The following is a 461373-nucleotide window of genomic DNA, read 5'->3' on the forward strand; positions in this document are numbered from 1 at the left end:
AGACGGGATCGGGCGGCGACAAAACGTATCGGGATGGCGACGGGCATAGCAAAGGTTCGTCATCAACCAATTCCAGTGGCGAAACGACTTTCCGGGACGAATACGGTCATAGTAAAGGCAGCGCGCAGACCAATTCTAACGGAGAAACCACGTTTCGCGATGAATATGGGCATACTAAAGGGACCGCGCAAACTAACGCCAATGGTGAAACGACCTACCGTGATGAGTATGGTCATGTGAAAGGGACGTCAAGAATAGACTCAAGCGGTAAAAAGATCTTCAGAGATGAATACGGTCATGAGGTTGCCAGCCTCGAAAAATGATCGTCCTGCTGCAAAAAACACATAGGCTGGTCGCATAACGTTGAAACATGCCGGGTGGCGGCTTCGCCTTACCCGGCCTACGGGATGCAGGATATCGGCGTCTGTGTGATTTGTAGGCCCGCTAAGCGCAGCGCCACCGGGCATGGGGTAATGCCGGGTGGCAGCTTCGCCTTACCCAGCCTACGGGATGCAGGATATCGGCGTCTGTATAGTTTGTAGGCCCGGTAAGCGCAGCGCCACCGGGCACGGGGTGTACCGGTTAATTACGATGCCAGCGACAGCTCACGTTTCGCCGTATGCTGGAGCAGCCATTGCGCCACGCGTGATTGCTGGTCGGCATTAAGCCACATACCGAGGCGGGTACGACGCCAGATGGCATCATCGAGACGGCGGACCCATTCGTGTTCGACCAGGTAGCGTAATTCCGCCTCATAAAACTCATGACCAAAGTCCTCGCCCAGGTCGGCAATCGAGGTCGCGTCACGAAGAATAATGTCGCTGTTGCTGCCGTAGGTGCGGGCATAGTGGCGGGCTAGTGATTCGCTGATAAACGGATAACGGCGACGCAGTTTCGCGGCATAATCATCACGATCGCTGCCAATATCGCCTCCCGGTAACACCGCGTCTTTCGTCCACGCCTGGCCGATGCCTTTATAGTACGGCGTCAATTTCTCCAGCGCGTGCTCCGCCAGCTTGCGATAGGTGGTCAGCTTACCGCCGAACACGGACAGCAGCGGAGCTTTGCCATCCTCGTCATGCACATCAAGGGTGTAATCGCGGGTAATGGCCTGCGGTGAATCTGATTCATCATCGCACAGCGGACGCACGCCAGAGTAAGTCCAGACAATATCCTCACGCGTCAGCTGTTTCTTAAAATGCCCGTTATACACGTTGAGCAAATAATTAATCTCTTTCTCATCAATGGCGACGCTTTTCGGATCGCCCTGGTATTCCACGTCGGTGGTACCGATGATAGAGAATTCATCCATCCACGGGATCACAAAAACAATACGCTTATCTTCGTTTTGCAAAATATAAGCCTGCTTCTGGGTGTGGACACGCGGTACGACAATGTGACTGCCTTTAATTAAGCGGATGCCATAAGGCGAGGGCAGGTGCATCCCGTCATCAAAGAACTGCTTCACCCACGGACCGGTCGCGTTCACCAGACCGCGTGCCTGCCAGACATACTTTTTGCCGCTATCGATATCTTCCGCTTCAACGATCCACAGACCATTTTCCCGGCGCGCAGAGGTGGCGCGGGTGCGGGTTAATACCTTGCCGCCTTTCTGCTCAACCATCTGGGCGTTCGCCAGCACCAGCCGCGCATCATCCACCCAGCAGTCAGAATATTCGAATCCGCGCACGATTTCCGGCTTGAGAACCGATTCTGAGCCAAATCGCAAACTGCTCGAGCCCGGCAGGCTGGTTCGTTTACCCAGATGATCGTACATAAACAATCCGATGCGGATCATCCACGCCGGACGCAGGTGCGGGCGGTGCGGCAGGCGAAAGCGCATCGGAAAAGCAATATGTGGGGCCATTTTCAGCAGCACTTCACGCTCGGCCAGTGCTTCACTTACCAGGCGGAATTCATAGTGTTCCAGATAGCGCAGTCCGCCGTGGATCAGTTTTGAACTGGCAGAAGAGGTGGCGCAGGCCAAATCCTGCCCCTCCAGCATCAGCACGGACAAACCGCGCCCGGCAGCGTCCGCCGCGATGCCAGCACCGTTGATGCCGCCACCTATCACAATCAGATCTTTGGTTTCCATGCTGCCACCTCGTTACTTTCGTTAAAGCGCATAAATGTTCGATATCGCTCATGATAGCAAGGAATCGCGCTTTTGGTAACATCAAAAAAACAATTTAGAGTGATATGCATAACATAATGGCGTTTATCTCCCCTGACGACGTAAACTGAGAGAGTGATTGATTCATCTGCCCGTCTGAATGTGGCGGCGAAAAAGGCGTCAGAAAGAGAAACTATGGACCATTTTGAATGTATTAATGTTGAAGAAGCCCATCAAAAACTGCACCAGGCAAGCGCTGTGCTGGTGGACATCCGCGATCCGCAAAGCTATGCGCTGGGTCATACGCCGGGCGCATTTCATTTGACTAACGACACCCTTGGCGCGTTTATGCGTGAAACGGACCCTGAAACCCCGGTGATGGTGATGTGTTATCACGGCAACAGCAGTAAAGGTGCCGCGCAGTATCTTTTGCAACAAGGCTACGACCACGTCTACAGCGTGGACGGTGGCTTTGACGCCTGGCATCGCCATTTCCCGGCGGAAGTGGAGCGCACGCTGTTTTAGCCGTTATACTGTCCCCTTTTGTGTGGAATAAGCGACCGCCAGTATGTTGATGATCACCTCTTTTAGTAACCCGCGCATTGCGCAGGCGTTTGTGGACTATATGGCGACGCAGGGCGTAGTGCTAACGATCCAGCAGCATACGCAGTGGGATATCTGGCTGGCGGATGAAAGTCAGGCCGCGCGCGTGCAAACTGAACTGGCGCGGTTTATGGAAAACCCGGCGGATCCGCGTTATCTGGCGGCGAGCTGGCAGTCAGGGCAAACCAACAGCGGTCTTCATTACCGCCGTTTTCCGTTCCTCGCCACGCTCAGGGAGAACGCCGGGCCGTTTACGCTCGCCATTCTCGGCGTGACGATACTGATATTTGTGCTGATGAGTATTATTGGCGACCAGGCAGTAATGATATGGCTGGCCTGGCCGTACGATCCTTCCCTGAAATTTGACGTCTGGCGCTATTTTACCCACGCCCTGATGCACTTCTCCGTCCTGCATATTCTCTTTAACCTGCTGTGGTGGTGGTATCTTGGCGGCACGGTAGAAAAGCGTCTGGGCAGCGGCAAGCTGGTCGTCATTACCGTCATCAGCGCTCTGTTAAGCGGATTTGTGCAGTATCATGTCAGCGGCCCGTGGTTTGGCGGGTTATCTGGCGTGGTGTATGCCCTGATGGGCTATGCATGGCTGCGGGGCGAACGCGATCCGCAGAGCGGCGTTTTTTTACCGCGTGGTTTGATAGGCTTTGCTTTAATATGGCTAATTGCCGGCTGGTTTGATCTCTTCGGTATGTCGATTGCAAACGGTGCTCACGTGGCCGGGTTGCTGGTAGGGCTGGCGATGGCCTTTGTTGATTCGCATAATGCGCGAAAACGAACATAATTTTGCAGGGATTATTCATGAAACAGACACAGCGTCACAGTGCGATTATCGAACTGGTAAAAAAGCAGGGATATGTCAGCACTGAAGAACTGGTGGAGCACTTCTCTGTCAGCCCGCAGACTATTCGTCGCGATCTCAACGACCTTGCCGATCAGAACCTTATCCTGCGTCACCACGGCGGCGCGGCGCTGCCGTCCAGCTCGGTAAATACCTCCTGGCACGATCGTAAGGCCACGCAGACGGCTGAGAAAGAGCGTATCGCTCGCAAAGTCGCTGAACAAATCCCGGACGGCTCAACCCTATTTATCGATATCGGCACCACGCCGGAAGCGGTGGCGCACGCGCTACTGGAACACAGTAATTTGCGTATTGTCACCAATAATCTGAACGTGGCGAATACGCTGATGGTAAAGGATGATTTCCGTATCATCCTCGCGGGCGGCGAACTGCGCAGCCGTGACGGTGGAATTATCGGGGAGGCGACCCAGGATTTTATCGCCCAGTTTCGTCTTGATTTTGGCATCCTCGGCATTAGCGGCATCGACAGCGACGGCTCGCTGCTGGAGTTTGATTACCATGAAGTGCGCACCAAACGCGCAATTATCGAGAACTCACGCCATGTGATGTTGGTGGTGGATCATTCGAAATTTGGCCGCAATGCGATGGTGAATATGGGCAGCATCAGTATGGTGAATGCGGTTTATACCGATATCATGCCGCCCGCGGGCGTGATGCAGGTGATCGCGGAAAACAAAGTCCAGCTGGAGCTGTGCTAAGAAATTTTCCTATCCTGCAAGATAAATCACGATAATAGAGTATCGTGATTTATCGCAACTCTACGTTCTCTGTAATCGCTGTTTTTTAAAATTACCATAAATTTCATTTAGTTATAAATTTTTATTTTTATCCTCCCTCTTTGGCATCTCAATTGCAATCCAGTAGTCATGTAATAAAGCGAGCAAAAGGAATCCGCATGACATACGAAACAATGACCACCGCAAACGCCCCGGTAAAAATGTGGACCCACGGCGTACCGGTAGAAGACGATGCCCGTCAGCAACTGATTAATACGGCCAAAATGCCGTTTATTTTCAGCCACGTGGCGGTGATGCCGGACGTGCATCTGGGAAAAGGGTCAACCATTGGTAGCGTGATCCCGACCAAAGGGGCAATTATCCCGGCGGCGGTTGGCGTGGATATCGGCTGCGGCATGAACGCGTTGCGTACCAGCTTAACGGCGGCGGATCTGCCGGATAGTCTGGCCCGGCTGCGTAGCGCCATTGAAGCGGCCGTGCCGCACGGGCGTACTACCGGGCGCGGACGGCGTGACGTTGGCGCGTGGGAAAACCCGCCTGCCAACGTTGATGCGCAGTGGGCGACGTTGCAGCCTGGCTTCCAGTGGCTGACGCAGAAATACCCGCGTTTTTTGAACACCAACAACTATAAGCATTTGGGAACATTGGGAACCGGTAACCACTTTATTGAAATCTGCCTTGATGAGGCGGATCGGGTCTGGGTGATGCTGCACTCCGGATCGCGTGGAATTGGTAACGCCATCGGTAGCTATTTTATTGAAATGGCGCAGAAAGATATGCAACAGCATATCGCTAATCTGCCATCGCGCGATCTGGCCTGGTTTGAAGAAGGCAGCGAACATTTCGCCGATTATGTTAAAGCCGTCGGCTGGGCGCAGGATTATGCCCGCGCTAACCGTGATGCAATGCTGGAAAACGTGGTCGCCGCGCTGCATAAAGCGATCGCTAAGCCGTTTACGCTGAGCATGGAAGCGATCAACTGTCACCATAATTATGTACAGAAAGAACAGCACTTTGGTGAAGAGATTTTCGTGACGCGTAAAGGGGCGGTATCGGCGCGCGCCGGGCAGTACGGTATTATTCCCGGTTCGATGGGGGCGAAAAGCTTTATCGTCCGTGGGCTGGGTAACGAAGAATCCTTCTGCTCCTGTAGCCACGGCGCAGGGCGCGTGATGAGCCGTACCAAAGCGAAAAAGCTGTTCAGCGTTGAGGATCAGATCCGCGCGACGTCTCATGTGGAATGCCGTAAAGATGCCGATGTGATCGACGAAATTCCGATGGCGTATAAGAATATCGACGCGGTAATGTCTGCTCAGACCGATCTGGTTGAGGTGGTGCATACCCTGCGTCAGGTGGTGTGCGTTAAAGGATAATACGATGCAAAGGACAATTGCGCTGAATGGCGCGGATGGGGATTCGTCAGCGCACTACGCTCCTGCGGCACGGATTTTACCCGGCGGGAGAAGGCGCGTTCACCGTGGCGCATGCTTCCCCCCATCTGTTAACCAATATCGCTGTGGTCGGGCAGTTTTTGCCGGTGACGTTTAGCCTGGAGGAAGAGGGCGGGATGACGCGGGTGACGGTTAAGGGAAAAGACATGTCCAGTTGAAACGTTAGTTGGCGCTGCGCTCACTGTTTTTGCAAACTGATGTAATCGATTGATTCTGAAGGTGGATATCAAACTGTAGGCCGGGTAAGCGCAGCGCCACCCGGCATTACGATACTGCGATAACATGCCCGGTAGCGGCTTCGCCTTACCGGGCCTACATTCTGATGTAATCGATTTATTCTGAAGGCGGATGTCGGCCTGTGGGCCGGACCAAAATAAACTCTCCAGAAACCTTTACACCCCGTAGCCCATCATCTTCAACAGCTTTTGCGCATGCTGCACCGCGTCCTGCCGGTGCGCGACGCCGAGCTTCTGATACAGATTACGAATATGCGTTTTAATGGTGGTCGCCGCCACATCCAGTTCTCCGGCAATCTGATCGTTACTGTAACCGGAATAGATCAGCCCCAGCACCTGCCACTCGCGCTGGGTCAGCGGACTGGTACGGATCAGTTCAGGTACCTGCGGATGATTTAACAACCGTTCGACGAAGTTCTCGTCAAAATGGGCAAATTTATGTCGGTGATGCTGGTTGATATCCCGCAGAATGCGCTGCGCCCGGTGCTGTTCCAGCTCCGGCAACGTGTTGAGTTGAATCAACTGGCGTAACTGCTGCGCCATCGCTTCGCCTTCAATGACGAAATGGTTAATAAAACCGGTGCGATTGGCGAGGGTCAGCGCTTCCATTAAGGCATTCTGCGCCTCGTTTTTACGGCCCGCCTGCCAGTAAAGCTGGTTCAGCAACAGCAGGTTGCGGTTGATGTCGCTCATCAGGCGCAGGCTGCGCGCGTTTTCGTTTAACTCTTCAAGCACCATTTCCGCCGGACCGGTTTCGCCAAGCAGGATCTGCACGCGGGCGATGTTGCGCCACTGACTTTGCAGGAAATGGTTATTGGCAAATTCCGGTTTTGGCGTCTGGCGTAGCCAGTTGGCGGCAGACTTTTTATCGCCGATCATCTGCCAGTAAATTACCCGCACTTTATCGGCGTTTGATACCCAGTCGCTGTGGTAAGGGCCATTACCCAGCAGATTTTCCAGTCGGTTTAACTGGCTGCGTGCGTTATCCAGATCCCCGCGCGCCAGCGAGCACTGAACCAGCAGCGCCAGGCACTGAAGCTGTTGCTGCGGCTGATAGGTAGAGAGCACGGTCATGCCGCTGCGTGCGGCGCTTTCCGCTTCGTCGAGCCGTCCCCATGCCCACAGCAACTGGGCACGAATACGCAGCAAAAATTCATGCATCGGCAGCTGTTCCAGGTGCTGGTCGTGGATCAGCTGGAAGGCTTTTTCCTGCGTCTCCCACGCGGCCTGTAAAAAGCCCTGAGCAAACAGGATTTCGCTTTGCTGGATCATGCTCCACAGCGCGTAATGCCAGACATCATGGCGGCGCGCCATCTGTTCTGTCTGCTGCATTAACGACAGCGATTCCATCAGCAACCCTTTGCAATGCAGAACTTCACCATGCACGGAGGTGGCGACGATACGGCTGTAGTAACTGGCGACGGGCAGCATATCCAGCGCGATTTTCGCCAGACGCTCGGCTTCTTCCGGATCGCCATCGTTGATCGCCACCTGCGCGCGCAGGGCGTTGAAATCGCCGCTCAGCGCAGCGTCAATGGTAATTTGCATCTCCTGCTCGGCGCGGGCCAGCAGAGTATTCACTTCGCTGTAGCGATGCTGGCTTTGCATCAGCCATGCCTGAAGCAGCACCAGGCGCGGATTCTCCAGCAGACTTTCCCACGGCAGTGACGCCAGTGACTCTTCCAGCAGTGTCAGTTCGCTGTGATTAAACAGTCCCCAGGCGTGGTTAAGCAGGATATCGCGCAGCATCGGCGCATCGCCGGAGGCCAGCGCATGATGAATGGCTTCGGTCGGGAAGCCTTGCGCCATCCAGCTTTCGGCGGCGGCGCGGTGCAGTTCCGGCAGTTCGGTCGCCAGTTCCCACTGACAGCGCTGGCGCAGGAAACTGCCAAACAGCGGGTGATAGCTAAACCACTCGCCGGAATCATCCATGCGCTGTAAAAACAGGCCCTGGCGTTCAATCTCTTCCAGCCGCATCTGCCCGTTCTCTTCCCCGGTCACACGCACAATTAGCGCATCGTTCATCGAGCGCAGCAGCGCGCTTTTGAGCAGGAAATGACGGGTACTTAAATCAACGTTATCCAGTACTTCATCGACCAGATAATCGGAAAGATGGCTGGCGTTAATGCCCGACAACCGACGCGCAGACTGATGCGGCGCGTTATTGTTCTGCCTGGCGGAGAGGGCAATAAGCTGAAGCGCAGTGGCCCAGCCTGCCACTTCGTCACACAGGCGGCCGCTCTCGGAGGCTTCCAGCGGCGAGGTCAGACGACGCTCAAAAAACTGTCGCGCTTCCTGATGATTAAATGCCAGATGCTGACTGCCGACCTCCAGCAGTTGATCGCGAACACGCAAATTGGCAATCCCCAACTGGGGGAGGTTACGCGACATCACCAGCAGCGTTAAATTTTCCGGCTGATGACGCAGGAAGAAACGCATGGCTTCATGGATCACCGGATTGGTGATCAGATGGTAATCATCAATCACCAGCCAGAGCGGGCGATCCCACTCAGCCAGTTCGATAAAAAGCTGAGCGAAAAGGGATGTCAGGCTGGCGTACTGGCGCTTTTGTACCATCGCTTCGCTGGCGTTGCAGTGGCCGCCCGTTGCCTGCTGAATAGCGGCAATCAAATAACTGGCAAAACGTTCCTGCTGGTTATCGCCTTCATCCAGTGAAAACCAGCCAAGATCGTTTTTGCCTGCGGCCCATTGTGAAATGAGGGTCGTTTTTCCATAGCCCGCCGGGCTTGTGATCAGGATCAGACGGAAATTGTTCGCGCCGGAAAGTTTAGCCAACAGGCGGTCCCTGACCACAGTATGATCAAGGCGAACCGGGCGACTTAATTTAGACGGAATCAACATAGTTATCACTTTCACTGTGCGTAAAAGAAAGCGGGATTTTTTTTGCGCTTCGTAATTAATAACTCTAAAGTCGTTCAGATTGCAATGTATTGCAAGTTATGTCGTTTTTGAGTGCTTCTTAATTTGCACTGTGTCACAAATTATTAAAGGAAGTGAATTATTTTAATGAAACCGGTGCCAGCAGGCATGGCGTCTGGCTTAGGCTGAATTGCTGATAAGGCGAGAATTACGCTTTCAATGAAAGGATTTTCTTAACTCAATTAATTTCCTGGATACTAAGCAGCAAAAAATAACCTGTAACACGTTTAAGTAAATCCGCTGTTGGTATTTTATACGGAAAATCATTTCGTTATTTTACATTTTGTTTGCGGAACGGCATTTCAATTCTTTGACCTACGCCAACGTTCTGCGTGCGGTAAAGGTAGAGACTGAGATGTGAGCGAAGGAATGCTCCTCCCTGTTCAATATAGTCGGCAAGGATGGCGTAAGCGGCTAACGTTATAGTGGTGCCGATCACATTTTTCGCTCATCCCTGGTGCTCCTCCCTGCCTAATCCCTGGCAGGATGAGGAAGCCAGACGGGTAGCCAGGCAAACTAGCGCTAACGTTTTTCATTTGAACAGGATCCGGTTCCTTTATGTCACAGCCTACATTCGACAAAGCACAATTTCAGGCTGCACTGACGCGTCAGTGGCAGCGTTTTGCTTTAGATTCCGCAGAGAAAATGACGTCGCATCAATGGTGGCAGGCGGTGAGCGGCGCACTGGCTGAGTGCCTGGCCGCCCAGCCTGTAAGCGCGCCAGCTGAAAATCAGCGCCATGTTAACTATATTTCTATGGAGTTTTTGATTGGTCGCCTGACCGGTAACAACTTGCTGAACCTCGGCTGGTATCAGGATGTGAGCGATGTGCTGAAAGCGCACGACATCAACCTGACCGATTTGCTGGAAGAGGAGATCGACCCGGCGCTGGGCAACGGCGGCCTCGGGCGTCTGGCAGCCTGTTTCCTTGACTCAATGGCGACCGTAGGCCAGGCGGCAACCGGTTATGGCCTGAACTATCAGTATGGTCTGTTCCGCCAGTCTTTTGCTGACGGCAACCAGATGGAAGCGCCGGACGACTGGCATCGCGGCAGCTATCCGTGGTTTCGCCACAATGAACAGCTTGATGTCCAGGTGGGGATCGGCGGGAAAGTGGTGAAGGGCGCATGGCAACCGGGATTTATCATCACCGGCCAGGCATGGGATCTTCCTGTACTGGGCTACCGCAACGGCATCACCCAGCCGCTGCGCCTGTGGCAGGCAACGCACGCGCATCCGTTTAACCTGACCAAATTCAACGATGGCGATTTCCTGCGCGCCGAACAGCAGGGTATCGACGCGGATAAGCTCACTAAAGTCCTTTACCCGAACGATAACCATACGGCGGGCAAAAAGCTGCGCCTGATGCAGCAGTACTTCCAGTGCGCCTGTTCCGTTGCTGATATTCTGCGCCGTCATCACCTGGCAGGCCGTCAATTGCACCAACTGGCGGATTACGAAGTCATCCAGTTGAACGATACGCACCCGACCATCGCCATTCCTGAACTGCTGCGCGTGCTGATAGATGAGCATCAGCTAAGCTGGGACGATGCCTGGGCTATCACCAGTAAAACCTTCGCCTACACTAACCATACGCTGATGCCGGAAGCGCTGGAGTGCTGGGACGAAAAACTGATTAAAGCGCTGTTGCCGCGTCATATGCAGATCATCAATGAGATTAACACTCGCTTTAAAACGCTGGTTGAGAAAACCTGGCCGGGTGATGAGGCCGTGTGGGCGAAGCTGGCGGTGGTGTATGACAAGCAGGTGCGCATGGCAAATATGTGCGTGGTCAGCGGTTTTGCGGTGAACGGCGTGGCAGCACTGCACTCCGAGCTGGTGGTGAAAGATCTGTTCCCGGAATACCATCAGCTGTGGCCGAACAAATTCCATAACGTCACCAACGGCATTACCCCGCGTCGCTGGATCAAGCAGTGTAACCCGGCGCTGGCTGCATTGTTGGATAAAACGCTGAAGAAAGAGTGGGCGAACGATCTTGACCAGCTGATTGCGCTGGAAAAGTACGCCGACGATAAAAAATTCCGTCAGACGTATCGTGAGATCAAACGGGCGAATAAAGTGCGTCTCGCCGCGTTTGTGAAGGCGCGTACCGGTATTGAAATCAGTCCTGAGGCGATTTTTGATATCCAGATCAAACGTCTGCATGAATATAAGCGCCAGCACCTGAACCTGCTGCACATTCTGGCACTCTATAAAGAGATCCGCGAAAATCCGCAGGCAGACCGCGTACCGCGTGTGTTCCTGTTTGGCGCGAAAGCGGCACCGGGATATTACCTGGCGAAGAACATTATTCTGGCGATCAACAAGGTCGCGGCGGCGGTGAACAACGATCCGCTGGTAGGCGATAAACTGAAAGTGGTCTTCCTGCCGGATTACTGTGTGTCTGTGGCTGAAATGCTGATCCCGGCCGCTGATATTTCCGAGCAAATTTCTACCGCCGGTAAAGAAGCCTCCGGCACCGGCAATATGAAGCTGGCGCTGAACGGCGCGCTCACCGTCGGCACGCTGGACGGCGCGAACGTGGAAATAGCCGAGAAAGTCGGCGATGAAAACATCTTTATCTTCGGCAATACCGTTGAAGAGGTGAAGGCGCTGAAGGCGAAAGGCTACGATCCGCTGAAATGGCGTAAGAAAGACAAATTACTGAATGCGGTGCTGAAAGAACTGGAGAGCGGTAAATACAGCGACGGCGACAAACACGCCTTTGACCAGATGCTGCACAGTATTGGTAAGCAGGGCGGCGATCCGTATCTGGTACTGGCCGACTTTGCCGCGTATGTTGACGCGCAGAAACAGGTCGATGTGCTCTACCGTGACCCGGAAGCCTGGACTCGTGCCGCTATACTCAATACGGCGCGATGCGGCATGTTCAGCTCCGATCGCTCTATTCGCGACTACCAGAGCCGTATCTGGCAGGCTAAACGATAAGGACCGCTATGGAACGCAAACGCCTCGATAAAGCCGCTCTGGCGGCGGGGATAAGCCCTGATTACATTAACGCCCACGGTAAGCCGCAGTCGATTGGCGTAGAAACCAAGCGGCGTTTGCTGGATGCGATGCATCACACGGCGGCCACGAAAGTGGCCGTTACCCCGGTGCCGAACGTGATGGTGTATACCCACGGTAAGAAGATGGCGCTGGAAGTCGAGGGCAGCGGCGAGTTTAGCTGGACACTGCTGACGGAAGCAGGCCGCCAGTATCAAGGTCAGGCGGCTGGCGGCAGTAAACTTAGTCTGCCGATGCGTCTGCCGGAAGGGTATCACACGCTGACGTTATCTCAGGACGCGCAACAGTGGGATTGCCGGGTGATTATCGCTCCTCAGCGCTGCCACGAGCCTGATGCGCTGCTCAGCGGACGTAAACTGTGGGGAGCCTGCGTGCAGCTTTATACGCTGCGCTCCGGCAAAAACTGGGGGATCGGCGATTTTGGCGATCTCAAAGCGATGCTGCCTGAGGTGGCAAAGCGGGGCGGGGCGTTTATCGGCCTCAATCCGATCCACGCGCTTTATCCGGCAAATCCGGAGAGCGCCAGCCCTTACAGTCCCTCTTCCCGCCGCTGGCTGAATGTGATTTACATCGACGTTAATGCCGTTGATGATTTTCAGCACAGCGAGGAAGCGCAGGAGTGGTGGCATATGCCCACCACCCAGCAGAAGCTGGAAAGCGCGCGCCAGGGAGAGTGGGTTGATTACTCAGCCGTTACGGCGCTAAAGCTCGCCGGGCTAAGCATGGCGTGGCGGCAGTTTGCGAAACGCACTAACGATGATGCCGCAATGCAGGCGTTTCGTCAGTTCATCGCCAACGAGGGGGAAAGCCTTTACTGGCAGGCAGCGTTTGATGCCCTGCACGCGTCACAGGTGAAAGAGGACCCGATGCGCTGGGGCTGGCCAGTCTGGCCGGAAGGTTATCAGTCTACCGATACCCCGGAGGTAAAAAAGTTCTGTAAAACGCATCAGGATGAGGTGGAGTTTTACCTGTGGCTTCAGTGGCTGGCCTGTACGCAATTTGCGGCCTGCTGGGAAGAATGCCAGAACATGAATATGCCGATTGGCCTGTACCGTGATCTGGCGGTCGGCGTGGCGGAAGGCGGCGCAGAAACCTGGTGCGATCGCGAACTGTACTGCCTGAAGGCGTCAGTTGGTGCGCCGCCGGACATCCTCGGGCCGCTGGGGCAAAACTGGGGTCTGCCACCAATGGATCCGCATGTCATTACCGCTCGCGCCTACGAGCCTTTTATTCAGCTACTGCGCGCCAATATGCGCGATTGCGGCGCATTACGTATCGATCACGTCATGTCGATGCTGCGCCTGTGGTGGATCCCCTACGGCGAGACGGCGGATCACGGCGCGTATGTGCATTATCCGGTTGACGATCTGCTGTCGATCCTCGCGCTGGAGAGTAAACGCCATCAGTGCATGGTGATCGGCGAAGATCTGGGGACGGTGCCGGTGGAGATCGTCGGCAAGCTGCGTAAGAGTGGCGTTTACTCCTATAAAGTGCTGTATTTCGAAAGCGATCACGAGAAAACGGTCCGCGCGCCGGAAGCGTGGCCTGCACAGTCGATGGCGGTGGCGGCAACGCACGATTTACCGACGCTGCGCGGCTACTGGGAAAGCGGCGACCTGACGCTCGGAAAAACGCTGGGCCTGTATCCGGACCCGGTCGTGCTGCGCGGTCTGTATGAGGATCGCGAGCTGGCGAAGCAGGGACTGCTGGATGCGCTACACCGACACGGCAGCGTGGCGAAAAGCGTGGGGCGTAAAGCCTCGCGGATGTCGATGACCTCTACGCTTAATCGCGGAATGCAGCGCTATATTGCCGACAGTAACAGTGCCTTGCTGGGTCTCCAGCCGGAAGACTGGCTACAGATGGCCGAACCGGTCAATATCCCGGGGACCAGCTATCAGTACAAAAACTGGCGGCGCAAGCTGTCTGCAACCCTTGAAGAGATGTTTGCGGATGAGAGCGTGAATAAGCTAATTAAGGATTTGGATAAGCGGCGTCGGGCTGGAGTGAAGAAGAGGTAAAAATAAAGAACCCGCCCTTATCGGCGGGTTCTTTTTGGGTCTTACACCACCATTCCCAGCAGCAAACACCCTACCAGGCCACATACTGAAATAATGGTTTCCAGCGCAGACCATGACTTGATCGTCTCACCAATCGTCAGGTTGAAATACTCCTTGAACAGCCAGAATCCTGGATCGTTCACGTGCGAGAAAATCACGCTGCCGGAGCCAACCGCGATAACCATCAATTCAGGACTCACGCCTGTTGTCGCAATCAGCGGTGCCACAATTCCACCGGCGGTGATCGCCGCCACGGTAGCCGATCCCAGCGCGATGCGCAGCACGGCGGCAATTGACCAGGCCATAAAGAGAGGCGACAGATTGGTGGACTGCATCATCGACGCGATGTATTTATCCACGCCGCTATCAACCAGCACCTGCTTAAACGCGCCGCCGCCGCCGATGATCAGCAGCATCATGGCGATGATTTTGATTGAGGTGGTGAGCGTATCGTTGATGTCATCCATCGAACGACCGCGATTCAGGCCAAAAGTGAATATCGCGATGATAACCGCAATCAGCGTTGCCATGACCGGATCGCCAAAAAACTCAGCGTAGGGCAGGATTGCATGGCCTTTCGGCAGGATCATCTCGGCGACCGCACGCAGCGCCATCAGGATCACCGGGACCAGCGAGGTCCAGACGCTCACGCCAAAGCCCGGCATTTCCGCTTCGCTGAACGTTTTCGCGTTATACAGTCCTTCCGGGATCGGCTTGTCGATACCTTTGAGGAATTTAGCGTAGACCGGGCCCGCCAGAATCACGGTCGGGATGGCCAGCAGCGTACCATAGAGCAGGGTTTTGCCCATATCAGCATGGAAAATGGTCGCAATCGCTGTTGGACCCGGATGCGGCGGCAGGAAACCGTGTGTTACGGAAAGTGCCGCTGCCATCGGAACGCCGACAAAGAGGAGCGGGATACGAGCAGCAGCGGCGATGGTAAATACCAGCGGCAGCAGGAGTACGAAACCGACTTCATAGAACAGGGCGAAACCGACGGTAAAACCGGTTAACACTACCGCCCATTGAATGTACTTCTGACCAAACTTCGCAATCAGCGTCGTGGCGATACGCTGTGCGCCGCCGCAGTCAGCGAGCAGTTTGCCCAGCATCGCCCCGAAGCCCATGATCAGCGCCAGGCTGCCAAGCGTTCCGCCGACACCCGTTTTAATGGAGGCGATAACCTTATCGACAGGCATTCCCTGCATCAGACCCACCGCAAGGGCCACCAGGATTAGGGCAATAAAACCGTTTAGCTTGAAACGGATCATTAACAACAATAACAACACAACACCGATAGCAACGATGACTAATGGCATGATTTACTGGCCTTTAATTTGTTATGGGTAACTTTGCTGTCTGAGCAGCAAAGGGGCCTTTGTGCTGTAATTCAGAACAGAAGGCAATTAGCACTTCAACAAATCGCTTCTTATAAGGCTAAGAGTCGCGGGCTGTTTCCAGAAGAATAGTGCGCAGAAGGGATGATACGGGTAACATTCGTGCAAAGAAAACACCCCTGGCAGGCAAAATTTAAAAACTGGGAGGTAGGTCATATTCTGGGGAGGGTTGTAACATTTACGACAAAACGCCTCTTTCGCGGGAAAGAGGCGTTTGAAGAAAGCAAATCAGTAGTAAGAGTGCTCGCCGCGCTGGTGTTCGGTGAGATCGCGCACCCCTTTCAGGTCCGGGAACTCTGCCAGCAGCTGCTTTTCAATGCCGTCTTTCAGAGTGACATCGATCATGGAGCAGCCGTTACAGCCGCCGCCAAATTGCAGGATGGCGTAGCCGTCGTCGGTGATTTCCATCAGCGTAACGCGGCCGCCGTGCCCGGCAAGCTGCGGGTTCACCTGCGCCTGGAGCATATACTCTACGCGCTCCATTAACGGCGCGTCGTCAGAAACTTTACGCATTTTGGCGTTCGGCGCTTTCAGCGTCAGCTGAGAGCCGAGCTGGTCGGTCACGAAATCGATATCCGCATCTTCCAGGTACGGGGCGCTTAACTCGTCCACGTAGGCCGTCAGCAAATCAAATTTCAGGGCAGTATCGCTCGCTTCCACAGCATCGGGTGGACAATAAGAAACGCCGCATTCAGCGTTAGGAGTACCGGGATTGATGACAAATACACGGATTTGCGTCCCTTCTTCCTGATTTGCCAACAGTTTGGCAAAGTGCGCTTGTGCAGCATCGGAAATACGGATCATAGCATTGGCCTAATAGTTGACTATTTTAGTCAGTTATAATACGCCCATCGTCGAGGGTCTACAAGGTCCGACAGAGGCACCAGACATGGACCGTCGCTGCACCGCCGCGTAACAGCAGCCGGGAAATTTCTGCGACAGTACTGCCCGTGGTGACGACATCATCCACAATAACGATATGGAGTCCGCGAACCGGAAATTCAAGGTGAAAGGCGTTTTTCAAATTGTGCTTTCGCAGCCGGGCCGGGAGATGATGTTGTGTCGTCGTAGCCCGAATACGCGTGATGGCCTCCGTCTCGTACCGACAGCCCAGCCAGTGTGACAGAGGACGGCAGAGTAGGTCGCTCTGATTAAACCCTCTGTGCCAGTGTCTTTTTTGCCACAGCGGAACGCTGACAATGCGGTCCGGACGCGGCAGGCCGGATAGCTGGCGGGCCTGTATAAATTTCAGCAGCAGCAGGCGCGCCAGCGCCGGGGCCAGTTCTGCTTTGCCTGAAAATTTGAAGCGATGAATAAGTGAACTCAGGGGCGCAACGTAATCGCTGACGGCGATCAGCCGTTGCCACGGCGGCGCTTTTTGCAAACAACGACCGCAGGGCAAGTGAGGATCCTGGGCGGGCAAACCGCACTGAGGACACACATTGGTGTGGTGAGAGATCGCGTTGACGCAACGGGAGCAGATTCCCCAGGACGGCAGGGCGAGCGGCATTCGGCATAGCCAGCATAAGCCACAGGCTGTTAACATATTTCACCTCGGACAAAATAATAGAGAACAGTACCTGATGAATGAGATCTGGTGGCAAACCAAAGGGGAAGGAAATTGCCATCTTGTGCTGCTGCACGGATGGGGACTGAATGCGCAGGTATGGGATTGCATAACGCCGGAATTAAGCGCGCATTTTACGCTGCATCTGGTGGATCTGCCGGGCTTCGGTCGTAGCCGTAGTTTTGGTGCCATGTCGCTGGCGGAAATGGCGGCGCGCATTCAGGAACACGCGCCGGAAAAAGCCATCTGGCTGGGCTGGAGCCTGGGTGGGCTGGTGGCAAGTCAGGTCGCGCTGACCTCTCCACAGCGCGTACAGGCACTGGTCACCGTCGCCTCGTCCCCCTGTTTTTGTACCGAGGGCGACTGGCCGGGGATCAAACCCGAGGTGCTTTCCGGCTTTCAGCAGCAGTTAAGTGAGGATTTCCAGCGTACGGTTGAGCGTTTTCTGGCGCTGCAAACCATGGGCACCGAGAGTGCAAGACAGGATGCCCGCCGCCTGAAAAGTGCCGTCCTGGCCTTGCCGATGCCGGACGTTGAAGTACTCAACGGCGGGCTGGATATTCTGAAAAAGAGCGATTTACGCGAGCCGCTCGCTGGACTGACCGTGCCGTTCCTGCGTATTTACGGCTATCTTGACGGCCTGGTGCCGCGTAAAGTTATTCCACGACTGGACGCCGCGTGGCCTGCCAGCGAGTCGCTGACGATCCAGAAGGCGGCGCATGCACCGTTTATCTCTCATCCGGCAGAATTTTGTCAGGCGCTCATCTCACTCAACGCGCGTTTGTAGCGGCTGGAAAAAGTGACAGAGTGCAACAATACTTAGGGCGTCATCGCGTGCTTGATTCAGTGCAAAAGCAGGATGGCGTACTATTCAACCTTAAGGAGTAAAGGCTATGAAACTGGTCACCGGTATTGTTGCGTCCCTGGTTATTGGATCGCTGTCTTTTGGCGTGATGGCTGCGGAAGAACTGCACAAAGATAAACTGAAAGAGATGAATTTAACGAAAGTAGGCGACATCAGTACTGATAAAGGCACCGCACCGATGGATGCACAGCGCGAGCTGTCGAAAAAAGCTGACGAGCTGGGCGGGAAGTATTATGTGATCACCAGCGCGAAGAAATCAGAGAAAGATATTCACACCACGGCTGAAGTGTATAAATAAGTTGCTGGAATGCCCGGTGGCGCTGCGCTTACCGGGCCTACAAAGGGGGCGCTACGCTTACCGGGCCTACAATATTGTGCAGTGCTACTGCCAGGCGGCAATGCCCTCAGCCTAACGTCCACCACTCTCGCGCACAGGCTTTTCCTTCCGGACAGCTTTTACAACTTCCGGTCAGGCAACCCTCAACGTCTTCCTGCATCCGCCGGGCTTTGCCCATTGCTTCCATGCGATTTAACATGGCATCAAGCAGAGGGCGGGGAAGATGCAGCGCGCTGCTAAGCTGGCTGGCTTCCATCCGCCCCTGCAAGGCGAGCATGTTGCGCACGTCAATCAGCGAGGCCATTAATGACACTCCCCGGCCGGGCTGTCGCAGCAGGTGGCGGGCGTTTTGCGTGTCGCCAGCAGATTAACGTCAATCCGACTGCGGGCGCGTCGCAGGCAGCCAATCACCAGCACGTTAAACGCCACTACCGCCAGGATACAGATCATACTGTACTGCGGATGCTGATGGAAACTGGCAACCTGATAAAACAGCGTCGACAGCGAATACGCGATATTCAGCCCCCACAGGATCGAGAATCCCATCCAGCCGCGGCTGGATTCACGGGAAATGGCTCCCATCACCGAAATGCACGGCACATACAGCAGCACAAAAATCAGGTAGCTATAGGCCGCTGCCGCGCTGCCGAATTTCTCGCTCATCACGCCCATGGTGCCGGTTGCCATCTCGCCATCGCCTTTACTGGCCTCAATGGGGTTTGCCAGCACGCTCAGGCTGAAGGTGTCTTTCAGGCTTTGCCAGGTTTCAGCGGCGGCGTCAGACAATTCAGCGGTAAGGCTAAATTCTGCCGGATTGAATTCCGCTTCCTGAATATTTTCAGCGGTATACAGCGTATTAAGCGTACCGACCACCACTTCTTTTGCCATCGCACCGGTGAACAGGCCGACCGTCGCCTGCCAGTGATCGCCGTGAATACCAATCGGCTCCAGCAGCGGGGTAAAGACGCGGCTCACGGAGGCCAGCGCCGAATCGTTGATGTTATTCACCGCCTTGCCGTTGAGTGAGAAGCTGTTCAATGCGCTTAGGAAAATACTGACAATAACGATGACTTTACCCGCGCGCAGGATAAACCCTTTCAGGCGCTGCCAGGTCTGGATCAGCAGACTTTTGATCAGCGGTACATGGTAGACCGGCAGTTCCATTACAAACGGTGAGGCCTCGCCGCGCATGATGGTATGTTTGAGCATCAGGCCGGTCAGGATCGCCATCACAATGCCGAGGATGTAGAGTGAAAAGACGGCCAGCGCGCCCTCCTGTCCAAAGAAGGCGGCGGCGAAGACGGCGAAAATCGCCAGCCGTGCGCCGCAGGACATAAAGGGAGCCATCATGATGGTCATCAACCGTTCACGCGGTGCATCAAGAGTACGCGCGCCCATCACTGACGGCACGTTACAGCCAAAACCGACAATCAGCGGCACGAAGGATTTCCCCGGCAGCCCCAGCGATTGCATCAACCGGTCCATCACGAACGCCGCGCGCGCCATATAGCCGGAGTCTTCCAGAAAAGAGAGGAACAAATACATCATGCCGATCTGCGGCACCAGCGGCAGCACGGTGTTGATCCCGCCGCCGATCCCCTGTGCGAGGAAAATAGTCAGCCACTCAGGGAAATGCAGCGTATAGCCAAACCACTGAAGGCCATGAATAAAGATAGCCACTGAACCGGCGTCAAAAATAGGGGCCAGCGCGCCGCCGATATTGATGGCAAAGAGGAACATGACGTACATCACCAGCAGGAAAATCGGCAGGCCGAGGAAGCGATTGAGGATAATTTTATCCATCGCGGCGGTGAAACGGCTCGGTTCAGCGGTCAGCGAATTACTTACGGTGTCGCAGATAGCGGCGATACATTGATAGCGTGCATCGGCAATATGCAACGCCGGATCGTCGATTTCACTCTCCAGGCGGGCCAGTACATCTCCCAGCTGATGCGCGGCATCCTGCGCGTAAGCGCGGCTGTAAATATCGCCTTCCAGCATTTGCAGGCCCAGCCAGCGACGCTGCTGGATAGGCATATTTTCTGGCATCAGCTGCGCCAGATGACCAGCTTCACGCAGCAGCGGCTGCGCGTAATGTACCAGCTCAACGTCCCGATTACGGTTATGGCGGTCAATAGCCAGTTTCAACGCATCTATCCCCCGACCACGCGTCGAGACCAGCGGCACGACCGGACAACCCAGGCGGGCGGAGAGGGCATCAACATCAATGCGCACCTGCTGTTTTTCCGCGATATCCAGCATGTTGAGCGCCACCACGCAGGGCATTCCCAGCTCCAGCAGTTGCAGCGTCAGGTAAAGATTACGCTCAAGATTGGAGGCATCCACGACGTTAATCAGCATGTCCGCATCGCCGCTTAAAATATAGTGGCAGGCGATTTGCTCATCGAGCGACGTTTGCGAGGAGATGGTGGTCAGGGAATAGGTGCCAGGCAAGTCAACAAGCGTGGCCTGGCAATCCGTGGTTTGAAAACTGCCTTCTTTACGTTCGACCGTAACGCCTGCCCAGTTGCCTACACGCTGGCGCGAACCGGTCAATTGATTGAATAACGTGGTTTTACCAGAATTCGGATTGCCAATTAAGCCAATGGTAAGTTTTTTCATTGTATTTGACTCACTGTATTAAGAGGAAACCGGTTCCACTTCCAATAATGCTAAATCTTTTTTACGTAATACCAGATTAACGCGCCGCGTTTCGATATGAACGGGATCGCCTAATGGCGCTACGCGTACTACGTTAAATGACGAGCCGGGCAACATACCTAACGAAAGAAGTTTTTGACGATAAGCCGGGCTGATCTCGCTGGAAAATCCAGTGATTTTCCATGCGCTTAAGGGCGTAAATTGCATAAAGCCTACTTATATATCGCTAACAAAATAACGTCACGCACGGCAGGCACAAGCGGCCTGGCGGAGCCTGACCAGGAAGGTTAATTAATCAACAGCGCAATGGTAATGATAATAGTTTTTATCTTCAATCTTTAAAATGTGTCGAAGTATTCTGTTCGATAATAAATCACAAGAAGTTTGATATGGCGCAAAAATAGCGCTGTTTTGTTATTTGCAAACGGGAGGGGATATTTAAGGAAGGTGAATTACAGGTTTCCAGTATATTAATATTAACGGTTAATTGTGTGTTAATTGTTAATTAACTGGCGCTATTAACAGGGGAATAAGGCTCTCTTCCCGAAGAAGAGAGCCAGAAAAGCACCCTCTGTTACCGCTTTTTACCCATTGCCGCCGCCAGCGCATCCATCATCGCGCTGTTACCGGCGGGTTGCGCCTCGCGCGAGCGTGGTTTCGCCGCTTTTGCCGCCGGACGATTGCCCTGGCCGCGGTCGTTACCCCCGCCGCGCCGGGCACTGGTTTCGCCCGGCTGCTCGTCCAGACGCATGGTCAACGCGATGCGCTTACGCGGCAGGTCAACTTCCAGCACTTTCACCTTCACGATATCGCCCGCTTTTACCACGGTGTGCGGATCGTCAACGAACTTAGTAGAGAGTGAGGAAATATGCACCAGACCGTCCTGATGAACGCCGATATCGACAAACGCGCCGAAGTTGGTGACGTTGGTGACCGCGCCTTCCAGAATCATGCCCGGCAGCAGATCGTTCATGGTTTCCACGCCTTCCGCGAAGGTCGCCGTTTTAAACTCAGGACGCGGATCGCGGCCCGGTTTTTCCAGCTCCTTGATAATATCGGTCACGGTCGGCACCCCGAAGCGTTCGTCGGTAAATTCCGACGGCTTCAGGTTTTTCAGCTCGCTGCTGTTACCCATGAGATCGCGTAATGACTGCTCGGTGGCCGCCAGAATGCGCTCAACAATCGGATAGGCTTCCGGGTGAACGGTGGAGGCGTCCAGCGGGTTATCACCGTGGTTAATGCGCAGGAAGCCCGCGCACTGCTCAAAGGCTTTCGGTCCCAGACGCGCCACTTTTAATAACTGCTGGCGGTTCTGGAATTGGCCGTTTTCATCACGCCAGGAGACGATATTCTGCGCCATCATGCGGGTCAGTCCGGCGACGCGGGCCAGCAGCGGCACGGAGGCGGTATTCAGATCGACGCCAACGGCATTTACGCAGTCTTCAACAACCGCATCCAGCTTGCGGGCAAGCTGGGTCTGGCTCACGTCGTGCTGATACTGGCCCACACCAATCGATTTCGGATCGATTTTCACCAGTTCCGCCAGCGGATCCTGAAGACGACGGGCAATCGACACCGCGCCGCGGATAGAAACATCCAGATCCGGGAATTCCAGCGCTGCCAGTTCGGAGGCAGAGTACACCGACGCACCTGCTTCGCTGACGATCACTTTCTGCGCGGTCACTTTCGGGAACTGCTTCTGCACGTCGAGGAAGAAACGCTCGGTTTCGCGTGAGGCCGTACCGTTGCCAATCGCCACCAGCTCGACGTTATATTTCTCACACAGCGCCGCCACCGCAATAGCCGCTTTTGCCGCCTGGCCGGTATGAGGATAAATGGTATCGGTGGCGACCAGTTTGCCGGTGCCGTCCACAACCGCGACTTTTACGCCGGTACGCAGGCCAGGATCGAGACCCATCGTCGCACGCAGGCCCGCCGGGGCAGCCATCAGCAGATCGTGCAGATTACGGGCGAAAACGTTGATCGCCTCGTCTTCCGCGCGTTCGCGCACCGTGCCCATCAGCTCGGTTTCCAGATGCATCAGCACTTTAATGCGCCAGGTCCAGCTCACTACGGCGCGACGCCAGCTGTCTGCGGGCGCGTTGTTCAGTCGCAGGCCAAGATGGTCGATGATGATTTGCTCGCAGTGGCTCTCTTTTGGCGGCTCGTCAAACTGCGGATCGGCATTAAGCGCGAGTTGCAGCACGCCTTCATTGCGCCCGCGGAACATGGCCAGCGCGCGGTGCGAGGGAACGGAAGAAATCGGCTCGTGGTGATCGAAGTAGTCGCGGAATTTTGCACCTTCTTCCTCTTTGCCGCTCACCACGGTGGCGACCAGATGCGCATTCTTCCACAGATAATCGCGCACTTTCGCCAGCAGCGCGGCGTCTTCGGCAAAACGCTCCATCAGAATATAACGCGCGCCGTCGAGCGCGGCTTTAACGTCGGCGACGCCTTTATCGGCATCGACATACTGCGCGGCGGCGGTTTCCGGAGTATGGGAAGGATCGGTCCACAGCAGATCGGCCAGCGGCTCCAGACCGGCTTCAATCGCGATCTGTCCGCGCGTGCGGCGCTTTTGTTTATAGGGAAGATAAAGATCCTCGAGTTCGGTTTTGCTCAGCGTACCGTTGATTGCGTTCGTCAGATCATCGGTCAGCTTGCCCTGATCGCCGATAGATTTGAGAATGGCCTGACGCCTTTCTTCCAGCTCGCGCAGGTAGCTCAGACGCGTTTCCAGCTGGCGCAGCTGGGTATCATCCAGACCGCCGGTGACTTCCTTACGATAACGTGCAATAAACGGCACGGTGTTCCCTTCATCAAGCAGGCGAACGGCAGACTCTACCTGTTCAGCTCTGGCCTGAAGTTCACCCGCAATAATGCGGCAGAGCGAATCATTCATCATGGCTAGTATCATCTTAGGGTCAAAATCAGCGGATAGTTATACGGACTGACAGGCAAAAATGCCAGTCGCAGACAGCGGCTTCGGACAGTTCTATTTCACATACTCAATATCGTTAACGTACCAGTTCACTTCTCCGCCGGGAGCCTGAACCACCGCCACATCGCCAACCTCTTTTTTTAGCAGTCCGCGCGCCATAGGCGAGTCAATGGAGATGTAATCCTTACGACCAAAAATTTCATCATAGCCAACGATGCGAAAACGTTTAACGTCACCCTCGTCGTTTTCGACTTCCACCCACGCGCCAAAAAAGACTTTGCCTTCCTGCTGCGGCGAATAATCGACGATTCTGAGATTTTCCAGACACTTAGTCAGGTAGCGCACGCGGCGGTCAATCTCGCGCAGGCGCTTTTTGTTGTACTGGTAATCGGCGTTTTCACTGCGATCGCCGAGGCTCGCCGCCCAGGTCACCTTTTTGGTGACTTCCGGACGTTCTTCACGCCAGAGATAATCCATCTCCTGCTTTAATTTCTCGTATCCCTCACGGGTGATTAATGGCGTCTTCATCGTGACTTATCCTTTTTTATCCTATCTTGCGCACAATACTTAACACGCAACGCTGCCGACAGAATAAATAATATGATTTATGCTTATATGTATACTTAAGCTACTGTTAAATATGCTTTGTAACAATTTAGACTGAAATTTATACCAGATTTCGCTGGTGGCAAGCGTGGCCTTTCTTAAGAATACGTTATCACGACTTTTGCGAACCTTTGGGAGTAAAAACCATGCAAGAGAATTATAAAATCCTGGTTGTAGATGACGACATGCGCCTGCGTGCGCTGCTGGAACGTTATCTGACCGAACAGGGCTTCCAGGTTCGAAGCGTTGCTAACGCCGAACAGATGGATCGCCTGTTAACCCGTGAATCCTTTCACCTGATGGTGCTGGATCTGATGCTGCCGGGCGAAGATGGCCTCTCCATTTGCCGTCGCCTGCGCAGCCAGAGCAACCCGATGCCGATCATTATGGTCACGGCAAAAGGGGAAGAAGTGGATCGCATCGTCGGTCTGGAAATTGGTGCCGACGATTACATCCCGAAACCGTTTAATCCGCGTGAGCTGCTGGCGCGTATCCGCGCGGTGCTGCGTCGTCAGGCGAACGAGCTGCCAGGCGCACCGTCGCAGGAAGAAGCAGTCATTGCATTTGGTAAATTCAAACTGAACCTCGGCACCCGCGAGATGTTCCGTGAAGATGAGCCGATGCCGCTGACCAGCGGTGAGTTTGCGGTGCTGAAAGCGCTGGTAAGCCATCCACGCGAGCCGCTGTCCCGCGACAAACTGATGAACCTTGCCCGTGGCCGGGAATATTCGGCAATGGAGCGTTCCATCGACGTACAAATCTCCCGCCTGCGCCGCATGGTGGAAGAAGATCCGGCGCATCCGCGCTATATCCAGACCGTCTGGGGTCTGGGCTACGTGTTTGTGCCGGACGGTTCTAAAGCATGAGGCGAATGCGCTTCTCGCCACGAAGTTCATTTGCCCGCACGCTGTTACTTATCGTCACCCTGCTGTTCGTCAGCCTGGTGACGACCTATCTGGTGGTGCTGAACTTCGCCATTCTGCCGAGCCTCCAGCAGTTTAATAAGGTGCTGGCCTACGAAGTCCGTATGCTGATGACCGATAAACTGCAGCTGGAGGACGGTACGCAACTGGTGGTTCCGCCTGCCTTTCGTCGCGAGATTTATCGCGAACTGGGCATCTCCCTCTATTCTGACGAAGCGGCGGAAGATGCTGGCCTGCGCTGGGCGCAGCACTATGAATTTTTAAGTCATCAGATGGCGCAGCAGCTGGGCGGCCCGACGGAAGTGCGCGTTGAGGTCAACAAAAGCTCGCCGGTGGTCTGGCTGAAAACCTGGCTGTCACCGAACATCTGGGTACGCGTTCCCCTTACTGAAATCCATCAGGGCGATTTCTCGCCGCTGTTCCGTTACACGCTGGCGATTATGCTGCTGGCGATAGGCGGCGCATGGCTGTTTATCCGAATACAAAACCGACCGCTGGTGGATCTTGAACATGCCGCGTTGCAGGTCGGGAAAGGCATTATCCCGCCGCCGCTGCGGGAATACGGCGCGTCGGAAGTCCGTTCCGTGACCCGCGCCTTTAACCATATGGCGGCAGGCGTGAAGCAGCTTGCCGACGACCGTACCCTGCTAATGGCGGGCGTCAGTCACGATTTGCGTACCCCGCTGACCCGAATTCGCCTCGCTACCGAGATGATGGGCGAGCAGGATGGCTATCTTGCCGAATCGATCAACAAAGATATCGAAGAGTGCAACGCCATTATTGAGCAGTTCATCGATTATCTGCGCACCGGCCAGGAGATGCCGCTGGAGCTGGCGGATCTGAACGGCGTGCTGGGTGAAGTCGTCGCGGCGGAAAGCGGTTATGAGCGCGAGATTGAAACGGCGCTACAGGCGGGAGAAATTCCGGTACGGATGCATCCGCTGTCGATCAAGCGCGCGGTCGCCAATATGGTCGTCAATGCCGCCCGCTATGGTAACGGCTGGATCAAAGTCAGCAGCGGCAGCGAGGCCAATCGCGCCTGGTTTCAGGTGGAGGACGACGGTCCCGGCATCAGGCCCGAGCAGCGCAAGCACCTGTTTCAGCCGTTCGTGCGCGGCGACAGCGCGCGTACTATCAGCGGGACCGGGCTTGGGCTGGCAATTGTGCAGCGTATTATCGATAACCACAACGGCGTGCTGGAGCTGGACACCAGCGAGCGGGGCGGCTTACTGATCCGCGCCTGGCTGCCGGTACCGGTGATGCGCTCTGGCGGGGCGGTGAAAGAGAGTTAACGCGGTATTTTACCCATAATGCCGGGGGCGGCTTCGCCTTGCCCGGCCTACCTAAAAGCCTGACCCTGTACCATTCTATTCTGTAGGCCCGGTAAGCGAAGCGTCACCGGGCATGCGTTATGCGGTCAAAAGGTGATATGCCCGGCCCGCCGGGCATCAGAGGTTTACAGCTTCGGTCCCGCACTTACCAGCGCAGCGCCTGCTGGCGTGTCGGTATACTTCTCAAAATTGCTGATAAACAGCTTCGCCAGCGCACTGGCTTTTTCCTGCCACTGCTCAGGAGACGCGTAGGTATTACGCGGATCGAGAATGTGCGTATCCACGCCCGGCAGGCTGGTCGGCACGGCCAGATCGAATATCGGCAGCGTGAAGGTTTCGGCATTGTCCAGCGAACCGTTAAGAATGGCGTCGATAATGGCGCGGGTATTCTTAATGGAAATGCGCTTGCCGGTGCCGTTCCAGCCGGTATTCACCAGATAGGCCTGTGCCCCCGCCGCCTGCATGCGTTTCACCAGCACTTCGGAATACTGCGTCGGATGTAGCGACAGGAACGCCGCGCCGAAGCAGGCGGAGAAGGTGGGCGTCGGTTCGGTGATCCCGCGTTCCGTTCCGGCCAGTTTCGCGGTAAAGCCGGAGAGGAAGTGGTACTGCGTCTGGTTCGCGGTCAGGCGAGACACCGGCGGCAGGACACCAAACGCGTCGGCGGTCAGAAAAATGACCTTCGTTGCGTGTCCGGCTTTTGACACCGGCTTAACGATGTTTTCGATGTGATAAATCGGGTAGGAAACGCGGGTATTTTCCGTTTTCGACCCGTCATCAAAATCGATGGAGCCGTCATCGCGCACGGTGACGTTTTCCAGCAGGGCGTCGCGGCGGATGGCATGATAAATGTCCGGCTCAGCCTCTTCGGAAAGCTTGATGGTTTTGGCGTAGCAGCCGCCTTCGAAGTTAAAGACGCCGTCGTCGTCCCAGCCATGTTCGTCATCGCCAATCAAACGGCGTTTCGGATCGGTGGACAGCGTGGTTTTGCCGGTGCCGGAAAGACCAAAGAAGACTGCCACATCGCCGTCAGCGCCGACGTTGGCGGAGCAGTGCATGGAAGCGATGCCCTTCAGCGGCAGCAGGTAGTTCATCATCGAGAACATCCCTTTCTTCATTTCGCCGCCGTACCACGTTCCGCCAATAAGCTGGATGCGCTCGGTCAGGTTAAAGGCGACGAAGTTCTCCGAATTCATGCCCTGTTCTTTCCACTGCGGGTTAGTGCATTTCGCTCCGTTCATGACGATAAAGTCCGGCGTGAAATCCGCCAGCTCCGCATCGGTGGGGCGAATAAACATGTTTTTCACAAAGTGCGCCTGCCAGGCCACTTCAGTGATAAAACGTACTGACAGACGGGTATCTGCGTTAGCGCCGCAGAAGGCATCAATAATAAAAAGTCGTTTACCTGAGAGTTGCTGAGTGACGATTCCTTTCAAATGCTGCCAGGTTTCCGGTGTGAGCGGCTTGTTGTCGTTCTTGCCTTTACCTTTATCGGACCACCACACGGTGTCGCGGGTAGTGTCATCACGAACAATATACTTATCTTTCGGCGAACGTCCGGTGAAAATACCGGTGTCGACGGCGATAGCACCAGAATTCGTCAATACCCCGCGCTCGTATCCTTCCAGGTCTGGACTAAGTTCCTCCTGATACAGCGTGTCGTAGTCGGGATTGTAAACGATATCCTGAACGTCGTTGATACCATAAGCCTTGAGATCTTGCGGGGTTAATTCTTTAACGCGCATGTCACTGCTCCTTAGCCAATATGTACTGCCTCGAATTGTAGGGTTGTTCTGGGGCGATTAACCGCGACGGGGCTCATAGATTTACGTATCCGGACAAAACTCTGATTGACGTAAAACGCTACCATTTCGGTTATAAAGCGGTGATGATTATGGCAGTAAATGGTGTTTTCTTACCGAATATGTTTTTAAAACGTTAAATAGCAGAGCATAAATCTGGCAGTTTGTGAGTGTAATCGCATTCATGTAAGTTAATTACGTAAGAGTTTCAGTGATGCTCGTTAACTCAGCTTCATTTTTTATTCGGATGAGTAAAAGAAAGGGGGACAATGCCCCCTTTTCGGCTACCGTGCCAGGTAATGCCGGGTGGCGGCTTCGCCTTACCCGGCCTACAAATGCAGGAATATCAAACGGTTAAACCAGCAACATCAACCGTTTAATACCGGAATATCAACCGGTTGGTGTTTGCGCAGGCCCGCGCAAGCGCAGCGCCGCCGGGCATTCACGGTACGCGGTAGCCATTTTCCATCAGCCAGTGCCGCCGTCCCTGAAATTAATGCACCTGTGGATCGCCCGGTGAGGCGTTATTGCGGATGGCCGTAATATCCATCGCGTCAAACACATAGTGACTGCCGCAGTAATCGCAGTTCATATCGATTTCACCGTCTTCCGCCAGAATGCTGTCCAGCTCTTCATCAGGCAGCGTTTTCAGCGCCGCGGCACAGCGTTCACGGGAGCAGGTACATTTAAACTCCACCTTCTGCGGCTCGTACAGCGTGACTTCTTCTTCGTGATACAGACGCCACAATACATCGTTGGCGGGCAGCGTAAACAGCTCGTCGGCCTTGATGGTTTCGGTCAGGGTCGCCAGATGCTCAAAGTCATTCATCTGCGTTTCCTGGGCCGGAAGCACCTGCAACAACATGCCACCTGCCGCCGGTTTGCCGTCCGCTTCGCCGGTGCGAATAAACAGACGCGTTGGCAGTTGTTCAGAACGCATAAAGTAATCTTCCAGGCAGGCAGCCAGCGTGTCACCTTCCAGACCTACCACGCCCTGATAACGCTCGCCCTCATCCGGCGTAATGGTGATCACCAGATAACCGTTGCCGATCAGCGTTTTCATGTCGGCGTTTTCCGGGATCTCGCCCTGAATACGCGCTACGCCGCGCAGCTGCTGACGGTTATTACCGTTAATCACCGCCAGGTTCATCGGGCCGTCACCCTGCAGTTGAACGGTAATATCACCGTCAAATTTCAGCGTTGCCGTCAGCAGGCTGGTGGCGACCAGCAGCTCGGCGAGAATAGTCTTCACCGGCAGCGGATAGCTATGGTTGGCAAGGATCTCTTGCAGGCTTTCCGACACGGTTACCATTTCGCCGCGCACGGCGTAATTTTCAAACAGGTAACGGTGAAGTTGATCGTGTTGAGTCATAGTGGTCTCTCTTGCGGGCGACGTTATTCGTTTTCGCCGTGTTTAAATCTCATCAGGTCGCGACGTTCTTTTTTATCCGGTCGCCTGTCGGGATGCGGCATGGTCAGGGCATTCATTTTACGTGCCAGGGCTATCTTCTCACGCTTTTCCACGCTTTCCGGCGTCTCTTCATAGAGCGTCGTCGCTTCCGTGGACGGGCGGCGCTGTTCGGTAATTGCTTTCACAATCACCGTACGCTCATCATTGCCCTGACGCAGCGTGAGGGTAGCATTAAGCTCGACGATTTTACTCGGCTTGCTGCGCTGACCGTTGTAATGCACCTTACCGCCTTCAACCATTTCGCGGGCCAGCGCACGTGTTTTATAAAAACGGGCTGCCCACAGCCATTTATCCAGTCTGACGGCGTCAGCGGGCTTTTCTTTCATGGCAACTCCTTCACGGTGAGTGAGGGGATCAGACGCCGGTAATCATTGAGCGACGGATGACGTAAATAGTCCTTATCCGCCAGACCGGAGTCCGGGTTGGTGACGCCAAGGCAATAGCGGATGCCGAATTGTGCGGCGGCATCCAGAATCGGCTCGCTGTCATCAATAAATAGCGTCTTCTCAGGGTTCAGTCCGGTTTCCTGCCTGACCGCTTGCCAGAGCCGCTGATCCTCTTTCGGATAACCAAATGTGTGGGTGGAAAGTAATAAATCAAGGTGTGCACCTAATCCCGTATGCTCCAGCTTTACGGCCAGATTATGCGGATGCGCATTGGTCAGCAGAATACGCTGTTTCCCGCACGCTTTTAGCGCGTCAAGAAAAGGCACGGTATCCTCACGTAATAACGCACGCGGTCCCTGCGCGGTGGTCATCGCGCAGATATCCAGCCCCAGACGTTCGCTCCAGTAATCCAGACAATACCAGTTTAGCGTATGCTGCACGGCACTGTATTCCTGACGGATGAGCGCCTGGGCTTCCTGCGGGCTGACGCCGCGTGCTGCGCCGTAGGTCTCAGGAACCAGTTGCTGCCAGAAATAGTTGTCAAAGGCGAGGTCGAGCAGGGTTCCGTCCATATCCAGCAGAACCGTGTCGACGTCCTGCCAGCAAATATCGGGATGCATATCACTCTCCAGCGGGAAGAAAGGCGACAGCGTACCACAACTGTCGCCATTCAGAATCAGGAGGGCTTCTCCTGCGAGGGGAGCAATACCGGGTTCAGGCAGCTGTCATAATAGTCGTGGATCTTTGCCAGGCGGCTGCGGTTACGCTGATAGCGGCGAATGGCCTGCACACCGTTGTAAACCGCGCAGACGATCATCGCCAGCATCAGCAGCGTCGTTGCCAGGTAGCGCCACAGCCCTGCACGGTCAGGCATACGGTGAAGGCTGATATGCTGAGTGCCATTAGCATCAGTATAAATTTTCGTGACAATGCCTTCAGCCGTAAATGGCGTATGCATTAGCATTTCTGCCAGACGCTGAAACTCTTCCCACTGTTCATGCGCCGGATAGTCATACAGCGTCACCGGCGGATAGGGTTGATTCACCAGATCGCTGCCTTCATCGCTGGAAATCAAAAACCCGCCGGGTGCCGGGCTGTTGAGCGCCTGCGCCGCGCGCGACGTTTCACGCGTTACAAACGGCGCGGCGGTGGTCGTCACCATATTTTCCAGCGATTCCGCGCTGACCGGACGGAGCAGAACGTTGACTCCGTCCAGCCTGCCCGCGCTGGCGCGTTTGGTCAGCGTTTCCCAGTCTTTGGTATTACCGAGATTGACCAGCGCATTTTTCAACCTGACGCATTCGTCAGCCGCCGCGCACAGCTGCTGCGTTTTCAACACGATATCCGCGAAGTCATCCAGCAATACCATGCCTGATTTTTGGATCGCTGAACGCAACGCCGGGCTGACGCGCGTAACTTCATCCGGGCCCGGATGTAATTGTTGGTTCATCGCCTGCATCAGCGCGGTCGCATTGTTAACGGTTTCCGATTCCGGCAACGGCAGGGGAGGCGCGTCATTCCAGACAATTTGTGAACAGTCAAACGGCATAAAAGGCGAACTGGAGCGGGAATTCCAGTTCCCGGCTGGATGGATATTACACATGCCGCTGCCCTGAATACGTAATGTGTCGCCGGTGCGCACGCCTTTCTCTGCCAGCTGTTTAACGCTGGTGGCTTCAACCGTTTGTGCGCCCTTGAGCCAGGAAAGGGTAAATTTAAACGGCATCTCTAATGGTACGGTCGCATACAGCATAATCACCACCAGCAGCGCACCTGCCGCAATCACCGTGCTGCGCAGCCAGTGCTGAAGCGGAAAGTTTTTGACCTCATCATGCAGTGATAAAAAACGTCCCTGGCGCACCACATGGCGGTCGAGATAGATATCAATATTGGTTTGCTGACCTAAATCCTGAGTCACCCACGGCTGCCAGTGACGCGGGTAAATGAGATCGATAATGCCCAGCGAAATATTATTTATCTGCTCGAGATTATTTTCGCCAAAAAGTCCCCAGCGTTTCGGCGTGCCGCGAAGACAGTGGATTTCACGGCGCATACTCTTCATCGGCGGCGCAAAAAGTCCCCATAGCCCGGCGGCCAGCAACAGGATTGCGCCACCTGTCAGCCACGGTAAAAAGACATCGGGGACGATGAGACAGAAGAACATAAATAAAAAAGAGGCGACAATCAGTAATGCTTCGCGCAGACCGTCCGGGCGACTCAGGGCGTACTCTTCGCGCGTTTGCTGACGAATATTGAGCAGTTCGATCTGCTCGCTTTCCTCACCGCGAATGGAGGTTTCTGTCGAGGCCGGACGCTCCAGCGCGTAGCCGTGCGCCTCCTGTATATACTCGTTTAAAGTATGACCATTCAGTGAAATCACCAGCGGCAACGAACTGGTGTAGATCAACTCAACGCTATTTTCATCATTAATATACTGTTCCCAGAACGGGGGCAGATGCACTTCGACAGAATCAAGAAAATAGCGCCATTTATTCGGATCGTCAGTCGTGATGCCATAGCGTGTAATTGAGCGCGTCACGGCCATCACGGTAGAACTTTGCGCATTGAGGCTTAGCGAGACCGGCGGCGCGCTGGCACCAGATACGGGTAACTGCTGGATGCGGCTGAGGCTATCCAGATAATTTTCAACGGCACTCTGCTCTTCCGCCGTCAGCTTACGCGTTGTAGCGCTGGCGAAAGTGTGCAGCCAGGGCAGATGATGTCGATGAAATTTATGTCTGAAAAACCATCCTGCAAGCAGCACGCAGGCCAGCACAGCAGCAAAAAAAATTAAAAAGGTGCTCATGCTTTTCCTATCTTACTTTTCTTACAGGTCTTATGAATAATTTACGTAAGGTGGCAGCAGCCCAGCAGGTTTGTTATAGCGCGCAAGATTTAACCTGTTATTCCGCAACGCGCGATGGTAACAAACTCATTTTAAAGGGTGTATCAGTTTATTCTTAATTGCATTTCAACCTCTTGACTTTTGTGGGTAATGTGGGGAGGTTTATGAGGTTGCAAAAATGTAAAGAAATAGCAATATGGATTGCCGAAACCGTGCGGCATGTCGCACAATAATGCCTGTTACCACAGCAAAGACCCGGCCCCATGAGCAAACCATTACAAAAACCTACCATCCTCAACGTTGAAACCGTCGCCACCTCACGTCTTTTTAACGTTGAAAGTGTCGATCTGGAGTTCAGTAACGGCGTGCGTCGTGTCTATGAAAGAATGCGGCCCTCGACGCGAGAGGCGGTAATGATTGTGCCCATCGTCGACGATCATCTGATTTTAATCCGGGAATATGCGGTCGGGACGGAATCTTACGAGCTGGGTTTTTCAAAGGGGCTTATCGATCCTGGTGAGACTATTTTTGAGGCTGGCAACCGCGAGCTGAAAGAAGAGGTCGGTTTCGGTGCGAATAATCTGACCTTCCTGAAAAAGCTCAGCATGGCACCCTCCTATTTTTCCAGCAAAATGAATATCCTGGTGGCGGAAGATCTCTATCCGGAATCGCTGGAAGGCGACGAGCCTGAACCGTTGCCGCAGGTTCGCTGGCCGCTGGCACATCTGATGGATTTGCTGGAAGAGCCGGACTTTAATGAAGCGCGGAACGTCAGCGCGCTGTTCCTGGTCCGTGAATGGCTGAAAGGGCAGGGACGGCTGTAGCGTCCGTCACAACGCTCTCAGGCCGCGTTTGGCGTCCTGCCCGGCGGCGCTGCGCTTGCCGGGCCTACGATAATGCATAATCTGTGTAGGCCGGGTAAGCGTAGCGCTACCCGGCATGTAATGGCATGGCATCACGCGTTGGCACAACGAGCCGCCACCCGTCAAAACAGTTCGTGCGTCTCGCCGTTATCAATAATCGTCGTACCCACCTCATGCACCGCCTGCTGCGTTGGCTGGGTGCCCTCAATGAAATACTCCGCGCGGCTGTTACCGCCGCTCGCGAGCTGCCCGGTACTCCGGTCAATGTTGACGGTCACGATACCCGGCGGCGGCGTGAGCGGATCTTCCGGCACGCCGTCCAGAATCGACTTCATAAAGGCGTCCCAGGCAGGCTGAGCGCTTTTAGCGCCGCCTTCATAACCGGAAATCTGGTCTTTGATCGCGCCGGAAGCCGTGGTCCGGCCTAAATCGCGACGATGATCGTCAAAACCAATCCACACCGACGTTACCGCGCCCGGACCGTAGCCGGAGAACCACGCGTCTTTCGAACTGTTGGTGGTGCCGGTTTTACCGCCAATATCGTGGCGCTGTAAATCGCGCCCTGCGCGCCAGCCCGTTCCCATCCAGCCCGGTTCGCCAAAAATATTGGTGTTCAGCGCGCTTTTGATCAAAAAGGCCAGCGGCGTGTTGATGACGTGCGGTGCATACTGCTGGCTGCCGGTGCGGGCCACCAGATCCTGATTCGCCTGCTCCAGTTGCGGCATTGGCACCGCCAGGTTTTTTTGCTCCTGCGATGTCGCAACATCTTCAACATCCTGATTTTCCAGCACGTCAGATTTCTGCGTCTCGCCGTAAATCACCGGAATATCACACTCTGCACAGGCGACCTTCGGGTTAGCCGCGAAAATCACCCCGCCCTGGTCGTTTTCAATTTTGGTGATGAAGTAAGGATCGACAAGGAAACCGCCGTTCGCCATCACCGCATAGCCGCGCGCAACCTGCATCGGTGTGAAGGATGCGGAACCCAGCGCCAGGGATTCCGTGTGCACGATGTTCTGTGCCGGAAAGCCGAAACGCTGCAAATATTCCGCCGCGTAATCCACGCCCATTGCCCGCATTGCGCGCACCATCACCACGTTCTTCGACTGACCCAGCCCCTGACGCAGACGAATAGGACCAGCATATTCAGCAGGTGAGTTTTTCGGCCGCCAGTCTGAACCGGCGCCGGCGTCCCAGCGGGAAATCGGCACGTCATTCAGGATACTGGCCAGCGTCAGACCTTTATCCATCGCTGCGGTATAAAGGAACGGCTTAATATTCGATCCGACCTGGCGTAGCGCCTGCGTGGCACGGTTAAACTTGCTCTGGTTGAAATCAAACCCGCCGACCAGCGCGAGGATCGCCCCGTCGTGTGGGTTAATGGATACCAGCGCCGAGTTGACGTCCGGAACCTGCGCCAGCCACCAGCTATCGTTCACCTGACGTACCCACACCTGCTGACCGGTTTGCACCACATCGGTGACTTTACCCGGCGTGCGGCCCTGCTGGGTATCAGAGATCCACGGACGCGCCCAGCGCACCCCTTCCATACGTAACGAGACCGTCGTTCCGTCGCCCAGGATGGCAGTCGCTTCCTGCGGTGAGGCGGACGTAATCACCGCCGGAGACAGCGGCCCGTATGACGGCAGGTCTTTCAGCGAGTCGGTGATCTTTTTGGTATCCCATGCGGCTTCGCCCACTTTCCACAGCACGTTTGCCGGGCCGCGATAACCGTGACGCATATCGTAATCCAGCACGTTATTGCGCACGGCATTCTGCGCGGCCTGCTGATTTTTACGGCTGATGGTGGTGTAAACGCGATAACCGTCTTCATAGGCTTTCTCACCGTAGCGGGTGACCATCTCCTGACGTACCAGTTCCGTCAGATACGGCGCGGAAAAGGCGATCTCCGGGGCGTGATAATTAGCGTCAATGGTCTCGCTGCGGGCCTGAGTAAACTGGTCCTGCGTGATATAGCCTTCGCTCAACATACGCGATAACACGACATTACGCCGTGAAGTTGCCCGATCCAGTGAATAAAGCGGGTTAAACGTCGAAGGCGCTTTTGGCAAACCGGCAATGGTTGCCATCTCGCTTAATGTCAGCTGATCGACGGTTTTACCGAAATAGACCTGCGCGGCAGCACCCACACCGTAGGCCCGATAACCCAGGTAAATTTTGTTCAGATAAAGTTCGAGGATCTCATCTTTACTCATTAACTGCTCAATGCGGATCGCAAGGAACACTTCCTTGATTTTACGCATCAGGGTGCGTTCAGGACTCAGGAAGAAGTTACGCGCTAACTGCTGGGTAATGGTACTGGCACCCTGCGTTGCGTGACCGGAAAAAAGCGCCACGCTGGCGGCACGGAAGATCCCCACCGGATCGACGCCGTGATGCTCGTAGAAACGGCTATCTTCGGTCGCGATAAAGGCTTTCACCATTTCCGGCGGCATCTGGGCGAGTGTGACCGGGATACGCCGTTTTTCGCCGTACTGGGCCATCAATTCGCCATCGGCGCTGTAAATCTGCATTGGAATTTGCAGGCGCACATCTTTGAGCGTCGCGACGTCGGGCAACTGTGGCTCAACAAATTTATAAAGGCCATAAATCGAGCCTGCTCCCAGCAGAATGCAAAAAACTGCAAGGATGAATAAATACTTTACGAACTTCACCGGAGATTTCCCATTTAGTTTGGTCTGGGCAGTTTATAAACAACCGCGCGGTAGTATAAAGGCAAGCCAGATGCATTGATATAGCCGTCATTTGACGATGGATAAGGAGATCGTTTTTTATGGCATTTCGACTCTGGCAGACTGGCTTACATATTCAGCAGGATCAGGTGGTTATCATTGCGCTTGAGCACACGCGTTCGCGCTGGTCGCTGCGCCGCTGGTGGCAGATCCCACTGGTTTCCGGCATCGTGCAGCAGGGGCAAATCGTGCAGCTGGAGGCGCTGGCTGATGCGTTACGCGACTGGCGACGGGAACTGCCGATTCAGCACTGTATTCGCATGGCATTTCCTGCCGCCAGAACGCTGCAAAAAGCGCTTCCCAGACCGGCGCTGGTGCTGCGTGAGGGCGAGCAGGCGGAGTGGATTACGCATTCGATGGCGCAGTCGCTGGATATGGAGCCTGAAGCGCTCTGTTTTGACTATCTTGAGCACGAGCAGGAGAACCTTTATAGCGTTACCGCCGCCCGGCAGCAGGATGTCGGGAGTCTGTCCCTGCTGGCGAAAATGCTGCGGTTAAATTTGACGGCAATTACGCCGGATGCCTGTGCGCTACAACGTTTTCTGCCGTGGTTGAGCGCCGAAGCGCAGTGTCTTGCCTGGTGTCATGACAATCAATGGTTGTGGGCCACGCGTCATAACTGGGGAGGCTGTAACTTCCACGAAGCACCTTCGCCTGCCCATCTCGCTAACCATCTGGCGTGTAAGACTGAGCAACTGGTGCAGTGTACCTCGCAGGCCATGACGACCCCGCATCTCGATCCGTGGAGCACAATACGTTACCAGCAACCGCCGCTGCCCACCTGTGGCGATCGCTTTGCCATTGCGCTGGCGCTGGCATTAGGGGAGCGGTAGCCATGTCGACATTCGTCAATTTTTTACCCTGGCGGCAAATCCGCCGTCAGCAGTGCCTGAATTTCTGGGGGCTATGTTGCGCAGGCTCTGTTCTCAACGTCGCCGCGGCAGTTCTCGTCCTGCGTATCGACACCGGCGCGGCCGGTAGCGCACAGCGTCTGTGGCAGCAGGCGGACCATGCGCTAATCGCTGCGCTGGCCCAGCGTCAGACGCAGTTGCAGGCGCGCCAGGCCGTGCAGGCGCAAGATCTCGCGCGTCAGGAACAACGTGCCGTGACGCAACGCTGGCAGCAGACGCTATCCGATATTGCTTTGCATCTGCCTGCGCAGGCATGGCTCACCCACCTCAACGTTCAGCAAAAGGTACTGACGTTGACGGGCCGCGCGAATACCTTTGCGGCGCTAAGGGCTGTGAATGACACCCTGCAAGCGTTACCCGGCTTTCACGCAGGCACGCCGGGTAAAACCGGGCGCGATGAACAGGGGCGCTGGGAGTTTAACTATCAGTTTATTCGGGAGAGTAACGATGACGTTCAACCCTGAACGCTGGTATGCGCTTTCCTCAACAGGACGCGGTCTGTGCTGGCTCCTTTTTACGCTTATGCTGGCAGTCCTGGGCTGGTGGCGTTGGCTCCATCCGCAACGGCTGCAAATATCGACTGAAGCGGCCCAAATCGCGCTCCAGCGCCAGCATCTGACAACGCGCTGGCGTGAAGTTCTGCTGATGAAAACGTCAGATGACGCGCGGATCGATAACCACGCACTCGCGTCTCCATTTTCGCCTCTCGACTTTCAGATGCCAGACACCCGGCTGGTGAGCTGGCAGCCTGTATCGAAGGGAGGCACGCTGGTGCTGGATACCTCATGGCAGCCAGTGCCCGGCATTTTCAGCCTGCTGGCGCAGCAGGATATGACGGTCACCGCGTTTGCGCTGGAACCTGTCGCCGGGAGGTTACGCTTCACGTTGCAGCTGGAACCAAACGATGCGCGTTAAACGCGGGATCCTGCTGCTCATCACCCTGCCGGTGGTCGTTGGCATGCGCGATCCTTTTCAGCCAGCGGAAGATCGCTGCCAGACGGCGCAGCTTGAGCAATGGCGCTACCAGGGAACCATCGAGCGTCCTCCCAGACGGATTGGCATCGTACGCGATGCGCAGGGGAAATGGTGGCGGGTGGAAGCGGGCAGTCAGTTGCCTGCGGGCTGGCGAGTCGTACAGCTCACCTCGCAGGTAGTCGAGATTGAAACCGGCGCGGGATGCGATCCCGCGCGCTGGTCATGGTCACGGGAAGGAAAAAAACATGAAAACAGGGATAAGCATTCTGCTGCTGATGTTAATGCCGCTGGCATGGGCGCAAAAAACGCAGCCGGTCTCGCTGGTGGTGGATGATGTGCCTGTTGCGCAGGTATTACAGACGCTGGCTGATGTAGAGCAGCAAAACCTTGTCATTGCCCCCGACGTCACCGGCACGCTGTCGCTGCATCTGGTTAACGTTCCCTGGAAGCAGGCACTGCAAACGGTGCTTAACAGCGCCGGTCTGGTCCTGCGCCAGGAGGGAACGGTGATGCATGTGCATTCGCAGTCCTGGCAAACGGCGCGACTTGCACAGCAGGAAGCGGATCGTCTCAGGCAGCAGCAGAACCTGCCGCTCAGTGGTCAGAGCATTACGTTGCAATATGCCGATGCAGAAGAACTGGCGAAAGCCGGGGCAAAACTTCTGAGCTCACGAGGAACGATGACCGTCGACAAACGAATGAACCGGCTATTATTGCGTGATGATAAAACGAATCTGGATGTGCTTCAGCGTTGGGTCGCGGAAATGGATTTACCGGTCGGCCAGGTCGAACTGGCTGCGCATATTGTTACTATCAATGAAAAAAGCCTGCGTGAGCTGGGCGTAAAATGGAGTCTGGCTGACGCCACGCAACCTCCTGGTGCAGGTAAAATCACCACCCTCGGCAGCGATTTATCGGTCAGTGCGGCTTCTACACGTGCCGGATTTAACATCGGGCGGATCAACGGACGGTTGCTGGAGCTCGAGCTTTCGGCGCTGGAGCAAAAGCAGCAGCTGGATATTATTGCCAGTCCGCGTCTTCTGGCCTCACATCTTCAGCCTGCCAGTATTAAACAGGGGAGCGAGATCCCTTATCAGGTTTCCAGCGGTGAGAGCGGCGCGACCTCTGTGGAATTTAAGGAAGCCGTGCTGGGGATGGAGGTCACGCCAACGGTCCTGCAACAGGGCCGGATCCGTCTTAAGCTGCGGATCAGCCAGGATATGCCGGGGCAGGTGCTACAACAGGCCGATGGCGAAGTACTGACAATTGATAAACAGGAAATTGAAACGCAGGTAGAAGTGAAAAGCGGAGAAACGCTGGCGCTCGGCGGCATTTTCTCGCAAAAAAACAAATCTGCTCGTGACAGCATCCCGGTGCTTGGCGACATTCCCTGGGTAGGGCAACTTTTTCGTCACGATGGAAAAGACAATGAGCGTCGTGAACTGGTAGTATTTATCACTCCACGTCTGGTTCCCGGAGCCTGAATGCCATTTTTGGTTATGACACTTTTGTGTTAAATCCACGTCAGGCGTTTGACGTGAGGGAGGATTTAGCATACAAGGAGTACCGATTTGAGAGTCAGTCTCACGGCGCGGGTCAGGGCGATGGTTGCCGAACAAGGGTAATTTATTCAGTTGCCAAACCCGTCAGAGTATTGAGATAATTTTTAGTCTGACTCTCGCTCTATCGCATAAGAGGTTTCAGTTCATTTCCTGCACCGCTGGAAGTCTGCAAAGCAGGTTTATCATTAACGAATAGTCTTAGTAGTACCGAAAAAATGGCAGAGAAACGCAATATCTTTCTGGTTGGGCCTATGGGTGCCGGCAAAAGCACTATTGGGCGTCAGTTAGCTCAACAGCTTAATATGGAATTTTACGACTCAGACCAGGAGATCGAGAAACGCACTGGTGCTGATGTAGGTTGGGTCTTCGACGTTGAAGGTGAAGAAGGTTTCCGCGATCGCGAAGAAAAAGTCATCAATGAATTGACGGAAAAACAGGGCATTGTGCTGGCAACCGGCGGCGGCTCTGTAAAATCACGTGAAACGCGCAATCGTCTCTCCGCTCGCGGAGTTGTGGTGTATCTTGAAACCACGATTGAAAAGCAGCTTGCCCGTACACAGCGTGACAAAAAACGTCCCCTGTTACAGGTAGAGACGCCACCGCGTGAGGTTCTGGAAGCCCTGGCGAATGAACGTAATCCGCTGTACGAAGAGATTGCTGATGTTACCATTCGCACTGACGACCAGAGCGCTAAAGTCGTCGCAAACCAGATTATTCATATGCTGGAAAGCAATTGATTCTGGCTTAATGCACAGGCCAGCGAGTATAAGCAACTAAGGTAGACGTCGCGTTATGGAGAGGCTTACTGTTACTCTCGGGGAACGTAGTTACCCGATTACCATCGCGGCTGGTTTGTTTAACGATCCAGCTTCCTTCTTGCCGCTTAAATCAGGCGATCAGGTCATGCTGGTCACCAATGAAACGCTGGCTCCGCTCTGGATGGACAAGGTAACGACGGTCCTTCAGCAGGCGGGGGTTAATGTCGATAGCGTGATCCTTCCCGACGGCGAGCAGTATAAAAGCCTCGCGGTGATGGACACGGTCTTTACTGCGCTACTGCAAAAACCGCACGGTCGCGATACGACGCTGGTCGCCCTTGGCGGCGGTGTTGTAGGCGATCTAACCGGTTTTGCCGCCGCCAGCTACCAGCGTGGCGTGCGTTTTATTCAGGTTCCTACCACGTTACTGTCGCAGGTTGACTCCTCAGTCGGAGGCAAAACGGCGGTAAATCATCCTCTCGGCAAAAATATGATTGGCGCTTTCTGGCAACCTGCCTCTGTGGTTGTCGATCTCGACTGTCTGAAAACCCTGCCGAAACGTGAACTCTCTTCCGGGCTGGCTGAAGTCATTAAATACGGCATCATTCTTGATGGCGACTTCTTCCGCTGGCTGGAAAATAATATTGATGCGCTGCTGGCGCTTGACGAAAAAGCGATGGCGTACTGCATCCGCCGCTGCTGTGAAATCAAAGCAGAGGTTGTCGCTGCCGACGAGCGCGAGACGGGATTGCGTGCGCTGCTCAATCTTGGACACACATTTGGTCATGCTATTGAAGCCGAGATGGGTTACGGTAACTGGCTGCATGGTGAAGCGGTCTCTGCGGGTATGGTCATGGCCGCAAAAACCGCTGAACGTCTGGGACAGTTTGCAGCGCAGGATACGCAGCGTATTATCACTCTGCTGGAGCGGGCTGGCCTGCCGGTCCACGGACCGCAAGAGATGTCTGCCGACGCGTATTTGCCGCATATGCTGCGTGACAAAAAAGTGCTGGCCGGCAAGATGCGTCTGGTACTGCCGCTCGGTATTGGCAAGAGTGAAGTTCGCGGCGGCGTAGAGCATGATATCGTATTAAGTGCCATTGCTGATTGTCAGCGGGTGTAATAAATAAGAAGTGTCTGCCACGTTTTTACGTGGCGTTTTAACGTCGGGCGATGTGCAATCGTAGTGGGCATAAGCCTTTTAGTGGGGTGTTAAATGGATGAATTCAAACCAGAAGACGAGCTGAAACCCGATCCCAGCGATCGTCGTACTGGTCGTTCTCGGCAGGCTTCCGATCGTGATAACGATCCGCAGATCAATTTTGACGACGTAGAGCTGGATGCCGATGAACCGCGTTCTACGCGTGCAACGCGCAGAGCGCGTGAAGAAGAAGAATATGAGGCAGATGACGAGGCTTTCGATGAAGAAGAGCCGGTAGAACGTCGTCCGCGCAAGCGTAAGAAAGCGCCGGCGCGTAAGCCTGCTTCCCGTCAGTATATTATGATGGGCGTTGGCATTGTGGTGCTACTGCTGCTGATTGCCGGCATTGGTTCCGCACTAAAATCGCCGTCGAAGAATGAGCCGTCCACTACCGCAGAGAAAGACATCTCGCTCTCTGGCGATCAGCAAAACACGACTCAGCCTGCCACAAACCAGACGGCAGATACGGCTTCTCAGGACGTCTCTTTACCGCCTATTTCCTCTACACCAACGGAAGGCCAACCCACGGCCACGCCTGATAGTCAGCAGCGTGTCGAGGTTCAGGGCGATCTGAACAACGCATTGACTCAGCAGCAGGGTCAGGTTGATACCGCAGTGAATTCGACGCTGCCGACGGAACCGGCGACCGTAGCTGCCGTGCGTAATGGCAATGCTCCACGTCAGGCCACCACTGGCGAAACGGCTGAACGTCATAACACCACCACGCGCCCTGAACGTAAGCAGGCGGTGATCGAGCCGAAACCGCAAAGTAAGCCGCAGCAAACGGCAAAACAAACGGTTACCGAGCCAAAACCGGTTACTCAACCGAAACGCACCGAAACCCCGACTGCACCGGTGAAAGCGCCAGCCGCCACCGCAAGTGCACCGGTAAAAGCGCCAGCGGCAACCACGGCTGAACCGAAGGCCGCGGCCACGACGACTGCTCCGGCAGCAAAAGCGCCGACCGCCACCGCGTCGACGACCACTGCGCCAGCCGCCACGACAGAGGCTAAATCGGCGGGTAACGTGGGTGCACTGAAGTCTGCGCCGTCCAGCCACTACACCTTGCAGCTCAGCAGTTCTTCCAGCTACGACAACCTGAACGGTTGGGCGAAGAAAGAAAACCTGAAAAATTACGTGGTATATCAGACTACCCGTAACGGGCAGCCCTGGTATGTGTTGGTCAGCGGGGTATATGCGTCGAAAGATGATGCTAAACGTGCCGTCACTACGCTGCCTGCTGATGTCCAGGCGAAAAACCCGTGGGCAAAACCACTGCATCAGGTTCAGGCCGATCTGAAGTAATGGTTGGGCATAGACAAAGCGCAATATGCTGTCGGAGCGTTCTCCACAGCCGGAGAAAATGTAATCAGCCAGCATGAAAAAGAATCGCGCTTTTCTGAAATGGGCAGGGGGGAAGTTCTCCCTGCTCGACGATATCAAAAAGCATTTGCCGCAGGGTGAATGCCTGATTGAACCCTTCGTGGGTGCAGGGTCGGTGTTTTTAAACACCGACTTTTCTCGTTATATCCTCGCGGATATCAACAGCGACCTGATAAGCCTGTACAACATCGTTAAATCGCAAACCGAAGAGTATGTGGCGGCGTCGCGCGAGATGTTCACGCCTGCTACCAACGTGGCAGAGCGGTATTACCAGCTACGGGATGAATTTAATCAGAGTCAGGAGCCTTTTCGTCGGGCGGTACTGTTTTTGTATCTGAACCGTCACGGCTATAACGGTCTGTGCCGCTATAACCTGCGCGGCGAATTTAATGTTCCTTTTGGCCGCTATAAAAAGCCTTACTTTCCGGAAGCAGAGCTTTATCACTTTGCCGAGAAGGCGCAAAACGCCTTTTTCTTCTGTGAAACCTATGCAGACAGCATGGCGCGTGCCAACAATGGCTCGGTAGTGTATTGCGATCCGCCGTATGCGCCGCTTTCCACCACGGCAAATTTTACCGCTTACCATACCAACAGTTTTAGTCTGGAACAGCAGGCCCATCTGGCACAGCTGGCAGAAGGGCTGGTCAGTAATCAGATCCCGGTGCTGATCTCTAACCACGATACGGCGTTAACGCGTGAATGGTATAAATTAGCGGCCAGAACCAATGTTATTAAAGTACGCCGTAGTATTAGCAGCAACGGCGGAACACGTAAGAAGGTGAACGAACTGCTGGCTCTGTATCATCCAGAGCTCGTTTTACCTGACATCAAATAAATTTCAAGGAGATGCAGATGAGCCAGTACTTAATTGCCCCTTCGATTCTGTCAGCGGATTTTGCCCGCCTGGGTGAGGACACGGAAAAAGCGCTGGCGGCAGGTGCGGATGTTGTTCATTTCGATGTGATGGATAACCACTACGTACCTAACCTGACTATCGGGCCGATGGTACTGAAGTCATTACGCGACTACGGTATTACCGCGCCAATTGACGTTCATCTGATGGTCAAACCGGTCGATCGCCTGGTTCCCGATTTCGCAGCGGCCGGTGCCAGCATTATTACCTTCCACCCCGAAGCATCCGAGCATGTGGATCGCACCCTGCAACTGATCAAAGAGCACGGCTGTAAGGCAGGCCTGGTGTTTAACCCGGCAACCTCCCTAAGCTATCTCGATTACGTCATGGATAAGCTGGATGTGATCCTGCTGATGTCGGTTAACCCAGGCTTCGGCGGTCAATCGTTCATTCCGCACACGCTGGATAAGCTACGTGAAGTGCGCCGCCGTATTGATGCTTCCGGCTTCGACATCCGCCTTGAAGTGGACGGCGGGGTGAAGGTTAACAATATCGCCGAGATCGCGGCGGCGGGCGCGGATATGTTCGTGGCCGGTTCTGCCATTTTTGACAAGCCGGATTACAAGCAGGTTATTGATGAAATGCGCCGCGAACTGGCGAAGGTAAGTCATGGATAAGCTCAAAACCATTGAGGGTATCGCCTTCGATCTTGATGGTACGCTGGTCGACAGCGCGCCGGGTCTGACCTCTGCCGTTGATAGCGCCCTGTATGCGCTGGAACTGCCACAGGCCGGTGAAGCACGCGTGGTGACGTGGATCGGCAACGGCGCGGACGTGCTGATGGAGCGAGCGTTGACCTGGGCTCGTCAGGAGCGCGCCATCCAGCGTGCTGCCTCGGGCAAGCCCCCTGTTGAGGACGGTGACATTCCACAGGAAGAGCAGGGGCGTATTCTGCGCAAGTTGTTCGATCGCTATTACGCGCAGTTTGCCGAAGAGGGCAGTTTTCTGTTTCCCGACGTCGCCGACACGTTAGGCGCGCTGCATGCAAAAGGATTGCCGCTGGCGCTGGTAACCAATAAGCCGACGCCATTTGTTGCGCCGTTGCTGGACGCGCTGGATATCGCCAAATATTTTACCGTGGTGATTGGCGGTGATGATGTACAGAATAAAAAACCGCATCCGGAACCTCTGCTGCTGGTCGCCAGTCGGCTGGGGATCGCGCCGCAAGCCCTGCTTTTTGTCGGCGATTCGCGCAATGATATTCAGGCCGCCGCTGCGGCGGGCTGCTGCTCCGTAGGATTAACCTACGGCTATAACTATGGCGAAGCGATTACGTTAAGTAATCCAGACTATATTTTCGATCGCTTCAATGAACTTCTGCCCGCACTCGGGCTTTTGCACAGTGAAAACCAGGAATTAAAAAATGACTAAGCCCATCGTCTTTAGTGGCGCACAGCCCTCAGGTGAATTGACCATTGGTAATTACATGGGTGCGCTGCGTCAGTGGGTAAACATGCAGGATGATTATCACTGCATTTATTGCATCGTTGACCTTCATGCTATTACCGCGCGTCAGGATCCTGAAAAGCTGCGTAAAGCCACGCTGGATACGCTGGCGCTATACCTGGCGTGTGGTATCGATCCGGAAAAAAGCACCATTTTCGTTCAGTCTCACGTTACTGAACACGCCCAGCTCGGCTGGGCGCTGAACTGCTATACCTACTTCGGCGAACTGAGCCGGATGACGCAGTTTAAAGATAAATCTGCCCGCTATGCGGAAAACATTAACGCCGGTCTGTTTGATTATCCGGTATTGATGGCAGCGGATATTCTGCTCTATCAGACCAATCAGGTGCCGGTCGGCGAAGATCAGAAGCAGCATCTGGAGCTGAGCCGTGATATCGCCTCCCGTTTCAACGCGCTTTACGGCGAGGTGTTTAAGGTGCCAGAGCCGTTTATTCCGAAATCCGGCGCGCGCGTAATGTCGCTGCTCGATCCAACGAAGAAAATGTCCAAGTCGGACGATAACCGCAATAACGTGATCGGCCTGCTGGAAGATCCGAAGTCGGTGGTGAAGAAGATCAAACGTGCGGTTACCGATTCCGACGAGCCGCCGGTGGTTCGTTACGATGTGCAGAATAAAGCAGGGGTGTCTAACCTGCTGGATATCCTTTCCGGCGTAACCGGTCAGAGCATCGCTGAGCTGGAGCAGCATTTTGAAGGCAAGATGTATGGTCATCTGAAAGGTGAAGTGGCAGACGCGGTATCCGGAATGCTGACCGAATTGCAGGAACGTTTTCATCGTTTCCGCAACGACGAGGCCTTCCTGCAAAAAATCATGAAAGAGGGCGCGGAAAAAGCCAGCGCGCGCGCGTCCGAGACCCTGAAAAAGGTGTATGAAGCCATCGGGTTTGTGGCGAAGCCGTAATACTATCTTCGCCCTCTTCCTCAGGGAGAGGGCGAGAATGACCTGTTTTTTACGTTACCTCTGTTCTGTGATCCTCTTCGCTTTTTGACCTTTTCCTGTTTGCCATTTGTATTCATTTTTATGAAGATAAAAGTATTCAATAAACTGAAGATTAAAAATGAGCCGTAGCTTTATTAAGAAAGAGGGCCTTGCCCAAGCCACGCTGGCGCGTTATCTGCTGGGAGAAAAGTGCGGTAACCGACTGAAAACTATCGATGAACTGGCAACAGAATGTCAGTTTTCCGTTGGACTCATTCAGGCAGCGCTAAAGACCCTGGAAAAGGCCAGCGCTGTTACCGTAGCGCGGCGCGGACGTAACGGTAGCTATCTCGTCAGTATGGATAACAAAGCCCTATTGGCGTTTGCAGACATTGGCAATGTAGTGTGTGCAATGCCGCTGCCGTACACCAGGCTATATGAGGGTCTGGCCAGCGGCCTGAAGGCGCAGTTCGACGGCATCCCGTTTTACTATGCACATATGCGCGGCTCGGATGTGCGCGTTGAGTGTCTGCTAAACGGTGTGTATGACCTGGCGGTAGTATCCCGGCTGGCGGCACAAAGTTACGTTGATAGCGGCGATGTGTGCATGGCGCTGGAACTGGGAGCGCATACCTACGTTGGAGAACACACGTTGATTTGCCGTGCCGATAGCCAGCAAATTCAGCGAGTGGGACTGGACCCTCGTTCTGCGGACCAGCGCATTATGACCGACATTTGTTTCGGTCATCAGCAGGTTGAACGGCTTGATGTGCCGTATCACGACTGCCTGAGTCACATTGCGCGGGGCGATATTGACGCTGCGATCTGGAACGTAGCCAATGCAGCTGATCTGGCATCTCATGGACTGGTGGCGAAACCCCTTACGGGTGATTTGCGTTTTATACAGGCATCAGAAGCGGTGGTTCTTACCCGTAGCGATGACGTCCCAATCCAGCAGTTACTGCGTACAGTAGTGGATAAACATGCGCTCCTTGACCACCAGCAGCGTGTGCTTAATGGTCAGGCAGAGCCGAGTTATTAGGAGATCCTATGGAGGAGCGGTTAAGTCTGCTGTGCGAGGCGGGGGTTATTGATAAGGATATTTGCGATGGCATGCTGGATGTATTGGGGCAACTGGAAACCGTATGGGCTTTGCCGGTGCGTAATGAACAGGGCGAAATGGCCATCACTCACATGGCCAGCGCATTGATGCGCAGCCGCCGCGAAGAGGTTATTAGTCCGCTGGATGATGAACTCATGGCGGAGATCCAGTGTTCGGACGCTTATGCGCAGTTATTAACGATTCATCAGTCGCTGCTGGCTCCGTTTGATGTCCGCCTGCATCCGAATGAAGAAGGGTATTTGCTGGCAAACCTATACAGTCTGTGGATGGTATCAAGAGCGTAGCGGATAAAGTGCGGGCTCACGCTTCCGCGTTAAATATTCAAAAAAATGATTATTTAAAACGTTTTCACCAACGGGTCGTCGAGAGGCAAGGATATGTTTATTAAAGCACTCAAGGCACAAAATCCAGCGCTGATACAGGCCGCGCGAACGCTGTGGCAGCAGGGGACGATACTCCCGGATACCTGGGTTATTGATGTCGATCAGGTAATGGAAAACGGTCGTCGTCTGCTGGACGTAGCCGGGCGTTACGGCATCACACTTTATCTGATGACCAAGCAGCTTGGCCGCAACCCGTGGTTAGCTAACAAACTTATTGCGCTGGGTTTTCATGGTGCGGTAGCGGTAGATTTCAAAGAAGCACGAACTTTGCGCAACGCCGGGGTTGCGGTATCCCACGTGGGGCATCTGGTGCAGATACCGCAAAGCCAGATGGATCAAAATGTCATGGCCTCAACCGATATCATCACTGTTTTTTCACTGGAAAAGATTAAGGCCATCTCCGCTGCCGCCAGGCGTAATCATTATGTACAGCCGATTATGCTCAAGGTCTTCGCTGAACATGACAGGCTCTACCCGGGGCAGGAGGCGGGGTTTTCCCTGGCTGAACTCGATAAAGTTGTTGAGGTAATAAAAACGCTGGCAGGGGTGCAACTCGTTGGCCTCACGCACTTCCCCTGTTTGCTCTGGGATGATGATACCCGCCAGACATTGCCTACGCCCAATCTGCACACGCTGCTTCAGGCGCGGGATCGCCTTGCTGCTCAGGGCATGACAATCACGCAGATTAACGCGCCATCAGCCTCAAGCTGTAGCACGCTGGCGCTGCTGGCCGAGTACGGCGTTACGCATGCCGAACCGGGCCATGCGCTGACGGGCACCATTCCCGCGAATCAGTACGGAGATCAGCCTGAACAGATTGCCATGCTGTATCTCACTGAAGTGTCTCATCATTTTCGCGGCAACAGTTACTGCTTCGGTGGCGGCTACTATCGCCGGGGACATCTGCAAAATGCGCTGGTCTACCCGGCGAATAGCTGTCACGAGGTTGCGACGCGTCTGTTACCCGTTGATGAAAGCAGTATTGATTACCACCTCCCCCTGGCAGAGGAGTTTCCGGTCGGCAGCCCGGTGGTGATGTGCTATCGCACCCAAATTTTTGTAACCCGCAGCGATGTGGCGCTGGTCACCGGTATCCATAGCGGCAAGCCGGTCCTCGCTGCGCTGTATGACAGTCTCGGCAATCCCGTTTCCGGAGGTGTGCATGAGTAAATTTGTGGTGGTAGTGATTGATAGTTTTGGTGTCGGGGCGATGGACGACGTGCCGCGGGTCAGGCCGCAGGATCGCGGCGCAAACACCTGTGGACATATTTTACAGCACCTTCCGCAACTGCGTTTACCGGTGCTGGAAAAGCTTGGGCTGATTAACGCGCTCGGCTTTACGGCAGGTACGCTGAAGCGCTCAGCAGGCGCGGTGTATGGCACGGCAGACCTGCAACATGAAGGAGGGGATACTTTTATGGGACATCAGGAGATCCTCGGCACCCGACCGCAATCGCCGTTAACCATGCCTTTTTCAGAGGTGATTGATGAGATTGAACAAGCACTAATGATTCGTGGATGGCAGGTTGAACGTATTGGCAGCACTCTGCAATACCTGTGGGTGAACGGAGCGGTAGCAATTGGCGATAATCTTGAGGCTGACCTCGGCCAGGTCTTTAACGTTAGCGCCAATCTTAATGCGATTACGTTTGATGAGGTTCGCGCCATCGGTGAGGTGGTCCGGCACTGCGTTCAGGTTGGACGGGTGATCGCGTTTGGCGGACGTCTGGAAAGCAGTCAACAACTTCGCAATGCTGCTGAAGAGAAAGAGGGTGTTTATATCGGTATTAACGCACCACGTTCTGGCGTTTACCAGCATGATTTTCAGGTGGTGCATATGGGCTATGGCGTGGATGCCAGCGTTCAGGTGCCGCAAAAATTACATGACGCGGGGATCAAAACCGTACTGGTAGGGAAAGTCGCCGATATCGCCAGCAATCCTTATGGCGTGAGCTATCAAAACCTGGTTGATACCCAGCGAATTATGGATATCACCCTGAAAGAAATGCAGGCATCGGGTGATGTGTTTATCTGCACCAATATACAGGAAACCGATCTGGCCGGTCATGCGCAGGATGTCGCGCGTTATGCCGAACGGCTGGAACTTGTCGACAACAATCTGGAACGGCTCATGCGGGCTATGCAACCAGAAGACTGCCTGGTGGTCATGGCGGATCACGGTAACGATCCCACTATTGGTCACAGTAAACATACCAGGGAAAAGGTTCCGCTGCTGGTCTGGCAGCCCGGCATTGCCTCTGCTTGCCTTGGCGCAAGATCCACGCTGTCTGACGTTGGAGCCACGGCCTGTGATTTTTTTGCCGCCGCCGCCCCTCAGAACGGCTCCTCATTTCTTTCACTACTGAAGCCTCGTACAAAGACCGCTGGAGGCAAGCATGTCTGAGTTCTCATACATTGATGCATCGGGATATACCTTTGCCCATGAGCATCTGCATATCGATCTGTCATCGTTTAAAAACAATATTGACTGTCGGCTGGACCAGTACGATCTCATTTGCGGAGAAATGAAGACGCTTTATGCCCTCGGCGTACGCAATATTATTGAGATGACCAATCGGTACATGGGTCGCAACCCGCAGTTTATGCTCGATATTATGCGCGATACCGGCATGAACGTGATGGCGTGTACCGGCTATTATCAGCATGATTTTTATCCAGCACACGTGGCCAGTACTCCTGCAGACGTGCTGGCGCAGGAGATGATTAACGAAATTGAGATCGGCATTGAGGGAACCGGGCTCAAAGCCGGGATCATCGCAGAGATCGGTTCAAGCGTGGATGTAATCACCCCGGACGAAGCGAAGATGTTTGCCGCCGCCGCGATAGCGCACCGGGAAACGGGACGTCCCATTTCCACACATACCTCATTCAGCACCATGGGGCTGGAGCAGCTGGCGCTACTGAAGAAATACGGCGTCGATCTCGCGCGGGTAGTGATTGGGCACTGCGATCTGAAAGACAATCTCGACAATATCCTGCGCATGATCGATCAGGGCGCCTACGTCCAGTTCGATACCATCGGCAAAAACAACTACTACCCGGATGAGAAGCGCGTCGCCATGCTGCAGGAGATCGCCCGTCGTGGCCTGCTCGATCATGTAATGCTCTCCATGGATATTACCCGCCGTTCTCATTTGAAAGCCAACGGTGGCCCTGGTTTTGATTATTTGCTGACAACATTCGTCCCGTTATTACAGGACGCGGGTTTTACCCAGTCCGATGTTGATTTGATGTTACGTGACACTCCCTCTGTCTTCTTTAAATAAGGATTTCCCATGAAAAAGATCGGTGTTGCTGGCTTACAGCGCGAACTTATAAAGAAAACGATCGAAACTGCCGCACCGGGCTGTTTTGAAATCTTTATTTACAACGATATGGAGGCGGCGATGAAGGTGAAATCCGGGCAACTGGATTACTACATTGGCGCGTGCAATACCGGCGCGGGAGCCGCCTTATCTATTGCCATTGCCGTTATTGGTTATAACAAAAGCGGCACGATTGCCAAACCCGGCATTAAGGCAAAAGACGAACAGATTGCCAAAATGGTTGCGGAGGGCAAAGTTGCCTTTGGTCTGTCGGTTGAACATATCGAACATGCGATACCGATGCTGGTCGCCCACTTAAAATAGGGACGCCGCAATGGATTTCTATATTCAGATTCTGATAGTGGCCTGTCTGACCGGTATGACTGCGCTACTGGCACATAAATCGGCAGCGGTATTTCATGACGGTATCCGCCCCATCCTGCCGCAGCTTATCGAAGGCAATATGAACCGCCGTGAAGCGGGCAGTATCGCTTTTGGTCTGAGCATTGGTTTTGTCGCCTCGGTGGGGATCTCTTTTACGCTGAAAACGGGGCTCCTGAACAGCTGGCTGCTATTTTTGCCCACCGATATTCTGGGCGTGCTGGCCATCAACGGCTGGCTGGCGTTCGGACTGGGTGCCGTGTGGGGCGTGCTGATCCTCACCTGCCTGATCCCGGTAAACCATTTACTGACCGCGTTGCCGGTCGATGTGCTTGGCTCGCTGGGTGAGCTCAGTTCGCCGGTCGTATCGGCGTTCGCGCTTTTTCCGCTGGTGGCTATTTTTTACCAGTTTGGCTGGAAAAATAGCTTATTTGCAGCGGTTGTCGTGCTGATGACCCGCGTGCTGGTGGTCCGCTTTTTCCCGCACCTGAATCCGGAATCCATAGAGATTTTCGTCGGGATGGTCATGCTGCTGGCTATCGCAATTGTGCAGGATCACCGTACCCGCAGCGAGCGCGAAAAGGATGACGCTGGCATATCGGTTTTTGAAGAGCGAACCTCGCGAATCATTAAAAATTTGCCGTTTATTGCCATTGTCGGCGGGCTGATTGCCGTCGTGGCCAGCATGAAAATATTTGCCGGTTCTGAAGTGTCAATCTTTACTCTGGAAAAGGCGTATACGGCCGGGCTGGATCCCACCGAATCACAGACGCTGATCCATCAGGCGGCGCTGGCGGAATTTATGCGCGGCCTGGGATTTGTTCCGCTGATCGCGACAACGGCGCTGGCAACCGGCGTTTATGCGGTCGCGGGCTTCACTTTTGTGTATGCCGCTGGCTATTTAATCGCCAATCCGTTTGTTGCGTTTATCGTTGGTGCGATAGTGATTTCCGCTGAAGTTCTGTTATTACGCTCTATTGGCAAATGGCTGGGGCGCTATCCCTCTGTACGCAATGCTTCAGACAATATCCGTAATGCGATGAATATGCTGATGGAAATGGCGCTGCTGGTAGGCTCCATTTTTGCTGCTATCAAAATGGCGGGTTATACCGGCTTTACCATTGCAGCAGCGCTCTATTTTCTCAATGAATCGCTGGGCCGTCCGGTGCAAAAAATGGCGTCGCCTGTTGTGGCAGTGCTGATCACCGGGATTGTGTTAAATATTCTTTACTGGTGCGGACTGTTTGTCCCGGCCTGAGGAAGCGTGCATGGAAACGTATCCGCTGCAAAGCCTTACGCTTACAGAAGCGCAGTGTAAGCAGTTTGCACTGGTAGACGCCATTTGCCGTCATTTCCCCGGCGCAGAATTTCTGCGTGGGGGAGATTTGGGTCTGGCGACAGGATTTAACCAGCCCCAGGTGACGCAGCGCGTTGAAGCCGTACTGGCGGCGTTTTTCCAGACTGACGCGGCCGTGCTGGTGCAGGGGGCCGGAACCGGAGCGATACGCGCAGGTCTTGCCGCGCTTCTTTCGGCCGGTGGAAGACTCTTAATTCACGATGCGCCGATTTATCCGACGACGGGCGTCATTGCTCAGCAGATGGGCCTTGAGCTGGTACGCGTCGATTTTAATGATGCACAGGCGTTAGCGCAGGCCGCGCTTCACTACCGGCCACACGCCGCGCTGGTGCAGCACACCCGGCAGCGACCAGCGGATCGGTATCATCTTGCCAACGTGGTAAAAAGCCTGACTGCGCAGGCCATTCCCGTCCTGACGGATGATAACTATGCGGTCATGAAAGTTGCGGCAATCGGCTGCGAATATGGCGCAGCGCTTTCCACCTTTTCCAGCTTCAAGCTATTTGGACCGGAAGGCGTGGGCGTAGTGGTGGGAGACGGTAAGGCAATTGCACGTATTCGTACGGCAATGTATTCCGGCGGTAGCCAGATTCAGGGGCATCTGGCTCTGGACGTGTTACGTGGTATGGTTTTGGCACCGGTGATGCATGCAGTTCAGGCTGGCGTAACCGAACGCCTGTGCCTGATGCTGAATCAGGGGAGCATTCCGCAGGTGAAACATGCCGTCATAGCCAATGCGCAGTCTAAAGTGTTGTTGGTCACTTTTCAGAAACCTATCGCCAGCCAGGTGCTGGAAAACGCTCCGCGTTTTGGTGCATTACCATGGCCGGTTGGTGCTGAATCTAAATACGAGATCCCGCCGCTGTTTTATCGGCTTTCTGGAACTTTCCGGGAAGCAAATCCGGGGGCAGAGCATGACACGATCCGTATCAATCCGAATCGAAGCGGCGAAGAAACGGTAATGCGGATATTACGCGAGAGTTGCCAGTCATTATAATAAAAAAACCGGGAATATCCCGGTTTTTTACGAGGCTGTATTTATATTACTGAGCTGCAGCCGGGCCGCAACCACCAATAATTTTAGAAATAGAAATTGCCGGGTGCAGTAAATAATCATAGCTACAGTTATTTTTTTTGTTTTCGATATGGCCGGTGCAAGCGGTCAGCGTTGCCAGAACACCAGCAACAATAGCGATTTTTACAACTTTTAACATAACAAAATCCTTCTTGGGACAATATGCATATAACAAGGAAATAAATGGAAAATCCATTTTTCATTAACAACATAACAATAAATGCTAACAAGAAATAGTCCTAATTAGGACTTTATACTGTCGGTGAATTATGGTTGACGTTGAAAGGTCCGTGGAGAGAAGTCCGCATCAGGCGCTTTGGCGATATCGTTGACAGAGCCACGTCAGACTACGGAGGTGGCCCCGGCGTCAACCCTTTATTGGTTTAACCAGTAGCCCGCAGGCCACCGGTATTCCATTATGGATAAGAGACAGAGAACACGGCAGAGGCTTTAAAATTACCCGGTATGATGGCTATATTACTATCGGGCTTCAACGTTGCCAGAAAATGGAGCGTCTGGCTGGTAGGCGTACCTTCTGCACCACCGCCAAAGATACCATTGGAAGTATCTATTTCGTCCTCATAATCTTTATAAACAGAGGTGATATCATTAGGTTTCATGACCATTTTGCTACTTTTAGTTGTTGCCTCACCCTGAATCTGTACCCCAACCCCTGCGGCCGCAGTGCTATCCGTTAGGGTATTCCCTAGCAGGGTAGCATCCCGCCCGGAAATATTTGTTTTCAGCTTTACTTCAATGTCTCTAATTCGAATACAGTTTTTTAACTCGATAGCGAAAGGCACGTCTGCGAGACCATCTGAAATAGATTGAGGGCTATGATTCCCTAGTTGTACTTCATTGCCATTTACGACGGTATCTCCACTAACAATAGAGGTAAAACATGTTGGTTCTGTAATGCTTACGTTGGCCATGTTAAATTTAACATATATGGACCTGTTGCGTATTTCAACTCCTGCACCGTCTGTGTGATATTTAAAAAGATAGTCAGACGACGAACTGAGCAATTCAATTGTTTCACCCGTTGTTGCTGAGAAAGTATTATCCGTAAAAAATTCAATTGTAATATCAGCCGTGATACCGCCATATATTTGATATCTTGGGGTTTTTCTGGACGGGTCTTGTTTACTATCACACAAGTTTTCATTATCGTTAAATGTTAATTCTGTATACGCAGAGTCGCCGATATAGGTAATACCTGCTGGTGCAGTAATTAAAGCCCGGTAGGTTCTAAAATTAGCGATCGTAATATTATAATACAGTCCCTGAATATTGGTTTTGAACAGTTGATGTCCCCCATAAGTTTTATTAGCAGGAACCATTGAATGAGTGAGTTTCATTCTCTCCCCGCTGGCGTTGTTATGAAGTGTGCAATAAACAAAGCCATTCCCTCCGACATCGTGACCGGTATCGATCTGATTATATTTGAGTATAACATTGGCTGGCGTCGCCGTTGGCGACGTATTCTTGTAAAAAACAAGAGAACTGCCACTGCCCAGGGCGTATGTCAGATTTGCGCGACCATCACCACGAGGGCCTAATTCGTCATTAGACCCACTATCATCCCCGGCAACAAATGTTTTACTGCCAGCAATACTAACCGGGGTAATACATAGGTAGCTACAGATTATGACCAGAAGGCAACTGAGCCACATTCCTTTTGATTTGTACATATTTTCTCCATTATTGCTTTCAGGCAGTAAATTCTTTATGTGCTAATTTATTCATAATAGGCCGATATCCATACCGATGTTCTAACCGGGCCACCCGTAACTGAACGAGCATTATTTTCCCGCTGCATACGAGTATAAAATGTATAATTTTTTTCTGTGAGATCATCGGCGCTGCTAACGGCATAAATACTTTGTGGTGAACCATCCGATTTTAGTACATTAAAACGATTATTGGGATCCTGTACCGAAAAAATAACAATCCCCACATTTTGCGCACCCGTTTCATCATCATTGGTAAAAATCTGATTGGAGTATGGTGATAAACTCCCTGATAAAGGAGTAAAGCTGAGTGTTAATTTTTTGGGGTTTTTACTGTCACTTCCCGGACAATTATTGATTGTGACATAGAACATCTCACCCCCAGCATAATCATCTTCTGGAGTGATATTATCAGCGAAATAATCATAACCCACCGAGTCAAGAATTACACTCTTGTTGTTATTCAGTGAAATTTGACAGCTATCGACAATAATGTTGGCTTTGATCTCCACATCATTATCTGCCTGTGCATATAGGGGAAATAAAAAAATGATAACAGTAGTGACTATCCGATATAAGTGCGCCATAAGTAAATTACTCGTACTGAATGGTAAATGTTGCCAGGGAAGAGAATTCACCCGCACCAGCATCAGAGGCTGTTTTATCCTTTGCGATGACCATTCTTGCACTGAGTGGCCAGTTGACAAAGTTTGTTCCACTTGCGCCTTCGACATCGACGTAAGTGATTGGCGGGTTTGTACAGTCAAGTTGGGTGCCTGATGCAGAGGCCCCTCCCGCATTGTTTTCCGTCCAGACTTCAGCAGATACACCCGTCGCCGCATTGACGCCTGACAATGCATTGCGATAACCAGCGCCATTGTTCGATTGTCCATCACAACCGGTTCTCTTTTCCAGCTTGATGATAGCAGTATTTCTCGACAAACCTTCGCACTTAGAAAAACGAATAACAAAGGGCTTGTATTTCGATTTATTAACCACCTCACTCAGAAGGACATCACCAATATCTACTGCTGTAATTAGCGTATTATTGGTATCCGCAAGTGATGCTTCACAGGTACTTGGCTGGACAGTTGTTGAAACGGTCAGATCCAGAGTACTGCTTGCGGCCCACACCGACGGTGAATGACAAAGCATTGTCAGCAAAGTGATCAATATCGCGTGTTGCTTATTCATGTTGATCCCCTTGTTATTGATAATTAAAGGTAAAAATTACCTTAGCCTTGAATGCCCCGGGAGTAATCCCCCCCGAAGCGCCTGTACTGCGGATTATTGCGGTCAGATCCAGTCCGTTTTCTCTCTCATCGTTACTCCAGATGACAGGAGTTGAACCATCAAAATTAAGCGATGGGCCGGAAGAATCTTTGCGTTCAAGAGCAAGACCCACATTTGTTGCTCCACTGGCTTCGTCATTGGCAATCAAATAGGTCGTATTATTAACCAGTGAACCAGACATTGTCATAGATAAGCCGGTAAGAACGTTATTACACTCTTTGGGCAGTAGTTTGAAATGACCTTATGACTCAGGCGAAGCATTGGCAATAGAACTGATAGATACAGGAGGCATTGTCATCTCGTAACTGTTGTTTGTTTTATCAGTAATATTTGTACCGCTCAACGCCGTCAACGTCATTGAACATGTCGTCTCTTCAACTGTTGCTGTGAAGTCTACGTTGATCTCCTGAGCGAATACGACGCAGTTTACGGTCAATAATCCGACAAGAAATGGTAGCAGCGCGTATTTCTTCATCTCCTTTCCTCCGTCGTTATGGCATCTGGCAGGGTACGGTATTTAACACTACCGATTTGCCCTGCATTTTAGGAGATGCTGGAATTTGATAGTGAATACGACAACTTTGGATTTTTCCGTCTTTAAGCCATTCCACTCGTAGATCTCCACTTTCATTAATCCCACGAACAAAGGCCTGGCTTCCCTGGCCAATAACGCCCAACGCGTTGCCATTGGTATCATAAACGCTGGCGGCGAAAGGCATTGGCTGATTATCGCTGCGAACAACATTTATTATTGCAGAGCGGCCCTGGTCAGTATCAAAGCGGCTCGTGACCACTGCGCCCATTTTAGGTACGGTCGTTGCGCTGGTATTTTTCAGTTCGATATCGTTATCTAATTTACTTATATCCAGGAAAATGGTGTTTTCCCGATACGGAGATAGCGAAGTTGTTATTCCCTGGCCAAAACGATTCACGGTACTGTTACCATAGTTTATACGGGCCCCCTTCGCTCCGGGCGCATCAATAATGCCAAGCGTATCTGAGGCGCTAAAACTGTCATTACTAAATGTTAAACCGTTGCGATGTAGAACAAAGCCACCATCAGTATTCAGCGAGTATTGACGTGAGTTATCGCTACTGGCCGACACGGAGCCTGATAACGTTCCCCAGGGCGACTCATAGCCAACAAAAGTACCAATGGATGAAATATCTTTATCATCTTTGTTCATGTTGTAGCCTGCATTTAGGCTATAGTTCCAGAGGTTATTCTCACTATTACCATTAGTGCTCATCGTCATTTGATGATTGCCATTCAGATCGCTGTTGGCGCTGGTATTGAGTGTACGGAAACCACTGCTATTACGTTCGCCGCCAAACAGGTTTTCTAGTGGAATGGTCAGGCTCAGATAAATGGAATCATCTTTTTTATTGTCTTCATCATAGCTTCGCTGCACGCCTATACTATAACTGGCCCAGGAGAACGCATTGCTATACCCTAATGAATAGTCACTTTGGGTATTGTTAGTAGCCCAGTAATCAGTCCATGTACCTGTCAGGTAAAATGAACCATAACTTTGTTCTCCATCTTGTAGCGTCTGGTTTATGTTGACACTAAACTGATTCTTCATCCGACTAAAGTTAGCCATCCCTTGATTATTGTCATCTTTATCTGGATGTTTAGCCTCATCAATCAACGTAAGGGCATCATTCAGCCCTAAATAGTTCTTGGTTGAGTAACGATATGCCGCAATATTGAGCGAGGTATTCGTAGGTGTGAAGTATTTATTCCAGGAAAGACGATAGCTTTGCCCATTGTAATTTTTATCACCCGGAATATCCGTCGATGAGTGAGTGACATCAAGTGAAAATGCGCCCAGAGACGTATTCATGCCAAGTCCGGCTAATCCAGCATAATAACCATTATCCGTCGCCTGCAAACCTGCATACCCTGTAAAGGTATTGGTCAGTCCATAATAAAAAGTCCCCTGCGCAAGACCCGGTTTATCATGCAAATTGTCATCATTCACCTGACCAACCCCCGCATCCCAGCGGCCTACCCCGGGACGGAGCATCTGTGTGACAGAAGAAAAAGGCTGTGAGAACGTGCGTTTTGAGCCATCGGCTTCTTCTATAGTGACTATTAAATCAGCGCCATAGCTGGAAGGTGTAATATCATCTATCGTAAACGGGCCTGGAGGAACGGATGTTTCATATACCTTATAGCCATTTTGTGTGATGGTCACTTTAGCGTTCGAATTCGCAATACCGCGAATTATCGGCGCATAGCTTGCCAGCACCGGCGGAAGCATACGGTCTTCACTGTAGATACGAATCCCCCTCAGGTTAACCGAGTCAAACGTTTCCCCTGTGGTATAGGTTTCACCTACCACCAGTTGCGAACGCAGGAATTCGATATCATGTTGTAAATAGCGGTTTTGGTATTGAAAATCGCTCTCACCATTTTTTGTCCAGGAATAGTTCCCTTGTGAGCGAAAATGCCAGTTACCCAGATTAAACCCCGCCATCATACCAAGGTAAAAACTATCCGTATCATAGCTCTGGTTTTCACTATGCCAGCCGTTCATGTTATAGGAGAACAGTCCGGCATTTACGCCATCTTCCCATAGTGAGGGATCGACATAGTTGCTGTAAGTTTGCATCAGCGCGGCCTGAGGCACGGTGATATCCAGCCGCTGATCGCTATTATCGTAACGAACCGTCGATTGTGGGATTATCGCCTGAAGGTTCAGACAGTCCTGGGCCGCCGTTTCCTTTTTCAACAACACATCGTTCGACTCAAGTTTTTCTGGTTGCTTTATATGTAGTTGAGTAAGCATTGCACTGGATATACAGGGAATCGCACTATGTTTTTTATCCGTTTCAAAAAAATCAAGCGCAATGCTGTTTGCCCGATTACTATTAAGATAAACGACAACGGTGTAATGTCCTGGAAGAGTGGCATTACCTTCACTATAGCGACTTAAATCAACACTGGTTGCGCTTTTTCCCATCAAAAATGACGGGTCAAAATCCATCGCTTCTTCAGCCCAGGTTGGCGCACAATAAGCCAACAGGCAGCAACTAATAGCCTGCCACAGAATTTTCATTCTGAAATGTACTGATAATCGATCCATCATTGCCCCATTATTTACCATTGCCCACTTATAGAGAGGACTTACCTGCAATAGAACCGCCAAAATCATTGATAGCCCGATATTCAAGCGTACCTTTACTTACCTGACTCAGGCCATTAACGGCGAAATCAGCATCACTTTTGGGCGCAACCATACTGGCTTTAACAGTATATTTTTTCCCATTGACAGTGACATTCGCTGAACTGAATGAAACGTAGTAGGGGGTAGGATTTACAGCATGTAATACGACCTGACTATTATTAGAGCGTAGTTGCCATGTAATCTTTGCTGGTGCTTCACTTGCGCGGCCTGGTAAACCTTCCGGGCGATAAAACAACTTAATACGAGTCCGAAACGCCAGTTGAAGCAGATTTTTGCCTTTATCGTCTTCTCCCTTAGCTTTACCTGGGATTTCAAGGGCATTAAACCAGTACACAGATTCCCTGTCGGCAGGAAGGCTGGTGGTGCCTGAATACATGATTTTTACTGTTTGCCCGCGCGTAGGTTCAATGCGTGATACGGGAGGGGTGGCAGTAAATGGTACAGATATGGTACTGGGATCGGCATTATCATCACCGGTGTCCAACCATGTCTGTACTAACAGTGGCCTGGTACCGCGGTTTTCCATACGAATAGTCGTTTCATCGGCGCCGGCTTTATAGATAATTCTTGTTCCTGACAGAACAATGTCAGCATAAGTTAGAGGGCTAAACATTCCCCCTAAAATTACCGATAACAATGCTGTTAATGAATATTTTTTTAGTATCATTTAGCCATTCCATGGGCAACATAACTAACGGGTTGTGGGAAATATCAGCCTCAACCCGTTAGTTTATTACTTGTTTATATTAATTACAGTTATTATGAAACACTGTAATTCATTACATCGTTTCGATTAGTTATATGACACAGTGTAAGCGGCATTGGTTTTCACATAACCACTACCTACAGCTTGTGTGCTATTCGCTTTGACGTAAGAGGCCATAAAGTTATAAGTAGCGACCTTGCTTGTAAACTCTTTGGTGTGAACGTCTGTCGGATTGTTGACGAGGACTTGTGTATATGCCCCGGTATCGCTGACTTCGTGAATAGCGATATTGGTACCTGTTGCTGGGGTAGCTATGGATGAATCATTATTCAAAGTACCCTTGCTATTGCTAAAGAACGTTGAACCCATGGACAGGTTTGCGTTTTCGGATATGTCATCATCTGACAGTGCTGAACAGTCGACAGTGATGCTGAAAGGTGCAGCTTTAGCACCCACTGCCGCGTTCGTCACTTCACCCGCTGCCGTTACCTCTGACACTGTTGCTGTTTTTAATACAATTGATGCATCTCTTGCGGTGCCATCATTTACAAGCAGTTTACAGGTTTCATCGGAAACCAACCCGGCAATATCCAGTTGACCGCCATCAGCAGCAAATGCAGATGAGGCGGATACGATAGCCGAAGCTGCAATTGATAATGCAATGAGAGTTTTGTTCATAGACTAAATATCCATATATTAAATATAAAAAAAATTAATTTAGTAAAGCGAGTGGTTTTATACACAATATTACATAGTATGTAAAAGTTTTTTTTATTATTTCTGTGGTGAATTATAAATATAAATTTATATATTTATTAAATATAATTCGTTATATATATGTCAGTGCGGATTTTGAGGTTTGTTCATGGCCTTTAGGATGCTGGTCATGACGGTAAATCTAAGCAAACTGACAGCGGGGACAATGAACAGGAACGCTGACCCATAAGAAAACCTCAAAAGCGGGTATTACATATATCAATTCAACTAATAAGAGGCATTAAGCATTTTTATCAATGATGTGAGAACCAGTTAAGCTTATTGCGCAGCTCCGTGACCCGGCCAACAATAATCAGTGAAGGGCTTTCAACCTGTTGCGCCAGCGAGCTTAATTGCGAGAGTACGCCGCTGACCACGCGCTGTTTAATGGCGGTGCCATTCTCGACCAGCGCTACTGGCATATCGCCAGACATACCGCATTTTATAAGGTTTTCCTGGATATTCGATGCCTGACTGAGACCCATATAAAAGACCAGCGTCTGCTTTTCTGCCGCCAGGTTTTTCCAGTCCAGCTCACGGTCAGTTTTCAGATGTCCGGTGATCAGCCGCACGCTTTGCGCATAATCGCGATGGGTCAGCGGGATACCCGCATAGGCTGAGCAACCGGAAGCGGCGGTAATGCCTGGTACTACGGAGAAGGGAATATTCGCCTGGCACAGCGTTTCCAGCTCTTCGCCACCGCGTCCGAAAATAAACGGATCGCCGCCTTTGAGACGCACCACGCGTTTGCCTTTTTGCGCCTCACGCAGCAGGATCTGGTTAATTTCCTCCTGCGGCACGCAGTGGTAGCCTGCACGCTTACCGACGAAGATCCGGTCGGCATCGCGGCGCACCAGATTCATGATCTCGTCAGACACCAGCCTGTCATAGACGACGATATCTGCCTGTTGGATCTGTTGTAATCCTTTCAGCGTTAATAGCCCCGGATCGCCGGGACCCGCGCCCACCAGTACCACTTCACCGCGATGATCCAGCGGTTCGTTCAGCAGTTGCCCGGTAATGGCGTCAATCGCCAGCCGATCCTGATTCGCCAGCGACTGCGCCAGCCGATCGTGCACAAACAGCTTTTCCCAGAAGCGACGGCGTTCGCTCACGGTGGCGTACTGTTTTTTCACCCGCGCACGCAACTGTCCGGCGTATTTCGCTACCTGACCCAGATGCTGTGGTAATAGCGATTCCAGCTTCTCGCGCAGCAGACGCGCCAGCACCGGCGAGGCGCCGCCGGAGGAAACCGCTACCATCAGCGGCGAGCGATCGATGATTGACGGCATAATAAAACTGGCCTGCTTCGGCGCATCCACTACGTTACAGAAAATGCGTCGGGCTTCGGCGGCATCGCTGACCCGCTGGTTAACCTCAGCGTCATCGGTCGCGGCAACCGCCAGCCAGCACTCATCCAGCAACGACCCGGCAAATTCGCCTTCCACCAGGGTGAGGACGCCCGCTTTTTCCCACACCGCAAACTGCGGCGCAAAAGCGAGCGCGTTAACGGTAAGCCGTGCGCCCGCTTCCAGCAGTAGTCGAGCTTTCCGTTCAGCGACGTCGCCGCCGCCAACGAGCAGACAGGCACGGTCGCGTACCTGACAAAAAATAGGCAAATAGTCCACGTCGTCTCCTTATTTACTGGCTGACGGTTGCTTGCGTGGTCGATGTGGCAGGCGCTGGACGTCCGGCGCGCGGCGTAGCATAAGCCCATAAACACTGCCCGGAGACGCGTAACCCACAGCATTGGCCGCACACGGGTAAACATGTTGATGATTCTGAAGGCCACCCTAACCCTCTCCCGGAGGGAGAGGGAACAGCCCGGCGTTGTCCTTGTGTTCCGATCCGGTACAGAGAGCCGGGGTGAGGGGGGACGCGTTACAGCCGAATCTGAACCGCGCCTTCTTTTACGCGCGTATCGAAATGTTTTACCGAATAGCTTTCATCTTCCAGGCACAGCCCGTCGCGCAGACGAAAGCGCTGTTTTTTCAGCGGACTTGCCACCCACAGCTCCTGCTGATGTTCGGCAATCAGACCGCGTGACAGCACGCTGGCGTTAAAGAACGGGTCGATATTGCTGATGGCAAACACCTGGTCGTCGGCACGTGGACGAAAAATCGCCACCTGCTCCGATCCGGCTAATGCGCAGACGCCGGTTGCCGGGATGATGTCATCGAGTTTGCAGATAGTGTGCCACTGGCTCATGCGGTTTCCTCCACCAGAGTGACCGGGATACGTTCATACGGCGTAGCCGGGCGATGCTGTGCGCGTTCCGGGACAACCTGAACGTTCGGGTCGCGCTGGTCGCTGTTGATAAAGTGTTTGAAACGAACCTGCGCCGCCGGCGTATTCACCGTCTCGGTCCATTCGCAAATCACCGCGTCACGCAGACGGGCCATCTCCGCTTCAAGCTGCATATTAATGCCAAGTTTGTCGTCGATGATGACGCTGCGCACGTAGTCGATGCCGCCTTCCAGGCTTTCCAGCCAGGAGGCCGTGCGGGTCAGCTTGTCGGCGGTGCGAATGTAGAACATCATAAAACGGTCGAGATAGTGCAGCAGCGTGTCGCGATCGAGATCCGCCGCCAGCAGGTCCGCATGGCGCGGTTTCATCCCGCCGTTACCGCACACATAGAGGTTCCAGCCTTTTTCGGTGGCGATGATACCCACGTCTTTACCCTGGGCTTCCGCACATTCGCGAGTACAGCCGGAAACGCCGAATTTCATTTTGTGCGGGGTACGAATGCCTTTGTAGCGATTTTCCAGCTCGACGCCGAAGCCGACGCTGTCGCCGACGCCGTAACGGCACCAGGTGCTGCCAACGCAGGTTTTCGCCATGCGCAGGGCTTTGGCATAGGCGTGACCGGTTTCGAAACCTGCATCAATCAGCTGACGCCAGATTTCCGGCAGGTCGTCTTTCTGTGCGCCAAACAGGCCGATACGCTGGGAGCCGGTAATTTTGGTGTACAGGTTAAATTCGCGGGCGATACGGCCCACTTCCATCAGCCCTTCCGGCGTGATTTCGCCGCCGGCAGAGCGCGGGATCACCGAGTAGGTCCCGTCTTTCTGGATGTTAGCGAGGAAGTTATCGTTGGTATCCTGTAATGACGTGTGCTCCGGTTGCAAAATATAGTCGTTCCAGCATGAGGCCAGCAGCGAGCCAACGGTCGGTTTACAGACTTCGCAGCCGTAGCCTTTGCCGTATTTTTTCAGCAGTTCGTCGAAGGATTTGATCCCTTCAACGCGGATCAGGTGGTACAGCTCCTGGCGGGAGAAGGCAAAGTGTTCGCACAGGTTATGGTTGACTTCGATACCCTGTTTCGCCAGTTCAGCATTCAGCACCTGCGTGACCAGTGGAATACAGCCGCCGCAGCCGGTACCGGCTTTGGTTTCCGCTTTCAGCGCGGCAACGGTATGGCAGCCTTTATTGATGGCCGAAATCAGCATGCCTTTGGTAACGTCGAAGCAGGAGCAGATTTGCGCGCTATCCGGCAGTTTATCAACGCCGATAGACGGTTTGCCGCCAGCCGCGTGGGCTGGAAGGATCAGCGCATCCGGATTTTCCGGCAGCTCGATGGCGTTCAGCACCAGTTGCAGCAGGTTACCGAAATCGCTGGTATCGCCGACCAGCACCGCGCCGAGCAACGTTTTGTTATCCGGGCTAACGATGAGGCGTTTGTAGACTTCTTTGCTCTCATCCAGGTAAACGTAGCTGCGTGCGCCCGGCGTGCGGCCATGCGCGTCGCCGATACCGCCCACGTCCACGCCCAGCAGTTTCAGCTTGGCGCTGAGGTCGGCACCTTCAAAGATGTTCGGCGTGCCGAGGATATGATCAACCGCCACCTGGGCCATTTTGTAACCCGGGGCGACCAGACCGTAAACCCGGTTGGTCCAGCTGGCGCATTCGCCAATCGCGTAAATATCCGGGTCAGAGGTCTGGCAGGTATCGTTAATGATAATCCCGCCGCGCTGTGCGACGGCCAGACCACACTGGGTGGCTAATTTGTCGCGCGGACGGATACCGGTTGAGAAAACGATGAAATCGACTTCCAGATCGCTGCCGTCGGCGAAGCGCATGGTTTTGCGCGCTTCAACGCCTTCCTGGACGATCTCTTTGGTGTTTTTGCTGGTATGAACGCGCACGCCCATGCTTTCGATTTTACGGCGCAGCTGCTCGCCGCCCATTTGATCCAGCTGTTCCGCCATCAGCATCGGGGCGAATTCAATCACGTGGGTTTCCACGCCGAGGTTTTTCAGCGCGCCCGCGGCTTCCAGACCGAGCAGGCCGCCGCCAACCACCGCGCCGCGTTTGCTGCGGCGGGCGCAGGCTTCAATTGCATTGAGGTCTTCAATAGTGCGGTAAACAAAGCAGTCTTGGGTCTCAGAGCCTTTAATCGGCGGGACCCACGGATAGGAGCCGGTCGCCATAATCAGCTTGTCATAAAAGACGGTACGCCCGGCGCTGGAGTGAATGACTTTCTCCTGGCGGTTGATGGTGATCGCACGTTCGCCAATCAGCACCTTGATGCCATGTTTTTCATAAAAGCCTTCGCGTACCAGCGAAAGTTCTTCAGCGGTATGATGTGAAAAATAAGATGACAGGTGGACGCGGTCGTAGGCGATGCGGGGTTCTTCACAGAACACGGTAATGTCGAACTGGTCTGCCGGGGCTTTATCAAGAAGATCCTCAACAAAGCGATGGCCGACCATGCCGTTACCGATAATTGCGAGTCTGACTTTGCTCATTTTTGCCTCGATTTCTATTCTAATACCTCTACCTTAACGATTCAGCAACCGCACTTATTGATGTAAATCAAATACGCCTTTCACTACTACTTAATGGGTAGATGACTGATTTGTCAGGATTTTTATAAGTGGCGGATAATGCTGGCTTTTCTGTTTTGATTAATTTGCAGGCAAATTGTGAGGTTTTTAAGCAATAGCAAATACTCCCTTAGTTAACAGGAAGTACACATTTAGAGGGGGAAAATGAAACCCCTTTTCAGAAGGAAAAGGGGCTGGAAAGATTAGTGCGAAGTCGCCACGCTATGCTGACGATGACGAGTGACAAAACCCAGCGCCAGACACATGACGAATACCACCGCATACAGGCCGTTTGCGGTCAAAAGCGCTGCCTGTGGACCGCTATGGGCTACGATAGGGCCGGTCACAATAAAGGTCAGCATGGTGCCGATGGTCCCGCAGGTCAGAATAAAGTTAACCAGCTTCGGCGACGGCAATTTAGTTTGCTGCGATCCGAGGGTAATGATGGTGGTATAGATGGCGCTGGAGAAGAAACCAAGCGTCAGAATAAACCACGGCATATGCTCTGGCTGGGCCTTGATGAAGAAATACATCAGTACCGTCGCCACCCCGGCCAGAACGGTCAGAATGCGTTGCAGATCAAAGAAGCGCAGAACAAAACTGAATACCCACATCCCAACCATGTATGACATCCAGAAATCGCTGACCAGCTTACTGCCATCGTTGAGGTTCATTCCGAGGGCTTTCGCATATTCCGGCACCCAGGAGATGAAACCTAACTGGCCGAGGATGTAGCACAGCGCCGCGATGGACAAAAACAGAACGCCGATGCCCCATTTTTCCCGCGTAACCGGCTGGCTTTCTTTCGGCGCATGTTTACCCAGTGCCGGGAATTCACAGCCGAAGGTCAGAATGAAAATCGCCACGTACACCAGGCCGATGCAGGCATACACCCAGTACCACTCGATGCTACGCGCCAGCAGGTAAGCGGCGACCATCGGAAAAATCATTCCCGCCATGCTGAAGAAGGAGTCGGTAAACAGCAGGCGTGAACCGCGCTGGCGGCCTTCATACATCTGCGTAACGAGGAAAGTACCAATTGACATGGTAATCCCGCTCACCAGCCCCAGCACAAACATGGCAGCGGAGAAGAGGGCGAGACTATGGCTGAGCATCAGCCCGGCAACCGCCAGCACCATCAGTATGAAGCCAAAGCGCAGCTGCGTTTTCAATGGCACGATTTCCATCAGCCAGGCATTCAGGAAGATTGAAATCAGGATCCCTGCGTTCAGAAAAGTAAAAGTATTACTCATGCTGGAAACGGGCAGGTGAAAATAGTTAGCGATATCGCCCATCACCACTCCGGTGACGATCACCAGTGCACCGGTAAGTGCATAGGAGAAAAAGCTGATCCATGTGAGCTTGATTCTGTTGCTGTTAGTCATGTATGGCCTGTGAATAGATATGTAAAGCGCATTGACTATGCGCCGGGCGGATAGATTTTATGCAATCGAGTGACGCATTTAAATATTTATTACAAAAAGTTTGCACGCTTACATTCGTTATCGTGATGTTAATCACATTATGTTGTGCGGCGCGCCGTTCTTATGGCAGTTACAACTATTTCAGCAGCGTAAAATTAAGTAAAAGGCTGGCCTGGGGGGGAAAGCCTCTTTAGAATCAAGCCACTTGCTTTCGTTGCTGCCCCCGTTAAGGAAATCACATGCTCAAAACCACTCTGGCTGCGGTTGTTACCGTTTTCACACTCTCAGCACTTTCTTCGGCAGCCCTCGCTGCAAAAGGCGACCCGCACGTCCTGTTAACCACCTCGGCGGGCAATATTGAGCTGGAGCTGGATAGCCAGAAAGCGCCAGTATCGGTCAAAAACTTTCTCGATTATGTTAACAGCGGCTTTTATAACAACACCACTTTTCACCGTGTGATCCCGGGCTTTATGGTGCAGGGCGGCGGTTTTAATGAGCAAATGCAGCAGAAGCAGCCGAATCCGCCGATTAAAAACGAAGCGGACAACGGCTTACGTAATACCCGCGGCACCGTTGCGATGGCGCGTACTGCCGACAAAGACAGCGCCACCAGCCAGTTTTTCATCAACGTTGCGGATAACGCCTTCCTCGATCATGGTCAGCGCGACTTCGGTTACGCCGTTTTTGCTAAAGTCGTGAAGGGCATGGACGTTGCCGATAAAATTTCCCAGGCTCCGTCGCACGATGTGGGTCCTTATCAGAACGTACCGACAAAACCGATTGTGATCCTGTCGGCGAAAGTACTGCCGTAATCGTTTCCGACGCGGATCGCCCGATCCGCGTCACCCTGCTTCCCTGCGCAACCTGAAAATGATGCTTATACTTGAGGCACATAAGGGCACAATCAGGGAGGTCAGCATGAAAAAGCTCACTGACAAACAAAAAACCCGTCTCTGGGAACAACGGCGTAATGAAAATTTTCAGGCCAGCCGCCGTCTTGAAGGCGTTGATATTCCTTTGCAGTCGCTGACGGCGGAGGATGCGCTGGCGCGTCTTGAGGAACTCAGGAGGCACTATGAGCGATAAATATGGCGACGGGCGCGACCCTTATCTTTATCCCGGTATAAACGTGCTGCGCAACCGGCTCGGCATTCGTCAGGATAAACGGCTGGAACAGGCAGCGTACGACTTGACCGCATTGCGGGCGGCCACCATTGAGCTGGGGCCGCAGGTTAGAGGATTGCCGCATCTGTGCGCCATTCATCGTCACCTCTATCAGGATGTTTTCGACTGGGCCGGGCACCTACGGGAAATCGACATTTACAAGGACGACACGCGTTTTTGTAATTTTCAGTATATCGAAAACGAAGGCAATGCCCTGATGCAGGCGCTGGAAGAGGAAGAGTATCTGGCGGGGCTGGAGAAAAGCGAATTTATCGCCCGTCTGGCGCACTACTACTGCGAGATTAACGTCCTGCATCCTTTCCGCCTTGGTAACGGTCTGGCGCAGCGTATCTTCTTCGAACAACTGGCGATCCACGCCGGATACGTGCTCGACTGGCGCGATATTGACGTTGAAGCCTGGCGGCAGGCTAACCAGAGCGGTGCCATGGGCGATCTCGCGCCGCTGGAAGCGATTTTCGCCGACGTGGTGAGCGAGGCGGGTGAATCGGCATAACGTTCAGTAATACTCCGCACGGATCGGCGATATCCGAGGCCGTGCGGGGGAGTTAAGCTAAAATGTCGCGAACGGCAAGGCCATCCCGCCGCGCAACGTGGCGCTTTGTCAGCAATTTGCTACCATACCCGCCTTACTTCACTCGTGTATCACACTATGCTGCTCATCATCGACAACTACGATTCTTTTACCTGGAACCTGTTTCAGTACTTCAGTGAACTGGGGGCTGAGGTGCTGGTGCGCCGCAATGACGAGCTAACGCTGGCAGAACTTGCCGCGCTTAATCCGCGCAGGATTGTTATTTCCCCCGGTCCCTGTACGCCGGATGAAGCGGGTATTTCGCTGGAAACGATCCGCTGCTATGCGGGCAGATTGCCTATTCTTGGCGTTTGCCTCGGTCATCAGGCCATTGCCCAGGCATTTGGGGCGACCATTGTGCGGGCGGCAAACGTCATGCACGGCAAAACCTCGCCGGTCACGCATAACGGCAGCGGCGTATTTTGCGGGCTAAATAATCCGCTGACCGTAACGCGCTATCATTCGCTGGTGATCGATCCGCCGACGCTGCCGGCATGCTTCGAGGTGACCGCCTGGAGTGACACGCAGGAGATTATGGGTATCCGGCATCAGGAATGGGATCTGGAAGGCGTACAGTTTCACCCGGAGAGTATCCTCAGCGAGCAGGGGCATCAGCTGCTGGCTAATTTCCTCCATCGCTGATTTATAGTTGCCTTCAAGTGATTTTTTATGCATATTTTGTGATTATAATATCACATTCATTTCTGCATGAAGAAGGGTGGGCATAACATGGCAACTGAACAACCGGCAATAACGCGCGCAACGTTTGATGAAGTGATCCTGCCGATTTATGCACCGGCGGAGTTTATTCCGGTTAAAGGGCTGGGTAGCCGGGTGTGGGATCAGCAGGGCAAAGAGTACGTTGATTTCGCAGGCGGGATTGCGGTGACCGCGCTGGGGCACTGTCATCCGGCGCTGGTGGACGCGCTGAAAACGCAGGGCGAGACGCTGTGGCACACCAGTAACGTGTTTACCAATGAGCCTGCGCTGCGTCTCGGACGTAAGATTGTCGATGCCACCTTTGCCGAGCGCGTAGTGTTTATGAACTCCGGCACGGAAGCGAACGAGACCGCCTTTAAGCTGGCGCGTCATTATGCCTGCGTGCGCCACAGTCCGTTCAAAAGCAAAATCATTGCCTTTCATAACGCCTTTCACGGTCGCTCGCTGTTTACCGTCTCCGTCGGTGGACAGCCGAAATACTCCGACGGCTTTGGACCAAAACCGGCGGATATTATTCACGTGCCATTTAACGATCTGCATGCGGTAAAAGCGGTGATGGACGATCACACCTGCGCCGTGGTCGTTGAGCCAATCCAGGGCGAAGGCGGCGTGACGGCAGCGACGCCGGAATTTCTGCAAGGCCTGCGCGACCTGTGCGATCAACATCAGGCGCTGCTGGTATTTGACGAAGTGCAGTGCGGGATGGGCCGTACCGGCGATCTGTTTGCCTATATGCACTATGGCGTCACGCCGGATATTCTTACCAGCGCCAAAGCGCTGGGCGGCGGCTTCCCGATCAGCGCCATGCTGACCACTCACGAGATTGCCAGCGCTTTTCACGCCGGATCGCACGGTTCGACCTACGGCGGCAACCCGCTGGCCTGCGCCGTGGCAGGTGCGGCGTTCGATATCATCAATACGCCGGAGGTTCTTAACGGCGTGAACGCTAAGCGCCAGCGGTTTGTTGAGCATTTGCAGCAAATGAATGAGAAATACGCGCTGTTCAGCGATATTCGCGGAATGGGGCTATTGATCGGTGCCGAGCTGAAACCGCAATTTAAAGGCCGGGCGCGGGATTTCCTGTACGCCGCCGCAGACGAAGGCGTGATGGTGCTTAACGCCGGACCTGACGTTATGCGCTTCGCCCCGTCGCTGGTGGTGGATGAGGCCGATATTGACGAAGGGATGCAACGTTTTGCGCAGGCGGTAGAGCACCTCGTTAACGCTTAGCGCCGCTGGACGCTCTGCTCAGCCAGATCCCGTGATGCGGGCGCTGACGCCATGCGACTGAAGAGATAGTATGCATGGTGTTCAGATGCCCGAGTATGCGCTCAAGATGCCGTTCCACGGTGCTGAGCGGGCCTTGCGGCGCGCCCTCCGGTGCTTCCAGAATGTTTACATTCCCTGCGCTTCCCGACCCTTCCGAATCAAGACGCTGCTGGCAGCGTTGAATGGCAATTTCACAGGATTGCAGATAGCGTTCCGCCAGATCCGGCGTCAGCATATTATGCTCGCGAGCAAGCGTCGTCATCGCGTTAATATGCTCGACGATAAACTGGCTGTGGGTGACCCAGAGTTTCATGTCGGCCAGATACTGCGTATTAAAACCCGGCTCCTGCATCGCCTGGTTCAGTGAGTTAAATAAGGTATTGTGCGCCTGATTTACCCGCATCCGCTGATACGCGAGCGTGGGTGCCTGCGGATCGTTGCTTAAAATCAGACGCAGCGCCTCCTGATCCGCTTCCAGCGCACCGTGGGCATTCTGCCGCAGCAGGCCGCTTTGCCACTGTGGCCACAGCCAGACCATTCCGCCAAAGGCGATCAGGCAGCCCAGCGCGGTATCGATCATCCGCGGCAGAATAAACTGTTCACCGTTGAGGTTAATAAGCTGAAGGGTATACACGGCGGTGACGGTAAAACCAATCATCGCCCAGCCGTAATTTTTTCGCAGGATCAAATAGCTGGCAATGGTAATCACCAGCATCGCGCAGAGGGTAAAACCATCCGGCACCTTAAAGTGCAGGGTCGCGCCCGCAATCACCAGCCCGACCAGCGTGCCCAGCGTTCGGTGCAGGATCCGCACTCGCGTCGCACCATAGCCGTTTTGCGTCACGAACATAATGGTCATTAAGATCCAGTAGGGCTTGGGCAGATGCAGCACGCTTCCTGCCAGGCTGGCGATGCTGAGCATCACGCTAAGACGGGCCGACGTACGCAGCGCGGGAGATTTCAGTGATAAATAGTTTTTGAGCGCCGACCACAAGGGCAGACGACGCTGACGATCGGCCATTAAATCGCGCGGATAAAGCGGACGCAGCGTTTTCAGCACGCGGGCGATGCGGCTAAAGTGCCAGGCGCAAAACTGGCCGACGGGATTATCCGGATTCTGCCGGGCGATTTTCTCCAGCGCGCCAATTTGTTTCTCCATATTGAAGCGCCCGGAATAGTGGTGATAAAGGATGTCATCCGCCATCACGCGCAGGCGAGCAGACACGGTCTGCGCATTCCAGCGGATCACCGCTTCCGCGTGGCTTTGCTCCACCAGCTTTTGCACCTCTTCCGGCTGGTGCAGGCTGACGGAGATATGCTCCTGTAAATCCAGCGCCATCTGGAACATCCAGCGCAGCCGCCGGTAGTTATGATGCTTTTTCTCCGACAACATATAGAGCTGCTGATAGCACTGGGTAATGAGATCCACCGTTTTTTGCTGACGCGCCAGCAATGGCGGCAGCGCTTTTTCCGGATCGGCGTGCTGGGTCAGCATGCTGTATTTAGTCTCGCAGTAGTCCGCCAGCTGTCGGTAAAGCAGGCTTAGCGATTCGCGCAGCGGCTGTTCGCGCCACAGCCAGAACCAGAACCAGTTAAACAGGCCATACCAGACCGTACCGGTCGCATACAGGAGCATTGGCTCCCACACCGGCACTGAACCCGCCAGGCTCAGGGTGAAGATAGCGGCAATTAACGAAGCGGGAAGCAGGCGTGCATGAAGAGGGCTGATCTCCGCCGTAACGCCGAGTATCAGCGCCAGCGCGGTCAGGACCAGCGGCAGCGGCGCACCCTGCGCCAGCAGAAGCTGAACGGCAAGGCTACTGCCAGCAAACAGCGAACCGCCAATAATCAGACGTTTAAAAAAACGCTTATGCGGTGTATCAAGACCGGCAATATTGCAGCAGGCGGGAACCAGGGAAAATAGCAGACCGTACTGGAGGTGGCCGATAATCAGACCTGTAGCCACGGGCAAACACAACACCAGCGTTTGACGTAGTGCGTAGTTCACTTCCGGGTGATAGATAAGCCTGCGCCACATAGAATTTATCGGCGCATTGCAGTGAATGCGCCGGGGTCGAGCTTAGCGAGTGCCGTAGACGACGATAGTTTTACCGTGCGCGGAGATCAGGCTCTGGTCTTCCAGCATTTTGAGGATGCGGCCCACCGTTTCACGAGAGCAACCGACGATCTGGCCGATCTCCTGACGGGTGATTTTGATCTGCATACCATCCGGGTGGGTCATGGCGTCCGGCTGTTTCGCCAGGTTAAGCAGCGTCTGCGCAATACGACCGGTGACGTCGAGGAAAGCAAGGTTGCCCACTTTTTCGGACGTCACCTGTAAACGGCGTGCCATCTGTGCGGAAAGGCGCATCAGGATATCCGGATTCACCTGGATCAGCTGACGGAATTTTTTGTAGGAGATTTCCGCGACTTCACAGGCGGTTTTTGCACGCACCCAGGCGCTACGTTCCTGGCCCTCTTCGAATAGGCCCAGTTCACCGATAAAATCGCCCTGGTTGAGATAAGAAAGGATCATCTCTTTCCCTTCCTCGTCTTTAATCAGCACTGCCACGGAGCCTTTGACGATGTAATACAGCGTCTCCGCTTTTTCACCCTGGTGAATCAGCGTGCTCTTTGAAGGGTACTTATGTATGTGGCAATGAGACAAGAACCATTCGAGAGTCGGGTCTGTTTGCGGTTTGCCAAGCACCATGCGCGGTTATCCTCTGTTATAAGCTATCTCCGGCGGCTAAACGACGTTGCCTCCGGGGTTGCAATCGTTTTCTTCCCGCTGACGGGAAGTTGACTGTCGGTATGCTCCGCAGTCGTTAATCTGATGTCCTTTGCATCTATGTATGCGCAAAGTCAATGTATCACTGTAGCATCCCGTCTGTTTTAGCATAGCTTTTGCCGCCTGTCTCCTGGTGTCTCGCTTCAGCATGACGCAGGTCGCCTTCCGTTGCGAGAATTGTTATGTGCGCGTAATCTGTGAAGAAAATGGCGACACTGGAGTGGATATTATGCAAGCGCGAGTGAAATGGGTTGAAGGGTTAACGTTTCTGGGTGAGTCGGCTTCCGGGCACCAGATTTTGATGGACGGTAACTCCGGTGATAAAGCGCCCAGCCCGATGGAAATGGTGCTGATGGCCGCGGGAGGATGCAGCGCAATCGACGTGGTGTCGATCCTGCAAAAAGGGCGTCAGGCGGTGACAAACTGTGAGGTTAAACTGACGTCTGAACGCCGTGAAGAGGCCCCTCGTTTATTTACCCATATCAATTTGCACTTTATGGTTACGGGGCAGGATCTGAAAGAGAGCGCCGTCGCCCGCGCGGTCGATCTTTCTGCGGAGAAATATTGCTCTGTGGCGTTGATGCTGGGTAAAGCGGTGAATATTACCCATTCGTATGAGGTAGTCGCAGGGTAGGGTTAACGTCCACCGTGTTACCATGTTGCCCGCGTTTGCGGTGTATCGCAGGCAACCGCATCGTTGTTATGCCGGGTGGCGGCTTCGCCTTACCCGGCCTACGAAAACCATCAATATCAATACGTTAATCGCAATTCACAGGCCCGTGCAAGCGCAGCGCCGCCGGGCAAAGGGCACGCCCTCTCGTTATTCTATTTTTTTGCCTTCCATCAGCCGCTGCACCAGCGGCAGCATAATCAGCTCCATCGCCAGCCCCATTTTTCCGCCGGGCACCACCAGGGTATTGATATGGGAAATAAACGATCCCTGAAGCATCGCCAGCAGCCACGGGAAATCGATCCCTTCCAGATTGCGAAAATGAATAACGACAAAGCTTTCATCCAGCGACGGGATGCCTTTCGCGGCGAACGGGTTGGAGGTGTCGACGGTCGGCACCCGCTGAAAGTTAATATGCGTGCGCGAAAACTGCGGCGTAATGAAGTTAATGTAATCCTCCATTGAACGCACCACCGAGTCCATCACCGCCTCGCGGGAGTGTCCGCGTTCGCTGGTATCGCGAATGAGCTTCTGGATCCATTCGAGGTTAACAATCGGCACCACGCCCACCAGCAAATCGACATGGCGTGCGACATCGTGCTGCGGGGTGACCACGCCGCCGTGCAATCCCTCGTAAAACAGCACGTCGGTCGGTTCCGGCAGCGGTTGCCATGGGGTAAACGTGCCCGGTATCTGGTTCCACGGCACGGCTTCGTCATAGGTATGCAGATACTTTCGCGCCTGGCCTGTACCGGAATGACCATATTCAATAAACGTGTGTTCCAGCAGGCCAAAGTCGTTGGCTTCGGGGCCGAAATAGCTGATATGCCGACCCAGATCGCGCGCCTTACGGATCGCCATGTCCATTTCCGGGCGGGTATAGCGATGAAAACTATCCCCTTCGACTTCCGCCGCATGCAGGTTGAGCTGGGAAAAAATCTTACGGAAGGCGAGACTGGTGGTAGTGGTTCCCGCACCGCTGGAACCCGTTACCGCAATCACCGGATGTTTGGCAGACATAGCAACTCCCTGAGTAATCAGTAAAATTAGTCGCGGAACTGCTTGCGAGGCATGATGTTGACCGTCTCATGCAGTTCAGACCACACCAGCACGGCATCGCCCGTTTTAAGCTGATGTTTAACGTCGGCGACTTTTTGCTCGAGCGAACGCTCATGTTCACCATAATCAGTGCCTTCACGCAAGACAAAGCTTTCGATCAGGCTATCGAGGGTTTCAGGCGCGAGATCCTGCCAGGGAATAATCATATTAGGCTCCGAGGTAAGTTGTCAGCCAGTCGGGAATGCGTTTTTCCAGCCACATTTGCGGACGCCGCAGCGTGCCGCCCACAAATCCGACGTGCCCGCCATGCTCGGTGAGCTGATACTCTACCTGTGGCGGTAAGGTGTCGGGATCGGGAATAACGTGATGATCCATAAACGGATCGTCTTTAGCATGGATGATCAGCGTCGGTTTGGCGATCTGATTGAGCAACGGCATCGCGCTGCACTGCCGATAATAGTCGATAGCATCGGCAAAACCATGAATACGGGCGGTGATCAAATCGTCAAACTCACGCAGGCGGCGGACCTGCTTGAGCTGGGCCAGTTCAATGGGTAGCGTGCCGGGGTACGCCTTCAGTTTGCGGGTCGCATTCCCTTTCAGCAGGTTGAGCAGATAGCGCTGATAGACGCGGGAAAAGCCTTTCTCCATGTGATAACTGCACGCTTCCAGCACAAAGGGGGCGGAGACAATCGCCGCCGCGTCGAGCGGTGCGTTGCCGCCTTCTTTTGCCAGCAGGCACGCCAGCATGTTACCCCCCAGCGAGTACCCCACCGCTGCGGTGGGGACGTTGCCGAACTCGCGCTGCAGCCAGTGTAAAAACCAGGTGCCGTCCTCGGTTTCTCCTGAGTGATAGATACGGTTCAGACGATTTGGCTCACCGCTACAGCCGCGGAAATGCATGACGACGCCAAGCCAGCCGCGCGCTTTCGCCGCGTGGATCAACCCATGCGCGTAGGGGCTGTGCAGGCTGCCCTCCAGCCCGTGAAAAACCACCAGCCGGGGCTTATGCCTGGCCTGCTGCGGATCTTCACTCCAGGCCAGATCGACGAAATCACCGTCCGGCAAGTCGAGCCGTTGCCATACCGGTGTGAACTGCACCCGGCGACGCAGCAGGCGCGGCAGCATAGTCTGCAGATGCGGATTCCGCGCCCCGGGCATGGGGTGAAAAGTGTACGTATCGTCTTGCCCGACGAGCGATTGTTCAGATGAAATTTGAGCCATGACAGAGGATAGTTTAAGGAAATTGCGCCGTACTATAACCCGTAATTATTAGTACGGTTTATGCATTTAACGTGGTAGTCATTATTCAGCCAGCAAATTGCGGGAAAAAAGATGAATATCCACGCCGGGCTTGCGCCGCCACAATCGGGCTTTACGCGCGCCAGTGGCGATGCTCTCGCCGGTTTCCTCCAGCATACCGGACGCTTCAATACGGCGGATCAGACTTTTGCGCTGGATTGGCTGTCCGAGAATGATCTCCGTGGCTTCCTGGAGCTGCGCATGCGTAAAGTGTTCAGGCAAACAGTAGACGGGAAGCAGCGAATACATGGTCTTCTGCCGCAGGCGATGCAGGCCCGCCTGTACAATCGCGGCATGATCGAACGCCAGTTGATAGCGGGAAAGCGCCTGCACCGGGATCCACTTCGCATCGCTGACGGTCTCAATATGCGGCGCGCAGTCCACCCAGGATATCAGCGCAAACCAGCTTACCGTCAGGCTCCAGCCGCGCGGGTCGCGATCCGGGCCGGAAAAAGTATCGAGTTGTTCCAGCCACGATGGCGACACCCCCGTTTTTTCCGTCAGCTTGCGCAGCGCGGTATCCCGCGTGGAGGCATCGCCAGCGATATCAATAAAGCCTCCCGGTAACCCCCAGCAGCCCAGTTGCGGCTGGCTGGCTCGCTCAACCAGCAGCACGCAAAGTTCGCTCTGATGAAGGGTAAAAAGCACGCTATCGACCGTTACCAGCGGCGATGGAAAACGGCTGGCGTCGTAATTTTTCAGGTATTCCGCTTCTGTCGTCATTTGTCGTGGCCGTTCACCGTGGCAGGGAAAACCCAGTTTACCAGCCCAGGCCAGCACAAAACACACGCTTTTTTTATTTCTGTTATCAGGCAATTAACGTTATTTTGCTTTTTGTTCAAAAAATAACTTGCATAATATGTGTCTTAGGGACATTATTAAATTGTCGCAGGGACATTAATGAATTGAGAGGGCAAAGAAATGGAAAAACGGTTGCAGTTATTCATTGATAATCAAGAGATTGCCTTAACAACCGGCATTTTCCCAGACGGAGCGGTATGGCTGAAGGTGACAGGCAAACTGCCAGAAAGCGCGCAGCTGATGCGTGTTCGTGCCGCCGCCATGCGTGATATGAATGATTTCATGTTGCTGGCTCAATTGGTTGATGCCGTATGCCATGTTACCGATGTGCTGGTCAGCCACCTTGAGCTTCCGTGGCTCCCGTGGGCCCGTCAGGACCGTCATATGGTGGCGGGCGACAGCTTTGCCCTGAAGGTTTTTGCCCGTCAACTCAATACTCTGGGCTTCGATAAAGTTAAGGTGCTCGACCCGCACAGCGATGCGGCGGGGGCAGCGATTGATAATTTTGTCGCTATCCCGCAGGAAGTCTGCCTGCTGCACAGTCCCACGCTGGCACGTCAGTTTCAGCAGCAGGCGTTAATGCTGGTTGCCCCGGATGCGGGCGCACTGAAAAAAATAGACGCGGTTGCCAGAGCGACAGGGGCATCTGAATACGCGGTATTAACGAAAAAACGCGATGTGGCGAGCGGCAATCTCACCGGTTTCGCGCTGGTCTCCGGCGATGTAAAGGGCAGGGATGTGCTGATTGTCGATGACCTGTGTGATGCCGGAGGGACGTTTATTGGCTCCGCGCAGGTCCTGCGCGATGCGGGCGCTCGCAGCGTCAGCCTGTACGTCACGCACGGTATCTTTTCTAAAGGCGTGGAAAATCTGCTTTCAAACGGGATCGACGCAATTTATACCACCACTTCGTTTACTTCACCCGCGCTTGCGCATCCGAACCTTGAACTGATTGATATCGCTGCTATTTACGGCGCTTAACGGAGAAACATCATGAAAATGAACCCCATTCTGGCTATCGATGGCTACAAAGTTTCGCACCGCGTGCAGTATCCGCAGGGCACCACGAAGGTTTACTCCAATTTTACGCCGCGCAGCGATCGCTTTTTTCAGTCTCCGCTTGCCGATGGCAAGCTGGTGTTCTTCGGTTTACAGGGCTTTATGCAGTGGTTCCTGGTCGATCTGTTTAACGATGCCTTTTTCTCCCGTCCGGAAGATGAGGTGGTGAATGAGTACAAACAGGTGATGGACAGTTATCTGGGACGCGACGCCGTCGCTGTCGATCACATCCGCACGTTGCACCGTACCGGCTATCTTCCACTGCACATTAAAGCGCTGGATGAGGGCAGCAAAGTACCGATGAAGGTGCCGGTTCTGACGATCACCAATACCCGTGACGATGCCTTCTGGCTGGTGAACTACCTGGAAACCGTGCTCTCCGCCGAGCTGTGGAAAGCCTCAACCAACGCCACGATTGCGCACCATTACCGTAAGATTTGTGAAAAATGGGCGGCGAAAACCTGTAGCGATCTCTCGCACCTGGATTTTCAGTGCCACGACTTTTCTTTCCGCGGGATGGCCGGTTTACAGGACACGATGCAGGCGGGCAGCGGTCATCTGTTGAGCTTCAAAGGCACTGACAGCATTCCGTCTATCCTGTATGCGCGGGATTACTACACCGAAGGCGAAGAGTACTTTATTGGCGCGAGCATCCCGGCGACGGAACACAGCGTGATGTGCATGGGCCAGCATGAAGGCGAGATTGAGACGTTTCGTCGTCTGATTGCCGACCTCTATCCGCAGGGATTTGTCTCCATCGTGTCTGATACTTGGGACTACTGGCGCGTATTGACCGAATATACCCGCGAACTGAAATCGTTGATTATGAACCGCGAAGGGCGCGTGGTATTTCGTCCTGACAGCGGCGACCCGGTAGACATTCTTTGCGGCACCGGGGCGGATGACGACACGCGTGCTGAGCGTAGCCCGGAAGAAAAAGGCTCGGTAGAAGTGCTGTGGGAGATTTTCGGCGGCACGGTGAATGAGAAAGGCTATAAAGTCCTCGACCCGCACGTGGGGCTGATTTACGGCGATTCCATTACTCTGGAGCGGGCGAATGAGATCCTGCGCCGTCTGGAAGCAAAAGGTTTCGCCAGTTCTAACGTGGTATTTGGCATCGGCTCCTTTACCTATCAGTACAACACCCGTGACACCTTCGGTTTTGCAATGAAAGCCACCTGGGGACAGGTGAACGGCGAAGGGCGCACTATTTTCAAAGAGCCGAAAACCGATAACGGTATGAAACGTTCCGCCCGCGGCCTGCTGCGCGTTGAGCGTGATTCGCAGGGAGAGCTGGTGCTTCATGACGAGCAAACTTGGGAGCAGGAACAGGAAGGCGAGCTGAAAATCCGTTTTCTCGACGGTAAGCTTTTCAACCGCGAACATTTTGAACAGATCCGTCATCGTCTGGCGGCACAAGGTTAATCATTCCCGTAACCTGCCGGGTGGCGGCTTCGCCTTACCCGGCCTACTTTTAATACTATATATCAAAGCGTTTCGCTCACGGTAGGCCCGGTAAGCGCAGCGCCACCGGGCAGGCCATCCACCGCCGCTAAGTTTATCGCGCCCGACGCCACCCTCCATTAAATCTTTTTGCCTCGTTCTAAATTGATCCTCATCACATAACGTCAATTCTAATCATTACTCTCAGGCTAATGATTCTTCCCGCCGCTTAATTGATGCATTTCTCACCAAAGCTCAGACTCTTCTCAGTGTTAAGCCAATCAAACTGATTGCTGAATCAGGAGGTTCATAATGTTATCTGGGCAAACGCCAGCACGCGTCTGGAACACCCGCCGCACTGAAAAACAGCGGCGTCTGGCATCCGTACCCGTGCAGGGGAAGGTACTGCCAACCGCAGACCTGGTCGCGATGCTGGAAAAACTGATCGCGCCGGGCGATCGCGTGGTTCTTGAAGGGAACAACCAGAAGCAGGCTGATTTCTTGTCCCGCATGCTGGCTGAAGTTAATCCGCAGATTGTGCATGACCTGCACATGATCATGCCAAGCGTCGGGCGCAGCGAACATCTGGATATCTTTGAAAAAGGTATCGCCCGCAAACTGGATTTCTCCTTCTCCGGGACCCAAAGCCTGCGCATTTCGCAGCTGCTGGAAGATGGCCTGCTGGAAATCGGTGCTATCCATACTTACATTGAGCTTTACTCCCGTCTGTATGTCGATCTCTCGCCAAACGTGGCGCTTATTGCCGGTTTTAAAGCTGACCGTAAAGGCAACCTCTATACCGGGGCGAGCACCGAAGATACGCCGGCACTGGTTGAAGCGGCCGCGTTCCATGACGGCATTGTTATCGCTCAGGTTAATGAACTGGTCGATGATGAATGCGATCTGCCGCGTGTTGATATCCCCGGTTCGTGGATTGACTACGTGGTGGTCGCCGACAAACCCTTCTTTATTGAACCGCTGTTTACCCGCGACCCGCGCCTGATCAAACAGGAACATATCCTGATGGCGATGATGGCGATCAAGGGCATCTACGCGGAACATCAGGTGCAGTCGCTGAACCACGGTATCGGCTTTAATACCGCCGCTATCGAACTGCTGCTGCCGACCTACGGCGAACAGCTCGGCCTGAAAGGCAAAATTTGTAAACACTGGACCCTGAACCCGCATCCGACGCTGATCCCGGCCATTGAAAGCGGCTGGGTGGAAAGCGTGCACTGCTTCGGCGGCGAACTGGGGATGGAAGAATACATCCGCGCCCGCCCTGACGTGTTCTTTACCGGCGCTGATGGCTCCATGCGTTCTAACCGCGCCTTCTGCCAGCTGGCAGGTCAGTACGCGGTCGATATGTTTATCGGTTCCACCTTGCAGGTCGATGGTTATGCCAACTCCTCAACCGTGACCCGCGGTCGTCTTTCCGGCTTCGGCGGCGCGCCGAATATGGGCCACGATCCGCACGGTCGTCGTCATGCCACTCCGGCATGGCTGAATATGATCACCGAACCGGACCCAATGCAGCGCGGGAAAAAACTGGTCGTCCAGATGGTTGAAACCTTCCAGGCAGGCGTGAAACCGACCTTCGTGGAAAAACTCGATGCTATTGAAGTGGCAAAAACCTCCGGGATGCCGCTGGCGCCGGTGATGATCTACGGCGACGACGTGACCCACGTGCTGACCGAAGAAGGTATCGCCTATCTCTATCGCGCTGAATCGCTGGAAGAGCGTCGGGCGATGGTCGCGGCAGTGGCCGGTATCACCGACATCGGGCTGGGCGTAGACGCTAAACGCGTTGCCGCCCTGCGTCAGAGCGGGAAAGTGGTCTATCCGGAAGATATGGGTATTCGTCGCACCGACGCCACCCGTTCTCTGCTGGCGGCCGGTAGCGTAGCCGACCTGGTGGAATGGTCCGGCGGTCTCTACAACCCACCTGCGAAATTCCGGAGCTGGTAATGAAACTTCTGCCCCGGATCCAGGTTGAAGGCGGTGCCGAATGGCTGGCGCGAGCCGCCACGCAGTGTCTGATTGACGAAGCGCGATTAAGCCCGAAACCCGGTCTGGTGGACAGTCGGGGGAACGGCGCGCACCACGATTTATCCCTTGCGCTGATGGAGCGCTCTGCGCACAGCCTGACCCCCACGTTTCAGGCGCTGGCGCAACAAAGCTGGCGGCGTCCCGCTGACATTGCGCTCAGACAAACCATAGGGCGACTCGGCCGCGACGGCGAGCAGCAGATGATGGCGGCCACCGGCGGCGTAAACACCCATCGCGGCGCGATTTGGGCGCTGGGATTGCTGGTGAGCGCGGTAGCGATGCACGGCGGCGTGGGCAGCGCGCAGCAGATAGCCAACACCGCCGCTGAACTGGCGAAACTGCCGGATGACGCCGCGCCCAGAGTTTTCAGTAAAGGGCTACGCGCCACGCACCGCTACCGGGTGCCAGGCGCACGCGAAGAGGCACAGCAGGCGTTTCCGCACATTATGCAGCGGGCATTGCCGCAGCTTCGACTGAGTCGGCTAAACGGCAGTAGCGAAACGCAGGCCCGACTGGATGCCCTGATGGCCATCATGACTTCGCTGACCGACACCTGCGTGCTGTCCCGCGCCGGTCTTGAAGGGCTGGATGCGATGCAGGACGGTGCCCGCGCAGTGCTTAACGCCGGCGGCAGCGCTTGTCCGGCAGGCCAGCTGGCATTAGCCGCACTCGACAGGCACATGCTGGCGCTGAACGCTTCGCCGGGCGGGGCCGCTGACTTGCTCGCCGCCACCCTGTTTCTCGATCGCATTGAGTCGCCTTATTTAACGCATTAAGAGGATGTTATGGAACACATTACGTTAACCGTACCGGCCAGCCGCACCTTAAGCGGTAAAGCGCTGGCAGGCGTTGTGGGCTCCGGGGATATGGAGGTGTTATTCACCGCCGACCAGGGCCAGACGTTAACCATTGATATCACCACTTCTGTCGATAACAGCCGTAGCCGCTGGGAAGCGCTGATTAGCCGTTTAGAAACGGTCAGCAGCCTGCCTGCCGGGAAAATGACGATCCACGATTTCGGCGCAACGCCCGGCGTGGCACGTATTCGTATCGAACAGGTATTTGAAGAGGTGAGCTATGCGTGATGACCGCAGTTTTATCGAATTAAAAGCACGTCAGCGCGCGCAGGCGTTGCTGGATGACGGCAGCTATCGCGAACTGCTCGATCCGTTTGAAGGCATCGTTTCGCCGTGGCTGGGTGCGCAGGGCATCGTCCCGCAGGCCGATGACGGCATGGTCGTCGCCAAAGGCACCATCAACGGCAAACCGGCGGTTGTTGTGGCGATTGAAGGCGCGTTCCAGGGCGGCAGCATGGGCGAAGTGTCCGGGGCCAAAATGGCGGCGGCGCTGGAGCTGGCGGCGGAAGATAACCGTAACGGTATCCCGACGCAGGCGGTACTGTGCCTCGAAACCGGCGGCGTACGCTTACAGGAAGCGAACCTTGGCCTGGCGGCGATTGCTGACATCCACGCGGCGATTGTCGATCTCCGTCGTTATACCCCGGTGGTCGGCATTGTCGCCGGGACCGTGGGTTGCTTCGGCGGGATGTCCATCGCCGCTGCACTGTGCAGCTATCTGATCGTCACCCGTGAAGCGCGTCTGGGTCTGAACGGCCCGCAGGTCATCGAACAGGAAGCCGGGATTGAAGAGTATGACTCCCGCGACCGTCCGTTTATCTGGAGCATGACTGGTGGCGAAGTGCGCTATCAAAGCGGGCTGGTGGATGCATTAGTCGGCGACGGCGTAAATGCAGTCAAAGCGGCAATGAACGACGCGCTGGCGAAAGGCGTTCCGGCGAAACATCGCACCGATAACTATGACGATTATCTTAACCGTCTGACCAACTTCGACACCCGTAAACAGGCCGATGCCGAACAGATTAACGCGCTCTTTGCCCGGGAGGTGAAATGATGAGTACTTCAATAAGCCGCGGCGAATTATGGCTGGAAACCCTCGTACCGAATGCGAAACGTCTGGAAGGGCTGTGCCCGTCTGTGCAGGCCGCTGACGGTGAACTGAATGGTGAAACGGTACGCTTTATTGCCGTGGTGCCGGATGCGAACAACCATTACCCGCGCGCCGCCAAAGGCGAAGTGGGGCTGCTGGAAGGCTGGACGCTGGCGAAAGTGGTCAGCGAAACCGTCGCCGCCGACGCAGACAAAGCCGTCAAGCGCCCGATTGTGGCGGTGATAGACGTGCCAAGCCAGGCCTACGGTCGTCGTGAAGAGGGTTTTGGTATTCATCAGGCGCTGGCCGGTGCGGCGGCAGCCTATGCCAACGCGCGTCTGGCCGGTCATCCGGTGATTGGTCTGATCGTGGGTAAAGCGATGTCCGGCGCGTTTCTGGCGCACGGCTACCAGGCGAACCGCCTGATCGCCTTCAACGATAACGGGGTGCTGATTCATGCGATGGGCAAAGAGTCCGCCGCACGTATCACTCTGCGTAGCGTTGAATCGCTGGAAAAACTGGCGGCGACTATTCCGCCAATGGCGTACGACATTGATAACTACGCCACGCTGGGGCTGCTTGCCGATCTGCTGGACATCAGCAACCCGGATGCCCCGTCTGCAAACGATCTGACGCTGGTGTTAACCACGCTGCACCAGGCCATCAACGACGCTCGTCAGGACCCTACGCTGAAAAGCCGTCTGGGCGCTGACAACCGCCGCAGCTCTGCTCTCGTGCGTGAACGTATGCAAGCGAGCTGGTAAGCAATAAGAGACCTGCCGGATTGCCTGCCGCGCGGCGACGCGCTGGGCAGGCAACTGAAAAATAATAATCATCGCGCCAGTGCTAAACACAGTGTCCTCCAGCCCGCACAGGGAACGGTAGCCTGAAGGATGACGTGATTTTTCTTTTTTAACTACAGGTGATATATGACTTACGTGATTGTTCATGCCCTTGCACCGATTTTTATCATCATGCTGCTGGGATTCTGGGCCGGGAAGGCCAAAATGGTGGATAACAAGAATGTTTCCCTGCTTAACATTTTTGTGATGGATTTTGCGTTACCGGCGACGCTGTTCAGCGCGACGGTACAAACGCCGTGGACCGGTATTGTTGCGCAGTCACCGCTGGTGCTGGTACTGACGCTGGCCATGTGGATCACCTATGCCGCCATTTATTTCCTGGCGACGACGGTCTTCAAAAAATCGCCGCAGGATGCTGCGGTGCTGACGCTGACCGTTGCCCTGCCAAACTACGCGGCGCTCGGTCTGCCGATTCTGGGGAGCGTACTGGGCGAAGGTGCGGCAACATCGCTTTCCGTCGCCGTATCCATCGCCTGTGGTTCCGTGCTGATGACGCCGTTCTGCCTGTTAATTCTGGAACGTGAAAAAGCGCGTGCGGAAGGCAACAACACCGGCTCTACGCTGGCGATGCTGCCGGTGCTGATGTGGCGTTCACTGAAAAAACCTATCGTAATGGGGCCGCTGCTGGGGGTGATCCTCTCCGCCATCGGCATCAAAATGCCGGAGCTGGTGCTGGCGGCGATTAAACCGCTGGGACTGTCGGCGACGGCTGCCGCGCTGTTCCTGACCGGGGTGATCCTTTCTGCCCGTAAGCTGAAAATCAACACCATGGTGATCAGCGCGACCATTACCAAGCTGCTGATTCAGCCGGTTATTGCATGGGGTCTGGTGCTGGCATTTGGTCTGCATGGTTCGGTAGCCATCACCGCGATCCTGATGATTGCGCTGGCTGCGGGCTTCTTCGGCGTGGTCTTTGGTAACCGCTTTGGCGTGCAATCGCCGGATGCAGAAGCCGTGCTGCTGCTCAGTTCCGTATTGTGTATCCTGTCGCTGCCGCTGTTTATCTCGCTGACTTCAGGACTCTAAAATGACATCAACATTACGCCCGCACGATCTTGTCTGGCTTACCGCGCGTAACGCGCTGGACGGTATCACGGAATCCTGGGTGGATGACGTCTGGCATACCGCTCTGCCGGTGGTGGTGCGGCGTGATGTTGATGGACAGGGGCGCATTCCCGTAGGCGTGCGTGGGATGCGCCGCGACCAGCGGGCGGCGGGCTGGGTTCGGCCTGAGCACGTTGTACGCGTGGTCGCGCCGGACGATCTGGTCGGGCCGCAAACGCTGCTACGTTCGCCGTTTATTTCGCAGCCGCCGGTACAGCTGGCGCTTCAGCTTGCCCAACTGGCGTGGCCGTGGACATGGGGAGTCACTGGTAGCGTAGGGTACGCGCTGGCAACCGGCATTCCGGTGATCCACGCACAAAGCGACCTGGATTTGCTGATCCGCGCCCCGCAACCGCTGGCATCCGCGCAACTTGAGCGCTGGCAGCAATCATTAACGACAGTTCTTTGCCGTGCGGACACCCAGGTCGAGACGCCCTGTGGCGGCTTTGCGCTGGCGGAGTGGTTACGCGACGGCAAAGTATTGTTGAAAACCAGCCGGGGTCCGTGCCTGGTACGCGATCCGTGGCGCAGGGAGGGACCATGAAAATACTGTTTACCTTTCCGGGGCAGGGGACACAGCGTCCTGGCATGCTGCAACAGCTCCCCGGCAGTGAAATGGAGCAGGCGCGTGCGGTGCTGGGTGACGAGGCCGATACGCTGGATTCACCCGAGGCATTACGTCATACCCGCGCCGTACAGCTGGCGCTGTTGATTGCCGGCGTCGCATGGGGCCGCGAATTGCAGCGCCGCGATGTTGAGCCGGATATTGTCAGCGGTCTTTCAATCGGGGCGTATCCCGCCGCGGTGATTGCCGGGGCGCTGGATTTTGCCGATGCGTTAAAACTGGTCGCGCTGCGGGGCGATTTAATGGAGCAGGCGTATCCGCACGGCTACGGGCTGACGGCGATTATGGGCCTGACGCTTAGCCAGGTGGAAGCGCTCCTGGAAGGCAGCGAAGCTTATATCGCCAATCTCAATGCCGAAACGCAGATTGTGATTGCCGGATCCGATGACGCAATGGCGGAAGTGGCGCGGCGGGCGCTGGAAAAAGGGGCCAGCAAAGCGCATCGTCTGGCGGTAAGCGTGCCGTCGCACTGTGCGTTACTGGCGGAACCGGCGCAGAAGCTGGTGGCCGCTTTCCGCAACGTGACGCTTTCCCGTCCGTGCTGCGCTTATCTGAGCGGCAGCACCGGACGCGTGCTGTGGCAGGCAGAAAAGATCGCCGACGATCTGGCGATGAATATGGCGCGCACGGTGCGCTGGCAGGAAGCGGTGATTGCCGCTAACGAACGCGAAGCGCGGCTGGCGATCGAGATGCCGCCGGGCGGCGTATTAACCTGTCTGACGCGGCAGGCCGCGTGGGAAGGCGAATCCCTCTCGCTGGAGCGCAGCGGGATTGAGGTCGCGGTACATCTGGCGAAACGGCTTCAGGCACAGCGTTGATGACCGATTCGTTTGTCGGCGCCGAGCCACATTGCCCGGTGGCGCTGCGCTTACCGGGCCTACCAGTAAGCTTTCGATTATAACCTTTTGATCGTAAATAACGTTTCCGTAGGCCGGGTAAGGCGAAGCCGCCACCCGGCAGGTTCACCCGGCGGCATACACCATGCCGTCCGGCGTCATATTACTCAGACGTTTTCCTGTAAACTGCGCGCGTACATACGGCCTTCCGCCGCCAGCGCCAGCAGATTCGGGTCCCTCTCGCGGTTGCGGGCAAAGACGATGGCAATAAGCTGCTGCATCTGGTACGGCTGCGAGAGCTTCTGCAATTTTATCGAACCTTCGTACATCTTTTTCATGCGGCCCGGCATCAGGGCAAAACCAACGCCGGCCTGTACCAGACTGAGCATCGAAAAAATATCGTTAACCCGGGTGACAATTTCTGGCTCAAAACCAGCAATATGAAACGCTTCCTGAAAGCCTGCGTAGGTGGCAAAACCTTCGGCCAGAGAGACGAATTTCTGGTCGCGATAATCGCGCAGGTCGGCCAGTTTTGTGGGATCCAGCGATGCGCTGGCAGGCGCGGCAAGGTAAATATCATCATGAAACAGCGGCAGTACTTCAAGATTATTACGATCGATCTCACTCTCAGAAATTGAAATCAGGATCGCATCAAGGATGCCGTCTTCCAGCATCGTTAGCAGCGCGTCGTTGGAGCCCATCGTCAGATCCATTTCCAGATCCGGACGGCGCAATTTCATTCCCATGATCAGACGCGGTACGGTCTCCAGCGTCAGTGAATAGAGCGTACCGACGCGTATACGCCCCTGCCCGACGCCTGCAATTTTGCGTGTCTCTTCCACACCGCGCGCCATCAGCTGAGTCACTTCCTGGCAATACTCCAGCAGCGTTACGGCGGCTGGCAGCGCCATCAGATTGCGGCCCTTATGAATGAACAGCGGGCAGCGCACATTCTCTTCCAGAGTATGCAACGCGCGGTGGACGCTGACGCCGCTTAACGCCAGCGCCTCGGCGGTGCGGGCAATATTTCCTTTCTCCATAAACGTCATGAAGATGGCGAGTTTGCGAAAGGTAATATCGCTGGAGATATCCGGGATCATCTGTGGCCGCTCCGTATAAGAAGTATTAGTCGCCCTGGGTCATGGCTTCCAGCTGTTCGTGCGCCTCCAGCCAGGCCATTTCGCACTCCTCCAGACCCGCCTTCGCGCTGGCCTGCTGTTGCAGACAGGCGGTCAGTTCTGCTTTACGGCTTTGATCGTACAACTCGCTGTCGCCAAGGGTTTCTTCCGCTTTCGCCAGCTGCGCGTTGAGTTTCTCCATCTCTTTTTCCAGACGGGTAATCTCTTTACGCAGCGGCTGGGTCAGGGTACGCAGTTCCGCTTCACGACGCTTCTGATCCTTACGCGCCTGCGCGCTATTGGCGTTGTCTTTCGCCGTATCGTCAGGCTGGCTTTCCTGCTTCTGAATGTCGCTTAGCCATTTCTGATAGTCCTCGAGATCGCCATCGAACGGTTCGACTTTGCCATCGTGGACCAGATAGAGATCGTCAGTGGTGGAGCGCAGCAGGTGACGGTCGTGGGAGACGACGACCAGCGCACCTTCAAACTCAATCAGCGCTTCGGTCAGCGCCTGGCGCATGTCGAGGTCAAGGTGGTTGGTGGGTTCATCGAGCAGCAGCAGGTTCGGGCGCTGCCAGACGATTAACGCCAGCACCAGCCGTGCTTTTTCGCCGCCGGAAAAACGTTCGGTTCGCTCGGTGACTTTATCGCCCCGGAAGCCGAAGCCGCCAAGGTAGTCGCGCAGCTTCTGCTCCAGCTCTTGCGGCGCCAGCCGGGCCATATGCTGTAGCGGTGATTCATCAGCGCGTAAAAATTCCAGCTGGTGCTGAGCGAAATACCCCAGTTTAATCCCTTTCGCCAGGCCGATTTCGCCGTGAGTCGGAGCCAGTTCACCTGCCAGCAATTTGATTAGCGTCGATTTCCCTGCGCCGTTGCGACCAAGAAGGCCAATGCGCGAACCCGGCACGAGGTTTAATTTGATGGAGTCGAGAATGGTGCGTTCGCCGTAGCCTGCGCTCACTTTTTCCATTTTCAACAGCGGATTCGGCAGGCTTTCCGGAATGCGGAAGCTGAAATGGAACGGGTTATCAACGTGCGCTGGCGCAATAAGCTCCATCCGTTCCAGCATCTTCACGCGGCTTTGCGCCTGCTTTGCCTTACTGGCTTTGGCCTTAAAGCGGTCGATAAAACTTTGCAGATGCGCGACGCGCAGCTGCTGGCTTTCATATGTCGCCTGCTGCTGCGCCAGGCGCGTGGCACGCTGTATCTCAAACGAGCTGTAGTTACCGGTGTATTCAAACATCGACTGCTGCTCGATATGAATGATTTTATCCACCACCGGATCGAGAAAGTCGCGGTCGTGGGAAATCAGGATCAGCGTGCCCTGATAACTTTTCAGCCAGCGCTCCAGCCAGATCACCGCATCAAGGTCGAGGTGGTTGGTTGGTTCATCCAGCAACAGCAGGTCGGAGCGGCAAATCAGCGCCTGCGCCAGGTTAAGACGCATCCGCCAGCCGCCGGAGAAGTCGCTGACCGGGCGTTCCAGCTGTTCGTTAGAAAAGCCAAGGCCGTGCAGCAGGCTGGACGCGCGGGAGCGAATGGTCCAGGCGTCAACCGCATCCAGCTTGCCATGAATGGTCGCAATCGCGTGTCCATCGTTAGCATCATTTGCTACCTGTAATTGCGCTTCGAGCTGGCGAAATTCACGATCCCCGTCGATAACGTAATCCAGCGCCGGTTGCGGCAGGGCAGGCGTCTCCTGATTCACCCAGGCAAGCTGCCAGGTGCCGGGAAACGTAAAGCTACCGGCATCGGCACTCAGCTCATTTTTCAGCAGCGCCAGCAGGGTGGATTTACCGCAGCCATTTTTACCCACCAGGCCGACTTTCTGGCCCGGATTAATCGTGGCCGTGGCGTTATCCAGCAGGACATGCACGCCGCGGCGAATTTGTAACGAGGAGAAAACAATCATTAAGATGCCGTATGTTCAGACTATGTTAATTTGTCATTATGATAATGTAAGGTTGCTGGCAAAATGCCGCACCGGGGCGCAATGGTAGCCCATAATGTAGACGATAGACAAAACCATTCTGGCAGCAATGCGGCCTGAACGAAACAGAACGACAAACCCGGGAGGGGAATGATGTCGCAGACAGCGAAAGTACTGCTGCTGTATGCCCATCCGGAATCACAGGACTCGGTAGCCAACCGGGTTTTGCTTAAGCCGGCCACGCAGCTGCAAAATGTTACCGTGCACGATCTCTATGCACAGTATCCCGATTTTTTTATTGATATTCCACGCGAACAGGCGTTGCTGCTGGAGCACGATGTGATCGTGTTTCAGCATCCGCTGTATACCTATAGCTGCCCGGCGCTGCTGAAAGAGTGGCTGGATCGGGTGTTGAGCCGGGGTTTTTCCAGCGGTCCGGGAGGGAATCAACTGGCGGGAAAGTACTGGCGGAGTGTGATCACCACCGGTGAACCGGAAAGTGCTTATCGGCACGATGCGCTAAATCGCTATCCCATGAGCGATGTTCTGCGCCCTTTTGAGTTAACCGCCGCCATGTGTCGTATGCACTGGCTTAACCCGATTATCGTGTATTGGGCCAGACGGCAAACGCCGCAGGAGCTGGCCAGCCGGGCCAAAGCTTACGGTGAGTGGCTGGCGTCACCGCTTAACAATGGAGGTCAGTGATGGAGGGATCCGATTTGTTACTGGCGGGCGTCCTGTTTCTTTTTGCCGCCGTCGTGGCGGTGCCGCTGGCGGCGCGTCTGGGGATCGGCGCGGTGCTGGGTTATCTGCTGGCAGGAATAGCCATCGGTCCGTGGGGGCTGGGGTTTATCAGCGACGTCGACGAGATCCTGCACTTCTCGGAGCTGGGCGTGGTGTTCCTTATGTTTATCATCGGGCTGGAACTGAACCCCGGTAAGCTCTGGGAATTGCGGCGCTCGATTTTTGGCGTTGGGGCGGCGCAGGTGATTTTCAGCGCGGCGATCCTCGGCGGGCTTTTGATGCTGACGGATTTCTCCTGGCAGGCGGCGGTAGTCGGCGGCATTGGCCTTGCCATGTCCTCGACGGCGATGGCCCTGCAGCTAATGCGTGAGAAGGGGATGAACCGCAGCGAATCCGGGCAGCTCGGCTTTTCGGTGCTGCTGTTTCAGGATCTGGCGGTGATCCCGGCGCTGGCGCTGGTGCCGTTACTGGCAGGATCGGGCGACGACCATTTTGACTGGATCAAAATCGGCATGAAAGTGCTGGCGTTTGCCGGGATGCTGGTGGGCGGGCGCTATTTACTGCGGCCGGTGTTTCGCTTTATTGCCGCCTCTGGCGTGCGCGAAGTGTTTACCGCCGCCACGCTGCTGCTGGTGCTCGGATCGGCGCTGTTTATGGATGCGCTGGGGCTGTCGATGGCGCTGGGCACTTTTATTGCCGGAATACTGCTGGCGGAAAGTGAATACCGCCACGAACTGGAATCGTCCATCGATCCCTTTAAAGGCTTGCTGCTGGGGCTGTTCTTTATCTCGGTCGGCATGTCGCTCAACCTGGGCGTGCTCTACACGCACCTGCTGTGGGTGATATTTAGCGTTTTTGCCCTGGTGGCGGTTAAAACCCTGGTGCTGTATCTGCTGGCGCGCGTCTACGGTCTGCGAAGCTCTGAGCGGATGCAGTTCGCCGGAGTGCTCAGCCAGGGTGGCGAATTTGCCTTTGTGCTGTTCTCTACGGCCTCGTCGCAAAAACTGTTTCAGAACGATCAGATGGCGCTGCTGCTGGTTACGGTCACGCTGTCGATGATGACCACACCGCTGTTGATGAAAGCCATCGATAAACGGCTCTCGCGGCAGTTTAACGGGCCGGATGACGAAGATGAAAAACCGTGGGTGGATGATGACAAACCGCAGGTTATTATCGTTGGATTCGGCCGTTTTGGTCAGGTGATCGGTCGTTTGCTGATGGCCAATAAAATGCGCATTACGGTACTGGAGCGCGATATCAGCGCGGTGGGGCTGATGCGTAAATACGGCTATAAGGTCTATTACGGTGACGCCACTCAGGTGGATTTGCTGCATGCGGCGGGTGCGGCAGAGGCACAGTCGATTGTTATCACCTGTAATGAGCCGGAAGATACCATGAAGCTGGTGGAAATTTGCCAGCAGCATTTTCCGCATTTAAAGATTATGGCGCGAGCGCGAGGCCGCGTAGAAGCGCACGAACTGTTACAGGCCGGCGTCACCCAGTTCTCTCGTGAAACCTTTTCCAGTGCGCTGGAGTTGGGGCGTAAGGCATTGATTTCGTTAGGTGTTCATCCTCATCAGGCGCACCGTGCGCAGCTTCATTTTCGTCGTCTGGATATGCGAATGCTGCGTGAACTTATGCCGGTACACACCGACACGGTGCAGATTTCTCGCGTACAGGAAGCGCGGCGCGAGCTGGAAGAGATCTTCCAGCGTGAAATGCATCAGGAGCGTCACCAGCTTGACGGCTGGGATGGCTCAGATCAGGAGTAAATAATGCCAGTCCGTAAACGTTTTATTGCAGGTGCAAAATGTCCTTCCTGCCAGGCGCAGGACACGCTGGCGATGTGGCGGGAAAATAATGTCGATATCGTTGAGTGTGTTAAGTGCGGTCATCAGATGCGTGAGGTCGATAAAGAGGCCCGCGATCACGTACGCAAGGAAGAGCAAGTGATCGGCATTTTCCATCCGGACTAGCGAGATGCCGCAGGTTTTTTTAAGCTAAAGGGTACACGCGTGCAGAATTCCGCTACAATCTGCGCCACTATTCTTCCCTTGCTCAGGAGATATCATGAAAGTAGCAAAAGACCTGGTGGTCAGCCTGGCCTATCAGGTACGTACAGAAGACGGTGTATTGGTTGATGAGTCTCCGGTAAGCGCGCCGCTGGACTATCTGCATGGTCACGGCTCCCTGATTTCTGGTCTGGAAAATGCGCTGGAAGGCCATGAACCAGGCGACAAATTTGATGTTGCTGTCGAAGCGAATGACGCTTACGGCCAGTACGATGAAAACCTGGTTCAGCGCGTGCCGAAAGACGTCTTTATGGGCGTTGACGAACTGCAGGTTGGCATGCGTTTCCTGGCGGAAACCGACCAGGGTCCGGTACCGGTTGAAATCACTGGCGTTGAAGACGATCACGTTGTGGTTGATGGTAACCACATGCTGGCAGGCCAGAACCTGAAGTTCAGCGTGGAAGTGGTTGCTATTCGTGAAGCAACGGCTGAAGAGCTGGAGCATGGTCACGTACACGGCGCACACGATCATCATCACGACCATGACCACGGTCACGATGGCTGCTGCGGCGGTCACGGCCATGACCACGATCACGACCACGGTAAAGGTGGTTGCGGCGGTCACGGCGGCTGCGGCTGTCATTAATTGTCGTACGCTAAAGCGGGGTAACCCGCTTTTTTTTACGCCTCAATAATGGGGCGGCGGCGTTTCTTCTGAAGGTGAGGCCATGTGCGACGGCTGACTGGCTTTCAGTTTTTCCGCCATCAGGCGCACGTGTTCACGCAGTTTCGCCATTTCCATTTCGTGTGCGGTCACCGTCTGGTTAAGATCCTCAATCGTGATCTCCTGAAACGCCAGTCGGCTTTCCAGTTCCGCCAGACGTGCTTCCAATGATTTATCCTGCATGATTCACCTCTTCTCTGCGGCTTGTGGTTGCTGGCGGGCGGATTCTACCCAACTTTGACCTGCCATGCAGCACTGACCTCTTTCTGGAGGAAACTAATTTAAACAAAAATAGTCTGAAAAGATCCGTAATTAGGGAGAGTCCGTCTGTAGATTTCTTCTGCAACGCTTTATAGTACGCTTCTAATTTGAAAGTTAACCTGGGGTGAGATGCCCCGGCCCTGGAGATATGGATGAAATCACTGTTTAAAGTTACTCTGCTGGCGACGACAATGGCTGTCGCGCTGAACGCGCCGCTGACCTTTGCCGCAGAAACTGCACCTACCGCTGCACCGACTACTGACAGCAAAGCTGCTCCGGCTACCGATAGCAATGCAGCTCCAGCCGCTGACAGCAAAGCTGTGTTCAAAAATGACGACCAGAAGTCTGCTTACGCGCTGGGTGCATCGCTGGGCCGTTACATGGAAAATTCCCTGAAAGAACAAGAAAAACTGGGTATTAAACTGGATAAAGACCAGCTAATCGCTGGCGTTCAGGATGCCTTTGCTGATAAAAGCAAACTCTCCGACCAGGAAATCGAGCAGACTCTGCAGGCGTTTGAAACCCGCGTAAAAGCCTCCGCTCAGGCGAAGATGGAAAAAGACGCCGCTGAAAGCGAAGCAAAAGGTAAAGCCTTCCGTGATGCTTTCGCCAAAGAGAAAGGCGTGAAAAAATCTGCGACCGGTCTGCTGTATAAAGTAGAAAAAGCGGGTAGCGGCGACGCGCCGAAAGACAGCGACACCGTTGTGGTGAACTACAAAGGTACGCTGACTGACGGTAAAGAGTTCGATAACTCATACACCCGCGGCGAGCCGCTGTCTTTCCGTCTGGATGGTGTGATCCCGGGCTGGACTGAAGGCCTGAAAAACATCAAGAAAGGCGGTAAGATCAAACTGGTTATCCCACCGGAACTGGCCTACGGTAAAAACGGCGTACCGGGTATCCCGGCTAACTCTACGCTGGTCTTTGACGTAGAACTGCTGGACATCAAACCGGCAGCCCCTGCCAGCGCAGATGCCCCTGCCGCAGCTGCCGATGATAAAGCCGCAGATGCCAAAAAATAAAAAATGATAATCGCCGCCGCTTCAGGCGGCGGTTTTTTATTGCAGAACGGTATAATTAAATCTGGTCAACGGAATCCCCGCTGTATTAGTTTATACTCGTCATTCTTCAGGCTGCCTCTGCGTTGGCTACACTCGCCCGCCTATAAGCTCTCCCTTGACGCATCCTGAATGATTTTGCGTATAGTTATTGGTGTTAATCGAGCCTGCCCTGAAAACATAACGACAGGTTCCTGAAAAGGAGTGCTTTCTTTCATGTCCAGGTCGCTTTTAACCAACGAAACCAGCGAGCTTGATTTACTGGATCAACGTCCATTCGATCAGACCGACTTCGATATCCTGAAATCCTACGAAGCGGTAGTGGACGGGTTAGCGATGCTTATTGGTGCCCATTGCGAAATTGTGCTGCACTCTCTACAAGACCTGAAGTGTTCCGCCATTCGTATCGCCAATGGCGAACATACCGGGCGGCAAATTGGTTCTCCTATTACCGATCTGGCGTTGCGGATGCTGCATGATATGACCGGCGCAGACAGCAGCGTATCGAAATGCTATTTCACCCGCGCCAAAAGCGGCGTATTGATGAAGTCGCTGACTATCGCGATCCGCAATCGCGATCAGCGGGTGATTGGCCTGCTGTGCATCAACATGAACCTTGATGTGCCGTTCTCGCAGATCATGAATACCTTTATCCCACCGGAAACGCCGGATGTGGGATCGTCAGTTAACTTCGCCTCTTCAGTCGATGATTTGGTCGCACAAACGCTTGAGTTCACCATTGAAGAGGTGAACGCCGATCGCAACGTGTCAAACAACGCCAAGAACCGCCAGATCGTGCTGAATCTTTATGAAAAAGGCATTTTTGATATTAAAGATGCGATTAACCAGGTTGCCGACCGCCTGAACATTTCCAAGCACACCGTTTATCTCTACATCCGCCAGTTTAAAAGCGGCGATTTTCTGGGGCAGGATAAGTAATGCGTTTTGCCCTGCTGGTGACAGGCCCGGCCTACGGGACTCAACAGGCATCAAGCGCGTGGCAGTTTGCCAGTGCGCTGCTGGCTGAGGGACATGACCTGGCCTGCGTCTTCTTCTACCGTGAAGGCGTTCATAATGCCAATCAGCTCACCTCTCCGGCCAGCGACGAGTTCGATCTGGTGCGGGCGTGGCAGCGTTTGCATCACGAGCACGGAGTGGCGCTGCATATTTGCGTGGCGGCGGCCTTACGTCGTGGGATCGCCGATGAGTCCGAAGCCGGACATCCTGAATTGCCGGGTGCGAACCTCGCAGACGGTTTTACGCTCACCGGACTTGGCGCACTGGCGGAAGCGGCGCTCACCTGTGACAGAGTGGTGCAATTCTGATGAAACGCGTCGCTTTTGTTTTCACCTCCGCGCCGCACGGTTCTGCTGCCGGGCGGGAAGGGCTGGATGCACTGCTGGCCACTTCGGCGCTGACTGACGACACGGGCGTGTTTTTCCTCGGTGACGGCGTGCTGCAACTGCTGGCCGGTCAGCAGCCCGCGACGATCCTGGCGCGTGATTATATCGCCACGTTTAAAGTGCTCCCGCTGTACGATATCGACAACTGCTGGCTGTGTGCGGCCTCGCTACGTGAACGCGGATTCAGCGCCGATACGTCGCGCGTACTGGACGTTGAGCTACTCGAGCCTGAGGCTCTGCGGGAAAAACTGGATAACTACGACGTCATTATGACGTTTTGAGGCTGACATGCTGCATACCCTGCGCCACTCTCCCTGGCATTGTGATATGACCACCCTACTGCGGATGCTGCGGGAGGGTGACGACCTGCTACTCATCTCCGACGGCGTGCAGGCAGCCGTTGAGGGCAACCGCTTTCTTGAAATGCTGAGCGCCGTCCCCATATCAGTCTATGTGCTTGATGAAGACGTCAATGCGCGTGGTTTTTCTGCTCAAATTTCGACCAGTGTCGTCAGGGTTGACTATACTGGTTTCGTCAGACTAACGATAAAACATACGGGTCAAATGGCCTGGTGATGACAAGATCGCTGTATATTTCTTGACACCTTTTCTGCACAGCCCTAAAATTCTGCGTCCTCATATTGTATGAGGACGATTTATTACGTGTTTACGAAGCAAAAGCTAAAACCAGGAGCTATTTAATGGCAACAGTTAACCAGCTGGTACGCAAACCACGCGCTCGCAAAGTTGCAAAAAGCAACGTGCCGGCGCTGGAAGCATGCCCGCAAAAACGTGGCGTATGTACTCGTGTATATACTACCACTCCTAAAAAACCGAACTCCGCACTGCGTAAAGTTTGCCGTGTTCGTTTAACAAACGGTTTTGAAGTGACTTCCTACATCGGTGGTGAAGGTCACAACCTGCAGGAGCACTCCGTGATCCTGATCCGTGGCGGTCGTGTAAAAGACCTCCCGGGTGTTCGTTACCACACCGTTCGTGGTGCGCTTGACTGCTCCGGCGTTAAAGACCGTAAGCAATCACGCTCCAAGTATGGCGTGAAACGTCCTAAGGCTTAATGGTTCTCCGTTAAGTAAGGCCAAACGTTTTATCTTAATGTCAAACTAAACTCTTTGAGTTTTGGACAATCCTGAATTAACAACGGAGTATTTCCATGCCACGTCGTCGCGTCATTGGTCAGCGTAAAATTCTGCCGGATCCGAAGTTCGGATCAGAACTGCTGGCTAAATTTGTCAATATCCTGATGGTAGATGGTAAAAAATCTACTGCAGAAGCAATCGTATACAGCGCGCTGGAGACCCTGGCTCAGCGTTCTGGTAAAAATGAACTGGAAGCCTTCGAAGTCGCTCTCGACAACGTGCGCCCGACTGTAGAAGTTAAGTCTCGCCGCGTTGGTGGTTCTACTTATCAGGTTCCAGTTGAAGTTCGTCCGGTTCGTCGTAATGCCCTGGCAATGCGTTGGATCGTTGAAGCTGCTCGTAAACGCGGTGATAAATCCATGGCTCTGCGCCTGGCGAACGAACTTTCTGATGCTGCTGACAACAAAGGTACAGCAGTTAAGAAACGTGAAGACGTTCACCGTATGGCAGAAGCCAACAAGGCGTTCGCACACTACCGTTGGTAATCCCTTCGGAGTCATAGTCAACAGGCGGGCGCTTCAGTTAAGCAGCCCGCGCTGGAAAACTTATCTGAACGCCTAATGCAATAAACGAGGAATCAAATGGCTCGTACAACACCCATCGCACGCTATCGTAACATCGGTATCAGTGCGCACATCGACGCCGGTAAAACCACCACTACCGAACGTATTCTGTTCTACACCGGTGTGAACCACAAAATCGGTGAAGTTCATGACGGCGCAGCAACAATGGACTGGATGGAGCAGGAGCAGGAACGTGGTATCACCATCACGTCCGCAGCGACTACTGCATTCTGGTCTGGTATGGCTAAGCAGTATGAACCGCATCGTGTCAACATCATCGACACCCCGGGGCACGTTGACTTCACTATCGAAGTAGAACGTTCCATGCGTGTTCTTGACGGTGCGGTAATGGTTTACTGCGCAGTTGGTGGTGTTCAGCCACAGTCTGAAACCGTATGGCGTCAGGCAAACAAATATAAAGTTCCACGTATCGCGTTCGTTAACAAAATGGACCGTATGGGTGCGAACTTCCTGAAAGTTGTTGGTCAGATCAAATCCCGTCTGGGCGCGAACCCGGTTCCGCTGCAGCTGGCGATTGGTGCTGAAGAAGGTTTCACCGGTGTTGTTGACCTGGTGAAAATGAAAGCCATCAACTGGAACGATGCAGATCAGGGCGTTACGTTCGAATACGAAGATATCCCGGCTGACATGCAGGACCTGGCTGACGAATGGCACCAGAACCTGATTGAATCCGCAGCTGAAGCTTCTGAAGAGCTGATGGAAAAATACCTGGGTGGTGAAGAACTGACTGAAGAAGAGATCAAATCTGCTCTTCGCCAGCGCGTTCTGAACAACGAAATCATCCTGGTAACCTGTGGTTCTGCGTTCAAGAACAAAGGTGTTCAGGCGATGCTGGATGCGGTAATTGATTACCTGCCGTCCCCGACTGACGTTCCTGCGATCAACGGTATTCTGGACGACGGTAAAGATACCCCGGCTGAGCGTCACGCTAGCGATGAAGAGCCGTTTGCTGCTCTGGCATTCAAAATCGCTACCGACCCGTTCGTGGGTAACCTGACCTTCTTCCGCGTGTACTCTGGCGTGGTTAACTCCGGTGACACCGTACTGAACTCTGTGAAATCTGCTCGTGAACGTTTTGGCCGTATCGTACAGATGCACGCTAACAAACGTGAAGAGATCAAAGAAGTTCGCGCGGGCGACATCGCTGCTGCGATCGGTCTGAAAGACGTAACCACTGGTGACACGCTGTGTAACCCGGATGCGCCGATCATTCTGGAGCGTATGGAATTCCCTGAGCCGGTAATCTCCATCGCTGTAGAACCGAAAACCAAAGCTGACCAGGAAAAAATGGGTCTGGCTCTGGGCCGTCTGGCTAAAGAAGACCCGTCTTTCCGCGTATGGACTGACGAAGAATCTAACCAGACCATTATCGCCGGTATGGGTGAGCTGCACCTCGACATCATCGTTGACCGTATGAAACGCGAATTCAACGTTGAAGCGAACGTCGGTAAACCTCAGGTTGCTTACCGTGAAGCGATTCGCGCGAAAGTTACCGATATCGAAGGTAAACACGCTAAGCAGTCTGGTGGTCGCGGTCAGTATGGTCATGTTGTTATCGACATGTACCCGCTGGAGCCGGGTTCAAACCCGAAAGGCTACGAGTTCGTCAACGACATCAAAGGCGGTGTAATTCCTGGTGAATACATCCCGGCCGTTGATAAAGGCATCCAGGAACAGCTTAAATCTGGTCCGCTGGCTGGCTACCCGGTAGTTGACCTCGGTGTGCGTCTGCACTTCGGTTCTTACCATGACGTTGACTCCTCTGAGCTGGCGTTTAAACTGGCCGCTTCTATCGCCTTTAAAGATGGCTTTAAGAAAGCGAAACCTGTTCTGCTTGAGCCGATCATGAAGGTTGAAGTAGAAACGCCGGAAGAGAACACTGGTGACGTCATCGGTGACCTTAGCCGTCGTCGTGGTATGCTGCGTGGTCAGGAATCTGAAGTAACTGGCGTTAAGATCCATGCTGAAGTGCCGCTGTCTGAAATGTTCGGATATGCAACTCAGCTGCGTTCTCTGACCAAAGGTCGTGCATCATACACCATGGAATTCCTGAAGTATGATGATGCGCCGAACAACGTTGCTCAGGCCGTAATCGAAGCCCGTGGTAAATAAGCCCCGGGGTTAAAAAACCAATGTCCCGTGCCCCCTCAATGAGGGGGCGCTATAGTAAGGAATATAGCCGTGTCTAAAGAAAAATTTGAACGTACAAAACCGCACGTCAACGTCGGTACTATCGGCCACGTTGACCATGGTAAAACTACTCTGACCGCTGCAATCACTACCGTACTGGCGAAAACCTACGGCGGTGCTGCTCGCGCATTCGACCAGATCGATAACGCACCGGAAGAAAAAGCTCGTGGTATCACCATCAACACTTCTCACGTTGAATATGACACCCCGACTCGCCACTACGCGCACGTAGACTGCCCGGGCCACGCCGACTATGTTAAAAACATGATCACCGGTGCTGCGCAGATGGACGGCGCGATCCTGGTTGTTGCTGCGACTGACGGCCCGATGCCGCAGACCCGTGAGCACATCCTGCTGGGTCGTCAGGTAGGCGTTCCGTACATCATCGTGTTCCTGAACAAATGCGACATGGTTGATGACGAAGAGCTGCTGGAACTGGTAGAAATGGAAGTTCGTGAACTTCTGTCCCAGTACGACTTCCCGGGCGACGACACGCCGATCGTTCGTGGTTCTGCTCTGAAAGCGCTGGAAGGCGAAGCAGAGTGGGAAGAAAAAATCATCGAACTGGCTGGCTACCTGGATTCTTACATCCCGGAACCAGAGCGTGCGATTGACAAGCCGTTCCTGCTGCCGATCGAAGACGTATTCTCCATCTCCGGCCGTGGTACCGTTGTTACCGGTCGTGTAGAGCGCGGTATCATCAAAGTGGGTGAAGAAGTTGAAATCGTGGGTATCAAAGATACTGCGAAATCCACCTGTACCGGCGTTGAAATGTTCCGCAAACTGCTGGACGAAGGTCGTGCAGGCGAGAACTGTGGTGTTCTGCTGCGTGGTATCAAGCGTGAAGAAATCCAGCGTGGCCAGGTTCTGGCTAAGCCGGGTTCAATCAAGCCGCACACCAAGTTCGAATCAGAAGTGTACATCCTGTCCAAAGATGAAGGCGGCCGTCATACTCCGTTCTTCAAAGGCTACCGTCCGCAGTTCTACTTCCGTACAACTGACGTGACTGGCACCATCGAACTGCCGGAAGGCGTAGAGATGGTAATGCCGGGCGACAACATCAAAATGGTTGTTACCCTGATCCACCCGATCGCGATGGACGACGGTCTGCGTTTCGCAATCCGTGAAGGCGGCCGTACCGTTGGCGCGGGCGTTGTTGCTAAAGTTCTGGGCTAATATTTAGCTTTGAATAAAAAAAAGGACGCCTCGGCGTCCTTTTTGTTTTTTATTTTGCATGTCATAAATAGTTTCAACTCTGTGCACTCGTGCATTCTCTCTTGTTATTATAGCTATTGTAATCATAACTATTCTCATTTACACTTTGCGCATAAATTGAACGGGAGTGATCATGTACGTTTGTTTGTGTAATGGTGTCAGTGATAAAAAAATCCGCCAGGCGGTACGTCAGTTTCACCCCCAGTCCTTTCAACAGCTACGTAAATTTATTCCGGTAGGGAATCAGTGTGGGAAATGCATCCGCGCAGCGCGAGAAATAATGCAGGATGAATTGACCCAGATCCCGGAATACAAAGAGATTGCCTGAAGCCCAAACTTTTTTTTGACATCCCGGTAGCCCCATCTACGCTTCAATAAGTGGAAGCGGAGGGACTATATAATGAAAGGTGATGTTAGAATCATAAGTTATCTCAATAAATTATTGGGAAATGAGCTTGTCGCAATCAATCAGTACTTTCTCCATGCGAGAATGTTTAAAAACTGGGGCCTGATGCGCCTCAATGATGTTGAGTACCATGAATCCATTGATGAAATGAAGCACGCCGATAAGTATATCGAGCGTATTTTGTTTCTCGAGGGTATCCCCAATCTTCAGGATCTCGGCAAGTTAGGGATTGGTGAAGATGTCGAAGAAATGCTGCAATCGGATTTACGTCTCGAGCTTGAAGGCGCACAGGATCTGCGTGAAGCGATCGCGTATGCCGATAGCGTTCATGATTACGTAAGCCGCGACATGATGATCGAAATCCTTGCCGATGAAGAAGGGCACATTGACTGGCTGGAAACCGAGCTGGATCTGATCGGCAAAATCGGTTTGCAGAACTACATTCAATCGCAAATCAGAGTCGAAGCAAAATAGTCGGCAGATAAAACGTCTGCCAGCCGGCGATTAAACCCGCTGCGGCCATATAAGGGCCGAAGGGCAGCGGGTTTTTTATTGCCTGCCATTTACCGGAGCGCAGACCGTAGACGACAAGAAACGTGCAGGCCATAAGGGAAGAAAGTAAAACCAGATAAGATAAGTTTTGCCAGCCGTGCCATGCCCCTAACGCCGCAAGAAACTTTACGTCACCATAGCCCAGCCCCTCCCGCCGTCGTACAGCGCAGTAGCCCCAGTAAATAAGCGCGAATCCTGCATAGCCTGCGATTGCTCCCCAGACGGCATTGGCTAATTCTTGTGGTTGGCAGAGTAAATGCCACAGTAGCCCACACCATAACAGAGGGCAGGTGAGGGCATCAGGAAGCAGTCCCTGGCGTATATCGACGATAGCCAAAGCAAACGACAGTGCGATGTAGACGATGATAAACCCAATAGTACATGCCATCCGTTGCAGCCTTTGTTCCCTGACGTGACGTCAGTCTCAGGGATAAGAAATCAGTTCACCACCCAGAAAATAGATAATTGCGTGGCGTCTTCAGAACAACCTACGATGCCGGATGCAATTGCATCAATAGTTGCGACGTTGCGCCTGAAAACATAATTAATCTGCTTGTTTTCTAAACATCACTTGCGTCGACACCAGATTTACGTATAATGCGCGGGCTTGTCGTAATTGACGGCTGGTTCGATATGAACCCCGGTAACGCATTTTGTTGCCAACAATGCTCCCAATTGGGGAGCTACGTAAGAACGATTACACTCCCCCATCAATCGTAATGGGTGTGAGGAGTAATTATTTTCGTCTATAAATAACTGGAGCTTCTGGTCTCATGCAGAACCAAAGAATCCGTATCCGCCTTAAAGCGTTTGATCATCGTCTGATCGATCAATCAACCGCGGAAATCGTCGAGACTGCCAAGCGCACTGGTGCGCAGGTTCGTGGTCCGATCCCGCTGCCGACCCGCAAAGAGCGTTTCACCGTTCTGATCTCCCCGCACGTTAACAAAGACGCGCGCGATCAGTACGAGATCCGCACTCACAAGCGTCTGGTTGACATCGTTGAGCCAACTGAAAAAACCGTTGATGCTCTGATGCGTCTGGATCTGGCTGCCGGTGTTGACGTGCAGATCAGCCTGGGTTAATCAGGTCATCAAGCGATTGAGAGGTTGATACAATGATTGGTTTAGTCGGTAAAAAAGTGGGCATGACCCGCATCTTCACTGAAGATGGCGTCTCTATCCCAGTAACCGTTATCGAAGTTGAAGCAAACCGCGTTACTCAGATCAAAGATCTGGCTAACGATGGCTATCGCGCTGTTCAGGTTACCACTGGTGCTAAAAAAGCTAACCGTGTAACCAAGCCGGAAGCTGGCCACTTTGCTAAAGCTGGCGTTGAAGCTGGCCGCGGCCTGTGGGAATTCCGTCTGGCAGATGGTGAAGAATACACCGTTGGTCAGAACATTAGCGTTGAACTGTTTGCTGACGTTAAAAAAGTTGACGTAACCGGTACCTCTAAAGGTAAAGGTTTCGCAGGTACCGTTAAGCGCTGGAACTTCCGTACCCAGGACGCGACTCACGGTAACTCCTTGTCTCACCGCGTTCCGGGTTCTATCGGTCAGAACCAGACTCCGGGCAAAGTGTTCAAAGGCAAGAAAATGGCAGGTCAGCTGGGTAACGAACGTGTAACCGTTCAGAGCCTGGACGTAGTACGTGTTGACGCTGAGCGCAACCTGCTGCTGGTTAAAGGTGGTGTTCCGGGTGCAACCGGTTGCGACCTGATCGTTAAACCAGCTGTGAAGGCGTAAGGGGATAGCAATGGAATTAGTATTGAAAGACGCGCAGAGCGCGCTGACTGTTTCCGAAACTACCTTCGGTCGTGATTTCAACGAAGCGCTGGTTCACCAGGTTGTTGTTGCTTATGCAGCTGGTGCTCGTCAGGGTACTCGTGCTCAGAAGACTCGTGCTGAAGTAACCGGTTCCGGCAAAAAGCCGTGGCGTCAGAAAGGCACCGGCCGTGCGCGTTCAGGTTCTATCAAGAGCCCGATCTGGCGTTCAGGTGGCGTGACCTTCGCTGCGCGTCCGCAGGACCACAGTCAAAAAGTTAACAAAAAGATGTACCGCGGCGCGCTGAAAAGCATTCTGTCCGAACTGGTACGTCAGGATCGTCTGATCGTTGTCGAGACGTTCTCTGTTGAAGCACCGAAAACCAAGCTGCTGGCACAGAAACTGAAAGACATGGCTCTGGAAGATGTGCTGATCATCACCGGTGAGCTGGACGAGAACCTGTTCCTGGCTGCGCGCAACCTGCACAAGGTTGACGTACGCGATGCAACTGGTATCGACCCGGTTAGCCTGATCGCCTTCGACAAAGTCGTAATGACTGCTGATGCTGTTAAGCAAGTTGAGGAGATGCTGGCATGATTCGTGAAGAACGTTTGCTGAAGGTGCTTCGTGCACCGCACGTTTCTGAAAAAGCGTCTACTGCGATGGAAAAAACCAATACCATCGTTCTCAAAGTTGCTAAAGACGCGACCAAAGCAGAGATCAAAGCTGCTGTGCAGAAACTGTTTGAAGTCGAAGTCGAAGTCGTTAACACCCTGGTAGTTAAAGGGAAAGTTAAACGTCACGGACAGCGTATCGGTCGTCGTAGCGACTGGAAAAAAGCTTACGTCACCCTGAAAGAAGGCCAGAATCTGGACTTCGTTGGCGGCGCTGAGTAAGTCGGAGGAGTAATACAATGGCAGTTGTTAAGTGTAAACCGACATCTCCGGGTCGTCGCCACGTCGTTAAAGTGGTCAACCCAGAGCTGCACAAGGGCAAACCTTTTGCTCCGCTGGTTGAAAAAAACAGCAAATCCGGTGGTCGTAACAACAATGGCCGTATCACCACTCGTCACATCGGTGGTGGCCATAAGCAGGCTTATCGTCTGGTTGACTTCAAACGCAACAAAGATGGTATCCCGGCTGTTGTTGAGCGTCTTGAGTACGATCCGAACCGTTCCGCGAATATCGCGCTGGTTCTGTACAAAGATGGCGAACGCCGTTACATCCTGGCCCCTAAAGGCCTGAAAGCTGGCGACCAGATTCAGTCTGGCGTTGATGCTGCAATCAAAGCAGGTAACACCCTGCCGATGCGCAATATCCCGGTTGGTTCTACCGTTCATAACGTAGAAATGAAACCAGGTAAAGGCGGTCAGCTGGCGCGTTCCGCTGGTACTTACGTTCAGATCGTTGCTCGCGATGGTGCTTATGTCACCCTGCGTCTGCGTTCTGGTGAAATGCGTAAAGTCGAAGCTGAATGCCGTGCAACTCTGGGCGAAGTTGGCAATGCTGAGCATATGCTGCGCGTTCTGGGTAAAGCAGGTGCTGCTCGCTGGCGTGGTGTTCGTCCTACCGTTCGCGGTACTGCGATGAACCCAGTCGACCACCCACATGGTGGTGGTGAAGGTCGTAACTTTGGTAAGCACCCGGTAACTCCGTGGGGCGTTCAGACCAAAGGTAAGAAGACCCGCAGCAACAAGCGTACTGATAAATTCATCGTACGTCGCCGTAGCAAATAATTTTAGAGGATAAGCCATGCCACGTTCTCTCAAGAAAGGTCCTTTTATTGACCTGCACTTGCTGAAGAAGGTAGAGAAAGCGGTGGAAAGCGGAGACAAGAAGCCCCTGCGCACTTGGTCCCGTCGTTCAACGATCTTTCCTAACATGATCGGTTTGACCATCGCTGTCCATAATGGTCGTCAGCACGTTCCGGTATTTGTTTCCGACGAAATGGTCGGTCACAAACTGGGTGAATTTGCACCGACCCGTACTTATCGCGGTCACGCGGCTGATAAAAAAGCCAAGAAGAAATAAGTAGGAGGAAGAGATGGAAACTTTAGCTCAACATCGCCACGCTCGTTCTTCTGCTCAGAAGGTTCGCCTTGTTGCTGACCTGATCCGCGGTAAGAAAGTGTCGCAGGCTCTGGACATTTTGACCTACACCAATAAGAAAGCGGCTGTACTGGTCAAGAAAGTCCTGGAATCTGCCATTGCTAACGCTGAACACAACGATGGCGCTGACATTGACGATCTGAAAGTTGCGAAAATTTTCGTAGACGAAGGCCCGAGCATGAAGCGCATTATGCCGCGTGCAAAAGGTCGTGCAGATCGCATCCTGAAGCGCACCAGCCACATTACTGTGGTTGTGTCCGATCGCTGAGACTCTGGAGACTAGCAATGGGTCAGAAAGTACATCCTAATGGTATTCGCCTGGGTATTGTAAAACCATGGAACTCTACCTGGTTTGCGAACACCAAAGAATTCGCTGACAACCTGGACAGCGATTTTAAAGTACGTCAGTACCTGACTAAGGAACTGGCTAAAGCGTCTGTATCTCGTATCGTTATCGAGCGTCCGGCTAAGAGCATCCGTGTGACCATTCACACCGCTCGCCCGGGTATCGTTATCGGTAAGAAAGGCGAAGACGTAGAAAAACTGCGCAAAGTCGTAGCAGATATTGCTGGCGTTCCTGCCCAGATCAATATCGCCGAAGTGCGTAAGCCTGAACTGGACGCAAAATTGGTTGCTGACAGCATCACTTCTCAGCTGGAACGTCGCGTTATGTTCCGTCGTGCTATGAAGCGTGCTGTACAGAACGCAATGCGTCTGGGCGCTAAAGGTATCAAAGTTGAAGTTAGCGGCCGTCTGGGCGGCGCGGAAATCGCACGTACCGAATGGTACCGTGAAGGTCGCGTACCGCTGCACACTCTGCGTGCTGACATTGACTACAACACCTCTGAAGCGCACACCACTTACGGTGTAATCGGCGTTAAAGTGTGGATCTTCAAAGGCGAGATCCTGGGTGGTATGGCTGCTGTTGAACAACCGGAAAAACCGGCTGCGCAACCTAAAAAGCAGCAGCGTAAAGGCCGTAAATAAGGAGCGTCGCTGATGTTACAACCAAAGCGTACAAAATTCCGTAAGATGCACAAAGGCCGCAACCGTGGTCTGGCTGCGGGCGCGGATGTTAGCTTCGGCACTTACGGTCTCAAAGCTGTTGGCCGTGGTCGTCTGACTGCCCGTCAGATCGAAGCAGCACGTCGTGCTATGACCCGTGCAGTTAAGCGTCAAGGTAAGATCTGGATCCGTGTATTCCCGGACAAACCGATCACTGAAAAGCCGCTGGCAGTGCGTATGGGTAAAGGTAAAGGTAACGTGGAGTATTGGGTTGCCTTGATTCAGCCGGGGAAAGTCCTTTATGAAATGGACGGCGTACCGGAAGAGCTGGCCCGTGAAGCATTCAAGCTGGCAGCAGCGAAACTGCCGATTAAAACCACCTTTGTAACTAAGACGGTGATGTAATGAAAGCAAAAGAGCTGCGTGAGAAGAGCGTTGAAGAGCTGAACACCGAACTGCTGAATTTACTGCGCGAGCAGTTTAACCTGCGCATGCAGGCAGCAAGTGGCCAGCTGCAACAGTCTCACCTGTTGAAGCAAGTGCGTCGTGATGTCGCACGCGTTAAGACTTTACTGACTGAGAAGGCGGGTGCGTAATGACCGATAAAATCCGTACTCTGCAAGGTCGCGTTGTTAGCGACAAAATGGAGAAATCCATTGTTGTTGCTATCGAACGTTTTGTGAAACACCCGATCTACGGTAAATTCATCAAGCGTACGACCAAACTGCACGTACACGACGAGAACAACGAATGCGGTATCGGCGACAAGGTTGAAATCCGTGAATGCCGTCCGCTGTCCAAGACTAAGTCCTGGACGCTGGTTCGCGTTGTAGAGAAAGCGGTTCTGTAATACAGTACCGTTCTCAATACAAATAAACGGCTCAGCAATGAGCCGTTTATTTTTTCTACCCATATTCGATAACCGGTGTTATAATGCCGCGCCCTCGATATATGGGGCTTTTTAATGGCTCTGATTTTGGAGTCTCAGGTAGTAGTTGACATTAGCGGAGCACTAAAATGATCCAAGAACAGACTATGCTGAACGTCGCCGACAACTCCGGTGCACGTCGCGTAATGTGTATCAAGGTTCTGGGTGGCTCGCACCGTCGCTACGCAGGCGTCGGCGACATCATCAAGATCACCATCAAGGAAGCAATTCCGCGTGGTAAGGTCAAAAAAGGCGATGTGCTGAAGGCGGTAGTGGTGCGCACCAGGAAGGGTGTTCGTCGCCCTGACGGTTCTGTCATTCGCTTCGATGGTAATGCATGCGTTATTTTAAACAATAACAGCGAGCAGCCAATCGGCACGCGTATCTTTGGGCCGGTAACTCGTGAACTTCGTAACGAGAAGTTCATGAAAATTATCTCTCTGGCACCAGAAGTACTCTAAGGAGCGAATCATGGCAGCGAAAATCCGTCGTGATGACGAAGTTATCGTGTTAACCGGTAAAGATAAAGGTAAACGCGGTAAAGTAAAAAATGTCCTGTCTTCCGGCAAGGTCATCGTTGAAGGTATCAACCTGGTTAAGAAACACCAGAAGCCGGTTCCGGCTCTGAACCAACCAGGCGGCATCGTTGAAAAAGAAGCTGCTATTCAGGTTTCTAACGTTGCAATCTTCAATGCGGCAACCGGCAAGGCTGACCGTGTAGGCTTTAGATTCGAAGACGGCAAAAAAGTCCGTTTCTTCAAGTCTAACAGCGAAACTATCAAGTAATTTGGAGTAGTACGATGGCGAAACTGCATGATTACTACAAAGACGAAGTAGTTAACAAACTCATGACTGAGTTTAACTACAATTCTGTCATGCAAGTCCCTCGGGTCGAGAAGATCACCCTGAACATGGGTGTTGGTGAAGCGATCGCTGACAAGAAACTGCTGGATAACGCAGCAGCTGACCTGGCAGCAATCTCCGGTCAAAAGCCGTTGATCACCAAAGCACGCAAATCAGTTGCAGGCTTCAAAATCCGTCAGGGCTATCCGATCGGCTGTAAAGTAACTCTGCGTGGCGAACGCATGTGGGAGTTCTTTGAGCGCCTGATCACTATTGCTGTACCGCGTATCCGTGACTTCCGTGGCTTGTCCGCTAAGTCATTCGACGGTCGTGGCAATTACAGCATGGGTGTCCGTGAGCAGATCATCTTCCCAGAAATCGACTATGACAAAGTCGACCGCGTACGTGGTATGGATATTACTATCACCACTACTGCGCAATCTGACGAAGAAGGCCGTGCTCTGCTGGCTGCCTTTGACTTCCCGTTCCGCAAGTAAACCAGGGTTACGTTCATGGCAAAGCAATCAATGAAAGCACGCGAAGTAAAGCGCGTGGCTTTAGCTGAAAAATTCTTCGCTAAACGCGCTGAACTCAAAGCAATCATCTCTGATGTGAACGCTTCCGACGAAGATCGTTGGGACGCTGTTCTCAAGCTGCAGACTCTGCCGCGTGATTCCAGCCCGTCTCGTCAGCGTAACCGCTGCCGTCAAACTGGTCGTCCGCACGCTTTCCTGCGGAAGTTCGGGTTGAGCCGTATTAAGGTCCGTGAAGCCGCTATGCGCGGTGAAATCCCGGGTCTGAAAAAGGCTAGCTGGTAATTGTCACCAATTGAATCACGGGAGTAAAGACAGATGAGCATGCAAGATCCGATCGCGGATATGCTGACCCGTATCCGTAACGGTCAGGCCGCGAATAAAGCTGCGGTCACCATGCCTTCCTCCAAGCTGAAAGTGGCAATTGCCAACGTGCTGAAGGAAGAAGGCTTTATTGAAGAATTTAAAGTTGAAGGCGACACCAAGCCGGAACTGGAACTGACTCTTAAGTATTTCCAGGGTAAAGCTGTTGTAGAAAGCATTCAGCGTATCAGTCGCCCAGGTCTGCGCATCTACAAACGTAAAGATGAGCTGCCGAAAGTTATGGCGGGTCTGGGTATCGCAGTTGTTTCTACCTCTAAAGGTGTTATGACTGATCGTGCAGCGCGCCAGGCTGGTCTTGGTGGCGAAATTATCTGCTACGTAGCCTAATCGGAGGAAAAAATGTCTCGTGTTGCTAAAGCACCGGTCGTTATTCCTGCCGGCGTTGACGTAAAAATCAACGGTCAGGTTATTACGATCAAAGGTAAAAACGGCGAGCTGACTCGTACTCTCAACGATGCTGTTGAAGTTAAAAATGCAGATAATGCACTGTCTTTCGGTCCGCGTGATGGTTACGTAGACGGTTGGGCACAGGCTGGTACCGCGCGTGCCCTGCTGAACTCAATGGTTATCGGTGTTACCGAAGGCTTCACTAAGAAGCTGCAGCTGGTTGGTGTAGGTTATCGTGCAGCGGTCAAAGGGGATGTAGTAAACCTGGCTTTAGGTTTCTCTCATCCTGTTGAGCACAAGCTGCCGGCCGGTATCACTGCAGAATGTCCGACTCAAACTGAAATCGTGCTGAAAGGCGCTGATAAGCAGGTGATCGGCCAGGTTGCAGCAGATCTGCGCGCCTACCGTCGTCCTGAGCCTTATAAAGGCAAGGGTGTTCGTTACGCCGACGAAGTCGTGCGTACCAAAGAGGCTAAGAAGAAGTAAGGTAACACTATGGATAAGAAATCTGCTCGTATCCGTCGTGCGACCCGCGCACGCCGCAAGCTCCAGGAGCTGGGTGCGACTCGCCTGGTGGTACATCGTACCCCGCGTCATATTTACGCACAGGTAATCGCATCAAACGGTTCCGAAGTTCTGGTAGCTGCTTCTACAGTTGAAAAAGCTATCGCTGAACAGCTGAAGTACACCGGTAACAAAGACGCTGCAGCAGCTGTGGGTAAAGCTGTCGCTGAACGCGCTCTGGAAAAAGGCATTAAAGATGTGTCCTTTGACCGTTCCGGGTTCCAATATCATGGTCGTGTCCAGGCACTGGCAGATGCTGCCCGTGAAGCTGGCCTTCAGTTCTAAGGTAGAGGTGTAAGATGTCACACATCGAAAAACAAGCTGGCGAACTGCAGGAAAAGCTGATCGCGGTTAACCGCGTATCTAAAACCGTTAAAGGTGGTCGTATTTTCTCCTTCACAGCTCTGACTGTTGTTGGCGATGGTAACGGTCGCGTTGGTTTTGGTTACGGTAAAGCGCGTGAAGTTCCAGCAGCGATCCAGAAAGCGATGGAAAAAGCCCGTCGCAACATGATTAACGTCGCGCTGAACAACGGCACCCTGCAGCACCCTGTTAAAGGTGTTCACACTGGGTCTCGTGTATTCATGCAGCCAGCTTCCGAAGGTACCGGTATCATCGCCGGTGGTGCAATGCGCGCCGTTCTGGAAGTTGCTGGAGTTCATAACGTTCTGGCCAAAGCATATGGTTCCACCAACCCGATCAACGTGGTTCGTGCAACAATTGATGGCCTGGAAAATATGAATTCTCCAGAAATGGTCGCTGCCAAGCGTGGTAAATCCGTTGAAGAAATTCTGGGGAAATAAACCATGGCAAAGACTATTAAAATTACTCAAACCCGCAGTGCAATCGGTCGTCTGCCGAAACACAAGGCAACGCTGCTTGGCCTGGGTCTGCGTCGTATTGGTCACACCGTAGAACGCGAGGATACTCCTGCTGTTCGTGGTATGGTCAACGCGGTTTACTTCATGGTTAAAGTTGAGGAGTAAGAGATGCGTTTAAATACTCTGTCTCCGGCCGAAGGCTCTAAAAAGGCGGGTAAACGCCTGGGTCGTGGTATCGGTTCTGGCCTCGGTAAAACCGGCGGTCGTGGTCACAAAGGTCAGAAGTCTCGTTCTGGCGGTGGCGTACGTCGTGGTTTCGAGGGCGGCCAGATGCCTCTGTACCGTCGTCTGCCGAAATTCGGCTTCACTTCTCGCAAAGCAGCGATTACAGCGGAAATCCGTCTGTCTGACCTGGCGAAAGTAGAAGGCGGTGTAGTAGACCTTAACACGCTGAAAGCGGCTAACATTATCGGCATTCAGATCGAGTTCGCGAAAGTGATCCTGTCTGGTGAAGTTTCTACTCCGGTAACTGTTCGTGGCCTGCGCGTGACTAAAGGCGCTCGTGCTGCTATCGAAGCTGCTGGCGGTAAAATCGAGGAATAAGTAGCAGATGGCTAAACAACCGGGATTAGATTTTCAAAGTGCCAAAGGTGGCTTAGGCGAGCTGAAACGCAGACTGCTGTTTGTAATCGGTGCGCTTATTGTGTTCCGTATTGGCTCTTTCATTCCGATCCCTGGTATTGATGCCGCTGTACTTGCCAAACTGCTTGAGCAACAGCGAGGCACCATCATTGAAATGTTTAACATGTTCTCTGGTGGTGCTCTCAGCCGTGCTTCTATCTTTGCACTGGGTATCATGCCGTATATTTCGGCATCGATTATCGTGCAGCTGCTGACGGTAGTTTATCCGCCGCTGGCAGAACTGAAGAAAGAAGGGGAGTCTGGTCGTCGTAAGATCAGCCAGTACACCCGTTACGGCACTCTGGTGCTGGCAATATTCCAGTCAATCGGTATTGCTACCGGTTTACCGAATATGCCTGGTATGCAGGGCCTGGTAATGAACCCAGGCTTTGCATTCTATTTCACCGCTGTTGTAAGTCTGGTCACAGGAACAATGTTCCTGATGTGGCTCGGCGAACAGATTACTGAGCGGGGTATCGGCAACGGTATCTCTATCATTATCTTCGCTGGTATCGTTGCGGGACTCCCGCCAGCCATTGCCCACACTATCGAGCAAGCGCGTCAAGGCGACCTGCACTTCCTCCTGTTGCTGTTGGTTGCAGTATTAGTATTTGCAGTGACGTTCTTTGTTGTATTTGTTGAGCGTGGTCAACGCCGCATTGTGGTAAACTACGCGAAACGTCAGCAGGGTCGTCGTGTCTATGCTGCACAGAGCACACATTTGCCGCTGAAAGTGAATATGGCGGGGGTAATCCCGGCAATCTTCGCTTCCAGTATTATTCTGTTCCCGGCAACCATCGCGTCATGGTTCGGGGGCGGTACTGGTTGGAACTGGCTGACAACAATTTCGCTGTATTTGCAGCCTGGGCAACCGCTTTATGTGTTACTCTATGCGTCTGCAATCATCTTCTTCTGTTTCTTCTACACGGCGTTGGTTTTCAACCCGCGTGAAACAGCAGATAACCTGAAGAAGTCCGGTGCATTTGTACCAGGAATTCGTCCGGGAGAGCAAACGGCGAAGTATATCGATAAAGTTATGACTCGCCTGACTCTGGTTGGTGCGTTGTATATTACTTTTATCTGCCTGATCCCGGAGTTCATGCGTGATGCAATGAAAGTGCCGTTCTACTTCGGTGGGACCTCGCTGCTTATTGTTGTTGTCGTGATTATGGACTTTATGGCTCAAGTGCAAACTCTGATGATGTCAAGTCAGTACGAGTCTGCATTGAAGAAGGCGAATCTGAAAGGCTACGGCCGCTAACAGTTCGCTCGAGAAGTTACGGAGAGTAAAAATGAAAGTTCGTGCTTCCGTCAAGAAATTATGCCGTAACTGCAAAATCGTTAAGCGTGATGGCGTCATCCGCGTGATTTGCAGTGCCGAGCCGAAACATAAACAGCGTCAAGGCTGATTTAAATCGCATATTTTTCTTGCAAAGTTGGGTTGAGCTGGCTAGATTAGCCAGCCAATCTTTTGTATGTCTGTGCGTATCCATTTGAGTATCCTGAAAACGGGCTTTTCAGCATGGTGCGTACATATTAAATAGTAGGAGTGCATAGTGGCCCGTATAGCAGGCATTAACATTCCTGATCAGAAACACGCTGTGATCGCATTAACTTCGATCTATGGCGTCGGCAAAACCCGTTCTAAAGCCATCCTGGCTGCAGCGGGTATCGCTGAAAATGTTAAGATCAGTGAGCTGTCTGAAGAACAAATCGACACGCTGCGTGACGAAGTTGCCAAATTTGTCGTTGAAGGTGATCTGCGCCGTGAAGTTAGCATGAGCATCAAGCGCCTGATGGATCTTGGTTGCTATCGCGGTTTGCGTCATCGTCGTGGTCTTCCAGTACGCGGTCAGCGTACCAAGACCAACGCACGTACCCGTAAGGGTCCGCGCAAACCGATCAAGAAATAATCGGGGTGATTGAATAATGGCAAAGGCACCAGTTCGTGCACGTAAGCGTGTAAGAAAACAAGTCTCTGACGGCGTGGCTCATATCCATGCTTCTTTTAACAACACCATCGTGACCATTACCGATCGTCAGGGTAACGCGCTGGGTTGGGCAACAGCCGGTGGTTCCGGTTTCCGTGGTTCGCGTAAATCTACTCCGTTTGCAGCTCAGGTTGCAGCAGAGCGTTGCGCTGACGCCGTAAAAGAATACGGTATCAAGAATCTGGAAGTTATGGTCAAAGGTCCGGGTCCAGGCCGCGAATCTACTATTCGTGCTCTGAACGCCGCTGGTTTCCGCATCACTAATATTACTGATGTGACTCCGATCCCTCATAACGGTTGTCGTCCGCCGAAGAAACGTCGCGTATAACGCTTCGTTTTCCAGGTTTGTTGGAGAAAGAAAATGGCAAGATATTTGGGTCCTAAGCTCAAGCTGAGCCGTCGTGAGGGCACCGACTTATTCCTTAAGTCTGGCGTTCGCGCGATCGATACCAAGTGTAAAATTGAACAAGCTCCTGGCCAGCACGGTGCGCGTAAACCGCGTCTGTCTGACTATGGTGTGCAGTTGCGTGAGAAGCAAAAAGTTCGTCGTATCTACGGTGTGCTTGAGCGTCAGTTCCGTAACTACTATAAAGAAGCAGCACGTCTGAAAGGCAACACCGGTGAAAACCTGTTGGCTCTGCTGGAAGGTCGTCTGGACAACGTTGTATACCGTATGGGCTTCGGCGCCACTCGTGCAGAAGCACGTCAGCTGGTTAGCCATAAAGCTGTTATGGTAAACGGTCGTGTTGTTAACATCGCTTCTTATCAGGTTAAAGCGAATGACGTTGTTAGCATTCGTGAGAAAGCGAAGAAGCAGTCTCGCGTGAAAGCCGCTCTGGAGCTGGCTGAGCAGCGTGAAAAGCCAACCTGGCTGGAAGTTGATGCTGGCAAGATGGAAGGTACGTTCAAGCGTAAGCCGGAGCGTTCTGATCTGTCTGCGGACATTAACGAACACCTGATCGTCGAGCTTTACTCCAAGTAAAGCTTAGTACCAAAGAGAGGACACAATGCAGGGTTCTGTGACAGAGTTTCTAAAACCGCGCCTGGTAGATATCGAGCAAGTGAGTTCGACGCACGCCAAGGTGACCCTTGAGCCTTTAGAGCGTGGCTTTGGCCATACTCTGGGTAACGCACTGCGCCGTATTCTGCTCTCATCGATGCCGGGTTGCGCGGTGACCGAGGTTGAGATTGATGGTGTACTACATGAGTACAGCACCAAAGAAGGCGTTCAGGAAGATATCCTGGAAATCCTGCTCAACCTGAAAGGGCTGGCGGTGAGAGTTCAGGGTAAAGATGAAGTTATTCTTACCTTGAATAAATCTGGCATTGGCCCTGTGACTGCAGCCGATATCACCCACGACGGTGATGTCGAAATCGTCAAGCCGCAGCACGTGATCTGCCACCTGACCGATGAGAACGCGTCTATTAGCATGCGTATCAAAGTTCAGCGCGGTCGTGGTTATGTGCCGGCTTCTACCCGAATTCATTCGGAAGAAGATGAGCGCCCAATCGGCCGTCTGCTGGTCGACGCATGCTACAGCCCTGTAGAGCGTATTGCCTACAATGTTGAAGCAGCGCGTGTAGAACAGCGTACCGACCTGGACAAGCTGGTCATCGAAATGGAAACCAACGGCACAATCGATCCTGAAGAGGCGATTCGTCGTGCGGCAACCATCCTGGCTGAACAACTGGAAGCTTTTGTTGACTTACGTGATGTACGTCAGCCAGAAGTTAAAGAAGAGAAACCAGAATTCGATCCGATCCTGCTGCGCCCTGTTGACGATCTGGAATTGACTGTCCGCTCTGCTAACTGCCTCAAGGCAGAAGCTATCCACTATATCGGTGATCTGGTACAGCGTACCGAGGTTGAGCTTCTTAAGACGCCTAACCTGGGTAAAAAATCTCTTACCGAGATTAAAGACGTGCTGGCTTCCCGTGGACTGTCTCTGGGCATGCGCCTGGAAAACTGGCCACCGGCAAGCATCGCTGACGAGTAACCGGATCGCAGGTTAAGGTTTTACTGAGAAGGATAAGGTCATGCGCCATCGTAAGAGTGGTCGTCAACTGAACCGCAACAGCAGCCATCGCCAGGCTATGTTCCGCAATATGGCAGGTTCACTGGTTCGTCATGAGATCATCAAGACGACTCTGCCTAAAGCGAAAGAGCTGCGCCGCGTAGTTGAGCCGCTGATTACTCTTGCCAAGACTGATAGCGTTGCTAATCGTCGTCTGGCATTCGCCCGTACTCGTGATAACGAGATCGTGGCAAAACTGTTTAACGAACTGGGCCCGCGTTTCGCGAGCCGTGCCGGTGGTTACACTCGCATTCTGAAGTGTGGCTTCCGTGCAGGCGACAACGCGCCGATGGCATACATCGAGCTGGTTGATCGTTCAGAGAAAGCAGAAGCTGCTGCAGAGTAATCTGCAGTAACGTAAAAAAACCCGCCCTGGCGGGTTTTTTTATATCCGTCTTGTCCCCACTTATCTACAATATTTGTACTCTTTTTGTTCATCCCCTGGAGAACGGTTATGTGGTTAACAGACCAGTGGGCAGAACGCCATATTCTTGATGCCCAACGTAAAGGTGAGTTTGATAATCTTGCCGGTAGCGGCGAACCTTTAGTTCTGGACGATGATTCTCATGTACCGACTGAACTGCGTGCAGGATATCGGCTATTAAAAAATGCCGGTTGCCTGCCACCGGAACTTGAGCAGCGTAGAGAAGCGGTCGCGCTTGCCGATTTATTGAAAAATATTCAACGTGACAGTCCCGAGTATGCGCAGCTAAGCCGTCATCTGGCGTTGCTTGAACTTAAGCTACGTCAGGCAGGCATTAATACCGATTTCCTTCACGGTGATTATGCCCACAAATTGCAGCAGAAAATAAGCGAGGAAGAGTGATGTATCGTATTGGTGAACTGGCCAGGCTGGCAGAAGTAACGCCTGATACCATTCGGTATTATGAAAAGCAGCAGATGATGGATCATGAGGTTCGCACGGAAGGCGGTTTCCGGCTTTATAGCGAACAGGATCTTCAACGTTTGAAGTTTATCCGCTATGGCCGGCAACTGGGATTCACGCTTGAGTCGATTCGCGAACTGCTTTCGATCCGGATTGATCCCGAACATCATACTTGTCAGGAATCAAAGAGTATCGTGCAAAGTCGCCTGGCAGAAGTAGAAGCCAGAATCGATGAATTGCAGACAATGCGTCGATCCTTACAAAGGCTAAACGACGCTTGCTGCGGTACGGCACATAGTAGCGTGTACTGCTCGATCCTTGAAGCGCTTGAGCAGGGAGCCAGCGGTGTACCGCGGGGCTGTTGATTTATTCATCGCATGGATCTACACTCGCGGCGTTTTTACTACAATCTGGAGAAATCATGAGTCGCTATCAGCACACCAAAGGGCAGATAAACGATAACGCGCTTGAAGCGCTACTGCACGATCCCCTGTTCAGGCAACGTATTGAGAAGAATAAAAAGGGTAAGGGCAGTTTTCTGCGTAAAGCGAAACACGGTAAGAAAGGGAACTGGGAGGCCAGTGGCAAACAAGCAAACTGCTTTTTTACCACTGGCCTTCCTGCTTTGAGCGCCTGTTAAGGTCGGTTATTCTGCTCTTTGAGAAGATCGCGAATTTCACTCAGTAAGACTTCTTCTTTCGAAGGTGCTGGCGGCGCTTTTGGTTCTTCTTTTTTACGACGGTGTAATTTGTTCATCAATTTGATTGCCAGGAAAATGGCAAAGGCAACAATAATGAAATCGAAAATATTCTGGATGAAAACGCCGTAGTGCATGACTACAGCAGGCGTCTCACCGATGGCTGGCCGTAGCGTTAGTGCGAACTGTTTGAAATCCACTCCCCCAATTAGCAAACCCAGTGGTGGCATGATGATATCGGCAACCAGTGACGAGACGATTTTACCGAATGCCGCACCGATGATCACACCTACCGCCAAATCGACAACATTTCCGCGCATCGCAAACTCGCGGAACTCTTTAAAAAAGCTCATTTTTTTCTCCTTAACACTTTTAACTAATAACAAGTTTAACAAATGTCATCACAATTTCCATTTGCGAAAACATAATGTTAATAAAATTACCCCATATTAAATAAAGGGTTAAAGGTTAAAAGTGAGGCATCCTGGGGATGCCTGACAATTATAAGAAGAAAGGGCTGGGCTGGAAGAGGCGTTCGACGTCGGTAATAAACTTTTTGTCGGTTAAAAACATAATGACATGGTCGCCCTGCTCAATACGCAGGTTGTCGTTAGCAATCATCACGTCATTACCGCGAACGACTGCGCCGATGATCGTGCCTGGCGGCAGTTTAATATCATCGATGACACGACCAACTACGCGCGAGGTGCTTTCATCTCCGTGCGCTACGGCTTCGATAGCTTCAGCCACTCCACGGCGCAGGGAAGATACGCCGACGATGTCTGCTTTACGTACATGGCTAAGCAGGGCTGAAATAGTGGCCTGTTGAGGAGAGATGGCGATATCGATCACGCTACCCTGTACCAGATCGACATAGGCGCGCCGCTGGATCAAGACCATGACTTTTTTAGCCCCCATGCGTTTAGCGAGCATGGCGGACATAATATTCGCTTCATCGTCGTTGGTAACGGCAATAAAGAGATCAACTTGATCAATATGTTCTTCCGCCAGCAATTCCTGATCCGAAGCGTCACCGAAAAAGACAACGGTGTTTTGCAGCTTTTCGGCCAGTTCCGCCGCGCGTTGTTGATCGCGTTCGATCAATTTTACGCTATAGTCTTTTTCCAGCCGCTGTGCCAGCCCGGCGCCAATATTGCCACCACCAACCAGCATAATGCGCTTATAAGGCTTTTCCAGGCGCTGCAGTTCGCTCATTACCGCCCGAATATGCTGTGAAGCCGCAATAAAGAATACTTCATCGCCGGCCTCGACGATGGTAGAACCCTGTGGACGAATAGGCCGATCGTGGCGGAAAATGGCAGCAACGCGGGTGTCAATATGCGGCATATGTTCGCGCATCGTTGAAAGGGCATTTCCTACCAGCGGCCCGCCATAATAGGCTTTCACAACGGCCAGGCTGACCATTCCTTCGGCGAAATTCACCACCTGCAAAGCGCCAGGATATTCAATCAGCCGGTAAATGCTGTCGATAACCAATTGCTCCGGGGCAATCAAATGATCGATAGGTACGGCTTCAGAGTGAAAAAGTTTTTCGGCGTCGCGAACATAGTCCGGCGCACGAATACGGGCGATACGATTTGGCGTATTAAACAGCGAATAGGCGACCTGGCAGGCAACCATGTTGGTCTCATCTGAGCTGGTCACGGCGACCAGCATATCAGCGTCATCCGCCCCGGCTTCGCGCAACACTCGCGGGTGCGAGCCATGTCCCTGCACCACGCGGAGATCAAACTTATCCTGTAATATGCGCAGACGTTCGCCATTGGTATCGACAACGGTAATATCGTTATTTTCCCCGACGAGGTTTTCTGCCAGCGTACCGCCGACCTGTCCTGCACCCAGAATGATAATTTTCATCAGTCGCGACCCGTTATCTTCACTGTTTGATTAGCTTAGCGTAAAAGAAGCCGTCGCCTTCTTCCGCGCCCGGCAGATTTTGTTTTCCAGGGTGCTCTGGCGTACCGGTAACGCTCAGACGAGCATTCGCTGTACGAGTCAGGAATGCAGCAATTTGCTCACTGTTTTCTTCTGGCAAAATTGAACAGGTAGCATAAACCAGCGTTCCGCCCTGTTTAAGATGCGGCCAGACGGCATCCAGTATCTCAGCCTGAAGTTTTGCCAGCTCAGCGATATCACGATCGCGACGCAGCCATTTAATATCAGGATGGCGGCGGATCACGCCGGTGGCTGAGCAGGGAGCGTCCAGAAGAATGCGATCGAACTGTTGTTCGCCATTCCACTGTGCCGGGAATCGTCCATCGCCCTGTTTGACTTCAGCCTTCATGCCAAGACGCTTGAGGTTGTCATAAACGCGGGACAGCCGTTGCTCATCGACGTCGACCGCCAGTACCTGCGCTTCTGGTGCCACCTCCAGAATATGCGTAGTTTTTCCACCCGGCGCAGCACAGAGATCCAGTATATGTTCACCATTTTGCGGTTCCAGGAACGCCATACAACCCTGTGCGCTGGCATCCTGCACCGTTACCCAACCCTTATCGAAACCGGGCAAAATATGGACCGGAGCAGGTGAAGCAAGACGTACGGCATCCGGATAATCGGCATGTGCAAAACCTTCCATCCCGGCCTCTGTCAGCAGTGTGAGCCATCCATCGCGGGAATGATGTTGACGATTAACGCGTAGCCACATCGGTGGACGTGCATTGTTAGCATCTATAATCGCTTCCCACTGGGTGGGATACGCTTTCTGTAACCGTTTTAATAACCATGCCGGGTGCAGGAAACGCTCATCACTACGGGTAAACTCTTCCAGCAATTCTTCCTGCTGGCGCTGAAACTGACGTAGTACGCCATTGATCAAGCCTTTAAGCTGTGGTCGCTTAATAACCACCGCGCCTTCAACTGTTTCAGCCAGCGCCGCGTGAGGAGGAATGCGGGTATGCAATAGCTGATAAAAGCCGACCATAATTAAGTAATGAACGGTGCGCTGTTTACCCGTCATCGGGCGTGACATTAATTTATTAATCAGCCAGTTAAGCCGCGGGAGGGTGCGTAAGACGCCAAAGCACAATTCCTGTAACAGTGCTTTGTCCTTATCAGAGACGTGTTGCTGCAACGCAGGCAATACCTGGCTCAGTGACTGACCTTGTTCAACGACCTGTTCAACGGCCTGGGCGGCCATGCTGCGTAAATTAAGTTGTTTTTTCATAACCGTAAAAATAAAAATGCCCGGTCGTACCGGGCTTATGAATAGATAAGTGTCAGGACAGCGTATTGCCCGGGGTGAACCATTCCCGACGTGAATTCAGGAGATCCTGAGCGCTCATCGCTTTTTTTCCGGCAGGCTGTAATGACTCCAGATTCAGTACCCCTTCACCTGTGGCAACCTGAATACCCTGCTTTGTCGCGTCAATAATTGTGCCTGGTGCAGCGTTGCTTTGCCTATCCAGCACTGAGGCTTTCCAGACTTTCACTGGCTGCTCATCAATTATCAGATAACTCATCGGCCATGGATTAAACGCCCTGATGCAGCGTTCAAGTTCGCAGGCGGATAACGACCAGTCAATGCGCGATTCTTCTTTAGTGAGTTTTTCCGCATAGGTCGCCAGTACTTCATCCTGAACCTGCGGTTGCGCGCGACCTTCCGCTAATTGTCGTAGGGTCTCGATCAGGCCCTGCGGCCCAAGCTGAGCTAATTTGTCGTACAGCGTGGCGCTGGTATCTTCGGCTGTAATGGGGCAGGAGAGCTTATACAGCATGTCCCCGGTATCCAGACCCACATCCATCTGCATAATAGTTACGCCGGTTTCGCTATCGCCAGCCCACAGCGAACGCTGAATGGGAGCGGCACCGCGCCAGCGCGGCAGCAGCGAGCCATGAACGTTAATGCAACCCAGGCGCGGCATCTCAAGTACGGCTTTTGGCAGGATTAATCCGTAAGCGACAACAACCATGATGTCGGCATTCAGGTCAGCAACAAGCTGCTGGTTATCCTGTGGACGTAGCGAAGCGGGCTGGAATACCGGCAGACCTTTCTTTTCAGCCAGAACTTTTACCGGGCTGGGCATCAGTTTTTTGCCACGGCCTGCCGGACGATCCGGTTGGGTGAATACGCCAACAATCTGATGTTCAGATGACAACAGCGCGTCAAGATGACGCGCTGCAAAGTCGGGGGTACCCGCGAAAATAATGCGAAGTTTTTCTGACACGATATTCCTTGTCCTTACGCTCGCGCGTTCATCCGATCCAGTTTTTCCACTTTTTGCCGGATACGCTGCTGTTTTAATGGCGACAAATAATCAATAAAAAGTTTGCCAACCAGATGGTCCATTTCATGCTGAATACAGATTGCCAGCAGGCCATCCGCTTCTAACTCGAAAGGTTTGCCATCGCGGTCGAGCGCGCGGATTTTAACGGTCTCGGCACGAGGAACCAGCGCCCGCTGTTCCGGGATCGACAGACAGCCTTCTTCAATGCCCGTTTCGCCATTTTTTTCCAGCAGTTCTGGATTGATCAGCACCAGGCGCTCATCGCGATTCTCGGAAACATCAATCACGATAATACGTTGATGGATATCGACCTGAGTCGCGGCCAGACCAATGCCTTCTTCGGCGTACATCGTTTCGAACATATCATCAACGATACGCTGAATTTCTGCATTCACTTCTTTTACCGGTGCAGCGACTTTGCGAAGGCGCTCGTCCGGAATATGTAACACGTGCAAAACTGCCATAAATTTCCAGAGTTGAGTTCAGGAGTAGAAAAGATTATTACCTCTATTCTAGACAAATCTCCCCTTGATTGACAGCATCAGTGACCAATCGCAAAGATTGCCGGAAGTGCTTGTGGCAAGGGGAAATGGATGACGCCCACCGAAATTTGGCTACGCCTGTTAAATATTCGCCAGCTTTATGGCGACCGAATGGTTCGTCTGGCGCAGAACCTGATGAAACAATCGCATGTTGAGAGAGACAGCCTGCTGGCGGCGGGGTTAACGCTAAAGCAAAGCGCTACCTTTATGGCGCTAACGCCTGTGGATCTCGACCGTAGCCTGAGCTGGCTCGATCATCCTGATCATCACCTGATAAGTGCGGATGACTCCCGTTATCCACCGCAATTACGTGCAATTACTGACTACCCTGGTGCGCTCTTTATACATGGCGATCCGGCGTGCCTTGCTTCTCCACAACTGGCAGTGGTTGGGAGTCGTAATCATTCATGGTACGGGCAGCATTGGGGGCAAAGCTTCAGTAAAGCGCTTGTCTCCAGCGGACTGATTATTACCAGCGGACTTGCCAGAGGCATCGACGGTATCGCACATACTGCGGCGCTTAGCGCAAGCGGGAAAAGTATCGCGGTTCTCGGGAATGGGTTATTCACGGTTCATCCGCGTAGCCACGCTTCACTGGCGGCGGCCATCGTTCAATCTGGCGGGGCGGTCATCTCCGAGTTTCCGCTTTCCGCGCCACCCCGACCGGAGAATTTTCCTCAGCGTAACCGTATTATTAGTGGGTTAAGCCTCGGCGTGCTGGTGGTGGAGGCCGCTATTCGCAGCGGTTCGCTGGTGACAGCGCGTTGCGCTCTGGAGCAGGGGCGGGATGTATTCGCCCTGCCGGGGCCGTTAGGTAATCCTGGCAGCGAAGGTCCCCACTGGTTAATTAAGCAGGGAGCCATTCCTGTGACTGCGCTTGAGGATATCCTTGAAAACGTGCAATTTCCGTTTCAATCATTGCCAGATAAGGCAGAAATTACAATTTATTCACCAGAACACGAAGCCGTGGCATTGCCATTTCCTGAGCTCCTGGCTAACGTAGGAGATGAGGTAACACCTGTTGACGTCGTCGCTGAACGTGCCGGCCAACCTGTGCCAGTGACAGTGGCTCAGCTACTTGAACTGGAGTTAGCAGGGTGGATCGCAGCTGTACCCGGCGGCTATGTCCGATTAAGGAGGGCAAGCCATGTTCGACGTACTAATGTATTTGTTTGAGACTTACATCCATAACGAAGCAGAGATGCGTGTGGACCAGGATAAACTGACGCGGGATCTTACCGACGCCGGTTTTGACCGAGAAGATATCTACAGCGCGCTGGTGTGGCTTGAAAAGCTGGCAGATTATCAGGAAGGCCTTGTCGAACCGATGCAGCTTGCTTCCGATCCGCTTTCTGTACGCATTTATACTGCAGAAGAATGTGAGAGACTGGATGCCAGTTGCCGGGGGTTCCTGTTATTCCTGGAGCAGATTCAGGTGCTCAACCTCGATACGCGTGAAATGGTCATTGAGCGTGCGTTGGCGCTGGATACCGGCGAATTTGAACTCGACGATCTTAAATGGGTGATCCTGATGGTTTTGTTCAATATTCCTGGCTGCGAAAACGCGTATCAGCAGATGGAAGAATTACTCTTTGAAGTGAATGAAGGTATGCTGCACTAATCTTTTGTGTGGCAACAAGAATCGTTATGACCAAATCAGCACTTTTTGCGGTGCGTAAAAACGAGCCCTGCCCGCAGTGCGGGGCTGAACTTGTCATTCGGTCCGGGAAACACGGTCCGTTTCTCGGGTGTTCCCATTATCCGGAATGCGATTATGTCCGCCCCCTGAAAAGTCAGGCCGACGGACATATCGTTAAAGTCCTGGAGGGGCAGTTGTGCCCTGTCTGTGGCGCAGTGCTTGTCCTGCGTCAGGGACGCTTTGGTATGTTCATCGGCTGCAGCCGCTACCCGGAATGTGAACATACAGAACATATCGATAAACCTGACGATACCGCTATTACCTGTCCGCAGTGTCAGGCTGGACACCTTGTCCAGCGGCGCTCTCGTTTCGGCAAAACCTTTCACTCCTGCGATCGCTATCCGGAGTGTCAGTTTGTTATTAATTTCAAACCCGTAGCGGGTGAATGCCCTGAATGTCATTATCCGCTGTTAATAGAAAAGAAAACCGCACAGGGCGTAAAACTTTTTTGTGCGAGTAAACAATGTGGAAAGCCGGTTACGGCGAAACAAACCAGTGAAGAATAACCTGCACCCAAAGGCCATTGCTGAGGCAGTGGCTATACTCAAAAATCAACTCGTGCTTGCCTACCCGACTGAAGCGGTGTTTGGTGTCGGTTGCGATCCAGATAGTGAAACTGCCGTTAATCGCCTGCTGGAATTAAAACAGCGTCCCGTCGAAAAGGGATTGATCCTTATCGCAGCTAATTTTGAACAGCTTACGCCTTATATTAATGATGGAGTGCTGACGCCGGCACAGCGTGAAGCGATTTTTGCCCGTTGGCCTGGGCCAGTGACCTTTGTTTTTCCGGCAAAGGCGACCACTCCCCGCTGGTTAACGGGACGTTTTGATTCTCTGGCGGTACGTGTTACCGATCATCCTCTGGTGGTTGAACTGTGCCAGGCCTATGGAAAACCACTGGTATCAACCAGTGCAAACCTCACGACCCTTCCGCCATGTCGCACCGCAGATGAAGTTCGTGCACAGTTTGGCGACGATTTTCCGATCCTCGAGGGGGCAACCGGTGGTCGTCAGAATCCATCTGAGATCCGCGATGCCCTGACGGGCGAGCAGTTTCGACAGGGGTAATCATATGGAAACCTATGCCGTTTTTGGTCATCCAGTCGCGCACAGCAAATCGCCTTTTATTCATCAGCAATTCGCTGCGCAGTTACAGATTGAACATCCTTACGGGCGCGTGCTGGCTCCACTGAATAACTTCATTGCGACGCTGGACGATTTTTTTGCCGCCGGGGGAAAGGGGGCGAACGTAACCGTACCCTTCAAAGAACAAGCTTTTGCTCATGCCGATGAGCTTACCGAAAGGGCGGCGCTGGCTGGCGCGGTGAATACGCTTAAGCGTCTTGAGGATGGCCGATTGCTAGGTGATAACACCGACGGCATCGGCTTGCTAAGCGATCTGCAACGTCTGGCATTTATCAGAACAGGTGCGCGCGTATTGCTGGTAGGGGCAGGAGGCGCGTCACGCGGAGTATTATTGCCTTTGCTTTCTCTGGACTGTGCCGTAACCATCACCAATCGTACTTTTACACGTGCGCAGGAGCTGGCGCAGCTTTTTGCCCATACCGGCAGCGTAAAAGCTGTCGCGATGAGTGATTTGGGCGAACATGAATTTGATCTCATCATTAATGCAACATCAAGCGGCATTGCCGGTGACGTGCCGGATATTCCTGCCTCGCTAATTCATCCTGACCTTTATTGCTATGACATGTTTTATCAGAAGGGAAGTACGCCTTTCCTTAACTGGTGTGAACAACAGGGTGCTCATCAATGTGCGGATGGTTTAGGAATGCTGGTGGGTCAGGCGGCACATGCAGTGCTCCTGTGGCACGGCATTTTGCCTGATACGCTGCCCGTTATTGAAAAACTAAAGCTGGAACTGGCGAAATGAATCAGGCGATTCAGTTTCCCGATCGCGAGGAGTGGCGGGATAGCGTGCGGGCGCTGTGTTTTCCGGCACTGGTCAATGGCATGCAGTTAACGTGTGTAATAAAAGACACAACGCTGGCGCACCGTTTTGGCGGCGATACGCCAGCGAGCTGGATTGCGGCCTTCCGGGAACAGCGCTGGGATCTTGAAGAGGAAGCCGAAGCGCTTATTCGGGATCAGCAGGAAGACGATCAGGGCTGGATCTGGTTATCCTGATCCAGGTACTCATCTTTCCATTTGACGTAGTTGTTTGCAGAATACTTCAGTCCTTCAATCTCCGCCTCGGTCAGGGGGCGGATCTGTTTTACCGGACTGCCAAGATAAAGATAACCGCTTGCCAGACGCTTATTCTGTGGGACAAGGCTACCGGCTCCAATCATCACGTCATCTTCTATTACTGAACCATCAAGTAAAATCGATCCCATTCCTACCAACACCCGATTACCAATAGTGCATCCGTGCAGCATGACCTTATGTCCAACTGTCACATCCTCACCAATCAGAAGCGGGTTGCCTTCCGGGTTAAAAGAAGATTTATGGGTAACGTGCAGCACGCTGCCATCCTGAATATTGCTACGGGCTCCAATCTCAACGTAATTAACATCTCCACGTATAACGACCAGCGGCCAGATGCCGACATCTTCGGCAAGGCGGACGTCACCAATGACAACGCTGGTGGTGTCGATCATTACGCGTTGACCAACTTTTGGGAAAAGATCTCTGTAGGGACGTAATACTGCGGGCATGATTACCTCTGCTGCTGCTGACTGTAATAATAACTTTGCGGGCTTTGTCTGGCGGGAGCAAGCCTTACATGCACCAAAATTTAAGCAGATCGAGCAGGATCACAGCAAAAAGAATGATAAAACACCAGTTAGAAAAAAAGATCGAAAAAAGGCTTGTGCTAAAAGCTGGGATCCCTATAATGCGCCTCCATCGACACGGCGGATGTGAATCACTTCACACAAACAGCCGGGCCGGTTGAAGAGAAAAATCCTGAAATTCAGGGTTGACTCTGAAAGAGGAAAGCGTAATATACGCCACCTCGCGACGGTGAGCTGTAAGCCGCGTCGCAACTGCTCTTTAACAATTTATCAGACAATCTGTGTGGGCACTCGAAGATACGGATTCTTAAACGTCCTCGGACGAAAAAGAAATACCAAGTCTCAGAGTGAACACGTAATTCATTACGAAGTTTAATTCTTTGAGCATCAAACTTAAATTGAAGAGTTTGATCATGGCTCAGATTGAACGCTGGCGGCAGGCCTAACACATGCAAGTCGAACGGTAACAGGAAGCAGCTTGCTGCTTCGCTGACGAGTGGCGGACGGGTGAGTAATGTCTGGGAAACTGCCTGATGGAGGGGGATAACTACTGGAAACGGTAGCTAATACCGCATAACGTCTTCGGACCAAAGAGGGGGACCTTCGGGCCTCTTGCCATCGGATGTGCCCAGATGGGATTAGCTGGTTGGTGGGGTAACGGCTCACCAAGGCGACGATCCCTAGCTGGTCTGAGAGGATGACCAGCCACACTGGAACTGAGACACGGTCCAGACTCCTACGGGAGGCAGCAGTGGGGAATATTGCACAATGGGCGCAAGCCTGATGCAGCCATGCCGCGTGTATGAAGAAGGCCTTCGGGTTGTAAAGTACTTTCAGCGGGGAGGAAGGCGATGTGGTTAATAACCACGTTGATTGACGTTACCCGCAGAAGAAGCACCGGCTAACTCCGTGCCAGCAGCCGCGGTAATACGGAGGGTGCAAGCGTTAATCGGAATTACTGGGCGTAAAGCGCACGCAGGCGGTCTGACAAGTCGGATGTGAAATCCCCGGGCTCAACCCGGGAACTGCATTCGAAACTGTCAGACTGGAGTCTTGTAGAGGGGGGTAGAATTCCAGGTGTAGCGGTGAAATGCGTAGAGATCTGGAGGAATACCGGTGGCGAAGGCGGCCCCCTGGACAAAGACTGACGCTCAGGTGCGAAAGCGTGGGGAGCAAACAGGATTAGATACCCTGGTAGTCCACGCCGTAAACGATGTCGACTTGGAGGTTGTGCCCTTGAGGCGTGGCTTCCGGAGCTAACGCGTTAAGTCGACCGCCTGGGGAGTACGGCCGCAAGGTTAAAACTCAAATGAATTGACGGGGGCCCGCACAAGCGGTGGAGCATGTGGTTTAATTCGATGCAACGCGAAGAACCTTACCTGGTCTTGACATCCACGGAAGAATCCAGAGATGGATTTGTGCCTTCGGGAACCGTGAGACAGGTGCTGCATGGCTGTCGTCAGCTCGTGTTGTGAAATGTTGGGTTAAGTCCCGCAACGAGCGCAACCCTTATCCTTTGTTGCCAGCGGTCCGGCCGGGAACTCAAAGGAGACTGCCAGTGATAAACTGGAGGAAGGTGGGGATGACGTCAAGTCATCATGGCCCTTACGACCAGGGCTACACACGTGCTACAATGGCATATACAAAGAGAAGCGACCTCGCGAGAGCAAGCGGACCTCATAAAGTATGTCGTAGTCCGGATCGGAGTCTGCAACTCGACTCCGTGAAGTCGGAATCGCTAGTAATCGTGGATCAGAATGCCACGGTGAATACGTTCCCGGGCCTTGTACACACCGCCCGTCACACCATGGGAGTGGGTTGCAAAAGAAGTAGGTAGCTTAACCTTCGGGAGGGCGCTTACCACTTTGTGATTCATGACTGGGGTGAAGTCGTAACAAGGTAACCGTAGGGGAACCTGCGGTTGGATCACCTCCTTACCTTAAAGAAACGTTCTTTGAAGTGCTCACACAGATTGTCTGATGAAAAGTAACGAGCAAGACGGCTGCGAAGTCGCGACACTCCGTGTCCCCTTCGTCTAGCGGTTAGGACTCCGCCCTTTCACGGCGGCAACAGGGGTTCGAATCCCCTAGGGGACGCCACTTGCTGGCTGTGGGTGAAAGGCACAACCAAACGTATCTCAAAACTGACTCACGAGTCACGTTTGAGATATTTGCTCTTTAAAAATCTGGATCAAGCTGAAAATTGAAAAACACTGAACAACGCGAGTTGTTCGTGGGTCTCTCAAATTTTCGCAACACGAAGTGAAACAGCTTCGGGTTGTGAGGTTAAGCGACTAAGCGTACACGGTGGATGCCCTGGCAGTCAGAGGCGATGAAGGGCGTGCTAATCTGCGATAAGCGCCGGTAAGGTGATATGAACCGTTATACCCGGCGATACCCGAATGGGGAAACCCAGTGCAATCCGTTGCACTATCGTTAAGTGAATACATAGCTTAACGAGGCGAACCGGGGGAACTGAAACATCTAAGTACCCCGAGGAAAAGAAATCAACCGAGATTCCCCCAGTAGCGGCGAGCGAACGGGGAGGAGCCCGGAGTCTGAATCAGCGTGTGTGGTAGTGGAACGGTCTGGAAAGTCCGGCGGTACAGGGTGATAGTCCCGTACACAAAATCACACGCACTGTGAACTCGAAGAGTAGGGCGGGACACGTGGTATCCTGTCTGAATATGGGGGGACCATCCTCCAAGGCTAAATACTCCTGACTGACCGATAGTGAACCAGTACCGTGAGGGAAAGGCGAAAAGAACCCCGGCGAGGGGAGTGAAAAAGAACCTGAAACCGTGTACGTACAAGCAGTGGGAGCCTCCTTGTGGGGTGACTGCGTACCTTTTGTATAATGGGTCAGCGACTTATATTCTGTAGCAAGGTTAACCGTATAGGGGAGCCGGAGGGAAACCGAGTCTTAATTGGGCGTTAAGTTGCAGGGTATAGACCCGAAACCCGGTGATCTAGCCATGGGCAGGTTGAAGGTTGGGTAACACTAACTGGAGGACCGAACCGACTAATGTTGAAAAATTAGCGGATGACCTGTGGCTGGGGGTGAAAGGCCAATCAAACCGGGAGATAGCTGGTTCTCCCCGAAAGCTATTTAGGTAGCGCCTCGTGAACTCATCTTCGGGGGTAGAGCACTGTTTCGGCCAGGGGGTCATCCCGACTTACCGATCCGATGCAAACTGCGAATACCGAAGAATGTTATCACGGGAGACACACGGCGGGTGCTAACGTCCGTCGTGAAGAGGGAAACAACCCAGACCGCCAGCTAAGGTCCCAAAGTCATGGTTAAGTGGGAAACGATGTGGGAAGGCCCAGACAGCCAGGATGTTGGCTTAGAAGCAGCCATCATTTAAAGAAAGCGTAATAGCTCACTGGTCGAGTCGGCCTGCGCGGAAGATGTAACGGGGCTAAACCATGCACCGAAGCTGCGGCAGCGACGCTTATGCGTTGTTGGGTAGGGGAGCGTTCTGTAAGCCGTTGAAGGTGGCCTGTGAGGGCTGCTGGAGGTATCAGAAGTGCGAATGCTGACATAAGTAACGATAATGCGGGTGAAAAACCCGCACGCCGGAAGACCAAGGGTTCCTGTCCAACGTTAATCGGGGCAGGGTGAGTCGACCCCTAAGGCGAGGCCGAAAGGCGTAGTCGATGGGAAACGGGTTAATATTCCCGTACTTGGTGTTACTGCGAAGGGGGGACGGAGAAGGCTATGTCGGCCGGGCGACGGTTGTCCCGGTTTAAGCGTGAAGGTGGTGCGACCAGGTAAATCCGGTTGCGCATTAACACTGAGGCGTGATGACGAGGCACTACGGTGCTGAAGTGACAAATGCCCTGCTTCCAGGAAAAGCCTCTAAGCATCAGGTAACACGAAATCGTACCCCAAACCGACACAGGTGGTCAGGTAGAGAATACCAAGGCGCTTGAGAGAACCCGGGTGAAGGAACTAGGCAAAATGGTGCCGTAACTTCGGGAGAAGGCACGCTGGTGCGTAGGTGAAGTGACTTGCTCACGGAGCTGAAACCAGTCGAAGATACCAGCTGGCTGCAACTGTTTATTAAAAACACAGCACTGTGCAAACACGAAAGTGGACGTATACGGTGTGACGCCTGCCCGGTGCCGGAAGGTTAATTGATGGGGTTATCGCAAGAGAAGCTCCTGATCGAAGCCCCGGTAAACGGCGGCCGTAACTATAACGGTCCTAAGGTAGCGAAATTCCTTGTCGGGTAAGTTCCGACCTGCACGAATGGCGTAATGATGGCCAGGCTGTCTCCACCCGGGACTCAGTGAAATTGAACTCGCTGTGAAGATGCAGTGTACCCGCGGCAAGACGGAAAGACCCCGTGAACCTTTACTATAGCTTGACACTGAACACTGGTCCTTGATGTGTAGGATAGGTGGGAGGCTTTGAAGTGTGGACGCCAGTCTGCATGGAGCCATCCTTGAAATACCACCCTTTAATGGCTGGTGTTCTAACGTGGGCCCGTAATCCGGGTTGCGGACAGTGTCTGGTGGGTAGTTTGACTGGGGCGGTCTCCTCCTAAAGCGTAACGGAGGAGCACGAAGGTCAGCTAATCCTGGTCGGACATCAGGAGGTTAGTGCAATGGCATAAGCTGGCTTGACTGCGAGCGTGACGGCGCGAGCAGGTGCGAAAGCAGGTCATAGTGATCCGGTGGTTCTGAATGGAAGGGCCATCGCTCAACGGATAAAAGGTACTCCGGGGATAACAGGCTGATACCGCCCAAGAGTTCATATCGACGGCGGTGTTTGGCACCTCGATGTCGGCTCATCACATCCTGGGGCTGAAGTAGGTCCCAAGGGTATGGCTGTTCGCCATTTAAAGTGGTACGCGAGCTGGGTTTAGAACGTCGTGAGACAGTTCGGTCCCTATCTGCCGTGGGCGCTGGAGAACTGAGGGGGGCTGCTCCTAGTACGAGAGGACCGGAGTGGACGCATCACTGGTGTTCGGGTTGTCATGCCAATGGCACTGCCCGGTAGCTAAATGCGGAAGAGATAAGTGCTGAAAGCATCTAAGCACGAAACTTGCCCCGAGATGAGTTCTCCCTGAGACTTTAAGTCTCCTGAAGGAACGTTGAAGACGACGACGTTGATAGGCCGGGTGTGTAAGCGCAGCGATGCGTTGAGCTAACCGGTACTAATGAACCGTGAGGCTTAACCTTACAACGCCGAAGCTGTTTTGGCGGATTTGAGAGAGATTTTCAGCCTGATTACAGATTAATCAGTGTGCGGAATGCACCCTGATAAACAGAATTTGCCTGGCGGCAACAGCGCGGTGGTCCCACCTGACCCCATGCCGAACTCAGAAGTGAAACGCCGTAGCGCCGATGGTAGTGTGGGGTCTCCCCATGCGAGAGTAGGGAACTGCCAGGCATCAAATTAAGTGTGCTGATATGGCTCAGTTGGTAGAGCGCACCCTTGGTAAGGGTGAGGTCCCCAGTTCGACTCTGGGTATCAGCACCAGTTTTAAGGTTAAAGTTCGGCGCTAAGAAAAGAATTTGTCTGGCGGCAGTAGCGCGGTGGTCCCACCTGACCCCATGCCGAACTCAGAAGTGAAACGCCGTAGCGCCGATGGTAGTGTGGGGTCTCCCCATGCGAGAGTAGGGAACTGCCAGACATCAATCAAGTGAAAAGGCCATCCGAAAGGATGGCCTTTTTGCGTTTAGCTTAGTGAAAAAGCGTGGTGATATAGCCCCTTTTGCCACGCTTCTGACTGATTAAGACAGGCCCGACAGGTAAAGATCTTCCGGGCCAATAAAAAATTAATGGATCACCTGCGACAAAAAGGCGCGTGTACGCTCCGATTTCGGCCTGGCGAAGAACTCATCCGGGGGTGCCTGTTCCACGATTTCCCCGCGATCCATAAATATCACGCGATCCGCAACGGTACGGGCAAAACCCATCTCATGCGTTACGCACAGCATCGTCATACCGGACTGCGCCAGTCCGATCATAGTATCCAGCACTTCTTTCACCATTTCCGGATCGAGCGCAGACGTTGGCTCATCAAACAGCATAATTTTAGGCTTCATACACAGTGAACGCGCAATGGCGACACGTTGTTGCTGCCCGCCGGAAATCTGTCCGGGAAATTTATGCGCATGTTCGGCAATTCTTACGCGCTCCAGATAGTGCATTGCCAGCGCTTCCGCTTCTTTTTTCGGCATCTTGCGTACCCAAATCGGGGCCAGAGTACAGTTCTGCAGTACGGTTAAATGGGGAAATAAATTGAAGTGCTGGAACACCATTCCCACTTCCTGACGCACCTTCTCAATATTACGGATATCGTCATTAAGCTCGATACCGTCAACCACAATCCGGCCCTGCTGATGTTCTTCCAGGTGGTTAATACAGCGAATCGTTGTCGATTTGCCTGAACCGGAGGGACCACAGAGGACAATACGTTCCCCCTGTTTCACCTTCAAATTGATATCTTTTAAAACATGAAACTGACCGTACCACTTATTCACGTTATCCAGCGTAATCATCGCGTCGGCAGGTTGCATTGTAATTTGGCTCATAAAATCCTCAGTGCGGTGTACGCCCGGTATTAAAGCGCTTCTCCAGGTGCTGGCTATAGCGCGACATGCTGAAACAAAAGATCCAGTAGATCAGTGCGGCAAACACATATCCTTCTGTCGACATTCCAAGCCAGGCCGGATCGACCGTGGCCTGCTGCACGCTGCTAAAGAGATCGAACAGGCCGATGATGATCACCAGACTGGTATCTTTAAACAGCGCAATAATGGTATTCACAAGGCCGGGGATCACTAGCTTCAACGCCTGAGGCAGAATCACCAGCCCCTGCGTTTTCCAGTAACCCAGCGCCAGCGATTCAGCCGCTTCATACTGTCCTTTCGGCAACGCCTGTAAGCCGCCGCGCACCACTTCCGCCACATAGGCGGACTGGAATAAGATCACCCCGACCAGCGCGCGGATCAATTTATCAATGCTGGTTCCTTCCGCCATAAACAGCGGCAGCATCACCGATGACATAAACAACACGGTAATGAGCGGTACGCCGCGCCAGAATTCGATAAAAATGACTGACAAAATGCGCACCACGGGCATCGTGGAACGCCTTCCCAGCGCGAGCAGAATACCCAGCGGCAATGCTCCGGCAATACCAACCGAAGCAATAATCAATGTTAACGTCAGGCCGCCCCAGAGACGGGTTTCCACTCGCTCCAGCCCGGCGAAACCGCCATACAGTAGAAACCAGACGATGAGTGGATAAATCACTGCCCAGAGCGCGATATAACGTCCGCGGTGCGGCATCTCTTTCCAGAACATGATGGCAATAGAGAGCAAACCGATAATCAGCGCCAGATTAATACGCCAGCGTTGATCGTGTGGATAAAGTCCATACATAAACTGGCCGAAGCGCTGATGGATAAACACCCAGCATGCGCCAGCTTTCGTACAATCTGCCCGGGTTGTGCCAACCCAGTTCGCCTGTAAAAACGCCCAGTTTAGTAACGGTGGGATTAGCTCCCACATCAGCCAGACACACACTATCGTCAGCAAACTATTTAACCAGTTCGAAAATAAATTTTTCCGCATCCAGACAATTGCCCGACCCGTTCTGGCAGTGGCCGGGCGTGGAGGATGAGACAGCAATGCTTTTGTCATTCCCAATCCTTAACGCTCAATCAGCGCAATGCGGCGGTTATAGATATTCATCAGCAACGAGATAATGAGGCTGATAATCAGATAGACCGACATAGTGATAGCAATGGTTTCAATGGCCTGACCGGTCTGATTGAGTACCGTACCGGCGAAGAGGGAAACCATATCTGGATAGCCAATTGCGGCCGCAAGCGATGAGTTTTTGACAATATTGAGGTACTGACTGGTAAGCGGAGGAATGATCACCCGTAGCGCCTGTGGAATAATCACCTGGCGCAAGGTGACCGGATTCGGTAGACCTAACGAACGTGCCGCCTCATGTTGACCGTGGGGAACGGCCTGGATCCCGGCACGAATAATTTCAGCAATAAAGGTCGAGGTATACACCGATAACGCCAGCGTCAGTGCCGCCAGTTCCGGGATAAGCGCCATCCCGCCGCGGAAATTAAAGCCGCGTAACTGAGGAACATCCCAGTGCAGGGCTGCACCATATGTCCAGTGGGCAATCAACGGCAAGGCAATAAACAGTATCAGAATGATTGGCCATGAACGGCGCAACTGCCCGGTTTTGAGCTGATGCGCTTTATTATAGCGATACAGGCCAATGGAGAGCGCGACAGCGAGTATCAGCGCGATAAGAAACGCAGTCAGACCTTCTGCCATTTGCGGAGCCGGAATATATAACCCCCGGTTGCTCAGAAAAACCAGCTCGAAGGCATTAACCGCCTGCCGTGGGCCGGGCAGGTTGCGCAATACGGCGAAATACCAGAAGAAAATTTGCAGCAGCGGCGGAATATTACGAAAGGTCTCAATATATACCGTGGAGATTTTACGCAGTAGCCAGTTATCCGATAAACGGGCAAGTCCGAGAAAAAAGCCTAAAAAAGACGCGAAAACAATACACAGTGCAGACACCAGCAATGTGTTATATAGCCCGACGAGAAATACCCGACCATAAGTATCTCCCTGTTCATAATCAATGAGATGCTGCACTATACCGAACCCGGCGCTGCGATCGAGAAACGCAAAACCAGACGTAATACCACGATTATTCAGGTTAGTTATCGTGTTATGGATTAAATATACCGCGATGCTGACAACAACAACGATCGCGATAATCTGAAACAGCCAGGCACGAACCGCAGGGTTAGAAAAGGACCACGATCCTTTTACGGCTGGGCGGCGATGGGACATAAGCAAACCTCTGTTACCATGACTCTGGGCTGGGTGCCGCTGGCGCGACACCCGTTACATCGCACTGTCTTAACGTACCGGAGGAGCGTACTGAATCCCGCCGTTGTTCCAGAGATTGTTCTGACCGCGTTTAATTTTCAGCGGGCTTTCAGAGCCCACGTTACGCTCGAAAACTTCAGCATAATTACCGACTTTTTTGATGATGTTGTAAGCCCACTTATTATCGAGCTTCAGATCCTTACCGTAGTCACCCTCTTTACCTAACAGGTGTGCCATATCCGGTGTGGCAGGATTTGCTGCTTTCTCATCCACGTTTTTCGAGGTGATGCCCATCTCTTCAGCATTCAGCATGGCAAACAGCGTCCAGCGGACGACGGCAAACCATTCATCGTCACCGCGACGCACAACCGGGCCCAGCGGCTCTTTCGAGATGACTTCCGGCAGAACAAGCCATTCGCCAGGATTACTCAGCTTGATACGCAGGGCATAGAGTTGCGACTGGTCAGAAGCCAGCGTATCGCAACGGCCTGATTCCAGCGCTTTAGCCGATTCATCGGAACGATCGAAGGTGACAGGGGTGTATTTCATATTGTTGGATTTAAAATAATCCGCCACGTTCAGCTCAGTATCCGTACCTGCCTGAATACATACCGTCGCTCCATCAAGCTCTTTGGCGCTTTTCAGACCGGCTTTATTGTGCGTCAGGAAACCGATACCGTCATAATAGGTTACGCCAGTGAAAGCCATGCCCATGCCAGCATCGCGTGATGATGTCCAGGTCGTATTGCGGGACAGCATATCCACTTCACCGGATTGTAAGGCGGTGAAACGTTCCTTCGCCGTCAGCGGGGTATATTTCACTTTGCTGTCGTCACCAAACAGGGCAGCGGCTACGCCCCGGCAGATGTCCACATCAATACCGGTAAACTTACCGTCAGCATCCGCATAAGAAAAACCGGGTAGTCCGTCACTGATCCCGCACTGCACAAAACCTTTCTTTTTCACAGCATCAAAAGTGGCACCCGCATGTGCCTGGCTGGTAACCGCGAGAAGCACGCCGGCAGCGGCCAGGCTGGCTAACATCATCTTTTTCATAAAGCATCCTGTGTGACGAAAATTTATCGTTATAGAGAAGCGTCCGGGACAGCGGCTGAACCCGGTCTGTGGCTGTGGCCATACTTTATAAAGCAAAGGTAGTGCCAGTTTTACGTGCGCTGAAAAGCGAGCACATCAGGCTGAGTGTAGAAGCAGGAAATGTGTTTTAGCGCCCCGGTCTGGTGCGAAAATGAAACGCATGCCACAAATCAGAGCAAAAATGTTTCATAAATGAGAGGCTGGTATCAGGTAATAAAGCGCGTGAATATAACGTTGCCATGGTACAGAGGATGAAAATGCCAGGAGCGGATTCCGGCGGAGAGAGGTGAAAGCAACAGCGCGGAAACGATCCGCGCTGTAAGGGGGGTTATTTTGTTAACGCAACAATACCCAGCGTCAGACCTGCAAGTGCGGCGGCCCCGCCAGCGATTGCGCCTGCGGTTTCCCAGTTATCCTGAGTGGTCCCTTTCATACAGGTATTCGTGTGCACCAGGCGACCCTGATCGTCATAAACCGGTACGCACGGAGAATCATGAGCACAGCCCGCGAGAAAAGTGGTTAGCAGTGCAACGGCAATAAAGTTCTTCATGGTGTTACCTCTAAAAAAGCCTCGTTCAGCGCCGCATGAGTCGCGGTATCGGGCATTAAGGATATTTTACCATTGAGCATAAACATTGTTATGGGGGAAATATTCTCAAATTATTTGGTCTGTAAACATTATGGAGGGAGAGACAGCAAAACGGCGGGACTATGGAGAAATGATGAAGGCAAAACAAGGTGGCATAACCAACAAAGGCACCGTAGGTGCCTTTGTTGTGTGACTTACTTCGTGCGGCGGGCTGACCAGCCCCGGATAACCACAAAGAAGACGGGCACAAAGAAAATCGCCAGTAACGTTGCGGAGATCATACCACCCATTACCCCAATACCTACAGCATTTTGCGCGCCGCTACCAGCCCCGCTACTTTTTGCCAGAGGCAATACGCCGAGAATAAATGCCAGCGAGGTCATCAGGATAGGGCGCAGACGCATACGGCAAGACTCAATAGTGGCTTCTATGAGCCCCTTGCCCTCTTTTTCCATCAGCTCTTTGGCAAACTCGACGATCAGAATGGCGTTTTTCGCTGAAAGGCCAATGGTTGTCAGCAACCCGACCTTAAAGTAAACGTCATTACTCTTATCAAAGAAGGTTGCCGCCAACAGCACGCCGACAATCCCCAGCGGCACCACCAGCATCACCGAGAACGGGATGGACCAGCTTTCATAAAGCGCCGCCAGACACAGGAACACCACGACCATTGACAGTGCGATCAGCGCCGGAGCCTGGTCGCCGGACAACCTTTCCTGGTAGGATAATCCCGTCCAGTCGTAGCCGATCCCGGCAGGCAGTTTCGCCGCCAGGCTTTCCATCAATGCCATTGCATCGCCAGAACTTTTTCCTGCGGCAGGCTCACCGACAATTTCCATCGACGGCAGGCCATTGTAACGTTCCAGACGCGGCGAACCGTAAGACCAGTGAGAGGTACTGAACGCGGAGAAGGGAACCATCTCATTGTTCGTCCCGCGGACATACAGATTGTTGATATCCGATGGCAACATACGGAATTTTGCATCGGCCTGGACATAAACCTTCTTCACACGTCCACGATCGATAAAGTCATTCACGTAGGTTCCGCCCAATGCCGAGGAAACCGTCTCGTTAATATCGGAAAGGGAAACGCCAAGCGCCTGGGCCTTCTCCTGGTCAACATCCAGTTTGAACTGCGGTGTATCTTCCAGCCCGTTAGGACGCATGTTGACCAGCGTATCAGGATGCTGCATCGCCATACCCAAAAGCTGATTGCGCGCCTGGGTGAGTGCAGTATGACCAAGTCCGGCCTGGTCGATAAGCTCAAAGTCGAAGCCTGTACCGGTCCCCAGTTCTGAAATGGCGGGCATATTAAAAGGAATGACCCGAGCGTCGCGTATCTGGCTAAGTGCTTTCATGGCACGAGTGATAACGGCCTGCGCGCTATTTTCTTTACCGCTACGCTGCTCCCATGGCTTCAGGCTGACAAACGCCAGACCGGCGTTCTGCCCCTGGCCGCTAAAGCTAAAGCCGTTAACCGTAAAGACGCTCTGGACGTTTGCTTTCTCATTGTTCAGGTAGTAATTCGTCACCTGATCCATGACCTGCTGCGTGCGTTCCTGCGTCGCCCCGGCGGGGAGCTGAATCATCGTCATGAAGACGCCCTGGTCTTCGTCCGGCAGGAAGGAGGTTGGCAGACGGACAAACAATACCGACATGCCGACGACAATCAGCAGATAAACCAGCAGGTAACGACCGGTTTTACGAACAATACCGCTCACGCTATTGGTGTAGTGACCTACGCTGTTATCAAATACCCGGTTAAACCAGCCAAAGAAGCCGCCTTTATTGCCGTGCTTCTCAGGAGAGGCGGGCTTAAGCAGCGTGGCGCACAGCGCGGGCGTCAGGATCATCGCCACCAGCACCGAGAGCGCCATTGCCGAAACGATAGTAATCGAGAACTGGCGATAAATAGCGCCCGTTGAGCCACCGGAAAACGCCATCGGCACAAAGACGGCGGACAGCACCATCGCAATACCCACCAGCGCGCCCTGAATCTGCGACATGGATTTCTCCGTCGCCTCTTTAGGCGGCAGATGCTCCTCATGCATCACGCGTTCAACGTTCTCAACCACGACGATGGCGTCATCCACCAATAGCCCTATCGCCAGCACCATACCGAACATCGTCAGGGTATTGATGGAGAAGCCGAAGGCGTCAAGAATGGCGAAGGTGCCCAGCAACACAACCGGCACCGCAATGGTCGGGATCAGCGTGGCGCGGATGTTTTGCAAGAACAGGTACATTACCAGGAACACCAGGATAATCGCTTCGAAAAGCGTTTTGACCACTTCGCGGATAGAGATTTGCACGAATGGCGTGGTGTCATAGGGATAAACCGTCTTCACGCCGTGCGGGAAGAAAGGTGCCAACTCGGTCAGTTTATTCTTTACCGAGGCGGCGGTATCCAGCGCGTTTGCACCCGTCGCCAGTTTAATCCCCAGACCTGTTGCAGGACGACCATTGATGCGGGTCACCATGTTGTAGTTTTCGCCGCCAAGCTCAATGCGCGCCACATCCTTCAGGCGAACGACCGAACCATCGGCATTCACCCGCAGCGTCACGTTGCCAAACTCTACGGGATCTTTCAGGCGTGTCTGGGCAATAATCGAGGCGTTCAACTGCTGCCCTTTGACCGCAGGTGTACCGCCGAGCTGACCAGCGGCAATCTGGTCGTTCTGCACTTTAAGCTGATTAATGACATCAACCGGCGTCAGCTGATATTTATTCAGCAGGTTGGCGTCCAGCCAGATACGCATCGCGTACTGCGCGCCAAACAGCTGCACGTCGCCCACGCCATTGAGGCGGCTCAGCGGATCTTTGACGTTTGACGCCACGTAGTCTGCGATATCTTCCTGCGTGACGTTCGGATCGTCCGAGACGAAGCCCGCTACCATCAGGAAGCTGCTGGTGGATTTCTTAACGGAAATCCCCTGTTGCTGAACTTCCTGCGGCAGCAATGGCATTGCCAGCTGGAGTTTATTCTGTACCTGCACCTGGGCGATATCCGGATTAGTGCCTGACTCGAAGGTGAGGGTAATCGTGACACCGCCAGCCGAGTCGCTGGTGGAGGACATGTACATCAGGTTATCGATGCCGTTCATATTCTGTTCGATAACCTGGGTTACGGTATCCTGTACCGTCTGCGCATCCGCTCCAGGATAGGTTGCCGAAACGGAAACCGCCGGTGGCGCGATAGTTGGATACTGCGCCACGGGCATTTGTAAAATCGCCATCGCGCCTGCCATCATTAAAATGATGGCCAGTACCCATGCAAAAATAGGTCGTCTGATAAAAAAGTTAGCCATTTGCGGTCGCCTTATTGTGCTGGTTTAACCGCAGCAGGTTCATCGTCGGCCACAGCCTTGACGGTAGCGCCCGGCGCGGCTTTTTGTAGCCCGCTGACAATGACTTTGTCACCTTCTTTCAAACCGCTGCTGATCAGCCACTTATCGCCAATCGCCTGCGGAGCCGTAACGTTACGCAGCTCAACTTTATTTTCGCTATTGACCACCAGTACCGTGGCATCGCCGCGTGGGGTACGGGTTACGCCCTGCTGTGGCACCAGGATGGCATCTGGCTGAACACCTTCATCAATACGCGCACGGACAAACATCCCCGGCAGCAGCTGGTGTTGAGGATTCGGGAAAATAGCACGCAGCGTAATGGAGCCGGTGTTTTCATCGACCGTCACATCGGAGAACTGAAGGGTGCCTTTCTCGGCGTAAGGCTGACCATTCTCCATCACCAGTTCAACGCTGCTGGCCTCATTACCTTTCTGCAGGCTGGCCTGCTTAAGGCGCATAAAATCGTTGCTTGATTGTGTTACATCGACGTAGATAGGATCTAACTGCTGCACGGTAGCCAGCGCATTGGCCTGACCGTTTGTCACCAGCGCGCCTTCGGTTACGAAGGATTTACCGATGCGACCGCTAATCGGCGAGGTAACTTTGGTGTAAGCCAGGTTAATACGCGCGGTTTCGACGGCCGCTTTTGCGGCCAGAACGCCAGCGTCAGCCTGGCGAGCATCCGCCACTGCCTGATCGTATTCCTGCTGGCTGATGTATTTGGTTCCCAACAATGGCGCGTAGCGTTTAACCGTCAGATGCGCGATGTTAGCGGCGGCTTCACTTTTTGCGAGATCGCTTTTGGCGCTATCCCAGGCAGCCTGATATGTCGCCGGATCGATCTGATAGAGTGATTGCCCGGCCTCAATGTCGCTGCCCTCCGTAAAATTACGTGACAGAATAATGCCGTTCACCTGCGGGCGGACTTCGGCGATACGAAACGCGGAGGTGCGGCCTGGCAGTTCAGTTGTGACTGTCAAAGGAGCGCTTTTCACAACATGCACTGTGACCTGCGGAGCCGGCAACTGCGGCTGTTGTTTCCCTTCATCATCACACCCTGCAAGCAGAGCGGCAGAGATGATTAAACCGGAAAGGAGTGTAGTCCTGGCGTGGATCGTCATTGCTATTCCTCAAAAACCGAAAACCAGAATTCGCCGAAAATCGGTGAAAGAAAAGGATTAATAAAAAAGCAGATGGTATCCTACAAATAATCATCGCTGGATGTAAGGAATACTTATTTATTGAGCATGCTCACGGCACATAAAGGCAAAAAATGCGTGCGGTTACGCCAGTAATTTAATGCCAGAGGCGCCGCTTTATATTCACGACATGAATATAATTACAAAATGTATTTCCGTTGATTATTTTTATTGCGCTTTTTTTTGTGTAAAAATATTCCTCTTTGTCGTTAATAATGCTTATTAATACGTAAATATTAATATTATGCGGTAGTCATTGTATTCGTCGTGTTGAGGGCGACATCCTATGGCGAGGAAAACGAAAGCAGAAGCACTCAAAACCCGACAGATGCTGATCGAGTCTGCTATTGAGCAGTTCGCCCGTAATGGGGTAGCAAACACCACGCTGACGGACATTGCTGATGCCGCAGGCGTCACCCGCGGTGCCGTCTACTGGCACTTCACCAGTAAAATTGACATCTTTAATGCTATCTGGGAACAACAGGCACCGTTGCGGGATATCATTTATCATCAAACCAAAGAAGATATTCATGATAATCCGCTGATACATTTACGTAACCAGTTTGTTATCGCATTACAATATATTGCAGCGGATAACCGTCTGCGCGCATTAATGCAAATTTTGTATCACCGATGCGAATTTATTGATGACATGATGCCTGAAGAGGAAATTCGCAAGAAAATTGGTTTTAGTTACGAAAATGTACGGCGGGTGTTAAAGGAATCGATAGCGGCGGGTGTGCTTCCGACAGATATTAACATCAATATTGTATTAGTTATGTTGCATGGTTTTTTTAGCGGTGTAATAAAAAACTGGCTAATGGCACCGGAGAAGTTTGACCTTTATCGCCACGCGCCAGAGCTGGTGGATAATATCATGCTGGCCGTGAAAGCCACATCCACCTGCCCGGTGATGGAGGACGCCATCGCCTGCTAAAAAGGTAAAGATCACGACTATTTCAGGCTGTGGGTAAATGTCATGACCGCGTCTGCGGTTACAGGTTTGCCGAGCAAATAGCCCTGTAACGTATTGCAACCCAACGCTGTCAAAAATTGCCGCTGCATTTCCGTTTCCACGCCTTCCGCGACAACTTTCAGATCCAGCGTTTTCGCCAGCGCGACAATCGCGGAAACGATGGTGACATCTTCTCCTTCGCCGCTCAGTTCATTAACGAACGCCTTATCAATCTTCAGTTCGCAGGCCGGTAGTCGCTTAAGGTAGAGCAGACTGGAGTAGCCAGTACCAAAATCATCAATTGACGCTTTGACGCCCAGCCGCGTAAGTGCGGTAAGTATGCGCACACTTTCATCCGGATTGCTCATGGCCGTCGTTTCTGTCACTTCCAGTATCAGCATTTCCGGGGAAACCTTATGGCGCTCAAGGCTATCCATTACCGTCTTCACCAGCGAGGATTGTTCAAACTGTAGCGTCGAAAGATTTACTGCGACCGACCAGTCTGTGTTTCCCTGTAAATGCCACTCGCGCAATTGCCGGCAGGCTTCGTCGATAACCCAGTTTCCAACAGGCACAATGAGACCGGTTTTTTCTGCCAGCGGCAGAAAAATTTCCGGTGTTAACAGCCCCTGTTTTGGATGTTGCCAGCGGAGTAAGGCCTCGAAACCGATGACCGGCCCCGCCGGAGCCTGAAATTTGGGCTGATAATAGAGCCGCAGTTCTTTTCGCTCCATCGCCTGCCATAAATCATTCATCAGTTGCAGTTGCGTCTGTGCCAGTTGATTCATTGACGGCTGAAAAAAATGATAACCATTACGACCCATATGTTTGGTGTGATACATCGCCGCATCTGCGTTAAACATTAATTCGCGCTCATTCTGGCCATCGTAAGGATAGAGCGTGATGCCTACGCTAAGTGTCACCATAATTTCGTACGGTTCCAGATTGAATGGCCGATCGACCACGCTCACCAGCGCGCTTGCCAGCGAAGCCGCTTCTTCCGGTGTTTTACTCTCCGCAAGCAGAACAAACTCATCGCCGCCAATACGTGCCAGGGTATATTGCCCGTTCAGGATGGTATGCAGACGAGCGGTGACGTCGATGAGCAGCTTGTCGCCGATATCATGCCCGTAGCCATCGTTAACATTCTTAAAGCCATCCAGGTCCATGAACATCAGCGCAAACGACGATGCTTCACGATCTGCTTTACGGATCGCCTGTTCAAGACGATCCTGCAGCAGAATGCGGTTGGGTAACCGCGTTAGCGTATCGTGGAGCGCCATTTCAGCCAGTTCACGATTGGCCTGCGCCAGCGAGGAGGCCAGCAAAGAGGTGCGAGCCTGCAGGCGGGCATCGAGCATGGAAACGATCAGCGTAATGGCCAGAATAGCCAGCGCCATTACGCTGACCAGCACGGCGAGCCAGTTGCCATTCATGCCCTGGTGAAGAGTATGCGTATGGGCAGAAAAATGCGCGGCCATCATGCCGGTATAGTGCATGCCCGCAATCGCAACCCCCATCAGCAACGCGGCACCCGCACGCAAAACGGCAACCTGTGCGGCCTCGCGGCGAAGCCTGAACGTAAGCCAAAGCGCCACCAGCGAGGCCAGCATGGCAATCAGTATTGAAACCCCCACCCAGAAAAGATCCCAGACGATAGGCTCTGAGACCTGAAGGGCGGCCATACCGGTGTAATGCATGGTGACGATGCCCGTCCCCATAATCAGGGCGCCGGGGATCAGGCGGCGGAGTCGTAGCCGCTCGGCGCTGACCAGCCAGAGGGCGAAAAGGGATGAACTGATGGCAATACCCAGCGAGAGAGTCGTCAGAACAGGATCGTAACGCTGACTCATGGCCAGCTCCATTGCCAGCATGCCAATAAAGTGCATCGCCCAGATGCCGGTTCCCATCGCGAAACCGCCGCCTGTCAGCCAGATGTAAGCGCTTTTACCGGCAGTATCGGCCACTCTCCCTGCCATATTCAGAGCGGTGTAAGACGCCAGAATGGCAACGATAAAAGAGACAACAACGAGGATTTGGTCGTAGTGGTTAACCGGCATCATGTCTTAAACTCATTCGCAGTGGAACGTTCAGGCAATACCTGTTTGAAGGGGCACAGACATTATCACTGTCCTGAGATAGCGCAAAGGAATTTTAATCCGCGCTTTTTATGCGGAAAATACCGTTTGATCAAGGACGATGGGCGCTAGATGTCACTGCAATTCACCAATTTCAACGGGTTAACGGAATTCATGTTCCGGCATTTAACGTTTTCCGTCATAAACCATTCGATCCACTGCACGATCAAGGCATCGAAAACAAAGATAAAAATGGCAAACACAATCAGCCATCCATATTTACGAACCATTGCGTCATCCTGCGATCGGGGGGTGAAGTGCAGGCAATATACACGAAAACAGGGTAAGGGAAAGGAGAAGCGCAGGACTTTACTTACGCCGTGGGAGGAGAGCGTTTTTGCCGAAAAAAGGCAATAAAAAAGGCGCTTCCCCATGCCGAAGAGCGCCTTTCAAAACAAACACTTAACTGATTAGTATCAGTTCATGCCGTATTTTTTCAATTTTTTACGCAGAGTACCACGGTTGATACCCATCATCAGGGCAGCGCGGGTCTGGTTGCCACGGGTGTATTGCATCACCATGTCCAACAGGGGCTGTTCTACTTCAGCCAGTACCAGCTCGTAGAGGTCATTAACATCCTGACCGTTCAGTTGAGCAAAATAGTTCTTCAGTGCCTGTTTAACCGAGTCACGCAGGGGCTTTTGAGTCACCTGGTCCTGAGAGTTAACGGTAGAAACGGTCAGTACGTCAGAATTTACGCGTTGTTCGAACATAGTTCTGTTAGCTCTTTATTTCTATTACGCAAGATTTTCGAAGTATGCCTCCAACGCCTCCAGCTGTTCGCTGGCATCATCTATGGCGTTGAATGTGCGCCGAAACTGGTCATCTGGCGCGTGCTCCTGAAGATACCAGGAGACGTGTTTACGCGCAATTCGGTACCCTTTTGCCTGGCCGTAAAAGTCATGCAGTTCCCGAACATGCGTGCAAAGTAAGCGCTTAACCTCTGCCAGAGGCAGAGGGGGCAGCAACTTCCCAGTGTCCAGATAGTACTGGATTTCCCGAAAGATCCAGGGTCTTCCCTGAGCTGCGCGGCCTATCATCAGGGCATCAGCCCCTGTATAGTCGAGAACAGCTCTGGCTTTGAGCGGGTCAGTAATGTCACCATTCGCGATGATCGGAATGGAAACTTTCTGCTTAACTGTCCGAATACTGTCGTACTCAGCGTCTCCGTTAAACAAGCAGGCGCGTGTGCGTCCGTGAATAGTCAGAGCCTGAATGCCACAGTCTTCAGCCAGTTGGGCAATTTCTACGCAGTTACGGTGTTCTGGAGCCCACCCGGTACGAATTTTCAGCGTCACAGGAACGTCCACCGCCTTCACAACACCGAGCAGGATAGACTTCACCAACTCCGGATATTGTAGCAGGGCTGAACCTGCAAGCTTACGATTCACCTTCTTCGCCGGGCAGCCCATATTGATATCAATAATCTGAGCGCCACTTTCCACGTTAATCCGTGCGGCTCCGGCCATTTCTTCAGGATCGCTTCCGGCAATTTGCACGGTGCGAATTCCAGGCTCATCGACATGCACCATCCGTAAACGGGACTTGTCGCTCTCCCAAACCTGCGGGTTGGAGGACATCATCTCGGAAACGGTTAATCCTGCTCCCATTTCATAACACAGCGTCCTGAATGGTCTGTCGGTAATGCCAGCCATCGGGGCTGCGATCAGGCAATTTCTGAGCTGGTGGTGTCCGATACGCATGAGTTAAGAAATGACCACACTATGACTGCAAGGCGGCGTATATTACGCATTTTTTACACGAGATGAAAGGCCAAACTTTGACCAATCCTCTGTCCTGGATCAATGAAACCCGCTCATACAGCGGCTGTATTTAAAATAATTGTTCATAATCATATAGTTATATCAATCTGATTAATTTGTGCTCTTTTCTGTTTTCCTAAATTTCAGTAACATTTATTCGTGATATAAGGGGAAAATAGCGCATAACATGCTGAATAAATAGTCAGATACGGTGGTTTTATGCGAGCTGTCTCTCATTTTTGAGTAACAATACTGAAGGGTTACGCTTAGCGTTGGGTGGAGGAAGATACCTCCACCCGAGAGGGTTATTCGATAACGACCCGACCATGTAATGGTTGCGTCGGACGATTATTAGGATGATGCATAATATCCGTAAATTGCTTTAACTGTTTTTCGGACAGCGTAACAGGCTTTTTCAGCACCAGCCAACTTACCCCTTCAGAACAGGGCGGAGTCGTGAGCGAACCACTAAAGCGGTAGTATGTTTTATCCTGTGGCAGAAGCCCGTTGATATCGATTTTTTTCTCTATAAGCTGCTGCTGGTCGGCCTGGTCAGGCATTCCTTTCCACAGCTTTGCCAGATCGCTATTCGCTTTGCCGGTGGCAAACATCACCGCCACAACGGCAACTTCACCTTTGGCATTTTTATGCACCAGGTGCATTTCCATCGGGTAGCGCTTGCCGTGGATCGTGTTTTCGCTGGGCGCATGAAAGTGAAGTTGCTGAAGCGTATAAACTACGCCATCAATTTTTATGGTGTTTTTCGCTTCGTTAGCGAAATTAGCCTGCACGGTATGTCCGTTATTGATAATACTGACCGGACCTTCGGGGTAGCTAGTTTTTAGCGGAGTGATGTGGGCTATATAGGTTGTGTCGATATCAACAGGGGACTGGTTCATCCCTTTTTGACAAAGCTGATTTTCAGCGCTGACTTCACTCCAGTGTTCAGGAGAGCCTTCGCCTTCATAACCCCAGTGGGAAGCCATTGCCAGGCCGGGCAGGAAGAACGACAGTAAAATAGCGACAGAACATAGTGAACGTTTCATGGTTTATCATTTCCCTGATAAATATTGATTATAAAATCAAATGATTAGCAAGGGATTATACCCTGTTAAAAAACAGGGTTAATGATAAAAAATGTTATATGGTGATAAACGCTGAGGGGACAACGTGACCGATGGCCACGTTGTGATTTTAGCGGTTACTGTTTACGTCCGGTGATCCGGCACCATTCCTCTTTCTCAACCACCGGATCAAGTACGAAGAGATCGGTATATGCTTCGCACACGCTATCCGCCTGGCTTGCCAGAATGCCTGACAATCCCAGTAGCCCGCCCTGTACCGGAAGCACGCCGATCAGCGGCGCAAGCTCACGCAGCGGACCAGCAAGAATGTTAGCAACCACAACATCAGCCTTCATGTTTTCCGGTTGATCCTGCGGCAAATAGAGCTCAAGGCGCTCAGAAACACCGTTACGCTCGGCGTTAGCGCGGCTGGCCTGGATAGCCTGCGGATCGATATCAATACCGATGGCCTTTGCCGCGCCCAGTTTTAGCGCCGCAATGGCCAGAATGCCGGAGCCGCAACCAAAATCGATCACTGTTTTACCGCTGAGATCCAGCCCGTCCAGCCACTGTAAACAAAGTGAAGTCGTGGGATGCGTGCCGGTACCAAACGCCAGACCCGGATCGAGCATCACGTTGACGGCGTTTTCGTCGGGCACCTCGCGCCAGCTCGGGCAGATCCACAGGCGCTCGCCGAAGCGCATCGGGTGGAAGTTATCCATCCATTCACGCTCCCAGTCTTTATCTTCCAGCTGCTCGATTTTATGGATAAAACCGGCACCCAACAGTGGATGCAGTTCCAGCGCGGCAACCACCTCTTTCATATCGGTTTCCGCATCAAACAGACCGATAACATCGGTATCGCCCCACAGACGTGTTTCACCCGGCAGCGGTTCAAATACTGGCGTGTCATGCGTGTCCTGGAAGGTAATGGAAACCGCACCGGCTTCCATCAGCGCATCGCTCAGTTCTTCGGCATTCGCGCCGGTTGTATTTAGTTTCAGTTGGATCCACGGCATGGCAAAACTCTTTATTTATCAGGAGAAATGACGGCTGCTTGCGGTACAGGATGACCGAAACGGTTACCTACTACAAACGCCAGCAAACTTAACAGTAATGAAGGGACGATCGGATGAAAGCCCAGATACTGAATATTAAAGGAAGCGAGTGCAGCATAAAGCACCCCGCCAACTATCATCGCGCTTAGCGCGCCTGCGGCATTGGCGCGCTCCCAGTACAGCCCCAGCACCAGCGGCCACAGGAAAACAGCTTCCAGCCCGCCGAAAGCCAGCAGGTTCAGCCAGATGATCATCTCAGGCGGACGCCATGCGGCAAGTAGCAGCAACGCGCCCAGAATTAACGTGATCACCGCCGACATACGTTTAAGCCGACGTTCGTTTTGCAACTGTTCCGGACGCAAATTCAGATACAGATCTTTAATGATAGTCGCAGAACTTTGCAGCAACTGGGCGTTAATGGTCGACATAATTGCTGCCATGGGTGCGGCGAGGAAAATCCCGGCGGCAAACGGTGGCAGGACGTTGACCATTAACGTCGGAATCACCAGATCCGGCACCGTCAGGTTGGGGATCACCGCGCGACCCAGCGCGCCGGCAAGGTGCATGCCGAACATCAAAATCGCCACGACGATAGTGCCAATAACGATCCCGCGATGAACGGCTTTACTGTCTTTATAGGAGATACAGCGCACGGCGGTGTGCGGCAGGCCGATTACGCCAAAACATACCAGCACCCAGAAAGAGGTCATAAAAGTCGGCGAGAGAATATCCTCCGCGCCCTGAGGGGAAACCAGTTTCGGATCGATAGTTTTCAGCGTTTCAACCGCATGGCCCAGGCCGCCAGCCGCATGTACCACGCCTACCAGCAACACAATGGTGCCGATCAGCATAACCATACCCTGTAAGGTATCGTTGAGCACGCTGGCGCGAAATCCGCCGAAAGCGGTATAGAGCGCGATGCTAACCCCGAAGATCAGCAGGCCGGTTTCATAGGGTATGCCCGCCGCCGTCTCCAGCAAACGCGCGCCGCCGATAAACTGTACCGTCATCGCGCCGACAAACGCGACCAGCAGACTCAGGCTTGCCAGCCAGACCAGCAGACGGCTACGGTAACGGGCAAAAAGCATATCGTTCAGCGTTACGGCATTATAACGACGGGCAAGGATAGCGAATTTTTTACCGAGAATACCGAGCGAGAGCCAGATAGCAGGGAGCTGAATCATCGCCAGCAGTACCCAGCCCAGCCCGTATTTATACGCCGCGCCGGGGCCACCGATAAACGAGCTGGCGCTGATATACGTCGCCGTCAGCGTCATCGCCAGCACCACGCCGCCCATTGAGCGGCTGCCGAGGAAATACTCGTTTAAAAAATTGCCCGTTGCCCGTTTACGCATGGCATAAACCGACACGCCAAACACGATCAGTAGATACGCGATAAGCGGCAGGATCACTTCAGGCTGCATCGTCATCCTCCAGCGAAATATCGCGATAGATAAATTTTACCATCGCCCAGCACAGCACAATAAAGATCAGTGGGATCAGCAAACAGGCCATCTCAAACCAGTGCGGCAGACCGGTTATCCCCTGTGTCGAACTGGGTAAGTAAGCGCCCACCAACCATGCGGCAAGGTAAAGAAGCGTTAACCACAGCGCCCAGCGCGCCTCTTTATGAGCCTGAGCAAAACGTTTATTCATAGCTTTCCAGAGTCAGGAATGTCGTTATTCTGCTGTGATTGTACGGATAGAGAGGGTATTACCCAAAGATTTTCCGCTCTATCCGGCGAGGATAGAGCGGAAAGCGGAGGTTAAATATTCAAATGGAGGGCGACATTCATATTGGCAGACCAGTTTCCATCATGCCAGTCGAGGGCGATCAGATGCAGCGTGCCCCCATCAAATAAAAACGCCAGGCTTTAATTAAAAGCCTGGCGTTAATCAGATCATTGTCAGGCGCGGCGAACCGCGCCAACGCTCATCCATTACTTTTCCTGTAAGCCGAGTTTTTTCTCCAGATAGTGAATGTTGGTTCCACCATTCTGGAAGTGCTCGTCGTTCATGATGCGCGTTTGCAGATCAACGTTGGTTTTAATGCCGTCGATGATCAGCTCCTGCAACGCATTTTTCATGCGGGAAATAGCGATGTCACGAGTTTCACCGTAACAAATCAGCTTACCGATCATTGAGTCATAATACGGCGGTACAGTATAACCGGCGTAAATATGAGACTCCCAGCGCACGCCAAAACCGCCTGGCGCGTGGAAGCGGGTAATTTTACCCGGGCTCGGCAGGAAGGTGTTCGGATCTTCGGCGTTGATACGGCATTCAACCGCATGGCCTCTGACCTGGACTTCATCCTGCTTGATCGACAGCGGCTGGCCCGCAGCGATGCGTAACTGTTCTTTGATCAGGTCAACGCCGGTGATCATTTCGGTCACCGGATGTTCAACCTGAATACGGGTGTTCATCTCAATGAAGTAGAACTCACCGTTTTCGAACAGGAACTCAAACGTACCCGCGCCGCGATAGCCGATATCCACGCACGCTTTCGAGCAACGCTCGCCGATATAGCGACGCAGTTCCGGCGTGATGCCCGGCGCTGGCGCTTCTTCAACGACTTTCTGGTGACGGCGCTGCATAGAGCAGTCGCGTTCTGCCAGATAGATAGCGTTACCCTGACCGTCAGCCAGCACCTGAATTTCGATGTGGCGTGGGTTCTCCAGGTATTTTTCCATGTACACCATGTCGTTGCTGAATGCCGCTTTGGCTTCAGCTTTGGTCATGGAGATGGACTGTGCCAGTTCAGCGTCGCTGCGCACAACGCGCATACCGCGACCGCCGCCGCCGCCAGACGCTTTGATAATCACCGGGTAGCCAATGCGTTTAGCATGGGCGCGGTTAAGATCCATATCGTCGCCCAGCGGGCCGTCAGAACCCGGAACGGTCGGCACACCAGCTTTCTTCATCGCGGTGATCGCGGACACTTTGTCGCCCATCAGGCGAATTGTCTCGGCTTTCGGCCCGATGAAGATAAAGCCAGAGCGTTCAACCTGCTCGGCAAAGTTGGCGTTCTCAGAGAGGAAGCCGTAACCCGGATGGATTGCCACCGCGCCGGTGATTTCAGCGGCGCTGATGATAGCCGGGATGTTCAGATAGCTTTTCACAGACGGAGCAGGGCCGATACAAACGGTCTCATCCGCCAGCAATACGTGTTTTAAATCGCGATCCGCAGTGGAGTGTACCGCGACGGTCTTGATGCCCAGCTCTTTGCAGGCACGAAGAATACGCAGTGCGATCTCGCCACGGTTAGCGATGACAATTTTATCCAGCATGTTCGCCTCGTTACTCGATGACGACCAGCGGCTCGTCAAATTCTACCGGTTGCCCTGTTTCGAGCAGAATAGCTTTCACCACGCCCGCTTTGTCGGCTTCGATCTGGTTCATCATTTTCATTGCTTCAACGATGCACAGGGTGTCGCCCACATTTACTTTTTGGCCCACTTCGATGAACGCTTTAGCGTCCGGGCTTGGGGTGCGGTAGAACGTACCGACCATCGGGGAACGTACGATGTGACCACTGATTTCTGCCGCTGCTGGCGCTTCCATGGAAGGTGCCGCCGCTGGAGCTACAGCGTTAGATAAAGCTGGCTGCTGCATAACGGGCGCAGCATACGCCTGTTGCATCACTGGAAAACCAGCGTTCGGCGCAGCACGACTGATGCGTACTGACTCTTCGCCTTCAGAAATTTCCAGTTCGGAGATGCCTGATTCTTCAACCAGCTCGATCAGTTTTTTAATCTTACGAATATCCATGAGTGGGTTCCGTACTCTTTGTTTAGTGTGATTGTGACAGGCTTGTTATCGCCGTCTGTAAAGCATAAAAATAACCGGTTTCTTACGGTCAATGAGGCGCAAAACCCCTCGTTGCCACCCCGGTTACCGGGCAGTTCTGCTATCAACCATTCACATGGAAAATAACTGAGTAGCCAGCTATTGTGTCGTCATCGTCGGCTATTGTCCGGCAAAAAACAAAATATACCTTCAATGCGCAATTGTCACCTTTTCGGGAAGATAAATCCCCGTTCAGGAAAATTGAAGTCGCACATTATAACGAGTTCGTAGCATTTCGCAGCTAAATACTGGTCTTATCAGAGAAGATAATCAACCGTGTTCGCTCTGAGAGACGTAACAGAGGGACGTTCTGTGGGAAACTGCACACTTTCAACACTACCGCAGCCATTGACGGAACTTTTTGTAACGCCACGCTAAAAGTAGCAGCGCCAGCGCCGCATAAATTAGCGGCTGCGGCGACAAAATCTTCACTGACCAGAGGTAATGTATCGGCGCAAGGATCGCCACAAGATAAATGCAGTTATGCAACTTTTGCCAGCGACGGCCTAATTTTCTCTGCATTATCTGAGGAGAGGTTACCGCCAGCGCCAGCAAGATAAGCCAGCTTATCCCGCCCAGCGTAAGATAAGGACGGGTCACCAGCTCTTGTCCCAGCAGCGACAGATTATTGATACCCAGTTCCAGCAGCGTATAGCTGGTTAAATGCAGCGTGGCCCAGGCAAAGCACCATAAGCCTAAAAGGCGACGCGTGCGTATCAATAATGGCTGTTTAGCGTATCGTGTCAGTGGCGTAACGAGCAAGGTCGCCAGCAGTAATTTCAGAGCCATCCTACCGGTAAAATGCTGAATATCCTTGGCCGGGTCGGCGCTAAAATAACCCTGCGACGCTGCCCAGAACAGCCATACCAGCGGCAAAAAGGCGGCCAGATGCAGCACCACCTTCAGCCAGACGATCTGTTTTGCCGTCAATCGCACCTAGAAACTCTCCCGCAGATCTAAACCTTTATAGAGCGATGCCACCTGATCGGCATAGCCGTTAAACAGCAGGGTCGGCTGGCGTTTTACGTCAAGTACGCCACCGGAACCGATAAAGCGTTCTGTCGCCTGTGACCAGCGTGGATGATCGACGTGGGGGTTCACGTTGGCGTAAAAACCATACTCATCCGGTGCCGAAAGATTCCACGTTGTCGGCGGACGTTCACGCGTGAGCGTAATACTGACTATCGATTTGATCCCTTTGAAACCGTATTTCCATGGCACGGTAAGACGGACTGGCGCACCGTTTTGCGGCGGCAGCGCTTTGCCGTACACGCCGGTCGTTAACATGGTTAAAGGGTGCATCGCTTCATCCAGCCGTAATCCTTCAACATAGGGATACTTCAGACCGCCGCCGATAAACCGATCCTTCTGTCCCGGCATTTGCTCCGGCGAATAGATGGTTTTGAACGCCACATACTTCGCGTCGCTGGTGGGCTCGACCAGGGCCAGCAGTTTATGCAGCGGAAATCCGATCCACGGCACTACCATTGACCAGGCTTCTACGCAACGCATCCGGTAAATGCGCTCCTCCAGCGGGAAACGTTTCGTCAGATCGTCATGATCGAGGGTGAGGGGCTTAGCTACCTCGCCATCAATCTTCAGCGTCCAGGGATCGGTTTTCAGACTGCCCGCATTGGCGGCAGGATCGGCTTTATCCAGCCCGAATTCATAGAAGTTGTTATAGCCCGTGACTTTATCTTCTGGCGTGAGAGGAAGTTTACTTTGCCACTCAGCGGGACGCGTAAAATCCAGCGGCTTACCGGACGGTGCCGGGGGACGATCGTGGCCTTTAAACCAGTCCAGCAGATCGGCTCGCGCCATCGAAGGCACGCTAAGGGTGGCAGCGCTGATGCCCAGCGCCTGCAGAACCTGGCGGCGCTGCATAAAAAAAGCCGATTCGGCGGTGACATCGGCTTCAGTAAAGCGACGTACTTTCTTCATAACGGACTCCCGGCGAGTACGCCATCAGCAGAACGGCAGCGGCGCACCTTCAATCATGGCAGGGAGTCTGTCACCGCGCGAGAAAATTGGTTAATTAAATGTAAATTTCTGCGCGCATCCGGTTATTTTACTTTAACCAGCGTCCGCCCCTGCGCCTGGTTATTAATGATGTCTTCAGCCAGCTTCGGCACGTCATCAAGGGTGATTTCCGTGGTCGCTTGCGTATAGAACGTTTCCGGTAAATCCTGCGCCAGACGACGCCACGCTTCGGCGCGTCGTGCGGCGGGAGCCATGACTGAATCCACGCCCTGCAAACGCACGTTACGCAGAATAAACGGCATCACGGTTGTTGGCAGCGCAAAGCCGCCTGCCAGACCGCAGGCCGCGACGCAGCCGCCGTAGTTCATCTGCGCCAGCACTTTCGCCAGCACCTTATCGCCCACGGTATCAATCGCGCCAGCCCAAAGCTGTTTTTCCAGTGGACGCGTTTCGGCAAATTCATCGCGCCCTAAAATGCGGCTGGCACCGAGATTACGCAGATAGTCATGCGTGCTTTCGCGACCGGAAACGGCCACCACCTGATACCCCAGCTTGTGCAGCAGCGCTACCGCAGTGCTTCCGACGCCGCCGCTGGCACCGGTGACCAGAATTTCGCCGCTGTGTGGACGGATCCCCGCTTCTTCCAGCGCCATCACGCAGAGCATCGCGGTAAAGCCAGCGGTGCCGATAATCATTGCCTTACGGTTGTTGAGACCTTCCGGGAGTGCCACCAGCCAGTCGCCCTTCACGCGAGCGCGTTCAGCCAGACCGCCCCAGTGGTTTTCCCCCACGCCCCAGCCGGTTAGCAGCACTTGCTGACCCGTATGAAAGCGGGGATCTTCGCTGGCGTGAACGATGCCGGCGAAGTCGATGCCTGGCACCATCGGAAACTGGCGGATAATTTTGCCTTTACCCGTGATGGCCAGTGCATCTTTGTAGTTCAGGCTGGACCACTGAATATCTACGGTGACGTTGCCTTCCGGTAGCTGGTTGTCATCGATATCTTGTACCGACGCGAGCGTTTTTCCTTCCTGCTGTTCTAAGAGTAAAGCCTGCATAATGCGCCCTCGCTTGCCCAATGATTAGAAATACTACTTAGCAGACTATACTCGTTAATCAAAATACGATGCCGACTTTACGCAATAAATTGCCAGATCCCTCAGGTTTGATAGTATTCACACTTCATTTGCGAGTTAGTGCTTACTTTAAGGTAAATGCTGCTGGCTGAGGGACCTTACATTAACCGGGCTGTACATCACACAACGGAGTTAACTCAGGGATGCGTTTAACGACGAAGTTTTCCGCTTTTATCACCTTGCTGATTGGGTTAACCATCCTGGTCACCTTAATAGGGTGTTCGCTCAGTTTTTATAACGCCATTCACAGCAAAGTTGATGGGCGCGTGCGCGCCGTTGCCACGATCCTTGATACCCGGCTGGTCACGCGCTCTTTTAAGCAACTGGGCATCCAGATGGATGAACTTATGGTGCCTGCCGATATCGTGCGCATTGATTTTTTCCACGGCAAAGACGTGCTTTATAGCCATGCCCGCACCGGAAGCTATCGGTTACTGGGCAGCAGCAGCCTTTATCGTGAGCAGACCGTCTCTTCATTGAAGCATCCTGGTATGACGATCCACTTGATCTATCAGGACCCGATGGCCAATTACTTTCACTCCCTGATGACAACCGCCCCGTTAACTCTGGCGATTGGCTTTATGGTGCTGGTGATCTTTCTTGCTATCCGCTGGCTGCGCCGTCAGCTGGCAGGAGGCGAGCTGCTGGAAATGCGCGCCACCAGGATCCTTAACGGCGAGCGGGGGCACGGCGTACGCGGCACGGTCTATGAATGGCCCGCCCGAGCCAGCAGCGCGCTGGACATGCTGCTTTCTGAAATTCATTTTGCCAGCGAACAGCGCAGTCGAATGGATACGCTTATCCGCTCCTATGCCGCGCAGGACACGAAAACGGGGCTTAATAACCGCCTGTTTTTTGATAATCAGCTGGCGACGCTGCTCGAAGATCAGGAGAAAACTGGCACGCACGGTATTGTTATGCTGATTCGTCTGCCAGATTTCGACCTGTTATCGGATAACTGGGGACGGGCCACGGCCCAGGAGCATACTTTTACCTTAATTAACCTCATCTCCACCTTTATTATGCGCTATCCCGGCGCGCTGCTGGCCCGCTATCACCGTAGCGATTTTGCCGTTCTGTTGCCGCACCGCACGTTAAAAGAGGCGGAGGGTATCGCCTCGCAATTATTGAAAACCGTGGACGCGCTGCCGGCGTCCAAAATATTCGACCAGGAAGACACCATGCACATCGGTATTTGTGCCTGGCGCAGCGGGCAAACCACGGAACAGGTGATGGGGCATGCGGAAACCGCGGCGCGTAATGCGGTGTTGCAGGGCGGAAATAGCTGGCTGGTTTATGATGATTCACTGCCTGAAAAAGGGCGTGGCAACGTTCGCTGGCGTACGCTTATTGAGCAGGTGCTCAGCCGCGGCGGCCCGCGTTTTTATCAGAAGCCAGCCGTACTGGCGGATGGTCACGTTCATCACCGGGAATTACTGTGTCGTATTTTTGACGGTAATGAGGAACTGCTGGCCGCGGAATATATGCCGTTTGTCCTGCAATTTGGCCTGGCCGAAGAATACGACCGCTTACAAATTTCTCGCATGCTGGCTTTTCTGGGCTTCTGGCCGCAGGAAAATCTGGCCATGCCGGTGTCCGTGGAAGCGCTGATCCGTCCGCGATTCCAGCGCTGGCTGCGGGATACATTAATGCAATGCGAAAAATCGTATCGAAAACGCATTATTTTTGAACTTGCGGAGGCGGATGTCTGTCAACATATCAGCCGCTTACAACCGGTCGTTCGTTTAATTAACGCGCTGGGGGTAAGGATTGCGGTCACGCAGGCGGGATTAACGATGGTGAGTACCAGTTGGATCAAGCAGTTGGACGTTGCTTTGATCAAATTACATCCCGGCCTGGTACGCAATTTTGAAAAACGAAGTGAAAATCAGTTGCTGGTACAGAGTCTGGTTGAGGCCTGTAAAGGAACCTCGACGCAGGTTTTTGCCTGCGGAATTAGGACAAAAAGCGAATGGCTAATTTTGGCTAAGTGTGGTGTAGCCGGTGGGCAGGGCGATTTTTTTGCCGCCTCCCAGCCACTTGACTCTAATCTAAAAAAATATTCGCAAAGATATTCGGTTTGACCTGCCGTTTACTATGTTTTCACGTAGAATAACGCGCGCTGCATCTTTGGGGGTGTGCTTGTCTGCCCGCCAGGATCACGCAGTTAACGACCTTTTGCAGGTTGCAAATGAAAGCAGGGAGCGCTGCTGATGATTTTAAATCTGAAGGAGTCAGGCATCAGTTTGTAACAAAGGTGACGAACTGCACTAATTTTCACCGTAGCAGATGATTTTTGCGCCTTGTCGCTGCTGCGTGTGGTTGGTAAAGTAAGCGGATTTTGTACTCCGCCCCAGCTTTCAGGATTATCCCTTAGTATGTTGAAAAAATTTCGTGGCATGTTTTCCAATGACCTGTCCATTGACCTGGGTACCGCGAATACCCTTATTTATGTAAAAGGACAAGGCATCGTATTGAATGAGCCTTCTGTTGTGGCCATTCGTCAGGATCGTGCCGGCTCACCGAAAAGCGTCGCCGCTGTCGGTCATGACGCGAAGCAAATGCTGGGCCGTACGCCGGGTAACATCGCGGCGATCCGCCCGATGAAAGACGGTGTTATTGCCGACTTCTTCGTGACCGAAAAAATGCTCCAGCACTTTATTAAGCAGGTGCACAGCAACAGCTTTATGCGTCCAAGCCCGCGCGTGCTGGTCTGTGTACCGGTAGGCGCGACCCAGGTTGAGCGTCGCGCAATCCGTGAATCCGCGCAGGGCGCAGGCGCCCGCGAAGTGTTCCTGATTGAAGAACCGATGGCTGCGGCAATCGGTGCTGGCCTGCCGGTCTCTGAAGCCACCGGTTCTATGGTAGTGGACATCGGCGGCGGTACAACCGAAGTCGCGGTTATCTCCCTGAACGGCGTGGTTTACTCCTCTTCCGTGCGTATTGGCGGTGACCGTTTCGATGAAGCCATCATTAATTACGTACGCCGTAATTACGGCTCGCTGATTGGTGAAGCGACCGCAGAACGTATTAAGCACGAAATTGGCTCTGCCTATCCGGGTGACGAAGTCCGCGAAATCGAAGTTCGCGGTCGTAACCTGGCCGAGGGCGTCCCACGTGGCTTTACCCTGAACTCTAACGAAATCCTCGAAGCATTACAGGAACCGCTGACCGGCATCGTAAGCGCGGTAATGGTCGCGCTTGAGCAGTGTCCGCCTGAACTGGCGTCCGATATCTCCGAGCGCGGTATGGTTCTGACCGGCGGCGGCGCGTTGCTGCGTAACCTCGATCGCCTGTTAATGGAAGAAACCGGTATTCCAGTTGTTGTTGCTGAAGAGCCGCTGACCTGCGTGGCACGCGGTGGCGGTAAGGCGCTGGAAATGATCGACATACACGGCGGCGACTTGTTTAGCGAAGAGTAGTCGGCTTCAGGCGTGGGGTGACATTATCTGCCGCCCCCTCCTGAACTGACGCGAGAATACGCATAGCCTATGAAGCCCATTTTTAGCCGTGGCCCGTCGCTACAGATTCGCCTTATTCTGGCGGTGCTGGTGGCGCTCGGCGTCATTATCGCCGATAGCCGCCTTGGTACGTTCAGCCAGATTCGAACGTACATGGATACTGCCGTCAGTCCTTTCTACTTTATCTCAAATGGTCCCCGCGAATTACTCGACAGCGTGTCGCAAACGCTGGCCTCGCGCGATCAACTCGAACTTGAAAACCGGGCGCTGCGTCAGGAACTGCTGTTGAAAAATAGCGACCTGCTGATGCTGGGGCAGTATAAACAGGAGAACGCGCGGTTGCGCGAGCTGCTGGGTTCCCCGCTGCGTCAGGATGAACAAAAAATGGTCACTCAGGTGATCTCAACGGTCAACGATCCCTACAGCGATCAGGTGGTGATCGACAAAGGAAGCGCCAACGGCGTTTACGAAGGCCAGCCGGTGATCAGTGATAAAGGCGTGGTCGGGCAGGTCATCGCCGTCGCGAAGCTGACCAGCCGCGTACTGCTCATTTGTGATGCCACCCATGCGCTGCCGATCCAGGTGCTGCGTAATGACATCCGTGTCATTGCGGCCGGCAACGGTTGTACCGACGATCTTCAGCTTGAACATCTGCCTGCGAATACCGATATTCGCGTCGGCGACGTGCTGGTGACGTCCGGCCTTGGCGGTCGTTTCCCGGAAGGTTATCCGGTTGGCGTGGTGTCATCTGTGAAGCTCGACACGCAGCGTGCTTATACGGTGATTCAGGCACGGCCTACCGCTGGCTTGCAGCGTCTGCGCTATTTGCTGCTGCTGTGGGGAGCGGATCGTGACGGCACCAATCCAATGACACCGGAAGATGTGCATCGCGTGGCTAACGAGCGTTTGATGCAGATGATGCCTCAGGTCCTTCCCGCCCCCGATGCGATGGGCCCCCCCGCACCCGTACCTGCGCCAGCGACGGGCATTACGCCTGCACCGCAGCCGTCCTCTTCAGGAGGGCAGTAGTGGCGAGTTATCGTAGTCAGGGGCGATGGGTTATCTGGCTCTCTTTCCTGGTCGCACTTCTGCTACAGATCATGCCCTGGCCGGATAACATCATTGTTTTCCGGCCAAACTGGGTACTGCTGATCCTGCTGTACTGGGCGCTGGCGCTGCCGCACCGCGTTAATGTGGGCACTGGTTTGTTAATGGGTGCCATACTGGATCTCATCAGCGGTTCGACGCTGGGCGTCCGCGCGCTGGCGTTAAGCATCATTGCTTATCTGGTGGCCTTGAAATACCAGCTTTTCCGCAACCTGGCGCTCTGGCAACAGGCGCTGGTAGTGATGCTACTTTCGCTGGCTACCGATATCATTGTGTTCTGGGCCGAGTTTTTAGTGATCAATGTCTCTTTCCGGCCTGAAGTGTTCTGGAGTAGTGTCGTAAACGGCGTACTCTGGCCCTGGCTGTTCCTGCTGATGCGCAAAATCCGCCAGCAATTTGCGGTGCAATAAAGGTCTCTCATGACAGTGCTTTATCTTGCTTCCGGTTCCCCGCGTCGTCAGGAGCTGCTGACTCAACTGGGCGTGTCGTTCGAGCGCATCGTCCCAGGCATTGAGGAACAGCGTCGGTCAGATGAAAGCGCAGCGCATTATGTCGTGCGTCTGGCGCGGGAAAAAGCCCAGGCGGGCGTCGCGATGACGACCATCGACAAACCCGTGTTGGGCGCAGATACCATCGTTGTTCTGCACGGTGAGGTGCTGGAAAAACCGCGTGATGACGCACATGCCGCCGCGATGCTGCGTCGGCTTTCCGGACAGACGCACCGGGTATTGACCGCTGTTGCGCTGGCGGATCGCCATTCGGTGCTTGAAAGTCTTGTAGCGACAGAGGTGACCTTCAGGGTACTCTCAGAAGAGGATATCGCGGGCTACGTTGCCAGCGGTGAACCTCGGGATAAAGCAGGTGCATACGGTATTCAGGGGCTGGGTGGCTGTTTCGTCAGGAAGATAAATGGCAGCTATCACGCCGTAGTCGGCTTACCGCTGGTGGAAACGTATGAGTTGCTGAGTAACTTTAACTCACTGCGTGAGCAAAGGGATAAACATGACGGCTGAATTGTTGGTAAACGTAACGCCATCGGAAACGCGTGTGGCGTATATTGACGGCGGTATTCTCCAGGAAATCCACATTGAGCGCGAAGCCCGACGTGGGATTGTAGGCAATATCTACAAAGGTCGCGTGAGTCGTGTCCTTCCCGGTATGCAGGCGGCATTTGTAGATATTGGCCTCGACAAAGCCGCGTTCCTTCATGCTTCCGATATCATGCCGCATACCGAATGCGTGGCCGGTGAAGAGCAAAAACAGTTTATCGTCCGCGATATCTCGGAGCTGGTGCGCCAGGGGCAGGATTTAATGGTGCAGGTGGTCAAAGATCCGCTGGGCACTAAAGGCGCGCGTCTGACCACGGATATCACCCTCCCTTCCCGCTATCTGGTGTTTATGCCGGGAGCCTCTCACGTCGGCGTGTCACAGCGCATTGAGAGCGAAGCCGAACGCGACCGTCTGAAAAGAATCGTTGCTGACTATTGTGACGATCAGGGTGGATTTATTATCCGTACCGCGGCGGAAGGCGTGTGTAACGAGGATCTCGCCGCGGACGCCGCCTACCTGAAGCGCGTCTGGACTAAAGTCATGGAGCGTAAAAAACGCCATCAGACCCGCTATCAGCTGTACGGCGAACTGGCGCTGGCGCAGCGCGTACTGCGTGATTTCGCCGATGCGCATCTTGATCGCATCCGTGTGGATTCCCGTTTAACCTTTGAAGCGCTGCTGGAGTTTACCGCCGAGTACATTCCTGAAATGACCAGCAAGCTGGAACATTACAGCGGGCGTCAGCCGATTTTCGATCTTTTTGACGTTGAGAATGAAATTCAGCGGGCGCTGGAGCGTAAAGTTGAGCTGAAATCCGGCGGCTATTTGATTATCGATCAAACCGAAGCGATGACCACCGTGGATATCAATACCGGTGCGTTTGTCGGCCATCGTAATCTCGACGACACCATTTTCAACACCAACATCGAAGCCACGCAGGCGATTGCGCGCCAGCTCCGGCTGCGCAACCTTGGCGGTATCATTATCATCGACTTTATCGATATGAGTAACGATGACCACCGCCGCCGGGTGCTTCATTCTCTTGAACAGGCGCTGAGCAAAGATCGGGTGAAAACCAGCATTAACGGTTTCTCGCAGCTCGGTCTGGTGGAGATGACCCGCAAGCGTACGCGCGAAAGCGTCGAGCACGTCCTGTGCAATGAATGCCCGACCTGCCACGGTCGCGGGACGGTGAAAACCGTTGAGAGCGTGTGCTATGAAATCATGCGTGAAATCGTGCGCGTGCATCATGCCTACGACTCCGACCGTTTTTTGGTCTACGCTTCTCCTGCGGTGGCAGAAACCCTTAAAGGTGAAGAGTCTCACGCGCTGGCGGAAGTGGAAATCTTCGTCGGTAAGCAGGTCAAAGTCCAGATTGAACCGCTCTATAATCAGGAGCAGTTTGATGTGGTCATGATGTAATACAACAGTCTGCCGTAAGGCGGCGGACAAGGAGAAAGGCGTGAGGCGATTGCCGGGGATTTTACTGCTTACAGGTGCTACGCTTGCTGTCATCGTTGCCCTGGCAGTGAGCGGCTTGCGCCTTGTTCTGCCACATCTGGACAAGTGGCGCCCGGCGCTGCTGGCGAAAATAGAATCCACTACCGGCGTTCCGGTTGATGCCAGTCAAATCCGCGCGCGCTGGGAAAACTTTGGCCCCACGCTGGACGTGCGCGACATCAGCGCCCAACTCAAAGATGGCGGTCAGGTGTCGGTAAAGCGGGTTACGCTGGCGCTTGACATTTGGCAAAGCCTGCTGCATATGCGCTGGCAATTTCGCGATCTTACGTTCTGGCAGCTCCAGTTCACGACCAACACACCTTTATTGCAAAACAGCGGGGAAGGTATCAAAACCGATCGCATCAGCGATCTTTTTCTGCGCCAGTTTGACCATTTCGACTTACGCAATAGCCATATCAGCTTTCTGACGCTTTCCGGACAGCGTGCGGAACTGGCGATCCCCCAGCTCACCTGGCTTAATGGCCGCAACCGCCACCGCGCGGAAGGTGAAGTCAGCTTGTCCAGCCTCACCGGACAGCACGGGGTGATGAAAGTCCGCATGGACTTGCGTGACGATAACGGCCTGCTGAACGACGGTAAAGTCTGGGTGCAGGCGGATGACATTGACGTTAAGCCGTGGCTGGGACGCTGGATGCAGGACAACGTTGCGTTTGAAACCGCAGAGTTTAGCCTTGAAGGCTGGGTCGATCTGACCAAAGGCGAAGTTTCGGGCGGCGACGTCTGGCTGAAAAAAGGTGGCGCAAGCTGGAAGGGCGATGACAAAACGCATCATCTTTCCGTTGATAACCTGACGGCCCACGTTTCAGGCGGTAAGGCCGGATGGGAGTTTCGCATCCCTGATACCCGCATCACGATTGATGACAAGCCCTGGCCGCGCGGCGCGCTGGCGCTGGCATGGATCCCGGAGCAGGACGTGGGAGGCAGCGATCGTGTTCAGAGCGATGAGTTCCGCGTTCGCGCCAGCCATCTGGAACTGAGCGGTCTCGACGGTTTGCTTCCCATTGCCGGAAAGATTTCACCCAAACTTGGGGAGATCTGGCGGGCGACCCAACCGGCGGGGCAGATTGACGCGCTTGCGCTGGACATTCCGTTGAAGGCAACGGACAAAACTCGCTTCACTGCTTCCTGGCAAAATCTGAACTGGAAGCAGTGGAAAATGCTGCCCGGTGCCGAACACTTCTCCGGTCAACTGGCTGGCAGCGTGGATAATGCCTCGCTGACGGCCTCTATGACCGAAGCGAAAATGCCTTACGATCTGGTTTTCCGCGAGCCGCTGGAAATCGAAAAAGGGGTTGCGACGCTTAACTGGATCAAGAATGAGCACGGTTTCATGCTTGATGGACGTAATATTGATGTTCAGGCGAAAGGGGTTCGCGGCGCAGGGAACTTCCGCTACCTGCAACCGAAGGGCGAGCAGCCCTGGCTGGGTATCCTCGCAGGGGCGAATGCCACCGATGCATCTCAGGCGTGGCGCTATTTCCCGCAGAACCTGATGGGCAAAACGCTGGTGAATTATCTCAGCAGCGCCATTCAGGGAGGCCAGGCTGAAAACGCAACCATAGTCTATGGCGGCAACCCGCGACTGTTCCCCTATAAGCATAATGAAGGGCAGTTCGAGATTTTTGTCCCGGTACGTAACGCCACCTTTGCCTTCCAGCCAGACTGGCCCGCGCTAACTAAACAAGATATCGATCTCGACTTCATTAACGATGGCCTGTGGATGAAAGCGGATACCGCACAGCTTGGCGGCGTGAATGCGCGAAACGTTCGTGCTGTTATCCCCGACTACGTTAAAGAAAAACTGTTGATTGACGCCGATCTGAACGGTCCGGGAAAAGAAGTCGGTCCTTACTTTGAAAAAACGCCGTTGGATGACTCGCTGGGCGCAACGCTGCAACAGCTCCAGCTTGATGGCGATGTGAATGCTCGCTTACATCTTGATATTCCACTGGACGGTGAGCAGGTGACCGCCGAAGGCAATGTGGTGCTGAAAAACAATAGCCTGTATATCAAACCGCTGGATTCGACGTTGAAAAACCTCAGCGGCGCTTTTCGGTTTGTGAACGGTAATCTGCAAAGTGAACCAATGCAGGCAAACTGGTTTAATCAGCCGCTCAATGTGAATTTCTCCACCACGGAAGGCGAAAAAGCGTATCAGGTCGCGGTCAATATGGAGGCTAACTGGCAGCCTGCGCGCACCGGCATCCTGCCGAAACAGCTTAACGATACGCTGAGCGGCACTATTCCGTGGCAGGGAAAAGTAGGCATCGAGTTGCCTTATCGCGGCGGGACCCAGTATAACGTTGCGCTAACCGGTGATTTGAAAAATGTAAGCAGTCGCTTACCTGCGCCAGCAGGTAAATCAGCGGGAACGCCTCTGCCAGTCACCGTAAATGCGAAAGGCGACCTCAATCATTTCGATCTGACCGGTAGCGTCGGGGCAGAAAGCCACTTCAACAGCCGCTGGTTACTCGATAAGAAACTGACGCTGGATCGCGCCATTCTCACTACCGACAGTCGTACGGTGCCGCCGTTACCGCCGCAGCAGGGGGTTGAACTCAATCTACCGCCGATGGATGGCGCCGAATGGCTGGCGTTGTTCCAGAAAGGAGCCGCCGATAATGTCAGCGGCGCGGCGCGTTTCCCGCAGCATATTACGCTACGTACGCCAGCGCTGGCCCTCGGAGGGCAGCAGTGGAATAATCTCAGCCTCGTCTCACAGCCGATCGCGGGCGGAACGCAAGTCGATGCCCAGGGCCGGGAAATTAATGCCACGCTGACCATGCGTGATAACGCCCCGTGGCTGGCTGCGATCCGCTATCTCTATTTTAACCCGAGCGCAAAAGCGACCAGTAATGCAACATCCAGTGCGCCGTTCAGCACCAGTAAAGTCAATTTTAGCGGCTGGCCTGATGTGCAGTTACGCTGTGCAGAATGCTGGTTCTGGGGGCAAAAATACGGTCGAATCGACGGCGATTTCACGATTAAAGGTGACACGCTGACGCTGGCGAATGGCCTGATTGATACGGGCTTTGGTCGTCTGACCGCCGACGGCGTATGGGTTAACGGTCAGGGCAACGAGCGTACATCGCTGAAAGGAAAAATTAACGGCCGCAAGCTGGATGCGACGCTGGGATTCTTTGGTGTTGCCACGCCCATTCGCGACTCCTCATTCCATGTCGATTACGATTTACACTGGCGTGACGCACCGTGGCAGCCGGATGTTTCTACGTTAAACGGCGTGCTTCATACGCGGTTGGGCAAAGGGGAATTTACCGATATCAGCACCGGCCATGCCGGGCAGTTGCTGCGCTTAATCAGCGTCGATGCGCTGCTGCGTAAGCTGCGCTTTGATTTTAGCGACACATTCAGCGAAGGTTTCTGGTTTGACTCCATCCACAGTACCGCCTGGATCAAAGACGGCACGTTGCATACCGACGACACGCTGGTTGACGGCCTGGAAGCCGATATTGCGATGAAAGGCTCGGTTAACCTGGTGCGCCGCGAGCTGGATATGGAAGCGGTGGTCGCCCCGGAGATCTCCGCCACCGTCGGCGTTGCCGCTGCATTTGCCGTTAACCCGATTGTCGGTGCAGCCGTCTTTGCTGCCAGTAAAGTGCTGGGGCCACTATGGAACAAAGTCTCCATTTTGCGCTATCGCATTACCGGTCCGATAGATAAGCCGCAAATCAACGAAGTGCTGCGTCAAACGCGCAACAGTAAAAAGCAATGATTTGACGCCAGCTATGAATTGCCTCAATCTCAATAGAGACGTTTTTTTATCGCCAGCCGTGCTGGCAACCAAAGAGTAGCAAAATAATGAGTCTGAACCTGGTAAGTGAACACCTGCTTTCTGCAAACGGCCTGAACCATCAGGATCTGTTTGCCATTCTTGGCCAGTTAACTGAGCGTCGCCTGGATTATGGCGATCTCTATTTCCAGTCGAGCTACCACGAATCCTGGGTTTTAGAAGACCGCATTATTAAAGATGGCTCGTACAACATCGACCAGGGCGTTGGCGTGCGCGCGGTGAGCGGCGAAAAAACGGGTTTTGCCTACGCCGATCAGATCAGCAAACTGGCGCTGGAGCAGAGCGCGCTGGCGGCACGCACTATCGTACGTGATGCGGGCGACGGTCGCGTGCAGACGCTGGGGGCGGTAGAACATCGCGCGCTGTATACCAGTATCGATCCGCTGCAAAGCATGAGCCGTGAAGAGAAGCTTGATATTCTGCGTCGGGTTGACGGCGTGGCCCGTGCGGCAGACAAGCGCGTGCAGGAAGTGTCCGCCAGTCTGACCGGCGTTTATGAACTGATCCTCGTGGCGGCCACTGATGGTACGCTGGCGGCGGACGTGCGTCCGCTGGTTCGCTTGTCGGTAAGCGTGCAGGTGGAAGAGGACGGCAAACGTGAACGCGGGGCCAGCGGCGGCGGCGGTCGTTTTGGCTACGAATATTTCCTTGGCGATGAAGACGGCGACGTGCGTGCCGACGCGTGGGCAAAAGAGGCGGTGCGAATGGCGCTGGTAAACCTCTCCGCCGTTGCGGCACCGGCGGGAACGCTGCCGGTGGTGCTGGGCGCAGGCTGGCCTGGCGTACTGCTGCACGAAGCGGTCGGCCACGGTCTGGAAGGCGATTTCAACCGTCGCGGTACCTCGGTGTTCAGCGGCCATATCGGGGAACTGGTGGCATCGGAACTGTGCACCGTGGTGGATGACGGCACCATTGCCGATCGCCGTGGCTCCGTCTCGATTGATGACGAAGGCGTGCCGGGTCAGTACAACACGCTGATCGAAAACGGCGTGCTGAAAGGCTATATGCAGGACAAACTTAACGCGCGTCTGATGGGCGTTGCGCCGACCGGCAACGGTCGCCGTGAGTCCTACGCCCATTTGCCAATGCCGCGCATGACCAATACCTATATGCTGGCAGGTAAATCCACGCCGCAGGAAATCATCGAATCCGTCGAGTACGGTATCTATGCGCCGAATTTCGGCGGGGGTCAGGTGGATATCACTTCCGGCAAATTCGTTTTCTCTACCTCTGAAGCTTACCTGATCGAAAACGGCAAAGTGACCACGCCAGTGAAAGGCGCGACGCTTATCGGTTCCGGGATTGAAGCAATGCAGCAAATCTCGATGGTCGGTAACGATCTGAAGCTGGATAAAGGCGTGGGCGTGTGCGGAAAAGAGGGGCAGAGCCTGCCCGTGGGCGTCGGCCAGCCAACGTTGAAGGTCGATAACCTGACGGTAGGCGGCACAGCGTAACGCTTTTACTACGGCGTTGCCGGGTGGCGGCTTCGCCTTACCCGGCCTACAGTTCATTGTATATCAAAGCATTACGAATAATTCGTTGCGCATATCCGTAGGCCCGGTAAGCGCAGCGCCACGCCGGGCGGCAGCGCTAGCGTAATTCCTTCCCCCGCCCGCGCATTTCCTGATATACCCTTGCCACATCGACAAAATAATCCGTCAGCGCATTAATACACACCTGCACCTTCAGCGGCAGCTTATCTTTTTCGGTATACAGCGCATAAACCGGGCGTGGATCGGACTGATAACGCGGCAGCAGGATCTCCAGCTCGCCACGGTTAATCTCATTAATTACCCACATCAACGGCACATAAGCGATCCCGGCTCCGGCCACCAGCCAGCGGGTGAGCGTCATGGGATCGTTTGTCACAAACCGTCCTTCGGGGATCAGCCGGGTAGAAATACCTTCCGGCGCGATCAGCTCGAATTCGTTATCCGGACGCACGCTGTACTCCAGCCACGAATGGCTGGCAAGATCCGCCGGTTTCTCCGGCGTTCCGGCATGCTGAAGATAGCTTTGCGCCGCGCACACCACCATCGGCATCGCGCCCAGCCGTCGGGAAAACAAGCTTGAGTCCTGTAACGCCCCAACGCGGATCGCCACATCCAGACCGTCGGCGATCAGGTCCGGCGCGGGAATACCGGTCACCAGGTTCACCGCCAGCCCCGGATACTCTTTCAACATCTCGGCGGTAATGGTTGCAAGAACATTTTGTGCCATGGTTGAAGAACAACCAATCCGCAAGGTGCCAATAGGGGTGTTGTTAAACGCATACAGTTGCTCATGAACATCCTGTACTTCATGCATCATCCGGCGGCAGCCCTGGTAATAAATTTTGCCGGCTTCGGTCAGCGCAAGGCTCCGCGTACTGCGGTTTAACAGCTTAACCTGCAATTCGTCTTCCAGCTTTGACACCGTCTGGCTAAGCGAAGAAACGCTCATTTGCAGCTGCCTGGCCGCGGCGGTAAAAGAGCCGTGTTCCACTACTTTGGCAAAAACTGACATACGTTTAAGTCGTTCCATTGTTCACTCTGAGTTAAAAGTGATTTAGATCACATAATATAGATCACTGCATAACTGTTACGCTAATATATTGTTAGCCAAATAACTAATACATCGCACTCGCCTGCACTCTCTCTAATCAAGGTCAACATGAGTCTGTTTCCCGTCATTGTGATTTTCGGCTTGTCGTTTCCGCCGATCTTCTTTGAGTTGCTATTGTCTCTGGCCCTCTTCTGGCTGGTGCACCGCGTGCTGGTCCCGACCGGGATCTACGATTTCGTCTGGCATCCTGCACTCTTCAATACTGCGTTGTATTGCTGCCTGTTTTATTTGATATCGCGTTTGTTCGTCTGAGGTGGATGTGAAAACACTAACAAGAAAAATTTCCCGTACGGCCATTACGCTGATACTGGTCCTGCTGGCGTTTACGGCCATCTTTCACGCGTGGGTTTACTACACGGAATCGCCGTGGACGCGTGACGCCCGCTTCAGCGCGGACGTAGTTGCCATTGCGCCGGACGTCGCCGGGCTTATCACTCAGGTGGATGTACACGATAACCAGCTGGTCAAAAAGGATCAGGTGTTATTCACCATCGATCGGCCGCGCTATCAGAAAGCCGTGGAAGAGGCGGATGCTGACGTCGCCTACTACAAAGCGCTGGCCAGCGAAAAACGGCGTGAGGCCGGACGACGCAATCAGTTAGGCGTCCAGGCGATGTCACGTGAAGAAATCGATCAGGCCAATAATATTCTGCAAACCGTAGAGCACCAGCTGGCGAAGGCCGAGGCCACGCGCGATCTGGCAAAACTTGATTTAGAACGCACGGTCATCCGCGCCCCCGCCGATGGCTGGGTCACTAACCTGAACGTATACAGCGGTGAGTTTATTACCCGTGGCTCCACCGCCGTGGCGCTGGTGAAACAAAATAGCTTTTATATTCAGGCCTACATGGAAGAGACCAAACTGGAGGGCGTGCGTCCCGGCTACCGGGCAGAAATTACGCCGCTGGGCAGTAACCGGGTCATTAAAGGCACCGTCGACAGCATTTCGGCAGGGGTGACCAATGCCAGCAGCAGTAATGACGCTAAAGGCATGGCAACCGTTGACTCAAACCTGGAATGGGTGCGCCTGGCGCAGCGCGTGCCGGTACGCATTCGTCTGGATAGCCAGGGGGAAAATGTCTGGCCTGCCGGGACGACAGCCACGGTCGTTATCACTGGTGCCCAGGATCGTGATGTCCGGCAGATGTCATTCTTTCAGAAACTGGCGCTGCGCCTGCGCGAGTTCGGCTAAGCGCCATGGGTATTTTCTCCATCGCGACTCAGCATGTTCGCTTTGCTGTCAAACTGGCCAGTGCTATCGTGTTGGCGCTGTTTGTCGGTTTTCACTTCCAGCTTGAAACGCCACGCTGGGCGGTGCTGACGGCGGCGATTGTTGCAGCGGGTCCGGCGTTTGCGGCGGGTGGCGAACCCTGGTCCGGGGCAATTCGCTATCGCGGTATGCTGCGTATCATCGGTACGTTTATCGGCTGTATCGCCGCGCTGACCATCATTATTCTGATGATCCGTGCGCCGCTGCTGATGGTGCTGGTGTGTTGCATCTGGGCCGGATTTTGTACCTGGGTTTCGTCGCTGGTGCGCGTCGAAAATTCCTATGCCTGGGGGCTGGCAGGTTATACGGCGCTGATCATTGTGATCACCATTCAGACGGCTCCCTTGCTGACACCGCAATTTGCCGTCGAGCGCTGCAGTGAAATTGTCATTGGCATCGTCTGCGCGATTGTCGCGGATCTGCTGTTCTCCCCACGCTCCATTAAGCAGGTTATCGATCTTGAGCTGGATAATCTGCTGGTGGAACAGTATCGCCTGATGCAGCTGTGTATCCAGCACGGAGACAGCGAAGAGCTGGATAACGCCTGGGGCGCGCTGGTGCGCCGCACGGCGGCTCTGGAAGGCATGCGCGGGAATTTGCTGATGGAATCTTCCCGCTGGTCACGCGCGGGCCGTCGCCTGAAAGCGCTGAATACGGTCTCTCTGACGCTTATTACCCAGGCGTGTGAAACCTATATTATGCAGAATACGCGCCCGGAACTGGTGACGGATACCTGGCGCGAGATTTTTTCCACGCCGGTAGAAAACGCACAGGATGTGCATAAGCAACTTAAACGTATTCGTCGCCTGCTGGTGTGGACCGGCGAGCGGGACACTCCCGTCACCGTCTATAGCTGGGTCGCTGCGGCTACGCGCTATCAGCTTTTAAAACGTGGCGTGGTGGGGAATGCCAAAATCAGCGCGGTGGAAGAAGACGTCCTGCAGGGCGAAGTGATTGTCAGGCTGGACTCAGCCGAGCGCCATCATGCGATGGTTAATTTCTGGCGCACCACGCTGTCGTGCATTCTCGGCACGCTTTTCTGGTTGTGGACCGGCTGGACCTCCGGCAGCGGGGCGATGGTGATGATTGCTGTGGTGACTGCCCTGGCGATGCGCCTGCCAAATCCGCGCATGGTGGCGATAGATTTCCTTTATGGCACGCTGGTGGCGCTGCCGCTGGGGGCACTGTTCTTTCTGGTCATCATTCCTTCTACTCAGCAAAGTATGTTGCTGCTGTGTATTAGTCTGGCGGTGCTGGCCTTTTTTATCGGGATTGAAGTGCAGAAAAGACGCCTCGGCTCGCTGGGGGCGCTGGCGAGCACCATCAATATCATCGTGCTGGATAACCCGATGACGTTCCACTTTAGTCAGTTTCTCGATAGCGCACTGGGGCAACTGGTGGGCTGTTCACTGGCGCTGATAGTGATCCTGCTGATCCGTGATAACTCGCGGACGCGTACCGGACGCGTGCTGTTAAACCAGTTTGTTTCTGCGGCAGTATCGGCGATGACGACCAATATGGCCCGCCGTAAAGAGAACCATTTGCCTGCGCTCTATCAGCAACTCTTTCTGCTGCTGAATAAATTTCCTGGCGACGTGGCGAAATTTCGCCTGGCGCTGACCCTGATCATCGCGCATCAACGCCTGCGTGACGCACCGGTGCCGGTTAACGACGATCTCTCGGCTTTCCATCGTCGGCTCAGGCATACCGCTGACCGGGTCATTTCCGCCAGCAACGACGACAAGCGCCGTCTCTATTTTACCGAACTGCTTGAAGAACTTGATGTTTATCAGGAAAAACTGCGCTACTGGCAGGCTTCGCCGCAGGTTACTGAGCCGGTTTACCGGCTGGTCGACATGCTGCATAAATATCAACATGCTTTGACCACCCACTAGGTTCCTGGCACAAAATGGAAAAAGCCTCGGCTGAGGTTGATGCAAACCGCCCGCGGCTATCGGGGCGTTTCCCTGTTAAGCGACTTTGCCAACCCTCTAAACCGACGTCAGAAGCGTCGGTTTTTTTATGGCTATACTTAAACGCTATAAAAGAAACACATCGGGAGGGCACATGGCAGCACAGACACTTCAGGAGCACGAACTCTTTCAAACAGGGTATCTGGTAGATGGCGTCTGGAAAACGCTCGACGCGACCTTTGATGTCGTCAACCCGGCAACAGGCGAGGTCATTACCCGCGTTGCAAAAGCCGGTAAAAAAGAGACCGAAGACGCTATTGCCGCTGCCAGCCGGGCTTTTCCGGGCTGGAGGGCGAAAACGGCAAAACAGCGCTCGGAAATCCTCTACCGCTGGTATCAACTGATTATCGAAAACAAACGCTGGCTGGGTGAGTTAATGACTACCGAGCAAGGGAAACCGCTGAAAGAAGCTGAAGGTGAGGTGGAATACGCTGCCAGCTTTATTCAGTGGTTTGCGGAACAGGCGAAACGTGCAAACGGCGAGATCATTCCGCCAGCGAAGCCGGGATCGCGCATCCTGGCGACGCGTGAACCGGTCGGCGTGGTGGCGGCGATCACTCCGTGGAACTTCCCGATGGCGATGCTTACCCGCAAACTCGGTCCGGCGCTGGCGGCGGGCTGCACTGGCGTCATTAAACCGGCAAACAATACGCCGCTTAGCGCCTTTGCCCTGCTGCAACTGGCAAAAAAAGCGGGCGTACCGGACGGCGTTTTGAATGCGGTGGCCGGGAGTACCTCCGACATTAGCGATGCGATCATGGCAAGCCCTGAGGTGCGGAAAATTACCTTTACCGGCTCGACCGCCGTAGGCAAAACGCTGGTGCGCAACTCCGCCGATACCATGAAAAAAATCTCTATGGAGCTGGGAGGGAACGCGCCGTATATCGTTTTCGACGATGCAGATATTGACGCTGCCGTGCAGGGCGCCATCGCCAACAAATTCCGCAACGCCGGGCAGGTCTGCGTGAGCGTCAACCGTTTCTATCTTCATGAAAATATCTACGACAGCTTTGTGCAAAAACTGAGTGACGCCGTCGGTGCGTTAAAAGTGGGGAACGGGCTGGAGGAGGGGGTAATCGTCGGCCCGCTGATTGAGCCATCTGCCGTGGATAAAGTGCGTGAACATATTGAGGATGCCGTCAGTAAAGGCGCGAAAATCCTCGCCGGTGGTAAAGCGCACGCGCTGGGCGGTAACTTCTGGCAGCCTACAGTGCTGGGGGACTGCAATGACGGCATGAAACTGGCGCAGGAAGAAACGTTCGGCCCGGTCGCGGCCTGTTTCCGCTTCACCTCGGAAGATGAAGTGATCAAGCGTGCAAATCATACGCCGTTTGGCCTTGCGGCCTACTTCTACACCCAGAATATGCAGCGTATTTTCCGCGTTTCTCAGGCGCTGGAAAGCGGCATGATTGGCGTCAACGAGTGCGCGGTTTCCACCGAAGTTGCGCCGTTTGGTGGCGTAAAAGAGTCGGGGCTGGGACGTGAAGGTTCCGTACTGGGACTGGATGAGTTTCTGGAAGTGAAAACCCTGCACATTGGGGGATTATAAGTAGCCGGGCGGCAGATGCCGCCCATTGGCTGTGGACCGGGCAATGAAAATTTATACTTTTGACTTTACGACAATAAAAAATCAAAGCGATTTCTATCGTGAATTCACGCGGGTATTTGCGCTGAAAAGCGAGCAGGTGAACGATCTGGATTCACTGTGGGACGTGGTGATGGGCAATGTGCTGCCGCTGCCGCTGGAAATCGACTTTGTGCATCTTAATGACACCAAACGTCGCCGCTACGGTGCGTTGATCCTGCTATTTGATGAGGCAGAAGAAGAACTGGAAGGGCAATTACGTTTTAACGTGCGCCATTAAAAAAAGCCCCCGGCGAACGGGGGCAAGGTCGTCGGTTCAGACGACGAGGGTTTACTTGTACAATTCTGCGGTGGCGTGCCAGTGGTCGCCGGTGCGCATTTCAGTGATGCGATAGCTGCTGGCGCCTTCTTTTTCCGCTTTTACTGCCAGTTCATGACGCATATCCATTGGGCTACCTGCGACGGCAGACGCAGAGATAGAACCCATCGACTGAAGGTTCTGTGCCTGTTCAGCGTTAACCTGATGGGCGGCTGCACTGGCGCCAAAGGACAGAACGGAGGCCAGGCCCAGGGATGCGATAATCATTACGTTTTTCATAATCTTTATTCCTTACAGGTGTCTGTATGCGGCATGGCGTTTTGTGTCGCTTTTTTATGGGATGCCGCAGTCGAGAAGATGGTTTTACTTAATAACCTTATTTATACAGTTCCGCAGTGGCATGCCACTGGTCGCCGGTACGTGCTTCGATAATACGGTAGGCGGATGCGCCCTGTTCGGTGGCTTTCTCATCCAGCATGGCACGCATGTCCATCGGAGCGGTGCCAACAGCGCCTACCGATACGGTACCGATAGCTTCGCGATTCAGCGCTTGCTCGCTGGAGATAGAATCCGCGGCGAAAGCACCAAAAGAAAGAACGGAAAGCAGGCTCAGGGTGGCTACAGTTGTTGTCATTTTCATGTTATTTACCTCGTCGAATTTTTTCGTAAGGGCCTTATTTCGTGACCCTCATCACAAAATCAAGTATACACTAATCACCCGGAAAATTAATAACAGACTAATTATAACATGCGTTAATAAGTTTTAATGATGGCATGCGCTATAACATAGTGGAATAAAAAAGGGATATTTTGTGCGCAGTGATGTTAACAAAATATTAAAAAACAGCAGGATAGGGGAATTTGATTTTTCGTGCGGTTTCTTCGAGAATCATTCACTGTGTGAATAAATTGAGAGCGTAGATCGCACTAAGTGTTAAAGGAAAAGCAGGGGATTATCGGGTTTACGTCGCGCAGAAGGGACATTCCCTCCAGCGTGGTCTGGAGGGAAAGGGGGATTACAGCTCCTGTTCGAACAACACCAGGATCGCTTCGTACAGTTCTTTTACCGTAAAATCGCGGGCAGGCGTGGTAAAGATCGTGTCATCCCCCGCGATAGTGCCAAGGATACCTTCCGCTTTACCTAACGAGTCCAGCAAACGCGCAATGAGCTGTGCTGCACCGGGGCTGGTATGAATAACCACAACGGCATCGTTATAGTCGATATCCAGCACCAGATTCTTTAGCGGGCTGGAGGTCGTTGGCACGCCCAGTTCTGCGGGCAGGCAGTAAACCATCTCCATTTTGGCGTTGCGCGTGCGTACCGCGCCAAACTTAGTCAGCATGCGGGACACTTTGGACTGATTGATATTTTCGAAGCCCTCTTCCTGCAACGCCTGGACGATCTCTCCCTGAGAACTGAACTTTTCTTCTTTAAGTAGCGCTTTAAACGCTTTGACTAACTCTTCTTGTTTAGTCGAGCTTCGCATAAGTCACCCAATCATGGCGGTAGAAACAACATTATTATGCATAGTGATGAATTTTTATGCAATCTATCTGCCGTGAATAAGGCTGAAATAATGTTATGAAAGGGAGGGATTTTATCAAATTTCGTTATTAAGGAACACGTCTGAGTCACAAGAAAGGGATCGACTTAAAAGTAAAATAATTGTTATCAAATTGATGTTGTTTTGGTTGGCCTCCACGGTGTAATGTAACCGCGTGTTGATACGCTATCGAAAGTGACTACGGCCTTCATAAGCAAAGCATATTGTGCCTTTTTTGCCTGCAATAATGCGTGTGATGACGCATTACCTGCGTAAGGCATTTGTGTTTGCAGGTGTCGTTAACTACTGTCACTGCCATGGAGTAACGGTCAATTATATTAACCATAATAAGGAGTTTAGGATGAAAGTTGCAGTCCTCGGCGCTGCGGGCGGTATCGGCCAGGCGCTTGCCCTACTACTGAAAACCCAACTGCCTTCAGGCTCAGAACTCTCCCTGTATGATATCGCGCCAGTCACTCCCGGCGTTGCTGTTGATCTTAGCCACATTCCGACTGACGTTAAGATCAAAGGTTTTTCCGGCGAGGATGCCACTCCGGCGCTGGAAGGAGCTGACGTTGTACTGATCTCGGCGGGCGTGGCACGTAAGCCGGGTATGGATCGTTCCGATCTGTTTAACGTCAACGCCGGGATCGTTAAGAATCTGGTGTTACAAATCACTAAAGCCTGCCCGAAAGCGTGTATTGGTATTATCACTAACCCGGTTAATACCACGGTCGCGATTGCGGCGGAAGTGCTGAAGAAAGCGGGCGTCTACGATAAGAACAAGCTGTTTGGCGTCACTACGCTGGATATCATCCGCTCAAACACGTTTGTTGCGGAACTGAAAGGCAAAAAACCGACGGAAGTCGATGTACCGGTGATCGGCGGCCACTCCGGCGTGACCATTCTGCCGCTGCTCTCGCAGATCCCGGGTGTGAGCTTCACCAGCCAGGAAATCTCCGATCTCACCAAACGTATCCAGAATGCGGGTACAGAAGTGGTAGAAGCTAAAGCCGGTGGCGGTTCCGCAACGCTTTCTATGGGCCAGGCGGCAGCACGCTTCGGTTTATCGCTGGTGCGCGCGCTTCAGGGTGAGCAGGGCGTAGTGGAGTGTGCTTACGTTGAGGGTGACGGCAAACATGCGCGTTTCTTCTCACAGCCGCTGCTGCTGGGTAAAAACGGTATCGAAGAACGTAAACCTTACGGCGAACTGAGCGCGTTCGAGCAGCAGGCGCTGGACGGTATGCTGGAAACGCTGAAGAAAGATATTCAGCTCGGCGAAGAGTTCGTTAATAAGTAAGTGTGGTAGTACCATGCCCGGTGGCGCTGCGCTTACCGGGCCTACAAAGGTCTCACAGCACGTTAACAGGCCGGGTAAGGCGAAACCGCCACCCGGCATCTCACTTACTCGGTTGCCGGGTATTCCTGAATCGTCACGTTCAGCTTCAGCTTCTTATCCTCGCGCATCACTTCCACCGGGATCACCGAACCCGGCCGAATTTCCGCCACCTGATCCATCGTCTCCAGTGCGGAGACCGCCGGTTTATTATTTACCGACACGATTACGTCGTTGACCTGGATACCCGCTTCCGCTGCCGGGCCGCCCGGCGACACTTCGTTAACCACAATCCCCTGAATCTGATCGATCCCCGCGCCCTGGGCGTGGAGCGGCGCGATTTCACGGCCGCCAATGCCAATATAGCCGCGGATCACCCGGCCATCGCGGATCAGCTTATCCATAATTTTGGTCGCCAGCTGGAAGGGGATCGCAAAGCCGATCCCTTCCGGCGTTTCGCCATCGTTGCTCTTATCAAAGGAGAGGGTGTTAATCCCCATTAGCTCGCCGAGCGAGTTAATCAGCGCGCCGCCGGAATTACCGTGGTTGATGGAAGCGTCGGTTTGCAGGAAGTTTTGTCGACCCGAGGGATTCAGGCCGATGCGCCCGGTGGCGCTGATGATCCCCTGGGTGATGGTCTGCCCGAGGTTATAGGGGTTACCAATCGCCAGCACCACGTCACCGATATGCGGTATGCGCTTGCGGTTAATCGGGATCACCGGCAGGCCGCCGGTGGCGTTAATTTTGAGCACCGCCAGATCGGTCAGGCTATCCGAGCCAACCAGCAACGCCTCAAAAACGCGCCCGTCCTGAAGCGCAACGATAATCTGGTCCGCATCGTTAATTACGTGCTTGTTGGTCACAATATAGCCGCGCTCATCCATAATCACGCCGGAGCCCAGGGTGCGGATCTCCAGTTGGTTATGGCTGGAACTGTTCATCCCGCGGTTGTAGACGTTCACCACCGCAGGCGCGGCGCGGCGTACGGCCTGATTGTAGCTGACCGGCGATTCGTCGGCACTGTCATAGTGCGGCGCAGAGTTGACGTTCCACTGGCGTAAAGAAGGCATGGCAGCCAGTAACAGACCGCCGACAATTAAACCGATAGCAATCGAGCGTAAAAGCTTCACAAGCATGATGCGGATATCATTGATAAGTAAACCGTCGCAGCATAGCACGACTTATCCGGACATCACACGTCAGGTGACATCCGGACGTGTCATTAATCAGCGCAGAAGCAAATAGATGCTCTCATTACCGCGCACGATATTCAGCGCGATGATAGACGGCTTCGCTTCCAGCGCTTTACGCATTTCAGCAATAGAATGAATACGCTCGCGATTAAGACCGGTGATCACATCGCCTTTATGCAGACCCGCCTGGGCCGCGGCGCTGTCTTTCTCGACCTCATCGACCGTGATACCTTTCGAGCCGTCCTTCAACTGGCCGTCGCTGAGTTTGGCGCCCTGAAGCGCCGGGGCGATCATCTCCGCGCTGGCAGAAGACGAGGTGCTCTTATCGAGCGTCACTTCCACATCCAGCGGTTTGCCGTCGCGCAGCAGCCCGAGCTTCACTTTACTGCCCGGCTCGGTAGTGGCAATACGTGAGCGCAGTTCGGCAAAGCTGTTTAACGGTTTGTCGTTCAGGCTGACGATGACGTCGCCCGATTTCACGCCCGCTTTCGCCGAGCCGGAATTGCGCAGCACTTCGCTGACAAACGCGCCGCGGGTAACGTTCAGATTAAACGCTTTGGCAATGTCAGAAGACATCTCCATGCCCTTAATCCCCAACAGCCCGCGTTTGATTTCGCCAAACTGAATCAGCTGCTGGGCGAGGGTGCGCGCCATATTACTGGGGATGGCAAAGCCGATACCGACGCTGCCGCCGCCCGGCGCAAGGATTGCGGTATTAATGCCGATCAGCTCGCCGTTAAGATTCAACAATGCGCCGCCGGAGTTGCCGCGGTTAATAGAGGCGTCGGTCTGGATAAAGTTTTCCAGGCCTTCCAGGTTCAGACCGCTGCGTCCCAGCGCGGAAACAATGCCGGAGGTGGCCGTTTGCCCAAGGCCAAACGGATTACCGACCGCCACCGCGAAATCGCCGACGCGCAGTTTATCGGAGTCGGCAATCGCAATCTGGGTCAAATTGGTGGCGTTCTGGATTTGCAGCAGCGCGATATCGCTCTGATCGTCGCTGCCAATCAGTTTGGCGTCAAACTCGCGGCCATCGTTAAGCTGAACGCTGATCTTCTGCGCCTGATTAATCACATGATTATTCGTGAGAATGTAACCTTTCGCCGCGTCAATAATGACGCCAGAGCCCAGCCCTTCAAACGGCTGCGGCTGTTGATCGGGAGCGACATCGCCGAAGAATTTCTTCAACTCTTCCGGCACTTTTGCACCCTGTACGGCGGTACCCTCAACCTGAACGCTGACCACCGCAGGCAGAACTTTTTCCAGCATGGGGGCCAGGCTCGGCAGCGCCGCCTGACCAGGAATCTGCGACGGCAGCGCCGCAGCAGCCGTAAAGGGTGCCGAAAGAGATAACCCGACACTCAACGCTAACGCACTCAACAGCAGGGTTTGTTTCTTCATCGATGCTGGCTCTCATACCTGAAGTGAAAGAAGACCATCCCAAAACAGTTTGATGTTATTGAAAATGTGGCCGGGTCACAATGCGATAATGATTAAATCATCGCTGGGATAAGAATAGTTGAAACGGGCGCAGCGCGTGCGCCCAGGAAGAAAAGGGCTGTCAGGGGAAATAGGGGGACCCGGTTCCCGGAGAGACCCAATCCGGCGGTTACCCCGCGTCATGGAGACAGTATGCCATCAAGCGTATTAATCGCGCTTCACGCCGTTACGCAGCAGACCCGATGCGCCTTCTGAGTAATCACGCGGCATCTGCACAGGAGCCTGATCGTTATTGGCTTCCGATTCCGCCAGACGGTTGCGGAAAGGATTATTTTCCGCCGCCATACCCGGCAGAAGGTTGCTGGAGCTTTTTGCCATATGCTGATAAATCTTACGATAATCATCAGCCATGTTATCCAGCAGCTCGGCACTGTGGGCAAAGTGGCTGACCAGCTCCTCACGATACTCCTCCAGCTCTGCTTTGTTCTTTTCCAGTTCGTACTGCAAAGCCTGCTGTTGACGTAATTTACGATTACCAAAACGCATGGCAACGGCACCGATGATGATACCGACAACTAAACCAATTAGCGCATATTCCCAGGTCATGTACATCTCCCGTTGTGTGTGATTCCGTAGGGTGTTGGCCGCGAGGCTCCATGCCCGTGCCCGATTATGCCACTATAACCGCTAAATCCTCAGAAGTGGAATCCCGGCCGCACATCGCGTAGTGTAGAACGGCCTTTTTTTCGCCAACCGTGAACGATGGCACCCTGATTTACAAGGAATAATAATAAGCCATGCAAAGCACTTCTCCGACATCGCGTTATCAGCAGGCCCTGCGTGAGGGCACCCACCAACCCGACGACGTCCAGCGGGAGGCGGTGGCGCGGCTGGATGCTATCTATCAGCAACTGGCGATGCAGCCTGAGGCCATCAGGCAAAACGGCGGTTTGTTCGCGAAAATCGGCAAACTGCTCGGCAAACAGGATAGTGTACAAACTCCTCCCGCGCGCGGGCTGTATATGTGGGGCGGCGTCGGACGCGGGAAAACCTGGCTGATGGATCTCTTTTACCAGAGCCTGCCCGGTGCGCGTAAACAGCGCCTGCATTTTCACCGCTTTATGCTGCGCGTACATGAAGAGCTGACGGCATTGCAGGGCGAGAGCGATCCGCTGGAGATTGTCGCCGACCGCTTTAAAGCCGAAACCGACGTGCTGTGCTTCGATGAATTCTTTGTCTCGGATATTACCGATGCGATGCTGCTGGGCGGGTTAATGAAAGCGCTGTTTGCCCGCGGTATTACCCTGGTCGCCACCTCCAATATTCCGCCGGACGAGCTGTACCGCAACGGCTTACAGCGCGCGCGCTTTTTGCCTGCCATTGACGCGATCAAAACCCACTGCGACATCATGAATGTCGATGCCGGAATCGATTATCGTCTGCGTACGCTTACCCAGGCGCACCTGTGGCTGTCGCCGCTGAATAGCGAAACGCAACAGCAGATGGACAGCCTCTGGCTCTCACTGGCGGGCGCTAAACGCGAACATACGCCGGAGCTTGAAATTAACCATCGCCCGTTCCCGACGCTGGGCGTTGAAAATCAGACCCTGGCGGCGTCGTTTACTACCCTGTGCGTGGATGCCCGCAGCCAGCATGACTATATCGCGCTCTCACGGCTGTTCCATACGGTACTGCTGTTTGATGTGCCGGCAATGACGCCATTAATGGAGAGCGAAGCACGACGTTTTATCGCGCTGGTGGACGAATTCTATGAGCGGCACGTGAAGCTGGTGGTTAGCGCTGAACGTCCGCTGGAGGAGATCTACCAGGGGAGTGCGTTACAGTTCGAATTTCGCCGCTGTCTGTCGCGTCTGCAGGAGATGCAAAGCGAGGAGTATTTACGGCTTGAACATATGCCGTGAGGGGACGCAGGCCGTCTGCTGCGCGCAAAAACCCTGCTGCGAATCACAAAAAGGGGTCGATCTTTGACCCTGACTTCTCTATAATCCTGCGACCCCACGTTACAACGATGTTTTTTTCCCAAAATGTCGTGTGCCGGTTTAAACATATCCGAGGGGGTAGGTTTACTGGACAATGTCGTGTGAGCCTCATGTGTTTTGAAGCGTTTGGGTGTTCACCAACGTGTAACTAATTTATTTGGGTAAGCTTTTAATGAAAACTTTTACAGCTAAACCAGAAACCGTAAAACGCGACTGGTATGTTGTTGACGCGACCGGTAAAACTCTGGGCCGTCTGGCTTCCGAACTGGCTATTCGTCTGCGCGGTAAGCACAAAGCGGAATACACTCCGCACGTTGATACCGGTGATTACATCATCGTTCTGAACGCTGACAAAGTTGCTGTTACCGGCAACAAGCGTTCTGACAAAGTGTACTATCACCACACTGGCCACATCGGTGGTATCAAACAAGCGACCTTTGAAGAGATGATTGCTCGCCGTCCTGAGCGTGTGATTGAGATCGCGGTTAAAGGCATGTTGCCAAAAGGCCCACTGGGTCGTGCTATGTTCCGTAAACTGAAAGTTTACGCAGGTAACGAGCACAACCACGCGGCACAGCAACCGCAAGTTCTTGACATCTAATCGGGATTATAGGCAATGGCTGAAAATCAATACTACGGCACTGGTCGCCGCAAAAGCTCCGCAGCTCGCGTGTTCATCAAACCGGGCAACGGCAAAATCGTTATCAACCAACGTTCTCTGGAACAGTACTTCGGTCGTGAAACTGCCCGCATGGTAGTTCGTCAGCCGCTGGAACTGGTCGACATGGTTGAGAAACTGGATCTGTACATCACCGTTAAAGGTGGTGGTATCTCTGGTCAGGCTGGTGCGATCCGTCACGGTATCACCCGCGCTCTGATGGAGTACGACGAGTCCCTGCGTGGCGAACTGCGTAAAGCAGGCTTCGTTACTCGTGATGCTCGTCAGGTTGAACGTAAGAAAGTCGGCCTGCGTAAAGCACGTCGTCGTCCTCAGTTCTCCAAACGTTAATGGGTTTCTGCTCAGGCAGACAACCATTGGCGAAAAAACCCGCTTCGGCGGGTTTTTTTATGGACTAAACGACGTTTATCCCCATTCATGACCGTGATCGGACCTCTTTTTCCACATTTCCAGAATCCCCTCACCACAAAGGCGTCAAAATCTGGTAAACTATCATCCAATTTTCTGCCCAAATACCGGGGATTGTTCATTTTTTGTTTACTAACTGAACAGGAATGTCGTTCAACGGAAATGAGGCGTAAACATCTGGTCAGTCACGTTGTGGCTGGCAGCAGTAAAAATTCTGAATATACCTGGAGGTTTTCATGGCTGTCGCTGCCAACAAACGTTCGGTAATGACGCTGTTTTCTGGTCCTACTGACATCTATAGCCATCAGGTCCGCATCGTGCTGGCTGAAAAAGGTGTTAGCTTCGAAATCGAGCACGTGGAGAAGGACAACCCGCCTCAGGATCTGATTGACCTCAACCCGAATCAGAGTGTTCCGACGCTGGTGGATCGTGAGCTGACCCTGTGGGAATCTCGTATCATCATGGAATATCTTGATGAGCGTTTTCCGCATCCGCCGCTGATGCCGGTTTATCCGGTCGCGCGTGGTGAAAGCCGTCTTTACATGCAACGTATTGAAAAGGACTGGTACACGTTGATGAACGTCATCGTTAACGGTTCTTCTTCCGAAGCGGATGCCGCGCGTAAACAATTGCGCGAAGAATTGCAGGCGATTGCGCCTGTATTTGGTCAGAAGCCTTATTTCCTGAGCGATGAGTTCAGCCTGGTGGATTGCTACCTGGCACCTCTGCTGTGGCGTCTGCCGCTGCTGGGGATTGAATTCAGCGGTGCGGGTGCGAAAGAGCTGAAAGGTTATATGACTCGCGTCTTCGAACGTGATTCTTTCCTCGCTTCTCTGACTGAAGCCGAGCGTGAAATACGCCTTGGCCGGGGCTAAACAGCATGGATTTGTCACAATTAACCCCACGCCGTCCTTATCTGCTGCGCGCATTCTATGAATGGCTGCTGGACAACCAGCTCACGCCGCACCTGGTAGTGGATGTGACGCTGCCCGGCGTGCATGTCCCAATGGAATATGCGCGCGACGGGCAAATTGTGTTAAATATCGCGCCGCGTGCGGTCGGTAATCTGGAGCTGGCGAACGACGAAGTGCGTTTCAACGCGCGCTTTGGCGGCGTGCCTCGTCAGGTCTCCGTGCCGCTGGCTGCGGTGCTGGCGGTCTATGCCCGTGAAAACGGCGCAGGCACGATGTTCGAGCCGGAAGCGGCCTATGATGAAGACATTGTCAGCCAGAACGATGATGGCGAGTCCGACGTTGAAAATGAAACGGTGATGTCCGTTATTGACGGCGACAAGCCCGACCATCAGGATGACAACGATCCCGATGACGATCCGCCGCCGCGCGGTGGCCGTCCGGCACTACGCGTCGTAAAGTAACACCGTTTTAAACCCTCTCTCCTGGCGGGGAGAGGGCTTTTCTCTGTCTCATTCAACTCAGGAACATTCGGGCTTCAGCGTTTCTGTTCCTTCAGCGCTATCTGCGATCGAATGAGTTCGTCTGCCAGTAATTTTTCATCGGGCAACTGCACTTCGTACTCGCTCGCCATATGATCGTTGTCAGGGGGCCTGAGGGGATTACACTTTCATAAAGTTCAACATCCCGTCCGCCGCCCGGCAAAACGTCGCATAAAATAGCATAACAGGTTTGTCATCAGCCCCTTGCGGGGCCGCGTTGCCCATGACGAAAAATCCTGTGTTATGATGAAGCATCTGATTGATACTCATGGTAACCCGGCGTTTATGAAGACATCAGGCGAAGAACAGACAACCCTCATCGGCCGTAGCTTTCGCCGCCCGCTGGCGCGCAAAAAACTCTCTGAGATGGTGGAAGAGGAGCTGGAGCAGATGATCCGCCGTCGCGAGTTTGGCGAAGGCGAGCAACTGCCTTCCGAGCGCGAGCTGATGGCTTTCTTTAACGTGGGCCGCCCCTCGGTGCGCGAAGCGCTGGCGGCGCTTAAACGCAAAGGGCTGGTGCAAATAAGCAACGGTGAACGCGCGCGTGTTTCCCGCCCTTCAGCGGACACCATCATTGGCGAGCTTTCCGGCATGGCGAAAGACTTTCTCTCGCATCCCGGCGGTATCGCCCACTTCGAACAGCTGCGCCTGTTCTTTGAATCGAGCCTGGTGCGCTACGCCGCCGAACACGCCACCGATGAACAAATCGCGCTGCTGAGTAAAGCGCTGGAGATCAACAGCCAGTCGCTGGACAACAACGTGCAGTTTATTCGCTCCGATGTCGACTTCCACCGTGTGCTGGCGGAGATCCCAGGAAATCCGATCTTTATGGCGATCCACGTCGCGCTGCTCGACTGGCTGATAGCGGCCCGTCCAAAAGTAGCGGATCAAGAGCTCCATGAGCACAACAGCGTTAGCTATCAACAGCATATCGCCATTGTCGATGCCATCCGCGCCCGCGATCCGGACGACGCGGATCGGGCGCTGCAAACTCACCTCAATAGCGTCTCTGCGACCTGGCACGCCTTCGGCAAGGCCAAAAAATCCCGTCAATGATCGGCTAATTGCGATCGATTTAGTGAAGTTGATCGCACAATAAGCTTTCGATATTACGCTGCCGCAAAAGTGATCTGGTATAACAGGTATAAAGGTATATAGTTAATCCAATAAAATATCACTACGAGGTATGTATGGCTAACCATTTACGGGGCGTGATGTCCGCCCTTCTCACCCCTTTCGACGCCCAGCAGCAGATAGATAAAGCCAGCCTGCGCCGCCTGGTACGGTTCAACATTGAGCAGGGCATTGACGGCCTTTACGTTGGCGGCTCTACTGGGGAAGCCTTTGTCCAGAGCCTGGCAGAGCGCGAAGAAGTGCTTGAAATCGTGGCGGAAGAGGGGAAAGGCGAAATCACCCTGATTGCCCACGTTGGCTGCGTCAGTACGGCGGAGAGCCAGCAGCTGGCGTCTGCCGCAAAACGCTATGGCTTTGATGCCGTCTCGGCGGTCACGCCGTTCTACTACCCGTTCAGCTTTGATGAGCACTGCGAACACTATCGTGCAATTATCGATTCCGCTGATGGATTACCGATGGTGGTCTACAACATTCCGGCGCTCAGTGGGGTAAAACTGACGCTGGATCAGATCAAAACGCTGGTCACCCTGCCGGGCGTCGGCGCGCTGAAGCAAACCTCGGGCGATCTTTTTCAGATGGAGCAGATCCGCCGCGCGCATCCGGATCTGGTGCTTTACAACGGTTACGACGAAATCTTCGCGTCTGGTCTGCTGGCCGGTGCAGACGGTGGGATCGGCAGCACCTATAACATTATGGGCTGGCGCTACCAGGGGATCGTGCAGGCGCTGGAAGAGGGCGATATTGCGAAGGCGCAGCAGTTACAGCGCGAGTGTAACAAAGTGATCGACCTGTTGATCAAAGTAGGCGTCTTCCGCGGGCTGAAAACGGTGCTGCATTACATGGATGTGGTCTCTGTCCCGCTGTGCCGCAAACCGTTCGCACCGGTAGAAGAGAAATATCTGCCGGAACTGAAAACGCTGGCGCAGCAGCTGATGCAGGAGCGCGGATAAGTATTGGCCGGACGGCGCTAACGTGTCGCTGGCCTGCATCCGTTAAGGCATCTCTATCATATTCATACCAAAGCGTGTGGGCACAGCCCACCGCGGGAGACTCACCATGAGTACTACAGCCCAGAATATCCCGTGGTATCGCCATCTTAACCGGGCGCAGTGGCGGGCATTTTCCGCCGCCTGGTTGGGGTATCTGCTTGATGGTTTTGATTTTGTCTTGATTGCCCTGGTGTTGACCGAAGTACAGGGTGAATTCGGTTTGACCACAGTTCAGGCGGCCAGCCTGATTTCCGCCGCCTTTATCTCTCGCTGGTTCGGCGGCCTGATGCTCGGCGCGCTGGGCGACCGCTATGGCCGTCGCCTGGCGATGGTCACCAGCATCATTCTTTTTTCCATGGGCACGCTCGCCTGCGGCTTTGCGCCGGGTTACACCTCGCTGTTTATCGCCCGCCTGGTGATCGGCATGGGGATGGCCGGGGAATACGGCTCCAGCGCCACCTATGTCATTGAAAGCTGGCCAAAACAGCTGCGCAATAAAGCCAGCGGCTTCCTGATTTCCGGCTTCTCCGTTGGCGCGGTGGTCGCCGCACAGGTCTATAGCCTGGTGGTGCCGGTCTGGGGCTGGCGCGCGCTCTTTTTCATCGGCATTGTCCCCATCGTCTTCGCGCTCTGGCTGCGTAAAAACATCCCGGAGGCCGAAGACTGGAAAGCGAAACACGAAGGTAAAGCGCCGGTACGCACGATGGTCGATATTCTCTACCGCGGCCAGCATCGGGTGATAAACATCCTCATGACCTGCGTTGCGGGCGCGTCGCTGTGGTACTGTTTCGCTGGCGAAGCGCGTATCGCCGGGCTGGTGGCACTGCTGGGCCTGGTGTGCGCCATCATCTTCATCAGCTTTATGGTGCAGAGCAGCGGCAAACGCTGGCCGACCGGCGTCATGCTGATGGTGGTGGTGCTGTTTGCCTTCCTCTACTCGTGGCCTATTCAGGCGCTGCTGCCGACTTATCTGAAAACCGAGCTGGCCTATAACCCGCATACGGTCGCCAACGTGCTGTTCTTCAGCGGCTTCGGCGCGGCGGTAGGCTGCTGCGTGGGTGGTTTTCTCGGCGACTGGCTGGGCACCCGCAAAGCCTATGTCTGTAGCCTGCTGGCCTCACAGCTGCTGATCATTCCGGTGTTCGCGATTGGCGGCACAAACGTCTGGGTGCTTGGCTTATTACTCTTCTTTCAGCAGATGCTGGGGCAGGGGATCTCGGGGATCTTACCGAAACTGATCGGCGGCTATTTCGAAACGGATCAACGCGCAGCAGGGCTGGGGTTTACCTACAACGTGGGGGCGCTGGGCGGCGCGCTGGCCCCGATCCTCGGGGCGCTGATCGCGCAACGACTGGATCTGGGCACCGCGCTCGGTTCGCTCTCCTTTGGCCTCACCTTCGTAGTGATCCTGCTGATCGGCCTCGACATGCCAACGCGCGTCCAGCGCTGGATCCGCCCGGAAGCGCTACGCACGCATGATGCGATCGACGGTAAGCCGTTTAGCGGCGCGGTACCGTTTGGCGGCAATAAAAACGGCTTAATGAAAAGTAAGAGCTAACCAGGAAGCCCGGCGCGTGCCGGGCATTTCGCCGGGGATGTCATGATGACTGTACTTGAAAAATTGAATAACAGAATGGCGGGATCTGACGGTTTGACTGCCTCCTGCCAGCCGATACTTAATAGGCCGATGAAGAAACCCGACATCGTTGCTCATATCTGCCCGTGTTACACACGGCGCTACAAAAGGCGGTGTTATGACCACGCTGGCGATTGATATTGGCGGCACGAAACTGGCCGCCGCGCTGTTGGCCCAGGAGGAAAAAATATGGTGACAGGCGATCTACGTTCGCTCTCATCCACGGGGTTGCATCCGCTACTGCTGAATGCGCTCACGCTGGCCATCGCCGCAAGGCCACAGGAGAAAGCGCCGGGGCGCTATGAGCTACAGGGCGAGAATATCTTTATGAATGTTATGCAGTTTGTCACGCAGTCTCCGGAGCAAAAGAAAGCGGAGCTGCATCAGCAGTACATTGATATTCAGCTACTGCTGGCGGGGGAAGAGCACATTCTCTTTGGCATGACCGATTCTGCCCGCGAGTGCGAAGAGATGGATGTTGCAGAGGATTATCAGCTTTGCAGCCAGATTGCCGATGAGCAGGCCATCACACTAAAGCCGGGAATGTTTGCGATTTTTATGCCGGGCGAGCCGCATAAACCGGGCTGCGTTGTGAACGCGTCGGCAGACATTAAGAAGGTGGTGATTAAGGTGCGCGCCAGCGTATTACAGGCCTGACAACGTAGCGAGATGGTGTCGGATAGCGCTTGAACGTCACGACTTCCGGCTGGGATGGTACCGTCTCGGTAATGTCCCGCCCGTGGCGAATCGAGTCGCAGGAACAATATCTGGCGGCCTCTGGGATCATGGCTGACGTGTCTCCAACAGATTTTGTGAGCGCACAAGTTCCTCAGCCAGTAATTTTTCATCAGGGAGCTGCACTTTGTATTCACTCGCCATGATGGTATTGGGCAACCCGTTCAGGGCATAGTGCGCTTCACCAGCGCCTTTTTCTGCACACAGAATCAATCCGACAGGTGGGTTCTCGCCCGGCATTGTCCAGTGTTCTTTGGCATAGTTCAGGTACATATTCATTTGCCCGGCATCGGCATAGCTAAATTTACCGACTTTCAGGTCAACAATCAGCAGACAGCGCAGGCGGCGATGGAAAAACAACAGATCTACGCGAAACCAGCTATCGTCTATGCGTAATCGGCGCTTGCGGCCCACAAAGGCAAAGTCGTCGCCCAGCTCCAGCATAAAGTCCATCAGGTGATTGAGCAGCGCTTCTTCAAGATCCGATTCAGAATAAGTATCTTTAAGATCGAGAAACTCAAGAATGAAGGGATCGCGTATTGCCTGTGCAGGTGTGACCTCAGCCACACCGGGCGCATCCTGCTCTAACATGGCTGATTTGTCATGGGATAGCAGCGTGCGTTCATAAAACTGAGAGGCAATTTGTCGGTCAAGCTGTCGCACCGACCAGCCGCTGCGCAACGTTTCTTTCTCGTAAAAGGCACGGGCATCGCTGTTTTTAACCGATAACAGGCGTACATAGGCAGACCAGGGAAGCGGGAAAATTTTGCCCAATTGTGGCAGGTTTGAAGATTCACCAGACACTGTCTGCTGAATTTCAATATGTTGAAAGCAAAGGTAAAATACCCGCATTTGGCGCAGGTTTCCTGTGGAAAATCCGCGTTTATAGCGCTGGCTTAAATCTACGGACAACCGTTCGATAAGCTGAGTACCGTAAGCCGCTCGCGCTTCGCCACCTTGTTCAAATTCCACAATTCGGCGGCCAATTTCCCAATAGGTTGCCGTCATGATTGCGTTAATGTTGCGGACAGTCTCTGTCCTGGCGTTGTCCAGTAGATGAATTATGCCGTCATGAATTTGCTGATAGTCATCAGTGGGTTGAGTTGATATGGGGGTCATGTTTTCCCTGACGTGATAGTAACGGAATGAAAATATATTGCTATCAATACGCCCGGAGTTTAATGCGGTCAATCCGTGCCAGGTGTATTACATTCATTTGCATCGATATTTGCGAGCAGCTTTCAGGAAATGGCACAGGTGCGCGGAAAAGAACTGGCCCCCCGTCTATCAACATGATTGTTGTCAGGGGGCCTGAGAGGTTTACACTTCCATAAAGTTTAAAATCCCGTCCGCCGCCTTGCGGCCTTCGGCGATCGCCGTCACCACCAGGTCCGATCCGCGCACGATGTCACCACCGGCGAAGATTTTCGGGTTGCTGGTCTGGAACGCGTTGTCGCTGCCTTCCGGCGCGATGATACGGCCCTGGGAATCCAGCTCGACGCTGTGTTTTGCCAGCCACTCCATGCTGTGCGGACGGAAACCAAACGCCATGACTACGGCATCCGCCGGGACAATGTGCTCGGAACCGGCGACAATTTCCGCACGACGGCGGCCTTTGGCATCCGGCTCGCCCATTTCAGTACGCACCATCTTCACGCCGCACACTTTACCGTTAGCGTTGACTTCCACGCCCAGCGGCTGCACGTTGAACTGGAACTCGACGCCTTCTTCACGCGCGTTTTTCACTTCGCGGCGGGAGCCCGGCATGTTCTCTTCATCACGACGATAGGCACAGGTGACGTGCGTCGCGCCCTGACGGACGGAGGTACGCACGCAGTCCATCGCGGTATCGCCACCGCCGAGTACCACCACGCGTTTGCCATCCATGCTGACATACGGCTCGTCGCTGGTCTCGCCGAAACCCATGATCTGCTTCGTGTTGGCGATCAGGAACGGCAGGGCGTCGAACACGCCGTCGGCGTCTTCATTTTCCAGCCCGCCGCGCATCGACTGATAGGTGCCGACGCCGAGGAATACCGCATCGTACTCCGCCAGCAGATCGTCAAGCTGGACGTCGCGGCCCACTTCGACATTAAGATTGAACTCAATACCCATGCCGGTGAAGATTTCACGGCGGCGGGTCATCACCTCTTTCTCCAGCTTGAAGGCCGGGATGCCGAAGGTGAGCAGGCCGCCGATTTCCGGATGGCGGTCAAAGACCACCGCCTTCACGCCGTTACGCGTCAGCACGTCGGCACAGGCCAGGCCCGCCGGACCCGCACCGATAATCGCGACTCGCTTACCGGTCTGCTTCACGCCGGTCAGATCCGGACGCCAGCCCATCTCGAACGCTTTATCGTTGATATAGCGTTCGATGTTGCCGATGGTGACTGCGCCGAACTCGTCGTTCAGCGTACAGGAGCCTTCGCACAGGCGGTCCTGCGGGCACACGCGACCGCACACTTCCGGCAGGGTATTGGTCTGGTGCGACAATTCTGCCGCTTCAAAAATACGCCCTTCGTTGGCCAGCTTCAGCCAGTTCGGGATGTAGTTATGTACCGGACACTTCCACTCACAGTAGGGGTTGCCGCAGGACAGGCAGCGATCTGCCTGCGCTTTGGCCTGGCCTTCTGAAAACGGCTCGTAAATTTCAACAAATTCAATTTTGCGGATCTTCAGCGCTTTCTTGGCCGGATCAACGCGCTGCAGGTCGATAAATTGATAGACATTTTGACTCATAATGACCCCTTACTGCGCCTGCACACGCAGCTCTGCTGCGCTACGACTACGGTGACCTAACAGTGCTTTAACATCGCTGGACTTCGGTTTAACCAGCGCGAATTTCGTCGAGAAGGCTGACCAGTGCGCCAGGATCTCTTCGCCGCGTGAAGAGCCGGTATGCTGCACATGCTCGGTGATCAAACCGCGCAGGTGCTCCTCGTGAATGGCGAGGTCATCGACGCTCAGCACTTCCACCAGTTCCGGGTTCACGCGCTTGCGGAATTCACCGTCTTCATCCAGCACGTAGGCGAAGCCGCCCGTCATGCCCGCGCCAAAGTTGACGCCCGTCTTGCCGAGAATACAGACGATGCCGCCGGTCATGTATTCACAGCCGTTGTCGCCAATACCTTCCACCACGGTGATCGCCCCGGAGTTACGCACCGCGAAACGCTCTCCCGCGCGGCCTGCTGCATACAGACGACCACCGGTCGCGCCGTACAGACAGGTGTTACCGATGATGCTGGCTTCATGGCTGCGGAAGGAAGAGCCGACCGGCGGACGCACCGCCAGCAGACCGCCCGCCATGCCTTTGCCCACGTAGTCGTTGGCATCGCCGGTCAGATACAGCTCCACGCCGCCTGCGTTCCACACGCCGAAGCTCTGGCCCGCGGTACCGCTGAAGTGCGCTTTGATCGGATCAGAAGCCAGTCCCTGATCGCCGTGCGTCTGCGCGATATAGCCGGAGAGCAGCGCGCCCACCGAACGGTCGGTGTTGCGAATATCAAACCAGAACGTTTTGCTCTGGCGCTCGTCGACAAACGGTTTAGCATTTGCCAGCAGCTGCGCGTTCAGCACGCCGTTATCGAACGGCGGGTTGTGCTCGGTGCAGTACAGCGCTTTGCCTGGATGCGGCTCAGCGGTCTCCAGCAGTGTGCTTAAGTCCAGTTTTTGCTGTTTGGCGGTAAATCCGTCCAGCTCTTTCAGCAGGTCGGTACGGCCAATCAGATCCACCAGACGCTTCACGCCGAGCTGCGCCATCAGCTCGCGGGTCTCGCGGGCGATGAACTCAAAGTAGTTGGTCACTTTGAACGGCAGACCGTGATAGTGGTTCTTACGCAGCTTCTCATCCTGGGTTGCCACGCCGGTCGCGCAGTTGTTCAGGTGGCAAATACGCAGGTATTTACAGCCCAGCGCTACCATCGGTCCGGTGCCGAAGCCGAAGCTTTCCGCGCCGAGGATCGCCGCTTTAATAATGTCCTGTCCGGTTTTCAGTCCGCCGTCCACCTGGAGACGAATTTTATGTCGCAAACCGTTGGCGACCAGTGCCTGTTGGGTTTCCACCAGGCCGAGTTCCCACGGACAGCCGGCGTATTTCACCGAGGAGAGCGGGCTGGCACCGGTACCGCCGTCATAGCCGGCGATGGTGATCAGATCCGCATAGGCTTTCGCCACGCCAGTGGCGATAGTCCCCACGCCCGGCTCGGAGACCAGCTTCACGGAGATCATCGCTTTCGGGTTGACCTGTTTCAGGTCGAAAATCAGCTGCGCCAGATCCTCGATAGAGTAAATATCATGGTGCGGCGGCGGGGAAATCAGCGTCACGCCCGGCACCGAGTAGCGCAGTTTGGCGATGTACGGGGTAACTTTATCGCCCGGTAACTGACCGCCTTCGCCCGGCTTCGCGCCCTGAGCGACTTTAATCTGAATAACGTCGGCGTTGACCAGATATGCCGGGGTGACGCCAAAGCGACCGGAGGCGACCTGCTTGATGCGCGACACTTTATTGGTGCCGTAGCGCGCCGGATCTTCGCCGCCTTCGCCGGAGTTGGAGTTACCGCCGAGACTGTTCATCGCTTCCGCCAGCGCTTCGTGCGCCTCCGGGCTGAGTGCACCGATAGACATCGCCGCGGTATCAAAGCGTTTAAACAGGTCCGTCGCCGGTTCAACGTCATCGAGGCTTACCGCCTCGCCATTCGGGTTAATCGCCAGCAGATCGCGCAGCGTGGCCGCCGGACGCTCGTTAACCAGCTTCGCGTACTGCTGATAATCGCTGTACTCGCCGCTTTGCACCGCCTGTTGCAGAGTACGCACCACGTCCGGGTTATAGGCGTGATATTCGCCGCCGTGGACATACTTCAGCAGCCCGCCCTGTTCCAGCGGCTTACGCGCCAGCCAGGCACGCTTCGACAGGTTCAGTAAATCCTGCTGGAAGTCGCTGAAACCTGCGCCGCCGATACGGCTGATTGCGCCCTGGAAGCACAGGCTGGAGACATCTTTATGCAAACCGACCGCTTCAAACAGCTTCGAGCAACGGTAGGAGGCAATCGTTGAGATGCCCATTTTGGACATGATCTTATACAGACCTTTATTGATGCCGTTACGGTAGTTCAGCATCACCGTGCGGTACGCTTTTTCAATCGCTTTGCTGTCAACCAGCTTCGCCAGCGTCTCGTAGGCAAGGTACGGGTAGATCGCCGTCGCGCCAAAGCCCAGCAGCACCGCAAAATGATGCGGATCGCGCGCGCTGGCAGTTTCAACAATAATGTTGGCGTCGCAGCGCAGGCTCTTCTCGACCAGACGGGTCTGGATCGCACCCACCGCCATCGGAGCCGGAACCGGCAGACGGTTTTTGGCAATGTTGCGGTCGGAGAGCACCAGCAGCACGGTGCCCTCGCGGACCATCTGCTCGGCCTTATCGCACAGCGCCTTCACCGTGGTTTCGAGGCAGGTTTCCGTCACATCGAAGGTGATATCCAGCACGTCCGCACGGTAGTGATGCTCGGTCATGGTGGTGAGCTGTTTGAAATCGGAGTACAGCAGGATCGGCGATTTAAAGCTCAGACGGTGCGCCTGGCCTTCCGCTTCGCAGAAGACGTTCATCTCGCGGCCAATACTGGTCGACAGTGACATGACGTGCGCTTCGCGCAGCGGATCGATCGGCGGGTTGGTCACCTGCGCGAACTGCTGGCGGAAGTAGTCGTAAATAATGCGCGGCTGGCTGGAGAGCACGGCGAACGGGGTATCGTCACCCATTGAGCCGACCGCTTCCTGACCGTTTTCACCCAGCACGCGAATCACTGAATCCAGCTCTTCGTTGCTGTAGTTAAACTGTTTTTGGTAGCTGGCAAGCAGATCGTCGTCCAGCTCGCGGCTGCCGACCTGATCGTCGGCCAGATCTTCAAACGGCACCAGACGGCGGACGTTTTTCTCCATCCACTCTTTATACGGATGACGGCTTTTCAGATCGTCATCGGTCTCCGCCGAGTGCAGAATGCGCCCGCCGCGAGTGTCGATCACCATCAGCTCGCCCGGACCAACGCGGCCTTTTTCGACCACTTCATCCGGCTGGTAGTCCCAGATACCCACTTCTGAGGCGCAGGTGATCAACTTATCTTTGGTGATCACATAGCGCGCCGGACGCAGACCGTTACGGTCGAGGTTACAGGCGGCGTAGCGACCGTCAGACATTACAATACCTGCCGGGCCATCCCACGGCTCCATATGCATGGAGTTAAAGTCGAAGAAGGCACGCAGCTCCGGGTCCATATCCGGGTTGTTCTGCCAGGCGGGTGGCACCAGCAGGCGCATGGCGCGCACGATGTCCATCCCGCCCGCCAGCAGCAGTTCAAGCATATTATCCATGGAGCTGGAGTCGGAGCCGGTCTCGTTGACGAACGGCGCAGCATCGTGCAGATCCGGGATCAGCGGCGTCTGGAACTTATAGGTACGGGCGCGCGCCCACTGGCGGTTACCGGTAATGGTGTTAATTTCACCGTTGTGCGCCAGATAGCGGAACGGCTGTGCCAGCGGCCAGCGCGGTACGGTATTGGTGGAGAAGCGCTGGTGGAACAGGCAAATGGCCGATTCCAGACGCAGGTCTGCGAGGTCCAGGTAAAAGCGCGGCAGATCTGCCGGCATACACAAACCTTTATAGATGTTGACCAGGTTAGACAGACTACAAACGTAGAAATCTTTATCTTCCTGAAGACGCTTTTCAATGCGGCGGCGCGCGATGAACAGGCGGCGTTCCATATCGCGTGGACGCCAGCCCGCAGGCGCGTTGACAAAAATCTGCTCAATACGCGGCAGAGAGGAGAGGGCGATTTCACCGAGGACGCCTTCATTGGTCGGTACTTCGCGCCAGCCAACGATCGACAGCGTTTCTCGCTGAAGTTCTTCTTCAACGATATTTCGCGCGGCTTTTGCCAGCTCGGGATCTTTATTCAGGAACAGCATCCCAACGGCGTAATTTTTGGCTAAGCGCCAGCCGCGTTCTTCGGCAACGATGCGGAAGAAACGATCGGGTTTTTGCAGCAGCAGGCCGCAACCGTCACCGGTTTTACCATCGGCGAGGATCGCGCCACGGTGCTGCATGCGGGCCAGCGCGTGTATGGCGGTACGCACTACCTTGTGGCTAGGTTCGCCTTCTATGTGGGCGATCAGGCCGAAACCACAGTTATCCTTCTCAAGGGATTTATCGTACAACATATCAGTGAACCTCCCCAGGCTCTACGGGAGACCCTCCTGACTGCGGCGCACGGGCACAGAAAGAGCATGGCGACGGGGCTGACCTGCCTCGCATTCGCCCTCTTTAAATATCCATTTCGCGTAGGTCACACAAGTGTTGAGGACTTGCTTAAGAGGGAATCTCAATTACTGCATAAATATGATAAGCCAGCGGCTCATCCAGAAAGCTTCCAGCGGATTTCCAAGTTATCGGGAATTGGTACACAGGTCAAATGACATTCTTATTTATGCAAAAATGTGCTAAACGCGTGCTAATCATTTGAAATTACTTAAAAATAAAGTTTATAAAACCGCATTAAGCGCTATATCAGAGGCTGAAAGAGTGTGATCTGTCTCACTATCAGAGAAGCACGCTGCAAATCTATTTTGCTTATTATTAGCGTGTGGTCAGCATTTTATGCTGCATAAATCGCAAGGTATTGCGTGATTGCACTGTTTTTAAATGCTGACGTAAGAAATGAAATATTTTTGTCGACTATAAGCAAAAGTCATTACCTGATACGTGCATGAAATAGCGGTAATTGTGACTGATTATTCAATAGATAAAAGCCGTCCCGGGCGATTGATCCAGGTCATCGCCGACAGCGGCTAAAAATGGCAGGCTTGGCCCTATTCATCAGGGCGGTCTATCAGATTATGCAGTTACAAAAATTAGTCAATATGTTTGGTGGGGATCTTGCGCGTCGCTATGGCGAAAAAGTTCATAAGCTGGCGCTGCACGGCGGTTTTAGCTGCCCGAACCGTGACGGTACCATCGGGCGCGGCGGCTGCACCTTCTGTAATGTCGCCTCGTTTGCCGACGAAGCGCAGCAGTATCGCTCTATTGCCGACCAGCTCGCCCATCAGGGCATGCTGGTCAACCGCGCTAAACGCTATCTGGCTTACTTTCAGGCCTATACCAGCACTTTTGCTGAAGTACAGGTGCTGCGGTCGATGTACCAGCAGGCGGTGAGCCAGGCCAGTATTGTCGGACTGTGCGTCGGCACGCGTCCGGACTGCGTGCCGGAGGCGGTGCTCGATCTGCTCAGCGACTATAAAGAGCAGGGCTATGAAATCTGGCTGGAGCTGGGGTTGCAGAGCGCGCAGGATAAAACCCTGCACCGTATTAACCGCGGCCATGATTTCGCCTGTTATCAACAAACCACCCGCCTGGCGCGCGAGCGCGGCCTGAACGTCTGTGCGCACCTGATTGTCGGCCTGCCGGGCGAAGGGCAGGGCGAATGCCTGCAAACGCTGGAACGCGTCGTTGAAACCGGCGTTGACGGCATCAAGCTTCACCCCCTGCATATCGTGAAAGGCAGCATCATGGCGAAAGCGTGGGAAGCGGGCCGACTGAACGGCATTGCACTGGAAGATTACACGGTGACGGCAGGCGAGATGATCCGCCACACGCCGCCCGAGGTGATTTTCCACCGTATCTCCGCCAGCGCCCGCCGCCCGACGCTGCTGGCCCCGCTGTGGTGCGAAAACCGCTGGACAGGGATGGTCGAGCTGGATAAGTACCTGAACGAATATGGCGTACAGGGCAGCGCGCTGGGACGGCCGTGGAGCGGGCAATAAAAAGCCCGGCGCTGTGGCCGGGCTGAATATTCGTAACAGAGATTACTTCTTCGCGCGCTCAAAAGAGGCCACGATTTCTGCTTTTGCCGCTTCAGCGTTGTCCCAGCCGTCGACTTTAACCCATTTGCCTTTTTCGAGATCTTTATAGTGCTCGAAGAAGTGGGTGATCTGCGCTTTCAGCAGTTCCGGCAGGTCGTTCACATCTTTAATGTGATCGTATTCTTTGCTCAGCTTGGTGTGCGGAACCGCAACCAGTTTGGCATCTTCGCCAGACTCGTCGGTCATTTTCAGCACGCCAACCGGACGGCAGCGGATCACAGAACCTGGCTCCAGCGGATACGGGGTCGGGACCAGAACGTCTACCGGGTCACCGTCCAGAGAAAGGGTGTGGTTGATGTAGCCGTAGTTGCACGGATAGAACATCGCGGTGGACATGAAACGGTCAACGAACAGCGCGCCGCTTTCTTTGTCGACTTCGTATTTGATCGGATCCGCGTTCGCCGGGATCTCAATAACAACGTAGATATCTTCCGGCAGATCTTTACCGGCCGGGACGTTGAGTAAGCTCATGTCTGTTTCCTTTAAAATGTATGGCAAACAAGTGCCCGGTATTATAGCCAACTGGCACGGAATGTCTTGACCTCTTTTTCTCGCCCCTCTTTTTTCAGAACATGCTTTGACGTCCTTTTCATGACAGGAAAATCCATAAAGTCAGCCACTTACTGAATAAGTTTGTGTAACCGGTTACAAAAGAGCGCGCTGTAAGTAATAACTGGCTGAAATTTATTCAAATTTATGTGCGGCGCTGCAGCTTGCCATGCCCCGCGTTCCCGGCCCTTACGCCAAAGGCCGTTGTTAATGAAGTGTTCTTTTTTCTGAAGTGTGATGTAACTCATTTTGTTACATCCCGGTTTGTCTATAGTTCAAGCGCAGGTGACTTTTTACTAACAATAACCCTACGAGGACGCTCTTATGTGGAAGCGCTTACTTTTAGTCACAGCAGTTTCGGCAGCCATGTCGTCTATGGCGATGGCCGCCCCACTTACCGTCGGTTTTTCTCAGGTCGGATCTGAATCTGGCTGGCGCGCGGCGGAAACCAGCGTCGCGAAAAGCGAAGCGGAAAAACGCGGCATCACCCTGAAGATTGCTGATGGTCAGCAAAAGCAGGAAAACCAAATCAAAGCAGTCCGTTCTTTCATCGCTCAGGGCGTTGACGCGATCTTTATCGCGCCGGTCGTTGCTACGGGCTGGGAGCCGGTGCTGAAAGAAGCGAAAGACGCAGAGATCCCGGTGATCCTGCTCGACCGTTCTATTGATGTAAAAGATAAATCACTCTACATGACCACCGTGACTGCCGACAACGTACTGGAAGGCCGTCTGATCGGCGACTGGCTGGTGAAAACCGTGGCGGGCAAGCCGTGTAATGTGGTCGAACTGCAAGGCACGGTCGGGGCCAGCGTGGCTATCGACCGTAAGAAAGGGTTCGCGGAAGCTATCTCTAAAGCATCGAATATTAAAATCATCCGCTCTCAGTCCGGCGACTTTACCCGCAGTAAAGGCAAAGAAGTCATGGAGAGCTTTATCAAAGCGGAAAACAACGGCAAAAACATCTGCATGGTTTACGCCCATAACGACGATATGGCCATCGGTGCTATTCAGGCCATTAAAGAAGCGGGTCTGAAGCCGGGCAAAGATATTCTCACCGGCTCAATCGACGGCGTACCGGATATTTATAAAGCCATGATCGACGGCGAAGCCAACGCCAGCGTGGAACTGACGCCAAATATGGCGGGTCCGGCGTTTGACGCGCTGGAGAAATTCAAAAAAGACGGCACCCAGCCTGAGAAGTTGACCATCACCAAATCAACGCTTTACCTGCCGGACACGGCGAAAGAAGAGTTAGAGAAGAAGAAAAACATGGGTTACTAAATGACGCTCTCCCCGGCCCTCTCCCTGAGGGAGAGGGAGGGAACCCTGTCACACCGAGCGCCGTCCCGTCCCCTTCCCACAGGAGAGGGGACGGGTGAGGGGTAGAGGAGACATTATGCACACAGACCAGGAAATCCTGCGCACCGAGGGACTGAGTAAATTCTTCCCCGGCGTTAAAGCGCTGGACAACGTTGACTTCAGCCTGCGTCGCGGTGAAATCATGGCGCTGCTCGGCGAAAATGGTGCCGGGAAGTCGACGCTGATAAAAGCGCTGACCGGCGTGTATCATGCCGATCGCGGCACCATCTGGCTGGATGGCGCAACAATTTCCCCGAAAAATACCGCCCATGCGCAACAGCTCGGCATTGGCACCGTCTATCAGGAAGTTAACCTGCTGCCCAATATGTCGGTGGCGGATAACTTATTTATTGGCCGTGAACCCAGGCGTTTTGGCTTTCTGCGCCGTAAAGAGATGGAGCGTCGGGCAACGGCACTGATGGAGTCTTACGGTTTTTCGCTCGACGTGCGCGAGCCGCTCAACCGTTTTTCGGTCGCAATGCAGCAGATCGTGGCGATCTGCCGCGCTATCGATCTTTCGGCAAAAGTGCTGATCCTCGACGAACCAACCGCCAGTCTTGATACCCAGGAAGTCGAGATGCTTTTCACCCTGATGCGCCAGCTTCGCGATCGCGGCGTCAGCCTGGTGTTTGTCACCCACTTTCTCGATCAGGTGTATGAGGTCAGCGATCGGATCACCGTTCTGCGCAACGGCGGCTTTGTCGGCTGTCGTGAGACGCGCGAGCTGCCGCAGATTGAGCTGGTAAAAATGATGCTGGGACGCGAACTGGATAACAACGCCCTCCAGCGTGCCGGGCGCACATTGTTGAGCGAAAAACCGGTTGCCGCGTTTAAAGATTTTGGCAAAAAAGGGGTCATTAATCCGTTCGATCTGGAGGTCAGGCCGGGAGAGATCGTGGGTCTCGCCGGGCTGCTGGGATCGGGGCGCACCGAAACGGCGGAAGTTATTTTTGGCATCAAGCCTGCCGACAGCGGCAGCGCGATGATTAAAGGCAAGCCGCAAACCCTGCGTTCGCCGCATCAGGCCTCCTGTCTGGGGATTGGCTTCTGTCCGGAAGACCGGAAAACCGACGGCATAATTGCCGCCGCCTCGGTGCGGGAAAATATCATCCTCGCACTACAGGCCCAGCGCGGCTGGCTGCGGCCGATTCCGCGTCGTGAGCAAAATGAAATTGCCGAACGCTTTATCCGTCAATTGGGCATCCGTACGCCCGGCGCTGAGCAGCCGATTGAGTTTCTCTCCGGCGGTAATCAGCAAAAAGTGTTGCTGTCGCGCTGGCTGCTGACCCGCCCGCAGTTCCTGATCCTTGACGAACCGACGCGCGGCATCGACGTCGGCGCGCACGCCGAAATTATTCGCCTGATCGAAACGCTGTGCGCCGACGGGCTGGCGCTGCTGGTCATCTCCTCTGAACTGGAAGAGTTAGTGGGCTATGCCGACCGGGTGATTATCATGCGCGATCGCAAACAGGTGGCGGAGATCCCGCTGGATCAGCTTTCCGTTCCGGCGATTATGAATGCCATTGCGGCATAAGGAGAACCCCGTGATGTCCCGATCCCTTCCGCAAACGACGCCACCGAAGCGGCGCTTTTCCTGGCCGGTGGGTATGCCGCAGATCGTTGCGCTGCTGCTGGTGCTGGTGGTCGACAGTCTGGTGGCCCCGCACTTTTTCCAGATAGTCCTACAGGACGGCCGGCTGTTCGGCAGCCCGATAGATATTCTTAACCGCGCCGCGCCGGTAGCACTGCTGGCGATTGGCATGACGCTGGTGATTGCCACCGGCGGCATTGACCTCTCCGTTGGTGCGGTGATGGCGATTGCCGGGGCCACGGCGGCCTCGATGACCGTGGCCGGGCATTCACTGCCGATGGTCATTCTGGCCTCGCTGGGCGCGGGCGTACTGGCCGGGCTGTGGAACGGCATTCTGGTGGCAATCCTCAAGATCCAGCCCTTTGTGGCCACCCTTATTCTGATGGTGGCCGGACGCGGGGTGGCGCAGCTGATTACCTCCGGGCAGATTGTTACCTTCAACTCGCCGCACCTGGCATGGATCGGCAGCGGCTCGCTATTTTTCTTTCCGACGCCGGTGATGATTGCTCTGGCCGCACTGCTGGTGTTCTGGCTCTTTACCCGTAAAACGGCGCTCGGCATGTTTATCGAAGCGGTGGGGATCAACATTCGCGCGGCAAAAAATGCCGGGGTAAATACCCGCCTCGTAGTGATGCTGGCTTATGTACTAAGCGGCCTCTGCGCGGCGATTGCCGGGATCATCGTGGCGGCAGATATTCGCGGTGCCGATGCTAACAACGCCGGGCTGTGGCTGGAACTGGACGCTATCCTGGCGGTGGTGATCGGCGGCGGTTCGCTGATGGGCGGGCGTTTTAACCTGTTTTTGTCAGTGGTCGGCGCGCTGATTATTCAGGGGATGAACACCGGGATCCTGCTCTCCGGTTTTCCGCCGGAGCTTAATCAGGTGGTCAAAGCGGTGGTGGTCATGTGCGTGTTGATTGTCCAGTCGCCACGCTTTATCAGTTTGTTAAAAAGGAGAGGTGGTCATGATAAAACGTAACCTGCCGCTGATGATCACGCTCGGCGTCTTTATCCTGGGGTATCTCTATTGCCTGACTCAGTTCCCCGGCTTCGCCTCTACGCGCGTGATCTGCAACATTCTGACCGATAACGCCTTCCTGGGGATCATCGCGGTCGGCATGACCTTTGTGATCCTCTCCGGCGGTATCGATCTCTCCGTTGGCTCGGTGATCGCCTTTACCGGCGTGTTTCTGGCGAAGGCGATTGGTTTCTGGGGATTATCACCGCTGGTGGCGTTTCCGCTGGTGCTGGCAATGGGCTGCGCGTTCGGCGCATTTATGGGGCTATTGATCGACGCGCTGAAAATTCCGGCATTTATTATCACCCTCGCCGGGATGTTCTTCCTGCGCGGCGTGAGCTATCTGGTTTCGGAAGAGTCAATTCCGATTAACCACCCGATCTACGATACGCTCTCCGGCCTCGCCTGGAAAATTCCCGGCGGCGGGCGATTGAGCGCGATGGGCCTGCTAATGCTTGGTGTCGTCATCATCGGCATTTTCCTTGCCCGGCGCACGCGTTTCGGCAATGAGGTTTATGCCATCGGTGGCAACGCCACCTCCGCTAACCTGATGGGGATTTCCACCCGCAGTACCACGATTCGCATCTATATGCTCTCGACCGGGCTGGCAACGCTTGCCGGAATTGTCTTCTCCATCTATACCCAGGCAGGCTATGCACTGGCGGGCGTCGGCGTGGAGCTGGACGCTATCGCCTCGGTGGTGATTGGCGGGACGCTGCTGAGCGGCGGCGTGGGGACGGTGCTGGGAACGCTATTTGGCGTGGCGATCCAGGGGTTGATTCAGACCTATATAAACTTCGACGGCACCCTAAGTAGCTGGTGGACTAAAATTGCTATCGGCATTTTGCTGTTTATTTTTATCGCCCTGCAGCGCGGCCTGACGGTGCTGTGGGAAAACCGGCAAAGCTCGCCGGTAACGCGCGTTAGCGTAACATCAACAAATCAGTAACATATTGATTTGACGAATTATCTAAATATTTTCCGGTTACTGCCGATATCCCCAGTGGATAGATGCATTCCTCCTCTGTAACCGGAAAATAACTATGTTAAGAACACTCTCTCTTCGAACAGGTTTACTGGTTTTACTGGCGACGCTGGCGCTGTTGATCGTACTGACTGGCGGCACGGCGATCTACCTTCTGGCACATTACACCGCAGGCTGGGGCGCGGCGACGTTGACAGGGCTGGCGACACTGGTTTCGCTGGGGCTGGTTGTCCTGCTGTGGCTGGGTCTGCAAATGCTGTTACTGCGTCCTTTAACCGGGGCGATTCATGCGCTGGAGCAGGTTACCACCGGCGATTTAACCCACGTTATCAGCACGGCGAGCAGCGGCGAGTTTACGCGTCTGACGCAGGCGATTGAAACGCTGCGCCTTGCCCTGACCGAGTCTGTGATCCGCGTGCGCGATGCGGGCGCACATATTGGTTCCGGCAGCCGTGAGCTGACCGCCGGGCATTCGGATCTGGCGCAGCGCACCGAATCTACCGCCACCTCGCTCGAGCAAACGGCTGCCAGTATGGAAGAACTCACAGCCACGGTGAAACAGAATGCCGCCAACGCCGAGCAGGCGCACCAGCTGGCGAAATCGGTCTCTGACACCGCCGATCGCGGCAGTGAAATGGTCTGCTACGTCATCGAAAAAATGGGCGATATTTCCGGCAGCGCCAACCGTATTGCCGACATCCTCAGCGTAATTGATGGCATCGCTTTTCAGACCAATATTCTGGCGCTGAACGCCTCGGTTGAAGCGGCGCGCGCAGGCGAGCAGGGGCGCGGTTTCGCCGTGGTCGCTGGCGAAGTGCGTAATCTGGCCAGCCGTAGCGCTGACGCGGCGAAAGAGATCCGCCAGCTGATTAGCGACTCGCAAACCCATGCTGGCGAAGGCAGCAGTCTTGCGATGCAGGCGGGCGAGACGATGGACGAAATCGCCACCGAAGTACTGCGGATGACCAAACTGATGCGCGAGATCGCCAGTGCGTCGCAGGAGCAAAGCCGGGGCATTGAGCAGGTGAATATCGCGGTAAATCAGATGGATGAGACCGCACAGCAGAATGCCGCGCTGGTTCAGCAGTCTTCCGCCGCAACCCGCTCGCTGGAGGAGCAGTCATACGAAGTGATGAACGCCGTCGCCTCGTTCAGATTGCAGACGGCGGGGTAGTCAGGCTCGCCTGTTCACGGACAATCCCCTCTCCCTGCGGGAGAGGGGGAGGGGCTGGTGCTACGCGTCCGGGAACTCGCGCATAAAGCGCTCGACATCTTCCACCATATGCCCGGTACCGACGAAGAACGGACGGCGCTGGTGCAGGGTTTCCGGCATGATATCCAGAATTCGCTCTTTACCGTCGCTGGCCTGGCCGCCCGCCTGCTCGGCCAGGAACGCCATTGGATTGCATTCATACAGCAAACGCAGTTTCCCTTCCGGATGGCTGGCGGTGCTTGGATAGAGGTAGATCCCGCCTTTCAGCAGATTGCGGTGGAAATCGGCAACCAGCGAGCCAATATAGCGTGAGGTATAAGGACGCTGCGTCAGCTTGTCCTCTTCCTGGCAGAACTTCAGGTATTTCTTCACGCCAGCCGGGAATTTAATGTAGTTCCCTTCGTTGATGGAGTAAGTATTGCCCTTCTCAGGGAAGCGCATACGCTCCTGGCTAAGGCAAAACACGCCCAGTGACGGATCGTAGGTGAACGCATGTACGCCGCAGCCGGTGGTATAAACCAGCATCGTGGACGAACCGTAAACCACATAGCCCGCCGCAACCTGTTGATTGCCCGGTTGCAGGAAATCTTCTTCCGTCACCGGCGTGCCGACAGGCGTGACGCGACGGTAAATAGAGAAGATCGTGCCGACAGAAACGTTAACATCAATGTTAGAAGAGCCATCCAGCGGATCCATCAGCACCACGTATTTCGCGTGCTCGCAGCCTTCGAAAACAACAATTTCGTCTTCTTCTTCTGAGGCAATACCGGCCACGATATCGCGGGCGCGCAGGGCGGCCTTCAGTTTTTCATTAGCGAACAGGTCAAGTTTTTGCTGAACCTCGCCCTGAATATTTTCAGCACCGCTGGCACCGAGGATATCGACCAGGCCCGCTTTGTTGATGTCGCGGTGGATGATCTTAGCGCCCAGCTTTATTGCCGATAACAACGCCGTGAGCTCACCGGTAGCATGTGAAAACTCATGCTGCTTTTCGACAATAAATTCACCTAACGTTTTCATAACACTTTCCCTGCATTGTATGTGGAGTAATGTTGTTGCAACAATCTTAACAAAGTTTCAAAAGAACGCGCACAGGTGAATCGCGCCAGCCAGACAAGGAAAATCCTGAAATGCAGTTCCGTGCCGCCAAACATATGGGTAAAATGCAGGAATTGAAAAAAAGGAACTGACGAATGCGCATTCATATTTTAGGAATTTGTGGCACGTTTATGGGCGGGCTGGCGATGCTGGCACGTTCTCTCGGCCACGAAGTAACGGGTTCGGATGCCAATGTGTACCCGCCAATGAGTACCCTTCTCGAAAAGCAGGGCATCACGCTGATTCAGGGTTATGAGGTCGATCAGCTCGATCCGCAGCCGGATTTAGTGATCATTGGTAATGCCATGACGCGCGGTAATCCCTGCGTGGAAGCGGTACTGGAGAAAAACATTCCGTTTATGTCCGGTCCTCAGTGGCTGCATGATTTTGTCCTGCGCGACCGCTGGGTGATTGCTATCGCTGGCACCCACGGAAAAACCACCACCGCAGGCATGGCGACCTGGATCCTCGAGGCGTGTGGCTATCAGCCGGGCTTTGTCATCGGCGGCGTGCCGGGCAACTTTGAGGTCTCCGCGCGTCTCGGCGACAGCCCGTTCTTTGTCATTGAAGCGGACGAATACGACTGCGCCTTCTTCGACAAGCGATCCAAGTTCGTGCATTACTGCCCGCGCACGCTGGTCCTCAATAACCTGGAGTTCGATCACGCGGACATTTTCGACGATCTGAAAGCGATCCAGAAACAGTTCCATCACCTGGTTCGCATCGTACCAGGGCAGGGCAAAATTATCCTGCCGGAGAACGACATTAACCTGAAACAGGTGATGGCGATGGGCTGCTGGAGCGAGCAGGAGCTGGTTGGCGAGCAGGGCCACTGGCAGGCGAAAAAGCTGACTACCGATGCTTCGCACTGGGAGGTGTGGCTCGACGGTGAGAAAGCCGGTGAAGTGAAATGGACCCTGGTCGGCGAGCATAATATGTATAACGGCTTGATGGCGATTGCCGCCGCGCGTCACGTTGGCGTTGCGCCTGCGGATGCCGCCAGTGCGCTCGGTACGTTTATTAACGCCCGCCGCCGTCTCGAACTGCGCGGCGAAGCCAATGGCGTGACGGTGTATGATGACTTTGCTCATCACCCGACCGCGATCCTCGCCACGCTTGCCGCGCTGCGCGGGAAAGTGGGCGGCACCGCGCGCATTCTGGCCGTACTGGAGCCGCGTTCTAACACCATGAAGATGGGCATCTGCAAAGACGACCTTGCCCCGTCGCTGGGACGTGCGGATGAAGTTTTCCTGCTCCAGCCGCAGCATATTCCATGGCAGGTCGCTGAAGTGGCTGACGCCTGCGTTCAGCCTGCGCACTGGCATGCGGATGTCGATACGCTGGCGGACATGGTGGTGAAGACCGCGCAGCCGGGCGATCATATTCTGGTGATGAGTAACGGCGGTTTTGGCGGTATTCATCAAAAGCTGCTGGACCGTCTGGCGAAAAAAGCGGAAGCCGCGCAATATTAATGGATATTTAATATTGTTCTGTAAAGGGCCTGCTCAGACAGGCCCTTTTTAATGCGTGTTTACAAGCACAACCCGGTTATCTATTATGCCCTTCAGATAATTAATATTATAACGGGAACGCTCATCATGACGGTATCGCCAGAAATTGCCACGCCGGTTGAGAAAAACGTAAAAATGGTTAGCGTCGCGCTGGGCGTGAGTATCTCATCACTGGTACTCTTTGCGCTTATGGTTGTGTTTGCCGTCTTTACAGATTACAGCGATGACTGGATACCGGTTTTCGATCTGGCAATAATGATAATATGGTGCATTGTCTTTCTGTTAATAACGGTCAGCCTTCCTATGAGCATCGCTGGCATGATCGCCTCAACGCGGCGGCTAAAAGCCTTTTTGGCCTTCTTTATTTCGGGCATTACGCTGACATTATTAGCAGGAAGCATTTTTCTGGCAGATTCAATGTAGGGAGCGCATGCGCTCCCTTTACACATTAATACTGGCGTGACGGGATTTTCTCAAGCTCTGCTGAACTCTTACGCGTCATCCCCTGGAAGGGGTTCCAGCTATCGACGCCTTTAATAGTATGCAGATAATACGCGCTATTCACCGACATGGCGCAGAACGCGGCATAGGCCAGGTTAACGCCTCTGACGATGCCTTCCAGATTCAGATCGCCCGCCACTTCAATAACCCCCAACAGCAGGTTAATAACGGCAATACCAACAAATAACGTCAGGCCTTTTTTCCATAATCCAAGAATGCAGAAGTAGATAAAGCCAAAGAAGAAAGCGTAAAAGTTATACATGTAACGTGGGCGCTGCAAAAATTTTAATTTCTTAATCGCATCACGGTAACCAGGGGATCCCGGCAAGCCATTACGCTCAAAGAAGTCAAAGCGATCTTTCCACTTATCGCTATACGTTTTTTGTGTCATGTGTTGTTCCTTTCCCCAGAGAATACCAGATGTGCTGGTTGCCCGAGCAAGGATAGACTATTCAAATTAACAGGTCAGCTACTGCCCCCTAAATCAGGTGGGGGAAAACAGAGAATATTTGACATTATTTATCAGAAGAACGAAATGACCTGCCCAATATAACCGGGCAGGCCACGCGGTTATTATTCTTTGGCTATCGGTGTTTCATCCGTTTTCAACGTTGTCTGCCCCTGAATAGCCTTAATCGCTTTTTCTGTCTCGCTGACCTGGCTGCTGCTATGGAGCAGGGTATACGTCAGATCGAACTGAGTGCTTTCGCCCGGCTGAAGCTGTTTTACGCGTTTCTGTTCGCGCTCAATGGTCACCGGATAGGCGTAGCTGGTGCCCGGCTCAATGCCGGTCACGTAGCCCTGCTTCTCAGTGTCGGTGTTTTTCCACAGCGTTAACACCGGCAGCTGACGGGTATCGAACTGAATAGATGCGCCCTTATCACCCGCTTTATTAACCACGGCGGCGAGGGTGCGGTGGTTAGTGTCTGACAGCGGTTTGATATTAAATACCATCTCATCAAACCCTTTGGTTGGACCGAGGTAGGTTTGCCACGCTTTCAGGCCGCCTTTCGCGTAGTCGTTAAACGGGCTGATGCTTTCCATTGGCGCCAGGAAGCGCGCGCCTTCTTCAAGGATCGGTTTGCCGAAGTTGCTGTGATAGATGATCTGGTAATCATGCGGATAATCGGCATGGTTGGTAAGCACATCGTGCAGGCTGAAGCTGTTACTACCGGGGATGTAGCGCAGCTCGGTCATGGTTTGCAGATCGGCCTTCTTGAAGGTGCTTTCCTTCACCAGTCCGCGCACGCGGATTTCGTACGGTGCCGTGTCGCTGACTTCCACTTCAACCTGGGAGGCTGGCGTATTTCCCACCTTGCCGTGCAGCGTATAAATCTGGCCGTCCGCCGCTACCGGATGGCCGGTCCACTCATAGCCGCAGCGAACCATCATCTCGTTGAACCCTTCCAGCCATCCCAGCCCGTTACGGCTTTCCAGATTAATAAACGCCGGGTTAACGACTTCTTTCACTGGCGAATCCCAGCCCATCCGCACGCCGAAACCTTCAACATGAAGCAGGTTCATCCCACGCGTCGGACTAAGTGCGATAGTCAGACCATCCTTACTGCTGATGGTCAGCACTTTACTGCCTTCCTGCTTACCGCCATGTAACACTTTTTGCTCAATGCTGAAGTGGCTGTCTTTAATGTTCAGCTTATCGCTGCTAATCTGCCAGTTTCCTTGTTCTGTGCCGTTTTCAGCACCCGTCAGCACCCACGTTTGCGCTAATGCCGGGGCGGAAATAAGCAGGGACAACGTAGACAACGCCAGTATCTTTTTCATAAAACATCCTTTTTGCTGAATCGATTATGTTTCGGTGGGTAAAATTTAGTGATTTCAGCGTTATGAAAATGTGACATGCCTCACCTGGTGAGAAAACAGGCGATTTTGTCTCCCAAAATATGACCTGCGTCGTATAAAAATGTCTGTAAGAATGTTTGTTACAGGGATGAAAGAGATACTGATCGGCTTCAGCTTTAACGATTCAGCTAATGTTCGGGCGGCGGGAAAAGGGAACAGGAAGGGAGAGTGCTAACGCGGTGAGGCCGCGTTAGCCAGAGGAATTACTGGTCGCTTTCCGCCAGTTCGCGCAGATACTGGAAAATCTGGCGGGCAGATTTAGGCGGCTTATTGGTTTCTTGTTCTTTCTTTGCGTTGCGGATAAGCGAACGCAGCTGCTGACGGTCAGCCTGAGGCCACAGGCGCAACACTTCGGGCACCGCGTCATCCCCTTCAGCAATCAACCGGTCACGAAGCTGTTCCAGCTTATGAAACATCGCAACCTGCTGGTTGTGACGGTTTTTCAGCTTATCCAGCGCCTGACGAATCGGTTCGACGTCGCGCTGACGCAGCATTTTGCCAATCAGCTGAAGCTGACGGCGGCGGCCTTCCATCTTGATACGCTGCGCCAGTTCAATGGCGGCACGCAGATCGGGGTCGAGCGGGATTTTATCCAGCGCGTTTTTACCCAGTCCCACCATTTCCGCGCCGAGCTGCTTTAACTCTTCAGCGTCACGTTTAATTTCACTTTTGCTGACCCAGATAATTTCATCATCTTCGTCTTCGATGTCATCACCGGGAACATCGTCGAGCCAGTCTTCGGGCTGCTTAGTCATATTTGGCTCCTTAAAAAAGAGGCTAATACTAACACCGTGAGCGCACACTGAGAATGGGTTCTCTGTTAGACTTCAATAAACGTCACCTTACATTATGGCAATAGTAATGAAAGTAATCACACAAGTTGCAGAGCAGCGCAAACTCCTGGAAGAAGCCGTTTCCACCGCCCTGGCGCTGGCTTCGGGCAAATCCGACGGCGCGGAAGTGGCGGTCAGCAAGACCACCGGGATTGGCGTCAGCACCCGCTACGGTGAGGTGGAAAATGTTGAATTTAACAGCGATGGCGCACTGGGCATTACGGTGTATCACCAGAACCGTAAAGGCAGCGCGTCCTCAACTGACCTGAGTCCGGAGGCCATTGCCCGTACCGTGCAGGCCGCGCTGGACATCGCGCGTTACACCTCGCCAGATCCGTGCGCGGGTGTGGCGGAGCAAGAGCTGCTGGCCTTTGACGCGCCGGATCTCGATCTGTTCCACCCGGCGGAAGTCTCTCCGGACGAAGCTATTGAGCTGGCGGCGCGCGCCGAGCAGGCTTCTCTTAAAGCAGATAAACGCATCACAAATACCGAAGGCGGCAGCTTTAACAGTCACTACGGCGTAAAAGTTTTTGGCAACAGCCACGGCATGTTGCAGAGCTACTGCTCCACCCGCCATTCGCTCTCCAGCTGCGTGATCGCCGAAGAAAACGGCGATATGGAGCGCGATTATGCCTATACCATTGGCCGTGCACTGGGCGATCTGCAAAGCCCGGAATGGGTGGGTGAAGAGTGCGCTCGTCGTACCCTGTCACGCCTGTCACCGCGTAAGCTCTCGACGATGAAAGCGCCGGTGATCTTCGCCAATGAAGTGGCGACCGGGCTGTTTGGTCATCTGGTCGGCGCCATCGCTGGTGGTGCGGTCTACCGTAAATCAACCTTCCTGCTCGACTCGCTCGGCGAGCAGATCCTGCCGGAGTGGCTGACCATTGAAGAACATCCGCATCTGCTGAAGGGGCTGGCCTCGACGCCGTTCGACGGCGAAGGCGTGCGCACCGAGCGTCGCGATATCATCAAAGACGGCGTCCTGACCCAGTGGCTGCTGACTAACTACTCCGCCCGCAAGCTGGGCCTGAAAAGCACCGGCCACGCTGGCGGCATCCACAACTGGCGGATCGCCGGACGCGGGCTGGATTTTGCCGGGCTGCTGAAAGAGATGGGTACCGGCCTAGTAGTGACCGAACTGATGGGGCAGGGCGTTAGCGGCATCACTGGCGACTACTCGCGCGGTGCAGCGGGCTTCTGGGTTGAGAATGGGGAAATCCAGTATCCGGTAAGCGAAATTACCATTGCCGGCAATCTTAAGGATATGTGGCGTAATATGGTGACCATCGGTAACGATATTGAAACGCGCAGTAATATACAGTGTGGATCGGTCTTACTCCCGGAAATGAAAATCGCCGGGCAGTAAGACAGCTGACAAAGGCTATGCCGTGAAATTTTGCCTGGCGGCGCTGCGCGTGCACAGACCTACAAATGTATAGCGTTTTTGTAGGCCGGGTAAGGCGAAGCCGCCACCCGGCAAAATCAGGTTTATCATCAACCTCAATAATAAAAATAAGGAAGTAAGCAATGCGTAAAAAGCTGTTAGCGATGCTGGCGGTGTCGACGCTTGTGCTGAGTTCAGCGCATGCTATGGCCGCCGACCTTGAAGATGACATGGACACTCTCAATGAAAATTTGAAAGTGGTGCAAAAGACGGATAATGCCGCCGAAATGAAAGCGGCCCTGACCAACATGCGTACCGCCGCGCTCGATGCGCAGAAAGCGACGCCGCCGAAGCTGGAAGACAGCGCCGCTGACAGTCCTGAAATGAAAGACTTCCGCCACGGTTTTGATATTCTGGTCAGCCAGATCGACGGCGCGATCGCGCTGGCGAATGAAGGCAAAGTAAAAGAAGCCCGGGCGGCGGCGGAAGAATTTAAAACCACCCGTAATACGTATCATAAAAAGTATCGTTAATCCTGCCATGCCCCGTTTCCGCGGGGCGTGGCGATCTTCAAAAACGCCTCCACCGCGCCGTTATTCTCTTTTTGTCTGCTGATAAGCATCAGGTTCGCCGCCAGCGCTGGCGCATCCAGCGGTCGGTAAACTACGCCCGGAACGCAAATGTTCATGAGCGGTTCCGGTACCAGCGCCAGTCCCTGACCGGCAGCGGCCAGCGCCAGTACGCTGAGCGAACTGGATGAGCAATGGGCGATGTCCGGAGGCTGGCCGAGCAGCGCGGTAAGCGCGGTATACAGCGACTCGTCCGCGCCGTGCGTATCGTAGAAAATGAGTGGTTCTGCGGCCAGCATCGCTACCGTCAGCCGTGGCTGGCTGGCGAGCGGATGATCGTCAGCGATGGCGACGACACGATTCCAGATGCCGATCTTTTCACATCTCAGCGCCGGGATATGTAATTTGCTGTGGTCCGGGGTGTAGCCGACATCCAGTTGCCCGGCCAGAATGGCGTCGGCCTGGGCCAGAGGGGAAACTTCGCTGGCAATCAACTCCGCCTGCGGAAAGCGGGCGCGAAAAGCCCGCAAATCGTCGGTTAATTTCCCGCTAAACACCGCATTGCCGGCAAAACCGATTCTTACCTGGCCTGTCTCACCGCGCAATGAACGTTGCACGGTCTGGCGCGCGTGGTCGGCCTGCTCCAGAATGCGTTGCGCCTCCACCTGTAGCAACCGTCCGGCTTCGGTCAGTTCCACGCTACGGCTGGTGCGAATAAACAGCGGACCGCCGAGTTCGTCTTCCAGATTTTTGATCTGCATACTGAGTGCTGGCGGAACAATATTAAGCCGTTCGGCGGCGCGGCCAAAATGCGTCTCCTCCGCCACGGCAAGAAAATAACGCAAATGACGCAGATCCATAAGCTTGCTCCATTGTTCATTTAATCTGAACGATTACTCAATTACCTGTAATGGATCTTAACGCGAATAGCGAGGAAACTTAAATCACCTTTCTGCTGGAGCTAATCTGTCATGCAAAACTACCTCAACGATCGTCAACAAATTACCGATTTACTGACCGGCTGGATGCACCGTGATTTAGGCGAATGGGATCAATTACGCGATCTGTTTCATCCGGATGGCACTATAGAGATCACCTGGTTTGAAGGGCTGGGCAGCGATTTTGTTGACGGATCAATGCGCATGGGCGCCTCAGACGTGCGGACCAAACATATGGTCGGTACGCCGGTCGTGACGTTTAATCCGGCGGCGACGAAGGCCATCGTCGAAACTAACGCGATGATCATCGGCGAGCATGTGAAGCTAAATCTGGGCTGCATTGGGCATAACCGTTTTTACGATATGGCGGAAAAACGCGACGGCGTGTGGAAACTGTTTAGACGTCAGAGTATTTACGACATGGCCAGTTTTACCTTCCCGCTCGGCGTGGTCGATATCGATCAACAAACGGTAGCAAAATACCCACGCGAATATGCTGCGCTGGCGTATCTGCTGGAAAAAAGCGGCTTCCCGGTACAGCGCGTCTTTGCGACGCGCGGGAGCGAGCTTGAACAGCAAATGAAAGCCGACGCGGCACAATGGCTGAACGCCTGACATCGTCAACTGCTATATAAAATACGCTGTTTGTACTGTAAGGGGTGGAAATAATTCCACGCCTTGTTACCGCTTTTCTGCAATATCGAAGTATCATCGACCACTCAAAATATAGTTTACATAATACGGTAAGCTCATCCGTAGATAAAAAATTATCTCATTATCTCATTTTTACGTATTCGGCAAGAGGACGTCCTATCGCTTTTTAGAGTAAGCCATTACGCTCATTGGGATATTCCAGGGCAAATAGGCCTGATTTTTGGCGTACAGAATTGGCTGTACCTTACTCATTGAAGAAACCAGACAATGCATATTACCTACAGATTTAAACGGAGTTATTTAGCGCTGGTGTTTTTTTTATTTGCGTGTTCCGTTACCCCACCAACGCAAAAAAATCATATATTAACCAGCGCTCATGGACCTGATAATTGCGCAGTTGGTTGCCCCACCGGCGGCAGTATGCAGACGCTGAACCGTGAAGCCTATACGCTGAATAACAACAGCAGCACAAAGTTTGCCAACTGGGTGGCCTATAAAATTACCAAAACCAGCCAGGCCAGCAACCGGGCGCGGAACTGGAAACAGGATCCTGATTTGCCCGCCGCCGATACGCTGGCTCCCGCTGCGTATCAGAAAGCCAACAACATGCTGGCGGTGGATCGCGGACATCAGGCACCGCTCGCCAGCCTGGGCGGCAATGTAAACTGGCAGGCGCTAAATTATCTTTCGAATATTACGCCACAGAAATCTGCGCTGAATCAGGGGGCGTGGAGTCAATTAGAAGATCGGGAGCGTGCATTAGCCAATCGGAGCGACGTCTCCGTCGTGTATTCCGTGACCGGACCGCTTTTTGAAAAAACGGGCGCGGCGCTGCCTGCGCGTCCCGACGTGATTATTCCGGAGGCTTACTGGAAAGTTATTTTTATTGGTACCAGTCCGGATAAAGGGAAATACGCTGCGTTTCTGCTGAAGCAATCGACGCCAAAAAATGCGAGTTTTTGTGATTATCAGGTGACGGTAAAGGCGATTGAGCAACAAACGAATCCGAAACTTACGCTCTGGCCGGCATTACCGAAAAATATTGCTGAGATGATTAAAAACCAGAAAGGCACCCTGGCACAGGAAATGGGGTGCCCATGAGCGGAGGTATAGCTTGCTGATCAAAGAACTCCCCTACACCATGCCCGGCGGCGCTGCGCTTGCACGGGCCTGCGGGTTATTGGTAACTCTTTGATATGGTGGGTTTTGTAGGCCGGGTAAGGCGAAGCCGCCACCCGGCATAAAAGCGCACATTGGCAAAAAAATCGTCATCGGCCTGGAAGCGAAACGCTATTATCTCCTTTGTACATAAGCAAACCTTATCGACTTCACATTTCTTCTCCCCGGTTCACCACGTCTTTCGCTTTAAAAAACCGATAATTTCCGCATTTTTATGTGACCCATATCACGCTAATCCAGTCAAAAATCGCTAACCAGTCCATTTATGTGGAACAGATCACTCTCTCCACCCGCCTTTCCACTTCGAAGTGGAAAACAACTCGCTACAAACTATTAACCTCCGACGGTAGTTTTATTCCAGAGCCATAAACGGGGTACGACGAGTGAATAACGGAGCAGTCATTAACGACGCTGGAGAACAGACGGAGCAGATTGGTCAACTGGCCGATCGCATGTTGCCGCAGGTGTATGCGCTGCTATGCCGTCATCACATTATTCCCAACGCCGTACAGGAGCAGATGCTGACCTCCCACGTCCGCGCAATGGCCTTGCGGTCAGTGACCGGGGAACCGCTGCCGGAGGTGGATGCCAGCCTGTTCGAGGAAATTTCAGAAGACTCAATGGCGCTTGCCCGCGAGGTGGTTGCGGCATTTGGCAACCTTCCCGAAGAAGAGGCCTGGCTGCTGTCGGTGCACTTCGAAGTCGCAAAAGAAAACCTTTAAGGAGCAAAAGATGGAACAGATTACCGTAGTGATTGGCGACCGTTTGGGTAAAGGCCAGAAAGTCGCGGCAGGCGTAGAGAAAGCAGGCGGACGCGCGGTGGTCGTGCCGGGCGTGGCGGCGGATATGAAGCTCGGCGACGTGATGAAAGCAGAGAACGCCACCTTTGGCATCTCCTTCTGCGGCAGCGGCGGCGCGGGCGCGATCACCGCGCAGAACAAGTACGGCTATAAAGCGAAATACGGGATGCGTTCGGTCGACGAAGGCGTTACCGCCATCAACGAAGGCTGCAACGTGCTGGGCTTCGGCTTTATGGACAAGGAAGAGCTGGGCGAGCGTCTGGTACAGGCGTGGCAGAAGAAGCACGGCGCATAAGCATGAAAGAACAATTCACCACCACGGTGAGAGTGAAGGGCAAAGGTGAGGCCAAATCGCGTGCCTTTGCCGATGCCCTGAACCACGTTCAGGCGGCAGTGATGAAGTCCTCGCCGCATATTTTACTGCGTATTGAGCCACAGGATGTGCAGGTCGTTCATGCGCATGAAACGGTGCGTAAAGAAGCCTTTCTGTTCTTCTTTTTGCGCCGCGAAAGACGCACGTACAGCGTGGAGCTGGACGTCACCGTCAACGTGACCGCCATCGATCTTGATAAGGTCGATTTCGTCACGCAACGCTGATCCTCAATAAAAGGGCGGAACCATGTTCCTGATAATTTTAATAAAATCGCTCATCATCGGCGGCCTGGTTGGCGTCGGTGTGGGAGCCGGGGCTGCACGCATGTTTCATGCACCCACCACGCAGGGGATGGGGGCATTTCGTACGTTGGGCGAGCTGAACTCCTGTGAAGGCGATCCGGCGTCGCACTTCTCTTTTGGTCTGGGCTTTTTCTTTAACGCCTGGGCATCGTCGGTTGCGGCAGGGTCGTTCACCCAGGATGTCGATCACCGCATTATCCCGAACTGGGGCGCGGCGGCGCTGATGATCAAAAACCGCAACGTCGGCGAGACGCTGCACGATCCGAAAAAAATGGCTATCGCCTGCGGCATTATCGGCACCATCGTCGTGACCTTCCTCAACCTCACCGCGTCCTCGGTGCCGGAATTCCTACAGGTCACCGCCGTTAAGGTACTGGTACCGGCCGCTAACCTGCTGGTGAACACCGTCATGCCGGTGATCTTCTGGCTGGCGGCCATCGACGCGGGCAAAAAATCGGGCTTCTGGGCGACGATTTTCGGTGGTGCAGCGCAGCTGATCATGGGCAACGCCGTTCCGGGCCTGGTGCTGGGGATCCTGATTGGTAAAGGCGTGGAAGAGAGCGGCTGGAACCGCGTTACCAAAGTAATGATGGCCGCTATCGTCGCGCTGTTTGTACTGAGCGCCTTCTTCCGCGGCTTCGACATGAAAATGATCGAATCCTTCCATCTGACCGTGCCGAACTGGCTCGATCTGATCCACAACTCGCTCAGCGGTAAATAACGGAGACGGCAATGGAACAGAATAAAGGGTTTTGGTATGCCGACTGGTCGTTCCCGTTCTTCGTTGGCCTGCTCTCGTCCGGCGTGTTTGCCGGGACGCACATGTACTACCTCTACGGCATCGGCGCGTTTAACGAAGTGGCGTTTGTCTCGATGCTGCGTGCGGGGATTGATACCGGCGCGTACGGCGCGGTAGCGGCCTTCGGTGCCAGCTTCCTCTTTGCCCGTATTATCGAAGGCTCGCTGGTGGGGATCCTCGATATCGGCGGCGCGATCCAGACCGGCGTGGGCCTTGGCGTGCCGGCGCTGCTGCTGGGAGCAGGCATTATGTTCCCGGTGACTAACTTTATCGCCTCGCTGATCACCGGGCTGGTGATTGGTCTGGCGATTGGCTACCTGATCATTCTGGCGCGTAAGTTCACCATCAACCAGAGCGATTCCACCTACGGCGCGGACGTGATGATGGGCGCGGGCAACGCGTCTGGTCGTTTCCTGGGGCCACTGATTATCCTCAGCGCGATGGCGGCGTCGATTCCTATCGGTATCGGCTCGCTGGTGGGGGCACTGCTGTTCTATATCTGGCAGAAGCCGATCACCGGCGGCGCGATCCTCGGCGCGATGATCTTAGGCTCGATTTTCCCGGTCGCCATCAGTTAACCCGAGCGGGCGCAGCCGCGCCCGCCTTTACAGGAGAAAGCTATGTTTGATTTACTCCTGCGCCGCGCGCGTCTGGTCGATGATACCGTCACCGATATCGCTCTGCAGGACGGAAAAATTGCGGCGCTGGGCGAGATTAATGGCCCGGCATCCGCCGACATCGATCTTCAGGGCGAATATTACGTTAGCGCAGGCTGGATTGATTCCCACGTCCACTGTTACCCCAACTCCCCGATTTATCACGATGAACCGGACAGCATCGGCATCGCCACCGGCGTCACCACCGTGGTCGATGCGGGCAGCACCGGCGCGGATGATATCGATGAATTTTATGCCATTACCCGCCAGGCAACCACTGAGGTATACGCGCTGCTGAATATCTCCCGCGTCGGGCTGATCGCGCAGAACGAACTGGCGAATATGGCCAATATCGACCGCGACGCCGTACGCGAGGCGGTTAAACGCTACCCGGATTTTATCGTCGGCCTGAAGGCACGGATGAGCAGCAGCGTGGTTGGCGACAACGGTATCGCGCCGCTTGAGCAGGCCAAAGCGATGCAAAAAGAGAACGGCGATGTCCCGCTGATGGTACACATCGGCAACAATCCGCCGGATCTCGACGATATCGCCGAACGCCTGACCCACGGCGACATCATCACCCACTGCTATAACGGCAAGCCCAACCGCATTCTTACTCCCGCGGGCGAACTGCGGGCGTCCGTCACGCGTGCCCTTCAGCGCGGCGTGCGGCTGGATGTGGGGCACGGCACCGCCAGCCTCAGCTTTGCCGTGGCGCAGAAGGCCATCAGTATGGGCATTCTGCCGCACACCATCAGCTCGGATATCTACTGCCGCAACCGCATCAACGGGCCGGTGCATTCGCTGGCGAACGTGATGTCGAAATTTCTCGCCATCGGCATGTCGCTGCCGCAGGTGATCGAATGCGTGACCGCCAGTGCGGCAGAAGGGCTGCGGCTGAAAAACAAAGGGCGGCTGGCCGTTGGCTTCGATGCCGATCTCACCATTTTTACCCTGAAACGCCAGTCCACGCTGCTGGTGGATGCAGAGAACGACAGCTTACAGGCTGACAAATTACTGGTCCCGCTCGCCGCCGTGCGCGCGGGCACGATTTATCCGACCGAACAAGGGAGTGCGGAAGATGCCTTCAATTTATGAGAAGTACGGTTTAAAACAGGTAATTAACACCTCCGGACGTATGACGGCGCTTGGCGTCTCCACCCCGCGTCCGGAAGTGGTGCAGGCCGCGATGGACGGCATGAATCACTACTTTGAGATGAAAGATCTGGTCAACAAAACCGGCGACTACATTGCGCAACTGCTGGAAGTGGAAGGCGCGACAGTGGTCTCCTGCGCCTCCGCGGGCATCGCGCAATCCGTGGCCGCCGTGCTGGTGAAAGACAGCGACTGGCTGCTGGAAAACCTGCACGTCACCCCCGTTGAGAACAACGAAATCGTGCTGCCGAAAGGCCACAACGTCAACTTCGGCGCGCCGGTCGGCACCATGGTGGCGCTGGGCGGCGGCAAAATCGTCGAAGCGGGCTATGCCAACGAATGCTCCGCCGATCAGCTGGCGGCGGCCATCACTCCGCGCACCGCCGCCATTCTGTATATTAAATCGCATCACTGCGTGCAAAAAAGCATGCTCAGCGTAGAGCAGGCGGCGGTCGTCGCCCGTAAGCACGACCTGCCGCTGATCGTCGATGCGGCGGCGGAAGAAGATCTGCACGCCTATTACCGTTCTGGCGCGGACCTGGTGATCTACAGCGGCGCGAAAGCGATTGAAGGGCCAACCAGCGGACTGGTGATCGGCAAGACCCAGTACGTTGAATGGGTGAAGCGCCAGACGGCGGGCATTGGCCGCGCGATGAAGGTGGGTAAAGAGGGCATTCTCGGCCTGACCTGCGCGATTGAGCACTATCTCACCGCCGATAAAGAAAGCGGGGCGGAGATGGTCGACAAAATGTCGCCATTTATTGATGCGCTGAATACACTCAACGGTATAACCGCCCGCGTGGTGTGGGACAGCGCCGGGCGCGATATCGCCCGCGCCGAGATCAAATTTGACGAGGCGGTGACCGGTGTGGCAACGGGCGATCTGGTCGCGGCGCTAAAGCAGGGCGAGTACGCCATTTATTTCCGCGGCTATAAAGCCAATGAAGGGATCATTGAAGCCGATGTGCGCAGCGTGAACGCTGCCCAGCTGGAGATTGTGGCGCGCCGTATCGCCGAAGTAGTTAATCAGGAGAAAACCGCATGAAACTCACCCCCAATTTTTACCGCGACCGCGTCTGTCTGAACGTGCTGGCAGGCTCCAAAGCTAACGCCAGCGCCATCTATGAAGCGGCGGAAGGCCATGTGCTGGTGGGCGTGCTCTCCAAAAACTACCCTGACGTGGCGAGCGCAGTGGCCGATATGCGTGAATATGCCGCGCTGATTGATAACGCGCTTTCCGTCGGGCTGGGCGCAGGCGATCCGAACCAGTCCGCGATGGTCAGCGCCATTTCACGCGAAGTGCAGCCGCAGCACGTCAACCAGGTCTTCACCGGCGTCGGGCCGAGCCGCGCCTTGCTGGGGCAGAACGAGACTGTGGTCAACGGTCTGGTCTCGCCGACCGGCACGCCGGGCAAAGTGAAAATCTCCACCGGCCCGCTGAGCAGCGGAGCGCCGGAAGGCGTCGTGCCGGTAGAAACGGCCATTGCTCTGCTGAAAGATATGGGCGGCAGCTCGATCAAATACTTCCCGATGGGCGGGCTGCAATGTCGTGATGAGTATCAGGCGGTGGCAGAAGCCTGCGCCCGTTATGATTTCTGGCTGGAGCCGACCGGCGGTATCGATCTGGAAAATTTCGGCGAGATTTTGCAGATTGCGCTGGATGCGGGGGTGAGCAAAATCATTCCTCACATTTATAGTTCGATTATTGATAAGGTAAGCGGTGATACCCGTCCGGACGATGTACGTCAGCTGTTGGCGATAACGAAGACGTTAGTGGGCTAAGGGGAAACCCGCTCCGCGATAGAAGAGGAAACTGACGTGCGATTCCCGAACCAGCGTTTAGCGCAACTGTTCGACATGCTGCAAAACGAGACGCTGCCCCAGGACGAACTGGCGCAGCGGCTGGCGGTATCCACGCGCACCGTTCGGGCCGACATCACCGCGCTTAACGCGCTGCTGGCGCAGCACGGCGCGCAGTTTATCCTCAGTCGCGGCAACGGTTATCAGCTTAAAATCGACGATCCCACCCGCTATCAGACGCTGAAAAGCGCGCAGCCCCGCGCGTTGCGCATACCGCGCAGCGGGCAGGAGCGGGTACATTATCTGATGGTGCGCTTCCTCACCTCCGCCTTCTCCCTGAAGCTTGAAGATTTAGCGGATGAGTGGTTCGTCAGCCGCGCCACCCTGCAAAATGACATGGCGGAAGTGCGCGAGTGGCTACAGCGTTATCATCTGACGCTTGAAACCCGTCCGCGTCACGGCATGAAGCTGTTCGGTAGCGAAATGGCGATCCGCGCCTGCCTGACGGATCTGCTGTGGACGCTGGCTCAGCAGGATAATCTCAACCCGCTGGTGACCGAAGTCGCGCTGAACGCGGGCGTGCCGGAACAGCTGGCGACGTGGCTTGACGGTTGTTTTACCCGCCATCATATTCGTTTGACCGACGAAGGTGAGCTATTTCTGCGTCTCTATTGCGCGGTGGCGGTGCGGCGCATCAGTGAAGGGTATCCGCTACCGGAATTTGCAGTCGAAGAGGTCGACGAAAACGTGCGGGACGCGGCGCGCGACATTGCCGCCGCGCTGGCGCAGCTTGCCGGTAAACCGCTCGCCGCAGCGGAAGAAAACTGGCTGCGGGTACACATCGCCGCCCGTCAGGTTCAGGACATAGCACCCAGCGCGATTAACGCCGATGACGATGAAGCGCTGGCTAACTACATCCTGCACTACATCAACACTCAATATAACTACAACCTGCTTAACGACGCCCAGCTGCATGCGGATCTGCTGACCCATATTAAAACCATGATCACCCGCGTGCGCTATCAGATCATGATCCCTAATCCGCTGCTGGAGAACATCAAACAGCACTATCCGATGGCGTGGGATATGACCCTGGCGGCGGTTTCCGGCTGGGGAAAATACACGCCATACACCATCAGTGAAAATGAGATCGGTTTTCTGGTACTGCATATTGGCGTCGGCCTGGAACGTCATTACAACATTGGCTATCAACGTCAGCCGCGGGTGCTGCTGGTCTGCGATGCCGGCAACGCGATGGTACGGATGATCGAAGCGGTGCTGGCGCGTAAATATCCGCAAATTGAGGTCACCCGTACCCTGACCCTGCGTGATTATGAACAGTGCGAAACGCTCAGTGAAGATTTCGTGATTGCCACCGCGCGCGTCAGTGAGAAAGACAAGCCGGTGGTGATCATCGCGCCGTTTCCCTCCGACTACCAGCTGGAGCAGATTGGAAAGCTGGTGCTGGTCGACCGTACCCGCCCGTGGATGCTCAATAAGTATTTCGATGCCGCACATTTTACGATCATTAACGACCCCATTGACCAGCAGACGCTGTTTAAAAGGCTGTGCGACCAGCTCCGGCATGAAGATTTTGTCGATGCGGAGTTTCTCGATTCCGTTACCGAGCGTGAGGCGATTGTCAGCACCATGCTCGGCGACGGTATCGCCCTGCCGCACGCCCTGGGGCTGCTGGCAAAGAAAACGGTGGTCTATACCGTTCTCGCTCCACAAGGGATCGCCTGGGGCGATGAAACCGCGCACGTCATCTTTTTACTCGCTATCAGCAAAAGCGAGTACGAAGAGGCAATGGCGATTTACGATATTTTCGTCACCTTCCTGCGCGAGCGTGCCATGACGCGACTCTGCGCCTGCCGGGATTTTAACGAGTTTAAGTCGGTGGCAATGGAGTGCGTGAGCCGGTTTTGAGCGGTGTGATTGGGAGCTGGGGGAAAATGTGCAAAGCGATCGATTATCAGGCTACTTAACCCTGTTTTTTAGGTGTATCTTCTACCGGGAGATTATTGCAGGGAAATGCGTTCAATGCCAAAGAATGTGCCAATCGTCATTGAGATAGTGCGACGTATGAAGGAGGGAAGTACTGAGCCCTTCCTTTGTCGTTGTGACGATGGAAAACTCTATGTGGTCAAATCGAAACCCAGAATGCCTCCGCGAGAGCTTGTTGTTGAATTTGTAGCCGCAAATCTCGCCAGCGAGGTCGGGCTTTCAATTCCAGACTTTTGCATCGTTGATATCCCCGCAGAACTTATTGAGTATTCTCCTGAGTTGTATGGGCAAATTGGTGAAGGTTACGCTTTCGCCTCTCGTTTCATTGAGGGCGCTGCCGAGCTATCATTCAGACAGGCGCATAACCAGAATGTTGTGCCGCTATACGATCAAAAGATGATCTATCTCTTTGATAGATGGATATTAAATGGCGATCGCACCCTTACAGCGAAAGGTGGCAACGTCAATATGCTCTATGACGTTGCAAATGATAAGTACTACCTGATTGACCATAATCTTTCTTTTGATCATAGTGAACCTGCTGATGATTTTCGGCTTCATGTCTATAGCCCATTAAACAGAACATGGCTATTTGATATGGTTGATAAAGAAGCCTGTGAGCAGATGCTGCAGGATGCTATGGCTAATTTTTCATCGTTTACCAAGGCGATTCCTGATGACTGGATGGGTGATGTAAAACTAATAGCCTCTATGCAGAGCACCCTGGAGAGAGCCGCGACTGAAGAATTTTGGAGCACTATTTTATGACCACACCATGTCTGTACAGCATAGTAAGATACGCGCCATACGCAGACACAGAAGAGTTTGCCAATATTGGCGTGGTCATTTGTGCGCCAAAAGAAGGATACTTTGACTTCCGCCTGACCAAAAGAAATGACGCCAGAGTGAGGGGGTTCTTCCATGATGATAGCTTGTTTCCCGCCGCTAAAGACGCCATTAGCCGCGAGCTTGAACTTGCTAAGCAGCATGCCGGTAATATCATTACGGACAAAGCGTTAGCACAATTTTTCCGTTATTTCACCGCTAAAAAAGAATCTATCTTTCACTTCAGCACCATGAGAGTAAGATTAACTAACGATCCAAAAAAAGAGCTCGATCTGCTTTACTCGCATTATGTTAATCACATCAGCTATACAAAAGAGCGGCGTGAAGAAATTCTCGCGGCCGAACTTAAGCGCAGCATAGAGCGAATCGACGGTTTGAAAAACGTTTTTCGAAACGATGTTATTGAGGGAATGTTAACGAAGTTTGGCATGCCGCTGGTGGCAAGAAGAGATGGCGTGATTAAAAAAGCCATTAAGCCCTTATCATTTTCTCAGGCAGAGCCGGGTAAAATGACCGAGCATTGCGATCTCTGGGTTAACCGGATAAACCGGGCCGCTGAAGAGGATCTCTTAAGCGCTGATGATGTTCTCTTTACTCTCGAAGGGCCGGTTAATCCAACAAGTCAGCAGACGAAAGCGATGGACGTTATTAAAAGAACAATGGATAAGAGTGGGATCAATCACTGTCCCGTGAATAACGATAAAGAGACTATCGACTTCGCGAAACAAGCAATCGTTGTTCCTCCGGCTTCTCGCGATAATCTTATTCGCTAATGATTCCTGCAAGGAATCATTAACATCTTTTTATTTGTCATCAGACGGTTTATATTGCCGTCCCTCAACGCAAATGATGCACCACCTGATTACTGCTGCCGCGCCAGATTAGCGCCGGATCTTTCAGATCCTGTACAAACTTGCCGTCCACCAGCACATTGATCAGGTCCACCACCTGCATTTGCGCTTCGTTCAGTTCATCCAGTTTATAGCCGGTCCACATCCAGATATCTTTCCCCGGACACTCGGCGCGGATCCGCTGCACCAGCGTCAGGATCTCCGGGACGTTTTGCGGATGGAGCGGATCGCCGCCGGAGAGAGTGATCCCCTGGCGCTTGATCCGCGTATCGTTGAGATCGTGGATGATTTGATCGGCCATCGCCTGGGTGAACGGCTGACCCGAGTTCAGCCGCCAGGTGCTTTTGTTGTAGCAGCCGGGGCACTCATGTACGCACCCTGAGACAAACAGGGTACAGCGCGTGCCGGGGCCGTTGACGATGTCGACGGGGTAATACTGGTGATAGTTCATAGTGGTTTCCTGCCGGGTGGCGCTGCGCTTACCCGGCCTGTATGTGTAGCACGCTGCCAGTGACCGTAGGCCCGGTAAGCGTAGCGCCACCGGGCATTCATGGCTGCGGACTCAGCCGATCTGGCCGTTGCCCAAATGCTTCACGCGGCGTTTCACTTCTTCCTGCTTGCCGGCGTTAAACGGACGTGCATCCGGGCTGCCTAAATATCCGCATACGCGGCGGGTAACCGACACCCGCGCCGCATCGTGGTTGCCGCATTTCGGGCAGGTGAAGCCCTTGCTGGTGCATTCGAACTCGCCGGTAAAGCCGCATTCGTAGCACTCGTCAATCGGGGTGTTGGTCCCGTAATACGGCACGTGCTGGTAGCTGTAGTCCCAGACGTCTTCCAGCGCTTTCAGGTTGTGCTGGATGTTCGGATACTCGCCGTAGCAAATGAAGCCCCCGTTCGCCAGCGGCGGGTACGGCGCTTCGAAATCGATTTTGTCGTACGGATTCACCTTCTTCTCGACGTCGAGGTGGAAGCTGTTGGTGTAGTAGCCTTTATCGGTGACGCCCGGTACCACGCCGAACTCGGCGGTATCCAGACGGCAGAAGCGGTCGCACAGGTTCTCACTCGGCGTGCTGTACAGGCTAAAACCGTAGCCGGTTTCCTCTTTCCACCGATCCACGGCCTGACGCAGACGTTCAACAATCGCCACGCCTTTTGCACGCAGCGCTTCGCTGTCGTACATATGGTTTTCGCCTGCCAGCGCATTGATGGTTTCATGGATACCGATATAACCCAGCGAAATAGACGCGCGACCGTTTTTGAAAATCTCTGAGACATCGTCGTCCGCTTTCAAACGCACGCCGCAGGCACCTTCCATATACAGAATCGGCGCAACGCGCGCTTTGACACCTTCCAGACGGGCAATACGGGTCATCAATGCTTTACGCGCCAGGACCAGACGCTCGTCCAGCAGCGTCCAGAACGCCGCTTCATTACCCCGGGCTTCCAGCGCGATGCGCGGCAGGTTGAGGCTGATCACGCCGAGGTTATTACGACCGTCGTGAACCTGCTCGCCGTTCTCGTTCTCCCATACGCCGAGGAAGCTGCGGCAGCCCATCGGGGTTTTAAACGAGCCGGTCACTTTGACTACCTGCTCGTAGTTCAGGATATCCGGATACATACGCTTGCTCGCGCACTCCAGCGCCAGCTGTTTAATGTCGTAGTTGGCGTCGCCTGGCTTGTGGTTCAGGCCGTCGCGGATGGCGAACACCAGTTTTGGGAATACCGCCGTTTTACGGTTTTTGCCGAGGCCCGCGATGCGGTTACGCAGGATCGATTGTTGAATCAGACGCGATTGCCAACTGGTGCCAAGGCCGAAACCAAAGGTGACAAACGGCGTCTGCCCGTTAGCGGTGTGCAGCGTGTTCACCTCGTATTCAAGAGACTGGAACGCGTCGTAGCACTCTTTCTCGGTACGCGAGTGCGCGTAGCCGTCAGCGTCCGGGATCTGCCACTCTTCAGCCGTTTTACGGTGCTTATTAAAACTCTCGGTGACAAACGGGGCCAGCACTTCATCAATGCGGTTAATGGTGGTGCCGCCGTAAATATGGCTGGCCACTTGGGCGATAATCTGTGCGGTTACCGCGGTGGCGGTAGAGATGGATTTCGGCGGTTCAATTTCCGCGTTACCCATCTTAAAGCCCTGCGTCAGCATGCCTTTCAGGTCGATCAGCATACAGTTGAACATCGGGAAGAACGGGGAGTAGTCGAGATCGTGATAGTGGATATCGCCTCGCTCGTGCGCCTGTACCACGTCGCGCGGCAGCAGGTGCTGACGGGCATAGTGTTTGGCGACAATACCGGCCAGCAGATCGCGCTGGGTCGGGATCACTTTACTGTCTTTGTTGGCGTTTTCGTTGAGCAGGGCAGAGTTGGTCTGCTCGACCAGGCCGCGAATTTCCTGGTTCAGACGACCGCGTTTTTCACGCTGAATGTCGCGATCGTGACGGTACTCAATATAAGCGCGCGCGAGCTGTTTGTACGGCCCGGACATCAGCTGGTTCTCGACCGCGGTCTGGATCTCATTGATATCGACCTGACTGCGACTTTGCATCTGATTGCTAACGACTTCTGCGACGGTGGCGCAATAGTCTGCGTCATCGACTCCCGCTGCTTTAGCTGCACGCAGAATTGCTTCCTGGATGCGCTCTGATTTGAACGGCGCTTTACAGCCATCTCGTTTCATCACATGCGGTGTCATGATCACTCCATATTTAAAAGAACAGGTTATCCACAGAGGGAGGAATGTCCCGGTAGTTTTTTTCGTTACTGCATCCAGAGACTTCCGGTAAGCGCGGCCCTTTTTATCCACAGCTCTTGCTAAAGGGCGTGGTGCAATAATAGACGATAAATACAATATGTAGGGCCGGGCGGCATTTTAAGTTCTATATGTAGTGATTTGCATCAAAGATGTTTGCAATTTTATTGATGCAGGACAAAGTAAAAAGGAGACAGTACAGATGACGGGCGCTGCGGAGGATATAATTTTTCGTACTGACGAAAGACTTGCAAAAGCCCTAAAAAAAGCGTGGAAAATCGCGGCCCGGTCACCCCGGGCCGCTTTCATTTACTGTCGCCACCAGAGCGCTTCAAAAGGTCGAAGGGTCATCGGTGCAGGCCGATTGGCCACCTCCGCGTAATTGGTTGCCAGTACTTTCCATGCTCCCGGACAGGGTGTCGGCTGCCAGTCCTGGCACTCGCGGCTCAGGTTGGCGATGACCAGCAATGTTTGTCCCTGCCACTGGCGGCGGTAACACCACAGATGTGGATGATCCGGCAGCAGATCCTCGTAGTCTCCCCACGTCAGCACCGGCTCGGTTTTGCGCAGCGCGATCAGCGCCTGATAGGTATAAAATACCGACTGCTTGTCCTCCAGCGCCGCCTCGACGTTGATCTCGCTCGCGTTGGCATTCACGCCGATCCACGGTTCGCCGGTGGTAAAGCCAGCGTTGGGACCGCGGTCCCACTGCATCGGTGTCCGGCTGTTGTCCCGCGAGCGGACGGCAAGGATATCCAGCAGCTCCTGGGCATCGCGCCCGTTGACCCGCTGTTCGGCGAACATATTATGGCTCTCAACGTCGCGGTAATCTGTGATGCGGGTAAAGTGCGGATTGGTCATGCCAATCTCTTCGCCCTGATAGATATACGGCGTGCCCTGCATCCCATGCAGCGCCATCGCCAGCATTTTAGCGGCGGGCACGCGGTACTCACCTTCATCGCCAAAACGCGACACGATGCGCGGCTGATCGTGGTTACACCAGAACAGCGCGTTCCATGCCCGCTGATGCATCCCCTGCTGCCAGTGGCGAAACAGAGATTTGAGCGCCACAAAATCAGGTGCCGCCTGGGTCCATTTCTCACCGCCGGGATAATCCACTTTCAGATGGTGAAAGTTAAAGGTCATCGACAGTTCACCGCCGTCCAGAGACGCATACCGCTGGCAGTGCTCAAGGGTGGTGGAGGACATTTCTCCGACCGTCATCAGCCCGCGCGGCATAAACACATCGCGGCTCATCTCCTGCAAAAATTCATGCACGCGCGGTCCATCGGTATAAAAACGACGTCCGTCGCCCGGTTCATCATTTGGGAACGTCAGATCTTTGGAGATAAGATTCACCACGTCGAGGCGCAGCCCGTCCACGCCGCGATCGGCCCAGAATGCGCAGACCTGTTTTAGTTCAGCGCGCACCCTCGGATTTTCCCAGTTCAAATCCGCCTGCTCCGGCGCAAAGAGATGCAGATAATACTGTTCGCTGTCCGCCTGCCAGCGCCAGGCGCTGCCGCCGAATTTAGAACGCCAGTTATTCGGCGCTTCATCCGGCGTGCCGTCGCGCCAGAAATAAAACTCGCGATAAGGGCTCTCTTTATTGAGCGCCTCACGAAACCACGGGTGCTGGGTGGAAGTATGGTTAAACACCATATCCAGAATAATGCGCGTGCCGCGCGCTTTGGCCTCTGCCACCAGCGCGTCAAAATCATCCAGCGAGCCGTAGGCGGGATCGATGGCGGTATAGTTGGCGACATCGTAGCCGTTATCGACCTGTGGGGAGATATAAAACGGCGTCAGCCAGAGGGCGTCAACGCCCAGCGTTTTCAGATAATCCAGGCGCTGCGTCACGCCGCGTAAATCGCCGGTACCGCTGCCAGTCGTGTCCTGAAAGCTCTTCGGATAAATTTGGTAGATGACGCCGTTCTGCCACCAGTGAGGAAGGATATTCATGGTTATTTCCTGCAAATGCGAAGGGGCGCAACTGCGCCCCGAAAAGGTCAGACAATCTGTAATGTGCCCTGGCGGTGCTTACGCTGGTACATCACCGTGGTGAGGACCACCGGGATCACAATCGCGATCAGCATCGCCATGCCGAAGACCTGCCAGTAGCCCGGCTGGATGGAGAGAATGCCCGGCAGGCCGCCGACGCCGATGCCGTTAGCCATCACGCCGTAAAGCCCACACAGCAAGCCCGCGAGGCCGGAGCCAATCATCGCGCAGAGCATCGGGAAGCGATATTTCAGGTTGATACCGTACATCGCCGGCTCGGTGACGCCGAGGAAAGCGGCGATGGCGGCCGGAACGGAGATTTCCCGCTCGTTATGTTTACGGCTGACGATAATAATGCCGAGCACTGCCGACGCCTGGGCAATGTTTGACAGCGCGATCAGCGGCCATACCGGCGTGCCGCCGAGGCTCTGGATCATCTGCATGTCGATGGCAAGCGTAGTCTGATGCACGCCGGTGATCACCAGCGGCGCATAGAGGAAGCCGAACAGCGCCGCGCCAATCGGGGCAAAACTGCCGGTCATCAGATGGCGCACCGCAAAGGCTACGCCGTCGCCAATCATACGGCCAAACGGGCCGATAAAGGCGTGGGCGAGAAACACCGCCAGCAGCAGTGAGCAGACCGGGACCACCACCAGATACAGGTAGCTGGGCACGATACGCTTGAGGTAATTTTCAATAAAGCCGAGCGCCAGACCCGCCAGCAGCGCCGGGATCACCTGCGCCTGGTAGCCAACTTTGGCGATGCTGAACAGGCCGAAATTCCACACTTCCGGCGTCTGCTGGCCCAGTAAGTAAGCGTTCATTAACTGCGGTGACACCAGCGTGATACCCAGCACGATGCCGAGGATCGGCGTACCGCCCAGCTTACGTACCGCCGACCAGCAAATTCCGACCGGCAGATAGAAGAAGATTGCCTCGCCAATCAGCCATAAAAAGTCGTAGATCGTTTTCAGCGCCGGGAACATCTGCGCCAGCGTCTGACCATTGCTCATCGGCAAATCGCCGATAACGTTACGGAAGCCCAGAATCAGGCCGCCGCTGATCAATGCCGGCAGCAGCGGAAAGAAGATTTCGGCAAAGTGGGAGATGAGCTGCTCATACCATTTCATATTCTGCCGCGCGGCTTTTTTCGCCTGTTCTTTATCGGCGCGCGCCTGTCCGGTAGAGGCCAGCAGAACCTGATAATAGTCGCCGACGTCGGTGCCAATCACCACCTGAAATTGTCCGGCGTTGGTGAAACAGCCTTTCACCATCGGCAGTTGTTCAATCGCTTTCGGATCGGCCTTCGCCGGTTGGTTGAGCACGAAGCGCAAGCGGGTAATGCAGTGGCTGACGGTGGCGATGTTTTCGCGGCCGCCAACCAGTTCGATCAGCCGATCGATATCCTGTTGGTTAACTTTACTCATCTCAAAGCCTCGTGGCAGATGTAAAGAAGGGGTCGGGGTGATAACTGGCGGAGAGAGTATATCTTCGGTGAATGAGTGAAAACGGGAACGTTCCCGAAACGTAGCGACGATCACATAAATCGTGTTCTGCGGATTAAGAGAGGGTGGCGGGGATCACGATTTGTTGTGGTTCGCGGCGGCCGTTGATCTGATCGATCAGCTGTAAGGCCGCCTGACGTCCGGCCTCGGCGTAGCCCGGATCGACGGTGACGATCTCAGGGTGCAGGAACTTGATCAGCGGCGTATTACCGACGCTGGCAAGCTGAACGCTGTCAATACGCTGTTCCTGTAAATACTTGCTGGCGCCCAGCGCCAGCGTGTCGGTAGCGCAGACCAGCGCGGTGGTGTCGGGCGTCAGCACGTCCACCACATGTTCATAGCCCTGCTTCATGGTCAGGCCCGGCAGGGTGGAGACCGTCGGCAGGCGATGTTTTTTGCAGAAGGATAACCACGCCTGATGGCGGCGCTGGCCGGTGGTGATGTCACGATGCGGCACGCCAAGGTAGCTGATATGGCGATGACCGCGATCGTAAAGACGCTGCATCAGGATCTGGATCGCGCCTTCATCGTCATAGCATACCGAGGCAAAACCTTGCGCATCACGGGCCAGCAGAACCAGCGAAGACTGCCAGCTTGCCAGCATCTCCACATTAATACCGGTAAAGCCAAACAGCACCACGCCATCGATATTACGCCGTTGCAGCATGCCGAGATGCTCCTCGACAATCGCCGTCGAAAACTGGCTCTCAATCATGATCGGATCGTAGCCCTGCTCATAAAACACCGGCAGCATGGTCTGTACGGCCAGGTTTTCCGACAGCGAATCCAGACGGGTAACAATAATTGCCACCACTTTGTCGCTCTGTCCGCGCATGGCACGCGCGGAGCGGGAAGGGGAGAAACCGTGCTGCTGCATAACGGCTTCAACACGTTCGCGGGTACGTTCGCTGACGCCGCTTTCATTATTCAGCACGCGGGATACGGTAGATTTTCCCACGCCGCTTAAGCGCGCAATGTCTTTGATCGTCAGCCGGTTTTGCATCCTGTCGTCCCATAAGGTGAAGCAACGTCGTAAAAGAGCTTAACTTTACCCGCCTTAATAACAATGGGCAAAGTCTGGTTTATGTTCGGTTTAGTCACGTGGCGGTATCATACCGCCATAAATGCCACAAATTATATTGATAAGGCTATATAATTCGCGGCGTTTTATTACCTCATTAACTTACCGGAGGCCGTATGGATCCCGATCCCACCCCTCTCCCAAACGGGAGAAAAGTTACCTTCCGGTAAGTCAGTCTTTTCACTGCCTTAGCGGAAGCGCAAGGCAGTGACGTCATTTGCGTCCCTGTAATCACTGTATTCGCCTGTCAGGTATGGCCTCGTCACGCCTGAAGGATATTCTGCGCCCGCTGGTAACGGGCGCGGAGGGACTGATTATGCTGAAAAATATTACCCGCCAGCTTTTTGCCCGGCTGAACCGTCATTTACCTCGCCGTCTGGTGCAGCGCGAGCCATTGCCTGAGGCAAAAAACCTCAACGGCGCGGTTATTCCCGCTTCGCTGAGCGAACAGTGCCTGAACGTCGCCAGGATGCGCGAGCGCGATCTGTGGCACGCCTTCGACAGTCATCCGGAAGGATTAAATGCGGCGGAAGTCGAGGCTGCCCGCGCCCGACATGGTGAAAACCAGCTTCCCGCCGAGCAGCCGTCGCCGTGGTGGGTGCACTTGTGGATCTGCTACCGCAACCCGTTCAACCTGCTGCTGACCGTTCTCGGCATCGTTTCTTATGCGACGGAAGATCTCTTCGCTGCGGGCGTCATCGGCCTGATGGTCGGCATCTCGACGCTGCTTAACTTCATTCAGGAAGCGCGTTCAACGAAGGCGGCCGACGCCCTGAAAGCGATGGTCAGCAACACCGCCACGGTACTGCGCGTCAGCAATGAGAAAGGCGAAAACGGCTGGGTGGAGCTGCCCATCGACCGTCTGGTGCCGGGCGATATCGTTAAACTGGCGGCGGGGGATATGATCCCGGCTGACCTGCGCGTGCTACAGGCCCGCGATCTTTTCGTGGCGCAGGCGTCGCTGACCGGCGAGTCGCTGCCGGTGGAGAAAGTCGCCCATAGTCGCCATACGCAGCAAACCAATCCGCTGGAGTGCGATACCCTCTGTTTTATGGGCACCAACGTCGTGAGCGGCACCGCGCAGGCGCTGGTCATTGCCACCGGCGGCAATACCTGGTTTGGCCAACTGGCGGGGCGGGTGAGCGAGCAGGCCAGCGAGCCAAATGCGTTCCAGAAAGGGATTGGTCGCGTCAGTATGCTGCTGATCCGCTTTATGATGGTGATGACGCCGCTGGTGCTGTTAATTAACGGCTACACCAAAGGCGACTGGTGGGAGGCGGCGCTGTTTGCCCTCTCGGTTGCGGTCGGCCTGACCCCGGAAATGCTGCCGATGATCGTCACCTCAACGCTGGCGCGCGGGGCGGTAAAGCTGTCTAAACAGAAAGTCATCGTCAAACACCTCGACGCTATTCAGAACTTTGGCGCGATGGATATCCTCTGCACCGATAAAACCGGCACCCTGACCCAGGATAAAATCGTACTGGAAACCCACACCGATATTGGCGGAAAAACCAGCGATCGCGTGCTGCATTCCGCGTGGCTAAACAGTCACTATCAGACCGGGTTGAAAAACCTGCTGGATACCGCCGTGCTTGAGGGCGTGGATGAAGAATCGGCGCGTGGGCTTTCAGCGCGCTGGCAAAAAATTGACGAAATTCCCTTTGATTTCGAGCGCCGCCGGATGTCAGTGGTAGTCGCTGAACAGCCGGATGTGCATCAGCTGGTCTGTAAAGGGGCGTTACAGGAGATCCTCAACGTCTGCGCGCACGTCCGCCATAATGGCGACATCGTGCCGCTGGATGACATCATGCTGCGCCGCGTCAGGCGCGTCACGGACACCCTGAACCGCCAGGGGCTGCGCGTGGTGGCGGTTGCCACCAAATATCTTCCGGCGCGTGAAGGCGACTATCAGCGAATCGATGAATCAGATTTGATCCTCGAAGGTTACATCGCCTTTCTCGATCCGCCGAAAGAGACCACCGCACCGGCGCTGAAAGCGCTGAAAGCCAGCGGTATCACCGTCAAAATCCTCACGGGCGACAGCGAACTGGTGGCGGCAAAAGTCTGTCATGAAGTGGGGCTGGATGCAGGGCAGGTGGTGATTGGCAGTGAAATTGAAGGACTGAGCGATGACGAGCTGGCACAGCTGGCGCAACGTACCACGCTGTTTGCCCGCCTGACGCCGCTGCATAAAGAACGTATCGTCACCCTGCTCAAGCGTGAAGGTCACGTGGTCGGCTTTATGGGCGACGGCATTAACGACGCTCCCGCGCTACGCGCCGCAGACATCGGAATTTCCGTCGATGGCGCAGTCGATATCGCTCGCGAAGCGGCGGATATCATCCTGCTGGAAAAAAGCCTGATGGTGCTGGAGGAGGGTGTTATTGAAGGTCGCCGTACCTTTGCCAACATGCTCAAATATATCAAGATGACCGCCAGTTCGAACTTTGGCAACGTCTTCAGCGTGCTGGTGGCTAGCGCCTTCCTGCCGTTCCTGCCGATGCTGCCGCTGCATCTGCTGATTCAGAACCTGCTGTACGATGTATCCCAGGTGGCGCTGCCGTTTGATAACGTTGATGATGAGCAGATCCAGAAGCCGCAACGCTGGAACCCGGCGGATCTGGGACGCTTTATGATTTTCTTCGGCCCGATCAGCTCGATTTTCGACATTCTCACCTTCTGTCTGATGTGGTGGGTATTTCACGCCAACACGCCGGACGCGCAGACCCTGTTCCAGTCCGGCTGGTTTGTGGTCGGGCTGCTGTCGCAAACGCTGATTGTGCATATGATCCGCACCCGCCGCCTGCCGTTTATCCAGAGCCGCGCCGCCTGGCCGCTGATGCTGATGACGCTGCTGGTGATGGTGGTTGGCATCGCGCTGCCGTTCTCGCCGCTGGCAAGTTATTTGCAGCTTCAGTCGCTGCCGCTGAGCTACTTCCCGTGGCTGATCGCGATTCTGGCGGGGTATATGACGCTGACGCAGCTGGTGAAAGGGTTTTACAGCCGCCGGTATGGCTGGCAGTAATACGATCTTCGGCGGTGCAGTATAGCAACTATACTGACCGCCAGGAGGTATTCATGATAGCGGCATGGCAATAAGCAATAACATCATCTCGTAACGTGTTATTGAATTTCTCATTCCATGCCATAACAATATTCCACTCGGTTAAAGGATGGGTTATCGTCATTGATAATACATCCTTATGCTCGTCATACCATGCGCTTTCAGGAATGAGAGCGTAGCCAAAATTTTCCTTTACCAGTGAAAGAATATTAGTATAACTACTGATCTCTTTAAGATTTGGGGTTGAAGATATACTTTTCAGAAAAGTAGAGGTGATATGGTGTGTGCCTGCGCAGGCATTAGCATCAATGCAAAAGAATTTGTTATTCGTTAAAATATCGCTAATGTCCTGTGCCTCAATAAGCGATTTTTTACTGTGATGGTAAATTAAAATAAGACGATCGCGCCTGATAAACATTTGTTTTAGCGGCGTACTGGTTTGTTCGCGCATAAATGCCAAATCCAGCTCGCCGGAAAGCAACTTCTCATTTTGTTGGGAGGTTGCAAGATCGATGAGGGTGATGTTCTTTTGTGGGCATTTTTTTGTGAATCCATTGAGTAATGCAGGTGCCAGATCCCGCGTCGCCATCCCAAACCCAACCGTCAAATCATTAGGGTTAGTTAAGGTGACTGCTTTATGTCTTAATAAATCATAGGCCGTTAATATGTTATTTATTTCATTAAATAACAATTGCCCATTTTTATTCAAGATTGTACCACTCTTGATTCTGGAAAAAAGATTAAGCCCCAGCTCGCCTTCAAGTGCCTGTATCTGCTTTGTCAGCGTTGACTGTGTAACGCACAAACGCTCTGCCGCACGTTGAAAATTGCCAGTATTCGCTAGCTCAATAAAAGCTTTAAGAACCTTTTGATTCATATTCGTTTGAGGAAACAGTCAATTATTTTTTTTCATTATACAAACGATGACGTGGTATGTAAAAAGATAAATGTTGAAACCGGGCTGGAAACGTTAGCTTTTTTTATTAATTAGGTAATGTAAGCCGCAAGCGGATTGTTGCCATATTTTATTTTTAAAATGCTGAATGAGTACTTTTACACCACTTTTAAGGGAAAAATCCTGTCCTGAAAGGTTATCAATATTCACTTAAGTAATGATTTGGCTTCTATATATAGAAATCGGTAATCATTTAAAATGAAGGTGCCGTCGTTTATGTGGAGCATTGCTATGTGCATTTTTTATGATGCAAGGAAAACAGCATGTCGATAGTGACGTCTAAGTTGCGAAACGCAAAGAGGATATTAAATTCATTTCCGGAGATTATAAATAACACAGAGTTAATTCATAGAGAGAATGATTGTTCTACGCTCCCTGCAATAAATGTTATTGAAATTCATCCCACTGATATTTGTGATTTACAGTGTAGTTATTGTAGCTATAAACATCAGCAGTACAGAGAATCCCTTAACGTTGATATAGTTAAAAATATATTAAGATTAAAGCCTAAGGCTGTGGTTATTGCGGGCGGAGGAGAGCCCACCCTCTATAAAAATGGCTATGTTGATTTAAATGATATTATTGATTTTTTATCTGCAAATAATATTGCAGTAGGACTGATTACCAATGGTAGCCGAAAATTAAAAACCTCCACCCTGGATAAACTAAGCTGGCTTCGTGTTTCTCTGGATGCAATCACCGAAGCGGATTTTTTTAATCTTAAACATGGTAAGTTATCGGTACGGAAAGCGTTTTTGCATGCTGCCATTGATTCGACGTGTCAGCATGTGGGAATTGGATTTTTATATGGCGATCATAATATTAATAATTTGCTTAGCGTTTGTCGCGATGTTTTTAGCGATTTTAATTACCACGTCAATATTCAGTTCAGACCTATATGCCGTATTCAGTCATGTGATTGTCCCTCGCAAAATTATGCATATGATAAAAACTTTACGTCCGATCGTGAGTTTTTTTGGCAGGAAAGTATTAAGCAGTTAACAGAGCTGCTATCAGCGACAGCCAGCGAAGATGAGGCTTTATATAATTTTGTGGTCAATAATACAAATTTATTAAATGTACTGGCGAATAGCGGAGAAAAATCGCTTAGTTTTTCACATTGCTATTCCACTTTAGCTCGCTGGCTGATCCGGGCAGATGGTAATATTTATCCCTGCGTGATGAAGGCAACGAACGATGGATTACCTATAGGGAACTTATCTTCTCTGTCAGTCGGGGAAATAAATATGAACCTGAAAGGTTATTATAATTTAGCTGGCAATTTTTGTCGGGGCTGCGAAACATGCTGCCGCTTAGCTGGAGTGGTTAATGAAACAGTAGAAAAAGCAACGCGGCGAGAACCTGTACCAAATCATGATAGTAATATTGTAGATTATTTTTACTGAGGAGCGGTAATGAACAATTTTCCAGGTTGGCCACAATTCGATAAACAAAGCTATGGTGATATCGAAGAGATCTTGTCCAGTGGTAAAGTTAATTACTGGACCGGAAAAAAAGGTGTGCAGTTTGAAAAGGATTTTGCTGAATGGAATGGTTCTGCCTGTGCTATTTCCTGTTCATCAGGTACCTCCGCGGTGCACATTGCGGTAAGTTCATTAAATATAGGACCAGGCGATGAGGTCATCGTACCTTCGTACACGTTTATCGCCACGTCTTTCGCGGTTTTACAAGCCGGGGCAATACCCGTTTTTTGTGATGTAACCCCCGACCATACTATTGATCCAGCGAAAATAACCGAGCTCATCACGCCGCGCACCAAAGCGATTATTGTCGTTCATCTGTATGGTGTGGTCTGCGATATGGACCCTATTATGGCTATTGCCAAAAGCCATAATTTAAAGGTTATCGAAGATAGCGCACAGTGCCTCGGTGGGCGGTATAAGGGGAAAAAAACGGGAAATATCGGTGATATCGGTACGTTTAGCTTTTGCCAGGGTAAGCATTTTACCACCGGCGGCGAAGGCGGGATGGTTGTTACGAATAACGAGGACGTTGCCTGGGAATGCCGCGCATTCCGCGATCATGGCTTCGATGTAAAACGTAAAATAGATTTGTTGACGCTAGAAGAACAAACATTCCATGTGCATAATCGCATTGGTTTTAATTATCGCATGACCGAAATACAATCGGCGATTGGTATAAATGAACTTAAACGCTTTGACAGCTGGAATTTAAAACGCAGAAAAACGTTTGCGGGTATTTACGACGAAGCATTTGCAAATATGCCTGAGATCGCCTCTATTCCTTTTACCTCCGTGGACAGGGAGAATGCGTACTGGTTGTATCCTCTAGTATTGAATCACGATATCTTTCCCGTTGATGCTGCAAAAGTGTTAGCTGAATTAAAAAAAGCGGGTATCCCGGCATTTAAAATTCAGTGGCCTGAAGCCTATGGTGAAAAAGTTTACCGCGAGTTAAACGGCTTTGGTAGCGTCGATTTCCCATTCAAATCAAAAGAATATACCGATCCGCAGTCTGTGGAATATTCAAAGGTTGTTTGTGAAAAGGCGAGAAGCCTGCTGCCTGTTACCTTTAGCCTTTACCTTCATCCCACATGGGATGTTGAGCATATACATGCCTGTATCAAAGGAGTTAAGCAGGTTTTTGATAAATGCAAACAAGATTTATAATAGCAGAGAAAATATTATGCAAAATATCGACCTTCACGTTCATTCCTCATGGAGTGATGATGCTGATTTTTCCGTCAGTCAGCTGATGAAAATTGCAGAAAAAGAAAGTGTTTCTGTATTATCTATCGCCGATCATAACTCATCTTCCTCGGTGGAAGAGGCTATTTACTGGGGGCAACAGTATAATATTCGGGTGCTGTCAGGTATTGAGATTGACTGCTCATTTGGTAATAACAACTATCATCTGTTGGGCTATGGTTATCGCCGCCATAGCACCGACTTTGCTGAGGTTAAGCGTAATTTTGATCGGCTTCAGCACGCGGCAACGCCGATAAAAATCAGCAAACTAAAAGCGCTCGGTTTGTTCCTTGATGAAGAACGTCTTTTTTCCCTGGCTGGCGAGCGCGTTCCGCAGGAAGAGGAGATGGCGGAACTGATCCTTGAGGATAAACGTAATGCCGGAAACGCATTGCTGACTCCCTACCGGAAAGGGAATGCGCGGGGAGATATGCCGCTGATTAATTTCTTCTGGGATTTTTTTGGTAAAGGAAAACCCTGTCATGTAGAGATTGCGTTTCCTCCTCTACCGGACATGGTTGACATTATCCGCAGTAACGGCGGAATTCCTGTTATTGCCCATATTGGTGCCAACGTGAAGAACGGGCATACCGACGTGATTAGCGAAATGGTGAAAGCGGGAGTGATGGGGGTAGAAGTTTTCTCCAGCTATCATGATAGCGATCTTCGCCAGCAGCTATATAACTATGCGCTGGATCGCTCGCTGCTGATGACCTGTGGGAGTGATTTTCACGGCAAGAATAAGCCCAACATTCGAATGGGAAGCTGCCAGCTGAATCCAACTGAAACGGCAAAAGTAGAGGCCTTTTTGGATCGCGTCACGCTTTACTAAATGTGTTGCTTAACCTGTGCCCGGTCAGTCGTTGTGCCGGGCATAACATCACGTTTCTGCACCGTATAAAGGCGTTTTTGCCCGCAAAAGGACTGGTTTGATTCACCCCAGCTGTGCGATGCCGCATCCAATAATAAAAATTAACAGGATAATGAATATCCAGCAAAATCGATAAAATGCATTATTTGCGCCAATTCCAGTGCGGGCGAGAAAAGTATTTTCTTCTTTGATATGCCGGGCAGAGATCTCACGGAAGCGGCGAATATAATAAATGCAATAACACAGTATGAGAGGAAGGATCAGCGCGCCAGTAATTTTTGAAAACGCAACGCTAAGTAATACGGCGGCGGCAATAAAACCCACATAGACTATCGCTGCGGTGGATTCTAATTTTTTTAACTCGCTGCGGACGCCTGCCGCATGCAATTCCCGCCAGCGCCGGAGCGTGCTGATGCTGAATCCATAGGTTTCGCACAAGACCTTATCAGAGACGCCGCTTTTGGACTGCTGCAGAAAATCAGCGATTTGTTCCCCGGTAAAGCGCGCTTTTGCCATTAACATCCCTCCCTGGCCGGGCGGATAAGCGCCCGGCATAGCATCATCACATTACGTCATTAACGACGCACGGCGATAGCTTCAATCTCAATCTTCACATCTTTCGGCAGACGCGCCACTTCCACGCAGGAGCGTGCCGGGAAAGACGCATTGTGCTCGGTGAAAAATGCTTCGTAAGTCGCATTAACGGTAGCGAAGTCATTAAGATCCTTCACGAAAACGGTGGTTTTCACGATATCACCGACTTTCAAGCCCGCCGCTTCGACGATGGCTTTCACGTTCTCCAGCGACTGACGCGCCTGAGCGGAAACATCGTCCGCCACGCTGCCAGTTTTAGGATCGACCGGGATCTGACCTGACGTGATGATCATGCTGCCAAGGTCAACGCCCTGAACATAAGGGCCGATAGCTGCTGGTGCATTTTCCGTCGCAATAGTTTTAGACATACTCTCTCCTGAAGTTATTCAATGTGTCCACGTAGGATGGTCCCATTATACAAACATTCTTCCGGCACAGGCGAAAAAGTGGGTAACGTAACGTGTTATCCAATGTAATAGGGGGCAGTGCGGATGCGGGAGGCAACCTGCCCGGCGGCGCTTCGCTTGCGCGGGCCTACATGTGATGGATTATGTAGGCCGGGTAAGGCGTAGCCGCCACCCGGCATTGCCCGGCACACCTAAATCAATGTGCCGGCGACGAAATTAATTCGCCAGCACTACCTGATGTGAGAACTCTTTCTCGCAGTATTTACACTTCAGTGCGATATCGTCCGCGCGCTTTTTAACGCTGAAGCTGGAGTTCACCGGCTCGGCATGGCTAATACAGTTACTGTTCGGGCAGACCAGCACTGCATCAATCCGCTCGGGCAGATTAGGGTGCGATTTCCCCACCACTTCATAATTGTCGATGCGGTTAACCGTCGCCAGCGGAGCATACAGCGCCAGCTGGTCAACCTGCTCATCGGTCAGAAAAGTGTTTTCTATCTTGATGATGTCCTTACGGCCCATCGCGCCAGACGGCAGGTTCAGGCCAACCGTCACGCGCTGCTCGGTTTCGGTCAATTTAAACAGCGTCAGCAGCCGGAAGCCGACCTGCGCGGGGATGTGATCGATAACGGTGCCGCGTTTAATGGCTTCAACCTGTAGTTTATTATCGTGTGTCATGGTCTTCCCCTTACAGTGCTAAGTCTTGATTCAAAACCAGTGCCAGCAGCGCCTGGCGGGCGAAAATGCCGTTACCAGCCTGCTGGAAATACCAGGCATGCGGCGTTTTATCGACGTCGGTGGCGATTTCATCGATGCGCGGCAGCGGGTGCAGCACCTTCATATTCGCGCGTGCGCCGTTAAGATCGCTGGCGCGCAGGACGAACTGTGCTTTCACGTTGGCGTACTCCGACGGGTCGAGACGCTCTTTCTGCACGCGAGTCATATAGAGAATATCGACCTCAGTCACCACCTCATCAATGGCGTGATGCACGCTCCAGGCGATCCCTTTTTCATCCAGCATATCCAGGATGTACTGCGGCATCGCCAGCGCGTCCGGGGCGATAAAGCAGAAGCGGTTGCCGCTGAATTTTGCCAGCGCCTGCGCCAGCGAGTGCACCGTACGGCCATATTTCAAATCGCCGACCATCGCGATAGTGAGGTTTTCCAGCCGCCCCTGAGTCTCCTGAATGGTGAAGAGATCCAGCAGCGTCTGCGTGGGATGCTGGTTCGCACCGTCGCCCGCGTTCAGCACCGGCACCGCGCCGGAGAACTCGGTGGCCAGACGCGCCGCGCCTTCCTGCGGGTGGCGCATCACGATGGCGTCCACGTAGGTGCTGATAACGGAGATGGTATCCGCCAGCGTCTCTCCCTTTTTGCCGAGCGAGGTATTGGCGCTGTCTGAGAAACCGACCACGCTGGCACCCAGGCGATGCATCGATGTTTCAAACGACAGACGGGTACGCGTCGACGCTTCGAAGAAACAGCTGGCGATCACTTTATGCTTCAGAAGCTCCGGCTGCGGGTTGGCCTTAAGCTTTGCCGCGGTCACCAGCACCAGCTCAAGCTCCTCGCGGCTGAGATCGTTTATGGAAATGATATGTCTCTGAAATAACGGATTAGCCATGTTTATCTCCTGACGCCTGGGCAAAAAAAAGCCCCTGCAATGAGGGGCTTTGAGAATACAGTGAGCAACGGGAAGAAAAACGGCAGACCTGCACCCTGTTTCAGGTGCGCTAAGACAGTATGTCGTAGACACTGGACCATGCTTCCTCCCGGCAAATTGTCGGCGATTATACTCAGCTCTAAAACGGGATCAAGCGATTAATGGCGATTTTATTCAACGCAAACGGTTCTATTGAATATTAATTCATATTAAGTATGTAATTAATCTGCTTGTGGACTAACGCGGTACGCTTCACCGCCCGCGGTGCGACCCAGACAATATTGCCGCTCGCCACGATGCCCAGCACCTCCGGCAGCGCACGATGATCGAGGATCCGCGCCACCGCCCGGCCATAGCCCGGCACGGTATGAATAAGAATAAATTCGCTGTTGTGCTCCACGCTGACCACCATCTCCGCCACCGATCGCGCGGCGTCCGGCGCAGGGCGTAATTTAGGATTCAGCGAGTAAATTTTTTGCCCCCGGGCGTTGCGGATTTTTATCACTCCCAGCAGCGTGAGCAGGCGCGAGACTGAAGACTGGCTAATATTTTCGAAGCCATGCAGCTGTAAATCACGGCGAATCTCTTCCTGCGAAAAGTAGCTTTTTTCGGCAATCAAACGCTGACACACGGTGAGCTGAAGCTGTTCTTTGGGGGAGTATTCACCATATTCCATCATTTTTTATCCTGCAATATCAATCTGTTATAAGTCACCCCCTTCTCCCGCATGCGAAGGGATCCCGTATGACGTTATTAAGTCCGAATGAAGGCACTGCGTCCGTCAGGCGCAGCGCCACCGTACCTATAGTAATGCCCCGATGCTTAAAGTTGCCATAATAACCAGCGTCAGGATGACGAGCAGCGGCGCAACCCATTTCAGATAACGTACGTAAGGAACGCGGGCAATGGCCAGTCCACCCATGACCACTGCCGAGGTGGGCGTCACCAGGTTAACAATTCCGGAGGCGGACTGGTAAGCCGTGACGACCAGGTCGCGCGGCACGCCAGCGAAATCTGCCAGCGGTGCCATAATCGGCATGGTTAACACGGCAAGACCCGACGACGACGGCACCAGGAAAGAAAGTACCACCTCCAGCCAGTACATCACGTTGATAAAGGCCATGCTGGAAAGGCCGCTGACGGTCTCCTCCGCGCTATGCAGGATCGTGTGGGTAATCATGCCCTTATCCATTATCACCACAATCCCGCGCGCAATGCCGATAATCAGCGCCACGCCCAATAACTCACGCGCCCCGTTGATAAAGGTCGAGGTCAGTTCCTCTTCGCTCATCCGGGCAATGATACCGACGATAATCGCCGCGACGAGGAACACCGCTGAGATTTCCGCCATCCACCAACCCTGCACGGATACGCCATAAATCATCACGGCGAACGCGAGAGCAAAAATCACCAGGATAAGCTTGCGCACTGGCGTAAATGCCAGCGAGTCCTGCGTTTTTTCACCGAGAAAATGCGCCCGGTTTTCTTCTTGCTTATCAGCGACGATAGAGCGGGAAGGGGCGAGCCTGACCTGGCGGGCATAGCGCATGACCCAGACCACGCAAATGATCCAGCCTGCCACCAGCAACACCGCGCGCATCCCGATCCCGTCGGTAAAAGGAATGCCGGCAGCGTTAGCGGCAATGACCGTTGCAAAAGGGTTGATGGTGGAGCCCAGCGTGCCAATCCCCGCGCCGAGCAGGATCGTCGAGGCGGCAACCACCGGGTCAAAACGTGCCGCCAGCATGACCGGCACCAGCAGGGTGTAAAAAGGCAGCGACTCTTCTGCCATCCCGTAAATGGTACCGCCGGCGGCAAACAGGGCCATCAGGATGGGGATCATCCACTCTTCGCGTCCGCGCAGACGCAGCGTAACGCACTCGATCCCGGCATCGATGGCTCCGGTTCTGGTCACAATGCCGAGGAAGCCACCGATGATCAAAATAAACAGCGCCACGTCGATGGCACCCGCCTGACCAGTTTCGGGATCGTACAGTCCGCTAATCGGGGCCATCACTACTGCGATAATGCCTTGCGGATGGGCCGCCATGTGCGCGTAGGTGCCGGCTACCGGCACCTCTTTGCCCAGCGCGTCGTTCATCGCCATATGATACTGCCCGGCCGGGATCAGCCACGTCAGCACGGCGACCAGGGCGATAAGAATGAACAAAATGGTGTAAGCCGAGGGGAATTTGAATTTACTCATGATAGGTTCCCTATCCCGGCGTGCCAGTCAGCAGGCCGGGAATGTGATTACTCGCCGAGTGTCGCCACCATCACCGCTTTGATGGTATGCATACGGTTTTCCGCTTCATCGAAGACGATGGAATGGGGCGATTCGAACACCGCTTCCGTGACCTCCAGCCCTTTCATGCCGTAGGCCATTTCGATTTCACGGCCGGTTTTGGTGTGTTCGTTATGGAAGGCGGGTAGGCAGTGCATAAATTTCACCTGCGCATTGCCGGTGGCTTCCAGCACCCGCTGATTAATCTGGTAGGGTTTCATCAGGCTGACGCGTTCCGCCCACGCTTCTTTCGGCTCACCCATCGACACCCATACATCGGTGTAGAGAAAATCGACGCCGTGAACGCCTTCTTCAACGTTTTCGGTGAGGGTAATGCGTGCGCCGGTTTCCCGGGCGATGGCCCGACACTCTGCGACCAGCGCCTCGTCAGGCCAGAAAGATTTCGGCGCCACCAGGCGGATGTCCATCCCCATCTTCGCCGCGCCGACCATCAGGGAGTTGCCCATGTTATTGCGCGCGTCGCCAAGATAAGCAAAGCGCAGTTCCGCCAGCGATTTACCCGGCGCATGCTCCAGCATGGTCATCAGATCGGCGAGGATCTGCGTCGGGTGAAATTCGTCCGTCAGCCCGTTCCACACCGGCACGCCGGCATAAGCGCCCAGCTCCTCGACAATCTGCTGACCAAAGCCGCGGTACTCAATGCCGTCATACATCCGTCCCAGCACCCGCGCGGTATCTTTCATCGACTCTTTATGGCCGATCTGAGAGCCGCTGGGGCCGAGGTAGGTGACCTGCGCGCCCTGATCGAAGGCCCCGACTTCAAAGGCGCAGCGGGTACGGGTGGAGGTTTTTTCAAAAATCAGCGCGATATTTTTGCCTTTCAGCATCGGCTTTTCGCGCCCCGCTTTTTTGGCGGCTTTCAGTTCAATGGCCAGATCGATCAGGTACTGTATTTCTGCCGGGGTATAGTCCAGCAGTTTGAGAAAATTGCGGTTTTTAAGAGAGATAGCCATGATTCATTCCTTTTAAAATTACAGGGCCGCCGATGTCATGTTTTCCATGCGAATCAACGTGCCTTTATCTCCGGACAAAATGGCCGGACCATCTGCCAGCGCGCCGATCCCGGCGCGGCCGTGGCAGGCTTCAACGTAGCGGCAGCAGGCCGCGATTTTTGGCCCCATCGATCCGGCATCGAACTGCATATTCCTGAGCAACTCCGGCGTCGCCTGAATCAAGGGACGCTGTCCCGGCGTGCCCCAGTCGAGGTACACCGCATCCGCATCGGTCAGGATCAGCAGCGCGTCGGCATCAAGCTGGCGGGCCAGCAGCGCGGCTGAGAGATCTTTGTCGATCACCGCTTCAACGCCGTGGTAGCCATCGGCTTTTTGCACCACCGGAACGCCCCCGCCGCCGTTGCAGATCACCAGATGATCGCGTTCGAGCAGCGCCTGAATGGCATCGCTTTCCACAATGTGAGCGGGAAGAGGAGAGGGCACGACGCGGCGAAACCAGCGGCCATCAGGCCTGAACGTCCAGCCTTTCTCGCGTCCGAGGGCGTCGGCCTGCGCCTGGTCATACACCGGACCAATGTATTTGGTTGGGTTGCTGAAGGCCGGATCGTCGGCATCGACTTCGACCTGGGTCAGCAGCACGCTGATATGGCGTTCAGGAAGTTGATTCTTAAGCGACTGCTGAAGCATATAGCCGATCATCCCCTGGCTTTCCGCGCCGAGAACGTCGAGCGGATAAGGCGTGACGGCATCGCAGGCGCTGTTCTGCAGCGCCAGCAGGCCCACCTGCGGCCCGTTGCCGTGCACCAGCACGACGCGCCATTGCCGGGTCAGGCTGGCAATCGTCGCTGCCGCCAGATCGATATTTTTCCGCTGAATGTCAGCTTCCAGCGGTTCGCCGCGTTTTAACAGGGCGTTACCGCCGAGCGCGACGACCAGAGTCGGTTTCTTGTCCATTACGGGCTCCTTAAATACCATCTCGTTGCAGTGGACAGCTCATGCAGCGTGCGCCGCCGCGTCCGCGTCCCAGTTCATCGCCGGGGATTGGCAGCACGGTGATACCGGCCTTGTCATATTTTTCATTGGTCCAGACGTTGCGCTCGTAGCCCACCACCACGCCGGGGCGCAGGGTCAGTACGTTATTGGCGTCGTTCCACTGTTCGCGCTCGGCTTCGAAGGCATCGCCGCCGGTGGTGATCAGCTGAACCCGATCGATACCCAGCGCTTTTTCAATGGCGTGCAGCAGGCTGGTTTCCTGAACGCGATCCAGGCCGCCGCGCCCGTCCGGCGTCAGGGTCCAGCACTGGGATTCTTTGCGCACCACCTCGGGATAAACGGAGAAGGTGTTAACGTCGATGTGGGTCATCACCGTATCGAGATGCATACAGGAGCGATGTTTGGGCAGTTCAACCACCACGCGCTCGGCCTGGCGATGTTTAAATAAGGCGGTGGCAAGAAATTCCACGCCCTGCGGGGTCGTCCGTTCGGAGAGACCAATCAGGACGGCTCCGCGTCCAATAACTAATACATCGCCCCCTTCGAGGGTGGCGTGATCGTAATTAATATTGTCGTCGCCGAAATATTTTATAAAATCGCCGTCGGCAAATGCCGGGTGCCAGCGATAAATGGCCCGCAAATTATTCGTTTCCCGCTGACGCGCAGGTTTAGCCATAGGATTAATTGACACACCGTTATAAATCCAGCATGACGTATCACGGGTAAATAAATGATTAGGCAACGGCTTCATAATAAAATCATTCGCGTCGTGGGTATCCACCACCATATTTTTTATAAATGAAGGAATTTCCCCGTAGGTCAGACCGCCGCTTAAATGACGCGCCAGCTGTCGATGCTGCATATCCGCCAGCCAGCCGCGAACGTCGGAAGCAAAGCCCGGCCCGAGGCGGTAATCCGACACCTGAGTGGTCAGCAGCCAGTCTTTCGCTTCAGCAATATCAAGCGTTTGCGCCAGGAGATCGGTTAATAACAGCACTTCCACGCCCTGATCGCGCAGGGTGCTGGCGAAGATGTCATGCTCAGTTCCCGCCCGCTCAACGGACAGGACATCATCAAACAGCAATTCCTGGCAATTTGACGGGGTTAATCTTTTCAGGCTGAGATTAGGTCGATGAAGCATTACGCTTCGTAACGTTCCCACCTCGGAACCAACGTAATTCTTTTCCATAATTAATCCTTGATGCTTTTTATAAATAAAAAGAAAGGTCGACGAAAATGTATTTCGCGTTTGCCGGTAGCAATTGATTTCGTGATGGATAATAGGTTTTTTAAAAGCTAAAAATGTGATGAGGGTCACGCGGGAATAGCGTCTGAAAGAATTGTTTATTATTTATGATAGTTATCATAAATTCGTTATTTAAATTGCAATGGTGAATGAATGAATACGCTTTTACGGCCTGGATTATTCTTGTTTGTTAATAATGTGTTGTTATTTTAAATATGTCGCATCATCTTAACTTATTGAAAATAAAAGACTTAACTATCTGATTTTTATCGTTATGCAGAAATACCACGATATTATCCGGGACGTAAGCTAAATGGGTAAATATTTATGCGTTATAGCTGCAAAAATCATGGCATCTAAAGTGTGATATACCGATTGTTTTTATTGTAAATACTTTTTTTTCAAGTGGTTAAGTCGATAGTATGAATTTACATTTTTCGGAGTATGCATAATTAATGCATAAAAAGCGGAAGGCGATCACAGCTGATTAATCTCTTATCCGATAAACATGCGCTACCGCAAGTCTTCGACAAAAACGAGTGGCGGGGCGGTGTGATTGATCGTATAACTGAGGAAATGAAACATCGTTTTAATTAAGAGGGGTTATCATGATCGTTGGCAACATTCACCATCTACACAGCTGGCTACCGGCGGAACTGCGCCATGCCATTGAACACGTTAAAGCGCACGTTACCGATGCCACTGCAACCGGCAAATATGAGATCGACGGCAGCCGCCTGTTCTATATCCTCTCTGAAGATATGACTGAGCCTTTCGAAAAACGCCGCGCGGAATACCATGCCCGCTATCTCGACATCCAAATTATTCTGAAAGGTCAGGAAGGGATGACCTTCAGTACGCTTCCGGCAGGTACACCGGACACGGACTGGCTGGCGGATAAAGACATCGCCTTCTTACCGGAGGGCGAGCAGGAGAAAACCGTGGTGCTGAGCGAAGGGGATTTTGTGGTGTTCTATCCGGGCGAAGTCCACAAGCCGCTGTGCGCGGTCGGTACGCCAGCGCAGGGGCGCAAAGTGGTAGTGAAACTGCTGGTGGAGTGAGGCGGGAATTAGCGCTGCGAACGATCGCAGCGCTAAAGCGCCTATTCCGCCAGGGTCGCCACCATCACCGCCTTAATGGTGTGCATCCGGTTTTCCGCCTGATCGAATACGATGCTGGCCGCAGACTCAAACACCTCATCCGTCACTTCCATGCCGCCGTGTAACCCATACGCTTCCGCCATCTGTTTGCCGAGGACAGTTTGATCGTCATGGAAGGCGGGCAGACAGTGCAGAAACTTCACCTGCGGATTGCCGGTTAACTGCATCATGTGGCTGTTCACCTGATAATCACGCAGCAGGGCGATACGTTCGGCCCACTTCTCTTTGGCTTCGCCCATCGACACCCAGACGTCGGTATAGATAAAGTCCGCGCCCTTCACGCCTGCCGCGACATCTTCCGTCAGGGTGATGCTACCGCCGGTCTGCGCCGCCAGCGCCTTGCACTCGGCAACCAGGCTTTCCTCCGGCCAGCAGGCTTTTGGTGCTACCAGACGCAAATCAAGCCCGGTGAGTGCGGCGGCTTCCAGCATGGTATTGCCCATGTTATTGCGTGCGTCGCCCGCGTAGACCAGCGTCATCTCATTCAACGCCTTGCCCGGCAGGTGCTCCTGCATGGTCAGCAGATCTGCCAGCAGCTGCGTCGGGTGAAACTCGTTGGTCAGCCCGTTCCATACTGGCACGCCAGCAAACTCTGCCAGCGTTTCGACCACCTCCTGCCCGTGGCCGCGGTATTGAATGCCGTCATACATCCGGCCCAGCACGCGGGCGGTATCTTTAATGGATTCTTTATGACCAATCTGGCTGCCGCTGGGGCCAAGATACGTGACGCGTGCGCCCTGGTCGTATGCGGCAACTTCGAAAGAGCATCGGGTACGGGTGGAGTCTTTTTCGAAGATGAGCGCGATGTTTTTACCGCTAAGCTGCGGCACTTCCTGGCCCTGTTTTTTGTCCGCCTTCAGTCTGGCGGCGAGCTTGAGCAGCGTGTGAATTTCCGCAGGGGTAAAATCGAGTAACTTTAAAAAGTGTTTCTGGTAGAACGACGACATATTTCCCTCTCATGACGTAGGTCACTAATTGAATTAAAATTCAATTTATCTGTATGAATATGCAATTGCAAGCCCTGATCATAAATCTTTGCCGGATGGACTGGAGGCAATGTCAGCGGTGTGTGACAATAGAAGTAACGGCGGCAATTTATGAGGAACCCACCATGGCAAACCCGGAATACCTGGAAGAGCAGCGTGAAGAAACGCGTTTAACCATCGAAGAGTTAATTGAAGACGGCAGCGATCCTGATGCCCTGTACACCATTGAACATCATCTTTCCGCTGACGACTTCGACACGCTGGAGAAATTCGCGGTAGAAGCCTTCAAACTGGGTTACGAAGTGACCGAGCCCGAAGAGCTGGAAGTGGAAGAGGGTGATACGGTTATCTGCTGCGACATTCTCAGCGAATGCGCGCTTAACGCCGATCTGATCGACGCGCAGGTGGAACAGCTGATGAATCTGGCTGAAAAATTCAACGTCGAATATGACGGCTGGGGCACCTACTTCGAAGATCCCGATGCGGAAGACAGCGACGAGGATGACATCGACGAAGATGACGACGGCGTACGTCACTAAGCTATAAACTCCGGTGCGGCAGCTTCGGCTGCCGCACTCTCAGGACTGTTATGGATTACCAGCACTTACTTTCCCCCGTTACGCAATTCCTGCACTGCCCGACCCCTCAGGCGTGGATCGACAAAGCCCGCGATCCGGCAAACCTGCCTTTGCTCCTCACTGACCATATGGTCTGCGAACTGAAAGCCGCGCAAACTGCGATGCTGCTGGTGCGTAAATATGTTGCCGATAAAGAGGGCGGCGATGCGCTGCTGGCGTGGCTGCAACCTTATGAAGCTTTTACGTTCCGCGAGGGGCCGGAGCCGGACTTCCTGGCGCTGCATAAGCAAATTGGAAAAAGCGTGATGCCCCGCACTGACGATCCGTGGGGACGTCAGCTAATTGACAGCATGCTGCTGTTAATTAAAGAAGAATTACACCATTTCTGGCAGGTGCGCGAGGCGATGGCGGTGCGTAGTATTCCTTACGTGAAAATCACCGCCAGCCGCTATGCTAAAGGAATGCTGAAAGAGGTGCGCACCCACGAGCCGCTGACGCTGATCGACAAGCTGATTTGCGGTGCATATATCGAAGCCCGCTCCTGCGAACGCTTTGCCGCGCTTGCGCCGCATCTGGAAGAGGATTTGCAGAAGTTTTACCTCTCCCTGCTTCGCTCCGAAGCGCGCCATTACCAGGATTATCTTGCACTGGCACAGCAGATTGCCAGTGATGACATCACGCCACGCGTGCAGCATTTCGGGCACATTGAGGCGACACTTATTACGACTGAGGACAATGCGTTCCGTTTTCATAGCGGTGTCCCGGTCTGACGACACAGGACAACACATGAAAAAATGGTCAACCGCACTGCTGGCAGGCGTTATCTCGTTTATGGCTTTTGCCTGGCTCGCCCACCGCTCCCCGGCTAAAAATGACGATGAACAATTCGACGCGATTGTCAGTACCATGCCGACATATCAGGTGCTGAAAGAGCAGGAGCCGCAGCTCTGGGAGTCGATTCGTACCCGCGCGTTGACCATGCAAAAAGAAGGTAAAACCGAGCAGCAGATTGTCGATGCGATCCAGCCGCAGGTGCTGAACCTGCAAATGCAGCGTCTGCAAACGGCGCCGGATGAAAATGTGGTGGCCTACATGAAAATCAACATGGAGCAGACCGCCGCCGTGCAAAAAGTCAGCGATGATGACTGCTACCGTTTCCTGTTTCCGGACGTGAAGGGGGGAATTAACCCGATACGCATCCTGCCGCAGGAGATGTTCCATCGCCGCATGGAGATTGATGCCGCCATGATGCGCGCCGCTATGGGGCCGAACAAACATACCGTGACGCCGCAGGAGCGGGAACATGCGCAGCAGGATATTAAACCGGTCGCGCAAAAGCTGAGTGAAAAATACGGTCAGGATCTGGCCATTATGTCTGCTCCGGCCAGCGGCGTCGGCAAAGAGAAAATCACCTGTAATATCGTGCAGGATTTATGGAATGGCGTCCTGACGCTGCCGCAGGATAAAGCGGCGGGCGTAATTCGTTTTGCAATTGATTCATCGAATTAATTCTGTCGGGCCTGTATAACACTATCTCAGGCCCGCCGTTTTTTATTCTCTTTTATCCAGATTAAAATAACGTCACGGGCATGTATATCCCGTACAAAGAGAATAAAGGCTGTTTAAAGATCTTTCAGCATCCGAACTTCACAATCCACATGACCGGTGCAGCCCAGTGGACCGTCAATATGCCGGAAGCCGAGCTTTTCATATAGCCCTATCGCTTCTTTAAGGAAGGCGGTGGTTTCCAGATAGCAGCGTGTAAACCCCTGCTCGCGGGCATGATCCATTGCCATCAGCGCCAGCTTTTTCGCCAGCCCCTGACCGCGAATCGAGGGCAGAAAATACATCTTCTGTAATTCACAGATATCCGGCTCGCTACAGGCCAGCGGTGCAATACCGCCACCGCCCACGACGTTACCATCCTGCTCAACGACCCAATAGGCGTGGCCCGGCTGGCTATACAGCTGGTACAGTTCATCCAGATTCGGATCGGCTACCGTATAGCCTTTATCGGCGGTGAGGCCGTATTCGGCGGAAACCTGACGGATAACGGCGGCAATCGCCGGGTTATCCTGAGCCGTCAGGCGGCGCAGCGCGAGCGTGCTGACTACATTCATAACATTACCCAATTGCACATATCATACTTATACATTTATTTAATACCATTCTCTCTAATGCGGCGCAAGCGACTTATAGGGCATGAAAAAATTTTGTCATTGATGATGGTTAAAGGGTATTGTAATACAGCAGATTTAACGGTTCTTTTAGTATTATTTATTTATGGATTTGTTAATTTAGGGATGTTTTATGGCAAAAGTTATTGATGGCATGGATACTCAGAGTCATCCGTTTGTGTTTCACGGCGACGGGGGTAGTTATTTCCTTATATGCCTGGTGAATGTTTTACTTTGTCTTATCACGTTAGGTATTTATACGCCTTGGGCATTAATGAAATGTCGCCGTTATATTTACGCTAATATGGAAGTCAATGGGCAGAGTTTTACTTATGGGGTGACAGGCGGCAACATATTTGGGAGCTGCCTGTTTTTGCTGGCGATATATTTCTCCGTGATAATGTCAATGGCGATGAGAATTCCCTTTATTGGCATTGTGCTGTTTATAGCCTTGTTTATTCTTCTCCCCTTTATGGTCGTGAAAGGGATGCGCTACCAGGCCATGATGACTTCTCTGAACGGCGTGCATTTCGGCTTTTCATGTTCGATGAAAAGATTCTGGTTAATCATGGTAGGGTTACCTGTTGCGATGGCTATAGGATTAGTCCTGTGTGTAATGATTATTGCTAAACTTTGCCCGACAGGTAGTGATAGTGGGGCAATTATATCGGGCATTGTATTGGCGCTGATAGCGGTAGCGGCCATCGGTATTTTTAATGGTTTCTTGTTCAGCAAAATAATGCCGTTTATCTGGAATAATATCAGCTTCGGGGTGCATCGCTTCGACGTCAAGCTGGACACCGTTTATTGTATCAAATTCGCCATTCTGGCGTTTATCACCATTATCCCGTTTTTAGGTGTAGCGGGGTATATCATATACGATCAGATTGTGGATGAAATACGTGGCTTTTCCATTTACGCGACTGGCGACATGAGCGAGGTTTTTGAGGGGCTGCGCAAGAGGATTATCGCGCAGGTGATTTATTATTTTGGTATCGCGATAAGCACCAGTTATTTAACCGTCGCCCTGCGTAACCACTTTATGAGCCGACTTTCACTGGCCGACGGGCGTGTTCGCTTTCGCTCGACATTAACCTATTTTGGCATGCTCTATCGGATGTGTGCATTAGTGGTGGTTTCTGGTATTACCGGCGGGCTGGCCTATCCATTGCTGAAAATGTGGATGCTCTCCTGGCAGGCCGAAAATACGTATGTGATTGGCGATCTGGATGCGTTGACGTTAGAGAACAATGATCAGCAAGCGGATACAGACGTTCTGGCGAAAGTGTCGCGCGGTATGATGCCCACTTTACCATTCCTGTAACGATAAAAAAGGCCGGAACGTATTCCGGCCTCTGCGTGTTGTCAGGCGTTACTCCGTGGAAGCATGCCGGGTGGCGCTGCGCTTACCCGGCCTACAAAACCCTTAATATTAATGCCTCCAGGCCCGCGCAAGCGAAGTGCCGCCGGGCAGAGCGGGCTTACAGCGCGCTAATTACTGCCTGCTGCTCAATCAACTTCGCTTTCGCTTCGGCATATCCTTCCAGCTTCTCGCGCTCTTTGGCAATCACCGCTTCCGGTGCGCGCGCCACAAAGCCTTCATTGGAGAGCTTGGCTTCGATACGGCTCACTTCACCCTCGACTTTCGCCACTTCTTTCGCCAGACGTGCCAGTTCGGCCTCTTTGTCGATAAGCCCCGCCATCGGGATCAGCAGCTCGGCACCGTCGATGATTTTAGTGACCGAAACCGGACCTTTATCATCAGCAGGCAGCACGGTAATGCTTTCCAGACGCGCCAGGGTTTGCAGGAAGCTGCGGTTATCGTTCACGCGACGGGTTGCGTCGGCGCTCGCGCCGCGCAGCAGCAGTTCCAGCGGTTTACCCGGGGAGATGTTCATCTCCGCACGGATGTTACGCACCGCGATGATCGCCTGCTTCAGCCACTCGGTATCGGCCAGCGCTGCTTCATCGACCTGCGCCGCGTCGTACTGCGGGAACGGTTGCAGCATGATGGTGTCGCCGGTGTTACCGCAAATCACTTTCACGCGCTGCCAGATAGTCTCGGTAATGAACGGGATGATTGGATGCGCCAGGCGCAGCAGACCTTCCAGCACGGTCACCAGGGTATTACGCGTGCCGCGCAGTTCAGACTCAGAACCGCCGTTCATCACCGGCTTGGTCAGCTCCAGATACCAGTCGCAGAACTGGTTCCAGGTGAACTCATACAGGATGCCTGCCGCGATGTCGAAGCGATAGCTATCCAGCGCCTCGCGGTACGCTTTGATGGTCTGGTTGAACTCTGCCAGGATCCAGCGATCCGCCAGCGACAGCGTCATTTCGCCGCCGTTGAAACCGCAATCCTGATCTTCGGTGTTCATCAGCACAAAACGGCTGGCGTTCCACAGCTTGTTACAGAAGTTACGGTAACCTTCCAGACGCTTCATATCCCAGTTGATATCGCGGCCGGTAGAGGCCAGCGCCGCCAGCGTGAAGCGCAGGGCGTCGGTGCCGTGCGGCTCGATGCCGTTCGGGAACTGCTTCTCGGTGCGTTTACGGATTTTGTCCGCCAGCTGCGGCTGCATCATGTTGCCGGTACGTTTTTCCAGCAGATCCGCGAGGGAGATACCATCAACCATATCCAGCGGGTCGATCACGTTGCCCTTGGATTTGGACATCTTCTGCCCTTCATCATCGCGGATCAGGCCGGTCATGTAGACGGTATGGAACGGTACCTGCGGCTTGCCGTTTTCATCTTTGATGAAGTGCATGGTCATCATGATCATGCGAGCGATCCAGAAGAAGATGATGTCGAAGCCGGAGACCATCACGCTGGTGGGGTGGAACTGACGCAGGGCGTCGGTGTTTTCCGGCCAGCCGAGGGTGGAGAAGGTCCATAGCGCAGAGGAGAACCAGGTATCCAGCACGTCTTCGTCCTGACGCAGGGCAACGTCGGCACTCAGGTTGTTTTCCTGACGCACGTCGTCTTCGGTGCGGCCCACGTAGACGTTGCCGTCGTTGTCGTACCACGCCGGGATACGGTGTCCCCACCACAGCTGACGGGAAATACACCAGTCCTGAATATCGCGCATCCAGGAGAAGTACATGTTTTCGTACTGCTTCGGTACGAACTGAATATCGCCATTCTCAACCGCTTCAACCGCCGGTTTCGCCAGTACGTCGGTGCGAACATACCACTGGTCGGTCAGCATCGGTTCGATAACCACGCCGCCGCGGTCGCCGTACGGGACGGTCAGATCGTGCGGTTTGATCTCTTCCAGCAGACCGAGGGCATCAACGGCGGCGACCATCGCTTTACGTGCGGCAAAACGCTCCAGCTTCTGGAACTCTGCCGGAATATCGCTGGCATAAACCTCAGACTCTTCGCCTTTGGTATCGAACACCTGCGCGCTTTCACGGATATCGCCGTCAAAGGTCAGGATGTTGATCATCGGCAACTGATGACGCTTGCCGACTTCGTAGTCGTTGAAGTCGTGCGCCGGGGTGATTTTCACGCAGCCGGTGCCTTTTTCCATATCGGCGTGCTCGTCGCCGACAATCGGAATGCGGCGGTTAACCAGCGGCAGCACCACGAATTTGCCGATCAGATCTTTATAACGCGGATCTTCCGGGTTTACCGCCACGCCGGTATCGCCGAGCAGGGTTTCCGGACGGGTGGTGGCGACCACCAGGTAATCTTTCCCGTCGGCGGTTTTCGCGCCGTCGGCCAGCGGATAGCGGATGTGCCACATGGAGCCTTTCGACTCACGGTTTTCCACTTCCAGATCGGAGATGGCGGTACGCAGTTTCGGGTCCCAGTTGACCAGACGCTTACCGCGGTAGATCAGATCTTCTTTGTACAGGCGGACAAAGACTTCTTTCACGGCATTGGAAAGGCCTTCGTCCATGGTGAAGCGCTCGCGCTCCCAGTCCACGGAGTTGCCGAGACGGCGCATCTGGCGGGTAATCGTGCCGCCGGATTCTGCTTTCCACTGCCAGATTTTATCGATGAAGGCATCGCGACCGTAGTCGTGGCGGGTTTTACCTTCTTCGGCGGCGATTTTACGCTCAACCACCATTTGGGTGGCGATGCCTGCATGGTCCGTGCCCGCCTGCCAGAGGGTGTTTTTACCCTGCATGCGCTGGTAGCGGATCATGGTGTCCATGATGGTTTGCTGGAAAGCATGACCCATATGCAAGCTGCCGGTGACGTTCGGCGGCGGGATCATGATGCAGAAGCTTTCCTGGCTTTCATCACCGTTGGGTTTGAAATAGCCCTGCTTTTCCCACTGCTCGTAAAGCGGCTGTTCGATATCTTGCGGGTTGTATGTCTTTTCCATTATTTCCAGGCTGCCGTATTCAGGTTAAAACCAGCCACGCGGTAGGCTTTATAGCGCTCGCGTGCCAGTTGTTTCAAAGAGTCTTCATAAGGGACGAAGTCTACCACTTCTGTGAAAGCGGTGGCAAAATCTGCGAAGTTTGTCCGCAGGCTGATGAGGATATCGCGCGGGCTGCTGTTACGCTTCTGCGGCCAGGCAATCTCGACCGGCGCACCGCCGCGCGGGCCTTCACCTGCCAGATTGTGCGGCACAAAGCTTTCCGCCGGGCGCGCCCACAGCGCTTCATCAAGGCGGATCGCCTGTTGCTCATCTTCGCAGGCGATCAGCACGCGCTTGCCGCTGCGCCAACGTTCTGCGGCAATCTCACACACCAGTAGTTCCACGGCGCTCAGGCCGTCGGCGGCGGTGTCGTTGTCCAGAAGGTAGAACGTTGCGTTTTTCATATAGGGCTTCTTGTGATGACGTTACCGGTGAAGGCCGGGTCTGGTGTTTTTAATGCCGGGTGGCGCTTTGCTTACCCGGCCTGGGATTTGGTGCCGTTTGTAGGCCGGGTAAGGCGAAGCCGCCACCCGGCATGGTGCATCACTCGTCGCCGTTAAACCCGGCGCGATTCAACAGGAACTGCGACAGCAGCGCGACCGGGCGACCGGTCGCGCCTTTGGCTTTACCGGAGCGCCAGGCGGTACCGGCGATATCCAGATGCGCCCAGTTATATTTACGGGTAAAACGCGCCAGGAAGCAACCGGCGGTAATTGCGCCGCCAGGACGCCCGCCGATATTCGCCATATCCGCAAAATTGGACTCCAGCTGCTCCTGGAACTCATCGGCCAGCGGCAGACGCCACGCGCGATCGCCTGCCTGCTCGGATGCGCCAATCAGCTCGTGCGCCAGCGGGTTGTGGTTCGACATCAGCCCGGTAATATGATGGCCCAGGGCAATCACGCAGGCACCAGTCAGCGTCGCCACGTCAATCACCGTCTCCGGCTCAAAACGCTCAACGTAGGTCAGCACGTCGCACAGCACCAGACGGCCTTCGGCGTCGGTGTTCAGCACCTCGACCGTCTGACCGGACATGGTGGTCAGCACGTCGCCCGGACGATACGCGCGGCCGCCAGGCATATTTTCACAGCCTGCCAGCACGCCGATGACGTTAATCGGTAGCTGAAGTTCCGCTACCATCCGCATCACGCCGTACACTGCTGCTGCGCCGCACATGTCATACTTCATCTCGTCCATCCCTTCGGATGGCTTGATGGAGATACCGCCGGAGTCGAAGGTCAGCCCCTTACCCACCAGCACGATGGGACGCGCGTCTTCGGAGGCATCGCCCTTGTACTCAATCACCGACATCAGCGACTCGTTCTGCGAACCCGCGCCGACCGCCAGATAAGAGTGCATTCCCAGCTCTTTCATCTGCTGCTCGCCAATCACGCGAGTAATAACGTTTTTGCTGTAGCTGTCCGCCAGCTGGCGCGCCTGGGAGGCGAGGTAGGCGGCGTTACAGATATTCGGCGGCATATTGCCGAGATCTTTTGCGGCCTTGATCCCGGCGGCAATCGCCAGACCGTGCTGAATGGCACGCTCGCCGCTGGTCAGCTCGCGGCGGGTCGGCACGTTGAACACCAGCTTGCGCAGCGGACGACGCGGCTCGCTTCTGGTGGTCTTTAGTTGATCGAAGCTGTACAGCGTCTCTTTCGCCGTCTCTACCGCCTGACGCACTTTCCAGTAGTTATTGCGCCCCTTCACATGCAGTTCGGTCAGGAAACAGACCGCTTCCATTGAACCGGTATCGTTAAGGGTGTTGATCGTTTTCTGGATCACCTGCTTATACTGGCGCTCATCCAGCTCACGTTCTTTGCCGCAGCCGATCAGCAGAATACGTTCTGACAGGACGTTCGGCACATGATGAAGCAGCAAGGTCTGCCCCGGTTTACCTTCCAGCTCGCCGCGACGCAGCAACGCGCTGATATAGCCGTCGCTGATTTTATCGAGCTGCTCGGCAATCGGGGAGAGGCGGCGCGGTTCAAAGACGCCCACGACGATACACGCGCTCCGCTGTTTCTCCGGGCTACCGCTTTTTACACTGAACTCCATGCACTACGCTCCTGAATCTTAAAGACAACAGCGGAAGCTGCGGATAGAATTGCAAGCTTTCGTAACTCATGTCCGCTGTTGCGGTGACTTCGTGATAATCTTACTGTGACGGTTTAAACACCTCAGAGCGTTTCTGAAGCGACCATACTGCTAAGTAAAACTATCTTAGCGATGTTTTCAACGACTCAAGAGCATAAATGACGTTTAAGCCATGAAACAAGCGATTTTCCAGCAAAAAGACGGGTTTTTACAGGCGTATTTAAAGTGATAATCATAAGATATCTGGTGCGGGAGACGCTCAAAAGCCAGCTGGCGATCCTTTTCATCCTGCTTCTGATCTTCTTCTGTCAGAAACTGGTACGAATTCTGGGCGCGGCGGTTGACGGCGAAATCCCAACAAACCTGGTGCTCTCACTGTTGGGACTGGGCGTGCCTGAAATGGCGCAGCTTATCCTGCCGCTCAGCCTGTTCCTCGGGCTGTTGATGACGCTGGGCAAACTTTATACCGAAAGTGAAATTACGGTGATGCACGCCTGCGGCCTCAGTAAAGCCGTACTGGTGAAAGCAGCCATGATCCTGGCGCTGTTCACCGCCATTGTTGCGGCGGTCAACGTGATGTGGGCGGGGCCGTGGTCCTCCCGTCATCAGGATGAAGTGCTCGCCGACGCCAAAGCCAACCCCGGCATGGCGGCGCTGGCGCAGGGCCAGTTCCAGCAGGCCACCGATGGCAACTCGGTGCTGTTTATTGAGAGCGTCAGCGGCAGCAGTTTCCACGACGTATTCCTCGCCCAGCTGCGGCCAAAAGGCAACGCGCGTCCTTCTGTCGTGGTCGCGGACTCGGGCCAGATGGCTCAGCATAAAGACGGCTCCCAGAGCGTGACCTTAAACAAAGGTACCCGCTTCGAAGGCACCGCGATGCTGCGCGACTTCCGTATTATCGATTTCCAGAACTACCAGGCGATTATCGGACACCAGGCGGTGACGCTTGATCCTGATGATACCGATCAGATGAATATGCGTACCCTGTGGAACACCGACACCGATCGGGCGCGCGCTGAACTGCACTGGCGTCTCACCCTGGTGGCGACCGTATTCATCATGGCGCTGATGGTAGTCCCGCTCAGCGTGGTCAATCCGCGTCAGGGGCGTGTGCTGTCGATGCTGCCAGCAATGCTGCTGTATCTGATTTTCTTCCTGTTACAGACCTCGCTAAAATCCAACGGCAGCAAAGGCAAGCTGGACCCGATGATCTGGATGTGGGCGGTGAACCTGCTTTACTTTGCGGGTGCCGTTGCCCTGAACCTGTGGGATACGGTGCCGATGCGCCGTCTGCGTGCCGGTTTCACGCGTAAAGGAGCGGTATAATGCAGGCATTTGGCGTACTTGACCGCTATATCGGTAAGACCATTTTTAACACCATCATGATGACGTTATTCATGCTGGTGTCGCTCTCGGGCATCATCAAGTTTGTCGACCAGCTGAAAAAAGCCGGGCAGGGGAGCTATGACGCGCTGGGCGCGGGGATGTTTACCATCCTCAGCGTGCCCAAAGACATCCAGATCTTCTTCCCGATGGCGGCGCTGCTTGGCGCGTTGCTGGGGCTGGGGATGCTGGCGCAGCGCAGCGAGCTGGTGGTGATGCAGGCTTCCGGCTTCACCCGGCTCCAGGTGGCGCTGTCGGTAATGAAAACCGCTATCCCGCTGGTACTGCTGACCATGGCTATCGGCGAATGGGTTGCCCCGCAGGGCGAGCAGATGGCGCGTAATTACCGCGCGCAGGCGATGTACGGCGGTTCGCTGCTGTCAACGCAGCAGGGTTTATGGGCGAAAGACGGCAACGACTTTGTCTATATCGAACGCATTAAAGGTGACGATGAACTGGGCGGCGTGAGCATTTACGCCTTCAACGACCAGCGTCGCCTGCAGTCGGTGCGCTACGCCGCCTCGGCGAAATTCGACAAAGACCGCGGCCAGTGGAATCTGTCGCAGGTCGATGAATCCAATCTGAAAGATCCGAAGCAGATCACCGGCACCCAGACCGTCAGCAGCACCTGGAAAACCAACCTCACGCCGGACAAACTGGGCGTGGTGGCGCTGGAGCCAGACGCGCTTTCCATCAGCGGTCTCTATAGCTACAGCCACTATCTGCAGTCCAGCGGACAGGATGCGAAACGCTATGAGATTAAGATGTGGAGTAAGATCTTCCAGCCGCTGTCGGTGGCGGTCATGATGCTGATGGCGCTGTCGTTTATCTTTGGCCCGCTACGTAGCGTGCCGATGGGAATGCGCGTTGTCACCGGTATCAGCTTCGGTTTTCTCTTCTACGTGCTGGACCAGGTATTTGGGCCGTTAACGCCGCTCTATAACGTTCCGCCGATCCTCGGCGCACTGCTGCCCAGCGCGCTGTTCTTCGTCATCAGTCTGCTGTTGATGATGAAACGGGCCTGACGCCTCTCCCTTCATCCGCTCGCGGGTGAAGGGATTTTCCGCTTTTCTCGGTTTATCCCGCTGCGCGAACTATGCTTTCCCTGTGTTCCACTTATTTCAGGGAAATTATGTCCAGATTCTTTTTTAACGACCGCAAACAGCTGGTCAACGACGCCATCGAAGGGATTGTTCTCTCCGCTCCTCACGCCAACCTTGTTCGCCTCGACATTGACCCGGCGATCCGCGTCGTCGCCCGTGCCGACTGGGATAAAAGCCGCGTGGCGGTGATCTCCGGCGGCGGCTCCGGCCATGAACCTGCTCACGCCGGGTTTGTCGGTAAAGGAATGCTCACCGCCGCCGTCTGCGGCGACCTCTTCGCCTCGCCGAGCGTCGATGCGGTTCTGAACGCCATCGTCGCCGTCACCGGCGATCGTGGCTGCCTGCTGATTGTCAAAAACTACACCGGCGACCGCCTTAACTTTGGCCTCGCCGCCGAGAAAGCCAAACGCCACGGCCTGAAGGTCGAGATGGTGATCGTCGCCGACGACATCGCCCTGCCGGACAATAAACAGCCGCGCGGCATTGCCGGAACGGCGCTGGTGCATAAAATCGCTGGCTACGCCGCTGAACAGGGCAAAAGCCTGAACGAAGTGCGCGACATCGCGCAGGAGACCTGCGATAACCTGTACAGCCTTGGCGTGGCAATGCAGACCTGCAACCTGCCGGGCAGCGAAGATGAAGAAGGCCGCATTGCGGCAGGCCAGGCCGAGCTGGGACTGGGCATTCACGGCGAGCCGGGCGCGTCCACCCTCGACACGCATAACAGCAAAGCCATCATCGACGCGCTTGTCGCTCCGCTGCGTGAACAGGCGGGCGAGGGCCGCTTTGCCGTCCTGATAAACAACCTCGGTGGCGTCTCGGCGCTGGAGATGGCGCTGCTCACCAAAGAGCTGGCGCACTCGGCGTTAAAAGATCGGATTGCATATCTGATCGGCCCCGCGCCGCTGGTCAGCTCGCTGGACATGAAAGGCTTTTCGCTCTCGCTGCTGCGTCTTAACGAGCGCGTTGAGCAGGCGCTCAACGCCAGCGTCGAGACCGTCGGCTGGCAAAATCCGGTGGCCTTCGCGCCGTTAAAAACCGCGCCGCATACCAAAATTCATGACAGCGTAGAGACCGAACCGTCGGACAACCCGCGGGTAAAACAGATCGTTGCCACCGTCACCCGAACGCTGATCGACCTTGAGAACCGCCTTAACGCGCTGGATGCTAAAGTGGGCGACGGCGATACCGGCTCAACCTTCGCCGAAGGCGCGCGCGACATCGCGCAGTTGCTGGAGCAGGGCAAACTGCCGCTCAACAACCCCGCCCAGCTTCTGCAACTGGTCGGCGAGCGGCTGGCCACGGTGATGGGCGGCTCCAGCGGCGTACTGATGTCGATCTTCTTCACCGCCGCCGGGCAGGCAGTACAGGATGGTACCGCGCTACCGGAGGCATTGCTCACCGGACTGAAGCAGATGAAGCATTACGGTGGGGCGGATTTGGGCGACCGAACGCTGATCGACGCCCTGCAACCGGCGCTGGACGCGCTGCGCAAAGGCGATATTCAGGCCGCCGCCAAAGCCGCGCAGCAGGGCGCTGACAACACCGCAACCATGCAGAAGGCAGGCGCAGGACGCTCATCCTACGTTAACAGTCAGAACCTCGACGGCGTCACCGACCCCGGTGCCGTCGCGGTCGCCGACGTCTTCGCCGCGCTGGTAAAAGGTTAATAAAAAGGCCGGGGCATTTACCCCGGCCAGTTACTCACGCTCGCTCAACCACTCCTGGCTGTAGGCCGGTGCAAGCAAAGCGCCGCCCGGCAGTTACGCGCCCAAAGCCGGAACCTTGCCCTTAAAAATCCGCCTTCAACACCACGCGATATCGGGCTTTTCCCTCGCGCACGTGCTGCAACGCCTCGTTAATCTGCGACATCGGGAACTCCTCGGTCGTCGGCGCAACCTTCGCCCGACCGGCAAACTTCATCAGCTTACGCAGCTCATACGGCGTACCCGTCGCCGACCCCGAGATACTGCGGTCCCCGCCAATCAGGGTAAACGCCGGTACCGGCAGCGGCTTCAGCACCGCGCCCACCGTGTGGAAATTACCGCCATACGCCAGCGCTTCAAAATACGGCTGCCAGTCCAGATCGACGTTCACGGTATTAATAATCAGATCGAACTGACCCGCCAGCGCCTTCAGCGCCTCCGGATCGCGGCTGTTCACCACCTTATCCGCGCCCATTTTCAGTACTTCCTGCTCTTTCGCCGGATTAGAACTGAACGCCGTCACCTCACAGCCCATCGCATGCAGCAGCTTAATGGCGATATGTCCCAGCCCGCCAATCCCAATTACCCCGACGCGGCTGGTGGCCGTCACATGATGCATCAGCAGCGGCTTAAACACGGTGATCCCGCCGCACAGCAGCGGACCCGCCGACTCAATATCAATACTCTCCGGCAGGGGAATAACCCACTGCCAGTCCGCGCGCAGCTTATCGGCAAAACCGCCCCGGTTTAAAATGGTCGGCACCGCGCCTTCCAGACAGTTAATCTGATTGCCACTGATACAGGCATCGCAGTGCCCGCAGCTACGCGCCGTCCAGCCGATCCCCACGCGCTGACCTACTTTCAGGCCCTTGTCCTGCGCATCGCTGCCGAGCGCCACCACCCGACCAATCACCTCATGACCGGCCACCAGCGGATACTGCGACATTCCCCACTCGTTATCGATCATCGACAAATCCGAGTGGCAGATCCCGCAGTAATCCACCTGCACCTCAACGTCCTGCGCCTTTAGTTCACCCGCGTCGTACTCGTACAGTTCCAGATCGCTCCCGGCTTCTTTTGCGGCATAGCTTTTAATTGTGGACATGGTTTACCCCTCGTGTGGTGTTGAATGGGAAGTGTAGAGCATGGGAAGAGGGGGCGCTTGGCTGAAGAGGGCATGGGGGAAGTATCAGATTTTACGCAACAGCGCGTTCAGCCAGGTTTCATGACGATCCGGACGTTTATCCACCGTCTGCCAGGTCGACGCGATGGTTATCCCCTCAAGCAAAGCCACCAGCCGTTCCAGCGCCGCTTCATTCAAATCGGTAAAATGCCGCCCCTCCTGAACCCGCTCGCCGTCGCCGTACTTAAACGACACATACCAGACGCCGTCCGGCTTCAGCGCCCGCGCCAGCCGCTGCATCACCTCCGGCAACTCCGCCTGACTGACGTGAAGCAGCGACGCACAGCACCAGATCCCGTCATAGCGCGCCACCGCCTCCAGTTGATCAAAGCGCTTCTCCTGCACGTCCAGCCCGGTAAACACCGTCGCCAGCGCGACCATCTGCGCAGACGCATCGAACGCCTCCACGCGATAACCCATCCCGGCAAACGCCTTGCTGTCGCGCCCGGAACCGCACCCGGCATCCAGCACCGTTGCGCCATCAGGCAGCGCCGCCACAAAGGGTTGATACAGCGAGGACATATCCACCGAGACGGTAGAGGTAAAAAAGCGATCGGCGTGCTGCTGGTAATATTTAAGCGTCATCAGAACAGATCCTGCCCGAAGGCAGCGGGTTCCCACTCGTGAAACAGACGAAGACGGGCAGTGTTCCAGTTTCTGCCTAAAAAGTCATCCCGCGCCTGCGTCGTCTTCCCGGTCTGGCGGATCAGCGTCTCCCGCAGCGGCAGATGGCTGGTAATAAAATACTCATTACGATCGCGCAGGCGTTTCAGCAACCGCTGCGAAGGCAGACGCGCGAACTTGCCCCGCTCGCCGCGATTGCAGCTTTTACAGGCCAGCACCAGATTCCAGACGCCGTTGATATTGGGAATATCCTCCCTCGCGCTCCACGGGATAAAGTGATCGACATCCGCCAAATCTACATCGCCGCTGGCAAGCATAATCGGCGCGTCGCAGTAAAAACAGCGGCCTTTCTGATAACCATTGAGGCTATCACGACAGCTGGTAACCGCCGTCCGGCGCGTGTTGATGGTGCTGAACAGCATCTGCTCCTGCGGGTCATACTCCACCGCAATCAAATTTCGCGACACGCCCATCGCCCATCCCTGCTCAACCAGCTTCCAGCGCGCATCGGTTTCATGGATCAGGTTCTGATACTGCAACCGCTCGCCCAGACGATAAAAATTGTCCGTCAGGCGGATGCCCTTATGCGTTTTGCGCTCGTCCATAAAAAAGCGTTTGTCGATCTCACCCTGATTCACATTGTGGAAGGCATCAATCACATTATTAAAACCGAGGCGCACGGTCATAGCCGTCAGCGCATCGCGGTCGATCTCCCCAGCGTTATACTGGGCGCACGCCGCCAAAAACTGGCTTTTTTGCGAGGTGATCTGCTTTGGTGCCTCCTTCAGATGACGACACAGATGCTCGCTGAACGGCACCGCCAGATCTTCCAGCCGAATCAGATCGCTGCCGTCGCGCTGCACGTCATACAGCGCGTGCGCCAGCGCGAACTTATACGACGCCACGTTTTTGCCAAACAGAATAATCCCGCGCCAGTAGTTCTCCAGCGTCGGCTCGACCCGATAAAAATGCATGTTCTGCCCTGATATGGATGAATGGATTACATGAACCACTAACAGGATCAGATAATAAACACCGATAAATGTAAACGACTTACATCACGTTGCAGAATTTTACGAGGAAGGTTCCAGAATTGTGCCCGAGGGCAAAGTGTTGATTTTTTCGGCGTTTAGTTGTGGGTGAGCAGGGGAGTGCTTGCGTGAGGGAGTACAACAGGTATAATGCATCCCGCTATCTGCATCCCCTTCCGTGCCGGAGTGGCGAAATCGGTAGACGCAGTTGATTCAAAATCAACCGTAGAAATACGTGCCGGTTCGAGTCCGGCCTTCGGCACCAATCAAGGAAAATTTCTTAGAAACAAAGAGTTAATTAAATAACTCTGCCTTTCTTGCCTGTGTTTTTTGCTTGAATAATGTCACCAACGATTGCCGCTGTGTTTGGTAGTGGCTTTTGGGATGTTATCACGCAGCGGCAGGTAGTTTCCAGGCTCAACCCAGTACAAAACGTGAACGGTCAGCACTGACGGCTTAATTTTATGTCGCTGGTCTATCCGTTGCGCTTTTCCTTTGAAGCCGGAAGACGCCGCCAGCGTCTCTAATCCTTTTCCCATAACCCTTGTCAATGTGGCTCGCGCTTCGTGCGGCGCTCCATAATGCAACACGTCGAGATGACGTTGCAGCGAATAAACAGGCGTAATGTTGGGAAGACTAACCAGCTCGGGAAAGAGGCTGGCGCTGCCACGGTTTCAGCCACCGGATCACAACGGCTACCTGATAAGAAGCCACGACAAAGCGTCATCATTCATGCGAGGGGAGCACATATGGCTCGTTACTCCCTGTGAAGGGACAAGGGCTAACTGCGGATGTCGCTTCGCTCCGCCTTTCCTTATGTGCCCAACACGGCACGTAATGGTCACCTATTGCTTTCGGCACCATTTGGTAGGGTATTTTGGCATCTGGATCTATCACCGTGCTTTTCTGTAGCCTACCTTTGCGGCCCAGCGACGGGCCGATCTGGAGGCAATCATGGCGAAGAATGCAGCAGCAATCAAACGCAACAACCGTAAAATCCACGCTCGTAAGTTTCTGGCGACACCAGAGGGCAAAGCATGGCTCGAACAGAAGAAGGCAGAAGAGGCTGAGTTGAAAATGGTCGCGGAGGTCCGGACATTTATCTGAGTTCAGCTAATCATAAAGAGATCGATTATAGTGGCGATAGATATCTACACCATCGCTCCTGAGGCCTTTAAGACTAATAAAGAATCACGCCCAAATTAATGAGCGTGATTTTGTTTGTTATATGGCTGCTGTTTTTTTAGCTGCTCTAACTCTATTGAACTCAGCAATTTCTTCAACCACATAACTTATATGGTGGTTTGTGTCATGACTAACCCATTCAGTGTTACCACCCAATATCTCTTTTTTACTACATGCCAGAATGCATTCATCACCCCAACTAAACTCTGGGCCTAAATAGTGTGGGGATTTTACTAAAATTTCAGATAAACCATGAAGTTGCTTGTATTCTTCGTCTTTATTTTTAGCGTAGCCGCGAACAACAAAGAATTTGTCTCCAATGGTATACCGGATTTTACCATTTGCATTAGGGGCTATAATGTCATCTTTTGCTTTAGGGTTTCTGATACCATAATCAGAAAAAATTAGTGGTAACATTGAATCATCAATGAAAGATTTCCAGACGTGAATCTCCCGTCTCGTTACATAATCTGATGAATTCTCATCTTTAACCGCTTTATTTATGAATGCGGGGAAGGAACCGCCTGAAATAATAACGCACGAAAATTCATAATCGGAAAGGATATTTAAAACATGCTTAACATGATCATTTAATGATTCAATCGATTTGTTTGTAATGTCATCAAAGTCAAGCATTATCATAACTTCTTTGCTTGATAACCTAAGATCCTCCATGATTTTTTCAAGAGTACCGGTGAAATAATCAACATCGTAAGAATCATCGATAATCGAAGATGAATCAATTCTAATGCAATAGTTAGTCCCATCAGGGATATTTAAGTTTTTCAATGCTATTTGGTAATCTAAAATATCCCATCTATCGAATCCCACTACAGGGTGAATAATCGCACCGCTTTTGGATAATTCTCTGTGAAGATAGCTCAGTACATGCTCACCAGTTTCAATATAACTATCGGCTTTCCATTGCGTGATGTCAAAGAAAAAGGCATTAGATTGACATGAGGAAACGAGTTTTTTTGCCGTCCTTTGCAGGTGATCCGTTATAGGCTGTGTTGATTCCACGAGCCATTTTGGCTCTTTTTGTTTTCTTACTAAAATAGGAATCTCGAAAAATGGTGCTATTTTTTCAGAGTATGCAGCCTTCAGTTTTTTTAAAGCGGTGAATTCACCTTTTTTTGCTTTGAGAATAGGTACATATATAGGGTACATAATAACTCTCCTGCGTTTAGTTATCGAAGGCCGGAACCAATAGTGCTTTTACTTCACCTTGACCAATCAGATCATTGAAAATTCTATAATTTCCGCTTTCACGCCGTATCCGACCTGCAATAATCGCAGGTGTAATTTTTAGCTCTCTAGAGAGGCTATCAATAGTCTCTTTAGATGGGGATGAATAAGCCTGGCTTCGCTTCCATGTTGACCTGGGTATAAATGCTTCCCTGGCAAGCCGATTTGCTTCTGACTCCTGTCTATCATCTGTATTAGAGTCCATGTCATCCAAGAAAATTTCATTAGAATCAATGTGTTTCCATATGTGGGCAACTTCATGTAACAAAGTAAACCAAAAGTTATCTAAACGATCATATCGTAAGCTCAAACCAATAATCGGCAACCCGTCAACGTCTTTTAGCGCTGCTCCATCAATCCTTGTTCCCTTTAGACATGGCTCAATCACTATCGCAATGCCATGTTTTTCAAGGAACTCAATTGCTAATAAAGGGCCTTTTTCGAACCAACTTAATTGAGCAAGATCACGCATAAAGCTGGCCGATAAGACACCTGGATTGAAAATACCTAAGGCATTTTTGCGTTTACGTGCTTGTTGCACCACTCTGCTGACCCATGCAAACAGCGCATACTTTGTTGCAGGTGAATAAGCATCGCCAGAAAGCGTCCGTTTGAACGAAACACTGCTACTCGCCTGCCAACCCACTTGATCAATGAAGTTCTTTATAATTTCTTCGGTATTTTTCTTCGTTCTATCAACTATATCTGGGAGCCAATCTCTGTTTATCATTTCCTTAACTGGAAATTTAGACCAGTCAATGTGATCATCAGAAAAATGCTCATTATCTGCATTTATCCCAACTAACGTATCTGTGGAAATGCCCAGCCCAATAGAAAGTGCTTTGATCATCGACACAGTCAAAGGTCTTTTGCGTGCAAGTATTTCCGAAACTCTGCTCCTTGTTCCCAAATAGGGTACAAGATCGATCTGCTTTAGACCTTTCTCATGCATTCTGAAAAGAATGGCATTGATAGGATCTGGAAGTTCGATTGGATACTTGGAGTTCTCATATGCTTCAACGATAGTTATTAACAACTCCAAATCTTCATGCGCCTTGGAATGAATAGGGGGCATTTCCAACATTAAGGAGTGAATTTCCTTCAAATACTCCTGATGCTGTTGCTCTGTTTTTATTACTTTAATATCCATTACATTACCTTTATTGAGGTAATAAGCACCAGTAACATGTTGAAATCAATGATGGTTTCAACAGCGATGTTGCTACCATCAACTTTGAATATGAAAGAGCGTCCATCCACACTGGAGGCGCTTGGAAACTGGTTCATAACATCATGGCCTGATTTCCAAACCACTGAATCTAACTCTGCTGCCCATGCATTGATCCAAACAATGCAGGCTGGTGTGGTTTTCTTTAACTCATCCAGATGATTTCTTCCGCACAATCTCATAATTTGTTCCTAATATGGGAACATCATAGTGTTCTCTATTTGCTGTGTCAACTTGTTCCCAAAAATGGAACGCAAGAAATTTTAGTGATTATATTTTATCCCGTTACAGTAATTATTTTCATGAATTCAATCAACAAAATAGCCATTTTAGCTTTTAGGGATTGTAACGTCTGATACTGATCAAACCAGCAAATCAACCATCAATCGATTGATTTTTCTACATGCTTCATCAATCTGAATCCGCTGTATCGAAGGTTTTCACGCTTGGGCAATGCTTGCTCCGCGTCACATAGCTGAATGAGTAAATGGAATTTTCATACCGGCACAGCATTTTACCGCTTTCGGTCTCCTCCTGTTCGGTTAACTGCATCGTGATGCGGCCTGCGTGTGCCGCCATTGGCTGACATGCCAGCAGGGCCAACAAAGTTAAAACTGATATTATGCGTTTTTTTCATCGTTACCATCCCTCCCCGAGAGAAAACTCATCTAATAGCGTGTCCGCAGACTCTTGCGTGAACCCGATGTAAAAGAGCGTTGAAGCCGGGTTGGCTTATCCCAGCAGCTTTGTGATGTGTTCAAGCGGTGCGCCGTTATCAAAGAGGATGCGGCCTTTGCTCTTGCGTGGTGTGTGGCTCCCCACTTCCTGGAAACCTGCACGGCATCCGTATTTCCCGTATTCAGTCAAAACCGCATTGTGTGAAACTTGCTGGCCCTTCGACCTCAGGTCGGACAGGTTGAATATTTGTCACCAAATTTTGGGAGGTCTGCTACTTCTTCCCGGCGAGCCTAGACTATGGAGCGCATAGCCGCGGTAATAGCAACTTTGTGAAGTTTCCCCGTCTTCTCTTGCTTGATGATCAAATGCGTTTTGCACTCCGCGAACTGATCCCACGTCAATTTGACGGCATCCCCGAAGCGGAGAGCACTTTCAAATTGCATCGCGCAGAGGCAGCGAAACAGGTTCGTCTTTTTGTTCTTTGCTAGCTCCGCGCTGACCTTCTTCACTTCGTCGGCGGTTTTCAACGCGACCATTGCGTTACCCATGCCTTTCTCCTTGCCGTCGGGCGGCTGCTAATCCTTCTATTGAAATATTTTCGATAAAAAACAGATGGATATAAAGTGCTTTAATTTACATGTCGCACAAAATAATCAACAAATGAGCGCAGGTTGTACAGAAGGGATGTTCATGCAAACACCTACTCGCCCGCCGGGGAGAATCACCAATGTGGGGTCATGCCGTAAGCTGGCTGGCTGGGAAATATCTGTTGGCTCACCGTCTGATCTGTCTTATGAAGGATCGCGCCTGTCAGAAAAAGTCAACGGTAATTTGGAAATATCTTAGTGGCTGAGACATCGAGTCTCGCCCGAGTACCGAGCATTAGCCCAACGAACTGCATAAACATTGCCTGATTCTGCATAAATCGTGAATAGAAAGACCATCAGACGGCGCTTACAGGCTTAACCGCCTTTTTTCAATCACTTAGAAAGTGGAGACTATAAGTCTTCACCTTCGGCGCTTCGATCTTCTTCCCTCCAGCCTAGCTCAATTTCCCACCAATATGAAGGGCGATGTGTCCCGTTTCCCGACCTTGGTCTTTGCCTCATCCGACAATATTTCCGGCGTAATCCCTCCCACCATCCGGCTAGCCTCCTGCGCTTTACCAGAAGCGCAACACGACGCTTTCCCTTACGACTTGGATCACAGTGATCACAATTAAAGCGACCTCCAGAACGCGTCCCATTAACCTGAAAATCGTGCTGAAAGCTGCGCGATTCTCAACTTCTCTGGTTTTTGATGAAGGAATTTTTTTCAGCGAAATGGGTGTTGTGAGTGAATCAGGTTTAGCACAGCGATGAACAGGCGAGCCACGATATCGGCAGACAAATTTGTCGAAGTCATGGCGGGCGCGGGTCGCAGGCTTTACTATTACGCACTCTACACTATAGATATGGTCGATACTTCACCACACCCGCACGCAGAGAGTAACCGGGACGGGGCGAATAGCGCAGGTTTTGGGCTATTTAATTGTATTTAATCATTATTAGCAGACTATTTATTTTGAGAAAGCACACGACTTTGGAACAGGCGTTAGCAAAATTTGTTCATGAGTTTTTGCAAAGTTTGTACACTAATCAGTAAACAAGCGAAATCAAGAACAAAATCTAAAATCAAATCATGTACAAAATTTGTACCTTAATCATATTAAAGAAGAAACATCTTTTTTCTCTGGCTTGTGCCTGCAAAACGAGAAGAAATTAAGGGTGTGCGTTATTCGTACCGTGGCATGAAGATGAAAGAGGAGCATATCGTTCCGCTTAGTCGGCAGGAGATTATTTTGTTAGACCAGTTAAAGCAGATTAGTGGTGACAAAGATCTGCTTTTTCCGGGTGATCATGACGCAACTAAGGTTATGAGTGAAAACACAGTAAACAGCGTGTTGCGTGCGATGGGATATGACACGAAAACCGAGGTCTGCGGGCATGGGTTTTGGACGATGGCTCGTGGTGCATTAGGGGAGTCGGGTTTGTGGAGTGATGATGCTATTGAGCGTCAATTGAGTCACTCAGAGCGTAATAATGTGCGTGCAGCTTATATCCATACTTCTGAACATTTGGATGAACGTCGTTTAATGGTGCAGTGGTGGGCAGATTATATAGATCATAATAAGATTATGTATACAACTCCGTTTGATTTTGCAAAAAAACAATTATGACTTGATATTAATTTATTCATGATTGCGATGAAGAAAAATTTAATTTCCTCCATCGTGTTATATTTTTAATTAATTTTTACCAGCATATTCCTTTATCCTTTTTAAAATTCTCTCCCTTGCTTCCTGAGGATATTTTTTAATATCATTGGATATTATCTGATTTGCACTATTTTCAGCACCATTTAAAGCCATTAAATAAGCCTGATAGGTTGTAAGTGTTCGTTCAGACACAACTTTTCGCCTTTTCATTTTATCTAATGAGGATAAGGCTTCCTCTAGTGTCTGTATAGACTTGAATTTTAATCCAACATCACACTTAGCGAGTAATGGATAAGGACTTTCAGGATATGTTGCTATGCAGTCATTTATTATGGTGATTGACTTCACTACATCATTTTCAATTTTAGCTGAATACATTGCATCAGCTATTTTTGCCATTTCATTTGATTGCTCTGAATCAATGTTGATTAAGGTAGTGATAATATCTTTTAAAACGATATTATCTGACTCTACCCTATGCTGAGAATTTATGAGACAATTAAAATAGGCTTGACAGTGGAATTGATTGCTTTTATTTTCTTCATAGTTCTTTTTAGCATAACTTAATGCTTTATCATATTCTTCTAATTGTGTATAAACCTGAACCAATTCTCGTTTAGCTCGAGACTCAACATATGGAGCATTGATTATGCTTTCAAACTGAGAAAGTGCATCAGAAAGTCTTCCGCATTTTCTGTAATAAAAACCCAATAAAAATTTATGTTCATCACCGCGAATTTTTTGAACTTCAGTTAAAAGCCTAGAATCGGATTTTTTTGCTAAAGCAAGACATAGATAGTATCTTATATCTTGTACAACACCATTATCCATGTTCTTTTCTTTTTGTAAAATTGTGTCGGCTAATGATATTACTTTTTCTAATGAACCTTTTGCATTATATAAATCTTTCATACATCTTAAATAATGTGAAGGAATAAGATGTTTAGGATCAATATACTCATCTGATTTGAGCATTTCTTTTATAGTAAAAATATATACAGATGAGTTTGCTTCTGTTAAATCTTCATTGTTTACTATCTCTTTAACAACTAAGTTAAGTTTTTTATTATGCTCATCATTAATCTTAAGTCTGTTTCTTTTTATATAATCTCTTACGATATCATTTAATCTGATCATTTCACCATCAGAACCCACTAATTCGCAAATGCTTTCTGCAATTAAAGCTTCAAGGACAGGTAGATATTTATCCTTATCAACGATTGAAAAAATAAAGTCTAATGTTATTACCTCAAATTGAGCGAGGAGTCTTATAAAGTCTAAAACCGTTTCGTTGTGGGCATACCTTTGTAGCTGTATTGATGCTTTATCATTATTAAAATCTGACAGTATAGGAAGTTTATTCTCAAATGGTATTATGTTTTTATCCTTTATCAGCTCAATAGCAAATCTTACTTGTTCTGGCAAACCAGTAAGTAAGTCGCAGACGCTGCTAAAGTTGGATGGGTCTAGATCATCAATATTTTCAATTTCTAATAGTTGTGATAATAGACGTCTTCTTTCTTTTACATTAAGCTCGGGTAATTCAATGAAATAAAATCTATCATCACGAGGCCTGTTAGCAAAGTTGACCCTGTATCTTGAGGCGATACATAATACGGGGAAATTGATATCATTATACTCTTCAATTATCATTTTAAACCAAGGTGTTAATTCTCGCTTATAATTTATTACACACCCATCATCTAGGAAAAATATTGTTTCTTTAGCTTTGTAAGCTTCATTTAATATGTTGGATATTATTTTTTGCTTTTCCTTGATGGTTTTTTCTGAAAGTGATAGAGCACTTTCTTTAAGATCGGTAATACCTAAATCGTTAAGTTTTAGAATAAAATCCTCAATTGACTCATTTCTGTCTAAATATATAGCATAAGGTGTGATTTGGTTTTTTTGGATGTTACATTTTATTAACGCTTTAGATAAGAATGACCTTCTTCCTACACCTATTAAACCAGACGCGAAGATAACAGTTGGTTTCTTTTTAGTGTAATCGTTAATTCTCTCTTCAAATTCTTCTAGCTTATCGTTTCTTCCTACAAATAATGAGCTTATTTTTTCAAGTTTGGGGTGTTTTTGCCAAGAAATTTTGTATAGATGGTTCTTAATTCTTGAGGCTGCAGTTCTTGCGCGTGTGATGGGTTGAAGATTATAGTCTTTTCTTAACCAATCAGGTATTCTTTGGTCTTCATGATTTATATTGTTGTCAATTATTATGGGGAAAATTTTTAAAATTTTACCTTCATCGAGTAGTTTTTTTGACTCAGTTATTTCCTTTTTGACCCATTCGGACTCAAGTGCGCTGTTGGAAATAAAAAGAACAAATAACTCTGACTCTCCTAAGCCCTCCATAATTTGGTCTAGTGTTCTTTCTCCTTCCTCAAAAGTAAATTCATCATATATTATGTTTTCCTTGCCAAGCCAATTAGCGACATTACGCACATAAAGTTCCTTATCTTTACTTGAGTGCGATAAAAATGCCTTTATCATTTTAATACCCCTTGGAAATTATTCGTTAGCTAAGGATGAGCAGATAATTCAGATTAAGATCTATAACAATTTATTTGAAACCTCAACGATTATTATTGAGTTAATATGCTGCTGTGACATCTAACACTAAACGTGCTCAGAGGTTGCGCGCAATGCTCTCCCCGCCACGCCTGCCCGCTTAAGGGGGCGTTTTAAATGCAGGTGTATGAAACGGCGCAGGCCGCGCCGGTGCTGGCGTGGCGGGAGATGAAAAATACGGGGATTTGCATGCAAAATCATGCCCCCTGTGAATGCATGACTTTTTTCGGCAAAAATGGCGGGATTTTTCGGTTTTTTTTGACGGGCTACTGTGCAGTTAATTCAGCCCGGCGGCGGGCATGAATCATGGGCTGCGCCGGGGTGTATCTTTCCTGACTGTCGGTTCGCGAGGCCGCGTCAGGCCTCAGTCCGATGGCCGTTAAAATCGCGGCATCCTGTTCGCAGTAAGCCGGTTTTTTTCCGCCCGCAAGCCAGAGAGAAAGTGCCTCACGCAGATAAATCACTGACCGGTCGACGGCACGGTCCTTTACGGTGCCGGTCTGTCCCGCCACGGCCATCAGTTCGGGGGCGAAAATGGACGCCAGCGTGTCGCCGTGCTGCTGCATGAACTCATCCAGCCGGTCGCGGATGCTGATATGCTGCACCGCCTCGTGCGAGCGGATGTAGCGCCCCGCGGCCCCGTTAATTTCCCATTTTTTGATGTCGGTAATCTCACGCAGCTCCTGCAAAAACCCGTCGGGGTGGTTAGTGTCTGCCGTGGTCTGTTCGCAGCATTCCTGTTCAGCGGCGGCCAGTGCTGCCTTGTTGTTCAGCCAGGCGTTTTTGTTCGTTTCACAGGCTTCATACGCCTGTTTTAGGGTCAGGTGGTCATGATGCACTCTAGGATTAGTAAAAACATTGTTTTCGGGTTTTGTCGAAGTCGATCACAATAAACGCATCCACCACCATGTCGGTTTCCAACCCTTCGAACCATCCCCCTTGCACCCATTCCCCAATCGCAGTATCGTACCTCCACGTCTGCAAAATCAGGCGTCGGGATTGGCATCCTGCAAACAGTTACAGGCGACACATGACGCGCTTGCGTCTTTTTTTGTGTCGTGCGCTCGGTTACACATCAATGGTGGGCCGGGCGGGGGCGTCGCAAGACGCGTCGGTTTCCTGTAACGCCGATAATGCCAACCTCGTCCGGTTCCGCCACCAGTGAAATTGGCATTTCCAGTGGCGGAAAAATTCACCGTTACAGGAGGCTGCCTTATGGCTACGATCCCCGATCAGACTCACCCGTCACTTTCCGCTTCTTTCAGCGCCAACACAGATTTCACTTTATTAGCTGAACACTGCGAACACCTGGCAACCGGACTACTGGAAAACAGTGCTCCTCCGCTGCGCATGGCGTTCTGCGGGCGATTAGCAACTTGCCTCGATCTACTGCGTCCCGGACTGTACGATCCCATCCCGCCGCATCTGCAAGAAAGCCTGACTACCGATACGCTGCCGGATCAGCAACCAGAATTTGCACCGGACCCGGAACTACTATGTGAATACTGCCATGCACTGACTCAAGTTCTGTTGGCTGGAGGCGTTTCAGCTCAGGTGGAAAAGACATTGACCGGATTACTGTATGAGCTGGTGTGTTTCTTCAGCGATGGCTTACGAGCGCCGCGCTGGATACGAACACCAGAAGGCGTGAAGTTTATTGAGGATGCCGTGAAGCATTAACCGTGAGGAGCCACTGGTATACTATGCCAGTGGCTTAAAGTGGTATTCTCTTTCATATAGTTTGCTTGCCTGTATATGGCACATGTAGAAGCATTTTTCACCCATACCTCCCCATCACCCCACCCAGTTCCCGCTCCGTCACCGGCAACGAAATAAAATACCCCTGATAACCCGTCACTCCCATCCCGCGCAGCATCTCAAGCTTCTTCTCACTGTCCACCCCTTCAGCAATACACCCGCTTCCCGTCAGTTCAGCGAAATACACCAGGCTTTTAACCAACGCGCGGGCGTGGGCGTCGTGCTGGCAGTCGTCGACGATGCTTTTATCCAGCTTGTAGTCGCTGAACCGCAGCGTTCTGACCGGCAATATCACGCTGCTGTGGGAAAAGCAGTCGTCGAGCATGATGCGAAAACCCTGCGCCTGTAGGCGCAGCAGGCTGGTAGCGCGTTGTTCATCCGGGCGCAGGTCGGTGGTCTCGGCGCACTCCAGCACCAGTTGGGGTGTCCATGCGGGATCGTGAAGCTGGCGGCGGGCGGCGTCCATCATCGGTACGAGGGCGTGATGGTTGGCCAGGCAGGGCGGGATGTTGACGGAGAAATAGTAGCGGCCTTTACAGGCGTTAATCTGCCGCACGGCCTGCTGGATCGTGGAGGCGGTTAACAGCAGCCAGGCGTAGTGCGAGCGGATCGGCGGCAGAAATTCACCGGGGGTGAGGATGTGCCCGTCGCGATACCAGCGGGCGAGCAGTTCAAAGCCCTGAAGCCGGAGATGTTGATTAACGATGGGCTGAAACACCGTATACCACTGGCGGCTGTGGATCGCCTGCATAAACTCGCGCTCAAAAGCGCTGGGGGTTTCGGTCTGCGGCATTTGTCGGGCATGCGGCAGGTGGGCGGTGAGGGAGGGAAACGGTCCGGCCATTTTTCTGAGTCCTGACATCCGTTGGCAATAGAGGGTTTTATGGCTGCGCTGGCGGGCCTGCGACTGCTGGCGGATGCTGTCGCCATGGAGGAGATCCACCAGCGCCAGCATCTCTTTGGGGGTGAGGCCCTCGTGATGAGGAAATCCCGACTGCCTCTCCCGCTGCGCCTGTAACGCCAGTCGCGGACTGCTCCGGCATCCGCCGCGCAGCAGGGCGGCAAGCTGCGCACACGGCAGGTCGGAACTGCTCATCCTGACGCAGGCCAGCGCCTGCGGGTTTTTAGTGAGTTTTTGCAGTGTCGGCCACAGCCAGCTGGCGGGGAGGCGGCTGAGGATCAGCATGCTCATCGGTCTGCGCATCTGGCGCAGCAGCGAGGCGGCGTGTTGCAGGGTTATCAGCAGCCAGTAGGGATCGTCCGGGAGATACACCACCACCCGGCGGGCGGGCAATGGCGGAAACTCGTTCGCCTGCGGGTATACCCTCTGCGGATGCGCGTCCGCCATCAGCCATGCCAGCCCTCCGGCGGCCAGCGTGCAGGGGGAGAGGATCATCGTGCTACTGGTAGACAAATGTCACCCCGATGATCGACTGCACGTTGCCTGCGGTGACCTGTCCGCTGGTGCGGGCGTAGCTGGCGGTGAGTCCGAGATCTACCGGCGAGGGGCCGACCACGCCCATGGACACCGTATCGTTGGCCGCCAGGATGGTACCGCCGCGTGAGATCTGCACCCCAACGCCCTGCGCCGCGAGGCCAGCGGCAGTGTTGCTGAAAATCGAGTTGCCAGAATCCACCGTGCTGCCGGAGAGGTAGTAGCCCAGGTTCTGGTTCTGCGCGCAGCGTACCGTCAGCGGAATGGTGGCGCTGGCGGGATAGTCCGGCAGGTCGACCGTCACGTCGCGGGCGGAGACGTCACAGCCGCCGGTCGGCACCACCACATCGTTGCTGGCGTAGATGTTCCAGATAAACTGAAAGTCGTCGGCGTCCTTGTTGTTGGTCTGATGGAGGATCAGCACCGCCACCAGCGACCCGGCGCTGATCGCCACGCCGCCGGCGGTGCTGACCGGCGTCAGGTAGAGCACGGTCGGCCACGGCTTGTCGGTTTTGGAGTTATAGATCACCCGCGCGGTCTCGCTGGTGGTCGGAAACGGGTAGCTCGCGCCGTTGTATTTAACGGTGCCGGTGAAGTTTTTTAGCGCGCCGCCGTAGGCCGAACCGCGCTGGAGCGTCACGTAGTCGGTGATCGAGGTCGGGTAGTCGTTATGGCAAAAAATCTGCGTTGAGAGATCGACCACCAGGTTCTGCCCCACGCTGACGGAGGGGGCCATGGTGACGTACACGTCCGCCGAGCCGCCACCGATGGGAATAGTCACGCCCGCTGCGGTCTGGCAGGCAAAGGACCACGCGCTGGCGGACCAGCCGAGCAGCAGTAGCGAGGTAACAAAAGCGATAAGTTTTTGCATGGGGTCTCCTGTCAGGCCCAGGTGTAGGTAACGTTGATGACGGCCTGGATCGTGCCCTGGGTGACGCCGCCGTTGACCGTCAGCGCCCGCACTTTGAGCGGAAAGCGCGTCGACTGGCTGGCGTCATCCACCGGCAGGGTTTTGAGCGTGCCGTTATTCAGCGTGGTGCCGTCCTTGTCCTGCAACTCCAGCTGGATGTTCCCGGCGGTGCCCTGGTTCTGGTAATAGCCGGTACTGTCCGCCGTGCCGCTGAAGGTGGCGGTGACCGTCGAAGTGCCCACCGGGCAGTTGGTGAGGTCGAGGATCACGTCGTGCCAGGCGGAGGCGGCTCCCGGCGAAATCATGTTGAAGGTATAAAGTTCCCCCAGGGTAACGTTCGCGGTGGGCGTGGAGATGGTGCAGGGTTTGGCCACTACTCTGCCGTTGACGGTGATGGTAACGTCGGCGCTGTGGCCGGGCACGATGACCGCTGCCAGTAATCCCGCGAGCAGGAAGCGGGAAAAAGTCCGTTGCATGTCAGCCTCCGGCTATTGAAATTCAAGGGTGAAGGTGGCCGTGGCATTAACCTGCCCGGCGGTGACCGGAACCCGCGTGGACATTAAGCGGGCGTGAAAGTTGAGAATGTTGGTCTGGCCTGGCGTCAGCGGGATCCACTCAAGCGCCGATGAACCGGCGTTAAGCGGCAGGGCGAGGCGATGGTTATCAAGGATCTGCACGCCGATGCCGCCAGCGGAGGTCGCGCCGTCGGCCAGTTTTAACAGCGCAGGGTTGTCGTTATCTGCGAGGCCATTAAAGCCCACTTTCACCGCCGTTACCGCCGTGCCGCACGGCGACAGCACGATGCTGAACGGCATCGGCCGGGTGGCCGCGCCGACCGTGGGAAACTGTTTATCGGCTTCGGTGCCCATCATGACGGTAAACTCTTTTGAGTCCGTCGCCACCGCGCAGCCGTTGTCGCGGACAAGGCCGCTGACAGAAATGGTGCTGTCTGCGGCGAGGCCGGGCGTCGCGGCGAGGCCGGACAGAAGAGCAAAGAGCGCGCGTTGCAGAATTATCATGGTCGGTTCCTTAGCGGCAGATGGCCGTGATCTGGCTGAGCGTCTGGCGCGCGTCAAGGCGATAGTCCGCCACGCAGCGGGCGTCCGCGCCGTTACCCCACGTCACCCCGACCTGGCCGGCGGCAGGCATGCCGCTGAGATAGACCTGGCCGTTATCCGCCACAATGCTGCTGCTGTGGCTGGTGGTGGAGGTGGCTATCGCGCCGAACGGCACCGGCTTACCGTTGTGCATCAGGGTGAGGAGCACTTTCATACCCACCTGGGCGCGAAACTCGGCGCGCACCACGGCGCCGTGAGTCGGCACCACGCTTGCCACGGCTTCATTCAGATCGACGTTGTCCGCCAGCGAGTTGGTATCCAGCGCCACCCGGTTTTCCCGGTACTCGGTGGCGTAGGGGATGACGGCGTAGCCGCGCCAGTCGGTGAAGACGCCGGTCTGATTTTCGACTTTCGCGTTTTTAGCGCCCGGCGCTTTGATCAGCACGCTGGTGTCGTTCAGCGGCTGGCTGAAGGTGACGCCGTCGGCATGAGCCAGCACGCCGCCGCTCATGCCGTAATAGACTTGCTTCATGCCTTCGCTGTGGCTGTAGCCGAGGTTGGCGTTGCCGTAGCCGCCGCGGTAGTTCAGCGCCGTATAGCCGCTGCCGCCGCTGTTGCCCGTCCCGCCGCCGGCGTAGCCGGTCTGCACGCTGTAGCTCAGGTTATTGTCCTCCAGCAGGGTGCCGTAGAGGCCCGCAAGGTTGGTCATCCGGCCATTAAGATCGTGCGACATGCTGTAGCTGGCGCTGGCGTGTCGCCACGTTGAAGAGGTGTCAGATCGCAGCCAGTGGCTGAAGGGGATGTTGACGTTGAGCGCCAGCATCTGATCGCGTCCCTGCTGCCAGGCGTTTTTGGTCAGGCTGTAGCTGAGTGTCCAGTTGATATCGTTGACCACGGTGTTCAGCCCGGCCTGCAACTGTTCATCGGCACCGTCCGTGCCCCAGTAAGTCTGGTGACTGCCGCTCACATACAGTGTCGCGGTGCGGCCAAGCTGCTGGGTCACGCTGACCTGCGCTTTACCGCGTTTATTCCAGGTGAGGTTGTAGTAGTCGGTGATTTTGGGTTTCACCTCAATCGGCCCGTCCTGCGTCTCAATGCGATAACCGCTCATCCGGCGATAAGCGGTGTCGGCGAAGCTGAAGTAGCCGCGCGTCGAATAGCGGTAGCCGACCAGCTGAATGTTGGTGCCCGTTTCGGTCAGCGATTTGTTGTACAGAAAACGCAGCGACTGCCCATGGTGATCGCTGTCATCCGCCAGCTGTGCGTTGGCCTGGGTCACGTCCAGCGACAGCGCGCCAAAGGTGCCCATATTTTTCCCGACGCCGAGGTTGAAGGCGCGGTAGCGATCCGCCAGTTGCGTCCCGCCATACAGCGTCCAGCCCGCCGGCAGGCCGTGCAGGAGGGTAGTCTGAAAGAACGACGGCTTGTCCTGCTGCCCGTTGCCGCTGCGGTATTCACCGGCGGTGACGGCGTAGCGGGTATGGCCTTCGCGTTGCAGGAAGGGTACCGTCGACCACGGCACGCTGAAGATCTGGCTGCTGCCATCTGCTTCTTTGATAGTTACCTGCAGATCGCCGCCGTTACCCGCCGCGTACAGATCGTTAACCGTAAAGGGACCGGGCGGCACCGTGCTCTGGTAGATCTCATAGCCGTTTTGTTTGATGGAGACCTGCGCCGTGCCGCGCGCGATACCGTGCACCACCGGGGCGAAGCCTTTCTGGCTGTCCGGCAGCATATTGTCATCGGAGGCCAGCTGCGCGCCGCGAAAGTTAATGCCGTCGAAAATGTCGCCGCTGGTGTAGGTATCACCGAGCGTCAGCCGCGAGCGCAGCGGGGTGATGTCGCGCTCAAGCCAGGTGTTTACATGCTGCCAGCGGTTCTCATGGTTCGACGATGCGCCGCCGCCGCTGTAGCTCCAGTTGGTATTATCACGAAGCCGCCATGCGCCGACGTTAAGCCCGCTTTGCAGGTTGAGATACGTATAATGGCTGGAGCCGCCGGGGGTGTTGCGGACGTTGTTGCCGGTCAGGTTGTAATTGAGCAGCGCGGCAGCGATCCCGTCGTCCCACAGTTCCGGCGGGATATAGCCCCGCGCATGGTTGCCCATAAATGCCTGCGGGACCGTCAGATACAGGCGCTGCTGCCCGACATCGAACCGGGTGGTCGCATCGTTAATCATTGAGGTCAGCGGCACGCAGGCATCAACCGCCAGCGCGTTCATTCCCGCGACACTGGACGTATTGACGCCCATACTGGCGAGCTGCCCGCGCGTCAGACAGGGTGACAGTCCATTACCGTCATCGCCCGCGTTGAACGTTACATCGCGGGTCGTCATAAAGCCGTCGTTCAGATAGATATCCACGCGGTAGACGCCGGGCGGCACTTCCTGACCTTTCTCGAACCCGGAGAGATCGGCCACGGCGGAAGGGTCGTCGGATAAAAAGCGCGGATTGAAATAAAGCTCGGCCCGCGCGGAAAAGACCTGCGAGGCGATCAGCAGCGCGAGCGGCAGCGGAATAAAATGGCGTCCCGGACGCGGATAAAGGCGGCTGACACATCCGCGCGATCCATATTTCAACTGTGACATAGTCCCTCCGGTCCGTCGTCGTCCGGTGATAATTGCGATTGCATGAGTTCAGCGGTGGGGCGCGTTACTGCATGACGCCCTGCATTCTGGCCGTCAGCGCGCCGTAGTCATTGATGGTCCGGTAAGTGATGGTGCTTCCGGCATCTGACGGCAGTTGCACCGAGGTTTCTCCCATTGGCGGCACCAGCGCGTTTTCCAGCACCCGCGTTCCGGCGTTCAGTTCGGTGACGGTCAGGTAATACGGCGTCGGGTTGCTCAGCGTCAGGCGCGATGCGCTGCGGTGAAAGCGCAGCTTCTCCGCGGCCCGATCCGGCGGCAGCGCCAGGTTAGCCGGGCGGTAATAGAGCTTGATGCGGCTGATAATTGCCAGTTGTAGCGTGTTGTCGCTCAGCTTTGCCTTATCCATGGAGGGGATCGCTTTAACGTTTATCCAGAACAGGCTTTCGCGATCCTGCGGCAGCTGATGATTGGTCGCATCGATAATGCGCAGGGTGTTCTCTTTTTTGCCCTGCATCGCAAACAGCGGCGGGGTGATAACAAAGCGGCTCTCTTTTTGTCCGTCGGCATTCTCGACCCACGACTGGATCAGATAAGTGCTGTTTTCGGCGTTACTGGTGACCGGTAGCTGGACCTGTTTTTGCCCGGCGGGATACACCACTCGCGTAGCGCCCAGCGCCACGCCCGCCCCGGCGCGCGCGGCATAACTAAACGTTAATATCATCAGCAATCCTGCCAGCAGGCGACGCGTCATCATCTTCTTCATGTCATGCTCTTTAGTTATCAACATTGTTTTTGCTTACTGGTAAGTCAGGGCGAACCACGCCTGGGCATTCGCAACGCCGCCGGTGACCTGCCGACCGGTGGCCCGGTACTTCGCGACAAAATGCAGCGTCATCGGGCCGTTATATAGCCGCGTCCAGGCGAGTGGCGGGCTGTTCAGCGGGATGAGGTTATCGTCTGCGTCAAACAGCGCGATGCCGATATTGCTGGCGATGCCGGGGCCTTCACCGACGGACAGCACATCCGGATTTTTATCGTCGGCCACCCCGCGAAAGGCGATGCCGACGCGCTCGCTGACCGCCGTGGTGCAGTCCTGAAGGTGGATATCAAAGGGAACGGGATTGGCGTCCTCGCCGGGCGAATGCAGACGGTAACTGCCGATTTGCCCCATATTGACCGTCATCTGGCGATCTCCCGCCTCAACGCGGCAGGCTTCAGCAATAATGACGCCCTGAAAGCGCATCGTGCCTTCGGCCAGCGCCAGCGGGGGCATCAGCAATATCAACAGACCGGTTATCATCCTTTGCATCGGTATCACCTTGCGCGCGTTAAACAGAGCGGGCCGTCCTGGCCCGTCGCGCTTCCGTGCATTACGCTGAATTACTCGTACTGAACCTTAAACGTGGCGTCAGCGTTCGCGGTACCGGCGGTTGCTTTCCCGGTAGCGAAGTAGCGTGCCTGGAACGGCAGGATATTGGTGCCGTCGATCAGGGTCACAGCAGAGCTAAACGATGCGCCATCCAGCGCCAGCGGCGTGCCGGTTTTATCGAGGATCTGGACGCCGACGTTAGTCGCGCCGCCGGCGGCAGAGTTTTGCAGCGCCAGCACGTTAGCATTCTCGCTGTTGACCGCCGTGCCGGAGAACGCCACGGAGGCTTTAGTGGCTACCGTGGTGTCACAGTCGTTCAGTTGAATATTGAAGCCGACGGCGGTGCTGGTGCTACCCACGGTGGCAAGCTTGGCGGTACGCACCTGGCCCATCGGCACGGTCTGTTCGATAGAATCGGCATCCACCGCGCAGGCGGCGTTAACCACTTCACCTTTAAAATGCACCGTACCGCCGTTAACGGCAGTGGTATCGGCAAAGGCGGCTGAACTCAGAGAAAGCGCTGACAGGGCGGTAAGCGCCAGAGTTTTCAATTTCATGCTATATTCCTTTTAATCGAGAGAAAGACTACGAATCAAAATAAGGGGTCGTCCTGCCTTCAGGTATTCTCTTTTTAGAGAATGAGCCGACCGCCGGTTCTGCATTTGGCATCCTGATCAACGCCAATATTAAGTGTGGATTAGGATGTATTTGGAAACGGGTAAGTCGCTATCGTTATGTCCTTATTTTTGCATGCGCTTGCTGGCGTAATAAATGGCAGCGCCAGAGGGTCTGAACGGAGGCTGATAGATTTTTCATTCACTGCCGCAGTAACAGGGCGTACGATCGTTAAACTGCTATTTTCCATAATAGATTCCTGCTGAACGATTAGCGTATTCAGGTTTAGTCATATCGTTTTCAGGATGCATTGAAGTGCATCGTTAGTTTCTGGCGTTATTACGTGTTAACCATCCCGCGAGCTGGCACAGCACCCGCTCAGGCTTCAAAATGTACTTGCTAACGGTGCGGGTTTGCCACTCATGTATTTATGAAATTAATGATTTATTTATTTGTATGATAAATTCAATGCCCTGATTTTGTTGTGATTTATGAAGAAAACCTAAAAGGGGATGCAATGACGCTACAAAGAACAGTGTTATTTTGTTTGAGTGGATTAAGGGATTTTAATATAATTAAATCCAATTAATTCAACCAGAAGATAACCTGAAACTATGGATATATAGCGACGGGGGGACTGTGTCTGACGCTATCTTAATGGAGGAGGTTGGTAGAGTGGCCGTGGTTTATATTATAAATGAAGCGCTTATCTATGATGCTCAGGCACATTTACTGCATTATACTGACGGCGATAAAATGGTGACGTTACCTATTCCCGCCAGTAACTGTTTTAAAATTCTGCTCGATAATCAGGGTGAGATTATTAGCCAGGAAACATTACTTACCCGCGTCTGGAATGCGCGGGGAATGAATGTGAATGCGAATACCTTACACCAGAATATTTCGCTATTGCGAAAAGCGTTGGCGCAAATAGAAGGTGGCAGAGAGGTTATAAAGACGATCCCAAAGCGCGGGTTTACCATTCCGGCTGACATTACGATTCTGCATAAAGATCTGGATAAAGCTACTGAACCTGCCAGCAATGAAATGGCTGAAGTCTCCGCACCGCTGGCGGTAATAACCGCGGCTCCCGCTGAAAAAAACGTGTCCCGAATAAGACCTGGCGCCAGGACTATTGCTGTCGCAGGGGGGCTCTTATTGCTGCTGCTGATCGCCTGGTGGCACATCACCACGCCGCAAAAAAACTATTTCTCTGCCTATATTGAAATCAATGATATTGAAGGCTGCAAGGTCTTTGTTAACAGTATTGCTGAAGACGATACGATTTTTCAGGGGCTTATCAGGCGATCGATGGTGGATTGTCGTAGCAGCCGCTGGGTATATATCACCGGAAATCATGTTGCTGACTATCCATCACTGATTGCCTGCCGCAATCAACCCGGTTCAGGACTCAGCCCCGGCTGCCAGTCATTCTACTTTTTTTATTGATGAACGGACGATCTATGCTGAATATAAATGTGAATATTAACTACGCGGTCGCCGTACTCTCGCTGATGTTCCTGATGATTTGCCTCTACCTCGTTAGCCATTTGCGCTCAGAGCGTGATGCCATAGCCTGTGATGCCCGATTGAGTATCGTTGATAACGACAGAGTCATCGCTTTTCGGATGGCTATTTCATTTGATAATGGTGATGGATTTATCACGCTGGTCGGAAAGGATTCGGCCAGCGCTACCGTGCTAAGGCTGCGCAAAACCTTTAACTATGAACTCAAAAAGAATAACGTGATGGTGATGTCTAACGACGCGAGCGTGATGAATTACAGTAGCGCGGAGAGCTTTAACGCCTTTAAAAAGTACCTGCCAGCATTTTTCCTCACCGCCCGCAGCGATATGAAAATGCTGACCCGTGTCGTCAGGAGCAGCGACGATTTGCTGGTGTTTATGATTGTCGATACGCCGCTGTTTGTTTGTGAGGTGCGGTAAGCCAATATTTCAGGACCTGTAAGTTTCTCTTATCTTTTAGCACGAGATGTCACTTTTTAGCACCGAATGCGGTATAGGATAAAAAAATATTAACCATACTTTTTAATGGGTATTCGATGCTTAAAGGGAATTTCATTTTAAATAATGCGGATTTTGCGCCCTTAACAATCTACGGTGCTGGTACATTTCTGGCTTTCTCGGGAAATGGAATTTATCGTAATAAAGCCGCTTATAGTCATGTCCTCAAAAATGGCCCATTACCGGTGGGTAAATACTGGGTTGTGGAGCGTGGCTCAGGTGGTTTTTTTTCAGGGCTAAAAGCTAATGTGCAGGATGGATGGAACAAAACGTGGCATGGCGCAGCATTTGGCCGTGATGAATGGTTTGCACTGTATAGAGATGATTGGGAAATTGATGATAGTACATGGGTAAACAGTGTTCATCGTGGCTTATTCAGACTTCATCCCGGACACATATCGGAGGGATGCATAACAATCCCTCATAATTCTGATTATGCCAGGATAAGGAATGCATTGATGAACAGCAGTCCCGTGCAGGTTCCTTGTATGAGATTTCTTAAGGCACGTGGTTTTATCGAGGTTGTCGCGAATGGAATCAGCCGCAATAACTAAAAGCCTGCTTCTGTGGGGGCTCAGGCTACTTAAAGCAGTATTCTTCATCCTGCTTTCAATCGCCGTTGGCCGTCTTCTGGGAAAGCCGGAAGACTGGATTAATGACGGGATTGCAGACAAAGTAGCATGTTTTCTCTATGGGGATGTGAATATAGAATCGCTTTATGACACATGGTTTTATCTGTCTGTTATCAGTGTGTTATCAATGACCACTCTCCTTTATATATTTATAACGATGTTAGTAAAAACCATAAAGCGATAAGTTAACGATATTTGTGATTACAATAGAGGCAGACATTGAACAGTACATATCCTGGTACCTAACCGGAGCCCCTGCATGCCTCACTACTGGTGGAAAGATTTCCTCGACCGCAGCGATCGCTGGCAAGGCCTTGAACTTATCGTCCGCGATAGCGAAAAAGCACAAACTCTGGAGATGCTGAGCGGTCACCATGGCCGGATGGCGCTGAACGTGCGCGGTGAGACGCTATTCTGGGCGACGGTACTCAACGACTATTCCGGCGTCTGGCTGGTGTTTAATGCCGATCATCCGGACCAGCAAAATCTGCTGCCGCCCGTCACTTCGCAGGATATTGAAACCATTCTCCGCAAAGGCCGTGAGGCCTGGACTCGCGAGTGGTGCCGCTATTTTGCCCGTCAGTTAATGGAATCACCTTCGCCGTTGTTGCACGCGCGCCGCTGGCTGATGCGCCCGATGGAGCAGGTGAAAGACAGCGCCCCGTACTCGCTCAAAAAGCCGTTTACCCCGGAAAACTGGCATTTTCGCTCGCCGGCCAGCGCCGACAACATGGGCTGCGACTGGATGCTTTATGCCGAGGATATGGCCGATCTCAGCCAGCCGGAGAAAGTAAAAATGGTGGACTGGTGGTGGGGAGGGAATTTACTGCTGGGCCGTTACGCGGTCGATACCGACGCCGGACGGCTGAAGTGGTGGCGAAAAAAATGCCGCGAGGGGCAGCTTCCGCCCGTCCTTGTCTGGTATATCGCCGGGCTGGCGTCTTTTGTGATCCTCGACGGGCATTATCGTTTTCAGGCGGCGCGGGAAGAGGGCATCCCGCCCGAATTCCTGGTGATCAGCGAGCTGAACGAGCAGGTTTTTACCCCGGACCCTGAGAAGCAGGAGCGAATACTGCGTTCGCTGGAGCATCAGCAGCGCAAAAAGCCGGGCTTCAATGTTGATTCAATGAACCAGACGCTGATTAATCTTTACGACAACCGTTACCTGCACGCTTCTACTACCAGTCGCGCGGTACTGGGCAATGGTGAAGGCTGGACGCGGCAAGTCAGTGACTATCTGCAGCGGCACCAGCTTGCGGCGTATCTGGAGAAGATCCTTAATCGGGAGGAGTGAGAGAGGCATTATCGTTGCCGGAAGAGAGTGCTTTCGCGTTTAACGACCCTCTGTCTGTGAATGAAAGCCCTCTCTTCAACAATGCTAATCATTCTGTTTGCCTTACAAATCACGTTGTTGCTGGATATCCTCCGCCTCTCATGATTTAATCTCTGCAAAATAAACCTGTTATCTCCGGCCAGATTTATCGATTTCATGTATCTCAGCGGGAGATTATGGAGTCGGTTAATGGAACAAACCACTGATGTACTGGATCCACAGCGGATCCTGTCATTCGATCTGGAGTTAAGCCGGGATAATAAGTTCAGGCATCTTGGCGCCGTGCTGGCCGATGAGACGCTGAATGTTAAAGGCAATCAGGACGATGCTATTGCCCGCCTGGATCATCTGGCAAAAGAGGCCGGTGTTATTCTCGGCCACAATATTTTAGATTTTGATCTGCCGTGGCTCTCCAGCCAGCCGGTGCGCCCGCATATCCTGCTTGATAAACCCATCATCGATACGCTTTACCTCTCTCCACTGGCTTTCCCGGCTAATCCTTATCATCGTCTGATCAAAGATTATAAGCTGGTCAGAGACAGCATTAACGATCCGGTGAATGATTCACGGCTGGCGCTGCAAATCTTCTCGGAACAGCTGGTGGCTCTGCAAAGTAAGCCGCTGGAGCAGCTTCAGCTATACCAGTATCTGTTCGCACACGGCGTCTCGACGGAATTTAATACCCGTGGTCTGGCCCAGGTGTTTGCTGCGCTGACCGGCAAGAAGGCGATCCAGGCGGTGGCATTGCCGACGCTGGTAAAAGCGATCGCACAAAATAAAGTGTGTCCGAACCAGCTTAACCGGGTCATTGGCGACGCGTTACGCCAGCCGCAAAAGCTGCTGCCGCTGGCGTTTGCTTGCGCATGGCTACCGGTTTCCGGTGGGAATTCCGTGCTGCCACCGTGGGTCTGGCGGCGATTTCCGGCGACAGCCGATATCATCCGTGAGCTGCGCGAGGAAAAGTGCCAGGATCCCGCCTGTCCTTACTGTCTGCAAAATCATGATGCGAAACGGCATCTGCAGCGGATTTTTGAACTGCCGGATTTTCGTCCTCTTCCTGACGGTATGCCGCTCCAGCGCAATATCGTTGAGTGCGGACTCGCCAGCCGTTCGCTGCTGGGTATTTTGCCGACCAGCGGTGGTAAATCACTCTGCTATCAGCTACCCGCCATCGTGCGCAATCAGCGCAACGGTTCACTGACCATCGTTATCTCACCGTTGCAGGCGCTGATGAAAGATCAGGTCGATAACCTGCGGCAAAAGGCGGGCGTCGAGGGCGTGGCGGCGATCTCCGGGATGCTGACCCTGCCGGAACGGGGGGCGATCCTCGAACAGGTACGGCAGGGTGATATTGCGATTCTCTATCTCTCGCCGGAACAGTTGCGCAATCGGGCGGTGAAAAATGCCATTAAACAGCGGCAACTCGGCGGCTGGGTATTTGACGAGGCACACTGCCTGTCAAAATGGGGGCACGATTTTCGTCCTGATTATCTCTACTGCGCCAGCGTCATCGAGGCGCTGGCGAAAGAGCAGCAGGTGCCCGTTCCTCCCGTGTTCTGCTACACCGCCACGGCGAAACTGGATGTAATTAATGACATCTGCTCACATTTTCAGAATAAAATCCCGCAGCCGCTGGCGCGCTTTGAAGGCGGCGTGGAGCGCGTAAACCTGCATTATGAAATCCTTGAAAGCCGGGGACTCAGCAAACTCAGTCAAATTCTTTCCCTGCTTGAGCAGTTTTTCGGTAACGATCGGCCCGGCTCCTGTGTAATTTATTGCGCCACGCGCAAATCGGTGGATGAAATCTCCGATGCGCTGATACAGCAACAGTCGCTGCCGGTGGCGAAATTTTATGCCCGGCTGGAGAGTGCGCAGAAAAAAGAGATCCTCGAAGGGTTTATTGCCGGACAGTACCGGATTGTCTGCGCCACCAATGCGTTTGGCATGGGGATCGATAAAGACGACGTTCGGCTGGTGATCCACGCGGAGATCCCCGGCTCGCTGGAAAACTATTTACAGGAAGCCGGACGGGCCGGGCGTGATACGCGGGACGCCCACTGCGTACTGCTGTTTGACGAGCAGGATATTGAAAAACAGTTCCAGCTTCAGGCCATCAGTGAAGTCAGCTTTAAGGATATTCGGCAGATATTCAGCGGCATTAAACGCAAGGTGAATGAGAAAAACGAAGTGGTCGCCACCAGCGCAGAACTGATTAATCAGCCAATGGTGGAAACCAGCTTCACTGCCGATGACAGCGGTGCGGATACCAAAGTCAAAACCGGTATTGCCTGGCTGGAACGGGTCGGCTACGTCGAGCGCAGTGACAATATCACCCAGGTATTTCAGGGCAAGGTGGCCTTTGCCTCGCTGGAGGAGGCGCAGGAAAAAATTCGCGCCCTCAATCTTAATTCGTCTGCCATGCAGTTATGGAACGCCATATTGCAGGCCCTGCTGAATGCAGATGACGACGACGGGCTGAGTGCCGATGCCATCGCGGAAGATGCGGCAAAGTATCTTAGCCACGATGCCGGTAACGCTCGTCATACTGAAGCGAAAGACGTCATGCGGGTGCTGACCCAGATGGCGGATTTAAAGCTGATCACCAAAGGTCTGTTGCTCACTACGCATATTCGTCCGAAGGGGAAAGATAATGCACGAGTGATGGCCAGCCAGATCCAGGAAATTGAAAACGCGATGCTGTCGTTGTTGCGCGAGCAGCTACCCGATCCTGAGACGGGAGTGTCTTATCCGCTGCATCTGCGCAAATTTAACCAGTTAATTATCGATCAGGGCCACGATCGCAGCCATCCGTCGCTGCTGCGCAATCTGCTTTATAGCTGGTCGCAGGACGGACGACAAAGTGGAGAAAAAGGATCAATCGAGTTTCGTTACGGCAGTCGGGACAGTTATCAAATCGCCATCAACCGTAGCTGGTCCATAATTGAAAAAATTATCCAGCAACGCCACCGCTTAACCAACGCGGTGCTTGGCTTCTTATATCAGCAGGCCGCGGCGAGCGATGAAAATAGCGTTAAAAGGATCATGCTCTCTTTCTCACTGGAACAGGTGCTGGATTATCTGCGTCAGGACGTGGATATCATTCCGCTGATCCAGGAGCGAAATACGGGTAACGAGCAAGAGTGGTTAATTAAAGGTGCCGAGCGCGCGCTGCTTTATCTGCATGAACAACATGCCATTATTTTGCAAAACGGGCTGGCCGTGTTCCGTTCTGCGATGTCGCTCAGGCTCAACGTGGAAAAAGCGCATCGCTATGTAAAGGCGGATTATCAGCCGCTGGAACAGCACTACCAGCAAAAAATATTGCAAATCCACGTCATGAACGAATATGCGAAGCTGGGGCTGGATAAACCGAAAGCGGCGCAGCAGCTGGTGAAGGACTACTTTGCGATGGACGCCGAGTCGTTTTTGCCACTGTACTTTAAAGGCCGCCGCAAAGTGCTGAATCTGGCGACCAGTGAAAGTTCGTGGAAACGGATCGTGGAAGATCTGCATAACCAGCGTCAGGAGCAGATCGTACAGGCCAGTCTGGATCAAAACATGCTGGTACTGGCCGGTCCTGGATCGGGTAAAAGTAAGGTGATTGTCCACCGCTGCGCGTATCTGATGCGTGTGAAACAGGTCGATCCACGCAAGGTTTTGCTGCTCTGTTATAACCACAATGCTGCGCAATCGCTGCGCCGTCGGCTTAAAACGCTATTAGGTCGTGACGGCAGCCGTGTGTCGGTGCAGACGTTTCATGGTCTGGCATTAAGCCTGACCGGGCATACCGTCGGCAATCAGGATAACGAGGACATTAACTTTACCAGTCTGCTGAAGGATGCCATCGCCCTGTTAAAAGGCGAGGAGACGCAGCTCGGCCTGGAGATGGAAGGGCAGCGCGAGCACTTATTAGGTGGACTGGAATACCTGCTGGTGGATGAATATCAGGACATTGATGAGCAACAATATGAGCTTATCGCCGCGCTGGCAGGGATGAATGCCGACGAGGATGATGTGAAGCTGAGCCTGATGGCGGTGGGAGATGACGATCAGTCTATCTATGGTTTTCGTGAGGCGAACGTCACCTTTATTCGTCGTTTCGAAAAGGACTACGACGCCCAGACGCATTACCTCACCTGGAATTATCGTTCGACGGCTAACATTATCGCCGCATCCAACCAGCTTATTGAACATAATCAGAACCGGATGAAGGGTGAGCATCCGATTACGATTGATGAAAACCGCCATCTGGAGCCGCGTGGTGGTAAATGGCACGCCGTGAAGCCGGGGCAGGGCAATATTGAGATTGTGCAATGCAAAGACGGTGCGCAACAGGCGGCGGAAGTTGTGCAGCAAATTCAGCGGATACGTGACATAGAGACAGGTTGTCCACTTGAGCACATCGCTATTCTTGCGCGTAACGGTATTGATAAAAATGAACTGGTCCGGGTGCGTTCTGCGCTGACCGATGCCGGGATACCGTGCCGCTTCACGCTGGATAAAGAGGCGGGTTTCCCGATTCGGGCCTGTCGGGAAATTGTGGTTTACCAGCAATGGTTACGGGCGCAGGGGCTGACGCCGTTGACACCGGATGCGTTACGCGAACCTTTGCCGGACGTGGCGCAGGCTAACCGCTGGCACGAATTGCTGCATGAACTGATCGATCACTGGGAGTCCAGCCAGGGGAACGAGGCATTACCCGCAGAATATTTTGATGTCTTTATGCAGGAGTATTTTAACGCCCAGCGCCGTCAGGTGCGCTTCGGTAGCGGTGTCTTACTCAGTACCGTACACGGCGTGAAAGGCGAAGAGTTCGACCATGTGATCATCCTCGACGGCGGCTGGACGCAAGCCTTTGGCGAAGACATGCAAAGCCAGGAGGAGGAGCGCAGATTATTTTATGTTGGCATGACGCGTGCGATCTCCCGGCTGGTGCTTATGCAGCTTGATAATCAGCAGAATCCGCACCTTCCGCTGCTGGAAGGGGGACCGCTTTACCCTCAGCGTAGTCAGGCAACCTGTCCCGAAAAACTGCGGCGTTTTCTGATTACCGGTCTGGCGCAGCTTAATATTGGGTTTGCTGGCGCGCATGAAGAATCACATGAGATTCATAAGGTGCTGAATGCGCTACAGCCGGGGGAACGCGTGGAAGTCGTCGCTGAGAAACGCGATATTACGATCAGGTATAGCGGCACAACTATCGCGCAGTTTTCCAAAAACGGCAGAAAGGTCTGGGCGAAAGTCCTTCCCGGTATTCGTCATGCTCAGGTACTGGCGATGTTGCAGCGCAATAAAAGCCACGAAGGGGAGAAATTCCAGAGCAAATGTAAAGTAGAGAGCTGGCAGATCCCGATCCTGCTGGTGGAGACCGAGGATACCCGGTAATGACGCGCGTTTAAGGTGCCCGCTTTGCCCGGCGGCGCTTCGCTTGCACGGGCCTACAGATAGCGTGCCTGTCTCGCAGGACGTTGTAGGCCGGCGTAAACGCAGCGCCACCCGGCATTTATACCAGCCGATTCCAGAGTTTTGTAGGCCGGCGTAAGCGCAGCGCCACCCGGCAGGCGCATGAACTTCCTGCCGGGCTTGTCATACAGTTTTCATTCTAAATGAATAGCTAATCCCGACTCACCCGCCGCCAGCCCCTCCCGCAGCGTCAGATCCGGGATCGCATAGTCCCCGCCGTTCTGCTTACGGTACGCCAGCGGCGCGGTATGCCATAAATCATCCAGCCGCTGCGTTAACTGCCGGGTCAGTTCCTCATACCGCGCCTCGTCCATTTTTCCTGAACGGTACACTACCAGCGGCGGCAGAACGTCAAAGCCCGGATAATGCAGCATGCCATGCTGGATGGGGAACAGGATATCGTCGATCGCCCCGTTGATCCCGCGCGGGCTGTAGTGCGACTCCCAGCCGCCAGTGGTGACGATCAGCATGGCGCGTTTTCCCGCCATCGTCCCTTCGCCGTAGCGATCGCCCCAGTGACGATCGTTATGCTCACCGACCCCGTAGGCAAAGCCATAAGCATAAACCCGATCGAACCAGCCTTTGAGGATCGCGGGCATTGAAAACCACCACAGCGGAAACTGGAAAATCACCGCGTCGGCCCAGCGCAATTTCTCCTGCTCGCGGGCGATATCTTCACTCTGCACGCCGTTTTCAAACGCATATTTTGAATCCAGCGACGGATCAAACCGATCGCCCTGAACAGGCGCAAGGCTGTCCGCGGGATCCATTTGTGATTTCCACTGCATAGCATAGAGATCGGATACCTGTAACTGGTGACCCGCCTGCTCAAGGTGCGTAACCGCTACGTTTTTCAGCGATCCATTCAGCGAGCGTGGCTCCGGGTGAGCATAAACAATAAGGATATTCATAAGCGTTACCTGACATGAGAAAGTCGCTGCAGAATAAGTCGCGGGTCGCTATAGTAGAAATTGATTGCTTAAATTACAGATATAGTGATGATTAATTTCCGCAACCTGGATCTGAATTTACTCCTGACCCTGGACATGCTGTTGACCGAGCACAACGTCACGCGTGCCGCACGACGGCTGAATTTGTCGCAGCCTTCGGTCAGCGTACAGCTGGCCCGGCTGAGGGATATTTTTGCCGATCCGCTCTTGTTGCCCGGCCCGCGCGGTATGCAGCCCACCGCCAGAGCTGAGGCGCTGCGTGAACCGCTGCGTCAGGCGCTGGAGGTGCTGGAGAGGGCCATCGCGCCCGCTGCAGCCTTCGATCCGGCGCAGGCGACGGCCATCTGGCGTATCGTTGCCACCGACTATATGGCGTCGACGATTATCCTTCCGGCATTAAACGAATTACGTCGCGTTGCGCCGGGCGCCCGGCTGGCGGTGCTGGAACTGCGGCCGGATCAGATCGTCCGCCAGGCAGAGCAGCAGGACGTCGATCTGGTTTTTCATACCCGGGACGGCGCGCCGCTGTCGCTGCATCAGCGGCATCTGTTTACTGAACGTTATGTACTGGCAGGCCGGGCCGATCATCCGGCGCTTAAACGGCAGCCCACGCTGGCGCAGTTCTGCCGGCTGGAGCACGTCATCGTCTCGCCGGACGGCGGCGGCTTTCATGCGGCGACCGATGTGGCGCTGGCGAATAAAGGGCTGTCGCGGCGAGTGGTGCTGTCAGTACCGCATTTTTTAGTGATGCTGGAGACGCTGGCGCGTACCGATCTGGTGGCGATGCTGCCGGAGCGGCTGGTGAAACAAACCGCCACGCTGAAAATTGTCGAGCCGCCGCTGGAGATTGCCGGGTTCGACATGATGATGCTGTGGCACGAACGCGTGCATCGCGATCCCGGTCATATCTGGCTGCGACAGCACATTGTTGATTCCCTCCGGTGAGCGGCTGTGATAAACCGGGGGATGAATTTACAGCGAAGGAAAGGATGACCCGATGAATCAATCATTACAACCCGGCCAGAATACCACTCTGGCGCAGGCGCGCGGACAAGTGCGCGTAAGTCACACCGCGAGCGCCGATCTCGACGTCAACCTGACGGCGTTTCTGGTCACCGCTTCCGGAAAAGTGATTAACGATGACGATATGGTTTTTTTCAACGCGCCGCAGCACGCCTCGGGAGCCGCCACGTTTATTGCGCCTGCCGCCAGCGGAAACACGCTAAGCCACTGCATTGATTTTGATCTTTCACGTTTGCCGGCGGAGATTGTCAAAATTGCCGTCACGTTAACTCAGGATGGCAGTGCGGCAGGGTTCGCCAGCGTTAACGATCTGCGGGCGCAGATCGTCGCGGGTAGCCAGATGCTTGACCTGGCCCCCGGCGCGTTTAGTGCGGAGACCGGGATCATCGTGCTCGAACTGTACGTGCGTAACGGCGAGAACAAAGCGCGTGCGGTATGGCAGGGATTCAATTCCGGGCTTGAAGGATTATGTAATCTGTACGGCATTGAGGTAGAAGCGCCTGCGCCGGTCACCCCGCCGGTCAGCCTGAAAAAAGTAACCCTTACCAAACCCGATGCCCAACATAAAGTCTCACTTGTTAAGGGCGCGGGCGCACCAAAAAGTATTCGCGTCAGCGCGACCTGGATTGATAACGGCGACGGTGAGGATAACGACGATCTCGATCTGCGCATCGGTATTCTGCGCCCGGACGGTCAGATGTCGCTGGTCTGCGCGCCGGATAATCCTGGCGCGTTTGATGCGTACCCGTGGATCCTCCACGGTGGCGATGTGGTCGCCGCCAGCGCTTCGGCACCCGGCACGGAAACCGTGGAGATCAATCCGGCCATTTCACGCCTGATGGGCGGGAAAGTGGCTATCGTGTGCAGCGTGTACTCTGCGGTCAGCAACGGTGCAGTATCCGTGGCCTCGCTGCAACCGACGATGCGCATGGAGTATGGCGAGCAGGTCGTTGAGTGTGCGTATGACTTCAACAACGGCGACGATGACGAAGGTATTTATACCTACGTTATTGGCCTGATTGAAATTGATGAAGACAGCATCGTGCTGCGTCCGGCAGGCGTCACCTCGGAAGAGGGCAGCGAAGATACGCCGTGGCTGACCCGCAAGGGCGATAACGTGGTGCTGACCGTTGACGGTCCGTGGGTGTTCAAGGGGAAACCGGCCAGCACTAAAAAGGGCAAGCGCTACGTATAACGTCTTTCTGAAGCCGTCTCGCAAAACCTGAACCCGGCGGTTGCGCCGTGCCGTTGCCGGGTTACACTTCTCCTCAGCCGCGAAGCTACTCCGAATAGCCGCGCGGTCAGCGGAATGAGTATGCTTCCGCATAGTCATTCCGCGACTATCGACGCTGTGATTTAACGCTGGCGGCGGGCCAGACTGGCGGAAAGCCGGTCGAGCAGGATCGCCATCAGCACCACCACAATGCCGCTTTGCAGGCCGGGGCCAATATCCAGCTGCTGAATGCTGCTCAGGATGTCGTTACCCAGTCCGCCCGCGCCGACCATCGAGGCGATAATCACCATCGACATCGCCATCATGATGGTCTGGTTAACGCCAGCCATCATCGCAGGCTGCGCGGCAGGAAGCTGTACCTTCCACAATAACTGACGCGGCGTACAGCCAAACGCCAGTCCGGCCTCAATACGCGCCGCGCTGACCTGGCGAATGCCGAGATCGGTCAGCCTGACCACCGGCGGCATGGAGAATAACACGGTGGCGAAAATCCCCGGCGGTCGTCCCAGACCGAACAGGATGGTGACCGGGATCAGGTAAACAAAGGCGGGCATGGTCTGCATAAAGTCGAGCAGGGTACGCACGATGCTGCCCACCGTCGCCCGGCGCGCGCTCCAGATGCCGAGCGGGATGCCGATCAGCAGGCTGAAAAACGTGGAGGAAAGGGTCAGAGCCAGCGTCACCGCCGCGTGATCGCTGTAGCCGCTATAGATGATGTACAGCATTGCCAGCAGGGCGAAAATCGCAAAGCCTTTGCCGATGCGCCACAGCCCCAGCCCCACCGTCAGTACCACCAGCCCCCACGGGTTGAGCCAGTTCACTATCGTCTCCAGCCCACCGGCAAAACCGTCAATGACCGCCGCAAGCCCGTCAAAAAAACCGCCCGCGTGCGTCAGCAGCGCCTGAATACCGTGGTCGATATCACGGCTGAAATCTAAGGGATAAGCCATATCATTCTCTTTTTAGTGCGTGGGCCAGACGTCGGCGTAGTTCTCTGCCAGCTGCCAGCGGGAGATATCGACGCCGGAAAAGAAGTGGCGCACATAGGGCGTCGCGGGCGCGTTAATCAGCGCTTCCGGCGAGCCGACCTGCACCAGCTGGCCCTTTTCCATAATGGCGATGCGCGAACCAAGCCGCAGCGCCTCTTCCATATCATGCGTAACGAATACCACCGTGCGCTGATGCTCAGCCTGCAGGTTCAGCAGCAGGGACTGCATCTCGCGGCGAATAATCGGATCCAGCGCCGAGAACGCTTCGTCCATCAGCAGCACCGAAGGGTTAACCACCAGCGCCCGTGCGAGGCCAACGCGCTGCTGCATCCCGCCGGAAAGCTGGTGCGGATACTGGTCAGCCACGGCGGCAAGGCCGACTTTCTCCAGCATCACGCGGGCGCGCTGGTGGCGCTCCGCTTTCTCCACGCCGGCGACTTCCAGGCCAAAAGCAACGTTGTCCAGCACCGTGCGCTCGTCGAACAGCGCGAAGGACTGAAAGACCATCCCGATATGCTGGCGGCGCAGGGCGATCAGGCTGGCTGCGGACAGCGTTGCCAGCGGCTGCTGTTCAAACGTGACCTCGCCCTCTTCCGGCGGGATCAAATGGTTAAGCGTGCGCAGCAGGGTAGATTTCCCCGAGCCGGACAAGCCGACGATGACGAAAATCTCGCCGGGGAAAATCTGCAGGTTAATGTCATTCAGGGCCTGCACCGTGGCGTTGGGATCCCGGCGTGAAAAAAAGGAACCTTGCGCTGAGGTCGAATAGTATTTATTCACCTTGCGCAGTTCAATTATCGGTTTTGTCATCATGCAATCACATATTTAATGGGCGCAATACTACCCTACCTTAAAATAAGTATCAGACGGAAAGTGTTTTGCTGTTTTTTAATAGTCATTTTATTGCTTAGATTATAACAATTATGGCAAAGCAAGATCGGAATAGTGAAAATTCCACGCTTCATCCAGCAGCCATGATTTCACTTTTTGCTGCTGCGGCGATAAAGGTTTACTGGCAGATGAAATTAAAAAATAGCCGCGTTCACTGCGCATTTCCGGACCGCAGATAAACAACTGGCGGCTGGCGATTAACGGGGCGATCAGCGGTCGCCAGCCCAGCGCAATACCCTGTCCCTCAAGCGCTGCCTGGATCACCAGCGAGTAGGCGTTAAAGGTGCGCGACGCATTGATATTGCCGGGCTGCAACCGCTGCTGGCGAAACCAGTCATCCCAGGTCAGCCAGCGCTGAGGGCGGGTCTCCGGCAGCTTCAGCAGCGGAAAATGCAGCAGTGAGGCTGGCGTGGGATTATCACCCAGCGCCTGCATAATTTGTTGATTACACACGGGAACCACGTGCTCGGGAAACAGACGCTGGCTCTGGGTTCCGGGCCAGTCGCCACCGCCAAAGCAGATGGTGAGCGGGGCGTTGCTGTCGCGAAAATTGTAGTCGTTAGGCGAGGTGGAAACCTGTACTTCGACGCCGGGGATCAGCGCCTGAATAGCGTTAAGGCGCGGCATCAGCCAGTAGCTGGCGAAGCCCATATCGGTGTCGATACGCAGCACGCTGCGCTGGTGGCGCGTGCGCTCCAGCTGCTCGCTGATATCATTCAGGCTGCTGCGTACGATGTGATACAGGCTGTTGCCCGCCTCGGTCAACTGGACGCCACGGTGGCGGCGCTCGAACAGCGGTGCGTCCAGCTGGCTCTCCAGCAGCTGAATACGCTGACTCACCGCCGGCTGCGAAAGGCCAAGCTCATTCCCGGCGGCGGTAAAATTACCGTGGCGCGCCGCTGCTTCAAATACCACTAAAACCTGTAAATGAGGGAGCTGTAATTTTCCAGCCATAATTGCACCTTATGTCACGATAATAAAATAATGACTTCACAGCGCGAAATTCGCGTGCGATAAAAATATCACGGTTACAGAATTAATTTTATCTTTGGCGGAACGATGCTTATAAATAAACCGAATATCGTTATTCTTATGGCGGATCAGTTAACGGCGAGCGCTTTAAAAGCGTATGGAAATAATGTCAGCCTGACGCCGAATATTGATAAATTAGCGCGGGAAGGGGTGGTATTTGAATCAGCCTATTGCAATAGCCCGCTGTGTGCGCCGTCGCGCGCGTCGCTGATGACCGGGCAGTTTATCTCGCGTAACGCGGTTTATGACAATGCCGCCGAGTTTCATGCCGATTCGCCGACGTTCTGCCACTATCTGCGCGAGCAGGGCTATCGTACCTGGCTGTCCGGGAAAATGCACTTTTGCGGCCCGGATCAGCTGCACGGCTTTGACGAGCGTCTGACCACCGATATCTATCCGGCGGATTTTGGCTGGACCCCGGACTGGAAACATCCTGAGCGGCGGCTCGACTGGTATCACAATATGAGTTCGGTGCTGGAGGCGGGAGAGTGTGTGCGCACTAACCAGCTCGATTTTGATGACGAAGCGCTGTTTCTCGCCCGTCAGCGGCTGTATGACGCCGCCCGTCGCCCGGACGAGCAGCCGTTCCTGCTGCACCTGTCGCTGACCCACCCGCACGATCCGTTCGCGATCCCCAAACGTTATCTTGACAGGATCAACGAAGCGGACGTCGATCTGCCGCAGATCGGCGCGCGGGATGTGGAAAACGATCCGCATTCGGCTAGGCTGCGCGCCATGTATCAGCTTGAAGAAGGGCTGCTGACCGACGAGCACATTCGCCGCGCGCGTCACGCCTATTATGGCGCGCTGGCCTACGTGGACGACTGCTTTGGCGAGATCGTCAATACCCTTGAAGAGACCGGGCTGGCGAAGAACACGGTGGTGTTCGTGATTGCCGACCACGGCGAAATGCTCGGCGAGCGCGGCCTGTGGTACAAGATGTCGTTTTTTGAGAATGCCGTGCGCGTGCCGCTGATTGTGCATAATCCGCATCTTTTTGCGCCGCGACGTGTGGCAGAGAGCGTATCGCTGGTCGACCTGTTGCCGACATTTGTCGAGCTGGCAAGCGGGGAAGATCGTCGCGCCAGCGCCGGGGCACCGCTCGACGGGCACAGCCTGGTGCCGCATCTGCGCGGGGAAGCTGGCCCGGACGGGGCCTGCGCCGAATATCTGGCGGAGGGCGCGATTGACCCGCAGGTGATGATCCGCCGTGGAGCGTGGAAATATGTCTGTGCCTGGCATGAAGTCCCTCAGCTGTTCAATTTATCGGACGATCCACATGAACTGCGCAATCTGGCTTCTGATGAACGCTATCAGGACGTCGCGCAGGCGTTTGCGCAAGAAGTGGCATCGCGCTGGGATCTGGCACAGCTGAATCAACAGGTGCTGGCCAGCCAGCAAAAACGGCTTTTTTTGACCCGCGTGGCGGGCCGGGATGCGATCCCACAGTGGGACTTTCAGCCTCATCAGCAGGCGTCGCAGCGTTTTATTCGTAACCATCAGACGCTGGATGAGCAGGAGGCTTTTGCCCGCTATCCACGTCCTCATAGAAATAGCGTCGGAGAGCAATGATGAAAGCAAAAAACCTGACTCCTTTACTGCTGCTGGCAACGGCGGCGATAGCGCCCACTAACGCTTCGGCCGCCGAAGCGGATCGCTGCGCGGTAGTGAACCAGTCCGATCCCGGCTGGACCGATATTGCGGCGACCAACGCGCTCTCCGGCGTGGTGCTGAAGGCGCTGGGCTATCAGCAGAAAGTGCAGAACCTGTCGGTGGCGCTGGCCTTTCAGGGGCTGAAGTCCGGCCAGCTGGACGTGTTTCTCGGCAACTGGATGCCTGCGCAGGAACCGGTAATTAGCAAGTTTAATCCGGGCCAGGATATTAACGTGGTAGGTGCCAACCTGCCTGCGGCGAAGTTTACCCTCGCGGTACCGAAATACGTCGCCGACGCGGGCGTGAAGGATTTTGCCGATCTGCAAAAATATGCCGATAAGTTCGGGCATAAAATTTACGGCATCGCGCCGGGCGCACCGGCGAACCAGAATATTAAAAAGATGCTGGATAAGCATGATTTCGGGCTGAAGGACTGGAACCTGGTGGAGTCGAGCGAGAGCGGGATGCTGGCGCAGGTCAGCCGCGCGGTGAGCCGTAAAGAGTGGATTGTGTTCCTCGGCTGGGAGCCGCATGCCATGAATACCCGCTTCCCGCTGACTTACCTGAGCGGCGGCGATACCTGGTTTGGGCCAAATTACGGTAGCGCGACGGTCAATACCGTCACGCGCAAAGATTTCGCCAGCGACTGTCCGAACCTCAACCGTTTCTTCAGCCAGCTGAAGTTTGACGTGGCGGTGGAGAACGCGGTGATCGCCCGCGTGCTGGACGATAAGCAGGACGTCAACGAGGCCGCCCGTGCCGAGCTGGCGAAACGGCCTGAGCTGCTGGGGCAATGGCTGAACGGCGTGACCAGCCGCGACGGTCAGCCAGCGGAACCAGCGGTGAAGAAGGCGCTGGGGCTGTAAAAGGGCTTTTGGCCGCGTTCACGTAATGCCGGGGGCGCTGCGCTTGCCCGGCCTACGATGGGGCGTTTGCGCTATTTGGCTGGATGATTGTCCTCCGTGCTGTAATACCGGGCATCGCGACCCCGGCCTGGCATCGATCGTAACCTGACCACCTTTTCGCAATCCATGCGCTTAACCCTCCCGTTTCTTGATACTTACTCTGATAAGTATTACCTTACCCTGCGCAACGAGAGGAGACGCGATGACCGAAGATGAACTGTTTGCCCGCCGTCCGTTAGGGATGCGCATGGCGATGGTGGTACGCCAGTGGCGTTCCGTCATCGATCATGCAGTGCTGGATACCGGCCTGACGCAATCAAGCTGGACGGTCCTCATGCAGCTGCATCAACTGGGTAATAACGTCTCGGTTACCGAACTGGCGGAAGTGCAGGGCATTGAACTGCCGCCGCTGATGCGGACCCTCACGCTGCTGGAAAAGCAGGGATATCTGCTGCGGACCACATCGCCTTATGATAAGCGGATACGCCTGCTGGCGCTGACCCCTGCCGGGGAAGCGGTACTGGAAAAGCTGACTCGGGTTATCGAGCAGTTCCAGGAACGCGTTACGCACAACATCCCGGCTCCGGACAGGGACCTGTTCAACGCCACATTAAACCAAATCGCCTGCAATTTGCGGTCTATCCGCGAAGAAGATAACAAGATAAAACCATAATTATGATGACTCCTGAACAAAAATTTGCCCGCTGGGTAAGGGTGAGTATTGCCTCTTTCCTGCTGATGTTCGTCTACTTTATCGTGGCGGATATCTGGATCCCCCTGACGCCGGATTCCACGGTAATGCGTGTCGTCACGCCGGTTTCCGCCCGCGTTTCCGGCTACGTCGCCGCGGTGCACGTGCGTAACAACAGCCCGGTGAAGAAGGGCGATCTGCTGTATGAACTGGATACCACGCCGTTTCTTAATCGCGTTGAAGCCGCGCAAATCGCCCTGCATCAGGCGCAGCTGACCAATCAGCAGCTTGATGCGCAGATCGCCGCCGCGCGCGCGAACCTCAAAACGGCACAGCTAACCGCCCGTAACGATGCGGTGACGTTTCAGCGCTATCAGCGGCTGAGCGCCAGCCAGAACGTGTCGCAGCAGGAGCTGGATAAGGCGCGTACCACCTGGCAGAGCAGCGAACAGTCGGTCACTTCTCTCAATGCAACGATCCATCAGCTAACCATTGAGCGTGGTGAACGTGACGACGCCCGCAACGTCACCCTGCAAAAATACCGTAACGCGCTGGACGAGGCGCAGCTTAACCTTGGCTGGGCGCAAATCCGCGCCGAGGCCGACGGCACGGTGAGTAACCTTCAGCTCAGCCCTGGGCTTTATGCCTCAGCAGGTACGCCCTTGCTGGCGTTAGTAAGCGCTCACACTGATATCGTGGCCGATTTCCGGGAGAAAAGCCTGCGCCATACCCGCCCCGGCACCGATGCCGCGGTGGTGTTTGACGCCATGCCCGGCAAAGTTTTTGCCGCCCACGTCACCAGCAGCGATGCCGGGATCCTCGCCGGACAGGAGGCGGTTAACGGCCAGCTTTCGCAGCCGGAGCAGTCCAACCGCTGGGTCCGCGATGCGCAGCGCATGCGCATCCACGTTGCGCTCGATGAACCGCTGGCGCAGCCGCTGCCGACCGGCGCGCGCGCTACCGTTCAGCTCTATAACAGTGAAGGCCCGTTTGCCCATTTCTTTTCCGGGCTGCAAATTCATCTGGTAAGTCTGCTGCACTATGTCTATTAACACCCTGGCGCGCGTTTTTACGCCGCATGACAACATCACCTTTACGGCCAATGATTTCCGCCAGACGCTGCGTATTGTCGTGGCGGGCACGCTCGCGCTCAGCGTTTCCACCTTCTACAACGTGCAATACGGCGTCTTTTTCGTGGTCTATCCGATCATGCTATTGTCGCTGGTACCGGTATTTAACCGCCACGTGGCGAAGCAGTTCATCTTCAGCGCGGTGCTGAATTGTATTGAGATGGTGTTCATTATCGGCTTTCTGTCGCGCTGGCCAGCGATCATGACGCTGGTGGTGTTCGCGCTGTACGTGATGCGCTTTCGCTTTATGAGTCAGGGGCCGCTGTTTCTTTTCGGCTCGATGGGCGTGGTCTGCCAGAGCGTGATGCTCAACTTTATGAGCTATCCCACTAACGACTGGCATACGCTGATGTTCTCGAACGTTGAAGCCAGCGTAATGGCGGTATGCCTGAGCGCGCTGATGAACTACCTGATCCCGGACGTCGAACCGCGCGGTCGCCCGCCGCTGATCGAGAAAGACGCGGCGCGGGTGCGTCACGAATCGCTCCTCTCCGGCACGGTGGCGACCATCATCTTTGTGATTTTTCAGATAAGCGATCTCAGCGACTCGCTTTCAGCGTTGATGGCGGGGATTTTAATTCTCTTTCCGATGAACTATCGCGGCGCGGTGATGAGCTCGTTATGGCGCGTGGTAGGTGTGGTACTGGCCTGTCTTTATATCCTGATCGTGCAGTTGCTGCTTTACGATCACAGCAGCCACATGCTGCTGATGATGCCGCTGATCGGCCTCGGGCTGGCGTTCAGCGCGCGCCTGCACGTGATGGAGAAGGTGGGCGCAGGGGTCGGCTTTTCCAGCATCACCACCATTGGCATCATGTTTGGCCAGAACCTGCACCCGGAGCAGGATCTGGTATTCAGCGATCTGTACCGCGTGACCTCGGTGACCGTCGCGCTGCTGGCGACGCTGACGATGGTGTTCCTGGTACACCTGATCCTTAACCGTTTCGCCGCCACCCGATTCGTGATTGCCGGTTAACGCGGCGGCGTTTTGGTAAACAGATAAAACAGATTCGGCTCGCCGACAATATACAAATTGCCCGCGCCGTCGCGGGCGATCCCTTCCGCCTGTTTGATATCGTGCGCCAGCCCGTTTTCACCCTCTTTTAACGATACTTCACCCAGAATATCCCCGGAAAGCGTCACTTCCTGAAGATTTTTTGACTCATGAGATAAAACTAATAGTGAATTATTTTCAGCGTTGAAATCCGCGCCGGAGATATCTTTTACGTCCAGCTGGCTTTGCAGATTTTTGTCATCTGAGATTTGCAGATCGTTATTGTCGAGCAGACCTTCAATACGATAGATAGCGACAGGTTTTTTCTCTTTAAAGAAATAAAATACGCGATCTTTGGCGGAATACGCCAGCCCTTCAAAGCCGGTATTGGTAGGCGTTTTTTGCAGGGCGATCTGGAGTTTTTTTACCACCGAAACCTGTGATGCCGCGTCGAGAGTGATGACATAAATCGAATAATCCTTTTCGTCCGTAATGACGAAAACGTTGTCGTCAACGTACTCAATGGTTTCAATATCTTTTGCAAAATCAATGGGAATAGTGCGGATAACCTCGCCCTGTTTGCTCAACTCGACAATGGTCGGCGGACGGTTAATGGTGCTGAACAGCGTATCGCTTTTTGCCGACCAGGTGAGGGAGGAAATGTTGTTATCCACACCGGCGATTTTTTTACCGTCAATCGCAATATGATAATCACGCAGCGACGAATGGTGACTGGTCCAGCTTTCCGCGTTAGCGCGTGAATATAGTTGCCAGCCAATACAGATTATCCCTGTGAGTATCAAAAACAGGAGAAGAAATAGCTTTTTGGGGTGCTGTTTTAACGTCACGGCCCTGAACATTGAGCCTCCACAGAAAAGAATGACAAATGATTTTCCCGATTATACGCGGGAATCTTAAATTATTCTTAACGGGTTGCGACGTTGCCGGCAGAGAATACGATTACCCGGCGGCAAACGTTGCCACACAGTGCCAGGCTTCATCCTCATCGTGGCGGTAAATCGCCTTCGTATGACCCGAAAGCCTCGTCCGCCGGGCGGCAGAGAAGTGATCAAAAATGGTGGGGAGATCGGTAATAAGTGACATGATTTCCTTCCCCGTGACACGGGAGAGAGTGAAAGATCACCTGTTATAACTGCGTGAATATCGATCTCCCTTCGGGCATCTGCTTATAAAATTTTTTTCAGATCCATCTCTTCCTGGATCCGTTCGCTGTACGCTATATGCGTACTGATCGCCTCTTCAATACCGGCGTTGTAAAACGCGGGCCCCAGTTTTTCAATAATAAAATCAATGAAAAACTCAGCATCGAACTGTTCAAGCTCAAGCTCAAAATGATCGCTGCAATAGGTGGCAAGCTCGCTGCGCAGGCGATCGCGCTCCGTTGAAGACAGGGTGATGTCAGCCATTTTTTCTCCTTAAAAATTGGGGAATGTCAGCAGGGCGGGAAGTTGTGACAACAGATACAGCACCAGCCCGATAAACCCGCCCACCAGCGTCCCGTTCACGCGAATAAACTGCAAATCTTTGCCGATATTAAGCTCAATTTGCTGCGACATATCCCGCGCATCCCAGCTTTTTACCGTGTCGCTGATATGATGGGTCAGGAAGGTGGCAAACTCCGGCGCGACGCGGATCACCGCCTGCTCCATATGGCCGTTCAGTGAGGCGCGCAGCGCGTCATCGGCGGTCAGCGTTTCACCAAACCACAGGCCCGCTTCGGCGATACGTTTTTGTACCCGCGAGTCTTCGCTGCGCATATCTTCTTTTAACCAGTTGCGCAGGTCCGCCCACAGCTCGCCCAGATAGCGGTTGAAGGCATCGTCATTCTTGATATAGCTTTTAATGTTTTCTGCTTTCGCGAGCATCTCCGGATCGGTTTTCAGATTGTCGATCAGTTTTAGCGTCGCGCGATCGAACGCCCGGCGGATCTGATGGGTGCGATCCTGGGTAATATCGTCGAGCAGCGAATTTACCGCGTCAGAAACCAGATCCGCGCTGTGCTCGCCAAGCCATTCGGTCGGCAGCAGCATCGCCTTACGCGGGTGCTCGGTTTTTAGCCAGTGGACGATTTGCCGGGCAATAAACTCCCGCGAATTATCACGATTAAGCAGGGCAATCAACTGAGCGATAATGGCGTCCAGCAGCCGCTGGTGACGGTTATTTTTGGTCATGCTCTCCAGCATCATCGCGCTGGTCTGGGTCAGGTCAACTTTATCAATCGCTTTATGCACTGCCCGTTTGAGCAGGCGCTGGATCCGCGCATCGTCGGTCAGCTCCAGAAAACCGCTCATCACCTGAAGTAAATGCTGCCCGACCCGGCGGGCATTGTCCGGCTGGCTGAACCAGGTGCCGATCATCTTCGCCGGTTCGTGACGACGAATTAACGTCAGCAGCGACTGGGTATCCAGAAACTTCTCCTGCACAAACTGACCGAGATTATCGCCGATGCGATCTTTATTGCGCGGAATAATCGCCGTGTGCCTGGAGATAAACGGGATCGGCAGATGATGGAACAACGCCGACACGGCGAACCAGTCGGCCAGCGCGCCGACCATCGCCGCTTCTGAGATCGCCTTCACCCCGCTGACCCAAAAGTTCGGCGGTAAAAATAGCGTGGTGACAAAGGTTGCCGCTGCAATCAGCAGTAGCGACAGCGCCAGGCGCTTGGCGCGTTTTAGTTCAGTGATTTTGTCCATGGAGTTAAGCATATAACCTGACGGCAGGTTCGCAAAATAGCGGCGCGGTGAGATGTGTCACTTTGCGAGGCTGATTCCAGCGAATCGGCAATCGTTGCGGTCGTGCACAATCTTCCTTCGTACTTCCTCGCAATGCTAAAAATAGCGAGGTGCTGCCCGGATCGCAGAGGGGTAGAGTTGCATCACGTTGTTTTACCCGGTGACGGAACGCCATGGCACAAAGTACTCCCTCTACGCCGCACGATGCGGTGTTCAAACATTTTATGCGGCACAAAGCGTCGGTTTGCGATTTTCTGGCGATCCATCTTCCGCCTGCGCTACGGCAACATTGCGATTTGCGTACCCTTAAGCCGGAGTCCACCAGCTTCATCGAAGAAGATCTGCGCGCTTATTACTCCGATATGCTGTGGTCAATGAAAACGACGGCGGGTGAGGGCTATATTTATGTGGTCATTGAGCATCAAAGTTCGTCGGTGGCGCATATGCCATTTCGCATGATGCGCTATGCGATAGCCGCCATGCAGAACCATCTGGATGCCGGGCATAAAACCTTGCCGCTGGTGGTGCCAATGCTGTTTTATCACGGAGACACTAGCCCGTATCCGTCTTCCCTGTGCTGGCTGGATGAATTTGCCGATCCGGCGCTGGCGCGGCAGCTGTATTCAACGGCGTTTCCGCTGGTTGATATCACCCTCATACCGGATGATGACATCATGGCGCACCGGCGCGTCGCGCTCCTTGAATTCATGCTTAAACATGTCCGCCGACGCGATCTGCTGGCCTTGCTTGACCCGCTAGTCTCACTTTTGGGGATGGGATACACTACCGACAATCAGTTAAAAGCATTGTTTAACTATATGATGGTGCACGGCGATGTATCTCGCCATCGCGAGTTTCTCCGTCAGCTTGCCCATCGAATGCCCCAACATAAGGAGGAGATGATGACTCTCGCAGAAAGATTGCGCCAGGAGGGTTTAAAAGATGGTTTAGAGCAAGGTTTAGAGCAAGGCTTGCAGCAGGGGAAACACGTTGAAGCGTTACGCATTGCCCGCACCATGCTGGCGAATGGGCTGGATCGCGACACGGTACTAAAAATCACCGGGCTCCCTGCGAGTGAGCTTGATCCTATGAGCCATTAATGTTCTCCAGGCCAGGCGGCATCCTGTAGTATGCCGCCTAAGAAACCTCCGTTTTATTCGTCATTTTTCTGCGATACCAGCTGTTTTAACTACCCTTAATACTCTTTGCAGTACTTTTACTGCCCCATCCTGAGTGTAAGGAGAGAGGTATCATGGCCTACCAGACAATAAATCCTTTTACCAATGAGCTAATTAAACAGTATCCGGCGCACAGCGACGCGGATGTGGACGTCGCGCTGCAGAAAGCCGACGCGCTATATCATTCAGACTGGGCGAAAGGCGATATCGACCAGCGCCTGCCGGTACTGCACAAACTTGCCTATCTGCTGGATACGCAAAACGAAGAACTGGCAAAAATCGCCAGCCGCGAGATGGGTAAGCTTATTGAACAAAGTCGCGCCGAAGTGAAGCTGTGTGCCCAGATTGCGCGTTATTACGCGGATCGCGCAAAAGCGTTCCTGGCCCCCGTGAAGTATGACTCTGAACTGGGCGACGCATGGGTGGAACATCATCCCATCGGCGTATTGATGGCAGTAGAGCCATGGAATTTCCCGTACTATCAGTTGATGCGCGTGCTGGCACCAAACCTGGCGGCGGGTAATCCGATTATCGTTAAACATGCGAGCATCGTGCCGCACTGTGCCGAAACATTTGAACATCTGGTCCGCGAGGCGGGGGCACCTGACGGCGCATATACCAATCTGTTTATCTCTTCCGATCAGGTTGCGGCGATTATTGAGGATGACCGTGTGCAGGGCGTGGCGCTGACGGGTTCAGAAAAAGCCGGTGGCATTGTGGCTGCACAAGCCGCGAAGAAGCTGAAAAAAGCCACCCTGGAGCTGGGCGGTAACGATGTCTTTGTGGTGCTGGACGACAGCGACCTGGAAAAGGCCGTGAAGGTGGGCGTACAGGCGCGTCTGCAAAATGCCGGGCAGGTGTGTACGGCCGCCAAGCGCTTTATTATCCATGAGAAAGTGGCCGATGCCTTCCTCAGTAAATTCACCGACGCCTTCCGCGAAGTAAAACTCGGCGATCCGCTGGATGAGAGCACCACGCTTGGCCCGCTCTCCTCAAAAGATGCCGTAGAGACGCTGACCAAACAGGTCGATGAGGCCGTGAAAAACGGGGCGAAAGTGCATGCTGGCGGTAAGCCGGTAGAGCACCAGGGAAACTTCTTTGAGCCGACGATCCTGACCCATATTACCCGCGATAACCCGGCGTATTTTGAAGAGTTTTTCGGCCCGGTTGCGCAGGTTTACGTGGTGAAAGACGATGATGAGATTGTGAAACTGGCTAACGATTCACACTACGGGCTGGGCGGAGCGATCTTCAGCCAGAATATTGAACGCGCAAAACGTCTGGCGTCACGCATTGAAACCGGGATGGTCTATATCAACTCTCTGACCGATACGGCGGCGGAACTGCCTTTCGGCGGTGTTAAACGTTCCGGCTTCGGGCGCGAACTGTCTGATTTAGGGATTAAAGAGTTTGTGAACCAGAAACTGGTGGTGGTGAGTCATCAGTAAATAAGCGTATTGCTCCCGCAATATTATTGCGGGAGTTTAATTATCTGGATATTATTAATAATATAAATTTCTTGTTTTTATTTGTTCTGTTAGTCGCCATTAAAAATAGCGATCTCGATCACATTCTACTCTTTATTTTTATCCCATTATTTTCTCACACCGCAGAGATAAATAAGCTTACTGTAGTGCGTATCTTATCGTTAATAAATATGTGCATCTAATCTAAACACAAGGAGTTTATCATGATTGGCATGTTTAAATATGCTGCTTGCCCAACAATGGTTTTAGGCGTTTCCGATCAGCAAACCGGAGCGCCGCTGGCTTTACGAAAAATTGAATCCGAGCTGCGAAAAATCCTGTGGTCGGTAAATGAGAAAACTGGCGAAATTTCGCTGGTAGCCAGTGATTCACTGTTGGTGGATATTAGCGGTAATCGTATTGTTTTACAGCAGCGTGATGCTGGTAAACTTTCCCAAAAATGGGATATAGCAACAACGCGCGGTTTTATTCGCAGCAAACAAAACAGCAGTAATGTTATTGATAGCTATAATCGTGGGACGGGTGAGGGTAATGCCATTATCCTTTAGCCTTATAATGGCTCAGAGGCGCAGCAGTGGAAATTTGTGCCTATGGACATGATGACCCTCAATAATATTACCGAAGAAATGATGGCAGAAGACGAACCGTCTCACGCCTGATAATAATAATGAAGGCTTCAATGATTTTTAAATATTGAAGCCTTCACCTTACTATTTATTCCATCGCAATATTCACCGCTTCACCCAACTGTCGCAGCGCCTCACGATTCTTTTCCGTCAGCGGCAGCGCACAGTTAATGCGCAGGCAGTTACGATATTTCCCCGAGGCCGAGAACAGCGACCCCGGTGCCACCTGGATTTTCAGGCGGCAGAGCTGTTTTGCCACGCAGACCATATCGACGATTTCCGGCAGCTCAATCCACAGCATAAAACTGCCCAGTGGGCGGGTAACGCAGATATCGCCGGGAAAATACTGGCGCACCCAGCAGGTCCAGGTTTCCATATTGTGCTGATAAATCTGGCGCATCCGCCGTACGTGACGATGATAATGCCCGTCGCGGATAAACGCCGCCACCGCCATTTGCATCGCGGGTACGCCGGTGCTGCTGGTGGCGTACTTCATATGCAGCACGCGATCGCGGTAGCGACCCGGTACGATCCAGCCAACGCGCAGGCCCGGTGCGATGCTTTTAGTAAACGAGCTGCACAGCAGTACCCGCCCGTCGATATCCCAGGATTTAATCGTGCGCGGTCGCGGATACTCGCGCGCCAGCTCGCCGTAGATATCATCTTCAAAAATGACGATATCGTGGCGCTGCGCGAGAGAAAGCACCGCCCGCTTGCGTGCGTCCGGCATAATAAAACCCAGCGGGTTATTACAATTGGGCACAAGGATCACCCCCTTGATCGGCCACTGCTCCAGCGCCAGTTCCAGCGCTTCGAGGCTGATGCCGGTATCCGGATCGGTCGGGATCTCGATAGCTTTAATATTAAAGCCACGCAGCATTTGCATGGTGCCGTAGTAGCACGGTGACTCTACCGCCACAATGTCGCCCGGTTTGCAGACCGCCAGAAGGGCGATGGCGATAGCACTGTGGCAACCGTTGGTGATAACGATATCGTCTGCCGTTACTACCGTCTCGCTATCCAGCATCACCCGGGCGATTTGCTCACGCAGATCCTGCCGCCCTGAGAGCTCGTCGTAACTCAGTACATCACACGGATTATGTTGCACAATGCGGCTCATCTCGCGCCACAGCGGTTTCAGGCTCGGCTGGTTAACATCCGGCGCGCCGCTGCCAAACGCGATAAGTGATTTATCGTGATGGTCGGCCAGCAGCGTATTTACTTCATCCCACTGGGTGATCTCCACCGGGCGCTGCACGGGCGAACTCATTGCCGGGACGGGCGGCTGCGCCTTACGCGGTGCAATAAAATAGCCGGAACGCGGCTGCGGGATAATTAACTGAAGGTTTTCCAGCGTCTGATACGCCTGCTGTACGGTGCTGATGCTGACGCCGTGCTCCTGGCTCAGGCTGCGCACCGACGGCAGCTTTTCCCCGTGGCGGTATAGCCCCTGCTCGATCCGCTCCGCCATTAAATTCGCCAGATGTTGGTAACGCGTCATGCTGTATCCTTTTAGTGCACCATACAGATTATCAAACCAGTACAGATGAGGGTGATTAACGCCGTGCAGATACCTTTTTACGCAATCTGTATGTTATATAAAAGTGTTTTTTGAATCTGTATTGTTCTGGCCAGTTTCCCTGAAAATAGCCTCACAGACACGGTGAGGAGACAGGCGATGGAATTTTATGAGAATCGGGCGAAACGTCCCTTTATCGGCTTTGTGATGATCTGGCAGGCGTTCCAACGGTGGCGTCGTCAGGCGCAGGCGAAGAAGGTGTTGCAGAGATTGAGCGACGCGCAGCTGCGGGATGTGGGGCTGAAGCGGGATGATGTGTGCTGACTGAGGTGGGGTGCTCAGGAGTCGAGGTGAGGCCGGTGTGTTATCCAGCCTGCTCGCGTGATGGGTAGCCCCGGTAAGCGCAAGGGATCAGGACGATTTGGCAGGCTTCGCTGTAATCACGCTGATAAACTCCTGCACCTGCTTTTGCTTACGCGCCGACAGCTTATTCATCTGACGCATCGCCTGCTCCAGTTCAGGCTCCGGCTGCTTCGCCAGCAGCACAATACAGCCATCCGTAATGCGCACATCCACCTCAGTGCCGGTGGCAAAACCTGCCGCCTCCAGCCAGTGACCGGTCAAATGTACCGCCGGCATCGGGCTATAATCCGACTGCCGCCGCGTATAACTCACCTTAATCTGGCGGAAATTTTTCTGCGGGGCTTTTTGATCGTCGGCAAGTGCAATAGAATCTGGGGTAGTCATAACTGCTATTCCTTGTAAATAGTGATTGTGATGAGCGATGCGGGCGTGTTGCAGCACACCCGCATCGCGCTAAATAACCTGTATATATCATCAGTAAATAATGGAAAAGTCCAGCTGAAAATCGATGAAAATAACAAAAGCAGAGACGTAAAAGATAATTATTGGTGATGAAAATAAAGCGGCTATTCAGCCACTTTATTGGTTTCTGGAGAAAGGTGGGTTATTTGATGGCGGCGTCGGTGAGGGCGTCGGCCAGGTGGAGCTGGGTTTGTTGGGCGGATTTAATCCTGAATTTTATATCCTCGATAAGAAAATTTAATTTATATAATTTTTCCATTATCCTTTTTTGTTCTTCGAAGGGAGGAAGCATAATTAATGGTCCCATCACATCTTCTCGTGATATTCCAGGGATAGCTATACCAACCCCTTTGGATTGAAAATAACCATACATGCTATCAAGTACAATCTTAAGATATTCTGAATTCATGCTAATTACATTAATAGCCATTAGTTGACGACTAATGGCTATATTGGTATCAGCGACGTTAAGCTTTCCAAGCCCTGCACCTTTACATGTAATTAGAATATCGCTCTTAGCAGCAATAGCTCTTTTCTCATTTGTAAATTTGGAATACGTCGGGCTGATTAGCCCAAATTCGGCCGGTCCAGTAATATAAGGAAGCATTTCACCATGGCACTCTTCTTCATATTCATCAGGTCTCAGGTGCTGTCCAGAAATTAGGTTGATGCATTCACCTAAACGACACCATTCCCAACCTATTGGCAATTCAGACGGTTTTTCCTCATCACTAATCGGTGGCAACGGTTTTTGCTTTTTCATTTTCCCGTCTTTCACCAGCTGCGCTTTTTCCTGGGTAATACGTTTGAGCAGCTCAGAGGCCGGTTCGTCGTTCGGATCCTGTGGCACCAGTTTGCCCATCACCGCCAGTTGCAGAATGGTCTGTTTTAAGGCATCAATGCTGGTTTCGGTGGTAAACAGCGTGTCGAAATGCTCGCTGATACGCGCCCAGTTTTCGGCCAGTTCATCGGCGTTCTGGCTGTCGGTCAGCGTGGTTAGTAGGGTTTCAACCAGTTGTTGATGGGCGTCCAGACTGGTCAGGGAGTGCTGTTCCAGTTGGTCACAGAGGAACATAAGTTCTTTAATTTTTTTAGTTATGCGGATCTGCTCGGATGATGGTGGAACCGCGATCATCCCAGAAAAGAACTGCTTATCATTGATTGCTGGATAGGCAACTCCTGTTTGGCAACTTTCAACGTAATTAATAAATACAGGAGATCGTAAATAATAATATATGAAATTAGCATTTATCTCTGAGTATGGGTGAATAATAGCAAAGGCTGTACTAGCGATCGGCTTTGGGGAAAAAACGCTTTCAATAATAGCGATATTTAATAAATATGGGCGGACAGTAGAATATATAACGGTTCCCTTTTGAACGATTTTTCTCGCTCGGGATGGCGCATCTTTAGCTGAAAGAATAGATGGCTCTTCAATAATTCCATACTCTTTATTTATCGAGCCAACATCAATGTAAGTAAAATCTTCATCAGGTGTTTTTTGTCCCCAGTCATGACCAATTTCACTAATCTGTACCCACCCCCACCCCACCGGCAGCTCAAATGGTTTCTCTGCATCGCTAATCTCCGGCAGCGGCTTCTGCTTTTTAATTTTCCCCTGCTTCACCAACTCGGCTTTTTCCGCCGCAATACGCTCCAGCAGCACCGACGCCGGTTCGTCGTTCGGATCCTGTGGCACCAGCTTGCCGCGCACCGCCAGTTCCAGAATCAGCTCGCGCAGCTTCTTAATGCCGTACAGGTCGATCTTGCCCGAGCTGCCGCGCCCGGCCGTGGAGCGGGTCTGTAACGCCGTGGTCCAGATATCAATATTCTCGACAATCAGTTTTTCCACCGTCATCAGTTGGCCTCCTTACCGGAGAGCGCTGCGCCAAGAATATCGCGCAGCTGGTGGCGCAGGGTCTGGATCTCGTCCTGCTGCTTCGCGTACTGCGCCAGCAGTTCGTCCGGATCGTGGCTGACGGTTTCCGCCTGGTGCGGGTTTTTTATATCAAGATTAAAGTTGCGGCCAATCACCTCGTCGATACTGACCTTCCACGCCTGCTCGTTCCCGGCGCGGCTGGCAAAGCCGTCGGCCTCGTTGCCCCACCAGTCGATCTCGGCCTGGAACTCTTCAAACTTCATCGGTTTGGTTTTGCTGTAGTTCTTCACGCCCGCCGGGTAGGGGTGCTCGTAGAACCAGATCTCTTTGGTCGGCTGGCCTTTGGTAAAGAACAACAGGTTGGTTTTGATCCCGGTGTACGGGTTAAACACGCCGTTCGGCAGACGCACGATGGTGTGCAGGTTGCACTCCTCGGTGAGCAGCTTTTTGATTTTGGTTTTCACTCCTTCGCCAAACAGCGTACCGTCCGGGAGTACCACCGCCGCGCGGCCGTTTTTCGCCAGCACTTCAATAATCAGCTGCAGGAACAGATCCGCCGTTTCTCGGGTCTGCATATCGGAAGGGAAGTTCTTCTCGATGCCGTCTTCTTCAGTGCCGCCGAACGGCGGGTTGGTGATAATCACATCCATCTGCTCATCCCAGGAGGAGAGCGGTTTATTCAGGGTGTTATCGTGGCGAATTTGCACCGGTACTTCAATGCCGTGCAGCAGCATATTGGTGGTACAGAGCAGGTGCGGCAGCTGTTTCTTCTCTACGCCGTGGATCTGCTTTTGCAGGATCTGGTGGTCGGTGACCGTGTGCGCGTAGTTATTTTTAACATGGTCAAACGCGCAGGCGAGGAAGCCGCCGGTGCCGCAGGCCGGGTCCATAATGGATTCGCCAAGCTTCGGATCGACGCGCTCGACCATAAAACGGGTCACGGCGCGTGGGGTGTAGAATTCACCCGCATTGCCTGCGGCCTGTAAATCCCGGAGGATCTGTTCATAGATATCACCGAACAGATGACGTTCGCTGGCGCGGGTGAAATCAATCTCATTAAGCTTGTTGATCACCTGACGCAGCAGGGTGCCGTTTTTCATGTAGTTATAGGCATCGCTGAACGCCTGCTTAACCACATAGCCGCGCGGGTTGATATCGATCTGTACAGGCAAGTCTTTCAGGGTCGGAAACAGATCGTCGTTGACGAATGCCAGCAATTTATCGCCGGTGATCCCTTCGTTATCGGCCGCCCAATTGCGCCACAGGTAGCGCTCCGGCATGGGCAGTTTGTATTTTTCCTGCTCAATTTCCAGCGCCTGCTCCTGGGCGTCGAAAATCTTCAGGAACAGTAACCAGGAGAGCTGACCCAGACGCTGTGCGTCGCCATCGACACCTGCATCTTTGCGCATGATGTCCTGTAATGATTTGATAGCCGAGCTGATTGACATGGGGTCGTCCCTTTATAAAAAAATAAAGCCACCTGCGGCAGACGGGCCGCAGGTGGCGTAATCAGGATTTTCAGGCGGAGCGAGGAGGAAGCTGGTAAATTTCGCTTTCCAGGTCGCTTACTGCCCGCATATAGGTGCCTTTGTCGCCAAAACCGTCGGTGATGATCTCCTGTAACGTGCCCATCTGGTCGAACGGCTTGAGCTTCAGTACCTGAATATTCTCGATTTCTTCCACGCCCGCATCGGCGTATTTGTCCAGCAGATTACTGAGCACGGTCTGCGCGGCATCGGAATATTTGGTGAAATAATTACGCTTGCGTACGTTGTCTGCGCGCTCTTTGCGCGTGAGCGGCGGCTGACCATACACCACGTGGCAGAGCATGTCGAACGGGTCTAGATCTTTGCCGACCTCTTCCGCCAGCACATCCCAAAGGATGCCCTGTAATTCGAGCTCTTTGATTACCGCCGCTTTGCGGTCAGCATCTTGCCATTTCTGGACAAAATCATCCAGTGAGGCGCACTCTTTGAGCACGGTTTTTCGGGTGTAATCTCTGAAAGATTCGGTGACCAACCTGCCGTCGGCGTCGTAATACTGGACACGTTGCGATACTACTCCAACGGTAACGCCGTTAATATGGAATTTGCGGATCCGGTTATCTTCCTCTTCCGGCAACGGGCCGGTGGTGTAAGGAGCCGGGTCTTCATCTGCTCCGTTGACGTCTTCATTGGAAAAGGTGTCTGACGTTTCTTCATACAGCGTTTCGTTAAACCCGGAATCCGGGTCCGCAATATCATCTGGCGTGGCTTCCATCACTCTTTCAGGAATACCGTCAAAGCGCTCGTCAGCAAACAGTTCAGTGGCCTTTTTGAAATCGAGAATGGTGAACCACAGTTTGCCGTAGTCTTGTTCGATGCGGGTACCCCGACCAATAATCTGTTTAAATTTGGTCATTGAGCGGATGGTTTGATCCAAAACGATCAGTTTGCAGGTCTTAACGTTTACCCCGGTGGTCATTAATTCTGAGGTGGTAACAATCACTGGCCATTCTTTTTTCTTGTCACTGAAATTGTCGAGTTGTCCCTTTCCTTCATCGTCATCACCGGTGATTTTCATCACATATTTGTCGTTACGTTTTACCATCTCCGGGTTGAGGTTGATCAGCGCCCGGCGCATGCGTTCGGCATGCGGAATGTCTTCACAAAACACGATGGTCTTATCCATCGGATTAGTACGTTTGAGATAGTCGGTGATGGTGCGTGCAATTAGTTCAGTACGCTCGTCGATGACCATCGTGCGGTCAAAATCTCTCTGGTTGTAGATTCGGTCATCGATCAGTTCACCGTTGAGGTCACTCTGGCCGCGCACGGGCCGCCAGCCCTGTAGATCAACATCAATATCGACGCGAACCACTTTGTAAGGCGCGAGGAATCCATCCTCAATCCCTTCTTTCAACGAATAGGTGTAGATCGGATCGCCAAAATAGTCGCTATTGGAGATCTCGTGAGTTTCCTTAGGCGTGGCGGTCATACCAATCTGGGTAGCGGAGCTGAAATAATCGAGAATTTCACGCCAGGCGCTGTCTTCAGAGGCGCTGCCACGGTGGCATTCGTCGATGATAATCAGATCAAAAAAATCCGGTGAAACCTGCTTAAACGCTTTTTGTTGCTCTTCGTTGCCGGTTAATGCCTGATAGAGCGCAAGATGGATTTCAAAAGCGGGGTCGAGAGTGCGTCCTGTGACTTTGGTCATCGCGGAGCCGAAAGGCTGGAAGTCATCGCGTTTGGTTTGATCAACCAGGACGTTACGGTCTGCCAGGAATAAAATGCGTTTCTTCACGCCGGCTTTCCATAAACGCCAGATGATGTGGAATGCCGTCAGCGTTTTACCGGTTCCCGTCGCCATGACCAGTAATAGTCTCTTTTGCCCGGTGGACACGGCTTCCAGCGTTTTGTTGATGGCCTGAAGCTGGTAATAGCGCAGTCGTTTCTCGCTGCCGTCGTTGTAATAATCTTGTGTGACGATCGGCATCTGGGCGGCGGTATAACCTTTCCAGAGGCAATATTTCTGCCACAGTTCATCAGGCGTTGGGAATTCGTCGAGGGTAATTTCTCGCTCAATCGCGCCGGTGGATGTTTTATCGTGGAAGATAAAGCCATCGCCGTTAGAGGCAAATGCAAAGGGAACGTCCAGCAGGTGGGCATAACCCAGCGCCTGCTGCATGCCTTTGCCGATTTCATGCTTATTAGCTTTGGCCTCGATAACCGCCAGTGGCATATTGAGCTTATGATACAGTACGACATCGGCGGATTTCACGGTTCTTCGCGCCGCAACTTTACCGCGCACGATGACTTTACCGTCCCGGAGTTTGACCTCTTGTCTGATTTGCGTTGTGTCGTTCCAGCCAGCATTGAGGATGGCGGGCATAACGCGTTTGGTGATGATGTCTGCTTCCGTCAGGGTACTCAGGTTCAGGTCAGCCATGGGGCGTTCTCGGGTTATACATAACATTCCGATTGTACATAAAATCAGTGGGCTGGCTATGATATGAAGCAAGCGGTTAAGCTGAAATGCTAATAATAGATAAGTTTTATTTCTGATTTTGCAGCAAACACTCGCCTGAGAGAGACGCTTATTGGGTTATGAAATGTGATATGGAATACTATCTCACTAAAGAGTGACAAAGGGCTGAACAATGACAACCGAACTACAGGGATTAACCTGGGACGCCGCCGCGATACCGGACGTCAACAAACCAGGCATGCGCGTGGCGCTCTTTACGTTCAAAACCCATCTTGCAGGCTTTGTCTGGGACGCCGCACAGCTGGAGAACAATCCCTATACCTATGTTGAAGTTAAAACCCTGCTGGATGGCGTTACGGTGGGTGGGCATAAAGTCAGCGATACCGAGCAGGTGCTAAACCTGGCGGACAGCGCTAAAAAACTTATTGAGCTGGTGCAAAACGGACGCTTTGATCTTGATAAAAAAACGTTCACTTTGCTGCACGGTATTATCGCTCGCAATGAGGCACTAGAATGGGGTGTTTTTCGCGGGGAAGGCGAAGAGTTGCATTACAATGCCCGCGTTCATCTCGGCGAACTCGGTACCCATTTCCCTCCGGCGACGCAGGCAGGTGCGCCAGAACTGAATCGTATTTTTAGCGAAGGCGTTCGTCAGATTAAAACGCTGCCGCCTTTTGAAGGCGCGCTGGCGATGTTCCTGTTTGGCGCGTATTTTCAGTTTTTCTTCGACGGTAATAAGCGTACCAGTCGGCACATGATGAATGGCTGGCTGATGATGCATGGCTACAATCCCATCAGCATCCCTGCCGCACGGGCGCTGGAATTTAACGACAAAATGGTCCGCTTTTACCACAGCAAAAATGCCTCTGAGATGATGATGTTTTTGCTGGAGTGCTATCAGGCTTAATGTACCGATGTTACCGCATGGCAGGCTCCATAATGCTAACGGGGCAGCAATAACCCCTCACCCCGCAAACCTGTGCTCCGGCTCCATCTCAAGCGCCAGCGCCGTCAGCGCTTTTTTATTGCTGATAACATATCCGCCTTTTTGCTTTTCCAGCAAACCGTCGCGGGTGAATTGTGCTATCACGTATAATAAATGCCGACAGGACACGCCCATATATTCTGCCGCCTGGGTATGTTTTTCGTGATATATATCAGAAAGTTGCGTTAATAAAATAAATGCGGCCATTGGCAAGGCCTGCGGACAACCGGCGCGCTTCAATGAAGAAGATACAATAGTACACGGCATAGTCGTCATTCTGGTGGCCCATACCGTTCGCTTTGAAAGCGGGGACGAAATTATTCGTATTATCAGCGCACGAAAGGCGGATCGTAAAGAGAAGAACCGTTATGAGCATGGTTAAACATAGACGTGGAAATGTGTCAGCGCTTACTGCTCAGCGAGAGGCTGAACTAAAAGTGCTGGCGAACAAATCCGACGAGGAAATTGATTATAGCGATATCCCGTCTTTGTCGGTGGCCTGAAGTTGATGGCAACCTGTTTTGCTATTGTGTTCGCCGTTTTGCCGGGTGGCGGCTTCGCCTTGCCCGGCCTACAAAAATTTGAATATCAAAGGCTTATGCGTTATTCGTAGGCCTCTGCAAGCGAAGCGCCGCCAGGCATCATTCCACGGTATGACGTTTGTCAGCAGTCTGGGGCTACCCTTTTGGTGGCCTCCACGTCTATCCCCGCAACTCCTCAAATGCCGCCCGAATTTCCTCTTCCGGCAACTGGACACCGATAAACACCAGCGTGCTGCGCGGCGGCTCGTCGTCCCACGGTCGGTCCCAGTCGGCGCTGTACAGTCGCTGGACGCCCTGGAACAGCAGGCGGTTCGGCGCATCTTTGATCCACAGCATACCTTTATAGCGCAGCAGTTTTTCCGCTGACTCCAGCAGCAGCGTTTCCATTACGCGCGATACGCCGCTGATATCGACCGGGTAATCCAGCTCGACCACAATGGACGAGATGTCGTTCTGCTTGTCGGCCATAAAATGAAAGCGTGGTTTCGCGGCGACCACGTTCTCTTCCAGCATAAAACCGTTGGTGTTAAACAGCAGGGAAAGGTCGATATCACCGTGAGTGGCGGTATAAATCGGCGCGCGGGCGTTGATGCGCGTCAGACGTTCACGCAGCTTTTCCGTCTCTTCTGCGACGTCGGTTTTGGTCAGCAGAATGCGATCCGCATAGCCCACCTGCGACTGAGCCAGGGTGAACTGGTTCATCTGCTCGTCGGCATGAACGGCATCGACCAGCGCAATTACGCCGTCCAGCAAATAGCGCTGGCAGAGGATCTCATGCGAAAAGAAGGTCTGAATGATCGGGCCGGGATCGGCCATGCCGGTGCATTCAATCACCAGGCGGTCAAAGTCGATGTCGCCCCGGCCGAGACTGTCGAGCAGATCCAGCAGGGCATCTTCCAGTTCGTTGGAGCGGCTACAGCAGATGCAGCCGTTCGTCAGCGTTTTGATCTGCGTGGCACGGTCGCCAATCAGCTGATCGTCAACGGAAACTTCGCCGAACTCGTTTTCGATCACGGCGATTTTAAAACCGTGTTGTTCATTAAGAATATGGCGCAGGAGGGTGGTTTTCCCCGCGCCAAGAAAGCCCGTAAGGAGGGTGACAGCAATCGGCGTCATAATCGTTCCTTTATTAACAGCAACTGCTTCCGCCGCTACCGTAGCGCGCTTCCTGGCGCTCGCGGAAGAACTCGTTGTAGGTCATGTAAGGTTTATCCGGATGGTTGGTTTTCATATGATCAACATAGTTGTCATAGTCCGGAATGCCAATCAGCATCTTTGCCGCCTGGCCGAGGTATTTTTTTGCCTGTCCTAAGTTACCAAACATTGCGCCATCCAGATATGAATAAAGCCAGGCGTCGGCTTGCACCCCGTCTGGCTCAGATTCAGGCCGGATAAACGAAAGTCTATCCGGCATTAACATTAATGGTGTGAAGAAGTTTTCACGCCACCTTCCGGCACCGGAACGAACGGCGTTTCTTTATCCGTGCGCCCGTTAGTATTACGCGCTTTCATCCAGGTTTTCAGACCGTAGAAGATGATGCTGTAAACCACTATCAGGAACAGAATACTTAAGCCCGCGTTGGTGTAGTTGTTCACCACGATATGATTCATGTTCGCGACTTCCTGCGCGGTCAGTTCACCACCGGCGGCAATACGTTCTTTATATTGGTTCGCCATGTAGAAGAAACCTTCCATCTGCGGGTTGGAGCTGAACAGTTTCAGGCCCAGCGCCCAGGTGGTGCAGATCAGCAGCCATACCGCCGGGATCACGGTGACCCAGATGTATTTGGTGCGCTGCATTTTAACCAGCACCACGGTGCCCAGCACCAGCGCGACGGCGGCCAGCATCTGATTCGAGATGCCGAACAGCGGCCACAGACTCTTCACGCCGCCCAGCGGATCGACCACGCCCTGATACAGCAGATAGCCCCACAGGCCCACGCAGCCCGCGGTGCCGATAGCGCCCGCTACCAGCGAGTCGGTTTTCTTCAGGAACGGCACGAAGTTACCCAGCAGATCCTGCAGCATGAAGCGGCCGGAACGGGTGCCTGCATCCAGTGCGGTCAGGATAAACAGCGCTTCAAACAGGATCCCGAAGTGGTACCAGAAGCCCATATCCATCGCCGGAATGATTTTGTGGAACACGTGAGCGATACCGACCGCCAGCGTTGGCGCGCCACCTGCACGGTTCAGGACCGAAGGCTCGCCGATATCTTTTGCGGTTTGCAGGATCTGCTCAGGTGAGATCACAAAGCCCCAGCTGCTGACGGTTGCCGCCGCATGCACGGTAACGTCTTTAAGCTGTGCCAGGATCAGCGGCGCGTTTTCGGTACCCAGTTCGTGCAGGTTCGGCATGGTGATGCCAAGGCCCGCCGGTGGGGTATTCATCGCAAAGTAGAGACCAGGCTCAATAATAGAGGCCGCCACCAGCGCCATGATCGCCACGAAGGATTCCATCAGCATCGCGCCATAGCCAATGAAACGCGCGTCGGTTTCGCAGGCCAGCAGTTTCGGCGTGGTGCCGGAGGCGATCAGCGCGTGGAAGCCGGAGACCGCGCCGCAGGCGATGGTGATAAACAGGAACGGGAACAGCGCGCCTTTCCACAGCGGACCCGTACCATCAATGTACTGCGTCATGGCAGGCATTTTCAGTTCCGGGTTAAGGATCACGATGCCAATTGCCAGACCGACGATCACGCCAATTTTCAGGAAGGTCGCGAGGTAGTCACGCGGCGCCAGGATTAGCCATACCGGCAGCAGCGCGGAGATAAACGCGTAGCCAATCAGAGTAAAGGTGATGGTGGTGTCTTTAAAGGTCAGCGCCGGACCCCAGTACGGGTCGTGCGCGATCACGCCGCCGAAGTAAATGGAGGCCACCAGCAGCACAATACCAATCACCGATACTTCGCCCACGCGACCGGGACGCAGGAAGCGCATGTAAATGCCCATAAACAGCGCAATCGGCACCGTTGAGCAGACGGTAAACACGCCCCACGGACTTTCGGCCAGCGCTTTCACCACGATCAGCGCCAGCACGGCGAGGATGATGATCATAATCAGGAAGCAGCCGAACAGGGCGATGGTGCCGGGGACCGGACCCATCTCTTCTTTGATCATCTCGCCGAGAGACGCGCCGTTACGGCGGGAAGAGATAAACAGCACCATAAAGTCCTGGACTGCACCGGCAAGAACCACCCCGGCGAGTAGCCATAAGGTGCCGGGCAGATACCCCATCTGCGCTGCCAGCACCGGCCCGACCAGCGGACCCGCGCCCGCGATGGCCGCAAAATGGTGTCCAAACAGCACGTTACGGTTGGTCGGAACGTAGTTCAGACCGTCGTTATTGATGACCGCTGGCGTCGCGCGCGTCGGGTCAAGCTGCATCACCTTCTGGGCGATATAGAGGCTGTAGTAGCGGTACGCCACCAGATAGACCGAGACGGATGCTACCACGATCCACAGGGCGCTGACGTGCTCACCCCGCCGCAGAGCGACAACCGACAAACAGAATGCACCGATGATCCCGAGGATAACCCAGGGTATGTGCCTGAAAAGTTTTTTAGTATCCATAGTGAAACCTGGCCGTTTAAGAGAATAAGCAGCCGCAGCTGCGTAGGTATGGGTAAGAAATGTTCTGAAATTGCTGTGTCAGCGCGGATGATGCCAGAAGGAGGCGCGTGAAAAATGGGCAATCTGAATGAGTGGTCGTATGCAAAATTAAGCGGTCAGGGAGGGGAGCGAGTGGTTGGCAGAGGCAAAGGAGGCAAAAGCAATATGTGATTGAGATCACAATACAAAACCGGTCGACAGGCGCCCTGTACGCGTAACGGCCAGCATCAAAAATCGTTTATAAAGCGATGGGCGCAGCACGATTTTCCGTAAAGTTTTCTCTTCCCGGGCCGAAAACCCGATATCAGTTCAATGGAAGAGAAAACATGTTAAATCGTATCAAGATTGTCACCGGCTTAATGCTGGTGCTGGGATTATTCGGCCTTTTACAACTTACCTCGGGCGGTCTGTTCTTTAACGCCCTCAAGCATGACAAAGAGAACTTCACCGTCCTGCAAACCATCCGCCAGCAGCAGTCCACGCTCAATGAGAGCTGGGTGGCGCTGTTGCAGACCCGCAACACGCTGAACCGCGCGGGCATTCGCTATATGATGGATCAGAACAATATTGGTAGCGGTGCGACCGTCTCTGATTTGTCGCAGATTGCCAGCCGCACGCTGAAGCAGGCCGAAGCGGCGTGGGCAGACTATGAAGCGCAGCCGCGCGATCCGCGTCAAAGCAACGTGGCGGCGATGGAAATCAAACGCAACTACGGTATTTACCACGATGCGCTGGCGGACCTGATTCGCCTGCTGGGCGCGGGCAAAATTAACGAGTTCTTCGATCAGCCGACCCAGAGTTATCAGGATAACTTTGAGAAGCAGTATCGCGAATATCTGCAACAGAACGACACCCTCTATCAGCAGGCGGTTGAAGAAAACCAGGCGTCGTATAACCAGACGCTGTGGGTGCTGGGCGGCACGCTGCTGGTTGTGCTGCTGGTCATCATGGTGGTGTGGATGGGGATCACCCGCGCGCTGTTGACCCCGTTGCACCGTATTATCGAAAGCATCCGCCATATTGCCAGCGGTGACCTGGTCAAGCCTATCGACGTGGAAGGCTCCAACGAGATGGGACAGCTGGCTAACAGCCTGCGTCATATGCAGGGCGAGCTGGTGCGTACCGTTGGCGACGTGCGCGACGGTGCGGATGCCATCTATAGCGGTGCCAGTGAAATCGCGATGGGCAACAACGATCTCTCTTCCCGCACCGAGCAGCAGGCGGCCTCGCTGGAAGAGACCGCTGCCAGTATGGAAGAACTGACCGCTACCGTGAAGCAGAACGCCGAGAACGCCCGTCAGGCCAGCCAGCTGGCGCTGAGCGCCTCGGAAACCGCGCAGAAAGGCGGCAAAGTGGTCGACAACGTGGTGCAAACCATGCGCGACATCGCCGGCAGTTCGCAGAAAATCGCCGATATTATCAGCGTGATTGATGGTATCGCCTTCCAGACCAACATTCTGGCGCTCAACGCCGCGGTTGAAGCCGCGCGTGCGGGCGAGCAGGGCCGTGGTTTTGCAGTGGTTGCGGGCGAAGTACGTAACCTGGCCCAGCGCAGTGCGCAGGCAGCCCGTGAAATCAAAAGTCTGATCGAAGACTCGGTGAACCGTGTCGATCTGGGTTCTACGCTGGTCGAAAGCGCAGGCGAAACCATGGACGAGATCGTCAATGCGGTAACCCGCGTCACTGACATTATGGGCGAAATCGCCTCCGCGTCTGACGAGCAGAGCCGGGGTATCGACCAGGTCGGACTGGCGGTTGCCGAGATGGATCGCGTTACTCAACAGAACGCCTCGCTGGTGGAAGAGTCCGCCGCCGCTGCCGCCGCGCTGGAAGAACAGGCCAGCCGTCTGACCCAGGCCGTTGCGGTGTTCCGTATTATGCAGGCGCAGCAGCGTGACGCAGCGACGGCGAAAACCGTCACGGCTGCGGCTCCGGTGATGGCGCGTAAAGCCGTTGCCACCGAGAGCGGCGAGAACTGGGAAACCTTCTGATGAAAATGCCCGGCTGAATAAGCCGGGCTTTTTTATGCTTTTCGCGGGTCGCTGATTGGCTGGCGTACCAGTACCACATAGGCCAGTGCGCCGAGCACGGTGACGCAGCCGCAAATCAACAATGCCAGGCGGAAGGAGTGCGTGGTATCGACAATAAAGCCAGTGACGATCGGCGCGAACGACGCGCAAATAAAGCTGGCGAAGTTTTGAATACTGCCCACCGATGCGGTCATCCGCGATGCCACCGCCACGTGGATCAAGCCCCAGCATGAGGTCCCTGCAAAATGAATGCAGAACAGCGCCATCCCGATCAACAGCACCGCACTCATGGAGCTGGTCGCCTGCGGGACGACAAACGTAAAGGCCGCAGAACAGAGCATCCCGATGATAATACTGATTTTACGGCTTTTGATGGGGGCCATGCCGCCTTTGACCAGCCAGTCGGTGACGTAGCCGTTACTCAGCATGCCCGCTGCGCCAAACAGGAACGGGATCGCCGCCATCAGACCGGTACTTTTCAGATCCAGATTATAAGCTGTTTGCAAATAGCCGGGCAGCCATGCCAGATAAAGCCAGGCGGTATAGTTGATCCCGCTGAAGCCGAGCATCATGCCCCACATTGTACGATTGCGGAACAGGCTACGCCATTCGGCAAAACTGAGCGGATCGCGGCGCGCGTTTACACTGCCAGCGTTTAAATAAGCCTGTTCAGTCGCGCTAAGATCGAGCTGTTCACGATTACGATAGAGCCAGTACCAGCCAATCGCGAGAAAGACGCCAAGCAGACCGATAGTGATAAACATCCCGCGCCAGCCAATGAGCAGCATCATCGCGGCAAGGATCGGCGGGCTGATGGCGACGCCGATGGTAGAGGCGGCATTAAAGAAACCCATCGGGCGGCCGCGCTCTTTAATATTGAACCAGTCATTAATCACTTTTACGCCGCACGGATTCATCGGTGCTTCGCCAATCCCCATCCCAATGCGTACCAGTACAAACTGGGTGAAGCTATGCACCATGCCGGAAAGCGCCTGAAACAGAGACCAGAAGAACATGCCGAGGCCGAGCATAATTCGGGGTCCTTTGCGATCGAGCAGCGGACCGCAGGGCAACTGCGCAATGCCGTAAGCCAGAGAAAAAACCGACAGCAGCGCGCCGATTTCCGTCGCGTTAAGACCGAGTTCCTCACGGATGGTTAAATTCGCCACAGAAAGTGAACTACGGTCGAGATAATTAATCACCGCGGCAAAGAATAACAGCATCATTGCCGTCATTTGAATACGTTTAATTCGTGTACTGCGCTGCAATAAACCATCAGGCGGTACAGGTATTTCCGTTGATTGCGTTTTGTCTAAAATATGGTTTGGGTCGAGGGTAATATTATTTTTTTCCACGCCTGACTCCCGATTTTCTCTGGATTGCTCACTCCATTACGTCAGTAATGAAAGCATTATTTCTATAATAAGTGACACGGAATTTCGTTATCACTCACGAAGTGGGTTAAGTCGACTTGTCGTGAGCTTAAACAGGCTTTATTTATCCGATAGTCAGTAATGCGTGAATTCGTGCTCCCGATAATAGTTTGCTGTTTTTAATCGGTACTTAATGTAGTGCGGCAGTATTTTGCTTAATAGAGCGGATCATGGATTGCCTGGCCGTATTCAGGTGGTTACGTAGCGCCAGCGTTGCGTCCAGATGACTGCGGCAGAGGAGCGCGCTGAGAATGGTCATATGTTCATCAATGGCAATAATATTTCGCTGTTTCAGATCCCGTTCATCCCACTGATAGTGAAAGTGAAAAATAACGGAAATGATCTCAAGGGATTGATTGAAGAAAATATTATCGGCAGCAGAGAGCAACAGGGCATGAAAATCGCGGTCCAGTTGAGAGAACATGCGAAAGCTGTCGCCAATACTGTCACGCAGCAGGCGATGACGTTCCAGCAGGGTTTTCGCCTGTAGCCAGCGGGGATCATTATCGGGCAGCGCGAGAAAGTGATGTAGCGCATGGGTCTCCAGCATTTCCCGCAGTTCAAAAAGCTGCTCGGCATAACTCTGGTCGAACTGTTTCATCGCCCACTGGCCGCGCTTTTCGCTTTCAATCAGGTTATAGCGTCCAAATTTCAGCAGATACTCCCGAGCCACCACCGGGCTAACGCCCGCAGCGCGGGCGATCTGCAACTCGGAAAACGTTTCTCCTGGTCGTACCTGACGCTGATTGATCATGGTAAAAAAGGCCTGTTCGAAGAGCCGGTTTTGCTCTGCCAGCGAGGCGTTTGAACAGATGAAACCATCGTTGCGATCCGGACGACGCCGCTGTACATAGAGGTTATCCACGACCGACAGCACGCCGCATTCACACAGGTGGCTAAGAATATGGCGCACGGTGGTGCGGCTGATGTTGTACATTTCAGCCAGCGCGCTTTGCGACGGCAGCGGCGAGGGGATATGCCCTGGGCCATATCATTGATTACCTGATTAATGACGTTATGACGTAAATTTTGTGAACGGCTCATATGTTCTCCTTTTTTGCTATTAAAGCCGGATTTAAAACCGTTTTATGCGCCGTATTTCACAAATTACATTCTTCTTTTCGGCACGCCTGTTTTTTTCAACGATATCTGGTGCATTGAAAAACAGGAGGGACTGATTATGGCAGTAATGAATGTCCTGGTATGCCGGGAACCGAAAAATATGGTCTGGGAAAAGCGTGACGTTCCCATGCCAGGTAAGGACGATGTGCTGATTAAAATTAAAAGCGTCGGTATCTGCGGTACGGATATTCATGCGTGGAGTGGCAATCAACCTTTTTTTAGCTATCCACGGATCCTTGGCCATGAAATATGTGGAGAAGTTATTGCTCTTGGGGGAAATATACAAAATATGAAGGTGGGCCAGCAGATATCCGTTATTCCCTACGTTGCCTGTATGGCGTGTCCAGCCTGTCAGAGCGGGCGAACCAACTGCTGCGAAAATATCTCGGTCATCGGTGTGCATCGGGACGGCGGCTTTAGCGAATATCTTACCGTTCCGGCACGCAACGTACTGGTGACGGAGGGGATCGATCCGGACGCTGCCGCGCTGATTGAACCCTTTGCCATTAGCGCGCATGCCGTGCGCCGCGCGGCGATAGCGCCGGGGGAGCAGGTGCTGGTCGTGGGGGCGGGGCCGATCGGCCTTGGGGCAGCCGCCATTGCCAACGCCGACGGCGCGCAAGTGGTCATCGCGGATGTCAGCCCCGATCGCCGGGATCATGTGGCGCAACAGCTGGGCCTGCCTGCACTCGATCCTTCAGCGGCGGATTTCGACGCACAGCTACGCGCCCATTTCAACGGCGCGCTGGCGCAGAAGGTGATTGACGCTACCGGCAATCAGCGTGCTATGAATAATGCCGTCAACCTGATCCGCCACGGCGGAAGCATTATTTTTGTCGGCCTGTTTAAAGGTGAATTGCAGTTTTCCGACCCGGATTTTCACAAGAAAGAGACCACCATGATGGGCAGCCGAAACGCCACGGCGGAGGATTTTACCAAAGTGGGCCGTTTAATGGCGGAAGGGAAAATCACCGCCCGGATGATGCTGACCCACCGCTACTCCTTCACCGCACTGGCGGAGATTTACGAACCGCAGGTCATTAATAACCGGCAGTTAATCAAAGGTGTCATTCACTTCTGATCGCCTGTTTATATTTTGCTATGCAGCGCCCGGGGCAGTTTGGGGCGCTGTCTTTTTGTGTCCCGCGCCGCAGAACGTGAAATCGATTTACGAAAGCACCCACATTTGACGGCATCATAGTCTCCCGATGCATTCAACAGGGCGGAGTCGATGCGTAAAGAAGAACTGCTGGCCTTCCTCAGCAATCAAACGGATTTTTTCAACCCACAGGCGGTAAGCGAGGTCTTTACGGCGAGCTACCTGGCCGGGCGTTTTGCCATGCAGCGCAATACTGCCAGCCACTATCTTAATCAGCTGGTGGCAGAAGGTGAGCTGATCAAAATAAACACGCGCCCCGTCTACTTCCTGCATAAACAGACCTTTTGTCAGCATTACTTCCCGCTGAGCCGTGAGGAATATGCCAGCGTGGCAGATTTGCTGGCGGAAGGGGAGCAGGAGCTGCCACCACCCGACCATTTCTCGCTATTGATTGGCCATGATGAAAGCCTGAAGAAACCGATTGAGCAAATGAAGACGGCGCTGTTTTATCCGGACGGCGGTCTGCCGCTGCTGATCACCGGCGAGAGCGGGACCGGAAAAAGCTATATGGCGCAGCTTATGCACGAGTACGCGCTGGCGCAGGGAATACTGGAACTGGATGCGCCGCTGGTCAATTTTAACTGCGCACAATATGCCAGCAACCGGGAACTGCTTGCTGCGAATCTGTTTGGTTACGTGAAGGGCGCCTTTACCGGCGCGCAAAGCGACCGGGAGGGGGCGTTTGAAGCGGCAAACGGCGGAATACTTTTTCTGGATGAGGTTCATCGTCTGAACGCCGACGGCCAGGAGAAGCTGTTTACCTGGCTTGATTGCGGCGAAATTTACCGTCTGGGCGAAACGGCGCAGGGGCGTGCGGTGCAGGTTCGGCTCGTTTTCGCCACCACCGAGGATATTCACAGCACCTTCCTGACCACTTTCCTGCGGCGCATTCCCATTCAGATAACGCTGCCGGATCTGCAAAACCGCAGCCGCAAGGAGAAAGAAGCCCTGATTTCGCAGTTCTTCTGGCAGGAAGCGAAAAAAGTGGCGGTCCCGCTGACGCTAAGCGCGCGGCTACTACAGGTGCTGAACGGCACGGTTTACCGCGGCAACGTCGGCGAGCTGAAAAATGTGGTGAAATATGCCGTCGCCTCTGCCTGGGCGAAAAAGCCCGGCAGTGAGGCGCTGACGGTATCGATTCACGATCTTCCCGAGAACGTGCTGGCCTCAATGGCGGCCTTATCCGAGCCGCTAAACGAAGAGCAGCCGATGACCATCGACCCGCATACCAGTCTGCTGTGGCTGCTTAATGCCAGAGATGGCGTTCAGGGCATTATCTATGACGTGCAGTGCCGCGTGCTGGCGCTTTTCGGCCATCTCGCCGACGGGCAGGCAAAATGGGAGGACATTCAAAAGCGGATTGGCGAGGAGATTGAAACTCTTTTTGATCGGCTAATTTTCGATAATCGCCATAAACAACGTTCGACCCTGTTGCTGCTGACCCTAAGCCAGGTACGCGAGGAATTTTACCGGCTGGAGAAACGCTTTAACATTCAGTTCAACGGTAACTGCCTGTATGCGTTAAGTCATTATCTGGTGCATCGCTCTGCCAGCGTGACTTCGCGGTTGAGCCATGAACGAACCCGTCAAATGGAGACGTTTGTGGCGCAGAAATACCCGCTGCTTTGGCATTTTTGTCAGGAGGTACTGGAGGCTGTCGGGCGTAAGCTTGATATTGAGCCGCAGCGCCTTGACGCACTACTGCTGATGCTGTGGCTCCAGAAAGCAGGCACCATGAACCAGCAGCCGGTGACGCGGGCGGTGATCCTCGCCCACGGCTATGCGACCGCCAGCAGCATCGCTAACGTGGCGAACCGACTGCTGAAAAGCAACCTGTTTGAGTCGTTTGATATGCCGCTCGACGTCACCCCGGAAGCCATCGCCGCAGAAGTGATGAACTACATTGAACGTAACGCGCTGGCCAGCGGCCTGGTGATCCTCGTCGATATGGGATCGCTCAGGGAGATCCACCGCCACTTCAACCGCGCGATAACCACCCCGGTCGCCATTATCAATAACGTTTCTACGGGTATGGCGCTTTATGTGGGCGATCGCATTTTACAGGGCCATTTTATTGAGGATATCGCCTGCGATGTGGCGAACGGTTTGCCGGTGGAACACCAGATACTCTGGCCGGAAAGCAATAAGCCAAAGGTGATCCTCACCGTCTGCGCCACGGGTATCGGCGCGGCGACTAATCTTTCCACCTTACTCAAGGGCAGTATTCCGGACGATCTGGCGATTGATGTCGTCGCATGCGACTACGATTCGCTGGCAGGGAATGGCGGCGACGAAGCAATGTTTACCCGTTATGACGTTCTGGCCATTGTGGGCACTCTTGATCCGCATATCGACGCGGTGCCGTGGATCTCGCTGGATTCACTGGTTTCCGGCGAAGGGAATCGTCACCTGATGCGGATTTTTGGCGATGTGACGACTCCGGAGCGCGTCACTGAGATCAACAACCTGATGCTGAAAAACATCTCCCTGCGCAGGGTGATTGAATCGGTCACCATTCTGGATACCAGCAAAGTGATCAATCAGGTGGAGCAGTTTTTAGCCCGCTATGAACATCTCGCCGGTATCGAGGTGGCAAACGATCGCAAGATCGCCCTGTACGTTCATATTAGCTGCCTCATTGAGCGCCTGATCCGCAATACCGCCATTCAGCGTTACAGCGGCAGCGGGCAGTGTCAGACGCATGAACTGGACGTTCTGCGCGACGCGTTTAGTGTCATTGAGAATAGTTATAGTGTCAAAATCCCTGGCTCCGAGCTGCTTTACATCCACGACATCCTGTTTCTTGAAACGGAATTAATCGAGCAGGATCAAGAGTTTTAGTCATTTCACCTTTCCTCTGCCGGCGCGCCACTTTTCCTGGCACGCCGGTTGCAACCTTGTTTCCCCGGTAAAGGGGTTTAACGAGGTCAGGATGAAACGACACATTATTTTTGCCAGCCACGGCCTGCTTGCCAGCGGCATATTGAGTTCCGTGGAGCTTATTCTGGGTAAGCAGCCAGATATTCATACGCTGTGCGCCTATGTGGATGAAGGCGTGGATGTCAGTCGCCAGGTGAACGATCTGCTGGCGCGCTTTCCCGATGGCGATGAAATCCTTGTGATCACCGATATTTTTGCTGGTAGCGTCAATAACGAATTTATTCGCTTTATTCATCGCCCAGGCTTTCACCTGCTGGCGGGACTGAATTTGCCGCTGGTGATTGAATTATTAATTTCAGCGGAAGAACAAAACACCCTTAAATATATTAACGAGGCGTTAATAAACGCAAAAGAGAGCATTCAGTATTGCAATCAAACTATTCAGGATGCAATGCATGTTGATAAAGAATTCTGACACTGAGGGACGATTATGATTACTTTTCTACGCGTAGATCATCGACTGCTGCATGGGCAGGTGGCGTTCTCCTGGACCCAGTATGTCGGGGCGGATTGTATCCTCATCGCCAATGACGATGTGCCCAACGATGAATTAAGAAAGACCACCATTAAGCTGGCAAAACCGCCGTCGGTAAAACTGGTGATTAAAAATATTCACGACTCTATCGAGGCTATAAAAAGCGGCGTGACGGATAAATACCAGCTTTTTATTGTGGTGGAATCGGTTGATGATGCCTGGCGAATTCTCCGTGAGGTGCCAGAGATAAAAAGTATTAACCTCGGCGGTATTAAAGCCAAAGAAGGCAGTAAAAACATCTCCAGAGCAATTAATTTGCTGCCGGATGAAATCGAAAAGTTGCAGGCGCTGGTGCAGTCGGGCGTCGAAGTGGAAATTCGCCTGGTGCCAAACGACCGCAAGCAATTATTTTCCGAGTGCGTTTAATTATTGAGGACACATTATGGTTGAGGCACTTTTACTTGGGCTGGTGGCGTTTATCGCCCAGTCCGAATACGCGATGGGGACTTCGTTGCTGTCGCGGCCTATCGTTACCGGCCTGCTGACCGGGCTGGTGCTGGGCGATGTGCAGACCGGCATCATTATGGGCGCGACGCTGGAACTGGCATTTATTGGATCATTTTCGGTGGGGGCTTCGATCCCGCCTGATGTGGTGACCGGCGGCATTCTGGGCGTGGCGTTTGCCATTACCTCCGGCGCAGGGACGGAAACGGCCTTGCTGCTGGGTTTGCCGATTGCCACCCTGACGCTGGTGCTGAAGAACGTCTACCTGGGGCTTTTTATTCCGATGCTGAGCCAGAAAGCGGATGGCTATGCGCAACAGGCAAACACGCGGGGCATTGAAAGAATGCACCTGATTGCCGGTTTCGGCCTGTCGCTGATGCTGGCGACGGTGGTCACCGTGTCCTTCCTCGTCGGCAGTAGCGCGGTAAAAGGGCTGCTGGATGCGATCCCGGAATTTATCAAACATGGCCTGAGCGTGGCGACCGGCATTATTCCGGCCCTCGGTTTCGCGATGCTGGCACGGCTGCTGATCAATAAAAAAGTCGCGCCTTACTTTTTCCTCGGTTTCGTGTTGATGGCCTATCTCAAAATCCCGGTGACGGGCATCGCTATTCTCGGTGCCATCGTGGCGGTCATTATGGTGAATGTCGCCGCCGTTAACTCACCTCGTCCCACTACCGCACAAGGAGTTTCGGATGACAACGAAGATGATTTCTGAAGACGCTGCGCAGACGCCTGAAAGCGTCATTACTGCCCGGGATTTGCGTCGCGTGTTCTGGCGCTCCTTCCAGATGGAGTTCTCCTAGAACTACGAGCGGCAGATGAATCTGGCGTTTGTGTATGCCCTGATGCCGGTGCTGAAAAAGCTGTATCCACGTAAAGAGGATCTGGTGGTGGCGCTAAAACGTCATCTGGTGTTTTTCAACACCACGCCGCATATCGTGACGCTGATCCTCGGTATCACCACTGCGATGGAGGAGAAGAACAGCCAGAACAACAATATGGACGCCAACGCCGTCGACAACGTTAAAGCCTCGCTGATGGGGCCGCTGGCCGGGCTGGGCGACTCCTTCTTCTGGGGAACGCTGCGTCTGATTGCTACCGGCATCGGCACCAGCCTGGCGCTGAAAGGCAATATTCTTGGCCCGATCCTCTTTCTGCTGGTGTTCAACGTGCCGCACTTGCTGGTGCGCTGGCTGTTTACCCGCTGGGGATATGTGCTGGGCACCGGCGTTCTGCAACGTATTCAGCAGAGCGGCATGATGGAAAGCCTGACCTACGGCGCGTCGATCATCGGCCTGATGGTGGTGGGGGCAATGACCGCCTCCATGATCGATATCACGATCCCGATCACCTTCGGTGCCGGTGAAGCGAAGACCGAGGTGCAGGGGATCATCAATGACATTATGCCCTGCCTGCTGCCGCTGGTGAGTTTTGGCATTGTTTACTGGCTGCTCGGGCGCAAAGTCAAACCACTGACCATTATCGGGGGAATGGCGCTGGTCGGCATTTCAGGTTCATGGATTGGCTTATTTTAACCGGAGAGAATAATGAAACCCACAATGATGACCTATATCCGCGAGGAGCCTGCTGCGCTGACGCAGATCCTGCGCGACCATGTACAGACGCTTCAGGCCGTTGAGGCAGTTGCACAAACGCGCGCGATCAACCGCATCCTGATCCTGGCGACCGGATCGTCGCTGAATGCGGCGCTATGTGCACGTTACTTCTTTGAACAGCAGTTTGGCATGCTGGTAGAAATCAAAGAGCCGTATAACTTTACCCACTATGAGCGTATCGATCCGCATACCGATATGGTGATTGCGGTATCGCAAAGCGGTAAAAGCGCCTCGACGCTTGAGGCCGTGCGCAAGATCCGCGCCGCCTCGCTGCCGGTACTGGCCCTGACCTCCGATCCGCAAAGCCCGATAGCGCGGGAATGCGATGAGATTATCGACATTAATACCGGTATTGAGACCGTCGGCTTCGTTACCCGTGGCTTCAGCGCGACGGTGCTTAACCTGCTGCTTATTGCGCTGACGATTGCCCGGACGCAGGGTAAAGCGACGGCGCGAGAATGTGCCGACTGGCTGGCCGGACTGGAGCGTCTGATTGATGCGCTGCCTGCGGCGATTGAACGGACGCAGGCGTTCATCCAACGGCATCAGGAGACACTGCGTGAAGGCTCGCGGTTCGTCGCGGTCGGCTACGGAGCGCTTGTTGGGGTGGCGAAGGAGTGTGAAACCAAGTTTACCGAAACCGTACGCGTTCCCTCCAGCGGGTTTGAACTTGAGGCATATATGCATGGACCGTATCTGGAGGCCAATCGCGAGCACGTGATGTTTTTTATCAGCGATCGGCACGATCCGCGCAGCGAGGCGCTGCGGACATATATGGCCCCGGCGGTGAAAAAGGCGTTCTCTCTGACGCTGGAAGAAGACCAGGCTGACGATAATACGCTGGCGCTGAATTGCCCGCTCGACCATCACCTGGCACCGTTGTTATTAATTGTCCCGATACAAATTCTGGCCTGCCATATTGCGGCATTAAAAGGGATCGATTTATCCGTTCGGATATTCGACGACTTTGACCGGGTATTAAAAAGTAAAATCTGAATAGTCAGGAGATAATATGTTAGGGTTTAATCAGGACGAGTACCTGACCAGTGCTCGTGAGATCGTTGCTGCGCGCAAACAGGCGGAACAAGCGGCTGAAGATATTCATCAGGCCGGATTCAGTAATGTATTCTTTGCCTCCGTAGGCGGTTCGCTGGCCCCGATGATGGCGATTAATGAATTTGCCAAAGAAGTTACCACGCTGCCGGTATATGTAGAGCAGGCGGCGGAATTAATCAGCAAGGGCAGTAAAAAGCTTAATAGAGATTCGGTAGTTATTACCCTGTCGAAATCCGGCGATACCAAAGAATCAGTAGCGATTGCCGAATGGTGTAAAGCGCAGGGCATTCGCGTGGTCGCCATTACCAAAAATGCAGGGTCGCCGCTCGCGCATGCTGCTACCTGGCATATTCCGATGCGCCACAAAAATGGCGTGGAATATGAATATATGTTGCTTTACTGGGTATTCTTCCGCCTCGTGGCGCTTAACGGTGAATTCGATAACTATGACCGTTTCGCACACCAGCTGGAATTATTACCGGAGAATTTATTACAGGCAAAACGCGAATTCGATCCGCACGCTGCGGAAATTGCCCGCCGGTATCATACCAGTGATTATATGATGTGGATTGGTGGCGCGGAGATGTGGGGGGAAGTCTATCTCTTCTCAATGTGTATTCTGGAAGAGATGCAGTGGAAACGAACCAAGTCCGCCTCTTCCGCTGAATTTTTCCACGGCACGCTGGAGCTGCTGGAAAAAGATGTGCCGCTGTTCCTGGTAAAAGGCGAGGGCAAATGCCGGGCGCTGGACGATCGCGTGGAGCGTTTCGCGCAGAAGATCACCGGACATCTGGTGGTCATCGATCCGCGTGATTACCCGTTAAACGGGATTGATGACGCCTTCCGCTGGATCCTTGCGCCCTGCGTGGTTTCAACGTTGCTGGTCGATCGTCTGGCGGCGCACTTTGAACATCATTCCGGGCACGATTTGAATATTCGTCGTTATTACCGGCAATTTGATTATTAACCGTTATTGCCCGGTGTTTTCCGCGCCGGGCAACTTTTTTTCGAGGAGGCTCGTAAATATTTATACCTGAAATGGACATGAGGATGAGTACAGAAACATATCCGCCAGCGCGATCTTGCCGGCTTACTCGAGCAACTGGTCACGCTATTATTGCCGGGATATACTACCCACCGGCAACTAGTAACCTTGTTTAACTATATCGGTCAGTACGGTAGCACCCTGGATGCTGGCACTTTTTTTCGCCAGCTGGCGCGCCGCTTACCGCAACATGAGGAAACGTTGATGACCATTGCTGAACAGCTGGAGCAGAAAGGCCGCGAGGAAGGCCATAAAGAAGGCCGCCGCGCGGAAGCGCTGAGGATCGCCCGTAATCTTCTGCGCGATGGCGTAGGCCAGGAAAGCGTGCTGCGCGCCACGGGCTTAAGCACCAGCGATTTACAACACCTTTTGCCGCACTAAGTACACGCCCGGCAGGCAGCGCCAGCCGGGCGGCAAAGACAGATTATCCTTTCGATTTAACCACTTTGATATCCACCATCCCAATCCCCAGCTGACGCGGAGAATGGCCGAGAATATTACCTTCGTTAGTGGACTGCGGTTCTGGCGGGACAATCACCAGCGTTTTGCTGCGTGACGGATTGTCAAAATGCAGCGTGGTGGTGGAAACCTCATTACTTAAGGTCAGTATCTGCTCTTGATTGCCCACGCGTACCGGAACAGGACGGTTAGCGTTAGGCCCCCAGGCCTTGGCGGTGATCACCAGATCAAATTTCTCCGGCAGCGGCGCTTTGTACTCAATCTTCACCTCTTTACCGAGCTGTGCGTTGGACCAGCGTCCCCAGGACTCCGGACGCGAGATGCCGCTGAACTGTTGCACTTCTTCCGGTGCGCCTGCCACATTAAAGACAAAGCTGTCGGCTTTATAGCGGATATCGTTATCGACGATTTTGAGCAGATCGACGTTGTGCTTGTAGCGATCGGTATCGATCACCGTGTCTTTGAAAGCCGTTTTTCCCTGCCACTGGGCTTTATCAACGTGCTGTACCTTTTGCTCTCCCCCCAGCTGACCCTGCGAAACGCACCAGTCGGTTGAGAGTGCCAGCTCAGGTGCCCATAGCTGCGCCATTTTATAGCAGCGATCGACCCAGACGAAGTTATCACGCGGGGCAAAGTCCGCCAGCTGGAAGCGTAGCGGCGCAGAGTATTCACTTTCCGGTAGCGGCTCGACGCGTTTATCCGAAATACGCAGCAACAGCGGCAGACGGAAATGGGTACCCGAGAAGGCGATAGTGTTTTTCTCGCTGTCGAGGGTAAATTCCTTCATCTCTTTAGGGAATTTCCATAGCCGCACAATATCAGGCTTCCAGCCCATCACTTTCTCTTTCATATTCAGGAAGACTTCCGAAAGCGACTGTCCGGACAGGCTGCTGCGCCCGAGGCCGATAAAATTATCGCCCCCCATAATATCCAGCACCGTTGCACCGTTATCCATGGTATTGCGTTTTACCCCCGAAACATCCTGCTGGGGCTTATCGCCGCGCAGGATAAAAAACAGATCGTTACGATCCTGCTTATTCAGGTATTTCCAGGCAGTGTTATTCATTGCCAGATGATCGGACGACACGACAATCACCGTATTTTTGAACCACGGCGACGCTTTAATTTTTTCGATAAGTGCGGCGATGTGCTCCTGGCTACAGCTTACGGCGCTGAACGACTGGTTCGGTTTACCGTCGTACTGGTAGCTTTTACGCTTGCAGGTGCGGGAAATAAAACCGTCAGGATGATGGGTATCTACAGTAAGGGCAAACAGCGAGAAGCGCTTACCGCTGCGGGAAAGCTCCTCAAATTTCTTCCAGGTTTCATCCAGTACGGTGTCATCGTAAAAGCCCCAGTCGTTACGGTAGCCCGGATCGGCAACGCTGGTTTTTAATTCTTCTGCGCCGTAAAGGTGATCGAAGCCGTGGGATCTCAGGAACACATCTTTTCCGGCAAAGCGCAGGTTCGCCCCCTGCATGAAATAGTTTTCATAGCCGGAGTTTTTCAGGATATCGCCGAGGCAAATATTCTGCGGGAAGAAGCTGGACACCGAAGCCGATGCGTTACCTTCAAACGGGGCAAATAAAGGAATGCCACACTGGGAGGCGACCATACCGGCTATCGTGTAGTCGGTCCCGGGCAGTTGCTCAGTATGGCTAAAGTCGATGCTATCTTTTTTTATGGCACCGAGTTCCGGCGCCAGATCGGGGAAAGCCGCTTCATCAAAATAAGTACGTTCCAGACTTTCGCCGTAGATATAAACCAGGTTCAGCTTCGGACTGGCAATGCTTTTCGCCGGTTCTTTGTACCAGTCGGCAAAATCCGGATCGCCGTCGCGGGATTGCGATTTGACCAGCTCGGTGATCTGATGAAATGCGGGGCTGGCGTCAACTGAAGCCAGCGCCAGCATCAATGCCAGCAAACTATATCCCAGATGATGAGGATGATGGCGACGGCGGCGTAATACCCAGCCGAGCGCGAAAAATACGCCGACCAGTGCCAGTATCAGGCCGACACCCGGCAGAATATATTTACTGACGCCTGCGCCGGTAAGGCTGTTGGTCAGGGTATAGAGAACCGCATCGTTAATGCCGTCGCCGGTAAAGTAATCGCTGGCGTAAAGGGTAATATTTAATACGACAAACACGCCCAGTACTGCCAATGTGACGGCAAACCACCAGGTATTACGGCCAGCTTTCCAGGCGTAAATCACCACGGAGGCCAGGAACAGGGCAATAGAAATGAGTTCTGACAACGAGGTATCCTCAACAGCGCCAGGCCCACCTGGCTGATCATCGCTTTTTAGCGCCTACAATGTAATGGTGTTGCCGCATTGCTGCAATTATGGCGTCATAAAAATGTGCTGTGGTTCGGAATTCGCCTGAAAGAGGCGTTTTACGAGGGATATCGCATTATGTTGAGACGGGAAGGAGGGCCGCACAGACGCTGGCGCGGCCTCAGAGGAAAATCAGGAAAGGAAGTTAACGCCCTGTTTTAATACTAAGTCACAGGCTTTGGTTTTCACCTTCTGGGCCAGCGGCGTATCGCCGAGATTGCTCAGGTTAAGCTGCTCGCCGTTTTTGGTATTCAGCAGGCCCTGAATACCTTCCAGATAGTTGGTATCTTCTTTCTGTTCCTGCTGATTTAAGCCTAATTTATCCAGCACCTGATTTTTGATGTTTTCGGTACTGGTCACCGAGGCCAGTTTCTGTTTGGCGCAGTATTGCAGGATCCCCGCGGCGTTATTCATTGTGCCAGCGCTTAGCGCCTGATTACCACCGTTAAGCAGGCTGCCCAGTGAAGAGAGCTGGTTACCATTCTGGCTGTTCAACTGGCTGGCCGCGCTGGAGAGCGAGTCCTGCCAGCTGGCGGCATGGGAGAAGAACGCAGCGCTGAGAAGCAGGCCGCAAAGCAGGGATTTTGCAGTTTTCATAGTCATACTCACGTTGAACAGGACCGATTTTTTATGAGTATACCTCCCCTGCGGGCAAGAATTATCTCAATACTCTTTGCCCGTCACGCGGCTGCGGTAGCTGTCCCAGTTGAAGATGACCCACAAGCTGTTGCCGAGACGCATCCGGTCCATAACGCGCTCGCCAAGCAGTTTGTTCATCTCTTCGATGTTGCTATTGGTTAGCATCCCGGTTGGACGTTTGGAAGAGGAGCGGCGGTCGACGATCTGATTAATGATCACTTTTTCATAGCGCGATTCGTTCTGCATACCAATCTCATCGATCACCAGCAGATCGACACGACTCAGATCGGTGAGCAATTGTTCTTCGCTGGTTTCCCGGTTGCCGAACGAGTCTTTCATCGCCGACATGATATCGGCTACCGTAATGATCAGCACCGATTTGCCGCGCAGCAGCAACTCATTACAGATCGCCGCTGCCAGATGGTTTTTACCGGTGCCGGGCTTGCCGGAAAAGATGAAGCTGGCGATATTACCGTCAAACTCTTCAACATACTGCCGCGCCCTGGCCAGCGCGTTCATTTGCCCTTCGCTCTCCACGCGGTAGTTTTCAAAAGAACAGTTTTGATGCAGAGGGCGAATGCCGGAGCGGTTAAAGGTTCGCTGCATTTTCATCGCCCGGTTTTCACGTTCGATGGCGGCGGAACGGATGTCTCCCTGCTCCTTTTGCCAGGCCAGCAGTTCTTCACCCGTTTTAAATGCGGGTTTAACGTGCGATGGCATCACGTTTTGCAAACGTTTCATTAATTCGCCGACGTTTTTCATGTTCAACCTCTGAAACCGGGGGGGATATGATCGTCTGGTTCACTCAGGCTATTGATATCACGTTTTGCCGAGCCACCACTACTGGCCCGGCTTATTTGCACGCTGCGCGCCAGTTTTTGCTGCCACTGGACGTGGTGGAAGACTCTGCCCTCGGCCTGCCAGTAGGCGATAAACGAGGCCAGTTCTTCTGCTGTAACGGGCTGCGTGAGGGCAATGCCCCATAAGGCCGCAAGACGCTGGAAATCCGCATCCGGCTGCCAGCCGGAGTACATGGCGAATTTCCCCATCGGCACGGCCACGGGTGCCGCAGTTGGTTCTTCATACAAACGCTCGTCCAGCGTAACATCGCTGCCCGGACGTGCCAGTTTAGCTTCCAGCGCCAACAATTGCGCCAGACGGGCAGGGGAGAGTGCGTAAAACGCCGGGGTGTTATTGGCAAATACCGCGACCGCCTGCCCCTCTGCCTTCGCCAGCACGCTGGCATAGTTCTGCATAAAGGCGTCGATACCGACAACATCAGGCGTCAAGATTCTGGAAGACATACGCTATCTCAATACATAAGGGGTGACTGGGTAATAATGGCACATAGTAACACAGTGCATCGAATGGCTGGCAGGCAGGAAAGGGATTAAAAAAAGCGTCCTGATAACCAGCCCGGCAAGGGGGAAACGCCGGGATTGGGTTCCCGGAGAGCGACCCCACCCGATGGTCGCCCCGATGACTACGGAGCGTTGACAACCTCCGGCCTCACCTTCTGCAAAAGTGTCTTCTGGAATGGCGATTTTATCGCGTATGAGGACATCCTCACACCCGAGGATGCTTACGATAGAGCCACAGGCCGGGGATCGATAGCCCGATGGAAAGCGCACCCACAATGGAAGACGCCTTCAGAAAATTGGTCAGCAGCATAATCATCAGATCTTCTGAATAGCCAAAGTGGCTAATTTTCACCGCCGAAACCATGGCGGTATATGCGGAAATACCGGGAAACATGGGGATCACCGCAGCCACAGTAAAAATTTTTGGATGCGCCAGATACCAGCGCGACCAGCGAATACCGATAGTACCCACCAGCATTGAGGCCATAAACGTTGACCACTCAATATTAAATCCGGCGGTGAACATTACCATCCGCGAACCATGCCCAATTGCGCCCAGCAGTGCACACCAGGGAAGCGCCCGGTGTGGAACGTTAAACACCATCGCAAAGCCGACCGCAGGGATAGCGGACAGAAGCATGTCCTGTACCAGCGCCAGCAGAAAATCGATTACGCCCATCCGCGCAGCCCCCATAATGTCAATGCCATGACCACACCAATACAGGTCGCCAGGGTTAACAGGCTGGCGATGGCCCAGCGGGCAAGCCCGGTATTAATATGTCCTTTAAACATATCTGCTACTGCATTAATCAGAGGAAAACCCGGCACCAGCAGCAGAACGCTGGCGGCCATGGCGACGCTTGATGTGTCATGGAACAGAGGCAGTCGCAACAGCAACCCGGAAACGGTGGTAGCGACAAAGGCGGTAATACAGAAATTAAGTTGTGGATGCAGAGAGCGATGGGTCAACACCTGGCGCACATACATAGCCAGGGCGCTGGCACAAAACGTGATAAAAGCACCATCCCAGCCGCCGTTGTTCAATTTACAGAAGCAGGCACAAGAGAGGCCGACCATCACCACCAGCAACCAGCGCGGATAACGTAGCGGTTTAATATGGCTGAACCGTTTTTCAACATCCCGGTGATCCAGAAGCTTATGTTCCGTCATAATGACGATGTGCTGGACTTCGGTCACCACATGCATATTAATACCGCGATCGCTGTTTTTGCGCGTTGAGGTCAGGCAGAGCCCGTCCTTAATCGTCGTTAAAACAATCGCGTTAGCGGAGATAGAACTTTCAACGCTGTCCATCCCCAGCGCAAGCCCCAGACGTGTCGATAGCTCCTCCACGAGTGCGCTTTCCGCGCCGTGCTGCAATAAAAAAAGCCCACACTGAATACATAATCGCGTAATGGTTCGTTGTAATGACTGATCAACTTGCATGGATCGCCCTGAGATGGAAAAAAGAAAAAAAGCAGCGCATAAATGGTTTTACCATGAAGTGACTATGCGATGGCTGTGGCTAAGATCAAAAAACGTGCAAAAAATCCTCAGTTCTGAAATCGGACTTACAGCGGCAGTAGATCAGAAAGAGAGTGCCTGGGATAGTGAGCGGTGGTAAAGTCATAATCTCGCATTTAAAAAATGCAGTAAAATATTTACGTAATGAATATTTTTAGTTTTTCTAAAAAAACTTTTCTTTTTTTCTAATTTGGAATTGATTAAGTTTTTTTTGGTATTGTGAGATATTTACAAGGTTCACATTATCCAGCGAAAGGTATAATGTGATACATGATACGGTTGTACATTGCTAAATGTACAATAATGGACACTTACAGGGAAGAGAAAGATTCACTAAGTTGCATATGAATATATAAATTTTATTTATTCATATGAATGATGTTTGCAATCATAAAATAAAGTGATTCTTCGACAGGATGCGGAGGTTATTTGTATGGGATCAGGACACTGCAAGTATGGCGTCATTATCAGCAAGATACCGGTAATGCAAACCGGACTCAGCGGAATAATGGAACTGCATTTCCCTGATTATGAACTTACCTCATGTCATTCTCCTGAAGAGCTAACGCTTTTCCAGCTTCGCCGCGCCTCCCTGGTTCTGGTCGACCTTTCTGGCGAGTTTCGCCATGCCCGCACTCTCTGTGAACAGTTCTATGCATTAATATCGCAATACCGTGATATTCACTGGATATTTCTTGTTTCTCGCTCCGTCTACCCTTTAGCCGTCGAATTTTTAATGCGTCCTGAAAGCACGTTGCTTTCAGATGCAGAGCCTGTCGAACAAGTGGTCAAAGCGATTCATGCCGGTGGGCTTTCTGCGGAGCGAATTAGCCAGACGTTACTGGCGGCAGAGACGCAAGAAACCGTTAGCGAAGATGACTCCCTGGCTGTGCTGACGCTGTCAGAACGTAAAGTGCTGCGTCTTCTTGGTAAAGGCTGGGGAATTAATCAGATTGCGGCATTACTGAAAAAAAGCAATAAAACCATTAGCGCGCAAAAAAATAGTGCAATGCGCCGTTTAGCGTTACGCAGCAATGCGGAGATGTACGCATGGATAAATAGCGCACAGGGAATGAAAGAGCTGAATTTATTTTCAGCCTATGGAGATTCAATCGAATGGAAAAGAGCCCCGCAAAGCGACATGTCGCTATCGTAGAACCTTGCAGAATGACTGAAGTTGGGCTTCGTCATCTTTTTGGCACGGTGTCTACTGATAACTACACGATACATTTTTTCAGAGACTACGTTGAGTTGAAAAAGGCGCTCAGTACACGTGGTTTTTTTTCAGTGATTTACTCACTCTCAGGCAGCAGGGAACAGCGTCGTGAAGGACTGATGCTATTAAGCGAGCTGAGTCAGCTGTATCCCAAAACGCAGCGGATCATGCTGGCGAATGATGAGCGTGAAGCCCGCCTGGTTAGCCATCTGGCGCCGTCAGGCTTACATGGTATTATCAGCAAAGCGGCACCTCTGGATGTATTACAGGCCCAGCTTGTGACGCTGCTGCGTGAAACCCGTCGGGTTAACGTTAACGCCCATAATCACTGGTACGTTAGCAGTTCCCGGATGCTCAGTCCCACTGAACGCGCTATTCTTCAGTTTATGGCGTATGGCTATTCCATGCCTGAGATTGCCGCTCAGCTTGAGCGTAATATCAAAACGATTCGCGCGCATAAGTTTAATGCCATGACCAAACTGGGCGTAAGCTCTGATATGGGGTTGTTGCACGCGGCCGACATTCTGATCAACATCCCGCTTGCGGGTGAGGAATATGCGGCAGGGGAAGGCAGTATCGTCGCGCATTAAAGTGCGCTACTCTGGCAAAGGACACCGTCCTTTGCCAGTTTCCTCTACAGACAAACATCTACCCAGGTGGCGTCAGTCAACTGCGCCATTCGCTCCGGCGCGATCCTGACCGCGCTATGAATTGCGCCTGCGGCGGGAAAAACTTCCTGGTATTGCCGCAGCGAAATATCACAGTACACGGCCAGCGGATTTTCCAGCCCAAAAGGGCAGACGCCGCCCACCGGATGACCTGTCATGATGACAACTTCATCGCTACTTAACATCCGTGCTTTTGCCCCAAATACGGATTTCAGCTTTTTGTTATCCAGCCGCGCATCGCCTTTCGCCACGACCAGAATCACGTCGTCTTTGACTTTAAGCGACAGCGTTTTCGCAATTTGCCCCGGCTCAACGCGGTGAGCGGCAGCAGCAAGCGCTACGGTGGCAGTACTTTGACTGAGTTCAATTATTTCAACATCGGGCGCGCGATCGGCAAAAAACTGTCGCACAGATTGCAGACTCATGAGGATCTCCTGACTATTATCCGTTTTAATCTGTCACATACGTCGGGTCAATGTAAATAACCCCTCTTCAGCGTCATGAATATTGAGATTTATCGATCCCCTTCACATTCGCTGCAACCGGTTACAGTAACCGGTTGCAGATTGATGAAATGCAGTTTATTACTACGGCTGTCACTTCCACTGTATTGAAATAATAAGAGCCGTGCATGATTAATACCTTTGTGAACGAACGCGCTGGAAAATTTCCCGGCATGGAACTGCGCTCACAGGGCGACAGCGCGTACGGCTATAAAATAAGGGCCGCTATGCTTACGTCTATAGCCTGTCAGGAGGGCTGCTATGTCTGCTAACAATGCTGCGTTTAATCTGATATTCCGCTTCGTTGAGAACTACGTCAGTCCCATCGCTGGACGCGTTTCTGCGCAGCGTCACGTCATGGCAATCAAGGATGGTTTTATTTCCGCCATGCCATTTATGATTGTCGGATCGTTTTTACTGGTTTTTGTGTACCCGCCGTTCTCCCCGGACACCACCTGGGGATTTGCGCGTGCCTGGCTGGATCTGGCGAAGCAGTACGAAAGTCGTATCCTGACGCCGTTCGATATGACGATGGGCATTATGTCGATCTATATCTGCGCGGCCATTGCCTACAACCTGGGTAAGCACTACGAGAAGAAATTCCAGCTCGATCCCTTTATGGGCGCGATGCTGTCGATCATGGCCTTTCTGCTGGTGGCTTCACCGAAAACAAACGGCGCGCTGCCGGTCGATAGCCTCGGTGGCACAGGCATTTTCACGGCCATTCTGGTCGCGATTTATTGTGTCGAAGTCATGCGTTTTTTGAAAGCGCATAATATTGGCATTCGTCTGCCGGACGCAGTGCCGCCGATGATCAAAAACTCATTCGATCTGCTGATCCCGATTCTGGTGGTGGTAATAACGCTTTATCCGCTGAGTCTGTGGTTGCAGAGCGAGTTTGGCATGTTGATCCCGCAGGCGATTATGTCGATCTTTAAACCGCTGGTTTCAGCGGCAGATTCTCTGCCGGCCATTCTGCTGGCGGTATTGATCGGCCACCTGCTGTGGTTTGCCGGTATCCACGGTGCAGCGATTGTCTCCGGGATGCTGCAAATGTTCTGGCTGACTAACCTGGGCATGAACCAGAGTGCGCTGGCGCAGGGGGCACCGCTGCCGCATATCTTTATGGAAGCATTCTGGACGTTCTTTATCGTGGTGGGTGGCTCCGGCGCCACCATGGGGCTGGTCATTTGCTATCTGCGTAGCCGCTCTGCCCACTTACGCTCGATTGGTCGCCTGAGTATTGTGCCAAGTATTTTCAACATCAACGAACCGGTGATTTTCGGTACGCCTATCGTGATGAACCCGGTGTTCTTCATTCCTTTCCTGCTGGCTCCGATGGTTAACGCCATTCTCGCCTGGGGCGTGATGAAGATGGATTTGATTGGTCGGGTTATCTCGGTCGTACCATGGACCGCGCCAGCGCCAATTGGTGCGGCATGGGCATTGGGCTGGGATTTCCGCGCTGCCATCCTGGTGATCGTTCTGGCGATTGTCTCGGCGATCATCTACTTCCCGTTCTTTAAAGTATACGAGAAACAATTGCTGGAGCAGGAAGCGCAGGAAGCCGCACGCGTGGAAGAGGAGCAGGTCGCATAACATCAATATTGCCCGGTGGCGCAAGGCTACCGGGCAGGTTATTTGGTCAATGTGCAGTCGCCGCACTGCTGAACATCCGGCAGGCGGTAACGCTGACAGCAGGTACGACGTACCAGTAGTCCATCGCGTGGAACCACGGTGCGCCACAGCGGATTATCGCTGCCATCTGCAAGTGCTTTGTTGAAGAAAATATGCTGGCGGAGCGTTTCCGTCAGCGCATCGCCCAGTAGCGGTTTCATCTCACCCAGATACCAGTTAATCAGATAACCCGTATTACTCCAGATAAGTTTGCCGTTAATGTCTCCCGTCGCTTCGAGGGCTTTCACGACCGGGATTAACGCCTGAGTCACCAGCTTTTCTATACGTTTAACAGGGGAGAGCGCTGTGCCTTGCGGATCGTCAATAACATCGATCCAGAAGCAGGCCGCGCGGCCCGTCTCATGAAACTCAACGTGAAAATGTTCAGGTGAAAGGTCAGGTGCGTGTTGTCCGGTCAGCAGAGCCAGCATCAGCGGTGGGACCAGCAATCCGAGATACCACTGTGCCCACAGCGAAATCAGCGGTTTGTCTTCACGTGGCAACAAGGGCTGATTGCGGTAGATATGATCGCCATACAACGCCAGCAGACGTTTTAACTCTGCCGGGCGCGACCAGGTCGCCAGCGTCATCGCATGGACGGGCGGCAACTCGTCAAGCCGGATGAAATCGAGCATATGCGCCCGGTTTTCTGCGATGGTGTTACGTATAGCGTCCGCCAGCGTTACTCTCTTCTCGGTAAAAGGAGCCAGCCAGATAACATTTTCAGTAATCGATGCGGAACGATAAGTCATACGTAAAGTAAGGATAGGAATCTAAATGATAATGATTGCCAATCCTAACTATAGATAAATCCGATCGCAACTCTTTTTCGTTGCACAAAGAATGTTCAGGCGAAGCAGATATCGTCGCTGCTCAGAATATTGTTACGCCCCAGATGCTTGGCTTCATACAGCGCTTTATCAGCATTTTCGAGGGCAAGGTCGACCGCATCACCCTGCAAATCTGCAATACCAATACTCACGGTAACATTGGTCGCAACGCTCTCGTTAAACATATGCGGTATTTTCAGATCGTAGACCTGCTGGCGAATGCGCTCGGCGGTGTCCCTGGCCCGGGCTGCATCGATATTAGTCACCAGCACCATAAACTCTTCGCCGCCGAACCGGGTGACGATATCACGCGAGCGTACGGCATCGCGGATCGCCGCGGAGACGCGGATCAGCGCCTGGTCACCCATCATATGCCCATAGTGATCGTTGTAAGCTTTAAAATGGTCGATGTCGATCAGCAGCACGTAGTGCTGTCCGGAGTCGATTGTCAGAAGCGTATCCAGGCGGTTTTTCAGGCCACGCCGGTTATATAATCCGGTAAGCGGGTCCAGCATGCTGAGATCGTTTAGCGTCTCCCGCTCTTCCAGCAGTTTATACATCAGGCTTTGCGCAAAGTTATCATTACGTTTTTGAATAACGTGCTGGATCGCGATCCCCACCATCGGCAGAGCAAAGCAATACACCATGCGTGGCCACAATTCGCCATCATTAAGCCACAGACAGGTTAAAAATATCGGCAACGAGTGCAGGGTGAAAGCGCTAATGTTATTGGGAAACGAGATCGTGCCAATAAATAGCACACTTAATAAGGCAATAATCAGATAGCTAAAATCTGACGGATCGATCTGCGCATATTTAATGGCGACATGCCAGGCCCACAGGCAACCCGAGGCTATCGAAATAACATTTATATTTATTTTCTTATGTGGATACAGCGCATGCCATACCAGTAACCCCGTGCTTACCAGGGTAATAATGCCTATCGGCAGCGTCAGCGCGCGAGCATTATAAAGCGGGCTGAGGATGATAAAGATGGTTGAGATTATGTTGAGGAACAAAAAAAGCCGCAGGGAAAGCTGATATTTTTTGTTCTTCAGGGACCGCCATGTGTGTGCTGTCATATCAGTAATTCGTTATTTTACTTGGGGTTAAAAGTGTACATCGCCAAAAGGAAAAATAACGCGCGTGAAAACAGGCGCAAATATCAGGTATTCATAGGTCTCGTTTTTAGGGCGCACAATTTATCACCTTAAGGAATGTCTGTCATTACCGCGTAAGTAAATGTGCTGCTGCTTTTTTAATTAGCGCTGACAAATGAGAAAATATGCCATATGATATTGGTTATCATTATCACTGTGAGAGGCGGAAGCATGTTGCAGCGAGCGCTGGGAAGTGGCTGGGGGGTGTTGATCCCCGGCATTATTATTGCGGGTCTGACATTTGCCGATCTGTCTATGAGCGTCTGGCGCGGATTAATTGTGCTGGGGCTGTTGCTGACGTCGGGTATGATCTGGCACAAGCGGCTGCGTCATTTTGTTCTTCTGCCGTCGGGCATGGTGCTGATCGGTGGCATGATGCTGGTGATGATGAATCTGAAACTTATGGGATAAGAAAGGAAGGGAAAAGATAAGATATCTGGTGCGAGGGGGGGGACTCGAACCCCCACATCCTAAGGACACTAACACCTGAAGCTAGCGCGTCTACCAATTCCGCCACCTTCGCACAGTCATCTTACTTTTTTTGATATCGCCTCGTTGGTGCGAGGGGGGGGACTTGAACCCCCACGTCCGTAAGAACACTAACACCTGAAGCTAGCGCGTCTACCAATTCCGCCACCTTCGCCCAGTGCGAGCAATATCAACGTGGATTATGGTGCGAGGGGGGGGACTTGAACCCCCACGTCCGTAAGGACACTAACACCTGAAGCTAGCGCGTCTACCAATTCCGCCACCTTCGCATACCATCGACACTCAAAAAGTATCGTTACCACGGAGGCGCATTCTAGATGTTTTCAACTTTTCGTCAATAGTTAATTGCGCAGGACCGTTTAATTGCTGCAAAAACGGTCATTTATTGACGGCGGTTACAGGCCGGATAAGCGAAGCGCTATCCGGCGTTAACCGCGCGGGTTAGCGGGTCGTTATGACTTCTTCGCCTGACGCGTCATGATCGCACGATACACCTTAAAGCGACCCGTTTGCGCGAGCACTTCATGGAAGCCGAAGGTTTCATCCAGCGCCTGGGGATAAGGCAGGAAGGCGTTAGCCACAATCCGCAATTCGCCGCCGCTGTTTAAATGACGAACCGCGCCGCGAATCAGCGTTTGCGCGGCTTCAAAGCTGGTCTGCATCCCGTCATGGAACGGCGGGTTGGAAATAATCATGTCAAAACGCCCCGTCACGTCGGAGAAGACGTTGCTGGCGAAAACCTCGCCTTCCAGTCCATTAGCGGCAAGCGTTGCGCGGCTGGCTTCTACCGCTGGAGCGCTGACGTCACACAAGGTCAGACGCACTTTAGGCGAGTGGCTGGCGAGCACCGTTGCCAGCACGCCTGCACCACAACCGACATCCAGCACTTTACCTTTCGTGTGCGGGGTGAGCGTGGAGAGCAGAAGCTGGCTGCCTGCATCCAGACCGTCGCGGCTAAAGACGCCCGGCAGCGTTTTGATGGTCAGATCGTTAAGAGCGTACTCATTCCAGAACGCCTGTGCATCAAACGTCGGCTGTTTTTCCAGACGACCGTGATACAGACCGCAGCGGCGCGCGCTGTCAATTTTGTTGAGCGGAGCCAGATCGGCCAGCATCTGCTCGGCGCTACGCACGCCGCTGCGATTTTCACCAACCACAAAAATATCGGTGCCGATGGGCAGCAGAGACAGCAGATTCAGCAACTGAAACTGTGCTTCCGGCTTGTTCTTCGGCCAGTAGTAAATCAGCGTATCGCAGTCGGCGACATCCGCCGCTTCAGCAACCAGGCTGAAACGCACGCGATCGCCCATCTGGCGGTCCAGCACCTGCCAGTGATGATACATTTGCGTATGGGCGCGGCTGAATGCCGTTTCAAGGCGAGCGGGCAGGTCATCCTGCAAATCACCGGCAAAAATTATACGGCTCTGTTCGAAATCATCACTGTGGCGCAGCAAGACTTCACTTGCCGGAGTAAAAGCAGACATGAAAGGTTCCTCTATTATACCTGGCGGCGATTATAGAGGTTTGTTGGCGCAGTTTCGACGAATTTGCTATATTTGCGCCCCTGACAGACAGGAGCGCTCACCTATGACAACCCGACGAGAGTGGCAATTACAGCAGCTGGGCATCACCCGGTGGTCGCTACGCCGTCCCGGCGCGCTACAGGGTGAAATCGCCATTACGCTGCCGGCGCACGTACGTCTGGTGATGGCTGGCAACGATCTGCCCGCGCTTAATGAACCGTTAATCCGCGATATTCTGCGGGCTTTAGCTCTGACGCCCGATCAGGTCCTGCAATTGACGCCGGATCGGGTTGCCATGTTGCCTGAAGGCAGCCGCTGTAATAGCTGGCGTCTGGGCACCGACGAGCCGGTGTTGCTTGAGGGCGCGCAAATGGCAACGCCGACCTGGGCTGACTTACGTTCTAATCCGGCGGCCCGTGCCGCGCTATGGCAACAAATTTGCACTTATGAACACGATTTCTTTCCTCAACACGACTGATTTCGCCCGCGCCTGGGAAATTGAAAAGCGCGCCCACGCCTTTCCGTGGAGTGAAACTACCTTCGCGAGTAATCAGGGCGATCGCTATCTCAACTACCAGCTCATTACTGAGGGAAAAATGGCGGCATTTGCCATCACTCAGGTGGTGCTGGATGAAGCCACGCTGTTCAATATTGCCGTTCACCCGGCTTTTCAACGGCGGGGATTCGGACGTGAGCTGCTCGAACACCTGATCGATGCGCTGGAAAAACGCGGCGTCGTCACGCTGTGGCTTGAGGTACGCGCGTCTAATGCCGCCGCCATCGCGCTGTACGAACATTTAGGTTTTAACGAAGCGACGATCCGCCGCAACTATTACCCCACCGCCGACGGGCGGGAAGACGCCATAATAATGGCGCTGCCAATAAGCATGTAACAAAAGGTGAAATGATGACGTGGGACTGGATATTTTTTGACGCGGACGAAACGCTGTTTACCTTTGATTCGTTCGGCGGCTTACAGCGGATGTTTCTCGACTACAGCGTGACCTTCACCGCAGACGATTTCCAGGACTACCAGGCCGTTAATAAGCCGCTGTGGGTGGATTATCAGAACGGCGCCATCACGTCGCTTCAGCTCCAGCATCAGCGTTTTCAGGGCTGGTCCGAACGCCTGAGCGTCCCGGCGGGCGACCTTAACGCTGCTTTTTTAAATGCGATGGCCGAAATCTGTGCGCCGCTGCCGGGCGCGGTATCGCTGCTTGATGCGCTACGGGGTAAAGCAAAGCTCGGGATCATTACCAATGGTTTCACCGCGCTACAGCAAATTCGCCTTGAACGCACCGGCCTGCGCGATTATTTTGATCTCCTGATCGTCTCTGAAGAAGTCGGCGTTGCCAAGCCCGATGCGCGGATCTTTGATTATGCGCTGGCGCAGGCGGGCAATCCGGATCGTTCCCGGGTGCTGATGGTAGGCGATACCGCCGAGTCGGATATTCGCGGCGGCATCAATGCCGGACTATCGACCTGCTGGCTGAATGCGCATGGTCACGTCCTGCCAACGGACCTTAAGCCGACCTGGACCGTCACCTCATTACGCGAACTGGAGCAGCTCCTGTGTAAACATTGATTGTCTGACCGATGCTCTTGAGTACAATAGCCGCAATTTTCGTATTTTACGCTGCGTGGCCTGCTGCCGCGCACCTACACAGAAGATGTTAACTATGACGTTGTCTCCTTATTTGCAAGAGGTGGCGAAGCGCCGTACTTTTGCCATTATCTCTCACCCCTATAAGCTACCTGCCGTTAACTAAATTCAAATCCATCATTATTCTTCAAACTCCTTTCACTAATCCATATAACATGTTGGTGTGCGTGGCTTTTCATTCTTCATCTCATACCAATTCCTTTCATTTGAATCATTGTTAATTCGATTACTTTCGCCAAATTTCTGTACATGCTATTGTACATAATGTACAAACCAGATAAGTTTTTTTAGTTTGTACAAGGTGGGCTATGGCACTGTCGGATACGTGGTTACGTTCGGTAACGGGCAAGGAACGCGAAAAGGTTATAGTGAAGTCGGATCGGGATGGCTTATCTGTCAGAGTATCACCGAAAGGGCGCGTGGTTTTTCAGTACCGCTATCAGTGGGCGGGAAGAGGCGAGCGTATGGATATCGGAACTTATCCCGCCACAGGCCTTAAAGAAGCACGAGACGAGGTGATCCGGCTTCGCGGAGAACTTGAGGCAAACAGAAACCCGAAACTGGTCCGCCTGGCTGAGAAGAGAAAAGCTACTGGAGCGCTGACCATTGAAGCGGCTATCACGGTTTGGTACGACACCTATTGCCTCAAGAATAAAAAAGGCGCGGATCAAATCCTTCGATCCTTTCAAATCCACCTTTTTCCCAAAATAGGAAGCATGCCGCATGATGCCGCTAGTCTGCATGACTGGCTGGAGGTTCTGGAGCCGCTAAGCCTAAAGCTGCCTGGTATTGCTGATCGTTTGCTGGTTAACGCAAAGCAGGCGCATGCATGGGCTTATAAGAGAAAGCTGGTGGAGAACCGCCCGCTGTCCGACATAACCAGTAAGGACATGGACATCAAAAAAGGGCAGGGTGAGAGATTCCTTAGCCATGAAGAAATCAGAATTCTGTATGCTGCTATCGAAGGTTCCCGCATGGTTCCAAAGTATCGGGCCTTTATAAAACTGTTGCTGCACTTTGGTTGTCGGCCTGCTGAGCTAATCGGTGCAAGGGTTAGTGATTTCGACATGCTCAGCAAGGTATGGACAGTTCCGCCAGAACGGCATAAAACAGGAACGGTAACAGGAAAGCCATTGAAGAGACCGATAATAGAGCCGATAGAAGAATTGATTAAGCATTCCATTTCGATGAACAATGGTTCAGATATGCTTTTCACTAAAGAGAATAGTCGCGAACCTGTTGGCAAATCATCTCTCCAGTCTTTGCCATACAACCTGACTAAGTATGCCTGGCGGAGACTAGGATATCAGTTTCCTCACTGGTCGCTTTACGATCTGAGAAGAACCGCAAGAACTAATTTTTCTGACCTGACAGAGCCACATGTGGCTGAAATAATGCTCGGTCATAAACTGCCAGGGGTTTGGCAGGTTTATGACAAGAGCGATTATCTCGAAGCACAGCGAAAAGCTTACCGGGCGTGGTGGGAACGGGTTGAGACCATTGTTAAGGTGTAACCCCGGCGAACCGTTGAATTTTATGCGCCGCCCATTTGTTGGGACAGGATTTAATATCCGGGTCCGGGAACTCGGGGCGGTACTTCTGTCCCGTTTTTCCATTTATGCTGTTCCAGCGAAGCACTGTTGATACGGAAACTCCGCAGTAGTCGGCCACCTGTTTAGTTGTCATTAAATCGCTCATACTCACCTCACACCACATTCAGGCCACGGCAGTGGCACCACACATCAAACATCCGCTTAACCACTTCCCGGCAATAGTAACCGTTAATATCTCGCGTAACGTCGTACCGCCCGCCATAACGGAGCCGGACCCACATCTCAAATTCCCGGTTCATTATTCTGAGCCTCTTCCAGTTTTTCACGGGCGCGCTGTGCACATCGTGCGAAGGATGATGGCGTCACAATGTCGCGCAATTCTGCAATGAGGTAATCATTGTGCTGCTGGTGCGATTGCACGTTTTGCTCTTTTTCCAGTTGACGCAGGACCGCCAGGCGGGCAGTGACCAGCCGACGTTTGGCTTTTACCGTGCGCAGCGCCTTCTCAGCGCTCTTTCTCCATGCGCTTGACCCAACAGTGCCGTATGACTGTTCGATCTGCTGCTCAATACTCAACTGCGCCATTTCCGCGTTCGCCAGTTGTTCGAGACAGGCAACAACAGTGTTAAGGTTGTTAGTGTCGATATGTGTTTTCTGCATCACTCTGTTGTCTCCTGTTCTGCTTCAATAATGGCGTCAACCGCATGCATCAGGCTGCCTGCCATCTCGTCATAATCACACCATGCGTCCTGATTCAGGAACGCATCCAGAATGACCGGCGCAAGCATGGCAACCAGGTGCTGGCGGTAGGTCATGGCAGCGCCCGGGCGGGGAATTGTCTGGTATTTGCCATTACTCATCGTGAAATCTCCTGTAATGCAATTTTGTATGCCCGAAGCATGCGGTTTGATGGACCGGAAATAACGGTTTTCATGCAGAAGAAACCGGTACGCCTTGAGGAAAGCCCCTGGACCATAAACAGAGTGATGTCGACCACCAGATTGTGCCGGCGGAACTCAAACACAGTGCTGGTAATGACAAGTTTCGACACCGCGCCCTGGTCCTTAAATTCGATTTTCATCTCAGAAGCTCCTCAATCACTTTAAATGTGTCATCCGTACAGGGCATAACAACGAACTCTGGGTTGCCATAAATGGCGTTGATAACTGGATCGAACTGAATTCGCACCCCGGTAAGGTCGCCAGAGGGCCGCAACTGAACGGGAATGAACTTCTTCTCGCGCCCGAACATCTTCTGCGGGTAGCTAAGATATTCAGCCTGAATAACTGGATTGATGCCGAAGTCGATTTTTCCCGGAATAACGCGATCCATATCAGGAAAGCGACCATCGACAAGTTTGATGCCACTAATTGAGATCCGGCGTTCGTAGGCGTCACGATGAATGGCGAACGCTTCTTTGTTTAATACCAGCTCGGTAGTTTCTGCTTTCGCCGGAACCGGTCCTTCAAACTGAACGATGATGTTTTTCTTCGTCCGGATGCCGTGCTCCATGCGCAACGCGACATACCCGTTAGTTGCCTCGATATGTTTCGGAGTGATGTGTACCCCGTTCAGGTAGTAACGGACATCGTTTTTAGCAGCGCACACCAGGGCAGCGCGGATAAGTTTCGACTGGATGATCATGCGTCTGCCCCCGCGAAGACCTCTTTCGGGTCTTTGCGCAGAACGAACCCGCCAAACTCAGGATTCTGCCAGCGCTTGCGCTTACCACTCGGACGGGACGATTCCTCCAGCAGCACCTGAAAGGCATGCAGGAATGATTCACGATGCACACACAGACCACGGACGCCAGGTAACTGTCTGGATGGCAGGTTTGCGAACCGAACAAGGCGACGACAGGAAGGATCGGACAGACCGGTTTCCCACGAAATCTTATGTACCGGAACGAATTCAGTATCGGTATTCACGAATTCATTCGAACCGATGCGCTGTTGCGGTACTGCTGGGGATGCAGGCGCAGCAGTAACCAGGTTCGCACCGCTAACCTCCATTACCGCCTTCATCGTCGCTGATGCTGTCGCTTCGGCAACCACTCGGGCCAACGAAAGAATATCGTTATTCATGCTGATCTCCTGCTGGTGTGATTTAACGACTGACGCTTCTTTGCTGTAAGTCCCGGTTGTCATGATGGCGGGGAGCACATCCTCACAAACCCAGTCCTGCACACGTTCAGCGGAGGGAAGCTGGCTGCGCAGGATAAGCCGGAACAAATCAGCCTGACCTGCAAGCTGGGTTCCACGCGGTTTATCACCAAAACCCAATTCTAACGATTCGTTATAATCAAGTTTAATCAGAGACTTGCAATGGTCTTTCAGCGCTTTGGCTGGGTTTGTGTATCCAAGGGATTTAGCAAGTTCTACAGCGTCAAAGGCTGGCTTCCCTTCATAAAGAATTCCGCTCATCGAAAAGTTCAGCTCATCAGAGCTAAAGGTCATCAGTTGGTTATTCATCGCTTTCTTCCTCCAGTTCCTTTGCTTCACGTTCTGCAATCACGTCGAGTTCAGCATTGAGTGAATCCGCCTCGCCATAGGTGGCTACACGGATCGACTGTAGGGTAGGGCTGCTGAGTCCGTCCCGGCCTTCACAAATGCTGACCGCAGCATTAACGGCTGCGCCAGTCTCACTATTACCCTGGGTAAAGATCGTGTATTCACAGCGATCACCTTTTCTTGTCACCATAAAGGTGACTCGGTACCACATGCTGATAAGCTCATTTTTCACATCATTTCCCTCATTGCATAAGCGGCACGCCTGGCACGCCTTCGGTCTGTAATTGCGCGATAAAGCCGTTGTGCAACCGGTCCATTGCCTCCCGGCCAAAAGCACTCAACGCGAATCCTTTTTCCGGGTGGAATTCCACCATGCCCCTGTACATCTGCAACGCCAGCGCCAGTCCTTCTTCACGCCCGTATTTTTCGATAGCGACAGACTCGATGTGACTGGACATAGCAAAGCGCACCGGCCCGGGGTAAATACTCATGCCGCCGCGCTCGCCGAGAAAGATAACCGCCCGGTCAAAGCCACCATCTTCATTCGGAACATCAACGGTGCCGTTTTTGTCGCGCTCCTCATTGATGAATACAGTTGCAACCAGCCAGCGACAGAGAATGATTTCCTTCCTGACCGGAAACTGGATCCATCCAGCCTGTTTTGCATCCTGAATGCACAACTGCCAGCGAAAACCTTCATGTGTGCGATGATCGAAATAAGAGCTGTCAAACTGACGAACCGCACCTGACCAGCCGATAACACGGTTTCCAGTCCGAATTCCGTTGGGAGTGGCCACAGGGTTAATTTTCTTATCGTTCATCAGTTCATCCCCGCTGGTTTACTGGCCTGAAGCGCTGCAACATCTTTCACATAGCGGTCATGCATGGACTCCCAGCGCTCATGCCATTTCTGCATTGCACGTTTGCGGGCAAGGATTCGACGCAGACGGCGCATGCAACGCTGGTGGGCAGACAGATACTCAGCGGTAGTTTCTCCGTCGCGCCAGATTTCCATATCGTCACGATCAATGCGTACTTGTGGATGCCGCTGTTTGAAACCCGACATACCAAACGCCTGAGTTGTCATGAAGAATGCGAGGTAGCGGATCGCTGTATCGCGGGTGAAACACTTTTTGATGCGGCCATGCCGGGCAGCAACGAATAACGGACCAGCAGGGGTTTCATAGATTCTGATCGCCTGGTCAATTGCAGAATTAGTGCGGTTGTTTTTCATTTTCTGTCCTTTAATTTGCTATATCTTTCGTGACTCATTACTGCCCAGTTCTGGCCGCCATCGCGGGACAACAGCCGCCAGCGCAGATTTACTTTCAGGCTCAGATGGCCGGTTTTGTACATTCGGCGGGGATGGATTCTGCCGGCCCGGTACTGGCGAAGAATGTGAACCGCCTGTCCATGAACCCATTCAGGAATTCGTATCGCTGTCAGTGCCACCAGCTACCTCCTCAATCCTCAGCTCCATGTCGCGTGCCATTTCGATAAACGTTGCCAGTGAGCAAATGTGTTCATCATCCAGCAGCCGGCGGTCGCATATCACCCTCCCGTTTTGAATGTGCAGGACTACCCGCCCTGTAAAATCAGGGAGGACATGCAGATCCACGTTCAATACTGGGCGCGGAATCTGCACACCCTGATAGAGCATCGTTTGCTGATTAGTCATTTTCAGTCTCCGCATTAACTGGTTCATGCTTTTTAACGAACTCAACCAGCTCAGAAATAAGCTCGTCGATTAACTCCTTACCGCTTTCTGTCAGGAATTCACCGCTACCATTTACATCAACAGAGCTGCTGTAAATTCCCTTAATAGCTTTTACGCCTTCGATATTTCCATACTCACTGATAGCGAGCCTTTCGAATTTTCGTAATAAACCATCCAGAAGAATCTCTGTTAACTCGACCGTGTTAATACCGCCTTTATTGAGCTTAATAACTAGGAAGTAGTTGCCTGTCTTGCGCTGGTGGCGTAATAATGCTGCCTTCATGATTCGGCGGCGATATGTGTTTATCACATTATCCATATTCATCTCCCGTAAGCTTTACGCAGGTAGAGTGACGCAATTACTTCCTGACCGTTGGCAGCGTATAGCAGGGCTACTTTATATGCTGCTTTGTCTTTGATGAATGTCATACGAAACGCCTCACCGCCAGAGAAGCAACCACACGCCCATGAATTTGCATGTCACTTTGTTCATCATGAGTGAGAATAAATGCACGGTAGTGATAGTTGTCAGAAATTATATTTAACGCGCCATTGTCCAGAGGCTCTATGCGTTTAATAAATACGCAAGTTCTTCCAAAAATTTCCCTTGTAAATACATAAATACCCTGAGTTAAAACCCGACCGCCGCAATCAATGAAACCAACAATTTCACAAGGTTCAATAGTTGGCTGCATTGAATCTCCGTCCATCCTGCAACTTTTAACACGATTACCAAAATCATTAATGTTGTCAGAGCCGAACAGCATTTGAGGCGTTTCAATTGGATGATTAATTGCGACGGCGTTAGTCATTTACATTTCCTCAGAGTGAGTTTGTCCCCACCTGTTAAGGTATTAGTTATTCAGGTGTTTAATTTTTATTGATTGGAGGTGAAAATTTTTTTTATGTCTGGGTGACTGTCAATGATTGATTTTGCCTCTTCACATGCCTCGTTATATGACTTGAAAAAATCGACAAGTACAAAATATCCATCGATGCGCTCGTATACAGCGAACTCTATTTCATCGACAAGAGTTGTTATAAATTGATAATTAAAACCTTCATCATGAGGTTGTGTTGCATGAAGATAAGACCAATGAGAATTGGCCGCCCTGAGCTTGGCGTGAATGTCAAATCCCTGGCTGGTTGGCTTTGGGTGTGATGTTTTATTCATCTCATAGGCTCCGTTGTCTGCCGATGAGTTAATAGTACTTTAGGTTTTAGTATTTGCAATACTAAAATTAGAAAATATTAATAACCAAAGGTATTAATATTTGATTTGGAATGAAATTTTTATGAAAAAAAGCCGGAAAACCGGCTTTATGGCAAAGGGGGGATCAAGCGAATCTGTATTTTGCCTCGACGACGACCCCAACAATTCTGCAGTTGCCGTTTATAGGCAGTAAGGGGTAACTTGGATTCAGCGGTTTTAAATATTTCCTTCCACTATCAATAACATACTTTTTAAAGGTTGCCTCGTTTGTGTCGTCTAGTTTAGCCACAACTAAGCTGCCGTTCTTGGGCTCTTTTCCTGTATCCACTAAGATTGCCATGCCTTCGGGAATGCTTATTCCACTTTGCGAAGTCATTGAGTCACCTTGGACACGGAGCCAAAAGCCATCCCCTTCGATATGGGCGTCTGAATCAAGCCATTCGTCGATATCTTTTGGCCCAAATGGCTCAACCGCTTCCGTCCAGTTTCCGGCACTGATCCAGCTTATCATCGGATATGAAGTGGATTTCTTTGGCACAGATAGGAATTCAACATTTTTAGCATATGCATGCATGTTATTGAGTTCTCTAGCTAATCTTGGGCTGAACTCTTCAACCTCAACATCCAGTACCTTTGCGAACATTACCGCAGAACTGATGTTCAATGCATTTCTTCCATTTAAATAATGGCCTACGGCACTTTGAGTAATGTTCATCTGATCAGCGATGTGCTGCTGGGTTAAGCCGAAAATTTTTTTCTTGGACTCATACAAAGCTTTAAGGCGCTTTGCGTCTTCAAGCTGTTCTGTCGTCAGGAGCTTTGTCGTTTTCATAATTTATTTTAATACCTTTAGTTTGAAAATGTCTCCTACTGATAGTACTATCTATTATAGTACTTGTGATACTAAAAAAGTGGGCACAGACATGATGACTATATCGCTCAAAGACTACGTTTCAGAAATAGGCCAGGTAAGAGCAGGCCAGCGACTGGGTGTCACCCAGATTGCAATAAGCAAAGCATTGAGATCTGGACGAAGTATTTTTGTTCAGATCGAAGAGGGGCATATCGCCGCCTTTGAAACTAAGCCGTTTCCAGCAAAACAGAAATCTTCGCGGCGTCTGATGGGGTTAGACCATACAGCAGATTAACCCGTTCAGCATATGGATCTCGCCTACCGTAATCCACGTGGTGTGCGGGTGAATGTCACCGGCTGTAACCGGCAAAAGCAGTAGATTTATTTCACCAGACAGAGGGATCTGTATAAATGCATGCAGCCTGTCCGGAAGTTTCAACAGTATTTCAAGAGGGTTTCAGAGTGAGCCAGTCAGTATATGAATTCGTTAACAGTCATCAATTTGCAAAGCCAATTCACAGGCTCATCATGCTTCGCGTTCTGGCTGCTGGCTCTTTAGATGGTCTGGGTGAACGTAAAATTGATCATGATGTTCTGGCTAACTTTTGCTGCTGTTCACGTCAGGCAATGTTCAAAGAGCTAAAGGTGCTTGAGCGGGCTGGTTATTTGCAAATGAGAAAGATGGACGAGGTGACGCTAGAGGCTACCGTCAGGATCGAGCCTGTGCGCGGCTATACCATAATCGTGAACGAGGCCCGATATGAGCAGTAATATTCTCGGAAACGTCTGGGAGGCTTGCGCTGCTCACGACATCAAGGGTGCCAAGCTGGTGATTATGGCCAGACTGGCTGACTACTCGAACGATGACGGGGTCTGCTATCCGAGCGTTGAGACCATCTGCCGCCAGTTGGGCCTGGGAGAAAGCACAGTCAGAACGGCTATTGCAGAACTGGAGTCTGCTGGCTGGTTACGCCGGGAATCTCGTCGCAAAGGTAATCGCAACACGTCCAATCTTTATCACCTGAATGCAGATCGCCTTGAGGCTCTGGCACGAATTGAGAAGGACAAAGTAACAATGCTGAGACAGCAACGCAGGGCTAAAGATTTTCACCCGTCAGATTCTGAACCTCCAAAATATGAACCGTCAGATTCTGCACGTTCAAACGGCTTTCACCCGTCAGATTCTGCACGTTCAAACGGCTTTCACCCGTCAGATTCTGACAAAAACAGCGTTTTCACCCGTCAGAATCTGACCCCAGATCCACAAGTAAATTCAAAACATGATCCACAAGTAAATTCAAAACATGATCCACAAGGTATTGGCACACCGGCTAAAGCCGATGAGCCGTTACCCAATGCAAAGCAGGATTATTCACCTGATTTTGAAACAGCCTGGCAGGTATACCCTAAACGCGCTGGTGGTAATCCCAAAGCATCAGCTTACAAAGCATGGAAAGCACGGCTGAAAGAGGGGGTTAGGCCAGATGACATGCTGGAAGGCGTAAAGCGTTATGCAGCATACGTCCGCGCAACAGGCAATACTGGCACTCAATACGTCAAGCAGGCAGTAACGTTCTTTGGTCCCGATCGCCATTTCGAAGAGTCCTGGCAGACGCCGTCCGCTCCGGGAGGTGGGCGTCCTGGAATGCTGCCGGTATCCGGGTTTAGTGAACAGGACTATGGCAAAACAGACTGCAACTGGTAACTCAGGAGATTTTGAATGTTGAACATCAAACAGCGTGAAGAAAGAGATAATTTGCTGGCTAAGCGTGACGCATTAACCGAAGAACTTGAGTTTGCAGTGGAGCATAAAAAACCATGGCGGTGGAGCAGCTGGGATGCTGGCGAGATCACCACGGTCTCATGTGACATTCACGGAGATTACAAACGCATGGCGCTGATCGGCAAAGCCCTTCGCGGCGCTGAAAATATCGTTTACTCGTCCTGTCCGAAGTGCGTCAGGGATCAGATTGCCCTGACCGAAGCCGCGCTGCGGGAGCTGCGTGTGAGTGACCTGCTGGACAATGCCGGTATTGCGCGCCGCTTCGAAGCCTGTGAATTTGATAACTACCAGGCCGTGAATCAGGATGCTGCTCAAAACCTGTCTGTATGCCAACGTTACGCCGCCAGTTGGCCGGATCGCCTCAACGCCGGAACCGGTCTCGTTATGACGGGTAACTGCGGTACAGGTAAGAACCACCTGGCTGTCTCAATGGCAAAGAATATTATTCGCGCTCACCAGGCCAGGGTGGAAATTACTGACGTTATGCGCCTTACCCGCTCTGTAAAACGCACATGGCGGCACAACGCCGAGAGCACTGAAGAAGAGGTCATTGAATATTTCACAACGCTGGATCTGCTGATCATCGATGAGGTTGGTGTACAGTTCGGCAGCCCGGCAGAAATGACTATCCTTCAGGAGGTAATTAACGCCCGTTATGAAAGTATTCTGCCAACGATCCTCATCAGTAATCTGACCTTTGACCAGCTAAAGGAAACCATAGGGGAGCGTATTGTTGACCGGGTAACGGATGGAGGTCGTAACCGCCTTGCATTTGGCTGGGGTAGCTATCGCAGTATTAGCGGAGTGGTAGCATGAGCCAGGTCTGGAGAAATGACGATCTTGAAGGCGCTGTTATCGGCGCGATTTGCCTGCGGGGTGCAGATCCAGAGGTACTGGATATCCTGTCACGCATGCCTGCGAGCGTTTTTTCGGTTCACCAGTACCGTGAAATTTATCGAGGAATTTGCGGACAGGCACGTAATGGGATTATTGATCCGTTACTACTTTGCGAGACACTTCCGGCACTGAGTGCGGTAATTATGTCCGCATCAAATATTCCCTGGGCAAAATCAGCGCTGGGTTCATACGTATTAATCCTGATCCGTAATGCAGCAATCCGCGACGCTGAGAAAGCTATGACAGAAGCGTTAGCAGCCATGCGTGAGGCTACCAATGGTGCTGCGGCAGTTGCGGCAATGGAGTCAGCAAAGCAGATTATGTCCGTCATTGATATCAATGGCGAAAGCGTGAACCCCGTTCATATTGATGAATTACTGCCTGAAGTCGTTTCACGTGTGGAAGCAAGAATGCAAGGGCTGGAAGAAGGGCGCTCGCTGCTTACCGGCATTGAAGATCTGGATGTAAAAACTGGGGGTATTGATATCACCGATCTGGTGTTTATCGCTGCACGGCCTTCGATGGGCAAAACGGAGCTGGCGCTGGACATTATTGACAAAGTGTCTGAGCAGGGGCATGGCGTACTTTTTTTCAGCATGGAAATGGCCAATATTCAGATCGGCGAGCGTATGGTTTCCGCGGCTGGTGGAATGCCTGTTTCGCGTTTAAAAGCTGTTGACCGATTTGAAAATGAAGACTGGGCACGTCTCACGACAGGTGTAGCTCGCCTTACTGGACGTAATATCTGGATGGTCGATGCCAACGATCTGACGGTAGAGCAAATTTCCCGTACCGCAACCCGCTGGAAAATGGCTCATCCGGAAATCGCGCTGGTGGTAGTAGACTATCTGGCACTTATCAAAATCCAAAGCACAGCGCGGTACGATCTGGCTGTTGGCGACGTTTCCAAAGGACTCAAGCGCCTGGCGAAAGCGAACAAGACACCTGTTATTGCGCTTAGCCAGCTTTCGCGCGGCGTTGAATCACGCCCGAACAAACGCCCAATGAACTCTGACCTTAAAAACTCCGGTGAAATTGAGGCCGACGCTGACTTAATTATGATGCTCTATCGTGACGAGGTCTATAACCCAGAATCTCCGGCAAAAGGTATCGCTGAGATCAACATCACCAAACAGCGAAATGGCGAGCTGGGCACAGTGTATCGCCGGTTCTTCAACGGTCATTTCCTCCCTATCGATCAGGATGAGGCAAAAGCCAGAACTGCGCCACAAGTAAGGGCTCAGGCGCGTCGCTATTCGAAAGGGAGCCAGTCGACATATGCAGATTTTTAATATTATTCCAATGGGTAAGCCGCGCATGACGCGTGCAGATAAATGGAAAAAACGGGATGTGGTTCTGCGCTACCGGGCTTTTTGCGATGAAGTTCGCCTGAACGGGCTGGTGATGCCGGAAACTGGCGGGCACATCACATTTGTCATTCCCATGCCTGCCAGCTGGAGCCAGAAGAAACGCGCAGCGATGAAAGGTCAGGCGCACCAGCAAAAGCCCGATGCAGACAACATGCTCAAGGCACTTATGGATGCTCTGTTTACAGATGATGCACATATCTGGGCTGTGCGGGTAACCAAGCGCTGGGGTGAGACAGGGCAGATTTTAATTTCAACAAATGAGAGGGCGGCCTAATGCGTGATGTTCAGATGGTACTTGAACGCTGGGGAGTATGGGCAGCAAGCGGAAAAGGAAATATCGGCTATCCACGCATTGCGGCGGGCCTTTCTAGCCTGCTTCCTGCCAGCAGGGCCGGGCGTCCGTCATGCTGTGATGATGACGGGATGTTTATCAACGAGGCAATGATCCGCCTCAGAAAGCACGATGAATACCTTTGTGCGCTGCTTGAATGGCATTACATCGAAAATATGACGTTGCGAGCAATGGCCGCCAAACTGGGTATTTCCCATAATCACGTTTCAGTGCGCCTGCAGTCGGCGGAAAGCTTTATTCAGGGATGCTTGTGCACTCTCGATATCAAGCTTGAGATGGACCGGGAATGCCGAAAAGAAAATGTTCTTCCAGTGAGGCTTAAAAGGGTTGTGTAATTACAAAACCGCAATTATTCTGCTATGAGTTGTCACACGGCAATAACGCATAACATCAAAACCTCGCTTCGGCGGGGTTTTTGCATTTCAGGGGAAATGTATGCAGCAACCTTATCTTTTCAACCCAGGAATGAATACTGAAGAGCTTGAGCAATGGCTTTCTCAACAGCGACTGCATGTCGCCTGTTACAACAATCTGCTCAAAGAAAAAGCCGCTCTTGAAGAGCGGCTAAATGAAGTGAATGACTCTATTGAGAAGCTTTCATCTTTAGGTTTTGAAGGTGAATTGAGTTTTCCATGTAGTCCCAGTCCTTCTCCGGCAAATGCTCAAAAGTAACTGAGAAGTTAGGCAGTTCTAAAATTTTTAATGCCGACTGTGCTTCATCAGTGAGATTTTCAATTTTTATTTCATCCTGAATAACAAACAGGGAATCCTCAAAAGATAATTTCCTTATATCTCCTGGAAACCACCTGGTCTTCATAAAAATCAGATGATGCAACGCAGCTGGTCCCTCAAGAGGGTTGAAAATAGTTGCATGCTTGAGTCTGTGCTGATGAAGAATCATTTCAAGAATGTATATCAGTGCCGTTCTATTACGGATCTGGTTATCCTGGGTACTGTCTTTGTAATATGCTGATGGAGACATGTTCCTGTTGTTGCAAACCCGCATTCGAATGACTTGTAGCAGATTGTCGTAATCGGACATTATGGTTCCTTAATGGTGTATGTATTGGCAAATCCACAATACCAGAGCATAAAAACAGCCGCTATCGTATGGCTTTTATTATGGGGCTCGCTTAGGCGGGCCGCTCCGTACCAGTAAGCGGAAATTTGACGCCATCGACATTGACGAAATCCGTTTCTCGGCTGTTAATTAGTGAGTGGTGAATCCCCCTATGCGGAGGGGCTACCAGTAAGGTCATTGATTATTCAACATCGCGGATCTGCTGACTGGGGCAGATCCACCGGGAGGCACCCGGCACCACATACCAATTACATCGACAGTCATATTTGCTTTGCTACTTCTGGCCTGCTTTTACAAGCAGGCTTTTTAGCCATCTTTAACACATCGTGCGGTAGGGTGCCTTTTTTAGCCTCATAAACAGGCGATTACAGCGAAATGGGATAAGATTCTTTTGTGGTGAATCCCCCTAAGCGGAGGGGCGTATCAGCATCTATGGCTGTTTATTGTTCGTTATCAGAACGCAAGTTCAAGTTGCTGGCTAGGACTTACCGGGAGGCACCCGGCACCACGCTCATCTTGGTAATAAAAAACCCTTTTGCCTGCTTTTACGAGCAGGCTTTTTTTTAGCCATCATTGACATATTGTGCGATAGAGTGCCGTTTATATCCTCAAAAACAGGCGATTACAGCGAAACGGTATAAGATTCTTTTGTGGTGAATCCCCCTGAGCGGAGGGGCGTAATCAGCAACCGGTTAACAGTAAGACAACCTAACACGCAAGTTTCAGTCGCTGGCTCGAACTTACCGGGAGGCACCCGGCACCACAAGCCAAAAAAATATCTCACAAGCCTGCAGTGCAGGCTTTTTTTTATCCATTTTCCCCTGAAACACTTCCCCCAAGCGGAGGTGAGAGACATGTCCCATATGAGCAAACTCGTAACCGGTGTCGCGCTCGGCACTTCCGGCGGCACCATCCTGAACGGTGTTCTGACAAAACTGAGCCCTGATGAATGGAGTGCCGTCGGCGTGCTGGCTGGTATCGCGGGCATTGTCATCACCGGGCTTATTAACTGGTACTTCAAACGAAAGGTCGCCAATGCCCAGGTCAGGGCGCTGGAGAAATACGGCCCGACGGTAAAAGTTGGAGATGACTGATATGCCAATGACCAGCAGTCTGCGTAATAAACTCATCGCTGCTGCGGGCGGCGGTGCGATGCTCATCGCCACTATTTTTCTTGGTGGTCATGACGGTGTGGAAGGGCGAAAGTATGTAGCCTACAAAGATGTGGCGGGTGTCTGGAGTGTGTGCGACGGTCACACCGGGCGCGATATCGTCCGGCACAAAACCTATACCGACAGGGAATGTGATGCCCTGCTGTGGAAAGACCTGCAACCGGCAAAGCGCACCGTTGATCAGCTGGTAAAGGTGCCGGTGGGCGAGTATCAGCGCGCCGCGCTCTACAGCTTTGTGTTTAACGTCGGCTCTGATGCGTTTTCTAAATCCACTTTGCTGCGGAAACTCAATAAGGGCGACCATGCCGGTGCGTGCGAAGAGATGCGCCGCTGGGTTTACGCTGGTGGCATGAAATGGAAGGGACTGCAGAACCGGCGCGAGATGGAGCGTTCCATGTGCCTGGCGGAAGGTGAAAATGACCTTTAAAGCGAAACTTATCGGCGCGCTGGTTATCGCTGGCCTGCTGGTGGCGCTTGGCTGGGCGGTCAGTCACTACCGCGATAATGCCATTGCCTATAAAGAGCAGCGCGATAAAGCGAAGGGCGACCTGCTGCTGGCGAACGACACCATTAATGATATGAAGGTGCGCCAGCGCGACGTCGCCGCACTCGATGCGAAATACTACGGAGAACTGGCAGATGCCAAAGCGACTATTGACCAGCTTGAACGTGATGTTGCTGCTGGCCGTAAGCGGCTGCAACTCAACGCCACCTGCGGAGCGAACGGAGCGCCCGGCACCACCAGCGTGGATGATGGCACCGGCCCCCGACTTACTGACGCCGCTGAACGGGATTATTTCACCCTCAGAGAGCGAATTGAAACTGTGACAAAGCAACTGACCGGGTTGCAGCAGTACGTTCGTGAGCAATGTCTGCGATAAAAGAAAGCCCTCATTAAGAGGGCAAGGGGCAGGAGTAATTCATTTTATGCTTTGACTAACGTTGACTGTGACTACTCAGTGACTGAAGCAATACACCTGGCAGTTGGCACAGCTTCGGTTGCCCTGGGCAGTAGCACGGAGAAAGTCTGGTTTAAGAGGCCTATGTGACAAGCGGGAAAAGATGCGATTGGGATTAGTCCTGGTTCAGACGCAAAAAATTTCCCTTCCAAAGTGAAATCCAGGAACTTCAGAAGGGAGACCAAGTGGTCATCGTTACAAAGAACAAGTGAAGCATAAAGTAATCTGAGCAAATAGATACTGTTATTAAAAAATAAGCACGAACTGTATCTTTACTTTGTTAAATGAAACGCCGTTTGTATTAGTTTCTGATGGTTTATAGATACAGTTTTGAATTTTTCAGAGGTGAATAGTGAATGAAGTAGTTAAACGGTGAGACCGTCATTGCAAGCCGCAGTTATGATGCGGCCCCGAGTCTCCGCGTAAGAGCCAGCTTTACTTCTGGTAAGGGTTAATAAGAAAAGAAGTACTGGTTTCACCACGTGACAGCCAATCACGCACTGGTTTGAGCCAACGGGGAGCAGAGACGAACCGGGTTGACGAACTCAAGGGCATGAGCGCGGCCACTGCGAGAGTGTAGCTGGCATCACAAGGCGCATTTATGAGTGCGCCTGATGATGCTTATCAGTTTCCAAAATCAAAGCTGCGTTTTCAATTCCGAAGGGTTGTCGGATGGGGTGGCTTCTTCTGATGGCGTGGCGCTGAAGTCTTTAATGATTGCACATCCCCACCAGTTAATAATCAATGCCGCCACAGCGGTAAACAGCCATGGTATCTGTGAGCCTTCGAAGTATTGCTCGCTAATATAGTTACCGGTGGTAAAGCAGGTGAAGATGGTCGCACCGATAAACCATCCCTGAAAAAGATTGGTTTTCAAAGTCATGATAGTTCCCCATTGGTAAGAGGTGCCAATATCTCTCTATGTACAACGGAAAGCAATCATCTCATAACATCTGCTTATGTATTTGTTTTGAACTCAACTTGCGCATAGCGGGGCTTTTTTATGCACAGCGTACGCGAGCATCGAAAAGATACTTTAATGAGCATTCCGGGAAAAGTGGCTTGAGCAACTGTATAAAATCAGCGATACGTTAACCACATCGCAAAAAAAGATAAACCACATCTTCCGACTTTTTATAAGATAACTAAACTGGAATGATGCAATAATTTCACATATTTCATTACAATCAGAAAGATGCTCCATACAGTCGCGATTGTTGACAAAAGGGACTCGCTTAACTCAATGACCAGATTGCCAGAATTTTCGCTTTCTTTCTTTCGCCCCCGCTACTGGCTGTTATGGCTTGGAATACTCATTCTTCGCTGTCTTGTTCTGCTTCCTTACCCTCTTTTATGCCGGATCGGATGTGGTCTGGGTAGACTGGGTCTGCGAATAATGTCACGCCGCGTAAACATTGCGCGCAGAAACCTGGAGCTTTGCTTTCCCGATCTGGCAAAAGATGAGCAGGAAAAACTGCTCATCAAAAATTTTGAGTCAGTCGGTATGGGGGTCATTGAAACAGGTATGGCTTGGTTCTGGTCCGATGCAAGAATACGTAAATGGTTTACGGTTACGGGCTATGAGCATATGGAAAAAGCCCGGTCGGGTCAGCGTGGAGTGCTTCTCATTGGTATGCACTTCCTGACGCTTGAGCTTGGTGCACGTATTTTCGGTATGCTTAATCCTGGAATTGGTGTTTACAGGCCAAACAACAATGCGTTGTTTGACTGGTTACAGACACGCGGTCGTCTGCGTTCTAATAAAACGATGCTGGACCGCTATGATCTGAAGGGAATGATTCGAGCCCTTAAGCAGGATGAAATCATCTGGTATGCGCCAGACCATGACTATGGTGCGCAGAACAGTGTATTTGTGCCATTTTTCCAGGTCCCTGATGCTGCAACGACAGCAGGTAGCTACATGCTTGTCAGAGGTGCTCGTCCGGCGGTAGTTCCATTTGTTCCGCGACGCCTGCCAGATCAGAAAGGATATGAGCTGATTATTTTAGCGGATATCAGTGAAGAACTGGCTGGCAGGGAAAAGGAGTTTGTCGCCACGAGAATGAATCAGACAATTGAAGAGGCAATCAGGTTAGCACCGGAGCAATATATGTGGTTGCATCGTCGATTTAAGACCCGTCCTCCTGGAAGAGAATCTTTTTACAGTAAAAAATGAGCATGGTTTGGTCAACCCAGGCTAAACGATAGCAGCCCTGCATATGCGGGGCTTTTTTATGCGTATCGCACGCGCACCAACGAGACACTTTCAGCAGTGAGCCTGGGGAAACCGCTTGTCTCGGGCGGCTTTCCCGTGCGACAGGCTCACATTTAAAAGGAACAAAATAATGTCTGACTTAGATCCACGAGTAGAAGCCATTGTTAAAGAGGCGCTTATGCGGAAGGAAGGGATTGCAGCAGAACGCTTCGCTATTCATGGCACAACTGCCGCGAACGGTGAAACCATTGAGCAGCGAACGCTGTCAGCAGTGCTATCCAGTGCATTGCATCAGATCGATGCTGACCAGGCTGGTGACGTTGCCGTTAAACTCGCTCAGGCTGTTAAGTCAGCGTTCCAGACCCTGAATAGCGGCTTTGCTGCTGGTGGCTATATAAGCAGTCAGTGGGGCATCAAGTTGGATTCAACTGGTAGCCTTGCCACCGAGAATGTGGATAAGTCTGAATGTTCGGACTGTGAGTCAGATGTTCACGATCCGGTTTCACTGAAAGACATTAAAGCCAGTCGTGAAGATGACATGCTTACCATCGGAAACTATCCCGGCGCTCACCTCTCGAGCAAGTTGGCTGTCAATGCTGCCGCCGCTGAGACCAGCGAAGCCCTGTCGAAAGAGATGAATGAAGTAATCGGCACAGTGGTACTAAATGTTATCAAAGAACAGAGCAAGCCAGGCGGGTTGCTATATCGACAATGATGGACGTTTGGACGTCCAAACATCTAAATTGTTCGATGGTTGTCAATCAAATGATAATCATTATCTTTTAAGCGGGTCCTCCCGGCGGGGTCGCCTGCCACGGGGCGGCGGGGTCGCGGAAAACGGCTGGTTTTTGCGATCTATGGTCATCATCATCATTCGGCTATCTCCCTGATTTTACTCACAGGCATTTTGCAAAGATGTCGAATCGTATAAAAAGTGTTCACCATCATGGACCAGGAAATCGCCTCACTCAAACTGAACATTAACCAGCTGGCGGCCATCACCGATGTTCACCGTCAGACCGTTGCCGCCCGCCTCAAAAATGTCAGCCCTGCGCCGGGCAGCAACAGTAAGTTAAAACTCTACCTTGTTACTGACGTTCTGACCGAACTCATGATCCCGACGGTATCTGTCAACCTTGATGATATGCCACCTTCTGACCGTCTGGCCCACTGGAAAGCGGAGAATGAGCGCATCAAATTCGAGCAGGACACCGGGCAGCTTATCCCGGCTGATGAGGTGGCCCGCGAATTTTCACTGATGGCGAAAGCCGTCGTTATGGTACTGGAAACCCTGCCCGATATTCTTGAGCGCGACTGTGCATTAACTCCTGCCGCAGTCGCGCGCGTGCAGAGTGTCATTGACGATCTCCGCGATCAGATGGCCCAGAAAGTGCTGGAAGCAGAAACAGAGGAGGATGAGCCAGAGGAGGACTGATGGCAAAGCGGGCATCGGCCCGGGGGATCCGACAGGATGTATCCGGTATTTTACGCGCGCCTCGCCGTATGCTGGTGGCTGATGCAGTCGGCAGCTATATGCGCGTACCGATGGGGGCAGGGAACTCGGTCCCGTGGGATCCGGATCTTGCTCCGTATGTTATCGAACCCATGAACTGCCTGGCGTCACGCGAATATGATGCCGTGGTGTTTGTAGGCCCGGCGCGAACGGGCAAAACCATCGGATTGATTGACGGCTGGATAGTCTACAACGTTGTCTGTGATCCGGCTGATATGCTGCTTATCCAGATGACCGAAGAGAAGGCGAGGGAGCACTCGAAGAAGCGCCTGGATCGTACCTTCCGGTGTAGCCCTGAGGTGAAAACCCGGCTCAGTCCCCGGCGCAACGACAATAACGTGTATGACCGCACCTTTCGCGCCGGTAACTACCTCAAAATTGGCTGGCCCTCCGTCAACATCATGTCGTCGTCGGACTATAAATGTGTCGCCCTGACTGACTACGATCGCTTCCCTGAAGATATCGATGGCGAGGGGGATGCGTTTTCGCTGGCCTCGAAACGTACCACTACCTTTATGTCATCGGGTATGACGCTGGTGGAAAGCTCGCCGGGTCGGGACATCCGCGATACCAAATGGCGGAGCAGTACCGCCCATGAGGCACCGCCGACCACCGGTATTCTGTCGCTGTATAACCGTGGCGATCGTCGCCGGTTGTACTGGCCCTGTCCTCACTGCGGGGAATTCTTCCAGCCTGAGATGGATAACATGACCGGTTATCGCGATATCGCCGATCCGGTGGTGGCGAGTGAATCAGCCTGCCTGCAGTGCCCTGCATGTCAGGGAAAGATCACCGCTGATATGAAGCGTTCCCTTAACATGAAAGGGATATGGCTTCGCGACGGTCAGCATGCTGATAAAGCGGGTAACGTAACGGGTGAAGGGCGGCGCTCGCGTATTGCTTCTTTCTGGATGGAAGGCCCGGCGGCCGCTTATCAGACGTGGTCGCAGCTTATTTATAAACTGCTTACCGCCGAGCAGGACTATCAGTCCACCGGCAGTGAGGAAACGCTGAAAACGGTGGTGAATACCGACTTTGGTCGTCCTTATCTGCCGCGTGCCAGCATGGAGCAGCGCAAAAGCGAACTGCTGGAGCAGCGCGCGGAAGAGATTCCGAAGCGCTCAGTACCTGCCGGCGTTCAGTTTATGGTGGCAACGGTTGACGTCCAGGGCGGACGAAACAGGCGCTTTGTGGTGCAGGTGACAGGCTACGGCCCCCAGGGTGAACGCTGGCTGGTGGACAGGTACAACATCCGCCAGTCGTTGCGCACCACCCCCGACGGTGAAAGCCTGCCCATCGATCCAGCGAGTTATCCCGAAGACTGGGATTTACTGATAAGCGATGTGTTTGATAAAGCCTGGCCGCTCGCCGGGGATGCGACGAAGCGCATGCGTCTGATGGCAATGGCCGTTGACTCCGGCGGGGAAGACGGTGTCACCGACAATGCGTACAAGTTCTGGCGTAAATGCCGCCGCGACGGTTCAGGTAAACGGGTGTTCCTGTTTAAAGGTGACAGCCAGCGCCGCGCAAAACTCATCACCCGCACGTTCCCCGATAACACCGGGCGCAGTACCCGCCGGGCAAAAGCCGCCGGTGATGTTCCGCTTTATCTCCTGCAAACCGACGATTTGAAGGACCGGGTCAATAACGCGTTATGGCGTGATTCGCCCGGCCCCGGCTATGTGCATTTTCCGTCATGGCTGGGGACCTGGTTTTATGACGAACTGACTTACGAGGAGCGTTCTGCCGATGGCAAATGGAGCAAGCCGGGTCGCGGTGCGAACGAGGCATTCGACCTGCTGGTCTATGCCGATGCGCTGGCGATCCTGCACGGTTACGAAAAAATTAAGTGGCCTGAAGCACCTGAATGGGCGAGGCGGGAAACCTGGCTGGAAGACGTCCTCCCCGAAGCGGCGGAGGGCGTTGCACCAGCACCCGCGCCGCAAACTAAGCGCCAGACGCGCAAATCCAGTAAGAAAAAGGCTGAGCAAAGTTCAGCCTGGGCACCGGCAACCGGAGGAGGGTGGGTGTGACGCAGTACGAAATAGAAAGCATGTTGCGGCTTTATACCGACGCTGAAACGGCTGTACTGGCGGGTAAATCCATTACCTTTAACGGCCAGCAGATGACGATGGAAAACCTGTCTGAAATACGTAAGGGACGCCAGGAGTGGGAGCGGCGATTGTCACTGGCGCTGAATCCCCGGCGCAGGCAGGGGTACAGACTGGCGAGGTTCAAATGACAATTCTTGATGATGCCATTGGTCTGGTATCACCCGCATGGAAAGCAGCCCGGCTACGTTCCCGCGCTGTTATCCGGGCTTACGAGGCGGTCACGCCAACCCGGACCCATAAAGCCCGTCGGGAAAACCGTTCCGCAAACCAGCTCAGCCAGATGGGGGCCGTGTCGCTCCGGGAGCAGGCGCGACATCTGGATAACAATCACGATCTGGTCATTGGGGTGTTCGATAAGCTGGAAGAGCGCGTGGTGGGGTCCAAAGGCATTATCGTTGAACCCCAGCCCCTGCTGACCAGTGGCCGTATTGCTGAAAAGCTTGCCGCTGACATCCGCAAAAAGTGGGCCGAATGGTCTGTGTCGCCGGAGGTGACGGGACAGTATACCCGCCCGGTCATGGAGCGCCTGATGCTTCGAACGTGGCTGCGTGATGGTGAAGTGTTCGGCCAGCTCGTCAGCGGCAATGCGGCAGGGCTTGAGCCGTCGGCAGGCATTCCCTTCTGGATAGAAGCGCTGGAGCCGGATTTCGTGCCGATGACCAGTGACGAGGCCAGCGGTATGAATCAGGGCGTCTTTCTCAATGACTGGGGCCGACCTAAAAAGTACCAGGTGTATAAAAGTCTCCCCGTCTCTGGTCGCCAGTTCGATACGAAAGAAATCGATGCAGCAAACATGCTTCACCTGAAGTTCACCCGTCGCCTGCACCAGATTCGCGGTACCTCTCTGCTTTCCGGCGTGTTGATCCGCCTGAGCGCCCTTAAAGAGTATGAAGATTCAGAGCTGACGGCTGCCCGTATTGCCGCCGCGCTGGGCATGTACATCAAAAAGGGTGACGGTCAGAGCTATGAGGATGGCGGTACCGGGAGCGAGGCAGACGATCGCGAGCTGAATATTCAGCCGGGCATGCTGTATGACGATCTCTTGCCCGGTGAAGAAATCGGCATGATTAAGTCCGATCGGCCAAACCCTAACCTTGAGACCTTTCGCAACGGCCAGCTGCGTGCGGTCGCCGCAGGCTCGCGCGTCAGTTTTTCCAGCGCGTCGCGAAACTATAACGGCACCTACAGTGCCCAGCGTCAGGAGCTGGTCGAGTCCACTGACGGTTATCTCATTCTTCAGGATGCCTTTATTGCCGCCGTCACGCGTCCCGTATACCGGGCCTGGCTGAAGATGGCAATTGCCTCCGGGCAAATTGTTCTGCCTCGCGGCGTCGATATGGACTCCCTTTATAACGCGGTCTACGCCGGGCCGGTGATGCCCTGGATTGACCCGGTTAAAGAGGCAAACGCCTGGAAAACGCAGATCCGCGGCGGGGCAGCAACGGAGTCTGACTGGGTCCGCGCCAGCGGGCGCAATCCTGATGATGTGAAGCGCCGCCGCAAGGCGGAGATTGACGAGAACCATAAACAGGGGCTGGTGTTTGACACCGACCCGGCCAATGACAAAGGAGGCACCAGTGCCGAGGCAACGAAACCGGGCGAACCGCCGCCCGAAAGCGAGCGCAGGAAAAAATAATTCCTGGTTTCGCATGCAGGCCAGTGCGGACAGCACGGCAGATATTTTTATCTATGACGAAATCGGCTACTGGGGGGTTACGGCAAAACAGTTTGTTGCCAACCTGAAAGCACTCGGTGATGTCTCCCACATTAACCTTCATATCAACTCACCCGGTGGCGACGTCTTTGATGGCATCGCCATTTTTAATGCCCTTAAACATCACGGCGCAGCCATTACCGTCTATATCGACGGGCTGGCGGCATCGATGGCATCGGTGATCGCGATGGTGGGTAATCCCGTCATCATGCCGGAAAACACCATGCTGATGATCCACAAGCCCTGGGGATTTGCCGGAGGTGACGCCACCGACATGCGCGACTATGCGGACTTACTCGATAAAGTCGAGAGCGTCCTTATCCCGGCGTATATGGCGAAAACAGGTAAGGCCCATGAAGAAATTGCCGCCATGCTGGAGGACGAAACCTGGCTTACCGGGGAAGAGTGCGTCGCGCTTGGCTTTGCCGATCAGGTTGTTCCGTCCTTACAGGCTATGGCCTGCATCCATTCTAAACGTATTGAGGAATTCGAAAAAATGCCGAACAGCATTCGTAACGCAGTGACCCCGCCGCGCAACAGCACCCAGCGCGATCCGCAGACCCCGGCTCAACCGGCCACGTCGCCTGCCACACCTGCACCGGCGGCAGCCGATGAAAATGCCATCCGTGCGCAGGTTATCGCTGAGCAGAAAGAGCGCGTTACCGGGATCAATAATCTTTTTGCCATGTTCGGCGGTAAGCACCAGGAACTCCTGACCACCTGCGTGGCCGATCCTGAGTGCTCAGTTGATCAGGCCAAGGATCAGTTACTGACTGCGCTGGGCAAAGAGTCCACCCCATCCAACAAAAACGGCACCGCACACATTCACGCCGGAAACGGTAACTTTGTCGGGGACGGGATCCGTCAGGCGCTGATGGCGCGTGCAGGCTATGAAGATGTCGATCGCGACAACGTTTATAACGGCATGACGCTTCGTGAACATGCCCGTATGTCCCTGACTGAGCGCGGCTTCGGGGTATCCAGCTATAACCCGATGCAGATGGTCGGCTTCGCGCTGACGCACAGTACCTCTGATTTTGGCAATATCCTGCTTGATGTGGCTAATAAGGCACTTTTGCAGGGCTGGCAGGAGGCTGAAGAGACGTTTGAACTCTGGACCAAGAAAGGCAGCCTGAGCGACTTTAAAACGGCGCATCGTGTTGGTATGGGCGGCTTCCCGTCCCTGCGTCAGGTACGTGAAGGCGCGGAATACAAATACGTCACCACCGGTGATAAAGGCGAAACCATTGCGCTGGCAACGTACGGCGAAATCTTCTCTATCACCCGCCAGGCCATCATCAATGATGACCTGAACCAGCTGACGGATGTTCCGCTGAAAATGGGCCGTGCGGCAAAAGGGACCATCGGCGATCTGGTGTATGCCATCCTTACCGAAAACCCGAAAATGTCCGACGGTAAACCGTTGTTCAGCGCCGATCACAAGAACATCGCCGCAGGGGCAATTGATGTCACCAGCCTGGATAAAGGCCGCCAGCTGATGCGCACGCAGAAAGAAGGTGAGCGCGCCCTGAACATTCGCCCGGCTTATATTCTGGTACCGACAGTCCTCGAAACCCTCGCCAGCCAGACCATTCGCTCTGCCAGCGTGAAAGGGGCTGATGTAAACGCGGGGATCATTAACCCGGTGCAGAATTTTGCGGAGATCATTTCCGAGCCACGTCTTGATGACAAGGATGCCGCCGCCTGGTACCTCGCCGCCGCCAAAGGGTCTGACACCATCGAAGTGGCTTACCTGAACGGTGTCGATACGCCTTACATCGACCAGCAGGAAGGCTTTACCACTGATGGCGTGGCGACCAAAGTGCGTATCGATGCCGGCGTGGCCCCGCTGGATTATCGCGGTCTGGTTAAGTCCAGCGGTAAATAATATTTGTATCCCTTTCCCGGCCCGTAAGGGCTTTTTTTATACCTGCAATACGGCTCCGTCCGGGGCCGTGGAGACCCATATGAAAAATTATCTTCAGGACGGCAACACCATCGCCATTATCAATAAAACGGCGGCCACCATCCTCAGCGGCGATCCGGTTGCTGTCGGTGATCTGCTGGCCGTCGCTATTGTTGATATCCCCAAAGATGAAACCGGGGACGGGCGCACCACGGGTGTCGTGATCCTGCCAAAACTCGCCGCTGATGACATTGCCCAGGGTAAAAGCGTTTTCCTTAAAGGGGGCAAAATCCAGCTCGACGCGGCTGGCGCCACCCCGGCAGGAAAAGCATGGGAAGCTGCGGGCGCAAACACCACGACGGTTGCGGTTCGTCTGAATGGCTAACCCGTTTGAAAGAATGGCGGCGCGAATGGACGTGGCGACTGTACGTCTGATGGGCGGCACCGTTACTGTTAATGGTGCCGCTTACAGTGCCATCGAAAGCCAGTTTCTTTCAGAGATGGGTCCGGTAGTGGGCGACGGGCTGTCGCTGGTGGTGTTTGACGAGAGCTACCGCCCGCGCCGGAACGATGAGGTTGTCTGGAAGGGTGTGGAGTACAAAGTGACCCGACACCAGCCTTTTAACGGCAAACCTCAAATCTGGATTGAGTAAGGGGGGCTGTATGTCCATCAAAGGACTGGAGCAGGCTATCGATAACCTGAATGGTATCAGTAAGACCGCCGTGCCGCGCGCGTCCGCGCAGGCAGTTAACCGTGTGGCAGGGCGGGCAGTCAGCCGGAGTGTTCGGGTGGTGGCGAAAGATACCCGCGTGCCACAAAAGCTGGTACGCCAGCGCGCGCGCATCCGTAAAGCCACTTCCCGAAAGCCCCGGGCGCTTATCCGCGTTAACCGCGGCAATCTTCCGGCGATTAAGCTCGGCGTTGCTTCTGTGAAGTTGTCACGGCGCAAACGCGATAAATATGGTGTCAGGAGCGTACTGGCCGTCGGGCGCTTTCGCTTTCCGGGGGCGTTTATCCAGCAACTGAAGAACGGGCGCTGGCACATTCTCAGGCGGACCACAAAATCACGTTACCCGATTGAAGTGGTCAGCATCCCGCTTGCGGTACCGCTAACTGACGCATTCCGGCAGGAGCTGCCCGTAGTTGTGGACAGCGATATGCCGAAAGAGCTTCGGGCATCCCTTAAAAACCAGCTCAGGCTAATCCTTAAACGATGAAAAATTCCCTCATTCGCGCTGCCGTGCTGTCTGCGCTTAAACGTGGCATTACAGATCCGGTCGTCTGGTTCGACGGGCGGCCAGGATTTATTGATCCGGAGGATTTACCTGCCGTGGCCGTGTATCTGACTGATGCCAGATCGTCAGATACCAGCGCCATTGACGAAGATTTGTGGGACGCCGTCCTGCATATCGAGGTCTTTCTTAAATCATCTGAAACCGATTCGGCTCTCGATGACTGGATGGAGGGGAAAGTTTACCCCGTGCTTCAGTCCGTTCCTGAGTTGTCACCCCTCATCGAAACCATGACCGTACTGGGCTATGAATACCAGCGCGACGACGAAGCGATGACGTGGGGATCGGCAGATATCACTTACTCTGTCAGCTATATCATGTGAGGACACTATGGCAGCACCAAACCCCCTGGCACCTGTAAAGGGTGCCGGTACCACGCTCTGGATCTATACCGGCAGCGGCAATGCGTTTACAAATCCGCTGGCGGATATCGACTGGACGCGTCTGGCGAAAGTCAAAGAGCTTCAGCCCGGCGAACTGACGGCAGAATCTTTTGATGACACCTACATCGATGATGAAGATGCTGACTGGGGCGCGACCGGGCAGGGCCAGAAATCCGCAGGGGACAGCACTATCACCCTTGGCTGGATGCCCGGCGACTCCGGTCAGAAAGAACTGGTTAAATGGTTCAATGACGGTACCGTCCGGGCTTACAAAATCAAATACCCCAACGGCACTGTTGATGTCTTTCGCGGGTGGGTGAGCAGCCTGGGTAAGGCTATTACCAGTAAAGAGATGATCACCCGTACCGTCAAAGTGACCAACAACGGTAAGCCGCTACAGGCTGAAGATAACGGCGCGGCAACCATTGCCGTCACCGGCGTTACGCTCGATAAAGCTACTGCGAGCGTGGCCGTCGGGGCTACCGTAACGTTTAACGTCACCGTTCAGCCCGCCAGCGCCTCGGATAAATCGTTCCGTGCAGCCACGTCCGCCCCGTCAAAAGCGACGGCCACCATCAATGGCACTGTCGTTACCGTCACCGGCATCGCGGCGGGGGCTGCGGATATTATCATCATGACTAACGACGGCCAGTTTGTTGCCGTGTGCAAAGTCACCGTTACCGCAGCATAACTTTACGCAGCCCAGGAGGCGGCATGTTTCTCAAGAAAGACACGTTTACCTTTAACGATGAATCCCTGACGCTCAGCGAGCTTTCTGCCCTTCAGCGTATTGAATTTCTAGACTACCTGGCAAAAGAGGAAAAGGCCGCTAAGTCATCGGGTGACGAGATGGATGAGCAGCAGATGACGGCCCGGCTGGTGGGCATGAGCATCCGGGCGGGTGCCTGGCTGGTTGCGCAGTCTCTCTGGCACAGCGATCCTGCCGGACCGGATGCCAGTGAACTGCATCAGCAGGTGCTCAGCACCTGGCCCGCCGACGCCATCGGCCAGGCTGAAATGATGGTGAAGACGTTATCGGGCATGCTGCCCCCGGTCGCGGAAGACAGCGGCGGGGAGACAGAAGAAGAAGAGGGTACTGAAGCGGAGCAGCTGTCTGCGGAAAAGCCTTCTCCAGTGAGCTGAAGTTTGTCCTGAAGCTGGCGCGTGAGTTCGGGCGACCCGACTGGCGCGCCATGCTTGCTGGCATGACCTCCTGCGAACTGGGCGACTGGCACCAGTTCTACGGGGAGCACTATTTTCAGGACGCGCAGCAGGATGCGCACTTCTCCATGCTGCTTTGCACGGTGTCCTCGCTGTTTTTCGGGGATCCGGATCTTACTCCCTCGCAATTCAGCCTGTTTTCCGCGTCTGCTTCGGAAATGCATGAATCTGAACCAGATGACGACATGCTGATGGCTGCGGCCGAAGGATTATCAGGAGGCGTACGTTATGGCCCAGACGCCAGTCGGTGATCTGGTCGTTAACCTTGATGTGGACTCCACGAAGTTTAACGAACAGCTTAATTATGTAAAACGTCAGTTACGGCAGACCAGTGATGCCGCCGGAGATACCACCCGGCAGGTACAGCAATCATTCAGTAAGCAGGAAGCGGCCGCGCGCCGGGCCGGTATATCGATGGGGCAATACAATGCCGCCATGCGAACGTTACCGGCACAGTTTACTGATATCGCCACCCAACTGGCAGGCGGGCAGTCACCGTTCATGATCCTCCTGCAGCAGGGGGGGCAGGTAAAAGATTCCTTCGGTGGACTGGCCCCCATGTTCCAGGCGTTGCGCGATGTGCTTTTTGGCTTCAATAATGACGTGGCGGACTCATCTGAAGACGCCAGCAGCAATCTCGGCGATACCGCAGAAGGGCTGAATGCAGCGGCAGAAGCGGGTGAGAAGCTGCGACACGTGCGCGGTTTTATTACGCCGGTTTCCCTCGGCGTGACAGCGCTGGCCGCTGCAACAGCAATTCTGGCTTATGCCTGGTATAAAGGCTCGCTGGAGCTGGATGAATACAACAAGCAGCTCATCCTGACGGGGGGATACACCGGCAAAACAGCCAGTAATCTTTCCGATCTTGCGCGCCGCGTTGGCGAAAGCACCGGTGAAATTGGCAAGGCTGCTGCTGCGCTGGCTGCGGCAATTGGCACAGGCAATATTCGTGGCAATATGCTCGAGTATGTGGCTACCGCCGCCATTGCCATGGAAAAGGCCACCGGGCAGTCAGTCGAAAAAACGGTGGCAGAATTCAGTAAACTTGCTGATGCCCCGGTTGCGTCCGTGCTGGCGCTTAACAAGCAGTATCACTTTCTGACAGCGGCTGTTTATGAGCAAATTTATGCGCTCCAGAAACAGGGTGATGCCAGTGGTGCGGCGAAGCTTGCGATGGAAAGCTATTCCGATGCGATGTCGTCACGGTCTTCACGTATTGAGGAAAATCTCGGTACCATTGAGCGCCTGTGGAATAACATCAAGGATACGGCATCCGGCGCGTGGGATGCGATGCTTAACATTGGCCGCCAGATCACACCAGCCCAGACACTGGAGGGGCTGAAAAAGCAACTCGCTGAGCAAAAATCCTCTCTCGCTTCCCTGACTGCAGCTTCACCTAATCAGTCTGACACCGGCTATGGTCAGCAGCGCAACCGGCTGGGGGCGATTGAGCAGCAGAAAAAAGTTTCTGCCACTGAAGCGCAAATTTCGGCGCTGGAGAAAGCGATCGCGCTTGAAGGTGATATTGCTGTGGTTCGTGAAAAAACGGCCACAGCTAACCAGGAAGATCTCGATGCCTCTGTCCGCAAGAATACGAATATTGAGCGCTATGAATCCAACGCGGTAAAACGCGCGCGTGAACTGAAAGATCTGGCGAAAGACCGCAGCAAGTACACCGCCGCTGAATACAAAATGGTGAAAGAAGGGATCGAAAAACGTTATGCCGACCCTAAAACTCACGATAAACCAGTTAAAACCAGCGCTGGCGATCGTGATGTCGACAGCGGTTCTGCGCAGACACTGGAGCTTGAAGCCCAGCTGCGAACCCTCCGGCAACACAAGGATATAAACGATAAAATCAGTCCGCAGCGGCGTGCATTGTGGGAGCTGGAATCAAAAATTGCTGTTCTGGAGAAAATTCAGCTCGATCCTCGCGGGCGGGCGCTGACAGCGGATGAGAAATCATTACTCGCCACCAAAGAAAAAGCACGGGCGCAGGCTGAAGTCAATGCCCGCCTGGGCGATCAGGTTCTTGCCCAGCAGCGGCTAAACGCTCTGGCGGATCAGGCGCTGAAGTTTTCGCAGCAGCAGGCCGCTAAACGGTCTGAAATTAGCGCCCAGGCGGAAGGGCTATCCCGCCGCGAGGCGGAACGTGAAGCTAATTTACAGCGTTTACGGGACAGCTATGCCGCTAACCCTCAGGCGTTGCGGAGTGTGCTGGTTGATCAGCAGGCTACATACGATGCTGAAGATGCCCTGCGTTCTGACTGGCTGGCAGGTGCAAAACAGGGATGGGCCGAATATAAAGACTCTGCAACAAATGTGTTTTCCTCAGTTCAGCAGGTTTCACAATCCACGTTCAGTGGTCTGGCGAACCAGCTCACCACCCTGACCACCACCGGCAAAGCCAGCTTCAAGGATTTCACCACCTCCATACTGAAGATGATCGCGTCGGTCACTAACCAGTTGGTTGTGGCATACACCCTTCAGAGTGCGATGGGCTGGATTTCAGGCAGTACTCAAACGCCTGCTACCGGGCAGTCTCTGGCGGTACCGTCATTTCGCCCACCCGGTTACGACGGTGGCGGCTTTACGGGGCATGGCGGCAAGTATGATCCTGCTGGCATTGTTCACCGCGGCGAGTTCGTTTTCCATAAAGAGGCAACCAGTCGGCTTGGCGTCGGCAACCTTTATCGGCTTATGCGTGGTTATGCCAGCGGCGGGTTTGTCGGCGGCAGTGGAAGCCCGGCGGGTGCATCTCCCTTTGGTGTCAGCGTCTACGCACCTGTCAGCGTTACCACTCAGCAGGATGACGCCCAGCCGAAAGGTAACAACGATCAGCTTGGCCGCGCTTATCAGCAGGTTATTGATAAAGCGGTCCGTGACGGTATTAGCCGTGAAAGTCGACCCGGCGGGATCCTCTGGGGTATTACAAAGCCGAGGTAAATAATGGCGATTGAGCATTTCGGCTGGCGCATTCAGGCGGCCAGCCAGCCCACCACCGGCAGTAAGGATGTGGTGAGAAAGGCGCAGTTCGGTGACGGCTATGCGCAGGTGTCCGGCTCCGGTATTAACGATGAAACACTGACCTATGATTTCTCGTTTACCGGACGGCCGGACACCGCGCTTGAGATACATGCTTTTCTGCGACGTCACAAAACGAAAGCATTCTCTTTTACGCCACCATTCGGCGAGCTGGCGCTCTGGCGTGTTGAACCCGACAGCCTGAAAAAATCAGCGAGAGGCAAAACGCTTCTCACCATCACCGCAACTTTTGAACAGGCATTTGCACCATGAGTTTAAACAGTGATTATCAGAAGCTGGAGCCGGGCAATACTGTCCGGCTTTTTGTTGTTGACGGTACCGCGTTTGGCATCAGCGACGTGATGCGTTTTCATTCGCATAATATTGCGCACACGCCGGAAGAAATTCAGGCTGCTGGCGGCGATGAGAAAAAGCTTCCGGCTAAATCTGTCTGGTGGCAGGGGGAGGAATACAAAGCGTGGCCCTGTCAGATTGAGGGAATAGAGGCGTCAACCAGTGGGGCCAGTGCCCAGCCTAAACTGACGGTCGCTAATCTGGACAGCTCAATCACGGCTCTTTGCCTGGCGTATGACGATCTGTTGCAGGCGAAAGTCACCATCCGCGACACCCTCGCCGCCTACCTCGACGCGCGAAACTTCCCTGATGGCAATCCATCAGCCGATCCGACGCAGGAGAAAACGCAGGTCTGGTATATCGATGCGAAGAACAGCGAAACAAATGAAACAGTAGAATTTACGCTGTCCAGCCCGATGGATCTGCAGGGGCTGATGATCCCGACGCGGCAGCTACACTCGCTTTGTACCTGGTGCATTCGTAATAAGTACCGCACCGGCGACGGCTGTGATTATGCCGGGACCCGCTACTTCGACAAAAATAATAAGCCTGTCGACGATCCGTCGCGCGATGAGTGCAACGGCACGCTGACCGCCTGCAAACTTCGCTTCGGGGAAAATAACGAGCTGCCTTTTGGTGGCTTTCCTGGCACGTCATTAATCAGGAGCTGATATGCGCGAGAAAACCCTGGCGGCCATTATGGCGCATGCGGAACTGGAATACCCGCGCGAGTGCTGCGGCGTGGTGGCGCAAAAAAGCCGCGTCGAGCGTTACTTTCCCTGCCGCAATCTGGCCGTTGACCCTGAGGAACACTTTCACCTTTCTGCGGAAGATTATGCTGCTGCCGAAGACTGGGGCGCAGTCACCGCCATCGTGCACAGCCATCCCGACGCCACGACGCAGCCGAGCGAACTGGACAAAGCGCAGTGTGACGCCACGCTTTTACCCTTGCATATCGTGAGCTGGCCGGACGGCGATTTACGGACCATTCAGCCGCGGGGTGAACTGCCCCTGCTGGAGCGCCCTTTCGTGCTCGGTCATTTTGACTGCTGGGGTCTGGTGATGAGCTACTATCGCCAGACCTATGGCATCGAACTGCGCGATTACCGTGTGGATTATCCGTGGTGGGAAGACCAGTACGCGGATAATTTTTATCAGGACTGCTGGTATGAATGCGGCTTCCGGGAGTTCACCGGCAACCCGCAGCCGGGAGATCTGATCATCATGCAGGTGCAGTCGGCTAAATGGAACCACGCGGGGATCATGCTGGAAGGCAACATGATGATGCACCACCTTTACGGCATGCTGAGTAACCGGGTGCCTTACGGTGGATACTGGCAAGAACGCACTATGAAGGTGCTTAGATATAAGACACTGTGCTAACCTTCATAAAAATTAATGAAGGGAAACAGATAATGAAAAAATTCATGTTGGCCTTAGTTGCTATTGGCATTTCTGGATGTTCGACAACGCCTGTATCACCAGATTTGGCAAGGAATGTCGGCGTATCAACTGAATTCATGATGAAACAAGGTAATGTGCCTGTGACAATCATCAGAGATAAAGGATTTGTTGCTGGCGGTTGTGCCGTTACGGCATATATTAATGGAAAAAAGGTAGCTGAACTTGAAACAAGTGAAAAGGCTACAGCTTATGTGGTGCCAGGAGAAATCGTTGTTGGCGCAGTATTCGAAGGATCGGGGCTTTGCCATGGGCCTCAAAGGAAAGAGCGGGAATTCATTGTTAAATCTCAACAACCAAAGAGATTAAGAATATTTATCGATCAAAGCGGTAATGTTGACATCCTCCCCTCAACTTTAAATTAATATACGACCCACTTTTCAGTGGGTTTTTTTATGAGGTTTATATGCAAGAGGTAATGACTCGCATTGAGCTTGGCGGGAGCTTAGGTAAGACTTTTGGTAAAGTGCATCATCGATTAATTAGTACCGTCCACGAAGCCGGAAGAGCTTTAAGTTGTACAATAAACGGATTTGAAAGCTATATGAGTAATAGCCAGAAGCGAGGATTAACGTACGCTATTTTTAAGGGTAAAAAAAATATTGGATTTGATGATTTGGATTACCCCGTTAGTGGCGATGTCATCCGAATAGTACCCCTAATAATTGGAAGTAAGCGTGCTGGTATGCTTCAAACTATTCTTGGTGCTGTGATTGTAGCTGTTGGGGCGGTGCTTAATTTCACACCTTTTGCGGCTGCCTCACCCTATCTATATCAGATTGGTGGAGCAATGGCCTTGGGTGGAGTTATTCAGATGCTCTCTCCACAGCCCGCAGGACTTGCAAGCAAACAGGATCCAGATAACCGCGCCTCCTATGCCTTCGGTAGCGTAACCAACACCACCGCCCAGGGTTATCCCGTTCCACTGGGGTACGGTAAACGGCGCATCGGTGGTGCAGTGCTTTCAGCCGGGATTTACGTCGAAGACCAGCAATAAAATATCTCCACAGTTCAGACCGCCGCCCGGCGGTTTTTTTATGGGTGTAATATGGCAAACCAGATTAAAGGACGCAAAGGCGGCGGCTCTAAACAACGCACGCCCGTAGAACAGCCGGACGACCTGCAGTCGATCGCAAAAGCAAAAATTCTGCTCGCGCTTGGCGAAGGTGAATTTGAAGGTGGGCTGGACGGGAAGAGTATTTTTCTTGATGGCACGCCGCTGATAAACAGTGACGGGTCAGAAAACTTTTCCGGTGTCAGATGGGAATTCCGTCCCGGCACCCAGGCGCAAACCTATATTCAGGGGATGCCGGGTACTGTAAACGAAATTAATGTTGGCTCTGAAATCTCAAGCGATACTGCGTGGACTCATACTTTTAATAATACGCAGTTATCCGCTGTGCGCCTTCGCCTTAAATGGCCGTCTATTTTCAGGCAGCAAAATAACGGCGATTTAGTTGGCAATGTTATTAACTACGCTGTCGATTTGCAGACTGACGGCGGCACATGGCAGACCGTACTTAATACGTCTGTCTCCGGTAAAACCACCTCAGGTTATGAGCGTAGCCATCGGATTGATTTACCGCGTGCCAGCCGGGGCTGGACCGTGCGCATCCGTAAAATCACAGCGGATGCACACAGTGCAAAAATCGGCGACACAATGACGCTGCAGAGCTATACAGAAGTTATTGATGCAAAGCTCCGCTACCCCAATACAGCACTGCTGTATATCGAATTCGATTCCAGTCAGTTTAACGGCAATATTCCGCAGGTTTCCTGTGAACCGAAAATGCGCGTTATGCGTGTGCCGGATAACTATGATCCGTTGACCCGCAATTACAGTGGTACGTGGACCGGTGGTTTTAAGTGGGCCTGGACGGATAATCCGGCGTGGATATTTTACGATCTGGTCGTGACCGAGCGCTTTGGGCTGGGTAATCGTCTGACCGCAGAGAATATCGATAAGTGGGTTCTCTATCAGGTCGCGCAATACTGCGATCAGCTTGTTCCTGATGGTAAGGGCGGCGACGGTACCGAGCCTCGCTATAAATGTGACGTCTATATACAGGATCGAAACGATGCTTATACCGTTATTCGTGATTTCGCTGCAATTTTTCGGGGTATGACGTACTGGGGCGGGGATAAGATCGTTGCGCTGGCGGATATGCCACGCGATATCGATTTCAGCTATACCCGCGCCAATGTCATTGATGGCCTGTTTACATACAGCAGCAGCACAGCTAAAACCCGTTACACGAACGCGCTGGTTTCGTATTCAGATCCTCAGAATGGCTACAGTGATGCAATGGAGCCTGTATTTGAGCAGGCTCTGGTTGCTCGCTATGGTTTCAACCAGCTTGAAATGACCGCGATCGGCTGTACCCGCCAGTCAGAAGCCAACCGAAAAGGGCGCTGGGGCATTATGACCAACAATAAGGATCGCGTTGTAACGTTCTCTGTCGGGCTGGATGGCAATATCCCGCAGCCTGGCTACATTATCGCGGTCGCTGATGAAATGCTGTCCGGTAAAGTGACGGGTGGACGCATCAGCGCTGTGAATGGCCGTGTGATCACCCTTGATCGCAAGGCTGATGCTAAGGCCGGCGATCGCTTAATCCTGAACCTGCCTTCCGGCGCATCTCAGACGCGTACAATTCAGGACATCAGCGGGCGAATTGTCACCGTCACAACGGCTTTCAGCGAAATTCCCCAGGCGGAATGCGTATGGGTGGTCGAGTCCGACGAACTGTACGCGCAACAGTATCGTGTGGTCAGCGTTTCCGATAACAATGACGGCACTTTTACCATTGCTGCCGCGTCGCACGATCCGGACAAATACGCGCGCATTGATACCGGGGCGATCATCGATCCGCGCCCGATAAGTGTTATACCGCCCGGTAACCAGGCGGCACCAGAAAACATCCTGATCGACAGTTATTCCGTAGTGAATCAGGGTGTGAGCGTTGAAACCATGCGAGCCACCTGGGAGCCTGCTGCTAACGCTATCGCCTATGAAGCGCAGTGGCGGCGTAACGAAGGTAACTGGGTTAATGTCCCGCGCAGCGCCACCACCAGTTTTGAAGTGCCTGCCATTTATGCCGGGCGCTACCTGGTGCGTGTTCGTGCCATTAATGCCGCTGAAATATCGAGTGGCTGGGGCTATTCTCCTGAGCAAACGCTGACTGGCAAAGTAGGGAGTCCTTCAGCGCCGGTCGGTCTTTCAACGCAGGGAATTATTTTCGGCGTCGTGCTGAACTGGAATTTTCCGGCCGGTACCGAAGATACACTCAAAACCGAGATCCAGTACAGCGCGGCGGCCAGCGGCGAAAATCCGTTGTTGCTGGCCGATGTGCCGTACCCGCAAAAGACTTACCAGCAGCTCGGCCTTAAATTCGGGGTGACGTTCTGGTACCGCGCGCGGCTGGTGGACAAAACCGGCAACCAGAGCGACTGGACCGGCTGGGTCAGCGGGATGCCGGCCGATAACGTCGCTGACTACATCGACAACATGGACGAGGCGATCCGCGACACCGACACGTACAAAGAGCTGGATAAGTCGATTCAGGACAACCAGACCGCGATCGCGAAAGAAGTTACTGACCGTGCCGCCGCCCTCACCAAAGAAGCCAGCGATCGCGCTGCTGCTATTTCAAAGGAAACTACGGCCCGCACGCAGGCACTGACTAAAGAAGCCTCTGATCGCACCGCGGCAATCGCGGATGAGGCAACCACCCGCGCGCAGCAGGATCAGAAGGTCGCGGCTGACGCAGCGAATGGATTGCTTAACGAGCAACTGACGCGCGAAGCGGCAATTTCTGAAACCAACCTGATTATTCAGAACAAAACGGACTCGCTGGCGCAGTCTATTGCCCAAGTGGCGGCTGGCAGCGGCACGCAGTTCGATTCCCTGAAAATCTGGCATTTCAACTCTGCGAGCGTGGAGGGGTGGACAGGCAACGGCGCGCCGGCGGTAGTCGATAACTGCCTGCGTCCGGCGAACCACGCAACCGATCCGTACGTGATTTCTCCTGCAGGGCTGAACATTGATGCGGCGTCGTATAAATTCGTGAAGCTGCGGATTATCCGGACCGGGAAACCGGTCTGGGCAGGCCAGTTACGCTGGGCCGGTATCGCCGGGCAGTTTGCCGACGCCAGGATGATGACGCTGCCGGAACCAGCATTTGACGCTGGCGGCGTGGCGACTATCGATTTCAGCGATATCAAATGGAATGCGCTGGCGAACGTGGTGCAGTTCCGGCTGGACCTGAGTAACGCCCAGACGGCCAGTGACTATTTTCTGATTGACTGGATAGCTGTGGGCCGCCCGGCACCGGGTGCCAGCACCGCGGCGCTTCAGGATGAAGCGACAGCGCGTATCGCGGCAGACTCAGCAGAAGCCACGGCACGCAGCACCCTGGCGGCGCAGTTGCGCGGCGGTACCGACGGCACGGATCCGTCGAAACTGACCAGCGGCTTAATTTTTAATGAGCGACAGGTCCGCATCTCTTCGGAGAAGGCCATCGCCGAAGATGTTGTCGCGCTGGAGGCCGATTTCAACGACAACAAGACCGTAGTCCAGCAGTCGCTGAAAACGCTAACGGATGCCCAGACCAGCCAGGGCAAGACGATCACAAACATCAGCGCATCGCTGAAATATGCAAACATTGATGCGGACAACATGCTGACCAACGGATCGTTTGAGTCTGATTTTGATTTCTGGGACAAACGCGATTATCCGCAGGCTCAGAGCATCATTAACGGCGGAGCGTACAGCGGCGATAAATTGCTTCGCTTTGCTGCTAATGCGAATATTTCACAGCTAACCCAGAAAAATATTCTGCTGCTGAAAGGGAGGACTTACCGCCTGTCAGCCGTCTTTAAGTTCTCCTCTGATGCCACCGGAGGTGCAGACAACACAAAGATATCCTTAAGGGACAATAACAACGACAACCTGTTGCGAGCCGTGGCATTCCTTGACTCATCAGGTAAAGGGCCGGTTGTATGGACAGAAAAAAGCCTGGAATATACGGTCAGCGGTGCTGATATAACAGTATGCGTTGCGGTGTCATCCTATCTTTCAGCAGGCACCATGGATGTCGATTTTGTGCGGATAATGGATATCACCGACGCCAAAGCCATCGAAACGAAAGCCGACGCTGGCGCTGTATCCACGCTGGACGGCAAAGTGAAAGCCATCGGCGATACCGTGGACGCGCAGGGTACCGCCCTGACGCAGGTGAAAGCCAGTATCGGGCGCCGTACTGTTTTCCGGGCGGTTTCGGTCGGCAGTGGCGGCACCGGTGGCATCAGCGCCGCGGGTATTTTCCGTGAAGACGGGACGAAAGTAGCCACACCGGCGCGGTCGTACATGCTGTCAGTCTTCAGGACCAATGCGGACGGCTCCACGTCGTTCACCTCTACTAATTTCGATGTTTATTCTGGGTCTGTTGCTGCTCAGGCATTCAAGGATGCAGTAGCGGCACTGGCTAACGGGACGTATGTTGCAGTTACGACATGGGACGAGCCAAACAGCAACAAGGCCCTAATCTATGACGCGATTGAAAGTCTTGGCGGCAGTCGTGAAGCCATGGCGCAGATGGTATCGCGCAGTGCGTACATCCTGCTGGGCTGCAAGGGGATCGGCAAAGGAAGCGGTCAGGAGTTGGTCAGCCCGGTTGGCGGCTCAGCCGACGCGCGCGTATTTGCTGCAATTGAGTTCATCAACGGGACGATGGTTGGTCTGGGCGCTGGCGCATCGGCGATTGCCAATGCTAACGCATCAGCCACGAGCGTGCTTGACGCTAAGGTGACGCAGAACGGGAAGGATATCAGTGCGCAGGCCGATGCGATTACCCAGCTGAAAACGGATGTGGGCGGTAAGGCGAGCCAGCAGGCACTGAGCGTGCTCAGCCAGCGTGTCACTAATACCGAGGGTGACATTGAAAGCCAGCAGAATGCAATTACCGGGCTGAATAACAGCCTCAAAAATAAAGCTGACGCCAGTGCAGTTTCGGAGTTGACGACTACGGTCAAAGGACAGGGCGAGCGGATTGACACCATCGACCTGAAAACAACCCGCATCGACCTGACCGCGCTGGATCAGAACATGTATTACCCGGTAACGATGCAGATCCCGTCAAACGGAATATCTAAGGGGCCGACACGCATCCGCGTGGCCCGCCCACTGGATAAGTCATACGGTATCAAACAGGCTGACGGCACGTATAAAAACCCTGACTGGGCTTTACATGCCAATGGGTTCAATGCGTCGATGGAATGGTCGGTGATCGGTAGCGGCTGGGGCGCTAACGATATTGAACGGAATATTTATGAGTATCAGTACCGTCCTAACTGGATCACTGGCGGCGTTGCGCCTGTGGTGAACGTCGGTCAGATGCTTAACTCTTCAACCGAGTATATCTACCTTCGCGGCGGTTCTCAGTACGACGTGTCAACGCCGTTTAATGTGACACCGGTCCTGCGAACCGGGGCTTACACTCTGTCCAGCCAGACCGTCAACCTGATCTCGGTTGGCGGAGTGTCGGTTGTTGTACCCAGCACTATCCGCCAGGACACGGTATCAAACGCCACGGCGACGACAGCGCTTAAGTCAGAGCTGAAGGAATTCAGTACAAATACGGCAACCGCTATCACGCAGTTAAAAACCACCGCTAAGGAGCAGGGCGACACGCTGACGTCTCAGGCTGAAAGTATAGAAGGGCTGAATACCAGCCTGGGTGAAAAGGCTGAAGCGAAGGCGCTTAATGACACTATTGCGAAGGTAACGCAGCAGGGCAAGGATATTACCGCCACGACCAAATCTGTCAGTGACCTGAAAACGCGTGTGGAGGGCGCGGAATCGGGTCTGGCTCAGACATTCGAATCCATCGCCCAGGCAGGTTTCGCGCAGTTCCGCGGCTTCTACGAGCAGCGTGCCGAAATTGTCAGTAATGACACGAAAATCAGCGCGTCCATTAACGAAGTGAACGTCACCATTGCAAACGAGACCGGCGCGCTGGCGCAGCAGATGAACACTCTGCAGGCGAGCGTCGGGGAGAATGCCGCCGCTATTCAGGTGACATCCTCTGCGCTGGCCGATGTGTCCGGCAAACTGTCGGCGCAGTGGGGCGTTAAAGTGCAGGTAGATGCACAGGGGCGCTCATACGTTGCCGGTATGCAGCTGGGTATTGACGGCAATGGGTCATCTCAGTTTTTGATTGATGCTGACACGTTCGGAATTTATAACCCGAATGCTGCCGGTGGTCGGGTGCTGGCGTTCGCGGTGAGTGGTGCGACCGCTTATCTTCGGGCGGCGATGATTCAGGATTTAAGCATCGATTTCGGCAAAATCAGTGACACGCTGTGCTCCACAAACTTTGTTCCGGGACAGCAGGGGTGGAACCTGCCAAAGAACGGCAATGCTGAACTGAACAATGTCACCATTCGCGGTACGGTTTATGCGAATGCCGGGGAAATGAATAATATCCTCATCAAAGAGACCTGCACCGTTCAGGGCCGCATTGAAGCCAACGACGGCTGGTTTAAGGGAACCGTTTATGCGGAGAAGCTGGAAGGGGATGTCGTTAAGTCGTTCACTATAGGCATAAACGGCACCGCTAAAATCGAAGCCGCGCCCTATCCGCGCCGGATCGTTGCGATAAGCGCACCCATGATGGCGGCCACCGCCACCAGGATTGAAAACAGTACGGTTACTTACCTGTATGGTCAGGCGCATATGACCCTGCAACTTTTTGCGGGTGACGGAGGGACCGCCAATATTTTTGATAAACATATCGCCGCCAGCAACTCAAACCAGACCGTTTTTGACGTTGCAGAAGGAACCTGGCTACTCAATCCAGGTGTCTACTACGAGGTAACTTATCGCGCCAGCGGTGGCGTGGGGCCGTCTGGCTTCCCTCAGAATTACACCTTTCTGGTAGTGAAAAACTGATAAATATTTCAGCTAAATAAAACCATTCAACGGGAGGCTTTTGCCTCCCTTTTTTTGAGGAATAAAAATGGCAACTATTTCCGATGAACTGGCAGCAGGGCTGACAAAAATTCTTCAGCTTGCCCAGCTCGACATTCAGAATCAGGACAAAATGTTTAATGGCAGCGGCGACGTGACATTGACCCGCGCTGACGGTTCCACGTTTTTGGCGGCAACGTGGGCCAAAATGATGGCCGCAACTGTCGGGACCATTAAGCAAAATGGTAATCTTGGGACCCGGCTGCTTAACGAAGTTGACGGCAGGAACGAAGGGTTCTGGATTCAGCCTGCTTCAGCCAATGCGACCGCGGCGCGAAATTACCCTGAATACGTCGCAGGTAACCTTCTGGTTATGCAGAACGCTGCAAACGGCCTCGCTGGATGCACTCAGCTATATTTCCCCTTTAACAACCAAAATGTATGGGTCAGGACTGGCAACGCAAACGCCAGCGGGATCGCATCATGGACCGCCTGGCAAAAACTGGCTTATACAAATGACCCGGAGTTTACCGGAAAAGTTGTAATGCCCAGCGCGGTGCATCTAAGAAAAGATAAGGTGATCCTGAAAGCCGGTGATGATAATACTTTTATTCTCACCGTTGGCGGTAATGTTGATGTGTGTTCGTGGGGCGGCAATGGTCTGTTCCTGCCTCAAACTTTAGACTGCGTCCGTGGTTTCAAATCGCATATGGGAATTGGTAGTGCTTCAGGGGCTAACAATTACTGCTTTGGCTGGGATGGGTCGCGTATGGTCCTCTACGTTGACAATACGGCTGTAGGGTCTCTGAACACCACGTCAACGTCAGATCGAGGGCTAAAGAAAGACATTGAGTATACACCGCTGGATGACAGACTGGTGGCGCTGGAGGAGGTGATGCGCTGGGCTACGGCGACATTTAAAATGAGGGCCAGAGGTGACGTTATCCCAGAGTCGCCTGAAATGCTGGGCTTTATCGCCAACGATCTGAAAGCCGTCAGCCCGGAGTGTGTTTCGGGTCAGGGGCTGGAGGAGGGCGACGAACCGGACCCGTTAAAAGCCTACACCCTTGAACCGATCGCAATGATGGCAAAAATGACGTTAGCGATGCAGGCAATGGAGGACCAGATAACTGACCTGCAAAATACGGTTAACGATTTGAAAGCTCAGATAGTTTCTCAGTAACCACCCAAGCTTCTGAATGTAGTTTCATTACTGATTGATTGTGGCGCTGCTGAAGCTTTCTACTTTTGGCAATAAAAACCCGGCGCAGTGGCCGGGCTTCTTCTAAAGAAGGCTAGCTAAATATCTAAGCTGCCTCTGATACCTTGTAACAGATTGGTTGACCTGAAGTCTTTTTCCTTCGCTGACAGTATGGAATCTACCAACTTTGAGTTGTGAAATTGGTATACTTTCAGCGCCACTTATCTGCCCGCTGGATACAAAGTCATCGGTAACTACGAAAGCTTTACTTACATCATCATCAGCAAAAAGATTTTTATATTTTTCTGCAATTTTTACAGCTCTCTCTATATACATTTGAGAAGCCTTGCCCGGGGTGGATGAAAGTCGACTTTTCGAGCCAGCCATTGTCATAACAATTGCTGCCACTTTTGGAGAGGCTAAACCACCCGCGCGCTCGTTCCACATCTGGAAGTCTTTGTCACGTCTCGACAGCATATCCATTGTTAGGCTTAATGACTCAATTGAATGCTCATCAACCCTTACAGGAATTATTAACGCTTCAGCGGCGCACCAGGCTAAGTGAGTCCCACCCGCATAAAAAGGACTGGTATCCATCAATAGAACATCACATTTTTTATCCCTTGCTTCTTCATTCATTATTGAGTGAAGTGAGGTTAAAAGGGTAGCCACTGCTTTGGGTTCACCGCGAGAAAGAGCTACCTGTAGCTGCTGATACATACTTGAAGGGAAAGCAAATAGCTCTGGATCACCGGGAATTGCATAGCATGCTTTTCCGCCCTTAAAATCATCTATGTAAGAACTCACTCTATAAGAAATATCTTCGGGTTTTTCGCCGAAGGCTGGGCCCAACATTTTCGGCGTTAACGCATGAGAAATTGTAACTTTCGGTTCGGCCCCCTTCAGTAACGTTTCAGTGAGGTTGCATTGAGGACAAAGATCGGCAACTAATACTGATGTATGTCTAGAAATCTCATATGCCAGATTAAAAGACATGGTTGATTTCCCAACACCTCCTCGCAGGTTGGAAACCGCATAACTTTTAAATCTCGGTCCGCCAGTAGAGATATAACCTTCTTCGACAACCTGCGCATAACGCTTTAAAACATCTTCAACTAATGAAGCCATGATTTACCTCCTGAAGTGAACAGCAATATTTAACCACCACAAGGCAGCAGGAGCAAGAAAAAAGTGCAGGTTTAATAAATTATTGCAGGTTTCTGATAATTTTGCAGGTTTTATGATTTCATGCAGGTTCTAAGATACCTTGCAGTTATAAAATCGCTTCCCTATGGCCTCTGATTATCTCTTGGCTAAACAAACCAACGCTACATCTCTACATGAATCGCTTACAGGCAATGACTTCCTTAATCAAAAGGTTAGCTTTGATGTGAAAAGTTCATCATTCATAGCTATCGCTATATTGATCTTCGTCCCTTTTAAAAATACTGTATGTATACACAGCAATGAAAGAGGATAACAATAATGCCTCGCATATATGAGATTGACAGCGCATTCAGAGCTGCCGTTATGAAAAACCCAAAAGGATTTTTATGGTTGCGCTCTGACGATTTTATCCGCGAATTGCGGGTGAGAAACTGGCATTTTACGCAAGCGGAAGCAAACAGATGGATAGAACGTTACCAGCCTGATTTCGTTGATAAGACGCCTGACTTTAGCGAAAACAGGTTCTGGATCCTGCGTAACATGGGGAGGGTTCATTAATGGGATTTCCTTCACCGGCTCAGGATTATACCGAGCGCCGCTTAACACCAGAGACGATTTGCCAGATCGACAATAACAGCCTGGTTATTGAGACATCATCTGGTTATGCCGTCATCAACGGTGCGTTACGTTGCCAGCAGCGCAGTACGGTGATGATCCAGTTCCATGGGCATTCAAAGTTCGCAAAGCTGCTGGGCCAGGCATTCATTACCGATGATGGAGATGCGATCGAAGGAGAGGCGCTGGACGATGTTAATGTCGTCGGCGTGGTGACGTTCTTCATCAACCGAACCAGAGAGGATGATTGCCCGGTGATGTAAGGTTTTTAGCATCTACGCTGGCAGAAATGGCGATGCGAATAATCGCAAATCAGACAACTCTTTGCGTTAACAAAAAACCCGGCATTTGCCGGGTTTCTAGTCATTAAGCAGCTTTCTTAACAGGTTTTTTCTTTGCTGCACGTTCGTTGAGGTCATCTATAAGACCACGAAGCCTGTATGAGTTTAAAAGAAGTTTCTGCAATGATTTGTTCATAGTCATAATTGCTCCTGCTCGGGTTACTACCAAGTATTGGGTTGAATTCCGTGATTAACAACCTGTTCATGCGCCTCTAAAGATTTCTTCAAATCTTTCTGCTGAACAGCCATTAAAAGACTTTCTGCATACATAATGCCTTGTCGGATATTCATCAATCCCACGCTTGCCCCTGCGGCATCAAGGTCGTGTTTCTCAGTTACCAAGCGCTCAATTTCATGGTTAAGCTCATCGGCACCTGACTTCATTTTAGCCAAAGTATCCTGAAGTTCTTTAAAACTAGGATTTGTCAGCTCGTAAAGACCCTCCATGCCATGCACTGAAAAGAGAGATCCTAACGACTCCAAAGCATAGACAATTGACTCAATAGCCTTATCATATGCGTCCTTTTCTTCTTGTAACATTGTAGATCCTGGCTAAGTATGCAGAACAAAAATTGGTCAATCATCATACACTCATGATGGGGACAATCAAGATCAATTTCAACCTTCTTTAATTTGCAGCAACAAAAAACGCTTACTGTGCCGACAATGAAACATGCATTAACTGGTAATAATTTATACACCCAAAACGAGTGAACATAGGACATACTTTACGATGAATTTATGCGTTCACGACAATAAGAATAGTTAATCGTCTTATCATCTTCTTTAAAATAAAAGTAACTTTACAAGCTATTCAAACAGTTATATCAAACTGAAATCGCAATCTTCAATGAGGTTGTACTATCAACCTTTAAAAGCGCAATGTACAATCAACTCCATAAATTTTAGTTTGTACATAATGATGTACATAATGGAAAAGAAAAATATGTCGATGTCCCTCTATCTCTCTGAGGTAGCCAAGCGAAGAACCTTTGCCATTATCTCTCACCCGGATGCCGGTAAAACGACCATCACTGAAAAAGTGTTGCTGTTCGGACAGGCGATCCAGACCGCCGGTACGGTAAAAGGCCGTGGCTCCAGCCAGCATGCCAAATCCGACTGGATGGAAATGGAAAAGCAGCGTGGGATCTCAATCACCACCTCGGTGATGCAGTTTCCGTATCACGACAGCCTCGTCAACCTGCTGGATACCCCCGGGCACGAAGACTTCTCGGAAGATACCTACCGTACGCTGACGGCGGTCGACTGCTGCCTGATGGTCATCGATGCTGCAAAAGGGGTAGAAGACCGGACCCGTAAGCTGATGGAAGTCACCCGTCTGCGCGATACGCCGATCATTACCTTTATGAACAAGCTGGACCGCGACATCCGCGATCCGATGGAACTGCTGGATGAAGTCGAGAACGAGCTGAAGATTGGCTGTGCGCCGATCACCTGGCCTATCGGCTGCGGCAAACTGTTCAAAGGCGTTTACCACCTTTATAAAGACGAAACGTATCTTTACCAGACCGGTAAAGGCCATACCATCCAGGAAGTCCGTATTGTTAAGGGGCTGAACAACCTGGATCTGGACGCGGCGGTCGGCGACGATCTGGCGCAGCAGCTTCGCGACGAGCTGGAGCTGGTCCAGGGCGCGTCGAACGAGTTCGATAAAGATCTTTTCCTGGCGGGCGAAATTACCCCGGTCTTTTTCGGCACCGCGCTGGGTAACTTTGGCGTCGATCATATGCTGGATGGTCTGGTGGAATGGGCACCCGCGCCGATGCCGCGTAAAACAGATACGCGTACCGTAGAGGCGGCCGATGAGAAATTCACCGGCTTCGTCTTTAAGATCCAGGCCAACATGGACCCGAAACACCGTGACCGCGTGGCTTTTATGCGCGTCGTTTCCGGTAAATATGAAAAGGGTATGAAACTGCGTCAGGTTCGTATCGGTAAAGACGTGGTGATTTCCGATGCGCTGACCTTTATGGCTGGCGACCGCTCACACGTTGAAGAAGCGTATCCTGGCGATATCATCGGCCTGCATAACCACGGCACCATTCAGATCGGCGATACCTTTACCCAGGGCGAAATGATGAAGTTCACCGGTATCCCGAACTTCGCGCCGGAACTGTTCCGCCGCATTCGTCTGAAGGATCCGCTGAAGCAGAAACAGCTGCTGAAAGGGCTGGTCCAGCTCTCGGAAGAAGGTGCGGTGCAGGTATTCCGTCCCATCGCCAACAACGATCTGATTGTTGGTGCGGTCGGTGTTCTCCAGTTTGACGTGGTGGTTGCCCGTCTTAAAAGTGAATACAACGTTGAAGCGATCTACGAATCGGTTAACGTGGCGACCGCCCGCTGGGTCGAAAGCACCGACGTGAAGAAATTCGAAGAGTTTAAACGTAAGAATGAACTTCACCTCGCCCTCGACGGTGGCGATAACCTGACGTATATCGCGCCGACGATGGTCAACCTGAACATCACCCAGGAACGTTATCCTGACGTGCAGTTCCGTAAAACGCGCGAGCACTAATCTCTATGCCTTGCCGGGCGCGGCAGCCGCCGCGCCCGTTACTTTCCCTGCCTTATTAATCCCTTGCGGAAATATCTTAATTCAACGCTTTTTCGCTTCGAATGGTCTTTTTTTAGTCATCTGCGCAAGCGGAATTACCATTGTGATCTATATTTAACAAAGTGATGACAAGTTGACTGGCTGAATGCTCTGTTCAATGCGTGAATAGCAGGTTTATTAGCCAGTTAATTTGTTAATCACCATATTAATAACTGAAGAACGGCGGTCACCACCCACTTCTTACCATTAAGCCTCGCTTATGTTGAGAAAGCACACTGACTGCTATTAGGTGAGATTTCACCGCTACAGCAAAGCGGCGTTGTGGTCGCAAGCGTCCAGATAATGGACAAACCTACAGGATGAGTTCGATGACTATGAAAAGACTGAAGATTTCTAAATCTCTGCTGGCTGTGATGTTAGGTACTGCGCTGGTGAGCGGCTCCGCCCTGGCGGAAAGCTCTACTGCGGATCATGCGAAAGCAACCTCTGACAGCGCAGGGCAAAAAATCGATAGCTCTATGAATAAAGTCGGCAATTTCATGGACGACAGCGCGATTACAGCTAAAGTTAAAGCGGCGCTGGTTGATCACGAAACGATTAAGAGCACCGACATCTCCGTGAAAACAGAGAAAAAGGTGGTTACGTTGAGCGGCTTTGTTGAGAGTCAGGCACAGGCTGAAGAAGCGGTGAAAGTGACAAAACAAGTTGAAGGCGTTTCGTCTGTCAGCGACAAACTTCACGTACGTGACAGCAAGTCACAGGGCGTGAAAGGCTATGCGGGCGATACGGCTACCACCAGCGAGATCAAAGCCAAATTGCTGGCCGATGATATTGTCCCGGCACGTAAAGTGAAAGTGGAAACCACCGACGGTGTGGTCCAGCTTTCCGGGACCGTAGATTCCCAGGCACAGATTGATCGTGCTGAAAGCGTCGCCAAAGCGGTTGACGGCGTGAAAAGCGTTAAGAACGACCTTAAAGCGAAGTAAATCGCAGAATACGGACCCCGGATCTCACGCCGGGGACGTGTAAACTAAAAGTAAACGACATTGCAGTGAGCAGCCTGAGCGCTCATGTTTAGCGGTCGACAATGACTATGGTAAAGGAGAAACGTATGTTTCGTTGGGGCATTATATTTCTGGTTATCGCGTTAATTGCCGCCGCTCTGGGTTTTGGTGGTCTGGCAGGTACGGCAGCGGGCGCAGCAAAAATCGTCTTTATCGTCGGTATTATTCTGTTCCTCGTCAGCCTGTTTATGGGCCGTCGACGTCCATAGCGACGAGTTAGATGTGGTAAAAATGTAAAAGCCAGTCTCCGGACTGGCTTTTGCAGTTTCAGCGCCGGGTAAATTGCGCTACCTTAGTCGTATAACTAAGAATAATGAAAACAGGAAAGCAGGGTGGGACAACGAATTCCCGTGACGCTCGGCAATATAGCGCCATTATCGGTTGAACCCTTCCGTCCTGAAAAGCTTGCGCTGGTGTGTGAAGGGGGAGGCCAAAGGGGTATTTTTACTGCCGGGGTGCTGGACGAATTCATGCGCGCGCAATTCAACCCCTTCGATCTCTTTCTCGGGACGTCTGCCGGGGCGCAAAATCTCTCCGCTTATCTGTGTAACCAACCCGGCTATGCGCGTAAAGTCATCATGCGCTACACCACCACCCGCGATTTCTTCAATCCGCTGCGTTTCGTGCGCGGCGGCAATCTAATCGATCTTGACTGGCTGGTGGACGCCACCGCCAGCAAAATGCCGCTGGCGATGGGCTATGCGGCAGAACAGTTCGAACGGGGCAAGGCGTTCTATATGTGCGCCTGTCGTCAGGACGACTACACGCCGGGCTATTTTGCCCCTGACGAAAAAAACTGGCTGGATCTGATCCGCGCTTCCAGCGCCATTCCGGGCTTTTACCGTAGCGGCGTTTTGCTGGACGGCATCAACTACCTGGACGGCGGCGTCAGCGATGCGATCCCGGTGCAGGAGGCCGCCAGACGTGGGGCCACAACCATCGTGGTGATCCGTACCGTGCCGTCGCAGATGTACTATACGCCGCAGTGGTTCAAACGGATGGAGCGCTGGCTGGGCGAGAGCAGCCTGCAACCGCTGGTCAACGTCGTGCAGCATCACGAAACCAGCTATCACGCAATCCAGCAGTTTATTGAACAGCCGCCGGACAACCTGCGGATCTTCGAAATTTATCCACCGAAAGTACTGAACAGTATGGCGCTGGGCAGTGGCCTGCCCGCGCTGCGGGAAGACTACAAAACCGGACGGCTGTGCGGACGCTACTTCCTGGCAACCGTCGGTAAACTGCTGGCGGAAAGCCCGCCGCTGCTGCGCCACGCGCCGCGCATTCAGGTTCCTGCGACGGTAGTGGTACCGCCAGCGCCTGTGGCTAATGATACCATCCAGACACCGATCGTCCCTGCGCCGCAGGCTAACGATGCCAGTTTTAATCACGAGGATCTGGCGTGACGGCGCGCTTCATTGATACCCACTGCCATTTCGACTTTCCGCCTTTTACCGGCGATGAAAGCGCCAGCGTGGAAAAAGCGGCGCGGGCGGGCGTCGATAAAATTATCCTTCCGGCAACCGAAGCCGATAACTTTGCCCGCGTTAGTGCGCTTGCGCAGCAGCACGAGGCGATTTATATGGCACTCGGCCTGCACCCCATCGTCATTGAACGCCATACCGACGCTTCCCTTGATCGGCTGGAGAATTACCTGGCCGCACCGTCTGACAAGCTGGTGGCGATCGGCGAGATTGGTCTGGATCTTTATCGGGACGAGCCGCAGTTTGATCGTCAGGAAACATTGCTGGATCAGCAACTGATCCTGGCAAAGCGCTATGATTTACCGGTGATCCTTCACTCGCGACGCACTCACGATAAACTGGCAATGCATCTGAAACGCCACGATTTGCCGCGGACCGGCGTTGTGCATGGCTTTGCAGGCAGCCTGGTGCAGGCTGAACGCTTTATTCAGCTAGGCTACAAAATCGGCGTCGGCGGCACCATTACGTATCCACGCGCCAGCAAAACCCGCAACGTGATGGCGCAATTGCCGCTGGAGGCGCTGCTGCTGGAAACCGACGCGCCGGATATGCCGCTGAATGGTTTTCAGGGCCAGCCGAACCGGCCTGAACAGGTGGCTCGGGTGTTTGCCACATTATGCGAGCTGAGGCCGGAGCCTGCGGAAGTGATTGCTGAGGCAATATGGCGGAATACGGTGGCGCTGTTTACATTTGCCGGAGAGTAAAAAATCGTACCGTTGACCTTTTGCCGGATGGCGACGCTGGCGCGTCTTGTCCGGCCGACAAGTCGATGACTTATATCCGGCACCCTGTCTGCGGTGCTGCAAAATTACAAATACAGCGCCGGAAAAATCAATTTCTTTACGCCCCGCGCCCTTAATGCTGTCGCAACCTGATTCACCTCCTCCGGCGTGGCACCCGGCCACGTTTTCGCTTCGCCATAGACGCCATGAGCATGAAAGGCATTGAGGCGTACCGGCACATCGCCCAGTTGGGATATAAATGCCGCCAGCGGTTCAATATGCTCCAGGTAATCCACCTGACCCGGAATAACCAACAGCCGTAACTCGGCCAGCTTTCCACGATCCGCCAGCAGCAGGATACTGCGCTTGATCGGCGCGTTATCCCTGCCTGTCAGCGCCAGGTGGCATTCGCGACTCCAGGCTTTCAGGTCGATCATCGCACCGTCGCACACGGGTAATAGCTTTTCCCAGCCGGTTTCACTAAGCAGGCCATTGCTGTCCACCAGGCAGGTTAACTGGCGTAATTGCGGGTCGGCTTTGATCGCGCTGAACAGCGCCAGCAAAAAGGGTAATTGCGTTGTCGCCTCGCCGCCGCTGACGGTAATGCCTTCAATAAAAAAAAGCGACGTGTGCAGATGCGCGAGCACCTCTTCCACGCTCATGGTTTGCGCCATCGGCGTCGCCTGCTGAGGACACAGATGAAGACAGGTGTCGCATTGCTGGCAGGCACCTGCATTCCAGATGATCCGGCCATCGACACATGACAAAGCCTGATGCGGGCACTGCGGAACGCATTCCCCGCAATAGTTACAACATCCTATTGTCCACGGATTATGACAGTTCTTACAGCGCAGATTGCAGCCCTGTAAAAACAGGGCCAGGCGGCTGCCCGGCCCGTCCACGCAGGAGAAGGGGATAAGCTTACTGACCGAAGCGCATCTGCTGTTCATGGCTTATCACACGAGGTTGACGTTCCATTATGCGCGTATTGCGCGAGGCCTCTTCGCCCAGCCAGGTGGTATTCAGGCGCGAGCCTTCGGCGCGATACTTCTCCAGATCGGAAAGACGCACCATATAGCCGGTCACGCGTACCAGATCGTTACCGCATACGTTAGCGGTAAACTCACGCATTCCGGCTTTGAATGCGCCGAGGCACAGCTGGACCAGCGCCTGCGGATTGTTCTTGATGGTTTCGTCGAGGGTCAGTATATCGCTGATCCCCGCCTGATAATGGGCGTGATGCGGGGCGACGGTTTGCAGATGGGTAATCGGATCCGGCTCGTCGCCGTAGGGCAAACGCGCGCCCGGCGTGGTGCCAGAATCTGCACTAATGCCGGACTGAGCGTGCAGCATGGCCCGATTTTTCCAGCCGTATTTGACCGGTGTAGTGGCAACGAATTCGGCAAGCTGCGCGCTGATACGATAACCCAGTTGATTGGCCTCATCGTCCTTACCGTAACGCGCAGTCGATCCCGCTTTTTCATACAGAATATTGACGGCCTCCGCCAGCGCGTACATGCCAAACATGGGGACAAACCGCTGTGGATCGATTAACCCTTCCTTCACCAGGAAGCTGTTATCAAAGAAATGTGACTGCTGATAAAGAAATTCACATCGCGCATCAATAATCGCCCGCTGCTGTTCACAGTAGTGGGGAAGGGCACGCGAAAAGAAGTCCTCTGCTGACTGGCTGCGCTCTGCGACCGCTTTCAGGTTCATCCTGACCAGCGTACTGCCGCCCCCGGCTAACGGCAGTGAGTTGTAACAGCTCACCACGCCATAGTGGCCTTTTGTGAAAATTTTATCATTTATCGGCCCGTTAGCGATGTGTGGTTTACTGCATTCGCAGATATTTTTCGCCACCGACAGCAGCAGATCGCCCGGCGTGACGTCGGGATCGTAGATAAACGTCAGATTGGGGGAAACCTGCTTCAACTCCGCATCGGCGCGCAGAATGGCGCGGGTGACAGGCGTATCCGCCGGGCCGATATTGGCGTGCATAAACGCATCGGGCAGCGTCCTGTCGAGATAGCGCCAGAAACGTTTAATTCGAATATCGATCTCTTCTTGTGTTAGAATTTTAACATAGGGTTGCAGCAACGCATCAAGCTGACCCAGATAGACCGGCATTGAGGTCACGGAAGGGACGTGATGATACAGAATGGTCAACAATGAAAGCGCGTCATCAAGATCCTGCGCGCCTTCAAGTTCCAGCCACGCCGAGCCTTGCTCAAGAAACCTGGCGTAATCCGGCAGAATATAACGTGGCTTGAACGGCGCATGGCCTTCAAACATATCGCAAATCACGCCGTCATCCAGCGCCGCTTGCGCTGCAATCGTCAGCGCCGGAGGAGGTAAAGCATTTTCTGCCTCCAGCGCGAGAAAGTGGCGCTTTTGTTCAGGGCTGAGCACTGGACTGGTCACAATCTGCTGGCAACGTTGTTGCAGCGTGTTATCGCATGGGATGGGCATTGTCGCGTCCTTATTATGCCGTAATGATGCTCTATTCTAAGAAAAGGGAGAGAAGGCGCTTTTGATCCTGATGCCTTCATTTGCAGAAACACGATTGTCGTAAGTGATGTAGATCTCATTACAGCAATGCAAATTTGTACGAAGTTTTCATTAACTGTGATGTATGTCGATATGTAATCGCGAGTGGATGTTAGAATACTAACAGACTCGCAAGGTGAAATTTTATACGGCGACGCCGTGGAGAATCAAATGAGCGATTTAAAAGCAAGCAGCCTGCGCGCACTGAAACTGATGGACCTGACCACCCTGAATGACGACGACACCAATGAAAAAGTGATCGCGCTGTGTCATCAGGCGAAAACCCCGGTAGGCAATACCGCCGCCGTTTGTATTTACCCGCGTTTTATCCCCATTGCGCGTAAGACGTTGAAAGAGCAGGGCACGCCGGATATCCGCATCGCCACCGTCACCAACTTCCCGCACGGCAACGACGACATCGATATCGCGCTGGCCGAAACCCGCGCGGCGATTGCTTACGGTGCTGATGAAGTTGACGTGGTGTTCCCGTACCGCGCGCTGATCGCCGGTAACGAACAGGTTGGTTTTGACCTGGTGAAAGCCTGTAAAGACGCCTGTGCGGCGGCCAGTGTGCTGCTGAAAGTGATCATCGAAACCGGTGAACTGAAAGAAGAAGCGCTCATTCGTAAAGCCTCGGAAATCGCCATTAAAGCAGGTGCGGATTTCATTAAAACCTCGACCGGTAAAGTGCCGGTGAATGCGACGCCGGAAAGCGCGCGCATCATGCTGGAAACGATCCGCGATATGGATGTGGCAAAAACCGTGGGTTTTAAACCGGCAGGCGGCGTACGTAGCGCGGAAGACGCGCAGCAGTTCCTGGCGATTGCAGACGAACTGTTTGGCGCTGACTGGGCGGACTCCCGCCATTACCGCTTCGGCGCATCCAGCCTGCTGGCCAGTCTGCTGAAAGCGCTGGGTCACGGCGACGGTAAGAGCGCCAGCAGCTATTAATCGTTGCCTCTCCTTTTGTCGGCCGGATGCGCCTTATCCGGCCTGCCGCTATCCTTCCACTCTTTTCCTCTGGAGGTCCCTTGTTTCTCGCACAAGAAATTATTCGTAAAAAACGTGATGGTCACGCGCTAAGCGACGAAGAAATTCGGTTTTTCATCAACGGTATCCGTGATAACACCGTCTCCGAAGGACAGATTGCTGCCCTGGCGATGACCATTTTCTTCCACGATATGACGATGCCTGAACGCGTTTCGCTCACTATGGCGATGCGAGATTCAGGAACCGTACTGGACTGGAAAAGCCTGAATCTGAACGGGCCGATTGTCGATAAACACTCTACCGGCGGCGTGGGCGATGTTACCTCGCTGATGCTCGGCCCGATGGTGGCGGCATGCGGCGGTTACATTCCGATGATCTCCGGGCGCGGCCTCGGTCATACCGGCGGCACGCTTGATAAACTGGAAGCGATCCCTGGTTTCGATATCTTTCCGGACGACAACCGTTTCCGCGAGATAATTAAAGACGTCGGTGTGGCGATTATCGGGCAAACCAGCTCGCTCGCACCGGCGGATAAACGTTTTTATGCCACCCGCGATATTACGGCAACGGTGGATTCTATCCCGCTGATCACCGGTTCTATCCTCGCTAAAAAGCTGGCGGAAGGGCTGGATGCGCTGGTAATGGACGTCAAAGTGGGCAGCGGTGCGTTTATGCCAACTTACGAACTTTCCGCCGCGCTGGCCGAGGCGATTGTGGGCGTGGCGAACGGCGCAGGCGTGCGTACTACCGCTCTGCTGACCGATATGAATCAGGTATTGGCTTCCAGCGCGGGTAACGCGGTGGAAGTGCGCGAAGCCGTGCAGTTCCTGACCGGTGAATACCGTAACCCGCGTCTGTTTGACGTCACAATGGCGCTGTGCGTTGAGATGCTGATCTCCGGTCAGCTTGCCAAAGACGATGCCGATGCGCGGGCGAAGCTGCAGGCGGTGCTGGATAACGGTAAAGCGGCGGAAATCTTCGGTCGTATGGTGGCAGCGCAGAAAGGCCCCGGCGACTTCGTGGAAAACTACGCGAAATATCTGCCGACGGCGATGCTCAGCAAGGCCGTGTACGCCGACACCGAAGGCTTCGTCAGCGCAATGGATACCCGCGCGCTGGGGATGGCGGTAGTGTCTATGGGCGGCGGGCGTCGCCAGGCGTCAGATACCATCGATTACAGCGTCGGCTTTACCGACATGGCGCGTCTGGGCGACAGCGTTGACGGTCAGCGTCCTCTGGCGGTGATCCATGCCAAAGACGAAGCCAGCTGGCAGGAAGCGGCGAAAGCTGTTAAAGCGGCTATTGCCCTTGACGATAAGGCGCCGGAAACCACGCCAGTGGTCTACCGTCGCATCACTGAATAGCACACATCATTCGCGTGATGGCGGTGCCGGTCGCGGTCATCTTCCCAAAACGCTAATGATTTAGGGTATACTGATCTGATCGCTTTTTTTTATGAGCACTACGTACGGAGAAACTATGAAACGTGCATTTATTATGGTGCTGGACTCTTTCGGCATCGGCGCTACCGAAGATGCGAAAAACTTTGGTGACACAGGTTCTGATACGCTGGGTCATATCGCAGAAGCCTGCGCCAAAGGCGAGGCTGACCATGGCCGTAAAGGCCCGTTACACCTGCCTAACCTGACCCGCCTGGGGCTGGCGAAAGCTCACGAAGGTTCGACCGGTAAAATTGCTGCTGGTCTTGATGGCAACGCTGAAGTTATCGGCGCTTATGCCTGGGCGCATGAACTTTCCTCCGGTAAAGATACCCCGTCCGGACACTGGGAAATCGCTGGTGTACCGGTGCTGTTTGACTGGGGCTACTTTAGCGACCATGAAAACAGTTTCCCGCAGGAACTGCTCGATAAGCTGGTGGAACGTGCCAGCCTGCCAGGCTACCTCGGCAACTGCCACTCTTCCGGAACGGTGATCCTGGACCAGCTGGGTGAAGAGCACATGAAAACCGGCAAGCCGATTTTCTACACCTCTGCGGACTCTGTATTCCAGATCGCCTGTCATGAAGAAACTTTTGGCCTCGATAAACTTTACGAGCTGTGTGAAATCGCCCGTGAAGAGCTGACGGAAGGCGGCTACAACATTGGCCGCGTTATTGCCCGTCCGTTTGTCGGTGATAAAGCCGGTAACTTCCAGCGTACCGGCAACCGTCACGATCTGGCCGTCGAACCGCCGGCGCCGACCGTGCTGCAAAAACTGGTCGATGAGAAAAACGGCCAGGTGGTTTCTGTTGGCAAGATTGCGGATATCTACGCCAACTGCGGCATCACCAAAAAAGTGAAAGCGACCGGTCTGGACGCGCTGTTCGACGCCACCATTAAAGAGATGAAAGACGCGGGTGATGAGACCATCGTGTTCACTAACTTCGTGGACTTCGACTCTTCGTGGGGTCACCGTCGCGATATCGCCGGTTATGCCGCGGGTCTGGAGCTGTTCGACCGCCGTCTGCCGGAGCTGATGGAACTGGTGGGAGAGGATGATATTCTGATCCTGACCGCTGACCACGGCTGCGATCCAAGCTGGACCGGGACCGATCACACCCGTGAACACATTCCGGTGCTGATCTACGGCCCGAAAGTGAAAGCGGGTTCGCTGGGGCACCGTGAAACCTTCGCGGATATTGGTCAGACCGTGGCGAGCTATTTCGGTACGTCGCCAATGGAATACGGCAAAAATATGCTGTGATGCCATTGTCCGGTGGCGCTTTGCTTACCGGGCCTGCGGTTTTATCGACTTGTAGGCCGGGTAAAGCGAAGCCGCCATTCGGCACTATTGTGCAGGGGAGTGGCTGATGTACTCCTCTCTGATAAATATATAATGAATAAGGACCTGAAGATGGCAACTCCTCACATTAACGCAGAAATGGGTGACTTCGCTGACGTCGTTTTGATGCCGGGCGACCCGCTGCGCGCTAAACACATTGCTGAAACCTTCCTCGAAGACGTGCGTGAAGTTAACAACGTCCGCGGCATGCTGGGTTACACCGGTACTTACAAGGGTCGCAAAATCTCTGTAATGGGTCACGGTATGGGGATCCCGTCCTGCTCCATCTACACCAAAGAGCTGATCACCGATTTCGGCGTGAAAAAAATCATCCGCGTTGGTTCCTGCGGCGCGGTGCGTGCCGACGTGAAACTGCGTGATGTCGTGATCGGCATGGGCGCCTGCACCGACTCCAAAGTGAACCGTCTGCGCTTTAAAGACCATGACTTCGCCGCCATTGCCGACTTTGGCATGGTGCGTGACGCGGTTGACGCGGCAAAAGCGCTGGGCGTGGAAGCGCGCGTCGGCAACATCTTCTCTGCCGATCTGTTTTACACGCCGGACCCGTCTATGTTCGACGTGATGGAAAAATACGGCATTCTGGGCGTGGAAATGGAAGCGGCGGGTATTTATGGCGTGGCGGCTGAGTTCGGTGCGAAAGCACTGACCATCTGCACCGTGTCTGACCATATCCGTACCCACGAACAGACGACGGCGGCTGAACGTCAGACCACTTTCAACGATATGATCAAAATCGCGCTGGAATCTGTACTGCTGGGCGATAAAGCGTAAGTTTTTTTAGCCCGGTGGCGCAGCGCTAAACCGGGCCTGCAAAACTGCGCAAAATCTGCACGCCGGATAAGGCATTAGCCGCCATCCGGCGTATTTTTCCCCGAAGTATCTATTCACCAATTTTAATTTTTTAAAAATTTACCGTTATTTTTCAGTGGCGTGGCGTTTTAAATCTATCCAGGAATCTATTCATTCGGTACGGCCATGCATCCAGGGTGGGCATACAAGCAACGCCTCCGGACATTCATAAATTTCTGCCATTCTACTTTTCATATGTGCACTTATTTGTTCTTTTTCGATACGTTTAAGCGCGTCTGGAGTGATGCTTAACATTTTCGCTGCATCAGTACGTGATACATTTTTATAGATGCGTACTGCGGCAAGCCAGGAAACTTTTTGACTAACCATGGTTAATGCAATCGCTTGTTCTTGTTTTAGCAGATCAATCACCTTGCTTTACCTTACTGCCCCGGCCACCCACGCCGATACCTCCCGCAGCTCTTTTTCCTGCTCCGGGAAATCAACCAGCAGCGCTTCGCATTCCTGCTGTAGCATATCCGCCCGATACAGGCAGCCCTGCAAACGGCCTGCCAGCGCTTCCAGCGGCGCGGGATTCAGACTATCGGTAAAGATCTGCGTGCGGGTGATGTGACCTTTTTCAACGTCGAAATGCAGTTCCACGCCGCCCCAGGTAAAGCGTTCATCCAGCAAATGACTAAAGGCCGGAGCCTGACCGAAGTTCCACTCCCAGCTGCTCTGGCGGGCAAAGGTTTCAGCAAAATTTGGCAGATCCGGCATTTTTTCCGGTGAGATGATTTCGGCGTCAACGCGCTCACCATAACAGCTGAAAAAGGCCCCGGTGACCGCCTCGCAGATCTGCTGATGGGTAATGCCTGGTAGCAGCTCTACCAGATTGGCGACCCGGCCACGAACCGAGGTAATGCCCTTGGCAGCCAGCTTCTTTTTATCCGGATTCAGATAATTAGCCAGGCGGCTGAGATCGGCATTGAGCAGCAGCGTCCCGTGATGGAAGCCGCGATCTTTGGTTTCGCGATAGGCTGAACCGGAGACTTTCCGATCGCCTTCAGACGTTTTCACCACCAGATCGTTGCGCCCGGACGCCTCCGCCGTAACGCCCAACGCGTTTAAGGCATTGAGCACAATCGCGGTGGAGACCGTTTTATCGTACTCCGGTTTTCCGGCCATAAAGGTGAAACAGGTATTGCCGAGATCGTGAAATACCGCGCCGCCACCGCTACTGCGCCGTGCCAGCCGCACATTGTCTTCTTCCATCCGGCGAGTGTTACACTCTCTCCACGGATTTTGCGCGCGTCCGATGACTACCGTGTCGGCATTGCGCCACAAAAACAGCACGCGCTGCGTGGCGGGCATCTGGCGGAAAATAGTGTCCTCTACGGCCAGGTTAAACCACGGATCGTACGAGTCGGAAAGAAGCAGGCGTAATGTCGGCATCAAACTATCCTTTTCATCATCGCTTTGCGGCAAATAAGCGCCATATTGCGGAAAATTGTCTTTTCTATATTGCCAGAAGCGCTATTGTCGGGGTAGCCTCATGCGTCGTTTTACCCCGGATAGACAGGAGTTGTAATGCCCAACATTACCTGGTGCGATCTGCCCGATGATGTGTCTTTATGGCCTGGTTTACCGCTCTCATTGAGCGGTGATGAAGTGATGCCGCTGGATTACCACGCAGGCCGTAGCGGCTGGCTGCTGTACGGTCGTCGTCTTGATAAACAACGCTTAACCCAGTATCAGCGTAAGCTGGGCGCGGCTATGGTGATCGTCACTGCGTGGTGCGTGGAAGATTACCAGGTCATCCGGCTGGCCGGATCGCTGACCGCGCGTGCTACGCGTCTGGCACATGACGCGGGGCTGGACGTAGCACCGCTGGGTAAAATTCCGCATTTGCGCACGCCGGGCCTGCTGGTGATGGACATGGATTCCACCGCCATCCAGATTGAGTGCATTGATGAAATCGCCAAACTGGCCGGTACCGGGGAAAGGGTCGCGGAAGTGACCGAGCGCGCGATGCGTGGCGAGCTGGACTTCACTGCCAGCCTGCGCAGCCGCGTGGCAACGCTTGAAGGCGCGGATGCCAATATCCTGCATCAGGTGCGCGACGGACTGCCGTTGATGCCGGGCTTAACCCAGCTGGTACTCAAACTGGAATCGCTGGGCTGGAAAGTGGCCATTGCCTCCGGCGGCTTCACCTTCTTTGCTGAATACCTGCGTGACAAGCTGCGTCTTTCGGCCGTGGTTGCCAACGAGCTGGAAATGAGAGATGGCAAGTTCACGGGGCATGTGATCGGCGATATTGTCGATGCGCAATATAAAGCCATGACCCTGCTACGCCTGGCAGAAGAGTATGGCATCCCCCATGAGCAAACCGTGGCGATCGGCGATGGCGCAAACGACCTGCCGATGATTAAAACCGCCGGTCTGGGCATTGCCTATCATGCGAAACCGAAAGTGAATGAAAAAACGGAAGTGACCATCCGTCATGCGGATCTGATGGGCGTGTTCTGCATTCTGTCCGGTAGCCTGAACCAGAAATAATTGACATGCCGGAGCAGGCGACCCGCCGGCAATAGTATGAAATAACGAGGTAAAACGTGGCGAAAGCTCCAAAACGCGCATTTGTCTGTAATGAATGTGGTGCGGATTACCCGCGCTGGCAGGGGCAGTGCAGCGCCTGTCATGCCTGGAACACCATCACCGAAGTGCGCGTCGCGGCATCGCCAACCGTGGCACGCAATGAAAAACTGAGCGGTTATGCCGGTAGCGCGGGCGTGTCGAAAGTGCAAAAACTTTCTGATATCAGCCTTGAAGCGCTGCCACGCTTCTCCACCGGCTTTAAAGAATTTGATCGCGTACTGGGCGGCGGCGTCGTGCCGGGCAGCGCGATCCTCATCGGCGGTAACCCTGGGGCAGGTAAATCCACGCTGCTGCTGCAAACCCTGTGTCGGCTGGCCGAACAGATGAAAACGCTGTATGTCACCGGGGAAGAATCACTCCAGCAGGTTGCCATGCGCGCGCACCGTCTGGGACTGCCGACGGCTAATCTGAATATGCTTTCGGAAACCAGTATTGAGCAGATCTGCATGATTGCCGATGAGGAGCAGCCGAAGCTGATGGTCATCGACTCCATTCAGGTGATGCATATGGCGGATATTCAGTCGTCGCCGGGAAGCGTGGCGCAGGTCCGCGAGACCGCCGCGTATTTAACCCGCTTCGCTAAAACGCGCGGCGTGGCGATTGTGATGGTCGGCCACGTCACCAAAGACGGATCGCTTGCCGGGCCAAAGGTGCTGGAGCACTGCATCGACTGTTCGGTGCTGCTGGACGGCGACGCAGATTCCCGTTTCCGTACCCTGCGCAGCCATAAAAACCGCTTTGGCGCGGTCAATGAACTTGGCGTTTTTGCCATGACTGAACAGGGACTGCGCGAAGTCAGCAACCCGTCCGCCATCTTCCTCAGCCGTGGCGATGAGGTCACTTCCGGTAGTTCGGTGATGGTTGTCTGGGAAGGCACGCGTCCGCTGCTGGTGGAAATTCAGGCGCTGGTCGATCACTCGATGATGGCGAATCCACGGCGGGTGGCGGTCGGACTGGAGCAAAACCGTCTGGCGATCCTGCTGGCGGTGCTGCATCGTCACGGCGGGCTACAGATGTCCGATCAGGATGTGTTCGTCAACGTGGTTGGCGGCGTGAAAGTCACAGAAACCAGCGCGGATCTTGCCTTGCTGCTGGCGATGGTCTCCAGCCTGCGCGACCGACCATTGCCGCACGATTTGGTGGTGTTTGGCGAAGTTGGGCTGGCGGGTGAAATTCGCCCGGTGCCGAGTGGTCAGGAGCGCATCTCCGAGGCGGCAAAACATGGCTTTAAACGCGCCATCGTCCCGGCGGCCAACGTGCCTAAAAAACCGCCGGAAGGGATGCAAGTTTTTGGTGTTAAAAAACTTTCTGACGCCCTGAGCGTATTTGACGACTTATAATAAAAGATTCGCCGTCTTTCCGGCGGTCGATCCGTAGCCTGATGCGCGCAGCGCTCTCAGGCCGCGGAGGAAGCCGGATGGTATGACCCCAACTCAGCAGGAGGCTCTTGTGTCATTTGATTACCTGAAAACCGCGATAAAACAAAAAGGCTGCACCCTTCAGCAGGTGGCGGACGCCAGCGGTATGACCAAAGGTTATCTGAGTCAGCTTCTCAACGCCAAGATCAAAAGCCCCAGCGCGCAGAAGCTGGAAGCGCTGCATCGCTTCCTTGGGCTTGAGTTCCCGCGTAAACAAAAGAGCGTCGGCGTGGTGTTCGGCAAATTTTATCCGCTGCATACCGGGCATATTTATCTGATCCAGCGCGCCTGCAGCCAGGTTGATGAACTGCATATCATCATGGGCTACGACGAGACGCGCGACCGCCAGTTGTTTGAAGCCAGCGCAATGTCGCAACAGCCGACGGTGCCGGATCGCCTGCGCTGGCTGCTTCAGACCTTTAAATACCAGAAAAATATTCGCATCCATGCGTTCAATGAAGAAGGGATGGAACCTTACCCGCACGGCTGGGACGTCTGGAGCCGGGGTATCAGCGCGTTTATGGAGGAGAAGGGCATCCAGCCAAACTGGATTTACACCTCCGAAGAGGCGGACGCGGCACAGTATCCACTGCATCTTGGCACCGAGGCGGTGCTCATCGATCCGAAACGGACCTTTATGAATATCAGCGGCGGACAAATTCGTGCCAACCCTTTCCGCTACTGGGAATATATTCCGACAGAAGTGAAGCCGTTTTTCGTGCGTACCATCGCGGTGCTGGGTGGCGAATCCAGCGGTAAGTCCACGCTGGTCAACAAGCTGGCAAATATCTTCAACACCACCAGCGCCTGGGAATATGGGCGCGACTACGTTTTTTCTCACCTGGGCGGTGACGAAATGGCGCTCCAGTATTCCGACTACGATAAAATCGCGCTGGGTCAGGCGCAGTATATTGATTTCGCTGTGAAATACGCCAATAAAGTCGCGTTTGTTGATACCGATTTTGTGACCACCCAGGCCTTCTGCAAAAAATACGAAGGGCGTGAGCATCCGTTCGTTCAGGCGCTGATCGATGAGTATCGCTTTGACCTGGTGATCCTGCTGGAAAACAACACGCCGTGGGTGGCGGACGGTCTGCGTAGTCTCGGCAGCTCGGTGGATCGTAAAGAGTTTCAGCGGTTACTGGTTGCCATGCTGGAAGCCAATAATATCGACTTCGTTCATGTGGAAGAGTCGGACTACGACTCGCGCTTTTTGCGTTGCGTTGAGCTGGTGAAAGAGTTGATGGGTGAGCAAGGGTAGATAATAGGTGCCGGGTGGCGGCTTCGCCTTACCCGGCCTACAAAACCACAGAATATCAGCGAGTTGCATGTATTCACCGTAGGCCCGGTAAGCGCAGCGCCACCGGGCATGTACAGATTACTTCGCGATACGTTTGTACTTAATCCGCTTCGGCTCCAGCGCATCCGCGCCCAGCGTGCGTTTCTTGTACTCTTCGTATTCGGTAAAGTTACCTTCGAAGAACTCGACCTTACCTTCATCCTGGTAGTCCAGAATGTGAGTGGCGATGCGGTCAAGGAACCAGCGGTCGTGCGAGATCACCATCGCGCAGCCCGGGAACTCCAGCAGGGCGTTTTCCAGCGCTCGCAGGGTTTCGATATCCAGGTCGTTGGTCGGTTCATCGAGCAGCAGCATGTTGCCGCCAACCTGCAACAGCTTCGCGAGGTGCAGACGACCGCGCTCACCGCCGGACAGCTCGCCCACGCGTTTACCCTGATCGACACCTTTGAAGTTGAAGCGGCCTACATAAGCGCGGCTTGGCATTTCGGTGTTGCCGATTTTCATGATATCCAGCCCGCCGGAAACTTCTTCCCACACGGTTTTGCTGTTGTCCATCGCATCACGGAACTGATCGACGGAGGCCAGTTTCACGGTTTCACCCAAAGTGATGGTGCCGCTATCGGGCTGTTCCTGGCCTGACATCATACGGAACAGGGTGGATTTACCCGCGCCGTTCGGACCGATGATGCCGACAATCGCGCCTTTCGGTACCGAGAAGCTCAGATCGTCGATCAGCACGCGGTCGCCGTAGGATTTACGCAGGTTGCTGACTTCAACGACTTTATCGCCCAGACGAGGTCCAGGTGGGATAAACAGTTCGTTGGTCTCGTTACGTTTCTGGTATTCGGTGCTGTTGAGTTCTTCAAAGCGTGCCAGACGCGCCTTGCCTTTAGACTGGCGGCCTTTCGCGCCCTGACGGACCCACTCCAGCTCTTTCTCAATGGATTTACGGCGCGCCGCTTCCTGAGAGGCTTCCTGCGCCAGACGCTGATCTTTCTGCTCCAGCCAGGAGGAGTAGTTGCCTTCCCACGGAATACCTTCACCGCGGTCAAGCTCCAGAATCCAGCCTGCTACGTTATCCAGGAAGTAACGGTCGTGGGTAATTGCCACGACGGTACCTTCGAAATCGTGCAGGAAGCGTTCCAGCCACGCCACGGATTCGGCATCCAGGTGGTTGGTTGGTTCGTCGAGCAGCAGCATGTCTGGTTTTTCCAGCAGCAGGCGGCACAGCGCGACGCGGCGGCGCTCGCCCCCGGACAGCTTCTCAACTTTCGCATCCCAGTCCGGCAGACGCAGGGCGTCGGCGGCGCGTTCCAGCTGCACGTTCAGGTTGTGACCGTCATGCGCCTGGATGATCTCTTCAAATTTACCCTGTTGCGCAGCCAGCTTATCAAAGTCTGCATCCGGCTCGGCGTACATCGCGTACACTTCATCCAGGCCTTTGAGCGCGTTAACTACTTCGGCAACCGCTTCTTCAACGGATTCACGAACGGTATGTTCCGGGTTCAGCTTCGGCTCCTGCGGCAGGTAGCCAATCTTGAGACCCGGCTGTGGGCGAGCTTCCCCTTCAATATCGGTATCAATACCGGCCATGATGCGCAGCAGGGTAGATTTACCGGCACCGTTCAGGCCCAGTACACCGATTTTTGCGCCAGGGAAGAAGCTCAGGGAGATGTTTTTCAAAATATGACGTTTCGGCGGAACCACTTTGCCGACACGATGCATGGTATAAACGAATTGAGCCACGTTGGACTTCGCCTCTTTTATGGTAATGAGTTCAAAGGCGAAGTGTAGCCGTTTTCCTGACTGAATCCCAGCGGACCCGCCTGTCGCGCTAAAGTAAAAAAATGTCCGGAACGTGGCGGAATGTGCAATGTCTGATTAGCATAAACACTTTACGCGGCACGATGCTGCCTGAGTAATTCATTAAATAAAGAGGAAGAGCTTGTGAAAAGAGCCAACGATGTGGCCTGGCGACTTCTGGCCGTTAGCGCTTGTCTGATGAGCGTTAGCTACCAGGTCCATGCTGATTCACTGGATGAACAGCGTAACCGCTATGCCCAGGTGAAACAGGCGTGGGATAACCGTCAGATGGAGACGGTCGATCAACTAATGCCGACGTTGCAAAGCTATCCCCTTTATCCTTATCTCGAATACCGTCAAATCACCGACAATCTGCAAAATCAGACGGCGATTGCGGTCAGTCAGTTTGTGCAGGCTAATCCAACCCTGCCGTCGGCCCGTACGTTGAAATCCCGCTTTGTGAATGAACTGGCGCGTCGTGAGGACTGGCGTGGCTTGCTGGCCTTTAGCCCGGATAAACCTGGCTCTACCGAGGCACAATGTAACTATTACTTTGCGAAGTGGAGTACCGGACAGGCGCAGGAAGCCTGGGACGGGGCTAAAGATCTGTGGCTGACCGGGAAAAGTCAGCCTAATGCCTGCGATAAGCTGTTTGGCGCCTGGCGAGCGTCGGGAACGCAGGATCCGCGCGCGTATCTGGAGCGTATTCGTCTGGCGATGAAAGCCGGTAACACCGGGCTGGTGAATACGCTGGCCGGACAAATGCCGTCTGACTACCAGACAATCTCTACCGCCGTGATGTCGCTGGCGAATGCGCCGGATAGCGTGCTGACCTTTGCCCGGATGACCGGTGCCACCGATTTCACCCGTCAGATGGCGGCCGTCGCGTTCGCCAGCGTCGCGCGCCAGGACGCGGAAAACGCGCGCCTGATGATCCCTTCGCTGGTTCAGGCGCAGGAGTTAAATGAGGAGCAAACCCAGGAGTTGCGCGATATCGTCGCCTGGCGGCTGATGGGCAATGATGTCACCGACGAGCAGGCGCGCTGGCGCGATGATGCCATTATGCGCTCGCAGTCGGTGTCGTTACTTGAGCGTCGCGTGCGGATGGCGCTGGGCGCCGGCGACCGTAAGGGCCTCAATACCTGGCTGGCGCGCTTGCCGATGGAAGCCAAAGAGAAAGATGAATGGCGCTACTGGCAGGCCGATTTGCTGCTGGAGCGTGGACGGGATGCGCAAGCAAAAGAGATCCTGCATGCGCTAATGAAGGAGCGCGGGTTCTATCCCATGGTTGCTGCCCGCCGTCTCGGCGAAGATTACCAGCTTAAAATCGATAAAGCGCCAGGCAACGCCGATCCTGCTCTGGTTCAGGGCGCAGAAATGGGCAGGGTGCGCGAGCTGATGTACTGGGGTCTGGATAATACGGCCCGCAGTGAATGGGCGAATCTGGTCAGCAGCCGGACGAAAACGGAGCAGGCGCAACTGGCGCGTTACGCTTTTGACCGCCAGTGGTGGGATCTGAGCGTGCAGGCGACCATTGCCGGTAAACTGTGGGATCAGCTGGAAGAGCGTTTCCCGCTGGCGTGGAACGATCTTTTTGCCCGCTATACCAGCGACAAAGACATCCCGCAAAGCTATGCGATGGCAATCGCCCGGCAGGAGAGCGCCTGGAATCCAAAAGTTCGCTCACCGGTCGGCGCGTCTGGCCTGATGCAGATTATGCCTGCGACCGCCACCCATACGGTGAAAATGTTCTCTATTGCGGGTTATAGCAATCAGGGGCAGCTACTGGATCCGGAAACCAATATTACGATTGGTACCCGCTATCTGCAGTATGTCTATCAGCAGTTCGGTAATAACCGCATTTTTGCTTCGGCAGCCTATAACGCCGGTCCGGGGCGCGTGCGTACCTGGGTGGGTAACAGCGCCGGACGTATTGATGCGGTGGCGTTCGTGGAAAGTATTCCATTCTCTGAAACGCGCGGCTACGTGAAGAACGTGCTCGCCTATGATGCTTACTATCGTTACTTTATGGGGCAGAAGCCGGTCATCCTTAACGACGCGGAATGGGATCATCGTTACTGATCCTGATGAGTTATGTTATGCTTGTACTCGTTTAAGAGTACATCAGGCAGGAGATACCTTGGTATCTCCTGTTATAACAAGGCGGTGTGACATGACCCAGCAATCACCTTATTCTCCGGCTCTGGCCGAGCAGCGCAATCAGGAGTGGCTTCGTTTTGTGGAGCTGCTTCAGCAATCCTGTGTAGAAGATTTGCACATTCCGTTTCTGCAACTGATGCTGACGCCCGACGAGCGCGAAGCACTGGGCACGCGGGTACGTATTATTGAAGAGCTGCTGCGCGGCGAAATGAGCCAGCGCGAGCTTAAAAACGAGTTAGGCGCAGGGATTGCCACCATTACGCGCGGATCCAATAGCCTTAAATCCGCGCCGGTAGAGCTACGGCAGTGGTTAGAGACCGTTCTGCTCAGAAATGACTGAGGGCAGATACCCGGTAAAATACTACCGATAAACCGCATTGTGAAACGGACTCAGCGCCAGGATCACCGCCTGATGATACACGCTGCTGCGGGTCAGCTTTCCGGCCGTAAAAATCCCAATCGCGCCCTCTTTCCGGCCGATTTCATCAATGCCGGTATACTGTGACATTACCGGACCCAGCGCCTCACCGGCGTTGACTTTTTCGAGGATCGCCGCTGGCAGCGGCAGGGTGGCAGAGCGCGCTTCGCCGCGCTGTTGACCACTCTCAATCACCACCCAGCTAAAGGTGCTGCCATCGTCGATTCCTGCTTCAATGGCGACCCAGAAATCGGCATCGGGACGCAGTTTCCGGGCGTTTTTCAGTCGATTTCGCGCTCCGGCGCGCGTTTCCTCGCTGCCGAAAGGCTGCTCAGGAACGTCGCTGGCGACGGATACGGGGTCGATGTGACACGCGCTTTCGCCGAAGATCTCGTTAAATGCCTGGAGAATTGCCTGAATTTTGGCTGGATTAGTGGTAGCGGCGACAACATTGTGCATAATCATCATTAACTCTCAATAAAATATCATCGCAGTATAACGGATAAACAACATGTTACAGGTATACCTTGTTCGCCACGGTGAGACGCAGTGGAACGCCGAGCGACGTATTCAGGGCCAGTCTGACAGTCCGCTCACTGAAAAAGGTGAACGGCAAGCGCATCAGGTGGGGGAACGGGCGAAAGCATTGGGCATCACCCACATCATTTCCAGCGATTTAGGCCGTACCCGCCAGACGGCAGCGATTATCGCCGATGCCTGTGGCTGTGAAGTCACATTCGATCCGCGCCTGCGCGAACTGGATATGGGCGTGCTGGAAGAGCGGCATATTGATTCTTTAACCGGCGATGAAGAAGCGTGGCGTCGGCAGCTGGTCAATGGCACATCAGACGGACGTATTCCGGACGGAGAGTCGATGCAGGAACTGAGTGACCGTATGCATGCGGCGCTGGCAGCGTGTCTGGAACTACCGCAGGGGAGTCGCCCGCTGGTGGTCAGTCATGGCATGGCGCTGGGCTGTCTGGTCAGCACCATTCTCGGTCTGCCTGCCTGGGCAGAACGTCGCCTGCGCCTGCGCAACTGTTCAATCTCGCGGATTGATTACCAGCAAAGCCCGTGGCTGGCGTCGGGATGGGTCGTTGAGACGGCAGGGGATGTCTCGCATCTTGACGCCCCTGCGCTGGACGAATTGCAGCGTTAACGGCGGATCGGAATCAGGTATTCGCAACGAATCTGTATCGGCGGCTCCTGATTCCGTGCTTCATCCTGCGGGAAGAAACGCTCAATATCCTGGCCTTTACGACGGGTCAGATTCAGCATTGGCATACAGGTGCCGTAAACGGTGAGAATAAACTCCTGCAAGCCAGTTCCCGGCCCCTCGTAGGTGAACTGAATGTATTCACCCCCTTCCAGCTTCACCGCTTGTCCGTTTTGCAGGTGTCCATTGACCATGTCAGCGGTTAATGCCGTGGTGTAGAACACTTCCTGCTCGTCGTCTTTTTCCAGACTGGGACGCGGCTCATGCAAGCCGTACAGTACGCGTGGCAGCGAGGGAGAATTCCCCAGAAATTCCCGCCAGAACTGAATGCGCATCTGATTACGGAAATCGGAAATCTCTTCCAGTTTGCAGGTATAACTCTGTGTGACCCCGACCAGCTCCGTTAGCTGCAACGTCACAAATTCATAGTGAGGCATGCTAAATTCAGACAGGCGCAGCGGCGGACGCATGCCGAACGAACTCCAGTCCGGCGAGCGGCGATAAAGCGCGGGCGTCAGGGCAAACTGCTTTTTAAACGCGCGAGTAAACGTCTGCTGCGAATCAAAGCGGTACTGAAGGGCAATATCAAGGATCGGACGCGCGGTCAGGCGCAAGGCAACAGCGGATTTGGATAAACGACGCGCACGAATATAGGCACCGATGGCGTGGCCGGTCACATCTTTAAACATCCTTTGCAGATGCCACTTGGAATAGCCAGCTTTTGCCGCCACATTATCGAGTGAAAGGGGTTGGTCAAGATGCCCTTCCAGCCAGGTAAGCAGATCGCGAATGATCCCAGCCTGATCCATACAATGTCCTCATCCATAAATGCAGGTGCCTGATACTAAGGTAGCGGATAATAGCATTTTTTGATGTTTTAGCATTCAGTGTTTTTTTTGCGAATTAGTGCGATGGTAGGTAACCCAAAAAGATGATCTTTCTAATCCAGTGATCTATAAACAGTTTCTTTAGAAAAGTTGAATAATCACGCCGTTAAATATTTGGAAAAAGTAACAATATGAAATATAAGCGCTTAGTTCTCTCGCTGCTGCTGGCCACCACCGCTCAGCTTGCTCATGCTGAAGAAGTGGGTTCCGTCGACACCGTCTTCAAAATGTTTGGCCCTGATCATAAAATCGTCGTAGAAGCATTCGACGATCCGGATATCAAAAACGTAACCTGTTATATCAGCCGCGCTAAAACTGGCGGGATCAAAGGCGGCCTGGGCCTGGCGGAAGATACCGCCGACGCGGCGATTTCCTGTCAGCAAGTGGGGCCGATTGAGCTGAACGATAAAATCAAATCCGGCAAAAAGCAGGGCAATGTCGTATTCCAGAAACGGACCTCGCTGGTCTTCAAGAAACTCCAGGTGGTACGATTCTACGATGCAAAACGTAACACGCTGGCTTACCTGGCCTATTCGGACAAAGTTGTTGAAGGCTCGCCGAAAAACGCACTGAGTGCGGTGCCGATCATGCCGTGGAGAGAGTAAACAGAGATCCCCTATGCAGCAGCCATTAATCTGGTTAGTTGAGGATGAAGTCAGCATCGCGGAAACGCTTATTTATACGCTGCAACAGGAAGGATTTGCGGTTAACGCCTTCGAACGCGGGCTACCCGTACTTGACGCGGCGCGGCATCAGGTGCCGGATCTGGCGATCCTTGATATCGGGTTGCCGGATATTAGCGGCTTTGAGCTGTGCCGACAGCTTCAGACCCATTATCCGGCGCTGCCGATCCTGTTCCTGACGGCCCGCAACGACGAGGTCGATAAGCTGCTGGGCCTTGAGATGGGGGCGGATGATTATATTGCGAAGCCGTTCTCCCCGCGCGAAGTCTGTGCGCGGGTACGCGTTGTGCTGCGCCGTCTGCAAAAAAGCAGCGAGCCGTCGCCCCTGCAACGTATCGGCTTGTTTGAACTGAACGAAACCGGCGCGAATATCCGCTGGTGCGGACAGCCCTTACCGCTCACCCGTTATGAATATTTGCTGCTAAAAACGCTGCTGAAATCACCAGGCCAGGTTTTTTCACGCCAGCAACTGATGGACAAGGTATGGGTTGATGCGCAGGAGAGTTTTGATCGCACCGTCGATACCCATATCAAAACCCTGCGCGGCAAGCTGCGCGCCATTAATCCCGATCTCTCACCTATTAACACCCACCGCGGTCTCGGCTACAGCCTGGGGATCCAGTAATGCGCATGGGAATGCGTTTGCTGCTCGGCTACTTTTTGATTGTCGCCGTCGCAGGCTGGTTTGTGTTTTCCATTTTTGTGCAGGAAGTAAAGCCAGGCGTGCGGCGGGCGATGGAAGGGACGCTGATTGATACCGCCACGCTGATGGCTGAACTGGCGAAAGACGATCTGCTCTCCGGCAATACGCAGCATGGCCGTCTGGCCAAAGCATTCGCCGATCTACGCTATCAACCGATTAATGCCAGCATTAGCGGCATTAAAAAAAGGCGCAACGAGTACCTTCTCTACATGACTGACGCGCAGGGGAAAGTGGTGTTCGACTCTGCCGGCCGGGCGGTGGGGCAGGATTATTCTCGCTGGAATGACGTCTGGCTGACCCTGCGGGGGAAATACGGCGCGCGCAGCACACAAATCGATCCTGACGATGCTGACAGTACCGTAATGTACGTTGCCGCTCCCATTATCCACGACGGAAAAATTATTGGGGTACTCAGCGTCGGTAAAGCCAATAATACCATGACCCCGGTGATCAAACGCAGTGAGCATCGCATTCTGTGGGCCGGTGGCGCGCTGCTCGGCATTGCGCTGATGATTGGCGGCGTGATGGTCTGGTGGATCAACCGCTCCATCGGCAAGCTGGTTCGCTATGCCGATTCTGTGACGCTTGAACAGCCTGTACCGCTACCGGATGTCGGCAGCAGCGAACTGCGTAAACTGGCCAGCGCTCTGGAAAGCATGCGCGTCAAGCTTGAGGGGAAAAATTATATTGAGCACTACGTTCACGCGCTGACGCATGAATTAAAAAGCCCGCTGGCCGCTATTCGTGGTGCGGCGGAGATCCTGCAGGAAGCGCCTCCCCCGCAGGTGGCGGCGCGTTTTACCGACAATATTCTGACGCAGAATGCGCGGATGCAGGTGCTGGTTGAAAAACTGTTGCTGCAGGCGAAAGTCGAAAGCCGCCTTGAAATCCCGCTGGCTGCCGTTTCGGTGAATGCGCTTTTCGTCCGCCTGCGTGAATCGCGAAGCATTCAGCTTGAGCGTAAAGGCATTGCGCTTCAGTACGATGAGAGCGACCTTCAGGTTGCAGGAGAGTCGGAACTGCTGGACGAAGCGCTGGGGAATCTGCTGGATAACGCGATTGATTTCACGCCCGCCGGGGGCAGTATCTGGCTGACGGCACGCGCGCAGGAGGAACAGGTGCTCATCCGCGTAACCGATAGCGGCAGCGGTATCCCTGACTATGCCCTCGACCGTCTCTTCGAGCGCTTTTATTCCCTGCCGCGTGAAAACGGCCACAAGAGCAGCGGGCTGGGGCTGGCCTTCGTGCGAGAAGTCGCCCGACTGCATCGCGGTAGTATCCAGTTGGTGAATGTCTTGCCGACAGGCACAGAAGCCACCCTGACGCTTCACCGTCACTTCACATAGCTTCAACGTCTGCACACATAGCCGTTTTATTCTCCGCGCATCACAGAGGAGAACACTATGCTGAAATCACCGGTTTTTATCAAAATGGCTACCCTCATAGGGTGTATGTTACTGCTGTTAGTCCCGCTTATTATGCTGCATAACGTCATTACCGAACGTGCCAATTATCGCGATGACGTTGAAGCTACGCTGCGGCAAAGCACCAGCGGTCCGCAAAAGGTGGTGGGGCCGCTGATTGCGATTCCGGTGACGGAGCTCTATACCGTCCTGCGCCCGCGTGATGATGGCACGAACGAGCAAGTGCAGGAAAAGCGGATTGCCCTGCATTACTGGCTTCCTGAGTCGCTCATGGTGAAAGGCAATCAGGACGTTGAATCGCGGCAAATTGGCATTTATGACGGTAACGTCTGGCATGGCGATCTGTCGCTTAAGGCCGAGTTCGATCCGGCCCGGCTGAAAGATATTGTGGAGGCCGGTACCATTGCCGGTGAACCTTTCATCGTGTTAAGCGTGGGCGATGCGCGAGGGATTGGCCGGGTTGAACCGGCCAATGTGAACGGCGAAATGTTTAACGCTGAACCTGGACCCGGTATGCTGCTTGATGAGCCGGGGATCCATATTCCACTGCCTTCACGGGCGATCGATGAAAAGCATCTTAGCGTGGAGTTGTCGCTGAACCTCAGCGGCACAGGACCGCTGGCGCTGGTGCCGGTGGGCCGTAATAGCGAAATGTCGCTTATCGGTAACTGGCCGCATCCGGGCTTTACCGGCGATTATCTTCCGACAAAACGCGAAATCACTCCCAGCGGTTTTCAGGCCCAGTGGCAAAGCTCCTGGTTTGCCAACAATCTCGACAGCCGGTTTTTGCGCGATGCTGACGAGAGCTGGAAATCGCTGCCCGCCTTTAGCGTCAATATTGCCACGCCCTCAGACCAGTATCAGCTTACTGACCGGGCAACCAAGTACGCCATTCTGCTGATCGGCCTGACGTTTATGGCTTTCTTTGTCTTCGAAACCCTGACGACGTTACGGATGCACCCGGTGCAATACCTGCTGGTAGGGCTGTCACTGGTGATGTTTTATCTGATTTTACTCGCTCTCTCCGAGCACATTGGCTTTACGGCGGCCTGGATTTGCGCCAGCCTTGCCGGAGCGATGCTGAACGCATTTTACCTGCATGCCGTGCTGAAAGGATGGCGGAATAGCCTGTTGTTTACTGGCGTGCTGCTGGCACTGGATGGCGTGATGTGGCAACTGTTACGTTCTGAAGAGAATGCGTTATTGCTGGGAAGCGGGGTGCTGTTTATTGCACTGAGCGCCATTATGCTGCTGACCAAAAATGTCGACTGGCACAGCGTTTATGGACGCAGGAAAAAAACGGCGCAGCCAGAAATGACCGACGATCAATTACGATTATGGAAATAAGAAAGCGGCGCATTGCGCCGCTTTTTTTTATCAAATTATTCCTGCAGGTCACCGCAGAAACGATAGCCTTCACCATGGATGGTCGCGATGATTTCCGGGGTATCCGGAGTAGATTCGAAGTGCTTACGAATACGACGGATAGTGACGTCAACGGTACGATCGTGCGGTTTCAGCTCGCGTCCTGTCATTTTTTTCAGCAGCTCGGCACGTGACTGAATCTTGCCCGGATTTTCGCAGAAGTGGAGCATGGCGCGGAACTCGCTGCGCGGCAGCTTGTACTGGTCACCGTTAGGACTCACCAGAGAGCGGCTGTTGATGTCCAGCTCCCATCCGTTGAACTTGTAGCTCTCAACGCTGCGACGCTCTTCGCTAACGGTACCCAGGTTCATGGTACGCGACAGCAGATTGCGGGCACGGATCGTCAGTTCGCGCGGATTGAATGGTTTAGTGATGTAATCATCCGCACCAATTTCGAGGCCGAGAATCTTATCGACTTCGTTATCACGGCCGGTCAGGAACATCAGGGCAACGTTTGCCTGCTCGCGCAGTTCACGCGCCAGCAACAAGCCATTTTTGCCCGGAAGGTTGATGTCCATAATCACCAGGTTAATGTCATACTCGGAAAGGATCTGATGCATTTCCGCGCCATCAGTGGCTTCGAAAACATCATAACCTTCCGCTTCGAAAATACTCTTCAACGTGTTGCGTGTTACCAACTCGTCTTCAACAATCAGAATGTGCGGGATCTGCATGGTTTGCTACCTAAATTGCCAACTAAATCGAAACAGGAAGTACAAAAGTCCCTGACCTGGCTGATGCATGGCGAAAATTAACATGCGCAGCATAACAAGACTAAAGTACGTAATTGCGTTCTTGATGCACTTTCCATCAACGTCAACAACATCATTAGCTTGGTCGTGGGTACTTTCCCTCTGAACCCGACAGTGTCAAAAACGGCTGTTATCCTAACCATTTTAACAGCAACATAACAGGGCAGGAGACAGCTGACACCCAATAAAACTACGCTTCGTTGACATATATCAAGTTCAATTGTAGCACGTTAACATTTTGCAGAAACTCTTGCAGCCAAATGCTAGCGTCTATCACAATCTATCAACAACTCAATAAGTTACCTGTGATAATTTATAAGTACGGTGAATTTAATTAAGTAAAAACATATAAAATATAAATATCAATACTAAACATGTAGATAAGTATGTTCTGTTAACATACTACACCCACTCACTGCTTTAAAACAGTTTAGCTTCTTTTAAGTATGGGGAAAGCGGGCGATAGTGACGGTTGTTGCAAATTTGTAAATTCTCGATGCGAAATAAGATGCCGGTCTGGTGCTGTTTCGCCAGCAAACTGATTAATAAGAGATCATAAATGCGATTCACAATTGTACTGGTCGCCCCCGCCAGGGCGGAAAATATCGGCGCGGCCGCCAGGGCGATGAAAACGATGGGATTCAGCGAGTTACGGATTGTTGACAGCGAGGCGCACTTACAACCAGCCGCGCGCCGCGTCGCGCACGGTTCTGGCGATATTCTGGATAATCTCACCACCTACCCAACGCTTGAGGCGGCACTGCACGATGTGGATTTCACCGTTGCCACTACCGCGCGCAGCCGGGCGAAATTTCATTACTACGCCACGCCATCAGAGCTGGTGCCACTGCTGGAAGAGAAAGCCGGGTGGCTGAACCATACTGCCCTGGTATTTGGCCGGGAAGATTCCGGTTTGACCAATGAAGAACTGGCGCTGGCCGATATTCTCACCGGCGTCCCGATGGTCGCGGATTATCCTTCGCTGAATTTGGGCCAGGCGGTAATGGTTTTTTGCTATCAATTAGCGCCACTAATACAACACCGTCCCGGCACCTGTGAGCCAGGTGATGAAAATCAATTGCAGGCGTTACGCTCACGCATTGTTACCCTGCTTCAGTCGCTGGGCGTGACGAATGATGAAAAACTGGCCGACTGGCTACAGCAGCGTATTGGTCTGTTGCAGCAGCGTGATACGGCAATGCTGCATCGTTTACTCCACGATATTGAAAAAAAACTGGCAGAATAAAATACTGTATTTTGTTTTAATTTAAGGTGAGTAATCTACTTTGTGGGCAATTAACCCGCCTGGTGCATTAAAAAATGCGCTGATACTGGTCGGATGGCGAGCAGGTTGAAAATGTGACGAATTTAAAAATTCGTTGACTTAGCCAGGCAGATACTTTAACCAATATAGGTATACAGGACAGACAGATAACGATTACAGAGCAAACAACATCATGATCCGCATCCGCACAACCACCATTACCACCATCACAATTACCACAGGTAACGGTGCGGGCTGACGCGTACAGGAAAAACAGAAAAAAGCCCGCACCTGAACAGTGCGGGCTTTTTTTTCGGGTAAAAATCAAGGGGTCATTACCATGCGAGTGTTGAAGTTTGGCGGTACATCAGTGGCAAATGCAGAACGATTTCTGCGGGTTGCCGATATTCTGGAGAGTAATGCCAGGCAGGGGCAGGTTGCGACCGTTCTCTCTGCCCCGGCAAAAATTACCAATCACCTGGTGGCGATGATTGAAAAAACCATCGGTGGCCAGGATGCTCATACCAATATCAGCGACGCCGAACGTATTTTCGCCGAACTTCTTCAGGGACTTGCCGATGCCCAGCCAGGTTTTCCTCTTGCCCGGCTAAAAACGGTTGTTGAACAGGAATTCGCGCAGATCAAACATGTTCTGCACGGTATCAGCTTGCTCAACCAGTGCCCGGATAGCGTCAACGCTGCGCTGATTTGCCGTGGCGAGAAACTCTCTATTGCCATAATGGCGGGCCTGCTACAGGCGCGCGGCCACAACGTGACGGTCATCGATCCGGTTGAAAAACTGCTGGCGGTGGGACACTACCTTGAATCCACCGTGGATATCGCTGAATCCACCCGGCGTATCGCGGCCAGTCAGATCCCGGCCGACCATATGATCCTGATGGCAGGCTTCACTGCCGGCAATGAAAAAGGCGAACTGGTGGTGTTAGGCCGTAATGGTTCCGATTACTCGGCGGCGGTGCTGGCGGCCTGTCTGCGCGCGGACTGCTGCGAGATCTGGACCGACGTCGACGGCGTGTATACCTGCGACCCGCGTCAGGTCCCGGACGCGCGTCTGCTGAAATCCATGTCATATCAGGAGGCAATGGAGCTCTCCTATTTTGGTGCGAAAGTGCTGCATCCGCGTACCATCGCGCCCATTGCCCAGTTCCAGATCCCCTGTCTTATCAAAAATACCGGTAATCCGCAGGCGCCGGGCACCCTGATTGGGGCGAACAGTGATGAAGACGGCCTGGCGGTCAAAGGGATTTCCAATCTTAATAATATGGCGATGTTCAATGTCTCCGGCCCTGGCATGAAAGGCATGGTGGGCATGGCAGCCCGCGTGTTCGCCACCATGTCACGCGCCGGGATCTCGGTGGTGTTGATTACCCAGTCTTCTTCTGAATACAGTATCAGCTTCTGCGTGCCGCAGTCCGACTGCGCCCGTGCGCAGCGCGCAATGGGCGATGAGTTTTATCTTGAGCTGAAAGAGGGGCTGCTGGAGCCGCTGGCGATTATGGAACGGCTGGCGATTATCTCGGTGGTTGGTGACGGCATGCGTACCCTGCGCGGGATCTCCGCCAAATTCTTCGCCGCACTGGCGCGGGCCAACATCAATATTGTTGCTATTGCGCAGGGATCTTCCGAGCGTTCCATTTCCGTGGTGGTCAGCAATGATGACGCCATGACCGGCGTGCGCGTCACCCATCAGATGCTGTTTAACACCGATCAGGTGATTGAGGTCTTCCTGGTGGGCGTCGGCGGCGTCGGCGGCGCGCTGCTGGAGCAGATCAAACGTCAGCAGGCGTGGCTGAAGGGCAAGCATATCGATCTGCGTGTTTGCGGCGTGGCGAACTCGAAAGCGCTGTTAACCAACGTCCACGGCCTGAATCTGGAAAACTGGCAGAATGAACTGGCGGAAGCGAAAGAGCCTTTCAACCTTGGCCGTTTGATCCGCCTGGTGAAAGAGTATCATCTGCTGAACCCGGTGATTGTCGACTGTACTTCCAGCCAGGCGGTCGCCGATCAGTATGCCGATTTCCTGCGCGAAGGTTTCCACGTAGTAACGCCGAACAAAAAAGCCAATACCTCGTCAATGGATTACTACCACCAGCTGCGCCATGCGGCGGGTCACTCACGGCGCAAATTCCTCTACGACACCAACGTCGGCGCGGGTCTGCCGGTGATTGAAAACCTGCAAAATCTGCTCAATGCGGGTGATGAACTCCAGCGTTTCTCCGGCATTCTTTCCGGTTCCCTGTCGTTTATTTTCGGTAAGCTTGATGAGGGTATGAGTCTGTCGGAGGCGACCCGCGTCGCGCGGGAAATGGGCTATACCGAACCCGATCCGCGTGACGATCTTTCCGGCATGGACGTGGCGCGTAAACTGCTCATCCTCGTACGCGAAACTGGCCGCAGCCTTGAGCTTAGCGATATCGTCATTGAATCTGTTTTGCCAGACAGCTTTGACGCCACCGGCGATACCGACAGTTTTATGGCGCGTCTGCCGCAGCTTGATGACAGTTTCTCTGCCCGCGTGGCGAAAGCGCGTGATGACGGCAAGGTTCTGCGCTATGTTGGCAATATTGAGGAAGACGGCGTATGCCGGGTGAAAATCGCCGAGGTGGACGGTAACGATCCGCTGTATAAAGTGAAAAATGGCGAGAATGCGCTGGCTTTTTACAGCCATTACTATCAACCGCTGCCGCTGGTGCTGCGCGGTTACGGTGCGGGCAACGACGTGACCGCGGCGGGCGTATTTGCCGATCTGCTGCGCACCCTTTCATGGAAGTTAGGAGTTTAACATGGTTAAAGTTTATGCCCCGGCTTCCAGCGCCAATATGAGCGTCGGGTTTGACGTGCTGGGGGCGGCAGTAACGCCCGTTGACGGTTCGCTACTGGGCGATACCGTTGCCGTTGCCGCCGCGGACCGTTTTAGCGTGGAAAATAAAGGCCGTTTCGCCAGTAAACTCCCCGCTGAACCGCGGGAGAATATTGTTTATCAGTGCTGGGAACGCTTTTGTCAGGAGATCGGCAAAACCGTTCCGGTGACCATGACGCTGGAAAAAAATATGCCGATTGGTTCCGGACTGGGCTCCAGCGCCTGTTCCGTGGTGGCCGCACTGGTCGCCATGAATGAATACTGCGGCAAGCCGTTGAACGAGACGCGCATGCTGGCGTTAATGGGCGAGCTGGAAGGACGTATTTCCGGCAGCGTTCACTATGATAACGTCGCCCCTTGTTACCTTGGCGGCATGCAGTTAATGATTGAGGAAAACGGCATTATCAGCGAGCAGGTGCCAGGCTTTGATGAGTGGCTGTGGGTGCTGGCTTATCCGGGGATCGTCGTCTCCACGGCGGAGGCACGTGCTATTCTGCCCGCGCAGTATCGCCGTCAGGACTGCATCGCGCACGGTCGTCATCTGGCGGGATTTATTCACGCTTGTTATTCACGTCAGCCGCAGCTGGCGGCGAAATTAATGAAAGATGTGATTGCCGAACCGTATCGCGCAAAATTGCTGCCGGGCTTTAATGAAGCGCGTCAGGCTGTGGCAGAAATCGGGGCGCTGTCCTGCGGGATCTCCGGTTCAGGCCCAACGCTGTTCGCCCTGTGCGATAAAACCGATACCGCGCAGCGCGTGGCGGACTGGCTCAGCAAACACTATCTGCAAAATCAGGAAGGCTTTGTTCATATTTGCCGGCTGGATACGGCGGGCGCACGAGTAGTGGGATAACTAATGAAACTCTATAACCTGAAAGATCATAATGAGCAGGTCAGCTTTGCGCAGGCCGTTACCCAGGGGCTGGGCAAACAGCAGGGATTGTTTTTTCCGCACGATCTGCCCGAATTCAGCCTGACCGACATTGATGAAATGCTGAACCAGGATTTCGTCAGCCGTAGTGCGAAAATCCTCAGCGCGTTTATTGGCGATGAAATTCCGTCCGCCGTACTGGAACAGCGCGTGGGGGCGGCATTTGCTTTCCCGGCTCCGGTGAAGCCGGTGACCGAAGAGATCGGTTGCCTCGAGTTATTCCATGGCCCGACGCTGGCGTTTAAGGATTTCGGCGGGCGCTTTATGGCGCAAATGCTGACGCACATCAGCGGCGACAAGCCGGTGACCATCCTGACCGCAACCTCTGGTGATACGGGGGCCGCCGTCGCCCATGCGTTTTATGGCCTGCCAAATATCCGGGTGGTGATCCTCTATCCGCGTGGCAAAATCAGCCCGCTACAGGAAAAGCTGTTTTGTACCCTCGGCGGTAATATCGAAACTGTCGCCATTGACGGCGATTTTGACGCCTGCCAGGCGCTGGTCAAACAGGCGTTTGATGATGAAGAATTAAAAGCGGCGCTGGGACTGAACTCTGCCAACTCGATTAATATCAGCCGCCTGCTGGCGCAAATCTGCTATTACTTCGAAGCGGTGGCGCAGCTGCCGCAGGAAGCCCGTAACCAGCTGGTGATTTCCGTTCCCAGCGGTAACTTTGGCGATTTGACGGCGGGCCTGCTGGCAAAATCGCTCGGTCTGCCGGTGAAACGCTTTATTGCCGCCACCAACGCCAATGACACCGTGCCGCGCTTCCTGCAAGATGGCAAATGGGCACCAGGCGCGACGCAGGCGACGCTCTCGAATGCAATGGACGTCAGTCAGCCAAACAACTGGCCGCGAGTGGAAGAGATCTTCCGGCGTAAAATATGGCGTCTGAACGAGCTGGGATATGCCGCGGTGGATGATGAAACCACTAAAGCCACAATGCGTGAACTTCAGGGGCTGGGCTACGTATCTGAGCCGCATGCGGCCATTGCCTACCGGGCGCTACGCGATCAGCTGCAACCGGGCGAATATGGTTTATTCCTCGGCACCGCGCACCCGGCTAAATTCAAGGAGAGCGTTGATGCAATCCTTGGCGATACGCTACCGCTGCCGAAAGCGCTGGCCGAGCGGGCGGATTTACCGTTGTTGTCGCATAATCTACCGGCGGATTTTGCCGCTTTACGCCAGTTGATGATGGCGCGCGGGTAATTATTCGCGCTAATTATGCCGGGTGAGCATGATGGCTACCCGGCATTTTTTATGGAGAAAATAAGGAGGAAAAAAGCAGGCAAAAAGGAGAAATTCCCAATAAATGCGGTAACTTAGAGATTAGGATTGCAGAGAATAACAACCCGCGTTCCCCTCACGTATTCTCCTTACATCGGCCCACATCGGGCAAGATTGAAAAGGAGTAACCCATGTCTACACTGAAACCTGCTCTTCTGGCGCTTTCGATGCTGCTGGTGGCTCCCATTGCGGTACAGGCAGCAGAAATCACCCTCATTCCGGCAGTCACCCTGCAAATCGGCGACCGCGATGATCACGGGAACTATTGGGATGGCGGCCACTGGCGGGATCATGGCTGGTGGGAAAAACACTATGACTGGCGAGATAATCGCTGGCAGCCGCATGGTCCGCATGCAGAGCCGCATCATAACGATCATCATGACGATCGCCGCGATGACTACCGTCCGGGCCCGGACGATCATCATCGCTAACGTAAAGCGCCTTCGGGCGCTTTACTTACTGCTCGTGGCGTTTAAACACCAGCTCGCCACTGCCGGATGCGTCTTTATCAAAGAAATAGCCGTCGCTGTTGAACGCGGTAAGTTGCTCCGGCGTCGTCAGACGGTTTTCAATGATGTAGCGGCTCATAAGGCCACGGGCTTTTTTGGCGTAGAAGCTGATGACTTTGAACTTGCCGTTCTTTTCATCAAGGAACACCGGCTTAATCACCTCACCGGCCAGTTTTTTCGCCTTCACGGATTTAAAATATTCCTCTGAAGCGAGGTTAATCACCACGCGCTCTTTCTGCGTCTCAAGCACCTCATTGAGCTTATCGGTAATGATATCGCCCCAGAACTGGTAAAGATCTTTGCCGCGAGCATTGGCAAAGCGGATGCCCATTTCCAGACGATAAGGCTGCATCAAATCCAGCGGACGCAATACCCCGTAGAGGCCAGAAAGCATCCGCAGATGCTGCTGGGCAAAATCAAAATCCGTCTCGCTAAAGGTCCCGGCCTGAAGCCCGGTATAGACGTCACCCTTAAACGCCAGAATCGCCTGGCGGGCGTTTTCCGGCGTGAAGTCGGGCTGCCAGTCGTGAAAACGGGTTGCATTCAGGCTCGCCAGCTTATCGCTAATGCTCATCAGACTGGCAATTTGCGGTGCTGACAGCTTGCGCGCGTCTTTAATCAATTGCTGCGAATGGTCCAGCAGTTCAGGCTGGGTAAAGCGTTTCGTTGCCAGCGGACTTTGATAGTCCAGCGTTTTTGCAGGTGAAATCAGAATCAGCATAGTTAATCCTTGCGGCACATTATTCTGCGACTGTAGCAAAAAAAGCGGGTGGAGTGGGCGATGACTGCGATTGTCGCCTTATTGCTTCGGTGGATTTTCCCACGTATCCGGCATTAATTGTTGCTGGAGATCCGGATAGCGTTGCGGATCAAAAACCGGCCGCACGCCTAATTTACGCTGGCGCAAATAGTCACTGGCGATAAGCCGCACCACCGGCGACAGGAGCAGGATGGCCGTCAGATTGGTGATGACCATCAGCGCCATGACAATATTCGCCAGTCGCCATACGATCGGAAAGCTCAGGAGTGAGCCGGCGACAACCATCATTAGCGTGGCGGCACGTAACGTCCAGCGCGCCCATAGCCCATCAAGTCGCAGGAAAACCAGGTTATTTTCAGCGTAGAGATAATTTCCCACGAGGGAGGTAAAGGCGAACAACATGACGATGATGGCGACCAGACCGGCGCCGGCATCGCCAACAAGCATGACCATGGCCTGCTGTATCCGTTGAATGCCTTCTATCGCGGTATGCTGCGTACTGGTGCCTGCCAACAGCACGATTAGCGCGCTACAGGTAGAGATGATAAACGTATCAATAAACACGCCGATCATCTGCACAATTCCCTGGGCCGCAGGATGCGGTGGCCAGGAGGCTGCGGCCGCTGCGACATTGGGCGTCGAGCCCATTCCGGCTTCATTGGAAAACATCCCGCGCTGAAAACCGCTGGTGAGTGCCTGGCTAACGGTATAACCCGCCGCGCCAGCCGCCGCTTCCTGCCAGCCGAAGGCGCTTTTGACAATAGCCGCGAGCGTGCCGGGGAGCGCCGTAATATGCCATGCGGTGACAAGAAGACTGGTGACAATCCAGATAACGACCATCATCGGTACCAGCCCCTGCAGCATACGGGCGACGCCGCGAAGACCGCGCACCACCGACAACAGCACCAGCGCGGCAAGTACCACGCCCGTGGCCAGCGACGGCACAGAAAAAGCATAGTTTACCGCGCTGGCCACGGAATTTGCCTGGACCGTATTAAAAACCAGACCATATGAAAGCAGTAAAAACAGAGAGAAGAGTATGCCCATCCAGCGCATCCCCAGCCCGCGGTCCATATACCATGCCGGTCCCCCACGGAACTGTCCCGTAGCATCACGCTGTTTATAAAGTTGGGAAAGCGAACATTCAGCGAAGCTTATCGCCATACCGGTCAGCCCCGATACCCACATCCAGAAGATAGCGCCGGGTCCGCCTGCGGCAATGGCCAGCGAAATGCCGGCGAGATTGCCGCTGCCAACGCGCGCGGCCAGGCTGGTACACAGCGCCTGAAAGGAGGTTAAGCCACCCGGCTGCGGGGTAAGACTGTTTTTCAGACTTTTGCGGTAGTGGAGAAGATAGCGAAACTGAATAAATCCCGTACGCCAGGTAAACCATATGCCAGCCCCGGCAAGGAGGTAGACCATTATCGATCCCCAGATCACATCGCTCATAAACTGAAGAAAATCAGGCATTAAACGTCCTCTTGTTTATGCCGGTGCGCTCGTGTAAGCGCTACCACTCACGGGATAAATGACTACCCCTCAGGTAATCAGCCAGCGAAGTCTACCATACTCTATACGGGTATACCGCCGCGGTTGCGCTGAGAGTGGGTCGTGATATTATCAGGGCAGACCGGTTACATCCCCCTAACAAGTTGTTTAAAGAGAAACACTATTATGACGGATAAATTGACCTCTCTGCGTCAGTACACCACCGTGGTGGCTGACACCGGAGATATCGCGGCAATGAAGCTGTATCAGCCGCAGGATGCAACAACTAACCCTTCTTTGATCCTCGGCGCTGCGCAAATTCCTGAATACCGTAAACTGATTGACGATGCCGTGACCTGGGCACGTAGCCAGAGCAGCGATCGCGCGCAGCAGATCGTTGATGCCAGCGACAAACTGGCCGTTAACATTGGTCTGGAAATCCTGAAGCTGGTACCGGGACGTATCTCAACTGAAGTCGATGCGCGTCTTTCTTACGATACCGAAGCGTCCATCGTTAAAGCCAAACGCCTGATCAAGCTGTACAACGATGCTGGTATCAGCAACGATCGTATTCTGATCAAACTGGCGTCTACCTGGCAGGGCATTCGTGCCGCCGAGCAGCTGGAGAAAGAGGGGATCAACTGTAACCTGACGCTGCTGTTCTCGTTTGCCCAGGCTCGTGCCTGCGCTGAAGCGGGCGTCTATCTGATTTCCCCGTTTGTTGGCCGTATCCTCGACTGGTATAAAGCCAATACCGATAAGAAAGAGTACGCGCCTGCTGAAGATCCGGGCGTAGTATCGGTAACGGAAATCTACGAATACTACAAACAGCACGGCTATGAAACCGTGGTCATGGGCGCAAGCTTCCGTAACCTGGGTGAAATCCTGGAGCTGGCGGGCTGCGATCGTCTGACCATCGCCCCGGCGCTGCTGAAAGAGCTGGCGGAAAGTGAAGGCGCGATCGAGCGTAAACTGTCGTTTAGCGGCGAGGTTAAAGCACGCCCGGAACGCATTACTGAAGCTGAGTTCCTGTGGCAGCACAACCAGGATCCGATGGCAGTCGATAAACTGGCTGACGGCATCCGGAAGTTCGCCATCGACCAGGAAAAACTGGAAAAAATGATCGGCGACCTGCTGTAATCATGATGGCCGGTAACCACTTGCCGGCCACTTTTTTATCTGGCAGGCCAAATCAGTGTTGAAGCTGCCGTAACTCTTCTATTGCAATGCCCGTCATTTTGACGATCGCCTGCTCCTCTAAGCCATTCTCCAGCATCGCTCGCGCAATTTTGAGCGTGGCTTCGTGTTCGCCTGCCAGCTTGCCCTGACGAATACCTTTCAATAGACCGATATTTTCCAGTTGCTCTGCCATTGTCATCAATTCATCTCCATGTTGAGGGACACGCTGTGCAAGCTTACGCAAAAAAAACGGTGGCGTTTTGTGTCTCGCTAGTCTGCAACATGTAGTTTACCAGGGCAACTATTGGCTTCCAGTTAAAGCCATGTCCAGCCTGTTCAGATGCGTCGTATTGCGTGACATTCGCGTGTATTATTCCTGGAAATAGCATCACAGAAGGGAATAATCATGAACACCTTACGCATTGGCTTAGTTTCCATCTCCGATCGCGCTTCCAGCGGCGTTTATCAGGATAAAGGCATTCCGGCGCTTGAGGCCTGGCTGGAAAAAGCGCTCACCACACCTTACGACATCCAGACGCGTTTGATCCCCGACGAGCAAAGCATCATTGAACAAACGCTATGCGAGCTGGTGGACGAAATGAGTTGCCACCTGGTTTTGACCACGGGCGGAACCGGCCCGGCGCGACGGGATGTGACGCCGGATGCCACGCTGGCGGTGGCCGATCGTGAAATGCCTGGTTTTGGCGAGCAGATGCGGCAAATCAGCCTGCAATTTGTTCCTACCGCCATCCTTTCCCGTCAGGTTGGGGTTATTCGTAAGCAGGCGCTGATCCTCAACTTACCGGGCCAGCCTAAGTCTATTCAGGAAACGCTGGAAGGCGTTAAAGATGCGCAGGGTAAATCAGTCGTGCCGGGTATTTTTGCAAGTGTACCATATTGTATACAGTTGCTTGAGGGGCCTTACATCGAAACTGACAGTCAGGTGGTAGATGCTTTCCGGCCGAAAAGCGCGAGACGAGAGAACCTTTCCTGAGTAAGCGCGTTACCAGTATTAAAACAAAAAGTCCGTGGCGTATCGATTTATTTACTATTAAGTAATTTTTATTTTACATAGTATAGTGAGTATCTTCTCTCCTGCTTACACATGGTCGGCTATGTCGAAAAACGCACGGACTTTGAATCGCCAGGACTATAAAACGCTGACGCTCGCTGCCCTCGGTGGCGCGCTGGAGTTTTATGATTTTATTATCTTCGTTTTCTTTGCAGCGTTAATCGGCGATCTTTTCTTTCCCGCTACTATTCCGGACTGGCTGCGTCAGGTGCAGACGTTCGGGATTTTTGCCGCCGGGTATCTGGCACGACCGCTGGGGGGCATTATTATGGCCCATTTCGGCGATCGGGTCGGTCGTAAAAAGATGTTTACCCTGAGCATTCTGCTTATGGCCTTGCCAACGCTGGCGATAGGGCTGCTGCCTGTCTATGCCACGGCAGGTTTAGCGGCACCATTGCTTCTGCTGTTAATGCGTATCCTTCAGGGCGCAGCAATCGGTGGTGAGGTGCCGGGAGCGTGGGTATTTGTCGCTGAGCATGTGCCGGAGCGGCGGATCGGCATCGCCTGTGGCACGCTGACGGCCGGGCTGACAGTGGGTATTTTGCTCGGCTCGGTGGTGGCGACTATCGTCAATACCACCCTGAGCCAGCAGACGATCCATGATATTGGCTGGCGTATACCGTTCCTGCTGGGCGGAGCGTTTGGGCTGATTGCGATGTATCTGCGCCGCTGGTTACAGGAGACGCCCATCTTTCTGGAAATGCAGCAGCGTAAGATCCTCGAGCAGGAACTGCCGGTAAAGGCGGTTATTGTCAGGCATAAAAAAGCGGTCGTCCTCTCCATGCTGCTGACCGGGCTGCTCTCTGCCGGCATCGTGGTGGTGATTCTGATGTCGCCAGTCTGGCTGCAAAAACAGTATGGCTTTGCCCCTGCGCTAACTCTGCAGGCCAACAGCATCGCCACGATTATGCTCTGTTTTGGCTGTCTGATTGCCGGACTGGCGGTCGATCGTTTTGGGCCCGGTAAAACCTTTATCATTGGCAGCACGACGCTGGCCTGTTCCGCCTGGATGTTCTATCACCTCTCCGGCGTCTATCCGCAGCAGCTTTTTTTACTGTACGGTCTGGTGGGGCTCTGCGTGGGTGTGGTGGGGGCCGTACCTTATGTGATGGTCAACGCTTTCCCGCCCGCGGTGCGTTTTTCCGGCATTTCCTTTTCCTACAATATGTCGTATGCCATTTTCGGCGGCCTGACGCCTGTTGCGGTCACCATGCTGATGGGCGTTTCGCCGATGGCGCCGGCCTGGTATATTCTGGGGGTGTCAGTGATGGGAATCGTGCTGGGTGTCGTCTTAAAACGTGAGAGCGGTGAAGGCAATACGGAGAAGATCTTACAGCGTTCTTAATGCTGATGATGCGGCGGATACCCTGAGCGGTACCCGCCAGCGTCAATTAGTGCTGCTCGCCAATCGGCAGCACGGTACGGCCGAACTGTTCGTTCAGCACTTCACCCATCGCCAGATAAATTGCGCTTGCACCACAAACCAGACCGACCCAGCCAGCAATATGAATGATGCCTTCATTACCGCCAATGTTACCGACTGCCAACAGTGCAAACAGAACGGTCAGGCTTAAAAAGACAAATGACAGCATTCTTGCGCCTTTCAGCGTGCCGAAGAACATGAACAGCGTAAACACGCCCCACAGGCCGAGGTAAGCATCGAGGAACTGCGCGTTTGGCGCATCGGTTAAGCCCATTTTCGGCATCAGCAGGATGGCGACCAGCGTTAGCCAGAAAGATCCGTAAGACGTAAACGCGGTTAAGCCAAAGGTATTACCTTTCTTAAATTCCAGCAGACCGGCAAAAATCTGCGCAATACCACCGTAAAAAATACCCATCGCCAGAATAATACCGTCGAAAGGGAAAATGCCCGCATTATGCAGATTCAGCAGAATGGTGGTCATGCCGAAACCCATCAAGCCCAGCGGAGCCGGATTAGCCAACTTAGTGTTGCCCATAATTCCTCAAAACTCATCGATTTGTAGTGAAAGGTGTTCGCCCGTCAAACCCGCTTCGGGGAGGGCGCAGCATCATAATCGGCGTTGTTTGCGCTGTCTATGATCTGCCGGGGGTAAAAAGGTGATTTTTACCCCGCACAGTGATGGAGAAATCAGCTTTGTTGTGCCGCAATCATTCGGCGCAGGCAGGCTATGCGTAATACGGCGGGGATGGTTACCCGCCAGGCTGTACCGCTAACGGCTTTGACACTATTTAACGCTGCACCCACCGGGCCGCCGAGCCCGGCACCGCGCAGTAAACCGTGTCCAATCACGCTGACGGCTGCATGGGTGCGCAGGATGCGTTTTAGCTGGCTGGAGAGCAATAGCGAAACACCGTCAATTAGTTTTTTATCCTTAAGCAAACAGGGCAAAATTTCTTCCAGCTCGCTGACTTTGAGCTTTACCGCAGCAAAGAACTGCGCTTTTTGCTCGTCATTCATTTTCTTCCACGTATTGCGCAGAAAATGCTCCAGCAGGCACTGTTCTATTTCAAACGTGGACTGGTTTTTTTTCGCTTTCAGCTTCAGGCGATGGCAGACATCCAGCAGAATAACCCGATACAATTTACCGTGCCCGCGCAGCGTATTGGCGATGCTGTCGCCGCCGAAATGCTGAAGTTCGCCAGCGATAAGCTGCCAGCTGCGCCGATGGCGTTCCGGATGTCCTTCCATCGACTGATAAAGTTCATTACGTAACAGCTTGCTTGAGAGACGCGGCTTATCTTTACTGTTATGGGTTAATAAACGGGCAAAGTCAGCCAGTTGCTCTTCGCTACAGTGCTGTAAAAAACTAAGATCGTCGTCGTGTAAATAAGTGACGTTCATGAATGTTAATGTCCAATAAATAAAGTTAACAACAATGGACTTTTAAAAATTAATCATCACCAATGATTTTTAAGCGCGCCATATCTGATGAGTTCACCGTATGGCCGGAAAAGACTATCTTCGACACGCAGCGTTTATTATCGTTGTCACTATTAATATTAATCCAGTTTGTGCTCTCACCTTCTTTGATGGTGGAGGGGACGTTCAGGCTCTGGCTTGCGCTGCGTGAGACGTTAAAGTAGACCGAGGCGCCGCTAAGCTGCACATCACCGTGTTCGGCTTTAATCTGGATGCGCTTCACCACCCGGCAAATGGGCATTTTCAGGGTTAAATCGTTCGTTTCATTACGCGGCATGGCGACAATGCCCATTGCTTTATGATCGTTCGCCATGGCAGGCAGATTGATCAATAAGCCAGACAGTAAGCCTAAAGAAATTATTAATAACCGGTTCATTTTTATTCCTTTGTAAATGCATTTAATGGCGCGTTAGCAGGGCGCTTTATTTTAACACTTAATGGCTTTTTCCTTCGAGTTCGCAATGCTTTCCATTTATTTCAATCGTTCCATGAATGTATTTGTTATTTATATTCATGGTTTGAATGCATTGTTTGTCACCTGGGCGCAGAACGCGTCCAGAGTGGCCGACAAACCGTCCGGCGCGATGCCAGTCGGCAAAATTTTTTTCACTTCCCCCCTTGATGCAGGTCACGGCGACCCCATCTTGTAGTCAACCGCAGTGAGTGAACCTGAAAAAAAACGATTTAAGGCAGTTGAAACCGCACGTTTCGCCCTTATTACAGGTTCACAACCACATGATGACCGAATTTTTAGTGGAGACGTTTAGATGGGTAAAATTATTGGTATCGACCTGGGTACAACTAACTCTTGTATAGCGATTATGGATGGCACGCAGGCACGTGTGCTGGAGAACGCAGAGGGCGACCGTACTACGCCTTCTATCATTGCATATACTCAGGATGGTGAAACTCTGGTTGGTCAGCCGGCTAAGCGTCAGGCAGTGACAAACCCGCAAAACACCCTGTTTGCGATTAAACGCCTGATTGGCCGCCGCTTCCAGGACGAAGAAGTACAGCGTGATGAAGCCATCATGCCGTACAAAATCATCGCCGCCGATAACGGTGATGCGTGGATTGACGTTAAAGGTCAGAAAATGGCACCGCCGCAGATCTCTGCGGAAGTGCTGAAAAAAATGAAGAAAACGGCGGAAGATTACCTGGGTGAACCGGTAACTGAAGCGGTTATTACCGTCCCGGCGTACTTTAACGATGCGCAGCGTCAGGCGACCAAAGACGCTGGCCGTATCGCGGGTCTGGAAGTCAAACGCATCATCAACGAACCTACCGCTGCCGCACTGGCTTACGGTCTGGATAAAGAAGTGGGTAACCGTACCATCGCGGTTTATGACCTCGGCGGTGGTACCTTCGATATCTCTATTATCGAAATCGACGATGTTGACGGCGAAAAAACCTTTGAAGTTCTGGCAACCAACGGTGATACCCACCTGGGTGGTGAAGACTTCGACAGCCGTATGATCAACTACCTCGTTGACGAGTTTAAGAAAGATCAGGGCATTGACCTGCGTAACGATCCGCTGGCCATGCAGCGTCTGAAAGAAGCGGCAGAAAAAGCGAAAATCGAACTTTCTTCTGCGCAGCAGACCGACGTTAACCTGCCGTACATCACTGCAGATGCGACCGGTCCGAAGCACATGAACATCAAAGTGACCCGTGCGAAACTGGAAAGCCTGGTTGAAGACCTGGTAAACCGTTCTATCGAGCCGCTGAAAGTGGCACTGCAGGATGCGGGTCTGTCCGTCTCTGACGTTCAGGACGTGATCCTGGTCGGTGGCCAGACGCGTATGCCGATGGTGCAGAAAAAAGTGGCCGAGTTCTTCGGTAAAGAACCGCGTAAAGACGTTAACCCGGATGAAGCGGTGGCCATCGGTGCCGCAGTTCAGGGCGGTGTCCTGACCGGTGAAGTGAAAGACGTACTGCTGCTGGACGTTACCCCGCTGTCACTGGGTATTGAAACCATGGGCGGCGTGATGACGGCGCTTATCGCGAAAAACACCACTATCCCGACCAAACACAGCCAGGTGTTCTCGACTGCGGAAGACAATCAGTCTGCTGTTACGATCCATGTGCTGCAGGGTGAGCGTAAACGCGCTTCTGACAACAAAGATCTGGGCCAGTTTAACCTGGATGGTATTCAGCCTGCGCCGCGCGGTATGCCGCAGATCGAAGTCACCTTCGACATCGATGCTGACGGTATCCTGCATGTTTCTGCAAAAGACAAAAACAGCGGTAAAGAGCAGAAGATCACCATCAAGGCCTCTTCTGGTCTGAACGAAGACGAAATCGCGAAAATGGTTCGCGAAGCGGAAGCCAACGCGGAATCTGACCGTAAGTTCGAAGAACTGGTTCAGACCCGTAACCAGGGCGACCATCTACTGCACAGCACCCGTAAGCAGGTTGAAGAAGCGGGCGACCAGTTGCCAGCTGATGACAAAACCGCTATCGAGTCTGCACTGAGCGCGCTGGAAACGTCGCTGAAAGGCGAAGACAAAGCGGATATCGAAGCGAAGATGCAGGCGCTGGCGCAGGTTTCCCAGAAGCTGATGGAAATTGCTCAGCAGCAGCACGCACAGCAGCAGGCTGGCGCTGATGCTTCTGCAAACAACGCGCAGGATGACGATGTGGTCGACGCTGAGTTTGAAGAAGTAAAAGACAAAAAATAATCGCCCTTTGAATGGGTTATGAACTGGCACGGGCGAAGAGGTTTCCTCTCCGCCCGTGCTCGCATGTTAGGGGCTGAAAAAGACAATGGCGAAACAAGATTATTATGAGATTTTAGGCGTTTCCCGAACGGCGGAAGAGCGTGAAATCAAAAAGGCGTACAAACGCCTGGCGATGAAATATCACCCGGACCGTAACCAGGGCGATAAAGAAGCCGAAGCCAAATTTAAAGAAATTAAAGAAGCGTATGAAATCCTGACAGACGCCCAGAAGCGTGCAGCTTACGATCAGTACGGTCACGCTGCGTTTGAGCAGGGCGGCATGGGCGGTGGCGGCGGTTTTGGCGGCGGCGGTGCTGATTTCGGCGATATCTTTGGCGACGTGTTTGGCGATATCTTCGGCGGCGGTCGTGGTCGCCAGCGAGCCTCTCGCGGTGCCGATCTGCGCTACAACATGGAGCTGACGCTGGAAGAGGCGGTACGCGGTGTTACCAAAGAAATCCGTATTCCGACGCTGGAAGAATGTGATATCTGCCACGGTAGCGGAGCCAAACCCGGCACCCAGCCGCAGACCTGTCCGACCTGCCACGGTTCCGGCCAGGTGCAGATGCGTCAGGGCTTCTTTGCGGTACAGCAGGCCTGTCCGCACTGTCAGGGCCGCGGTACGCTGATCAAAGATCCTTGCCACAAGTGCCACGGTCACGGGCGCGTTGAGAAGAGCAAAACGCTGTCGGTTAAAATCCCGGCGGGCGTGGATACCGGCGATCGTATCCGTCTGTCTGGCGAGGGCGAAGCGGGCGAGCACGGCGCACCGGCAGGCGATCTGTACGTTCAGGTGCAGGTAAAACAGCACCCGATCTTCGAGCGCGAAGGTAACAACCTGTATTGCGAAGTGCCGATCAACTTTGCCATGGCGGCGCTGGGCGGTGAAATCGAAGTTCCGACCCTGGATGGCCGCGTGAAGCTGAAAGTACCGGGTGAAACGCAGACCGGTAAACTGTTCCGTATGCGTGGCAAAGGCGTGAAATCCGTGCGCGGCGGGGCGCAGGGCGACCTGCTGTGCCGTGTGGTTGTCGAAACGCCGGTCGGTCTCAATGACAAGCAGAAACAGCTCCTGAAAGAGTTACAGGACAGTTTTGGCGGTCCAACGGGCGAACATAACAGCCCGCGTTCTAAAAGCTTCTTCGATGGCGTAAAAAAGTTTTTTGATGATTTGACGCGTTAATATCATCTCTGTCATTTATTAGCCTGAGAGCTCTCTCAGGCTTTTTTTTGCGCGTTTATTACCGGGGCGGCCAACATCCCTCAGCAAAAGGGCGGCATTCCTGACGTTCGGATTTCAGTATCGCCATAAAACAGAGAGTGATATTAAGTTTTATTAAAAATGATTTTTGGTTTAGCTAAATAGAGTTGTTGGTTTATATGGAAAATTTTGTGGATTTATTGTTTATAAAAAAACGATATTTCTCATCGTAGTAATTTATTATTGTTTTGATAAACTGTTATTTGCATTATTTTGAGTATTATCTATATTGCATTTTTTGAATTTAAGAGGCTGACAATGGATGGGCTCAAAAGGTGCCAACAAGCACTTTGATTATAATTTAATCAAAGTCCTTGACGCTGTCATATCGGCAGGCAATGCCACCAAAGCCTCCAAAAGATTATCCGTCACGCCTGCTGCTATTTCTCTGGCGCTGTCCCGTTTACAGAGCTTTTATCAGCAAGAGCTATTTGTCAGAAGCAAAGACGGCCTTGTGCCTACGGCAAAAGCGCTGGAGATCCATCAGGCTTTCCGCCAGGCCATGGCGCTGGTAAATAATACCTTTATCCCCGAAGAGACGAGTCCGCGCAGCCAGAAAATCACCGTCCTGGGTAGCGAGATCGCTGAAAACTATTATCTGTCTCAGCTCTATGAAGATGATATTTTTGAGCGATTCTCTCTGCGTCATTTTTCTGCCAAAAATATGCATAAAGATACCCTCAAAGAACATTTGATAGTCGGTGATTGCGACCTTATTATTAGCCCCGATACCATCATCGAACCGGGTATCGAAAATCAACTTATCGACAGCTTTAAAAATTTCGTCTGCATCTGTAGCACAGACAATCTGCTTAGTGAGTTAACGCAGCTCACCCTGCACAGCTTTTATTCTGCACGTCATGCCGTCTATCAGTCCGGACTCTTCTCGCCGATAATGATCAATGATGACGATCTGCATGTAAAGGATGATGAATATAAAGGATATCGGGTGAAGGGATACCGTAGTGATTCAATCAGCGGCATCATCAGTATCGTTGAGCGCACCTCATTAATTGCGATATTACCTTTAAAACTGGCGCTTTTTTATAAAAATCAGCGCCGCTACGCAATAAAAATGGTTCAGCCGCCGCCTGAACTGGTTTTTAAACCGTTAAATGTCTATGCTTCATGGAATAACAAAAGCAGTAAAAAACAGGACGTAAAGGAATTGGTAGATATGCTGCATACCCTTTCCTCATTCAGACGTTAGGAGTAGTACCTTCAGGGATGAGTGATAAAAATTGGTATTTAATGATGCGGTTTGATTACGGCTTTAGAACCCTTTCTATTACATTCTCGCTATGTCATTTAAATACAGGAAGTTAAAATGTCTATCCCTAATCATTTAGAAACCTCAGAAGTTGTTCTTCTGGAGATGGAAGTATTGTTAATTATTGTCGCGACGGGCGCGTGGGGTGGTTTTGTCAGTTATCTGTTAAAGTCTAAAAGGAAAAAGTCGGAGCCATTGCATAAAGGTATTATGAGTTGTCTTACGCAAATTGTTATCTCCTGCTTTACCAGTTTTTTATTAAGCGCGATCGCAATTGAAAAAGGGCTGAGTTTCAATATGATTTTGCTGGCCGCAGGGATTGGCGGCGTGTTTGCCGCACCAATACTTAAGTACCTGGGCGATAAACTAAAAAAAAGCGTCGAAGATAACAGCCTGATAAAATAAATACATAAGGCTCAGCACTGAGCCTTATGCTGCATGTTGTTTTATTGCTACGCAAATGCATAGCAACACTGTTCTTGATTTTTTTACGTTACCCTATTTTTAATCCACCCGTAAATGAAATCCTCATTTTGCGGTCTTTCTTCGGTGATGTTCAGATAATAGGCACCCTGACTACAGTTCAGCGCCTCGACCAGCACATGCTCGCCCTCTCTGCCACGCCATGCGATGAACACCTGTAGTGCGGCAATGGTCATTGGCCCGATGTGACCATCAACCTTAATATCCTGATAATTTTTCTGCTCGCGGTTCAGGGCATTCAGCCAGCGTTGCAACCACAGGCAGGGAAGTCGCGGTCCAATATTTACGGCGGCATCGCACAGTTCAAAAGCAACCGGCCAGGAGATCTGCGAAATAAGTTCAAAGCCCGGTTTTACCCAGTAATCATTTTCGAGTATGGAGTACGCTTCTGCGCGCGTCATATCTCGCATGTCTCCCTGATAACCGTTCGCACGTGCTGTCGCTTCAGTAATTCCCCAATTAGTCGCGCCGCCCCGATCGTGGGGATTATTGGTATAACTACCTTCTGTCATTAAAATGCCGTCAATAACTGGATTCATTTTTTTACCTCAACAATATTAGTGGATATTCACATAACAGGCGGCTGCTAATACGGCAGCGGCAGCAACGGTTAGCATGATCTTGACTGGTGTTTTATTTAGCCATGCCCAGCGTCTGCCTGCTTTATTGTCTACTGGTTTTACCGGAATCTGGTTATTAACCTGGATGCCTTTGCGCGGCACCGTAATCAAAAAATCATTCACTCCTAATGATTTTAGATCGCGACGAATGAGGTAGAGTATCTGCGTTAAATTGGCATCATTAACGAAGTTTCCCCGACTTCCCCACAGCGCCGTGGTGAGCTGCTGGCGTTCAATTACCTCCATCTGTGCATTCTCAATAATAAAGCTAAGGCATCTTGCACGCATTGCGGTCATTTTTATAACCAGCGAGTTCGAGATACTTCTTAACTCATGATTCCTTTCATTGTAGATACAATTGTTATTGATCATGTAGGTTTTCATAATGTCATCCTTTAGAAATTTACATCCTGTTTTGAGTGCGGTTGATATTAATTATAAGAATTTGCTCAATCCATTATTTCCCAATGATTTTATTGAGTTATATATGGAAAAACCAACGCGCGTCACAAAAAAGCGACCTTGTTAAATGAGGTTTAATATCAACTTTAATGAAACTTAATACGCAACGTTGTGCAGGGCTTTGCTAATTCACCTGTGGGTCATTAGCTTGATGAGAAGCGGGGGATTAACTGGGTAACCTCACTATTTTAGTGATTTGAGCATCATCCTGATATGTGATGTTTTGTGATTAGCCATTTGGCCGATGCCGATAGATTATGGGCCCCGCAGAACGAACTGCGAAAAAATTTAAATTAAAAGGAAATTAACATGGCACAGAGCAAATTAATCAAGGGTGATACCCTGACAGAAACTAGCAACGCGGCAGACGGCTTTAACCCGGCTAAAGATGACAGCAAACTTAGCTACACTTCTGCTCGTGTCGCCAAACCGGTTTATAACCAGTACAAAGCTGATAGCAAAAAACCAAAAGTTTTCGGTTATTTCACCGACTGGTCCCAGTACGATTCTCGTTTAGAGGGTGATGACACCGAACTTAACCGTGGTCGTGGCTACGATCTGGCTAACGTTTCTCCTACTGCTTACGACAAAATTATCGCGGGCTTTGTAGGCATTGTCGGCTTCCACAAAATTGATGGGCAGGAGCGTGATGTCGTCGCAGAAGCGGCGCAACTGTGTGGCAAAGTGAAATACGAGCCGACCTTCCTCGATCCGTGGGGTGATTTCCAGACTTACACTAACGTCGGCTTCGACATCAGCGGCTGGGATATTGATCCGAAGACCGTGACGCAGGCGAATACCAAAGGTTTCCTGGGCGGTCTGCGCGATCTGCAGGCGAAAGCGAAAAAACAGGGCCACAACCTTGAGCTGTCCATGAGCATCGGCGGCTGGACCATGAGTAACGGCTTCCACGAAACGGCATCGAAAGATTCCTCGCGTAAAATCTTCGCCAAAGGGCTGGTGAAACTGTTCAAACAGTTCCCGATGTTCAGCGGCGTGGACCTGGACTGGGAATACCCGAACGTAGAAGGTGCTGGTAACCCTTTTGGTCCGGAAGATGGCGCTAACTTTGCCCTGCTGATCGCTGAAGTGCGTAAGCAGCTGGATGCCGCAGGCCGCAGCGACGTGAAAATCTCTATCGCCGCTTCTGCGGTTGTCGCTAACCTTGCTTACGCTGGCGTTAACACCCTGATGAAGTCCGGTATGGATTACATCAACGTCATGACCTACGACTTCTTCGGTACGCCGTGGGCAGAAAACGTAACCCATCACACTAATCTGAAAGCGCTGACCGCAGGCGGCTGGTCCGTTGAAACCATCGTTGATTATCTGCTGGCGGAAGGTTTCCCGGCTGAGCGTATCAACATCGGCTATGCAGGCTATACCCGTAACAGCCGCAACACCGAAATCACCAGCTTCTCGCCTCTGGAAGGGACCTACAATCCGGGTAAAAAACTGGCCAATGGCGAGTATGAAACCACCACCGGCTCGTTTGAATCCGGCACTACCGAATGGTACGACGTGATTTATAACTATCTGGATCTGGAGAGCCAGAAAGGGCGTAACGGCTTTAACGTTTATACCGACAAGGTTGCCGATGCTGACTACCTGTACAACCCGGACTCTAAGCTGTTCCTGTCGCTGGATACCCCGCGCACGGTGAAAGCGAAGGGCGAGTATGCGGCAAACCTGGGTCTGGGCGGCGTGTTCACCTGGACGGTAGACCAGGACAACGGCGTGCTGGTTAACGCGGCACGTGAAGGTCTGGGCTATGAAATCAGCAAAGAAGTGATCGACATGGAGCCGTTCTATTTCGAAGGCATCAACGTTGAAGAAAAAGACGATGAAGGCCAGAAAGTGAATCATGCGCCGAAAGCATCTATTGAACTGCGTGTGGTAGGGGGTTCCCGCGTACAGCTGTCTGGCGCGAAATCGTCCGATGAAGATAAAGATGCACTGAGCTTTAGCTGGGGCGTGCCTGCTGCCATTACCGTGGCGGACAAAACGGCTGAAATCATTGAGTTCGACGTGCCGCAGGTTACTGAAGAGACGCAGTTCCAGTTCACCCTGTTTGTTCGCGATTGCTGGGGTGAGCCGTCAACGCAGCAGCGCTTCGTGCTGACCGCCGTTGTGGCTCAGGCTGACGCGAAGCCGGAAGACGACGACGTTATCCCGGTACCGGACGACAAGGACGAAGACGACGTTATTCCGACGCCAGATGATAAAGATGACGATGTGGTTCCAGTACCGGACGATAAAGTGTCTCCTTACCCGCAATGGGATGCGACCAAAGTCTACGGCGCAAACTGGGGTACTTTTGAGATCGTCAGCTGGAAAGGCCACAACTATCAGGTTAACTGGTGGTCTGTAGGCAACCAGCCGGACCAGAACTGCGGTATGGGCGGCGCATGGACTGACCTTGGCGCTTACTAATTAATCATCACTATCGATGTTTGTTGGATATAGCTAAATAAAAGCCCCGCCGATCCGGGGCTTTTTTCCACTAAGGATAGAGGATTTATCATGTCGATCATTTCAATTAAACACAGCGCGCTCAATGCACAAAGTTGGTATCAAAAGGTCACATTGACGCTCACCAATGAGAGTGAGCATGCGGTGGATCTCAATCAGGCCATTATCCATTTCACCGCCTCAGGACATCCTGATCCATGGGGGAATTTTGGGGGCAATCTGAAAGGGGATCTTCCGTTAACCCTGCGTGAACAACCACAAGGGAAATTGAACGCCATTGATATGACGATTAATAACAGTGGCGAACTGTTACTGGCACCAGGTAAAAGTGGGAAAGTGTTCTTTAGTCTTGCCGCCGCGAAGGTTCCGGTAACGCTGTCGGCCGTCACACTCACCCTGGCGTCAGGTGCGGCAGATGATGAACCAGCGCCGCAGCCGGAACCACAGCCGCAGCCGCAGCCGGAGCCGGAGCCGGAGCCACAGCCGGAGCCGCAGCCACAGCCGGAGCCACAGCCGGAACCCATCTCAGGTGACGGCATTATTATTACCGCCAGCGATATTAATGCTAACAGCTGGTATCAGCGCGTTACGTTAACATTGAAAAATGGCTATTCTCAGGCAATCGACCTGAACAAACTGCAAATTAGCTTTACCGCCTGCGCGCATCCGGATCCTTACAGCCCGTTCAGCGGAACGCTGATGGGTAATCAGCCGGTTAAACTCGGTAGCGACGGTGGATGGCCTGTCGAAAAAAATAGCATCACTATCAATAATGACAGTGCAATGAAGCTGGGCGCGGGTAAATCAGCGCAGCTGGAATTTTATCTGGCGGCTACGCAAACCCCGGTTATGCTCGAAGAATTACAGGCGACGCTGGCGCACGATCCAGGCCGTCAGGGCAGGATCGAATTTATTTTCCCGGCGCGGAAAGAGGCGATCGCACTGAAGCCGGTTCTTGATATCGTTTATCCGGACGGCAGGATGCAAAACGTCACCGGCGAGTGGGGCCAGTCGTTAACGGTGGCCGATCTCGCGGCAGGGCAGTACACCGTTAATGTTCAGTCTCTTGAAAATGATGACATGCGCATTGCGCCAGTAAAAGAGACATTGACCGTTACGCTCGCCTCCGGTCAGGACAGCCAGCGCTGCCCAATCGCCTTCCAGGAAACGGTACATTTTGCCGCGATAACACTCAAACTGGATCTCCCTTCCTGCGACGGAGCCCTGATCGGCGCCGAGCTATGGGGCAGCGACAACATCGTGGCGCGTACGGTCTCGCTTACGGCTGGAGATGCCCTACTGGTGACTCGCCTGATCGCCGGTCAGCATTATGAGGTGCGTCTGCTTCCCGCCTGCATTAATAACCTGATGATTAGCTCCCCGGCGCAGCCGACCGTCGTGATCCCTGAAGCGGGTAAAGTCGTCAGGGTGAATGTTGGCTATCAGCAGAAAAACGCCGATGCGGCTGGTTTTGTTGAAGTGAAAGCCACCGTGCTTGGCCTGCCCAAAGGTGCCGGGGCCCAGCGCTATCGCTTCCATAGTGGAAACGGAAAAGGGGAATATCAGTATCTGTTGACCCTGGAAAGCCATAGTCAGCAACAGGCGATTCCTTTGCGCATTGCGCCGGGGCTGTATGCCGTCGACGTCGCCGACGTGCATTGCGATGGTGCCATCTGGCGCTGTGATGCCGACGCCGGTCTGCGCCTGCTGCAAAGCAGCAATGTGATTACGCTCTCCTTTGAAAAAGGCGTTATTTTACAGGTGCGCGGCTGGCCGGATTACGTGGCTCACGGCGGCGTCACGGTGAATGCGGCGGATACCGCCACGCTCTACCGCGAGGTGCCGGTCAGCGCGCTGTTTAAATATGACGGTTTTGACGGCGGCGGCGATCCGATCCCGGCAAAAGAGATGGACCTGAACAATGACGGCTTCCTTGATTACGATCTGCTGCCGATTCATAAAACCGTACCGCTGGTCCGGCAAATTGAGAAAGAAGCGGGCCGATCGGTAATGCCGGTAATGGTGGTTTATACTGCCAACGCCAGCGGCGGGAGTGCCGTGAGCGATCTACAGGATAGCGAGAAGCTGCGTAACCACTTCGGTAACTTTATTACACAATGTATGGCCGCGCAGTCTTATAAAGATGACGCGCATCCGGTTCCGGCGACGTTTGTCCTGAACCCCGATTTCCTGGGCGCTATTGAGCAGGAGCCTTACGGCTACATCACGGTACGGCAGAAAAACAGCGTACCGGTTAATGCTCAGCTTGCTGTGGCGGTGAAGGCGCTGGCCCCGGTGCTGAAATACAGCGCGCCAGCGCTGCCAACGTTCAGTGACGATCTGTATGGCTACATTCAGGCGATCAACTATCTTGTTCACCAGTTTGCGCCGGATGTGGCTTTTGGCTGGCAGACCAACGTCTGGTCAACCGGCACCGCCGACTGGGTTCTGCGCGAAGGCGCGGATCCGCAGGCTCAGGGAAAACAGATTGCAGCCTTTATTAATGAGCTTGGCGTATACAGCGGCAACTACGCGCCTGATTTTATCGCTTTCGATAAATTTGAACGCGACTGCTTTAGTCCGGATGCGCTGGCGCACTATGGCTGGAATGCGACCTGCTGGCTTAACTACCTGGGAATGGTAAAACAGGCGGCGAAAGATCTGAATAAACCCGCCATGCTCTGGCAGATCCCCGGCGGGCATATGCCGACGGCAGAGGAAGGGACCACTATGATTAGTGAAAACCATTTTGCGTCGGGCGGCACCTTCTTTATGGGCGACAAGCGTATTGCAACTAACGTGGCGGCGATTACCGCGAGGTTGAAAAATACGGCGCTTAATCAGGGCACCTACGGCGCGGCAACGGTAGGCGACTTCTTACGTAAAGATAACGGGTATGACTGGGGACAAATGCAGGCGTTAAATCTGCCTGACTATAATGTCTTTTCTATTCTCTGGGGCGGTGGTTCGACCGTCAGCATCACCACTATTCACTCTAACGGTGAAGACGGCGGCTGGCTGGCGGATAAGATGCGCGAATATTATTCCTCTCCCCGCAGCCTTACTTGAATAATTTAATCCTGAACGATAAGGTGATTCCTGGCGGTATGAGAATTATTTCTCTATACCGCTATGGTGATCGCTATGTAGTTTTTTATGGTAATATATGTTAAGGATTTACTTAAATTATTATTTCTTATTGTGGTTGCTTTTGTGATTATTTTTAATGCAATTGTTTCTATGGTTTTTATCACCCTGCTTCAATAAGTTAATCTTTAAATTGATGTTAATTTTAGTGAATTGATTTTCATATACTTAATCCGTATCGTATGTTTTTGTTTTATACTGACTATGCACCCGATGAATTTAGAAATTCTGGCAAATATTGAAAATTGTACTGACGATTCATTACATTCTTTCATCTTTAATCAAAAATCGAAGCCCCTTGCCGCCCTGGCTAATGTATTACAGAAACTGATCCCGCACGGCACGCCTCTTTCTTTAGAAGTTGGCGAAGTTTTTCCATTGGGGATGAACAAGGAAGAACAAAAGATTGTGATACTGGATGAGGGAATTACCTCATTCTGCCATGCAAAAAGTCAGCGCCAGCTCTGCGCTATTTTTGCGCCTACATTACTGGGTCTCATAGACAGCTATGCCCGTACTTACGAGGTTTCCGAGTGGCCGCATCACTATCTGGTGGCGGAAACCCGCTGCAAAGGTTATTCAGTCCTGCTGGCAGATTTTATCAGGTTGTCTGATGAGTTAAATTTATGGCATGACATTGCCCGCATTCTTGCGCAGCGGCTAATGGTTATGAGTGCGCGCGAACAGGAGCTGGTCGGCGTCGATTCTTACCTGAAGGTCAGAGCATTGCTTATTGAGATCTCGATATACCCTGATGCTTATCGTCAGCAGATCAATATCATGAGTTTCATTCAGCGACGCACGGGTTTATCAAAAAGCCGCATCATGAAGATCCTTTCCGAGCTTAAGAAAGGCGGTTATATCAGTATTGATAATGGAAAGCTTGTTGATATGAAAAAACTGCCGGCAGCCTATTAGCGTTTTCCTTTCCGCGGGCAGGATTTTCTTTTTGAAAAGGAAAATCCTGTCGCTGCTTAAAATGCTTATTTAGATTTTGCTTAACCATACTCTTATATTTTTGTCAATATGAAATGAAGCAAATGCCAAATGGCAGCTGGTTATGATTTTAAAATCAATAAGTTAAGGTCGGTCCTTTAAAAAGATCATCTCATCGTTGCACCTCAACCCGCTGTTAGTAATAATAAAATTCAAGTCGGGAGAATAAAGCGTTGCTTCGCCTTTCCCGATTAAGCTATCGAAAAGCTAATTGACTCAAATAAATAACGACCAGAATTCTTCTCCATGAATTCGATCTCTACTTATATCTGACTGTATAAGGAATATACTGAGCAGGCGGGTGGGCTATTGCTCAGGTATTTAATAAGAGGGTCATCAACAACATAATTAGGATTATCAGAGGGAATATGAAAAAGTATTTATTTGCGATGGTCGTTACGGCTATCACTGCTGGTGGAACGGCAATGGCGGCAGAAACCGATACAACGACTGTTAACGGCGGTACCGTCAATTTCGTGGGCCAGGTTGTTGATGCCGCCTGCTCCGTCACGGCTGATTCTGTCGATCAGACCGTCACCCTGAGCCAGGTGCGTTCCTCAAAACTAACGGCTGCCGGAATGGTCGCAAACCAGAAAGAAGACTTCAACATTAAGCTGGAAGATTGCGATACCACCGTTAGCCAGAACGCCGCGGTCATTTTTAACGGCCAGGAAGATGCCAGCCAGCCGGGTTCACTGGCAAACACGGCGGGTGCGGGTTCTGCAACAAACGTCGCCCTGCAACTGTATGGACCGGATGGTCAGACGCTGAACGTGGGCGAAACGTCCTCCAGCGTGACGCTGATTAACGGTGGAAATACCATTCCGCTGAGCGTTGACTACATCGCTACCGGTGCGGCGACGTCCGGTAACGTTGAGGCAACCGCGACCTTCAGCATGGTTTATTCCTGATTTCATGATTTTCCGCCTTCCTTCTGCGGAGGGAAGGCGGCGCACTATTTACGTTAAAAAAGCAGCGCAGGCCAGACGAAAAAGAATGACGATGATGAAAATACAGATGTTAAAACGCCTTGTACTGCGGGCCATCGCCTTAACGCCGGTGCTGATGTTGGGTGTCGTTATGATGGGGACGACCGTGAAGGCTTACGCGGGCGGCGTGGCGCTTGGCGCAACGCGCGTGATTTATCCGCAGGGCGAAAAGCAGGTATCCTTGCCCATCACCAACTCTTCTGCAAACAACGTTTTCCTGATCCAGTCATGGGTCGCCAATGCCGATGGGACAAAGTCCCCGGATTTCGTGGTGACGCCGCCTTTATTTGTGATCCAGCCAAAAAAAGAAAACGTGCTGCGCATTATGTATGTCGGGCCAGCGCTACCCACTGACCGGGAAAGTATTTTTTACCTGAATAGCAAAGCGATCCCGTCCGTGGACAAGCGCAAGCTTCAGGGCAACGTGCTGCAAATTGCTACCCAGAGCGTGATTAAACTATTTATCCGCCCGAAAAATCTGCCGACGCCTTCTCTTGACGCACCGGCGTCTCTGCGTTGTCACGTGGCTGACGGCAAAGTCACGTTATCTAATCCTTCGCCGTATTACCTGTCCCTGGTTGAGCTTTACATCGGAAAGGTAAAACAGCCCAATACGATGGTGCCGCCAAAGGGCAGCCTGATACTGAACGCTGCGGGCGACGGTCATATGAAATATGAAACGGTCAATGACTTTGGGGCCAATACCCCAGCGCAGATGTGTGCCGGCAGTTGACGTGATGAAAGGCACTAAGCAGAGCGTAAAACCCGGCGTCCAGTGCTGGCTGACGCCGCTGACACTGGCGATGGCGAGCCTACTGACGCCCGCGAAAGGCCGGGCTGAGAATTACTTTAATCCGGCCTTTCTGTCGGACGATCCGGCTGCGGTAGCCGATCTTTCGCATTTCGAGGGCAACGAGCAGGCACCCGGTACTTACCGGGTAGACGTTTATCTGAATAAAAATTTCCTCGCCAGCCGTGATATTCGCTTTACGGCGGCGAAGCCGGTGCTTTCTGCCTCGGTTCAGGCGCTGCGGGATGATACCGGCCTGAGCGCCTGCCTGACACCCGGCGCGCTGGCGCAAATGGGCGTCAATCTGGCGCAGTTTCCTGCGCTCGCCGCCGCCGCGCCGGAGAGCTGCATTGATGTTGGCGCAGCGATTCCCGCAGCCTCTTCGCGCTTTGATTTTGCCCGGCAACGGCTGGATATCAGCATCCCCCAGGCGGCCATCAAAAATAATGCCAGAGGCTATATTCCGCCCGCGCAGTGGGACGAAGGCGTCAATGCGTTAACGCTCAACTACGACTTTACTGGCGCTAACAGCCGCGATAACAGCGAAGGCAGCGTAACCAGCAACAATTATTTTCTCGGTTTAAACAGCGGCCTGAACCTTGGGGCGTGGCGGCTACGCGACTATTCCACCTGGAGTTATAACAGCGGCAGCGAAGAGAAGAAAAGCGACTGGCAGCATATCAGCACCTACGTCGAACGCGATGTCATTCCTCTTAAAGGCGAGTTGACCGCAGGTGACAGCTATACGCCTGCCGATGTGTTCGACAGCCTGCCTTTTCGCGGAATGCAGATTGCCTCTGACGATAATATGCTGCCGGACAGTATGAAAGGATTTGCGCCAACCATTCACGGTATTGCCAACA

Annotated in this window: 446 protein-coding genes, 6 tRNA genes, 4 rRNA genes, 11 pseudogenes and 1 other annotated feature (2 of these 468 cut by a window edge); of the genes and pseudogenes, 281 read left to right on the forward strand and 186 right to left on the reverse strand. The window is 53.3% G+C overall.

The features are described from left to right. Positions 1-323 carry the 3' portion of a hypothetical protein gene (locus tag P0H77_RS01880; protein WP_276161924.1) on the forward strand. It extends 106 nt beyond the left edge of the window, so the window shows 323 of its 429 coding nt (coding positions 107-429); the start codon falls outside the window, past its left edge; its stop codon occupies positions 321-323. Positions 324-586: 263 nt separating this feature from the next. Here the strand turns inward: P0H77_RS01880 and glpD are convergent, their stop codons facing one another. Further along, complete coding sequence (glpD, locus tag P0H77_RS01885) at positions 587-2095, reverse strand: glycerol-3-phosphate dehydrogenase (protein ID WP_276161931.1); 1509 nt, start codon at positions 2093-2095, stop codon at positions 587-589. Between the two features lie 213 nt (positions 2096-2308). Between glpD and glpE the strand changes: the two genes are divergently transcribed. From glpE to P0H77_RS01910, 5 genes and pseudogenes are all read left to right on the forward strand, one after another. Beyond that, entirely contained in the window at positions 2309-2638 is a 330-nt protein-coding gene (glpE, locus tag P0H77_RS01890) for a thiosulfate sulfurtransferase GlpE (RefSeq protein WP_176919400.1), read from the forward strand. 43 nt (positions 2639-2681) lie between these two features. Beyond that, complete coding sequence (gene glpG, locus P0H77_RS01895; RefSeq protein WP_276161949.1) at positions 2682-3512, forward strand: rhomboid family intramembrane serine protease GlpG; 831 nt, start codon at positions 2682-2684, stop codon at positions 3510-3512. A gap of 17 nt (positions 3513-3529) precedes the next feature. Further along, on the forward strand, positions 3530-4288 hold the full coding sequence (locus tag P0H77_RS01900; protein ID WP_276161954.1) for a DeoR/GlpR family transcriptional regulator: 759 nt from the start codon (positions 3530-3532) through the stop codon (positions 4286-4288). Positions 4289-4485: 197 nt separating this feature from the next. After that, positions 4486-5700: an RtcB family protein gene (locus P0H77_RS01905; protein ID WP_276161959.1), complete on the forward strand. Its 1215-nt coding sequence runs from the start codon at positions 4486-4488 to the stop codon at positions 5698-5700. A gap of 83 nt (positions 5701-5783) precedes the next feature. Beyond that, positions 5784-5936 (forward strand): annotated as a pseudogene (locus P0H77_RS01910) (RNA 3'-terminal phosphate cyclase); the annotation flags it as partial. A gap of 234 nt (positions 5937-6170) precedes the next feature. Here P0H77_RS01910 and malT read toward each other — a convergent pair. Continuing rightward, on the reverse strand, positions 6171-8876 hold the full coding sequence (malT, locus tag P0H77_RS01915) for an HTH-type transcriptional regulator MalT (RefSeq protein WP_276161967.1): 2706 nt from the start codon (positions 8874-8876) through the stop codon (positions 6171-6173). Between the two features lie 636 nt (positions 8877-9512). Between malT and malP the strand changes: the two genes are divergently transcribed. Further along, the gene (gene malP / locus P0H77_RS01920) at positions 9513-11903 is read left to right on the forward strand and encodes a maltodextrin phosphorylase (protein WP_276161972.1); all 2391 of its coding nucleotides are present in this window, start codon (positions 9513-9515) and stop codon (positions 11901-11903) included. Positions 11904-11911: 8 nt separating this feature from the next. After that, complete coding sequence (gene malQ, locus P0H77_RS01925; RefSeq protein WP_276161978.1) at positions 11912-14002, forward strand: 4-alpha-glucanotransferase; 2091 nt, start codon at positions 11912-11914, stop codon at positions 14000-14002. Positions 14003-14043: 41 nt separating this feature from the next. Here malQ and gntT read toward each other — a convergent pair whose 3' ends face one another. The 3 genes from gntT to gntX all read right to left on the reverse strand — a co-directional run bounded on the left by gntT (position 14044) and on the right by gntX (position 16984). Beyond that, entirely contained in the window at positions 14044-15360 is a 1317-nt protein-coding gene (gene gntT / locus P0H77_RS01930) for a gluconate transporter (RefSeq protein WP_276161984.1), read from the reverse strand. Between the two features lie 306 nt (positions 15361-15666). Continuing rightward, a complete protein-coding gene (nfuA, locus tag P0H77_RS01935; RefSeq protein ID WP_176917755.1) occupies positions 15667-16242 on the reverse strand; it encodes a Fe-S biogenesis protein NfuA in 576 nt (191 codons plus the stop codon). 58 nt (positions 16243-16300) lie between these two features. Then, positions 16301-16984 (reverse strand): DNA utilization protein GntX, encoded by a 684-nt coding sequence (gntX, locus tag P0H77_RS01940; protein ID WP_276161995.1) that lies wholly within the window; start codon positions 16982-16984, stop codon positions 16301-16303. A gap of 37 nt (positions 16985-17021) precedes the next feature. Here gntX and bioH point away from each other — a divergent pair, with 37 nt between their 5' ends. Together bioH and P0H77_RS01950 are read left to right on the forward strand one after the other, a co-directional pair. Beyond that, entirely contained in the window at positions 17022-17792 is a 771-nt protein-coding gene (gene bioH / locus P0H77_RS01945; protein ID WP_276161999.1) for a pimeloyl-ACP methyl ester esterase BioH, read from the forward strand. Between the two features lie 106 nt (positions 17793-17898). Further along, positions 17899-18168, forward strand: a complete 270-nt coding sequence (locus P0H77_RS01950; protein WP_276162001.1) for a YdgH/BhsA/McbA-like domain containing protein — start codon at positions 17899-17901, stop codon at positions 18166-18168. Between the two features lie 106 nt (positions 18169-18274). Here P0H77_RS01950 and feoC read toward each other — a convergent pair whose 3' ends face one another. The 5 genes from feoC to greB form a co-directional block, all read right to left on the reverse strand. Next, entirely contained in the window at positions 18275-18511 is a 237-nt protein-coding gene (gene feoC, locus P0H77_RS01955) for a [Fe-S]-dependent transcriptional repressor FeoC (protein WP_276162007.1), read from the reverse strand. After that, positions 18511-20829, reverse strand: coding sequence for a Fe(2+) transporter permease subunit FeoB (feoB, locus tag P0H77_RS01960; RefSeq protein WP_276162011.1), 2319 nt, complete (start codon positions 20827-20829; stop codon positions 18511-18513). Before feoB ends, feoC begins: the two co-directional genes overlap by 1 nt. 18 nt (positions 20830-20847) lie before the next feature. Continuing rightward, positions 20848-21075 carry a ferrous iron transporter A gene (feoA, locus tag P0H77_RS01965; RefSeq protein ID WP_276162012.1) on the reverse strand — a complete coding sequence of 76 codons (228 nt, stop codon included), beginning with the start codon at positions 21073-21075 and terminating at the stop codon, positions 20848-20850. A gap of 367 nt (positions 21076-21442) precedes the next feature. Next, positions 21443-23773 carry a Tex family protein gene (locus P0H77_RS01970; protein WP_276162037.1) on the reverse strand — a complete coding sequence of 777 codons (2331 nt, stop codon included), beginning with the start codon at positions 23771-23773 and terminating at the stop codon, positions 21443-21445. Positions 23774-23863: 90 nt separating this feature from the next. Further along, positions 23864-24337 carry a transcription elongation factor GreB gene (greB, locus tag P0H77_RS01975; protein ID WP_276162045.1) on the reverse strand — a complete coding sequence of 158 codons (474 nt, stop codon included), beginning with the start codon at positions 24335-24337 and terminating at the stop codon, positions 23864-23866. 224 nt (positions 24338-24561) lie between these two features. Here greB and ompR point away from each other — a divergent pair, with 224 nt between their 5' ends. Further along, entirely contained in the window at positions 24562-25281 is a 720-nt protein-coding gene (gene ompR, locus P0H77_RS01980) for a two-component system response regulator OmpR (RefSeq protein WP_001157751.1), read from the forward strand. After that, positions 25278-26630 carry a two-component system sensor histidine kinase EnvZ gene (envZ, locus tag P0H77_RS01985; RefSeq protein WP_276163365.1) on the forward strand — a complete coding sequence of 451 codons (1353 nt, stop codon included), beginning with the start codon at positions 25278-25280 and terminating at the stop codon, positions 26628-26630. Before ompR ends, envZ begins: the two co-directional genes overlap by 4 nt. Positions 26631-26794: 164 nt before the next feature. Here envZ and pckA read toward each other — a convergent pair whose 3' ends face one another. From pckA to P0H77_RS02010, 5 genes are all read right to left on the reverse strand, one after another. Continuing rightward, the gene (gene pckA / locus P0H77_RS01990) at positions 26795-28414 is read right to left on the reverse strand and encodes a phosphoenolpyruvate carboxykinase (ATP) (protein WP_276163366.1); all 1620 of its coding nucleotides are present in this window, start codon (positions 28412-28414) and stop codon (positions 26795-26797) included. A 550-nt stretch (positions 28415-28964) separates the two neighbouring features. Next, positions 28965-29843 (reverse strand): Hsp33 family molecular chaperone HslO, encoded by an 879-nt coding sequence (gene hslO / locus P0H77_RS01995; RefSeq protein ID WP_276163367.1) that lies wholly within the window; start codon positions 29841-29843, stop codon positions 28965-28967. A gap of 23 nt (positions 29844-29866) precedes the next feature. Beyond that, positions 29867-30268, reverse strand: a complete 402-nt coding sequence (gene hslR, locus P0H77_RS02000) for a ribosome-associated heat shock protein Hsp15 (RefSeq protein ID WP_276163368.1) — start codon at positions 30266-30268, stop codon at positions 29867-29869. Then, positions 30265-30948 carry a GMP/IMP nucleotidase gene (gene yrfG, locus P0H77_RS02005; protein ID WP_276163369.1) on the reverse strand — a complete coding sequence of 228 codons (684 nt, stop codon included), beginning with the start codon at positions 30946-30948 and terminating at the stop codon, positions 30265-30267. Before yrfG ends, hslR begins: the two co-directional genes overlap by 4 nt. Positions 30949-31004: 56 nt before the next feature. Then, positions 31005-33134, reverse strand: coding sequence for an intracellular growth attenuator family protein (locus tag P0H77_RS02010; RefSeq protein ID WP_276163370.1), 2130 nt, complete (start codon positions 33132-33134; stop codon positions 31005-31007). A gap of 302 nt (positions 33135-33436) precedes the next feature. Between P0H77_RS02010 and nudE the strand changes: the two genes are divergently transcribed. Then, positions 33437-33997, forward strand: coding sequence for an ADP compounds hydrolase NudE (gene nudE / locus P0H77_RS02015; RefSeq protein WP_276163371.1), 561 nt, complete (start codon positions 33437-33439; stop codon positions 33995-33997). A 161-nt stretch (positions 33998-34158) separates the two neighbouring features. Here the strand turns inward: nudE and mrcA are convergent, their stop codons facing one another. Beyond that, entirely contained in the window at positions 34159-36711 is a 2553-nt protein-coding gene (mrcA, locus tag P0H77_RS02020; protein ID WP_276163372.1) for a peptidoglycan glycosyltransferase/peptidoglycan DD-transpeptidase MrcA, read from the reverse strand. 119 nt (positions 36712-36830) lie between these two features. Here mrcA and P0H77_RS02025 point away from each other — a divergent pair, with 119 nt between their 5' ends. The 20 genes from P0H77_RS02025 (at position 36831) to P0H77_RS02120 (ending at position 54445) form a co-directional block, all read left to right on the forward strand. Beyond that, entirely contained in the window at positions 36831-37622 is a 792-nt protein-coding gene (locus P0H77_RS02025; protein WP_276163373.1) for a pilus assembly protein, read from the forward strand. Between the two features lie 2 nt (positions 37623-37624). Next, positions 37625-38164: a PilN domain-containing protein gene (locus P0H77_RS02030; protein WP_276163374.1), complete on the forward strand. Its 540-nt coding sequence runs from the start codon at positions 37625-37627 to the stop codon at positions 38162-38164. Then, a complete protein-coding gene (locus tag P0H77_RS02035) occupies positions 38148-38615 on the forward strand; it encodes a hypothetical protein (protein ID WP_276163375.1) in 468 nt (155 codons plus the stop codon). The genes P0H77_RS02030 and P0H77_RS02035 overlap by 17 nt, the downstream gene beginning before the upstream one ends. Continuing rightward, entirely contained in the window at positions 38605-39009 is a 405-nt protein-coding gene (locus P0H77_RS02040; RefSeq protein ID WP_276163376.1) for a HofP DNA utilization family protein, read from the forward strand. Before P0H77_RS02035 ends, P0H77_RS02040 begins: the two co-directional genes overlap by 11 nt. Beyond that, a complete protein-coding gene (hofQ, locus tag P0H77_RS02045; RefSeq protein ID WP_276163377.1) occupies positions 38921-40159 on the forward strand; it encodes a DNA uptake porin HofQ in 1239 nt (412 codons plus the stop codon). The genes P0H77_RS02040 and hofQ overlap by 89 nt, the downstream gene beginning before the upstream one ends. Positions 40160-40452: 293 nt before the next feature. After that, positions 40453-40974 (forward strand): shikimate kinase AroK, encoded by a 522-nt coding sequence (gene aroK, locus P0H77_RS02050; RefSeq protein WP_103677226.1) that lies wholly within the window; start codon positions 40453-40455, stop codon positions 40972-40974. Between the two features lie 55 nt (positions 40975-41029). Continuing rightward, the gene (gene aroB / locus P0H77_RS02055) at positions 41030-42118 is read left to right on the forward strand and encodes a 3-dehydroquinate synthase (protein WP_276163378.1); all 1089 of its coding nucleotides are present in this window, start codon (positions 41030-41032) and stop codon (positions 42116-42118) included. 93 nt (positions 42119-42211) lie between these two features. Then, on the forward strand, positions 42212-43501 hold the full coding sequence (gene damX, locus P0H77_RS02060; protein WP_276163379.1) for a cell division protein DamX: 1290 nt from the start codon (positions 42212-42214) through the stop codon (positions 43499-43501). A gap of 73 nt (positions 43502-43574) precedes the next feature. Beyond that, positions 43575-44414 carry an adenine-specific DNA-methyltransferase gene (dam, locus tag P0H77_RS02065; RefSeq protein WP_276163380.1) on the forward strand — a complete coding sequence of 280 codons (840 nt, stop codon included), beginning with the start codon at positions 43575-43577 and terminating at the stop codon, positions 44412-44414. A gap of 17 nt (positions 44415-44431) precedes the next feature. Beyond that, positions 44432-45109 (forward strand): ribulose-phosphate 3-epimerase, encoded by a 678-nt coding sequence (gene rpe / locus P0H77_RS02070; protein ID WP_276163381.1) that lies wholly within the window; start codon positions 44432-44434, stop codon positions 45107-45109. After that, the gene (gene gph / locus P0H77_RS02075; protein WP_276163382.1) at positions 45102-45863 is read left to right on the forward strand and encodes a phosphoglycolate phosphatase; all 762 of its coding nucleotides are present in this window, start codon (positions 45102-45104) and stop codon (positions 45861-45863) included. Before rpe ends, gph begins: the two co-directional genes overlap by 8 nt. After that, positions 45856-46860: a tryptophan--tRNA ligase gene (trpS, locus tag P0H77_RS02080; protein ID WP_276163383.1), complete on the forward strand. Its 1005-nt coding sequence runs from the start codon at positions 45856-45858 to the stop codon at positions 46858-46860. The genes gph and trpS overlap by 8 nt, the downstream gene beginning before the upstream one ends. A 157-nt stretch (positions 46861-47017) precedes the next feature. Then, positions 47018-47920, forward strand: coding sequence for a GntR family transcriptional regulator YhfZ (gene yhfZ, locus P0H77_RS02085; protein WP_276163384.1), 903 nt, complete (start codon positions 47018-47020; stop codon positions 47918-47920). A gap of 8 nt (positions 47921-47928) precedes the next feature. Then, positions 47929-48285: a PRD domain-containing protein gene (locus P0H77_RS02090; protein WP_276163385.1), complete on the forward strand. Its 357-nt coding sequence runs from the start codon at positions 47929-47931 to the stop codon at positions 48283-48285. 93 nt (positions 48286-48378) lie between these two features. Beyond that, a complete protein-coding gene (locus P0H77_RS02095) occupies positions 48379-49554 on the forward strand; it encodes a YhfX family PLP-dependent enzyme (protein ID WP_276163386.1) in 1176 nt (391 codons plus the stop codon). Continuing rightward, a complete protein-coding gene (locus tag P0H77_RS02100; protein WP_276163387.1) occupies positions 49547-50788 on the forward strand; it encodes a phosphopentomutase in 1242 nt (413 codons plus the stop codon). Before P0H77_RS02095 ends, P0H77_RS02100 begins: the two co-directional genes overlap by 8 nt. Then, complete coding sequence (locus P0H77_RS02105; protein WP_276163388.1) at positions 50781-51671, forward strand: phosphotriesterase-related protein; 891 nt, start codon at positions 50781-50783, stop codon at positions 51669-51671. The genes P0H77_RS02100 and P0H77_RS02105 overlap by 8 nt, the downstream gene beginning before the upstream one ends. Before the next feature lie 9 nt (positions 51672-51680). After that, positions 51681-52034, forward strand: a complete 354-nt coding sequence (locus P0H77_RS02110; protein ID WP_276163389.1) for a DUF2620 domain-containing protein — start codon at positions 51681-51683, stop codon at positions 52032-52034. A gap of 10 nt (positions 52035-52044) precedes the next feature. Next, positions 52045-53349 (forward strand): YhfT family protein, encoded by a 1305-nt coding sequence (locus P0H77_RS02115; protein ID WP_276163390.1) that lies wholly within the window; start codon positions 52045-52047, stop codon positions 53347-53349. A 10-nt stretch (positions 53350-53359) separates the two neighbouring features. Then, positions 53360-54445 (forward strand): aminotransferase class I/II-fold pyridoxal phosphate-dependent enzyme, encoded by a 1086-nt coding sequence (locus P0H77_RS02120; protein ID WP_276163391.1) that lies wholly within the window; start codon positions 53360-53362, stop codon positions 54443-54445. Positions 54446-54491: 46 nt separating this feature from the next. Here P0H77_RS02120 and P0H77_RS02125 read toward each other — a convergent pair whose 3' ends face one another. The 13 genes from P0H77_RS02125 to tsgA form a co-directional block, all read right to left on the reverse strand. Beyond that, positions 54492-54662 carry a YhfL family protein gene (locus tag P0H77_RS02125; RefSeq protein WP_276163392.1) on the reverse strand — a complete coding sequence of 57 codons (171 nt, stop codon included), beginning with the start codon at positions 54660-54662 and terminating at the stop codon, positions 54492-54494. 277 nt (positions 54663-54939) lie between these two features. After that, positions 54940-56214, reverse strand: a complete 1275-nt coding sequence (locus P0H77_RS02130) for a fimbrial protein (protein WP_276163393.1) — start codon at positions 56212-56214, stop codon at positions 54940-54942. 47 nt (positions 56215-56261) lie between these two features. Continuing rightward, positions 56262-56765, reverse strand: a complete 504-nt coding sequence (locus tag P0H77_RS02135) for a fimbrial-like protein (protein WP_276163394.1) — start codon at positions 56763-56765, stop codon at positions 56262-56264. A gap of 82 nt (positions 56766-56847) precedes the next feature. Then, a complete protein-coding gene (locus P0H77_RS02140) occupies positions 56848-57447 on the reverse strand; it encodes a fimbrial protein (RefSeq protein WP_276163395.1) in 600 nt (199 codons plus the stop codon). 13 nt (positions 57448-57460) lie between these two features. Continuing rightward, complete coding sequence (locus P0H77_RS02145) at positions 57461-57727, reverse strand: fimbrial protein (protein ID WP_276163396.1); 267 nt, start codon at positions 57725-57727, stop codon at positions 57461-57463. Between the two features lie 60 nt (positions 57728-57787). Beyond that, positions 57788-58021: a hypothetical protein gene (locus P0H77_RS02150; RefSeq protein WP_276163397.1), complete on the reverse strand. Its 234-nt coding sequence runs from the start codon at positions 58019-58021 to the stop codon at positions 57788-57790. Between the two features lie 16 nt (positions 58022-58037). Beyond that, entirely contained in the window at positions 58038-60638 is a 2601-nt protein-coding gene (locus tag P0H77_RS02155; protein ID WP_346429457.1) for an outer membrane usher protein, read from the reverse strand. 28 nt (positions 60639-60666) lie between these two features. Further along, entirely contained in the window at positions 60667-61407 is a 741-nt protein-coding gene (locus tag P0H77_RS02160; RefSeq protein WP_276163399.1) for a fimbrial chaperone, read from the reverse strand. Between the two features lie 126 nt (positions 61408-61533). Next, a complete protein-coding gene (locus tag P0H77_RS02165; RefSeq protein WP_276163400.1) occupies positions 61534-62124 on the reverse strand; it encodes a fimbrial protein in 591 nt (196 codons plus the stop codon). A gap of 332 nt (positions 62125-62456) precedes the next feature. Continuing rightward, entirely contained in the window at positions 62457-63830 is a 1374-nt protein-coding gene (gene cysG, locus P0H77_RS02170) for a siroheme synthase CysG (RefSeq protein ID WP_276163401.1), read from the reverse strand. A 253-nt stretch (positions 63831-64083) separates the two neighbouring features. After that, on the reverse strand, positions 64084-64410 hold the full coding sequence (nirD, locus tag P0H77_RS02175; protein WP_276163402.1) for a nitrite reductase small subunit NirD: 327 nt from the start codon (positions 64408-64410) through the stop codon (positions 64084-64086). Next, positions 64407-66950 (reverse strand): nitrite reductase large subunit NirB, encoded by a 2544-nt coding sequence (gene nirB / locus P0H77_RS02180; protein ID WP_276163403.1) that lies wholly within the window; start codon positions 66948-66950, stop codon positions 64407-64409. The genes nirD and nirB overlap by 4 nt, the downstream gene beginning before the upstream one ends. 281 nt (positions 66951-67231) lie before the next feature. Then, positions 67232-68413 carry an MFS transporter TsgA gene (gene tsgA / locus P0H77_RS02185; protein ID WP_276163404.1) on the reverse strand — a complete coding sequence of 394 codons (1182 nt, stop codon included), beginning with the start codon at positions 68411-68413 and terminating at the stop codon, positions 67232-67234. A gap of 278 nt (positions 68414-68691) precedes the next feature. On the opposite strand from tsgA, the gene ppiA reads away from it, so the two are divergent. The 5 genes from ppiA to P0H77_RS02210 all read left to right on the forward strand — a co-directional run bounded on the left by ppiA (position 68692) and on the right by P0H77_RS02210 (position 72158). Continuing rightward, entirely contained in the window at positions 68692-69264 is a 573-nt protein-coding gene (gene ppiA, locus P0H77_RS02190) for a peptidylprolyl isomerase A (protein ID WP_276163405.1), read from the forward strand. A gap of 106 nt (positions 69265-69370) precedes the next feature. Then, the gene (locus tag P0H77_RS02195) at positions 69371-69538 is read left to right on the forward strand and encodes a YhfG family protein (RefSeq protein WP_276163406.1); all 168 of its coding nucleotides are present in this window, start codon (positions 69371-69373) and stop codon (positions 69536-69538) included. After that, a complete protein-coding gene (locus P0H77_RS02200; RefSeq protein WP_276163407.1) occupies positions 69528-70130 on the forward strand; it encodes a putative adenosine monophosphate-protein transferase Fic in 603 nt (200 codons plus the stop codon). The genes P0H77_RS02195 and P0H77_RS02200 overlap by 11 nt, the downstream gene beginning before the upstream one ends. Positions 70131-70286: 156 nt before the next feature. Next, complete coding sequence (pabA, locus tag P0H77_RS02205) at positions 70287-70850, forward strand: aminodeoxychorismate synthase component 2 (protein ID WP_276163408.1); 564 nt, start codon at positions 70287-70289, stop codon at positions 70848-70850. 87 nt (positions 70851-70937) lie between these two features. After that, positions 70938-72158, forward strand: a complete 1221-nt coding sequence (locus P0H77_RS02210; RefSeq protein WP_276163409.1) for an aspartate aminotransferase family protein — start codon at positions 70938-70940, stop codon at positions 72156-72158. Here the strand turns inward: P0H77_RS02210 and P0H77_RS02215 are convergent. Together P0H77_RS02215 and crp are read right to left on the reverse strand one after the other, a co-directional pair. After that, positions 72148-74235, reverse strand: a complete 2088-nt coding sequence (locus P0H77_RS02215) for a YccS/YhfK family putative transporter (protein ID WP_276163410.1) — start codon at positions 74233-74235, stop codon at positions 72148-72150. The two genes, P0H77_RS02210 and P0H77_RS02215, sit on opposite strands and share 11 nt — an antisense overlap. A 42-nt stretch (positions 74236-74277) precedes the next feature. Continuing rightward, positions 74278-74910, reverse strand: a complete 633-nt coding sequence (crp, locus tag P0H77_RS02220; protein ID WP_103677200.1) for a cAMP-activated global transcriptional regulator CRP — start codon at positions 74908-74910, stop codon at positions 74278-74280. A 307-nt stretch (positions 74911-75217) separates the two neighbouring features. Here crp and P0H77_RS02225 point away from each other — a divergent pair, with 307 nt between their 5' ends. Then, positions 75218-75622, forward strand: a complete 405-nt coding sequence (locus P0H77_RS02225; protein ID WP_276163411.1) for an OsmC family protein — start codon at positions 75218-75220, stop codon at positions 75620-75622. Between the two features lie 186 nt (positions 75623-75808). On the opposite strand, the gene P0H77_RS02230 is transcribed toward P0H77_RS02225, so the two are convergent. The 4 genes from P0H77_RS02230 to P0H77_RS02245 form a co-directional block, all read right to left on the reverse strand. Further along, positions 75809-76678, reverse strand: a complete 870-nt coding sequence (locus P0H77_RS02230) for a phosphoribulokinase (protein WP_276163412.1) — start codon at positions 76676-76678, stop codon at positions 75809-75811. Positions 76679-76704: 26 nt separating this feature from the next. Further along, positions 76705-76923: a YheU family protein gene (locus P0H77_RS02235; protein ID WP_176916756.1), complete on the reverse strand. Its 219-nt coding sequence runs from the start codon at positions 76921-76923 to the stop codon at positions 76705-76707. A gap of 1 nt (position 76924) precedes the next feature. Beyond that, positions 76925-77941: a hydrolase gene (locus tag P0H77_RS02240; RefSeq protein WP_276163413.1), complete on the reverse strand. Its 1017-nt coding sequence runs from the start codon at positions 77939-77941 to the stop codon at positions 76925-76927. A gap of 81 nt (positions 77942-78022) precedes the next feature. Further along, complete coding sequence (locus P0H77_RS02245) at positions 78023-78742, reverse strand: NUDIX hydrolase (RefSeq protein ID WP_276163414.1); 720 nt, start codon at positions 78740-78742, stop codon at positions 78023-78025. 198 nt (positions 78743-78940) lie between these two features. On the opposite strand from P0H77_RS02245, the gene prs reads away from it, so the two are divergent. The 10 genes from prs to mdcH all read left to right on the forward strand — a co-directional run bounded on the left by prs (position 78941) and on the right by mdcH (position 88728). After that, positions 78941-79801 (forward strand): ribose-phosphate diphosphokinase, encoded by an 861-nt coding sequence (gene prs, locus P0H77_RS02250; protein ID WP_276163415.1) that lies wholly within the window; start codon positions 78941-78943, stop codon positions 79799-79801. Positions 79802-79813: 12 nt separating this feature from the next. After that, the gene (locus P0H77_RS02255; RefSeq protein ID WP_276163416.1) at positions 79814-81304 is read left to right on the forward strand and encodes a nicotinate phosphoribosyltransferase; all 1491 of its coding nucleotides are present in this window, start codon (positions 79814-79816) and stop codon (positions 81302-81304) included. Between the two features lie 330 nt (positions 81305-81634). Then, positions 81635-83290 (forward strand): malonate decarboxylase subunit alpha, encoded by a 1656-nt coding sequence (mdcA, locus tag P0H77_RS02260; protein WP_276163417.1) that lies wholly within the window; start codon positions 81635-81637, stop codon positions 83288-83290. Then, positions 83290-84147: a triphosphoribosyl-dephospho-CoA synthase gene (locus P0H77_RS02265; RefSeq protein WP_276163418.1), complete on the forward strand. Its 858-nt coding sequence runs from the start codon at positions 83290-83292 to the stop codon at positions 84145-84147. Before mdcA ends, P0H77_RS02265 begins: the two co-directional genes overlap by 1 nt. Before the next feature lie 9 nt (positions 84148-84156). Beyond that, positions 84157-84456 (forward strand): malonate decarboxylase acyl carrier protein, encoded by a 300-nt coding sequence (mdcC, locus tag P0H77_RS02270; RefSeq protein WP_276163419.1) that lies wholly within the window; start codon positions 84157-84159, stop codon positions 84454-84456. Beyond that, positions 84449-85282, forward strand: coding sequence for a biotin-independent malonate decarboxylase subunit beta (locus P0H77_RS02275; protein WP_276163420.1), 834 nt, complete (start codon positions 84449-84451; stop codon positions 85280-85282). Before mdcC ends, P0H77_RS02275 begins: the two co-directional genes overlap by 8 nt. Beyond that, positions 85282-86082, forward strand: a complete 801-nt coding sequence (mdcE, locus tag P0H77_RS02280; protein WP_276165221.1) for a biotin-independent malonate decarboxylase subunit gamma — start codon at positions 85282-85284, stop codon at positions 86080-86082. The genes P0H77_RS02275 and mdcE overlap by 1 nt, the downstream gene beginning before the upstream one ends. A 165-nt stretch (positions 86083-86247) precedes the next feature. Then, the gene (locus P0H77_RS02285) at positions 86248-87207 is read left to right on the forward strand and encodes an AEC family transporter (RefSeq protein WP_276163421.1); all 960 of its coding nucleotides are present in this window, start codon (positions 86248-86250) and stop codon (positions 87205-87207) included. Between the two features lies 1 nt (position 87208). Further along, positions 87209-87829, forward strand: coding sequence for a malonate decarboxylase holo-ACP synthase (locus P0H77_RS02290; protein ID WP_276163422.1), 621 nt, complete (start codon positions 87209-87211; stop codon positions 87827-87829). Further along, positions 87826-88728, forward strand: coding sequence for a malonate decarboxylase subunit epsilon (mdcH, locus tag P0H77_RS02295; RefSeq protein ID WP_276163423.1), 903 nt, complete (start codon positions 87826-87828; stop codon positions 88726-88728). The genes P0H77_RS02290 and mdcH overlap by 4 nt, the downstream gene beginning before the upstream one ends. 185 nt (positions 88729-88913) lie before the next feature. Here mdcH and P0H77_RS02300 read toward each other — a convergent pair whose 3' ends face one another. Next, positions 88914-89846, reverse strand: coding sequence for a LysR family transcriptional regulator (locus P0H77_RS02300; RefSeq protein ID WP_276163424.1), 933 nt, complete (start codon positions 89844-89846; stop codon positions 88914-88916). Positions 89847-89871: 25 nt separating this feature from the next. Beyond that, the gene (locus tag P0H77_RS02305; protein WP_276163425.1) at positions 89872-91776 is read right to left on the reverse strand and encodes an ABC transporter ATP-binding protein; all 1905 of its coding nucleotides are present in this window, start codon (positions 91774-91776) and stop codon (positions 89872-89874) included. A gap of 171 nt (positions 91777-91947) precedes the next feature. Here P0H77_RS02305 and kefG point away from each other — a divergent pair, with 171 nt between their 5' ends. The 4 genes from kefG (at position 91948) to slyD (ending at position 95196) form a co-directional block, all read left to right on the forward strand. After that, the gene (gene kefG / locus P0H77_RS02310; protein ID WP_176916768.1) at positions 91948-92499 is read left to right on the forward strand and encodes a glutathione-regulated potassium-efflux system ancillary protein KefG; all 552 of its coding nucleotides are present in this window, start codon (positions 91948-91950) and stop codon (positions 92497-92499) included. Further along, a complete protein-coding gene (gene kefB, locus P0H77_RS02315) occupies positions 92499-94310 on the forward strand; it encodes a glutathione-regulated potassium-efflux system protein KefB (protein ID WP_276163426.1) in 1812 nt (603 codons plus the stop codon). The genes kefG and kefB overlap by 1 nt, the downstream gene beginning before the upstream one ends. Positions 94311-94313: 3 nt before the next feature. Next, on the forward strand, positions 94314-94514 hold the full coding sequence (locus P0H77_RS02320) for a YheV family putative zinc ribbon protein (RefSeq protein WP_276163427.1): 201 nt from the start codon (positions 94314-94316) through the stop codon (positions 94512-94514). Positions 94515-94608: 94 nt separating this feature from the next. After that, positions 94609-95196 carry a peptidylprolyl isomerase gene (gene slyD, locus P0H77_RS02325; protein ID WP_276163428.1) on the forward strand — a complete coding sequence of 196 codons (588 nt, stop codon included), beginning with the start codon at positions 94609-94611 and terminating at the stop codon, positions 95194-95196. 42 nt (positions 95197-95238) lie between these two features. Here slyD and P0H77_RS02330 read toward each other — a convergent pair whose 3' ends face one another. After that, a complete protein-coding gene (locus P0H77_RS02330) occupies positions 95239-95457 on the reverse strand; it encodes a protein SlyX (protein WP_176916740.1) in 219 nt (72 codons plus the stop codon). A gap of 230 nt (positions 95458-95687) precedes the next feature. Here P0H77_RS02330 and fkpA point away from each other — a divergent pair, with 230 nt between their 5' ends. The 11 genes from fkpA to bfr all read left to right on the forward strand — a co-directional run bounded on the left by fkpA (position 95688) and on the right by bfr (position 104022). Further along, complete coding sequence (gene fkpA, locus P0H77_RS02335) at positions 95688-96557, forward strand: FKBP-type peptidyl-prolyl cis-trans isomerase (protein WP_276163429.1); 870 nt, start codon at positions 95688-95690, stop codon at positions 96555-96557. Between the two features lie 252 nt (positions 96558-96809). After that, entirely contained in the window at positions 96810-97532 is a 723-nt protein-coding gene (locus tag P0H77_RS02340; RefSeq protein WP_276163430.1) for a transcriptional regulator, read from the forward strand. Further along, on the forward strand, positions 97532-97918 hold the full coding sequence (gene tusD / locus P0H77_RS02345; protein ID WP_276163431.1) for a sulfurtransferase complex subunit TusD: 387 nt from the start codon (positions 97532-97534) through the stop codon (positions 97916-97918). The genes P0H77_RS02340 and tusD overlap by 1 nt, the downstream gene beginning before the upstream one ends. Then, positions 97918-98277 carry a sulfurtransferase complex subunit TusC gene (gene tusC / locus P0H77_RS02350; RefSeq protein WP_276163432.1) on the forward strand — a complete coding sequence of 120 codons (360 nt, stop codon included), beginning with the start codon at positions 97918-97920 and terminating at the stop codon, positions 98275-98277. Before tusD ends, tusC begins: the two co-directional genes overlap by 1 nt. 7 nt (positions 98278-98284) lie before the next feature. After that, complete coding sequence (gene tusB / locus P0H77_RS02355; protein ID WP_276163433.1) at positions 98285-98572, forward strand: sulfurtransferase complex subunit TusB; 288 nt, start codon at positions 98285-98287, stop codon at positions 98570-98572. A gap of 125 nt (positions 98573-98697) precedes the next feature. Continuing rightward, positions 98698-99072, forward strand: a complete 375-nt coding sequence (rpsL, locus tag P0H77_RS02360) for a 30S ribosomal protein S12 (RefSeq protein ID WP_003023654.1) — start codon at positions 98698-98700, stop codon at positions 99070-99072. A 95-nt stretch (positions 99073-99167) separates the two neighbouring features. Then, entirely contained in the window at positions 99168-99638 is a 471-nt protein-coding gene (gene rpsG / locus P0H77_RS02365) for a 30S ribosomal protein S7 (protein ID WP_004106370.1), read from the forward strand. 96 nt (positions 99639-99734) lie between these two features. Next, positions 99735-101849, forward strand: a complete 2115-nt coding sequence (gene fusA, locus P0H77_RS02370) for an elongation factor G (RefSeq protein WP_103677174.1) — start codon at positions 99735-99737, stop codon at positions 101847-101849. A gap of 69 nt (positions 101850-101918) precedes the next feature. Continuing rightward, positions 101919-103103, forward strand: coding sequence for an elongation factor Tu (gene tuf / locus P0H77_RS02375; protein WP_276159198.1), 1185 nt, complete (start codon positions 101919-101921; stop codon positions 103101-103103). Positions 103104-103275: 172 nt separating this feature from the next. Then, positions 103276-103470 carry a bacterioferritin-associated ferredoxin gene (bfd, locus tag P0H77_RS02380; protein ID WP_103678681.1) on the forward strand — a complete coding sequence of 65 codons (195 nt, stop codon included), beginning with the start codon at positions 103276-103278 and terminating at the stop codon, positions 103468-103470. Between the two features lie 72 nt (positions 103471-103542). Then, positions 103543-104022, forward strand: a complete 480-nt coding sequence (bfr, locus tag P0H77_RS02385; RefSeq protein ID WP_176919484.1) for a bacterioferritin — start codon at positions 103543-103545, stop codon at positions 104020-104022. Here the strand turns inward: bfr and P0H77_RS02390 are convergent. After that, positions 104003-104488 (reverse strand): A24 family peptidase, encoded by a 486-nt coding sequence (locus P0H77_RS02390; RefSeq protein ID WP_276163434.1) that lies wholly within the window; start codon positions 104486-104488, stop codon positions 104003-104005. The two genes, bfr and P0H77_RS02390, sit on opposite strands and share 20 nt — an antisense overlap. 385 nt (positions 104489-104873) lie before the next feature. Between P0H77_RS02390 and rpsJ the strand changes: the two genes are divergently transcribed. The 31 genes from rpsJ to P0H77_RS02545 all read left to right on the forward strand — a co-directional run bounded on the left by rpsJ (position 104874) and on the right by P0H77_RS02545 (position 119712). Beyond that, entirely contained in the window at positions 104874-105185 is a 312-nt protein-coding gene (gene rpsJ / locus P0H77_RS02395; RefSeq protein WP_001181005.1) for a 30S ribosomal protein S10, read from the forward strand. 32 nt (positions 105186-105217) lie between these two features. Continuing rightward, positions 105218-105847 (forward strand): 50S ribosomal protein L3, encoded by a 630-nt coding sequence (gene rplC, locus P0H77_RS02400; protein ID WP_052284882.1) that lies wholly within the window; start codon positions 105218-105220, stop codon positions 105845-105847. Between the two features lie 10 nt (positions 105848-105857). Continuing rightward, positions 105858-106463 (forward strand): 50S ribosomal protein L4, encoded by a 606-nt coding sequence (rplD, locus tag P0H77_RS02405; protein ID WP_015960716.1) that lies wholly within the window; start codon positions 105858-105860, stop codon positions 106461-106463. Then, entirely contained in the window at positions 106460-106762 is a 303-nt protein-coding gene (rplW, locus tag P0H77_RS02410; RefSeq protein WP_000617546.1) for a 50S ribosomal protein L23, read from the forward strand. The genes rplD and rplW overlap by 4 nt, the downstream gene beginning before the upstream one ends. A 17-nt stretch (positions 106763-106779) precedes the next feature. Continuing rightward, a complete protein-coding gene (rplB, locus tag P0H77_RS02415; RefSeq protein ID WP_103678685.1) occupies positions 106780-107601 on the forward strand; it encodes a 50S ribosomal protein L2 in 822 nt (273 codons plus the stop codon). Positions 107602-107617: 16 nt separating this feature from the next. After that, positions 107618-107896, forward strand: coding sequence for a 30S ribosomal protein S19 (rpsS, locus tag P0H77_RS02420; RefSeq protein WP_001138115.1), 279 nt, complete (start codon positions 107618-107620; stop codon positions 107894-107896). Between the two features lie 13 nt (positions 107897-107909). Then, positions 107910-108242 carry a 50S ribosomal protein L22 gene (gene rplV / locus P0H77_RS02425; protein ID WP_002919773.1) on the forward strand — a complete coding sequence of 111 codons (333 nt, stop codon included), beginning with the start codon at positions 107910-107912 and terminating at the stop codon, positions 108240-108242. A 17-nt stretch (positions 108243-108259) separates the two neighbouring features. After that, positions 108260-108961, forward strand: coding sequence for a 30S ribosomal protein S3 (gene rpsC, locus P0H77_RS02430; RefSeq protein WP_000529945.1), 702 nt, complete (start codon positions 108260-108262; stop codon positions 108959-108961). Between the two features lie 12 nt (positions 108962-108973). Then, positions 108974-109384: a 50S ribosomal protein L16 gene (gene rplP, locus P0H77_RS02435; protein WP_049839667.1), complete on the forward strand. Its 411-nt coding sequence runs from the start codon at positions 108974-108976 to the stop codon at positions 109382-109384. Next, on the forward strand, positions 109384-109575 hold the full coding sequence (gene rpmC / locus P0H77_RS02440; RefSeq protein ID WP_000644742.1) for a 50S ribosomal protein L29: 192 nt from the start codon (positions 109384-109386) through the stop codon (positions 109573-109575). The genes rplP and rpmC overlap by 1 nt, the downstream gene beginning before the upstream one ends. After that, complete coding sequence (gene rpsQ / locus P0H77_RS02445) at positions 109575-109829, forward strand: 30S ribosomal protein S17 (protein WP_002438707.1); 255 nt, start codon at positions 109575-109577, stop codon at positions 109827-109829. Before rpmC ends, rpsQ begins: the two co-directional genes overlap by 1 nt. 167 nt (positions 109830-109996) lie before the next feature. Beyond that, positions 109997-110368, forward strand: a complete 372-nt coding sequence (gene rplN / locus P0H77_RS02450; RefSeq protein ID WP_020322771.1) for a 50S ribosomal protein L14 — start codon at positions 109997-109999, stop codon at positions 110366-110368. A 10-nt stretch (positions 110369-110378) separates the two neighbouring features. Next, positions 110379-110693: a 50S ribosomal protein L24 gene (gene rplX, locus P0H77_RS02455; RefSeq protein WP_000729185.1), complete on the forward strand. Its 315-nt coding sequence runs from the start codon at positions 110379-110381 to the stop codon at positions 110691-110693. A gap of 14 nt (positions 110694-110707) precedes the next feature. Further along, positions 110708-111247, forward strand: coding sequence for a 50S ribosomal protein L5 (gene rplE / locus P0H77_RS02460; RefSeq protein WP_176918763.1), 540 nt, complete (start codon positions 110708-110710; stop codon positions 111245-111247). Between the two features lie 15 nt (positions 111248-111262). Further along, positions 111263-111568, forward strand: coding sequence for a 30S ribosomal protein S14 (gene rpsN / locus P0H77_RS02465; RefSeq protein ID WP_049839671.1), 306 nt, complete (start codon positions 111263-111265; stop codon positions 111566-111568). A 33-nt stretch (positions 111569-111601) separates the two neighbouring features. Next, entirely contained in the window at positions 111602-111994 is a 393-nt protein-coding gene (rpsH, locus tag P0H77_RS02470) for a 30S ribosomal protein S8 (RefSeq protein ID WP_049839672.1), read from the forward strand. Positions 111995-112006: 12 nt separating this feature from the next. Continuing rightward, entirely contained in the window at positions 112007-112540 is a 534-nt protein-coding gene (gene rplF / locus P0H77_RS02475) for a 50S ribosomal protein L6 (RefSeq protein ID WP_276163442.1), read from the forward strand. Between the two features lie 9 nt (positions 112541-112549). Further along, positions 112550-112903 carry a 50S ribosomal protein L18 gene (rplR, locus tag P0H77_RS02480; RefSeq protein WP_038158510.1) on the forward strand — a complete coding sequence of 118 codons (354 nt, stop codon included), beginning with the start codon at positions 112550-112552 and terminating at the stop codon, positions 112901-112903. Positions 112904-112917: 14 nt separating this feature from the next. After that, on the forward strand, positions 112918-113421 hold the full coding sequence (gene rpsE, locus P0H77_RS02485; RefSeq protein ID WP_044373820.1) for a 30S ribosomal protein S5: 504 nt from the start codon (positions 112918-112920) through the stop codon (positions 113419-113421). A gap of 3 nt (positions 113422-113424) precedes the next feature. Next, positions 113425-113604 carry a 50S ribosomal protein L30 gene (rpmD, locus tag P0H77_RS02490; protein WP_003863301.1) on the forward strand — a complete coding sequence of 60 codons (180 nt, stop codon included), beginning with the start codon at positions 113425-113427 and terminating at the stop codon, positions 113602-113604. Between the two features lie 3 nt (positions 113605-113607). Next, positions 113608-114042, forward strand: coding sequence for a 50S ribosomal protein L15 (gene rplO / locus P0H77_RS02495; RefSeq protein ID WP_103678689.1), 435 nt, complete (start codon positions 113608-113610; stop codon positions 114040-114042). Between the two features lie 7 nt (positions 114043-114049). Then, a complete protein-coding gene (secY, locus tag P0H77_RS02500; protein WP_176917735.1) occupies positions 114050-115381 on the forward strand; it encodes a preprotein translocase subunit SecY in 1332 nt (443 codons plus the stop codon). Between the two features lie 31 nt (positions 115382-115412). Further along, the gene (rpmJ, locus tag P0H77_RS02505; protein WP_000868187.1) at positions 115413-115529 is read left to right on the forward strand and encodes a 50S ribosomal protein L36; all 117 of its coding nucleotides are present in this window, start codon (positions 115413-115415) and stop codon (positions 115527-115529) included. Positions 115530-115676: 147 nt separating this feature from the next. Next, the gene (gene rpsM / locus P0H77_RS02510) at positions 115677-116033 is read left to right on the forward strand and encodes a 30S ribosomal protein S13 (protein ID WP_049839675.1); all 357 of its coding nucleotides are present in this window, start codon (positions 115677-115679) and stop codon (positions 116031-116033) included. Between the two features lie 16 nt (positions 116034-116049). Further along, positions 116050-116439 carry a 30S ribosomal protein S11 gene (gene rpsK, locus P0H77_RS02515; RefSeq protein WP_001029758.1) on the forward strand — a complete coding sequence of 130 codons (390 nt, stop codon included), beginning with the start codon at positions 116050-116052 and terminating at the stop codon, positions 116437-116439. Positions 116440-116472: 33 nt separating this feature from the next. Further along, positions 116473-117093, forward strand: coding sequence for a 30S ribosomal protein S4 (rpsD, locus tag P0H77_RS02520; protein WP_276163443.1), 621 nt, complete (start codon positions 116473-116475; stop codon positions 117091-117093). A 25-nt stretch (positions 117094-117118) separates the two neighbouring features. Beyond that, positions 117119-118108 (forward strand): DNA-directed RNA polymerase subunit alpha, encoded by a 990-nt coding sequence (rpoA, locus tag P0H77_RS02525; RefSeq protein ID WP_001162094.1) that lies wholly within the window; start codon positions 117119-117121, stop codon positions 118106-118108. A 40-nt stretch (positions 118109-118148) separates the two neighbouring features. Further along, positions 118149-118532, forward strand: coding sequence for a 50S ribosomal protein L17 (gene rplQ / locus P0H77_RS02530; RefSeq protein WP_001216368.1), 384 nt, complete (start codon positions 118149-118151; stop codon positions 118530-118532). Between the two features lie 108 nt (positions 118533-118640). Further along, on the forward strand, positions 118641-119012 hold the full coding sequence (locus P0H77_RS02535) for a DUF1992 domain-containing protein (RefSeq protein ID WP_276163445.1): 372 nt from the start codon (positions 118641-118643) through the stop codon (positions 119010-119012). Next, positions 119012-119437 carry a Zn(2+)-responsive transcriptional regulator gene (gene zntR / locus P0H77_RS02540; RefSeq protein ID WP_276163446.1) on the forward strand — a complete coding sequence of 142 codons (426 nt, stop codon included), beginning with the start codon at positions 119012-119014 and terminating at the stop codon, positions 119435-119437. Before P0H77_RS02535 ends, zntR begins: the two co-directional genes overlap by 1 nt. A 56-nt stretch (positions 119438-119493) precedes the next feature. Next, complete coding sequence (locus P0H77_RS02545) at positions 119494-119712, forward strand: alternative ribosome-rescue factor A (protein ID WP_276163447.1); 219 nt, start codon at positions 119494-119496, stop codon at positions 119710-119712. Here the strand turns inward: P0H77_RS02545 and mscL are convergent. The 5 genes from mscL to def all read right to left on the reverse strand — a co-directional run bounded on the left by mscL (position 119709) and on the right by def (position 124480). Next, on the reverse strand, positions 119709-120122 hold the full coding sequence (gene mscL, locus P0H77_RS02550; protein WP_276163448.1) for a large-conductance mechanosensitive channel protein MscL: 414 nt from the start codon (positions 120120-120122) through the stop codon (positions 119709-119711). The two genes, P0H77_RS02545 and mscL, sit on opposite strands and share 4 nt — an antisense overlap. 148 nt (positions 120123-120270) lie before the next feature. Next, positions 120271-121647, reverse strand: a complete 1377-nt coding sequence (gene trkA / locus P0H77_RS02555) for a Trk system potassium transporter TrkA (protein ID WP_276163449.1) — start codon at positions 121645-121647, stop codon at positions 120271-120273. A gap of 19 nt (positions 121648-121666) precedes the next feature. Beyond that, positions 121667-122956, reverse strand: coding sequence for a 16S rRNA (cytosine(967)-C(5))-methyltransferase RsmB (gene rsmB / locus P0H77_RS02560; protein WP_276163450.1), 1290 nt, complete (start codon positions 122954-122956; stop codon positions 121667-121669). 52 nt (positions 122957-123008) lie between these two features. Next, positions 123009-123956, reverse strand: coding sequence for a methionyl-tRNA formyltransferase (fmt, locus tag P0H77_RS02565; RefSeq protein ID WP_276163451.1), 948 nt, complete (start codon positions 123954-123956; stop codon positions 123009-123011). 14 nt (positions 123957-123970) lie between these two features. Next, on the reverse strand, positions 123971-124480 hold the full coding sequence (gene def, locus P0H77_RS02570) for a peptide deformylase (RefSeq protein WP_276163452.1): 510 nt from the start codon (positions 124478-124480) through the stop codon (positions 123971-123973). A gap of 129 nt (positions 124481-124609) precedes the next feature. Here def and dprA point away from each other — a divergent pair, with 129 nt between their 5' ends. The 6 genes from dprA to P0H77_RS02600 are packed head-to-tail and all read left to right on the forward strand — an operon-like array spanning position 124610 to position 128402. Further along, positions 124610-125734 (forward strand): DNA-protecting protein DprA, encoded by a 1125-nt coding sequence (gene dprA / locus P0H77_RS02575; RefSeq protein WP_276163453.1) that lies wholly within the window; start codon positions 124610-124612, stop codon positions 125732-125734. Further along, positions 125706-126179: a DUF494 family protein Smg gene (smg, locus tag P0H77_RS02580; RefSeq protein WP_276163454.1), complete on the forward strand. Its 474-nt coding sequence runs from the start codon at positions 125706-125708 to the stop codon at positions 126177-126179. The genes dprA and smg overlap by 29 nt, the downstream gene beginning before the upstream one ends. 26 nt (positions 126180-126205) lie before the next feature. Next, complete coding sequence (locus P0H77_RS02585; RefSeq protein ID WP_276163455.1) at positions 126206-126763, forward strand: topoisomerase DNA-binding C4 zinc finger domain-containing protein; 558 nt, start codon at positions 126206-126208, stop codon at positions 126761-126763. Continuing rightward, positions 126753-127325, forward strand: a complete 573-nt coding sequence (gene tsaC, locus P0H77_RS02590; protein WP_276163456.1) for an L-threonylcarbamoyladenylate synthase type 1 TsaC — start codon at positions 126753-126755, stop codon at positions 127323-127325. Before P0H77_RS02585 ends, tsaC begins: the two co-directional genes overlap by 11 nt. 4 nt (positions 127326-127329) lie before the next feature. After that, on the forward strand, positions 127330-128148 hold the full coding sequence (aroE, locus tag P0H77_RS02595) for a shikimate dehydrogenase (RefSeq protein WP_276163457.1): 819 nt from the start codon (positions 127330-127332) through the stop codon (positions 128146-128148). Beyond that, positions 128145-128402 (forward strand): DUF1488 domain-containing protein, encoded by a 258-nt coding sequence (locus P0H77_RS02600; RefSeq protein WP_276163458.1) that lies wholly within the window; start codon positions 128145-128147, stop codon positions 128400-128402. Before aroE ends, P0H77_RS02600 begins: the two co-directional genes overlap by 4 nt. Here P0H77_RS02600 and P0H77_RS02605 read toward each other — a convergent pair. Continuing rightward, a complete protein-coding gene (locus tag P0H77_RS02605) occupies positions 128378-128932 on the reverse strand; it encodes a gamma carbonic anhydrase family protein (RefSeq protein WP_276163459.1) in 555 nt (184 codons plus the stop codon). The genes P0H77_RS02600 and P0H77_RS02605 overlap by 25 nt on opposite strands. Between P0H77_RS02605 and P0H77_RS02610 the strand changes: the two genes are divergently transcribed. The 7 genes from P0H77_RS02610 (at position 128931) to rrf (P0H77_RS02640) (ending at position 134654) form a co-directional block, all read left to right on the forward strand. Continuing rightward, on the forward strand, positions 128931-129140 hold the full coding sequence (locus tag P0H77_RS02610) for a hypothetical protein (protein WP_276163460.1): 210 nt from the start codon (positions 128931-128933) through the stop codon (positions 129138-129140). The two genes, P0H77_RS02605 and P0H77_RS02610, sit on opposite strands and share 2 nt — an antisense overlap. Before the next feature lie 265 nt (positions 129141-129405). After that, positions 129406-130947: ribosomal RNA gene (locus P0H77_RS02615) — 16S ribosomal RNA — on the forward strand. Positions 130948-131034: 87 nt separating this feature from the next. Further along, positions 131035-131109 (forward strand) — tRNA-Glu (locus tag P0H77_RS02620). 184 nt (positions 131110-131293) lie between these two features. Beyond that, positions 131294-134199, forward strand: a 23S ribosomal RNA gene (locus P0H77_RS02625). A gap of 95 nt (positions 134200-134294) precedes the next feature. Beyond that, positions 134295-134410: ribosomal RNA gene (gene rrf, locus P0H77_RS02630) — 5S ribosomal RNA — on the forward strand. A gap of 14 nt (positions 134411-134424) precedes the next feature. Then, positions 134425-134500: transfer RNA gene (locus tag P0H77_RS02635), tRNA-Thr, on the forward strand. A gap of 38 nt (positions 134501-134538) precedes the next feature. Continuing rightward, positions 134539-134654: ribosomal RNA gene (gene rrf, locus P0H77_RS02640) — 5S ribosomal RNA — on the forward strand. The 16S, 23S and 5S rRNA genes sit together here with 2 tRNA genes alongside, the layout of an rRNA operon. A 145-nt stretch (positions 134655-134799) precedes the next feature. On the opposite strand, the gene P0H77_RS02645 is transcribed toward rrf (P0H77_RS02640), so the two are convergent. From P0H77_RS02645 to P0H77_RS02675, 7 genes are all read right to left on the reverse strand, one after another. After that, on the reverse strand, positions 134800-135558 hold the full coding sequence (locus P0H77_RS02645; RefSeq protein WP_176920168.1) for an amino acid ABC transporter ATP-binding protein: 759 nt from the start codon (positions 135556-135558) through the stop codon (positions 134800-134802). Between the two features lie 7 nt (positions 135559-135565). Next, positions 135566-136669 carry an amino acid ABC transporter permease gene (locus P0H77_RS02650; protein WP_276163461.1) on the reverse strand — a complete coding sequence of 368 codons (1104 nt, stop codon included), beginning with the start codon at positions 136667-136669 and terminating at the stop codon, positions 135566-135568. A gap of 9 nt (positions 136670-136678) precedes the next feature. Then, a complete protein-coding gene (locus P0H77_RS02655) occupies positions 136679-137860 on the reverse strand; it encodes an amino acid ABC transporter permease (RefSeq protein WP_276163462.1) in 1182 nt (393 codons plus the stop codon). A 69-nt stretch (positions 137861-137929) separates the two neighbouring features. Next, on the reverse strand, positions 137930-138955 hold the full coding sequence (locus tag P0H77_RS02660; protein ID WP_276163463.1) for an amino acid ABC transporter substrate-binding protein: 1026 nt from the start codon (positions 138953-138955) through the stop codon (positions 137930-137932). Between the two features lie 367 nt (positions 138956-139322). Continuing rightward, positions 139323-139544 carry a hypothetical protein gene (locus tag P0H77_RS02665; protein ID WP_276163464.1) on the reverse strand — a complete coding sequence of 74 codons (222 nt, stop codon included), beginning with the start codon at positions 139542-139544 and terminating at the stop codon, positions 139323-139325. A 233-nt stretch (positions 139545-139777) separates the two neighbouring features. Continuing rightward, positions 139778-142891 carry an efflux RND transporter permease subunit gene (locus P0H77_RS02670; protein ID WP_276163465.1) on the reverse strand — a complete coding sequence of 1038 codons (3114 nt, stop codon included), beginning with the start codon at positions 142889-142891 and terminating at the stop codon, positions 139778-139780. An 11-nt stretch (positions 142892-142902) separates the two neighbouring features. Next, entirely contained in the window at positions 142903-144051 is a 1149-nt protein-coding gene (locus tag P0H77_RS02675) for an efflux RND transporter periplasmic adaptor subunit (RefSeq protein WP_276163466.1), read from the reverse strand. Positions 144052-144415: 364 nt separating this feature from the next. On the opposite strand from P0H77_RS02675, the gene envR reads away from it, so the two are divergent. Then, the gene (envR, locus tag P0H77_RS02680) at positions 144416-145066 is read left to right on the forward strand and encodes an acrEF/envCD operon transcriptional regulator (RefSeq protein ID WP_276163467.1); all 651 of its coding nucleotides are present in this window, start codon (positions 144416-144418) and stop codon (positions 145064-145066) included. 17 nt (positions 145067-145083) lie between these two features. On the opposite strand, the gene P0H77_RS02685 is transcribed toward envR, so the two are convergent. From P0H77_RS02685 to P0H77_RS02745, 13 genes and pseudogenes are all read right to left on the reverse strand, one after another. Beyond that, entirely contained in the window at positions 145084-147144 is a 2061-nt protein-coding gene (locus P0H77_RS02685) for a bifunctional diguanylate cyclase/phosphodiesterase (protein WP_276165031.1), read from the reverse strand. 146 nt (positions 147145-147290) lie between these two features. Beyond that, positions 147291-147452, reverse strand: a complete 162-nt coding sequence (locus tag P0H77_RS02690) for a DUF2556 family protein (RefSeq protein WP_276163468.1) — start codon at positions 147450-147452, stop codon at positions 147291-147293. Positions 147453-147638: 186 nt separating this feature from the next. Beyond that, positions 147639-147935, reverse strand: a complete 297-nt coding sequence (gene fis, locus P0H77_RS02695; RefSeq protein WP_000462905.1) for a DNA-binding transcriptional regulator Fis — start codon at positions 147933-147935, stop codon at positions 147639-147641. Further along, positions 147917-148925: pseudogene (dusB, locus tag P0H77_RS02700) on the reverse strand (tRNA dihydrouridine synthase DusB). The gene fis and the pseudogene dusB overlap by 19 nt, the downstream one beginning before the upstream one ends. Before the next feature lie 365 nt (positions 148926-149290). After that, positions 149291-150031 carry a carbonic anhydrase family protein gene (locus P0H77_RS02705; RefSeq protein ID WP_276163473.1) on the reverse strand — a complete coding sequence of 247 codons (741 nt, stop codon included), beginning with the start codon at positions 150029-150031 and terminating at the stop codon, positions 149291-149293. Between the two features lie 155 nt (positions 150032-150186). Then, positions 150187-151068 (reverse strand): 50S ribosomal protein L11 methyltransferase, encoded by an 882-nt coding sequence (gene prmA / locus P0H77_RS02710; RefSeq protein WP_276163474.1) that lies wholly within the window; start codon positions 151066-151068, stop codon positions 150187-150189. Between the two features lie 11 nt (positions 151069-151079). After that, the gene (gene panF, locus P0H77_RS02715; RefSeq protein WP_276163475.1) at positions 151080-152531 is read right to left on the reverse strand and encodes a sodium/pantothenate symporter; all 1452 of its coding nucleotides are present in this window, start codon (positions 152529-152531) and stop codon (positions 151080-151082) included. Further along, complete coding sequence (locus tag P0H77_RS02720) at positions 152521-152763, reverse strand: YhdT family protein (protein ID WP_276163476.1); 243 nt, start codon at positions 152761-152763, stop codon at positions 152521-152523. The genes panF and P0H77_RS02720 overlap by 11 nt, the downstream gene beginning before the upstream one ends. Before the next feature lie 284 nt (positions 152764-153047). Continuing rightward, on the reverse strand, positions 153048-154397 hold the full coding sequence (accC, locus tag P0H77_RS02725; RefSeq protein ID WP_176920154.1) for an acetyl-CoA carboxylase biotin carboxylase subunit: 1350 nt from the start codon (positions 154395-154397) through the stop codon (positions 153048-153050). A 10-nt stretch (positions 154398-154407) separates the two neighbouring features. After that, complete coding sequence (gene accB / locus P0H77_RS02730; protein ID WP_176920153.1) at positions 154408-154878, reverse strand: acetyl-CoA carboxylase biotin carboxyl carrier protein; 471 nt, start codon at positions 154876-154878, stop codon at positions 154408-154410. 414 nt (positions 154879-155292) lie between these two features. Then, on the reverse strand, positions 155293-155892 hold the full coding sequence (gene msrQ, locus P0H77_RS02735) for a protein-methionine-sulfoxide reductase heme-binding subunit MsrQ (protein WP_276163477.1): 600 nt from the start codon (positions 155890-155892) through the stop codon (positions 155293-155295). Continuing rightward, positions 155893-156897 (reverse strand): protein-methionine-sulfoxide reductase catalytic subunit MsrP, encoded by a 1005-nt coding sequence (msrP, locus tag P0H77_RS02740; RefSeq protein WP_194208059.1) that lies wholly within the window; start codon positions 156895-156897, stop codon positions 155893-155895. A 122-nt stretch (positions 156898-157019) separates the two neighbouring features. Continuing rightward, complete coding sequence (locus P0H77_RS02745) at positions 157020-157994, reverse strand: MDR family oxidoreductase (RefSeq protein ID WP_276163478.1); 975 nt, start codon at positions 157992-157994, stop codon at positions 157020-157022. Between the two features lie 221 nt (positions 157995-158215). Here P0H77_RS02745 and csrD point away from each other — a divergent pair, with 221 nt between their 5' ends. From csrD to tldD, 8 genes are all read left to right on the forward strand, one after another. Beyond that, a complete protein-coding gene (gene csrD, locus P0H77_RS02750) occupies positions 158216-160156 on the forward strand; it encodes an RNase E specificity factor CsrD (protein ID WP_276163479.1) in 1941 nt (646 codons plus the stop codon). A gap of 294 nt (positions 160157-160450) precedes the next feature. Further along, the gene (mreB, locus tag P0H77_RS02755; RefSeq protein ID WP_176920149.1) at positions 160451-161494 is read left to right on the forward strand and encodes a rod shape-determining protein MreB; all 1044 of its coding nucleotides are present in this window, start codon (positions 160451-160453) and stop codon (positions 161492-161494) included. Between the two features lie 69 nt (positions 161495-161563). After that, positions 161564-162562: a rod shape-determining protein MreC gene (gene mreC / locus P0H77_RS02760; RefSeq protein ID WP_276163480.1), complete on the forward strand. Its 999-nt coding sequence runs from the start codon at positions 161564-161566 to the stop codon at positions 162560-162562. Next, positions 162562-163050 (forward strand): rod shape-determining protein MreD, encoded by a 489-nt coding sequence (mreD, locus tag P0H77_RS02765; RefSeq protein ID WP_103675614.1) that lies wholly within the window; start codon positions 162562-162564, stop codon positions 163048-163050. Before mreC ends, mreD begins: the two co-directional genes overlap by 1 nt. Positions 163051-163059: 9 nt before the next feature. Then, positions 163060-163653, forward strand: coding sequence for a nucleoside triphosphate pyrophosphatase (locus tag P0H77_RS02770; RefSeq protein WP_276163481.1), 594 nt, complete (start codon positions 163060-163062; stop codon positions 163651-163653). Further along, positions 163643-165112: a ribonuclease G gene (gene rng / locus P0H77_RS02775; protein WP_276163482.1), complete on the forward strand. Its 1470-nt coding sequence runs from the start codon at positions 163643-163645 to the stop codon at positions 165110-165112. Before P0H77_RS02770 ends, rng begins: the two co-directional genes overlap by 11 nt. 40 nt (positions 165113-165152) lie before the next feature. Beyond that, entirely contained in the window at positions 165153-168944 is a 3792-nt protein-coding gene (yhdP, locus tag P0H77_RS02780; RefSeq protein ID WP_276163483.1) for an AsmA2 domain-containing protein YhdP, read from the forward strand. Positions 168945-169030: 86 nt separating this feature from the next. Next, positions 169031-170476, forward strand: coding sequence for a metalloprotease TldD (gene tldD / locus P0H77_RS02785; RefSeq protein ID WP_276163484.1), 1446 nt, complete (start codon positions 169031-169033; stop codon positions 170474-170476). A gap of 136 nt (positions 170477-170612) precedes the next feature. Here the strand turns inward: tldD and aaeR are convergent, their stop codons facing one another. Beyond that, complete coding sequence (gene aaeR / locus P0H77_RS02790; RefSeq protein ID WP_276163485.1) at positions 170613-171545, reverse strand: HTH-type transcriptional activator AaeR; 933 nt, start codon at positions 171543-171545, stop codon at positions 170613-170615. 129 nt (positions 171546-171674) lie between these two features. Here aaeR and aaeX point away from each other — a divergent pair, with 129 nt between their 5' ends. The 5 genes from aaeX to P0H77_RS02815 all read left to right on the forward strand — a co-directional run bounded on the left by aaeX (position 171675) and on the right by P0H77_RS02815 (position 176734). Further along, positions 171675-171878 carry a p-hydroxybenzoic acid efflux pump operon protein AaeX gene (gene aaeX, locus P0H77_RS02795; protein WP_103675620.1) on the forward strand — a complete coding sequence of 68 codons (204 nt, stop codon included), beginning with the start codon at positions 171675-171677 and terminating at the stop codon, positions 171876-171878. A gap of 7 nt (positions 171879-171885) precedes the next feature. Continuing rightward, positions 171886-172818 carry a p-hydroxybenzoic acid efflux pump subunit AaeA gene (aaeA, locus tag P0H77_RS02800; RefSeq protein WP_276163486.1) on the forward strand — a complete coding sequence of 311 codons (933 nt, stop codon included), beginning with the start codon at positions 171886-171888 and terminating at the stop codon, positions 172816-172818. Positions 172819-172823: 5 nt separating this feature from the next. Further along, complete coding sequence (aaeB, locus tag P0H77_RS02805) at positions 172824-174791, forward strand: p-hydroxybenzoic acid efflux pump subunit AaeB (protein WP_276163487.1); 1968 nt, start codon at positions 172824-172826, stop codon at positions 174789-174791. A 172-nt stretch (positions 174792-174963) separates the two neighbouring features. Beyond that, entirely contained in the window at positions 174964-176418 is a 1455-nt protein-coding gene (locus tag P0H77_RS02810; RefSeq protein ID WP_276163488.1) for an NAD-dependent succinate-semialdehyde dehydrogenase, read from the forward strand. A 43-nt stretch (positions 176419-176461) separates the two neighbouring features. Then, positions 176462-176734, forward strand: a complete 273-nt coding sequence (locus P0H77_RS02815) for a hypothetical protein (protein WP_276163489.1) — start codon at positions 176462-176464, stop codon at positions 176732-176734. Between the two features lie 51 nt (positions 176735-176785). Here P0H77_RS02815 and yhcN (P0H77_RS02820) read toward each other — a convergent pair whose 3' ends face one another. From yhcN (P0H77_RS02820) to argR, 3 genes are all read right to left on the reverse strand, one after another. Next, positions 176786-177052, reverse strand: a complete 267-nt coding sequence (gene yhcN / locus P0H77_RS02820) for a peroxide/acid stress response protein YhcN (protein ID WP_276163490.1) — start codon at positions 177050-177052, stop codon at positions 176786-176788. Positions 177053-177149: 97 nt separating this feature from the next. Next, positions 177150-177413, reverse strand: coding sequence for a peroxide/acid stress response protein YhcN (yhcN, locus tag P0H77_RS02825; protein WP_276163491.1), 264 nt, complete (start codon positions 177411-177413; stop codon positions 177150-177152). A 376-nt stretch (positions 177414-177789) separates the two neighbouring features. Next, complete coding sequence (argR, locus tag P0H77_RS02830; protein WP_103675627.1) at positions 177790-178260, reverse strand: transcriptional regulator ArgR; 471 nt, start codon at positions 178258-178260, stop codon at positions 177790-177792. A gap of 418 nt (positions 178261-178678) precedes the next feature. Between argR and mdh the strand changes: the two genes are divergently transcribed. Further along, entirely contained in the window at positions 178679-179617 is a 939-nt protein-coding gene (gene mdh, locus P0H77_RS02835) for a malate dehydrogenase (RefSeq protein WP_276163492.1), read from the forward strand. 104 nt (positions 179618-179721) lie between these two features. Here the strand turns inward: mdh and degS are convergent, their stop codons facing one another. The 3 genes from degS to zapG all read right to left on the reverse strand — a co-directional run bounded on the left by degS (position 179722) and on the right by zapG (position 182892). Then, positions 179722-180789: an outer membrane-stress sensor serine endopeptidase DegS gene (degS, locus tag P0H77_RS02840; protein WP_276163493.1), complete on the reverse strand. Its 1068-nt coding sequence runs from the start codon at positions 180787-180789 to the stop codon at positions 179722-179724. Positions 180790-180879: 90 nt separating this feature from the next. Next, complete coding sequence (gene degQ / locus P0H77_RS02845) at positions 180880-182247, reverse strand: serine endoprotease DegQ (protein ID WP_276163494.1); 1368 nt, start codon at positions 182245-182247, stop codon at positions 180880-180882. A gap of 246 nt (positions 182248-182493) precedes the next feature. After that, a complete protein-coding gene (gene zapG, locus P0H77_RS02850) occupies positions 182494-182892 on the reverse strand; it encodes a Z-ring associated protein ZapG (protein ID WP_176920405.1) in 399 nt (132 codons plus the stop codon). Between the two features lie 191 nt (positions 182893-183083). Here zapG and zapE point away from each other — a divergent pair, with 191 nt between their 5' ends. The 9 genes from zapE to nanQ all read left to right on the forward strand — a co-directional run bounded on the left by zapE (position 183084) and on the right by nanQ (position 191242). Then, on the forward strand, positions 183084-184208 hold the full coding sequence (gene zapE, locus P0H77_RS02855; protein WP_276163495.1) for a cell division protein ZapE: 1125 nt from the start codon (positions 183084-183086) through the stop codon (positions 184206-184208). 250 nt (positions 184209-184458) lie between these two features. Beyond that, positions 184459-184887 (forward strand): 50S ribosomal protein L13, encoded by a 429-nt coding sequence (gene rplM / locus P0H77_RS02860; RefSeq protein WP_276163496.1) that lies wholly within the window; start codon positions 184459-184461, stop codon positions 184885-184887. 15 nt (positions 184888-184902) lie between these two features. Next, a complete protein-coding gene (rpsI, locus tag P0H77_RS02865) occupies positions 184903-185295 on the forward strand; it encodes a 30S ribosomal protein S9 (protein WP_000829815.1) in 393 nt (130 codons plus the stop codon). A gap of 314 nt (positions 185296-185609) precedes the next feature. Then, complete coding sequence (sspA, locus tag P0H77_RS02870) at positions 185610-186248, forward strand: stringent starvation protein SspA (protein WP_176920407.1); 639 nt, start codon at positions 185610-185612, stop codon at positions 186246-186248. A 5-nt stretch (positions 186249-186253) separates the two neighbouring features. Next, positions 186254-186748 (forward strand): ClpXP protease specificity-enhancing factor, encoded by a 495-nt coding sequence (gene sspB / locus P0H77_RS02875; protein ID WP_103675634.1) that lies wholly within the window; start codon positions 186254-186256, stop codon positions 186746-186748. Between the two features lie 363 nt (positions 186749-187111). Continuing rightward, a complete protein-coding gene (gene nanR / locus P0H77_RS02880) occupies positions 187112-187882 on the forward strand; it encodes a transcriptional regulator NanR (RefSeq protein WP_276165032.1) in 771 nt (256 codons plus the stop codon). A gap of 134 nt (positions 187883-188016) precedes the next feature. Next, positions 188017-188910 carry an N-acetylneuraminate lyase gene (gene nanA, locus P0H77_RS02885; protein WP_276163497.1) on the forward strand — a complete coding sequence of 298 codons (894 nt, stop codon included), beginning with the start codon at positions 188017-188019 and terminating at the stop codon, positions 188908-188910. Between the two features lie 106 nt (positions 188911-189016). Further along, complete coding sequence (locus tag P0H77_RS02890; protein WP_276163498.1) at positions 189017-190507, forward strand: MFS transporter; 1491 nt, start codon at positions 189017-189019, stop codon at positions 190505-190507. A gap of 267 nt (positions 190508-190774) precedes the next feature. Next, positions 190775-191242 carry an N-acetylneuraminate anomerase gene (gene nanQ, locus P0H77_RS02895; RefSeq protein ID WP_276163499.1) on the forward strand — a complete coding sequence of 156 codons (468 nt, stop codon included), beginning with the start codon at positions 190775-190777 and terminating at the stop codon, positions 191240-191242. Positions 191243-191368: 126 nt separating this feature from the next. Here nanQ and P0H77_RS02900 read toward each other — a convergent pair whose 3' ends face one another. The 3 genes from P0H77_RS02900 to gltB all read right to left on the reverse strand — a co-directional run bounded on the left by P0H77_RS02900 (position 191369) and on the right by gltB (position 198529). After that, complete coding sequence (locus tag P0H77_RS02900; protein ID WP_276165033.1) at positions 191369-192439, reverse strand: PDDEXK nuclease domain-containing protein; 1071 nt, start codon at positions 192437-192439, stop codon at positions 191369-191371. Positions 192440-192640: 201 nt separating this feature from the next. Then, positions 192641-194059 (reverse strand): glutamate synthase subunit GltD, encoded by a 1419-nt coding sequence (gltD, locus tag P0H77_RS02905; RefSeq protein ID WP_276163500.1) that lies wholly within the window; start codon positions 194057-194059, stop codon positions 192641-192643. 9 nt (positions 194060-194068) lie between these two features. Continuing rightward, positions 194069-198529, reverse strand: a complete 4461-nt coding sequence (gene gltB, locus P0H77_RS02910; protein ID WP_276163501.1) for a glutamate synthase large subunit — start codon at positions 198527-198529, stop codon at positions 194069-194071. 675 nt (positions 198530-199204) lie between these two features. On the opposite strand from gltB, the gene P0H77_RS02915 reads away from it, so the two are divergent. Continuing rightward, on the forward strand, positions 199205-200128 hold the full coding sequence (locus P0H77_RS02915; protein ID WP_276163502.1) for a TIGR01212 family radical SAM protein: 924 nt from the start codon (positions 199205-199207) through the stop codon (positions 200126-200128). A gap of 42 nt (positions 200129-200170) precedes the next feature. On the opposite strand, the gene ppa is transcribed toward P0H77_RS02915, so the two are convergent. Next, positions 200171-200698 carry an inorganic diphosphatase gene (ppa, locus tag P0H77_RS02920; protein ID WP_103675641.1) on the reverse strand — a complete coding sequence of 176 codons (528 nt, stop codon included), beginning with the start codon at positions 200696-200698 and terminating at the stop codon, positions 200171-200173. Positions 200699-201100: 402 nt separating this feature from the next. Here ppa and ytfQ point away from each other — a divergent pair, with 402 nt between their 5' ends. The 5 genes from ytfQ to P0H77_RS02945 all read left to right on the forward strand — a co-directional run bounded on the left by ytfQ (position 201101) and on the right by P0H77_RS02945 (position 206903). Next, positions 201101-202057: a galactofuranose ABC transporter substrate-binding protein YtfQ gene (gene ytfQ / locus P0H77_RS02925; RefSeq protein WP_276163503.1), complete on the forward strand. Its 957-nt coding sequence runs from the start codon at positions 201101-201103 to the stop codon at positions 202055-202057. A 115-nt stretch (positions 202058-202172) separates the two neighbouring features. Then, the gene (ytfR, locus tag P0H77_RS02930; RefSeq protein ID WP_276163504.1) at positions 202173-203669 is read left to right on the forward strand and encodes a galactofuranose ABC transporter, ATP-binding protein YtfR; all 1497 of its coding nucleotides are present in this window, start codon (positions 202173-202175) and stop codon (positions 203667-203669) included. Between the two features lie 10 nt (positions 203670-203679). Then, the gene (gene ytfT / locus P0H77_RS02935; RefSeq protein ID WP_276163505.1) at positions 203680-204705 is read left to right on the forward strand and encodes a galactofuranose ABC transporter, ATP-binding protein YtfT; all 1026 of its coding nucleotides are present in this window, start codon (positions 203680-203682) and stop codon (positions 204703-204705) included. Beyond that, the gene (gene yjfF / locus P0H77_RS02940) at positions 204692-205693 is read left to right on the forward strand and encodes a galactofuranose ABC transporter, permease protein YjfF (protein ID WP_276163506.1); all 1002 of its coding nucleotides are present in this window, start codon (positions 204692-204694) and stop codon (positions 205691-205693) included. Before ytfT ends, yjfF begins: the two co-directional genes overlap by 14 nt. Positions 205694-205787: 94 nt before the next feature. Continuing rightward, entirely contained in the window at positions 205788-206903 is a 1116-nt protein-coding gene (locus P0H77_RS02945; protein WP_276163507.1) for a methyl-accepting chemotaxis protein, read from the forward strand. Between the two features lie 60 nt (positions 206904-206963). Here P0H77_RS02945 and fbp read toward each other — a convergent pair whose 3' ends face one another. After that, positions 206964-207962 carry a class 1 fructose-bisphosphatase gene (gene fbp, locus P0H77_RS02950; RefSeq protein ID WP_276163508.1) on the reverse strand — a complete coding sequence of 333 codons (999 nt, stop codon included), beginning with the start codon at positions 207960-207962 and terminating at the stop codon, positions 206964-206966. A 173-nt stretch (positions 207963-208135) separates the two neighbouring features. On the opposite strand from fbp, the gene mpl reads away from it, so the two are divergent. Continuing rightward, a complete protein-coding gene (mpl, locus tag P0H77_RS02955) occupies positions 208136-209512 on the forward strand; it encodes a UDP-N-acetylmuramate:L-alanyl-gamma-D-glutamyl-meso-diaminopimelate ligase (RefSeq protein WP_276163509.1) in 1377 nt (458 codons plus the stop codon). A 126-nt stretch (positions 209513-209638) separates the two neighbouring features. After that, positions 209639-209974 (forward strand): hypothetical protein, encoded by a 336-nt coding sequence (locus tag P0H77_RS02960; RefSeq protein ID WP_276163510.1) that lies wholly within the window; start codon positions 209639-209641, stop codon positions 209972-209974. Positions 209975-209999: 25 nt separating this feature from the next. Here P0H77_RS02960 and P0H77_RS02965 read toward each other — a convergent pair whose 3' ends face one another. The 3 genes from P0H77_RS02965 to yjgA form a co-directional block, all read right to left on the reverse strand. Then, entirely contained in the window at positions 210000-210443 is a 444-nt protein-coding gene (locus P0H77_RS02965) for a DUF2628 domain-containing protein (RefSeq protein ID WP_276163511.1), read from the reverse strand. A 182-nt stretch (positions 210444-210625) separates the two neighbouring features. Beyond that, the gene (locus P0H77_RS02970; RefSeq protein ID WP_276163512.1) at positions 210626-211834 is read right to left on the reverse strand and encodes an aldose 1-epimerase family protein; all 1209 of its coding nucleotides are present in this window, start codon (positions 211832-211834) and stop codon (positions 210626-210628) included. 281 nt (positions 211835-212115) lie between these two features. Then, entirely contained in the window at positions 212116-212667 is a 552-nt protein-coding gene (gene yjgA, locus P0H77_RS02975; protein ID WP_276163513.1) for a ribosome biogenesis factor YjgA, read from the reverse strand. 94 nt (positions 212668-212761) lie between these two features. Here yjgA and pmbA point away from each other — a divergent pair, with 94 nt between their 5' ends. Beyond that, positions 212762-214114 carry a metalloprotease PmbA gene (gene pmbA, locus P0H77_RS02980; protein WP_276163514.1) on the forward strand — a complete coding sequence of 451 codons (1353 nt, stop codon included), beginning with the start codon at positions 212762-212764 and terminating at the stop codon, positions 214112-214114. 161 nt (positions 214115-214275) lie between these two features. Continuing rightward, positions 214276-214665 (forward strand): cytochrome b562, encoded by a 390-nt coding sequence (gene cybC, locus P0H77_RS02985; RefSeq protein ID WP_276163515.1) that lies wholly within the window; start codon positions 214276-214278, stop codon positions 214663-214665. Here the strand turns inward: cybC and P0H77_RS02990 are convergent. Next, positions 214662-215561, reverse strand: a complete 900-nt coding sequence (locus P0H77_RS02990; RefSeq protein ID WP_276163516.1) for a LysR substrate-binding domain-containing protein — start codon at positions 215559-215561, stop codon at positions 214662-214664. The two genes, cybC and P0H77_RS02990, sit on opposite strands and share 4 nt — an antisense overlap. Positions 215562-215672: 111 nt before the next feature. Between P0H77_RS02990 and P0H77_RS02995 the strand changes: the two genes are divergently transcribed. From P0H77_RS02995 to P0H77_RS03055, 13 genes are all read left to right on the forward strand, one after another. Continuing rightward, entirely contained in the window at positions 215673-216254 is a 582-nt protein-coding gene (locus P0H77_RS02995) for a nuclear transport factor 2 family protein (protein WP_276163517.1), read from the forward strand. Positions 216255-216713: 459 nt separating this feature from the next. Then, positions 216714-217394 carry a DNA/RNA non-specific endonuclease gene (locus P0H77_RS03000; protein WP_276163518.1) on the forward strand — a complete coding sequence of 227 codons (681 nt, stop codon included), beginning with the start codon at positions 216714-216716 and terminating at the stop codon, positions 217392-217394. Between the two features lie 461 nt (positions 217395-217855). After that, positions 217856-218194, forward strand: coding sequence for a glycine dehydrogenase (locus P0H77_RS03005; RefSeq protein WP_276163519.1), 339 nt, complete (start codon positions 217856-217858; stop codon positions 218192-218194). A 10-nt stretch (positions 218195-218204) separates the two neighbouring features. Then, positions 218205-218567 (forward strand): SFCGS family glycine-rich protein, encoded by a 363-nt coding sequence (locus tag P0H77_RS03010; RefSeq protein ID WP_103675660.1) that lies wholly within the window; start codon positions 218205-218207, stop codon positions 218565-218567. 2 nt (positions 218568-218569) lie between these two features. Then, on the forward strand, positions 218570-218869 hold the full coding sequence (locus tag P0H77_RS03015) for a DUF4312 family protein (protein WP_176920441.1): 300 nt from the start codon (positions 218570-218572) through the stop codon (positions 218867-218869). 22 nt (positions 218870-218891) lie between these two features. Continuing rightward, entirely contained in the window at positions 218892-219668 is a 777-nt protein-coding gene (locus P0H77_RS03020; protein WP_276163520.1) for a DUF4311 domain-containing protein, read from the forward strand. Between the two features lie 11 nt (positions 219669-219679). Further along, the gene (locus P0H77_RS03025; protein WP_276163521.1) at positions 219680-220324 is read left to right on the forward strand and encodes a DUF4310 family protein; all 645 of its coding nucleotides are present in this window, start codon (positions 219680-219682) and stop codon (positions 220322-220324) included. A gap of 42 nt (positions 220325-220366) precedes the next feature. Continuing rightward, positions 220367-221500: an amidohydrolase/deacetylase family metallohydrolase gene (locus P0H77_RS03030; protein ID WP_276163522.1), complete on the forward strand. Its 1134-nt coding sequence runs from the start codon at positions 220367-220369 to the stop codon at positions 221498-221500. Further along, positions 221484-222602 carry a DgaE family pyridoxal phosphate-dependent ammonia lyase gene (locus tag P0H77_RS03035; protein ID WP_276163523.1) on the forward strand — a complete coding sequence of 373 codons (1119 nt, stop codon included), beginning with the start codon at positions 221484-221486 and terminating at the stop codon, positions 222600-222602. Before P0H77_RS03030 ends, P0H77_RS03035 begins: the two co-directional genes overlap by 17 nt. After that, a complete protein-coding gene (locus P0H77_RS03040) occupies positions 222599-223339 on the forward strand; it encodes a KDGP aldolase family protein (protein WP_276163524.1) in 741 nt (246 codons plus the stop codon). The genes P0H77_RS03035 and P0H77_RS03040 overlap by 4 nt, the downstream gene beginning before the upstream one ends. Before the next feature lie 36 nt (positions 223340-223375). Next, complete coding sequence (locus P0H77_RS03045; protein WP_276163525.1) at positions 223376-225286, forward strand: PRD domain-containing protein; 1911 nt, start codon at positions 223376-223378, stop codon at positions 225284-225286. Positions 225287-225400: 114 nt separating this feature from the next. Continuing rightward, positions 225401-226132 carry a HipA family kinase gene (locus P0H77_RS03050; protein ID WP_276163526.1) on the forward strand — a complete coding sequence of 244 codons (732 nt, stop codon included), beginning with the start codon at positions 225401-225403 and terminating at the stop codon, positions 226130-226132. After that, complete coding sequence (locus tag P0H77_RS03055; RefSeq protein WP_276163527.1) at positions 226129-226983, forward strand: DUF3037 domain-containing protein; 855 nt, start codon at positions 226129-226131, stop codon at positions 226981-226983. The genes P0H77_RS03050 and P0H77_RS03055 overlap by 4 nt, the downstream gene beginning before the upstream one ends. A gap of 64 nt (positions 226984-227047) precedes the next feature. Here P0H77_RS03055 and nrdG read toward each other — a convergent pair whose 3' ends face one another. The 5 genes from nrdG to treR form a co-directional block, all read right to left on the reverse strand. Beyond that, positions 227048-227512 (reverse strand): anaerobic ribonucleoside-triphosphate reductase-activating protein, encoded by a 465-nt coding sequence (gene nrdG, locus P0H77_RS03060; RefSeq protein WP_176920447.1) that lies wholly within the window; start codon positions 227510-227512, stop codon positions 227048-227050. 111 nt (positions 227513-227623) lie between these two features. Further along, positions 227624-229762 (reverse strand): anaerobic ribonucleoside-triphosphate reductase, encoded by a 2139-nt coding sequence (gene nrdD, locus P0H77_RS03065; RefSeq protein ID WP_276163528.1) that lies wholly within the window; start codon positions 229760-229762, stop codon positions 227624-227626. A 366-nt stretch (positions 229763-230128) separates the two neighbouring features. Further along, complete coding sequence (gene treC, locus P0H77_RS03070) at positions 230129-231781, reverse strand: alpha,alpha-phosphotrehalase (protein WP_276163529.1); 1653 nt, start codon at positions 231779-231781, stop codon at positions 230129-230131. A 47-nt stretch (positions 231782-231828) separates the two neighbouring features. Continuing rightward, a complete protein-coding gene (gene treB / locus P0H77_RS03075; RefSeq protein WP_276163530.1) occupies positions 231829-233247 on the reverse strand; it encodes a PTS trehalose transporter subunit IIBC in 1419 nt (472 codons plus the stop codon). 133 nt (positions 233248-233380) lie between these two features. Continuing rightward, positions 233381-234328 (reverse strand): trehalose operon repressor TreR, encoded by a 948-nt coding sequence (treR, locus tag P0H77_RS03080; protein WP_276163531.1) that lies wholly within the window; start codon positions 234326-234328, stop codon positions 233381-233383. A gap of 394 nt (positions 234329-234722) precedes the next feature. Between treR and mgtA the strand changes: the two genes are divergently transcribed. Continuing rightward, positions 234723-237431, forward strand: a complete 2709-nt coding sequence (mgtA, locus tag P0H77_RS03085) for a magnesium-translocating P-type ATPase (RefSeq protein WP_276165034.1) — start codon at positions 234723-234725, stop codon at positions 237429-237431. 28 nt (positions 237432-237459) lie between these two features. Here mgtA and P0H77_RS03090 read toward each other — a convergent pair whose 3' ends face one another. Continuing rightward, complete coding sequence (locus tag P0H77_RS03090) at positions 237460-238347, reverse strand: LysR family transcriptional regulator (RefSeq protein WP_276163532.1); 888 nt, start codon at positions 238345-238347, stop codon at positions 237460-237462. A gap of 341 nt (positions 238348-238688) precedes the next feature. On the opposite strand from P0H77_RS03090, the gene P0H77_RS03095 reads away from it, so the two are divergent. Genes P0H77_RS03095 through P0H77_RS03105 form a run of 3 tightly spaced genes read left to right on the forward strand, consistent with a single transcriptional unit; the run spans position 238689 to position 241986 of the window. Further along, complete coding sequence (locus P0H77_RS03095) at positions 238689-239831, forward strand: radical SAM protein (protein ID WP_276163533.1); 1143 nt, start codon at positions 238689-238691, stop codon at positions 239829-239831. 9 nt (positions 239832-239840) lie between these two features. After that, positions 239841-241076, forward strand: a complete 1236-nt coding sequence (locus P0H77_RS03100) for a DegT/DnrJ/EryC1/StrS family aminotransferase (protein ID WP_276163534.1) — start codon at positions 239841-239843, stop codon at positions 241074-241076. 16 nt (positions 241077-241092) lie between these two features. Beyond that, positions 241093-241986, forward strand: coding sequence for a PHP domain-containing protein (locus tag P0H77_RS03105; RefSeq protein ID WP_276163535.1), 894 nt, complete (start codon positions 241093-241095; stop codon positions 241984-241986). A 102-nt stretch (positions 241987-242088) separates the two neighbouring features. Here P0H77_RS03105 and P0H77_RS03110 read toward each other — a convergent pair whose 3' ends face one another. From P0H77_RS03110 to arcA (P0H77_RS03155), 10 genes are all read right to left on the reverse strand, one after another. After that, positions 242089-242541: a transposase gene (locus P0H77_RS03110; RefSeq protein ID WP_276163536.1), complete on the reverse strand. Its 453-nt coding sequence runs from the start codon at positions 242539-242541 to the stop codon at positions 242089-242091. A 59-nt stretch (positions 242542-242600) separates the two neighbouring features. Next, a complete protein-coding gene (gene ridA / locus P0H77_RS03115; protein WP_176919501.1) occupies positions 242601-242987 on the reverse strand; it encodes a 2-iminobutanoate/2-iminopropanoate deaminase in 387 nt (128 codons plus the stop codon). Between the two features lie 255 nt (positions 242988-243242). Continuing rightward, on the reverse strand, positions 243243-243704 hold the full coding sequence (pyrI, locus tag P0H77_RS03120; RefSeq protein ID WP_276163537.1) for an aspartate carbamoyltransferase regulatory subunit: 462 nt from the start codon (positions 243702-243704) through the stop codon (positions 243243-243245). Positions 243705-243714: 10 nt separating this feature from the next. Beyond that, on the reverse strand, positions 243715-244650 hold the full coding sequence (gene pyrB / locus P0H77_RS03125; protein WP_276163538.1) for an aspartate carbamoyltransferase: 936 nt from the start codon (positions 244648-244650) through the stop codon (positions 243715-243717). 2 nt (positions 244651-244652) lie between these two features. Beyond that, complete coding sequence (gene pyrL / locus P0H77_RS03130; RefSeq protein WP_276163539.1) at positions 244653-244790, reverse strand: pyr operon leader peptide; 138 nt, start codon at positions 244788-244790, stop codon at positions 244653-244655. A gap of 98 nt (positions 244791-244888) precedes the next feature. Beyond that, entirely contained in the window at positions 244889-245368 is a 480-nt protein-coding gene (locus tag P0H77_RS03135; RefSeq protein ID WP_276163540.1) for an ArgR family transcriptional regulator, read from the reverse strand. A 123-nt stretch (positions 245369-245491) separates the two neighbouring features. Then, entirely contained in the window at positions 245492-246895 is a 1404-nt protein-coding gene (locus P0H77_RS03140; protein ID WP_276163541.1) for a YfcC family protein, read from the reverse strand. A 47-nt stretch (positions 246896-246942) separates the two neighbouring features. Further along, positions 246943-247947, reverse strand: a complete 1005-nt coding sequence (gene argF, locus P0H77_RS03145; protein WP_276163542.1) for an ornithine carbamoyltransferase — start codon at positions 247945-247947, stop codon at positions 246943-246945. A gap of 18 nt (positions 247948-247965) precedes the next feature. Then, on the reverse strand, positions 247966-248901 hold the full coding sequence (gene arcC / locus P0H77_RS03150; RefSeq protein ID WP_276163543.1) for a carbamate kinase: 936 nt from the start codon (positions 248899-248901) through the stop codon (positions 247966-247968). A 10-nt stretch (positions 248902-248911) separates the two neighbouring features. Continuing rightward, positions 248912-250129, reverse strand: a complete 1218-nt coding sequence (arcA, locus tag P0H77_RS03155) for an arginine deiminase (RefSeq protein ID WP_276163544.1) — start codon at positions 250127-250129, stop codon at positions 248912-248914. A gap of 665 nt (positions 250130-250794) precedes the next feature. Here arcA (P0H77_RS03155) and P0H77_RS03160 point away from each other — a divergent pair. Continuing rightward, a complete protein-coding gene (locus tag P0H77_RS03160) occupies positions 250795-251247 on the forward strand; it encodes a YhcH/YjgK/YiaL family protein (RefSeq protein ID WP_276163545.1) in 453 nt (150 codons plus the stop codon). A gap of 41 nt (positions 251248-251288) precedes the next feature. Here P0H77_RS03160 and argF (P0H77_RS03165) read toward each other — a convergent pair whose 3' ends face one another. After that, complete coding sequence (argF, locus tag P0H77_RS03165) at positions 251289-252293, reverse strand: ornithine carbamoyltransferase (RefSeq protein WP_276163546.1); 1005 nt, start codon at positions 252291-252293, stop codon at positions 251289-251291. A gap of 164 nt (positions 252294-252457) precedes the next feature. Here argF (P0H77_RS03165) and rraB point away from each other — a divergent pair, with 164 nt between their 5' ends. From rraB to P0H77_RS03180, 3 genes are read left to right on the forward strand one after another with little or no spacing between them, the layout of a single operon-like run. Further along, positions 252458-252871 (forward strand): ribonuclease E inhibitor RraB, encoded by a 414-nt coding sequence (gene rraB / locus P0H77_RS03170; RefSeq protein WP_276163547.1) that lies wholly within the window; start codon positions 252458-252460, stop codon positions 252869-252871. Positions 252872-252921: 50 nt separating this feature from the next. Further along, positions 252922-253680 carry a tRNA isopentenyl-2-thiomethyl-A-37 hydroxylase MiaE gene (gene miaE, locus P0H77_RS03175; protein ID WP_276163548.1) on the forward strand — a complete coding sequence of 253 codons (759 nt, stop codon included), beginning with the start codon at positions 252922-252924 and terminating at the stop codon, positions 253678-253680. A 16-nt stretch (positions 253681-253696) separates the two neighbouring features. After that, on the forward strand, positions 253697-254419 hold the full coding sequence (locus tag P0H77_RS03180; RefSeq protein WP_276163549.1) for a topoisomerase II: 723 nt from the start codon (positions 253697-253699) through the stop codon (positions 254417-254419). A gap of 113 nt (positions 254420-254532) precedes the next feature. Here the strand turns inward: P0H77_RS03180 and P0H77_RS03185 are convergent, their stop codons facing one another. Continuing rightward, positions 254533-255030 carry a GNAT family N-acetyltransferase gene (locus tag P0H77_RS03185; RefSeq protein WP_276163550.1) on the reverse strand — a complete coding sequence of 166 codons (498 nt, stop codon included), beginning with the start codon at positions 255028-255030 and terminating at the stop codon, positions 254533-254535. A 190-nt stretch (positions 255031-255220) separates the two neighbouring features. Here P0H77_RS03185 and P0H77_RS03190 point away from each other — a divergent pair, with 190 nt between their 5' ends. Next, a complete protein-coding gene (locus P0H77_RS03190) occupies positions 255221-256411 on the forward strand; it encodes a DUF898 family protein (RefSeq protein ID WP_276163551.1) in 1191 nt (396 codons plus the stop codon). A gap of 157 nt (positions 256412-256568) precedes the next feature. Here P0H77_RS03190 and P0H77_RS03195 read toward each other — a convergent pair whose 3' ends face one another. The 3 genes from P0H77_RS03195 to pepA all read right to left on the reverse strand — a co-directional run bounded on the left by P0H77_RS03195 (position 256569) and on the right by pepA (position 261518). Further along, positions 256569-259424, reverse strand: coding sequence for a valine--tRNA ligase (locus tag P0H77_RS03195; RefSeq protein ID WP_276163552.1), 2856 nt, complete (start codon positions 259422-259424; stop codon positions 256569-256571). Next, on the reverse strand, positions 259424-259867 hold the full coding sequence (holC, locus tag P0H77_RS03200) for a DNA polymerase III subunit chi (protein ID WP_276163553.1): 444 nt from the start codon (positions 259865-259867) through the stop codon (positions 259424-259426). Before holC ends, P0H77_RS03195 begins: the two co-directional genes overlap by 1 nt. 139 nt (positions 259868-260006) lie before the next feature. Continuing rightward, positions 260007-261518 (reverse strand): leucyl aminopeptidase, encoded by a 1512-nt coding sequence (pepA, locus tag P0H77_RS03205; protein ID WP_276163554.1) that lies wholly within the window; start codon positions 261516-261518, stop codon positions 260007-260009. Positions 261519-261782: 264 nt separating this feature from the next. Here pepA and lptF point away from each other — a divergent pair, with 264 nt between their 5' ends. The 3 genes from lptF to P0H77_RS03220 all read left to right on the forward strand — a co-directional run bounded on the left by lptF (position 261783) and on the right by P0H77_RS03220 (position 265713). Further along, complete coding sequence (lptF, locus tag P0H77_RS03210; protein WP_276163555.1) at positions 261783-262883, forward strand: LPS export ABC transporter permease LptF; 1101 nt, start codon at positions 261783-261785, stop codon at positions 262881-262883. Continuing rightward, a complete protein-coding gene (gene lptG, locus P0H77_RS03215) occupies positions 262883-263965 on the forward strand; it encodes an LPS export ABC transporter permease LptG (RefSeq protein WP_276163556.1) in 1083 nt (360 codons plus the stop codon). Before lptF ends, lptG begins: the two co-directional genes overlap by 1 nt. 107 nt (positions 263966-264072) lie before the next feature. Next, complete coding sequence (locus P0H77_RS03220; RefSeq protein WP_276163557.1) at positions 264073-265713, forward strand: dihydroxyacetone kinase subunit DhaK; 1641 nt, start codon at positions 264073-264075, stop codon at positions 265711-265713. 121 nt (positions 265714-265834) lie between these two features. Here the strand turns inward: P0H77_RS03220 and P0H77_RS03225 are convergent, their stop codons facing one another. The 3 genes from P0H77_RS03225 to P0H77_RS03235 all read right to left on the reverse strand — a co-directional run bounded on the left by P0H77_RS03225 (position 265835) and on the right by P0H77_RS03235 (position 268530). Further along, positions 265835-266854 carry an NAD(P)-dependent alcohol dehydrogenase gene (locus P0H77_RS03225; protein ID WP_276163558.1) on the reverse strand — a complete coding sequence of 340 codons (1020 nt, stop codon included), beginning with the start codon at positions 266852-266854 and terminating at the stop codon, positions 265835-265837. An 84-nt stretch (positions 266855-266938) separates the two neighbouring features. Then, positions 266939-267517, reverse strand: coding sequence for a class I SAM-dependent methyltransferase (locus P0H77_RS03230; protein WP_276163559.1), 579 nt, complete (start codon positions 267515-267517; stop codon positions 266939-266941). Then, on the reverse strand, positions 267517-268530 hold the full coding sequence (locus tag P0H77_RS03235; RefSeq protein WP_276163560.1) for an HNH endonuclease domain-containing protein: 1014 nt from the start codon (positions 268528-268530) through the stop codon (positions 267517-267519). Before P0H77_RS03235 ends, P0H77_RS03230 begins: the two co-directional genes overlap by 1 nt. Before the next feature lie 237 nt (positions 268531-268767). Here P0H77_RS03235 and P0H77_RS03240 point away from each other — a divergent pair. Continuing rightward, positions 268768-268852: transfer RNA gene (locus tag P0H77_RS03240), tRNA-Leu, on the forward strand. 79 nt (positions 268853-268931) lie between these two features. Here P0H77_RS03240 and P0H77_RS03245 read toward each other — a convergent pair. Continuing rightward, on the reverse strand, positions 268932-269126 hold the full coding sequence (locus P0H77_RS03245) for a hypothetical protein (RefSeq protein ID WP_276163561.1): 195 nt from the start codon (positions 269124-269126) through the stop codon (positions 268932-268934). Positions 269127-269541: 415 nt separating this feature from the next. On the opposite strand from P0H77_RS03245, the gene P0H77_RS03250 reads away from it, so the two are divergent. Further along, entirely contained in the window at positions 269542-269694 is a 153-nt protein-coding gene (locus P0H77_RS03250; protein WP_276163562.1) for a hypothetical protein, read from the forward strand. A gap of 117 nt (positions 269695-269811) precedes the next feature. Here P0H77_RS03250 and P0H77_RS03255 read toward each other — a convergent pair whose 3' ends face one another. The 4 genes from P0H77_RS03255 to P0H77_RS03270 all read right to left on the reverse strand — a co-directional run bounded on the left by P0H77_RS03255 (position 269812) and on the right by P0H77_RS03270 (position 273474). After that, a complete protein-coding gene (locus tag P0H77_RS03255; RefSeq protein WP_276163563.1) occupies positions 269812-270942 on the reverse strand; it encodes a beta family protein in 1131 nt (376 codons plus the stop codon). Between the two features lie 16 nt (positions 270943-270958). Continuing rightward, positions 270959-272170, reverse strand: a complete 1212-nt coding sequence (locus P0H77_RS03260) for an ImmA/IrrE family metallo-endopeptidase (protein WP_276163564.1) — start codon at positions 272168-272170, stop codon at positions 270959-270961. Beyond that, positions 272170-272430, reverse strand: coding sequence for a type II toxin-antitoxin system HigB family toxin (locus tag P0H77_RS03265; protein ID WP_276163565.1), 261 nt, complete (start codon positions 272428-272430; stop codon positions 272170-272172). The genes P0H77_RS03260 and P0H77_RS03265 overlap by 1 nt, the downstream gene beginning before the upstream one ends. A gap of 786 nt (positions 272431-273216) precedes the next feature. Next, positions 273217-273474 (reverse strand): hypothetical protein, encoded by a 258-nt coding sequence (locus tag P0H77_RS03270; protein WP_276163566.1) that lies wholly within the window; start codon positions 273472-273474, stop codon positions 273217-273219. Between the two features lie 1181 nt (positions 273475-274655). On the opposite strand from P0H77_RS03270, the pseudogene P0H77_RS03275 reads away from it, so the two are divergent. Next, positions 274656-275144: pseudogene (locus P0H77_RS03275) on the forward strand (site-specific integrase); the annotation flags it as partial. A 69-nt stretch (positions 275145-275213) separates the two neighbouring features. On the opposite strand, the gene P0H77_RS03280 reads toward P0H77_RS03275, so the two are convergent. After that, positions 275214-277688, reverse strand: a complete 2475-nt coding sequence (locus tag P0H77_RS03280) for a toll/interleukin-1 receptor domain-containing protein (RefSeq protein WP_276163567.1) — start codon at positions 277686-277688, stop codon at positions 275214-275216. A 344-nt stretch (positions 277689-278032) separates the two neighbouring features. Further along, complete coding sequence (locus P0H77_RS03285) at positions 278033-278605, reverse strand: phage polarity suppression protein (protein ID WP_276163568.1); 573 nt, start codon at positions 278603-278605, stop codon at positions 278033-278035. Between the two features lie 376 nt (positions 278606-278981). Here P0H77_RS03285 and P0H77_RS03290 point away from each other — a divergent pair, with 376 nt between their 5' ends. Continuing rightward, the gene (locus P0H77_RS03290; protein WP_276163569.1) at positions 278982-279446 is read left to right on the forward strand and encodes a hypothetical protein; all 465 of its coding nucleotides are present in this window, start codon (positions 278982-278984) and stop codon (positions 279444-279446) included. A 97-nt stretch (positions 279447-279543) separates the two neighbouring features. Here the strand turns inward: P0H77_RS03290 and P0H77_RS03295 are convergent, their stop codons facing one another. From P0H77_RS03295 to fimA, 8 genes are all read right to left on the reverse strand, one after another. Continuing rightward, positions 279544-280938: an EAL domain-containing protein gene (locus P0H77_RS03295; protein WP_276163570.1), complete on the reverse strand. Its 1395-nt coding sequence runs from the start codon at positions 280936-280938 to the stop codon at positions 279544-279546. Further along, positions 280925-281830 (reverse strand): fimbrial protein, encoded by a 906-nt coding sequence (locus tag P0H77_RS03300; RefSeq protein WP_276163571.1) that lies wholly within the window; start codon positions 281828-281830, stop codon positions 280925-280927. The genes P0H77_RS03295 and P0H77_RS03300 overlap by 14 nt, the downstream gene beginning before the upstream one ends. Before the next feature lie 11 nt (positions 281831-281841). Further along, the gene (locus P0H77_RS03305) at positions 281842-282345 is read right to left on the reverse strand and encodes a type 1 fimbrial protein (protein WP_276163572.1); all 504 of its coding nucleotides are present in this window, start codon (positions 282343-282345) and stop codon (positions 281842-281844) included. Positions 282346-282357: 12 nt separating this feature from the next. Then, positions 282358-282888, reverse strand: coding sequence for a fimbrial protein (locus P0H77_RS03310; RefSeq protein ID WP_276163573.1), 531 nt, complete (start codon positions 282886-282888; stop codon positions 282358-282360). A 10-nt stretch (positions 282889-282898) separates the two neighbouring features. Further along, positions 282899-285514, reverse strand: coding sequence for a fimbrial biogenesis usher protein (locus tag P0H77_RS03315; protein WP_276163574.1), 2616 nt, complete (start codon positions 285512-285514; stop codon positions 282899-282901). 64 nt (positions 285515-285578) lie between these two features. Beyond that, positions 285579-286301, reverse strand: a complete 723-nt coding sequence (locus tag P0H77_RS03320; protein ID WP_276163575.1) for a fimbria/pilus periplasmic chaperone — start codon at positions 286299-286301, stop codon at positions 285579-285581. Between the two features lie 9 nt (positions 286302-286310). Then, complete coding sequence (locus P0H77_RS03325) at positions 286311-286823, reverse strand: fimbrial protein (RefSeq protein ID WP_276163576.1); 513 nt, start codon at positions 286821-286823, stop codon at positions 286311-286313. 71 nt (positions 286824-286894) lie between these two features. Further along, complete coding sequence (gene fimA, locus P0H77_RS03330; RefSeq protein ID WP_276163577.1) at positions 286895-287440, reverse strand: type 1 fimbrial major subunit FimA; 546 nt, start codon at positions 287438-287440, stop codon at positions 286895-286897. Positions 287441-288137: 697 nt separating this feature from the next. Between fimA and P0H77_RS03335 the strand changes: the two genes are divergently transcribed. From P0H77_RS03335 to P0H77_RS03355, 5 genes are all read left to right on the forward strand, one after another. Next, a complete protein-coding gene (locus P0H77_RS03335; protein WP_276163578.1) occupies positions 288138-288947 on the forward strand; it encodes a winged helix-turn-helix domain-containing protein in 810 nt (269 codons plus the stop codon). A gap of 14 nt (positions 288948-288961) precedes the next feature. Further along, positions 288962-289444: a hypothetical protein gene (locus P0H77_RS03340; protein WP_276163579.1), complete on the forward strand. Its 483-nt coding sequence runs from the start codon at positions 288962-288964 to the stop codon at positions 289442-289444. A 116-nt stretch (positions 289445-289560) separates the two neighbouring features. Then, complete coding sequence (locus P0H77_RS03345) at positions 289561-290076, forward strand: DUF2778 domain-containing protein (RefSeq protein WP_276163580.1); 516 nt, start codon at positions 289561-289563, stop codon at positions 290074-290076. A 337-nt stretch (positions 290077-290413) separates the two neighbouring features. Then, positions 290414-291448 carry a ParB/Srx family N-terminal domain-containing protein gene (locus P0H77_RS03350; RefSeq protein WP_276163581.1) on the forward strand — a complete coding sequence of 345 codons (1035 nt, stop codon included), beginning with the start codon at positions 290414-290416 and terminating at the stop codon, positions 291446-291448. 228 nt (positions 291449-291676) lie between these two features. Next, positions 291677-296872, forward strand: coding sequence for a RecQ family ATP-dependent DNA helicase (locus P0H77_RS03355; protein WP_276163582.1), 5196 nt, complete (start codon positions 291677-291679; stop codon positions 296870-296872). Positions 296873-297084: 212 nt separating this feature from the next. Here the strand turns inward: P0H77_RS03355 and P0H77_RS03360 are convergent, their stop codons facing one another. Then, positions 297085-297861, reverse strand: coding sequence for an NAD(P)H-dependent oxidoreductase (locus P0H77_RS03360; protein ID WP_276163583.1), 777 nt, complete (start codon positions 297859-297861; stop codon positions 297085-297087). 87 nt (positions 297862-297948) lie between these two features. On the opposite strand from P0H77_RS03360, the gene P0H77_RS03365 reads away from it, so the two are divergent. Then, positions 297949-298845: a LysR family transcriptional regulator gene (locus P0H77_RS03365; protein ID WP_276163584.1), complete on the forward strand. Its 897-nt coding sequence runs from the start codon at positions 297949-297951 to the stop codon at positions 298843-298845. 52 nt (positions 298846-298897) lie between these two features. Beyond that, entirely contained in the window at positions 298898-300118 is a 1221-nt protein-coding gene (locus P0H77_RS03370) for a TerD family protein (RefSeq protein WP_276163585.1), read from the forward strand. Between the two features lie 161 nt (positions 300119-300279). Here P0H77_RS03370 and P0H77_RS03375 read toward each other — a convergent pair whose 3' ends face one another. The 3 genes from P0H77_RS03375 to P0H77_RS03385 form a co-directional block, all read right to left on the reverse strand. Further along, positions 300280-301107: an ABC transporter permease subunit gene (locus P0H77_RS03375; protein ID WP_276163586.1), complete on the reverse strand. Its 828-nt coding sequence runs from the start codon at positions 301105-301107 to the stop codon at positions 300280-300282. Between the two features lie 12 nt (positions 301108-301119). After that, a complete protein-coding gene (locus P0H77_RS03380) occupies positions 301120-301959 on the reverse strand; it encodes an ATP-binding cassette domain-containing protein (protein WP_276163587.1) in 840 nt (279 codons plus the stop codon). A gap of 108 nt (positions 301960-302067) precedes the next feature. Then, positions 302068-302991 (reverse strand): LysR substrate-binding domain-containing protein, encoded by a 924-nt coding sequence (locus P0H77_RS03385; RefSeq protein ID WP_276163588.1) that lies wholly within the window; start codon positions 302989-302991, stop codon positions 302068-302070. Positions 302992-303096: 105 nt separating this feature from the next. Here P0H77_RS03385 and betC point away from each other — a divergent pair, with 105 nt between their 5' ends. The 5 genes from betC to P0H77_RS03410 all read left to right on the forward strand — a co-directional run bounded on the left by betC (position 303097) and on the right by P0H77_RS03410 (position 308424). Further along, positions 303097-304641 carry a choline-sulfatase gene (gene betC, locus P0H77_RS03390; RefSeq protein WP_276163589.1) on the forward strand — a complete coding sequence of 515 codons (1545 nt, stop codon included), beginning with the start codon at positions 303097-303099 and terminating at the stop codon, positions 304639-304641. Further along, complete coding sequence (gene choX, locus P0H77_RS03395; RefSeq protein WP_276163590.1) at positions 304638-305588, forward strand: choline ABC transporter substrate-binding protein; 951 nt, start codon at positions 304638-304640, stop codon at positions 305586-305588. The genes betC and choX overlap by 4 nt, the downstream gene beginning before the upstream one ends. Before the next feature lie 241 nt (positions 305589-305829). Next, the gene (locus P0H77_RS03400) at positions 305830-306300 is read left to right on the forward strand and encodes a MarR family transcriptional regulator (RefSeq protein WP_276163591.1); all 471 of its coding nucleotides are present in this window, start codon (positions 305830-305832) and stop codon (positions 306298-306300) included. A gap of 2 nt (positions 306301-306302) precedes the next feature. Further along, positions 306303-307370, forward strand: a complete 1068-nt coding sequence (locus P0H77_RS03405) for an HlyD family secretion protein (RefSeq protein ID WP_276163592.1) — start codon at positions 306303-306305, stop codon at positions 307368-307370. Then, entirely contained in the window at positions 307360-308424 is a 1065-nt protein-coding gene (locus P0H77_RS03410) for a DUF2955 domain-containing protein (RefSeq protein ID WP_276163593.1), read from the forward strand. The genes P0H77_RS03405 and P0H77_RS03410 overlap by 11 nt, the downstream gene beginning before the upstream one ends. On the opposite strand, the gene P0H77_RS03415 is transcribed toward P0H77_RS03410, so the two are convergent. The 4 genes from P0H77_RS03415 to P0H77_RS03430 all read right to left on the reverse strand — a co-directional run bounded on the left by P0H77_RS03415 (position 308421) and on the right by P0H77_RS03430 (position 311159). Continuing rightward, complete coding sequence (locus P0H77_RS03415; protein ID WP_276163594.1) at positions 308421-309302, reverse strand: SdiA-regulated domain-containing protein; 882 nt, start codon at positions 309300-309302, stop codon at positions 308421-308423. The two genes, P0H77_RS03410 and P0H77_RS03415, sit on opposite strands and share 4 nt — an antisense overlap. A gap of 100 nt (positions 309303-309402) precedes the next feature. Then, on the reverse strand, positions 309403-309546 hold the full coding sequence (locus tag P0H77_RS03420) for a hypothetical protein (protein WP_276163595.1): 144 nt from the start codon (positions 309544-309546) through the stop codon (positions 309403-309405). Between the two features lie 83 nt (positions 309547-309629). Next, positions 309630-309869: a DUF2164 domain-containing protein gene (locus P0H77_RS03425; RefSeq protein WP_276163596.1), complete on the reverse strand. Its 240-nt coding sequence runs from the start codon at positions 309867-309869 to the stop codon at positions 309630-309632. 9 nt (positions 309870-309878) lie between these two features. Further along, a complete protein-coding gene (locus P0H77_RS03430; RefSeq protein ID WP_276163597.1) occupies positions 309879-311159 on the reverse strand; it encodes a DUF445 domain-containing protein in 1281 nt (426 codons plus the stop codon). A gap of 212 nt (positions 311160-311371) precedes the next feature. Between P0H77_RS03430 and P0H77_RS03435 the strand changes: the two genes are divergently transcribed. From P0H77_RS03435 to P0H77_RS03445, 3 genes are all read left to right on the forward strand, one after another. After that, positions 311372-312298 carry an Rpn family recombination-promoting nuclease/putative transposase gene (locus P0H77_RS03435; protein ID WP_276163598.1) on the forward strand — a complete coding sequence of 309 codons (927 nt, stop codon included), beginning with the start codon at positions 311372-311374 and terminating at the stop codon, positions 312296-312298. Positions 312299-312450: 152 nt separating this feature from the next. Continuing rightward, positions 312451-313824, forward strand: a complete 1374-nt coding sequence (locus P0H77_RS03440) for an NAD-dependent succinate-semialdehyde dehydrogenase (protein ID WP_276163599.1) — start codon at positions 312451-312453, stop codon at positions 313822-313824. A 242-nt stretch (positions 313825-314066) separates the two neighbouring features. Next, positions 314067-314411 carry an RICIN domain-containing protein gene (locus P0H77_RS03445; protein WP_276163600.1) on the forward strand — a complete coding sequence of 115 codons (345 nt, stop codon included), beginning with the start codon at positions 314067-314069 and terminating at the stop codon, positions 314409-314411. A gap of 166 nt (positions 314412-314577) precedes the next feature. On the opposite strand, the gene P0H77_RS03450 is transcribed toward P0H77_RS03445, so the two are convergent. Beyond that, complete coding sequence (locus P0H77_RS03450; protein WP_276163601.1) at positions 314578-315990, reverse strand: PLP-dependent aminotransferase family protein; 1413 nt, start codon at positions 315988-315990, stop codon at positions 314578-314580. A gap of 177 nt (positions 315991-316167) precedes the next feature. Here P0H77_RS03450 and P0H77_RS03455 point away from each other — a divergent pair, with 177 nt between their 5' ends. After that, positions 316168-316332, forward strand: a complete 165-nt coding sequence (locus tag P0H77_RS03455; RefSeq protein ID WP_276163602.1) for a DUF1127 domain-containing protein — start codon at positions 316168-316170, stop codon at positions 316330-316332. A gap of 87 nt (positions 316333-316419) precedes the next feature. Here the strand turns inward: P0H77_RS03455 and symE are convergent, their stop codons facing one another. From symE to P0H77_RS03475, 4 genes are all read right to left on the reverse strand, one after another. Continuing rightward, on the reverse strand, positions 316420-316755 hold the full coding sequence (gene symE / locus P0H77_RS03460; protein ID WP_276163603.1) for an endoribonuclease SymE: 336 nt from the start codon (positions 316753-316755) through the stop codon (positions 316420-316422). A gap of 220 nt (positions 316756-316975) precedes the next feature. Then, positions 316976-318691 carry a restriction endonuclease subunit S gene (locus P0H77_RS03465; protein WP_276163604.1) on the reverse strand — a complete coding sequence of 572 codons (1716 nt, stop codon included), beginning with the start codon at positions 318689-318691 and terminating at the stop codon, positions 316976-316978. Then, the gene (locus P0H77_RS03470) at positions 318691-320160 is read right to left on the reverse strand and encodes an N-6 DNA methylase (RefSeq protein WP_276163605.1); all 1470 of its coding nucleotides are present in this window, start codon (positions 320158-320160) and stop codon (positions 318691-318693) included. Before P0H77_RS03470 ends, P0H77_RS03465 begins: the two co-directional genes overlap by 1 nt. A 70-nt stretch (positions 320161-320230) precedes the next feature. Further along, a complete protein-coding gene (locus P0H77_RS03475) occupies positions 320231-322642 on the reverse strand; it encodes a DEAD/DEAH box helicase family protein (protein ID WP_276163606.1) in 2412 nt (803 codons plus the stop codon). Between the two features lie 211 nt (positions 322643-322853). On the opposite strand from P0H77_RS03475, the gene P0H77_RS03480 reads away from it, so the two are divergent. Further along, positions 322854-323588 (forward strand): Fic family protein, encoded by a 735-nt coding sequence (locus P0H77_RS03480; RefSeq protein ID WP_276163607.1) that lies wholly within the window; start codon positions 322854-322856, stop codon positions 323586-323588. A gap of 57 nt (positions 323589-323645) precedes the next feature. On the opposite strand, the pseudogene P0H77_RS03485 reads toward P0H77_RS03480, so the two are convergent. Continuing rightward, a pseudogene (locus P0H77_RS03485) lies at positions 323646-323873 on the reverse strand (transcriptional regulator YeiL); the annotation flags it as partial. A 46-nt stretch (positions 323874-323919) separates the two neighbouring features. Here P0H77_RS03485 and P0H77_RS03490 point away from each other — a divergent pair. Next, positions 323920-324048: pseudogene (locus P0H77_RS03490) on the forward strand (BrnT family toxin); the annotation flags it as partial. Further along, a pseudogene (locus P0H77_RS03495) lies at positions 324035-324151 on the forward strand (toxin-antitoxin system, antitoxin component); the annotation flags it as partial. The pseudogenes P0H77_RS03490 and P0H77_RS03495, both read left to right, overlap by 14 nt. Before the next feature lie 216 nt (positions 324152-324367). Here the strand turns inward: P0H77_RS03495 and yjiA are convergent. The 3 genes from yjiA to P0H77_RS03510 form a co-directional block, all read right to left on the reverse strand. Further along, positions 324368-325324, reverse strand: coding sequence for a GTPase (gene yjiA / locus P0H77_RS03500; protein WP_276163608.1), 957 nt, complete (start codon positions 325322-325324; stop codon positions 324368-324370). A gap of 13 nt (positions 325325-325337) precedes the next feature. After that, positions 325338-325532, reverse strand: coding sequence for a YbdD/YjiX family protein (locus P0H77_RS03505; RefSeq protein WP_103675748.1), 195 nt, complete (start codon positions 325530-325532; stop codon positions 325338-325340). A 95-nt stretch (positions 325533-325627) separates the two neighbouring features. Continuing rightward, complete coding sequence (locus P0H77_RS03510; protein WP_276163609.1) at positions 325628-327778, reverse strand: carbon starvation CstA family protein; 2151 nt, start codon at positions 327776-327778, stop codon at positions 325628-325630. A 365-nt stretch (positions 327779-328143) separates the two neighbouring features. On the opposite strand from P0H77_RS03510, the gene tsr reads away from it, so the two are divergent. Continuing rightward, complete coding sequence (tsr, locus tag P0H77_RS03515; protein ID WP_276163610.1) at positions 328144-329808, forward strand: methyl-accepting chemotaxis protein; 1665 nt, start codon at positions 328144-328146, stop codon at positions 329806-329808. Positions 329809-329840: 32 nt separating this feature from the next. Here the strand turns inward: tsr and P0H77_RS03520 are convergent, their stop codons facing one another. Together P0H77_RS03520 and P0H77_RS03525 are read right to left on the reverse strand one after the other, a co-directional pair. After that, complete coding sequence (locus tag P0H77_RS03520) at positions 329841-331202, reverse strand: MFS transporter (protein WP_276163611.1); 1362 nt, start codon at positions 331200-331202, stop codon at positions 329841-329843. Between the two features lie 208 nt (positions 331203-331410). After that, positions 331411-332324: pseudogene (locus tag P0H77_RS03525) on the reverse strand (GntR family transcriptional regulator). A 136-nt stretch (positions 332325-332460) separates the two neighbouring features. Between P0H77_RS03525 and P0H77_RS03530 the strand changes: the two are divergent. From P0H77_RS03530 to P0H77_RS03570, 9 genes and pseudogenes are all read left to right on the forward strand, one after another. Next, positions 332461-333483, forward strand: coding sequence for a zinc-binding alcohol dehydrogenase family protein (locus P0H77_RS03530; protein ID WP_276163612.1), 1023 nt, complete (start codon positions 332461-332463; stop codon positions 333481-333483). 150 nt (positions 333484-333633) lie between these two features. Beyond that, positions 333634-336402 carry a sigma-54-dependent transcriptional regulator gene (locus tag P0H77_RS03535; protein ID WP_276163613.1) on the forward strand — a complete coding sequence of 923 codons (2769 nt, stop codon included), beginning with the start codon at positions 333634-333636 and terminating at the stop codon, positions 336400-336402. 91 nt (positions 336403-336493) lie between these two features. Further along, positions 336494-336916 carry a PTS sugar transporter subunit IIA gene (locus P0H77_RS03540; protein WP_276163614.1) on the forward strand — a complete coding sequence of 141 codons (423 nt, stop codon included), beginning with the start codon at positions 336494-336496 and terminating at the stop codon, positions 336914-336916. A gap of 15 nt (positions 336917-336931) precedes the next feature. Then, positions 336932-337402, forward strand: a complete 471-nt coding sequence (locus tag P0H77_RS03545) for a PTS sugar transporter subunit IIB (RefSeq protein ID WP_276163615.1) — start codon at positions 336932-336934, stop codon at positions 337400-337402. 16 nt (positions 337403-337418) lie between these two features. Beyond that, positions 337419-338198 (forward strand): PTS mannose/fructose/sorbose/N-acetylgalactosamine transporter subunit IIC, encoded by a 780-nt coding sequence (locus tag P0H77_RS03550; RefSeq protein ID WP_276163616.1) that lies wholly within the window; start codon positions 337419-337421, stop codon positions 338196-338198. Beyond that, positions 338176-339018 (forward strand): annotated as a pseudogene (locus tag P0H77_RS03555) (PTS system mannose/fructose/sorbose family transporter subunit IID). Before P0H77_RS03550 ends, P0H77_RS03555 begins: the two are co-directional and overlap by 23 nt. A gap of 12 nt (positions 339019-339030) precedes the next feature. Then, complete coding sequence (locus P0H77_RS03560) at positions 339031-340095, forward strand: SIS domain-containing protein (protein WP_276163617.1); 1065 nt, start codon at positions 339031-339033, stop codon at positions 340093-340095. Positions 340096-340111: 16 nt separating this feature from the next. Next, entirely contained in the window at positions 340112-341122 is a 1011-nt protein-coding gene (locus P0H77_RS03565; protein ID WP_276163618.1) for an SIS domain-containing protein, read from the forward strand. Between the two features lie 135 nt (positions 341123-341257). Beyond that, entirely contained in the window at positions 341258-341581 is a 324-nt protein-coding gene (locus tag P0H77_RS03570; protein WP_346429448.1) for a hypothetical protein, read from the forward strand. 43 nt (positions 341582-341624) lie between these two features. Here P0H77_RS03570 and opgB read toward each other — a convergent pair whose 3' ends face one another. From opgB to P0H77_RS03600, 6 genes are all read right to left on the reverse strand, one after another. Continuing rightward, complete coding sequence (gene opgB / locus P0H77_RS03575; RefSeq protein WP_276163620.1) at positions 341625-343916, reverse strand: phosphatidylglycerol--membrane-oligosaccharide glycerophosphotransferase; 2292 nt, start codon at positions 343914-343916, stop codon at positions 341625-341627. Between the two features lie 213 nt (positions 343917-344129). Beyond that, positions 344130-344600: a DUF2501 domain-containing protein gene (locus tag P0H77_RS03580; protein ID WP_276163621.1), complete on the reverse strand. Its 471-nt coding sequence runs from the start codon at positions 344598-344600 to the stop codon at positions 344130-344132. A 60-nt stretch (positions 344601-344660) separates the two neighbouring features. After that, positions 344661-345398 (reverse strand): DNA replication protein DnaC, encoded by a 738-nt coding sequence (dnaC, locus tag P0H77_RS03585; RefSeq protein ID WP_276163622.1) that lies wholly within the window; start codon positions 345396-345398, stop codon positions 344661-344663. Between the two features lie 2 nt (positions 345399-345400). Then, positions 345401-345940, reverse strand: a complete 540-nt coding sequence (gene dnaT, locus P0H77_RS03590) for a primosomal protein DnaT (protein ID WP_276163623.1) — start codon at positions 345938-345940, stop codon at positions 345401-345403. A 262-nt stretch (positions 345941-346202) separates the two neighbouring features. After that, entirely contained in the window at positions 346203-346676 is a 474-nt protein-coding gene (locus tag P0H77_RS03595) for a threonine/serine exporter (RefSeq protein ID WP_276163624.1), read from the reverse strand. Next, on the reverse strand, positions 346667-347443 hold the full coding sequence (locus tag P0H77_RS03600) for a threonine/serine exporter ThrE family protein (protein WP_276163625.1): 777 nt from the start codon (positions 347441-347443) through the stop codon (positions 346667-346669). Before P0H77_RS03600 ends, P0H77_RS03595 begins: the two co-directional genes overlap by 10 nt. 511 nt (positions 347444-347954) lie before the next feature. On the opposite strand from P0H77_RS03600, the gene P0H77_RS03605 reads away from it, so the two are divergent. Both P0H77_RS03605 and bglJ read left to right on the forward strand, forming a co-directional pair. Continuing rightward, entirely contained in the window at positions 347955-348677 is a 723-nt protein-coding gene (locus tag P0H77_RS03605) for a response regulator transcription factor (RefSeq protein ID WP_276163626.1), read from the forward strand. Between the two features lie 11 nt (positions 348678-348688). Then, positions 348689-349327 carry a DNA-binding transcriptional activator BglJ gene (bglJ, locus tag P0H77_RS03610; RefSeq protein ID WP_276163627.1) on the forward strand — a complete coding sequence of 213 codons (639 nt, stop codon included), beginning with the start codon at positions 348689-348691 and terminating at the stop codon, positions 349325-349327. Positions 349328-349371: 44 nt separating this feature from the next. Here bglJ and P0H77_RS03615 read toward each other — a convergent pair whose 3' ends face one another. Beyond that, complete coding sequence (locus P0H77_RS03615) at positions 349372-349830, reverse strand: YbaK/EbsC family protein (RefSeq protein WP_276163628.1); 459 nt, start codon at positions 349828-349830, stop codon at positions 349372-349374. A gap of 339 nt (positions 349831-350169) precedes the next feature. Here P0H77_RS03615 and P0H77_RS03620 point away from each other — a divergent pair, with 339 nt between their 5' ends. After that, positions 350170-351507: a PTS sugar transporter subunit IIC gene (locus P0H77_RS03620; protein WP_276163629.1), complete on the forward strand. Its 1338-nt coding sequence runs from the start codon at positions 350170-350172 to the stop codon at positions 351505-351507. 38 nt (positions 351508-351545) lie between these two features. On the opposite strand, the gene fhuF is transcribed toward P0H77_RS03620, so the two are convergent. Then, positions 351546-352337, reverse strand: a complete 792-nt coding sequence (fhuF, locus tag P0H77_RS03625; RefSeq protein ID WP_276163630.1) for a siderophore-iron reductase FhuF — start codon at positions 352335-352337, stop codon at positions 351546-351548. 95 nt (positions 352338-352432) lie between these two features. Next, positions 352433-353497, reverse strand: a complete 1065-nt coding sequence (locus P0H77_RS03630; protein ID WP_276163631.1) for a GGDEF domain-containing protein — start codon at positions 353495-353497, stop codon at positions 352433-352435. A gap of 210 nt (positions 353498-353707) precedes the next feature. Here P0H77_RS03630 and P0H77_RS03635 point away from each other — a divergent pair, with 210 nt between their 5' ends. After that, on the forward strand, positions 353708-353986 hold the full coding sequence (locus tag P0H77_RS03635; protein ID WP_276163632.1) for a DUF1435 domain-containing protein: 279 nt from the start codon (positions 353708-353710) through the stop codon (positions 353984-353986). Positions 353987-354012: 26 nt separating this feature from the next. On the opposite strand, the gene P0H77_RS03640 is transcribed toward P0H77_RS03635, so the two are convergent. From P0H77_RS03640 to rsmC, 4 genes are all read right to left on the reverse strand, one after another. After that, positions 354013-354098, reverse strand: a tRNA-Leu gene (locus tag P0H77_RS03640). A 33-nt stretch (positions 354099-354131) separates the two neighbouring features. Further along, a tRNA-Leu gene (locus P0H77_RS03645) sits at positions 354132-354218 on the reverse strand. 28 nt (positions 354219-354246) lie between these two features. Beyond that, positions 354247-354333: transfer RNA gene (locus P0H77_RS03650), tRNA-Leu, on the reverse strand. Positions 354334-354516: 183 nt separating this feature from the next. Further along, positions 354517-355548, reverse strand: coding sequence for a 16S rRNA (guanine(1207)-N(2))-methyltransferase RsmC (rsmC, locus tag P0H77_RS03655; RefSeq protein WP_276163633.1), 1032 nt, complete (start codon positions 355546-355548; stop codon positions 354517-354519). Between the two features lie 103 nt (positions 355549-355651). On the opposite strand from rsmC, the gene P0H77_RS03660 reads away from it, so the two are divergent. From P0H77_RS03660 to P0H77_RS03675, 4 genes are all read left to right on the forward strand, one after another. Beyond that, positions 355652-356065, forward strand: a complete 414-nt coding sequence (locus P0H77_RS03660) for a DNA polymerase III subunit psi (RefSeq protein WP_176920251.1) — start codon at positions 355652-355654, stop codon at positions 356063-356065. Further along, positions 356034-356480 (forward strand): ribosomal protein S18-alanine N-acetyltransferase, encoded by a 447-nt coding sequence (gene rimI / locus P0H77_RS03665; protein WP_276163634.1) that lies wholly within the window; start codon positions 356034-356036, stop codon positions 356478-356480. Before P0H77_RS03660 ends, rimI begins: the two co-directional genes overlap by 32 nt. A gap of 14 nt (positions 356481-356494) precedes the next feature. Beyond that, positions 356495-357172, forward strand: a complete 678-nt coding sequence (gene yjjG / locus P0H77_RS03670; RefSeq protein ID WP_276165035.1) for a pyrimidine 5'-nucleotidase — start codon at positions 356495-356497, stop codon at positions 357170-357172. 386 nt (positions 357173-357558) lie between these two features. Further along, on the forward strand, positions 357559-358764 hold the full coding sequence (locus P0H77_RS03675) for a site-specific integrase (RefSeq protein WP_276163635.1): 1206 nt from the start codon (positions 357559-357561) through the stop codon (positions 358762-358764). A gap of 191 nt (positions 358765-358955) precedes the next feature. Here P0H77_RS03675 and P0H77_RS03680 read toward each other — a convergent pair whose 3' ends face one another. The 14 genes from P0H77_RS03680 to P0H77_RS03750 form a co-directional block, all read right to left on the reverse strand. Further along, a complete protein-coding gene (locus P0H77_RS03680) occupies positions 358956-359102 on the reverse strand; it encodes a hypothetical protein (protein ID WP_276163636.1) in 147 nt (48 codons plus the stop codon). Further along, a complete protein-coding gene (locus P0H77_RS03685; RefSeq protein ID WP_276165036.1) occupies positions 359086-359463 on the reverse strand; it encodes a hypothetical protein in 378 nt (125 codons plus the stop codon). Before P0H77_RS03685 ends, P0H77_RS03680 begins: the two co-directional genes overlap by 17 nt. Continuing rightward, a complete protein-coding gene (locus P0H77_RS03690; RefSeq protein WP_276163637.1) occupies positions 359463-359663 on the reverse strand; it encodes a hypothetical protein in 201 nt (66 codons plus the stop codon). The genes P0H77_RS03685 and P0H77_RS03690 overlap by 1 nt, the downstream gene beginning before the upstream one ends. Further along, on the reverse strand, positions 359660-359884 hold the full coding sequence (locus P0H77_RS03695) for a hypothetical protein (protein WP_276163638.1): 225 nt from the start codon (positions 359882-359884) through the stop codon (positions 359660-359662). The genes P0H77_RS03690 and P0H77_RS03695 overlap by 4 nt, the downstream gene beginning before the upstream one ends. Further along, positions 359881-360447 carry a hypothetical protein gene (locus P0H77_RS03700; RefSeq protein ID WP_276163639.1) on the reverse strand — a complete coding sequence of 189 codons (567 nt, stop codon included), beginning with the start codon at positions 360445-360447 and terminating at the stop codon, positions 359881-359883. Before P0H77_RS03700 ends, P0H77_RS03695 begins: the two co-directional genes overlap by 4 nt. Then, the gene (locus P0H77_RS03705; protein WP_276163640.1) at positions 360444-361274 is read right to left on the reverse strand and encodes a BRO family protein; all 831 of its coding nucleotides are present in this window, start codon (positions 361272-361274) and stop codon (positions 360444-360446) included. Before P0H77_RS03705 ends, P0H77_RS03700 begins: the two co-directional genes overlap by 4 nt. Further along, entirely contained in the window at positions 361267-361545 is a 279-nt protein-coding gene (locus P0H77_RS03710; protein WP_276163641.1) for a hypothetical protein, read from the reverse strand. Before P0H77_RS03710 ends, P0H77_RS03705 begins: the two co-directional genes overlap by 8 nt. Before the next feature lie 10 nt (positions 361546-361555). Further along, positions 361556-362134 carry a hypothetical protein gene (locus P0H77_RS03715; protein ID WP_276163642.1) on the reverse strand — a complete coding sequence of 193 codons (579 nt, stop codon included), beginning with the start codon at positions 362132-362134 and terminating at the stop codon, positions 361556-361558. After that, complete coding sequence (locus P0H77_RS03720) at positions 362134-362547, reverse strand: hypothetical protein (protein WP_276163643.1); 414 nt, start codon at positions 362545-362547, stop codon at positions 362134-362136. Before P0H77_RS03720 ends, P0H77_RS03715 begins: the two co-directional genes overlap by 1 nt. Before the next feature lie 189 nt (positions 362548-362736). Further along, entirely contained in the window at positions 362737-362991 is a 255-nt protein-coding gene (locus P0H77_RS03730) for a hypothetical protein (RefSeq protein WP_276163645.1), read from the reverse strand. Next, positions 362984-363349 (reverse strand): hypothetical protein, encoded by a 366-nt coding sequence (locus tag P0H77_RS03735; RefSeq protein WP_276163646.1) that lies wholly within the window; start codon positions 363347-363349, stop codon positions 362984-362986. Before P0H77_RS03735 ends, P0H77_RS03730 begins: the two co-directional genes overlap by 8 nt. A gap of 106 nt (positions 363350-363455) precedes the next feature. After that, positions 363456-363842: a S24 family peptidase gene (locus tag P0H77_RS03740; RefSeq protein ID WP_276163647.1), complete on the reverse strand. Its 387-nt coding sequence runs from the start codon at positions 363840-363842 to the stop codon at positions 363456-363458. Between the two features lie 65 nt (positions 363843-363907). Next, positions 363908-364204 (reverse strand): hypothetical protein, encoded by a 297-nt coding sequence (locus P0H77_RS03745; RefSeq protein WP_276163648.1) that lies wholly within the window; start codon positions 364202-364204, stop codon positions 363908-363910. Positions 364205-364367: 163 nt separating this feature from the next. Continuing rightward, the gene (locus tag P0H77_RS03750) at positions 364368-365075 is read right to left on the reverse strand and encodes a LexA family transcriptional regulator (protein ID WP_276163649.1); all 708 of its coding nucleotides are present in this window, start codon (positions 365073-365075) and stop codon (positions 364368-364370) included. 91 nt (positions 365076-365166) lie between these two features. Here P0H77_RS03750 and P0H77_RS03755 point away from each other — a divergent pair, with 91 nt between their 5' ends. The 11 genes from P0H77_RS03755 to P0H77_RS03805 all read left to right on the forward strand — a co-directional run bounded on the left by P0H77_RS03755 (position 365167) and on the right by P0H77_RS03805 (position 372632). Next, positions 365167-365391, forward strand: a complete 225-nt coding sequence (locus P0H77_RS03755) for a Cro/CI family transcriptional regulator (protein ID WP_276163650.1) — start codon at positions 365167-365169, stop codon at positions 365389-365391. A gap of 167 nt (positions 365392-365558) precedes the next feature. Further along, positions 365559-365867, forward strand: a complete 309-nt coding sequence (locus P0H77_RS03760) for a transcriptional regulator (RefSeq protein ID WP_276163651.1) — start codon at positions 365559-365561, stop codon at positions 365865-365867. Beyond that, positions 365857-366801: a helix-turn-helix domain-containing protein gene (locus P0H77_RS03765; RefSeq protein WP_276163652.1), complete on the forward strand. Its 945-nt coding sequence runs from the start codon at positions 365857-365859 to the stop codon at positions 366799-366801. The genes P0H77_RS03760 and P0H77_RS03765 overlap by 11 nt, the downstream gene beginning before the upstream one ends. A gap of 15 nt (positions 366802-366816) precedes the next feature. After that, positions 366817-367695 carry an ATP-binding protein gene (locus tag P0H77_RS03770; protein WP_103678180.1) on the forward strand — a complete coding sequence of 293 codons (879 nt, stop codon included), beginning with the start codon at positions 366817-366819 and terminating at the stop codon, positions 367693-367695. Then, positions 367692-369068 (forward strand): DnaB helicase C-terminal domain-containing protein, encoded by a 1377-nt coding sequence (locus P0H77_RS03775; protein WP_103678179.1) that lies wholly within the window; start codon positions 367692-367694, stop codon positions 369066-369068. Before P0H77_RS03770 ends, P0H77_RS03775 begins: the two co-directional genes overlap by 4 nt. Beyond that, positions 369055-369420 carry a RusA family crossover junction endodeoxyribonuclease gene (locus P0H77_RS03780; RefSeq protein ID WP_103678178.1) on the forward strand — a complete coding sequence of 122 codons (366 nt, stop codon included), beginning with the start codon at positions 369055-369057 and terminating at the stop codon, positions 369418-369420. Before P0H77_RS03775 ends, P0H77_RS03780 begins: the two co-directional genes overlap by 14 nt. Next, positions 369420-369833 carry an antiterminator Q family protein gene (locus tag P0H77_RS03785; protein ID WP_103678177.1) on the forward strand — a complete coding sequence of 138 codons (414 nt, stop codon included), beginning with the start codon at positions 369420-369422 and terminating at the stop codon, positions 369831-369833. Before P0H77_RS03780 ends, P0H77_RS03785 begins: the two co-directional genes overlap by 1 nt. A gap of 100 nt (positions 369834-369933) precedes the next feature. Next, positions 369934-370170: a hypothetical protein gene (locus P0H77_RS03790; RefSeq protein WP_103678176.1), complete on the forward strand. Its 237-nt coding sequence runs from the start codon at positions 369934-369936 to the stop codon at positions 370168-370170. A gap of 1272 nt (positions 370171-371442) precedes the next feature. Continuing rightward, positions 371443-371673, forward strand: coding sequence for a class II holin family protein (locus tag P0H77_RS03795; RefSeq protein WP_103678201.1), 231 nt, complete (start codon positions 371443-371445; stop codon positions 371671-371673). A 1-nt stretch (position 371674) separates the two neighbouring features. Next, a complete protein-coding gene (locus P0H77_RS03800; protein WP_103678200.1) occupies positions 371675-372178 on the forward strand; it encodes a lysozyme in 504 nt (167 codons plus the stop codon). Beyond that, positions 372168-372632, forward strand: coding sequence for a lysis protein (locus P0H77_RS03805; RefSeq protein WP_103678174.1), 465 nt, complete (start codon positions 372168-372170; stop codon positions 372630-372632). Before P0H77_RS03800 ends, P0H77_RS03805 begins: the two co-directional genes overlap by 11 nt. A 715-nt stretch (positions 372633-373347) precedes the next feature. On the opposite strand, the gene P0H77_RS03810 is transcribed toward P0H77_RS03805, so the two are convergent. Continuing rightward, a complete protein-coding gene (locus tag P0H77_RS03810) occupies positions 373348-373593 on the reverse strand; it encodes a hypothetical protein (RefSeq protein WP_103678173.1) in 246 nt (81 codons plus the stop codon). A 360-nt stretch (positions 373594-373953) separates the two neighbouring features. On the opposite strand from P0H77_RS03810, the gene lpxL reads away from it, so the two are divergent. From lpxL to P0H77_RS03920, 22 genes and pseudogenes are all read left to right on the forward strand, one after another. Beyond that, on the forward strand, positions 373954-374886 hold the full coding sequence (gene lpxL / locus P0H77_RS03815; protein ID WP_103678172.1) for an LpxL/LpxP family Kdo(2)-lipid IV(A) lauroyl/palmitoleoyl acyltransferase: 933 nt from the start codon (positions 373954-373956) through the stop codon (positions 374884-374886). Positions 374887-375055: 169 nt separating this feature from the next. Then, on the forward strand, positions 375056-375640 hold the full coding sequence (locus P0H77_RS03820) for a hypothetical protein (protein ID WP_103678171.1): 585 nt from the start codon (positions 375056-375058) through the stop codon (positions 375638-375640). A gap of 231 nt (positions 375641-375871) precedes the next feature. Further along, positions 375872-376360 carry a DUF1441 family protein gene (locus P0H77_RS03825; RefSeq protein WP_103678199.1) on the forward strand — a complete coding sequence of 163 codons (489 nt, stop codon included), beginning with the start codon at positions 375872-375874 and terminating at the stop codon, positions 376358-376360. Further along, complete coding sequence (locus P0H77_RS03830; protein WP_276163653.1) at positions 376360-378471, forward strand: phage terminase large subunit family protein; 2112 nt, start codon at positions 376360-376362, stop codon at positions 378469-378471. The genes P0H77_RS03825 and P0H77_RS03830 overlap by 1 nt, the downstream gene beginning before the upstream one ends. Next, on the forward strand, positions 378468-378680 hold the full coding sequence (locus P0H77_RS03835) for a hypothetical protein (RefSeq protein ID WP_103678169.1): 213 nt from the start codon (positions 378468-378470) through the stop codon (positions 378678-378680). Before P0H77_RS03830 ends, P0H77_RS03835 begins: the two co-directional genes overlap by 4 nt. Further along, entirely contained in the window at positions 378608-380188 is a 1581-nt protein-coding gene (locus tag P0H77_RS03840) for a phage portal protein (RefSeq protein WP_305144196.1), read from the forward strand. The genes P0H77_RS03835 and P0H77_RS03840 overlap by 73 nt, the downstream gene beginning before the upstream one ends. Then, positions 380112-382154 (forward strand): ClpP-like prohead protease/major capsid protein fusion protein, encoded by a 2043-nt coding sequence (locus P0H77_RS03845; protein ID WP_103678167.1) that lies wholly within the window; start codon positions 380112-380114, stop codon positions 382152-382154. The genes P0H77_RS03840 and P0H77_RS03845 overlap by 77 nt, the downstream gene beginning before the upstream one ends. Positions 382155-382233: 79 nt before the next feature. After that, the gene (locus P0H77_RS03850; protein WP_103678166.1) at positions 382234-382557 is read left to right on the forward strand and encodes a capsid cement protein; all 324 of its coding nucleotides are present in this window, start codon (positions 382234-382236) and stop codon (positions 382555-382557) included. Then, positions 382550-382825 carry an ATP-binding protein gene (locus tag P0H77_RS03855; protein WP_103678165.1) on the forward strand — a complete coding sequence of 92 codons (276 nt, stop codon included), beginning with the start codon at positions 382550-382552 and terminating at the stop codon, positions 382823-382825. Before P0H77_RS03850 ends, P0H77_RS03855 begins: the two co-directional genes overlap by 8 nt. Before the next feature lie 10 nt (positions 382826-382835). Further along, positions 382836-383390 (forward strand): phage tail protein, encoded by a 555-nt coding sequence (locus tag P0H77_RS03860; protein ID WP_103678164.1) that lies wholly within the window; start codon positions 382836-382838, stop codon positions 383388-383390. Beyond that, positions 383387-383788: a phage tail terminator protein gene (gene gpU / locus P0H77_RS03865; RefSeq protein WP_103678163.1), complete on the forward strand. Its 402-nt coding sequence runs from the start codon at positions 383387-383389 to the stop codon at positions 383786-383788. Before P0H77_RS03860 ends, gpU begins: the two co-directional genes overlap by 4 nt. A 7-nt stretch (positions 383789-383795) precedes the next feature. Then, a complete protein-coding gene (locus P0H77_RS03870) occupies positions 383796-384539 on the forward strand; it encodes a phage tail protein (protein ID WP_103678162.1) in 744 nt (247 codons plus the stop codon). A 23-nt stretch (positions 384540-384562) separates the two neighbouring features. Further along, entirely contained in the window at positions 384563-384991 is a 429-nt protein-coding gene (locus tag P0H77_RS03875; protein WP_103678161.1) for a phage minor tail protein G, read from the forward strand. Beyond that, a pseudogene (locus tag P0H77_RS03880) lies at positions 384988-385308 on the forward strand (phage tail assembly protein T); the annotation flags it as partial. The gene P0H77_RS03875 and the pseudogene P0H77_RS03880, both read left to right, overlap by 4 nt. After that, positions 385298-387766 (forward strand): annotated as a pseudogene (locus tag P0H77_RS03885) (phage tail tape measure protein); the annotation flags it as partial. The pseudogenes P0H77_RS03880 and P0H77_RS03885, both read left to right, overlap by 11 nt. 252 nt (positions 387767-388018) lie before the next feature. Next, complete coding sequence (locus tag P0H77_RS03890) at positions 388019-388366, forward strand: phage tail protein (RefSeq protein WP_103678158.1); 348 nt, start codon at positions 388019-388021, stop codon at positions 388364-388366. Next, positions 388363-389118, forward strand: coding sequence for a phage minor tail protein L (locus P0H77_RS03895; protein WP_103678157.1), 756 nt, complete (start codon positions 388363-388365; stop codon positions 389116-389118). The genes P0H77_RS03890 and P0H77_RS03895 overlap by 4 nt, the downstream gene beginning before the upstream one ends. Before the next feature lies 1 nt (position 389119). Beyond that, positions 389120-389830, forward strand: a complete 711-nt coding sequence (locus P0H77_RS03900; RefSeq protein WP_276163654.1) for a C40 family peptidase — start codon at positions 389120-389122, stop codon at positions 389828-389830. Between the two features lie 32 nt (positions 389831-389862). Further along, a complete protein-coding gene (locus tag P0H77_RS03905; protein WP_245880268.1) occupies positions 389863-390273 on the forward strand; it encodes a hypothetical protein in 411 nt (136 codons plus the stop codon). 41 nt (positions 390274-390314) lie between these two features. Beyond that, a complete protein-coding gene (locus P0H77_RS03910; RefSeq protein ID WP_103678154.1) occupies positions 390315-390905 on the forward strand; it encodes a tail assembly protein in 591 nt (196 codons plus the stop codon). A 51-nt stretch (positions 390906-390956) separates the two neighbouring features. Then, the gene (locus P0H77_RS03915) at positions 390957-397859 is read left to right on the forward strand and encodes a DUF1983 domain-containing protein (RefSeq protein WP_276163655.1); all 6903 of its coding nucleotides are present in this window, start codon (positions 390957-390959) and stop codon (positions 397857-397859) included. A 67-nt stretch (positions 397860-397926) separates the two neighbouring features. Then, a complete protein-coding gene (locus tag P0H77_RS03920; RefSeq protein WP_276163656.1) occupies positions 397927-399060 on the forward strand; it encodes a pyocin knob domain-containing S74 family peptidase in 1134 nt (377 codons plus the stop codon). Between the two features lie 102 nt (positions 399061-399162). On the opposite strand, the gene P0H77_RS03925 is transcribed toward P0H77_RS03920, so the two are convergent. Beyond that, on the reverse strand, positions 399163-400206 hold the full coding sequence (locus P0H77_RS03925; protein ID WP_276163657.1) for a ParA family protein: 1044 nt from the start codon (positions 400204-400206) through the stop codon (positions 399163-399165). Between the two features lie 596 nt (positions 400207-400802). Between P0H77_RS03925 and P0H77_RS03935 the strand changes: the two genes are divergently transcribed. Further along, positions 400803-401123, forward strand: coding sequence for a hypothetical protein (locus tag P0H77_RS03935; RefSeq protein WP_276163659.1), 321 nt, complete (start codon positions 400803-400805; stop codon positions 401121-401123). Between the two features lie 240 nt (positions 401124-401363). On the opposite strand, the gene P0H77_RS03940 is transcribed toward P0H77_RS03935, so the two are convergent. Continuing rightward, positions 401364-401741: a hypothetical protein gene (locus P0H77_RS03940; RefSeq protein ID WP_276163660.1), complete on the reverse strand. Its 378-nt coding sequence runs from the start codon at positions 401739-401741 to the stop codon at positions 401364-401366. 406 nt (positions 401742-402147) lie between these two features. On the opposite strand from P0H77_RS03940, the gene prfC reads away from it, so the two are divergent. From prfC to P0H77_RS03965, 5 genes are all read left to right on the forward strand, one after another. Next, positions 402148-403737: a peptide chain release factor 3 gene (gene prfC, locus P0H77_RS03945; protein WP_276165038.1), complete on the forward strand. Its 1590-nt coding sequence runs from the start codon at positions 402148-402150 to the stop codon at positions 403735-403737. Positions 403738-404144: 407 nt separating this feature from the next. Then, the gene (gene osmY, locus P0H77_RS03950) at positions 404145-404762 is read left to right on the forward strand and encodes a molecular chaperone OsmY (protein WP_276163661.1); all 618 of its coding nucleotides are present in this window, start codon (positions 404145-404147) and stop codon (positions 404760-404762) included. 125 nt (positions 404763-404887) lie between these two features. Further along, positions 404888-405049, forward strand: a complete 162-nt coding sequence (locus tag P0H77_RS03955; protein WP_007373037.1) for a DUF1328 family protein — start codon at positions 404888-404890, stop codon at positions 405047-405049. Between the two features lie 123 nt (positions 405050-405172). Next, entirely contained in the window at positions 405173-406246 is a 1074-nt protein-coding gene (locus tag P0H77_RS03960; RefSeq protein WP_276163662.1) for a patatin family protein, read from the forward strand. Then, entirely contained in the window at positions 406243-407028 is a 786-nt protein-coding gene (locus P0H77_RS03965) for a metal-dependent hydrolase (protein ID WP_276163663.1), read from the forward strand. The genes P0H77_RS03960 and P0H77_RS03965 overlap by 4 nt, the downstream gene beginning before the upstream one ends. A 104-nt stretch (positions 407029-407132) precedes the next feature. Here P0H77_RS03965 and P0H77_RS03970 read toward each other — a convergent pair whose 3' ends face one another. Continuing rightward, positions 407133-407996 (reverse strand): YjjW family glycine radical enzyme activase, encoded by an 864-nt coding sequence (locus P0H77_RS03970; RefSeq protein ID WP_276163664.1) that lies wholly within the window; start codon positions 407994-407996, stop codon positions 407133-407135. Continuing rightward, the gene (locus P0H77_RS03975) at positions 407968-409518 is read right to left on the reverse strand and encodes a YjjI family glycine radical enzyme (protein WP_276163665.1); all 1551 of its coding nucleotides are present in this window, start codon (positions 409516-409518) and stop codon (positions 407968-407970) included. The genes P0H77_RS03970 and P0H77_RS03975 overlap by 29 nt, the downstream gene beginning before the upstream one ends. 249 nt (positions 409519-409767) lie before the next feature. On the opposite strand from P0H77_RS03975, the gene deoC reads away from it, so the two are divergent. The 4 genes from deoC to deoD all read left to right on the forward strand — a co-directional run bounded on the left by deoC (position 409768) and on the right by deoD (position 414159). Beyond that, positions 409768-410547 carry a deoxyribose-phosphate aldolase gene (gene deoC / locus P0H77_RS03980; protein WP_276163666.1) on the forward strand — a complete coding sequence of 260 codons (780 nt, stop codon included), beginning with the start codon at positions 409768-409770 and terminating at the stop codon, positions 410545-410547. An 80-nt stretch (positions 410548-410627) separates the two neighbouring features. Continuing rightward, complete coding sequence (gene deoA, locus P0H77_RS03985; protein WP_276163667.1) at positions 410628-411950, forward strand: thymidine phosphorylase; 1323 nt, start codon at positions 410628-410630, stop codon at positions 411948-411950. Positions 411951-412065: 115 nt separating this feature from the next. Beyond that, complete coding sequence (deoB, locus tag P0H77_RS03990; RefSeq protein ID WP_276163668.1) at positions 412066-413289, forward strand: phosphopentomutase; 1224 nt, start codon at positions 412066-412068, stop codon at positions 413287-413289. 150 nt (positions 413290-413439) lie between these two features. Then, complete coding sequence (gene deoD / locus P0H77_RS03995; RefSeq protein ID WP_276163669.1) at positions 413440-414159, forward strand: purine-nucleoside phosphorylase; 720 nt, start codon at positions 413440-413442, stop codon at positions 414157-414159. A 189-nt stretch (positions 414160-414348) separates the two neighbouring features. Here the strand turns inward: deoD and P0H77_RS04000 are convergent, their stop codons facing one another. Then, on the reverse strand, positions 414349-414609 hold the full coding sequence (locus tag P0H77_RS04000) for an XRE family transcriptional regulator (protein ID WP_276163670.1): 261 nt from the start codon (positions 414607-414609) through the stop codon (positions 414349-414351). Between the two features lie 6 nt (positions 414610-414615). Next, positions 414616-415632 (reverse strand): lipoate--protein ligase LplA, encoded by a 1017-nt coding sequence (lplA, locus tag P0H77_RS04005; protein ID WP_276163671.1) that lies wholly within the window; start codon positions 415630-415632, stop codon positions 414616-414618. Between the two features lie 135 nt (positions 415633-415767). Here lplA and serB point away from each other — a divergent pair, with 135 nt between their 5' ends. From serB to nadR, 3 genes are all read left to right on the forward strand, one after another. Continuing rightward, positions 415768-416736 (forward strand): phosphoserine phosphatase, encoded by a 969-nt coding sequence (gene serB / locus P0H77_RS04010; protein WP_276163672.1) that lies wholly within the window; start codon positions 415768-415770, stop codon positions 416734-416736. 56 nt (positions 416737-416792) lie between these two features. Further along, positions 416793-418175, forward strand: a complete 1383-nt coding sequence (radA, locus tag P0H77_RS04015; RefSeq protein ID WP_276163673.1) for a DNA repair protein RadA — start codon at positions 416793-416795, stop codon at positions 418173-418175. A gap of 82 nt (positions 418176-418257) precedes the next feature. Then, positions 418258-419514: a multifunctional transcriptional regulator/nicotinamide-nucleotide adenylyltransferase/ribosylnicotinamide kinase NadR gene (nadR, locus tag P0H77_RS04020; protein ID WP_276163674.1), complete on the forward strand. Its 1257-nt coding sequence runs from the start codon at positions 418258-418260 to the stop codon at positions 419512-419514. 117 nt (positions 419515-419631) lie between these two features. Here nadR and ettA read toward each other — a convergent pair whose 3' ends face one another. Beyond that, positions 419632-421299 (reverse strand): energy-dependent translational throttle protein EttA, encoded by a 1668-nt coding sequence (gene ettA / locus P0H77_RS04025; protein WP_276163675.1) that lies wholly within the window; start codon positions 421297-421299, stop codon positions 419632-419634. A 201-nt stretch (positions 421300-421500) separates the two neighbouring features. Here ettA and sltY point away from each other — a divergent pair, with 201 nt between their 5' ends. Both sltY and trpR read left to right on the forward strand, forming a co-directional pair. Further along, a complete protein-coding gene (sltY, locus tag P0H77_RS04030) occupies positions 421501-423438 on the forward strand; it encodes a murein transglycosylase (protein WP_276163676.1) in 1938 nt (645 codons plus the stop codon). A gap of 91 nt (positions 423439-423529) precedes the next feature. Further along, a complete protein-coding gene (trpR, locus tag P0H77_RS04035; protein ID WP_276163677.1) occupies positions 423530-423856 on the forward strand; it encodes a trp operon repressor in 327 nt (108 codons plus the stop codon). Positions 423857-423877: 21 nt separating this feature from the next. On the opposite strand, the gene yjjX is transcribed toward trpR, so the two are convergent. Continuing rightward, positions 423878-424393, reverse strand: coding sequence for an inosine/xanthosine triphosphatase (yjjX, locus tag P0H77_RS04040; RefSeq protein ID WP_276165039.1), 516 nt, complete (start codon positions 424391-424393; stop codon positions 423878-423880). Between the two features lie 52 nt (positions 424394-424445). Here yjjX and gpmB point away from each other — a divergent pair, with 52 nt between their 5' ends. Beyond that, complete coding sequence (gpmB, locus tag P0H77_RS04045) at positions 424446-425093, forward strand: 2,3-diphosphoglycerate-dependent phosphoglycerate mutase GpmB (protein ID WP_276163678.1); 648 nt, start codon at positions 424446-424448, stop codon at positions 425091-425093. Here the strand turns inward: gpmB and robA are convergent. Continuing rightward, complete coding sequence (robA, locus tag P0H77_RS04050) at positions 425090-425959, reverse strand: MDR efflux pump AcrAB transcriptional activator RobA (protein ID WP_276163679.1); 870 nt, start codon at positions 425957-425959, stop codon at positions 425090-425092. The genes gpmB and robA overlap by 4 nt on opposite strands. Positions 425960-426168: 209 nt before the next feature. On the opposite strand from robA, the gene creA reads away from it, so the two are divergent. From creA to creD, 4 genes are read left to right on the forward strand one after another with little or no spacing between them, the layout of a single operon-like run. Continuing rightward, positions 426169-426642: a protein CreA gene (gene creA, locus P0H77_RS04055; protein WP_276163680.1), complete on the forward strand. Its 474-nt coding sequence runs from the start codon at positions 426169-426171 to the stop codon at positions 426640-426642. A gap of 13 nt (positions 426643-426655) precedes the next feature. Beyond that, the gene (gene creB / locus P0H77_RS04060; protein ID WP_276163681.1) at positions 426656-427345 is read left to right on the forward strand and encodes a two-component system response regulator CreB; all 690 of its coding nucleotides are present in this window, start codon (positions 426656-426658) and stop codon (positions 427343-427345) included. Further along, positions 427345-428769: a two-component system sensor histidine kinase CreC gene (gene creC / locus P0H77_RS04065; protein ID WP_276163682.1), complete on the forward strand. Its 1425-nt coding sequence runs from the start codon at positions 427345-427347 to the stop codon at positions 428767-428769. Before creB ends, creC begins: the two co-directional genes overlap by 1 nt. Positions 428770-428826: 57 nt before the next feature. After that, complete coding sequence (gene creD, locus P0H77_RS04070; protein ID WP_276163683.1) at positions 428827-430194, forward strand: cell envelope integrity protein CreD; 1368 nt, start codon at positions 428827-428829, stop codon at positions 430192-430194. 35 nt (positions 430195-430229) lie between these two features. On the opposite strand, the gene arcA (P0H77_RS04075) is transcribed toward creD, so the two are convergent. Further along, positions 430230-430946: a two-component system response regulator ArcA gene (arcA, locus tag P0H77_RS04075; RefSeq protein WP_176918392.1), complete on the reverse strand. Its 717-nt coding sequence runs from the start codon at positions 430944-430946 to the stop codon at positions 430230-430232. 99 nt (positions 430947-431045) lie between these two features. Here arcA (P0H77_RS04075) and yjjY point away from each other — a divergent pair. The 7 genes and pseudogenes from yjjY to P0H77_RS04110 all read left to right on the forward strand — a co-directional run. Continuing rightward, positions 431046-431183, forward strand: a pseudogene (gene yjjY, locus P0H77_RS04080) (protein YjjY); the annotation flags it as partial. 400 nt (positions 431184-431583) lie between these two features. Next, positions 431584-432270 carry a tRNA/rRNA methyltransferase gene (locus P0H77_RS04085; RefSeq protein ID WP_276163684.1) on the forward strand — a complete coding sequence of 229 codons (687 nt, stop codon included), beginning with the start codon at positions 431584-431586 and terminating at the stop codon, positions 432268-432270. Positions 432271-432481: 211 nt separating this feature from the next. Continuing rightward, positions 432482-432547 carry a thr operon leader peptide gene (gene thrL / locus P0H77_RS04090; RefSeq protein ID WP_276165040.1) on the forward strand — a complete coding sequence of 22 codons (66 nt, stop codon included), beginning with the start codon at positions 432482-432484 and terminating at the stop codon, positions 432545-432547. Beyond that, positions 432483-432603, forward strand: a sequence feature (Thr leader region). Its footprint overlaps the gene before it by 65 nt. Positions 432604-432628: 25 nt before the next feature. Continuing rightward, entirely contained in the window at positions 432629-435091 is a 2463-nt protein-coding gene (thrA, locus tag P0H77_RS04095) for a bifunctional aspartate kinase/homoserine dehydrogenase I (RefSeq protein ID WP_276163685.1), read from the forward strand. Between the two features lies 1 nt (position 435092). Next, positions 435093-436022, forward strand: coding sequence for a homoserine kinase (gene thrB, locus P0H77_RS04100; RefSeq protein WP_276163686.1), 930 nt, complete (start codon positions 435093-435095; stop codon positions 436020-436022). A gap of 3 nt (positions 436023-436025) precedes the next feature. Continuing rightward, the gene (gene thrC / locus P0H77_RS04105; RefSeq protein WP_276163687.1) at positions 436026-437312 is read left to right on the forward strand and encodes a threonine synthase; all 1287 of its coding nucleotides are present in this window, start codon (positions 436026-436028) and stop codon (positions 437310-437312) included. A gap of 209 nt (positions 437313-437521) precedes the next feature. Continuing rightward, positions 437522-437821: a DUF2502 domain-containing protein gene (locus tag P0H77_RS04110; RefSeq protein ID WP_276163688.1), complete on the forward strand. Its 300-nt coding sequence runs from the start codon at positions 437522-437524 to the stop codon at positions 437819-437821. 25 nt (positions 437822-437846) lie between these two features. Here the strand turns inward: P0H77_RS04110 and yaaA are convergent, their stop codons facing one another. Further along, positions 437847-438620, reverse strand: coding sequence for a peroxide stress protein YaaA (gene yaaA, locus P0H77_RS04115; protein ID WP_276163689.1), 774 nt, complete (start codon positions 438618-438620; stop codon positions 437847-437849). Positions 438621-438698: 78 nt separating this feature from the next. Beyond that, a complete protein-coding gene (locus P0H77_RS04120) occupies positions 438699-440129 on the reverse strand; it encodes a sodium:alanine symporter family protein (protein WP_276163690.1) in 1431 nt (476 codons plus the stop codon). Positions 440130-440333: 204 nt separating this feature from the next. Between P0H77_RS04120 and tal the strand changes: the two genes are divergently transcribed. Continuing rightward, positions 440334-441287 (forward strand): transaldolase, encoded by a 954-nt coding sequence (tal, locus tag P0H77_RS04125; RefSeq protein WP_276163691.1) that lies wholly within the window; start codon positions 440334-440336, stop codon positions 441285-441287. Between the two features lie 52 nt (positions 441288-441339). Here the strand turns inward: tal and P0H77_RS04130 are convergent, their stop codons facing one another. Further along, a complete protein-coding gene (locus tag P0H77_RS04130) occupies positions 441340-441519 on the reverse strand; it encodes a hypothetical protein (protein ID WP_276163692.1) in 180 nt (59 codons plus the stop codon). A gap of 213 nt (positions 441520-441732) precedes the next feature. Here P0H77_RS04130 and mog point away from each other — a divergent pair, with 213 nt between their 5' ends. Both mog and P0H77_RS04140 read left to right on the forward strand, forming a co-directional pair. Further along, positions 441733-442320 (forward strand): molybdopterin adenylyltransferase, encoded by a 588-nt coding sequence (mog, locus tag P0H77_RS04135; protein WP_276163693.1) that lies wholly within the window; start codon positions 441733-441735, stop codon positions 442318-442320. Between the two features lie 121 nt (positions 442321-442441). Further along, positions 442442-443743, forward strand: a complete 1302-nt coding sequence (locus P0H77_RS04140) for an MFS transporter (protein ID WP_276163694.1) — start codon at positions 442442-442444, stop codon at positions 443741-443743. Positions 443744-443789: 46 nt separating this feature from the next. Here P0H77_RS04140 and satP read toward each other — a convergent pair whose 3' ends face one another. The 4 genes from satP to P0H77_RS04160 all read right to left on the reverse strand — a co-directional run bounded on the left by satP (position 443790) and on the right by P0H77_RS04160 (position 445932). Continuing rightward, positions 443790-444356, reverse strand: a complete 567-nt coding sequence (gene satP, locus P0H77_RS04145) for an acetate uptake transporter (RefSeq protein ID WP_276163695.1) — start codon at positions 444354-444356, stop codon at positions 443790-443792. A 152-nt stretch (positions 444357-444508) separates the two neighbouring features. Then, on the reverse strand, positions 444509-445222 hold the full coding sequence (gene msyB / locus P0H77_RS04150) for an acidic protein MsyB (protein ID WP_276163696.1): 714 nt from the start codon (positions 445220-445222) through the stop codon (positions 444509-444511). Between the two features lie 49 nt (positions 445223-445271). Then, positions 445272-445676: a DUF2541 family protein gene (locus P0H77_RS04155; RefSeq protein ID WP_276163697.1), complete on the reverse strand. Its 405-nt coding sequence runs from the start codon at positions 445674-445676 to the stop codon at positions 445272-445274. Positions 445677-445734: 58 nt separating this feature from the next. Continuing rightward, positions 445735-445932: a hypothetical protein gene (locus tag P0H77_RS04160; RefSeq protein WP_276163698.1), complete on the reverse strand. Its 198-nt coding sequence runs from the start codon at positions 445930-445932 to the stop codon at positions 445735-445737. 135 nt (positions 445933-446067) lie between these two features. On the opposite strand from P0H77_RS04160, the gene dnaK reads away from it, so the two are divergent. The 4 genes from dnaK (at position 446068) to P0H77_RS04180 (ending at position 450956) form a co-directional block, all read left to right on the forward strand. Further along, positions 446068-447981, forward strand: coding sequence for a molecular chaperone DnaK (gene dnaK / locus P0H77_RS04165; RefSeq protein ID WP_276163699.1), 1914 nt, complete (start codon positions 446068-446070; stop codon positions 447979-447981). Between the two features lie 85 nt (positions 447982-448066). Beyond that, positions 448067-449203, forward strand: coding sequence for a molecular chaperone DnaJ (gene dnaJ / locus P0H77_RS04170; RefSeq protein WP_176918376.1), 1137 nt, complete (start codon positions 448067-448069; stop codon positions 449201-449203). Between the two features lie 340 nt (positions 449204-449543). Beyond that, a complete protein-coding gene (locus tag P0H77_RS04175) occupies positions 449544-450491 on the forward strand; it encodes a LysR family transcriptional regulator (protein WP_276163700.1) in 948 nt (315 codons plus the stop codon). 117 nt (positions 450492-450608) lie between these two features. Beyond that, positions 450609-450956, forward strand: coding sequence for a phage holin family protein (locus tag P0H77_RS04180; protein ID WP_276163701.1), 348 nt, complete (start codon positions 450609-450611; stop codon positions 450954-450956). An 83-nt stretch (positions 450957-451039) separates the two neighbouring features. Here the strand turns inward: P0H77_RS04180 and P0H77_RS04185 are convergent, their stop codons facing one another. Continuing rightward, complete coding sequence (locus P0H77_RS04185; RefSeq protein ID WP_276163702.1) at positions 451040-451573, reverse strand: glycoside hydrolase family 108 protein; 534 nt, start codon at positions 451571-451573, stop codon at positions 451040-451042. A gap of 18 nt (positions 451574-451591) precedes the next feature. Further along, on the reverse strand, positions 451592-452038 hold the full coding sequence (locus P0H77_RS04190) for a transcriptional regulator (RefSeq protein WP_276163703.1): 447 nt from the start codon (positions 452036-452038) through the stop codon (positions 451592-451594). A gap of 387 nt (positions 452039-452425) precedes the next feature. On the opposite strand from P0H77_RS04190, the gene P0H77_RS04195 reads away from it, so the two are divergent. The 6 genes from P0H77_RS04195 to P0H77_RS04220 all read left to right on the forward strand — a co-directional run. Continuing rightward, entirely contained in the window at positions 452426-454549 is a 2124-nt protein-coding gene (locus P0H77_RS04195) for a glycosyl hydrolase family 18 protein (RefSeq protein WP_276163704.1), read from the forward strand. Positions 454550-454639: 90 nt separating this feature from the next. Then, a complete protein-coding gene (locus tag P0H77_RS04200) occupies positions 454640-457657 on the forward strand; it encodes a chitinase (RefSeq protein ID WP_276163705.1) in 3018 nt (1005 codons plus the stop codon). A 291-nt stretch (positions 457658-457948) separates the two neighbouring features. After that, the gene (locus tag P0H77_RS04205; RefSeq protein WP_276163706.1) at positions 457949-458653 is read left to right on the forward strand and encodes a winged helix-turn-helix transcriptional regulator; all 705 of its coding nucleotides are present in this window, start codon (positions 457949-457951) and stop codon (positions 458651-458653) included. A gap of 446 nt (positions 458654-459099) precedes the next feature. Further along, entirely contained in the window at positions 459100-459642 is a 543-nt protein-coding gene (locus P0H77_RS04210) for a fimbrial protein BcfA (RefSeq protein WP_276163707.1), read from the forward strand. Between the two features lie 154 nt (positions 459643-459796). Continuing rightward, positions 459797-460453 carry a fimbria/pilus periplasmic chaperone gene (locus P0H77_RS04215; RefSeq protein ID WP_276165041.1) on the forward strand — a complete coding sequence of 219 codons (657 nt, stop codon included), beginning with the start codon at positions 459797-459799 and terminating at the stop codon, positions 460451-460453. Between the two features lie 4 nt (positions 460454-460457). Continuing rightward, on the forward strand, positions 460458-461373 hold the start of the coding sequence (locus tag P0H77_RS04220; RefSeq protein WP_276165042.1) for a fimbrial biogenesis usher protein. Its footprint extends 1709 nt past the window's final position; 916 of the gene's 2625 nt are visible here — the first part of the coding sequence; it begins with the start codon at positions 460458-460460; its stop codon lies beyond the right edge, outside the window.

The sequence above is a fragment of the Superficieibacter sp. HKU1 genome, assembly GCF_029319185.1.
Lineage (GTDB): Bacteria > Pseudomonadota > Gammaproteobacteria > Enterobacterales > Enterobacteriaceae > Superficieibacter.

Excerpts from the sequence above, each read along its gene's own strand:
- yjfF (WP_276163506.1), top strand. The coding sequence starts at position 204,692 with ATGATAAAACGTAACCTGCCGCTGATGATCACGCTCGGCGTCTTTATC.
- rplV (WP_002919773.1), top strand. The coding sequence starts at position 107,910 with ATGGAAACTTTAGCTCAACATCGCCACGCTCGTTCTTCTGCTCAGAAG.
- P0H77_RS03090 (WP_276163532.1), bottom strand. The coding sequence starts at position 238,347 with ATGAATCAAAAGGTTCTTAAAGCTTTTATTGAGCTAGCGAATACTGGC.
- P0H77_RS03890 (WP_103678158.1), top strand. The coding sequence starts at position 388,019 with ATGGCGATTGAGCATTTCGGCTGGCGCATTCAGGCGGCCAGCCAGCCC.
- P0H77_RS03320 (WP_276163575.1), bottom strand. The coding sequence starts at position 286,301 with ATGTTGATAACTAAAGAGCATGACATGAAGAAGATGATGACGCGTCGC.
- mdcA (WP_276163417.1), top strand. The coding sequence starts at position 81,635 with ATGTTATCTGGGCAAACGCCAGCACGCGTCTGGAACACCCGCCGCACT.
- P0H77_RS02100 (WP_276163387.1), top strand. The coding sequence starts at position 49,547 with ATGAGTAAATTTGTGGTGGTAGTGATTGATAGTTTTGGTGTCGGGGCG.
- P0H77_RS03430 (WP_276163597.1), bottom strand. The coding sequence starts at position 311,159 with ATGGACAAAATCACTGAACTAAAACGCGCCAAGCGCCTGGCGCTGTCG.
- yhfZ (WP_276163384.1), top strand. The coding sequence starts at position 47,018 with ATGAGCCGTAGCTTTATTAAGAAAGAGGGCCTTGCCCAAGCCACGCTG.
- P0H77_RS03940 (WP_276163660.1), bottom strand. The coding sequence starts at position 401,741 with ATGTTACAAGAAGAAAAGGACGCATATGATAAGGCTATTGAGTCAATT.
- hofQ (WP_276163377.1), top strand. The coding sequence starts at position 38,921 with ATGAAAACAGGGATAAGCATTCTGCTGCTGATGTTAATGCCGCTGGCA.
- P0H77_RS03410 (WP_276163593.1), top strand. The coding sequence starts at position 307,360 with ATGTCTATTAACACCCTGGCGCGCGTTTTTACGCCGCATGACAACATC.
- envR (WP_276163467.1), top strand. The coding sequence starts at position 144,416 with ATGGCGAGGAAAACGAAAGCAGAAGCACTCAAAACCCGACAGATGCTG.
- P0H77_RS02705 (WP_276163473.1), bottom strand. The coding sequence starts at position 150,031 with ATGAAACGTTCACTATGTTCTGTCGCTATTTTACTGTCGTTCTTCCTG.
- ytfQ (WP_276163503.1), top strand. The coding sequence starts at position 201,101 with ATGTGGAAGCGCTTACTTTTAGTCACAGCAGTTTCGGCAGCCATGTCG.
- prmA (WP_276163474.1), bottom strand. The coding sequence starts at position 151,068 with ATGCCGTGGATCCAACTGAAACTAAATACAACCGGCGCGAATGCCGAA.
- P0H77_RS02120 (WP_276163391.1), top strand. The coding sequence starts at position 53,360 with ATGGAAACGTATCCGCTGCAAAGCCTTACGCTTACAGAAGCGCAGTGT.
- rpsN (WP_049839671.1), top strand. The coding sequence starts at position 111,263 with ATGGCAAAGCAATCAATGAAAGCACGCGAAGTAAAGCGCGTGGCTTTA.
- P0H77_RS03470 (WP_276163605.1), bottom strand. The coding sequence starts at position 320,160 with ATGTCAATCAGCTCGGCTATCAAATCATTACAGGACATCATGCGCAAA.
- yhcN (WP_276163491.1), bottom strand. The coding sequence starts at position 177,413 with ATGAAAATGACAACAACTGTAGCCACCCTGAGCCTGCTTTCCGTTCTT.
- rplX (WP_000729185.1), top strand. The coding sequence starts at position 110,379 with ATGGCAGCGAAAATCCGTCGTGATGACGAAGTTATCGTGTTAACCGGT.
- P0H77_RS03595 (WP_276163624.1), bottom strand. The coding sequence starts at position 346,676 with ATGGGCGTAATCGATTTTCTGCTGGCGCTGGTACAGGACATGCTTCTG.
- P0H77_RS03475 (WP_276163606.1), bottom strand. The coding sequence starts at position 322,642 with ATGGCTGACCTGAACCTGAGTACCCTGACGGAAGCAGACATCATCACC.
- P0H77_RS02150 (WP_276163397.1), bottom strand. The coding sequence starts at position 58,021 with ATGAAGAAATACGCGCTGCTACCATTTCTTGTCGGATTATTGACCGTA.
- ppiA (WP_276163405.1), top strand. The coding sequence starts at position 68,692 with ATGCTCAAAACCACTCTGGCTGCGGTTGTTACCGTTTTCACACTCTCA.
- P0H77_RS03465 (WP_276163604.1), bottom strand. The coding sequence starts at position 318,691 with ATGACGGTGGAAAAACTGATTGTCGAGAATATTGATATCTGGACCACG.
- P0H77_RS02670 (WP_276163465.1), bottom strand. The coding sequence starts at position 142,891 with ATGGCTAACTTTTTTATCAGACGACCTATTTTTGCATGGGTACTGGCC.
- osmY (WP_276163661.1), top strand. The coding sequence starts at position 404,145 with ATGACTATGAAAAGACTGAAGATTTCTAAATCTCTGCTGGCTGTGATG.
- P0H77_RS02265 (WP_276163418.1), top strand. The coding sequence starts at position 83,290 with ATGAAACTTCTGCCCCGGATCCAGGTTGAAGGCGGTGCCGAATGGCTG.
- malP (WP_276161972.1), top strand. The coding sequence starts at position 9,513 with ATGTCACAGCCTACATTCGACAAAGCACAATTTCAGGCTGCACTGACG.
- P0H77_RS04085 (WP_276163684.1), top strand. The coding sequence starts at position 431,584 with ATGCGATTCACAATTGTACTGGTCGCCCCCGCCAGGGCGGAAAATATC.
- tal (WP_276163691.1), top strand. The coding sequence starts at position 440,334 with ATGACGGATAAATTGACCTCTCTGCGTCAGTACACCACCGTGGTGGCT.
- rplD (WP_015960716.1), top strand. The coding sequence starts at position 105,858 with ATGGAATTAGTATTGAAAGACGCGCAGAGCGCGCTGACTGTTTCCGAA.
- P0H77_RS04205 (WP_276163706.1), top strand. The coding sequence starts at position 457,949 with ATGAATTTAGAAATTCTGGCAAATATTGAAAATTGTACTGACGATTCA.
- P0H77_RS03820 (WP_103678171.1), top strand. The coding sequence starts at position 375,056 with ATGTCTGACTTAGATCCACGAGTAGAAGCCATTGTTAAAGAGGCGCTT.
- tsr (WP_276163610.1), top strand. The coding sequence starts at position 328,144 with ATGTTAAATCGTATCAAGATTGTCACCGGCTTAATGCTGGTGCTGGGA.
- P0H77_RS03455 (WP_276163602.1), top strand. The coding sequence starts at position 316,168 with ATGGAATTTTATGAGAATCGGGCGAAACGTCCCTTTATCGGCTTTGTG.
- P0H77_RS02210 (WP_276163409.1), top strand. The coding sequence starts at position 70,938 with ATGGCAACTGAACAACCGGCAATAACGCGCGCAACGTTTGATGAAGTG.
- panF (WP_276163475.1), bottom strand. The coding sequence starts at position 152,531 with ATGCAGCCTGAAGTGATCCTGCCGCTTATCGCGTATCTACTGATCGTG.
- bglJ (WP_276163627.1), top strand. The coding sequence starts at position 348,689 with ATGACTGAAGTTGGGCTTCGTCATCTTTTTGGCACGGTGTCTACTGAT.
- P0H77_RS02165 (WP_276163400.1), bottom strand. The coding sequence starts at position 62,124 with ATGAACAAAACTCTCATTGCATTATCAATTGCAGCTTCGGCTATCGTA.
- csrD (WP_276163479.1), top strand. The coding sequence starts at position 158,216 with ATGCGTTTAACGACGAAGTTTTCCGCTTTTATCACCTTGCTGATTGGG.
- creD (WP_276163683.1), top strand. The coding sequence starts at position 428,827 with ATGCTGAAATCACCGGTTTTTATCAAAATGGCTACCCTCATAGGGTGT.
- P0H77_RS02215 (WP_276163410.1), bottom strand. The coding sequence starts at position 74,235 with ATGTGGCGCAGGCTTATCTATCACCCGGAAGTGAACTACGCACTACGT.
- nanQ (WP_276163499.1), top strand. The coding sequence starts at position 190,775 with ATGGTGACAGGCGATCTACGTTCGCTCTCATCCACGGGGTTGCATCCG.
- mdcE (WP_276165221.1), top strand. The coding sequence starts at position 85,282 with ATGAGTACTTCAATAAGCCGCGGCGAATTATGGCTGGAAACCCTCGTA.
- P0H77_RS03680 (WP_276163636.1), bottom strand. The coding sequence starts at position 359,102 with ATGAACCGGGAATTTGAGATGTGGGTCCGGCTCCGTTATGGCGGGCGG.
- P0H77_RS02660 (WP_276163463.1), bottom strand. The coding sequence starts at position 138,955 with ATGAAAAAGATGATGTTAGCCAGCCTGGCCGCTGCCGGCGTGCTTCTC.
- prfC (WP_276165038.1), top strand. The coding sequence starts at position 402,148 with ATGTCGATGTCCCTCTATCTCTCTGAGGTAGCCAAGCGAAGAACCTTT.
- dnaK (WP_276163699.1), top strand. The coding sequence starts at position 446,068 with ATGGGTAAAATTATTGGTATCGACCTGGGTACAACTAACTCTTGTATA.
- P0H77_RS03730 (WP_276163645.1), bottom strand. The coding sequence starts at position 362,991 with ATGACTAATCAGCAAACGATGCTCTATCAGGGTGTGCAGATTCCGCGC.
- P0H77_RS03100 (WP_276163534.1), top strand. The coding sequence starts at position 239,841 with ATGAACAATTTTCCAGGTTGGCCACAATTCGATAAACAAAGCTATGGT.
- P0H77_RS03030 (WP_276163522.1), top strand. The coding sequence starts at position 220,367 with ATGTTTGATTTACTCCTGCGCCGCGCGCGTCTGGTCGATGATACCGTC.
- fhuF (WP_276163630.1), bottom strand. The coding sequence starts at position 352,337 with ATGACTTATCGTTCCGCATCGATTACTGAAAATGTTATCTGGCTGGCT.
- deoB (WP_276163668.1), top strand. The coding sequence starts at position 412,066 with ATGAAACGTGCATTTATTATGGTGCTGGACTCTTTCGGCATCGGCGCT.
- yjiA (WP_276163608.1), bottom strand. The coding sequence starts at position 325,324 with ATGACGCCGATTGCTGTCACCCTCCTTACGGGCTTTCTTGGCGCGGGG.
- P0H77_RS03975 (WP_276163665.1), bottom strand. The coding sequence starts at position 409,518 with ATGCCCATCCCATGCGATAACACGCTGCAACAACGTTGCCAGCAGATT.
- greB (WP_276162045.1), bottom strand. The coding sequence starts at position 24,337 with ATGAAGACGCCATTAATCACCCGTGAGGGATACGAGAAATTAAAGCAG.
- feoC (WP_276162007.1), bottom strand. The coding sequence starts at position 18,511 with ATGGCCTCGCTGATTGACGTGCGCAACATGCTCGCCTTGCAGGGGCGG.
- bfd (WP_103678681.1), top strand. The coding sequence starts at position 103,276 with ATGTACGTTTGTTTGTGTAATGGTGTCAGTGATAAAAAAATCCGCCAG.
- fkpA (WP_276163429.1), top strand. The coding sequence starts at position 95,688 with ATGAAATCACTGTTTAAAGTTACTCTGCTGGCGACGACAATGGCTGTC.
- arcC (WP_276163543.1), bottom strand. The coding sequence starts at position 248,901 with ATGGACAAGAAACCGACTCTGGTCGTCGCGCTCGGCGGTAACGCCCTG.
- kefG (WP_176916768.1), top strand. The coding sequence starts at position 91,948 with ATGTCGCAGACAGCGAAAGTACTGCTGCTGTATGCCCATCCGGAATCA.
- P0H77_RS02995 (WP_276163517.1), top strand. The coding sequence starts at position 215,673 with ATGCAAAACTACCTCAACGATCGTCAACAAATTACCGATTTACTGACC.
- P0H77_RS03805 (WP_103678174.1), top strand. The coding sequence starts at position 372,168 with ATGACCTTTAAAGCGAAACTTATCGGCGCGCTGGTTATCGCTGGCCTG.
- yhcN (WP_276163490.1), bottom strand. The coding sequence starts at position 177,052 with ATGAAAAACGTAATGATTATCGCATCCCTGGGCCTGGCCTCCGTTCTG.
- P0H77_RS03265 (WP_276163565.1), bottom strand. The coding sequence starts at position 272,430 with ATGAGATTGTGCGGAAGAAATCATCTGGATGAGTTAAAGAAAACCACA.
- mreC (WP_276163480.1), top strand. The coding sequence starts at position 161,564 with ATGAAGCCCATTTTTAGCCGTGGCCCGTCGCTACAGATTCGCCTTATT.
- P0H77_RS03245 (WP_276163561.1), bottom strand. The coding sequence starts at position 269,126 with ATGGGAAAAGGATTAGAGACGCTGGCGGCGTCTTCCGGCTTCAAAGGA.
- P0H77_RS04130 (WP_276163692.1), bottom strand. The coding sequence starts at position 441,519 with ATGGCAGAGCAACTGGAAAATATCGGTCTATTGAAAGGTATTCGTCAG.
- rplM (WP_276163496.1), top strand. The coding sequence starts at position 184,459 with ATGAAAACTTTTACAGCTAAACCAGAAACCGTAAAACGCGACTGGTAT.
- P0H77_RS03055 (WP_276163527.1), top strand. The coding sequence starts at position 226,129 with ATGACCACACCATGTCTGTACAGCATAGTAAGATACGCGCCATACGCA.
- treB (WP_276163530.1), bottom strand. The coding sequence starts at position 233,247 with ATGAGTAAAGTTAACCAACAGGATATCGATCGGCTGATCGAACTGGTT.
- rpsI (WP_000829815.1), top strand. The coding sequence starts at position 184,903 with ATGGCTGAAAATCAATACTACGGCACTGGTCGCCGCAAAAGCTCCGCA.
- P0H77_RS03255 (WP_276163563.1), bottom strand. The coding sequence starts at position 270,942 with ATGTACCCTATATATGTACCTATTCTCAAAGCAAAAAAAGGTGAATTC.
- creA (WP_276163680.1), top strand. The coding sequence starts at position 426,169 with ATGAAATATAAGCGCTTAGTTCTCTCGCTGCTGCTGGCCACCACCGCT.
- P0H77_RS04140 (WP_276163694.1), top strand. The coding sequence starts at position 442,442 with ATGTCGAAAAACGCACGGACTTTGAATCGCCAGGACTATAAAACGCTG.
- serB (WP_276163672.1), top strand. The coding sequence starts at position 415,768 with ATGCCCAACATTACCTGGTGCGATCTGCCCGATGATGTGTCTTTATGG.
- P0H77_RS03795 (WP_103678201.1), top strand. The coding sequence starts at position 371,443 with ATGAGCAAACTCGTAACCGGTGTCGCGCTCGGCACTTCCGGCGGCACC.
- envZ (WP_276163365.1), top strand. The coding sequence starts at position 25,278 with ATGAGGCGAATGCGCTTCTCGCCACGAAGTTCATTTGCCCGCACGCTG.
- rpsS (WP_001138115.1), top strand. The coding sequence starts at position 107,618 with ATGCCACGTTCTCTCAAGAAAGGTCCTTTTATTGACCTGCACTTGCTG.
- gpU (WP_103678163.1), top strand. The coding sequence starts at position 383,387 with ATGAAAAATTCCCTCATTCGCGCTGCCGTGCTGTCTGCGCTTAAACGT.
- P0H77_RS03305 (WP_276163572.1), bottom strand. The coding sequence starts at position 282,345 with ATGCAACGGACTTTTTCCCGCTTCCTGCTCGCGGGATTACTGGCAGCG.
- P0H77_RS02545 (WP_276163447.1), top strand. The coding sequence starts at position 119,494 with ATGAGTCGCTATCAGCACACCAAAGGGCAGATAAACGATAACGCGCTT.
- P0H77_RS03350 (WP_276163581.1), top strand. The coding sequence starts at position 290,414 with ATGCCTCACTACTGGTGGAAAGATTTCCTCGACCGCAGCGATCGCTGG.
- trpR (WP_276163677.1), top strand. The coding sequence starts at position 423,530 with ATGACCCAGCAATCACCTTATTCTCCGGCTCTGGCCGAGCAGCGCAAT.
- P0H77_RS03250 (WP_276163562.1), top strand. The coding sequence starts at position 269,542 with ATGGCGAAGAATGCAGCAGCAATCAAACGCAACAACCGTAAAATCCAC.
- P0H77_RS03420 (WP_276163595.1), bottom strand. The coding sequence starts at position 309,546 with ATGTCACTTATTACCGATCTCCCCACCATTTTTGATCACTTCTCTGCC.
- P0H77_RS03955 (WP_007373037.1), top strand. The coding sequence starts at position 404,888 with ATGTTTCGTTGGGGCATTATATTTCTGGTTATCGCGTTAATTGCCGCC.
- P0H77_RS03905 (WP_245880268.1), top strand. The coding sequence starts at position 389,863 with ATGAAAAAATTCATGTTGGCCTTAGTTGCTATTGGCATTTCTGGATGT.
- P0H77_RS03635 (WP_276163632.1), top strand. The coding sequence starts at position 353,708 with ATGATATTGGTTATCATTATCACTGTGAGAGGCGGAAGCATGTTGCAG.
- argR (WP_103675627.1), bottom strand. The coding sequence starts at position 178,260 with ATGCGAAGCTCGACTAAACAAGAAGAGTTAGTCAAAGCGTTTAAAGCG.
- rplC (WP_052284882.1), top strand. The coding sequence starts at position 105,218 with ATGATTGGTTTAGTCGGTAAAAAAGTGGGCATGACCCGCATCTTCACT.
- P0H77_RS03970 (WP_276163664.1), bottom strand. The coding sequence starts at position 407,996 with ATGAACAGCAGATGCGCTTCGGTCAGTAAGCTTATCCCCTTCTCCTGC.
- def (WP_276163452.1), bottom strand. The coding sequence starts at position 124,480 with ATGGCAGTTTTGCACGTGTTACATATTCCGGACGAGCGCCTTCGCAAA.
- P0H77_RS03040 (WP_276163524.1), top strand. The coding sequence starts at position 222,599 with ATGAAACTCACCCCCAATTTTTACCGCGACCGCGTCTGTCTGAACGTG.
- P0H77_RS02390 (WP_276163434.1), bottom strand. The coding sequence starts at position 104,488 with ATGGCATGTACTATTGGGTTTATCATCGTCTACATCGCACTGTCGTTT.
- P0H77_RS03705 (WP_276163640.1), bottom strand. The coding sequence starts at position 361,274 with ATGAATAACCAACTGATGACCTTTAGCTCTGATGAGCTGAACTTTTCG.
- P0H77_RS02095 (WP_276163386.1), top strand. The coding sequence starts at position 48,379 with ATGTTTATTAAAGCACTCAAGGCACAAAATCCAGCGCTGATACAGGCC.
- P0H77_RS03015 (WP_176920441.1), top strand. The coding sequence starts at position 218,570 with ATGAAAGAACAATTCACCACCACGGTGAGAGTGAAGGGCAAAGGTGAG.
- rplR (WP_038158510.1), top strand. The coding sequence starts at position 112,550 with ATGGATAAGAAATCTGCTCGTATCCGTCGTGCGACCCGCGCACGCCGC.
- P0H77_RS03875 (WP_103678161.1), top strand. The coding sequence starts at position 384,563 with ATGTTTCTCAAGAAAGACACGTTTACCTTTAACGATGAATCCCTGACG.
- P0H77_RS03915 (WP_276163655.1), top strand. The coding sequence starts at position 390,957 with ATGGCAAACCAGATTAAAGGACGCAAAGGCGGCGGCTCTAAACAACGC.
- P0H77_RS02340 (WP_276163430.1), top strand. The coding sequence starts at position 96,810 with ATGTCCAGGTCGCTTTTAACCAACGAAACCAGCGAGCTTGATTTACTG.
- mdh (WP_276163492.1), top strand. The coding sequence starts at position 178,679 with ATGAAAGTTGCAGTCCTCGGCGCTGCGGGCGGTATCGGCCAGGCGCTT.
- nanA (WP_276163497.1), top strand. The coding sequence starts at position 188,017 with ATGGCTAACCATTTACGGGGCGTGATGTCCGCCCTTCTCACCCCTTTC.
- P0H77_RS01970 (WP_276162037.1), bottom strand. The coding sequence starts at position 23,773 with ATGATGAATGATTCGCTCTGCCGCATTATTGCGGGTGAACTTCAGGCC.
- P0H77_RS03825 (WP_103678199.1), top strand. The coding sequence starts at position 375,872 with ATGGACCAGGAAATCGCCTCACTCAAACTGAACATTAACCAGCTGGCG.
- P0H77_RS04175 (WP_276163700.1), top strand. The coding sequence starts at position 449,544 with ATGGGCTCAAAAGGTGCCAACAAGCACTTTGATTATAATTTAATCAAA.
- P0H77_RS02225 (WP_276163411.1), top strand. The coding sequence starts at position 75,218 with ATGCAAGCGCGAGTGAAATGGGTTGAAGGGTTAACGTTTCTGGGTGAG.
- P0H77_RS02915 (WP_276163502.1), top strand. The coding sequence starts at position 199,205 with ATGCAGTTACAAAAATTAGTCAATATGTTTGGTGGGGATCTTGCGCGT.
- fbp (WP_276163508.1), bottom strand. The coding sequence starts at position 207,962 with ATGAAAACGTTAGGTGAATTTATTGTCGAAAAGCAGCATGAGTTTTCA.
- mreB (WP_176920149.1), top strand. The coding sequence starts at position 160,451 with ATGTTGAAAAAATTTCGTGGCATGTTTTCCAATGACCTGTCCATTGAC.
- hslR (WP_276163368.1), bottom strand. The coding sequence starts at position 30,268 with ATGAAAGAAAAGCCCGCTGACGCCGTCAGACTGGATAAATGGCTGTGG.
- P0H77_RS03765 (WP_276163652.1), top strand. The coding sequence starts at position 365,857 with ATGAGCAGTAATATTCTCGGAAACGTCTGGGAGGCTTGCGCTGCTCAC.
- thrA (WP_276163685.1), top strand. The coding sequence starts at position 432,629 with ATGCGAGTGTTGAAGTTTGGCGGTACATCAGTGGCAAATGCAGAACGA.
- bioH (WP_276161999.1), top strand. The coding sequence starts at position 17,022 with ATGAATGAGATCTGGTGGCAAACCAAAGGGGAAGGAAATTGCCATCTT.
- P0H77_RS02290 (WP_276163422.1), top strand. The coding sequence starts at position 87,209 with ATGACATCAACATTACGCCCGCACGATCTTGTCTGGCTTACCGCGCGT.
- rplW (WP_000617546.1), top strand. The coding sequence starts at position 106,460 with ATGATTCGTGAAGAACGTTTGCTGAAGGTGCTTCGTGCACCGCACGTT.
- choX (WP_276163590.1), top strand. The coding sequence starts at position 304,638 with ATGATGAAAGCAAAAAACCTGACTCCTTTACTGCTGCTGGCAACGGCG.
- P0H77_RS02770 (WP_276163481.1), top strand. The coding sequence starts at position 163,060 with ATGACAGTGCTTTATCTTGCTTCCGGTTCCCCGCGTCGTCAGGAGCTG.
- P0H77_RS04155 (WP_276163697.1), bottom strand. The coding sequence starts at position 445,676 with ATGAACCGGTTATTAATAATTTCTTTAGGCTTACTGTCTGGCTTATTG.
- nfuA (WP_176917755.1), bottom strand. The coding sequence starts at position 16,242 with ATGATCCGTATTTCCGATGCTGCACAAGCGCACTTTGCCAAACTGTTG.
- P0H77_RS02585 (WP_276163455.1), top strand. The coding sequence starts at position 126,206 with ATGACCAAATCAGCACTTTTTGCGGTGCGTAAAAACGAGCCCTGCCCG.
- P0H77_RS03010 (WP_103675660.1), top strand. The coding sequence starts at position 218,205 with ATGGAACAGATTACCGTAGTGATTGGCGACCGTTTGGGTAAAGGCCAG.
- P0H77_RS04200 (WP_276163705.1), top strand. The coding sequence starts at position 454,640 with ATGTCGATCATTTCAATTAAACACAGCGCGCTCAATGCACAAAGTTGG.
- glpG (WP_276161949.1), top strand. The coding sequence starts at position 2,682 with ATGTTGATGATCACCTCTTTTAGTAACCCGCGCATTGCGCAGGCGTTT.
- P0H77_RS02685 (WP_276165031.1), bottom strand. The coding sequence starts at position 147,144 with ATGCCGGTTAACCACTACGACCAAATCCTCGTTGTTGTCTCTTTTATC.
- rplN (WP_020322771.1), top strand. The coding sequence starts at position 109,997 with ATGATCCAAGAACAGACTATGCTGAACGTCGCCGACAACTCCGGTGCA.
- rraB (WP_276163547.1), top strand. The coding sequence starts at position 252,458 with ATGGCAAACCCGGAATACCTGGAAGAGCAGCGTGAAGAAACGCGTTTA.
- rng (WP_276163482.1), top strand. The coding sequence starts at position 163,643 with ATGACGGCTGAATTGTTGGTAAACGTAACGCCATCGGAAACGCGTGTG.
- P0H77_RS02535 (WP_276163445.1), top strand. The coding sequence starts at position 118,641 with ATGTGGTTAACAGACCAGTGGGCAGAACGCCATATTCTTGATGCCCAA.
- P0H77_RS03235 (WP_276163560.1), bottom strand. The coding sequence starts at position 268,530 with ATGCATTTTTATCGGGTCGAGCCGACGCTGGAGAACTACTGGCGCGGG.
- P0H77_RS02105 (WP_276163388.1), top strand. The coding sequence starts at position 50,781 with ATGTCTGAGTTCTCATACATTGATGCATCGGGATATACCTTTGCCCAT.
- creB (WP_276163681.1), top strand. The coding sequence starts at position 426,656 with ATGCAGCAGCCATTAATCTGGTTAGTTGAGGATGAAGTCAGCATCGCG.
- deoD (WP_276163669.1), top strand. The coding sequence starts at position 413,440 with ATGGCAACTCCTCACATTAACGCAGAAATGGGTGACTTCGCTGACGTC.
- rpoA (WP_001162094.1), top strand. The coding sequence starts at position 117,119 with ATGCAGGGTTCTGTGACAGAGTTTCTAAAACCGCGCCTGGTAGATATC.
- rpsD (WP_276163443.1), top strand. The coding sequence starts at position 116,473 with ATGGCAAGATATTTGGGTCCTAAGCTCAAGCTGAGCCGTCGTGAGGGC.
- P0H77_RS03020 (WP_276163520.1), top strand. The coding sequence starts at position 218,892 with ATGTTCCTGATAATTTTAATAAAATCGCTCATCATCGGCGGCCTGGTT.
- P0H77_RS03675 (WP_276163635.1), top strand. The coding sequence starts at position 357,559 with ATGGCACTGTCGGATACGTGGTTACGTTCGGTAACGGGCAAGGAACGC.
- rpsG (WP_004106370.1), top strand. The coding sequence starts at position 99,168 with ATGCCACGTCGTCGCGTCATTGGTCAGCGTAAAATTCTGCCGGATCCG.
- P0H77_RS02040 (WP_276163376.1), top strand. The coding sequence starts at position 38,605 with ATGCGCGTTAAACGCGGGATCCTGCTGCTCATCACCCTGCCGGTGGTC.
- P0H77_RS03195 (WP_276163552.1), bottom strand. The coding sequence starts at position 259,424 with ATGGAAAAGACATACAACCCGCAAGATATCGAACAGCCGCTTTACGAG.
- aroE (WP_276163457.1), top strand. The coding sequence starts at position 127,330 with ATGGAAACCTATGCCGTTTTTGGTCATCCAGTCGCGCACAGCAAATCG.
- hslO (WP_276163367.1), bottom strand. The coding sequence starts at position 29,843 with ATGACTCAACACGATCAACTTCACCGTTACCTGTTTGAAAATTACGCC.
- P0H77_RS03510 (WP_276163609.1), bottom strand. The coding sequence starts at position 327,778 with ATGGATACTAAAAAACTTTTCAGGCACATACCCTGGGTTATCCTCGGG.
- P0H77_RS03605 (WP_276163626.1), top strand. The coding sequence starts at position 347,955 with ATGGGATCAGGACACTGCAAGTATGGCGTCATTATCAGCAAGATACCG.
- mog (WP_276163693.1), top strand. The coding sequence starts at position 441,733 with ATGAACACCTTACGCATTGGCTTAGTTTCCATCTCCGATCGCGCTTCC.
- aroK (WP_103677226.1), top strand. The coding sequence starts at position 40,453 with ATGGCAGAGAAACGCAATATCTTTCTGGTTGGGCCTATGGGTGCCGGC.
- P0H77_RS02600 (WP_276163458.1), top strand. The coding sequence starts at position 128,145 with ATGAATCAGGCGATTCAGTTTCCCGATCGCGAGGAGTGGCGGGATAGC.
- P0H77_RS03310 (WP_276163573.1), bottom strand. The coding sequence starts at position 282,888 with ATGATAATTCTGCAACGCGCGCTCTTTGCTCTTCTGTCCGGCCTCGCC.
- nrdD (WP_276163528.1), bottom strand. The coding sequence starts at position 229,762 with ATGACACCGCATGTGATGAAACGAGATGGCTGTAAAGCGCCGTTCAAA.
- rpsH (WP_049839672.1), top strand. The coding sequence starts at position 111,602 with ATGAGCATGCAAGATCCGATCGCGGATATGCTGACCCGTATCCGTAAC.
- P0H77_RS04120 (WP_276163690.1), bottom strand. The coding sequence starts at position 440,129 with ATGCCTGATTTTCTTCAGTTTATGAGCGATGTGATCTGGGGATCGATA.
- argF (WP_276163546.1), bottom strand. The coding sequence starts at position 252,293 with ATGTCGTCGTTCTACCAGAAACACTTTTTAAAGTTACTCGATTTTACC.
- nadR (WP_276163674.1), top strand. The coding sequence starts at position 418,258 with ATGACCCCAACTCAGCAGGAGGCTCTTGTGTCATTTGATTACCTGAAA.
- P0H77_RS03785 (WP_103678177.1), top strand. The coding sequence starts at position 369,420 with ATGCGTGATGTTCAGATGGTACTTGAACGCTGGGGAGTATGGGCAGCA.
- kefB (WP_276163426.1), top strand. The coding sequence starts at position 92,499 with ATGGAGGGATCCGATTTGTTACTGGCGGGCGTCCTGTTTCTTTTTGCC.
- P0H77_RS02665 (WP_276163464.1), bottom strand. The coding sequence starts at position 139,544 with ATGAAGAACTTTATTGCCGTTGCACTGCTAACCACTTTTCTCGCGGGC.
- thrB (WP_276163686.1), top strand. The coding sequence starts at position 435,093 with ATGGTTAAAGTTTATGCCCCGGCTTCCAGCGCCAATATGAGCGTCGGG.
- rpsL (WP_003023654.1), top strand. The coding sequence starts at position 98,698 with ATGGCAACAGTTAACCAGCTGGTACGCAAACCACGCGCTCGCAAAGTT.
- ppa (WP_103675641.1), bottom strand. The coding sequence starts at position 200,698 with ATGAGCTTACTCAACGTCCCGGCCGGTAAAGATCTGCCGGAAGATATC.
- P0H77_RS02110 (WP_276163389.1), top strand. The coding sequence starts at position 51,681 with ATGAAAAAGATCGGTGTTGCTGGCTTACAGCGCGAACTTATAAAGAAA.
- pepA (WP_276163554.1), bottom strand. The coding sequence starts at position 261,518 with ATGGAGTTCAGTGTAAAAAGCGGTAGCCCGGAGAAACAGCGGAGCGCG.
- pabA (WP_276163408.1), top strand. The coding sequence starts at position 70,287 with ATGCTGCTCATCATCGACAACTACGATTCTTTTACCTGGAACCTGTTT.
- crp (WP_103677200.1), bottom strand. The coding sequence starts at position 74,910 with ATGGTGCTTGGCAAACCGCAAACAGACCCGACTCTCGAATGGTTCTTG.
- P0H77_RS03580 (WP_276163621.1), bottom strand. The coding sequence starts at position 344,600 with ATGACTATGAAAACTGCAAAATCCCTGCTTTGCGGCCTGCTTCTCAGC.
- P0H77_RS03925 (WP_276163657.1), bottom strand. The coding sequence starts at position 400,206 with ATGGCTTCATTAGTTGAAGATGTTTTAAAGCGTTATGCGCAGGTTGTC.
- P0H77_RS02970 (WP_276163512.1), bottom strand. The coding sequence starts at position 211,834 with ATGAAAAAGATACTGGCGTTGTCTACGTTGTCCCTGCTTATTTCCGCC.
- damX (WP_276163379.1), top strand. The coding sequence starts at position 42,212 with ATGGATGAATTCAAACCAGAAGACGAGCTGAAACCCGATCCCAGCGAT.
- yrfG (WP_276163369.1), bottom strand. The coding sequence starts at position 30,948 with ATGCATCCCGATATTTGCTGGCAGGACGTCGACACGGTTCTGCTGGAT.
- P0H77_RS03780 (WP_103678178.1), top strand. The coding sequence starts at position 369,055 with ATGCAGATTTTTAATATTATTCCAATGGGTAAGCCGCGCATGACGCGT.
- rpe (WP_276163381.1), top strand. The coding sequence starts at position 44,432 with ATGAGCCAGTACTTAATTGCCCCTTCGATTCTGTCAGCGGATTTTGCC.
- P0H77_RS02330 (WP_176916740.1), bottom strand. The coding sequence starts at position 95,457 with ATGCAGGATAAATCATTGGAAGCACGTCTGGCGGAACTGGAAAGCCGA.
- P0H77_RS04210 (WP_276163707.1), top strand. The coding sequence starts at position 459,100 with ATGAAAAAGTATTTATTTGCGATGGTCGTTACGGCTATCACTGCTGGT.
- P0H77_RS03685 (WP_276165036.1), bottom strand. The coding sequence starts at position 359,463 with ATGCAGAAAACACATATCGACACTAACAACCTTAACACTGTTGTTGCC.
- feoA (WP_276162012.1), bottom strand. The coding sequence starts at position 21,075 with ATGCAATTTACGCCCTTAAGCGCATGGAAAATCACTGGATTTTCCAGC.
- ompR (WP_001157751.1), top strand. The coding sequence starts at position 24,562 with ATGCAAGAGAATTATAAAATCCTGGTTGTAGATGACGACATGCGCCTG.
- arcA (WP_276163544.1), bottom strand. The coding sequence starts at position 250,129 with ATGGAAAAGAATTACGTTGGTTCCGAGGTGGGAACGTTACGAAGCGTA.
- mscL (WP_276163448.1), bottom strand. The coding sequence starts at position 120,122 with ATGAGCTTTTTTAAAGAGTTCCGCGAGTTTGCGATGCGCGGAAATGTT.
- P0H77_RS03810 (WP_103678173.1), bottom strand. The coding sequence starts at position 373,593 with ATGACTTTGAAAACCAATCTTTTTCAGGGATGGTTTATCGGTGCGACC.
- nirD (WP_276163402.1), bottom strand. The coding sequence starts at position 64,410 with ATGAGCCAGTGGCACACTATCTGCAAACTCGATGACATCATCCCGGCA.
- P0H77_RS03750 (WP_276163649.1), bottom strand. The coding sequence starts at position 365,075 with ATGAAAACGACAAAGCTCCTGACGACAGAACAGCTTGAAGACGCAAAG.
- fis (WP_000462905.1), bottom strand. The coding sequence starts at position 147,935 with ATGTTCGAACAACGCGTAAATTCTGACGTACTGACCGTTTCTACCGTT.
- rpsK (WP_001029758.1), top strand. The coding sequence starts at position 116,050 with ATGGCAAAGGCACCAGTTCGTGCACGTAAGCGTGTAAGAAAACAAGTC.
- P0H77_RS03160 (WP_276163545.1), top strand. The coding sequence starts at position 250,795 with ATGATCGTTGGCAACATTCACCATCTACACAGCTGGCTACCGGCGGAA.
- P0H77_RS03385 (WP_276163588.1), bottom strand. The coding sequence starts at position 302,991 with ATGGCTGGAAAATTACAGCTCCCTCATTTACAGGTTTTAGTGGTATTT.
- P0H77_RS03135 (WP_276163540.1), bottom strand. The coding sequence starts at position 245,368 with ATGATGGAATATGGTGAATACTCCCCCAAAGAACAGCTTCAGCTCACC.
- P0H77_RS02030 (WP_276163374.1), top strand. The coding sequence starts at position 37,625 with ATGTCGACATTCGTCAATTTTTTACCCTGGCGGCAAATCCGCCGTCAG.
- rplO (WP_103678689.1), top strand. The coding sequence starts at position 113,608 with ATGCGTTTAAATACTCTGTCTCCGGCCGAAGGCTCTAAAAAGGCGGGT.
- deoC (WP_276163666.1), top strand. The coding sequence starts at position 409,768 with ATGAGCGATTTAAAAGCAAGCAGCCTGCGCGCACTGAAACTGATGGAC.
- rpsC (WP_000529945.1), top strand. The coding sequence starts at position 108,260 with ATGGGTCAGAAAGTACATCCTAATGGTATTCGCCTGGGTATTGTAAAA.
- P0H77_RS03110 (WP_276163536.1), bottom strand. The coding sequence starts at position 242,541 with ATGGCAAAAGCGCGCTTTACCGGGGAACAAATCGCTGATTTTCTGCAG.
- P0H77_RS02305 (WP_276163425.1), bottom strand. The coding sequence starts at position 91,776 with ATGATTGTTTTCTCCTCGTTACAAATTCGCCGCGGCGTGCATGTCCTG.
- P0H77_RS03315 (WP_276163574.1), bottom strand. The coding sequence starts at position 285,514 with ATGTCACAGTTGAAATATGGATCGCGCGGATGTGTCAGCCGCCTTTAT.
- sspA (WP_176920407.1), top strand. The coding sequence starts at position 185,610 with ATGGCTGTCGCTGCCAACAAACGTTCGGTAATGACGCTGTTTTCTGGT.
- P0H77_RS03700 (WP_276163639.1), bottom strand. The coding sequence starts at position 360,447 with ATGATCATCCAGTCGAAACTTATCCGCGCTGCCCTGGTGTGCGCTGCT.
- P0H77_RS02610 (WP_276163460.1), top strand. The coding sequence starts at position 128,931 with ATGATTACCTCTGCTGCTGCTGACTGTAATAATAACTTTGCGGGCTTT.
- P0H77_RS03630 (WP_276163631.1), bottom strand. The coding sequence starts at position 353,497 with ATGACAGCACACACATGGCGGTCCCTGAAGAACAAAAAATATCAGCTT.
- P0H77_RS01905 (WP_276161959.1), top strand. The coding sequence starts at position 4,486 with ATGACATACGAAACAATGACCACCGCAAACGCCCCGGTAAAAATGTGG.
- trkA (WP_276163449.1), bottom strand. The coding sequence starts at position 121,647 with ATGAAAATTATCATTCTGGGTGCAGGACAGGTCGGCGGTACGCTGGCA.
- P0H77_RS02810 (WP_276163488.1), top strand. The coding sequence starts at position 174,964 with ATGGCAGCACAGACACTTCAGGAGCACGAACTCTTTCAAACAGGGTAT.
- dnaT (WP_276163623.1), bottom strand. The coding sequence starts at position 345,940 with ATGTCTTCCAGAATCTTGACGCCTGATGTTGTCGGTATCGACGCCTTT.
- P0H77_RS03935 (WP_276163659.1), top strand. The coding sequence starts at position 400,803 with ATGGGATTTCCTTCACCGGCTCAGGATTATACCGAGCGCCGCTTAACA.
- P0H77_RS04195 (WP_276163704.1), top strand. The coding sequence starts at position 452,426 with ATGGCACAGAGCAAATTAATCAAGGGTGATACCCTGACAGAAACTAGC.
- tusD (WP_276163431.1), top strand. The coding sequence starts at position 97,532 with ATGCGTTTTGCCCTGCTGGTGACAGGCCCGGCCTACGGGACTCAACAG.
- gltD (WP_276163500.1), bottom strand. The coding sequence starts at position 194,059 with ATGAGTCAAAATGTCTATCAATTTATCGACCTGCAGCGCGTTGATCCG.
- treR (WP_276163531.1), bottom strand. The coding sequence starts at position 234,328 with ATGCAAAACCGGCTGACGATCAAAGACATTGCGCGCTTAAGCGGCGTG.
- P0H77_RS03920 (WP_276163656.1), top strand. The coding sequence starts at position 397,927 with ATGGCAACTATTTCCGATGAACTGGCAGCAGGGCTGACAAAAATTCTT.
- dnaJ (WP_176918376.1), top strand. The coding sequence starts at position 448,067 with ATGGCGAAACAAGATTATTATGAGATTTTAGGCGTTTCCCGAACGGCG.
- P0H77_RS03445 (WP_276163600.1), top strand. The coding sequence starts at position 314,067 with ATGATTGGCATGTTTAAATATGCTGCTTGCCCAACAATGGTTTTAGGC.
- P0H77_RS02745 (WP_276163478.1), bottom strand. The coding sequence starts at position 157,994 with ATGCAGGCTTTACTCTTAGAACAGCAGGAAGGAAAAACGCTCGCGTCG.
- P0H77_RS03690 (WP_276163637.1), bottom strand. The coding sequence starts at position 359,663 with ATGAGTAATGGCAAATACCAGACAATTCCCCGCCCGGGCGCTGCCATG.
- ridA (WP_176919501.1), bottom strand. The coding sequence starts at position 242,987 with ATGTCTAAAACTATTGCGACGGAAAATGCACCAGCAGCTATCGGCCCT.
- P0H77_RS02605 (WP_276163459.1), bottom strand. The coding sequence starts at position 128,932 with ATGCCCGCAGTATTACGTCCCTACAGAGATCTTTTCCCAAAAGTTGGT.
- gntT (WP_276161984.1), bottom strand. The coding sequence starts at position 15,360 with ATGCCATTAGTCATCGTTGCTATCGGTGTTGTGTTGTTATTGTTGTTA.
- fusA (WP_103677174.1), top strand. The coding sequence starts at position 99,735 with ATGGCTCGTACAACACCCATCGCACGCTATCGTAACATCGGTATCAGT.
- P0H77_RS03345 (WP_276163580.1), top strand. The coding sequence starts at position 289,561 with ATGCTTAAAGGGAATTTCATTTTAAATAATGCGGATTTTGCGCCCTTA.
- rplQ (WP_001216368.1), top strand. The coding sequence starts at position 118,149 with ATGCGCCATCGTAAGAGTGGTCGTCAACTGAACCGCAACAGCAGCCAT.
- P0H77_RS03230 (WP_276163559.1), bottom strand. The coding sequence starts at position 267,517 with ATGACGCTTAAATATTACCAGCAGCACGCCGATCGCTTTTTTACCTCT.
- P0H77_RS03600 (WP_276163625.1), bottom strand. The coding sequence starts at position 347,443 with ATGCAAGTTGATCAGTCATTACAACGAACCATTACGCGATTATGTATT.
- dprA (WP_276163453.1), top strand. The coding sequence starts at position 124,610 with ATGACGCCCACCGAAATTTGGCTACGCCTGTTAAATATTCGCCAGCTT.
- symE (WP_276163603.1), bottom strand. The coding sequence starts at position 316,755 with ATGACTACCCCAGATTCTATTGCACTTGCCGACGATCAAAAAGCCCCG.
- lpxL (WP_103678172.1), top strand. The coding sequence starts at position 373,954 with ATGACCAGATTGCCAGAATTTTCGCTTTCTTTCTTTCGCCCCCGCTAC.
- rpmJ (WP_000868187.1), top strand. The coding sequence starts at position 115,413 with ATGAAAGTTCGTGCTTCCGTCAAGAAATTATGCCGTAACTGCAAAATC.
- P0H77_RS02815 (WP_276163489.1), top strand. The coding sequence starts at position 176,462 with ATGAAAATTTATACTTTTGACTTTACGACAATAAAAAATCAAAGCGAT.
- P0H77_RS02230 (WP_276163412.1), bottom strand. The coding sequence starts at position 76,678 with ATGTCTGCCAAACATCCGGTGATTGCGGTAACGGGTTCCAGCGGTGCG.
- P0H77_RS02945 (WP_276163507.1), top strand. The coding sequence starts at position 205,788 with ATGTTAAGAACACTCTCTCTTCGAACAGGTTTACTGGTTTTACTGGCG.
- mdcH (WP_276163423.1), top strand. The coding sequence starts at position 87,826 with ATGAAAATACTGTTTACCTTTCCGGGGCAGGGGACACAGCGTCCTGGC.
- accB (WP_176920153.1), bottom strand. The coding sequence starts at position 154,878 with ATGGATATTCGTAAGATTAAAAAACTGATCGAGCTGGTTGAAGAATCA.
- P0H77_RS03425 (WP_276163596.1), bottom strand. The coding sequence starts at position 309,869 with ATGGCTGACATCACCCTGTCTTCAACGGAGCGCGATCGCCTGCGCAGC.
- P0H77_RS02320 (WP_276163427.1), top strand. The coding sequence starts at position 94,314 with ATGCCAGTCCGTAAACGTTTTATTGCAGGTGCAAAATGTCCTTCCTGC.
- P0H77_RS03770 (WP_103678180.1), top strand. The coding sequence starts at position 366,817 with ATGTTGAACATCAAACAGCGTGAAGAAAGAGATAATTTGCTGGCTAAG.
- P0H77_RS02035 (WP_276163375.1), top strand. The coding sequence starts at position 38,148 with ATGACGTTCAACCCTGAACGCTGGTATGCGCTTTCCTCAACAGGACGC.
- tldD (WP_276163484.1), top strand. The coding sequence starts at position 169,031 with ATGAGTCTGAACCTGGTAAGTGAACACCTGCTTTCTGCAAACGGCCTG.
- P0H77_RS03900 (WP_276163654.1), top strand. The coding sequence starts at position 389,120 with ATGCGCGAGAAAACCCTGGCGGCCATTATGGCGCATGCGGAACTGGAA.
- P0H77_RS03800 (WP_103678200.1), top strand. The coding sequence starts at position 371,675 with ATGCCAATGACCAGCAGTCTGCGTAATAAACTCATCGCTGCTGCGGGC.
- rpsJ (WP_001181005.1), top strand. The coding sequence starts at position 104,874 with ATGCAGAACCAAAGAATCCGTATCCGCCTTAAAGCGTTTGATCATCGT.
- fimA (WP_276163577.1), bottom strand. The coding sequence starts at position 287,440 with ATGAAATTGAAAACTCTGGCGCTTACCGCCCTGTCAGCGCTTTCTCTG.
- zapE (WP_276163495.1), top strand. The coding sequence starts at position 183,084 with ATGCAAAGCACTTCTCCGACATCGCGTTATCAGCAGGCCCTGCGTGAG.
- rplF (WP_276163442.1), top strand. The coding sequence starts at position 112,007 with ATGTCTCGTGTTGCTAAAGCACCGGTCGTTATTCCTGCCGGCGTTGAC.
- nrdG (WP_176920447.1), bottom strand. The coding sequence starts at position 227,512 with ATGAACTATCACCAGTATTACCCCGTCGACATCGTCAACGGCCCCGGC.
- P0H77_RS03370 (WP_276163585.1), top strand. The coding sequence starts at position 298,898 with ATGAATCAATCATTACAACCCGGCCAGAATACCACTCTGGCGCAGGCG.
- P0H77_RS03740 (WP_276163647.1), bottom strand. The coding sequence starts at position 363,842 with ATGACTAACGCCGTCGCAATTAATCATCCAATTGAAACGCCTCAAATG.
- accC (WP_176920154.1), bottom strand. The coding sequence starts at position 154,397 with ATGCTGGATAAAATTGTCATCGCTAACCGTGGCGAGATCGCACTGCGT.
- slyD (WP_276163428.1), top strand. The coding sequence starts at position 94,609 with ATGAAAGTAGCAAAAGACCTGGTGGTCAGCCTGGCCTATCAGGTACGT.
- P0H77_RS04190 (WP_276163703.1), bottom strand. The coding sequence starts at position 452,038 with ATGAAAACCTACATGATCAATAACAATTGTATCTACAATGAAAGGAAT.
- P0H77_RS03775 (WP_103678179.1), top strand. The coding sequence starts at position 367,692 with ATGAGCCAGGTCTGGAGAAATGACGATCTTGAAGGCGCTGTTATCGGC.
- P0H77_RS03755 (WP_276163650.1), top strand. The coding sequence starts at position 365,167 with ATGATGACTATATCGCTCAAAGACTACGTTTCAGAAATAGGCCAGGTA.
- P0H77_RS02300 (WP_276163424.1), bottom strand. The coding sequence starts at position 89,846 with ATGATCCCGGATATCTCCAGCGATATTACCTTTCGCAAACTCGCCATC.
- P0H77_RS03190 (WP_276163551.1), top strand. The coding sequence starts at position 255,221 with ATGGCAAAAGTTATTGATGGCATGGATACTCAGAGTCATCCGTTTGTG.
- gph (WP_276163382.1), top strand. The coding sequence starts at position 45,102 with ATGGATAAGCTCAAAACCATTGAGGGTATCGCCTTCGATCTTGATGGT.
- P0H77_RS04180 (WP_276163701.1), top strand. The coding sequence starts at position 450,609 with ATGTCTATCCCTAATCATTTAGAAACCTCAGAAGTTGTTCTTCTGGAG.
- sspB (WP_103675634.1), top strand. The coding sequence starts at position 186,254 with ATGGATTTGTCACAATTAACCCCACGCCGTCCTTATCTGCTGCGCGCA.
- cybC (WP_276163515.1), top strand. The coding sequence starts at position 214,276 with ATGCGTAAAAAGCTGTTAGCGATGCTGGCGGTGTCGACGCTTGTGCTG.
- lplA (WP_276163671.1), bottom strand. The coding sequence starts at position 415,632 with ATGCCGACATTACGCCTGCTTCTTTCCGACTCGTACGATCCGTGGTTT.
- pmbA (WP_276163514.1), top strand. The coding sequence starts at position 212,762 with ATGGCAATAGTAATGAAAGTAATCACACAAGTTGCAGAGCAGCGCAAA.
- mpl (WP_276163509.1), top strand. The coding sequence starts at position 208,136 with ATGCGCATTCATATTTTAGGAATTTGTGGCACGTTTATGGGCGGGCTG.
- P0H77_RS04185 (WP_276163702.1), bottom strand. The coding sequence starts at position 451,573 with ATGAATCCAGTTATTGACGGCATTTTAATGACAGAAGGTAGTTATACC.
- mgtA (WP_276165034.1), top strand. The coding sequence starts at position 234,723 with ATGCTGAAAAATATTACCCGCCAGCTTTTTGCCCGGCTGAACCGTCAT.
- aaeB (WP_276163487.1), top strand. The coding sequence starts at position 172,824 with ATGGGTATTTTCTCCATCGCGACTCAGCATGTTCGCTTTGCTGTCAAA.
- P0H77_RS03850 (WP_103678166.1), top strand. The coding sequence starts at position 382,234 with ATGAAAAATTATCTTCAGGACGGCAACACCATCGCCATTATCAATAAA.
- degQ (WP_276163494.1), bottom strand. The coding sequence starts at position 182,247 with ATGAAGAAACAAACCCTGCTGTTGAGTGCGTTAGCGTTGAGTGTCGGG.
- argF (WP_276163542.1), bottom strand. The coding sequence starts at position 247,947 with ATGGCTATCTCTCTTAAAAACCGCAATTTTCTCAAACTGCTGGACTAT.
- pckA (WP_276163366.1), bottom strand. The coding sequence starts at position 28,414 with ATGCGCGTTAAAGAATTAACCCCGCAAGATCTCAAGGCTTATGGTATC.
- rplP (WP_049839667.1), top strand. The coding sequence starts at position 108,974 with ATGTTACAACCAAAGCGTACAAAATTCCGTAAGATGCACAAAGGCCGC.
- yaaA (WP_276163689.1), bottom strand. The coding sequence starts at position 438,620 with ATGCTGATTCTGATTTCACCTGCAAAAACGCTGGACTATCAAAGTCCG.
- P0H77_RS03565 (WP_276163618.1), top strand. The coding sequence starts at position 340,112 with ATGTTAGGGTTTAATCAGGACGAGTACCTGACCAGTGCTCGTGAGATC.
- P0H77_RS03380 (WP_276163587.1), bottom strand. The coding sequence starts at position 301,959 with ATGATGACAAAACCGATAATTGAACTGCGCAAGGTGAATAAATACTAT.
- P0H77_RS03325 (WP_276163576.1), bottom strand. The coding sequence starts at position 286,823 with ATGCAAAGGATGATAACCGGTCTGTTGATATTGCTGATGCCCCCGCTG.
- P0H77_RS03560 (WP_276163617.1), top strand. The coding sequence starts at position 339,031 with ATGAAACCCACAATGATGACCTATATCCGCGAGGAGCCTGCTGCGCTG.
- P0H77_RS03140 (WP_276163541.1), bottom strand. The coding sequence starts at position 246,895 with ATGAGTAAATTCAAATTCCCCTCGGCTTACACCATTTTGTTCATTCTT.
- P0H77_RS02140 (WP_276163395.1), bottom strand. The coding sequence starts at position 57,447 with ATGAATAAGCAACACGCGATATTGATCACTTTGCTGACAATGCTTTGT.
- P0H77_RS03530 (WP_276163612.1), top strand. The coding sequence starts at position 332,461 with ATGGCAGTAATGAATGTCCTGGTATGCCGGGAACCGAAAAATATGGTC.
- P0H77_RS03300 (WP_276163571.1), bottom strand. The coding sequence starts at position 281,830 with ATGCAAAAACTTATCGCTTTTGTTACCTCGCTACTGCTGCTCGGCTGG.
- satP (WP_276163695.1), bottom strand. The coding sequence starts at position 444,356 with ATGGGCAACACTAAGTTGGCTAATCCGGCTCCGCTGGGCTTGATGGGT.
- rplE (WP_176918763.1), top strand. The coding sequence starts at position 110,708 with ATGGCGAAACTGCATGATTACTACAAAGACGAAGTAGTTAACAAACTC.
- P0H77_RS03435 (WP_276163598.1), top strand. The coding sequence starts at position 311,372 with ATGGCACAAAGTACTCCCTCTACGCCGCACGATGCGGTGTTCAAACAT.
- P0H77_RS03355 (WP_276163582.1), top strand. The coding sequence starts at position 291,677 with ATGGAACAAACCACTGATGTACTGGATCCACAGCGGATCCTGTCATTC.
- tusC (WP_276163432.1), top strand. The coding sequence starts at position 97,918 with ATGAAACGCGTCGCTTTTGTTTTCACCTCCGCGCCGCACGGTTCTGCT.
- P0H77_RS03550 (WP_276163616.1), top strand. The coding sequence starts at position 337,419 with ATGGTTGAGGCACTTTTACTTGGGCTGGTGGCGTTTATCGCCCAGTCC.
- prs (WP_276163415.1), top strand. The coding sequence starts at position 78,941 with ATGGAAAAACGGTTGCAGTTATTCATTGATAATCAAGAGATTGCCTTA.
- ytfR (WP_276163504.1), top strand. The coding sequence starts at position 202,173 with ATGCACACAGACCAGGAAATCCTGCGCACCGAGGGACTGAGTAAATTC.
- lptG (WP_276163556.1), top strand. The coding sequence starts at position 262,883 with ATGCAGGCATTTGGCGTACTTGACCGCTATATCGGTAAGACCATTTTT.
- P0H77_RS02025 (WP_276163373.1), top strand. The coding sequence starts at position 36,831 with ATGGCATTTCGACTCTGGCAGACTGGCTTACATATTCAGCAGGATCAG.
- P0H77_RS02235 (WP_176916756.1), bottom strand. The coding sequence starts at position 76,923 with ATGATTATTCCCTGGCAGGATCTCGCGCCTGAAACCCTCGATAGCCTG.
- P0H77_RS01900 (WP_276161954.1), top strand. The coding sequence starts at position 3,530 with ATGAAACAGACACAGCGTCACAGTGCGATTATCGAACTGGTAAAAAAG.
- P0H77_RS03895 (WP_103678157.1), top strand. The coding sequence starts at position 388,363 with ATGAGTTTAAACAGTGATTATCAGAAGCTGGAGCCGGGCAATACTGTC.
- P0H77_RS03280 (WP_276163567.1), bottom strand. The coding sequence starts at position 277,688 with ATGATAAAGGCATTTTTATCGCACTCAAGTAAAGATAAGGAACTTTAT.
- P0H77_RS03415 (WP_276163594.1), bottom strand. The coding sequence starts at position 309,302 with ATGTTCAGGGCCGTGACGTTAAAACAGCACCCCAAAAAGCTATTTCTT.
- pyrB (WP_276163538.1), bottom strand. The coding sequence starts at position 244,650 with ATGGCTAATCCGTTATTTCAGAGACATATCATTTCCATAAACGATCTC.
- msrP (WP_194208059.1), bottom strand. The coding sequence starts at position 156,897 with ATGAAGAAAGTACGTCGCTTTACTGAAGCCGATGTCACCGCCGAATCG.
- P0H77_RS03105 (WP_276163535.1), top strand. The coding sequence starts at position 241,093 with ATGCAAAATATCGACCTTCACGTTCATTCCTCATGGAGTGATGATGCT.
- creC (WP_276163682.1), top strand. The coding sequence starts at position 427,345 with ATGCGCATGGGAATGCGTTTGCTGCTCGGCTACTTTTTGATTGTCGCC.
- rpsQ (WP_002438707.1), top strand. The coding sequence starts at position 109,575 with ATGACCGATAAAATCCGTACTCTGCAAGGTCGCGTTGTTAGCGACAAA.
- rsmC (WP_276163633.1), bottom strand. The coding sequence starts at position 355,548 with ATGTCTGCTTTTACTCCGGCAAGTGAAGTCTTGCTGCGCCACAGTGAT.
- P0H77_RS02655 (WP_276163462.1), bottom strand. The coding sequence starts at position 137,860 with ATGTCCCATCGCCGCCCAGCCGTAAAAGGATCGTGGTCCTTTTCTAAC.
- P0H77_RS04110 (WP_276163688.1), top strand. The coding sequence starts at position 437,522 with ATGTCTACACTGAAACCTGCTCTTCTGGCGCTTTCGATGCTGCTGGTG.
- P0H77_RS03695 (WP_276163638.1), bottom strand. The coding sequence starts at position 359,884 with ATGAAAATCGAATTTAAGGACCAGGGCGCGGTGTCGAAACTTGTCATT.
- P0H77_RS03260 (WP_276163564.1), bottom strand. The coding sequence starts at position 272,170 with ATGGATATTAAAGTAATAAAAACAGAGCAACAGCATCAGGAGTATTTG.
- P0H77_RS03025 (WP_276163521.1), top strand. The coding sequence starts at position 219,680 with ATGGAACAGAATAAAGGGTTTTGGTATGCCGACTGGTCGTTCCCGTTC.
- P0H77_RS03855 (WP_103678165.1), top strand. The coding sequence starts at position 382,550 with ATGGCTAACCCGTTTGAAAGAATGGCGGCGCGAATGGACGTGGCGACT.
- P0H77_RS02160 (WP_276163399.1), bottom strand. The coding sequence starts at position 61,407 with ATGATACTAAAAAAATATTCATTAACAGCATTGTTATCGGTAATTTTA.
- miaE (WP_276163548.1), top strand. The coding sequence starts at position 252,922 with ATGGATTACCAGCACTTACTTTCCCCCGTTACGCAATTCCTGCACTGC.
- P0H77_RS03180 (WP_276163549.1), top strand. The coding sequence starts at position 253,697 with ATGAAAAAATGGTCAACCGCACTGCTGGCAGGCGTTATCTCGTTTATG.
- P0H77_RS03540 (WP_276163614.1), top strand. The coding sequence starts at position 336,494 with ATGAAACGACACATTATTTTTGCCAGCCACGGCCTGCTTGCCAGCGGC.
- pyrL (WP_276163539.1), bottom strand. The coding sequence starts at position 244,790 with ATGGTCCAGTGTCTACGACATACTGTCTTAGCGCACCTGAAACAGGGT.
- P0H77_RS02240 (WP_276163413.1), bottom strand. The coding sequence starts at position 77,941 with ATGGCTCAAATTTCATCTGAACAATCGCTCGTCGGGCAAGACGATACG.
- degS (WP_276163493.1), bottom strand. The coding sequence starts at position 180,789 with ATGCTTGTGAAGCTTTTACGCTCGATTGCTATCGGTTTAATTGTCGGC.
- yjgA (WP_276163513.1), bottom strand. The coding sequence starts at position 212,667 with ATGACTAAGCAGCCCGAAGACTGGCTCGACGATGTTCCCGGTGATGAC.
- aaeX (WP_103675620.1), top strand. The coding sequence starts at position 171,675 with ATGAGTCTGTTTCCCGTCATTGTGATTTTCGGCTTGTCGTTTCCGCCG.
- P0H77_RS03185 (WP_276163550.1), bottom strand. The coding sequence starts at position 255,030 with ATGAATGTAGTCAGCACGCTCGCGCTGCGCCGCCTGACGGCTCAGGAT.
- zapG (WP_176920405.1), bottom strand. The coding sequence starts at position 182,892 with ATGACCTGGGAATATGCGCTAATTGGTTTAGTTGTCGGTATCATCATC.
- gpmB (WP_276163678.1), top strand. The coding sequence starts at position 424,446 with ATGTTACAGGTATACCTTGTTCGCCACGGTGAGACGCAGTGGAACGCC.
- treC (WP_276163529.1), bottom strand. The coding sequence starts at position 231,781 with ATGAATATCCTTCCTCACTGGTGGCAGAACGGCGTCATCTACCAAATT.
- P0H77_RS03375 (WP_276163586.1), bottom strand. The coding sequence starts at position 301,107 with ATGGCTTATCCCTTAGATTTCAGCCGTGATATCGACCACGGTATTCAG.
- P0H77_RS02690 (WP_276163468.1), bottom strand. The coding sequence starts at position 147,452 with ATGGTTCGTAAATATGGATGGCTGATTGTGTTTGCCATTTTTATCTTT.
- P0H77_RS02990 (WP_276163516.1), bottom strand. The coding sequence starts at position 215,561 with ATGGATCTGCGTCATTTGCGTTATTTTCTTGCCGTGGCGGAGGAGACG.
- P0H77_RS03450 (WP_276163601.1), bottom strand. The coding sequence starts at position 315,990 with ATGACGCGTTACCAACATCTGGCGAATTTAATGGCGGAGCGGATCGAG.
- P0H77_RS02675 (WP_276163466.1), bottom strand. The coding sequence starts at position 144,051 with ATGACGATCCACGCCAGGACTACACTCCTTTCCGGTTTAATCATCTCT.
- P0H77_RS02125 (WP_276163392.1), bottom strand. The coding sequence starts at position 54,662 with ATGTTAAAAGTTGTAAAAATCGCTATTGTTGCTGGTGTTCTGGCAACG.
- P0H77_RS02010 (WP_276163370.1), bottom strand. The coding sequence starts at position 33,134 with ATGAGCACCTTTTTAATTTTTTTTGCTGCTGTGCTGGCCTGCGTGCTG.
- P0H77_RS03735 (WP_276163646.1), bottom strand. The coding sequence starts at position 363,349 with ATGGATAATGTGATAAACACATATCGCCGCCGAATCATGAAGGCAGCA.
- mdcC (WP_276163419.1), top strand. The coding sequence starts at position 84,157 with ATGGAACACATTACGTTAACCGTACCGGCCAGCCGCACCTTAAGCGGT.
- nanR (WP_276165032.1), top strand. The coding sequence starts at position 187,112 with ATGAAGACATCAGGCGAAGAACAGACAACCCTCATCGGCCGTAGCTTT.
- malQ (WP_276161978.1), top strand. The coding sequence starts at position 11,912 with ATGGAACGCAAACGCCTCGATAAAGCCGCTCTGGCGGCGGGGATAAGC.
- gntX (WP_276161995.1), bottom strand. The coding sequence starts at position 16,984 with ATGTTAACAGCCTGTGGCTTATGCTGGCTATGCCGAATGCCGCTCGCC.
- arcA (WP_176918392.1), bottom strand. The coding sequence starts at position 430,946 with ATGCAGATCCCGCACATTCTGATTGTTGAAGACGAGTTGGTAACACGC.
- rpmD (WP_003863301.1), top strand. The coding sequence starts at position 113,425 with ATGGCAAAGACTATTAAAATTACTCAAACCCGCAGTGCAATCGGTCGT.
- P0H77_RS03660 (WP_176920251.1), top strand. The coding sequence starts at position 355,652 with ATGACAACCCGACGAGAGTGGCAATTACAGCAGCTGGGCATCACCCGG.
- nirB (WP_276163403.1), bottom strand. The coding sequence starts at position 66,950 with ATGAGCAAAGTCAGACTCGCAATTATCGGTAACGGCATGGTCGGCCAT.
- P0H77_RS03745 (WP_276163648.1), bottom strand. The coding sequence starts at position 364,204 with ATGAATAAAACATCACACCCAAAGCCAACCAGCCAGGGATTTGACATT.
- P0H77_RS03860 (WP_103678164.1), top strand. The coding sequence starts at position 382,836 with ATGTCCATCAAAGGACTGGAGCAGGCTATCGATAACCTGAATGGTATC.
- holC (WP_276163553.1), bottom strand. The coding sequence starts at position 259,867 with ATGAAAAACGCAACGTTCTACCTTCTGGACAACGACACCGCCGCCGAC.
- P0H77_RS03910 (WP_103678154.1), top strand. The coding sequence starts at position 390,315 with ATGCAAGAGGTAATGACTCGCATTGAGCTTGGCGGGAGCTTAGGTAAG.
- P0H77_RS01950 (WP_276162001.1), top strand. The coding sequence starts at position 17,899 with ATGAAACTGGTCACCGGTATTGTTGCGTCCCTGGTTATTGGATCGCTG.
- P0H77_RS02090 (WP_276163385.1), top strand. The coding sequence starts at position 47,929 with ATGGAGGAGCGGTTAAGTCTGCTGTGCGAGGCGGGGGTTATTGATAAG.
- P0H77_RS03545 (WP_276163615.1), top strand. The coding sequence starts at position 336,932 with ATGATTACTTTTCTACGCGTAGATCATCGACTGCTGCATGGGCAGGTG.
- P0H77_RS04215 (WP_276165041.1), top strand. The coding sequence starts at position 459,797 with ATGTTGGGTGTCGTTATGATGGGGACGACCGTGAAGGCTTACGCGGGC.
- rimI (WP_276163634.1), top strand. The coding sequence starts at position 356,034 with ATGAACACGATTTCTTTCCTCAACACGACTGATTTCGCCCGCGCCTGG.
- P0H77_RS03535 (WP_276163613.1), top strand. The coding sequence starts at position 333,634 with ATGCGTAAAGAAGAACTGCTGGCCTTCCTCAGCAATCAAACGGATTTT.
- dnaC (WP_276163622.1), bottom strand. The coding sequence starts at position 345,398 with ATGAAAAACGTCGGCGAATTAATGAAACGTTTGCAAAACGTGATGCCA.
- trpS (WP_276163383.1), top strand. The coding sequence starts at position 45,856 with ATGACTAAGCCCATCGTCTTTAGTGGCGCACAGCCCTCAGGTGAATTG.
- P0H77_RS02145 (WP_276163396.1), bottom strand. The coding sequence starts at position 57,727 with ATGTCTGGTTCACTGGTTAATAATACGACCTATTTGATTGCCAATGAC.
- rpsE (WP_044373820.1), top strand. The coding sequence starts at position 112,918 with ATGTCACACATCGAAAAACAAGCTGGCGAACTGCAGGAAAAGCTGATC.
- P0H77_RS03365 (WP_276163584.1), top strand. The coding sequence starts at position 297,949 with ATGATTAATTTCCGCAACCTGGATCTGAATTTACTCCTGACCCTGGAC.
- P0H77_RS02115 (WP_276163390.1), top strand. The coding sequence starts at position 52,045 with ATGGATTTCTATATTCAGATTCTGATAGTGGCCTGTCTGACCGGTATG.
- P0H77_RS02645 (WP_176920168.1), bottom strand. The coding sequence starts at position 135,558 with ATGAGCCAAATTACAATGCAACCTGCCGACGCGATGATTACGCTGGAT.
- P0H77_RS02650 (WP_276163461.1), bottom strand. The coding sequence starts at position 136,669 with ATGACAAAAGCATTGCTGTCTCATCCTCCACGCCCGGCCACTGCCAGA.
- P0H77_RS03790 (WP_103678176.1), top strand. The coding sequence starts at position 369,934 with ATGCAGCAACCTTATCTTTTCAACCCAGGAATGAATACTGAAGAGCTT.
- P0H77_RS03270 (WP_276163566.1), bottom strand. The coding sequence starts at position 273,474 with ATGGGTAACGCAATGGTCGCGTTGAAAACCGCCGACGAAGTGAAGAAG.
- P0H77_RS03340 (WP_276163579.1), top strand. The coding sequence starts at position 288,962 with ATGCTGAATATAAATGTGAATATTAACTACGCGGTCGCCGTACTCTCG.
- P0H77_RS03620 (WP_276163629.1), top strand. The coding sequence starts at position 350,170 with ATGTCTGCTAACAATGCTGCGTTTAATCTGATATTCCGCTTCGTTGAG.
- P0H77_RS02200 (WP_276163407.1), top strand. The coding sequence starts at position 69,528 with ATGAGCGATAAATATGGCGACGGGCGCGACCCTTATCTTTATCCCGGT.
- P0H77_RS03870 (WP_103678162.1), top strand. The coding sequence starts at position 383,796 with ATGGCAGCACCAAACCCCCTGGCACCTGTAAAGGGTGCCGGTACCACG.
- P0H77_RS03615 (WP_276163628.1), bottom strand. The coding sequence starts at position 349,830 with ATGAGTCTGCAATCTGTGCGACAGTTTTTTGCCGATCGCGCGCCCGAT.
- glpE (WP_176919400.1), top strand. The coding sequence starts at position 2,309 with ATGGACCATTTTGAATGTATTAATGTTGAAGAAGCCCATCAAAAACTG.
- yjjG (WP_276165035.1), top strand. The coding sequence starts at position 356,495 with ATGACGTGGGACTGGATATTTTTTGACGCGGACGAAACGCTGTTTACC.
- smg (WP_276163454.1), top strand. The coding sequence starts at position 125,706 with ATGTTCGACGTACTAATGTATTTGTTTGAGACTTACATCCATAACGAA.
- pyrI (WP_276163537.1), bottom strand. The coding sequence starts at position 243,704 with ATGACACACGATAATAAACTACAGGTTGAAGCCATTAAACGCGGCACC.
- P0H77_RS03715 (WP_276163642.1), bottom strand. The coding sequence starts at position 362,134 with ATGAACGATAAGAAAATTAACCCTGTGGCCACTCCCAACGGAATTCGG.
- P0H77_RS02965 (WP_276163511.1), bottom strand. The coding sequence starts at position 210,443 with ATGACACAAAAAACGTATAGCGATAAGTGGAAAGATCGCTTTGACTTC.
- rplB (WP_103678685.1), top strand. The coding sequence starts at position 106,780 with ATGGCAGTTGTTAAGTGTAAACCGACATCTCCGGGTCGTCGCCACGTC.
- P0H77_RS03480 (WP_276163607.1), top strand. The coding sequence starts at position 322,854 with ATGACAACCGAACTACAGGGATTAACCTGGGACGCCGCCGCGATACCG.
- P0H77_RS03400 (WP_276163591.1), top strand. The coding sequence starts at position 305,830 with ATGACCGAAGATGAACTGTTTGCCCGCCGTCCGTTAGGGATGCGCATG.
- P0H77_RS03290 (WP_276163569.1), top strand. The coding sequence starts at position 278,982 with ATGGCTACGATCCCCGATCAGACTCACCCGTCACTTTCCGCTTCTTTC.
- zntR (WP_276163446.1), top strand. The coding sequence starts at position 119,012 with ATGTATCGTATTGGTGAACTGGCCAGGCTGGCAGAAGTAACGCCTGAT.
- dam (WP_276163380.1), top strand. The coding sequence starts at position 43,575 with ATGAAAAAGAATCGCGCTTTTCTGAAATGGGCAGGGGGGAAGTTCTCC.
- P0H77_RS03505 (WP_103675748.1), bottom strand. The coding sequence starts at position 325,532 with ATGTTTGGTAACTTAGGACAGGCAAAAAAATACCTCGGCCAGGCGGCA.
- msyB (WP_276163696.1), bottom strand. The coding sequence starts at position 445,222 with ATGAACGTCACTTATTTACACGACGACGATCTTAGTTTTTTACAGCAC.
- P0H77_RS03830 (WP_276163653.1), top strand. The coding sequence starts at position 376,360 with ATGGCAAAGCGGGCATCGGCCCGGGGGATCCGACAGGATGTATCCGGT.
- P0H77_RS02245 (WP_276163414.1), bottom strand. The coding sequence starts at position 78,742 with ATGACGACAGAAGCGGAATACCTGAAAAATTACGACGCCAGCCGTTTT.
- betC (WP_276163589.1), top strand. The coding sequence starts at position 303,097 with ATGCTTATAAATAAACCGAATATCGTTATTCTTATGGCGGATCAGTTA.
- P0H77_RS02890 (WP_276163498.1), top strand. The coding sequence starts at position 189,017 with ATGAGTACTACAGCCCAGAATATCCCGTGGTATCGCCATCTTAACCGG.
- P0H77_RS03035 (WP_276163523.1), top strand. The coding sequence starts at position 221,484 with ATGCCTTCAATTTATGAGAAGTACGGTTTAAAACAGGTAATTAACACC.
- glpD (WP_276161931.1), bottom strand. The coding sequence starts at position 2,095 with ATGGAAACCAAAGATCTGATTGTGATAGGTGGCGGCATCAACGGTGCT.
- feoB (WP_276162011.1), bottom strand. The coding sequence starts at position 20,829 with ATGAAAAAACTTACCATTGGCTTAATTGGCAATCCGAATTCTGGTAAA.
- aaeR (WP_276163485.1), bottom strand. The coding sequence starts at position 171,545 with ATGGAACGACTTAAACGTATGTCAGTTTTTGCCAAAGTAGTGGAACAC.
- thrC (WP_276163687.1), top strand. The coding sequence starts at position 436,026 with ATGAAACTCTATAACCTGAAAGATCATAATGAGCAGGTCAGCTTTGCG.
- rsmB (WP_276163450.1), bottom strand. The coding sequence starts at position 122,956 with ATGAAAAAACAACTTAATTTACGCAGCATGGCCGCCCAGGCCGTTGAA.
- P0H77_RS03360 (WP_276163583.1), bottom strand. The coding sequence starts at position 297,861 with ATGAATATCCTTATTGTTTATGCTCACCCGGAGCCACGCTCGCTGAAT.
- tsgA (WP_276163404.1), bottom strand. The coding sequence starts at position 68,413 with ATGACTAACAGCAACAGAATCAAGCTCACATGGATCAGCTTTTTCTCC.
- P0H77_RS03050 (WP_276163526.1), top strand. The coding sequence starts at position 225,401 with ATGCCAAAGAATGTGCCAATCGTCATTGAGATAGTGCGACGTATGAAG.
- robA (WP_276163679.1), bottom strand. The coding sequence starts at position 425,959 with ATGGATCAGGCTGGGATCATTCGCGATCTGCTTACCTGGCTGGAAGGG.
- P0H77_RS02285 (WP_276163421.1), top strand. The coding sequence starts at position 86,248 with ATGACTTACGTGATTGTTCATGCCCTTGCACCGATTTTTATCATCATG.
- yjjX (WP_276165039.1), bottom strand. The coding sequence starts at position 424,393 with ATGCACAATGTTGTCGCCGCTACCACTAATCCAGCCAAAATTCAGGCA.
- P0H77_RS03845 (WP_103678167.1), top strand. The coding sequence starts at position 380,112 with ATGACAAAGGAGGCACCAGTGCCGAGGCAACGAAACCGGGCGAACCGC.
- bfr (WP_176919484.1), top strand. The coding sequence starts at position 103,543 with ATGAAAGGTGATGTTAGAATCATAAGTTATCTCAATAAATTATTGGGA.
- P0H77_RS02275 (WP_276163420.1), top strand. The coding sequence starts at position 84,449 with ATGCGTGATGACCGCAGTTTTATCGAATTAAAAGCACGTCAGCGCGCG.
- nudE (WP_276163371.1), top strand. The coding sequence starts at position 33,437 with ATGAGCAAACCATTACAAAAACCTACCATCCTCAACGTTGAAACCGTC.
- P0H77_RS03440 (WP_276163599.1), top strand. The coding sequence starts at position 312,451 with ATGGCCTACCAGACAATAAATCCTTTTACCAATGAGCTAATTAAACAG.
- P0H77_RS02900 (WP_276165033.1), bottom strand. The coding sequence starts at position 192,439 with ATGACCCCCATATCAACTCAACCCACTGATGACTATCAGCAAATTCAT.
- secY (WP_176917735.1), top strand. The coding sequence starts at position 114,050 with ATGGCTAAACAACCGGGATTAGATTTTCAAAGTGCCAAAGGTGGCTTA.
- P0H77_RS02155 (WP_346429457.1), bottom strand. The coding sequence starts at position 60,638 with ATGGATCGATTATCAGTACATTTCAGAATGAAAATTCTGTGGCAGGCT.
- P0H77_RS03225 (WP_276163558.1), bottom strand. The coding sequence starts at position 266,854 with ATGTCCACAATTAAAAGCTATGCCGCAAAAGAAGCCGGGAGCGATCTG.
- P0H77_RS03220 (WP_276163557.1), top strand. The coding sequence starts at position 264,073 with ATGTCCAGATTCTTTTTTAACGACCGCAAACAGCTGGTCAACGACGCC.
- P0H77_RS03000 (WP_276163518.1), top strand. The coding sequence starts at position 216,714 with ATGCAGACGCTGAACCGTGAAGCCTATACGCTGAATAACAACAGCAGC.
- P0H77_RS02130 (WP_276163393.1), bottom strand. The coding sequence starts at position 56,214 with ATGTACAAATCAAAAGGAATGTGGCTCAGTTGCCTTCTGGTCATAATC.
- P0H77_RS02195 (WP_276163406.1), top strand. The coding sequence starts at position 69,371 with ATGAAAAAGCTCACTGACAAACAAAAAACCCGTCTCTGGGAACAACGG.
- gltB (WP_276163501.1), bottom strand. The coding sequence starts at position 198,529 with ATGTTGTACGATAAATCCCTTGAGAAGGATAACTGTGGTTTCGGCCTG.
- tusB (WP_276163433.1), top strand. The coding sequence starts at position 98,285 with ATGCTGCATACCCTGCGCCACTCTCCCTGGCATTGTGATATGACCACC.
- P0H77_RS02720 (WP_276163476.1), bottom strand. The coding sequence starts at position 152,763 with ATGAATAAACGTTTTGCTCAGGCTCATAAAGAGGCGCGCTGGGCGCTG.
- P0H77_RS02255 (WP_276163416.1), top strand. The coding sequence starts at position 79,814 with ATGAAAATGAACCCCATTCTGGCTATCGATGGCTACAAAGTTTCGCAC.
- P0H77_RS03405 (WP_276163592.1), top strand. The coding sequence starts at position 306,303 with ATGATGACTCCTGAACAAAAATTTGCCCGCTGGGTAAGGGTGAGTATT.
- P0H77_RS02960 (WP_276163510.1), top strand. The coding sequence starts at position 209,639 with ATGACGGTATCGCCAGAAATTGCCACGCCGGTTGAGAAAAACGTAAAA.
- malT (WP_276161967.1), bottom strand. The coding sequence starts at position 8,876 with ATGTTGATTCCGTCTAAATTAAGTCGCCCGGTTCGCCTTGATCATACT.
- rpmC (WP_000644742.1), top strand. The coding sequence starts at position 109,384 with ATGAAAGCAAAAGAGCTGCGTGAGAAGAGCGTTGAAGAGCTGAACACC.
- aroB (WP_276163378.1), top strand. The coding sequence starts at position 41,030 with ATGGAGAGGCTTACTGTTACTCTCGGGGAACGTAGTTACCCGATTACC.
- P0H77_RS03095 (WP_276163533.1), top strand. The coding sequence starts at position 238,689 with ATGTCGATAGTGACGTCTAAGTTGCGAAACGCAAAGAGGATATTAAAT.
- P0H77_RS03720 (WP_276163643.1), bottom strand. The coding sequence starts at position 362,547 with ATGAAAAACAACCGCACTAATTCTGCAATTGACCAGGCGATCAGAATC.